The organism is Paraburkholderia sp. D15, from assembly GCF_029910215.1.
Classification (GTDB): Bacteria; Pseudomonadota; Gammaproteobacteria; order Burkholderiales; family Burkholderiaceae; genus Paraburkholderia.
Window position 1 is genome coordinate 4,015,172 of the sequence record NZ_CP110395.1, and the last position, 461,373, is coordinate 4,476,544.

The 461,373-nt window shown below is 63.0% G+C and carries 425 protein-coding genes, 6 tRNA genes, 3 rRNA genes, 1 pseudogene, 5 riboswitches and 1 other annotated feature (1 of these 441 running past the window's edge); of the genes and pseudogenes, 148 read left to right on the forward strand and 287 right to left on the reverse strand.

Annotated elements, in window-relative coordinates; genetic code table 11:
• The 4 genes from LFL96_RS17435 to LFL96_RS17450 form a co-directional block, all read left to right on the forward strand.
• Window positions 1-119, forward strand: the end of a protein-coding gene (locus tag LFL96_RS17435) for a sn-glycerol-3-phosphate import ATP-binding protein UgpC (RefSeq protein WP_280996454.1). 970 nt of this gene lie to the left of the window's left edge; the window shows 119 of its 1,089 coding nt (coding positions 971-1,089); its start codon lies off the left edge, out of view; it ends in the stop codon at window positions 117-119.
• A gap of 106 nt (window positions 120-225) precedes the next feature.
• Window positions 226-528 carry a DUF3761 domain-containing protein gene (locus tag LFL96_RS17440; RefSeq protein WP_280996455.1) on the forward strand — a complete coding sequence of 101 codons (303 nt, stop codon included), beginning with the start codon at window positions 226-228 and terminating at the stop codon, window positions 526-528.
• Between the two features lie 233 nt (window positions 529-761).
• Entirely contained in the window at window positions 762-2,429 is a 1,668-nt protein-coding gene (gene ettA / locus LFL96_RS17445) for an energy-dependent translational throttle protein EttA (protein WP_280996456.1), read from the forward strand.
• 168 nt (window positions 2,430-2,597) lie between these two features.
• Complete coding sequence (locus tag LFL96_RS17450) at window positions 2,598-3,728, forward strand: DUF748 domain-containing protein (RefSeq protein WP_281000811.1); 1,131 nt, start codon at window positions 2,598-2,600, stop codon at window positions 3,726-3,728.
• Window positions 3,729-3,750: 22 nt separating this feature from the next.
• On the opposite strand, the gene LFL96_RS17455 is transcribed toward LFL96_RS17450, so the two are convergent.
• Genes LFL96_RS17455 through LFL96_RS17465 form a run of 3 tightly spaced genes read right to left on the reverse strand, consistent with a single transcriptional unit; the run spans window position 3,751 to window position 6,504 of the window.
• Window positions 3,751-4,374 (reverse strand): HAD family phosphatase, encoded by a 624-nt coding sequence (locus LFL96_RS17455; RefSeq protein WP_280996457.1) that lies wholly within the window; start codon window positions 4,372-4,374, stop codon window positions 3,751-3,753.
• 38 nt (window positions 4,375-4,412) lie between these two features.
• The gene (locus LFL96_RS17460; protein ID WP_280996458.1) at window positions 4,413-6,230 is read right to left on the reverse strand and encodes an aminopeptidase P family protein; all 1,818 of its coding nucleotides are present in this window, start codon (window positions 6,228-6,230) and stop codon (window positions 4,413-4,415) included.
• Window positions 6,231-6,249: 19 nt separating this feature from the next.
• The gene (locus LFL96_RS17465; protein ID WP_280996459.1) at window positions 6,250-6,504 is read right to left on the reverse strand and encodes a hypothetical protein; all 255 of its coding nucleotides are present in this window, start codon (window positions 6,502-6,504) and stop codon (window positions 6,250-6,252) included.
• Window positions 6,505-6,707: 203 nt separating this feature from the next.
• Here LFL96_RS17465 and LFL96_RS17470 point away from each other — a divergent pair, with 203 nt between their 5' ends.
• The 7 genes from LFL96_RS17470 to LFL96_RS17500 all read left to right on the forward strand — a co-directional run bounded on the left by LFL96_RS17470 (window position 6,708) and on the right by LFL96_RS17500 (window position 13,025).
• The gene (locus tag LFL96_RS17470) at window positions 6,708-7,418 is read left to right on the forward strand and encodes a response regulator transcription factor (RefSeq protein ID WP_280996460.1); all 711 of its coding nucleotides are present in this window, start codon (window positions 6,708-6,710) and stop codon (window positions 7,416-7,418) included.
• A gap of 63 nt (window positions 7,419-7,481) precedes the next feature.
• Window positions 7,482-8,768 carry a glutamyl-tRNA reductase gene (gene hemA / locus LFL96_RS17475; protein WP_280996461.1) on the forward strand — a complete coding sequence of 429 codons (1,287 nt, stop codon included), beginning with the start codon at window positions 7,482-7,484 and terminating at the stop codon, window positions 8,766-8,768.
• 123 nt (window positions 8,769-8,891) lie between these two features.
• Entirely contained in the window at window positions 8,892-9,974 is a 1,083-nt protein-coding gene (gene prfA, locus LFL96_RS17480; protein WP_280996462.1) for a peptide chain release factor 1, read from the forward strand.
• Between the two features lie 17 nt (window positions 9,975-9,991).
• Window positions 9,992-10,885 carry a peptide chain release factor N(5)-glutamine methyltransferase gene (gene prmC / locus LFL96_RS17485; RefSeq protein ID WP_280996463.1) on the forward strand — a complete coding sequence of 298 codons (894 nt, stop codon included), beginning with the start codon at window positions 9,992-9,994 and terminating at the stop codon, window positions 10,883-10,885.
• A 128-nt stretch (window positions 10,886-11,013) separates the two neighbouring features.
• Window positions 11,014-11,325 (forward strand): Grx4 family monothiol glutaredoxin, encoded by a 312-nt coding sequence (grxD, locus tag LFL96_RS17490; protein ID WP_280996464.1) that lies wholly within the window; start codon window positions 11,014-11,016, stop codon window positions 11,323-11,325.
• Between the two features lie 53 nt (window positions 11,326-11,378).
• On the forward strand, window positions 11,379-11,978 hold the full coding sequence (locus LFL96_RS17495; RefSeq protein WP_280996465.1) for a UbiX family flavin prenyltransferase: 600 nt from the start codon (window positions 11,379-11,381) through the stop codon (window positions 11,976-11,978).
• Between the two features lie 255 nt (window positions 11,979-12,233).
• Window positions 12,234-13,025 carry a class III extradiol ring-cleavage dioxygenase gene (locus LFL96_RS17500; RefSeq protein ID WP_280996466.1) on the forward strand — a complete coding sequence of 264 codons (792 nt, stop codon included), beginning with the start codon at window positions 12,234-12,236 and terminating at the stop codon, window positions 13,023-13,025.
• 140 nt (window positions 13,026-13,165) lie between these two features.
• On the opposite strand, the gene LFL96_RS17505 is transcribed toward LFL96_RS17500, so the two are convergent.
• On the reverse strand, window positions 13,166-14,761 hold the full coding sequence (locus tag LFL96_RS17505) for an APC family permease (RefSeq protein WP_280996467.1): 1,596 nt from the start codon (window positions 14,759-14,761) through the stop codon (window positions 13,166-13,168).
• 483 nt (window positions 14,762-15,244) lie between these two features.
• Here LFL96_RS17505 and LFL96_RS17510 point away from each other — a divergent pair, with 483 nt between their 5' ends.
• Window positions 15,245-15,448, forward strand: coding sequence for a cold-shock protein (locus tag LFL96_RS17510; protein ID WP_060858913.1), 204 nt, complete (start codon window positions 15,245-15,247; stop codon window positions 15,446-15,448).
• Between the two features lie 121 nt (window positions 15,449-15,569).
• Here the strand turns inward: LFL96_RS17510 and LFL96_RS17515 are convergent, their stop codons facing one another.
• Window positions 15,570-16,820, reverse strand: a complete 1,251-nt coding sequence (locus tag LFL96_RS17515; protein WP_280996470.1) for an Hsp70 family protein — start codon at window positions 16,818-16,820, stop codon at window positions 15,570-15,572.
• A gap of 189 nt (window positions 16,821-17,009) precedes the next feature.
• Between LFL96_RS17515 and LFL96_RS17520 the strand changes: the two genes are divergently transcribed.
• Window positions 17,010-18,551, forward strand: coding sequence for an MFS transporter (locus tag LFL96_RS17520; RefSeq protein WP_281000813.1), 1,542 nt, complete (start codon window positions 17,010-17,012; stop codon window positions 18,549-18,551).
• A gap of 83 nt (window positions 18,552-18,634) precedes the next feature.
• Here the strand turns inward: LFL96_RS17520 and LFL96_RS17525 are convergent, their stop codons facing one another.
• Window positions 18,635-19,228 (reverse strand): nitroreductase family protein, encoded by a 594-nt coding sequence (locus LFL96_RS17525; RefSeq protein WP_280996471.1) that lies wholly within the window; start codon window positions 19,226-19,228, stop codon window positions 18,635-18,637.
• A 226-nt stretch (window positions 19,229-19,454) separates the two neighbouring features.
• Window positions 19,455-20,738 carry an MFS transporter gene (locus tag LFL96_RS17530; RefSeq protein WP_280996472.1) on the reverse strand — a complete coding sequence of 428 codons (1,284 nt, stop codon included), beginning with the start codon at window positions 20,736-20,738 and terminating at the stop codon, window positions 19,455-19,457.
• Between the two features lie 157 nt (window positions 20,739-20,895).
• Here LFL96_RS17530 and LFL96_RS17535 point away from each other — a divergent pair, with 157 nt between their 5' ends.
• On the forward strand, window positions 20,896-21,555 hold the full coding sequence (locus LFL96_RS17535) for a TetR/AcrR family transcriptional regulator (protein WP_280996473.1): 660 nt from the start codon (window positions 20,896-20,898) through the stop codon (window positions 21,553-21,555).
• A gap of 129 nt (window positions 21,556-21,684) precedes the next feature.
• A complete protein-coding gene (locus LFL96_RS17540) occupies window positions 21,685-22,239 on the forward strand; it encodes a DUF1415 domain-containing protein (protein ID WP_280996474.1) in 555 nt (184 codons plus the stop codon).
• A 13-nt stretch (window positions 22,240-22,252) separates the two neighbouring features.
• On the opposite strand, the gene LFL96_RS17545 is transcribed toward LFL96_RS17540, so the two are convergent.
• Window positions 22,253-23,101, reverse strand: coding sequence for an SAM-dependent methyltransferase (locus LFL96_RS17545; protein ID WP_280996475.1), 849 nt, complete (start codon window positions 23,099-23,101; stop codon window positions 22,253-22,255).
• Window positions 23,102-23,484: 383 nt separating this feature from the next.
• On the opposite strand from LFL96_RS17545, the gene LFL96_RS17550 reads away from it, so the two are divergent.
• The gene (locus tag LFL96_RS17550) at window positions 23,485-23,805 is read left to right on the forward strand and encodes a DNA-binding protein (protein ID WP_280996476.1); all 321 of its coding nucleotides are present in this window, start codon (window positions 23,485-23,487) and stop codon (window positions 23,803-23,805) included.
• Between the two features lie 264 nt (window positions 23,806-24,069).
• Window positions 24,070-25,344 carry a TIGR03862 family flavoprotein gene (locus LFL96_RS17555; protein WP_280996477.1) on the forward strand — a complete coding sequence of 425 codons (1,275 nt, stop codon included), beginning with the start codon at window positions 24,070-24,072 and terminating at the stop codon, window positions 25,342-25,344.
• Here LFL96_RS17555 and LFL96_RS17560 read toward each other — a convergent pair.
• From LFL96_RS17560 to LFL96_RS17600, 9 genes are all read right to left on the reverse strand, one after another.
• The gene (locus LFL96_RS17560; protein WP_280996478.1) at window positions 25,341-26,465 is read right to left on the reverse strand and encodes a class I SAM-dependent methyltransferase; all 1,125 of its coding nucleotides are present in this window, start codon (window positions 26,463-26,465) and stop codon (window positions 25,341-25,343) included. The two genes, LFL96_RS17555 and LFL96_RS17560, sit on opposite strands and share 4 nt — an antisense overlap.
• Before the next feature lie 326 nt (window positions 26,466-26,791).
• Entirely contained in the window at window positions 26,792-27,172 is a 381-nt protein-coding gene (locus tag LFL96_RS17565) for a hypothetical protein (RefSeq protein WP_280996479.1), read from the reverse strand.
• 674 nt (window positions 27,173-27,846) lie between these two features.
• Window positions 27,847-27,922, reverse strand: a tRNA-Thr gene (locus tag LFL96_RS17570).
• A gap of 19 nt (window positions 27,923-27,941) precedes the next feature.
• Window positions 27,942-28,451: a ClpXP protease specificity-enhancing factor gene (locus LFL96_RS17575; RefSeq protein ID WP_280996480.1), complete on the reverse strand. Its 510-nt coding sequence runs from the start codon at window positions 28,449-28,451 to the stop codon at window positions 27,942-27,944.
• A gap of 78 nt (window positions 28,452-28,529) precedes the next feature.
• Window positions 28,530-29,141: a glutathione S-transferase N-terminal domain-containing protein gene (locus tag LFL96_RS17580; protein ID WP_006052302.1), complete on the reverse strand. Its 612-nt coding sequence runs from the start codon at window positions 29,139-29,141 to the stop codon at window positions 28,530-28,532.
• A gap of 95 nt (window positions 29,142-29,236) precedes the next feature.
• Complete coding sequence (locus tag LFL96_RS17585) at window positions 29,237-29,992, reverse strand: cytochrome c1 (protein ID WP_280996481.1); 756 nt, start codon at window positions 29,990-29,992, stop codon at window positions 29,237-29,239.
• A 22-nt stretch (window positions 29,993-30,014) separates the two neighbouring features.
• Complete coding sequence (locus tag LFL96_RS17590) at window positions 30,015-31,394, reverse strand: cytochrome bc complex cytochrome b subunit (RefSeq protein WP_280996482.1); 1,380 nt, start codon at window positions 31,392-31,394, stop codon at window positions 30,015-30,017.
• Entirely contained in the window at window positions 31,394-32,014 is a 621-nt protein-coding gene (gene petA, locus LFL96_RS17595; protein WP_281000815.1) for a ubiquinol-cytochrome c reductase iron-sulfur subunit, read from the reverse strand. The genes LFL96_RS17590 and petA overlap by 1 nt, the downstream gene beginning before the upstream one ends.
• 231 nt (window positions 32,015-32,245) lie before the next feature.
• Complete coding sequence (locus LFL96_RS17600; protein ID WP_280996483.1) at window positions 32,246-32,992, reverse strand: Nif3-like dinuclear metal center hexameric protein; 747 nt, start codon at window positions 32,990-32,992, stop codon at window positions 32,246-32,248.
• Window positions 32,993-33,011: 19 nt separating this feature from the next.
• On the opposite strand from LFL96_RS17600, the gene LFL96_RS17605 reads away from it, so the two are divergent.
• Entirely contained in the window at window positions 33,012-34,241 is a 1,230-nt protein-coding gene (locus tag LFL96_RS17605) for a Do family serine endopeptidase (protein WP_280996484.1), read from the forward strand.
• A 185-nt stretch (window positions 34,242-34,426) separates the two neighbouring features.
• On the opposite strand, the gene tatC is transcribed toward LFL96_RS17605, so the two are convergent.
• The 29 genes from tatC to LFL96_RS17750 form a co-directional block, all read right to left on the reverse strand.
• Window positions 34,427-35,206, reverse strand: coding sequence for a twin-arginine translocase subunit TatC (tatC, locus tag LFL96_RS17610; protein ID WP_280996485.1), 780 nt, complete (start codon window positions 35,204-35,206; stop codon window positions 34,427-34,429).
• A 34-nt stretch (window positions 35,207-35,240) separates the two neighbouring features.
• Window positions 35,241-35,759 carry a Sec-independent protein translocase protein TatB gene (gene tatB / locus LFL96_RS17615; protein WP_280996486.1) on the reverse strand — a complete coding sequence of 173 codons (519 nt, stop codon included), beginning with the start codon at window positions 35,757-35,759 and terminating at the stop codon, window positions 35,241-35,243.
• 39 nt (window positions 35,760-35,798) lie between these two features.
• Window positions 35,799-36,038: a Sec-independent protein translocase subunit TatA gene (tatA, locus tag LFL96_RS17620; RefSeq protein WP_280996487.1), complete on the reverse strand. Its 240-nt coding sequence runs from the start codon at window positions 36,036-36,038 to the stop codon at window positions 35,799-35,801.
• A gap of 253 nt (window positions 36,039-36,291) precedes the next feature.
• The gene (locus tag LFL96_RS17625) at window positions 36,292-36,657 is read right to left on the reverse strand and encodes a histidine triad nucleotide-binding protein (RefSeq protein WP_280996488.1); all 366 of its coding nucleotides are present in this window, start codon (window positions 36,655-36,657) and stop codon (window positions 36,292-36,294) included.
• An 84-nt stretch (window positions 36,658-36,741) separates the two neighbouring features.
• Window positions 36,742-37,137 carry a hypothetical protein gene (locus tag LFL96_RS17630; RefSeq protein WP_280996489.1) on the reverse strand — a complete coding sequence of 132 codons (396 nt, stop codon included), beginning with the start codon at window positions 37,135-37,137 and terminating at the stop codon, window positions 36,742-36,744.
• Between the two features lie 92 nt (window positions 37,138-37,229).
• On the reverse strand, window positions 37,230-37,622 hold the full coding sequence (locus LFL96_RS17635) for a phosphoribosyl-ATP diphosphatase (RefSeq protein WP_280996490.1): 393 nt from the start codon (window positions 37,620-37,622) through the stop codon (window positions 37,230-37,232).
• Window positions 37,619-38,029 (reverse strand): phosphoribosyl-AMP cyclohydrolase, encoded by a 411-nt coding sequence (gene hisI, locus LFL96_RS17640; RefSeq protein WP_280996491.1) that lies wholly within the window; start codon window positions 38,027-38,029, stop codon window positions 37,619-37,621. The genes LFL96_RS17635 and hisI overlap by 4 nt, the downstream gene beginning before the upstream one ends.
• A 1-nt stretch (window position 38,030) precedes the next feature.
• Window positions 38,031-38,804, reverse strand: coding sequence for an imidazole glycerol phosphate synthase subunit HisF (gene hisF, locus LFL96_RS17645; RefSeq protein ID WP_280996492.1), 774 nt, complete (start codon window positions 38,802-38,804; stop codon window positions 38,031-38,033).
• Window positions 38,805-39,099: 295 nt separating this feature from the next.
• Complete coding sequence (hisA, locus tag LFL96_RS17650; protein WP_280996493.1) at window positions 39,100-39,852, reverse strand: 1-(5-phosphoribosyl)-5-[(5-phosphoribosylamino)methylideneamino]imidazole-4-carboxamide isomerase; 753 nt, start codon at window positions 39,850-39,852, stop codon at window positions 39,100-39,102.
• 214 nt (window positions 39,853-40,066) lie between these two features.
• Window positions 40,067-40,708: an imidazole glycerol phosphate synthase subunit HisH gene (gene hisH, locus LFL96_RS17655; RefSeq protein WP_280996494.1), complete on the reverse strand. Its 642-nt coding sequence runs from the start codon at window positions 40,706-40,708 to the stop codon at window positions 40,067-40,069.
• On the reverse strand, window positions 40,705-41,325 hold the full coding sequence (locus tag LFL96_RS17660; RefSeq protein ID WP_280996495.1) for a MarC family protein: 621 nt from the start codon (window positions 41,323-41,325) through the stop codon (window positions 40,705-40,707). Before LFL96_RS17660 ends, hisH begins: the two co-directional genes overlap by 4 nt.
• Window positions 41,326-41,405: 80 nt before the next feature.
• Window positions 41,406-41,993 (reverse strand): imidazoleglycerol-phosphate dehydratase HisB, encoded by a 588-nt coding sequence (hisB, locus tag LFL96_RS17665; RefSeq protein WP_280996496.1) that lies wholly within the window; start codon window positions 41,991-41,993, stop codon window positions 41,406-41,408.
• A 140-nt stretch (window positions 41,994-42,133) separates the two neighbouring features.
• Window positions 42,134-43,204, reverse strand: coding sequence for a histidinol-phosphate transaminase (gene hisC, locus LFL96_RS17670; protein ID WP_280996497.1), 1,071 nt, complete (start codon window positions 43,202-43,204; stop codon window positions 42,134-42,136).
• Between the two features lie 175 nt (window positions 43,205-43,379).
• A complete protein-coding gene (gene hisD, locus LFL96_RS17675) occupies window positions 43,380-44,711 on the reverse strand; it encodes a histidinol dehydrogenase (protein ID WP_280996498.1) in 1,332 nt (443 codons plus the stop codon).
• A gap of 54 nt (window positions 44,712-44,765) precedes the next feature.
• The gene (gene hisG / locus LFL96_RS17680) at window positions 44,766-45,461 is read right to left on the reverse strand and encodes an ATP phosphoribosyltransferase (protein ID WP_280996500.1); all 696 of its coding nucleotides are present in this window, start codon (window positions 45,459-45,461) and stop codon (window positions 44,766-44,768) included.
• Window positions 45,458-46,720: a UDP-N-acetylglucosamine 1-carboxyvinyltransferase gene (murA, locus tag LFL96_RS17685; protein ID WP_280996501.1), complete on the reverse strand. Its 1,263-nt coding sequence runs from the start codon at window positions 46,718-46,720 to the stop codon at window positions 45,458-45,460. The genes hisG and murA overlap by 4 nt, the downstream gene beginning before the upstream one ends.
• Window positions 46,721-46,832: 112 nt before the next feature.
• Window positions 46,833-47,072 (reverse strand): BolA family protein, encoded by a 240-nt coding sequence (locus tag LFL96_RS17690; protein WP_007180203.1) that lies wholly within the window; start codon window positions 47,070-47,072, stop codon window positions 46,833-46,835.
• A gap of 15 nt (window positions 47,073-47,087) precedes the next feature.
• Window positions 47,088-47,843, reverse strand: coding sequence for an ABC transporter permease (locus LFL96_RS17695; protein WP_280996502.1), 756 nt, complete (start codon window positions 47,841-47,843; stop codon window positions 47,088-47,090).
• Entirely contained in the window at window positions 47,840-48,772 is a 933-nt protein-coding gene (locus LFL96_RS17700) for an ABC transporter ATP-binding protein (protein WP_280996503.1), read from the reverse strand. The genes LFL96_RS17695 and LFL96_RS17700 overlap by 4 nt, the downstream gene beginning before the upstream one ends.
• A gap of 158 nt (window positions 48,773-48,930) precedes the next feature.
• Complete coding sequence (locus LFL96_RS17705) at window positions 48,931-49,224, reverse strand: STAS domain-containing protein (RefSeq protein WP_280996504.1); 294 nt, start codon at window positions 49,222-49,224, stop codon at window positions 48,931-48,933.
• Complete coding sequence (locus tag LFL96_RS17710) at window positions 49,221-49,853, reverse strand: ABC transporter substrate-binding protein (RefSeq protein ID WP_280996505.1); 633 nt, start codon at window positions 49,851-49,853, stop codon at window positions 49,221-49,223. The genes LFL96_RS17705 and LFL96_RS17710 overlap by 4 nt, the downstream gene beginning before the upstream one ends.
• A 114-nt stretch (window positions 49,854-49,967) precedes the next feature.
• On the reverse strand, window positions 49,968-51,041 hold the full coding sequence (locus LFL96_RS17715; RefSeq protein ID WP_280996506.1) for a VacJ family lipoprotein: 1,074 nt from the start codon (window positions 51,039-51,041) through the stop codon (window positions 49,968-49,970).
• Window positions 51,042-51,053: 12 nt separating this feature from the next.
• Window positions 51,054-51,620 (reverse strand): outer membrane lipid asymmetry maintenance protein MlaD, encoded by a 567-nt coding sequence (gene mlaD, locus LFL96_RS17720; RefSeq protein ID WP_280996507.1) that lies wholly within the window; start codon window positions 51,618-51,620, stop codon window positions 51,054-51,056.
• Window positions 51,621-51,708: 88 nt separating this feature from the next.
• On the reverse strand, window positions 51,709-52,476 hold the full coding sequence (gene mlaE / locus LFL96_RS17725; RefSeq protein ID WP_280996508.1) for a lipid asymmetry maintenance ABC transporter permease subunit MlaE: 768 nt from the start codon (window positions 52,474-52,476) through the stop codon (window positions 51,709-51,711).
• Window positions 52,473-53,294, reverse strand: a complete 822-nt coding sequence (locus LFL96_RS17730) for an ABC transporter ATP-binding protein (RefSeq protein WP_280996509.1) — start codon at window positions 53,292-53,294, stop codon at window positions 52,473-52,475. Before LFL96_RS17730 ends, mlaE begins: the two co-directional genes overlap by 4 nt.
• A gap of 94 nt (window positions 53,295-53,388) precedes the next feature.
• Entirely contained in the window at window positions 53,389-54,522 is a 1,134-nt protein-coding gene (gene thiE / locus LFL96_RS17735) for a thiamine phosphate synthase (RefSeq protein WP_280996510.1), read from the reverse strand.
• Window positions 54,519-55,343 carry a thiazole synthase gene (locus LFL96_RS17740; RefSeq protein ID WP_280996511.1) on the reverse strand — a complete coding sequence of 275 codons (825 nt, stop codon included), beginning with the start codon at window positions 55,341-55,343 and terminating at the stop codon, window positions 54,519-54,521. Before LFL96_RS17740 ends, thiE begins: the two co-directional genes overlap by 4 nt.
• 65 nt (window positions 55,344-55,408) lie before the next feature.
• Window positions 55,409-55,606: a sulfur carrier protein ThiS gene (gene thiS / locus LFL96_RS17745; RefSeq protein WP_280996512.1), complete on the reverse strand. Its 198-nt coding sequence runs from the start codon at window positions 55,604-55,606 to the stop codon at window positions 55,409-55,411.
• A gap of 141 nt (window positions 55,607-55,747) precedes the next feature.
• Window positions 55,748-56,878, reverse strand: coding sequence for an FAD-dependent oxidoreductase (locus LFL96_RS17750; RefSeq protein ID WP_280996513.1), 1,131 nt, complete (start codon window positions 56,876-56,878; stop codon window positions 55,748-55,750).
• Between the two features lie 297 nt (window positions 56,879-57,175).
• A riboswitch (TPP riboswitch) is annotated at window positions 57,176-57,300 on the reverse strand.
• 346 nt (window positions 57,301-57,646) lie between these two features.
• On the opposite strand from LFL96_RS17750, the gene LFL96_RS17755 reads away from it, so the two are divergent.
• From LFL96_RS17755 to LFL96_RS17770, 4 genes are all read left to right on the forward strand, one after another.
• Window positions 57,647-59,398 carry an ABC transporter ATP-binding protein/permease gene (locus LFL96_RS17755; protein WP_280996515.1) on the forward strand — a complete coding sequence of 584 codons (1,752 nt, stop codon included), beginning with the start codon at window positions 57,647-57,649 and terminating at the stop codon, window positions 59,396-59,398.
• A complete protein-coding gene (locus LFL96_RS17760) occupies window positions 59,395-60,174 on the forward strand; it encodes an SDR family oxidoreductase (RefSeq protein WP_280996516.1) in 780 nt (259 codons plus the stop codon). Before LFL96_RS17755 ends, LFL96_RS17760 begins: the two co-directional genes overlap by 4 nt.
• Window positions 60,175-60,372: 198 nt before the next feature.
• Complete coding sequence (locus LFL96_RS17765; protein ID WP_280996518.1) at window positions 60,373-61,023, forward strand: hypothetical protein; 651 nt, start codon at window positions 60,373-60,375, stop codon at window positions 61,021-61,023.
• Window positions 61,024-61,124: 101 nt separating this feature from the next.
• The gene (locus LFL96_RS17770; protein WP_280996519.1) at window positions 61,125-61,865 is read left to right on the forward strand and encodes a response regulator; all 741 of its coding nucleotides are present in this window, start codon (window positions 61,125-61,127) and stop codon (window positions 61,863-61,865) included.
• Window positions 61,866-61,889: 24 nt separating this feature from the next.
• Here the strand turns inward: LFL96_RS17770 and LFL96_RS17775 are convergent, their stop codons facing one another.
• The 5 genes from LFL96_RS17775 to LFL96_RS17795 are packed head-to-tail and all read right to left on the reverse strand — an operon-like array spanning window position 61,890 to window position 64,189.
• Window positions 61,890-62,561, reverse strand: a complete 672-nt coding sequence (locus LFL96_RS17775) for a flagellar basal body L-ring protein FlgH (protein WP_280996520.1) — start codon at window positions 62,559-62,561, stop codon at window positions 61,890-61,892.
• A 59-nt stretch (window positions 62,562-62,620) separates the two neighbouring features.
• Complete coding sequence (locus LFL96_RS17780) at window positions 62,621-63,409, reverse strand: hypothetical protein (protein WP_280996521.1); 789 nt, start codon at window positions 63,407-63,409, stop codon at window positions 62,621-62,623.
• Between the two features lie 3 nt (window positions 63,410-63,412).
• Window positions 63,413-63,580 carry a DUF6726 family protein gene (locus LFL96_RS17785; RefSeq protein WP_348638426.1) on the reverse strand — a complete coding sequence of 56 codons (168 nt, stop codon included), beginning with the start codon at window positions 63,578-63,580 and terminating at the stop codon, window positions 63,413-63,415.
• A 45-nt stretch (window positions 63,581-63,625) separates the two neighbouring features.
• Window positions 63,626-63,808 carry a hypothetical protein gene (locus LFL96_RS17790; protein WP_280996522.1) on the reverse strand — a complete coding sequence of 61 codons (183 nt, stop codon included), beginning with the start codon at window positions 63,806-63,808 and terminating at the stop codon, window positions 63,626-63,628.
• A gap of 21 nt (window positions 63,809-63,829) precedes the next feature.
• Window positions 63,830-64,189, reverse strand: coding sequence for a hypothetical protein (locus LFL96_RS17795; RefSeq protein WP_280996523.1), 360 nt, complete (start codon window positions 64,187-64,189; stop codon window positions 63,830-63,832).
• A 52-nt stretch (window positions 64,190-64,241) separates the two neighbouring features.
• Here LFL96_RS17795 and LFL96_RS17800 point away from each other — a divergent pair, with 52 nt between their 5' ends.
• Both LFL96_RS17800 and LFL96_RS17805 read left to right on the forward strand, forming a co-directional pair.
• Window positions 64,242-64,982: a response regulator gene (locus LFL96_RS17800; RefSeq protein ID WP_280996524.1), complete on the forward strand. Its 741-nt coding sequence runs from the start codon at window positions 64,242-64,244 to the stop codon at window positions 64,980-64,982.
• Entirely contained in the window at window positions 64,979-66,313 is a 1,335-nt protein-coding gene (locus LFL96_RS17805) for an ATP-binding protein (protein ID WP_280996525.1), read from the forward strand. Before LFL96_RS17800 ends, LFL96_RS17805 begins: the two co-directional genes overlap by 4 nt.
• Before the next feature lie 25 nt (window positions 66,314-66,338).
• Here LFL96_RS17805 and LFL96_RS17810 read toward each other — a convergent pair whose 3' ends face one another.
• Window positions 66,339-67,334 carry a tyrosine-protein phosphatase gene (locus LFL96_RS17810; RefSeq protein ID WP_280996526.1) on the reverse strand — a complete coding sequence of 332 codons (996 nt, stop codon included), beginning with the start codon at window positions 67,332-67,334 and terminating at the stop codon, window positions 66,339-66,341.
• 405 nt (window positions 67,335-67,739) lie between these two features.
• On the opposite strand from LFL96_RS17810, the gene LFL96_RS17815 reads away from it, so the two are divergent.
• Together LFL96_RS17815 and LFL96_RS17820 are read left to right on the forward strand one after the other, a co-directional pair.
• The gene (locus LFL96_RS17815; protein ID WP_280996527.1) at window positions 67,740-68,999 is read left to right on the forward strand and encodes an MFS transporter; all 1,260 of its coding nucleotides are present in this window, start codon (window positions 67,740-67,742) and stop codon (window positions 68,997-68,999) included.
• A 17-nt stretch (window positions 69,000-69,016) separates the two neighbouring features.
• Window positions 69,017-70,282, forward strand: coding sequence for a D-amino acid dehydrogenase (locus LFL96_RS17820; RefSeq protein WP_280996528.1), 1,266 nt, complete (start codon window positions 69,017-69,019; stop codon window positions 70,280-70,282).
• A gap of 3 nt (window positions 70,283-70,285) precedes the next feature.
• Here the strand turns inward: LFL96_RS17820 and LFL96_RS17825 are convergent, their stop codons facing one another.
• From LFL96_RS17825 to LFL96_RS17845, 5 genes are all read right to left on the reverse strand, one after another.
• The gene (locus LFL96_RS17825) at window positions 70,286-70,780 is read right to left on the reverse strand and encodes a PIN domain-containing protein (RefSeq protein WP_280996529.1); all 495 of its coding nucleotides are present in this window, start codon (window positions 70,778-70,780) and stop codon (window positions 70,286-70,288) included.
• Window positions 70,767-71,513, reverse strand: coding sequence for a hypothetical protein (locus LFL96_RS17830; protein ID WP_280996530.1), 747 nt, complete (start codon window positions 71,511-71,513; stop codon window positions 70,767-70,769). The genes LFL96_RS17825 and LFL96_RS17830 overlap by 14 nt, the downstream gene beginning before the upstream one ends.
• 293 nt (window positions 71,514-71,806) lie before the next feature.
• Window positions 71,807-73,276, reverse strand: coding sequence for a glutamate synthase subunit beta (locus LFL96_RS17835; protein WP_280996531.1), 1,470 nt, complete (start codon window positions 73,274-73,276; stop codon window positions 71,807-71,809).
• Window positions 73,277-73,428: 152 nt separating this feature from the next.
• Window positions 73,429-78,132, reverse strand: coding sequence for a glutamate synthase-related protein (locus tag LFL96_RS17840; protein WP_280996532.1), 4,704 nt, complete (start codon window positions 78,130-78,132; stop codon window positions 73,429-73,431).
• Between the two features lie 310 nt (window positions 78,133-78,442).
• Window positions 78,443-79,150 (reverse strand): transposase, encoded by a 708-nt coding sequence (locus LFL96_RS17845; RefSeq protein WP_280996533.1) that lies wholly within the window; start codon window positions 79,148-79,150, stop codon window positions 78,443-78,445.
• Window positions 79,151-79,337: 187 nt separating this feature from the next.
• Here LFL96_RS17845 and LFL96_RS17850 point away from each other — a divergent pair, with 187 nt between their 5' ends.
• The gene (locus tag LFL96_RS17850) at window positions 79,338-80,063 is read left to right on the forward strand and encodes an OmpW family outer membrane protein (protein WP_280996534.1); all 726 of its coding nucleotides are present in this window, start codon (window positions 79,338-79,340) and stop codon (window positions 80,061-80,063) included.
• Window positions 80,064-80,457: 394 nt separating this feature from the next.
• Window positions 80,458-80,838, forward strand: coding sequence for a DUF883 family protein (locus tag LFL96_RS17855; RefSeq protein ID WP_281000817.1), 381 nt, complete (start codon window positions 80,458-80,460; stop codon window positions 80,836-80,838).
• A gap of 92 nt (window positions 80,839-80,930) precedes the next feature.
• On the opposite strand, the gene LFL96_RS17860 is transcribed toward LFL96_RS17855, so the two are convergent.
• From LFL96_RS17860 to pilM, 7 genes are all read right to left on the reverse strand, one after another.
• Entirely contained in the window at window positions 80,931-82,142 is a 1,212-nt protein-coding gene (locus LFL96_RS17860; protein ID WP_280996535.1) for a deoxyguanosinetriphosphate triphosphohydrolase, read from the reverse strand.
• 76 nt (window positions 82,143-82,218) lie between these two features.
• On the reverse strand, window positions 82,219-83,304 hold the full coding sequence (aroB, locus tag LFL96_RS17865) for a 3-dehydroquinate synthase (RefSeq protein ID WP_280996536.1): 1,086 nt from the start codon (window positions 83,302-83,304) through the stop codon (window positions 82,219-82,221).
• The gene (locus tag LFL96_RS17870; protein WP_280996537.1) at window positions 83,304-83,855 is read right to left on the reverse strand and encodes a shikimate kinase; all 552 of its coding nucleotides are present in this window, start codon (window positions 83,853-83,855) and stop codon (window positions 83,304-83,306) included. The genes aroB and LFL96_RS17870 overlap by 1 nt, the downstream gene beginning before the upstream one ends.
• 207 nt (window positions 83,856-84,062) lie before the next feature.
• On the reverse strand, window positions 84,063-85,910 hold the full coding sequence (pilQ, locus tag LFL96_RS17875; protein WP_280996538.1) for a type IV pilus secretin PilQ: 1,848 nt from the start codon (window positions 85,908-85,910) through the stop codon (window positions 84,063-84,065).
• Complete coding sequence (locus tag LFL96_RS17880; protein WP_280996539.1) at window positions 85,907-86,998, reverse strand: hypothetical protein; 1,092 nt, start codon at window positions 86,996-86,998, stop codon at window positions 85,907-85,909. Before LFL96_RS17880 ends, pilQ begins: the two co-directional genes overlap by 4 nt.
• A complete protein-coding gene (locus LFL96_RS17885) occupies window positions 86,995-87,771 on the reverse strand; it encodes a fimbrial assembly protein (protein WP_280996540.1) in 777 nt (258 codons plus the stop codon). The genes LFL96_RS17880 and LFL96_RS17885 overlap by 4 nt, the downstream gene beginning before the upstream one ends.
• Window positions 87,768-88,760, reverse strand: coding sequence for a pilus assembly protein PilM (gene pilM / locus LFL96_RS17890; RefSeq protein ID WP_280996541.1), 993 nt, complete (start codon window positions 88,758-88,760; stop codon window positions 87,768-87,770). Before pilM ends, LFL96_RS17885 begins: the two co-directional genes overlap by 4 nt.
• 253 nt (window positions 88,761-89,013) lie before the next feature.
• Between pilM and LFL96_RS17895 the strand changes: the two genes are divergently transcribed.
• On the forward strand, window positions 89,014-91,413 hold the full coding sequence (locus LFL96_RS17895) for a penicillin-binding protein 1A (protein WP_280996542.1): 2,400 nt from the start codon (window positions 89,014-89,016) through the stop codon (window positions 91,411-91,413).
• A 120-nt stretch (window positions 91,414-91,533) separates the two neighbouring features.
• On the opposite strand, the gene cyaY is transcribed toward LFL96_RS17895, so the two are convergent.
• Entirely contained in the window at window positions 91,534-91,851 is a 318-nt protein-coding gene (gene cyaY, locus LFL96_RS17900; RefSeq protein WP_280996543.1) for an iron donor protein CyaY, read from the reverse strand.
• 36 nt (window positions 91,852-91,887) lie between these two features.
• On the opposite strand from cyaY, the gene LFL96_RS17905 reads away from it, so the two are divergent.
• Both LFL96_RS17905 and lysA read left to right on the forward strand, forming a co-directional pair.
• Window positions 91,888-92,244, forward strand: coding sequence for a lipoprotein (locus LFL96_RS17905; protein ID WP_280996544.1), 357 nt, complete (start codon window positions 91,888-91,890; stop codon window positions 92,242-92,244).
• 9 nt (window positions 92,245-92,253) lie between these two features.
• The gene (gene lysA, locus LFL96_RS17910) at window positions 92,254-93,516 is read left to right on the forward strand and encodes a diaminopimelate decarboxylase (RefSeq protein ID WP_280996545.1); all 1,263 of its coding nucleotides are present in this window, start codon (window positions 92,254-92,256) and stop codon (window positions 93,514-93,516) included.
• A 157-nt stretch (window positions 93,517-93,673) separates the two neighbouring features.
• Here lysA and msrQ read toward each other — a convergent pair whose 3' ends face one another.
• From msrQ to LFL96_RS17935, 5 genes are all read right to left on the reverse strand, one after another.
• Window positions 93,674-94,423 carry a protein-methionine-sulfoxide reductase heme-binding subunit MsrQ gene (msrQ, locus tag LFL96_RS17915; protein WP_280996546.1) on the reverse strand — a complete coding sequence of 250 codons (750 nt, stop codon included), beginning with the start codon at window positions 94,421-94,423 and terminating at the stop codon, window positions 93,674-93,676.
• A 15-nt stretch (window positions 94,424-94,438) separates the two neighbouring features.
• The gene (msrP, locus tag LFL96_RS17920; RefSeq protein WP_280996548.1) at window positions 94,439-95,434 is read right to left on the reverse strand and encodes a protein-methionine-sulfoxide reductase catalytic subunit MsrP; all 996 of its coding nucleotides are present in this window, start codon (window positions 95,432-95,434) and stop codon (window positions 94,439-94,441) included.
• A 202-nt stretch (window positions 95,435-95,636) separates the two neighbouring features.
• Window positions 95,637-96,854, reverse strand: a complete 1,218-nt coding sequence (ccsB, locus tag LFL96_RS17925; RefSeq protein ID WP_280996550.1) for a c-type cytochrome biogenesis protein CcsB — start codon at window positions 96,852-96,854, stop codon at window positions 95,637-95,639.
• A 4-nt stretch (window positions 96,855-96,858) separates the two neighbouring features.
• Window positions 96,859-99,069: a cytochrome c biogenesis protein ResB gene (locus LFL96_RS17930; protein WP_280996552.1), complete on the reverse strand. Its 2,211-nt coding sequence runs from the start codon at window positions 99,067-99,069 to the stop codon at window positions 96,859-96,861.
• 134 nt (window positions 99,070-99,203) lie between these two features.
• Window positions 99,204-99,857 (reverse strand): c-type cytochrome, encoded by a 654-nt coding sequence (locus LFL96_RS17935; RefSeq protein ID WP_280996553.1) that lies wholly within the window; start codon window positions 99,855-99,857, stop codon window positions 99,204-99,206.
• 296 nt (window positions 99,858-100,153) lie between these two features.
• Between LFL96_RS17935 and yihA the strand changes: the two genes are divergently transcribed.
• Window positions 100,154-100,807: a ribosome biogenesis GTP-binding protein YihA/YsxC gene (gene yihA / locus LFL96_RS17940; RefSeq protein ID WP_280996554.1), complete on the forward strand. Its 654-nt coding sequence runs from the start codon at window positions 100,154-100,156 to the stop codon at window positions 100,805-100,807.
• A 248-nt stretch (window positions 100,808-101,055) separates the two neighbouring features.
• Entirely contained in the window at window positions 101,056-102,054 is a 999-nt protein-coding gene (hemB, locus tag LFL96_RS17945; protein WP_280996555.1) for a porphobilinogen synthase, read from the forward strand.
• Between the two features lie 282 nt (window positions 102,055-102,336).
• On the opposite strand, the gene dsbD is transcribed toward hemB, so the two are convergent.
• The 38 genes from dsbD to rpoB form a co-directional block, all read right to left on the reverse strand.
• On the reverse strand, window positions 102,337-104,361 hold the full coding sequence (dsbD, locus tag LFL96_RS17950) for a protein-disulfide reductase DsbD (RefSeq protein ID WP_281000819.1): 2,025 nt from the start codon (window positions 104,359-104,361) through the stop codon (window positions 102,337-102,339).
• On the reverse strand, window positions 104,354-104,680 hold the full coding sequence (gene cutA, locus LFL96_RS17955; RefSeq protein WP_281000821.1) for a divalent-cation tolerance protein CutA: 327 nt from the start codon (window positions 104,678-104,680) through the stop codon (window positions 104,354-104,356). The genes dsbD and cutA overlap by 8 nt, the downstream gene beginning before the upstream one ends.
• Before the next feature lie 234 nt (window positions 104,681-104,914).
• A complete protein-coding gene (rplQ, locus tag LFL96_RS17960; RefSeq protein WP_006052227.1) occupies window positions 104,915-105,307 on the reverse strand; it encodes a 50S ribosomal protein L17 in 393 nt (130 codons plus the stop codon).
• 170 nt (window positions 105,308-105,477) lie between these two features.
• Complete coding sequence (gene rpoA, locus LFL96_RS17965; RefSeq protein WP_064267471.1) at window positions 105,478-106,455, reverse strand: DNA-directed RNA polymerase subunit alpha; 978 nt, start codon at window positions 106,453-106,455, stop codon at window positions 105,478-105,480.
• 124 nt (window positions 106,456-106,579) lie between these two features.
• A complete protein-coding gene (gene rpsD / locus LFL96_RS17970; RefSeq protein WP_007180123.1) occupies window positions 106,580-107,203 on the reverse strand; it encodes a 30S ribosomal protein S4 in 624 nt (207 codons plus the stop codon).
• Between the two features lie 147 nt (window positions 107,204-107,350).
• Window positions 107,351-107,755: a 30S ribosomal protein S11 gene (gene rpsK / locus LFL96_RS17975; RefSeq protein WP_006052224.1), complete on the reverse strand. Its 405-nt coding sequence runs from the start codon at window positions 107,753-107,755 to the stop codon at window positions 107,351-107,353.
• Window positions 107,756-107,783: 28 nt separating this feature from the next.
• Window positions 107,784-108,149: a 30S ribosomal protein S13 gene (gene rpsM, locus LFL96_RS17980; RefSeq protein WP_006052223.1), complete on the reverse strand. Its 366-nt coding sequence runs from the start codon at window positions 108,147-108,149 to the stop codon at window positions 107,784-107,786.
• Between the two features lie 41 nt (window positions 108,150-108,190).
• Window positions 108,191-108,307 carry a 50S ribosomal protein L36 gene (rpmJ, locus tag LFL96_RS17985; RefSeq protein WP_004199844.1) on the reverse strand — a complete coding sequence of 39 codons (117 nt, stop codon included), beginning with the start codon at window positions 108,305-108,307 and terminating at the stop codon, window positions 108,191-108,193.
• Between the two features lie 20 nt (window positions 108,308-108,327).
• Window positions 108,328-108,546, reverse strand: coding sequence for a translation initiation factor IF-1 (gene infA / locus LFL96_RS17990; RefSeq protein ID WP_004521905.1), 219 nt, complete (start codon window positions 108,544-108,546; stop codon window positions 108,328-108,330).
• An 8-nt stretch (window positions 108,547-108,554) separates the two neighbouring features.
• Entirely contained in the window at window positions 108,555-109,901 is a 1,347-nt protein-coding gene (secY, locus tag LFL96_RS17995) for a preprotein translocase subunit SecY (RefSeq protein WP_280996557.1), read from the reverse strand.
• Window positions 109,902-109,947: 46 nt separating this feature from the next.
• Window positions 109,948-110,382, reverse strand: coding sequence for a 50S ribosomal protein L15 (gene rplO / locus LFL96_RS18000; protein WP_011490050.1), 435 nt, complete (start codon window positions 110,380-110,382; stop codon window positions 109,948-109,950).
• 29 nt (window positions 110,383-110,411) lie between these two features.
• Window positions 110,412-110,594: a 50S ribosomal protein L30 gene (gene rpmD / locus LFL96_RS18005; protein ID WP_028199571.1), complete on the reverse strand. Its 183-nt coding sequence runs from the start codon at window positions 110,592-110,594 to the stop codon at window positions 110,412-110,414.
• An 11-nt stretch (window positions 110,595-110,605) separates the two neighbouring features.
• Window positions 110,606-111,124: a 30S ribosomal protein S5 gene (gene rpsE, locus LFL96_RS18010; protein WP_006052219.1), complete on the reverse strand. Its 519-nt coding sequence runs from the start codon at window positions 111,122-111,124 to the stop codon at window positions 110,606-110,608.
• A gap of 14 nt (window positions 111,125-111,138) precedes the next feature.
• Window positions 111,139-111,504: a 50S ribosomal protein L18 gene (gene rplR / locus LFL96_RS18015; RefSeq protein ID WP_006052218.1), complete on the reverse strand. Its 366-nt coding sequence runs from the start codon at window positions 111,502-111,504 to the stop codon at window positions 111,139-111,141.
• A gap of 12 nt (window positions 111,505-111,516) precedes the next feature.
• A complete protein-coding gene (gene rplF / locus LFL96_RS18020; protein ID WP_028199570.1) occupies window positions 111,517-112,047 on the reverse strand; it encodes a 50S ribosomal protein L6 in 531 nt (176 codons plus the stop codon).
• An 18-nt stretch (window positions 112,048-112,065) separates the two neighbouring features.
• Window positions 112,066-112,461: a 30S ribosomal protein S8 gene (gene rpsH, locus LFL96_RS18025; protein WP_006052216.1), complete on the reverse strand. Its 396-nt coding sequence runs from the start codon at window positions 112,459-112,461 to the stop codon at window positions 112,066-112,068.
• A 14-nt stretch (window positions 112,462-112,475) separates the two neighbouring features.
• A complete protein-coding gene (rpsN, locus tag LFL96_RS18030; protein WP_013340737.1) occupies window positions 112,476-112,781 on the reverse strand; it encodes a 30S ribosomal protein S14 in 306 nt (101 codons plus the stop codon).
• A 7-nt stretch (window positions 112,782-112,788) separates the two neighbouring features.
• Window positions 112,789-113,328: a 50S ribosomal protein L5 gene (gene rplE, locus LFL96_RS18035; protein ID WP_094778390.1), complete on the reverse strand. Its 540-nt coding sequence runs from the start codon at window positions 113,326-113,328 to the stop codon at window positions 112,789-112,791.
• 17 nt (window positions 113,329-113,345) lie between these two features.
• On the reverse strand, window positions 113,346-113,654 hold the full coding sequence (rplX, locus tag LFL96_RS18040) for a 50S ribosomal protein L24 (protein ID WP_115781222.1): 309 nt from the start codon (window positions 113,652-113,654) through the stop codon (window positions 113,346-113,348).
• Window positions 113,655-113,663: 9 nt separating this feature from the next.
• The gene (gene rplN / locus LFL96_RS18045) at window positions 113,664-114,032 is read right to left on the reverse strand and encodes a 50S ribosomal protein L14 (protein WP_006052212.1); all 369 of its coding nucleotides are present in this window, start codon (window positions 114,030-114,032) and stop codon (window positions 113,664-113,666) included.
• Between the two features lie 290 nt (window positions 114,033-114,322).
• Window positions 114,323-114,595, reverse strand: a complete 273-nt coding sequence (gene rpsQ / locus LFL96_RS18050) for a 30S ribosomal protein S17 (protein WP_007180129.1) — start codon at window positions 114,593-114,595, stop codon at window positions 114,323-114,325.
• Window positions 114,592-114,786, reverse strand: coding sequence for a 50S ribosomal protein L29 (rpmC, locus tag LFL96_RS18055; RefSeq protein WP_007180130.1), 195 nt, complete (start codon window positions 114,784-114,786; stop codon window positions 114,592-114,594). Before rpmC ends, rpsQ begins: the two co-directional genes overlap by 4 nt.
• A gap of 10 nt (window positions 114,787-114,796) precedes the next feature.
• Window positions 114,797-115,213: a 50S ribosomal protein L16 gene (rplP, locus tag LFL96_RS18060; RefSeq protein WP_007180131.1), complete on the reverse strand. Its 417-nt coding sequence runs from the start codon at window positions 115,211-115,213 to the stop codon at window positions 114,797-114,799.
• Window positions 115,214-115,215: 2 nt separating this feature from the next.
• Window positions 115,216-116,022 (reverse strand): 30S ribosomal protein S3, encoded by an 807-nt coding sequence (gene rpsC, locus LFL96_RS18065; protein WP_007180132.1) that lies wholly within the window; start codon window positions 116,020-116,022, stop codon window positions 115,216-115,218.
• An 11-nt stretch (window positions 116,023-116,033) separates the two neighbouring features.
• Window positions 116,034-116,366, reverse strand: a complete 333-nt coding sequence (gene rplV / locus LFL96_RS18070; protein ID WP_007180133.1) for a 50S ribosomal protein L22 — start codon at window positions 116,364-116,366, stop codon at window positions 116,034-116,036.
• Between the two features lie 7 nt (window positions 116,367-116,373).
• On the reverse strand, window positions 116,374-116,649 hold the full coding sequence (gene rpsS, locus LFL96_RS18075; protein WP_004199273.1) for a 30S ribosomal protein S19: 276 nt from the start codon (window positions 116,647-116,649) through the stop codon (window positions 116,374-116,376).
• A 10-nt stretch (window positions 116,650-116,659) separates the two neighbouring features.
• Window positions 116,660-117,487: a 50S ribosomal protein L2 gene (rplB, locus tag LFL96_RS18080; protein WP_013589834.1), complete on the reverse strand. Its 828-nt coding sequence runs from the start codon at window positions 117,485-117,487 to the stop codon at window positions 116,660-116,662.
• A gap of 2 nt (window positions 117,488-117,489) precedes the next feature.
• A complete protein-coding gene (rplW, locus tag LFL96_RS18085) occupies window positions 117,490-117,804 on the reverse strand; it encodes a 50S ribosomal protein L23 (RefSeq protein ID WP_007180135.1) in 315 nt (104 codons plus the stop codon).
• A complete protein-coding gene (gene rplD, locus LFL96_RS18090; RefSeq protein ID WP_007180136.1) occupies window positions 117,801-118,421 on the reverse strand; it encodes a 50S ribosomal protein L4 in 621 nt (206 codons plus the stop codon). Before rplD ends, rplW begins: the two co-directional genes overlap by 4 nt.
• Entirely contained in the window at window positions 118,421-119,080 is a 660-nt protein-coding gene (gene rplC / locus LFL96_RS18095; RefSeq protein ID WP_074301417.1) for a 50S ribosomal protein L3, read from the reverse strand. The genes rplD and rplC overlap by 1 nt, the downstream gene beginning before the upstream one ends.
• A gap of 201 nt (window positions 119,081-119,281) precedes the next feature.
• On the reverse strand, window positions 119,282-119,593 hold the full coding sequence (rpsJ, locus tag LFL96_RS18100; protein ID WP_035988804.1) for a 30S ribosomal protein S10: 312 nt from the start codon (window positions 119,591-119,593) through the stop codon (window positions 119,282-119,284).
• 127 nt (window positions 119,594-119,720) lie between these two features.
• Window positions 119,721-120,911 (reverse strand): elongation factor Tu, encoded by a 1,191-nt coding sequence (gene tuf, locus LFL96_RS18105; protein WP_280996559.1) that lies wholly within the window; start codon window positions 120,909-120,911, stop codon window positions 119,721-119,723.
• A gap of 48 nt (window positions 120,912-120,959) precedes the next feature.
• The gene (gene fusA, locus LFL96_RS18110) at window positions 120,960-123,062 is read right to left on the reverse strand and encodes an elongation factor G (protein ID WP_280996560.1); all 2,103 of its coding nucleotides are present in this window, start codon (window positions 123,060-123,062) and stop codon (window positions 120,960-120,962) included.
• Between the two features lie 134 nt (window positions 123,063-123,196).
• A complete protein-coding gene (gene rpsG / locus LFL96_RS18115) occupies window positions 123,197-123,667 on the reverse strand; it encodes a 30S ribosomal protein S7 (RefSeq protein WP_006053291.1) in 471 nt (156 codons plus the stop codon).
• Between the two features lie 175 nt (window positions 123,668-123,842).
• A complete protein-coding gene (gene rpsL / locus LFL96_RS18120) occupies window positions 123,843-124,223 on the reverse strand; it encodes a 30S ribosomal protein S12 (protein ID WP_006998493.1) in 381 nt (126 codons plus the stop codon).
• Between the two features lie 221 nt (window positions 124,224-124,444).
• Entirely contained in the window at window positions 124,445-126,292 is a 1,848-nt protein-coding gene (gene recQ, locus LFL96_RS18125; protein WP_280996565.1) for a DNA helicase RecQ, read from the reverse strand.
• A gap of 300 nt (window positions 126,293-126,592) precedes the next feature.
• The gene (rpoC, locus tag LFL96_RS18130) at window positions 126,593-130,831 is read right to left on the reverse strand and encodes a DNA-directed RNA polymerase subunit beta' (protein WP_280996566.1); all 4,239 of its coding nucleotides are present in this window, start codon (window positions 130,829-130,831) and stop codon (window positions 126,593-126,595) included.
• 21 nt (window positions 130,832-130,852) lie between these two features.
• On the reverse strand, window positions 130,853-134,959 hold the full coding sequence (gene rpoB, locus LFL96_RS18135) for a DNA-directed RNA polymerase subunit beta (RefSeq protein WP_280996567.1): 4,107 nt from the start codon (window positions 134,957-134,959) through the stop codon (window positions 130,853-130,855).
• Window positions 134,960-135,083: 124 nt separating this feature from the next.
• On the opposite strand from rpoB, the gene LFL96_RS18140 reads away from it, so the two are divergent.
• Window positions 135,084-135,296 (forward strand): hypothetical protein, encoded by a 213-nt coding sequence (locus tag LFL96_RS18140; RefSeq protein WP_280996568.1) that lies wholly within the window; start codon window positions 135,084-135,086, stop codon window positions 135,294-135,296.
• A 33-nt stretch (window positions 135,297-135,329) separates the two neighbouring features.
• Here the strand turns inward: LFL96_RS18140 and rplL are convergent, their stop codons facing one another.
• The 16 genes from rplL to LFL96_RS18220 all read right to left on the reverse strand — a co-directional run bounded on the left by rplL (window position 135,330) and on the right by LFL96_RS18220 (window position 149,366).
• On the reverse strand, window positions 135,330-135,704 hold the full coding sequence (rplL, locus tag LFL96_RS18145; RefSeq protein WP_042329778.1) for a 50S ribosomal protein L7/L12: 375 nt from the start codon (window positions 135,702-135,704) through the stop codon (window positions 135,330-135,332).
• A gap of 63 nt (window positions 135,705-135,767) precedes the next feature.
• A complete protein-coding gene (rplJ, locus tag LFL96_RS18150; RefSeq protein WP_115781228.1) occupies window positions 135,768-136,271 on the reverse strand; it encodes a 50S ribosomal protein L10 in 504 nt (167 codons plus the stop codon).
• Window positions 136,272-136,573: 302 nt separating this feature from the next.
• Window positions 136,574-137,272 carry a 50S ribosomal protein L1 gene (gene rplA, locus LFL96_RS18155; RefSeq protein ID WP_280996569.1) on the reverse strand — a complete coding sequence of 233 codons (699 nt, stop codon included), beginning with the start codon at window positions 137,270-137,272 and terminating at the stop codon, window positions 136,574-136,576.
• The gene (gene rplK / locus LFL96_RS18160; protein ID WP_280996570.1) at window positions 137,273-137,704 is read right to left on the reverse strand and encodes a 50S ribosomal protein L11; all 432 of its coding nucleotides are present in this window, start codon (window positions 137,702-137,704) and stop codon (window positions 137,273-137,275) included.
• 166 nt (window positions 137,705-137,870) lie between these two features.
• On the reverse strand, window positions 137,871-138,428 hold the full coding sequence (nusG, locus tag LFL96_RS18165) for a transcription termination/antitermination protein NusG (protein WP_007180147.1): 558 nt from the start codon (window positions 138,426-138,428) through the stop codon (window positions 137,871-137,873).
• Window position 138,429: 1 nt separating this feature from the next.
• The gene (gene secE / locus LFL96_RS18170) at window positions 138,430-138,810 is read right to left on the reverse strand and encodes a preprotein translocase subunit SecE (protein WP_134961600.1); all 381 of its coding nucleotides are present in this window, start codon (window positions 138,808-138,810) and stop codon (window positions 138,430-138,432) included.
• A 36-nt stretch (window positions 138,811-138,846) separates the two neighbouring features.
• Window positions 138,847-138,922: transfer RNA gene (locus LFL96_RS18175), tRNA-Trp, on the reverse strand.
• A gap of 65 nt (window positions 138,923-138,987) precedes the next feature.
• Window positions 138,988-140,178: an elongation factor Tu gene (tuf, locus tag LFL96_RS18180; protein ID WP_280996559.1), complete on the reverse strand. Its 1,191-nt coding sequence runs from the start codon at window positions 140,176-140,178 to the stop codon at window positions 138,988-138,990.
• Window positions 140,179-140,240: 62 nt separating this feature from the next.
• Window positions 140,241-140,315 (reverse strand) — tRNA-Thr (locus LFL96_RS18185).
• A 16-nt stretch (window positions 140,316-140,331) separates the two neighbouring features.
• Window positions 140,332-140,405 (reverse strand) — tRNA-Gly (locus LFL96_RS18190).
• Window positions 140,406-140,445: 40 nt separating this feature from the next.
• A tRNA-Tyr gene (locus LFL96_RS18195) sits at window positions 140,446-140,531 on the reverse strand.
• A 166-nt stretch (window positions 140,532-140,697) separates the two neighbouring features.
• Window positions 140,698-140,811, reverse strand: a 5S ribosomal RNA gene (gene rrf, locus LFL96_RS18200).
• A 215-nt stretch (window positions 140,812-141,026) separates the two neighbouring features.
• Window positions 141,027-143,906: ribosomal RNA gene (locus tag LFL96_RS18205) — 23S ribosomal RNA — on the reverse strand.
• A 387-nt stretch (window positions 143,907-144,293) separates the two neighbouring features.
• Window positions 144,294-145,824: ribosomal RNA gene (locus LFL96_RS18210) — 16S ribosomal RNA — on the reverse strand.
• The 16S, 23S and 5S rRNA genes sit together here with 3 tRNA genes alongside, the layout of an rRNA operon.
• A 451-nt stretch (window positions 145,825-146,275) precedes the next feature.
• On the reverse strand, window positions 146,276-147,547 hold the full coding sequence (locus LFL96_RS18215; RefSeq protein WP_280996571.1) for an SGNH/GDSL hydrolase family protein: 1,272 nt from the start codon (window positions 147,545-147,547) through the stop codon (window positions 146,276-146,278).
• 196 nt (window positions 147,548-147,743) lie between these two features.
• On the reverse strand, window positions 147,744-149,366 hold the full coding sequence (locus LFL96_RS18220) for an NAD(P)/FAD-dependent oxidoreductase (protein WP_280996572.1): 1,623 nt from the start codon (window positions 149,364-149,366) through the stop codon (window positions 147,744-147,746).
• Window positions 149,367-149,675: 309 nt separating this feature from the next.
• Here LFL96_RS18220 and paaA point away from each other — a divergent pair, with 309 nt between their 5' ends.
• The 8 genes from paaA (at window position 149,676) to LFL96_RS18260 (ending at window position 156,018) form a co-directional block, all read left to right on the forward strand.
• A complete protein-coding gene (paaA, locus tag LFL96_RS18225; protein WP_280996573.1) occupies window positions 149,676-150,674 on the forward strand; it encodes a 1,2-phenylacetyl-CoA epoxidase subunit PaaA in 999 nt (332 codons plus the stop codon).
• 39 nt (window positions 150,675-150,713) lie between these two features.
• Window positions 150,714-150,998: a 1,2-phenylacetyl-CoA epoxidase subunit PaaB gene (paaB, locus tag LFL96_RS18230; RefSeq protein ID WP_035554712.1), complete on the forward strand. Its 285-nt coding sequence runs from the start codon at window positions 150,714-150,716 to the stop codon at window positions 150,996-150,998.
• A gap of 8 nt (window positions 150,999-151,006) precedes the next feature.
• On the forward strand, window positions 151,007-151,810 hold the full coding sequence (paaC, locus tag LFL96_RS18235; RefSeq protein WP_280996575.1) for a 1,2-phenylacetyl-CoA epoxidase subunit PaaC: 804 nt from the start codon (window positions 151,007-151,009) through the stop codon (window positions 151,808-151,810).
• A gap of 37 nt (window positions 151,811-151,847) precedes the next feature.
• Window positions 151,848-152,426: a 1,2-phenylacetyl-CoA epoxidase subunit PaaD gene (paaD, locus tag LFL96_RS18240; protein WP_280996576.1), complete on the forward strand. Its 579-nt coding sequence runs from the start codon at window positions 151,848-151,850 to the stop codon at window positions 152,424-152,426.
• Between the two features lie 7 nt (window positions 152,427-152,433).
• A complete protein-coding gene (gene paaE, locus LFL96_RS18245; RefSeq protein ID WP_280996577.1) occupies window positions 152,434-153,522 on the forward strand; it encodes a 1,2-phenylacetyl-CoA epoxidase subunit PaaE in 1,089 nt (362 codons plus the stop codon).
• A gap of 142 nt (window positions 153,523-153,664) precedes the next feature.
• Complete coding sequence (locus LFL96_RS18250) at window positions 153,665-154,477, forward strand: DUF1835 domain-containing protein (protein WP_280996579.1); 813 nt, start codon at window positions 153,665-153,667, stop codon at window positions 154,475-154,477.
• 20 nt (window positions 154,478-154,497) lie between these two features.
• Window positions 154,498-155,106 carry a TetR/AcrR family transcriptional regulator gene (locus tag LFL96_RS18255; RefSeq protein ID WP_280996580.1) on the forward strand — a complete coding sequence of 203 codons (609 nt, stop codon included), beginning with the start codon at window positions 154,498-154,500 and terminating at the stop codon, window positions 155,104-155,106.
• A 243-nt stretch (window positions 155,107-155,349) separates the two neighbouring features.
• A complete protein-coding gene (locus LFL96_RS18260; RefSeq protein ID WP_280996581.1) occupies window positions 155,350-156,018 on the forward strand; it encodes a GNAT family N-acetyltransferase in 669 nt (222 codons plus the stop codon).
• Window positions 156,019-156,111: 93 nt separating this feature from the next.
• Here LFL96_RS18260 and LFL96_RS18265 read toward each other — a convergent pair whose 3' ends face one another.
• Window positions 156,112-156,609, reverse strand: a complete 498-nt coding sequence (locus LFL96_RS18265) for an Lrp/AsnC family transcriptional regulator (RefSeq protein ID WP_280996582.1) — start codon at window positions 156,607-156,609, stop codon at window positions 156,112-156,114.
• Window positions 156,610-156,788: 179 nt separating this feature from the next.
• Between LFL96_RS18265 and hppD the strand changes: the two genes are divergently transcribed.
• The gene (gene hppD / locus LFL96_RS18270) at window positions 156,789-157,886 is read left to right on the forward strand and encodes a 4-hydroxyphenylpyruvate dioxygenase (protein WP_280996583.1); all 1,098 of its coding nucleotides are present in this window, start codon (window positions 156,789-156,791) and stop codon (window positions 157,884-157,886) included.
• Between the two features lie 159 nt (window positions 157,887-158,045).
• Here hppD and LFL96_RS18275 read toward each other — a convergent pair whose 3' ends face one another.
• Window positions 158,046-158,249 carry a hypothetical protein gene (locus LFL96_RS18275; RefSeq protein WP_280996584.1) on the reverse strand — a complete coding sequence of 68 codons (204 nt, stop codon included), beginning with the start codon at window positions 158,247-158,249 and terminating at the stop codon, window positions 158,046-158,048.
• A gap of 370 nt (window positions 158,250-158,619) precedes the next feature.
• On the opposite strand from LFL96_RS18275, the gene LFL96_RS18280 reads away from it, so the two are divergent.
• Window positions 158,620-162,219 carry an indolepyruvate ferredoxin oxidoreductase family protein gene (locus LFL96_RS18280; RefSeq protein ID WP_280996585.1) on the forward strand — a complete coding sequence of 1,200 codons (3,600 nt, stop codon included), beginning with the start codon at window positions 158,620-158,622 and terminating at the stop codon, window positions 162,217-162,219.
• A 114-nt stretch (window positions 162,220-162,333) separates the two neighbouring features.
• On the opposite strand, the gene LFL96_RS18285 is transcribed toward LFL96_RS18280, so the two are convergent.
• Window positions 162,334-164,616, reverse strand: a complete 2,283-nt coding sequence (locus LFL96_RS18285; RefSeq protein WP_280996586.1) for an NADP-dependent malic enzyme — start codon at window positions 164,614-164,616, stop codon at window positions 162,334-162,336.
• Window positions 164,617-164,925: 309 nt separating this feature from the next.
• Complete coding sequence (locus LFL96_RS18290; protein WP_280996587.1) at window positions 164,926-166,158, reverse strand: MFS transporter; 1,233 nt, start codon at window positions 166,156-166,158, stop codon at window positions 164,926-164,928.
• 428 nt (window positions 166,159-166,586) lie between these two features.
• Between LFL96_RS18290 and LFL96_RS18295 the strand changes: the two genes are divergently transcribed.
• On the forward strand, window positions 166,587-167,273 hold the full coding sequence (locus LFL96_RS18295; protein ID WP_280996588.1) for an orotate phosphoribosyltransferase: 687 nt from the start codon (window positions 166,587-166,589) through the stop codon (window positions 167,271-167,273).
• Between the two features lie 167 nt (window positions 167,274-167,440).
• Here the strand turns inward: LFL96_RS18295 and LFL96_RS18300 are convergent, their stop codons facing one another.
• On the reverse strand, window positions 167,441-168,130 hold the full coding sequence (locus LFL96_RS18300) for a response regulator (RefSeq protein ID WP_280996589.1): 690 nt from the start codon (window positions 168,128-168,130) through the stop codon (window positions 167,441-167,443).
• Window positions 168,131-168,396: 266 nt separating this feature from the next.
• Here LFL96_RS18300 and LFL96_RS18305 point away from each other — a divergent pair, with 266 nt between their 5' ends.
• From LFL96_RS18305 to LFL96_RS18330, 6 genes are all read left to right on the forward strand, one after another.
• Entirely contained in the window at window positions 168,397-169,023 is a 627-nt protein-coding gene (locus LFL96_RS18305; protein WP_280996590.1) for a YbhB/YbcL family Raf kinase inhibitor-like protein, read from the forward strand.
• Window positions 169,024-169,289: 266 nt separating this feature from the next.
• Window positions 169,290-169,865, forward strand: coding sequence for a flavodoxin family protein (locus LFL96_RS18310; RefSeq protein WP_280996591.1), 576 nt, complete (start codon window positions 169,290-169,292; stop codon window positions 169,863-169,865).
• Between the two features lie 202 nt (window positions 169,866-170,067).
• Window positions 170,068-171,015 carry an N-acetyl-gamma-glutamyl-phosphate reductase gene (gene argC / locus LFL96_RS18315; protein WP_280996593.1) on the forward strand — a complete coding sequence of 316 codons (948 nt, stop codon included), beginning with the start codon at window positions 170,068-170,070 and terminating at the stop codon, window positions 171,013-171,015.
• Window positions 171,016-171,512: 497 nt separating this feature from the next.
• The gene (locus LFL96_RS18320) at window positions 171,513-172,874 is read left to right on the forward strand and encodes a DUF2957 domain-containing protein (protein ID WP_280996594.1); all 1,362 of its coding nucleotides are present in this window, start codon (window positions 171,513-171,515) and stop codon (window positions 172,872-172,874) included.
• A 116-nt stretch (window positions 172,875-172,990) separates the two neighbouring features.
• On the forward strand, window positions 172,991-174,235 hold the full coding sequence (locus LFL96_RS18325; RefSeq protein WP_280996595.1) for a DUF2957 domain-containing protein: 1,245 nt from the start codon (window positions 172,991-172,993) through the stop codon (window positions 174,233-174,235).
• Between the two features lie 172 nt (window positions 174,236-174,407).
• Window positions 174,408-175,232 carry an OmpW family outer membrane protein gene (locus tag LFL96_RS18330; RefSeq protein ID WP_280996596.1) on the forward strand — a complete coding sequence of 275 codons (825 nt, stop codon included), beginning with the start codon at window positions 174,408-174,410 and terminating at the stop codon, window positions 175,230-175,232.
• 361 nt (window positions 175,233-175,593) lie between these two features.
• Here LFL96_RS18330 and LFL96_RS18335 read toward each other — a convergent pair whose 3' ends face one another.
• Both LFL96_RS18335 and LFL96_RS18340 read right to left on the reverse strand, forming a co-directional pair.
• Entirely contained in the window at window positions 175,594-176,229 is a 636-nt protein-coding gene (locus tag LFL96_RS18335; RefSeq protein ID WP_280996597.1) for a LysE family translocator, read from the reverse strand.
• Window positions 176,230-176,301: 72 nt separating this feature from the next.
• A complete protein-coding gene (locus LFL96_RS18340; protein WP_280996598.1) occupies window positions 176,302-177,171 on the reverse strand; it encodes an NAD(P)-dependent oxidoreductase in 870 nt (289 codons plus the stop codon).
• Between the two features lie 94 nt (window positions 177,172-177,265).
• On the opposite strand from LFL96_RS18340, the gene LFL96_RS18345 reads away from it, so the two are divergent.
• Together LFL96_RS18345 and LFL96_RS18350 are read left to right on the forward strand one after the other, a co-directional pair.
• Window positions 177,266-178,021: a Mut7-C RNAse domain-containing protein gene (locus LFL96_RS18345; RefSeq protein ID WP_280996599.1), complete on the forward strand. Its 756-nt coding sequence runs from the start codon at window positions 177,266-177,268 to the stop codon at window positions 178,019-178,021.
• 57 nt (window positions 178,022-178,078) lie between these two features.
• Window positions 178,079-178,357: a hypothetical protein gene (locus LFL96_RS18350; RefSeq protein WP_280996600.1), complete on the forward strand. Its 279-nt coding sequence runs from the start codon at window positions 178,079-178,081 to the stop codon at window positions 178,355-178,357.
• A gap of 247 nt (window positions 178,358-178,604) precedes the next feature.
• Here the strand turns inward: LFL96_RS18350 and LFL96_RS18355 are convergent, their stop codons facing one another.
• From LFL96_RS18355 to LFL96_RS18365, 3 genes are all read right to left on the reverse strand, one after another.
• On the reverse strand, window positions 178,605-178,817 hold the full coding sequence (locus tag LFL96_RS18355; protein ID WP_280996601.1) for a hypothetical protein: 213 nt from the start codon (window positions 178,815-178,817) through the stop codon (window positions 178,605-178,607).
• A 224-nt stretch (window positions 178,818-179,041) separates the two neighbouring features.
• Complete coding sequence (locus tag LFL96_RS18360; protein WP_280996602.1) at window positions 179,042-179,794, reverse strand: IclR family transcriptional regulator C-terminal domain-containing protein; 753 nt, start codon at window positions 179,792-179,794, stop codon at window positions 179,042-179,044.
• Between the two features lie 200 nt (window positions 179,795-179,994).
• Window positions 179,995-181,173 (reverse strand): SDR family oxidoreductase, encoded by a 1,179-nt coding sequence (locus LFL96_RS18365; protein WP_280996603.1) that lies wholly within the window; start codon window positions 181,171-181,173, stop codon window positions 179,995-179,997.
• Window positions 181,174-181,464: 291 nt separating this feature from the next.
• Between LFL96_RS18365 and LFL96_RS18370 the strand changes: the two genes are divergently transcribed.
• The gene (locus LFL96_RS18370; protein WP_280996604.1) at window positions 181,465-182,391 is read left to right on the forward strand and encodes a DMT family transporter; all 927 of its coding nucleotides are present in this window, start codon (window positions 181,465-181,467) and stop codon (window positions 182,389-182,391) included.
• Between the two features lie 140 nt (window positions 182,392-182,531).
• On the opposite strand, the gene LFL96_RS18375 is transcribed toward LFL96_RS18370, so the two are convergent.
• The 7 genes from LFL96_RS18375 to LFL96_RS18405 all read right to left on the reverse strand — a co-directional run bounded on the left by LFL96_RS18375 (window position 182,532) and on the right by LFL96_RS18405 (window position 189,112).
• A complete protein-coding gene (locus LFL96_RS18375) occupies window positions 182,532-182,789 on the reverse strand; it encodes a hypothetical protein (protein ID WP_280996605.1) in 258 nt (85 codons plus the stop codon).
• On the reverse strand, window positions 182,786-182,911 hold the full coding sequence (locus LFL96_RS18380) for a hypothetical protein (RefSeq protein WP_280996606.1): 126 nt from the start codon (window positions 182,909-182,911) through the stop codon (window positions 182,786-182,788). The genes LFL96_RS18375 and LFL96_RS18380 overlap by 4 nt, the downstream gene beginning before the upstream one ends.
• 721 nt (window positions 182,912-183,632) lie before the next feature.
• Entirely contained in the window at window positions 183,633-184,328 is a 696-nt protein-coding gene (locus LFL96_RS18385) for a DUF2242 domain-containing protein (RefSeq protein ID WP_280996607.1), read from the reverse strand.
• 239 nt (window positions 184,329-184,567) lie between these two features.
• Window positions 184,568-185,245 (reverse strand): transglycosylase SLT domain-containing protein, encoded by a 678-nt coding sequence (locus tag LFL96_RS18390; RefSeq protein WP_280996608.1) that lies wholly within the window; start codon window positions 185,243-185,245, stop codon window positions 184,568-184,570.
• Window positions 185,246-185,380: 135 nt separating this feature from the next.
• Complete coding sequence (locus LFL96_RS18395) at window positions 185,381-186,577, reverse strand: cytochrome c peroxidase (protein WP_281000828.1); 1,197 nt, start codon at window positions 186,575-186,577, stop codon at window positions 185,381-185,383.
• A gap of 189 nt (window positions 186,578-186,766) precedes the next feature.
• Window positions 186,767-187,999 (reverse strand): alkaline phosphatase family protein, encoded by a 1,233-nt coding sequence (locus tag LFL96_RS18400; RefSeq protein WP_280996609.1) that lies wholly within the window; start codon window positions 187,997-187,999, stop codon window positions 186,767-186,769.
• A 147-nt stretch (window positions 188,000-188,146) separates the two neighbouring features.
• The gene (locus LFL96_RS18405; RefSeq protein ID WP_280996610.1) at window positions 188,147-189,112 is read right to left on the reverse strand and encodes a YafY family protein; all 966 of its coding nucleotides are present in this window, start codon (window positions 189,110-189,112) and stop codon (window positions 188,147-188,149) included.
• Window positions 189,113-189,265: 153 nt separating this feature from the next.
• On the opposite strand from LFL96_RS18405, the gene LFL96_RS18410 reads away from it, so the two are divergent.
• Window positions 189,266-189,913 carry a glutathione S-transferase family protein gene (locus tag LFL96_RS18410; protein ID WP_280996611.1) on the forward strand — a complete coding sequence of 216 codons (648 nt, stop codon included), beginning with the start codon at window positions 189,266-189,268 and terminating at the stop codon, window positions 189,911-189,913.
• A gap of 112 nt (window positions 189,914-190,025) precedes the next feature.
• Entirely contained in the window at window positions 190,026-190,286 is a 261-nt protein-coding gene (locus LFL96_RS18415; protein ID WP_280996612.1) for a DUF6723 family protein, read from the forward strand.
• Between the two features lie 19 nt (window positions 190,287-190,305).
• On the opposite strand, the gene LFL96_RS18420 is transcribed toward LFL96_RS18415, so the two are convergent.
• Window positions 190,306-190,761: an SRPBCC family protein gene (locus LFL96_RS18420; RefSeq protein WP_280996613.1), complete on the reverse strand. Its 456-nt coding sequence runs from the start codon at window positions 190,759-190,761 to the stop codon at window positions 190,306-190,308.
• Between the two features lie 360 nt (window positions 190,762-191,121).
• Here LFL96_RS18420 and LFL96_RS18425 point away from each other — a divergent pair, with 360 nt between their 5' ends.
• Window positions 191,122-192,120 carry a DUF2092 domain-containing protein gene (locus tag LFL96_RS18425; RefSeq protein ID WP_280996614.1) on the forward strand — a complete coding sequence of 333 codons (999 nt, stop codon included), beginning with the start codon at window positions 191,122-191,124 and terminating at the stop codon, window positions 192,118-192,120.
• Window positions 192,121-192,161: 41 nt separating this feature from the next.
• Here LFL96_RS18425 and LFL96_RS18430 read toward each other — a convergent pair whose 3' ends face one another.
• The 13 genes from LFL96_RS18430 to LFL96_RS18490 form a co-directional block, all read right to left on the reverse strand.
• On the reverse strand, window positions 192,162-192,737 hold the full coding sequence (locus LFL96_RS18430) for a hypothetical protein (RefSeq protein ID WP_280996615.1): 576 nt from the start codon (window positions 192,735-192,737) through the stop codon (window positions 192,162-192,164).
• Between the two features lie 357 nt (window positions 192,738-193,094).
• A protein-coding gene (locus tag LFL96_RS18435) for an IS3 family transposase (RefSeq protein WP_280996616.1) occupies window positions 193,095-194,326 on the reverse strand; the annotation gives its coding sequence in 2 pieces (ribosomal slippage) (window positions 193,095-194,038 and window positions 194,038-194,326; 1,233 coding nt in all).
• Window positions 193,932-194,048, reverse strand: a sequence feature (AL1L pseudoknot). (Overlaps the previous gene by 117 nt.)
• A gap of 1,036 nt (window positions 194,327-195,362) precedes the next feature.
• Window positions 195,363-199,049, reverse strand: coding sequence for a hypothetical protein (locus LFL96_RS18440; RefSeq protein ID WP_280996617.1), 3,687 nt, complete (start codon window positions 199,047-199,049; stop codon window positions 195,363-195,365).
• 414 nt (window positions 199,050-199,463) lie between these two features.
• The gene (locus tag LFL96_RS18445; RefSeq protein WP_280996619.1) at window positions 199,464-200,507 is read right to left on the reverse strand and encodes a hypothetical protein; all 1,044 of its coding nucleotides are present in this window, start codon (window positions 200,505-200,507) and stop codon (window positions 199,464-199,466) included.
• Window positions 200,508-201,079: 572 nt separating this feature from the next.
• Window positions 201,080-202,033 (reverse strand): hypothetical protein, encoded by a 954-nt coding sequence (locus tag LFL96_RS18450; RefSeq protein WP_280996620.1) that lies wholly within the window; start codon window positions 202,031-202,033, stop codon window positions 201,080-201,082.
• A gap of 1 nt (window position 202,034) precedes the next feature.
• Entirely contained in the window at window positions 202,035-203,903 is a 1,869-nt protein-coding gene (locus LFL96_RS18455; RefSeq protein WP_280996621.1) for a hypothetical protein, read from the reverse strand.
• A complete protein-coding gene (locus LFL96_RS18460) occupies window positions 203,900-205,165 on the reverse strand; it encodes a metallophosphoesterase (protein ID WP_348638400.1) in 1,266 nt (421 codons plus the stop codon). The genes LFL96_RS18455 and LFL96_RS18460 overlap by 4 nt, the downstream gene beginning before the upstream one ends.
• Complete coding sequence (locus tag LFL96_RS18465) at window positions 205,104-205,913, reverse strand: Dam family site-specific DNA-(adenine-N6)-methyltransferase (protein WP_280996624.1); 810 nt, start codon at window positions 205,911-205,913, stop codon at window positions 205,104-205,106. Before LFL96_RS18465 ends, LFL96_RS18460 begins: the two co-directional genes overlap by 62 nt.
• A gap of 483 nt (window positions 205,914-206,396) precedes the next feature.
• The gene (gene glmS, locus LFL96_RS18470; protein ID WP_280996625.1) at window positions 206,397-208,214 is read right to left on the reverse strand and encodes a glutamine--fructose-6-phosphate transaminase (isomerizing); all 1,818 of its coding nucleotides are present in this window, start codon (window positions 208,212-208,214) and stop codon (window positions 206,397-206,399) included.
• Window positions 208,215-208,274: 60 nt separating this feature from the next.
• Window positions 208,275-209,636 carry a bifunctional UDP-N-acetylglucosamine diphosphorylase/glucosamine-1-phosphate N-acetyltransferase GlmU gene (gene glmU / locus LFL96_RS18475; protein WP_280996626.1) on the reverse strand — a complete coding sequence of 454 codons (1,362 nt, stop codon included), beginning with the start codon at window positions 209,634-209,636 and terminating at the stop codon, window positions 208,275-208,277.
• 114 nt (window positions 209,637-209,750) lie between these two features.
• Window positions 209,751-210,794 (reverse strand): tRNA 2-thiocytidine(32) synthetase TtcA, encoded by a 1,044-nt coding sequence (gene ttcA / locus LFL96_RS18480; protein WP_280996627.1) that lies wholly within the window; start codon window positions 210,792-210,794, stop codon window positions 209,751-209,753.
• 3 nt (window positions 210,795-210,797) lie between these two features.
• Window positions 210,798-211,193 (reverse strand): dihydroneopterin aldolase, encoded by a 396-nt coding sequence (locus tag LFL96_RS18485; RefSeq protein WP_280996629.1) that lies wholly within the window; start codon window positions 211,191-211,193, stop codon window positions 210,798-210,800.
• A gap of 87 nt (window positions 211,194-211,280) precedes the next feature.
• Window positions 211,281-212,099, reverse strand: coding sequence for an SDR family oxidoreductase (locus tag LFL96_RS18490; RefSeq protein ID WP_280996630.1), 819 nt, complete (start codon window positions 212,097-212,099; stop codon window positions 211,281-211,283).
• A 13-nt stretch (window positions 212,100-212,112) separates the two neighbouring features.
• Between LFL96_RS18490 and LFL96_RS18495 the strand changes: the two genes are divergently transcribed.
• Window positions 212,113-213,303 carry an SAM-dependent methyltransferase gene (locus LFL96_RS18495; protein WP_280996631.1) on the forward strand — a complete coding sequence of 397 codons (1,191 nt, stop codon included), beginning with the start codon at window positions 212,113-212,115 and terminating at the stop codon, window positions 213,301-213,303.
• A 31-nt stretch (window positions 213,304-213,334) separates the two neighbouring features.
• Window positions 213,335-213,529 carry a DUF2905 domain-containing protein gene (locus tag LFL96_RS18500; protein WP_105510051.1) on the forward strand — a complete coding sequence of 65 codons (195 nt, stop codon included), beginning with the start codon at window positions 213,335-213,337 and terminating at the stop codon, window positions 213,527-213,529.
• Between the two features lie 140 nt (window positions 213,530-213,669).
• On the opposite strand, the gene LFL96_RS18505 is transcribed toward LFL96_RS18500, so the two are convergent.
• From LFL96_RS18505 to LFL96_RS18520, 4 genes are all read right to left on the reverse strand, one after another.
• The gene (locus LFL96_RS18505) at window positions 213,670-214,905 is read right to left on the reverse strand and encodes a multifunctional CCA addition/repair protein (RefSeq protein WP_281000830.1); all 1,236 of its coding nucleotides are present in this window, start codon (window positions 214,903-214,905) and stop codon (window positions 213,670-213,672) included.
• Window positions 214,902-215,555 carry a glutathione S-transferase family protein gene (locus LFL96_RS18510; RefSeq protein ID WP_280996634.1) on the reverse strand — a complete coding sequence of 218 codons (654 nt, stop codon included), beginning with the start codon at window positions 215,553-215,555 and terminating at the stop codon, window positions 214,902-214,904. The genes LFL96_RS18505 and LFL96_RS18510 overlap by 4 nt, the downstream gene beginning before the upstream one ends.
• Window positions 215,556-215,585: 30 nt before the next feature.
• Window positions 215,586-216,539 (reverse strand): complex I NDUFA9 subunit family protein, encoded by a 954-nt coding sequence (locus tag LFL96_RS18515; protein ID WP_280996635.1) that lies wholly within the window; start codon window positions 216,537-216,539, stop codon window positions 215,586-215,588.
• Window positions 216,540-216,631: 92 nt separating this feature from the next.
• Entirely contained in the window at window positions 216,632-218,599 is a 1,968-nt protein-coding gene (locus LFL96_RS18520) for a lytic transglycosylase domain-containing protein (protein ID WP_280996636.1), read from the reverse strand.
• Between the two features lie 77 nt (window positions 218,600-218,676).
• Between LFL96_RS18520 and LFL96_RS18525 the strand changes: the two genes are divergently transcribed.
• On the forward strand, window positions 218,677-219,219 hold the full coding sequence (locus tag LFL96_RS18525; protein ID WP_280996638.1) for a 5-formyltetrahydrofolate cyclo-ligase: 543 nt from the start codon (window positions 218,677-218,679) through the stop codon (window positions 219,217-219,219).
• Between the two features lie 46 nt (window positions 219,220-219,265).
• Here LFL96_RS18525 and LFL96_RS18530 read toward each other — a convergent pair whose 3' ends face one another.
• A complete protein-coding gene (locus LFL96_RS18530) occupies window positions 219,266-219,778 on the reverse strand; it encodes a winged helix DNA-binding protein (protein ID WP_280996639.1) in 513 nt (170 codons plus the stop codon).
• 211 nt (window positions 219,779-219,989) lie between these two features.
• On the opposite strand from LFL96_RS18530, the gene pxpB reads away from it, so the two are divergent.
• From pxpB to LFL96_RS18560, 6 genes are all read left to right on the forward strand, one after another.
• The gene (gene pxpB, locus LFL96_RS18535) at window positions 219,990-220,643 is read left to right on the forward strand and encodes a 5-oxoprolinase subunit PxpB (protein ID WP_280996640.1); all 654 of its coding nucleotides are present in this window, start codon (window positions 219,990-219,992) and stop codon (window positions 220,641-220,643) included.
• Window positions 220,640-221,692: a biotin-dependent carboxyltransferase family protein gene (locus tag LFL96_RS18540; protein ID WP_280996641.1), complete on the forward strand. Its 1,053-nt coding sequence runs from the start codon at window positions 220,640-220,642 to the stop codon at window positions 221,690-221,692. The genes pxpB and LFL96_RS18540 overlap by 4 nt, the downstream gene beginning before the upstream one ends.
• Before the next feature lie 109 nt (window positions 221,693-221,801).
• Window positions 221,802-222,554: a 5-oxoprolinase subunit PxpA gene (gene pxpA / locus LFL96_RS18545; protein ID WP_280996642.1), complete on the forward strand. Its 753-nt coding sequence runs from the start codon at window positions 221,802-221,804 to the stop codon at window positions 222,552-222,554.
• Between the two features lie 293 nt (window positions 222,555-222,847).
• A complete protein-coding gene (locus LFL96_RS18550; protein WP_280996644.1) occupies window positions 222,848-223,597 on the forward strand; it encodes a DUF969 domain-containing protein in 750 nt (249 codons plus the stop codon).
• Window positions 223,594-224,550, forward strand: coding sequence for a DUF979 domain-containing protein (locus LFL96_RS18555; protein ID WP_280996646.1), 957 nt, complete (start codon window positions 223,594-223,596; stop codon window positions 224,548-224,550). Before LFL96_RS18550 ends, LFL96_RS18555 begins: the two co-directional genes overlap by 4 nt.
• Window positions 224,551-224,767: 217 nt before the next feature.
• Window positions 224,768-226,573: a tetratricopeptide repeat protein gene (locus LFL96_RS18560; protein ID WP_280996648.1), complete on the forward strand. Its 1,806-nt coding sequence runs from the start codon at window positions 224,768-224,770 to the stop codon at window positions 226,571-226,573.
• Between the two features lie 43 nt (window positions 226,574-226,616).
• Here the strand turns inward: LFL96_RS18560 and LFL96_RS18565 are convergent, their stop codons facing one another.
• The 13 genes from LFL96_RS18565 to LFL96_RS18625 all read right to left on the reverse strand — a co-directional run bounded on the left by LFL96_RS18565 (window position 226,617) and on the right by LFL96_RS18625 (window position 240,259).
• Window positions 226,617-226,880, reverse strand: a complete 264-nt coding sequence (locus LFL96_RS18565; RefSeq protein WP_280996649.1) for a BrnA antitoxin family protein — start codon at window positions 226,878-226,880, stop codon at window positions 226,617-226,619.
• Between the two features lie 50 nt (window positions 226,881-226,930).
• Window positions 226,931-227,209 (reverse strand): BrnT family toxin, encoded by a 279-nt coding sequence (locus LFL96_RS18570; protein ID WP_280996651.1) that lies wholly within the window; start codon window positions 227,207-227,209, stop codon window positions 226,931-226,933.
• A gap of 201 nt (window positions 227,210-227,410) precedes the next feature.
• Window positions 227,411-228,574, reverse strand: coding sequence for a TraB/GumN family protein (locus LFL96_RS18575; RefSeq protein WP_280996653.1), 1,164 nt, complete (start codon window positions 228,572-228,574; stop codon window positions 227,411-227,413).
• A complete protein-coding gene (locus tag LFL96_RS18580; RefSeq protein WP_280996654.1) occupies window positions 228,567-229,586 on the reverse strand; it encodes a peptide ABC transporter ATP-binding protein in 1,020 nt (339 codons plus the stop codon). Before LFL96_RS18580 ends, LFL96_RS18575 begins: the two co-directional genes overlap by 8 nt.
• A complete protein-coding gene (locus LFL96_RS18585) occupies window positions 229,583-230,587 on the reverse strand; it encodes an ABC transporter ATP-binding protein (protein WP_280996656.1) in 1,005 nt (334 codons plus the stop codon). Before LFL96_RS18585 ends, LFL96_RS18580 begins: the two co-directional genes overlap by 4 nt.
• Entirely contained in the window at window positions 230,588-231,505 is a 918-nt protein-coding gene (locus LFL96_RS18590; protein WP_280996657.1) for an ABC transporter permease subunit, read from the reverse strand. It lies immediately after the preceding gene.
• An 11-nt stretch (window positions 231,506-231,516) separates the two neighbouring features.
• Window positions 231,517-232,527 carry an ABC transporter permease subunit gene (locus tag LFL96_RS18595; protein WP_280996658.1) on the reverse strand — a complete coding sequence of 337 codons (1,011 nt, stop codon included), beginning with the start codon at window positions 232,525-232,527 and terminating at the stop codon, window positions 231,517-231,519.
• A 127-nt stretch (window positions 232,528-232,654) separates the two neighbouring features.
• Window positions 232,655-234,283: an ABC transporter substrate-binding protein gene (locus LFL96_RS18600; protein ID WP_280996660.1), complete on the reverse strand. Its 1,629-nt coding sequence runs from the start codon at window positions 234,281-234,283 to the stop codon at window positions 232,655-232,657.
• A gap of 193 nt (window positions 234,284-234,476) precedes the next feature.
• Window positions 234,477-236,138: an ABC transporter substrate-binding protein gene (locus tag LFL96_RS18605; RefSeq protein ID WP_280996662.1), complete on the reverse strand. Its 1,662-nt coding sequence runs from the start codon at window positions 236,136-236,138 to the stop codon at window positions 234,477-234,479.
• Window positions 236,139-236,395: 257 nt separating this feature from the next.
• Window positions 236,396-237,226, reverse strand: coding sequence for a methylenetetrahydrofolate reductase [NAD(P)H] (gene metF, locus LFL96_RS18610; protein WP_280996664.1), 831 nt, complete (start codon window positions 237,224-237,226; stop codon window positions 236,396-236,398).
• 11 nt (window positions 237,227-237,237) lie between these two features.
• Window positions 237,238-237,591: a phage holin family protein gene (locus LFL96_RS18615; RefSeq protein WP_280996665.1), complete on the reverse strand. Its 354-nt coding sequence runs from the start codon at window positions 237,589-237,591 to the stop codon at window positions 237,238-237,240.
• Window positions 237,592-237,773: 182 nt separating this feature from the next.
• Window positions 237,774-239,195 carry an adenosylhomocysteinase gene (ahcY, locus tag LFL96_RS18620; protein WP_280996667.1) on the reverse strand — a complete coding sequence of 474 codons (1,422 nt, stop codon included), beginning with the start codon at window positions 239,193-239,195 and terminating at the stop codon, window positions 237,774-237,776.
• A gap of 33 nt (window positions 239,196-239,228) precedes the next feature.
• Window positions 239,229-239,364: riboswitch (S-adenosyl-L-homocysteine riboswitch) on the reverse strand.
• Window positions 239,365-239,482: 118 nt separating this feature from the next.
• Window positions 239,483-240,259: a glycosyltransferase family 2 protein gene (locus tag LFL96_RS18625; RefSeq protein ID WP_280996669.1), complete on the reverse strand. Its 777-nt coding sequence runs from the start codon at window positions 240,257-240,259 to the stop codon at window positions 239,483-239,485.
• Window positions 240,260-240,523: 264 nt separating this feature from the next.
• Here LFL96_RS18625 and LFL96_RS18630 point away from each other — a divergent pair, with 264 nt between their 5' ends.
• Window positions 240,524-241,492, forward strand: coding sequence for a LysR family transcriptional regulator (locus tag LFL96_RS18630; RefSeq protein WP_280996670.1), 969 nt, complete (start codon window positions 240,524-240,526; stop codon window positions 241,490-241,492).
• On the opposite strand, the gene LFL96_RS18635 is transcribed toward LFL96_RS18630, so the two are convergent.
• Window positions 241,452-243,119, reverse strand: coding sequence for a GMC family oxidoreductase N-terminal domain-containing protein (locus tag LFL96_RS18635; protein WP_280996672.1), 1,668 nt, complete (start codon window positions 243,117-243,119; stop codon window positions 241,452-241,454). The two genes, LFL96_RS18630 and LFL96_RS18635, sit on opposite strands and share 41 nt — an antisense overlap.
• A gap of 360 nt (window positions 243,120-243,479) precedes the next feature.
• On the opposite strand from LFL96_RS18635, the gene LFL96_RS18640 reads away from it, so the two are divergent.
• Both LFL96_RS18640 and LFL96_RS18645 read left to right on the forward strand, forming a co-directional pair.
• On the forward strand, window positions 243,480-245,165 hold the full coding sequence (locus LFL96_RS18640; protein WP_280996674.1) for an isovaleryl-CoA dehydrogenase: 1,686 nt from the start codon (window positions 243,480-243,482) through the stop codon (window positions 245,163-245,165).
• An 84-nt stretch (window positions 245,166-245,249) separates the two neighbouring features.
• Complete coding sequence (locus LFL96_RS18645; protein WP_280996676.1) at window positions 245,250-246,668, forward strand: coniferyl aldehyde dehydrogenase; 1,419 nt, start codon at window positions 245,250-245,252, stop codon at window positions 246,666-246,668.
• A 54-nt stretch (window positions 246,669-246,722) separates the two neighbouring features.
• Here the strand turns inward: LFL96_RS18645 and LFL96_RS18650 are convergent, their stop codons facing one another.
• From LFL96_RS18650 to fliE, 5 genes are all read right to left on the reverse strand, one after another.
• On the reverse strand, window positions 246,723-247,100 hold the full coding sequence (locus LFL96_RS18650; RefSeq protein ID WP_280996677.1) for an EscU/YscU/HrcU family type III secretion system export apparatus switch protein: 378 nt from the start codon (window positions 247,098-247,100) through the stop codon (window positions 246,723-246,725).
• Window positions 247,100-248,518, reverse strand: a complete 1,419-nt coding sequence (locus LFL96_RS18655; RefSeq protein ID WP_280996678.1) for a flagellar hook-length control protein FliK — start codon at window positions 248,516-248,518, stop codon at window positions 247,100-247,102. Before LFL96_RS18655 ends, LFL96_RS18650 begins: the two co-directional genes overlap by 1 nt.
• A gap of 60 nt (window positions 248,519-248,578) precedes the next feature.
• Window positions 248,579-248,905 (reverse strand): flagellar protein FliT, encoded by a 327-nt coding sequence (locus LFL96_RS18660; RefSeq protein WP_280996679.1) that lies wholly within the window; start codon window positions 248,903-248,905, stop codon window positions 248,579-248,581.
• Window positions 248,902-249,336 (reverse strand): flagellar export chaperone FliS, encoded by a 435-nt coding sequence (fliS, locus tag LFL96_RS18665; RefSeq protein WP_280996680.1) that lies wholly within the window; start codon window positions 249,334-249,336, stop codon window positions 248,902-248,904. The genes LFL96_RS18660 and fliS overlap by 4 nt, the downstream gene beginning before the upstream one ends.
• Window positions 249,337-249,552: 216 nt before the next feature.
• Window positions 249,553-249,888 (reverse strand): flagellar hook-basal body complex protein FliE, encoded by a 336-nt coding sequence (gene fliE / locus LFL96_RS18670; protein WP_280996681.1) that lies wholly within the window; start codon window positions 249,886-249,888, stop codon window positions 249,553-249,555.
• 234 nt (window positions 249,889-250,122) lie between these two features.
• Here fliE and fliF point away from each other — a divergent pair, with 234 nt between their 5' ends.
• From fliF to fliR, 13 genes are all read left to right on the forward strand, one after another.
• Window positions 250,123-251,919, forward strand: coding sequence for a flagellar basal-body MS-ring/collar protein FliF (fliF, locus tag LFL96_RS18675; protein ID WP_280996682.1), 1,797 nt, complete (start codon window positions 250,123-250,125; stop codon window positions 251,917-251,919).
• The gene (gene fliG, locus LFL96_RS18680) at window positions 251,909-252,904 is read left to right on the forward strand and encodes a flagellar motor switch protein FliG (RefSeq protein ID WP_280996683.1); all 996 of its coding nucleotides are present in this window, start codon (window positions 251,909-251,911) and stop codon (window positions 252,902-252,904) included. Before fliF ends, fliG begins: the two co-directional genes overlap by 11 nt.
• A complete protein-coding gene (gene fliH / locus LFL96_RS18685; protein ID WP_280996684.1) occupies window positions 252,891-253,574 on the forward strand; it encodes a flagellar assembly protein FliH in 684 nt (227 codons plus the stop codon). The genes fliG and fliH overlap by 14 nt, the downstream gene beginning before the upstream one ends.
• Window positions 253,568-255,277, forward strand: a complete 1,710-nt coding sequence (gene fliI / locus LFL96_RS18690; protein ID WP_280996685.1) for a flagellar protein export ATPase FliI — start codon at window positions 253,568-253,570, stop codon at window positions 255,275-255,277. The genes fliH and fliI overlap by 7 nt, the downstream gene beginning before the upstream one ends.
• Window positions 255,278-255,279: 2 nt before the next feature.
• Entirely contained in the window at window positions 255,280-255,729 is a 450-nt protein-coding gene (gene fliJ, locus LFL96_RS18695) for a flagellar export protein FliJ (RefSeq protein ID WP_280996686.1), read from the forward strand.
• Window positions 255,730-255,799: 70 nt separating this feature from the next.
• Window positions 255,800-257,422 (forward strand): flagellar hook-length control protein FliK, encoded by a 1,623-nt coding sequence (locus tag LFL96_RS18700; protein WP_280996687.1) that lies wholly within the window; start codon window positions 255,800-255,802, stop codon window positions 257,420-257,422.
• A gap of 768 nt (window positions 257,423-258,190) precedes the next feature.
• Complete coding sequence (gene fliL, locus LFL96_RS18705) at window positions 258,191-258,694, forward strand: flagellar basal body-associated protein FliL (RefSeq protein ID WP_280996688.1); 504 nt, start codon at window positions 258,191-258,193, stop codon at window positions 258,692-258,694.
• Window positions 258,695-258,759: 65 nt separating this feature from the next.
• Complete coding sequence (gene fliM / locus LFL96_RS18710) at window positions 258,760-259,758, forward strand: flagellar motor switch protein FliM (RefSeq protein ID WP_280996689.1); 999 nt, start codon at window positions 258,760-258,762, stop codon at window positions 259,756-259,758.
• Window positions 259,751-260,215 (forward strand): flagellar motor switch protein FliN, encoded by a 465-nt coding sequence (fliN, locus tag LFL96_RS18715; RefSeq protein ID WP_280996690.1) that lies wholly within the window; start codon window positions 259,751-259,753, stop codon window positions 260,213-260,215. Before fliM ends, fliN begins: the two co-directional genes overlap by 8 nt.
• A complete protein-coding gene (gene fliO / locus LFL96_RS18720) occupies window positions 260,212-260,790 on the forward strand; it encodes a flagellar biosynthetic protein FliO (protein WP_280996691.1) in 579 nt (192 codons plus the stop codon). The genes fliN and fliO overlap by 4 nt, the downstream gene beginning before the upstream one ends.
• Window positions 260,790-261,644 (forward strand): flagellar type III secretion system pore protein FliP, encoded by an 855-nt coding sequence (gene fliP / locus LFL96_RS18725; protein ID WP_280996692.1) that lies wholly within the window; start codon window positions 260,790-260,792, stop codon window positions 261,642-261,644. Before fliO ends, fliP begins: the two co-directional genes overlap by 1 nt.
• A 49-nt stretch (window positions 261,645-261,693) precedes the next feature.
• Complete coding sequence (gene fliQ / locus LFL96_RS18730) at window positions 261,694-261,963, forward strand: flagellar biosynthesis protein FliQ (protein ID WP_093640874.1); 270 nt, start codon at window positions 261,694-261,696, stop codon at window positions 261,961-261,963.
• Between the two features lie 46 nt (window positions 261,964-262,009).
• Window positions 262,010-262,792: a flagellar biosynthetic protein FliR gene (fliR, locus tag LFL96_RS18735; protein WP_280996694.1), complete on the forward strand. Its 783-nt coding sequence runs from the start codon at window positions 262,010-262,012 to the stop codon at window positions 262,790-262,792.
• A gap of 125 nt (window positions 262,793-262,917) precedes the next feature.
• Here the strand turns inward: fliR and flgL are convergent, their stop codons facing one another.
• From flgL to flgB, 12 genes are all read right to left on the reverse strand, one after another.
• Complete coding sequence (flgL, locus tag LFL96_RS18740; protein ID WP_280996696.1) at window positions 262,918-264,141, reverse strand: flagellar hook-associated protein FlgL; 1,224 nt, start codon at window positions 264,139-264,141, stop codon at window positions 262,918-262,920.
• Window positions 264,142-264,151: 10 nt separating this feature from the next.
• A complete protein-coding gene (gene flgK, locus LFL96_RS18745) occupies window positions 264,152-266,125 on the reverse strand; it encodes a flagellar hook-associated protein FlgK (RefSeq protein WP_280996697.1) in 1,974 nt (657 codons plus the stop codon).
• A 178-nt stretch (window positions 266,126-266,303) separates the two neighbouring features.
• On the reverse strand, window positions 266,304-267,077 hold the full coding sequence (locus LFL96_RS18750; protein WP_281000832.1) for a flagellar brake protein: 774 nt from the start codon (window positions 267,075-267,077) through the stop codon (window positions 266,304-266,306).
• 298 nt (window positions 267,078-267,375) lie between these two features.
• A complete protein-coding gene (gene flgJ, locus LFL96_RS18755; RefSeq protein ID WP_280996698.1) occupies window positions 267,376-268,380 on the reverse strand; it encodes a flagellar assembly peptidoglycan hydrolase FlgJ in 1,005 nt (334 codons plus the stop codon).
• 12 nt (window positions 268,381-268,392) lie between these two features.
• Window positions 268,393-269,580: a flagellar basal body P-ring protein FlgI gene (locus tag LFL96_RS18760; RefSeq protein WP_280996699.1), complete on the reverse strand. Its 1,188-nt coding sequence runs from the start codon at window positions 269,578-269,580 to the stop codon at window positions 268,393-268,395.
• 2 nt (window positions 269,581-269,582) lie between these two features.
• Window positions 269,583-270,281 (reverse strand): flagellar basal body L-ring protein FlgH, encoded by a 699-nt coding sequence (flgH, locus tag LFL96_RS18765; RefSeq protein ID WP_105510092.1) that lies wholly within the window; start codon window positions 270,279-270,281, stop codon window positions 269,583-269,585.
• A gap of 30 nt (window positions 270,282-270,311) precedes the next feature.
• Window positions 270,312-271,100, reverse strand: a complete 789-nt coding sequence (gene flgG / locus LFL96_RS18770) for a flagellar basal-body rod protein FlgG (RefSeq protein ID WP_280996700.1) — start codon at window positions 271,098-271,100, stop codon at window positions 270,312-270,314.
• 75 nt (window positions 271,101-271,175) lie between these two features.
• Window positions 271,176-271,934: a flagellar basal-body rod protein FlgF gene (gene flgF / locus LFL96_RS18775; protein ID WP_280996701.1), complete on the reverse strand. Its 759-nt coding sequence runs from the start codon at window positions 271,932-271,934 to the stop codon at window positions 271,176-271,178.
• A 19-nt stretch (window positions 271,935-271,953) separates the two neighbouring features.
• Window positions 271,954-273,489 (reverse strand): flagellar hook-basal body complex protein, encoded by a 1,536-nt coding sequence (locus LFL96_RS18780; protein ID WP_280996703.1) that lies wholly within the window; start codon window positions 273,487-273,489, stop codon window positions 271,954-271,956.
• Window positions 273,490-273,532: 43 nt separating this feature from the next.
• The gene (locus LFL96_RS18785; protein WP_280996704.1) at window positions 273,533-274,264 is read right to left on the reverse strand and encodes a flagellar hook assembly protein FlgD; all 732 of its coding nucleotides are present in this window, start codon (window positions 274,262-274,264) and stop codon (window positions 273,533-273,535) included.
• A gap of 10 nt (window positions 274,265-274,274) precedes the next feature.
• Window positions 274,275-274,700 carry a flagellar basal body rod protein FlgC gene (gene flgC / locus LFL96_RS18790; protein ID WP_012434707.1) on the reverse strand — a complete coding sequence of 142 codons (426 nt, stop codon included), beginning with the start codon at window positions 274,698-274,700 and terminating at the stop codon, window positions 274,275-274,277.
• 216 nt (window positions 274,701-274,916) lie between these two features.
• On the reverse strand, window positions 274,917-275,411 hold the full coding sequence (gene flgB / locus LFL96_RS18795; protein WP_280996706.1) for a flagellar basal body rod protein FlgB: 495 nt from the start codon (window positions 275,409-275,411) through the stop codon (window positions 274,917-274,919).
• Window positions 275,412-275,628: 217 nt separating this feature from the next.
• On the opposite strand from flgB, the gene flgA reads away from it, so the two are divergent.
• The gene (flgA, locus tag LFL96_RS18800) at window positions 275,629-277,308 is read left to right on the forward strand and encodes a flagellar basal body P-ring formation chaperone FlgA (protein ID WP_280996707.1); all 1,680 of its coding nucleotides are present in this window, start codon (window positions 275,629-275,631) and stop codon (window positions 277,306-277,308) included.
• Here flgA and LFL96_RS18805 read toward each other — a convergent pair.
• The gene (locus LFL96_RS18805; protein ID WP_280996708.1) at window positions 277,299-277,451 is read right to left on the reverse strand and encodes a hypothetical protein; all 153 of its coding nucleotides are present in this window, start codon (window positions 277,449-277,451) and stop codon (window positions 277,299-277,301) included. The two genes, flgA and LFL96_RS18805, sit on opposite strands and share 10 nt — an antisense overlap.
• Before the next feature lies 1 nt (window position 277,452).
• Here LFL96_RS18805 and flgM point away from each other — a divergent pair, with 1 nt between their 5' ends.
• The 4 genes from flgM to LFL96_RS18825 all read left to right on the forward strand — a co-directional run bounded on the left by flgM (window position 277,453) and on the right by LFL96_RS18825 (window position 279,326).
• Window positions 277,453-277,809 carry a flagellar biosynthesis anti-sigma factor FlgM gene (flgM, locus tag LFL96_RS18810; RefSeq protein WP_280996709.1) on the forward strand — a complete coding sequence of 119 codons (357 nt, stop codon included), beginning with the start codon at window positions 277,453-277,455 and terminating at the stop codon, window positions 277,807-277,809.
• 94 nt (window positions 277,810-277,903) lie between these two features.
• Window positions 277,904-278,350 carry a flagellar protein FlgN gene (locus LFL96_RS18815; RefSeq protein ID WP_280996710.1) on the forward strand — a complete coding sequence of 149 codons (447 nt, stop codon included), beginning with the start codon at window positions 277,904-277,906 and terminating at the stop codon, window positions 278,348-278,350.
• A gap of 386 nt (window positions 278,351-278,736) precedes the next feature.
• On the forward strand, window positions 278,737-278,919 hold the full coding sequence (locus LFL96_RS18820) for a type II toxin-antitoxin system HicA family toxin (RefSeq protein ID WP_280996711.1): 183 nt from the start codon (window positions 278,737-278,739) through the stop codon (window positions 278,917-278,919).
• Window positions 278,916-279,326, forward strand: coding sequence for a type II toxin-antitoxin system HicB family antitoxin (locus LFL96_RS18825; RefSeq protein ID WP_280996713.1), 411 nt, complete (start codon window positions 278,916-278,918; stop codon window positions 279,324-279,326). The genes LFL96_RS18820 and LFL96_RS18825 overlap by 4 nt, the downstream gene beginning before the upstream one ends.
• A 111-nt stretch (window positions 279,327-279,437) precedes the next feature.
• Here LFL96_RS18825 and LFL96_RS18830 read toward each other — a convergent pair whose 3' ends face one another.
• The 20 genes from LFL96_RS18830 to flhD all read right to left on the reverse strand — a co-directional run bounded on the left by LFL96_RS18830 (window position 279,438) and on the right by flhD (window position 301,942).
• Complete coding sequence (locus tag LFL96_RS18830; protein WP_007179960.1) at window positions 279,438-280,172, reverse strand: RNA polymerase sigma factor FliA; 735 nt, start codon at window positions 280,170-280,172, stop codon at window positions 279,438-279,440.
• A 28-nt stretch (window positions 280,173-280,200) separates the two neighbouring features.
• Window positions 280,201-281,070 (reverse strand): AAA family ATPase, encoded by an 870-nt coding sequence (locus tag LFL96_RS18835; RefSeq protein WP_280996714.1) that lies wholly within the window; start codon window positions 281,068-281,070, stop codon window positions 280,201-280,203.
• On the reverse strand, window positions 281,063-283,120 hold the full coding sequence (flhF, locus tag LFL96_RS18840) for a flagellar biosynthesis protein FlhF (protein WP_280996715.1): 2,058 nt from the start codon (window positions 283,118-283,120) through the stop codon (window positions 281,063-281,065). The genes LFL96_RS18835 and flhF overlap by 8 nt, the downstream gene beginning before the upstream one ends.
• A 339-nt stretch (window positions 283,121-283,459) precedes the next feature.
• Window positions 283,460-285,559, reverse strand: a complete 2,100-nt coding sequence (gene flhA / locus LFL96_RS18845) for a flagellar biosynthesis protein FlhA (protein WP_280996716.1) — start codon at window positions 285,557-285,559, stop codon at window positions 283,460-283,462.
• The gene (flhB, locus tag LFL96_RS18850) at window positions 285,556-286,767 is read right to left on the reverse strand and encodes a flagellar biosynthesis protein FlhB (protein WP_280996717.1); all 1,212 of its coding nucleotides are present in this window, start codon (window positions 286,765-286,767) and stop codon (window positions 285,556-285,558) included. Before flhB ends, flhA begins: the two co-directional genes overlap by 4 nt.
• A 165-nt stretch (window positions 286,768-286,932) precedes the next feature.
• On the reverse strand, window positions 286,933-288,228 hold the full coding sequence (locus LFL96_RS18855) for a DUF3443 domain-containing protein (protein ID WP_280996718.1): 1,296 nt from the start codon (window positions 288,226-288,228) through the stop codon (window positions 286,933-286,935).
• Between the two features lie 14 nt (window positions 288,229-288,242).
• The gene (locus LFL96_RS18860; protein ID WP_280996719.1) at window positions 288,243-288,800 is read right to left on the reverse strand and encodes a DUF2844 domain-containing protein; all 558 of its coding nucleotides are present in this window, start codon (window positions 288,798-288,800) and stop codon (window positions 288,243-288,245) included.
• Between the two features lie 289 nt (window positions 288,801-289,089).
• Window positions 289,090-289,803 carry a protein phosphatase CheZ gene (gene cheZ, locus LFL96_RS18865; protein WP_280996720.1) on the reverse strand — a complete coding sequence of 238 codons (714 nt, stop codon included), beginning with the start codon at window positions 289,801-289,803 and terminating at the stop codon, window positions 289,090-289,092.
• Between the two features lies 1 nt (window position 289,804).
• Entirely contained in the window at window positions 289,805-290,200 is a 396-nt protein-coding gene (gene cheY / locus LFL96_RS18870) for a chemotaxis response regulator CheY (RefSeq protein ID WP_280996721.1), read from the reverse strand.
• Between the two features lie 99 nt (window positions 290,201-290,299).
• Window positions 290,300-291,388 (reverse strand): chemotaxis response regulator protein-glutamate methylesterase, encoded by a 1,089-nt coding sequence (locus LFL96_RS18875; RefSeq protein WP_280996722.1) that lies wholly within the window; start codon window positions 291,386-291,388, stop codon window positions 290,300-290,302.
• Window positions 291,389-291,393: 5 nt separating this feature from the next.
• Window positions 291,394-292,209, reverse strand: a complete 816-nt coding sequence (gene cheD, locus LFL96_RS18880) for a chemoreceptor glutamine deamidase CheD (RefSeq protein WP_280996723.1) — start codon at window positions 292,207-292,209, stop codon at window positions 291,394-291,396.
• Window positions 292,206-293,168, reverse strand: coding sequence for a CheR family methyltransferase (locus LFL96_RS18885; protein ID WP_280996724.1), 963 nt, complete (start codon window positions 293,166-293,168; stop codon window positions 292,206-292,208). The genes cheD and LFL96_RS18885 overlap by 4 nt, the downstream gene beginning before the upstream one ends.
• A 204-nt stretch (window positions 293,169-293,372) precedes the next feature.
• On the reverse strand, window positions 293,373-295,319 hold the full coding sequence (locus LFL96_RS18890) for a methyl-accepting chemotaxis protein (protein ID WP_280996725.1): 1,947 nt from the start codon (window positions 295,317-295,319) through the stop codon (window positions 293,373-293,375).
• Window positions 295,320-295,359: 40 nt separating this feature from the next.
• Window positions 295,360-295,878 (reverse strand): chemotaxis protein CheW, encoded by a 519-nt coding sequence (locus LFL96_RS18895; protein ID WP_280996726.1) that lies wholly within the window; start codon window positions 295,876-295,878, stop codon window positions 295,360-295,362.
• An 84-nt stretch (window positions 295,879-295,962) separates the two neighbouring features.
• Window positions 295,963-298,251: a chemotaxis protein CheA gene (gene cheA, locus LFL96_RS18900; protein WP_280996727.1), complete on the reverse strand. Its 2,289-nt coding sequence runs from the start codon at window positions 298,249-298,251 to the stop codon at window positions 295,963-295,965.
• A 91-nt stretch (window positions 298,252-298,342) separates the two neighbouring features.
• Window positions 298,343-298,720, reverse strand: a complete 378-nt coding sequence (locus LFL96_RS18905) for a response regulator (protein WP_280996728.1) — start codon at window positions 298,718-298,720, stop codon at window positions 298,343-298,345.
• Window positions 298,721-298,803: 83 nt separating this feature from the next.
• Window positions 298,804-299,811 (reverse strand): flagellar motor protein MotB, encoded by a 1,008-nt coding sequence (motB, locus tag LFL96_RS18910; RefSeq protein WP_280996729.1) that lies wholly within the window; start codon window positions 299,809-299,811, stop codon window positions 298,804-298,806.
• Between the two features lie 21 nt (window positions 299,812-299,832).
• A complete protein-coding gene (gene motA, locus LFL96_RS18915) occupies window positions 299,833-300,693 on the reverse strand; it encodes a flagellar motor stator protein MotA (protein ID WP_280996730.1) in 861 nt (286 codons plus the stop codon).
• Between the two features lie 316 nt (window positions 300,694-301,009).
• A complete protein-coding gene (gene flhC / locus LFL96_RS18920) occupies window positions 301,010-301,570 on the reverse strand; it encodes a flagellar transcriptional regulator FlhC (RefSeq protein ID WP_280996731.1) in 561 nt (186 codons plus the stop codon).
• A 51-nt stretch (window positions 301,571-301,621) separates the two neighbouring features.
• On the reverse strand, window positions 301,622-301,942 hold the full coding sequence (gene flhD / locus LFL96_RS18925) for a flagellar transcriptional regulator FlhD (protein ID WP_280996732.1): 321 nt from the start codon (window positions 301,940-301,942) through the stop codon (window positions 301,622-301,624).
• A 714-nt stretch (window positions 301,943-302,656) separates the two neighbouring features.
• Between flhD and LFL96_RS18930 the strand changes: the two genes are divergently transcribed.
• Window positions 302,657-303,721 (forward strand): glycosyltransferase family 4 protein, encoded by a 1,065-nt coding sequence (locus tag LFL96_RS18930; RefSeq protein ID WP_280996733.1) that lies wholly within the window; start codon window positions 302,657-302,659, stop codon window positions 303,719-303,721.
• A 416-nt stretch (window positions 303,722-304,137) separates the two neighbouring features.
• Here the strand turns inward: LFL96_RS18930 and LFL96_RS18935 are convergent, their stop codons facing one another.
• A complete protein-coding gene (locus LFL96_RS18935) occupies window positions 304,138-304,440 on the reverse strand; it encodes an H-NS histone family protein (protein WP_035554438.1) in 303 nt (100 codons plus the stop codon).
• Between the two features lie 287 nt (window positions 304,441-304,727).
• On the opposite strand from LFL96_RS18935, the gene aqpZ reads away from it, so the two are divergent.
• The 3 genes from aqpZ to LFL96_RS18950 all read left to right on the forward strand — a co-directional run bounded on the left by aqpZ (window position 304,728) and on the right by LFL96_RS18950 (window position 306,913).
• Window positions 304,728-305,468, forward strand: a complete 741-nt coding sequence (gene aqpZ / locus LFL96_RS18940; RefSeq protein ID WP_280996734.1) for an aquaporin Z — start codon at window positions 304,728-304,730, stop codon at window positions 305,466-305,468.
• 131 nt (window positions 305,469-305,599) lie between these two features.
• Window positions 305,600-306,325 carry a histidine phosphatase family protein gene (locus LFL96_RS18945; RefSeq protein WP_280996735.1) on the forward strand — a complete coding sequence of 242 codons (726 nt, stop codon included), beginning with the start codon at window positions 305,600-305,602 and terminating at the stop codon, window positions 306,323-306,325.
• 285 nt (window positions 306,326-306,610) lie between these two features.
• A complete protein-coding gene (locus LFL96_RS18950; RefSeq protein ID WP_280996738.1) occupies window positions 306,611-306,913 on the forward strand; it encodes a PXPV repeat protein in 303 nt (100 codons plus the stop codon).
• 115 nt (window positions 306,914-307,028) lie between these two features.
• Here the strand turns inward: LFL96_RS18950 and LFL96_RS18955 are convergent, their stop codons facing one another.
• Both LFL96_RS18955 and LFL96_RS18960 read right to left on the reverse strand, forming a co-directional pair.
• Window positions 307,029-307,850, reverse strand: a complete 822-nt coding sequence (locus LFL96_RS18955) for a Cof-type HAD-IIB family hydrolase (protein WP_280996739.1) — start codon at window positions 307,848-307,850, stop codon at window positions 307,029-307,031.
• A 94-nt stretch (window positions 307,851-307,944) separates the two neighbouring features.
• Complete coding sequence (locus tag LFL96_RS18960; protein WP_280996740.1) at window positions 307,945-308,832, reverse strand: BadF/BadG/BcrA/BcrD ATPase family protein; 888 nt, start codon at window positions 308,830-308,832, stop codon at window positions 307,945-307,947.
• Between the two features lie 139 nt (window positions 308,833-308,971).
• On the opposite strand from LFL96_RS18960, the gene LFL96_RS18965 reads away from it, so the two are divergent.
• Together LFL96_RS18965 and LFL96_RS18970 are read left to right on the forward strand one after the other, a co-directional pair.
• Window positions 308,972-309,568, forward strand: a complete 597-nt coding sequence (locus LFL96_RS18965; RefSeq protein ID WP_280996741.1) for a DNA-3-methyladenine glycosylase I — start codon at window positions 308,972-308,974, stop codon at window positions 309,566-309,568.
• A gap of 303 nt (window positions 309,569-309,871) precedes the next feature.
• Window positions 309,872-310,297 carry a hypothetical protein gene (locus LFL96_RS18970; protein ID WP_280996742.1) on the forward strand — a complete coding sequence of 142 codons (426 nt, stop codon included), beginning with the start codon at window positions 309,872-309,874 and terminating at the stop codon, window positions 310,295-310,297.
• A gap of 129 nt (window positions 310,298-310,426) precedes the next feature.
• Here the strand turns inward: LFL96_RS18970 and rpsU are convergent, their stop codons facing one another.
• Together rpsU and LFL96_RS18980 are read right to left on the reverse strand one after the other, a co-directional pair.
• Window positions 310,427-310,639, reverse strand: coding sequence for a 30S ribosomal protein S21 (gene rpsU, locus LFL96_RS18975; protein WP_006050883.1), 213 nt, complete (start codon window positions 310,637-310,639; stop codon window positions 310,427-310,429).
• Between the two features lie 364 nt (window positions 310,640-311,003).
• Window positions 311,004-311,945 carry an aldo/keto reductase gene (locus LFL96_RS18980; RefSeq protein WP_280996744.1) on the reverse strand — a complete coding sequence of 314 codons (942 nt, stop codon included), beginning with the start codon at window positions 311,943-311,945 and terminating at the stop codon, window positions 311,004-311,006.
• Window positions 311,946-312,212: 267 nt separating this feature from the next.
• Here LFL96_RS18980 and LFL96_RS18985 point away from each other — a divergent pair, with 267 nt between their 5' ends.
• From LFL96_RS18985 to LFL96_RS19015, 7 genes are all read left to right on the forward strand, one after another.
• The gene (locus LFL96_RS18985) at window positions 312,213-313,361 is read left to right on the forward strand and encodes a flagellin (RefSeq protein ID WP_280996745.1); all 1,149 of its coding nucleotides are present in this window, start codon (window positions 312,213-312,215) and stop codon (window positions 313,359-313,361) included.
• Between the two features lie 166 nt (window positions 313,362-313,527).
• Window positions 313,528-315,033, forward strand: a complete 1,506-nt coding sequence (gene fliD, locus LFL96_RS18990; RefSeq protein ID WP_280996749.1) for a flagellar filament capping protein FliD — start codon at window positions 313,528-313,530, stop codon at window positions 315,031-315,033.
• 48 nt (window positions 315,034-315,081) lie between these two features.
• Window positions 315,082-315,381 (forward strand): flagellar protein FliT, encoded by a 300-nt coding sequence (fliT, locus tag LFL96_RS18995; RefSeq protein ID WP_280996750.1) that lies wholly within the window; start codon window positions 315,082-315,084, stop codon window positions 315,379-315,381.
• Window positions 315,382-315,646: 265 nt separating this feature from the next.
• Window positions 315,647-317,995 (forward strand): tetratricopeptide repeat protein, encoded by a 2,349-nt coding sequence (locus tag LFL96_RS19000; RefSeq protein WP_280996751.1) that lies wholly within the window; start codon window positions 315,647-315,649, stop codon window positions 317,993-317,995.
• Window positions 317,996-318,062: 67 nt separating this feature from the next.
• The gene (vioA, locus tag LFL96_RS19005; protein WP_280996752.1) at window positions 318,063-319,211 is read left to right on the forward strand and encodes a dTDP-4-amino-4,6-dideoxy-D-glucose aminotransferase VioA; all 1,149 of its coding nucleotides are present in this window, start codon (window positions 318,063-318,065) and stop codon (window positions 319,209-319,211) included.
• A gap of 30 nt (window positions 319,212-319,241) precedes the next feature.
• Window positions 319,242-319,904 carry an acetyltransferase gene (locus tag LFL96_RS19010; RefSeq protein ID WP_280996753.1) on the forward strand — a complete coding sequence of 221 codons (663 nt, stop codon included), beginning with the start codon at window positions 319,242-319,244 and terminating at the stop codon, window positions 319,902-319,904.
• Window positions 319,905-320,351: 447 nt separating this feature from the next.
• Window positions 320,352-321,533, forward strand: a complete 1,182-nt coding sequence (locus tag LFL96_RS19015; RefSeq protein WP_280996754.1) for an HAD family hydrolase — start codon at window positions 320,352-320,354, stop codon at window positions 321,531-321,533.
• Window positions 321,534-321,603: 70 nt separating this feature from the next.
• Here the strand turns inward: LFL96_RS19015 and LFL96_RS19020 are convergent, their stop codons facing one another.
• Window positions 321,604-322,617, reverse strand: coding sequence for a sodium:calcium antiporter (locus tag LFL96_RS19020; RefSeq protein WP_280996756.1), 1,014 nt, complete (start codon window positions 322,615-322,617; stop codon window positions 321,604-321,606).
• A 95-nt stretch (window positions 322,618-322,712) separates the two neighbouring features.
• Window positions 322,713-322,896, reverse strand: a riboswitch (yybP-ykoY riboswitch).
• Window positions 322,897-323,438: 542 nt separating this feature from the next.
• Here LFL96_RS19020 and tssI point away from each other — a divergent pair.
• Genes tssI through LFL96_RS19045 form a run of 5 tightly spaced genes read left to right on the forward strand, consistent with a single transcriptional unit; the run spans window position 323,439 to window position 331,359 of the window.
• Window positions 323,439-325,991: a type VI secretion system Vgr family protein gene (gene tssI / locus LFL96_RS19025; protein ID WP_280996757.1), complete on the forward strand. Its 2,553-nt coding sequence runs from the start codon at window positions 323,439-323,441 to the stop codon at window positions 325,989-325,991.
• A gap of 9 nt (window positions 325,992-326,000) precedes the next feature.
• Entirely contained in the window at window positions 326,001-326,804 is an 804-nt protein-coding gene (locus LFL96_RS19030; protein WP_280996758.1) for a DUF4123 domain-containing protein, read from the forward strand.
• Window positions 326,805-326,834: 30 nt separating this feature from the next.
• Window positions 326,835-329,396, forward strand: a complete 2,562-nt coding sequence (locus LFL96_RS19035) for a T6SS effector BTH_I2691 family protein (RefSeq protein WP_280996759.1) — start codon at window positions 326,835-326,837, stop codon at window positions 329,394-329,396.
• Between the two features lie 13 nt (window positions 329,397-329,409).
• A complete protein-coding gene (locus LFL96_RS19040; RefSeq protein ID WP_280996760.1) occupies window positions 329,410-330,369 on the forward strand; it encodes a DUF6708 domain-containing protein in 960 nt (319 codons plus the stop codon).
• Between the two features lie 30 nt (window positions 330,370-330,399).
• The gene (locus LFL96_RS19045) at window positions 330,400-331,359 is read left to right on the forward strand and encodes a DUF6708 domain-containing protein (protein ID WP_280996761.1); all 960 of its coding nucleotides are present in this window, start codon (window positions 330,400-330,402) and stop codon (window positions 331,357-331,359) included.
• A gap of 450 nt (window positions 331,360-331,809) precedes the next feature.
• On the opposite strand, the gene LFL96_RS19050 is transcribed toward LFL96_RS19045, so the two are convergent.
• On the reverse strand, window positions 331,810-332,775 hold the full coding sequence (locus LFL96_RS19050; RefSeq protein WP_280996762.1) for a hypothetical protein: 966 nt from the start codon (window positions 332,773-332,775) through the stop codon (window positions 331,810-331,812).
• A gap of 244 nt (window positions 332,776-333,019) precedes the next feature.
• Between LFL96_RS19050 and LFL96_RS19055 the strand changes: the two genes are divergently transcribed.
• The 8 genes and pseudogenes from LFL96_RS19055 to LFL96_RS19090 form a co-directional block, all read left to right on the forward strand.
• Window positions 333,020-333,571: a hypothetical protein gene (locus LFL96_RS19055; RefSeq protein ID WP_280996763.1), complete on the forward strand. Its 552-nt coding sequence runs from the start codon at window positions 333,020-333,022 to the stop codon at window positions 333,569-333,571.
• Between the two features lie 34 nt (window positions 333,572-333,605).
• Window positions 333,606-334,583, forward strand: a complete 978-nt coding sequence (locus tag LFL96_RS19060) for a HEPN domain-containing protein (RefSeq protein WP_280996764.1) — start codon at window positions 333,606-333,608, stop codon at window positions 334,581-334,583.
• Between the two features lie 196 nt (window positions 334,584-334,779).
• Window positions 334,780-335,058: a hypothetical protein gene (locus tag LFL96_RS19065; protein ID WP_280996765.1), complete on the forward strand. Its 279-nt coding sequence runs from the start codon at window positions 334,780-334,782 to the stop codon at window positions 335,056-335,058.
• Between the two features lie 52 nt (window positions 335,059-335,110).
• On the forward strand, window positions 335,111-335,365 hold the full coding sequence (locus LFL96_RS19070; RefSeq protein WP_281000834.1) for an ogr/Delta-like zinc finger family protein: 255 nt from the start codon (window positions 335,111-335,113) through the stop codon (window positions 335,363-335,365).
• Window positions 335,366-335,415: 50 nt separating this feature from the next.
• Window positions 335,416-335,553 (forward strand): hypothetical protein, encoded by a 138-nt coding sequence (locus tag LFL96_RS19075; RefSeq protein ID WP_280996766.1) that lies wholly within the window; start codon window positions 335,416-335,418, stop codon window positions 335,551-335,553.
• A gap of 212 nt (window positions 335,554-335,765) precedes the next feature.
• Window positions 335,766-336,038, forward strand: coding sequence for a metal/formaldehyde-sensitive transcriptional repressor (locus LFL96_RS19080; RefSeq protein WP_280996767.1), 273 nt, complete (start codon window positions 335,766-335,768; stop codon window positions 336,036-336,038).
• 9 nt (window positions 336,039-336,047) lie between these two features.
• The gene (gene dmeF / locus LFL96_RS19085; RefSeq protein WP_280996768.1) at window positions 336,048-337,334 is read left to right on the forward strand and encodes a CDF family Co(II)/Ni(II) efflux transporter DmeF; all 1,287 of its coding nucleotides are present in this window, start codon (window positions 336,048-336,050) and stop codon (window positions 337,332-337,334) included.
• Between the two features lie 12 nt (window positions 337,335-337,346).
• Window positions 337,347-337,490: pseudogene (locus tag LFL96_RS19090) on the forward strand (site-specific integrase); the annotation flags it as partial.
• Window positions 337,491-337,564: 74 nt separating this feature from the next.
• Here LFL96_RS19090 and LFL96_RS19095 read toward each other — a convergent pair.
• Window positions 337,565-337,640: transfer RNA gene (locus LFL96_RS19095), tRNA-Arg, on the reverse strand.
• A gap of 295 nt (window positions 337,641-337,935) precedes the next feature.
• On the opposite strand from LFL96_RS19095, the gene LFL96_RS19100 reads away from it, so the two are divergent.
• Window positions 337,936-338,847 (forward strand): c-type cytochrome, encoded by a 912-nt coding sequence (locus LFL96_RS19100; protein ID WP_280996769.1) that lies wholly within the window; start codon window positions 337,936-337,938, stop codon window positions 338,845-338,847.
• A 250-nt stretch (window positions 338,848-339,097) separates the two neighbouring features.
• Here LFL96_RS19100 and LFL96_RS19105 read toward each other — a convergent pair whose 3' ends face one another.
• Entirely contained in the window at window positions 339,098-339,676 is a 579-nt protein-coding gene (locus tag LFL96_RS19105; RefSeq protein WP_280996771.1) for a hypothetical protein, read from the reverse strand.
• Window positions 339,677-339,821: 145 nt separating this feature from the next.
• Window positions 339,822-341,912, reverse strand: a complete 2,091-nt coding sequence (locus tag LFL96_RS19110; protein WP_280996772.1) for a UvrD-helicase domain-containing protein — start codon at window positions 341,910-341,912, stop codon at window positions 339,822-339,824.
• A 438-nt stretch (window positions 341,913-342,350) separates the two neighbouring features.
• Here LFL96_RS19110 and LFL96_RS19115 point away from each other — a divergent pair, with 438 nt between their 5' ends.
• The 8 genes from LFL96_RS19115 to LFL96_RS19150 all read left to right on the forward strand — a co-directional run bounded on the left by LFL96_RS19115 (window position 342,351) and on the right by LFL96_RS19150 (window position 353,568).
• Entirely contained in the window at window positions 342,351-343,400 is a 1,050-nt protein-coding gene (locus LFL96_RS19115) for an oxidoreductase (protein WP_280996774.1), read from the forward strand.
• 219 nt (window positions 343,401-343,619) lie between these two features.
• On the forward strand, window positions 343,620-343,973 hold the full coding sequence (locus LFL96_RS19120; protein ID WP_280996775.1) for a hypothetical protein: 354 nt from the start codon (window positions 343,620-343,622) through the stop codon (window positions 343,971-343,973).
• Between the two features lie 179 nt (window positions 343,974-344,152).
• Window positions 344,153-344,254, forward strand: a riboswitch (glycine riboswitch).
• Window positions 344,255-344,275: 21 nt separating this feature from the next.
• A riboswitch (glycine riboswitch) is annotated at window positions 344,276-344,433 on the forward strand.
• Between the two features lie 80 nt (window positions 344,434-344,513).
• Complete coding sequence (gcvT, locus tag LFL96_RS19125; protein ID WP_280996776.1) at window positions 344,514-345,632, forward strand: glycine cleavage system aminomethyltransferase GcvT; 1,119 nt, start codon at window positions 344,514-344,516, stop codon at window positions 345,630-345,632.
• A 63-nt stretch (window positions 345,633-345,695) separates the two neighbouring features.
• Window positions 345,696-346,076 carry a glycine cleavage system protein GcvH gene (gene gcvH, locus LFL96_RS19130; RefSeq protein WP_280996778.1) on the forward strand — a complete coding sequence of 127 codons (381 nt, stop codon included), beginning with the start codon at window positions 345,696-345,698 and terminating at the stop codon, window positions 346,074-346,076.
• Window positions 346,077-346,147: 71 nt separating this feature from the next.
• A complete protein-coding gene (gene gcvP / locus LFL96_RS19135) occupies window positions 346,148-349,084 on the forward strand; it encodes an aminomethyl-transferring glycine dehydrogenase (protein ID WP_280996779.1) in 2,937 nt (978 codons plus the stop codon).
• Between the two features lie 127 nt (window positions 349,085-349,211).
• Complete coding sequence (locus LFL96_RS19140) at window positions 349,212-350,345, forward strand: alginate lyase family protein (RefSeq protein ID WP_280996780.1); 1,134 nt, start codon at window positions 349,212-349,214, stop codon at window positions 350,343-350,345.
• Window positions 350,346-350,374: 29 nt separating this feature from the next.
• Window positions 350,375-351,763: an L-serine ammonia-lyase gene (locus LFL96_RS19145; protein WP_280996781.1), complete on the forward strand. Its 1,389-nt coding sequence runs from the start codon at window positions 350,375-350,377 to the stop codon at window positions 351,761-351,763.
• An 80-nt stretch (window positions 351,764-351,843) separates the two neighbouring features.
• Window positions 351,844-353,568: a thiamine pyrophosphate-binding protein gene (locus tag LFL96_RS19150; protein WP_280996782.1), complete on the forward strand. Its 1,725-nt coding sequence runs from the start codon at window positions 351,844-351,846 to the stop codon at window positions 353,566-353,568.
• 98 nt (window positions 353,569-353,666) lie between these two features.
• Here LFL96_RS19150 and LFL96_RS19155 read toward each other — a convergent pair whose 3' ends face one another.
• The 7 genes from LFL96_RS19155 to putA form a co-directional block, all read right to left on the reverse strand.
• Complete coding sequence (locus LFL96_RS19155) at window positions 353,667-354,794, reverse strand: acyl-CoA dehydrogenase family protein (protein ID WP_280996783.1); 1,128 nt, start codon at window positions 354,792-354,794, stop codon at window positions 353,667-353,669.
• A 119-nt stretch (window positions 354,795-354,913) separates the two neighbouring features.
• Window positions 354,914-356,746 carry a fatty acyl-AMP ligase gene (locus LFL96_RS19160; RefSeq protein WP_280996784.1) on the reverse strand — a complete coding sequence of 611 codons (1,833 nt, stop codon included), beginning with the start codon at window positions 356,744-356,746 and terminating at the stop codon, window positions 354,914-354,916.
• The gene (locus tag LFL96_RS19165) at window positions 356,743-359,658 is read right to left on the reverse strand and encodes an aminotransferase class III-fold pyridoxal phosphate-dependent enzyme (RefSeq protein WP_280996785.1); all 2,916 of its coding nucleotides are present in this window, start codon (window positions 359,656-359,658) and stop codon (window positions 356,743-356,745) included. The genes LFL96_RS19160 and LFL96_RS19165 overlap by 4 nt, the downstream gene beginning before the upstream one ends.
• A gap of 406 nt (window positions 359,659-360,064) precedes the next feature.
• Window positions 360,065-360,685, reverse strand: coding sequence for a hypothetical protein (locus LFL96_RS19170; RefSeq protein WP_280996786.1), 621 nt, complete (start codon window positions 360,683-360,685; stop codon window positions 360,065-360,067).
• Between the two features lie 7 nt (window positions 360,686-360,692).
• On the reverse strand, window positions 360,693-361,034 hold the full coding sequence (locus LFL96_RS19175) for a hypothetical protein (RefSeq protein WP_280996787.1): 342 nt from the start codon (window positions 361,032-361,034) through the stop codon (window positions 360,693-360,695).
• Window positions 361,001-362,149 (reverse strand): branched-chain amino acid ABC transporter substrate-binding protein, encoded by a 1,149-nt coding sequence (locus LFL96_RS19180; protein WP_280996788.1) that lies wholly within the window; start codon window positions 362,147-362,149, stop codon window positions 361,001-361,003. The genes LFL96_RS19175 and LFL96_RS19180 overlap by 34 nt, the downstream gene beginning before the upstream one ends.
• An 88-nt stretch (window positions 362,150-362,237) precedes the next feature.
• Entirely contained in the window at window positions 362,238-366,167 is a 3,930-nt protein-coding gene (gene putA, locus LFL96_RS19185; RefSeq protein ID WP_280996789.1) for a trifunctional transcriptional regulator/proline dehydrogenase/L-glutamate gamma-semialdehyde dehydrogenase, read from the reverse strand.
• 318 nt (window positions 366,168-366,485) lie between these two features.
• On the opposite strand from putA, the gene LFL96_RS19190 reads away from it, so the two are divergent.
• Window positions 366,486-366,656 (forward strand): hypothetical protein, encoded by a 171-nt coding sequence (locus LFL96_RS19190; protein WP_280996790.1) that lies wholly within the window; start codon window positions 366,486-366,488, stop codon window positions 366,654-366,656.
• Window positions 366,657-366,731: 75 nt separating this feature from the next.
• Here LFL96_RS19190 and LFL96_RS19195 read toward each other — a convergent pair whose 3' ends face one another.
• Window positions 366,732-368,978, reverse strand: a complete 2,247-nt coding sequence (locus LFL96_RS19195; RefSeq protein WP_280996791.1) for a primosomal protein N' — start codon at window positions 368,976-368,978, stop codon at window positions 366,732-366,734.
• A 465-nt stretch (window positions 368,979-369,443) separates the two neighbouring features.
• Window positions 369,444-370,544 carry a uroporphyrinogen decarboxylase gene (hemE, locus tag LFL96_RS19200; protein WP_280996792.1) on the reverse strand — a complete coding sequence of 367 codons (1,101 nt, stop codon included), beginning with the start codon at window positions 370,542-370,544 and terminating at the stop codon, window positions 369,444-369,446.
• A 219-nt stretch (window positions 370,545-370,763) separates the two neighbouring features.
• On the opposite strand from hemE, the gene LFL96_RS19205 reads away from it, so the two are divergent.
• A complete protein-coding gene (locus LFL96_RS19205; RefSeq protein ID WP_280996794.1) occupies window positions 370,764-371,561 on the forward strand; it encodes a transporter substrate-binding domain-containing protein in 798 nt (265 codons plus the stop codon).
• Window positions 371,562-372,326: 765 nt separating this feature from the next.
• Here LFL96_RS19205 and LFL96_RS19210 read toward each other — a convergent pair.
• On the reverse strand, window positions 372,327-374,057 hold the full coding sequence (locus LFL96_RS19210; RefSeq protein ID WP_280996795.1) for an AMP-binding protein: 1,731 nt from the start codon (window positions 374,055-374,057) through the stop codon (window positions 372,327-372,329).
• A gap of 357 nt (window positions 374,058-374,414) precedes the next feature.
• Here LFL96_RS19210 and LFL96_RS19215 point away from each other — a divergent pair, with 357 nt between their 5' ends.
• Window positions 374,415-375,341 (forward strand): hypothetical protein, encoded by a 927-nt coding sequence (locus LFL96_RS19215; protein WP_280996796.1) that lies wholly within the window; start codon window positions 374,415-374,417, stop codon window positions 375,339-375,341.
• A 141-nt stretch (window positions 375,342-375,482) separates the two neighbouring features.
• On the opposite strand, the gene LFL96_RS19220 is transcribed toward LFL96_RS19215, so the two are convergent.
• From LFL96_RS19220 to LFL96_RS19340, 25 genes are all read right to left on the reverse strand, one after another.
• Window positions 375,483-375,908, reverse strand: a complete 426-nt coding sequence (locus LFL96_RS19220; RefSeq protein WP_012434800.1) for a F0F1 ATP synthase subunit epsilon — start codon at window positions 375,906-375,908, stop codon at window positions 375,483-375,485.
• Window positions 375,909-376,070: 162 nt separating this feature from the next.
• Window positions 376,071-377,465 carry a F0F1 ATP synthase subunit beta gene (atpD, locus tag LFL96_RS19225; protein WP_280996798.1) on the reverse strand — a complete coding sequence of 465 codons (1,395 nt, stop codon included), beginning with the start codon at window positions 377,463-377,465 and terminating at the stop codon, window positions 376,071-376,073.
• A gap of 113 nt (window positions 377,466-377,578) precedes the next feature.
• The gene (gene atpG, locus LFL96_RS19230; protein WP_280996799.1) at window positions 377,579-378,463 is read right to left on the reverse strand and encodes a F0F1 ATP synthase subunit gamma; all 885 of its coding nucleotides are present in this window, start codon (window positions 378,461-378,463) and stop codon (window positions 377,579-377,581) included.
• Window positions 378,464-378,604: 141 nt separating this feature from the next.
• The gene (gene atpA / locus LFL96_RS19235) at window positions 378,605-380,146 is read right to left on the reverse strand and encodes a F0F1 ATP synthase subunit alpha (RefSeq protein WP_280996800.1); all 1,542 of its coding nucleotides are present in this window, start codon (window positions 380,144-380,146) and stop codon (window positions 378,605-378,607) included.
• Window positions 380,147-380,204: 58 nt separating this feature from the next.
• Window positions 380,205-380,744 (reverse strand): F0F1 ATP synthase subunit delta, encoded by a 540-nt coding sequence (locus LFL96_RS19240; RefSeq protein ID WP_280996801.1) that lies wholly within the window; start codon window positions 380,742-380,744, stop codon window positions 380,205-380,207.
• 2 nt (window positions 380,745-380,746) lie between these two features.
• The gene (locus tag LFL96_RS19245; RefSeq protein WP_106284870.1) at window positions 380,747-381,217 is read right to left on the reverse strand and encodes a F0F1 ATP synthase subunit B; all 471 of its coding nucleotides are present in this window, start codon (window positions 381,215-381,217) and stop codon (window positions 380,747-380,749) included.
• Window positions 381,218-381,355: 138 nt separating this feature from the next.
• The gene (gene atpE / locus LFL96_RS19250; RefSeq protein WP_007180033.1) at window positions 381,356-381,625 is read right to left on the reverse strand and encodes a F0F1 ATP synthase subunit C; all 270 of its coding nucleotides are present in this window, start codon (window positions 381,623-381,625) and stop codon (window positions 381,356-381,358) included.
• Window positions 381,626-381,707: 82 nt separating this feature from the next.
• Window positions 381,708-382,559 carry a F0F1 ATP synthase subunit A gene (atpB, locus tag LFL96_RS19255; RefSeq protein ID WP_011490292.1) on the reverse strand — a complete coding sequence of 284 codons (852 nt, stop codon included), beginning with the start codon at window positions 382,557-382,559 and terminating at the stop codon, window positions 381,708-381,710.
• A gap of 160 nt (window positions 382,560-382,719) precedes the next feature.
• The gene (locus LFL96_RS19260; protein WP_280996813.1) at window positions 382,720-383,265 is read right to left on the reverse strand and encodes an ATP synthase subunit I; all 546 of its coding nucleotides are present in this window, start codon (window positions 383,263-383,265) and stop codon (window positions 382,720-382,722) included.
• A gap of 620 nt (window positions 383,266-383,885) precedes the next feature.
• Window positions 383,886-384,776 carry a ParB/RepB/Spo0J family partition protein gene (locus tag LFL96_RS19265; protein ID WP_280996814.1) on the reverse strand — a complete coding sequence of 297 codons (891 nt, stop codon included), beginning with the start codon at window positions 384,774-384,776 and terminating at the stop codon, window positions 383,886-383,888.
• Window positions 384,777-384,795: 19 nt separating this feature from the next.
• Window positions 384,796-385,587, reverse strand: coding sequence for a ParA family protein (locus LFL96_RS19270; protein ID WP_280996815.1), 792 nt, complete (start codon window positions 385,585-385,587; stop codon window positions 384,796-384,798).
• A 118-nt stretch (window positions 385,588-385,705) separates the two neighbouring features.
• A complete protein-coding gene (rsmG, locus tag LFL96_RS19275; RefSeq protein WP_280996816.1) occupies window positions 385,706-386,392 on the reverse strand; it encodes a 16S rRNA (guanine(527)-N(7))-methyltransferase RsmG in 687 nt (228 codons plus the stop codon).
• Entirely contained in the window at window positions 386,389-388,347 is a 1,959-nt protein-coding gene (mnmG, locus tag LFL96_RS19280) for a tRNA uridine-5-carboxymethylaminomethyl(34) synthesis enzyme MnmG (RefSeq protein ID WP_280996817.1), read from the reverse strand. Before mnmG ends, rsmG begins: the two co-directional genes overlap by 4 nt.
• 197 nt (window positions 388,348-388,544) lie before the next feature.
• Window positions 388,545-389,297 carry an ABC transporter ATP-binding protein gene (locus tag LFL96_RS19285; protein ID WP_280996818.1) on the reverse strand — a complete coding sequence of 251 codons (753 nt, stop codon included), beginning with the start codon at window positions 389,295-389,297 and terminating at the stop codon, window positions 388,545-388,547.
• A gap of 11 nt (window positions 389,298-389,308) precedes the next feature.
• Entirely contained in the window at window positions 389,309-391,093 is a 1,785-nt protein-coding gene (locus tag LFL96_RS19290; RefSeq protein ID WP_280996819.1) for a branched-chain amino acid ABC transporter ATP-binding protein/permease, read from the reverse strand.
• 4 nt (window positions 391,094-391,097) lie between these two features.
• The gene (locus tag LFL96_RS19295; RefSeq protein WP_280996820.1) at window positions 391,098-392,153 is read right to left on the reverse strand and encodes a branched-chain amino acid ABC transporter permease; all 1,056 of its coding nucleotides are present in this window, start codon (window positions 392,151-392,153) and stop codon (window positions 391,098-391,100) included.
• 220 nt (window positions 392,154-392,373) lie between these two features.
• The gene (locus LFL96_RS19300) at window positions 392,374-393,534 is read right to left on the reverse strand and encodes an ABC transporter substrate-binding protein (RefSeq protein ID WP_280996821.1); all 1,161 of its coding nucleotides are present in this window, start codon (window positions 393,532-393,534) and stop codon (window positions 392,374-392,376) included.
• A gap of 434 nt (window positions 393,535-393,968) precedes the next feature.
• The gene (locus tag LFL96_RS19305; protein WP_280996822.1) at window positions 393,969-395,135 is read right to left on the reverse strand and encodes an ABC transporter substrate-binding protein; all 1,167 of its coding nucleotides are present in this window, start codon (window positions 395,133-395,135) and stop codon (window positions 393,969-393,971) included.
• 565 nt (window positions 395,136-395,700) lie between these two features.
• Window positions 395,701-396,672 (reverse strand): branched-chain amino acid ABC transporter permease, encoded by a 972-nt coding sequence (locus tag LFL96_RS19310; RefSeq protein ID WP_281000836.1) that lies wholly within the window; start codon window positions 396,670-396,672, stop codon window positions 395,701-395,703.
• The gene (locus tag LFL96_RS19315) at window positions 396,672-397,556 is read right to left on the reverse strand and encodes a branched-chain amino acid ABC transporter permease (protein ID WP_280996823.1); all 885 of its coding nucleotides are present in this window, start codon (window positions 397,554-397,556) and stop codon (window positions 396,672-396,674) included. The genes LFL96_RS19310 and LFL96_RS19315 overlap by 1 nt, the downstream gene beginning before the upstream one ends.
• Window positions 397,557-397,701: 145 nt before the next feature.
• Window positions 397,702-398,916 (reverse strand): ABC transporter substrate-binding protein, encoded by a 1,215-nt coding sequence (locus tag LFL96_RS19320; RefSeq protein ID WP_280996824.1) that lies wholly within the window; start codon window positions 398,914-398,916, stop codon window positions 397,702-397,704.
• Window positions 398,917-398,971: 55 nt separating this feature from the next.
• Window positions 398,972-399,730, reverse strand: coding sequence for an ABC transporter ATP-binding protein (locus LFL96_RS19325; RefSeq protein WP_280996825.1), 759 nt, complete (start codon window positions 399,728-399,730; stop codon window positions 398,972-398,974).
• Entirely contained in the window at window positions 399,727-400,506 is a 780-nt protein-coding gene (locus tag LFL96_RS19330) for an ABC transporter ATP-binding protein (protein ID WP_280996826.1), read from the reverse strand. Before LFL96_RS19330 ends, LFL96_RS19325 begins: the two co-directional genes overlap by 4 nt.
• A 352-nt stretch (window positions 400,507-400,858) precedes the next feature.
• Window positions 400,859-402,586, reverse strand: a complete 1,728-nt coding sequence (locus LFL96_RS19335) for a GMC family oxidoreductase N-terminal domain-containing protein (RefSeq protein WP_280996827.1) — start codon at window positions 402,584-402,586, stop codon at window positions 400,859-400,861.
• A gap of 76 nt (window positions 402,587-402,662) precedes the next feature.
• Window positions 402,663-404,204 (reverse strand): CoA-acylating methylmalonate-semialdehyde dehydrogenase, encoded by a 1,542-nt coding sequence (locus LFL96_RS19340; protein ID WP_280996828.1) that lies wholly within the window; start codon window positions 404,202-404,204, stop codon window positions 402,663-402,665.
• 155 nt (window positions 404,205-404,359) lie between these two features.
• On the opposite strand from LFL96_RS19340, the gene LFL96_RS19345 reads away from it, so the two are divergent.
• Entirely contained in the window at window positions 404,360-405,259 is a 900-nt protein-coding gene (locus tag LFL96_RS19345) for a LysR family transcriptional regulator (RefSeq protein WP_280996829.1), read from the forward strand.
• Between the two features lie 390 nt (window positions 405,260-405,649).
• Window positions 405,650-406,186, forward strand: coding sequence for a class IV adenylate cyclase (locus LFL96_RS19350; protein ID WP_280996830.1), 537 nt, complete (start codon window positions 405,650-405,652; stop codon window positions 406,184-406,186).
• Between the two features lie 66 nt (window positions 406,187-406,252).
• Here LFL96_RS19350 and LFL96_RS19355 read toward each other — a convergent pair whose 3' ends face one another.
• A complete protein-coding gene (locus LFL96_RS19355) occupies window positions 406,253-406,744 on the reverse strand; it encodes an Lrp/AsnC family transcriptional regulator (protein WP_028197602.1) in 492 nt (163 codons plus the stop codon).
• A gap of 149 nt (window positions 406,745-406,893) precedes the next feature.
• On the opposite strand from LFL96_RS19355, the gene phhA reads away from it, so the two are divergent.
• Both phhA and LFL96_RS19365 read left to right on the forward strand, forming a co-directional pair.
• The gene (gene phhA / locus LFL96_RS19360) at window positions 406,894-407,784 is read left to right on the forward strand and encodes a phenylalanine 4-monooxygenase (protein ID WP_280996831.1); all 891 of its coding nucleotides are present in this window, start codon (window positions 406,894-406,896) and stop codon (window positions 407,782-407,784) included.
• Window positions 407,785-407,888: 104 nt separating this feature from the next.
• Window positions 407,889-408,179, forward strand: coding sequence for a 4a-hydroxytetrahydrobiopterin dehydratase (locus tag LFL96_RS19365; protein WP_280996832.1), 291 nt, complete (start codon window positions 407,889-407,891; stop codon window positions 408,177-408,179).
• A gap of 104 nt (window positions 408,180-408,283) precedes the next feature.
• Here the strand turns inward: LFL96_RS19365 and LFL96_RS19370 are convergent, their stop codons facing one another.
• On the reverse strand, window positions 408,284-408,508 hold the full coding sequence (locus tag LFL96_RS19370) for a DUF3717 domain-containing protein (protein ID WP_280996833.1): 225 nt from the start codon (window positions 408,506-408,508) through the stop codon (window positions 408,284-408,286).
• Between the two features lie 101 nt (window positions 408,509-408,609).
• Between LFL96_RS19370 and LFL96_RS19375 the strand changes: the two genes are divergently transcribed.
• Both LFL96_RS19375 and LFL96_RS19380 read left to right on the forward strand, forming a co-directional pair.
• Window positions 408,610-409,296, forward strand: a complete 687-nt coding sequence (locus LFL96_RS19375; protein ID WP_013590077.1) for a response regulator transcription factor — start codon at window positions 408,610-408,612, stop codon at window positions 409,294-409,296.
• Between the two features lie 134 nt (window positions 409,297-409,430).
• On the forward strand, window positions 409,431-410,933 hold the full coding sequence (locus LFL96_RS19380) for a sensor histidine kinase (protein WP_280996834.1): 1,503 nt from the start codon (window positions 409,431-409,433) through the stop codon (window positions 410,931-410,933).
• 72 nt (window positions 410,934-411,005) lie between these two features.
• On the opposite strand, the gene LFL96_RS19385 is transcribed toward LFL96_RS19380, so the two are convergent.
• The 7 genes from LFL96_RS19385 to mnmC form a co-directional block, all read right to left on the reverse strand.
• Complete coding sequence (locus LFL96_RS19385) at window positions 411,006-411,521, reverse strand: SET domain-containing protein-lysine N-methyltransferase (protein WP_280996835.1); 516 nt, start codon at window positions 411,519-411,521, stop codon at window positions 411,006-411,008.
• A gap of 219 nt (window positions 411,522-411,740) precedes the next feature.
• A complete protein-coding gene (locus LFL96_RS19390) occupies window positions 411,741-412,853 on the reverse strand; it encodes an NADH:flavin oxidoreductase/NADH oxidase (protein ID WP_280996836.1) in 1,113 nt (370 codons plus the stop codon).
• Between the two features lie 75 nt (window positions 412,854-412,928).
• Window positions 412,929-413,642 (reverse strand): glutamine amidotransferase, encoded by a 714-nt coding sequence (locus LFL96_RS19395; protein ID WP_280996837.1) that lies wholly within the window; start codon window positions 413,640-413,642, stop codon window positions 412,929-412,931.
• 123 nt (window positions 413,643-413,765) lie between these two features.
• On the reverse strand, window positions 413,766-414,404 hold the full coding sequence (locus tag LFL96_RS19400) for a MarR family winged helix-turn-helix transcriptional regulator (protein WP_280996838.1): 639 nt from the start codon (window positions 414,402-414,404) through the stop codon (window positions 413,766-413,768).
• Window positions 414,405-414,962: 558 nt separating this feature from the next.
• The gene (locus LFL96_RS19405; protein ID WP_280996839.1) at window positions 414,963-416,078 is read right to left on the reverse strand and encodes a YbdK family carboxylate-amine ligase; all 1,116 of its coding nucleotides are present in this window, start codon (window positions 416,076-416,078) and stop codon (window positions 414,963-414,965) included.
• Between the two features lie 113 nt (window positions 416,079-416,191).
• A complete protein-coding gene (locus LFL96_RS19410) occupies window positions 416,192-417,397 on the reverse strand; it encodes a cation:proton antiporter (RefSeq protein ID WP_280996840.1) in 1,206 nt (401 codons plus the stop codon).
• 886 nt (window positions 417,398-418,283) lie between these two features.
• Complete coding sequence (gene mnmC / locus LFL96_RS19415) at window positions 418,284-420,266, reverse strand: bifunctional tRNA (5-methylaminomethyl-2-thiouridine)(34)-methyltransferase MnmD/FAD-dependent 5-carboxymethylaminomethyl-2-thiouridine(34) oxidoreductase MnmC (RefSeq protein ID WP_280996841.1); 1,983 nt, start codon at window positions 420,264-420,266, stop codon at window positions 418,284-418,286.
• 414 nt (window positions 420,267-420,680) lie between these two features.
• Between mnmC and LFL96_RS19420 the strand changes: the two genes are divergently transcribed.
• A complete protein-coding gene (locus LFL96_RS19420; RefSeq protein ID WP_006050811.1) occupies window positions 420,681-420,959 on the forward strand; it encodes an HU family DNA-binding protein in 279 nt (92 codons plus the stop codon).
• Between the two features lie 134 nt (window positions 420,960-421,093).
• On the opposite strand, the gene LFL96_RS19425 is transcribed toward LFL96_RS19420, so the two are convergent.
• Together LFL96_RS19425 and LFL96_RS19430 are read right to left on the reverse strand one after the other, a co-directional pair.
• A complete protein-coding gene (locus LFL96_RS19425; RefSeq protein ID WP_280996842.1) occupies window positions 421,094-422,482 on the reverse strand; it encodes a GTP-binding protein in 1,389 nt (462 codons plus the stop codon).
• Window positions 422,483-422,734: 252 nt separating this feature from the next.
• A complete protein-coding gene (locus LFL96_RS19430) occupies window positions 422,735-423,181 on the reverse strand; it encodes a lytic transglycosylase domain-containing protein (protein WP_280996843.1) in 447 nt (148 codons plus the stop codon).
• Between the two features lie 526 nt (window positions 423,182-423,707).
• Between LFL96_RS19430 and gspD the strand changes: the two genes are divergently transcribed.
• Genes gspD through gspF form a run of 3 tightly spaced genes read left to right on the forward strand, consistent with a single transcriptional unit; the run spans window position 423,708 to window position 428,927 of the window.
• On the forward strand, window positions 423,708-426,155 hold the full coding sequence (gene gspD, locus LFL96_RS19435; RefSeq protein WP_280996844.1) for a type II secretion system secretin GspD: 2,448 nt from the start codon (window positions 423,708-423,710) through the stop codon (window positions 426,153-426,155).
• Window positions 426,152-427,705 (forward strand): type II secretion system ATPase GspE, encoded by a 1,554-nt coding sequence (gspE, locus tag LFL96_RS19440; RefSeq protein WP_280996845.1) that lies wholly within the window; start codon window positions 426,152-426,154, stop codon window positions 427,703-427,705. The genes gspD and gspE overlap by 4 nt, the downstream gene beginning before the upstream one ends.
• A 4-nt stretch (window positions 427,706-427,709) precedes the next feature.
• Entirely contained in the window at window positions 427,710-428,927 is a 1,218-nt protein-coding gene (gene gspF, locus LFL96_RS19445) for a type II secretion system inner membrane protein GspF (protein WP_280996846.1), read from the forward strand.
• Window positions 428,928-429,043: 116 nt separating this feature from the next.
• On the opposite strand, the gene LFL96_RS19450 is transcribed toward gspF, so the two are convergent.
• Window positions 429,044-429,457 (reverse strand): general secretion pathway protein GspC, encoded by a 414-nt coding sequence (locus LFL96_RS19450; protein WP_280996847.1) that lies wholly within the window; start codon window positions 429,455-429,457, stop codon window positions 429,044-429,046.
• A 225-nt stretch (window positions 429,458-429,682) separates the two neighbouring features.
• Here LFL96_RS19450 and gspG point away from each other — a divergent pair, with 225 nt between their 5' ends.
• The 8 genes from gspG to LFL96_RS19490 all read left to right on the forward strand — a co-directional run bounded on the left by gspG (window position 429,683) and on the right by LFL96_RS19490 (window position 436,244).
• Window positions 429,683-430,147, forward strand: a complete 465-nt coding sequence (gspG, locus tag LFL96_RS19455) for a type II secretion system major pseudopilin GspG (protein WP_280996848.1) — start codon at window positions 429,683-429,685, stop codon at window positions 430,145-430,147.
• A gap of 24 nt (window positions 430,148-430,171) precedes the next feature.
• On the forward strand, window positions 430,172-430,729 hold the full coding sequence (locus tag LFL96_RS19460) for a GspH/FimT family pseudopilin (protein WP_280996849.1): 558 nt from the start codon (window positions 430,172-430,174) through the stop codon (window positions 430,727-430,729).
• A 22-nt stretch (window positions 430,730-430,751) separates the two neighbouring features.
• On the forward strand, window positions 430,752-431,165 hold the full coding sequence (gspI, locus tag LFL96_RS19465; RefSeq protein WP_280996850.1) for a type II secretion system minor pseudopilin GspI: 414 nt from the start codon (window positions 430,752-430,754) through the stop codon (window positions 431,163-431,165).
• On the forward strand, window positions 431,143-431,817 hold the full coding sequence (locus tag LFL96_RS19470; RefSeq protein WP_280996851.1) for a prepilin-type N-terminal cleavage/methylation domain-containing protein: 675 nt from the start codon (window positions 431,143-431,145) through the stop codon (window positions 431,815-431,817). Before gspI ends, LFL96_RS19470 begins: the two co-directional genes overlap by 23 nt.
• Window positions 431,818-432,391: 574 nt before the next feature.
• Complete coding sequence (gene gspK / locus LFL96_RS19475; protein WP_281000838.1) at window positions 432,392-433,486, forward strand: type II secretion system minor pseudopilin GspK; 1,095 nt, start codon at window positions 432,392-432,394, stop codon at window positions 433,484-433,486.
• 28 nt (window positions 433,487-433,514) lie between these two features.
• Window positions 433,515-434,939 (forward strand): type II secretion system protein GspL, encoded by a 1,425-nt coding sequence (gene gspL, locus LFL96_RS19480; protein WP_280996852.1) that lies wholly within the window; start codon window positions 433,515-433,517, stop codon window positions 434,937-434,939.
• Complete coding sequence (locus tag LFL96_RS19485) at window positions 434,936-435,439, forward strand: type II secretion system protein M (protein WP_280996853.1); 504 nt, start codon at window positions 434,936-434,938, stop codon at window positions 435,437-435,439. Before gspL ends, LFL96_RS19485 begins: the two co-directional genes overlap by 4 nt.
• A gap of 25 nt (window positions 435,440-435,464) precedes the next feature.
• Entirely contained in the window at window positions 435,465-436,244 is a 780-nt protein-coding gene (locus tag LFL96_RS19490; protein WP_280996854.1) for a type II secretion system protein N, read from the forward strand.
• A 150-nt stretch (window positions 436,245-436,394) separates the two neighbouring features.
• Here LFL96_RS19490 and LFL96_RS19495 read toward each other — a convergent pair whose 3' ends face one another.
• Entirely contained in the window at window positions 436,395-438,002 is a 1,608-nt protein-coding gene (locus LFL96_RS19495) for an efflux transporter outer membrane subunit (protein WP_280996855.1), read from the reverse strand.
• 271 nt (window positions 438,003-438,273) lie between these two features.
• Window positions 438,274-438,678 carry a hypothetical protein gene (locus tag LFL96_RS19500; protein WP_281000840.1) on the reverse strand — a complete coding sequence of 135 codons (405 nt, stop codon included), beginning with the start codon at window positions 438,676-438,678 and terminating at the stop codon, window positions 438,274-438,276.
• A gap of 254 nt (window positions 438,679-438,932) precedes the next feature.
• Here LFL96_RS19500 and LFL96_RS19505 point away from each other — a divergent pair, with 254 nt between their 5' ends.
• Both LFL96_RS19505 and LFL96_RS19510 read left to right on the forward strand, forming a co-directional pair.
• Window positions 438,933-439,475, forward strand: coding sequence for a MarR family transcriptional regulator (locus LFL96_RS19505; protein ID WP_280996856.1), 543 nt, complete (start codon window positions 438,933-438,935; stop codon window positions 439,473-439,475).
• Between the two features lie 146 nt (window positions 439,476-439,621).
• The gene (locus LFL96_RS19510) at window positions 439,622-441,196 is read left to right on the forward strand and encodes a DHA2 family efflux MFS transporter permease subunit (protein ID WP_280996857.1); all 1,575 of its coding nucleotides are present in this window, start codon (window positions 439,622-439,624) and stop codon (window positions 441,194-441,196) included.
• 15 nt (window positions 441,197-441,211) lie between these two features.
• Here the strand turns inward: LFL96_RS19510 and LFL96_RS19515 are convergent, their stop codons facing one another.
• The 4 genes from LFL96_RS19515 to ada all read right to left on the reverse strand — a co-directional run bounded on the left by LFL96_RS19515 (window position 441,212) and on the right by ada (window position 445,812).
• Entirely contained in the window at window positions 441,212-441,628 is a 417-nt protein-coding gene (locus tag LFL96_RS19515) for a hypothetical protein (protein ID WP_280996858.1), read from the reverse strand.
• A 236-nt stretch (window positions 441,629-441,864) separates the two neighbouring features.
• Complete coding sequence (gene gshA, locus LFL96_RS19520) at window positions 441,865-443,481, reverse strand: glutamate--cysteine ligase (RefSeq protein ID WP_280996859.1); 1,617 nt, start codon at window positions 443,479-443,481, stop codon at window positions 441,865-441,867.
• Between the two features lie 223 nt (window positions 443,482-443,704).
• A complete protein-coding gene (locus tag LFL96_RS19525; RefSeq protein ID WP_280996860.1) occupies window positions 443,705-444,622 on the reverse strand; it encodes an AlkA N-terminal domain-containing protein in 918 nt (305 codons plus the stop codon).
• Window positions 444,619-445,812, reverse strand: a complete 1,194-nt coding sequence (ada, locus tag LFL96_RS19530; protein WP_280996861.1) for a bifunctional DNA-binding transcriptional regulator/O6-methylguanine-DNA methyltransferase Ada — start codon at window positions 445,810-445,812, stop codon at window positions 444,619-444,621. Before ada ends, LFL96_RS19525 begins: the two co-directional genes overlap by 4 nt.
• A 397-nt stretch (window positions 445,813-446,209) precedes the next feature.
• Here ada and LFL96_RS19535 point away from each other — a divergent pair, with 397 nt between their 5' ends.
• A complete protein-coding gene (locus tag LFL96_RS19535) occupies window positions 446,210-446,635 on the forward strand; it encodes a VOC family protein (RefSeq protein WP_280996862.1) in 426 nt (141 codons plus the stop codon).
• Window positions 446,636-446,743: 108 nt separating this feature from the next.
• On the opposite strand, the gene LFL96_RS19540 is transcribed toward LFL96_RS19535, so the two are convergent.
• The 3 genes from LFL96_RS19540 to speG form a co-directional block, all read right to left on the reverse strand.
• The gene (locus tag LFL96_RS19540) at window positions 446,744-447,298 is read right to left on the reverse strand and encodes a YaeQ family protein (RefSeq protein WP_280996863.1); all 555 of its coding nucleotides are present in this window, start codon (window positions 447,296-447,298) and stop codon (window positions 446,744-446,746) included.
• A 768-nt stretch (window positions 447,299-448,066) separates the two neighbouring features.
• Window positions 448,067-448,405 (reverse strand): hypothetical protein, encoded by a 339-nt coding sequence (locus LFL96_RS19545; protein WP_280996864.1) that lies wholly within the window; start codon window positions 448,403-448,405, stop codon window positions 448,067-448,069.
• Between the two features lie 445 nt (window positions 448,406-448,850).
• Window positions 448,851-449,393, reverse strand: a complete 543-nt coding sequence (speG, locus tag LFL96_RS19550; protein WP_280996865.1) for a spermidine N1-acetyltransferase — start codon at window positions 449,391-449,393, stop codon at window positions 448,851-448,853.
• A 58-nt stretch (window positions 449,394-449,451) separates the two neighbouring features.
• Here speG and LFL96_RS19555 point away from each other — a divergent pair, with 58 nt between their 5' ends.
• On the forward strand, window positions 449,452-449,853 hold the full coding sequence (locus LFL96_RS19555) for a hypothetical protein (RefSeq protein ID WP_280996866.1): 402 nt from the start codon (window positions 449,452-449,454) through the stop codon (window positions 449,851-449,853).
• A 134-nt stretch (window positions 449,854-449,987) separates the two neighbouring features.
• Window positions 449,988-450,194: a hypothetical protein gene (locus LFL96_RS19560; RefSeq protein ID WP_280996867.1), complete on the forward strand. Its 207-nt coding sequence runs from the start codon at window positions 449,988-449,990 to the stop codon at window positions 450,192-450,194.
• A 381-nt stretch (window positions 450,195-450,575) separates the two neighbouring features.
• On the opposite strand, the gene LFL96_RS19565 is transcribed toward LFL96_RS19560, so the two are convergent.
• The 9 genes from LFL96_RS19565 to dinD form a co-directional block, all read right to left on the reverse strand.
• On the reverse strand, window positions 450,576-451,001 hold the full coding sequence (locus LFL96_RS19565; RefSeq protein WP_280996868.1) for an HIT family protein: 426 nt from the start codon (window positions 450,999-451,001) through the stop codon (window positions 450,576-450,578).
• Between the two features lie 99 nt (window positions 451,002-451,100).
• Window positions 451,101-452,222 (reverse strand): diguanylate cyclase, encoded by a 1,122-nt coding sequence (locus LFL96_RS19570; RefSeq protein WP_280996869.1) that lies wholly within the window; start codon window positions 452,220-452,222, stop codon window positions 451,101-451,103.
• Window positions 452,223-452,291: 69 nt separating this feature from the next.
• Complete coding sequence (locus LFL96_RS19575; RefSeq protein ID WP_280996870.1) at window positions 452,292-453,308, reverse strand: chemotaxis response regulator protein-glutamate methylesterase; 1,017 nt, start codon at window positions 453,306-453,308, stop codon at window positions 452,292-452,294.
• Between the two features lie 16 nt (window positions 453,309-453,324).
• Window positions 453,325-455,787: a hybrid sensor histidine kinase/response regulator gene (locus LFL96_RS19580; protein ID WP_280996871.1), complete on the reverse strand. Its 2,463-nt coding sequence runs from the start codon at window positions 455,785-455,787 to the stop codon at window positions 453,325-453,327.
• On the reverse strand, window positions 455,784-456,482 hold the full coding sequence (locus LFL96_RS19585) for a chemotaxis protein CheW (protein ID WP_280996872.1): 699 nt from the start codon (window positions 456,480-456,482) through the stop codon (window positions 455,784-455,786). Before LFL96_RS19585 ends, LFL96_RS19580 begins: the two co-directional genes overlap by 4 nt.
• Window positions 456,475-458,025: a CheR family methyltransferase gene (locus LFL96_RS19590; protein WP_280996873.1), complete on the reverse strand. Its 1,551-nt coding sequence runs from the start codon at window positions 458,023-458,025 to the stop codon at window positions 456,475-456,477. The genes LFL96_RS19585 and LFL96_RS19590 overlap by 8 nt, the downstream gene beginning before the upstream one ends.
• Window positions 458,022-458,486 carry a chemotaxis protein CheW gene (locus LFL96_RS19595; protein WP_280996874.1) on the reverse strand — a complete coding sequence of 155 codons (465 nt, stop codon included), beginning with the start codon at window positions 458,484-458,486 and terminating at the stop codon, window positions 458,022-458,024. Before LFL96_RS19595 ends, LFL96_RS19590 begins: the two co-directional genes overlap by 4 nt.
• Window positions 458,487-458,544: 58 nt before the next feature.
• The gene (locus LFL96_RS19600; RefSeq protein ID WP_281000842.1) at window positions 458,545-460,110 is read right to left on the reverse strand and encodes a methyl-accepting chemotaxis protein; all 1,566 of its coding nucleotides are present in this window, start codon (window positions 460,108-460,110) and stop codon (window positions 458,545-458,547) included.
• Between the two features lie 238 nt (window positions 460,111-460,348).
• Window positions 460,349-461,164 (reverse strand): DNA damage-inducible protein D, encoded by an 816-nt coding sequence (gene dinD / locus LFL96_RS19605; protein ID WP_280996875.1) that lies wholly within the window; start codon window positions 461,162-461,164, stop codon window positions 460,349-460,351.
• Window positions 461,165-461,373 lie beyond the last annotated feature (209 nt).

Below are 461,373 nucleotides of genomic sequence, written 5' to 3' on the forward strand. Positions count from 1 at the left end.
ACGTGACCGCGCGTTTGCCGCACGCGCACCGGCCGGCGGCGGGTGAAGCGCTGCAGGTTGCGCTGCCGGCGCAGCATCTGCATTTCTTCGATCCGGCGACGGGCCGGCGGGTGAACTAGGCGCGATCAATCGGTTCATCCGGGCCTTTTCTGCAAAGGCCAGTTCTCGCGTCACGCCGGCTGCGGGTACACTCGCGGCCGGCATAACAACAACACCCGAGAGACCATGCAAGGCATCGCCTTCCATCACACCCTGCGCCGCGGCGCGGTCGCCGCCGCGCTGCTGCTGTTCGGGATGTCGTCCGCGTTCGCGTACGTCGCGCCCGACACCTCGCCCGACGAAGCCAACCTCAGCAACCACAACACCTATACCAACCGCGACGGCAACACCGTGCATGCGCCCGCCCGCTCGTTGTCGGGCAAAGCGCCCGACGGCGCGACCGCGCGCTGCCGCGACGGCAGCTACAGCTTCAGCCGCCATCGCAGCGGCACCTGCTCGCGGCACGGCGGCGTCGCCAACTGGCTCTGACGCGTCCGAACGCACCCTGGCCGAACGGCCAAACCCTGCCGCCCCGGCCGCCCGCCGAAGTACAATGCCACCTGAAGAACCCGCCCGCGCGCGGGGCGCCGCGCGTTCCGGATCGCGCCCGGCGCCGCGCCGGCCGGCGCCGGGCCGCTCGCCCGGCCATCACACCGATTACCCATTCACCCCACGACCGCCCGCCCCTCGCGGCCGGCGTCGTCAACGTCTATTGCGAACACATGGCCCAATACGTCTTCACCATGAACCGGGTCGGCAAGATCGTGCCGCCCAAGCGCCAAATCCTGAAAGACATCTCGCTGTCGTTTTTCCCCGGCGCGAAAATCGGTCTGCTCGGCCTGAACGGCTCGGGCAAGTCGACGCTGATCCGCATCATGGCCGGCGTGGATAAGGACATCGAGGGCGAAGCCACGCCAATGCCGAACCTGAACATCGGCTACCTGCCGCAGGAACCGCAACTCGACCCGAACAAGACGGTGCGTGAAGCGGTCGAGGAAGGTCTCGGCGACGTCTTCAACGCGCAGAAAAAACTCGACGAAATCTACGCGGCCTACGCGGAGCCGGACGCGGACTTCGACGCACTCGCCGCCGAACAGGCGAAGTACGAAGCGATCCTCGCCACCTCGGACGGCGGCAGCGCCGAACAGCAGATCGAAATCGCCGCCGACGCGCTGCGCCTGCCGGCATGGGACGCTAAGATCGAGCATCTGTCGGGCGGTGAAAAGCGCCGCGTCGCGCTGTGCAAGCTGCTGCTCGAAAAGCCGGACATGCTGCTGCTCGACGAACCGACCAACCACCTGGACGCTGAATCGGTCGACTGGCTCGAACAGTTCCTCACGCGCTTCCCGGGTACCGTTGTCGCCGTCACCCACGATCGCTACTTCCTCGATAACGCCGCCGAGTGGATTCTCGAACTCGACCGCGGCCACGGCATTCCGTGGAAGGGCAACTACAGCAGCTGGCTCGACCAGAAGGAAGAGCGCCTGAAGCAGGAAGAGTCGTCGGAATCGGCGCGCCAGAAGGCGATCAAGAAGGAACTGGAGTGGGTGCGCCAGAACCCGAAGGGCCGTCAGGCGAAATCGAAGGCGCGGATCGCGCGTTTCGAGGAACTGAACAGCCAGGACTACCAGAAGCGCAACGAAACGCAGGAAATCTTCATCCCGGTCGGCGACCGTCTGGGCAATGAAGTGATCGAGTTCAAGAACGTCAGCAAGTCGTACGGCGACCGCCTGCTGCTCGATGACGTCAGCTTCAAGATTCCGGCCGGTGCGATCGTCGGCATCATCGGTCCGAACGGCGCCGGTAAGTCGACGCTGTTCCGCATGCTGACCGGCCGCGAACAGCCGGATTCGGGCGAGATCGTGCAAGGCCCGACCGTCAAGCTCGCGTACGTGGACCAGAGCCGCGACGCGCTGGACGGTTCGAAGACCGTGTTCGAGGAAATCTCCGGCGGCGCGGACGTGCTGACGGTCGGCAAGTACGAAACGCCGTCGCGTGCGTATATCGGCCGCTTCAACTTCAAGGGCGGCGACCAGCAGAAGGTGGTCGGCAACCTGTCGGGCGGCGAGCGCGGCCGGCTGCATCTGGCCAAGACGCTGATCGCGGGCGGCAACGTGCTGCTGCTGGACGAACCGTCGAACGACCTCGACGTCGAAACGCTGCGCGCGCTGGAAGACGCACTGCTGGAATTCGCCGGCTCGGTGTTGGTGATCTCGCACGATCGCTGGTTCCTCGACCGGATCGCGACGCACATCCTCGCGTTCGAAGGCGATTCGCAAATCACGTTCTTCGACGGCAACTACCAGGAATACGAGGCGGACAAGCGCGCGCGCCTGGGCGAGGAAGCGGCACGTCCGAAGCGTCTGCGCTACAAGCCGATCACGCGCTAACGCGCTGGGTTGGGCGGCGGGCGGCGCGGCACGCGCTTTGCGTGACTCGCGCGTGAGGCGGCGCCGTTCTGCGTGCCGCCATTTGCGCGAGGCCAACGCGCTCAGCTGCAGTATCTGGCGGCCGGCCAGCCACGCCGCGCCGCGAGCGGTGACGAGGAGACCATGACCATGGCGATGTCGAAGGGCAAGCGCTGGATCGTCGCCGTCGCGGGCGTGCTGCTGGTATTGATCGTCGTCGCGGTCGGCGCGTTGCAATACGCCCAGCGCGAAGTGAAGGCGCGCGTGGTCGCCGCGCTCGGCCCATTGGGCAGCGCCGGAAGCATCGACGTCGGCTTCACCTCGGTTCACCTCACCAACGTCGTCCTTAAAGCGCCACCCGGTTGGCCCGCCGGCGACCCGCTGCGCGCGGACGAGATCACGCTCACGCCGGACATCCACGATCTGATCGCTCACCGCATGCACATTCGCAGCGTGGTGGTGCGCGGCTTCGACATGGCCGTGCTGCGCTCGAAGGACGGCTCGCTGAACCTGCTGCCGAACCTGCGCGAATCGCTCAACAGGAACGAGGCCGAACAACCGGCCAGCGGTACGACGGCTGCGGGTACACCTCGTGAAAAGCTCGTCGATCACATCAGCTTCGAGCAGGGCAATTTCCACTTCTACGACATGACGGTCGGGCCGCCGGCCTTCAAGGTGACGGTCAGCGACGCAACCGCGACCGTCGATCATCTGCATCTGCCGGCGCTGACCGAGCCGACCCAGGTCGACCTCAGCGGCTCGATCAAGGGACCGTCGCATACCGGCACGGTGACGTTCAACGGCTGGATCAGGATCGCCACCAAGGATTCGCAGACCACCAGCAAGCTACGCGGCGTCGACGTCGTGATGCTCGACCCGTACCTGCTGAAGAAAGCCGGCGCGAAAGCGCAGGTGACCGGCGGCACAGTGGATCTCACCGTCGATTCGACCGTGCGCAACTATCAACTTCACGCGCCCGGCACGGTGACGGTCCACAACCTGCAACTCGCCGACAGCGGCAATCCGCTCGACACCTTCATGTCGATTCCGACCAAGGCGGTAATCGCCGCGCTCAAGACGCACAACGGCGACATCACGCTGCATTTCGTACTGGACGGGAATTTGCACGACCCGAAGTTCTCGGTGCGCGAAGGCATTCTGAAGCGGCTCGGTGCGGGTTTCGCGCAGACGCTGGGGGTCAGCGTCGAAGGCGTCGCGAAGGGTGCGGGAGAAACCGTGAAGGGTCTCGGGGACGCTTTAAAGAATCTGCTGGGACAGTAAGCTACTGCGGACTTCAAAGGCCTCAAACCGGCAAGCCCAACTCCCGTAGTTGTGCTCCGGTCTGGGCGGCGCTCGTGTGATGCACCGCGTGCCACCCAAGCGCCGTCGCGGCATCGACGTTCTTCAGATTGTCGTCGATGAAGACCAGTTCGCCGGGCTCGATACCCGGCAGTTGCGCCTCGATCCGTTCGAACATGGCCGCGAAGATCGCCGGATCGGGTTTCGCCAGCCCCACTCGCCCCGACACCACGATGTCGCGAAACCGTCGCAGCACCGGGTAGTGCTCCCACGCGTACGGGAAAGTTTCGGCCGACCAGTTGGTCAGTCCGAATAGCGGCACCTCGGCGGCTTCTAGCTTTTCCATCAGCGCCACGCCGTCGTCCAGCAGGCCCGCCACCATTTCGTGCCAGCGCTCGTAGAACGCGCGAATCAGCGCTTCATGGCCGGGAAACTTCGCGATCAGCTCGGCTGTGGCGTCGGCGATCGACTGGCCGCCGTCCTGCCGGATCACCCAATCCATCGAACAGACATGCGTGAGAAACCAGCGGCGTTCGGCCTCGTCCGGAATCAGCTTGCTGTACAGATACTCGGGACTCCAGTCGATCAGCACGCCGCCGAAATCGAACACCACCGCCTTGATCGCCATGCCTGCTCCGTGGGTTGAATCGCTGCGTTGCGCGCCGCTCAGACAGGTTGCGTACGCAGTTCGAGCCAGGTCTTGACGTCGCCGGACACATGCGGCGACAGCCGCGCGCGCACCGTCTCGTGATAGGCGTTGAGCCACGCGCGCTCGTCTTCGCGCAGCAGAGACAGGTCGAGGCAGCGCGTGTCGATCGGGCACAGCGTCAGGGTTTCGAACTTGAGGAAATCGCCAAACTCGGTTTTTTCGGCCGGCACGTTCAGCACGAGGTTTTCGATCCGCACGCCCCACTTGCCCGGCCGGTAGATGCCCGGCTCGACCGACGTGATCATGCCTTCTTCCATCGCGGTCCATGGCTCGGCGGGCGCGTAGTGCGAAATCACCTGCGGGCCTTCGTGGACGTTCAGGAAGTAGCCCACGCCGTGACCGGTGCCGTGACCGTAGTCGGCGCCGGCTTCCCAGATCGGCGCGCGGGCGATCGCGTCGAGCATCGGCGAACGGATGCCGCGCGGGAATTGCGCGCGCGACAACGCCATCGTGCCCTTCAGTACGATCGTGAAATCGCGCCGTTGCGCGTCGCTGATCGTGCCGACCGGGATGACGCGGGTGATGTCGGTGGTGCCGCTCAGGTATTGCGCGCCCGAGTCGATCAGCAGCAGACCGTCGCCCTCGATCACCGAATGCGACGCTTCGGTCGCGCGATAGTGCGGCATCGCGCCGTTCGCGTTGAAACCGGCGATAGTCGCGAAGCTCAGCGATACGAAGCCCGGACGGCGCGCACGCGCCGCCGTCAGACGTTCGTCGATGGTCATTTCGGTAATCGCCTCGCCGCCCGCGAGCGCCGCTTCGAGCCAGGTGAAGAACTCCGCGAGCGCCGCGCCGTCCTGCTCCATCGTCTCGCGCACATGCTCGGCTTCTGCTTCGGTCTTGCGCGATTTGAAGAAGGTGGACGGATTCACCGCCTCGGCCACCGTCACCGTGGAGGGGACCGATTGCAGCGAGCCGTAGGTGATCCGGCGCGGATCGATCAGCAGCGTGCTGCCGGCGGGCAGCGCGGCCAGCGCATCGGCGGCCTTCGCGTAGGGCTCGACGCTGATGCCGTCGCGCGCCAGCGCATCGGCCAGCGTCTGCGGCACCTTGCCGTCCGACACGAACAGCGCCGCGCGATCGACGCCGATCAGCGCGTGCGCGACGAACACCGGGTTATAGCTGACATCGGCGCCGCGCAGATTCAGCAGCCACGCGAGGTCGTCGAGCGTGGAAATGAAGTGCCACTGCGCGCCCTTCTCCGCCATCGCGCGACGAATCTGCGCAAGCTTGTCGGCTCGCGCGACGCCCGCGTGCGGTGCGACGTGTTCGAACACCGCGGCCGCCGGCAACGACGGACGCTGCGGCCAGATCGCGTCGAACAGATCGACGTTGGTGCGCAGGTTCACGCCGCGCGCGCCGAGCGCCTGGTTCAGCGCACGGGCAGCCGCGACGCCGAGCACCGCGCCGTCCACGCCGACCGTCGCCCCGCTCGCGACGTTTTGCGCGAGCCATTCGACGTGCGGCGCGGTCTGCTGCCCGCCGGTCATCTTCATCAACTGGACGCCCGTGCCGGCAAGTTGCGCATTGGCCTGTTCCCAATAGCGGCTGTCGGTCCAGACGCCCGCGAAATCCGCGGTCACGACCAGCGTTCCCGCCGAACCGGTGAAGCCCGACAGCCATTGGCGGCCTTGCCAGCGTCCCGGTAGATACTCGGACAGATGCGGATCGGCCGACGGCACGAGGTACGCAGCGACGCCTTCGCGCGCCATCGCATCGCGCAAGGTCGCGAGCCGTTCGGGAATGGAGGAAGTTTCGGGGAGTCGTGCGTTCATCGGATTCACCTGCAAATATTCAACGACGGGACAGCGCGCCGACCGTCACGGCAACGGCGATCAGCGCGACGGCGGTGCAAACCGGCCATTCGAGCGTATCGCCATCATGAAAGAGCCCCGTTACATTGCCGGCCATGAGCGCGACGGCGGCGCCCACGACGCCGGCCAGCAGCGCCATCCACCAACGGACACGGCTAGCGCGGCGCAGCGGATGCAGCAACCAGCCGGCAAAGCCGATCGCCAAGCCCAACACGACGACACCAGGCCACCCCATTAGCAGCCGACCCCGCGCGATTTCAGATTTGTCTCATGGGCGCATGGGGCCAGGACAGCTAGCATTTTTGTCTCATTAACTATAGAAGTCAGCACGGCGCTTTCCGCATAGCGGTTGAGTTTAGGGGTCGGTGTGATGTTAGGCAAGCTGTAAGCCTTACGGAATCGCCTGGTTCGCGGTCATCGTCAAGCTGAAACCGCGCCATGCGAATCGCCCTTATCGAGCCGGACTTGCCCCACGCGAAACTGATCGGCCGGCTGATTTTCGCCGGCGGCCACGCCTGCGAACACTTCACGTCGAGCGCCCCGTTCCTGCAACGCGCGGCCGACGAATTCTTCGACCTTCTCCTCACCGAAAACTGGGCCGGCGATCATTGCGCCGAAGACGTGATTCCGCTCGCCCGCGCCGTCCTGCCGGGCCTGCCGGTCGTCGTGCTGATGACGGCGCCGCGCGAAAGCCAGATTGTCGCCGCACTGCACGCCGGCGCCGACGACTGTCTGAGCAAGCCCGTGCGCGGCCCCGAAATGCTGGCCCGGGTCGAAGCCGTGCTGCGGCGCGCCGGGCTGCGCCGGCCGCTTCAGCGGCGACGCGACGTGATCGGCGGCTACACGTTCGATCCTGTCACGCTCGCCGTCACATTCCGTAATCGAACCGTCTCGCTGACACCCAAGGAATTCCGCTTCGCGCAGTTGTTGTTCAGCAATCTGTCCCGGCCGGTATCCCGCGCGCACATCCTCGAAACGGTCTGGACGAGCCGGCGCGACGTAAGGTCGCGTACGGTCGACACTCACGCATCGCGGGTGCGGACCAAACTCCAGTTGCGCCCTGAACTGGGCTACAGCCTGACGCCTTTGTACGGTTTCGGCTATCAACTCGACGCGATTCCGCCGGGCGGCCCGGCAGCCCCGGAATAACGCGCCAACGATGTAAGAATCATAGAAACGCTATAATATTGGGCTAAACCATCGCTCCCCCAAATGCAGCTTCTAACGATCGGAATCAATCACCACACTGCGCCAGTCGCCCTGCGCGAACGCGTGGCGTTTCCGCTCGAACAGATCAAACCTGCGTTGGACACCTTCAAGAGCGCATGGCTTGGCCGTACCGCCCGCACCGCGCCGGAAGCGGCGATTCTGTCCACCTGCAATCGCACCGAGCTTTACTGCGTCACCGACGACCAGGCTGCTCGCGAAGCCGCGATCCAGTGGCTATCGAAATACCACAACCTGCCCATCGACGAACTCGCGCCGCACGTGTACGCGCTGCCGCAGTCGGAAGCCGTGCGCCACGCATTTCGCGTCGCGTCCGGCCTCGATTCGATGGTGCTCGGCGAAACGCAAATCGTCGGACAAATGAAGGACGCGGTGCGCACCGCGTCCGAAGCCGGCGCGCTCGGCACGTATCTGAACCAGTTGTTCCAGCGCACGTTCGCGGTCGCGAAGGAAGTGCGCAGCACCACGGAAATCGGCGCGCAGTCGGTTTCCATGGCCGCCGCCGCCGTGCGCCTCGCGCAACGCATCTTCGACAAGGTCTCGAACCAGCGCGTGCTGTTCATCGGCGCGGGCGAAATGATCGAACTGTGCGCCACGCACTTCGCCGCGCAGCAGCCGCGCGAACTGGTGGTCGCGAACCGCACCGCCGAACGCGGCACACGGCTCGCCGAGCGCTTCAATGGCCGCGCCATTCCGCTGTCCGAACTGCCCACACGCATGCACGAGTTCGACATCATCGTGTCGTGCACGGCGTCCACCTTGCCGATCATCGGCCTGGGCGCGGTCGAACGGGCGGTGAAGGCACGCCGTCACCGCCCGATTTTCATGGTGGATCTGGCGGTGCCGCGCGATATCGAACCCGAAGTCGGCCAGCTCGAAGACGTGTTCCTGTACACCGTCGACGACCTGGGCGCGATTGTCCGCGAAGGCAATGCATCGCGCCAGGCCGCGGTCGCGCAGGCCGAGGCGATCATCGAAACGCGCGTGCAGAACTTCATGCAATGGCTCGACGCACGCAGCATCGTCCCGGTGATCCGCCATATGCATACGCAGGCCGACGTGCTGCGGCGCGCCGAAGTCGAACGCGCGCAGAAAATGCTCGCGCGTGGCGACGATCCGGCGGCGGTGCTCGAAGCACTGTCGGAGGCGCTCACCAACAAACTGATCCACGGCCCCACGCACGCGCTGAATCGCGCGAGCAGCGAAAACCGTGACACGCTCATCGAACTGATGAGCGGTTTCTACAAACACTCCGGTTCCACGGAGCGTTAGCGGCGCAGCCCCCGCCGCGCGGTCCGCGCCACCTGCCGGTGGCCCGCGACGTGCTTCTGACCAGGGCGTCAGCCCACTCCCCTAGTCGCCGTCCTTTCCGGAGCCCGCTCCGAACCCCGTCCGATGAAAACGAGCATGCAACGCAAGCTCGACCAGCTCACTACCCGGCTGGCCGAACTGAACGATCTGTTGAGCCGCGAGGACATCACCTCGAATCTCGATCAATACCGCAAGCTCACTCGCGAGCACGCGGAGCTCGGCCCCGTGGTCGAGCATTACGCGCTGTGGCGCCGGGCCATGAACGACGCGGCAACCGCGCAGGAATTGCTGACGGACGCATCCATGCGCGATTTCGCCGAAGAAGAAATTCGCGCGGCGCGTGAACGGATGGAAAAGCTCGGCGCCGAGCTGCAAAAAATGCTGTTGCCGAAAGATCCGAACGACGATCGCAACATCTTCGTCGAAATCCGCGCGGGTACGGGCGGCGACGAATCCGCGCTGTTCGCGGGCGATCTGCTGCGGATGTATCTGCGCTTCGCCGAACGCAACCGCTGGCAGGTCGAGATGATGTCGGCGAGCGAATCGGATCTCGGCGGTTACAAGGAAGTGATCGTGCGGATCGCCGGCGAAGCCGCGTATTCGAAGCTCAAATTCGAATCGGGCGGCCACCGTGTGCAGCGCGTGCCGGCCACCGAGACGCAAGGGCGCATCCACACGTCCGCTTGCACGGTCGCGGTCATGCCGGAAGCGGACGAAATCGGCGAAGTCGAAATCAATCCGGCCGATCTGCGCATCGACACGTTCCGCGCGTCGGGCGCGGGCGGTCAGCACATCAACAAGACGGATTCGGCGGTGCGGGTCACGCACTTGCCGACCGGCATCGTCGTCGAATGTCAGGACGACCGCTCGCAGCACAAGAACAAGGATCGCGCGCTGAAGGTGCTGGCCGCGCGCATCAAGGACAAGCAGTCGCACGAGCAGCAGGCGAAGGAAGCCGCCACGCGCAAGAGTCTGATCGGTTCGGGCGACCGTTCGGAGCGGATTCGCACGTATAACTTCCCGCAGGGGCGGCTCACCGATCACCGTATCAACCTGACGCTGTACCGCCTCGACGCGATCATGGACGGTGAACTCGACGAGTTGATCGCCGCGCTCGTCAGCGAGCATCAGGCCGAGTTGCTGGCATCGCTCGGCGATTCGGATTGATCCGGACCGATCCGCCCATGCCTTCCTTGCCGCCCGCCTTGTCCGCTTCGTCGTCCGGTTCTCCGTCTGACGCTTCGATCACGCCGGCCGCGTTGCTACGCGCGTCGCCGCTGTCGGCGCTCGAAGCGCGGATCCTGCTCACGCACGTGCTCGGCTGGCGTCCCACGCAGTTGATTACGCGCGCCGACGAAGCGCTCGATGCCGCATCCGTCGAACGTTATCGCGCGCTGGAGGCGCGACGGGTAGCCGGCGAACCGGTCGCGCAACTGGTTGGCGCGCGCGAATTCTTCGGCCTCGATTTCGAGGTCACGCCGCATGTGCTGATTCCGCGGCCCGAAACCGAATTGCTGGTAGAAACCGCGCTGACGGCGCTGGAAGGTCTGTCGCGGCCCCGCGTCCTCGATCTGGGTACCGGCACTGGCGCGATCGCGGTGGCGATTGCGTCGATGCGGCCCGACGCGCAGGTCCACGCGCTCGATCGTTCCACCGATGCGCTCGCGGTCGCCACCCGCAACGCCGCACGCCTGCTCGATGCGAAACGCCCCGGCGGGGCCGTGCTGTTGAGCCAGAGCGACTGGTACGCCACGCTCGACGCGGCGTTGCGATTCGACGTGATCGTCAGCAATCCGCCGTATATCGCGAGCGGCGATCCGCATTTGTCGGAAGGCGATCTGCGCTTCGAGCCGCGCGGCGCGCTCACCGACGAAGCCGACGGCCTCAGCGCGATTCGCGCGATTATCGCCGGTGCGCCTGCCCGTCTTGCCGCGAACGGCGTGCTATGGATCGAACATGGCTACGATCAGGCCGAAGCGGTCCGGGCGCTGCTGATCGCGCAAGGGTTCGCGCAGGTCCGCTCGGAGCGCGATCTGGCCGGCATCGAGCGGATCAGCGGCGGGCAGTTCCCCGGCTAGGTTCGGGTCGCGCTGCCTCCACGTGCTCAGGCCGTCGTCGGGCACTCAAGCGCCCTTCGGCCGGCTGTACCGAAATCCGCTATCATTTCAGCCTATTCCCTACACATCACGGAACCGCAAGGTCAGTCATGGATACGCAACAACGCATCAAGCAAATCGTCGACGAAAACGGCGTCGTCCTCTTCATGAAGGGCACGGCCCAGTTCCCGATGTGCGGTTTTTCCGGCCGCGCCATCCAGATCCTGAAAGCATGCGGCGTCGCGGAAATCAAGACCGTGAACGTCCTCGAAGACGACGAAGTCCGCCAGGGCATCAAGGTCTTCTCGAACTGGCCGACCATTCCGCAGCTGTACGTGAAAGGCGAGTTCGTCGGCGGGTCGGACATCATGATGGAAATGTACGAATCCGGCGAACTGCAGCAACTGTTCGCCGCGGCCTGAGCGGCCGCGTTCCGAACGTTTTCGTCCGACCCTCACCTCAGGCGCCGCGAGCCATGGAAACACGCGCTGCGGCGCCCCGCCGGCTGATCGTCGCGATCACCGGCGCCACCGGTGCCATCTACGGCATCCGGCTGCTTGAAACGCTGCGCAGGCTTGGCGGCGTCGAAAGTCATCTGCTGATCTCCAGCGCCGGCTGGCTCAACATCCAGCACGAACTCCAGTTGGGCAAGGAAGACGTGCATCCGCTCGCGGATGTCGTCCATTCGGTGCGCGATGTCGGCGCGAGCATCGCGTCCGGTTCGTTTGCCACCGACGGCATGGTCGTCGCCCCCTGCTCGATGAAGACACTCGCCAGCGTCGCGCATGGTTTCTCCGACAACCTGATCACCCGCGCCGCCGACGTCACGCTCAAGGAGCGCCGCCGGCTCGTGCTCATGGTGCGCGAAACGCCGTTCAACCTCGCGCATCTGCGCAATATGACGGCGGTCACGGAAATGGGCGGGGTGGTTTTTCCGCCGCTGCCGGCGTTTTATAACCAGCCTGCGTCGATCGACGAAATGGTCGATCACACGGTTGCGCGCGTGCTGGATCTGTTCGCGCTCGGGCCGGCCATGTCGCCGGCATGGCAGGGTTTGCGGGACGCGTCGGACTGAACCCACGTTGCGGCGGCGGCTGCAGAACAGCAGGCCGTGACGCTTATCGTATTGCACCGTCGCCGGAATCAGGTCTACCAGGCGTAAGCGTTGACGTCGATTCGGGCCATGTCGCGCCGTCGCCGACAACTCTCTCCATTAACAACAGCAGCGACACAATCAATTCCGGTTTCACCCGTTTATCAAACGCTGGTGCGAACTTATATTGATACCAACCCAACTGACCTGGCGCATCCTCGCGGCTGCGTTGCTGCCATGAATCGCTTGCCCACGCTGTTCCTGTCCCACGGCGCGCCCACGCTGCCGATCGATCCCTCGATGCCGTCCGCCGAATTCGGCGCGTTGAGCGCACAACTGCCGCGGCCCGAAGCCGTGTTGATGCTGTCCGCCCATTGGGGTACCGCACAACCGGTCGCGAGCACGTCGTCGGCGCCGGAAACCATCCACGATTTCTACGGTTTTCCCCGTCAGTTGTACGAAATCCAGTACCCGGCGCCCGGAGCGCCCGACGTGGCGCGCCGCGCCGCCGTGCTGCTCGGCGAACAGGGCGTGCGCGCCGACGTCCAGCCGCACGGACTCGATCACGGCGCTTGGGTGCCGATGCTGCTGATGTTCCCCCACGCCGACGTGCCCATCGCCCAACTGTCGATCCAGCCGCATCAGGACGCCGCGCATCACTTCCGCGTCGGACGCGCGCTGCGGGCGCTGAAGGATGACGGCGTGATGGTGATAGGCTCCGGCCAGATCACGCACAATCTGCGCGCCGCCGATTTCTCCGCGCGTCCGGAAGACGCCGATCCGCGCGTGACCGAATTCACCGACTGGTTCGAAGAACGCCTCGCCGCGCGCGACATCGATGCGTTGCTCGACTATCGCCGGCAGGCGCCGCACGCGGTGCTGATGCATCCGACCGACGAGCATCTGCTACCGGTGTTCGCCGCCCTGGGCGCCGCCGATGACGACTACTCGCTGGCGATCCAGTCGCTCGGCACCTATCAACGGTCACTGGCGATGACGAACTACGTGTTCGGCAGCGCCAACGCCTGATACGGCGCGCCACTCAATCAGCAAACCGCGCATCCAGTAAAAAACCCGCCTGAGTCGCAAACTCAGGCGGGTTTTTTTCACGCCGGTCCGTCGATGCATCGACAGATCCGGCGGTATTCCGTCAAACAGCCCGCGACAACTTAGTGCGCGCCCATTCCTTCCAGCACTTCGTCATGCTCGCCGCGCTCGTCCAGGTATTCCGAACGATAGCCGCTGTGCACGCCCCAGTAATAGAACACCAGCGAGAACAGCACGACCACCAGCATGTCCCAGCCGTAAGGGATCAGATCGTGACCGCCGAACTGCTTGCTGCCGGCCAGCGACAGAATCGCCATCACCGGCAGATAGGCCACCAGCCACCATGCCGCCTTCAGGTCGCGTCCCCAGCCGCTGAAGCCCGACTTCGCCTGGAAGTAAAAGTACACCGGCAGCGCGACGACCATCAGCAGAATGATTTCGCCGGTCAGCGGCCATTTCGCCCAGTACAGGATCAGCGACGCGCACGTGAACGCGAACGGCGCAATGATCTTCATGCCGGGAATGTGCAGCGGACGCTCGAGGTCCGTCGCCGCACGGCGCAGCGCCATCAGGCTGATCGGGCCGGTCAGGTACGAGATCACGGTCGCGACCGAGATCACCGCCGCCAGCGAACTCCAGCCGCGGAAGAAGAACATGAAGATGAACGACACCAGCAGGTTGAACCACATTGCCTGACGCGGCACGCCGTAGAACGGGTGCACGTTGCCGAACACCTTCGGCATGGTGTTGTTGCGTTCCATCGCGTAAATCATGCGGCTGGTCGTCGCCATGTAGGTCGTGCCGGTGCCGCTCGGGCTCACGAACGCGTCGACGTACAGCAGGATAGCCAGCCAGTTCAGGTTCAGCGCGATCGCCAGTTCGGCGAACGGCGACGCGAAGTTGAAGTGGCTCCAGCCCTTCATCACGTCGGCCGGATTCACCGCGCCGATGTACGCGATCTGCAGCAGCACATAGATCACCAGTGCCAGCAGGATCGAACCGATCACCGCGAACGGCACGCTCTTCGACGGATTGCGCGCCTCACCCGCGAGGTTGATCGGGCTCTGGAAACCGTTGAACGCGAACACGATGCCGCTCGTCGCCACCGCGGTGAACACCGCCGACCAGCCGTACGGCGCGAAGGTGCTCGTTTCGCCGAAGTTTTCCTTGTGGAAGCCCGTCAGCATCAGACCGAGGATCGTCGCGCCGGGAATCACGAACTTGAAGATCGTGATGGCCGAATTGGCGCGCGCGAACAGCTTGACGCCCCAATAGTTCAGCATGAAGTAGATGATCACGAGCGCCGCGGAGAGTATCAACCCGTGGGTCGTTAATGACCCGTCCACGAATAGCGCATGCGCCCATGGATACGGCCACGTGCTCATATATTGAATGGAGGCCTCGGCCTCGATCGGAATCACCGACACGATGGCGATCCAGTTGGCCCACGCGCTGACGAAACCGACCAGCGCGCCGTGCGAGTAACGTGCATAACGCACCATCCCGCCCGACTCCGGGAACATCGCGCCCAACTCGGCGTAGGTCAACGCAATCGCCAGAATCACGACCGCACCGATCACCCATGCACAAACGGCAGCAGGACCGGCAATTTTTGCAGCCTTCCACGCGCCGAAAAGCCAGCCCGATCCGATGATCGAGCCCAGGCCGGTCAGCATCAGCGCGAACGGCCCGATGTTCCGTTGTATAGAACTTTTCACGTCTTCTCCTTGACGGCCGGCGTGAGTGCTCCGAGCACCGACTCCCGACCCATGCAAATTTGCATCCGAACCATGCCGGCACCACGTGACGTCGCGTGGTCGCGGGACGAAGTGCCAAGCATGGAGTTGCGGCGACGGTCCATTCTAATCAGGTGCAACCGACGCGCGGCGCGTAGTTTAACGGTTGCACCATCTTGCTGCAGCCAAACTAAGGGTTCTCCCTAGCAAAAAAAACGAAACCACGGCAAGGTTTGTAAGCAACTTTTACGCCTGACTGTAGAAAAGTTGGAAAGTTGCCGGCGGAGTGTTGACCTTCTCTCAAAATCGCCGTATAACGTTCGGGCAGGATTTCAAGCGGCGAGTGAATTGGTCTTTCGTAGTTCGCCCATCAACGGTACTCCGGTTGGTCCCATTACCCCCTTCCTTGATTTTCATGCACTCTCTGGGCTTCGGCCTTATTCACCATCTTTAGGAACAAGTAATATGGAAACCGGTACCGTCAAGTGGTTCAATGACGCAAAGGGCTTTGGCTTCATCACGCCGGACGGCGGTGGCGAAGATCTGTTCGCGCATTTCTCGGAAATCCGCACGGAAGGCTTCAAGACGCTGCAAGAAAACCAAAAGGTTACGTTTGAAGTCAAGACGGGCCCGAAGGGCAAGCAAGCCGCTAACATCAAGCCGGCGTAAGCGCAAAGCTTCCTTCTGGACGCAAAAAACCCCGCCTCGGCGGGGTTTTTTTATATCTGTCGTCACGTGAAGCGGCGATTATCTTCGCGATATGCGATCGGTATGCGATCGATTAGTTTGGTTATCCGAAGAGTCGTCGCGCGTGAATGCCGAGACCGGTCGCAACACTCGCGAGACGATCGCCGAATACCGGTTTTGCATCGGGAAATGCCGCGGCCAATGCGCCGGACAGAAACGCCAAACCGGTCGAGCCGCCGGTGAAATAAATCGCGCCGACATCGCGCGTGGCGACACCCGCGGCCTGCACCGTGTCGCGCGCCGCCTGCACGATGCGCTGCGTTTCGTCCTGCCCCGCCTTGATCAGCTGGATTTCGTCGAATGCGAGGCGCAAGTCGTCTTCCACCTCGTCCAGATCGATGACCGTCTCGCCGCCCGCGGCCACGCCGATTTTCGCCTCTTCCGCGTGCGCCGCCAGCGCGTGACCGAAGCGCTGCTCCACCACGCGCATCAGCCGGTCGTGGTGTTTGACGTCCGTGAACAGGTGCCGCATCAGCGCGAGTTCGCTGACACGTTTCGGCGCGTACACCGTGTTGATCAGGTGCCACGTTGCCAGGTCGAAATAGGTCCGGTTCGGAATTTCGCGGCCTTCCGGATCGAGCGACTGATAGCCGAGTTCGCGCAGGATCGTCGCCAGTTCGACGCGGCGGTCGAAGTCCGTGCCCGCAACGTGCACGCCGTGGTGCGCCAGCACGTCGTCCTTGCGCTCGACGCGCGTCATCCGCTGCGGACCGACCCGCACCAGCGAAAAGTCCGACGTACCGCCGCCGATGTCGGCCACCAGCACCAGCCCTTCTTCCGTCAGATGCGACTCGTAGTCGAATGCGGCGGCGATCGGTTCGTACTGGAAGTGGATTTCCTGCAAGCCCACGGAGCGCGCCGCCGCTTCCAGCTGCTGCTGCGCCATGCGGTCGGCGCGCGGATCGTCGTCGACGAAAAACACCGGCCGGCCCAGCACCGCGCGGCTGATCGGGCCGCCGGCGCTTTTTTCGGCCGAGCGCTTCAGATGGTCGACGAAAATCGCGATCACATCCGTGTACTTGATCGCGGAACCGTCGCCGAGATCGGTCGAATTCTCCGCGAGCGGCGAGCCGAGAATGCTTTTCATCGAGCGCATCAGGCGCCCGTCGAATCCGTCGATGTACGCTGCCAGCGCCGCCCGGCCAAATTCGCGGGTGTTTTCGTCGGTATTGAAAAACACCGAGGTGGGCAGCGTCGTGTAGGCGCCTTCGACCGGCGCGAGCCTGAGCACGCCGCCGTCGGGGACGGCCACGGCCGAATTGGAAGTACCGAAGTCAATCGCGCAATAGTTCATGGCAGGAATCGCCGCTCACGGCTGGCGCGGACAGAAAGGGGAGCGGCTTTGTAACACGAAAGCTCAACCAGCATCAACTCGCACCTATTTTTGTTCGCGATCGCGGAAACGGTCCGTTCGACGGAACGAAATTTGCTGAATTCGACAGAATACGCCGCCAATTTTCAGCACCAGGGAGACTTCGAGCCAATGAGCGCGCCGCCTTCAGCCGCAGTCGACGAAAAAACCGCCGCCGTCGTCGAGACGGATTTGCCGTCGCGGCTCGACCGTCTGCCGTGGGGGCGCTTTCATTCGTTGATCGTCGTCGCGCTCGGCGTGACGTGGTTGCTCGACGGGCTGGAGGTGACGCTGGCGGGCGCGGTGGCGAGCGCGTTGAAGGCGAGCCCGTCGCTGCGGTTGAGTAACGCCGACGTGGGTCTTGCGGGCAGCGCGTACATCGCCGGTGCCGTGCTCGGCGCACTCGGCTTCGGCTGGCTCACGGACCGGCTCGGGCGTCGCAAGCTGTTTTTCATCACGCTGGCGCTGTATCTGGCGGCAACCGCGGCCACCGCGCTGTCGTGGAATCTCACCAGTTTCCTGTTGTTCCGCTTTCTCACCGGCGCGGGGATCGGCGGGGAGTACACGGCGATCAATTCGACGATTCAGGAATTCACGCCGGCGCGCGTGCGCGGCTGGACCGATCTCGGCATCAACGGCACCTTCTGGGTCGGCGCGGGCATCGGCGCGGCGGGCTCGCTGGTGCTGCTCGATCCGCATCTGCTGCCGGCCGACTGGGGCTGGCGCGCGTGCTTTTTCATCGGCGCGGTGCTCGCGCTGGCGATTCTGCCGATGCGTATCTGGGTGCCAGAAAGCCCGCGCTGGCTGCTGACGCACGGCGACGAGCGCGAGGCACGCACGATCGTCGAGGGGATCGAAACGCGCTTTCGCAACGAGGGGCACGAACTCGCCGATCACGACCTGAAGCGCCTGAAACTGCGCGCACGCGATCACACGCCGCTACGCGAGGTGTTCCACACGCTGTTCAACGTGCACCGCCAGCGCGCACTGGTCGGTCTGTCGCTGATGACCGCGCAGGCGTTCTTCTACAACGCGATCTTCTTCACGTACGCGCTGGTGCTCACGGATTTCTATCACGTGCCGGGCGACCACATCGGCTGGTATCTGCTGCCGTTCGCGCTCGGCAATTTCCTCGGACCGCTACTGCTCGGCCGTCTGTTCGACGTGATCGGACGACGCAAGATGATCGCCGCCACTTACGGGTTATCCGCGCTTCTGCTGACGCTCAGCGGCTACCTGTTCGAGCAGCAGATGCTCACCGTCGTCACGCAGACGATCGCGTGGATGGTGATTTTCTTCTTCGCGTCGGCGGCGGCGAGTTCGGCATATCTGACGGTCAGCGAATCGTTTCCGCTGGAGATCCGGGCGCTGGCGATCGCGGTGTTCTACGCGTTCGGCACGGCGCTGGGCGGCATCGCGGGCCCGGCGTTTTTCGGCCGGCTGATCGACACGCACCAGCGCAGCGAAGTATTCACGGGCTACCTGGTCGGTTCGGCGCTGATGCTCGCCGCGGCCGTGATTGCGGCGATCTGGGGCGTGGATGCCGAACGCAAGTCGCTGGAAAGCGTGGCGACGCCGCTGTCGAGCGTGACCGACGAACCGGACGAGCAAGCTGGACGAGAAGGCTCGTCGAGCGGCCCGCCTCTCCAAACCGCGCGAAACGACGCGCCATAAAAAAACGCGCGGTCGGCGCCGCGCGTTCTCTACAACCATTCTCTACACTTCGCGCAATCAGTCACGCGTCAGTGTGGCGCCGCTCAGAACGCCTTCTTCCACGCGCCGGCATAGGCAATGTCGGCCAGCGGCAAACGCTGACGCACCGATTTCTCGCGCTCGCGCAGCACCGGATCGAGCTTGTCGACCTCGCCGTAGTGACCGAGCGAAATGATCGAGATGACTTCGACGTCGCTGGGCAATTCGAAGGCCGTGCGGAACGCGTTCGGATCGAAGCCGCTCATCTGATGCGCGGCGAGGCCGAGCGCATGCGCCTGCAACACCAGCGACATCGCCGCGGCACCCGCGTCGTACGGCGCGCAGCGGTTCACTTCGCCCTTGCTGGTCAGCGTGTGCGTGGTCACCGCGATCAGCACCGGCGCGGGCGCATTCCAGCCCTGGTTGAACGGCACCAGCGTGGCGAAGGCCTTCTTGAACGACACTTCGTCGACGCTGCGATCGAATACGAGAAAACGCCACGGCTGCGCGTTATACGACGACGGAGCCCAGCGAGCCGCCTCGAGCACGGCGTGCAGTTGCTCGCGGCTCACCGGCTCGCTCGAATACGCGCGCGGGCTCCAGCGGCCTGCAATCAGCTCGTGAATGGCAACTTCGGTGGGGGCGGGTTTGTTGGTCATGCGCTTCTCTCGGTCGAAATTCATGAACGACGGGCGGCTGCCCGGGGCCACATAGCATACCCGGGCTTCGGCGCGCGTGCTCCAACATGTGCGCGGTTGCTTTTCGCGCTGAGGGGAATCGTGCCGCCGACGGCATTCACGCCGCCTGCGGAGCGTTATGCCGCCGCGAATTGCGAACCAACGGCGGCATTCGAGCCGTCTGTCGACCTCAAGCCGCCTGCCGAATTCAAGCCGCCTGCGGCTCGGGCGCCTTGGCCGGCCGGTTGATGCGCAACACGATTACCGAGGCCACAAGGCACAAGCCGCCCGAGATCATCGACGCCACCGTGTACGTACCCAGGCTCGCGCGCAGCATGCCCGCGCCGAGCGCCGCGAACGCCGCGCCGAGCTGGTGACCGGCGACGACCCAGCCGAACACCACGGGCGCGGATTCCTTGCCGTACACGTCGGTGGCCAGACGCACGGTGGGCGGCACGGTGGCGATCCAGTCGAGCCCGTAAAACACCGCGAACAGCGGCAGTCCGAAGAAGTCGATACCGAACGCGTGCGGCAGATACATCAGCGACAGGCCGCGCAGACCGTAGTACCAGAACAGCAGCACCCGGCTATTGAACCGGTCCGACAGCCAGCCTGACAGGGTCGTGCCGAACAGATCGAAAATGCCCATCGCGGCGAGCAGCGACGCACCCTGCACTTCGGTCATCCCGTAGTCGCCGCACATGGCGATCAAATGCGTGCCGACATAGCCGTTGGTGCTCGCGCCGCAGATGAAGAAGCTGAAGAACAGCAGCCAGAAATCGCGCGTCTTGCTCGCCATGGCCAGCGTGCCGAACGCGATCGCCAGCGGGTTCTGTTTGCTGCCGGTCGCGCCGACCGGCGAGTCGTGCGGCTCGCCGTACGGACGCAGCCCCATGTCCGCCGGACGCTCGGGCAGCAGGAAGGCCACCAGCGGAATCACGACCGCCGCCGCAAGCGCGACCACCCACACCACCTGACGCCAGCCGTTGTGCTCGGCGATGGCCGCCAGCATCGGCAGGAAGACCAGTTGGCCGGTCGCGGAGCTGGCCGTCAGAATGCCCATCACGAGACCGCGCCGCGTGGTGAACCAGCGCGTCACCACCGTCGCCGACAACGACAGCGCCGCGACACCCGTCGATCCGCCGACCATCACGCCCCAGATCAACACCATCTGCCACGGATGCGTCATCAGCGAGGACAACGCCACGCCCGCCGCCATCGTGCCGAGCGCGGCGAGCAGCGTGGGACGCACGCCGAAGCGCTGCATGGCCGCGGCCGCGAACGGCCCCATGAGGCCGTACAGCGCGATGTTCACCGAGATCGCCAGCGAAATCGTCGCCCGGCTCCAGCCGAACTGATGTTCGAGCGGCACCATCATCACGCTCGGCGTGGCCCGCGTGCCGGCCGCCGCGAGCAACACCAGAAACACCACCGCGACTGTCAACCAGCCGTAGTGAAAACGTCCGCCAATCCGTCTCGCTGCCCAGTTCATCGGTTCTCCAATCGATGCCGGCCCGACAGCCCGCATCGCTCGCATTTTTACGACTTCGGTAAAAGACTTGTGACTGATCTGTCACAATGAGAGTTGCGATGGTAGTTACTGCTCGGTAACATGTCAAGGCGTCAATTTCTTTCGAGGATAGTCATCCATGTCCGATAACGAGTCTCCCAAAACGGCGAGCGCCCGGCGCGCGCGCGGTGCCGCAACCAGTGGGCCGCAGGCGCAGCAGCATCTGCTGCGCGCGGCGGAGGAGCTGTTCTATCGCGAAGGCGTGCGCACGGTCGGCGTGGATGCGGTGGTCGAGCGCGCCGGGGTCAACAAGATGAGCCTGTACCGGCAGTTTTCGTCAAAAGACGAGCTGGTGATGGCCTATCTGGAGCGCAAGGACGAGCAATTCTTCGGCTATGTCGAGAAAAGCTTCGCGCAGCATCCGGGCGAGCCGGCCAGGCAGCTGCAGCAGTATTTTGACGACCTCGCGCGACGTGCGTCCATCGACGACTATCGTGGGTGCCCGTTCGTGAACGTGTCGGTGGAATTTCCGGATGTCGACCACCCCGCCCGGCAGTTCGTGTTCGATAACAAGGCGCGCTTGATGGCGCGGATCGCCGCGCTCGCGACCGCGGCCGGCGCCGACGACCCGCAGGCGTTGGCGGATGCGTTGGGACTCTTGATCGAAGGCGTGTATGCGGCGAGCCAGACGTATGGACCGGGCTGCGGGCCGATTCTGGCTGCGCCGAAGGTGGCCGCGCAGTTGATTGCGGCGGCTTGCGGAACGGCGGCGGCTTCGACTTCGGCGTCCGCTAATTGAGCTTGACCGGCGCAGGTCGGCTTCGGGATTGAGTCGGCGACCATGCTGGCGAGGACCGCCGCGGGCCGACGTGGACCGGCGAAAACATCGCGCCGGTAAAATGGCGCTTTCCCTTCAAGCCGCTCTGCCATGCCGTTGCCCGCCGAAACCCACGAAACCGTGATTGCCGCCACTCGCCACTGGCTGACCGAGGCGGTGATCGGACTGAATCTGTGTCCGTTCGCGAAAGCGGTGCATGTGAAAGGCCAGATCCGCTACGCGGTCAGCAGCGCGGCGGACATGGAAGGCGTGCTAACCGACCTGGAAGCCGAGCTTCAGGCATTGGTCGCGGCCGATCCGAACGCCGTGGACACCACGCTCCTGATCGTCCCCGACGCGCTCGCCGATTTCCTTGACTACAACGACTGCCTGTTCTTCGCCGACCGGCTGATCAAACAGCTTCGGCTGGAAGGTGTGGTCCAGATCGCCAGCTTTCACCCGCGCTATCAGTTCGAAGGCAGCGAGCCCGACGATATCGAGAACTACACGAACCGCGCGCCGTATCCGATCTTCCATCTTCTGCGCGAAGACAGCATCGAACGGGCGGTTCAGGCGTTTCCGGATGCGGAAGACATCTACGAGCGCAATCAGGAGACGCTGCGGCGCATCGGTCTCACAGGCTGGAACGAATTGATGAAGCGTTAGCGCGCGAGCGCCGTCACGCCGCCGACGGCGCGAAGAAGCGCTCCTTCAGCTCCTCGATGCCCAGCGTTTCCATCACTTCATTGAGCCGCTCGGCCGGGCGCCGGCGCGGCAAGTCCTTGTACTGCGCGATGATGAGCTCGTTCTTCATCGAATGCTCCCACCCCACCAGCTCGGTCACGTTCACCTGATAACCGTGCGCTTCGAGTTGCAGGCAGCGCAACACGTTGGTGATCTGGCTCCCGAATTCCCGCGTATGCAGCGGATGCCGCCAGATTTCCGTCAGCGCGTTGCCGAGCGACTTGCCTTTGTTCTGCCGCAATACGCCCGCCACTTCGGCCTGACAGCACGGCACCACGACGATGTACTTCGCGTGTTTCTGCAGCGCGAAGCGGATCGCGTCGTCGGTTGCGGTGTTGCATGCGTGGAGCGCCGTCACGACGTCGATCCGCTCCGGCAAACGCGTCGACGTGATCGACTCCGCCACCGACAGGTTCAGGAACGACATCCCCGTGAAGCCCAGCCGCGCGGCCAGTTCCTCGGACTTCGCCACCAGATCCTCGCGCGTTTCAATGCCGTATATGTGCGAAGCCCCACCGGCGACGTCCTGAAACTCCTTGAAGAAAAGGTCGTACAGGATAAAACCTAGGTATGACTTGCCGGCACCATGATCGACCAGCGTCACGCCGCCCTGCGCGTCCTTGCGCTCCTTGAGCAGCGGCTCGATGAACTGGAACAGGTGGTAGACCTGCTTGAGCTTGCGGCGGCTGTCCTGATTCATCTTGCCGTCGCGAGTCAGGATATGGAGTTCCTTCAACAACTCGACGGATTGATTGGGACGGATTTCGTGGGTTTTGCTGGACATCGCGGGGAAGCCGCACCGATTGCAACGCGAACGTGCGACAGGTGACGGAAAAAGGGAAAAGTTGCTGCCAGTTTACCCAAAGTGCCGCCTGCTCACCGATAGGTGGCGCAAATCATGCAAGAAAAAGGGCAAACCTGGAACACTTCCTGCTCGATTGGGTTCACGCGGAACGTTTCAGTGTGATGCCAACCCTGGCCGGAAAGGCGGCTCGACCAAGCTGGAAGGCCGTATCGCCGATAACAACAAGCTGCCGGACGTGGCGTCGATCACGCGAACCGAATGCATGTGGGGAGGACGGTCCCGGAACACGGGCCGAACGTTACGTAACCAGCAGCGCGCCGCGATTTCAACGGGATGCGTGCTCGGATAAAGAAGAGGCAGCAATGGATACGGTACCCAACGGAAACGTCGAACAGAAGTTTCAGGAAATGCTGGCGAAGCTCCTCACCACGCCGGCCTGGTCGGAAAAACAGCAGCTCGAACTGGAGATGGCCCGCGACATCTCGACGGAAATGCTACGTCTGGCCGAAGTCATGCGCGACGGCAACGTCGATATGGAAACCTGCCTGACGCTGCTCAAGTACGCGAAAGTGCTCGACTTCGTGATGACGACGCTGGCGTCGCGCCGCGATATCAAGCCGCAGACGCTGCGGGTGATTTTCAAGCTCGCCGGCTTGAAGGTCGACGAGGCTTATCCGGGCTAAGCGTAGACGCTGACGCGCAGCGGCGGCTGATGGAGACGGGCGGGAAGCGCCCGTTTTCGTCCAGCCGCTTTTCTTTTGTTTTGCGGAATCTCCTCGTGCTTCGTGCGCCGGTCCGTGCGCCGGTCCGTGCGCCGGTTTGCCGTGCCGCATGGGCAGTGTGAAAATAGCGCCCTTCGCGTCTCTTGCCCGCGTTGCCCGCGTTTCTCTGTGCGGGCGAGCATCAGGCGCTAGATGCCTCGTTTCTTCGGCCATCCGCACGACTTCATGCCCTCTTCCCTTGATTCGATCCGCGTCGCCGTCGTCGGCGGCGGCCCCGCCGGCCTGATGGCCGCCGAGACGCTGGCCAGCCACGGCGTGCAGGTCGACGTCTACGACGCCATGCCATCGGTGGGCCGCAAATTCCTGATGGCGGGAAAAGGCGGCATGAACATCACGCATTCGGAGCCGATCGAGCCTTTTCTCGACCGGTACGGTGCGCGTCGTCAGCAGATCGCGCCGTTGCTGGACGCCTTCGGACCAGAGGCCTTGCGGACGTGGCTGCAGGGACTGGGCGTCGAAACTTTTGTCGGCAGTTCGGGACGCGTGTTTCCCACCGACATGAAAGCGGCGCCGATGCTCCGCGCGTGGATGCATCGTCTACGCGAAGCCGGCGTGCGGTTTCATATGCGACACAAGTGGGTAGGGTGGATCGGCGGCGCCGACTCGGTCGCCGCTCACACGCTGCGCCTCGCGACGCCCGAAGGTGAGCAAACCCTAAGCTGCGATGCCGTCGTCTTCGCACTCGGTGGCGCAAGCTGGCCCCGGCTCGGCTCGGACGCGACATGGGTGCCGCTGATGACTGAACGCGGCGTGCCGATCGTGCCGCTTCGCCCCGCCAACTGCGGCTTCGACGCCGACTGGAGCCCGTATCTGCGCGAGCGTTTCGCCGGTCAGCCGGTCAAGCCGGTCGCCATTTCCCTCACCGATGTAGACAAAAATGTCCACAATCGACAAGGTGAAATACTTTTGACCGAAACGGGCCTCGAAGGCAGCTTGATCTACGCGTTATCGGCGGCGATCCGCGAGCGGATTCTCGCCGACGGCGACGTCACGATATCGCTGGATCTTGCGCCAGGCTTGCCTTTGGAGCGGGTCATCGCGGAAGTTACCCGGCCGCGCGGTTCGCGTTCGATGTCCAGCCATCTGCAGGGAAGAATCGGCATCGGCGGGGTAAAACTCGCGCTGCTGCACGAGATTCTGTCGAAAGAGACCTTCGCCGATGCGCACCAGCTGGCGCATGCGATCAAGGCGTTGCCGGTGCGGCTCACCCGCGCCCGCCCGATCGCCGAAGCGATCAGCACGGCAGGCGGCATTCCGTTCGAAGCGCTCGACTCGCATCTGATGATCGAGCGCTTACCGGGTGTGTTCTGCGCCGGCGAAATGCTCGACTGGGAAGCGCCCACCGGCGGTTATCTACTGACCGCGTGTTTCGCCAGCGGGCTTGTAGCGGGACGCGGCGCGCTCGCTTACGTCGCGCAACGCCACGACAAACGCGCTTAACGCGCCTTCAACCGCCACAGCGACGTCACTTCGGCCATCCGCGCGGTGTGAAGCGCGTCGGTCTGATCGGTCGACTTCGGGTGTCGCGGACGAATGTCCTCACGTCCCATCACCGTGAGCCCGGCTGTGTCGATCGCCTCGAGCAGCCATTCGCGCGAACGCAGCCCTAAATGCTCGGCAAAGTCCGACAAAATCAGCCAACCTTCGCCGCCCGGCGATAGATGCGCCGCCAGTCCGTTCAGGAATCCCAGCAGCATCCGGCTGTCCGGGTCGTACACCGCGTATTCGATCGGCGACGCGGGCCGCGCCGGCACCCACGGCGGATTGCAGACCACCAGCGGCGCCCGGCCTTCCGGAAACAGATCCGCGCTGACGAGATCGACCTGCTGGTCGTAGCCGAGCCGGGTGAGATTTTCACGCGCACAATCCAACGCCCGCGGGTCCTGATCGGTCGCGACGATTTTCTTCACGCCGCGTCTGGCGAGCAGCGCGGACAACACGCCGGTACCGACGCCAATATCGAACGCCTTGTTCAGCGACGGCAGCGGCGTACGCGCGACAAGATCCACGTACTCGCCGCGAACCGGCGAAAACACGCCGTAGTGCGGATGAATCCGCTCGCCCAGCGCGGGAATGTCCACGCCCTTCTTGCGCCACTCGTGCGCGCCGATCAAACCGAGCAGTTCACGCAGCGACACGACCGACGGCTCGTCGGTCGGCGGACCATAGGTCTCGATGCAGGCCTGCTGAACGTCCGGCGCGCGGCGCAGCGGAATCGTATAACTCGCGTCGAGCGGAATCAGGATCATGCCGAGCGTGCGCGAGCGCTGCGACTGCGCCTGCCGATGCAGGTTGAACGCATCCTTCGGCGTCTCGCCCTGCTTGCGCGGCTTGCGCTCGAGCCGCCGCGTGACGGCCTGCAGCAACTGACGCGCGTTCTGGAAATCACCGCGCCACAACAGCGCCGTTCCTTCGCAGGCAAGACGGTAGGCGGAATCGGCGGTCGTGCGGTCATCCGCGACGACGACACGTTTGGGCGGCGGTACCGCCGCTTCGGAACGCCAAAGCGCGGTACTGGGGCCGTCGGCTTCAGGCCAGGTGATCAATGCGGGGCTGGTCATGGTGAGATGGGATCGGTATTGCGCAAGAGACGAGACGCGGGTGCAACACGCGTCATCGGAGGCGTTGCTCGTCGGACTGTGGGGCGTGATGCCGACTGACGCCCGAATAGTACCTTGCTCGCCGCGCTTAGCAGAGCAGTATTCGCCGACGCATGGGTGCGCGAATCGCACCGCGACGACGCCAGGTACGCGCGCCTGGCAACGAATCCACATCGAAATAGACAAAATTGTCCACGGGAGACAAGGTGAAAGAGATATGGTGAATTTGGACCGATCCGAGCCTCACCGCTGCGCCCCGGCGTCGAGCCTCGTCAGACCATCGCCATTCAGGCGAATGCCTCGGAAGGCGCAGCCAGCAAGGCCCGCGCGGCACGCCACGCGTCGGCGGCGGCATTCGCGCGACTGGAAATCTGCACCGCCAAGGTCGCGCCATCGAGCAGCATCACCATCATGGGCGCGAGGATTCCCGCCCGCGCCGCCGGCACGATCCCAGCAAGAATCCGCTCGATGAACTGAGTAAGCCCTGCCTTCTGCTGAACGCTAATTTCGTGGATGCTGCAGCCTTTGTCAGCGAACTCGGCCGCCGCGTGCGCAAACATGCAACCGCAGAAGGTATCGCTCGCGAACCAGTCGCGATGCCAGTCGAAAACTCGCTCGAGACGCGCAAGCGGCGTATCGGCCCCAGCGACAAATGCGTCGAGCGACACCGCGCATTGCTCTTTGTGCTGCTTCAATACCGCGACGACCAGATCGGTTTTAGATGGGAAATGCCGGTACATGGTCATCTTCGCCACCCCGGATGCGGCGATGATCCAATCCACGCCGACCGCGTGATAACCATGCTTGCTGAAAAGCGCTGTTGCCGTATCGAGAATCTGTTGACGCTTATCTGACACAACGACCCTGTGTGATTGATTTATGCATAATGAATATACAAGTGCGGCAACTTGTCTATTGCGGGCCTGAAAACTACCAGGACTTTCCCGCCAACCAATAGACAGATAGGTATCGCGCCGGTATAGTCGTTCTCAACCTGTGGGAAAGGCCGTACCCACTAGGACCTGAGAGATAACGTGCGCTAAGTGGCCGCACTGCTGCTTCCAAAGCGCCCATTAAAACAATAAGCCTTTGAATCGCCCTCGAGTTGCGGGTACGCATCGCGTGCCCGCAACTCGTTTTCATTTGCGCCTTTTCAACGCGCGTCCGTTCAAGCAGTTCAATTCCTTTTCTCCGTCAATTATTATTCGCTCGCGACAAAGCGTCGATTGCGCTCGCGCTTTTATCGATTCACCTGCCGCACGCCTCAAGCAAAAGCGCGCAAAAATCGGTAATAAAAAAAACGGGGTTTCTGAATGAACAGAAACCCCGTTTTTTGTACTTCTGGTGCCGGTTGCAGGACTCGAACCCGCCACCTCATGATTACAAGTCAAGCGCTCTACCTGATGAGCTAAACCGGCATGAGGCCGTAATTCTACTTCACTTCACGATCTTAAGGCGAGCCCTTCCGCCACCTTTCGAACCATCGTCGTCCGGTTGCGGGCCGTCCGTCGCGCTTTCGGCTTTGGCGGCCTCGGCTTCGGCCGCGGAGCCGTCCAGCGCATGCGGCGCGGCCGGTGTTTCAGCCTCGTCCGCGAGTTCGGCGTCGGCGCCCGAATCCTGCGCCTCGCCGCCCGCCGACTCCACCGGGAACGCCATGCCCTGACCGTTCTCCCGCGCGTAGATCGCGAGAATATTGGCGATCGGGACCTCGATCTTGTGCGACTTGCCGGAGAAGCGCGCGCTGAACTCGATCCATTCATTGCCCATCTGCAACTGGCTGGTCGCCTCGAAGCTGATGTTCAATACGATCTCGTTATCACGCACGAACTGACGCGGCACGCGCGTGTGATTGTCGACCCGCACCGCGATGTGCGGCGTGTAGCCGTTATCGGTGCACCACTCGTAGAGCGCGCGCAGCAGATAAGGCTTGGTGGAAATCTCTGGCATCTACAGTCCTCTTACCGGATGCGGGGCCGCGCAGCCAAAGCCGCACGACGCCCCACCCTAAACCCAACGAAGCCAAACTTAGCGGCGCATCACCTTTTCCGACGGCGTCAGCGCCTCGATGTAGGCCGGGCGGCTGAAAATGCGCTCGGCGTACTTCATCAGCGGGGCGGCGTTCTTCGACAGTTCGATGCCGTAGTGATCCAGACGCCACAACAGCGGCGCGATCGCCACGTCGAGCATGGAGAACTCTTCGCCGAGCATGTACTTGTTCTTCAGGAAGATCGGCGCGAGTTGCGTCAGACGATCGCGGATCGCGAGACGGGCCTTCTCGTGATTCTTCTCGGCCGCCTTGCCCTTTTCGTTTTCGAGCGTGCCGACGTGAACGAACAGCTCCTTCTCGAAGTTCAGCAGGAACAGGCGGGCGCGCGCGCGCTGAACCGGGTCGGCCGGCATCAGTTGCGGGTGCGGGAAGCGCTCGTCGATGTATTCGTTGATGATGTTCGATTCGTACAGAATCAGGTCCCGTTCGACGAGGATCGGCACTTGACCGTACGGATTCATCACGGCGATGTCTTCCGGCTTGTTAAACAGGTCGACGTCGCGGATCTCGAAGTCCATGCCCTTTTCGAACAACACCAGCCGGCAACGCTGGGAGAACGGGCAAGTTGTGCCGGAATACAGAACCATCATGTTTACGTTTCCTCAAAAAGCTGAAGGGCCAGCGCGCGGAAAAACCGTTCAGCAGGTTCTTCCTGGCGCCGGCCCCACGCCGGATGACGGCGTGATTATTTGATATGTTTCCAGTACGCGGCGTTCAGTCGCCAGGCGAAAAAGCTCAGGACGCCGAGGAACATCAGCACCCACACACCAAGCTGCTTGCGGGTTTTCTGCGTCGGTTCGGACATCCATGACAGGTACGACACGAGGTCGGCCACAGCAGAATCATAATCTACCGGCGACATCGTCCCCGGAGTGACCTGCGTATAGCCGACAAATTTGTGTACCGTCTCGCCAGTTTTTTCGTCGGTTTCGTCACCGAACTTCGCGGTACGTTGCCCCTGAAGCTGCCACAGCACATGAGGCATGCTCACGTTTTCATACACCAGATTGTTCCAGCCGGTCGGCCGCGTATCGTCGCGATAGAAGCTGCGCAGATACGTGTACAGCCAGTCTTTGCCGCGCGCCCGCGCTTCCACCGACAAATCCGGCGGCGCTGCGCCGAACCACGCTTTCGCGTCGTCCGGGCGCATGGCCACGGTCATCGTGTTGCCGACCTTGTCGGTGGTGAACAGCAGGTTCGACTGAATTTCCGCCGGCGTGATGCCGAGGTCGGTCAGCCGGTTGTAGCGCATCAGATTCGCGCTGTGACAATTCAGGCAATAGTTTACAAACAATTGCGCGCCGTGCTGCAAAGAAGCGAAATTCTCCGCGTTATCGGGCGCGCGGTCGAGGGGGAAATTCTCGTCCGCGTAGGCCGGTCCGCCCAGCACCGCGAGCAAGGTCGCGCCGATCAGCGCGCACGTCGACAGCAGTTTTTTCATTTCGTGTTCTCCTGGCTCGCGATTAGTGAGGCTTGAACCGCACCCGTTCGGGCGGCTGCTTGAACGTGCCAAGCCGCGTCCAGAACGGCATACCGAGGAAAAACGCGAAATAGATCAGCGCGCAGACCTGCGCGATCAACGTCGATGCCGGCGACGGCGGCTTCGTGCCGAGGAAACCCAGCGTCAGGAACGCGGCGATGAAGATCCCGTAGAACACCTTGTGGAAGAACGGCCGGTAGCGGATCGACTTGACCGGCGAGCGGTCGAGCCACGGCAGGAAGAACAGCGAGATCACCGCGCCGCCCATCACCACCACGCCCCAGAACTTCGACTCCGTGAAGGCCATGGCCAGAATCACCAGCACCGCGAGCACTGGCAGACCGAGCTTCCACTTGCCGCGCGCGCGCACCAGCGCGAGCAGACCGAGCAGCGCGATCACGATCATCAGCACGATCTTGAACGGATCGGTGGTCGCGCGGAGCATCGCATAGAACGCCGTGAAATACCAAACTGGCGCAATTTCCTGCGGCGTCTGAAGCGGATTCGCGGGAATGAAGTTATTCGCTTCGAGGAAGTACCCACCCATTTCCGGGGCGAAGAAAATGATCGCCGCGAAAATCAGCAGGAACACCGACACGCCCATGAAGTCGTGCACCGAGTAGTACGGGTGGAACGGAATGCCGTCGAGCGGGATGCCGTCCGGATCCTTCTTCGCCTTGATCTCGATGCCGTCCGGGTTGTTCGACCCGACTTCGTGCAAGGCCACCAGATGCGCGACCACCAGCCCGACCAGCACCAGCGGAATCGCGATCACGTGAAACGCGAAGAAGCGGTTCAGCGTGACGTCCGAAACGACGTAGTCGCCGCGAATCCACAGTGACAGGTCCGGTCCGATGAACGGAATCGCCGAGAACAGATTCACGATCACCTGTGCGCCCCAGAACGACATCTGCCCCCACGGCAGCAGGTAGCCGAAGAACGCTTCGGCCATCAGGCACAGGAAAATCGCGCAGCCGAAGATCCACACGAGTTCGCGCGGCTTGCGGTACGAGCCGTACATCAGCCCGCGGAACATGTGCAGATACACGACCACGAAGAACATCGACGCGCCCGTGGAGTGCATATAGCGGATCAGCCAGCCCCACGGCACCTCGCGCATGATGTACTCGACCGACGCGAACGCGAGCGTCGCATCGGGCTTGTAGTTCATGGTGAGGAAAATGCCGGTGACGATCTGATTGACCAGCACCAGCAACGCGAGCGAACCGAAGAAGTACCAGAAGTTGAAGTTCTTCGGCGCGTAGTACTCGGAAACGTGTTTCTTCCAGGTGGACGTCAGCGGAAAGCGCCGGTCGATCCAGCCGACCAGCCCGGTCGTCTCTACTTCGTGTTCGATCGCCATTACGCTTCTCCTTTCTCGTCCTTGCCGATCACGACGGTATTGGCCGAGGTGAACATGTAAGGCGGGATATCGAGGTTTTGCGGCGCAGGTTTGTTCTTGAAGACGCGGCCGGCCAGGTCGTAGGTCGAGCCGTGGCAAGGGCAGAGAAAGCCGCCCGGCCAGTCGTCCGGCAGATTGGGCTGCGCGCCCTCCTGGAAGCGCGGTGTCGGCGTGCAGCCCAGATGGGTGCACACGGCGACGGCGACTAAAAGGTTCTTGTGATCGGTGCGCGAGCGGTATTCGTTGTTGCAGTACTCCGGCAACGGCATCGAAAAAGGATTCTTGGTGTGGGGATCCGCTACTTCGTTATCGGCTTTCTGTACATCGGCAAGCATGCGGTCGGTGCGGTTGATGATCCACACCGGCTTGCCGCGCCAGGCGACGGTCTTCATATCGCCGGGCTTGAGGTCACTGATATCGACTTCGACCGGGGCACCTGCTGCCTTGGCCTTTTCAGATGGTGCAAACGAACTAACAAAGGGTACGACAGTGGCAACGCCTCCTATGCCACCTGCTACGGTCGTCGCAATCAGCCAGGTACGGCGGCCGCCGTCGACGCGTTCATCTTCCTTGTCTCGCATCACACGCCCCACTTCTGAGTTGGATTTTTCCTTCACGTCGCTTCTACCGCCGCTAGTTTGCGCGAATGGAGTCGCCATTTACAAGGGCCGAGTGCCAAAAACCGTGCGAAGCCCTTGATAACCAAGGGTTTCTCCGTACGGATCGCAAACTTTTTCACACCTCCTTTTAAGCGCTCAATGCGTTATTCATGCCTTTTTTAACGCTAATGCGCTTTTGATCTATTGAGCAATTCAAACGGGATTGGGGATATCGATAAAGACGTGCTCGATATCGAATTGCTCGGACAGATGCTTGCCCACCGCCTGCACGCCGAAGCGCTCGGTCGCATGGTGGCCGGCGGCGAGAAACGCCACGCCGCTTTCCGCCGACGTGTGCATCACCGACTCCGACACTTCGCCGGTCAGATAGACGTCGGCGCCCGCCTGGATGGCGGCGTCGAACATGCCTTGCGCGGCGCCGGTGCACCAGCCCACGCGACGCAGCTCGCGGTCCGGGTCGCCGAACACGAGCGGCGCGCGTCCGAGCGTCTGCTCGATCTCGGCGGTGAGGTGCGAAAGCGTGATCGGCATCGGGAAGGTGGCGAGCCAGCCGAGGTCGTTCTCGCCGAAACGCGCGTCGCTGATCCAGCCCATCTTCTGGCCGATCTGCGCGTTGTTGCCGAGCTCGGGATGATCGTCGAGCGGCAGGTGATAGGCGAACAGGTTCAGGTCGTTGCCGATCAGCAGCTTCAGGCGAGCATGTTTGCGGCCCGTGATCTGCGGCGCCTCGTTGCGCCAGAAGTAGCCGTGATGGACCAGCACGGCGTCCGCGCCCCAGTCGAGCGCGGCCTCCAGAAAGGCCACCGAGGCCGTCACGCCGGTCGCGAGCTTATTCACGCGACGACGTCCCTCGACCTGCAATCCATTGGGGCAATAGTCCTTGAAGCGCGCGGTTTCAAGGAGATTGTTCAAGTACAATTCAAGCTCGATCCGATCCATATAAACCTCTAGTCTTCAGATGCTTAGACGCTTTTGGCTGTTCTTTGCCCAAGCGGTGACTGTGCTGTTGGCGCTGATGTTCATCATTGCGACCCTGAAACCGCAGTGGCTCCAGCGTCAAGGGCAGTTCGGCAAGCAACTCGCCGAACCGATCGTCGCTCTCCGGGAAGTGGCGCCTGGCATCGGCAGCGGTCCCGCTCAGGCGTCTTACGCGGACGCCGCCCAGAAGGCCATGCCCGCGGTCGTCAACGTGTTCTCCAGCAAGGATGGCTCACTGCCGCCCGACCCGCGCGCGAAAGATCCGCTGTTCCGCTACTTCTTCGGCGACAAGAACAACCGCAAGCAGCAGCAGGAGCCCGCATCCAATCTGGGCTCGGGTGTGATAGTGAGTTCGGAAGGTTACATTCTAACGAACCAGCACGTCGTGGACGGCGCGGACCAGATCGAAATCGCCCTGGCCGACGGCCGCACCACCAACGCCAAGGTGATCGGCATCGATCCCGAAACGGATCTGGCGGTGCTGAAGGTCAACATGACCAATCTGCCCACCATCACGCTCGGCCGCATGGACCAGACACGCGTCGGCGACGTGGTGCTGGCGATCGGCAATCCGTTCGGCGTCGGGCAGACGGTGACCATGGGCATCGTCAGCGCGCTCGGGCGCAATCACCTCGGCATCAATACCTTCGAGAACTTCATTCAGACCGACGCGGCGATCAACCCTGGCAATTCCGGCGGCGCGCTCGTCGACGTGAACGGCAATCTGCTCGGCATCAACACGGCGATCTATTCGCGCTCGGGTGGCTCGCTCGGTATCGGTTTCGCGATTCCGGTGTCGACGGCGCGCAGCGTGCTGGAAAGCATCATCACCACGGGTTCGGTGACGCGCGGCTGGATCGGCGTCGAGCCGCAGGACGTGACGCCGGAAATCGCCGAGTCGTTCGGGCTCGAACAGAAGTCGGGGGCGATCGTCGCGGGCGTGCTGAAGAACGGTCCCGCGGACCGGGCCGGCATCAAGCCTGGCGACATTCTGTTGAGCGTGAACGGCCAGGAAATCACCGACACCACGCGCCTGCTGAACGTGATCGCGCAGATCAAGCCGGGCACGGCCGCGAAGGTGCATCTGGTGCGCAAGAGCCGCGAGATGGATCTGGACGTGATGATCGGCAAGCGCCCGCCGCCGCCCAAGCAACCCGCCGAGGATAACGACAACGGCGGTAGCGATCAGCCGGACGACGACGGCGGTTGATGTGAAGTGACGCAGGCTGGGGTAAATCCTGCGACGATCCGCCGCAGGCAGCCTCAACGCGTTTCACTCGCACCACCCTTTATCTTTCCCAGCGAATTTTTGCGCACGCCGGACATAAGCAAAAAGGGCAGTCCGGTTTTCCCGGACTGCCCTTTTTGCTTGCTGAAGCTTCCAATCTTTATTCTTTATTCCGGCGCGCTCGCATCCTCGACCACCGCCGGCTGCTTACCGACGATCAGCCGCGCCGCGATGATCCCCGCCTCGTACAGCACGATCAGCGGAATCGCCAGAATGAGCTGAGAGAACACGTCCGGCGGCGTCACGACAGCCGAAATCACGAACGCACCGACCACCACGTACGGACGAATTTCCTTGAGCTTCTTGAGCGTCAGCACATTCATGCGCACCAGCAGCACGACAACGATCGGCACCTCGAACGTCACGCCGAACGCGAGGAACATGGTGAGCACGAAGCTCAGGTAATTATCGATGTCGGTGGTCATCTCCGCGCCGAGCGGCGCGTTGTAGTGCGCCATCACGCGGAAGATCGTCGGAAACACCACGAAGTACGCGAACGCCATCCCGCACAGGAACAGCGTATAGCTGCTGCCCACCAGCGGCCCGACCAGCTTCTTCTCGTGCTGGTAGAGGCCCGGCGCGATGAACGCCCAGATCTGATACAGCACGATGGGCAGCGCGATCACGAACGCGACCATCATGGTCACTTTCATCGGCACGAAGAACGAGCCGGTCACGTCGGTGACGATCATCTTGCCGTCCTTCGGCAAGTTCTGCATCAGCGGCCGCGCCAGCAGCCGGAAAATGTCCGGCGCCCAGTAGACCAGCCCGACGAACACCACGATGACGGCGATGCCGGCGCGAATGATGCGGTCGCGCAATTCAACGAGGTGGGAAATGAAGGTCTCTTCAGTGCCTTCGTCCTGGGTTTGCTGGGGGTCGCTCACGCCGGCCCTCGGTTAGAGATTGTCGTTCTGATCATCAGAAGAACCGCGTCGGACGACGCAAGGTGGCCGGCGTATGGCGCGCGACGCGCGCCGCGCCCGACTGCACGCGCGTGCGGCGCACGGTGGCGCGCTTGTACCAGGTGGGCATGGCCGATTGCTTGACGCGCCAGTTCTTGCGCTTCGCGCCGGTGGCCGGCGTGCTGCTCGGCCACGATGTCGCGCCGACGTCTTCGAGCGCGCCGCCGGCAATGCTAGGCGACACCGACGTGCCGCTGTTCCACGCGTCGTTCAGTTCGGTTTCGTGCTTACGCAGATTGTCCTGCACGGCGGTTTCGACATTGCTGGCCGCCGCCTCGAACTCGGTTTTCATGCGACGCAATTCGTCGAGTTCGATTTCGCGCGTGACCTCGGCCTTCACGTCGTTGATATACCGCTGCGCGCGGCCGAACAACGCGCCGGCTGTACGAGCGACGCGAGGCAGGCGCTCAGGCCCGAGGACGACCAGCGCGACGACGCCGATCAGCGCCATCTTGGTTAGACCGAGGTCCAGCATGAAGTGGAATGTCCGTCAGTAACGCGGGTGGGCCGCGGCTTAGCGGTAATCGTTCGAACGCGGGGCCTTTTCCTTCGCTTCCACGTCCACGGCGCCGTTACGCGGCAGTTCGCGCTGTTGCGCGTCGCCCGCGGGCGTTTCGGCTTCCTTCATGCCCTCTTTGAAGCCCTTCACCGCGCCGCCCAGATCGGTGCCGATGTTGCGCAGCTTTTTCGTGCCGAACACGAGCGCCACGATCAGCAACACGATCAGCCAATGCCAAATGCTCAACGAACCCATGACTACTCTCCTTAACCCCGACGCCGCCCAGCGGACGGCAAAACACTTGCGCCTTGCGGCGTGACTCGAAGCGTTGACGCTTCATCGATACGTTACCGCGTGCCGTTCCGATGCAACGCGCCACGCGATAAAAACCTGCGGCAGCTATTGTGACCGGCCCACCGCGTCGCCGTTATTACAGCGCTGTAAAAATCGCCGATGCTTCAGTGCGCCTGTGCAGCCCGAACAACGGCCCGCAAACGCACCGGCTGCATCAGCCCATGCGCTGCCACGGACGCGGCCCGGCGAGAATATGCGCGTGCAGGTGATATACCTCCTGCCCGCCGCCCGGCCCGGTATTAATGACCGTGCGAAAACCCGTTTCGCCACCGGTGTACGCCACGCCCAACTGTTCGGCCAGACGCGCCACCAAAACAAGCATTCTACCAAGCAGCGGTGCGTCGCTTTCGGTGCAATTCGACAGGGTGGGAATATGCTTGCGCGGGATGACGAGCACATGCGTTTCGGCGGCCGGACGGATGTCGCGGAAGGCCAGAAACTCTTCGTCTTCGTGAACTTTGGTCGACGGGATTTCGCCGGCGGCGATCTTGCAGAAAAGGCAGTTCGGGTCGTGACTCATCGTATTCCTGACGCAGTGTGACTGAAGTGCGATGCGCGATGCGGCGGGGCTCCGATTCCAGTCCGACCCATGATCGGACGACGCTCAGACCCAGCCGCGCGGATTCGCGAGCGGCTTGTTATCGTACAGATACAGCCAGCCTTTAATAATACGGTACAACATCCAGATACTGACGGCCCACAGAACCGGAATGCCGATCAGCACGAACAGCAGCACCCCGCCGATCGCATAACCGATCAGGCACATCCAGAACGAACGGATCTGCCATTCGAAATGAGCTTCGTACGGCGTGCCGACCACATCGGGCCGCTTCACGTAGTTGATGATGATCGCGATCAGGAACGTCAAGCCGCCGGTGAGCCAGAACACCGCGTACAGCCCATACAGAATGTGGGTGAGCGTACGCAGGCTGCGCTCGCGTTCCGGCTCGATCGCGTTGCGATAGACCGGTGTCGAATAACTGTCGTGCGGCTGTTCCATGGCGGCGCCCTCCCGAGGATGCGATCGAATTTATCCAGTCTCATGTTGGCGCCGCCGCCCGCCGTTTTCAAGGCGAGACCAACCCGCGACATTCAGTCGCCATTCTGCTCGCGGTCGCGGCTCTTGCGCAGCGCCTTTTCCTCGATGCCCGACATCCCTTCACGGCGTTCGAGTTCGGCCAGCACATCCGCCGGGCTCAGATCGAAGTGCGACAACATGACGAGGCAATGGAACCACAGATCCGCGACTTCGCCGACCAGTTCCTTCGGCGCGCCGCCATGGCGCGCGTCTTTGGCGGCGAGCACGACTTCGGTGGCTTCTTCGCCGATCTTCTTGAGCACCGCGTCGTCGCCCTTGTGGAACAGGCGCGATACGTACGAGACGTCCGGGTCGCCGCCCTTGCGGCTGTCGATGATCGCCGCGAGGCGCATCAGCGTGTCGGTGGTGGACGGAGCGGCAGCGGTGGTGGGCGTGGCTTGCGTCATTTGTAGATGTGTTCGGGGTCTTTCAGCACGGGATCGACGGCAACCCAGTCGCCGTCATCCACCGAGCCTTCGAATTTCTGGAAAAAGCACGAGTGGCGCCCGGTGTGGCAGGCAATGCCCGACACCTGCTCCACTTTCAGCAGCACGACGTCTTCGTCGCAGTCGAGCCGCACTTCATGCACATGCTGCACGTGGCCGGACTCTTCGCCCTTGAACCACAGGCGCTGGCGCGAGCGCGAGAAATACACCGCGCGGCGGGTTTCGATCGTCTTGGCGAGTGCCTCGCGGTTCATCCACGCGAACATCAGCACGTCGTTCGTCGACGCTTCCTGCGCGATGACCGGCACGAGGCCGTTCGCATCCCACTTGACCTTGTCGAGCCAGGTCACGGCCGTTGGATTCGTCACGTTATAGCCTCACCGAAATGCCCTGGTCCGCCATGAAGCGCTTGGCTTCGCCGACCGTGTGCTCGCCGTAGTGGAAGATGCTGGCGGCCAGTACCGCGTCCGCGTGGCCCTGCCTGATGCCGTCGGCCAGATGCTGCAGGTTGCCCACGCCGCCGGAGGCGATCACGGGAACCGGCACCGCGTCGGACACCGCGCGCGTGAGCGCGAGGTCGAAGCCGCTCTTGGTGCCGTCGCGGTCCATGCTGGTCAGCAGGATTTCGCCCGCACCGAGTTCGGCCATCTTGCGCGCCCATTCGACCGCTTCGAGGCCCGTCGCCTTGCGGCCGCCGTGCGTGAAGACTTCCCAGCGCGGCGGCTCGCCGTCGGCGGATACGCGCTTGGCGTCGATCGCGACGACGATGCACTGCGAGCCGTATTTGTCGGTCGCGTCCTTCACGAGCTGCGGATTCGCCACCGCCGACGAATTCATGCTGATCTTGTCCGCGCCCGCGTTCAGCAGGCGCCGCACGTCCTCGACGGCGCGCACGCCGCCGCCGACGGTCAGCGGAATGAACACCTGCGAGGCGACCGCCTCGATGATCGGCAGGATCAGGTCGCGCTGGTCGGAGGTTGCGGTGATATCGAGGAAGGTCAGCTCGTCGGCGCCTTGATCGTCGTAGCGGCGCGCAATTTCGACGGGATCGCCGGCGTCGCGCAGTTCGACGAAGTTGACGCCCTTGACCACGCGTCCGGCGGTCACGTCGAGACAGGGGATGATGCGTTTAGCTAGAGCCATGATCTTGCAATTCTGCCAATACCGCTGATGAGGCCGCTCGCGTGGACGAGCGGCGCGGGGCCGGCGCGGCCGCTTGCGGTGCGCCGCCTACAGTGAATGACGCGTGGACGGGGCATCGCGCAGTGCGGGACAGGAGCGCGGCACGATGATCATTGACGCTCGCCGTGAAGACGAACCCGAGGCGCCGAAGCCAACGTCAAAAACGCTAAGCCGCCAAGGGCGCCAAGCTCGAACCGGCGCAGACAAGGCCATAAGCCACAAGCCAAACGTCCATCCCCGCCCTGCTACACCGGCTTCAGGCGTCGTCCGATTCGCGCAGCCGGTCCGCGAGCGTCTGGGCCGCCGTGAAGTCGAGATCGCCCGAGTAAATGGCCCGCCCGCAGATCACGCCTTCGATGCCTTCGTCCTCGACTTCGCACAACGATTCGATATCCGTCAGATTCGACAGACCGCCGCTCGCGATCACCGGAATCTTCACCGCGCGCGCGAGGCGCACCGTCGCTTCGATGTTGATGCCCTGAAGCATGCCGTCGCGGCCGATGTCGGTATAGATGATCGATTCGCAGCCGTAGTCCTCGAACTTGCGCGCCAGATCGGCGACTTCGTGGCCGGTCAGCTTGCTCCAGCCGTCGGTGGCAACCTTGCCGTCCTTCGCGTCGAGGCCGACGATGATATGGCCGCCGAACGCCGTGCAGGCGTCCTGCAGAAAGCCCGGATTCTTCACCGCGGCCGTGCCGATGATCACGTACGACAGGCCGTCGTCCAGATAACGCTCGATCGTGTTCAGATCGCGAATGCCGCCGCCCAGTTGCACGGGAATCTCGCCGCCCACTTCTTCGATGATCGCGCGAATCGCGTCTTCGTTCTTTGGCTTGCCGGCGAACGCGCCATTCAGGTCGACGAGGTGCAGACGCCGGGCGCCGCGGTCGACCCAATGTCGGGCCATCGCCGCCGGTTCCTCGGAGAAAATCGTCGCCTGGTCCATATCGCCTTGTTTCAGGCGTACACACTGACCGTCTTTCAGGTCGATGGCGGGAATCAGCAGCATAGCAATCGGGTGTTGTCTGGGAATGGGTTGATGGTCGGCGACGACGACTGGTGAGCCAGCCCGCCGGAGCGCCGTTTCGCTAGTTTAGTACAACTTTTTCGACGCTCTTGCCGGGTGCCGTTCGGCAGCCGGCCTTGAGTATTGCGGTCGAGGCGCGCGGCGCCCGCTTCGCTTGTGACGAAACGGCGCACGGCGGCAGGATGATAGAAGGCGCTCACGGGTTCCAGTGCACGAAGTTGCGATACACGCGCAGCCCCGCTTCGGCGCTCTTTTCCGGGTGGAATTGGGTCGCGAAGATGTTATCCCGCGCGACCGCCGAGGTAAAGGGCACACCGTACACCGTTTCGCCCGACGTGTGCGCGGCATTCTCCGGCGCCACGTAATAGCTGTGCACGAAATAGAAGAACGCGTTGTCGGCCACGCCGTCCCACAGCGGATGCGGCTGCGCCTGACGCACGCGGTTCCAGCCCATCTGCGGCACCTTGAAGCGCGAGCCGTCGTCCTGCACCTGGCCGGCCAGGTCGAAGCGCAGCACCTTGCCCGGCAACAGGCCGAGGCCGGGCGTGCCGCCCTCCGCGCTCCAGTCGAACAGCATCTGCTCGCCGACGCACACGCCCATCAGCGGCTTGTTGCGCGACGCCTCGATGACCGCTTCCTGCAAGCCGGACTCGCCGAGGCAGCGCATGCAGTCGGGCATCGCACCCTGGCCGGGCAGCACGACGCGGTCGGCCGCGCGGATCGCTTCCGGCTGGTCGACGATCGCCACATCCGCTTCCGGCGCGGCCTTGCGCAATGCCTGGGCCACCGAGCGCAGGTTGCCCATTCCGTAATCCACAATCGCTATCGAAGTTTTCATTTCAAGTTAGGCAGCAAGGCCTTCAATCCGTCGACGATGAATTCCACCGCCAGCGCCGACAACATCAAACCCATGAGCCGCGTGCCGATGTTGATACCGGTGCGACCGACCCAGCGGGCAATCGGTTCGGCAAGCCGCAGCGAAAAAAAGCAGATCGCCGCCAGTACCGCGCCGATCGCGATGAGACTCAAGCGGTCGTACCAGTGCGCGGAACCGGCCGCGTAAATGATCGTGGTGCTGATCGCGCCCGGGCCGGTCAGCAACGGGATCGCCAGCGGCACGACCGCGATGTTGTCCTTCTGCTCGGCTTCGTGGCGCTCTTCCGGCGTCGAGCGGCTGTTGCCGATCTGCGCGTTCAGCATGTTGATCGCCATCAACAGCATGATGATGCCGCCGCCCACTTCGAGCGAGCCGACCGAAATGCCGAAGAAGCTGATGATCTGCTGCCCGAGCAGCGTCGTCACCGCGATCACGCAAAACACCGAAATCGCCGCGATCCGGATGGTCCGGCGCCGCTCGCCGTCGCTCTGATTCGCCGTCAGGCTCATGAAGAACGGAATGGCGCCGACCGGGTTGATCAGCGCCAGCAGCGAGATAAACGACTTCAGAATGTCCATGGCACTCGGGCCGCGAGCGCCGGCGGGCGCTGCTTCCGGTTCAGTGATAAAGCCGGTTGATCAGCACGCCGCCAGGGCGCTCACAGACTGCCCTTGGTCGACGGGATCTGCCCCGCCGCGCGCGGGTCCATTTCGGTCGCCATGCGCAGCGCACGTCCGAACGCCTTGAACACCGTTTCCATCTGATGATGGGCGTTCAGGCCGCGCAGATTGTCGATATGCAGCGTGACGCCGGCGTGATTCACGAAGCCGCGGAAAAATTCGATCGACAGATCGACGTCGAACGTACCGATGCGCGCACGCGTGAACGGCACATGGAATTCGAGGCCCGGACGGCCGGAAAAGTCGATCACCACGCGCGACAGCGCTTCGTCGAGCGGCACGTAGGAATGACCGTAACGGACGATGCCCTTGCGGTCGCCGATCGCCTTCGCGACGGCCTGGCCCAGCGTGATGCCGACATCTTCGACCGTGTGGTGGTCGTCGATATGCAGGTCGCCATGCGCTTCGATGTCGAGGTCGAACAATCCATGCCGCGCGATCTGGTCGAGCATGTGGTCCAGAAACGGCACACCGGTGGCCAGCTTTTGCTGACCGGTGCCGTCCAGATTGATCTTCACACGGATCTGCGTTTCGCTGGTATTGCGAACGACTTCCGCAAGGCGCATGGTAATTCCTCGAATCGAGCTAGAAAGCGATGGGTAGGTGGAAAGGAAAAGCGGCAGGCCGCGCATGCCGCTTTGTCTCGTTACGTCTCGTTGAGCTTTACGGACGATCAGAACGGCCAGCGCGGCGTTTCAGTCTTGGGTCAATGCAAAACGAGTTTCAGCGCGGCGAGCATCTGTGCGTTTTCTTCCGCCGAACCGACGGTCAAACGCACGCAATTGGCCAGCGATGGGTGCATTTTACTCACGTTTTTGATCAAAACCCGCGCCGTAAGCAGTGTATCGAACACCAGCGCCGCATCCGGCACGCGCACCAGCAGGAAGTTGCCGGCGCTCGGGAACACTTCGGCGCCCGGCAGTTCGGCCACGGCCCGCGCCAGTTTCGCGCGTTCCTCGCGCAGCAGCGCAGCTTGGGCGTCGAGTACCTCGACGTGATCGAGCAGGAAATCGGCGGCGGCCTGGGTCAGCACGTTGGTGTTGTACGGCGGCCGCACTTTGTCGAATTCGCTCAGCCACGCCGGCTTGCCGACCAGATACCCGAGACGGATACCGGCCAGACCGAGCTTGGACACCGTGCGCATCACGACGACGTTGTCGAACGCGTCGGCGCGCGGCAGCCAGCTTTGCTGCGCGAACGGCTGGTAAGCCTCGTCGATCACCACAAGGCTCTTATTGGCCGCGGCGATGATGCGCTCCATGTCGGCATTGTCGAACATCGTGCCGGTCGGGTTGTTCGGGTATGCCAGATAGACGATGGCGGGCTGATGCTCGGCGATCGCCGCGAGCATGGCTTCGGTGTCGAGCGTGAAGTCGGGCTTCAGCGGCACGCCGACGAATTCCAGATTCACCAGCTTCGCCGACATCTGATACATGACGAAGCCCGGCATCGGCGCGAGTACTTTCGCACCCGGTTGCGCGCAGGCGATCGACACCATGCTGATGATTTCGTCCGAGCCGTTGCCGAGCAGCACGTCGCAACCGGCCGGCACACCCATCACACGCTTGATCTTCTCGATCAGCGCCTCCGGACGCGGCGCCGGATAGCGGTTCAGCGCGACGCTCGCCAGATGCTCGCCCAGTTGCGCGGCCAGTTCCGGCGGCAGCGGGAACGGGTTTTCCATCGCGTCGAGCTTGATGTAGCCCGTGGCGTCCGGCACCGGATAGCTCGTCATTGCGAGCACGTCACGGCGGATGATGTCTTGAGGTGTCGTCATGGATCTGTGGGCTGCGTAGCCCGGTCGCGAGAAGGAAGCCGGCCGGGCGTTCGCGGTATGCGGACTGCCTCGGGCCGGTGGGTGTCTTTGTTATGGGTACTGCTCGGGTAGTGCAAAACGGAGCGCGCTGAAGGCGCGGAAAATGCGGCAAGCGCCCCGTCAGATTCAGTCGCGCTCAGCCGCGTTCGCCGCCGTGCCGCATCCGGTACTCGGCGCTGCGGGCATGCGCTTGCAGACCTTCGCCGTACGCGAGTTCGGCGGCGATCTCGCCGAGCGTCTGCGCCCCTTCCGCGCTGACCTCGATCACGCTCGAGCGCTTGAAGAAATCGTAGACGCCAAGCGGCGACGAGAACCGCGCGGTACGCGAGGTCGGCAGCACGTGATTCGGACCCGCGCAGTAGTCGCCGAGACTTTCGCTCGTGTAGCGGCCGAGGAAGATCGCGCCCGCGTGGCGGATCAGTTGACCCCACTGATGCGGCTCCAGCGCCGAAATTTCCAGGTGTTCCGGCGCGATGTCGTTGGCGATCGCGCAGGCTTCGGCCATGTCGCGCACCTTGATCAGCGCGCCGCGCCCTTCGAGCGACGCCTGAATCACGTCGCGGCGCGGCATGGACGGCAGCAGTTCATTGATCGCGTCCTGCACGCGCCCAATGAACGCGTCGTCCGGGCACAGCAGAATGGATTGCGCGAGTTCGTCGTGCTCGGCTTGCGAGAACAGGTCCATCGCGACCCAGCGCGGGTCGGTGGTGCCGTCGCACAGCACGAGAATTTCCGACGGGCCCGCGATCATGTCGATGCCGACCGTGCCGAACACGCGGCGCTTCGCCGATGCGACGTACGCGTTGCCCGGACCACAGATCTTGTCGACGGCGGGCACGGTTTCGGTGCCGTACGCCAATGCGCCGACCGCCTGCGCGCCGCCGATCGTGAACACGCGATCGACGCCGCCCAGCAAGGCCGCCGCGAGCACCAGCGGGTTCTTCACACCGTCCGGCGTCGGCACGACCATCACGATTTCGCGCACGCCGGCGACGCGCGCCGGAATCGCGTTCATCAGCACCGACGACGGATACGCCGCCTTGCCGCCCGGCACGTAGATGCCCGCGCGATCCAGCGGCGTGACCTTCTGGCCGAGCACCGTGCCGTCGGCCTCCGTGTATTGCCAGCTATGGCTGCCGCACTCGATCTTCTGCTTCTCGTGGTAGCCGCGCACGCGCGCCGCGGCCGCTTCGAGCGCCGCGCGGCGCTTCGGCTCCAGCCCTTCGAGCGCGGCTTCGAGTTCCGACATCGGCAATTCGAGCGCCTCGACGCTCTTCGCGTCGACCCGGTCGAAGCGGTTCGTGTACTCGAGCACCGCCGCGTCGCCGCGCGCCTTCACGTCGTTCAGAATCTGCGCGACCGAGCGCTCGATGGCTTCGTCTTCGCTCGCCTCGAACGCGAGCACCGCATGCAGCGACTTCTGGAAGCCGGGAGCCGTGGAATCGAGTTTGCGAATCTTGATAGACATACAGGTATCCGTTTCGGTAAGGCGCGCTTTATAGCGGGGTCAAACGTTCGGCGATCAGGCCGCCGCGCCGGCTTTCGTCGCGCGTTCGAACGCGTCGAGAATCGGCCGCAGCGCCGCGCGCTTGAGCTTCAGCGCCGCCTGGTTCACCACGAGGCGCGACGAAATCTGCATGATTTCCTCCACCTCGACAAGATTGTTGGCGCGCAGCGTATTGCCCGAGCTGACCAGGTCGACGATCGCATCGGCGAGGCCCACCAGCGGCGCCAGTTCCATCGAACCGTACAGCTTGATCAGGTCGACGTGCACACCCTTCGCGGCAAAATGCTCGCGCGCGGTTTCCGTGTACTTGGTCGCCACGCGCAGACGTGCGCCTTGACGCACCGCGCTCGCGTAGTCGAAACCCGCCGCGACCGCCACCGACATGCGGCAGCGCGCGATATCCAGGTCGACCGGCTGATAGAGCCCGCCGCCGCCGTGTTCGAGCAGCACGTCTTTGCCCGCCACGCCGAAGTCGGCCGCGCCGTATTCGACGTAGGTCGGCACATCCGTTGCGCGCACGATGATCACGCGCAGGTTCGCGTCGGTGGTCGGCAAAATCAGCTTGCGCGAGGTTTCCGGGTCTTCGGCCACTTCGATGCCGGCCGCGGCGAGCAGCGGCAGCGTCTCTTCGAAGATACGCCCTTTCGACAGCGCCAGCGTGAGCGGCGCGCTCACCGCCGGCGACGACGACGTTTGCGGCATCGCGCTCATACCTGGCTCCCGGACACGCGGCGCACCTTCGCGCCAATTGCGGTGAGTTTGGTTTCCATCCGGTCGTAACCCCGGTCGAGGTGATAGATGCGGTCGATCAGGGTTTCGCCCTCGGCGCGCAACGCGGCGATCACGAGACTCGCGGACGCGCGCAGATCGGTAGCCATCACTTTCGCACCGGAGAGCTTGTCGACGCCGGTCACGAGCGCGGTATTGCCGTCGATCGTGATGCTCGCGCCGAGGCGGTTCAGCTCCTGCACGTGCATGAAGCGGTTCTCGAAGATCGTCTCGACCACTTGCGACGTGCCGTCGGCGATCGTGTTCAGCGCCATGAACTGCGCCTGCATGTCGGTCGGGAACGCCGGGTATTCGGACGTGCGGAACGTGACCGCGCTCGGGCGCTTGTCCATGCGCACGCGCATCCAGTCGTCGCCCTCGTCGATCGTGACGCCCGCTTCGCGCAGCTTTTCGGTTACGGCTTCCAGAATCAGCGGACGCACCTTGCGCAGCGTGACGTCGCCACCGGCCGCGGCCACCGCGCACAGGAACGTGCCGGCTTCGATCCGGTCCGGAATCACCGTATGGCTCGCGCCATGCAGCTTCTCGACGCCCTGGATCACCAGACGATCGGTGCCGATGCCCTCGATCTTCGCGCCCATCGCGACCAGCAGATTCGCGAGGTCGCCGACTTCCGGCTCACGCGCCGCATTCTCGATGACCGTCTCGCCTTCGGCCAGCACCGCCGCCATCAGCAGGTTTTCGGTGCCGGTCACGGTGATCATGTCGGTGACGATGCGCGCGCCCTTCAGACGCTTCGCGCGCGCTTCGATGAAGCCGTGTTCGATCGTGATCTCGGCGCCCATGGCCTGCAGCCCCTTGATGTGCTGATCCACCGGACGCGCGCCGATCGCGCAGCCGCCCGGCAGCGACACGCGGGCGTGGCCGAAGCGCGCCACCAGCGGACCGAGCACGAGAATCGACGCGCGCATGGTCTTCACCATCTCGTACGGCGCGACGAGGTTGTCGACCTTCGACGCGTCCAGCGACACGCGCCCTTGCTCGCTTTCGATCCGCACGCCCATCTGGCCGAGCAGCTTGAGCATGGTGCTGACGTCCTGCAGGTCGGGCACGTTGTCCAGCTGCACCGGCTCCGCGCTGAGCAGACTCGCGCACAGAATCGGCAGCGCCGCGTTCTTCGCGCCGGAGACGACGACTTCGCCCGACAGCGGGAAGCCACCTTCGATGACGAGTTTATCCATGCCTGTCAGTTCCTGATTGCCCCGGACATCGGCCGGGCCTGTCTTGACTGTGTTCGGCGCGCCGCTGCCGGCGTCGCGCCCATCTTGAGTAATTCGCACTAAATTTCCAGATTTACGCGTTCTGCCATTCGGCGGGCGTCAGCGTCTTCATGCTGAGCGCGTGGATTTCCTCGCGCATGCGGTCGCCGAGCGCCGCGTACACGAGTTGATGGCGCTGGATCGGACGCTTGCCTTCGAAACTCGGCGAGACGATGGTCGCAAAGAAATGCTGGCCGTCGCCTTCGACTTCGAGATGCTGGCAGGCGAGCCCAGCCGCGATGTATTGCTTGACCTGTTCGGGAGTCGGCAACATGAGAGAAGCTCCTGATCAGTGGCGCAGTTTGTAGCCGGAAGCGAGCATGCGCATCGCCACCACGGCCAGCACCACGAAGAAACCGGCGACGATCGCGAGGCTCACGAGCGGATTGATATCCGACATCCCGAAGAAACCGTAGCGAAAGCCGTCGATCATGTAGAAAAAGGGATTCAGCCGCGACACTTCGCGCCACACCGGCGGCAGCGTGTGCGTCGAATAGAACACGCCCGACAGGAACGTGAGCGGCATGATCAGAAAGTTCTGGAACGCCGCCAGCTGGTCGAACTTCTCGGCCCAGATACCGGCGATCAGCCCGAGCGTGCCGAGCAGCGCGGCGCCGAACATCGCGAACACGACGATGTAGAGCGGCGCGGCGAAGCTGACCGGCACGAACCAGATCGTCACGATGAAAACGCCGAAGCCGACCGCGAGTCCGCGCGCCACGGCGGCCAGCACGTACGCGCCGAACATTTCGTAGTGCGACAGCGGCGGCAGCAGCACGAACACCAGGTTGCCGGTGATCTTCGACTGGATCAGCGACGACGAACTGTTCGCGAACGCATTCTGCAACACGCTCATCATCACGAGACCCGGAATCAGAAAACTCGTGTATTCGACACCGGGATAGACCTGCACATGACCGCGCAACGCGTGGCCGAAAATCGTCAGATAGAGCAGCGCGGTGATGACCGGCGCCAGCACCGTCTGGAACGACACCTTCCAGAAGCGCAGCAGCTCCTTGTAAAACAGCGTGCGGAAACCGCTCATGCCAGCCCCTCGATCACTTCCGGACCGTTCATCACCTGAACGAACACATCTTCGAGGTCGGCCTTGCGGACCTCGATTTCCTCAAACGTACAGCCCGCCGCGCGGCACTGCGCGAGAATCCGCTCGACGTCGTCGTAGCTGGCGAGCCGCAGCAGGTGCTGGCGGCCATTGCCGTTGCCCGCGCCGCTCTCCGCTTCCAGCGCGCGCAGCTCGGCCGGCAGCACACCTTGCGCGAAGCGCACGAACAACTGCATGCCGGCGAAACGTTGCAGCAGCGTGCTGGTGCGATCGAGCGCAACCACCTCGCCGCGACGCAGCATCGCGATGCGGTCGCACAGCGACTCGGCTTCCTCCAGATAGTGCGTGGTGAGCACGATGGTGTGCCCTTCGCGGTTCAGACGGGAGATGAATTTCCACAGCGTCTGGCGCAATTCGACGTCGACGCCGGCGGTCGGCTCGTCGAGCACGATCACCGGCGGCCGGTGCACCAGCGCCTGCGCGACCAGCACACGGCGCTTCATGCCGCCCGACAGCGCGCGCATGTTGGTGTCGGCTTTCTCGGTGAGGTCGAGATTGGCCATGATCTCGTCGATCCACGCGTCGTTGTTGCGCAGACCGTAGTAGCCGGACTGGATGCGCAAGGTTTCGCGGACGGTGAAGAACGGATCGAACACGAGTTCCTGCGGCACCACGCCGAGCGCTCGGCGCGCAGCGCGAAAATCGCCGACGACGTCGTGGCCGCGCACCGCGATGCTGCCTTCATCGGCGCGCGCGAGGCCGGCGAGAATGCTGATCAGCGTCGTTTTGCCCGCGCCGTTCGGACCGAGCAGTCCGAAGAACTCGCCTTCTTCCACCGTGAGGCTGACGCCCTTGAGCGCTTGCAAGTCCTTATAGCGCTTCTTGACGTTACGAATTTCTATGGCTGACATGACTGTGGGCCGCGTGCGCCGCGGCGCCTGATTGGGGGCGCAAACTGCTGGGAGGGACGAAATTGGGGTGCGTTGGCTACCCCAAAAAACGTTTGATTATAGGGCAAAAATCGGTGGCCCCATGGCGGCCCGGGGGATGGGCCGCGACGCTCGGAGCGTCAATGTCGCGACGATATCAGCGTATCGACGCCGTAGGCTTGCGCGAGACTGGCGAGACCAGCCGGCAGATTCACGATCTCGAAGGCAACGCCGCGCGCCTGCGCGGCGCGTTGCCACGCGAGCAGCACGGCCAGCGCCGACGAGTCGAATTGCGCGAGCGGCGCGCAATCCACGCCGGCCGCGCCGGCCGCGATGCGTTGCAAACCCGCCGCGAGCGCAGCCTTCGCGCTCGCATGGGTCAGGGTCGCGCCGCTGTCGAAGCGGTTGGCGACGGGGTTCAGCACTTCGCTCACGACTGCTTGCCCGCGGCGAGTTGCTGGTTGCGTTGCGTGAGGAACTGGATCAGACCGTCCACGCCCTTCTGTTGAATCTGCTCGTTGAACTGCTGCTGATACGCCTGGATCAGCCACGCGCCGAGCACGTTGATGTCATAGACGCGCCAGCCTTGCGCCGTCTTGTAAAGACGGTAGTCGAGTTCGATCGGCGAGCCGTTGTTCATCACGACCGAGCGGACCACGGTGTCGGTGTCGTCCGGATTCATACGGAACGGCTTGTACTGGATCTGCTGGTCGCGCACCTGGGCGAGCGCGCCCGAGTACGTACGGATCAGCAGCATCTTGAACTGATCGACGATCTGCGCCTGCTGGTCGGGCGTGGCGGCGCGCCAGTTGCGGCCCATCGCCAGTTGCGTGGTGCGGCGGAAATCCGTGTACGGCAGGATCTTTTCGTTGACCAGTTTGGTGATGTGGGAGATGTCGCCTTGCTGGATCGACTTGTCGGCACGCACCGCGTCGATCACTTGCTGCGTCACCGTCTTGATCATGCCGTCCGGCGAATTGGTGTCCACCGTTTGCGCCGATGCACCGGCGCTGGCGAACGAGAACAGCGCAGCGAACAACGGAATCAGGAAGAATTTTTTCATATCGAGCCTTGCCTTATAAATAGTGCAACCGTTTGAACCGACATTAACACGCGAGTTCAGCGGCAATCCACGCGCAAACTGCGAGAGTCGTGTCGAACTGTTACGGCCGCACGATCAGCGCAGTTTGAACGACGGGAAGTTGAAACGCTGCGGCGGAACCAGCTGGCCGGCCGGAATCTGCGTCGTTTCCGGGCCGCCGTTCAGGTCCAGCGGCGGCGATTCGGCTGAGCCGGACGCGGCCTCCGGCGCGGCGGCATTGTTCGCCGTGCCAGTGGTTCCCGCCACGCCCGCGCCGGCCGCCGAAGCGGCCTGCGGTGCGGTAGCCGCCGGTGTGCCGGATGCGCCCGCCGCCTTCGCGGCAGCAGCCTGCGTGCCTGCCGTTCCCGCGGCACCGGTCGCGGCGCCTGCCGGCGCGGCCGCGCCGTCGACGTCGTCATACTTCGGCAGCGGCGCTTCGTCGCCGTAGTTCGGCAGATCCGCCGACTGCCTGCCGTCCGACAGCAAATACTGACGACGCTGCAGGTAAGCGTTGCGCACGAACGAATACTTGTCGAGCGCGGCGCCTTCCAGCACGTCGCTCGCGTTCAGCAGGTTCGCACGCGTGTTGACCACGTTCAGGCCGTACAGCGCCCAGCTCAGACCATCCGGATGGATGTAGCTGAGCGGATTCACATAGTAGTTGCCGATCGAACCGACCGCGTCGCGCACGGTGCTCGGCCCGAACAGCGGCAGCACGAGGTACGGACCCGCCGGCACGCCGTAGTGACCGAGCGTCAGGCCGAGGTCGTTGTCGTGCTTGGGCAGTTTCGCGAGCGTCGCCACGTCGAACAGACCGCCCACGCCGAAGACCGTGTTGATCACGATCCGCATGATGTCCTCGACGCCGTCGGTGATCTTCAACTGCAGCAGATTGTTCGCCGCGATGTAGACGTCGCCGATGTTCGAGAAGAAGTTCGTCACGCTATCGCGCACCGGCTGCGGCGTGATGAACACATAGCCCTTGGCGACCGGCTTCAGCGCGTACTGGTCGAGCTTGTCGTTGACCGTGAAGATGGTGCGGTTCAGGCCTTCGAGCGGATCGCCCTTGGTGGGCGTCTGCACGGTGGTGCAGCCGGCGAGCAGCATGGCGGCCACGGCCAGCTTGCCGGCCTGGAACGCACGCGCGCCCCCGGATTGTGAGGTCTGCATTTCTTGTTCTCCTTATTGACCGGCGGCGCCGGACGCAGGCTGGCTCGCTGCGGGAGCGGCCGGAACCGGCGCGGGCGCGGGCGTGCCGGCAGCCGGCGACGACGCGCCCGGCTTGGACGCGCCCGAATCCGCGGCCTTGCTGTACAGAAACTGTCCGATCAGGTTTTCGAGCACGATCGCCGATTGCGTCATCGTGATCGTGTCGCCGGCCTTGAGCATTTCGCTGTCGCCGCCGGGTTCGAGCCCGATGTACTGCTCGCCGAGCAGGCCCGACGTCAGGATCTTCGCCGACGTGTCTTTCGGAAACGGATATTGCTTGTCGATGTCGATCGTCACGACGGCTTGATACGCATTGCTGTCGAAGCCGATCGACGCGACCCGGCCGACCGTCACGCCCGCGCTCTTCACCGGCGCGCGCGGCTTCAGTCCGCCGATATTGTCGAACTTGAGCTTGACCGGGTACGTTGCCTGAAACGACAACGAGCTCATGTTGCCGGCCTTCAGCGCGAGAAACAGCAACGCCACAAATCCCAACACCACGAACAGGCCGACCCAGAAGTCGAGAGCAGTCTTTTTCATCGTCATCCCAAAGTGAATCCGCCGCGCCGTTGCCGCGCCCGCCGTGCGCGGGAATCCGCGCGCCGCCCGGGGCACGTACCGCGCAGTCTTAGCTGAACATCAATGCGGTCAGCAGAAAATCGAGGCCGAGCACCGCAAGCGACGCGTACACCACCGTCTTGGTCGTGGCGCGCGACACGCCCTCGGGCGTCGGCTTGGCTTCGTAGCCCTGAAACAGCGCGACGAAAGTCACCGCGAGACCGAACACCACGCTCTTGATGACGCCCGCGCCGACATCGCGCCAGGCATCCACGCCGCCTTGCATCTGCGACCAGAACGCGCCGGCATCGACGCCGATCAGCAGCACGCCGACCACGTAGCCGCCGAAAATGCCCACCGCGCTGAAAATGGCCGCAAGCACCGGCATCGCGATGATGCCGGCCCACAGGCGCGGCGCCACCACGACCTTGACCGGGTCGACCGCCATCATTTCCATCGCGGTGAGTTGCTCGCCCGCCTTCATCAGGCCGATTTCGGCCGTCAGCGACGTGCCCGCGCGGCCGGCGAACAGCAGCGCGGTGACCACCGGCCCGAGTTCGCGCACCAGCGACAGCGCGACCAGCAGCCCGAGCGCCTGCTCGGAGCCGTAGCGGTTCAGCGTGTAATAGCCCTGCAAGCCGAGCACGAAGCCGACGAACAGCCCAGACACGGCAATGATCACCAACGAATAATTACCGACGAAGTGGATCTGCTTCGTGACAAGACGCGGCCGGCGCAGCAACGGGAAGAATTCGAGCACGAGGCGCAGGAAGAAGCGCGTGGCGTAGCCGGCCGTGCCCAGCCCGCCGATCACCGAGCGACCGATCGCACTGATCATGACTGACCTCCGCCGATGCCGAAGTCCGCCGCGAGCGGCGTCTTGCTGGGGTAATGGAATTTGAACGGACCGTCCGGCGCGCCGTCGATGAACTGCCGCACCGTCGGATCGGTCGAGGCCCGCAGCTCGGCGGGCGTGCCTTCGGCATGGACGCCGCCGTTGGCGAGGAAATAGACGTAGTCGGCGATCGCGAACGATTCCGGCACGTCGTGCGTCACGAGAATCGACGTGGCGCCGAGCGCCTGGTTCAGCGCGCGGATCAGGTTCGCGGTAATGCCGAGCGAGATCGGATCGAGGCCGGCGAACGGCTCGTCGTACATCATCAGCTCGGGGTCGAGCGCGATGGCGCGCGCCAGCGCCACCCGCCGCGCCATGCCGCCGGAAATCTCGGACGGCAGCAGGTCGCGCGCGCCGCGCAGGCCGACCGCGTTGAGCTTCATCAGCACGAGGTCGCGGATCAGTTCTTCGGGGAGGTCGGTGTGCTCGCGCAGCGCGAAGGCGACGTTTTCGAACACCGACATGTCGGTGAACAGCGCGCCGAACTGGAACAGCATGCCCATCTTGCGGCGCAGCGCGTACAGGCCGTCACGCGTCTGCTGGCCGACGTCCTGGTCCTGGAACAGGATCTGGCCGCGCTGCGCGCGCACCAGACCACCGATCAAACGCAGCACCGTGGTCTTGCCGCACCCCGAGCCGCCCATGACCGCGACCACCTGGCCGCGCTTGAAGCGCAGGTTCAGGTTCGACAGGACGAGCCGGTCGCCATAACCGAAGTCGACGTCGCGCAGCTCGAGTAAGGTCTCGGGGGAGGAAGACACGAAACTGACAGTCCTTTTACACGGAAGGCGAATTATAGGGCCATCGTGCAAAAGTTGCCGTCACGCACCCCAGGCTATTTACGAAGCCTGACGATTATTGCGTAAACGTGTGTTGCAGCGCAGAAACCGCGGCGGCGACGTCCGCCGCATCGGTCACCGCGCGCACCACGGCCGCGCAGCCGACGCCGGTTGCCAGCACGTCGGGCAGCGTCTGCAGGTCGATGCCGCCGATCGCCACCAGCGGCACGACGCCGTCCAGCAGGCGTACGTAGCGGGCCAGCCGCCTGAGCCCCTGCGGCGCGGTCGCGACGACCTTGGTCGTGGTCGGAAATACCGCGCCGACGGCGAGATAGCTGGGCCGGTAGTGCAGCGCTCGCAGAATCTCGTAGAACCCGTGCGTGGACAGCCCGACGCGGATGCCGCCGGCGGCCAGCGCGGCCAGATCGGCGGTATCGAGGTCTTCCTGCCCGAGGTGCACGCCGTATGCCCCCGCTTCCAGCGCGGCCTGCCAATGGTCGTTGATGAACACGTGCGCGTCGTGGCGGCGGCCGGCGGCCACGCAACGGGCGATGTCGCGCCGCAGTGGATCAACGGGTTCGGCCGATTTGTGGCGGAACTGGATCGTCTTCACGCCGAGGCCGGCGATCCGCTCGACCCAGTCGGCGCTCGGCAGCACCGGGTACAAGCCGAGCCGGGAAGGACAGCTCGGGAACGGCTGCGCGGGCGCCGCCGGCAGGTTGGCGAGGCGCGGGAAACGGCTGAGGTCGGCGGGGAAGGCGTCGAACGTGTCGCCCTTGGTGTCCGTCACGTCCGTCACGCGGGTTTCGTCGCCGTCGCGCCAGGCGAGCGCCAGCACCAGCGCGTCGTGCGGATCGAAGCCGCAATCGAGGAACGCGGCCAGCGCGGCGATCCAGTCTTCCGGCAGATGCCCTTCGAGCCGCCACGTCACGCCGCCGAGGTGCAAGGCGGCACGTTCCTGCGCGGCTTCGATCACGCCCGCGCCACGCAGTTGCCAGCGCGCCACCTGCTCGCCATGCTGCTGCGCGTCGGCGATCACGATCAGGTCGCCGCCGTTCGGCTCGTCCGGCGCGGTCAGGCAGATGCGCCACGGCGCATGCGTCGGCGGCCAGTCGCCAAGGCTCGCGCGGATGCGCTCCGTCGCTTCGGTCAGTTCGTCGGCGGGCGGCCAGAACAGGTCGCGGTCCCGCAACGTCAGCGTCCGCGTCATGCGCCGCTCCCGTCCTGATGCCAGAACGGCATGCCCACCACCGGCGTGCTCGCGTGCGCGCTCTCGCGCTCGGCCATCGGACCCGCGAGGAACGCCTGACGGCCGGCCTCGACGCCCAGCGCGAACGCGCGCGCCATCGCTTCCGGATGCGTGGCCTGCGACACGGCGGTGTTCAGCAGCACGCCGTCGAAGCCCCACTCCATCACCTGCGCCGCGTGCGACGGCACGCCGAGGCCGGCATCGACGATCAGCGGCACGTCCGGCAGCCGCTCGCGCAACACACGCAAGCCGTACGGATTGATCACGCCCTTGCCGGTACCGATCGGCGCGCCCCACGGCATCAGCGCCTCGCAGCCGGCGTCGAGCAGGCGGCGGCCGATCACCAGATCTTCGGTGCAATACGGCAGCACCTTGAAGCCGTCCTTGATCAGCTGCGCGGCCGCTTCGATCAGACCGACGGGATCGGGCTGCAACGTGTAGTCGTCGCCGATCAGTTCGAGCTTGATCCAGTCGGTGTCGAAGATTTCGCGCGCCATGTGGGCGGTCGTCACGGCCTCGCCGACCGTCAGGCAGCCGGCCGTGTTCGGCAGCAGCGGCACGCCGTGGCGCTTGAGCAGATCGAAGAAGCCGGCTTCGGCGCCGCCCTCGTTCATCTGCCGGCGCAACGCGACGGTCACCATGCCGGGGCGGGCGGCGTCGATCGAATCGGACAGCGATTGCAGCGACGGATAGCGCGACGTGCCGAGCAGCACGCGGCTTTCGAACGTCTGGCCGTACAGCGTGAGCGCGTCGGCGGCGGAGGTGGTTTGGGGGGAAGTCATGGGCATTGTCCTTGTCTACGGCATCTCGCGGCGTGCATCGACGTGCGGCGGCTTACCGGTTTACATTAGCCGCCGGCGACGGGTTGCACGACGTCGAGCTTGTCGCCGGTTTGCAGCGCGCGCGCCGCATGCTGGGTGCGCGCCACGAAATCGCCGTTCAGCGCGACCGCGAACGGCGGCCGCGCGCCGAACGCGGCGAGCGCATCGGCGACGGTCGCGCCGTCGGGCAACGACAACGGCTTCTGATTGATGTGAATGTCCATGGTGTTCGAATACGGTTCAGTCGATGGCAACAGCGCGCGGTTGCGCGACGTCGCCGGTAACAAGCGGAAAGCCGGGGCAAGCGGCCGGAGCGCGGACGGAACGGCGGGCCAGACCGCCCGCCAGACAGCGATTCGCAACGCTCATGCCGGCTCCCGCGCGGAATCCAGCTGGAACAGTTCGCTCCAGCGTGCGTCGCGTTGCCAGTCGGCGAACGCATCGGCGTCGCCGATACGGCCGTCGAGCAGCGCGGCGGCGAAACGCACGGCTTCATCGGCGACTTCGGGCACGATCATGTAGCCGTGCCGGTACAGGCCGTTCACGCGCAATGTCTGCGCGCCATCCCACAGCAGCGCCGGACGGTGGTCCGGCAAGGTCGGTCGGCACTGCGAATTCAGTTCGAGGATACGAGCCTCGCCGAAGCCGGGATGCACGGAAAACGCCGCGCTCAGCAACTCCAGCGCCGAACGCACGCTGACCGGCGACATATCCTCGCCTTCGACTTCGGTTGCGCCGATCACGTAGAGATCGTCCTGCTTCGGCGCGATATAGAGCGGATAACGCGGATGCAGCAGCCGCACCGGCCGCGTCAGTCCGATCCCCGGCGCGTGCACCCGCGCGACTTCGCCGCGGATGCCGCGCAACGTCGGCAGCACCGGCTTCGCGCCGAGGCCGCGGCAGTCGATCGTGATGCGCGCGGCGGGGGGCGCGCGATCGTCGACGGGCGTGTTCCAGTGGGTGTCGACGCCACGCTCAGCCAGACCAGCGGCCAGCGCGCTCAGCACCTGACGGTTGTCGAGCTGACCTTCGCGCGGCAACAGCCAGCCCCGGCTGAAGCGGCCCGCCAGCGCTGGCTCGGCCGCACCGAGTTCGGCGCCGGCCAGCGTGACGAAACCGCCGTCGAGCAGATCGGCCGGCGCGTTCGAACGCACCCGGCGTTCGAACAACGGCGCCTCGGTGCGATCGGCGTGATGCCAGACCACCAGCGTGCCATTGCGCTGGAAGAAAACCGGCTCAGGCAGTTCGGCCAGCACGTGCGGCCACGTTTCCAGCGAACTCGCGCCGAGCCGCGTGATCAGCAACTCGGCGCTGGCGGCTTCCGCGAGCGGCGCCAGCATCGCGGCGGCCACCCACGCGGCGGCTTGCGAACCGTCGGCAGCGCCGCGCTCGTACAACGCCACGCGGTGCCCTTGCCCAGCGAGACGCCACGCGACCAGACGGCCGCACAGACCGCCGCCGAGCACGGCGAAATCGGGTTGCGAGGAACGGCTCATCGTGCCCCCTCCCCCGCGTGGTCCGCTGCGTGACGATCGATCAACCGCGCGGCCGACCGGTTCGTCATCCCGGTCGGCCGATACGTCAGACAAAAAACTGGCCGAAGCGAACGAAAACGCGCCGCGCCGAGATGGGCGTGACGAAGAGCAAAGCACATAACTGAAGAATTGACGGTCATCGAGTCCTTTCCGTACGGCCGAAAAACGCACGTACCCAGGACGAAACCGGCGGGTGAGGCCGGCCGGGCACGACGCGCATTATGAGGACGCGCGCCACCCCGGCGGGGAATGGAAGACGGGTTGCTTCCGGAAACTTCCCGCGCCGGTATTACCCGGATCGGGTGCAAAGGGTCTCTCTCAGCCTCGCCGCCACGGCATGAAAATCATGCACGCCTGTGGGCAAAGCACCCCTGTTTCGTCGAAGGCCATTAGACCATAAAAGGCGCGGCGCCCGCAAACCAGCGGCCGGCGCGTTTCGCGGATGGTTTGATCCGGCACCGTCTTTTATGTCGCCTATGCGGCCCGCGCCAACGCTCTGGCACAATGCCACGAGCACATGCCGCGGCGGCACGGCGCGGCGCGCGTCACCGGCGCCAATCGCCCGCCCGGCGCCGCGTTTCGCCGGGGCGCTCGAGTCGGGACGGCACGGTCTTCTGGCGCGGATTAATTTTCGCTTAAGGGCCGCGCGCCAGAATCGGACGCTCGCCGGCCCTGCGTTCATCGGGGCCGCCGGCAAGGCATGTAGGCCAGCACTTCACCAGGATGCTCATGACACCGAATACTTCAGCCCGCCCCGTGCTGCCGACGGACGACAAAGTCTCCGCCTGGAGCCTGATCAAACCCTACTGGGTCTCCGAAGAGCGCAACACGGCGTGGGGGTTGCTCATCGCGATCATCGTGATGAATCTGCTCGTGGTGTGGATCAACGTGCGCCTGAACCGCTGGAGCGCCGATTTCTACAACGCGCTGCAAACCAAGAACGTGCACGACTTCCCGCACCTGCTGATGGTGTTCTCGGGACTCGCGTTCGGTTTCATCATCCTGGCGGTGTACGGGCGCTATCTGCGGCAGATGCTCGGCTTCCGCTGGCGTCAATGGCTGACCACCCGCTATCTGAACGAATGGCTGCACGACAGCGCGTTCTACCGGATCGAACGCGACCGGCTCGCCGACAACCCCGACCAGCGGATCAGCGACGACCTGCAATCGTTCGCCACCACGACGCTCTCGCTGACGCTCGACCTGCTGTCCACCGTCGTCACGCTGGTGTCGTTCATCACGATCCTGTGGTCGCTCGCCGGCGCGCTGACCGTCTCGCTCGGCGGCATGCCGGTGCAGATTCCCGGCTACATGGTGTGGGCCGCCGCGCTGTACGCGGTGATCGGCTCGCTGATCATCCAGAAGGTCGGCCATCCGCTCGTGCCGATCAACTACCAGGCGCAGAAGGTGGAGGCGGATTTCCGTTTCGGCCTGATCCGTCTGCGTGAAAACGCCGAGCAGATCGCGTTCTACAACGGCATGGAAACCGAGAAGACGAACGCGCATTCGCTGTTCGGCCGGATTCGCGACAACTGGTGGCAGGTGATGAAGTACACCAAGCGTCTGACCTTCGTGCTCAGCTTCTACGGTCAGATCGCGATCATCTTTCCGCTGGTGGTCGCCGCGCCGCGCTACTTCGCGGGCGCCTTCACATTCGGCGTGCTGATGCAGATTTCCAGTGCCTTCGGCACCGTCAGCGATTCGTTCTCGTGGTTCATCAACAGTTACGGTTCGCTGGTCGAATGGCGCGCCACCGTGAACCGGTTGCGCGAATTCAAGCGCATCGTGCATGCGCCGCGTCTGAAGGAATCGGTGTCGCCGGCCACCTCGCACGGCGGCATCAACCTGCATTTCGTCGATGCCGACAAGCTCACCACCGAAGGCCTCAAGCTCGCGCTGCCGAACGGCAATCCGCTGTCCACCATCCGCGATATCGCCATCACACCCGGTTCGCGCTGGCTGGTACGCGGTCCGTCCGGTTCCGGCAAGAGCACGCTGATGCGCGCGCTGGCCGGCCTGTGGCCGTTCGGCGATGGCTCGATCGACGCGCCGGTCAACGCCCGCATGATGTTCATCCCGCAGGTCAGCTACATGCCGATCGGCACGCTGAAGGCCGCGCTCGCCTATCCGTCCGCCGCCGACACCTACACCGACGACGACTGCCGCGAAGCGCTCGTCACCTGCCATCTGTCGGAATACGCGGACCGTCTGCAGGAATCGGGACATTGGACCCGCATTCTGTCGCCGGGCGAACAGCAACGTCTGGCCGCCGCGCGCGTGTTGCTGCACAAGCCCGACTATCTGTTCCTCGACGAAGCGACCAGCGCGCTCGATTCGGAAAACGAAGCGCGCCTGTATCGCCTGTTCACCGAACGCCTGCCGAAGGCGGCCATCGTCAGCGTCGCGCATCGCGAGGCGCTGGCCGCCTTCCACGACGAAACGCTCGACGTCGAGCGTTCCGGCGAAGCGCTCGCCGCATGAGTGCGCCGGGCCCGGCCTTCGATCGCGTCGTGCTGATCACCGGCGCGGGCTCCGGCATCGGCGCGGCGCTGGCCCGGCGCATTGCCGCGCCGCGCACCGCGTTGATGCTGCACGCGCGCGGCGCCGACGACGCATCCCGTCAACGCCTCGCCCAGGTCGCGACCGATTGCGGCGCGAACGGCGCGCATTGCGAGACGCTGTGTGCCGACCTCGGCGAACGCGGCGCGGCGGACCACGTGGTCCATCGAACGCTCGTCCGTTTCGGCGCGCTCGATCAGCTAGTGGCCAATGCCGGCCACGCGCAGCGCCAGACGCTGCACGCCCTCGACCCCGACACGTTCAACGCCGCGATGGCCGCGATGCCGGCGGCGTTCGCCGCGCTCGTCCAACACGCGGCGCCGGCGCTGGAAACCTCGCAGCGCGGCCGCGTGGTCGCGCTCAGCTCGTTCGTCGCGCACCGGTATCGCGCGGACACGCCGTTCGCCGCGACGGCCGCGGCGAAAGCGGCGCTCGAATCGCTCGCTAAAACGGCGGCCGCCGAACTCGCGCCGCACGGCGTCACCGTGAATTGCGTGGCGCCGGGTTATACCCGTAAAGATCGCGGCCCAAGTGCCGATAATGCGTCGGTATGGCATCACGCGGCGCAGGCGACGCCGCTCGGCCATGTCGCCGAACCGGCCGACGTCGCCGCACTGATCGCCTTCCTGCTGTCCGACGAAGCGCGCCATATCACCGGCCAGGTGATCCACGTCGACGGTGGCCTGACGCTGGGCTGATCGGCCCGCGTTCTGCGTCTCCTCCTCCGCCGCGCCGCAGCGCGCGTCCCGCAACATCCCGAAACACCCGAGAAGAGTTCGAAAGCATTTGCGAAGCCGCCAGGCTGTTCCGTGCTTTGAATGCGCCCGTGTTCGGCGACGATAGTCGTGCCCGGTGCTGACCGACCGCCCTCTTTCGACCGCCATCCGACACCGCCCATGACCTTCATGCCGAGCCTGCGCGCCAGCGCTTTCACGCGAGCCTCACAGGCCACACGCAGCACGTGGCTCGGCGCGCGGCGCCCGTGCTCGCGGCTTGCCGTCGGCGCGCTGCTCGCCGCTGGGCTCAACGGCTGCGCGTGGACGCTGATCTCCGCCGCCGACGCCACCGGTTCGGTGATCCAGGCCGGCTACGCGATCGCCGCCAACTACTCGTCGCCGACCTTCGTCAACGGCCGTCCCGCCGATGTCCGGCACGTCTGCATCGAGGTGAATCAGACGGTGTCGGTCGGCGACTTCGTGCCGGCGCTGCAACTCGCGCTCGACCGGCGCGGCATCCGTTCGGACGTGTTCAATCCGGGCACCTCGCCGGCCGGCTGCGAGGCGCGCCTCGTCTACAACGCCGCGATCGACTACGGCCGCCGCTCGTTCAGTGACGAATCGATCCAGTACCTGTCGATCATCGACCTGACGCTGATCCAGAACGGCCGCATTCTCGTCACCGCGCGCTATCAGACCAGCGGACTCAACACCGACCGTTTCTCGACGGCCTCGACCAAACTCAACGGCTTGATCGAGCGGATGGTGGTCGACCGGACCGACCTCGCGCATCAGCCGATGCAAACCATTCAGACTTCCCAGGCCAATTAGGCCGGCCTGGCCTGGCCGTGCCTTGCCGACTCTTACGCGGGAAAGGATTCGAAAGCGTCGCGCGCTTTGCGTCGTGGATGTCGCTCACTAAGATGGATTGCATGAACCCATCCATTCTGGTCGTCGACGACGACCCCGTCGTACGCGAACTCGTCGGCGACTATCTGCAGGGACGCGGCTTCAAGGTCGCCACACTCGAACACGGTCTGGCGTTGCAGCGCTGCTTGCAGAACGAACGTCCCGCGCTGATCGTGCTCGACATCATGATGCCGGAGCTCGACGGCATCAGCGCATTACGCGCGTTGCGCGTGGCCGGCGACGACATTCCGGTGATTCTGCTGACCGCGCGCGCCGATCCGATCGACCGCGTGATCGGTCTCGAACTTGGCGCGGACGACTATCTCGGCAAGCCCTTCGAACCCAGTGAACTGGTCGCGCGGATTCGCACCGTGTTGCGTCGGCGCGGCACGCTCGCGCCGAGCGCGCCGGAGCAGCGCGCACCGTATCGTTTCGGACGTTACGAGGTGAATTTCCCGGCGCGCGAATTGCGCCGCGAAGGCGAGCGCATCGCGCTGCGTTCAAGCGAATTCGCGATGCTGAAGGTGTTCGTCACGCACGCGATGACCGTGCTCACGCGCGCGCAGTTGCTGGAGAAACTGCACGGCAATAGCGAGGCGCATCGCAACCGCAGTCTGGACGTGTCGATCTGGCGCTTGCGGCGGCTGATCGAAGTGGATCCGTCGGAACCGCGCTACGTGCAGACGGTGTGGGGACGCGGCTACGTGTTCGTGCCGGATGGCGAGATCGGCGCGGGCGAGCGCAGCGAAGGGCCGCTGACGTAGCGGCACGCGCCCGGACCCGGCGGCTCAGAACGTCAGCACGCTCAGAAACATGCGCTGCAGCCAGCCCATCGTCGTCGCATCGGACACCATGCCGACGCCCGCCTGTTCGATGCGCGCGTTGGCGACCTTGCTCGACGCGACGTAATTGCCCGCCTCGATATCCTTCGGATTGACGATGCCCGACAGCCGCAGACGATCGCGGTTGCCGCTCATCGCGATCATCTTCTCGCCCGACACCACCAGGTTGCCGCCGGACAGCGTGCCGATCACCGTCACCGCGAGCGTGCCGGTCATGCCGCTGGTGTCGGTGAGACTGCCCTGGCCTTTGTAGTCGGTGCTCGCCGAGCCGACGTTGAACAGCTTCGCGAGGCGCGCGGCGGCGTTGGTCGATTGATCGGCGGCGGCGGCGGTGATGCTGCTCGAACGGCTTGCCGTCGCATTCGCGCTGTTGCTGCCGCTATACGATTCGGCAAGCCGGATGGTCAGCACGTCGCCGATATGTTGCGCGCGCGGCGTTTCGTACAGCAGCAGCGGCGTGCCCGCCTGGTAGATCGCGCCCTGCGTGTTCACGTTCAGCGGCGCGGACGCGAGCGGCGGCGCCATCGGCGTTTCGACGATCGACGGTTGGCGGCCGCTCGAACACGCGGCGAGGCAAACGGCCGCGCCCAGCGCGACGGTGAGTTGAAGCGCGGTCATGCATCCTCCATGGTTTGATTGGGTTGCGCGGCCCTCGTCCTGCTTGCGGATCGCGTGCATTACCCGGCCTCCGCGCCGCTCGCCTGCCATTGCCGCACGACCGATTTCACCCATGCGTCCGAACCCTTCAGCAGATAGGTGAGCGTGCCGTTGCGCGTGCCCGGCAGGAAACACAAGGTGATCGAACTCACGGCGTTTTCCCACACGTAGGTGGGCAAAGCGCCCGACGCCGTCACGTTGCGGGTGGCCAGGCGCGGCGGCCCGTAGCGGTCGGCGAGCGCATCGCGCAGGTCGTCGGCGGTGATTTCGTCGACGACGAAGGAAATCTCGTAGAGACGCAGCGCATTGTCCGCGTCCATGCGTGCGAAGCGCAGCACGTGCTCCAGCGCGGGCGCGCCGTCCACCACCGCTTGCGACAGCGCCCAGCCGTCGTTGCCGCGATGCGCCCAACGGCACGCCACGGTCAGACTTTCATGCGACTTCAAACGCATGCCCAGGGCGCCCGCCTGCACGTCCGTCTCGCAGATCGGCACGCTGCCGACGGGCGTCGCCCGCACGGTCGAACCGGCGCGGAACTCGTCGAGCGTGATGCCGAGCGAGACGCCTCGGAACGCGAATGGCACGTCTTGCGTGGCTGGACGGCGGCGCGCATCGGTGGTGGTGTCTTTCGAGGCGGCGCTTGCCGCGCTTGCCGCATTCGCATCGCGCGCGACCGGCTGTGCCTGCGCGGCCGGCGCAGCGGCGCACGCAAGTGCGCCTGCCAGAACACACGCGACCACGCAGCCAGGCAGACGGTCACGCAAACTACCGGGCCGCGCCGGCGCGCAGTCAATCCGTTTGAGTGTCATGATTCAGTCGATCGCGGATGAACACATGTCGAACGGGGTGGCCGCGGCATGGCCGACGACCGGGATGATTTTCAGCGTCGCCGAGGTGAGCCGGCACGGCAGCGCGGCGACGGCGCAGCCGCCAAGCGGCAGCAGCGCCGCGCCGAGCGTCAACCACGCGACGACGCGAATGCAGCGGTCAAAAGTTCTCGGGGTCGACACACGGGCCTCGGTGCGTCAGGCTGTGGTGTTGACGTGATGCCCGACGAGTCCGGCCGGCGCTGACGGCAACGCCTCCGCAGCGGCTTCATGCGTGGGCGTGGCGGCGTTGGCGTTAGCCGGTGCGGCGGGTTTGGCCGCGGGCGGCGTCGGCGCCAAAGAAGAAAAACGGGTCGAGCTGAAATTGCTGTGAACGGTCATGATGATGAGCCTCGCGTGGCATCAGGTTTCGATTTCACGCCGCGCGCGGTGGGCCCAAGGCATAGGCTGAATCCGGTGAGCGGCGCAACGTACTGCGTGACGAATCATCACGCCGCGCGGCGCGACGCCAAGCACGAAGCACAGCGCGCTTTCCGGCGGTTCTTTCGAGCCATTTCCAGCGGTTTCCAGCGGTTGCGAGCGGTTCCAACAAAGCGCAAATTCTTTCTTCCGAGGAATTTTTTGGCGATGCGGAACGAATTGAACGGAATTGAACGGCGTGCCGGATTCGCCGATGCACAGACCGCGTGTAATACGCCGCGAGCCTTCAACGACGGGCCTGCCGCGCACACCGGCAAGCGTGCCGCCGGCAGGGGTAAGCATTGGTAAGAAAACACCCGGACGCGCGTTGCGCGCGCCAGTCTAGAATTTCGCCATGAATCCACAGGTCCTTATCGTCGACGACGATCCGGTCGTACGCGATCTGCTATGCAAGTTTCTGCAGTCGAACGGTTTCGACGCGTCGGTGCTGCATGACGGCACGCATTTGCAGCGGCGGCTCGAACGCGAACGGCCGTCGGTCGTCGTGCTCGACATCATGATGCCGAACACCGACGGCCTGCGCGCGCTCACCGCGCTGCGCGCCGCCGGCGACGACATTCCGGTGATCTTCGTGACGGCGCGCGGCACGGTGGCCGACCGCATCGTCGGGCTCTCGCTCGGCGCGGACGACTATCTGACCAAGCCGTTCGATCCGCGCGAACTGCTTGCCCGCATCCATACGGTGCTGCGTCGTCGCGGGCCGTCTACCACCAGCGCGCCGGAAGCGCGCAAGCCCTACCACTTCGGGCCGTTCGAGCTCGATTTCGCGACCCGCTCGCTATCGCGCGACGACACCAAGCTGCCGCTGCGCGACAGCGAATTCGCGCTCCTGAAGATCTTCGTCAATAACCCGTACAAGGTGCTGTCGCGTGTGCTGATTCACGACCTCGTGCATCGCGACAACCTCGCCTTCCGCGACCGCAGTCTCGACGTGCCGATCTGGCGTCTGCGTCGCGTGATCGAGGAAGATCCGTCCAATCCCTGCTACGTGCAGACGGTGCGCGGCAAAGGCTACGTGTTCGTACCCGACGCCGACGGCACGCCGTTCGCCGACGAGGCCGCCTCCAGCGCATGAAAAACCCGCTGAACACGCTGTTCGGCAGAATGGCGTTGCTCTCGACGGCGGTGTTGTTCGCGATTCAGGCCGGCTGGTTCGTGCTGGTGGTGATGCAGCCGCCGCGCCACGAGATCGACGGTTTCGCGCGCGGCATTCTGCTGGTGCTGCAGGCCGTGAACGGCGAGCCGATGAAGGGCGCCGCGCTCGCGCCCGCCATGCGCGTGCACCTGGTGCCGACCTGGAACATGCCGGCGAGCGTGCATCTGCATCCGCCGACGCAGCACCCGCTGATCGAATTGAGCCGGCAGTTGCGCGCCAATCTGCCGCCCGGCACCCAGATTGCCGTCGACGATCTGCGTCCGCCGCAGTTGTGGGTGCTGTTTCCCGGCAAGTCGAACTGGGTGGTCGTGCCGGTCGACGTGCCGCCGCGTCCGCACTTCCTGATCGAAGCCGTGTCGATGCTCGCGGGCGCGCTGATTCTGTCGCTGCTCGCGGTGTGGCAGATGCAGAAGCCGTTGTCCCGGGTTGCCGTCGCGGCCCGCGCGTTCGGTTCGGGCGGCCGCCCGGAGCCCGTGACCGTGCAAGGTCCGCGCGAGTTGCGCGATCTGATCGGCTCGTTCAACGACATGATGCGGCGCCTGAACGAGGCCGGCGACGATCAGGCGGTGATGCTCGCGGGCGTCGCGCACGATCTGAAAGCGCCGCTTACACGACTGAAGCTGCGCGCCAGCGTGCTGGTGGAGGAAAGCGAACGCGCGGGTCTGATTCGCGACGTGGACTCGCTGACCAATATCGTCCAGCAGTTCCTCGAATTCGCGGGCCAGTCCGCCGATGCCGGGCCGCCGGTCGAGGTCGAGGACTTTCTGCGCGAGCAGTTTTCCTCGGGCGACGACAGCGACAACGCGGAACACAGCGAAAGCGCGGATAGCGGCGAGGCGCCGCTCTTCAAACTCGATCTGCGCGCGGGCCCGTCGTTCACCTTGCCGCGCACGCTGCTCGACCGGCTGGTGACGAATCTCGTGGACAACGCGCTCGAACACGGCGCGCCGCCGGTGGAGATCGCCACTGAGCGCATCAATGGCACCAAGGGCGCCGACGGCACCGAGAGCCGTTGGGTCATCAGCGTGCGCGATCACGGCCCAGGCATTCCCGACGACCGCATTGCCGCCGCGATGAAGCCGTTCGTACGGCTCGATGCCGCGCGCGGCGGCGAAGGACATTGCGGATTGGGTCTCGCGATCGTCGCGCGGCTCGCGCACGATCGCGGCGGACGCTGCCATGTGCGCAATCACGCGCGAGGCGGACTGGAAGTGCGGATTGAATTGCCGACGACCGCGGCGCTGATTTGAAATTTGAAGTCGCGGGCGGCCTGGCTCAAACCACCAGGCGGCTGCGCAACAAATCGATCGTCGCCTGCGTCAGCCCGAGGCCTTGCGTCAGATAGGCCGTCATCGTGCCGTAGCTTGCCTGCACCTGCTCGAAGCCCGCCTGCAGATAACTTTCCTGGACGTTCAGCAACGGCGTGTCGACGGTCGCGACCGCGTCGCCGTCCTGCGCGCGCAGCGTTTCGATCTGCGTCTCGATCGACTGCGCCAGATAGACATTGCTCAGCAGATAGTCCTGCGTGATGACGTCGAGCGGCACGTTGGCGATGCTCAGCAACAGCGCCGCGACCCAGCCCGCGCGATCCTTGCCCGCGCTCGAATGAAACAGCTGCGCGCCCGCGCCTGCCGCCAGATGCGTGAGCAGCGCGCCGTAGCCGGCGCGCTGCGCGGCGCCCGTGACGTAGGCGCGCGCCTGCGCTTCCATGAACGCGGCGGCGGCATCGGCCGTGTCGAACACCGGCGCGACGAAGTCGTTGGCGCCCAGCACGTTGTAGGTCGCGAGCGACGCGCCGACGGGCAGCACGTCGGCGGTGCGCGCCATTTCGCCGGGCGTGCGCAGATCGTAGACGGTGGCGATGGCGAGCTTGCCGAGCGTGGCGGCATCGGCGGCGTTGAGCGTCAGTGTGTTCGCGCGGTAGAACGCGCCACGCCGCATCTGTTTACCGTCGACGGTGGGATAGCCGGCGGCGGCGCCCGCGACATCGCGGAAATTGGCCACCGACGCCACGCGCGGCGTGGGCGGCTGATCGGCGCTGAGATTGCCGCCGCCGCATGCGGACAGCAGCGAGCCGCCGAGGCCCGACATCAGGAGCATGCCGGCGGAATGCCTGAGGAAGGCACGGCGCGACGGTGACGTCTCGTCCGAGGAAATCGTGACTTGCGCGCCGCCGCCGAGGCTAAGGCCGGCGTCGACACGCTCCGCTCGCGGCAGTTTCGTGCTCGCGAGGCGGCGGGAAAGCGAGCAGTTTTTTGCGGTGGCGGGCATTAGGCTTGGCTGGCGCGGCTGTGAAAGGGTCGTTCGCAGCATCGGCACTGCCGACGCAGTTTAACGGTGGACGATAAGTTTTGCGTTACAGCGTAGCAGTTGGTAAGGAAACGAGAGGTTGGCGACGGCGCACGATCGGCGAGGCGGCGGCCTTGCGTATGCGGTGTGTGAGCGGTGTATGTCGTCTGTGTGTCGTCCCTGCGTCGCGCCGCGCGCTTCGAAGTCATTTCCGCCCCGTTGCATCTCTTATCGATTATTACGTGGCGCGGCCTGACGCGGCCCGGCCTGACGTGGCCCGGCCATTTTTGACCACGACTGGCCTCGAAACGCCACGTCCCCGTAGAATACGAACACCCCACCATCGAGCTGCCGGCAGGCCGACAGACCTGGAGACCATAACAAAACATGTCTTCTCTCCAATGGTTCACCGAGTTGTCCCAGCGCGAACGCCGCACGCTTTATGCCGGCTTCGGCGGCTACGCGGTCGATGCGTTCGATTTCATGATCTACTCGTTCCTCATTCCGACCTTGATCGCGATGTGGGGCATGACCAAAAGCGAAGCGGGCATGATCGCCACCAGCTCGCTGATCTCGTCGGCGATCGGCGGCTGGCTCGCCGGCATTCTCGCCGACCGCTACGGCCGCATCCGCGTACTGCAATGGACCATCGCGACCTTCGCGCTGTTCACGTTCCTGTCCGGCTTCACGCATTCGTTCTGGCAACTGCTCACCACCCGCACGCTGCAGGGCATCGGCTTCGGCGGCGAATGGTCGGTCGTGACGATCATGATGGCCGAGACCATCCGCTCGCCGCAGCATCGCGCGAAAGCCGTCGGCACCGTACAGAGCAGCTGGTCGTTCGGCTGGGCGGCCGCGGCGATCATCTACTGGGCATTTTTCGCGTTGCTGCCGGAGCAGTACGCATGGCGTGCGTGTTTCTGGATCGGTCTGCTGCCGGCCGCGTGGATCATCTACATTCGCCGCAACGTCAGCGACCCGGACATCTTTCCGGAGACGCGGCGCGCGCGCGATAGCGGCTTCGATACCTCGCACTTCCTGCAGATTTTCGCGTTTCCCTATCTCAAGACCACCCTGCTCGGCAGTGCGCTGTGCACCGGCATGCTCGGCGGTTACTACGCGATTACCACCTGGCTGCCGACCTATCTGAAAACCGTGCGCCATCTGTCCGTGTTCAACACCAGCGGTTATCTGATCGTGCTGATCGTCGGTTCGTTCACCGGCTATATCGTCGGGGCGATTCTGTGCGACCGGATCGGCCGGCGCGCATCGTTCGTTCTGTTCGCGATCGGCTCGTTCGTGCTCGGCATGGTCTACACGATGCTGCCGATCACCGACGGCATGATGCTCGCGCTCGGCTTTCCGCTCGGCATCGTCGTGCAGGGGATTTTCGCGGGCGTGGGCGCGTATCTGTCGGAGCTGTACCCGAACGCGATACGCGGCTCCGGTCAGGGCTTCTGCTACAACCTGGGGCGCGGGCTCGGCTCGTTCTTTCCGATCCTCGTGGGGACGCTATCGCAAACCATGACGCTGGTGAAGGCGATGGGTATCGTCGCCGGCTCAGGCTATCTGCTGGTGATCGTCGCCGCACTGTGCCTGCCGGAGACCAAGGGTAAAGTCCTCGGCGCGGCACATCCCGCCGCCTGATTTCGCAGTACACATTCATGAAAACGATCGTTCTGGGCGGCGGCGTGATCGGCGTCGCCACCGCTTTCTACCTGTGCCGGCAGGGCTGCGAAGTGACGCTGATCGAGCGCGAACCCGATGTCGCGCTGTCCACCAGTTTCGGCAACGCGGGCGTGATCGCACCGGGCTACGTCACACCTTGGGCCGCGCCCGGCATGCCGGCGAAGATTCTCAAATACCTGTTCAAACCGGCCTCGCCGCTGATCTTCCGGCCGACCTTCGATCCCGCGCAGTGGCGCTGGATCGCGCGCTGGCTGCGCGAGTGCGATCTCGAACGGTTTCGCGTCAACAAGCAACGGATGCAACGGATCGCCTACTACAGCCGCGACTGTCTGCTTGAATTCCGCGCGCGTCATCCGTTCGACTATGGACGCAGCCAGGGCTATCTACAGCTATTTCGCAGCGAATACGACGTCGAACTGGCGCAGCCGGCGCTGACGGTGCTGCGCGACGCGGGTATCGCGCATCGGGAAGTCAGCGCGGCGCAGTGTGTGGAGATCGAACCAGGCTTGCGCTGGGCACGCGAAGCGCCGGTTTCCGGCCTCTATCTACCCGATGACGAAGCCGGCGATTGTGCACGCTTCACCCGCGAACTACGCGCGATCTGCGAACGCAATGGTGTGCAGTTCCGCTTCGACACGCGGGTCACATCGCTCGATGTGCAAGGCGGCGCGGTGCGTGGCGTGCGCATCGACAGCGAGCGCGGCGGCGAGACATTGGCGGCGGATGCGGTGGTGGTGGCGCTGGGCGTCGATAGTGCGGCGTTGCTCGCGCCGCTTGGCGTGAAGGTGCCGCTGTACCCGGTGAAAGGCTATTCCGCGACCTTGCCCGTTACCGACGACGAAAAGGCGCCGCGCGCCGCGCTGATGGACGAGTCGCTCAAAACCGCGATCACGCGCTTCGGCAATAACCTGCGTGTGGCTGGCACGGCGGAGCTGGGCAATCGGCAAACCACATTGCGCGAACAGGCGTTGCAGACGCTGATGAAGGTGCTGAAGGACTGGTTCCCGCATGCGGCGAATCCGACTTCCGCCCATTTCTGGGTTGGACGCAGACCGATGACGCCAGACGGCGCGCCGCTACTCGGCGCATGCGGCGTAGGCAATCTGTGGCTGAATCTGGGACACGGCTCGACGGGCTGGGCGATGTCGATGGGATCGGGACGCGTGGTCGCGGATCTGGTTACGGGGCAAGTGCCGGAGATCGATTTGGCGGGGCTGACGGTGGAACGGTATCGACGATAGCTGTTACGCCGGTTCCAGCAGTTCGAGTTTGGTTTGCCTGGGTTTGAGCGGGATATCGGTCACTCGGCATGCCGTCTGTCCGATACGTTTCGCTTCAGCGATCAGGTCGGCGTCTTCCGTATAAATCGTTTTTGCGTCGAGCACGCGTGCGATGGCCAGAATCTGGCGGTCCACCTTGATTTTCTGCCAATGAGACCTGGAGGCGCCTTTCTTGCCACCCGTAGCACGTGTCGACTGATCGATAGCAGCGAGTTCGGTGGCCGCTATTTCGTCAAACGGAAGAATTCGAATGGCGCTGCGTTTTTTGAGAATCTGGATGACACCGGGTGTTCCTGATCCGACGCCACAGAGAAATTCGGCCCACGCCGGCGCTGGCACACCAATGACCGATTTTCTTTCGACGCTATCCCGAATTAGGCCGGAGATACGTTCGAACGCCTCGTCGTTTTCGTTTCCGGTTGATAAAGAAATGAGTACATTCGCGTCAAAGATGATCATCCACGCCTCGGAGTTTTTTCCACGCGCCTAACGGATCATCGAGATCCGCCCAACCATTGTTCGTCACACTACGCAATGCTTCGACAATGTCGCCCAGGTTTGCGTCATCCAATACCTCGAAGGTTTGGATAACCAACGATTCGAGCACCCACTTGCCGCCGCTTGCACGACTCCATTTGCCATTACCCGATACGCGCAAGGTTTCCGCCAGGAAGTAGCGCGACAGTTCCTTTGCCTGATCCCGCCCGCGAATCTCGCAGTTGATGACCACACCTTCGGCGTCACGAAGCGCAACCGGTATCGCGTCGTCTCGGCCACCAATCCGGATCACCACGCCATCGACCGTCGTGGGCTGATGGACAATGGTCGGCTTGACGCGCTCCACCTTACGGCCCGGAAACTCCAGAATTTTTGCCGTTCCGCCATGCGTGATAGTTGCGGCGGAATGGTCGGCCCGCAGTAACCGATCGATCGCGTGAAATGCCTTTTTCACGTCCGGCTCGGCATCCGCGCCGCCAACTTGCCGCAGGCGCTGCATGACCTTTGGATACGCAGCCTCCATGACACTCACCTGGAGGATCGCGCTACCTTTGCGCAGCCTGTCGAAATGAACGGAATCGTTGTTCCCGTACAAGATGGAAAGTTGCGCAAGGTATTGCGCCAGCCTGGCCATAGGCAGCGTATCAGGTGTGAGGCTATCGATTCTGAAGCTGAGGTGTTCCCGTTTTTCCATGTGCGTATCGAGCTGCGAAGATGGATCAACCCATCCCGAGCGGGAATCTTAACAGCGCACATTGATTCAAAACCTATCTATTTATTTAGTAGCTTTCCTTATTAAATAGACAAAGCGTCCGCGATCAAATGAAAAAGCCGGGTCACCCTCACAGGTGCCCGGCTTCCTTTTTCTTCACTACTTGAATGTACCGCTTATGTACCGCTTATGTACCGCTTTGTCGTCTCCACCTCTTCCTGCAACCATCGAACCAGCGCGGGCATTCAAGCATCCGCGCCGGTCCATCGAGACGATTAACGCGGCAGTTCCGAATGCCCCATCAGGAACGCGTCCACCGAACGCGCGCACTGGCGGCCTTCGCGGATCGCCCACACCACCAGCGACTGGCCGCGACGCATGTCGCCCGCGGTGAACACCTTGTCCACCGACGTGTAGTACGCCTTGTCGCCTTCGGTCGCGGCGCGCGCGTTGCCGCGCGCATCCTTGTCGACACCGAACGCTTCGAGCACCGGCGACACCGGCTGCGTGAAGCCCATCGCGAGCAGCACCAGGTCGGCCTTCATTTCGAATTCCGAGTTCGGCACTTCCTGCATCTTGCCGTCCTTCCATTCGACGCGCGCCGCGATCAGCTTCTCGACCTTGCCGTTCTTGCCTTCGAGACGCTTGGTCGCGACCGCCCAATCGCGCTCGCAGCCCTCGTCATGCGACGACGACGTGCGCAGCTTGATCGGCCAGTACGGCCACACGAGCGGCTTGTTCTCTTCTTCCGGCGGCTGCGGCAGCAGTTCGAACTGCGTGACGCTCTTCGCGCCATGCCGGTTCGACGTGCCGACGCAGTCCGAACCGGTATCGCCGCCGCCGATCACGACCACGTGCTTGCCCTTCGCGAGCAACTGGTTCGCGACCTTGTCGCCGGCGTTGACCTTGTTCTGCTGCGGCAGGAATTCCATCGCGTAATGAATGCCTTCCAGCTCGCGGCCCGGCACCGGCAGATCGCGCGGCGTTTCCGAACCACCGGCGATCACCACCGCGTCGAACTGTTCCTTCAGCTCGGCCGGCGTGATGGTTTCCTTCGCCGTGTTGCCGATGTACGCCGGCAGCGAGTCCGCCTTGCCGATGAACACGTTGGCACGGAACGTCACGCCTTCGGCTTCCATCTGACGCATGCGACGGTCGATCAGCCACTTCTCCAGCTTGAAGTCGGGAATACCGTAACGCAGCAGACCGCCGATCCGATCGTTCTTCTCGAACACCGTCACGTCATGACCCGCGCGCGCGAGTTGCTGCGCGACGGCCAGACCCGCGGGGCCCGAACCGACCACGGCAACCTTCTTGCCGGTCTTGTGCTTCGGCGGCTGCGGCGCAACCCAGCCTTCGGCCCAGGCTTTGTCGATGATCGCGTGCTCGATCGACTTGATGCCGACCGGGTCGTTGTTGATGCCGAGCGTGCACGCCGCTTCGCACGGCGCCGGGCAGATGCGGCCCGTGAACTCGGGGAAGTTGTTGGTCGAGTGCAGCACCTCGATCGCGTTCTTCCAGTCCTGATGGAACACCAGGTCGTTGAAGTCCGGGATGATGTTGTTGACCGGGCAGCCGTTGTTGCAGAACGGAATGCCGCAGTCCATGCAACGTGCGCCTTGAATCTTCGCTTCGTCGTCGCTCAATGCGGCGACGAATTCCTTGTAGTGCTTCACACGCGTGAGCGGAGCCTCGTACGTCTCGGAGCGACGTTCGAACTCGAGAAAACCGGTTGCCTTGCCCATGTGGTTCTCTTCTCTATCTGTATCAGGTGGGGTGATCTACACCCGCCGCGGCGCACCGTTCAACGGTGGCCGCGCGCGGCGGGTACGGCTTGGGGGTGACGTCGCGCTGGTTGCGTAACCAGCGAAGCGGCGCGTTACGGCAGTCTCGACACTCAGGCGGCGAGCACTTCCTTGTTCGCCTTCTTCGCGGCCATTTCGCCCAGCGCGCGCTTGTACTCGGTCGGGAACACCTTCACGAACTGACGGCGCGACGCATCCCAGTTTTCGAGCAGCGCCTTCGCACGCGGCGAGCCGGTGAACTGGAAGTGACGCTCGATCAAGCCCTTGAGCAGCGCTTCGTCGGTCGTGTTGCTGTGCCACAGGCCCTTGTCGACCGTGCGTTCCTGTTCGGCCTGTTGCAACACCGGATCGAGCGCGACCATCGACTTGTTGCACTTGCCCGCGAACGTGTTGTCCGGATCGAACACGTAGGCAACGCCGCCCGACATGCCGGCCGCGAAGTTACGGCCCGTTTCGCCGAGCACGACCACCGTGCCGCCCGTCATGTATTCGCAGCCGTGGTCGCCCGTGCCTTCGACAACCGCCGTCGCGCCCGAGTTACGCACGCAGAAACGCTCGCCCGCCACGCCGCGGAAGAACGCCTCGCCTTCCAGCGCGCCGTACATCACCGTGTTGCCGCAGATGATGTTTTCTTCCGACTTGCCGCGGAAATCGTTGGTCGGACGGATGATGATGCGGCCACCCGACAGGCCCTTGCCGACGTAGTCGTTGCCGTCGCCGACCAGATCCAGCGTGACGCCCTTCGCGAGGAACGCGCCGAAGCTCTGGCCCGCGGTGCCCTTCAACTGGATGTGAATCGCGTCGTCGGGAAGACCGTCGTGACCGTACTTCTTCGCGATCGTGCCGGACAGCATCGCGCCGACCGTACGGTTCACGTTGCGCACCGGCTGGATGAACGACACGTGTTCGCCCTTCTCGATCGCCGCCTTCGCCTTTTCGATCAGCGTGTGATCGAGCGCCTTGTCCAGACCGTGGTCCTGCACATCGACGTGCTTGCGCGCCACTTCCGCCGCCACTTGCGGCTGATAGAACACGCGCGAGAAGTCCAGACCCTTCGCCTTCCAGTGCTCGATGCCCTTCTTCATGTCGAGCAGTTCGGCGCGGCCGATCAGGTCGTCGAACTTGCGGATACCCAGTTGCGCCATGATTTCGCGCGCTTCTTCCGCGATGAAGAAGAAGAAGTTCACGACGTGTTCCGGCTGACCCTGGAACTTCGCACGCAGCACCGGATCCTGCGTCGCGACGCCGACCGGGCAGGTGTTCAGGTGACACTTGCGCATCATGATGCAGCCTTCGACGACGAGCGGCGCGGTCGCGAAACCGAACTCGTCCGCGCCGAGCAGCGCGCCGATCACGACATCGCGGCCGGTCTTCATCTGGCCGTCGGCCTGCACGCGGATACGGCCGCGCAACTGGTTCAGCACGAGGGTCTGCTGGGTTTCGGCCAGACCGAGTTCCCACGGCGTGCCCGCATGCTTGACCGACGACAGCGGCGAAGCGCCCGTGCCGCCGTCATGCCCGGCGATCACCACGTGATCGGCCTTGGCCTTCGCGACACCCGCGGCCACCGTGCCGACGCCCGATTCGGACACCAGCTTCACCGAGATGCTCGACGACGCGTTGACGTTCTTCAGATCGTGAATCAGCTGCGCCAGATCTTCGATCGAATAGATGTCGTGGTGCGGCGGCGGCGAAATCAGACCGACGCCCGGCACCGAGTAACGCAGCTTGCCGATGTATTCCGACACCTTGTGGCCCGGCAGCTGACCGCCTTCGCCCGGCTTCGCGCCCTGCGCCATCTTGATCTGGATCTGATCGGCCGAGGCGAGGTATTCCGCCGTCACGCCGAAACGGCCCGACGCCACCTGCTTGATCTTCGAGCGCAGCGAATCGCCGTCCTTCAACGGAATGTCGACGATCACTTCGTCGCCGATCACCGACTTCATGGTGTCGCCATTCTTGATCGGAATGCCGCGCAGTTCGTTGCGGTAGCGGTTCACGTCCTCGCCGCCTTCGCCGGTGTTCGACTTGCCGCCGATGCGGTTCATCGCGACCGCCAGCGTGGCGTGCGCTTCCGTCGAGATCGAGCCGAGCGACATCGCGCCGGTCGCGAAACGCTTGACGATTTCCTTCGCCGATTCGACTTCGTCGAGCGCAATCGCCTTGGTCGGGTCGAACTTGAATTCGAACAGACCGCGGAACGTCATGTGGCGCTTCGTCTGATCGTTGATCAGATGCGCGTATTCCTTGTACGTCTGATAGGAGTTGCTGCGCGCCGAGTGTTGCAGCTTGGCGATCGCATCCGGCGTCCACATGTGTTCTTCGCCGCGCACGCGGTACGCGTACTCGCCGCCCGCGTCCAGCATGTTCGCGAGGATCGGGTTGTCGCCGAACGCTTCGCGGTGCAGGCGGATCGCTTCTTCCGCGACGTCGAACAGGCCGATGCCGCCCACCTTCGACGAGGTGCCCTTGAAGTACTTCACCACCAGGTCTTCGGCCAGGCCGACCGCTTCGAAAATCTGCGCGCCGGTGTAGGACATGTAGGTCGAAATGCCCATCTTCGACATGACCTTCATCAGGCCCTTGCCGACCGCCTTGGTGAAGTTGTAGACCGCCTTCTCCGCCGACAGGTCGCCCTTCAGGCCGGCCGCGAGCTGGCCGAGCGTTTCCATCGCGAGGTACGGGTGCACGGCTTCCGCGCCGTAGCCCGCGAGCAGCGCGAAGTGGTGCGTTTCACGCGCCGAGCCGGTTTCGACCACCAGACCCGCGCTGGTGCGCAGACCGTGCTGGACGAGGTGCGTATGGATCGCGGCGGTGGCCAGCAGCGCCGGAATCGCGACGTTGTCGCGGTCGGTCTTGCGGTCCGACACGATCAGCATGTTGTAGCCGGACTTCACGGCGTCGACGGCTTCCGCGCACAGCGACGCCAGGCGCGCTTCGATGCCTTCCTTGCCCCACGCCACCGGATAGCAGATGTTCAGTTCGTACGAGCTGAACTTGCCGCCCGTGTACTGATCGATCGCGCGGATCTTGGCGATGTCCTTGAAGTCGAGCACCGGCTGCGACACTTCGAGACGCATCGGCGGGTTGATGTTGTTCGTGTCCAGCAGGTTCGGCTTCGGACCGACGAACGACACCAGCGACATCACCATGTTTTCGCGGATCGGGTCGATCGGCGGGTTCGTCACCTGCGCGAACAGCTGCTTGAAGTAGTGGTACAGCGTCTTGTTCTTGTTGGACATGACCGCCAGCGGCGAGTCGTTGCCCATGGAACCGACCGCTTCCTCGCCGGCTTGCGCCATCGGCGCCATCAGGAACTTGAGGTCTTCCTGGGTGTAGCCGAACGCCTGCTGGCGGTCCAGCAGCGCGGCGGCCTCGCGGCGTTCCGTCGCGACGTCCTCGGCCTTCGGCTCGATCTCGTCGAGCTTGATCCGCACCGCGTCGATCCAGCTCTTGTACGGCTTCGCGTTGGCGAGGTTGTCCTTCAGTTCCTTGTCGTCGATGATGCGGCCGTGTTCCATGTCGATCAGGAACATCTTGCCCGGCTGCAGACGCCACTTCTTGACGATCTTCGATTCGGGAATAGGCAGCGTGCCGGCTTCCGACGCCATGATGACCAGGTCGTCGTCCGTGACGATGTAGCGCGCCGGACGCAGACCGTTACGGTCGAGCGTCGCGCCGATCTGGCGGCCGTCGGTGAACGCGATCGCGGCGGGGCCGTCCCACGGTTCCATCATCGCGGCGTGGTATTCGTAAAACGCGCGGCGGTTGTCGTCCATCAGCGTGTGCTGTTCCCAGGCTTCCGGGATCATCATCATCATCGCGTGGACGAGCGGGTAGCCGGCCATCACCAGCAGTTCGAGACAGTTATCGAACGATGCCGTGTCGGACTGGCCCGGGTAGATCAGCGGCCACAGCTTCGGCAGGTCGTCGCCGAGCACGTGCGAGGCGATCGCGCCGGTACGGGCGTTCAGCCAGTTGACGTTGCCCTTCACCGTGTTGATTTCGCCGTTGTGGGCGATCATCCGGTACGGGTGAGCGAGCTCCCACGCCGGGAACGTGTTGGTCGAGAAGCGTTGGTGCACCAGCGCCAGCGCCGAGACGGTGCGCTCGTCCTGCAGGTCGCGGTAGTACACGCCGACCTGGCCGGCCAGCAGCAGACCCTTGTAGACGACCGTGCGCGCCGAGCACGACGGCACGAAGTATTCCTTGCCGTGCTTGAGCTTGAGCGCCTGAATGCGGTGGCTCGCGGTCTTGCGGATCACGTACAGCTTCCGCTCCAGCGCGTCGGTCACCATGATGTCCTTGCCGCGGCCGATGAAGATCTGGCGGATCAGCGGCTCGCTCGCCTTCACGGTCGGCGAAATCGGCATGGTGTGGTCGACCGGCACGTCGCGCCAGCCCAACACCACCTGGCCTTCGGCCTTCACCGTACGCTCGAGCTCCTGCTCGCAGGCGAGACGCGATGCGTGTTCCTTCGGCAGAAACACCATGCCGACGCCGTATTCGCCGTGCGGCGGCAATACCACGCCTTGCCTCGCCATTTCCTCGCGATAGAAGCCGTCCGGAATCTGGATCAGGATGCCCGCGCCGTCGCCCATCAGCGGATCGGCGCCGACGGCGCCCCGGTGGTCGAGGTTTTCGAGAATCTTCAGGCCTTGCTCGATGATCTCGTGGCTTTTCTTGCCCTTGATATGAGCGACGAAGCCGACGCCGCAGGCGTCATGTTCGTTTTGCGGGTCGTACAGACCTTGGGCGGCGGGAACCGGGTGAGTCGGTTGCTGGTGGTCGTTCATGGGGACACCGTCGTCTGTGAGGGGCCGGACAGGCCGTTAAAACCGTTTTTCTAGTGCCGCGGCGCGCAACTGCCACCGCGACGGCGCACTGTACGCTGGGATGCTACGCGTATCAAAAAGCGCCGGAATTCGGAATATACGCGACGAATCAAAGGAATAGCAAATAAAAGCTGATGGTCGATCCCCAATTATCAAGTTGGTGCATTGCGGTCTATTTTTAATAGTGCCACATCAAAACAGGGCAAAAGAAAACGGCATCCGCGGATGCCGTTACTTCCTGCTGCTTATCAAGCCCTTGATGCGAAACGCTTTATGGTTGCTGAGGCGTCTCGCGCACCTTGCGAGGCCGGCCGCGCGGCAGCGGCGATACGCGCCGGTTCGCGGCCCGCGCCGCCCACTCGCGATAGCTGTCGCTGCCCAACACCCAGCCCTTCAGCGTGGCCTGCTGAAGCTGACTGGCCTCGCGTTCGTCGAGCGGTTGCTCGCACAGCTCACGGTAGGCGCGCTGCCGCTCGAACGGCGTATTGCCGAGCGACCAGTACAGCGGATGGTCGGTGATCAGGCTGTCGAGCGTCAGGCCGATGTGGTGCCGATAGCTCGACCAGCGGTAGTCTTCCGGCGCGCCCACCAGTTGCGCGCGCACCGGACACATTTCGACGACGCGGCTCGCCAGCAGAAAATAGCGCTCGCCTTCGATCACCGTCGCGCGATATCGTCCTTCCCACAATGTGCCGCGCCGCGCGTAACGGCGGTTGAAGTGCGCCACGTAGCGGCGCCCGACCGCCTGCATCGCCTTCGGCAGACTCGACTCCTCGGTCGGCGTGACGAGGAGTTGGACCGCGCCCGGCATCAGCGCATAAGCGTGGATGGACAAACGATGATCGCGCGAAGCCGCTTTCAGACAATCGATGAAAAGCTCGTAATCCTGGTCGTCGACGAACGCGGGCTGCTGGTCGAGTCCGCGGAGGATGACGTGCTGCGGCTGGTCAGGGACATAAAGACGTGCAAGCCGTGCCATGCTGGAGTATCCGATAGTCGCGTTGGTACATACCCGAAGGTCCGAAGAACCGCATGCGCCCTACGTTCGGCGCGGCGCGGCTGAGCCAGAAACCACGCGGGGCTTAGGGAGAAAGCTCTAACCGGCGCGTATGGTTTGTTTCAAACGTTGTAGTCATAATGAGCGGGCCTTTTCTGGAGGAGCACATATGAAATTAAAACAGGCCGTAACGGGGCTCGCGGCGCTAGCCTGCATGTCAACGGCAGCGCATGCGCAATCGGCCGGCAGCTTTTACGTCACGACAGGCTGGTTCCATCTTGCACCTCAATCGAGCAGCGACCCGTTGAGAGTGACAAGCATCGGCGGCAGCCCCACCAACATCAACGAACCCAACACTGGCGCATCGCTCGGTTCCGCCGATACGCTGGGCTTCACCGCTGGTTACTTCGTCACCGACCACATCGCCACTGAATTCGTGATCGGCATTCCGCCTTCATTCGACCTGAACGGCACGGGCAGCCTCGAACAGTTCGGCAAGCTGGGTTCGGCGAAACAGTGGAGCCCGACTCTGCTGTTCAAGTACTACTTCAACGCACCGACCGCCTCGTTCCGGCCATATCTCGGCGTTGGCGTGAGTCGCATCTGGTTCACCGACCAGAAGATCACCAACGGCGCTTTCGAAGCCAACGTTCTGCATGGTCCGACCAGCGTCAGTACGGATAGTTCGTGGGAGCCGGTGTTTAATGCGGGCTTCACCTACGCGTTCAACCAGCACTGGTTCGCGGGCGTGTCGATCTCGTATCTGCCGCTGAACACCACCGCCAAGCTGACCACCGCGGCGAATACGCCGGTCGGTACGCTGACCGCCACGTCGCAAACCAAGATCAAGCTCAACCCGATCGTTTCGTACGTCAACATCGGCTACCGCTTCTGATCCACGCTGCCATGCCACGCGTCTTCCTCGACGAACGCTTCGCAAAAAATTAGGGACGCGTTTAGTTAGGTTAGTCGAATTTTCGGGGCTTGGACAACGCCGTCATATCCAATGGCGGCGTTTTTTATTTTGTGCGTGCGGCGCGCGACGCTCGTGCGGCGTTTGTAAATTTGACCCGCGAGCGCGCCGGCTTGTGCAATATCTGCTGACGAATAGGACTGCAGCGCGATGCGCTCGCGCGGCAACGCACGGGCTGGTGGGGACTTGCGGCGCGCTGGCCGGTTTGGCACCAAAGTTGCGACCCAAGGTGTTTCCCGCGTCGTGACGCGACGTTGCGCGTCGTACGTCACAGAGACGAGGCGTGGGACTCATTCACCTCATCGACGGAGCGACCATGACAGCACTTCCGAATACGCGAGACGCCCTCGGCGAATCCTGGACCAGCACCAGCCGCCGTGCGCGGCGTATTGCCCGGCACAGCCGCCACGCAGCCGAAGATATCGCCGGCGAACTGCGCACGCTAATGTCGGAACTTGAATCTACTTTGGCGGACGGCACCCAAGCAGACGCGGTGGCGTTGCGCAGCAAACTGCGCAAGCAGCTGGAAACGGCACGCGCCCGCTTGAACGACACGCGCGAAGCCGTGCGTGAACGCGCCGAAGTCGCGCTTTCGGACGCCGACGATTACGTGCATGAAAATCCTTGGCAGACGATTGCAATCGTCGGCGGTGTCGCGCTGATCGCGGGGGCGCTGTTCGCGTCGCGGTTGCGGTAGCGCGCATCGAAGCGATTTAAGCGATTGAAGCGCCACTCGCGGCTCGCTCGCCATTTGCGGGCCGCCGCGCGATCGGCGCAGATCGACGCCAATCAGTTGTCGTCGATCACGAACAGCCGCTGGTATTCCTTCACCGCGTAGCGATCCGTCATCCCGGCGATGTAATGCGCGATCAGCCGCGGTTGCTGCGCCGCGTCCGTCGACAGATAGCTCGGCGGCAGCAGCCTCGGATCCTCCGTGAACGCGTCGAACAGCCCGATGACGACGCGCCTCGCCTTGTTCGCCATCCGCATCACGCGGTAGTGGCGGTACAGGTTCTTGAACAGGAAGCGCTTGAGAATAGCGGCCTGCGCGGCGATCGCGTCGCTGTGCGCGACCAGCACGGGTGCTGCCCGCACCACGTCCAGCGAGTCCGGCGCATGGCGTACGAGGTTTGCCCTGGTCGCGTCGATCAGATCGACGATCAGCGTATTGATGATCCGCCGCACCGTTTCGTGGATCAGCCGACGCCCTTCGATGTGCGGAAAATCGCGGCGCGCCGCCTCGTAGTGCGTCTGCCACAACTCAACTTCCGCGAGCTGCTCGATGGTCAGCAAGCCGGAACGCAAACCGTCGTCCACATCGTGGTTGTTGTACGCGATTTCGTCGGCGACGTTCGCAATCTGCGCTTCGATCGACGGCTGGCGCCCATCGAGAAACCGCTCGCCGAGCGCACCGAGCCGCCGCGCGTTTTCGCGCGAGCAGTGCTTCAGAATCCCTTCCCGCGTTTCGAAGCAGAGATTCAGCCCGTTGAACGCTCCGTAGTGCTCTTCGAGATCGTCGACCACCGCCAGGCTCTGCAGATTGTGTTCGAAGCCGCCGTGCTCGCGCATGCACTCGTTCAGCGCGTCCTGGCCGGCGTGCCCGAACGGCGTGTGACCGAGATCGTGAGCGAGCGAAATCGCCTCGACGAGGTCTTCATTCACGCGCAGATTGCGCGCCACAGAGCGCGCGATCTGCGCGACTTCGAGGCTATGCGTGAGGCGCGTGCGGAACAGGTCGCCCTCGTGATTCACGAAGACCTGCGTTTTGTATTCGAGCCGGCGGAATGCCGTGGAGTGGACGATACGGTCGCGGTCGCGCTGAAACTCGGTGCGCGCGCTCGGCGCGGCTTCCGGATGACGACGGCCGCGCGAGTTCGCCGAATGCGCGGCATACGGCGCGAGGTGCGCCTCAAGGGCTTCCTGGGTGAGCACGCCATGCGCCGCCGCGCGGGCGCGGCCGGCCGGATCGTGCTGTACATCGTCGCTGCGCCTGTCTGTCAACGGATTCTCCGAAACCTAAGCGGCGCCCGCGACGCGGGTGCGTGATGCGTTGCCGGCAAACCGGCCGCGTTCCGATCTAGATCGCGGCGGCCAGCGTGGCGTGCACCTCGGCGTCGGGCGCCTGGGTGATCAGCGTCTCACCGAAACGCTTCAGCAGAATGAACTTGATCGCGCCGGCTTCCGCCTTCTTGTCGACCTGCATCAGTTCGACGTAGCGTGCTTCGCCGAGCGCGGGCGCGCGGGTGGGCAGGCGGGCGGCGACGATGACATCCACCAGACGCTTGCGCGCGGCTTCGTCGAGATAGCCCATGCGCACGGACAGGTCTGCCGCCATCACCATCCCGCAGCCGACCGCCTCGCCATGCAGCCACTCGCCGTAGCCGAGCCCGGCTTCGATCGCGTGGCCGAACGTGTGGCCGAAATTGAGGATCGCGCGCAGTCCGCCTTCGCGCTCGTCCTGCGCCACCACCGACGCCTTGATCTCGCACGACCGCTTGACTGCCTCGATCAGCGCTGCCGGTTCGCACCGGTTCAGCGCCTCGACATTCGCCTCGATCCAGCTGAAGAAGCCGGCGTCGGCGATCGCGCCGGTCTTGATGACTTCGGCGACACCCGCCGCCAGTTCACGCGCCGGCAGCGTGCGCAGCGTGCCGATATCGGCGATCACCGCTTGCGGCTGGTAGAACGCGCCGATCATGTTCTTGCCGAGCGGATGGTTGATGCCGGTCTTGCCGCCCACCGACGAATCCACCTGCGACAGCAACGTGGTCGGCACCTGGATGAACGGCACGCCGCGCATGTAGCAAGCCGCGGCAAACCCCGTCATGTCGCCGATCACGCCGCCGCCCAGCGCGATCAGCGTGGTCTTGCGATCGGCGCGCGACCCGAGCAGCGCGTCGAAGATCAGGTTCAGGGTATCGAGATTCTTGTAGGCCTCGCCGTCCGGCAACACGACCGTGGAGACCTGCTTGCCGAGCGGCGCCAGCGCGGCGCGCAGCGCGTCGCCGTACAGCGGCTCGACCGTGGTGTTGGTGACGATCGTGACCGAGCTGCCGGCGATGTGCGGCGCGAACAGCGCGGTCTGGCCGAGCAGATCGGCACCGATATGGATGGGGTAGGCGCGCTCGCCCAGTTCGACGTTGACGGTAATCATACGGTCCATTATGACGCAGGGTGTTTGGCGACTCCGGCCATCTCGAGCTGCATCAGAACCATGTTGACGAGTCCGTTGACCGAGGGCCGGCCGGTTTCGATGACGAAATGCGCGCATTCCCGATATAACGGATCACGCACTTCGTAGAGCGCTTCGAGACGCGCCTTGGGGTCTTCGGTCTGCAAAAGCGGGCGATTCTTGTCGCGCCGGGTACGCAGCCAGAGGTCGTGCGGATTGGCGCGCAGATAGATCACCACGCCGCGATTCTGCAGCGCTTCGCGGTTCTCGGGCCGCAGCACCGCGCCGCCGCCGGTGGCGAGCACGATGTTCTCGCGCCCGGTGAGATCGGAAATCACGCTCGCTTCACGTTCGCGAAAGCCCGCTTCGCCCTCCAGCTCGAAGATGGTCGGAATGCGCGCGCCCGTGCGCGCTTCGATTTCATGGTCGGAATCGAAGAACGGGCGATCGAGACGGCGCGCAATGGCCCGGCCCACGGTGGTTTTGCCCGCCCCCATGAGCCCTACAAAAAATACATTGGCGTGTGCGTCCCGCGCTTGCAACGGTGTCCTCTGGCTATTCCGGTATGGTTCGTGCCGCAGCTTACTGGCAAAGCGGCAGCCTTGTCGAGCCTGCGCGCCGCCCGAAAGCGGCCGCCGGCCCGTCCTGTCGCACCGCGCGCTGCACGGAGAAATCCCCGTTTAAGCGCCCGGTGCGGCGGCGCACGTGGAGCGGTTCGAAGTCTTGCCGCCGCTGCCGCCCGTGCGCCCCTAATTTGTCTGAACGACGCGCGGCGTGATGAAAACCGCCAGTTCGCTGCGCTGATCGCGATGCGCCCGATGGCGAAAAAGCGCGCCCAGAACCGGTATTCTGCCCAGGAGCGGCACCCGCGTCACATCGTCCCGGTCGTCGGTCGCGTAGATTCCGCCGATCGACACCGTACCACCATCCTCGACTTCGACACGCGTTTGCACGTGTTTGGTGTTGATCGCAGGACCCGCGTCGGTCTGTTCGCCGACGCTGTCCTTGGCGACATCGAGGTCGAGTACGACCCGGCCGTCCGGCATGATCTGCGGCTCCACTTCGAGTTTCAGCGTGGCGCGGCGGAACTGCACGCCCGACACGCCCTGCCCGACTTTAGCCTGATACGGCAGTTCGGTGCCCTGTTCGACCACCGCCTTCATCCGGTCCGCCGTGACCACCCGTGGGCTCGACACGATTTCGCCACGTCCTTCCGCTTCCAGCGCGCTCAACTCGACGTTCAGCAGGCGCGTCGCGCCGGCCGCGAATAGCGTCAGGCCGGCGGTGGCGGCGTCGAACCCGGAGATGGGCCGGGCCGACAGATCGTAGACGGCGCCGTCCTTGCCGCCGGTCAGGCCGCGCGCCGTCCCGTCCTCGCTGGTGGCGGCCATGGAGAGCCGCACGCCGAGATTGCGCGAAAAGCCGTGCTCGCCCTCGACGATCCGCGCTTCGATCAACACCTGGCGGGTCGGCCGGTCGACGGATAGCAGCAGCGTCGCGATCTGCGCGAGACGCGCGTCGAGATCCGTGACGAACAGCAGGTTGGTGCGCGGATCGGCGGTGGCGGCGCCGCGTTTGGACAGCACACGCTGGTTGCCGGAGCCGGTCAGCAAGCGGCGCACGTCCTCGGCACGCGCGTAGTGCAGCTCGAAGGTGCGGCTCGCGAGCGGTTCGAGGTCCGCTGCCCGCGCGTGGGCCTCGAAGCGCTGCCGCTCGCGCGCCGCCAGATCCGCTTGCGGCGCGACCCAGATCACGTTGCCGCGACGCTCCATGGCGAGGCCGTTGACGTCGAGCAGCGTATCGAACGCGGCACGCCACGGCACCTTGTCGAGCCGCAGTGTGACGACACCGCGCACGCGGTCGCTTGCGACGACGTTCAGGCCAGTGAACTGGGCGAACGCGTTCAGCACGGCGCCCAGCTCGGCACGCTGAAAATTCAGCGAGATCGGCTTGTCGTCGGGCGCGAGGCTAGCGTCCGCGGCAGTTCGGGGCGCGTTGCTCAGGCGCGCGAGCGGCGGCAGCGGGACCGGCGGGCCTTCGAGCGTGGACGCTGCGTCGCTGGTTGAGGACGGGGATTGCGTTGCCGACGCGAATGCGGTCCCCGCCCTGGCGCCCGCGCCATCGATTTGAAGGCCGTCCGTGCGGCGCGCGCCGTCGATGTCATCGGCGAATTCACGTGCGCTGGCGGTCTCGTCACTATTTGAGGAAGCCAGCCGCCCAGAACCCGACGACGTCCGCGCCGAATCGCCGCGAAACGGATTCGGCACCTCGGCCGACACTACTTGCGGCAGCGGCGGCACGCCGTACGGCGCGTCGGCCAGATCGCTCGCGTCCGTGAACGACATATGCTCCGGCAACGGCGGTAGCGTGGGCAGCGGTGCCGCCGCGGCCAGCGCCGTTCCGACGCTCAGCACGTAACCGATCGCGAATCCGAAACGTGCGGATAACCTCGGACGGTTTCGAACGGCAGGCGGCGCAACCGTACTTACCGTCGCTTCCGGCGTCGCGGGCTCCAGAGACGCACGCATGGCTCTTTCCAGCGTCACGGGCCGCGTATCCGTGCGCGTCGCTTCACCCAGGCCTGGCGGGTTCATCATGAAGTCTCCGTCATCGTGAGCGTACGGGTCGATTCGCCACGTGCGAGCGTGACACCGAGTGCGTCGAGCCGCATGACCCGCTCGCCGCCGATCTGCTGACCGGCCACGATGGTGGCCGCGCCATCCGGCGTGTCGAGCAATGCCAGCCCGTGTGTGCGGTCGTGCAGGAGCCCGGCTAGCCGCAACTGGGTAAAGTCGGCAAGACCGCCGGCCGCGAACATTTGCGGCGGCGAAAAAGGATCGAAGAACACGACGTCCTCATCGTCGTCGACGTCGAGGCTCGCGTCGTCAGCCAGCACATTGGCGGACGAGTCCAACGGCACCGGCCGCAGCGCGCTGAATACATGCAAGGTCGCGTTCATCGACAAGGCAGCGGCTTCGCGTTTGATCGTCATCTCGATGGGCACGATCAGCACCGGCAAGTCGGACAGTCCGCGCAGGAACGCCATCAGATGAACGAAATCGGTGCGCGCGGTGAGTTGCAATGGGCGCACGCTGTCCGGCCCAACACCGCTGGCCACGCCGGGATCGAGCGTCAGTAAGGTCACTTCATTGCGCGCGGCCAGTTCGGAGACGACGCGCACGTCGTCGGCCGAGCTCCAGGATGAGACGGCCGGCGCGAGCCCCGTCGCGGTCTCTGCTTTCTTCGATCCCGCCGCGCTAGCTACTTCAGCCGCTCCTGTTGCTCCTGCCGCTCCTGTTGCTCCAGTTACTTCCACGGCGCCTGCTGCGGCCATGGCCGCCATCCCACCTGTCATCCCACTCATCCCCCGACCCAGCGCTTGCACCTCGCGCCGCAGCCCTGGCAATTCCGCGGACGCACGCCGCGCTTCCACAAGCCGCTGCGCACTCGCCGCCAACGCGGTCCGCCTCACCTCGACACCGGACAGATCCGCTGCGATCCAGCCGCGCGCGCCAACCGCGAACACCAACATCGCGATCACCGCCGAAACCGACCAGCGGCGCCGCCGGCTCCACGCGCCGAACGGCACGCTGATCCACCTTATCCACCTTACCCACCCCATCCACGGCCCCAGAAACGGCGATGCACCCACCATTCCGCCAGACCCGGCAAACGTCGTACTCATTTCCGCCCTCCCGATGCTTCGGACGTCACACCGCGCGATGACGACACCGCCACCTTGCCGCCCTTCTTCGCCGCGGCATCGCCCCATTGCAGATGCGCGCCGAACTCCACCCCGCCGTCGACGGCCGGCGCCGCGTTGCCGCCACGGCGTGCCGCCGCGCTGTGCAGCTCGCTCATCTCGGCAGCCCGCACGCCACGAATCGCGCTCAAACGCTTGAGCCACGCCGCCGACGCCGCGTGGTCACGCGATGTCGCCAGCAACTGCGTTTCCTGCTCACGCTGACGCAGTTGCCGCAGCACGACGCCATCGCCCGGCTCGTAACTCAACGCGTCGATCAGATCGCGCAGATACGTGAGCGGATCGGAGGCACGCCGCGCACGCGCGTCGTTTTTGCGCTGCTCGTTGCGCGTGCGCAGCAAGGCCGCGTGTTCCGCGAGCGGCTCGCGCAGACGCCATAGCGATTGATCGATGGAAGCGCGTTGCGCATCGAGCCGCACGCGTTCGACCGCCTGCCACCCGATCACCGGCAGCAGCGCCACGCATCCGACCAACGCGGCGGCCGCCCATTCACGCAGACGACGCCCGCGCGCGGCCCGCGCATTGCGTTGCCGGTAAGGCAGCAGATTGAGACTGCCGGGCGCCGCGTTCACGAAGCGGGTTTGGCGAGACGCCGCCGGCGTCCCCGCCGGCGACGTAGCGTCAGCCGAAGCAGCCGGCGGAAGCGCCGGAGACGCGGCGAGCGCCTCCATCCCCCACGACAACACGCCACTCATTCACACACCCCGCGCAACGCGAGCCCGAAAGCCACCGCGCTATCCGGCTCATGCAACAGCGCGTCGGTCAGCGGCCGCGCGACGTTGTCCAGCGCGCCGATGTCGAGCGGCCGTACCGGGCAGCCCAACACGTCGGCGATGTCCGCGATCGAGAAGCCCACGCCTTCGAGCAGGTCGATCTCGCCGCCGACAAATGCGCAGCGCGCCGCACAGCCATCGGCCAGATCGCGCAGCGCGTCGGCGAGATCGGAATGTTCAGGCGCCGGATAGCGCATGTCGTGCTCAAGCTCCTCCTCGCAGATACGCCAGCCGTACACGCCGTCGGTGCCGATCCACACCGCGATGAACGGCTCGTTCGAGTCAAGCTCGCAGCGCGCCGCATAACGCAGCGCGCGCAGCGCCGCCTGCGGCTCGCCATCGACAGCGGTCAACGAAATGCCCGCCGCCGCGGCGCATTCCATCCGCGCTTCGAGATGCGGACGCGCGGTGGCGGCGATGATCACCGAGCGCACCGGCGCGAGGCCATCGGCAATGAACCAGTCGACCGCAAGCGCATGGCGCTCCAGCCCCGTCATCCCCTCGATCTCCGTCATCACGGCCGGCTCGATGTCCGACAGTTCGAAACCGCCGTCGTCCGCGCAACCGCTTTTCGCGGTGAGCAGCGCGAGCGGCACCGCCGCGAACATCATGGCCGACGACGGCACCGCCATCGCACAACACAGGGTCTGCGCCGTGCACGCGCGCGGCAGCCCGTCGAACGCCTCGCGCAATGCGCGCGTCACCGCCACGCGATCGACGATCTCGTTGCCCGCCATCGCGCCCGGCGCGAGCGGCACCGTCCGCACGTACTCGATCTTGAGCAACGGTTCGGGCAACGCGCGATGACTGACGATGACCAGCCGCACGTTTTGCGAACCCACGTCGATACCCGCGGCGAAACGCGGCGCACCTTCCTGCAACACATCAAGCCAAAACTTTTTTACCGTCATATGCCCTCCCTCTGACTCGCGCTGCGACCCATTCGAACGCGAGCGACGAGGAAGGATTCTCCGCAAGGGGGCGTCTGAGCGACATTCAGCCAAATGGCTAACGTTGGCTGCCACGTAACCCGCGCGAACATCAAAGCGGCTACAGTGAAGTGAATCCCGCGCCGAACGGCGGCTCATCCGGACGCGCCCGTAAGCACGCCGAAAGCTGCAAAGCGGGGCGGCTATAATCCCGGGACTGTTTTTTGGTGCCCCTATGCAATCCACGTCTCCTACGTCCCCGCCGCCCGCGCCGCAGAAGCGCAAACGTCCGCTGTGGCTGAAGCTGATTCTCGGCTTTGTCGGCCTGATCGTCGCCGGCATCATGTGCGTGCTGCTGGTGCTCGGCTATGCGCTGGTGGTGGCCACGCCGAACCTGCCGTCGCTCGACGCGCTGACCGACTACCGGCCCAAGGTGCCGCTGCGCATCTACACGGCGGACCACGTGCTGATCGGCGAATTCGGCGAGGAGCGGCGCGACATCGTCCATATTCAGGACGTGCCAGACAGCCTGAAGAAAGCGGTGCTCGCCATCGAGGACGCGCGCTTCTACGATCACGGCGGTGTCGACCTCACCGGCATCGCGCGCGCGGGTTTCGTCGCGCTGACCAACGGCCATGCCACGCAGGGCGCCAGCACGATCACCATGCAGGTGGCGCGCAACTTCTTTCTATCGAGCGAGAAGACCTACACGCGCAAGATCTACGAGATGCTGCTCGCGTACAAGATCGAGTCGAAGCTCACGAAAGATCAGATTCTCGAGGTGTACATGAATCAGATCTATCTCGGTCAGCGCGCATACGGTTTCGCGAGCGCCGCGCGGGTGTACTTCGGCAAGGACATGAAGGACCTGACGCTGGCCGAATCGGCCATGCTCGCCGGTCTGCCGAAAGCGCCGTCCGCGTATAACCCGGTGGTCAATCCGAAGCGCGCGAAGATCCGTCAGGAGTACATCCTGCAACGCATGTACGAACTGCACTACATCACTCAGGAACAGTACGACGAAGCGAGCAAGCAGCCGCTCGTGGTGAAGGGTGCGGGCAAGGAGTTCAGCGTGCACGCGGAGTACGTCGCGGAAATGGTGCGGCAGATGATGTACGCGCAGTATCGCGAAGAGGCTTACACGCGCGGGCTGAACGTCGTGACCACGATCGATTCGGCCGATCAGGACGTCGCGTACCGCGCACTGCGCAAAGGTCTGATGGACTACGAGCGGCGTCATGGCTATCGCGGTCCGGAGGCGTTCATCGATCTCCCGTCTGATGCCGACGACCGCGAGCAGGCTATCGACGACGCGCTGCTCGAACATCCCGACAACGGCGAGATCATCGCCGCGGTCGTGACCGCCGCGAGCCCGAAGCAGGTGCAGGCCACGTTCATCGACGGCAATGTCGCGACCATTCAGGGCGACGGCTTGCGCTTCGCGCAGTTCGCGCTCGGGCCGCGCGCGCAGCCGAATCAACGCGTGCGGCCCGGCGCGATCATCCGCCTGATCAAGAACGACGACGGCAACTGGTCGATCACGCAATTACCGCAGGTGGAAGGCGCGTTCGTTTCCGTGATCCCGCAGGACGGTGCGATTCGCGCGCTGGTGGGTGGCTTCGACTTCAACAAGAACAAGTTCAATCACGTGACGCAGGCGTGGCGTCAGCCGGGGTCGAGCTTCAAGCCGTTCATCTACTCGGCCTCGCTCGAAAAGGGCTTGGGACCGGCTACCGTGATCAACGACGCGCCGCTCTTTTTCAGCGCGGCAGAGACCGGCGGTCAGGCGTGGGAGCCGAAGAATTATGGCGGCGGTTTCGACGGGCCGATGAGCATGCGCACCGCGTTGCAGAAGTCGAAGAACCTGGTGTCGATTCGTATCCTCAACCAGATCGGCACGAAATACGCGCAGCAATACATCACGCGCTTCGGCTTCGACGCCGACCGTCATCCGGCCTATCTGCCGATGGCGCTCGGCGCGGGTCTCGTCACGCCGTTGCAGATGGCGGGCGCGTTCTCGGTCTTCGCGAACGGCGGCTATCGCGTCAATCCGTATCTGATCGCCGAAGTCACCGATCAGCGCGGCATCGTGGTCGCGCACGCGCAGCCTCTGGTAGCCGCGCAAAGCGCACCGCACGCCATCGAGCCGCGCAACGCGTATGTGATGAACAGTCTGCTGCAGAGCGTCGCGCAGCGCGGCACGGGCGCCAAGACCAACGTGCTGAAGCGCACCGACCTGGGCGGCAAGACGGGCACGACCAACGATTCCCGCGATGCGTGGTTCGCCGGCTATCAGCACACGCTCACGGCGATCGCGTGGATCGGCTACGACAATCCGCGCAGCCTCGGCGACCGCGAAACCGGCGGCGGCCTCGCGTTGCCGGTGTGGATCGAGTACATGGGCCGCGCGCTCAAGGGCGTGCCGGAGTACAAGATGCCGATGCCGGAAGGTGTCGTCGAAATCGGCTCGGAGTTGTATTTCGACGACTTCACGCCGGGCAATGGCTTCGTCTCGACGGTCGGTATCAGCCAGGCGGCGCTCGACGCCGAAGCCAGCGGTGCGTCGGCGGTTGCGCCCGAACAGGTCGGCGAGCAGGAGAAGCAGGACATCATGAATCTGTTCCGCGGGCATTGAGGCCGCGTTTGCGTCGCTGGAACTGGAACCAGAGCTGGGATTAAAGTCCAGAAATGCAAAAACCGCCGCGTTCATTCGACACGCGGCGGTTTTTATTTGGGCACTTGTTTCTGCCGCGCCCTACGCTTCGAAGCGAACCGGCTCGCCGGCCTGTTGCGTCGCGTACTCCGACAGCGCCGCGAAAAACTCGTTGCCGCTGCGCGTGTCGCGCCATGCGCCGTCGACGAAACGGTAGTGAAAACCGCCGGCTTTCGCGGCGATCCAGATCTCGCTCATCGGCGGTTGCAGGTTGACGATGATCTTCGTGCGATTCTCGAATTCGAGAGTCAGCACATTGCCGCTGCGCTCGAGTTCGATGTCGGCCGAAATGTCGTCGACAGCGCGTTCGATGGCGGCTAGCGCGGCTTCCGCGCGGGTCAGGTAATCACTATCGGACATGCTAAACTCCATCGATTTATTTATTCAGGGACAGTCATGCGAGTCGTACCTCGGATGCGCGCGGCAGTGTCCGGCCGCGCGATTGTAGCGGGTTTAGCCATTCTCGCAGGTTGCGCACTGGCCGGCTGCGGACAACGCGGCTCGCTCTATCTGCCGACCGTGCCGCCGCTGCCGGCCAAGCCGACCGACAGCACGCAAGCCCTGCCGCCGGCCGCAACGAACGCGGCGTCGAATACGGCCACGCCGGGCCCGGTGGGCGAAGTGCCGGATACGTCGGGTTCGCCGCTTTCGCTGGCGCCGGAAACCGAGCTTGCCGCGCCGCCCGCTACCGCCACCGCTGCATCCGCTTCCGCAGCACCGCTGCCTGCCTCTGCCGCCACACCCGTTCAATAAGACTTTCGCATGACTTCATCCGCATTTGACTACGTCGACGGCGTGTTGCACGCCGAGGGCGTGTCCGCCGTCTCCCTCGCCGAGCAGTTCGGCACGCCGCTGTACGTCTACTCGCGCGCCGCGCTCACCGCTGCGTGGAACGCGTACGCGGGCGCCTGCGCCGGGCGCCGCGCGAGCGTGCACGTCGCCGTGAAGGCCAATAGCAATCTCGCGGTGCTGAACGTGTTCGCGCGTCTTGGCGCGGGCTTCGACATCGTGTCGGGCGGCGAACTGGCGCGTGTGCTCGCAGCCGGCGGCAAAGCGGAAAACACCGTGTTTTCCGGCGTCGGCAAGCATGCGGACGAAATGCGCGACGCGCTCGCGGCCGGCGTCAAATGCTTCAACGTCGAATCGATTCCCGAGCTCGACCGCCTGAATGCGGTCGCCGCGGAAATGGGCAGGAAGGCGCCGGTCTCGCTGCGCGTGAATCCCGACGTCGACGCGAAAACGCATCCGTACATTTCCACCGGCTTGAAGTCGAACAAGTTCGGCGTCGCTTTCGAAGACGCGCGCGCCACGTATCGCGCGGCGGCCGCCATGGCGAATCTGGACGTGGTCGGCATCGACTGCCATATCGGTTCGCAGATCACCGAGGTCGCGCCCTATCTGGACGCGGTCGACAAGGTCCTGGAACTCGTCGAGCAGATCGAACAGGACGGCGTGAAGATTCGCCACATCGACGTGGGCGGCGGTCTGGGCATCACGTACGACGACGAAACGCCGCCGGAAATCGGCGAGTTCGTGCGTACCGTGCTCGACCGGATCGAGGCGCGCGGCCACGGTCATCGTGAAGTGTATTTCGAGCCGGGGCGTTCGCTGGTCGGCAATGCGGGCGTGCTGCTCACGCGCGTCGAGTTTCTGAAGCCGGGCGCGGAAAAGAATTTCGCGATCGTCGACGCGGCGATGACCGATCTCGCGCGCCCCGCGATGTATGAGGCGTATCACGCGATCGACCCGGTCGTGAAGCGCGACGTGGCGGCCCATGTGTACGACGTGGTCGGCCCGGTGTGCGAAAGCGGCGACTGGCTGGGCCGCGAACGCCTGCTGGCGGTCGAACCCGGCGACCTGCTGGCGATCCGCTCCGCCGGTGCGTACGGCTTCGTGATGAGCTCCAACTACAACACCCGTCCGCGCGCCGCCGAGGTGATGGTGGATGGTACACAGGCACATGTGGTTCGAGTGCGCGAAGAGGTCAAGCAACTGTTTGCGGGCGAGACGATCTTGCCGGTGTAAACGTCGAGTGAACGTTGTGCGCGGGTCGCGGGGTTTGTGGCCTCGCAGGATCGAACGCAATGAAAAAGGGCGATGCCGCGAAACGGCATCGCCCTTTTTCTATTTGCGCCGCACGTTTGCCGGATGCGTGGCATTGCGCGGAGCCGCGCCAGTCTTCCTATCCCGCTTGCGACGGCACCTTCGTCTTCGCTCTCTTCTTCAGGTCGAGCAACCGCGCGGCCAACCGCCAGCCCAGCAACGCGATCATGATCGCGCCGTAAATCTTCGGCAGCAGCAGGTTGTGTTTGCCCGCGCGCATCCACCAGAAATGCAGGATCGCCAGCGCGCCGATCGCGTAGATCGTCCGATGCAGCATCTGCCAGCGACGCCCCAGCTTACGCACCATCGCGCGCGGCGACGTCGCGGCCAATGCGATCAGCAGCAAGAACGCCGCGAAACCCACCGTGATGAACGGCCGCTTGCCGATGTCCTTCAGAATCGCCGCGACGTCGAACCACTTGTCGAACCAGAGATAGGTGATGAAATGCAGCGTCGCGTAGAAAAAGGCATAAAGGCCGAGCATGCGGCGAAAACGCACGAACGCGGCGATGCCCGTCAGCTTGCGCAATGGCGTGACGGCGAGCGTGATGCACAGAAACACGAGCGTCCACAAACCGGTCGACCGGGTGATGAACTCGATCGGGTTGGCGCCGAGCCGGTCGGTCACGCCAAAGAACACGATGCGCGCGAGCGGGTACCACGCCGCGATAAACACCGCGATCTTCGCGGGCACGATCCAGCGTGGACCGCTTGCGGGTTTACTTGTGGACCGGCTAGCGGACCGGCTTGTTGCTGCCGACCCGCCTACCGGTCGACTCGGCGCTTCACGCGTTCCGCTTTGCGCATCCGGCCGTAAATCGGAAGCCATATCCACTCCTTCCGCTCAGAAATTCTTCTTCAAGTCCATGCCCTGATACATCGACGCGACCTGATCGCCATAGCCGTTGAACATCAACGTCTTACGCTTCGGCGTGAAAAAGCCGTCCTCGCCGATACGCCGCTCGGTCGCCTGACTCCAGCGCGGATGATCGACGTTCGGATTCACGTTCGAATAAAACCCGTATTCGTTCGATGCATACGTGTTCCAGCTCGTCGCCGGCTGCTTGTCGACAAAGCGGATCTTCACCAGCGATTTCGCGCTCTTGAACCCATACTTCCACGGCACCACGACGCGAACCGGCGCGCCGTTCTGGTTGGGCAGCACCTGCCCGTAAAGACCCATGGTCAGCAGCGTGAGCGGATTCATCGCCTCGTCCATGCGCAGACCTTCGGAGTAGGGCCAGTCGAGCACCGGCGTCGACAGCCCCGGCATTTGCGACGGATCGGCCAGCGTGATGAACTGCACGTACTTCGCGTTGCCGGTCGGCTGCACGCGCTTGATCAATTCGGCGAGCGGCACGCCGATCCACGGAATCACCATCGACCACCCTTCGACGCAGCGCAGCCGATACACCCGTTCCTCCAGTGGCGCGAGCTTCAGCAATTCGTCGATGTCGTACACCTTCGGATTCTTGATCTCGCCCTCGACGCTCACCTTCCACGGTTGCGGCCGCAATGTGCCCGCGTTTTGCGCGGGGTCGGATTTGTCGGTGCCGAACTCGTAGAAGTTGTTGTACGTGGTGATGTCCTTGTACGGCGTGATCTTGTCGAGCGCGACGAACTTCGGATTGGTTTTCGCCACCAGCTTGCGCGCTTTCGGGTCCGGCGACGCGTATGCCGCCAGCGCCTCGCCATTCACGCCGATCAGGCTGCCGAGCGCCAGCGCGCCGGCCGCCTGCAACACGCGCCGCCGGTTCTCGAACACGCGCCGCGGCGTGATCTCGCTCTGCGCGATGTCGTCGCCTCTGAGTCGAATGCTGTCGCTGCTTTTGATCCACATCGTGCTGCTCCTTGCGGCCTCGCCGGTTTGTCCAGCCCGGGGGCCATGATGGTTGATCGCTGGTTCGTCCGGATTATCCGGCCAGCCATCTTCAGGTACTCGCAGAACGAACACCCTGGATGCAGCCAATATTCCATCAGCCATAAAAAAACCGCCGGTGCGAAGCACGCGGCGGTTTTCAGTCGATTCGAAACGGCAGAAATTACAGCTTGCCGTAGCTGTGCAAGCCCGACAGGAACATGTTGACGCCGAGGAACGCGAAGGTCGTCACCAGCAGCCCCGTCAACGCCCACCATGCCGCGACGGCGCCGCGCAGCCCCTTCATCAAGCGCATATGCAGCCATGCCGCGTAGTTCAGCCACACGATCAGCGCCCATGTTTCCTTCGGGTCCCAGCTCCAGTAGCCGCCCCAGGCTTCAGCAGCCCACAGCGCGCCGAGAATCGTCGCGATCGTGAAGAATGCGAAGCCGACCGCGATCGACTTGTACATCAGGTCGTCAAGCACTTCCAGCGGCGGCAGACGGTCGGCCAGCCAACCACGCTCCTTCGCCAGATACGCGACCGACACCATGGCCGACAGCGCAAAACTGCCGTAACCGATGAAGTTCGCCGGCACGTGAATCTTCATCCACCAGCTTTGCAGCGCGGGCACGAGCGGCTGGATCTGTTGCGCGTCGCGCGCGACCGAGTACCACATCAGGAAGCCGACGGCCGCGCTGATCACCAGCAACACGAACGCGCCGAGCGCGCGGGTGTTGTAGTGCTGCTCGTAATACAGGTAGAACAGCGCGGTGATCAGGCTGAACAGCACGAACACTTCGTACAGGTTCGAAATAGGAATGTGGCCGACGTCCGCGCCGATCAGGTACGACTCGTACCAGCGCACCATCAGGCCGACAAAACCCATCAGCACCGCCGCCCACGTCATCTTCGAGCCGATCGCGGCGCCGGTCGGCGAACGCGACAGCAAGCCGATCCAGTAGAACACGGTGGCGAACACGAAGAGCGCGCTCATCCACAGAATCGCGGACTGGCTCGACAGGAAGTATTTGAGGAAGAACGCGTTGTCGGCGCGGGTCAGATCGCCGTGATAGATCTGGATGGCCAGCAACGACAGCGCCGCGATACCCACCATCAGCGGGCGCACCGGTTTCCAGCGCCAGCCGAGCACCACGAACACCGGCACCGCGCACACCAGCACCAGCTTGTCGTAGTAGTTCATGAACGGGTGGTAGCGCGACAGCGCAAAGCCCGCGCCCGCGACCATCGCGAGGGCGAACAACCAGTCGACGATACCGAGCCGTTTCAGGAACGGCCGTTCGTCGAACTGTGCGACGTTCAGTGCATTGAAAGTCTCGCCAGACGACGCTTTTTTCGGGCGCGCGGGCGATGAGGATGAGGAAACCTGAGTCAAGTCCATGATCTTACCGGGTCGAATCTTGTGAGCTTGCGGACGGCGTGCTGCCGTGGCCGGTCTGGCCGGCTCCGCTTGCTTCGGTGAGTTTGGCGCCCAGAGCGGCGCCGACGGCGTCGCGCGTCTGAACGAACTCTTTTTCGAAGTCGAGCGTTTTACGCGCTGTCGACATCGCCATCACGACGTTCGTGCCGTGATCGGTATCTTTGAGCCAGAACCAGAGGCGCCGTTCGCGGACGTAGAACATCGAAAAGATGCCCAACACGAGGAGCAGGCTGCCAAGATACACGACTTTTTTGCCCGGTGCGCGCGTCAACTGAAATACCGAAGCTTGCACCTGCTTGAATGAGTCGAGCTGCAAGTAGACCGGCGAACCATACAGAAAGCTGTCGGAAATCGCGTTGATCGAGCTCTGGATGAAGCGGCTCGCGTCCGCGCTGACCGTGGCGGCGGGCTCGCCGAGCCGTTGGCGCGACAGTTGCCACAGATCCCACGTGGAGCCTTCCAGCATGCGCAGCAGCAAACCAGCCGCCTTTTCCTGCTCGGGCTTCGGCACCGAACGGTCGATAAATGCCGCGATCGCCTGGAAGCCGCCGGCCGGCTGGCCGTCGGCCAGTTTGACGCTGTTGTCCGCGCCCGCGAAAAGGGTCAGCACGCGTAGCGCGCTTTCCTCGAGATGCTGCTGCAATTCCGTGTTCGAGCCCGGCACCGAACGCAGCGCGAAACTATGCGCGGCCGCGGTGCGCATAGCTGGATCTTCCAGCGTGGCGCGCAGATTCATCCACTCCTTGACCGTGCCGCCGCTGTCGGCGGGAATGCGCAGGTAGCGGAACGGGTCGTCCGGATTCACGCGCATGCCGGCAAGGAACATCTTCTCGCCGGAAACGTCCACCGGCAGCATGTAGTTGTTGTACTCGCGCGCCTGGCCGTCCTTGTCGCGCACCTTGTATTGCACCGACGGGCCGACGTTGTGCAGATCGAGCGGATTCGACGACTTCGCGCCGGAGCCGAGCCGTTCGTCGAACGCTTCCTTCAGCGTGCGATGCGCGGCGACGCCGCGGGCATCGGTCTGGCCGCTGCCGTTCGACACGTTTTCGACGTTGATCGCGCGGAAATCGGTGAACTCCACCGTTTTGCCGTCGGCGAGCGGCGTGGCCGTATTCAACGGCGCATTGCCGCCGATCGTGCCGCCGAACGGCGCGGTCTTCGCGCTCGCGCCGGTCATCGGGAAAGCGGTCATCTGCATCTGCGAGCCGCCGTCCTGGAAGCTCGACTGATAGATCGACACGCCGTCGTAGGTGAACGGCTTGTTCACCTCGACGCGCGCCGGCACGCGCGCGCCGGTCTTGTGATCGACCACGACGATGTCGCTCGCGAAGAGCTTCGGCATGCCGGTCGAGTAATAATCGACGATGAACTTGTTCAGCTCGATCGAAAACGGCAGGTCCTGGATCAACGAGCCGTCAGGCTGGTTGAGGATCGCGGTGGACACGTGCTGACCTTCCGGCACCCACGCATAACCACGGAACGTCAGATTCGACTGCGAAAGACGATGTTCCGGCCCGATCTCGTTGATGACCGTGTTCGAGCGGATCGGCGTCTTGTCGAACATCCACATCTGCAGCTTGATCGGCAGATTGCTGTCGAGCAGGCCGCCGATACAGATCACGACGATCGCGAGGTGCGCGGAAATGTAGCCGAATTTCGTCAACGCGCCGCGCTTGGCCGCGATCAGCGTCGCCCCGTCCGACTCGCGCGTGACGAACTTGTAGCCCAGCTTCGCCGAGAGTTTGCCGAGCACCGCCGAGGTCTGCGCGCGCGTGCCATTCACCGCGAACTCACCCTTGTGATGGAACGCGCGCAGGCTGCCTTCGCGGACCTTGTCTTTCCAGCTCTTCGCGTCGGCGAGCATCTTGGGCGCGTTACGGATCACGCACAGCGACACCGACACCATCAGGAAGCCGAGAATCAGCATGAACCACCACGAGCTGTACACCGTGTACAAACTCAGCGAGCGGAAGATGTCCGCCCAGAACGGGCCGAACTGATTGACGTAGTTGGGGTACGGATCGTCCTGCGTGAGGACGGTACCGATAATGCTGGCAATAGACAGAATCACGAGCAACGCGATGGCGAAACGCATCGAACTCAACACTTCGACGACATTGCGCACAAGGCGGCTGCTCGACTTCGACTGCAAACCCGACGTGGTGACGCTCATTCAAACTCCGACTGAACAGCAAAAAAGGGTGAAGGGCTGTCGTAGGCACGACGCCCTCACCCTTTTCTTGTTTTGTCCCGGCCTCGATGGGCCGGTTGCACTTGACAATCAAATGCGAACTTGCGGATATCTTATTAGTGCAAGCCCGCGATGTAATCCGCTACCGCCTTAATCTCACTATCCGACAACCGTGTGGCAATGGCATGCATCGGCTCGTTGTTGTTGCGCGCGCCCGGGCCTTGTGTGAACGCGGTCAACTGCGCCACCGTGTATTCGGCCCATTGCCCCGACAGACGAGGATACTGAGACGGAATGCCCTGACCGGTCGGACCGTGGCAGCTCGCGCAGGCCGGCACGCCCTTGTCGGCAATCCCGCCGCGGTAGATCTTCTGACCGAGCGGCACCGTGTCCTTGTTATGTGCGTAACCGGGCTTCGGCGTCTGCGTCGAGAAATACGCGGCGACGTTGACCATATCCTGATCGGATAGCGCCGCCGCCATGCCCGCCATGATCGCATTGTTACGGGCAGGCTGCTTCGCGCCGGGCTGGATCTTGAAGTCCTTGAGTTGCTTGACGAGATATTCCGGGTGCTGACCCGCCAGCTTCGGATACGCGCCGCCGGCGCTGTTGCCGTCGGCCCCGTGGCACGACGCGCATACCTGCACCGCGATTGCCTGCCCCCGATTGACGTCCGGCTTCACCGGATCTGCTGCTCGTGCCTGAATTGCCAAACCAGAAAGACCTGCCGCTACCTGAATCACCATCAGAGTCTTGCTCAGTCGATTCATTCGCACACCCTGTCTCGTCTTGTGGGATTTATTAGAGAGCCCCAATCCTGACACCTCGCGCCAGGCCCCCCGAAGGGGCAAAAAAACATGGGACGGCCCCGCGTTTTCTTGAAGGTTTTGCAAACAGCGACAGCGACCGACTCACCCTCGACAGGCCGCCAAGGCACGCGGGCAGGCCTCCTCAGGTTTTCAGTAAACCATCGTATTGTACAATAACTCGCTAATCGCTAAGACGCCAGTCGGGCTTGACCCGTCCCCACTCCGGGTTCCCCGGCGTCTCGAATCCTGGCCTGATCATGTCCTTCCTGCTCCACCAATCCCGCTTTTTCACGACCGTCAATCACCTGCGCGATCTGCCGGCCACGTCGCAACCCGAGATCGCCTTCGCGGGACGCTCGAATGCGGGGAAATCGACGGCGATCAACATTCTGTGCAATCAGAAGCGTCTCGCCTTCGCCAGTAAGACGCCGGGCCGCACGCAGCACATCAATTATTTCTCCGTCGGCAAGGCGGACGAACCCACCGCGAATCTGGTCGACCTGCCGGGCTACGGTTACGCCGAAGTGCCGGGCGCTGCGAAGGCGCACTGGGAAGCGCTGCTGTCCACCTATCTGCAAACGCGCTCGCAACTGCGCGGCATGATCCTGATGATGGACTCGCGCCGCCCGTTGACGGAGCTGGACCGGCGCATGATCGAGTGGTTCGCGCCGACCGGCAAGCCGATCCATACGCTACTGACGAAATGCGACAAATTGACGCGTCAGGAAAGCGTCAATGCATTGCGCACCACGCAGAAAGGTCTGGCCGAATACACCAGCGCCGGCTATCAGGGCGAACTGACCGCGCAGCTGTTTTCGGCGCTCAAGCGCGTCGGGATCGACGAGGCGCATGCGCTGATCGAAAGCTGGCTGATTCCCGACGAGGCGGGCGAAGCGAACGCCGCTGAATAACGCCTCCTGCCTTCCATGGGCGAAGCGTGATGCGTTTTCCGTCCGCCCATAAAAAAACCCGCCGCTTAAACGGCGGGTCAAACAGCCTAATCGAAAAACGACAGGCACCCGCTCAGGGAGGAGAAGCGGGGAGGTCAGCGCATGGCGCCTTGCTCGATCGGTATGATATACCATTGTCTCGAAAAGTTTCCGGGAGCGGAGGCAGGCGTTACTTGTCCACTCCACACATCCACGATCCTCGATTCGATATGAGCTTCTATCCGCACTACCGTCCGCGCCGCATGCGCCGTGACGACTTCTCGCGTCGCCTGATGCGCGAAAACATCCTCACCATCAACGATCTGATTTACCCCGTGTTCATCGTCGAAGGCACCAACGTACGGCAAGCCGTGCCGTCGATGCCGGGCGTGGAACGCGTATCCGTCGATCTGCTGATGGGCGTCGCCGAGCAGTGCGTCGAATTGGGCGTACCCGTGCTGTCGCTGTTCCCGGCGATCGAGCCGTCGCTGAAAACGCCGGACGGCCGCGAAGCGACCAACCCGGCCGGCCTCGTGCCGCGCGCGGTTCGCGAACTCAAGAAGCGCTTTCCCGAACTGGGCATTCTCACCGACGTCGCGCTCGATCCGTACACGAGCCACGGCCAGGACGGCGTGCTCGACGAAAACGGCTACGTGATCAACGACGAAACCGTCGAAATCCTCGTCGAACAGGCCCGCGCGCAGGCGGAAGCCGGCGTCGATATCGTCGCTCCCTCGGACATGATGGACGGCCGTATCGGTGCGATCCGCGAAATGCTCGAGAGCGAGGACCATATCCATACGCGGATCATGGCCTACGCCGCGAAGTTCGCGTCGGCGTTTTACGGCCCGTTCCGTGATGCCGTCGGTTCCGCGACGAACCTCGGCAAGAGCAACAAGATGACGTACCAGATGGACCCGGCCAACTCGAACGAGGCGCTGCGCGAAGTGCAGGCGGACATCAACGAAGGCGCGGATATGGTGATGGTCAAGCCGGGCATGCCGTATCTGGATATCGTGCGTCGCGTGAAGGACGAGTTCCAGTTTCCGACGTACGTGTACCAGGTGAGCGGTGAGTACGCGATGTTGAAGGCCGCCGCACAGAACGGCTGGCTCGATCACGACAAGGTGGTGATGGAATCGCTGCTGGCGTTCAAGCGAGCGGGCGCGGATGGCGTGCTGACGTACTTCGCGTTGGATGCCGCGCGGATTTTGCGGGCGCAGAAGTGATGTGCTGATCACGCTGCGGGCTTTGAGAGGCTCGCAGTGTGGGGATTAATAAAACGGAGGCGCGATCTTGGGGTCGCGCCTCCGTTTTTTTTGTGTGTCGTAGCGGGCAGGTTGGTGGTTTCGCCGCTTAGTCGCGTCAGAAGCGGCGACGTCGCCCTGACGAGCGGCGTTGCTGAATGTCACCGATTGCGCTGGTGTGTTCGTTTGGCGTTACATCGGATGCCGCATCGGAAACGATGCCTGCCGCTTCGTGTCGCGGCATCGCTGCGACGATTCGCTCAATCAGGCGCCCGGCGCGCTCACCCGATCCAGACTGCGCAGAAACTTATCCGCCGACTCGTAGCCGACGACCCGCAGCACTTCCTTACCGCCGTGATCGAAGAAAATAATCCCGGGCGGCCCAAACAAACCGAAACGCTTGAGCAGCGTCTGATCATTCGCGTTGTTCGCCGTAACGTCGGCACGTAGCAAATTCATTTGCTTCAGTTTGGCCTGGACGCGCGGGTCGCTGAAGGTCAGCTTCTCCATCTCCTTGCAGCTGACACACCAGTCCGCATAGAAATCGAGCATGGCGGGCTGTGCGGCCGTTTTGACGGCTTCGTCGAGTTCGGTGGAAGAGCGAACCGGGGCAAAAGTCAAAGCGTCCTGTGACGCCGTTTCCGCCCGCCCTGACACGTTGTCGCCTGCCGACGCACCGCGTGCGGCCAGTACGGCAAGGGGCTTCAGCGGATCCGAAGAACCGGCGGCAAGACCGACCAGCAGCACAGCCGCCCAGATGGCGAGCGCCGCGCCGATCCCGCGGCTCAGCCGACGCCAGATCGAAGCCTCCGCCCCCAGCGTCGAAAACAGTCCGAGCGATGCCGCCGCGATCAGCAGCCAGAGCGCGCTCAACAGCATGGTCGCGCCCGCACCGAGCACCGGCCAGACGATCCACAGCGCGGCCGCGAGCAGCACGACGCCGAAGAACACCTTCACGCTGTCCATCCACGCGCCGGCACGCGGCAGAAATGTGCCGGCGCCGAGACCGAGAATCAGCAGCGGCACGCCAAGGCCCAAGCCCATCGCGAACAGCGCGGCGCCGCCGAGCACGGCGTCGCCGGTATGCGCGATGAACGCGAGCACGGCGAAAAGCGGCGCGGTCATGCACGCGCCGACAACCAGTGCCGACAATGCGCCCATCACGGCGACGGCGGCGAACTTACCGCCGGAACGCCCGGTCGATGCGCGCGACACCCCATCCTGCCAGCGCTGCGGCAAGGCGATATCGACGCCGGCTATCAGTGTCAACGCAAAGACTGTGAGCAGCACGCCGAATGCGCCGAGTACCCAGGGATTCTGCAACCACGCGCCCAAGCTTTGGCCGACGAGCGCGGCGGCGATGCCCAGCACCGTGTACACAAGCGCCATGCCGATCACGTACGCCAGCGACAGCGCGAAGCCGCGAGCGCGCGTCACCCGCGCACCTTCGCCGATGATGATCGCGGACAGGATCGGGATCATCGGATATGAGCACGGCAACAAGCTCAGGACGGCGCCGGCGACAAAATAGAGCCCGATGATCGCGAAGAATCCGCCGCCTTGCAGTAGCGACTGGGCGTAGTCGGCGCTGGTGGCGCGCTCGTACCAGGGCGCCGCGTCGGAAGATGCGGTGGATGTTCCGCCAGCGGATGCAGCGGGCTGTACGGCGGCTGATGATTGCGCGTCAGTAGCATTTGCGCTGCTGCTTGCGGCGCCGCTGAGGAGCTTATTGGCTTTGCTCATCGCAGGTGCAGTCGACACGCCAGGCTCGGCAGCAGACGACTGCGCAGCGCTGTTGTTCGCCGCTGCACTCACAGCCGGCTGCAAAGCCTCACCACTGACGTGATAGACCCGCTCCATCGGCGGATAGCAAATGCCGGCATCGGCACAGCCTTGCGACGTCACGGCGAGATCGAACGGGCCGGCCGCCTGCTTGACCGGGATGCGGATCGTGAGCTCGTTACGATACGTCTCGACATTCTTGTTGAAGGTCTGATCGAACTTCACATGCCCCGGCGGCAACAGCGGCTCGCCGATCGTCGTCGTGCCGTTACGCGTCGCGAAAGCAAAGCGCTCGCGGTACATGTAGTAGCCATCCGCGATCTTGTAGGTCACGTCGACTTCGCCCGGCTTTTCCGTCGCGCTGAATTTGAACGCGACCGCAGGGTCGAGGAAGTCGTCCGACGCATGGGCGAGCGTGCCGAATTGGGCTACGGCAATCAGACTGGCGAACAGGAAGAACACCGCGCGCAGCGTGTGACGCATGCGTCGGTCGAGACGGTTAAACATGGAGAGGACGTTGGGTTTCTGCGGCGATCCACTGGCCGTACGCGGCGGATGCCGTCGCCCGCCACGAGAGGATTTCCGGCGTGTCGTAGGGATGTTGCGTCTGAATGAACTGCTCGAGTTCGGCGGCACGTGCGGCACTAGTCTTGAACAGCAACTGGATCTCTTGCGCCGACTCGATCGCGCCTTGCCAGTGATAGCTCGACTGCACGGCACCGAGTTGCGTGACGCACGCGCAGAGGCGGGCGGCCAGCGCATCCGTGGCAAGCTTTTGGGCGACGGCTGCATCCGGAACCGTGGTGAGAATCAAGGTCACATTCAGGCTCACAACAGACTCCAACGACGCACGATTCGGGAGCCGTTATCGTATCACCTAGCCCGGCGCTCCCGCCGCCGAGCCCACAGCCGGCTAGCCGTGCGATCCGGGGCATTTCGCCGCAGTCGTGTTGGTGCGACAAAGTCAGTGCGACAAATCGCGTTCCGCGTCGTCGAGTTTTCCGTCGCCGCAAATAAAAAAGCCAGGCAGTGTGCCTGGCTTTCTCTTGATGCTTAAAGCTTACTCAGCTTCTTGCACTTCAACTTCTTCAACTTCCGGACGGTCGAGCAGTTCGACCAGTGCCATCGGTGCGTTGTCGCCGACGCGGAAGCCGAACTTCAGCACGCGCAGGTAGCCGCCCGGACGGGTCGCGTAACGCGGGCCCAGCACTTCGAACAGCTTCGTGACCGAGTCACGATCGCGCAGGCGATTGAACGCCAGACGACGATTTGCCAGCGACGGCTTCTTGCCGAGCGTGATCAGCGGCTCGACAACTTTACGGAGTTCTTTTGCTTTCGGCAGCGTGGTCTTGATGACTTCGTGCTCGATCAGCGAGTTCGACATATTACGGAGCATTGCCAGACGGTGGCTGCTCGTGCGGTTCAGTTTCCGCAGACCATGACGGTGACGCATGTTAATTCCTTAGATTCAAAGTTTTGGTCCAGCTCTTCTATCGCGCTCGATCTATCTGGGATAGCGAGTGCACGGGCCGGTAGTTAAAAAAGACAAGACGCGGATTTTAAAGGAAAATCCGCGTCTTTGCCAGTGCAGCGGCGGGTTCTGACCCGGGACGACTTGCCGATTTACTTGTCCAACCCTGCGGGCGGCCAGTTTTCCAGCTTCATGCCGAGCGTCAAACCACGCGACGCCAGTACTTCCTTGATTTCGTTCAGCGACTTGCGGCCCAGATTCGGCGTCTTGAGCAGCTCGTTTTCCGTACGCTGGATCAGGTCGCCGATGTAGTAAATGTTCTCAGCCTTCAGGCAGTTCGCGGAACGAACCGTGAGTTCGAGATCATCCACCGGACGCAGCAGGATCGGGTCGATCTGCGGCGCGCGCGACGGCGCTTCAGCCGTTGCCTCGGTGCCTTCCAGCGCAGCGAACACCGACAGTTGATCAACCAGAATGCGCGCCGATTGACGGATCGCTTCTTCCGGCGAAATCACACCGTTGGTTTCGATATTCATCACGAGCTTGTCGAGGTCGGTACGCTGTTCGACGCGAGCGCTTTCGACGGCGTAGCTCACACGGCGAACCGGCGAGAACGACGCGTCCAGTACGATACGGCCGATGATCTTGGCCGACTCTTCGCCATAACGACGCACATTGCCCGGCACATAGCCGCGGCCCTTCTCGATCTTGATCTGAACGTCGAGCTTACCGCCCTTCGACAGATGCGCAATCACGTGATCAGGGTTGATCACTTCGCAATCGTGTGCGAGTTCGATGTCGCCAGCGGTGACAACGCCTTCGCCTTCCTTGCGCAGCGTAACCGTCACTTCGTCACGGTTATGCAGCTTGAAGACCACGCCCTTCAGGTTCAACAACAGGTTGACCACGTCCTCTTGCACACCGTCGAGCGTCGAATACTCGTGCACGACGCCTGCGATCGTCACTTCGGTCGGCGCGTAGCCCACCATCGACGACAACAGCACGCGCCGAAGCGCGTTACCCAAGGTGTGGCCGTAACCGCGTTCAAACGGTTCCATGACCACTTTCGCGTGGCTCTCGCCAAGCGATTCAACTGCGATGATCTTGGGCTTCAACAAACTGGTTTGCATAGGTTTTCCTTTTCAATACCCTCGGCTCGTTACACCGATAAGGCTGACCGGTAACAACCTGAAAATAAACAGCCGGAACGCCCCGTTGCGCAACGCAATCGGGGAGCCCCGGCCGTTAATCCGATTACCGCGAATACAATTCGACGATCAGGCTTTCGTTGATGTCGCCAGCGATATCGCTGCGTTCCGGCTTCTGCTTGAACGTGCCTTCGAACTTCTTCGAATCCACAGCGACCCAGCTCGGCAGACCGCCTTGCTCAGCCAGCGACAGCGCTTCGAGAATACGCGCCTGCTTCTTCTTCTGTTCGCGCACGGCAACCACGTCGCCAGCCTTCACTTGCATCGACGGGATGTTCGACACGACGCCGTTCACCGTGATCGCCTTGTGGCTAACCAGCTGACGCGCTTCAGCGCGCGTCGAGCCAAAGCCCATGCGATACACGACGTTGTCCAGACGCGATTCGAGCAACTGCAGCAGGTTTTCACCCGTGTTGCCCTTCAGGCGGTCGGCTTCGGCGAAGTAACGACGGAATTGACGCTCGAGGACACCGTAGATGCGCTTCACTTTTTGCTTTTCGCGCAGCTGGGTGCCGTAGTCGGACGTACGTGCGCCCGAGGTGCGGCCGTGTTGGCCAGGCTTGCTGTCAAGCTTACACTTGTCAGCGAGCGAACGACGGGCGCTCTTCAGGAAGAGGTCAGTGCCTTCACGGCGGGACAGCTTGGCCTTCGGGCCGATATAACGTGCCACGTTGATTCCTTCGATGATTAATCACGCAAGTGCATGCACGTGCGCTAGTCCGAACCCTTTGGGTCGAACGGTGGGCTTAGTCAATTCAATAACGCAAGCAGCCTGCCGCCGCGCGGAGCGGCAACAGGCACTCGCAAAATCGGCGTCTTAGATACGACGACGCTTCGGCGGACGGCAGCCGTTGTGCGGGACCGGAGTCACGTCGGAGATCGCGGTGATCTTGATGCCAAGACCATGCAACGCGCGCACCGCCGACTCGCGACCAGGACCAGGGCCCTTGATACGCACTTCGAGGTTCTTCACGCCGTATTCCATCGCCACGCGGCCAGCCGATTCGGCTGCCACCTGAGCTGCAAACGGGGTCGATTTACGCGAACCCTTGAAGCCCTGACCACCCGACGTTGCCCAAGCAAGTGCATTGCCTTGACGATCGGTAATCGTGATGATGGTGTTGTTGAACGACGCGTGAACGTGAACCACGCCCTCGGCGACGTTCTTCTTGACCTTCTTGCGAACGCGTTGCGCCGCGGAGTTGTTCGAAGCCTTAGCCATTACGTTTTCCTGTAACTGTCAGTTCCGCTTACTTCTTCAGCGATTGCGCTGCACGACGCGGACCCTTGCGCGTACGGGCATTCGTACGCGTGCGTTGGCCGCGCAGGGGCAAGCCCTTACGATGCCGGACGCCACGGTAGCAGCCGAGATCCATCAGGCGCTTGATGTTCATCGTCGTTTCACGGCGCAGATCGCCTTCAACGATGAACTTGCCGACTTCTTCACGCAGCTTTTCGAGGTCTGCGTCGTTCAGGTCTTTGACCTTCTTCGAAAATGCCACACCAGCAGCGACGCAAATGTCGCGCGAGCGCGTGCGGCCGATACCGTAAATAGCCGTCAGGCCGATTTCAGTATGCTGGTGATTCGGGATGTTAACCCCTGCGATACGAGCCATTGTTTTTCCTCAAACAAAAAGCGCAAGCAAAAGCGCGGCGTTCAGCCTTGACGCTGTTTGTGGCGCGGATCAGAGCTGCAAATCACGCGCACAACGCCTTTGCGCTTGATGATCTTGCAATTGCGGCAAATGCGCTTAACCGATGCCATCACTTTCATGATATTACCCTTTTTTCAAATCACTTCGCCCGGAACACGATCCGCGCACGCGACAGATCGTAAGGCGTCAATTCAACCGTCACCTTGTCGCCCGGCAGGATTCGGATGTAGTGCATCCGCATCTTGCCGGATATGTGTCCCAATACGACATGGCCGTTTTCCAGCTTCACCCTGAAGGTAGCGTTAGGCAGGTTTTCGATGACTTCACCCTGCATCTGGATAACATCGTCTTTGGCCATATGTCCTTTCAACGCATCGGGACGCCGCCGCCTTTGAAATTAGCTTTCTTCAGCAGCGATTCATACTGTTGCGACATAACGTACGACTGCACCTGCGCCATGAAATCCATTGTGACGACGACAATGATCAGCAGCGACGTTCCACCAAAATAAAACGGCACGTTCCAGCGCAGCACCAGAAATTCGGGCAGCAAACAAACAAACACGATGTAGATCGCACCGGCCAGCGTCAAACGCGTCAAGATGCGGTCGATATATCGCGCCGTTTGATCGCCCGGGCGGATGCCTGGGACGAAAGCGCCACTCTTTTTCAGGTTGTCGGCCGTTTCTCTGCTGTTGAACACCAAAGCGGTGTAGAAGAAACAGAAGAAAACGATCGCCAACGCGTACAGCAACACGTACACCGGTTGACCGGGCTTGAGGGCTTCGGCCACGTTGTGCAACGTGTCTGCGAACCAGCTGGTACGCGACCCCGAACTAAACCAGTTCAGGATAGTTGCCGGGAAGAGAATGATCGACGACGCGAAGATCGGCGGAATCACACCCGACATGTTCAACTTCAGCGGCAGATGAGAAGACTGTCCGCCGTAAATCTTGTTACCGACCTGCCGCTTCGCGTAGTTCACAAGAATCTTGCGCTGGCCGCGTTCAATGAACACCACCAGATACGTCACTGCAGCGATCAGTGCGACCACGATAATCGCCGAGATGATGCTCATCGAGCCGGTTCGCACCAGTTCGAAAAGACCACCGATCGCATTCGGGAAACCCGCTGCGATACCGCCGAAGATGATGATCGAAATACCGTTACCAAGCCCGCGTTCCGTGATCTGCTCACCCAGCCACATCAGGAACATCGTGCCGGTCACCAAGGTCACGACCGTCGTCAAACGAAACACCATTCCCGGATCGATCACCAGGCCCGGCTGATTTTCCAGCGCGACAGCAATGCCGAACGCCTGGAATGTCGCCAGCAGGACCGTGAAGACACGCGTGTATTGCGTGATCTTACGTTGCCCCGCCTGCCCTTCTTTTTTCAGCGCTTCCAGCTGCGGCGAGACAATCGCCAACAACTGCATGATGATCGACGCCGAAATGTACGGCATGATCCCCAGCGCAAAAATCGTGAACCGCGAAAGCGCGCCACCCGAGAACATGTTGAACATGCCAAGGATGCCGCCCGACTGGCTTTGGAACAACTTCGCCAGCTGGTCCGGGTCAATACCCGGCACCGGAATGTGCGCGCCGATACGGTAGACGATCAACGCCAGCAGCAGAAACACTGCTCGCCGACGCAGATCGCCAAACTTCGCCGCGCCGCGACCGGGTTTTGCGAGACTCGGGCTGTTAGCCAAGTACCTTCTCCGATGCAAATGCTAGTGACGGCAATGAACTTGCGCGTTACTCGGCAAAAGAGCCACCGGCCGCTTCGATAGCAGCGCGCGCACCCTTCGTCGCACCCAGACCCTTCACAACGACCTTGCGCTTCAGCTCGCCCGTCGCAATGATCTTGGCGCTCTTGATCAGCTCGCCAACCAAACCGGCTTGCTTCAGAGCCAGCAGATCGATTTCGTCGACCGGCAGCTTTTCCAGATCGGAGAGGCGCACTTCACCGACGAATTCCTTCGTCAGCGAGGTGAAACCACGCTTCGGCAGACGACGTTGCAGCGGCATTTGACCGCCTTCGAAGCCAACCTTGTGAAAGCCGCCCGAACGCGACTTCTGACCCTTGTGACCACGGCCAGCGGTCTTGCCGAGGCCGGAGCCGATGCCGCGACCAACGCGACGCTTTGCATGCTTCGCGCCTTCAGCCGGCTTCAGGTTATTCAATTCCATTATCAACTCCTTGAGTCCTGGTCAGCTGCTTAGCCGATGACCTTAACGAGGTACGAAACCTTGTTGATCATGCCGCGCACAGCCGGCGTGTCCTGCAACTCGCTAACCGAGTTGAGTCGGCGCAGGCCCAAGCCGCGCACCGTAGCACGGTGCGTTTCGCGGGTGCCGATCAGGCTCTTGACGAGCTGGACCTTGACAGTTTTATCAGACATGGTGCCCACCTTTAGCCCAGAATATCTTCGACGGACTTACCACGCTTCGCCGCGATGTCGCCCGGCGTGGACTGCTTACGCAGACCATCCAGCGTTGCACGAACGAGGTTGTAAGGGTTCGTCGAACCGTGGCTCTTGGCCACAACGTTCTGCACGCCCATCACGTCGAACACGGCACGCATCGGACCGCCAGCGATCACACCGGTACCGTCCTTGGCCGGAGCCAGGAGGACCATCGATGCGCCGTGCTTACCGTGCACTTCGTGTTGCAGGGTACCGTTCTTCAGCGGCACCTTGAACATGTTGCGACGAGCCTGTTCCATCGCCTTCTGAACAGCGACCGGCACTTCCTTTGCCTTGCCCTTGCCCATACCGACGCGGCCATCACCGTCACCAACCACGGTCAGCGCGGCGAAACCGAGAATCCGGCCACCCTTCACGACCTTGGTCACGCGGTTGACCGAAATCATTTTTTCACGAAGGCCGTCGTCGCGTTCGTCAGCCTGAACTTTCGCTTGCATCTTTGCCATGACGAATTCTTCCCTTAGAACTTGAGTCCGGCTTCGCGCGCCGCATCAGCCAGCGCTTTCACGCGGCCGTGGTAACGGAAACCCGAACGGTCGAAGGCGACGGATTCGATGCCGGCAGCCTTAGCCTTTTCTGCAATGCGCTTACCGATCAGGGTCGCAGCAGCGACGTTGCCGCCTTTGCCCGTCTGATCAGCCAGTTGCGCACGCACTTCGGCTTCGAGCGTAGACGCGCTGGCGAGCACCTTGGTGCCGCACGGCGAGAACACTTGCGCATAGATGTGCGTGTTCGTGCGATGCACGGCGAGACGCGCGACCTGCAGCTCAGCGATCTTGATACGCGTCTGACGAGCGCGGCGCAGGCGAGATTGAGTCTTATCCATGATTGCGCACCCTTACTTCTTCTTCGTTTCTTTGAGGATCACAACCTCATTGGCGTAACGCACACCCTTGCCCTTGTAGGGCTCCGGCGGACGATAGCCGCGCACTTCTGCCGCGACCTGGCCAACTTGCTGCTTATTGATCCCCTTGATCACGATTTCGGTTTGCGTCGGGGTTTCAGCCTTGACGCCTTCCGGCATCTGGTGCACCACGGGGTGCGAGAAACCCAGCGACAGGTTCAGCTTGTCGCCTTGCGCCTGTGCGCGGTAACCGACGCCAACCAGCGTCAGCTTGCGCTCGAAACCCTTCGTCACGCCGTTCACCATGTTCGCAACCAGTGCGCGCATCGTGCCCGACATCGCATTCGCTTCGCGGCTTTCGTCAACCGGCTCGAACTTGAGCGTGCCGTTGTCGTTCACCACCTTCACGAGGCTGTTAGCAGCCTGCGAAATCGTACCCAGCGGGCCCTTGACGGTAATGCGTTCGTCGCTCAGGGCCACTTCTGCGCCTTGCAGCGCGATCGGGCTTTTACCTACTCGAGACATGTTTCTCTCCTTTCGGCCTTAAGCGACGTAGCAGATGACTTCGCCGCCAACGCCCGTTGCACGTGCCTTGCGGTCCGTCATCACGCCCTTCGGCGTCGACACGATTGCCACGCCGAGGCCATTCATGACCACGGGGATGTCGTTACGGCCGCGGTACACACGCAGACCAGGCTTCGAGACGCGTTCAATGCGCTCGATCACCGGACGGCCAGCGTAGTACTTCAACACGATGTTCAATTCAGACTTCGCACCTTCGGACTTCACTGCGAAATCATCGATATAGCCTTCGTCCTTCAGGACCTGCGCAATCGCAACCTTGACTTTCGACGAGGGCATAGTCACCGAGACTTTCTCAACCATCTGCGCATTGCGGATGCGAGTCAGCATATCGGCGATAGGATCACTCATGCTCATTTACGTTTCTCCTATTACCAGCTCGCCTTGGTCAGGCCAGGGATCTCGCCGCGGAACGCGATTTCACGAATCTTGTTACGCGCCAGCCCGAATTTACGGAACGTACCGCGCGGACGACCGGTAATTGCGCAACGGTTGCGCTTACGGGTCGGATTAGAGTTACGCGGCAGTTGTTGCAGTTCCAGACGTGCTGCGTAGTGCTCTTCGTCCGACTTGCTCATATCGCTAATGATCGCCTTCAACTCTGCACGCTTGGGAGCGTACTTAGCAGCGAGGCGAGCACGCTTCTTTTCACGTTCGATCAGTGCCAGTTTAGCCACGGTAACCTCAGTTTCTGAACGGGAACTTGAAGCTGGCGAGCAGAGCCTTTGCTTCGTCGTCGGTCTTCGCAGTCGTCGTGATGCTGATGTTCAGCCCACGCAGTGCGTCGATCTTGTCGTAGTCGATTTCGGGGAAAATGATCTGCTCTTTCACACCGACGTTATAGTTGCCACGACCATCGAATGCACGACCCGACACGCCACGGAAGTCACGCACGCGGGGCAGCGCCACCGTCACGAAACGATCCAGAAATTCGTACATTGCCTGACCGCGCAACGTAACCATTGCGCCAATCGGGTAGCCCTGACGGATCTTGAAGCCAGCGATTGCCTTGCGTGCCTTCGTGATCACCGGCTTCTGGCCAGCGATCTTCGTCAGGTCGCCAACGGCGTTCTCGATGATCTTCTTGTCAGCAACCGCTTCGCCAAGGCCCATGTTCAGGGTGATCTTGGTGATACGCGGCACTTCCATCACGGACTTGTAACCGAACTTCTCGATGAGGCCGGGTACAACCTTCTCTTTGTAAAACTCTTGCAAACGAGCCATTTTTTTACTCCGCAGCGTCAGGCGCTCAGCACAGCACCGGTCGTCTTGAGGAAACGGACCTTCTTGTCCCCCTCGACCTTGATGCCTACACGCGACGCCTTGCCATTCGCGTCGACCAAAGCGACGTTCGAAATTTGCAGCGGCATCGTCTTGGCTTCCACACCGCCCGTCGTACCCTTCATCGGGTTCGGCTTGACGTGCTTCTTGACGAGGTTGATGCCCTCGACAATCACTTTGCCTTCGCCAACGGACAGCACGACACCGCGCTTGCCTTTATCTTTGCCGGTGATGACGATAACTTCGTCACCTTTGCGAATCTTGTTCATCGCGACTCCTTACAGCACTTCAGGTGCCAGCGAAACGATCTTCATGAATCGTTCGCTACGCAACTCGCGCGTGACAGGCCCGAAAATACGGGTGCCAATAGGTTCGAGCTTGGCATTCAACAACACAGCGGCGTTGCCATCGAACTTGATCAGCGAGCCGTCCTGACGGCGCACGCCCTTGGCGGTGCGAACCACCACGGCGTTATAAATTTCGCCTTTCTTTACGCGCCCGCGCGGCGTTGCTTCTTTGACGGTCACCTTGATGATGTCGCCAATGCTGGCATAACGACGCTTCGAGCCGCCGAGCACCTTGATGCACATGACTTCACGCGCACCCGTGTTGTCGGCCACTTCAAGCCGAGTTTCGGTCTGGATCATGGTTTATCTTTCCCAACTTAATCCGGTCACACCACCATGGCGTACCCGGTCAGTCTTGGTCCCGTCAGCCAATCGGCTGCTTGGGTTAGAACAGCAGCGACGGCAAACGAAACCCGCCATCGCAATCCGGTGAATCCTTCGGAACAGGCTGGCGCCCGAACCGCTTCCCCCACCAACTTCGCCCGCGACGGGGCTCCCATAAAAGAGGGAAGACCGAGATTATAACAAATAATCCCGGTCTTGCAAGCGAAACTTACTGCGATTTCAATTACTTCTACAACTTTGCGGCGTCAGATGACGCGAGCAGCCTCGACCAGGCGAGCCACAACCCAAGCTTTCGTCTTCGAAATCGGACGCGTTTCCTGGATTTCAACGAGGTCACCCTCGTTGTACGTGTTCGCATCGTCGTGCGCGTGGTACTTCTTCGAACGCACAACGTACTTGCCGTAGATCGGGTGCTTCACGCGGTGCTCAACCAGCACGGTGACCGTCTTGTCCATCTTGTTGCTGACGACCTTGCCGACCAGCGTCCGCTTGAGCGAGGTTTTTACGCTATCGTTCATTTCTGGTTCGCCTTCTCAGTCAGGACGGTCCGCACACGTGCGATGTCGCGACGAACCTTCTTCAGCTGGCTCGTATTCGTGAGCTGCTGGGTCGCGAGTTGCATGCGCAGGCCGAATTGCGCCTTCAGCAGGTCCGACAGCTCCTTGTTGAGCGCGGCCTGATCTTTCTGGTGAAGTTCGGAAGCCTTCATCATTTGCTCCTTAGGCGCCGAGCTGACGCACGATAAACGTCGTCTTCAGCGGCAGCTTAGCTGCAGCCAGACGGAACGCTTCGCGTGCCAGCTCTTCGGTTACGCCGTCCATTTCGTACAGCATCTTGCCCGGTTGAATCTCTGCGACGTAGTACTCAGGGTTACCTTTACCGTTACCCATCCGCACTTCCGCCGGCTTATGCGAAATCGGCTTATCCGGGAAAATACGAATCCAGATGCGGCCACCACGCTTGATGTGACGCGTCATTGCACGACGTGCCGCTTCAATCTGGCGCGCGGTCAAGCGACCACGACCGATAGCCTTCAGACCGAATTCACCGAACGACACCGCGTTGCCGCGGGTAGCGATACCGGTGTTACGACCTTTCTGCTCTTTGCGATACTTTCTGCGTTTCGGTTGCAGCATCGTTATTCTCCAGTCTTCCCGCCGTCGCCGGCACCGCCAGCACGACGAGGAGCGCCACGGCGTGCACCTGCCGGGCCACCACCTTCACCATCACGACGCGGACGGCGATCGCCACCCGGACGTGCGTTGCGGCGCGGACGCTTTTCTTCGGCGACTTCTTCAACCACCGGTGCGTCATTGCGGCCGAGCGTATCGCCCTTGTAGACCCACACCTTCACGCCGATGATGCCGTACGTCGTCTTTGCTTCCGACGTCGCGTAGTCGATATCAGCACGCAACGTATGAAGCGGCACGCGACCTTCGCGATACCATTCCGTACGAGCGATTTCGATACCGTTCAGGCGGCCTGCGCTCATGATCTTGATGCCTTGAGCACCCAGACGCATCGCGTTTTGCATTGCACGCTTCATCGCGCGGCGGAACATGATCCGACGTTCGAGCTGTTGCGTGATCGAATCCGCGATCAGTTGCGCATCGGTTTCCGGCTTGCGGATTTCTTCGATGTTGACGTGAACCGGAACGCCCATACGCTTTTGCAGCTCGGACTTCAGCAGTTCAATGTCTTCACCCTTCTTACCGATCACGACACCCGGACGCGAGCTGAAAATCGTGATACGTGCGTTCTTTGCAGGACGCTCGATCACCACGCGGCCAACGGACGCGTTCTTCAGCTTCTTCTTCAGGTATTCACGAACACCGATGTCTTCCTGCAACATCGCCGCGAAATTGTTGTTGTTCGCGTACCAACGCGACGCCCAATTGCGGCTGACGGCCAAACGGAAGCCAGTCGGATGAATTTTCTGTCCCATCGTATGACCCCTTAATTCCCGACCGTCACAGTGATGTGACAGGATTGCTTCTCGATGCGGTTACCGCGGCCTTTAGCGCGCGCGGTGAAACGCTTGAGCGACGCAGCCTTGTCGATGTAGATGCTCGTGATCTTGAGCTCATCGATATCGGCGCCTTCGTTATGCTCCGCATTCGCGATCGCCGACAGCACGACCTTTTTCACGATTCCCGCAGCCTTCTTCGGCGAGAACGTCAGAACGTTCAGCGCCTTGTCGACCGGCAAACCGCGGATCTGGTCAGCCACAAGGCGCGTTTTCTGCGCCGAGATGCGGGCACCGCGATGAATTGCTTTGACTTCCATCATGAGCCCCTTATTTCTTAGCCTTCTTGTCGGCCGCGTGACCCTTGAACGTACGGGTCAATGCGAACTCGCCAAGCTTGTGGCCGACCATGTTTTCCGAGATGTACACCGGAACGTGTTGACGGCCGTTGTGAACGGCAATCGTCAGACCGATGAAATCCGGGAGAATCGTCGAGCGACGCGACCAGGTTTTGATCGGCTTCTTATCCCGCGAAGCTGCTGCCGCCTCAACTTTCTTCAGCAAATGGGCGTCGCAGAACGGACCTTTTTTTACAGAACGTGCCATTGCCTACTCCTTAACGCTTGTGACGGCGCTGGACGATCATGCTCGTCGTGCGCTTGTTGCTGCGGGTGCGATAACCCTTAGCAGGCGTGCCCCACGGGCTCACCGGATCGCGACCTGCAGCCGTCTTGCCTTCACCACCACCGTGCGGGTGATCGACCGGGTTCATTGCAACGCCACGCACCGTCGGGCGGATACCGCGCCAGCGGTTCGCACCAGCCTTACCGATTTGACGGAGGCTATGCTCTTCGTTGCCAACTTCACCAATCGTCGCGCGGCATTCAACGTGAACGCGGCGGATTTCACCCGAGCGCAGGCGGACCTGTGCGTAGATGCCTTCACGAGCCAGCAGCATCGCCGACGTACCAGCCGAACGCGCCATTTGCGCACCCTTGCCCGGCAGCATTTCGATGCAGTGGATCGTCGTACCGACCGGAATGTTGCGGATCGGCAGCGTGTTACCTGCGCGGATCGGCGCTTCCGAACCCGACATCAGTTGCTGGCCGACGGTTACGCCCTTCGGTGCAATGATGTAGCGGCGCTCGCCGTCTGCGTACAGAACAAGCGCGATGTTCGCGCTACGGTTCGGATCGTACTCGAGACGTTCGACCTTGGCCGGAATGCCATCCTTCGTGCGACGGAAATCGACGACACGATAGTGATGCTTGTGACCACCACCCTTGTGACGCGTGGTGATGTGGCCGTTGTTGTTACGGCCGGCGGTCGAGGATTGCGTGTCGAGCAGCGCAGCGAACGGCTTGCCCTTGTGCAGTTCCTTGTTGACCACCTTGACCATCGCGCGGCGACCCGGCGAAGTCGGCTTAACTTTAACGATTGCCATGATTACTTGGCCTCCGCTTCAAAGTTGATTTCCTGGCCGGGCTTCAGGCAGACGTACGCCTTCTTCACGTCCTTGCGCTTGCCCATGAAGCGACCAAAGCGCTTGGCTTTGCCCTTCGAGACCAGCACGTTGACGGAATTGACTTCCACCTTGAACAGCAGCTCGACTGCAGCTTTCACTTCCTGCTTCGTGGCATCGGGCGCGACTTCGAACACAACTTGCTCGTTCTTGTCGGCCACCAGCGTCGCCTTTTCGGAGATCACCGGCGCGAGCAGGACCTGCATCAAACGATGATCGTTCTTGCGAATCTCGCTCATGACAGCAACTCCTCGATCTGGGCGACCGCAGCCTTCGTGATCAGGATCTTCTTGAAGTAGATCAGCGACAGCGGGTCGGCGTAACGCGGCTCGACAACCGCCACATGGGCGAGGTTGCGCGACGCGAGGTACAGGTTTTCGTCAACCGTGTCGGTAATCACCAGCACGGAGTCGAGACCCATCGCCTTGAATTTTTCGGCCAGCAGCTTCGTCTTCGGCGCTTCGAGCGTCAGCTCGTCGACCACCGAGATGCGGCCTTCGCGGGCCAGCTGCGAGAAGATCGAGCAGAGACCTGCGCGATGCATCTTCTTGTTGACCTTGTGCGAAAAGTTTTCTTCCGGCGAATTCGGGAAGATACGGCCACCGCCGCGCCACAACGGGCTCGACGACATACCGGCACGAGCGCGGCCCGTACCCTTCTGGCGCCACGGCTTCTTGGTCGTGTGCTTGACTTGCTCACGATCCTTCTGCGCGCGGTTGCCGCTACGGGCATTCGCCTGGTACGCAACCACGACCTGGTGAATCAGGGCTTCGTTGTAATCGCGACCGAACACGACGTCCGACGCGCTAACGCCTGCACCTTCCTGACCATTGGCATTCAGGAGCTTAAGTTCCATTATTTCGCTCCTTTCACGGCACGCGTCTTCACGGCCGGCGTAACGAATACCTTGCCACCCTTCGCACCCGGAACGGCACCCTTGACCAGCAACAGCTTGCGGTCGGCGTCGATACGAGCGATTTCGAGGTTTTGCACGGTTACCGTATCGTCACCCATGTGACCGGTCATGCGCTTACCCGGGAAAACACGACCCGGATCCTGCGCCATACCGATCGAACCCGGCACGTTGTGCGAGCGCGAGTTACCGTGCGATGCACGGCCGGATGCGAAGTTGTAACGCTTGATGGTACCGGCGTAGCCCTTACCGATCGACACGCCTTGCACGTCGACCTTCTGGCCTACTTCGAACAGTTCGGGACCCACCACGGTGCCGTTCGACAACTCGGCAGCCTTAGCGGCATCGATCTGGAATTCTTTGAGGATTTCACCGGCTTGAACACCGGCTTTGGCGAGATGACCGGCCAACGGCTTCGTCACGCGCGATGCACGGCGCGTACCGAATGCAACCTGCACGGCCGTGTAGCCGTCGGTTTCAACAGTCTTGATCTGCGTCACGCGGTTGTCGGACACGTCCAGCACGGTAACGGGAATCGAATCCCCTTCTGCCGTGAAGATACGGGTCATGCCAACCTTGCGACCTACGAGTCCAAGGCTCATCGTTTTCTCCATTCCCGACTGCGATTGGTCGGGGCTAATTTACAAAATGCCAGTGCCGTTTCGGGCATGAAACCATGCTGCAGCACACCGGCTTTTTTGCGCAAATGCGCGAAAAGCCTTGCATTATAGCGAGGCTTTTCGTTTTCCGCAAGCAATCAATGACTTAGCGTCACCTAGCTCAACGAGCAGGCGCGGCCAGCCTTATTGCAGCTTGATTTCAACGTCAACGCCAGCCGGCAGGTCGAGCTTCATCAGCGCGTCGACGGTCTTGTCCGTCGGGTCGACGATGTCCATCAGACGTTGGTGCGTACGAATTTCGAGCTGATCGCGCGACGTCTTGTTGACGTGCGGCGAACGCAGGATGTCGAAGCGTTGGATGCGGGTCGGCAGGGGAACCGGACCACGGACGATCGCGCCAGTCCGCTTAGCCGTTTCGACGATCTCAGCAGCCGATTGATCGATCAGGCGATAGTCGAAAGCCTTCAGGCGAATGCGGATTTTTTGGTTCTGCATGACAAATTCCTTGGAAAGAGCGAGGCGGTATTGCGCCGCCAGAGAGTAAAAGAACGAAGAGCCGGGCGCCCGCTTGGGGCTGGCACCCGGCTCCGGGTACTACTTACAGCAAAGTCAATCCGCGATTTTACTCGAGGATCTTGGCAACGACACCAGCGCCGACCGTACGGCCGCCTTCACGGATTGCGAAGCGCAGACCTTCTTCCATCGCGATCGGGTTGATCAGCTTCACCGTGATCGACACGTTGTCGCCCGGCATGACCATTTCCTTGTCCTTCGGCAGCTCGATCGAGCCCGTCACGTCCGTCGTACGGAAGTAGAACTGCGGACGGTAGTTGTTGAAGAACGGCGTGTGACGGCCACCTTCGTCCTTGCTCAGCACGTACACTTCAGCCGTGAAGTGCGTGTGCGGGTTGATCGAACCCGGCTTCGCCAGAACCTGGCCACGCTCCACGTCTTCACGCTTCGTGCCGCGCAGCAGGATACCAACGTTGTCGCCTGCCTGACCCTGGTCGAGCAGCTTGCGGAACATTTCCACGCCCGTGCAGGTCGTCTTCACCGTCGGCTTGATACCGACGATTTCGATTTCTTCGCCGACCTTCACCACGCCGCGCTCCACGCGACCCGTCACCACCGTGCCGCGACCCGAGATCGAGAACACGTCTTCCACCGGCATCAGGAACGAACCGTCAACCGCGCGCTCCGGCGTCGGGATGTACGTGTCCAGCGCGTCGGCCAGGTTCATGATCGCCACTTCGCCCAGCTCGCCCTTGTCGCCTTCCAGCGCCAGCTTGGCCGAACCCTTGATGATCGGCGTGTCGTCGCCCGGGAAGTCGTACTTCGACAGAAGTTCGCGAACTTCCATCTCGACCAGTTCCAGCAGCTCGGCGTCATCCACCATGTCGCACTTGTTCAGGAACACGATGATGTACGGAACGCCAACCTGACGTGCCAGCAGGATGTGCTCACGCGTTTGCGGCATCGGGCCGTCTGCGGCCGAGCACACCAGGATCGCGCCGTCCATCTGCGCTGCGCCCGTGATCATGTTCTTCACATAGTCAGCGTGGCCCGGGCAGTCGACGTGTGCGTAGTGGCGGTTAGCCGTTTCGTACTCGACGTGTGCCGTGTTGATCGTGATACCACGTGCCTTTTCTTCCGGCGCCGCGTCGATCTGGTCGTATGCCTTCGCTTCGCCGCCAAACTTCTGCGTCAGAACCGTCGTGATCGCTGCCGTCAGCGTGGTCTTGCCGTGGTCAACGTGACCGATCGTGCCGACGTTCACGTGCGGCTTGGTCCGTTCGAATTTACCTTTAGCCATGTTTCTCTTCTTTCAAAAAGTTAATCGTTGAATGACTTTGCCGCGCGATTACTTCGACTTGGCGTTGATGATCGCTTCCGACACGTTACGCGGTGCTTCGGAGTAGTGCTTGAACTCCATCGTGTACGTTGCACGACCTTGGGTCAGCGAACGCAGCGACGTCGAATAGCCAAACATTTCCGACAGCGGCACTTCGGCGCGAACGATCTTGCCGCCGCCAACCATGTCGTCCATACCCTGGACGATGCCACGACGACCCGAGAGGTCGCCCATCACGTTGCCCATGTAATCTTCAGGCGTTTCGACTTCGACGGCCATCATCGGTTCGAGAATGACCGGCTGCGCCTTGCGCATTGCTTCCTTGAACGCCATCGAACCGGCCATGCGGAACGCGTTTTCGTTCGAGTCAACGTCGTGGTACGAACCGAACGTCAGGTGAACCTTCACGTCAACGACCGGGAAGCCTGCCAGCACGCCAGCCTTCAGCGTTTCCTGGATACCCTTGTCGACTGCCGGGATGTATTCACGCGGAATCACACCGCCCTTGATCTCGTCCAGGAACTCGTAGCCCTTGCCTTGCTCGTTCGGCTCGAGCGTGATGACCGCGTGACCGTACTGGCCGCGACCACCCGACTGCTTGACGAACTTGCCGTCGACGTCTTCCGCCTTGCCGCGAATCGTTTCGCGGTAAGCCACCTGCGGCTTGCCAACCGTTGCTTCGACGCCGAACTCACGCTTCATCCGGTCGACCAGAATTTCGAGGTGGAGCTCGCCCATGCCCGAGATAATGGTTTGACCCGATTCTTCGTCCGTTTGAACGCGGAACGACGGATCTTCCTGAGCCAGACGGTTCAGCGCCAGACCCATTTTTTCCTGGTCGGGCTTCGTCTTCGGCTCAACAGCCTGCGAAATCACCGGCTCCGGGAAAATCATGCGTTCGAGCACGATCGGATGCTGCGGATCGCACAGCGTGTCGCCCGTGGTCGCTTCCTTCAGGCCGACCGCGGCAGCGATGTCGCCAGCACGAACTTCCTTGATTTCTTCACGCTGGTTTGCGTGCATCTGCAGAATACGACCCAGACGTTCCTTCTTGTCCTTCGTCGCGTTCAGCACCGTATCACCCGAATTCACAACACCCGAGTAGACGCGGAAGAAGATCAACTGGCCGACGAACGGGTCGGTCATGATCTTGAATGCCAGCGACGAGAATTTTTCGTCGTCCGACGCACGGCGCTCGCCCTTTTCACCGTTTTCCAGTTCGCCCGTAACCGGCGGAATGTCGATCGGCGACGGCAGGAAGTCCAGAACGGCGTCCAGCATACGTTGCACGCCCTTGTTCTTGAACGCGGTGCCGCACAGCATCGGCTGGATTTCGCAAGCGATGGTACGGTCGCGCAGACCCTTGATGATCTCGGCTTCCGACAGCTCGCCTTCCTCGAGGTACTTGTTCATCAAGTCTTCGCTCGACTCAGCCGCCGCTTCGATCATCTTCTCGCGCCATTCGTTGCACGATTCGACGAGTTCAGCCGGGATGTCTTCGTACGAGAACTTGGTACCTTGGGACGCGTCATCCCAAATGATCGCCTTCATCTTCATCAGGTCGACGACCCCCGTGAAGTTTTCTTCCGCACCGATCGGCACCACGACCGGAACCGGGTTCGCCTTCAGACGCAGCTTCAGCTGGTCGTAGACCTTGAAGAAGTTCGCGCCGGTACGGTCCATCTTGTTGATGAACGCGAGACGGGGAACCTTGTACTTGTTAGCCTGGCGCCACACGGTTTCCGACTGGGGCTGCACGCCACCCACAGCACAGTAGACCATGCATGCACCGTCGAGCACGCGCATCGAGCGCTCAACTTCAATCGTGAAGTCGACGTGGCCCGGGGTGTCGATGATGTTGATGCGGTGCTCGGCGCGGTCGCCGGCCATGCCCTTCCAGAATGCCGTGGTAGCAGCGGACGTGATGGTAATACCGCGTTCCTGCTCCTGCTCCATCCAGTCCATGGTGGCAGCGCCGTCGTGAACTTCACCAATTTTGTGGTTCACGCCGGTGTAGAACAGAATGCGCTCGGTCGTCGTCGTTTTGCCGGCGTCGATGTGAGCGCTAATACCGATGTTACGGTAGCGCTCGATAGGTGTCTTGCGAGCCACTTTGATCCTCTATTGGGATGACGCGATGCGAGAAAATACCCATCGCGCTGTAACACAAACGGGCGAGGCGCTTTGTAAGCGCACCCGCCCGGAATTTCTTTCCGCTTTTTCTGCTAAACCCGAATTCGGGCAGCTTAGAAACGGAAGTGCGAGAACGCCTTGTTGGCTTCTGCCATCCGGTGAACTTCGTCGCGCTTCTTCATCGCGCCGCCACGGCCTTCGGCCGCTTCGGAGAGTTCACCTGCCAGACGCAGGGCCATCGACTTCTCGCTGCGCTTCTTCGCGGCTTCACGCAGCCAACGCATCGCCAATGCCATACGACGCGACGGGCGCACTTCGACCGGAACCTGATAGTTCGCACCACCAACGCGGCGGCTCTTCACTTCGACCACCGGCTTGACGTTGTTGAGCGCTACCGTGAACACTTCCAGCGGGTCCTTGCCACCCTTGGTCTGGATCTGTTCGAAAGCGCCGTACACAATGCGCTCTGCAACCGACTTCTTGCCGGAGAGCATCAGCACGTTCATGAACTTAGCTACATCAACGTTACCGAATTTCGGATCCGGCAACACTTCCCGCTTGGGGACTTCGCGACGACGCGGCATGTTTCTTCCTTTAACTTTTCAGTTGGAGCTTTTTAGCCCCGCGGCCACCAACTAACCCGATTCATCTAACGACTTACCAGCCTGGTCGGGTGACCACTTACTCGACAGCACCGGCGAATCCGGCACCACCGCTAATACCGCCTTTGCAGGCGACCTGAAACGACTGACCGGCTAATTACTTGCCAGCCTTGGCACGCTTCGCACCGTACTTCGAGCGAGCCTGCTTACGATCCTTGACGCCCTGGGTGTCCAGCGAGCCGCGAACCATGTGGTAACGCACACCCGGCAAGTCCTTAACACGGCCGCCGCGAATCAGCACGACCGAGTGTTCCTGCAGGTTGTGGCCTTCACCACCGATGTACGAAATGACTTCGAAGCCGTTCGTCAGACGAACCTTGGCAACTTTACGCAGTGCCGAGTTAGGCTTCTTCGGCGTCGTGGTGTACACACGGGTGCACACGCCACGACGCTGGGGGCAGTCCTGCAAGGCCGGGCTCTTGCTTTTCGTCGTTTCCGACGCACGGCCTTTGCGAACCAGTTGATTGATGGTTGGCATTGTTTATTCCTGAAATTGAACAAAATCGACGCATCTGTTTCTGGGCAAAGCAGAAACGACTGCGCATCGAACTTCCGGCCCCGGGTGTCGGCATGCGAATTGACTTCGCGCGCAGGCATTCCAAGAACCGGAACCTAGCATAATATTCCGAAAATACTAAGGGAGTCAACAGGTTGCGACAGTTCGCAAACCTTTCCGGAGTCCGCGGAGCCGTGCCGCGGCTAATCCGCGGCCACGACTTCCAGCAATTCGTCGCCGAAACGATCGAGTTTACGTGCGCCCATGCCTGGAATGCCGCGCAAGTCCTCGATCGAGTCGGGACCGTTACGTGCAATCTCGGCAAGCGTCGCGTCGTGAAATATGACGTACGCGGGCACGCCGTCGCTCTTCGCCGTTTCGGTGCGCCACGCCCGCAAGCGATCCCAGCGCGCTCGTTCGCGCGGGCCCATACCGATGGTCGGATCGGCGCGTTCGCTCGTGCGGCCGGATGACTGCCGACTGCGCGTCGGCTTCACGTAGCGGCGCATCGTGACGTTTTGCTCGCCTTTGAGCACCGGCTTGCTCGCTTCCGTAAGGACCAGCGAGCCGAATCCTTCGTGGTCGACAGTTAGATACCCGAACGCCACCAATTGCCGGAACACTGCGCGCCATTCCGGCTCGCCCAGCGCCGCGCCAATGCCGAACGTCGTCAGCTTCTCGTGGCCGCGTTGCAGAATTTTTTCGCTGCGGTTGCCGCGCAAGATGTCGATCAGATGGCCGGCGCCGAAGTGAAAACCACTGGCCCGCTGTGCACGGAATACGCACGACAAAGCCATTTGCGCTTCGCGCGTGGCGTCCCATGTGTCCGGTGGTTCGAGGCAGTTGTCGCAGTTGCCGCACGGCTTGCTCGATTCGCCGAAGTACGCGAGCAAGCGCACCCGACGGCACGTCGCGGCTTCGCATAGTCCAAGCAGCGCATCCAGCTTGCCGGTTTGCACGCGTTTGTGCGCGTCGTCGGCATCGGACTCGTCGATCATTTTCCGCTGCTGGACGACGTCGCCCAGGCCGTACGCCATCCACGCATTCGACGGCATGCCGTCGCGGCCCGCCCGGCCAGTCTCCTGGTAGTACCCTTCGACACTCTTCGGCAAATCCAGATGCGCGACAAAGCGCACGTCAGGTTTGTCGATGCCCATGCCGAACGCGATCGTCGCGCACATCACAATGCCTTCCTCGCGCTGAAACATCTCCTGATGCTTCTGGCGGATTTCGAACTCCATACCCGCGTGATACGGCAGCGCCCGCATGCCCTTTTCTTTTAGCCACTCCGCGGTTTCTTCGACCTTCCGGCGCGACAGGCAGTAGACGACGCCGGCGTCGGTCGTGCCATCCGGTTTGGAGTGTTCGGCGCGGATAAAGTCGAGCAACTGCGTACGCGCGTTGTCTTTTTCGACGATTCGATACCGGATGTTCGGCCGGTCGAAGCTCGACACGAAAATCCGCGCATCGTCCAGCGCCAACCGGTGGATGATTTCGTCGCGCGTAATGGCGTCCGCGGTCGCGGTGAGTGCGATGCGCGGCACATTCGGAAAGCGCTCGTGCAGCACCGACAACTGAATGTATTCCGGCCGGAAGTCATGCCCCCATTGGGACACGCAGTGCGCCTCGTCGATTGCGAACAGGCCGATACGTGTGCGTTCCAGCAACTCCTGGAAACGCGGGGTCATCAACCGCTCGGGCGCCACGTAGAGCAGATCGATCTCGCCTTCGCGCAACGCGCGCTCGGTCGCCATGGCCTCGGCGCTCGACAACGTCGAATTCAGATACGCCGCGCGCACGCCCACTTCGGTCAGCGCCGCAACCTGGTCCTGCATCAACGCGATCAGCGGCGACACGACGATGCCCGCACCAAATCCCGCTTCACGGCGAACTAGCGACGGAATCTGATAACACAGCGACTTGCCCCCGCCGGTCGGCATCAGCACAAGACAATCGCCGCCGGCGGAGACGTGCTCGACAATTTCGCCCTGCTGCCCTCTGAACGCGGGATAGCCGAAAACTTCGTTGAGGATCTGGAGCGAACGGGACATGAGATAGAGGTTGAACAGCGCGATGCCGGTGGACGGATTTTACCAACCCCTGGGCGCACCGCCCGAAAGGTTTGCACGCGTTAGCCGTTCGGATTAGGAAATCAGGCGAGCGAGTCCCGGAGCGTCGAGACATGCTCTAACAGGGACGCAACGCGCAATGCACGCGAGACCGCACGCCTACGTCGCGTGGCACGCCGAAGGAAAAAACCGAGAACGAAAAACGAGGGCGAAAAAAAACCGCCCGGTCGAAACCGGGCGGTTCTGTCAGCGTTCAGCAAAAGCGGCTTGCGCCGCTCCCACTTACTCGCCGGAGTGCTGCTGTTCGGCAGCCGGGGTTTCCGGCGTACCGAATTCGAACGACTCTTCCGCTGCGATCTGATCGAAACGCTCGCGATCGGACAGTTCCTTGCTCTTGCGTGCCTTGTGGAACGCGAGACCCGTACCCGCCGGAATCAGACGACCGACGATCACGTTTTCCTTCAGACCACGCAGATCGTCGCGCTTGCCCATGATCGCCGCTTCGGTCAGCACGCGGGTCGTTTCCTGGAACGATGCCGCCGAGATGAACGAATCGGTCGACAGCGACGCCTTCGTGATACCGAGCAACACGTTTTCGTACGTTGCCGGACGCTTGTCTTCCGCGATCATACGGTCGTTCTCGTCGAGCATATCCGACCGCTCGACCTGTTCGCCCGGGATGAATCGCGTATCGCCGTTGTCTGTGATCTGCACGCGGCGCAGCATCTGACGAACAATCACTTCGATGTGCTTGTCGTTGATCTTCACGCCTTGCAGACGGTACACGTCCTGCACTTCGTCCACGATGTAACGCGACAGCGCTTCGATACCTTGCAGACGCAAGATGTCGTGCGGATCGGCCGGACCGTCGACAATCATTTCGCCCTTGTTGACGACCTGACCATCGTGCACCAGAACCTGCTTTTCCTTCGCGATCAGGAACTCGTGCTGATTACCGTCGAGATCCGTGATAACGAGACGCTGCTTGCCCTTCGTGTCTTTACCGAACGACGTCGTACCCGTCACTTCCGCCAGGATACCTGCATCCTTCGGCGAACGCGCTTCGAACAGTTCGGCCACACGCGGCAGACCACCGGTAATGTCACGCGTCTTCTGCGATTCGACCGGGATACGCGCCAGCACTTCACCGACCTGCACCTGCTGACCATCCTTCACGGTGATCAGAGCGCCGACCTGGAAGCCGATCTGCACCGAGTGCTCGGTGTTCGGGATCTTCACTTCCTCGCCGTTCGCGTCGAGCAGCTTGACCTGCGGACGCACCGTCTTGGACGCTTGCGAACCACGACGCTTCACGTCGATCACGACCAGCGTGGACAGACCCGTCACATCGTCGATCTGCTTCGCAACGGTCACGCCTTCCTCGACGTTTTCGAACTTCACCGTACCGCCCCACTCGGTGATGATCGGACGCGTCATCGGATCCCACGTCGCCAGTTGCGTGCCGGCCTTGATCTGCGCGCCGTCCAGCTGCAACAGCGTCGCGCCGTACGGCACCTTGTGACGTTCGCGCTCGCGGCCATGGTCGTCGGTGATCATCGCTTCGCCCGAACGCGAGATGACGATCTGCTCGCCCTTCGCATTGGTGACGTAACGCATCGTCGCCGTGAAACGCACCGTGCCGTTCGACTTCGCTTCGACCGACGAAGCCACCGCCGCACGCGATGCCGCACCACCGATGTGGAACGTACGCATCGTCAACTGCGTGCCCGGTTCCCCGATCGACTGTGCAGCGATCACGCCGACTGCTTCGCCGACGTTCACCGACGAGCCGCGGCCCAGGTCGCGACCATAACAGGCCGCGCACAGACCGTAACGCGTTTCGCAAGTCAGCGGCGTACGCACGCGCACTTCGTCGATGCCGAGGCGTTCGATTTCTTCGACCGCGTCTTCGTCGAGCAACGTGCCCGCTTCGTACAGCGTTTCCTGCGATTCCGGATTGACGACGTCAGCCACCGCCACACGACCGAGGATACGGTCACGCAGTGCTTCGACGACTTCACCGCCTTCGACCAGCGCCTTCATCGCGACGCCTTGCGACGTACCGCAATCGTCCTCGACCACCACCAGATCCTGCGTCACGTCGACCAGACGACGTGTCAGGTAACCGGAGTTCGCCGTCTTCAGCGCCGTATCAGCCAGACCCTTACGTGCACCGTGGGTCGAGATGAAGTACTGCAACACGTTCAGGCCTTCACGGAAGTTCGCCGTAATCGGCGTTTCAATGATCGAGCCATCCGGCTTCGCCATCAGACCGCGCATACCGGCCAGCTGACGAATCTGCACCGCGGAACCACGAGCGCCCGAGTCGGCCATCATGTAGATGGAGTTGAACGACTCCTGACGCGTTTCGTTGCCGTCGCGATCCACCACCGGTTCCGTCGACAGCTGCTCCATCATCGCCTTGCCGACCGCTTCCGACGTTGCCGACCAGATGTCGACCACGTTGTTGTAGCGCTCTTGCGACGTGACGAGGCCCGACATGTACTGACGGTCGTATTCCTTCACCTTCTTCGCGGCGTCGCCGACGATGGTTTCCTTCTGCGGCGGCACGAGCATGTCGTCGACGCAGATCGAGATACCAGCGCGCGTTGCCAGACGGAAACCCGACTGCATCAACTGGTCGGCGAAAATCACCGTTTCGCGCAGACCGCACTTGCGGAATGCGGTGTTGATCAGACGCGAGATTTCCTTCTTCTTCAGCGGCTTGTTCAGCACCGAGAACGGCAGGCCCGGCGGCAGAATTTCCGAGAGGATCGCGCGACCGACCGTGGTCGCGTACAGCGTGATCTTCGGCACGAACGCCGGCGCACCTTCCGACTTGTCTTCGTTATGGACCATTTCGGTGATCCGCACGTTGACGCGCGAGGCGAGCTCCACTTCCTTGTTTTCGTACGCGCGCAGCACTTCCGACACGCCCGTGAACGACAGGCCTTCGCCCTTGCCGTTCACCGCTTCACGCGTCGCGTAGTACAGGCCGAGCACGATATCCTGCGACGGCACGATCGACGGATCGCCGTTGGCCGGGAACAGCACGTTGTTCGACGCCAGCATCAGCGTGCGCGCTTCCATCTGCGCTTCGAGCGACAGCGGAACGTGAACAGCCATCTGGTCACCGTCGAAGTCGGCGTTGAACGCCGCGCAAACGAGCGGGTGCAGCTGGATTGCCTTACCTTCGATCAGCACCGGCTCGAAAGCCTGAATGCCAAGACGGTGCAGCGTCGGCGCACGGTTCAGCATGACCGGATGTTCGCGGATCACCTCTTCGAGGATGTCCCACACCACGGCGGTCTGGTTCTCGACTTCCTTCTTCGCAGCCTTGATGGTGGTGGCGACACCCATCACTTCCAGCTTGTTGAAGATGAACGGCTTGAACAGTTCGAGCGCCATCAGCTTCGGCAGACCGCACTGATGCAGCTTCAGCGTCGGGCCCACCACGATCACCGAACGGCCCGAGTAGTCGACGCGCTTACCGAGCAAGTTCTGACGGAAACGACCGCCTTTACCCTTGATCATGTCGGCGAGCGACTTCAGCGGACGCTTGTTCGCGCCCGTCATCGCCTTACCGCGACGACCGTTGTCGAGCAGCGAATCGACGGCTTCCTGCAGCATCCGCTTTTCGTTGCGGACGATGATTTCCGGCGCCTTCAGTTCGAGCAGACGCTTCAACCGGTTGTTACGGTTGATCACGCGGCGATACAGGTCGTTCAGGTCCGACGTCGCGAAACGGCCGCCGTCCAGCGGCACCAACGGACGCAGTTCCGGCGGCAGCACCGGCAGCACTTCGAGCACCATCCAGTCCGGCTTGATGCCCGAACGCTGGAAAGCCTCGAGCACCTTCAGGCGCTTCGCGTACTTCTTGATCTTCGCTTCCGAGCCCGTGTTCTTGAGTTCGGTGCGCAGCAGTTCGACCTGTTCATCGATGTTGATCGCGCGCAGCAGTTCGCGAACGCCTTCCGCGCCCATTTCGGCACGGAATTCGTCACCGTATTCTTCGACCTTGTTGTAGTAATCCTCTTCGGTCATGATCTGCCGCGCTTTCAGCGGCGTCATGCCCGGATCGATCACCACGTATGCCTCGAAATACAGCACGCGTTCGATGTCGCGCAGCGTCATGTCGAGCACCATGCCCAGACGCGACGGCAGCGACTTCAGGAACCAGATGTGCGCGACCGGCGAGGCCAGTTCGATGTGGCCCATGCGTTCGCGACGCACCTTCGCCAGCGTCACTTCGACGCCGCACTTCTCGCAGATCACGCCACGATGCTTCAGGCGCTTGTACTTGCCGCACAGACATTCGTAGTCTTTGATCGGCCCGAAGATCTTCGCGCAGAACAGACCATCGCGTTCCGGCTTGAACGTCCGGTAGTTGATGGTTTCCGGCTTCTTCACTTCGCCGAACGACCACGAACGGATCTTGTCTGGCGACGCCAGACCGATCTTGATCGCGTCAAAAACTTCGGGTTGTTGGACTTGCTTGAATAGATCGAGCAGAGCTTTCATTGCCTTCTCTCCGTAGTCCGATTAGTTGCGGTCGAGGTCGATGTCGATACCCAGCGAGCGGATTTCCTTCACCAACACGTTGAAGGATTCCGGCATGCCTGCATCGATCACGTGATCGCCCTTGACCAGGTTCTCATAGACCTTGGTCCGGCCGGTCACGTCGTCCGACTTCACCGTCAGCATTTCTTGCAGCACGTACGATGCGCCGTACGCTTCGAGCGCCCACACTTCCATCTCACCGAAACGCTGGCCACCGAATTGCGCCTTACCGCCCAACGGCTGCTGCGTCACGAGCGAGTACGGGCCCGTGGAACGCGCGTGCATCTTGTCGTCGACCAGGTGGTGCAGCTTCAGGTAGTGCATGTAGCCGACCGTCACCGTACGTTCGAACATTTCGCCCGTGCGGCCGTCGTACAGTCGAACCTGATTCTTCGACGGCGTCATGCCGAGGTTCTTCGCGATGTCGTCCGGGAATGCCAGATCCAGCGCGCGCGACATTTCTTCTTCCGTCGCACCGTCGAACACCGGCGTAGCGAACGGCACGCCTTCGCGCAGGTTCTTCGCCAGCTCGACGATTTCCTCGTCGGTGAAGCTGTCCAGCTCTTCAGCACGGCCCGACTCGTTGTAGATCTTGATCAGGAATTCGCGCAGTTCGGCGATCTTCGCCTGACGTTGCAGCATTTCGCCGATACGCCAGCCCAGACCCTTCGCGGCCCAACCCAGATGCACTTCGAGAACCTGACCCACGTTCATCCGCGACGGCACGCCGAGCGGATTGAGCACGACGTCAGCCGGACGGCCGTCGGCCATGTACGGCATGTCTTCGATCGGCACGATCTTCGACACGACACCCTTGTTACCGTGACGGCCGGCCATCTTGTCGCCAGGTTGCAGACGACGCTTGACTGCCAGATACACCTTGACCATCTTCAGCACGCCCGGCGGCAGTTCGTCGCCTTGCGTGAGCTTCTTGCGCTTTTCTTCGAAGGCCAGATCGAACTGGTGGCGCTTCTCTTCGATCGAGTTCTTGATCGCTTCGAGCTGCGCTGCGGCTTCTTCGTCCGCGAGGCGGATGTCGAACCAGTGGTAGTGATCCAGATCTTCCAGGTAAGCCTGTTCGATCTTCGTACCCTTCGCCAGCTTCTTCGGACCGCCGTTCGCGACCTTGCCGTCGAGCATGCGTGCCAGACGCTGGAACGCGTCGCCTTCCACGATGCGCAGCTGGTCGTTCAGGTCCAGGCGATAGCGCTTCAGTTCATCGTCGATGATCTGTTGCGCGCGCTTGTCGCGCTGAATGCCTTCACGCGTGAAGACCTGCACGTCGATGACCGTGCCGCTCATGCCCGACGGCACGCGCAGCGACGTATCCTTCACGTCCGAAGCCTTCTCGCCGAAAATCGCGCGCAGCAGCTTTTCTTCCGGCGTCAGCTGGGTTTCGCCCTTCGGCGTGACCTTACCGACCAGCACGTCGCCTGCTTCGACTTCCGCGCCGATGTAGACGATGCCCGACTCGTCGAGACGGCCGAGTTGCACTTCGGCCAGGTTCGAGATGTCGCGCGTGATTTCTTCCGGTCCGAGCTTCGTATCGCGAGCAACGACGTTCAGTTCTTCGATGTGGATCGACGTATAACGGTCGTCGGCAACCACCTTCTCCGAGATCAGGATCGAGTCTTCGAAGTTGTAGCCGTTCCACGGCATGAACGCGATCAGCATGTTCTGGCCGAGCGCGAGCTCGCCCAGATCGGTCGACGCGCCGTCAGCCAGCACGTCGCCGCGCGCAACCTTGTCGCCCATCTTCACGATCGGACGCTGGTTGATGTTCGTGTTCTGGTTCGAACGCGTGTACTTGATCAGGTTGTAGATGTCCACGCCGACTTCGCCGGCCACGGCTTCGTCGTCGTTCACGCGAATCACGATACGGCCTGCGTCGACGTAGTCGACCACACCGCCGCGGAACGCCTGAACCGTCGTACCCGAGTCGACCGCCACCGTGCGTTCGATACCCGTACCGACCACCGCCTTTTCAGGACGCAGACACGGCACAGCCTGACGCTGCATGTTCGAGCCCATCAACGCGCGGTTCGCGTCGTCGTGCTCGAGGAACGGAATCAGCGAAGCAGCGACGGACACGATCTGCGACGGCGCCACGTCCATGTACTGGATGCGGTCCGGCGTCACCATCAGCGTTTCGCCCGCTTCACGCGACGACACCAGTTCGTCGGTCAGCGAGCCGTCTTCGGCAACCGCCGCGTTCGCCTGAGCGATCACGTAACGGCCTTCTTCGATCGCCGACAGGTAGTCGATCTGATCCGTCACCTTGCTGTCCACGACCTTGCGATACGGCGTTTCGAGGAAGCCGTATTCGTTCAGGTGCGCGTACAGAGCGAGCGAGTTGATCAGGCCGATGTTCGGACCTTCCGGCGTTTCAATCGGGCACACGCGACCGTAGTGAGTCGGGTGCACGTCGCGGACTTCAAAGCCAGCACGCTCACGCGTCAAACCGCCCGGGCCAAGTGCCGAAACACGGCGCTTGTGGGTGATTTCCGACAACGGATTCGTTTGGTCCATGAACTGCGACAGCTGCGACGAACCGAAGAACTCACGAATCGCCGACGAAATCGGCTTCGAGTTGATCAGGTCGTGCGGCATCAGGTTTTCGCTTTCAGCCTGGCCCAGACGTTCCTTCACTGCACGTTCGACACGCACGAGACCTGCGCGGAACTGGTTTTCCGCCAGTTCGCCGACGCAACGCACACGACGATTGCCCAAGTGGTCGATGTCGTCCACTTCGCCCTTGCCGTTACGCAGTTCGACCAGGATCTTGATCGTTGCGAGGATGTCGTCGTCCTGCAGCGTCATCGGTCCGATGATCTCGTCGCGACCCACGCGACGATTGAACTTCATACGACCCACCTTGGACAGGTCGTATGCGTCTTCGCTGTAGAACAGACGGTTGAACAGCGCCTCGACCGCTTCTTCGGTCGGCGGTTCGCCTGGACGCATCATGCGGTAGATCGCGATGCGTGCGGCCATCTTGTCCGCGGTTTCGTCGATACGCAGCGTCGACGAGATGTACGGACCTTGATCCAGATCGTTCGTGTAGAGCGTCTGGATGTCTTTGATCTTCGATTCGCGGAGCTTTTCGAGGACGGTTTCGGTGATTTCGTCGTTCGCGTTGGCGATGACTTCACCGGTGTCGCCGTCGACGACGTTCTTCGCCAGCACACGGCCGAGAAGATAGTCTTCCGGCACCGAGATGAACTTGGTCTTCGCGTTATCCAGGTCGCGGATATGCTTCGCGTTGATCCGCTTGTCCTTCTGGACGATCACGTTGCCGTCGCGATCCGTAATGTCGAAACGTGCGACTTCACCACGCAGGCGCTCCGGCACGAATTCCATCTGCGCGCCTTCCGGCATCAGCGTGAAATTGTCGAACACGAAGAAGTTCGCGAGGATCTGTTCCGGCGTGAGGCCGATTGCCTTCAGCAGGATCGTGACCGGCATCTTGCGGCGACGGTCGACGCGGAAGTACAGCACGTCCTTCGGGTCGAACTCGAAATCGAGCCACGAACCGCGGTAAGGAATGATACGTGCCGAGAACAGGAGCTTGCCCGAGCTGTGCGTCTTGCCCTTGTCGTGTTCGAAGAACACGCCAGGCGAACGGTGCAACTGCGAAACGATCACGCGTTCCGTGCCGTTGATGACGAACGAACCGGTCGGCGTCATGAGCGGAATTTCGCCCATGTAGACTTCCTGTTCCTTCACTTCCTTGACGACCGGCTTGCTCGGCGATTCCTTATCGAGCAGCACCAGGCGCACTTTCGCGCGCAGCGCCGAGCAATACGTCAAACCGCGCTGCTGACATTCCTTGATGTTGAATGCCGGCGACGACAGCATGTAGCTGACGAATTCCAGACGAGCGAACCCGTTGTGCGAAACGATCGGGAAAACGGAAGTAAACGCAGCTTGCAGGCCTTCCGGCTTGCGTTGCGTCGATGACGTGTCTGCTTGCAGAAACGTGCTGAATGATTCAAGCTGGGTAGCCAGCAGGAAAGGTACTTGGTGAACGATGGGGCGCTTCGCAAAACTCTTGCGAATACGCTTCTTCTCGGTGAAGGAATATTGCATACGATCTCCGAATCACGGCGGGCATTGTTGTCGAGGCAGGATACCTTGATGAGACAACCCGAGTGTTCACCGACTGAGACCCGATGGCCGTCCGATGGCTTGAACGAGCCTAGAAGCTTGGTGGTTGGCCGCTACCAACCGCTGGCTGACGGCAGCGGATGCCTGTGTTGCCCGCTACCCGACCAAACTTGCCTTCTGCAGTCGCTTCAGAAGACAAAGAGAAACGCCGGTCAATACTGCCGAAAGGCGATTTTCTTTGGCTTCTGGGGATCACGTTCTTGCCGATAAGGCGATGCAAAAACGCGGCCCCCACAAAGCACAAAAAGGCCGGCGGTGAAAAACCGCCAGCCTTCGCACAACGCGCTGAAACTTACTTGATTTCAGCCTTCGCGCCGGCTTCTTCCAGCTTCTTCTTGGCTTCTTCAGCAGCAGCCTTCGGTACCGCTTCCTTAACAGGCTTCGGTGCACCGTCGACCAGGTCCTTCGCTTCCTTCAGGCCGAGACCCGTCAGTTCGCGAACAGCCTTAATGACCGACACCTTGTTCGCGCCAACGTCAACGAGGTTGACCGTGAACTCGGTTTGCTCTTCAGCAGCAGCAGCAGCGCCGCCGCCTGCCGGGCCTGCCACTGCAACAGCAGCTGCCGACACGCCAAACTTTTCTTCGAACGCCTTGACCAGTTCGTTCAGTTCCAGAACCGACATCGAGCCTACGGCTTCGAGGATGTCTTCTTTTGCGATTGCCATTTGAAATACTCCTAAATTGAATTCGGATACAGCCAGCGATCAATTACGCTCGACTGAAGTACGTTACGCAGCGGTTTCTTCGCCTTGTTTCTTTTCTGCCAGCGCGGCCAGAGCGCGCGCAAAGCCGGAAACAGGTGCTTGCATAACGAACAACAGCTTGGAGAGCAGCTCTTCGCGGCTCGGGATGTTTGCCAGCGCTTGCACGCCAGCCTTGTCCATCACCTTGCCTTCGTAGGAACCAGCCTTGATGACCAACTTGTCATTGCTTTTGCTGAAGTCGTTGACGACCTTAGCAGCGGCAATTGCATCTTCCGAGATGCCGTAGATCAGCGGACCAGTCATCTGCTCTGCCAGCGGAGCAAACGGGGTACCTTCGACGGCGCGACGCGCCAACGTGTTTTTCAACACGCGCAGGTAAACCTGTTGCTCACGCGCTTTCGCGCGCAGCTTGGTCAGATCGCCAACCGCGATTCCACGATACTCAGCCAGAACCACGGTCTGGGCTTTCGCGACTTGCGCGGCAACCTCAGCGACGACGGCCTGCTTGCTTTCTTTGTTAAGTGGCACGGTTAACCTCCAGATTCGATACACGCGGCGTGCGCCTTGTGCATCGCGTTCAATAACGGCGTCCGACCAGTCAGGAGTATTTCGACCGCCTGATGCTCACATTACTGCTGACATCAACCAGCTTCATCACTACAAAACCTTTTCGGGTTCGCCATCTGCGTTGGCTTTACATTAAGGACCCGCCTACCTGATGCGTGCCCGCCAACGGTCTTTGACAACCGGCTGCTCGATGCAGACTGCCATCTTGCAACCGCCCAAAGCCCATAAAATCGCCCCGACTTTCATCTAGGCGACAAAATTTCTTACTGTGCTGCGATCGATGCCTGGTCGACGCGAACGCCAACGCCCATCGTGCTCGACAGCGCAACCTTGCGCAGGTAGACACCCTTGCTCGTTGCCGGCTTCGCCTTTTGCAGCGCGTCGACGAGAGCGTTCAGGTTGCTACGCAGAGCCGCCGGCTCGAACGAAGCACGGCCAATGGTCGCGTGGATGATACCGGCCTTGTCGACACGGAACTGCACTTGACCAGCCTTTGCGTTCTTCACAGCCGTAGCGACGTCCGGCGTAACGGTGCCGACCTTCGGGTTCGGCATCAGGCCGCGCGGGCCTAGGATCTGACCGAGCGTACCGACGACGCGCATCGTGTCCGGCGAAGCGATCACGATATCGAAGTCCAGTTTGCCAGCCTTGACCTGTTCTGCCAGATCTTCCATGCCGACGATGTCTGCACCGGCTGCACGCGCCTGCTCGGCTTTTTCGCCTTGCGCGAACACAGCAACGCGGACCGACTTACCGGTACCTGCCGGCAGAACGACCGAACCGCGAACCACTTGGTCCGACTTCTTCGCGTCGATGCCGAGTTGTACAGCGACGTCGATCGACTCGTCGAACTTCGCGCTTGCGCACTCCTTAACGAGCGACAGAGCTTCGTCGATCGCGTACAGCTTTTGACGATCAACCTTGGCTGCAAATGCTTGCAGACGCTTAGAAAGCTTAGCCATTTACACGCCCTCCACGGTGATGCCCATCGAGCGGGCGCTACCAGCGATCGTACGAACCGCTGCGTCCAGATCAGCTGCCGTCAGATCGGGCATCTTGGTCTTGGCGATGTCTTCAACTTGAGCGCGGGTGATCTTGCCGACCTTGTCCGTATGCGGCTTGCTCGAACCCTTGTCGATCTTCGCTGCTTTCTTGATCAGAACCGTAGCCGGCGGCGTCTTCAGAACGAACGTGAAGCTCTTGTCCGCAAACGCGGTGATCACGACCGGAATCGGCAGACCCGGTTCCAGAGCTTGAGTCTGCGCGTTAAACGCCTTGCAGAACTCCATGATGTTCAGGCCACGTTGGCCCAGTGCCGGACCGACCGGCGGCGACGGGTTGGCTTTACCTGCAGGAATCTGCAGCTTGATAAAGCCGATGATTTTCTTTGCCATGTTGAAAACCTCTTTGAAGCACCGCGATGATGCAGCGAGTGCCTGGTGAGTAGTAGCGCGCGTTCGTCGATACCGACTGACTAGTTGCGCTCCTCAACGGCCTTTACGCGGACCGTAAGCGCGAAATACGGAACGCTCCGATTGGTGCGCTCCGTAGGGATTTTGATTACAGCTTCTCGACCTGACCGAATTCCAACTCGACCGGCGTTGCGCGGCCGAAGATCGTAACGGAAACACGGACGCGTGACTTTTCGTAGTTGACTTCTTCGACGCTGCCGTTGAAATCCGTAAACGGACCGTCCTTCACACGCACCATTTCGCCAACTTCGAACAGGGTTTTGGGGCGCGGCTTCTCAACGCCTTCCTGCATTTGCGACATGATTTTTTCGACTTCCCGCGGGGAAATCGGGCTCGGGCGGTTGCGCGCTCCGCCGACGAACCCGGTCACCTTTGCCGTATTTTTTACGAGGTGCCACGTTTCGTCCGTCATTTCCATTTCTACGAGCACATAGCCCGGAAAGAAACGACGCTCGGTCACTGATTTATGACCACCTTTAACTTCGACCACCTCTTCAGTCGGCACGAGAATTTGACCAAACTGGTCTTGCATGCCGGCGCGCTCAATGCGCTCCTGAAGTGCACGTTGCACGCTCTTCTCCATGCCGGAATAGGCGTGCACTACGTACCAACGCTTACCACTCGGGGATGCCGGAGTATCACTCATATCATTTCCAACCCAGAATCACCGAGAAAATCGCCCATTCAATGGATTTGTCACTCACCCAGAGAAAGATGGCCATGACGAACACAAAGCCGAACACTACGAGCGTTGTTTGGGTAGCCTCTTTGCGAGTCGGCCAAACAACTTTGCGGACTTCTTTGTATGAGTCTTTGGCGAAAGCGATAAAACCCTTGCCAGGCGCGGAGAGAAGACCGACTGCAACACCCGCTATCGCACCGACTGCCAGCGCGGCTCCGCGGACGTACCATTCCTGGCCACTCAGCCAGAAAAACCCCACGAACCCGGCCAAGACCAACAATACGCCCGCGACGAGCATCAGCTTGTCGCTGGATGTATTTACAGTTTCGACGGAAGGATTCGCCATAACACCTTAACGAAGCGCCACATACGACGCATAAGTTGGCAGGGGCAGAGGGAATCGAACCCCCAACCTTCGGTTTTGGAGACCGACGCTCTGCCAGTTGAGCTATACCCCTAAACCATTTGGGGTTGACGACACCGCCAACCCCGAAAACTACCGATCAACGAGAACTATCTGGCGTTACTCGAGGATCTTGGCAACGACACCAGCGCCGACCGTACGGCCGCCTTCACGGATTGCGAAGCGCAGACCTTCTTCCATCGCGATCGGGTTGATCAGCTTCACCGTGATCGACACGTTGTCGCCCGGCATGACCATTTCCTTGTCCTTCGGCAGCTCGATCGAGCCCGTCACGTCCGTCGTACGGAAGTAGAACTGCGGACGGTAGTTGTTGAAGAACGGCGTGTGACGGCCACCTTCGTCCTTGCTCAGCACGTACACTTCAGCCGTGAAGTGCGTGTGCGGGTTGATCGAACCCGGCTTCGCCAGAACCTGGCCACGCTCCACGTCTTCACGCTTCGTGCCGCGCAGCAGGATACCAACGTTGTCGCCTGCCTGACCCTGGTCGAGCAGCTTGCGGAACATTTCCACGCCCGTGCAGGTCGTCTTCACCGTCGGCTTGATACCGACGATTTCGATTTCTTCGCCGACCTTCACCACGCCGCGCTCCACGCGACCCGTCACCACCGTGCCGCGACCCGAGATCGAGAACACGTCTTCCACCGGCATCAGGAACGAACCGTCAACCGCGCGCTCCGGCGTCGGGATGTACGTGTCCAGCGCGTCGGCCAGGTTCATGATCGCCACTTCGCCCAGCTCGCCCTTGTCGCCTTCCAGCGCCAGCTTGGCCGAACCCTTGATGATCGGCGTGTCGTCGCCCGGGAAGTCGTACTTCGACAGAAGTTCGCGAACTTCCATCTCGACCAGTTCCAGCAGCTCGGCGTCATCCACCATGTCGCACTTGTTCAGGAACACGATGATGTACGGAACGCCAACCTGACGTGCCAGCAGGATGTGCTCACGCGTTTGCGGCATCGGGCCGTCTGCGGCCGAGCACACCAGGATCGCGCCGTCCATCTGCGCTGCGCCCGTGATCATGTTCTTCACATAGTCAGCGTGGCCCGGGCAGTCGACGTGTGCGTAGTGGCGGTTAGCCGTTTCGTACTCGACGTGTGCCGTGTTGATCGTGATACCACGTGCCTTTTCTTCCGGCGCCGCGTCGATCTGGTCGTATGCCTTCGCTTCGCCGCCAAACTTCTGCGTCAGAACCGTCGTGATCGCTGCCGTCAGCGTGGTCTTGCCGTGGTCAACGTGACCGATCGTGCCGACGTTCACGTGCGGCTTGGTCCGCTCAAACTTACCCTTGGCCATTTTCGACTCCTAAGAGGATTTATCCGTACGTTGCGCCGCGCGCAAACAATCACCGAGACTTCTGGTGCCCATGGGCAGGATCGAACTGCCGACCTCTCCCTTACCAAGGGAGTGCTCTACCACTGAGCCACATGGGCGCTACTTCTGTGTTGCTGGAGCGGGTGAAGGGAATCGAACCCTCGTCGTAAGCTTGGAAGGCTTCTGCTCTACCATTGAGCTACACCCGCAAGGATCATGGATTCCCAACAACTGCTACAACTTGCATTCTGGTGGAGGAGGTTGGATTCGAACCAACGTAGGCGTAAGCCAACAGATTTACAGTCTGCCCCCTTTAGCCACTCGGGCACCCCTCCGCAGAGAACTGACGATTATGAGGGAACAACCGCTTATTGTCAAGACTTGCTTGACCGTTCCTAACTCACAGCTCTCACTTATAGGGAGAGAATCAGCGCTTCCGTAAACGCAGAAACCCCACCGTTGCGGGTGGGGTTTCTGTTTGCTGCAGTGTGCTGCTGGGGAGCCTGACGATTACCTACTTTCACACGGGCAATCCGCACTATCATCGGCGTGGAGTCGTTTCACGGTCCTGGTCGGGATGGGAAGGGGTGGTACCGACTCGCTATGGTCATCAGGCATGACTTGTTGCCGTGGCGCCTTTTGGGGCATCACGACCAATCCGGAAGAAGTAGTTTCTGATGATGTGACATCAGTGGCGGGGGTTGTGTTGTTTTATCTGGCACAACACTGATCTCAACCTGTGTGTGGTCTGCATAAGACCCTGCGCGTAGCGCAGGGTGGGGCATCCATAAGTGCTGAAGCACTAACGGCTGCCGACACACACCTGTTATAGGATCAAGCCTTACGGGCAATTAGTATCAGTTAGCTGAGCACATTACTGCGCTTACACACCTGACCTATCAACGTCCTGGTCTTGAACGACCCTTCAAGGGGCTCGAAGCCCCGGGGATATCTCATCTTAAGGCGAGTTTCCCGCTTAGATGCTTTCAGCGGTTATCTCTTCCGAACATAGCTACCCGGCGATGCCACTGGCGTGACAACCGGTACACCAGAGGTTCGTCCACTCCGGTCCTCTCGTACTAGGAGCAGCCCCCTTCAAATATCCAGCGCCCACGGCAGATAGGGACCAAACTGTCTCACGACGTTTTAAACCCAGCTCACGTACCTCTTTAAATGGCGAACAGCCATACCCTTGGGACCGGCTACAGCCCCAGGATGAGATGAGCCGACATCGAGGTGCCAAACACCGCCGTCGATATGAACTCTTGGGCGGTATCAGCCTGTTATCCCCAGAGTACCTTTTATCCGTTGAGCGATGGCCCTTCCATACAGAACCACCGGATCACTATGACCTGCTTTCGCACCTGCTCGACTTGTCGGTCTCGCAGTTAAGCACGCTTATGCCATTGCACTATCAGCACGATTTCCGACCGTACCTAGCGTACCTTCGTACTCCTCCGTTACACTTTGGGAGGAGACCGCCCCAGTCAAACTGCCTACCATGCACTGTCCCCGATCCGGATTACGGACCAAGGTTAGAACCTCAAACAAGCCAGGGTGGTATTTCAAGGTCGGCTCCACTGAAACTAGCGTTCCAGCTTCAAAGCCTCCCACCTATCCTACACAGACCGGTTCAAAGTCCAATGCAAAGCTACAGTAAAGGTTCATGGGGTCTTTCCGTCTAGCCGCGGGGAGATTGCATCATCACAAACACTTCAACTTCGCTGAGTCTCGGGAGGAGACAGTGTGGCCATCGTTACGCCATTCGTGCAGGTCGGAACTTACCCGACAAGGAATTTCGCTACCTTAGGACCGTTATAGTTACGGCCGCCGTTTACCGGGACTTCAATCAAGAGCTTGCACCCCATCATTTAATCTTCCGGCACCGGGCAGGCGTCACACCCTATACGTCCACTTTCGTGTTTGCAGAGTGCTGTGTTTTTATTAAACAGTCGCAGCCACCAGTTTATTGCAACCCCTTCACCCTCTGCGCGCAGGCGCATCAAGCTACAGGGGCGTACCTTATCCCGAAGTTACGGTACCAATTTGCCGAGTTCCTTCTCCCGAGTTCTCTCAAGCGCCTTAGAATACTCATCTCGCCCACCTGTGTCGGTTTGCGGTACGGTCTTGTTAGACTGAAGCTTAGAGGCTTTTCCTGGAACCACTTCCGATTGCTTCGTGACCTAGATCACTGGCCTCGCACCCTTGAATTCCGCGCCCGGATTTGCCAAAGCGCCTTCTCCAATGCAAGGACCGGGACTTCCAACACCCGGACAACCTTCCGCGATCCGTCCCCCCATCGCATCTAACAATGGTGCAGGAATATTAACCTGCTTCCCATCAGCTACGCATTTCTGCCTCGCCTTAGGGGCCGACTCACCCTACGCCGATGAACGTTGCGTAGGAAACCTTGGGCTTACGGCGAGGGGGCCTTTCACCCCCTTTATCGCTACTCATGTCAGCATTCGCACTTCCGATACCTCCAGCGCACTTTTCAATGCACCTTCGCAGGCTTACGGAACGCTCTCCTACCATGCACATAAATGTGCATCCGCAGCTTCGGTATATGGCTTAGCCCCGTTACATCTTCCGCGCAGGACGACTCGATCAGTGAGCTATTACGCTTTCTTTAAAGGATGGCTGCTTCTAAGCCAACCTCCTGACTGTTTTAGCCTTCCCACTTCGTTTCCCACTTAGCCATATTTGGGGACCTTAGCTGGCGGTCTGGGTTGTTTCCCTCTTGACACCGGACGTTAGCACCCGATGTCTGTCTCCCGTGATTGCACTCTTCGGTATTCGGAGTTTGCTATGGCGTAGTAATCCGCAATGGACCCCACAACCATGACAGTGCTCTACCCCCGAAGGTGATACACGAGGCACTACCTAAATAGTTTTCGGAGAGAACCAGCTATTTCCAGGTTTGTTTAGCCTTTCACCCCTATCCACAGCTCATCCCCTAACTTTTCAACGTTAGTGGGTTCGGACCTCCAGTACGTGTTACCGCACCTTCATCCTGGCCATGGATAGATCACCTGGTTTCGGGTCTACACCCAGCGACTGAATCGCCCTGTTCGGACTCGCTTTCGCTACGCCTGCCCTAATCGGTTAAGCTTGCCACTGAATGTAAGTCGCTGACCCATTATACAAAAGGTACGCCGTCACCCCTTACGAGGCTCCGACTGTTTGTATGCATGCGGTTTCAGGATCTATTTCACTCCCCTCCCGGGGTTCTTTTCGCCTTTCCCTCACGGTACTGGTTCACTATCGGTCGATCACGAGTATTTAGCCTTGGAGGATGGTCCCCCCATCTTCAGACAGGATTTCACGTGTCCCGCCCTACTTTCCGTACACCTAGTTCTTCCTCGCTGTTTTCGTCTACAGGGCTATCACCTGCTATGGCCGCACTTTCCAGAGCGTTCGACTAACAATGAAGATAAAGAGTACAGGCTGGTCCCATTTCGCTCGCCACTACTCTGGGAATCTCGGTTGATTTCTTTTCCTGCGGTTACTTAGATGTTTCAGTTCACCGCGTTCGCTTCGCGTAGCCTATGTATTCAGCTACGGATACTCCATAAGGAGTGGGTTTCCCCATTCGGATATCGGTGGATCAAAGCTCGTTTGCCAGCTCCCCACCGCTTTTCGCAGGCTACCGCGTCCTTCATCGCCTGTGATCGCCAAGGCATCCACCACATGCACTTGTTCGCTTGACCCTATAACGGGTGTGTCTTCGGCGCATTCACTCGGAACACGGCCTTCGCCACATCGTTACAGGTTGAGTATTCGTGTTGCGCCGTATTCCAAGGCGATCTTTCGATCACCTTTTCATACATTGATACAATCACAACCCTGATTCACCTACTCGCACACCCATCTCTAAGTATGCTTTCGTGAATCTCTTTACTACTTCTTCCTGATTGTTAAAGAACGACAGCCGATCGCGTGGTTGCTATAACCACGTCCCGCTCTGACTGGCTCAATCGCCAATGCGAAGTACTCTGCTCTTCACAGAACACTGCGCACTGAGGATTGTCCATCCAGACTGCTGCAATTCACAGCCGATAAGCGTGAGCGCTCAACGTTGAACACGTCAGCTCGAGAAAGGAGGTGATCCAGCCGCACCTTCCGATACGGCTACCTTGTTACGACTTCACCCCAGTCATGAATCCTACCGTGGTGACCGTCCTCCTTGCGGTTAGACTAGCCACTTCTGGTAAAACCCACTCCCATGGTGTGACGGGCGGTGTGTACAAGACCCGGGAACGTATTCACCGCGGCATGCTGATCCGCGATTACTAGCGATTCCAGCTTCACGCACTCGAGTTGCAGAGTGCGATCCGGACTACGATCGGTTTTCTGGGATTGGCTCCACCTCGCGGCTTGGCAACCCTCTGTTCCGACCATTGTATGACGTGTGAAGCCCTACCCATAAGGGCCATGAGGACTTGACGTCATCCCCACCTTCCTCCGGTTTGTCACCGGCAGTCTCCCTGGAGTGCTCTTGCGTAGCAACTAGGGACAAGGGTTGCGCTCGTTGCGGGACTTAACCCAACATCTCACGACACGAGCTGACGACAGCCATGCAGCACCTGTGTTATGGCTCCCTTTCGGGCACCCCCACCTCTCAGCAGGGTTCCATACATGTCAAGGGTAGGTAAGGTTTTTCGCGTTGCATCGAATTAATCCACATCATCCACCGCTTGTGCGGGTCCCCGTCAATTCCTTTGAGTTTTAATCTTGCGACCGTACTCCCCAGGCGGTCAACTTCACGCGTTAGCTACGTTACCAAGTCAATGAAGACCCGACAACTAGTTGACATCGTTTAGGGCGTGGACTACCAGGGTATCTAATCCTGTTTGCTCCCCACGCTTTCGTGCATGAGCGTCAGTATTGGCCCAGGGGGCTGCCTTCGCCATCGGTATTCCTCCACATCTCTACGCATTTCACTGCTACACGTGGAATTCTACCCCCCTCTGCCATACTCTAGCCCGCCAGTCACAAATGCAGTTCCCAGGTTAAGCCCGGGGATTTCACATCTGTCTTAGCGAACCGCCTGCGCACGCTTTACGCCCAGTAATTCCGATTAACGCTTGCACCCTACGTATTACCGCGGCTGCTGGCACGTAGTTAGCCGGTGCTTATTCTTCCGGTACCGTCATCCCACCACCATATTAGGGCGATGGTTTTCTTTCCGGACAAAAGTGCTTTACAACCCGAAGGCCTTCTTCACACACGCGGCATTGCTGGATCAGGGTTTCCCCCATTGTCCAAAATTCCCCACTGCTGCCTCCCGTAGGAGTCTGGGCCGTGTCTCAGTCCCAGTGTGGCTGGTCGTCCTCTCAGACCAGCTACAGATCGTCGCCTTGGTAGGCCTTTACCCCACCAACTAGCTAATCTGCCATCGGCCGCCCCTTGAGCGGGAGGTCCGAAGATCCCCCCCTTTCCTCCACAGAGCGTATGCGGTATTAATCCGGCTTTCGCCGGGCTATCCCCCACTCCAGGACACGTTCCGATGTATTACTCACCCGTTCGCCACTCGCCACCAGGATTGCTCCCGTGCTGCCGTTCGACTTGCATGTGTAAGGCATGCCGCCAGCGTTCAATCTGAGCCAGGATCAAACTCTTCAGTTCAAACCTGTTACTGTTTTTCGGGCTCTTTCGAACCCGGTCGCTCACTCAACGTACTGACGAATTGTTCGATCCATCTTTCGACGGTCAAACCTTCCTTTCATTACTGTGTGAGACTTGATACTTTTGCTTTACGCCAGACTCCGGAGAATCCGGCTCGCGTTCCGCATCAAGCGCCCACACTTATCGGCTGTTAATTTTTAAAGATCGTTCGCGGAAAGATTCAGGTGGCTCGCACCGCCCACTTCTTCCTGCGTCGCTGCATCAGCAGCAGAGAAACGAGATTATGAAGGCTCTTTTTCGTTTCGTCAACAGCATTTTTTGCTTTCGCTTAAAACCTGTCGACGTCACGGCCGCTGGTTTCTGCCGCGGCCCTCGTTCGCAAACGAGGAGGCGAATCATAGGCGATGTTTCACCATGCGGCAAGGGTTAGCTGGAAATAATTTCTAGCGGCTTATCGACGCGTGGAATTTACTACTGCACCCACGGGGACGGCCTCTGCCATCGCGGTGTAGCCGGCGTCGCTCGGATGAATGTGGTCGCCGCTATCGAAATTGCGTCGCAAGCGGTCCGGCTGGGTCGGGTCGCGCAAGGCGGCATCGAAATCCACGATGCCGTCGAAGGCTCGGCTCGTGCGAATCCACTGGTTGACGGCGAGGCGCATGCTCTCCCGTTCCGCGGGCAGCGACGCCGGTGTCAACGTCGCGCCGAACACCTTGACGCCGGCATGGCGCGCCGCCGCGATCACCCGCTGATACCCTGCGATCAGGTCGGCGGCGGTGACCGTCGTGTGGGGGAAATCGCAATCGAGGCCGCTGCGCGCGGGCATCGACGCAAAGTTGATGTCGTTGATGCCGATCAGCAGAATCGCGGTCTTCACACCCGGCCGGGTCAGCACGTCGTGTTCGAACCGTTTGACGAGGGCGTCGCCGTAGCAGGGGGAGTCGCTTAGCAAGCGGTTGCCGCTGATGCCGAGATTGACGATCGCCGTCGACCGGTCCGCGCCGCCGCTCAGGCGACGCGCCAGCGCGTCCGGCCAGCGGCGGTTCTGATTCAGGCTTGAACGCATGCCATCCGTGATCGAATCGCCAATCGCGGCGACCGCCGCCGACGACGGCGCCGCCTCGACCGACAACCCCGTCACCCATGCATATTGAGTGAATCGTCCGCGAAACGCGTCGGCGGACGCATCCGCAGTGTGGTTGCCCGGCGCCGACACGTAGTTAACCTGACTCGATACCCGGTGCCATGCGACGATGCGCTGCTCCGGCCCCATGAACGCGCTGATCGCATAAGGCGCGCCGCTCACGATCTCGACCGGAACCGGATCGCTGTCCAGTTCGCCGCCCGCCGCGATCGTCACCGCGCCTTTTCCGCCGAACGTCACGCGCGCTCCATCGCCGGCGACCGACGCCGCGCCGCCCGCCGAACGGGCAATGCGCAAATCTTCGATCACCAGCGGCGCTTTCCCGTACTCGTTACTCAGATGGATGCGCGCGGCGCGTCCCGACAGCGTCGGATACACGATCTGGCGCACGGTGCGTCCGGCGACGTCCGGCGCGCGATACAACGGCGGCAAGTCCGCGCGCTGCGGAATGGGCTGCAACGCGGTAGCCCATGCAGCGACCCAGTGAGCGGGCGCATCGGCGGCAAAGGTGGTCGGGGAGACGGCGAATTGAGCTAGCAGCGCCGCAGTGCATGCGGCAGCCAGAGTGCGGAGAGTCATTCTGCTGATCGGTTCGAAGCGAAACGTGCATTGTGCACGAATGCCGCACCGATCGCGGCGAGGGCGAGGGCGAGGGCGAGGGCGAGGGCGAGGGCGAGGGCGAGGGCCAAGCCGCGGGCAAGGCGTTGCGCGACGGGAGGCGGGAGGCGGCTTGCGGGCGCACTGGCGCCGATCAGCACGCGCCCCGCTGCGACGCTCAACTTGCCGACTGGCCCGTCATCCGCAAAGCCACCGCCTCGGCGACCTCGATCCCATCGATCGCCGCCGAGTAAATCCCGCCCGCGTATCCCGCGCCCTCACCCGCCGGATAGAGACCTTCGACGTTCATGCTCTGATAATCGTCCCGCCGACGCACGCGAATCGGCGACGACGTCCGCGTCTCGACCCCCGTCAACACCGCGTCATGCATCGCAAAACCGGCGATCTTTTTGTCCATCTGCGGCAACGCTTCGCGAATCGCCTCGATCACGTAGTCGGGCAATGCGGTGCTCAGATCGGTCGGATGCACGCCCGGCTTGTACGACGGCACCACCGAGCCAAGCGACGTGGACGGCCGGCCGGCAATGAAATCGCCGACCAGTTGCCCCGGCGCCATATAGTTGCCGCCGCCGAGCTCGAACGCCCGCTCTTCCCACTTGCGCTGAAACGCGATGCCGGCGAGCGGACCGCCTGGATAGTCGTCCGGCGTAATCCCCACGACGATCCCCGCATTCGCATTGCGCTCCGCGCGCGAATACTGGCTCATGCCGTTCGTCACCACGCGGCCGGGCTCGGACGTCGCGGCCACCACCGTGCCGCCTGGGCACATGCAGAAGCTGTACACCGCGCGCCCGTTGCTGCAGTGATGAACCACCTTATAGTCGGCGGCGCCCAGCTGCTTGTGACCGGCAAATTTGCCGAACCGGCTGCGGTCGATCAAGCCTTGCGGATGCTCGATCCGGAAGCCGAGCGAAAACGGCTTCGCTTCGATATAGACGCCACGATCGTTCAGCATCTGGAAGGTATCGCGCGCGCTGTGTCCGACCGCCAGCACGACATGATCGCAGCGCAACGTCTCGCCCGTCGACAGTTTCAGGCCGCGCACCTTGCCCTGCTCGATCTCGATATCGTCGACGCGGGTTTCGAACCGCACCTCGCCGCCCAGCGAATGAATGGTCGCGCGCATCTTCTCGACCATGCTGACCAGCCGGAACGTGCCGATGTGCGGCCGGCTCAGATACAGAATGTCTTCCGGCGCACCAGCCTGCACGAATTCGTCGAGCACCTTGCGGCCGTAATGCTTCGGATCCTTGATCTGGCTGTAAAGCTTGCCGTCCGAGAACGTGCCCGCGCCGCCCTCGCCGAACTGCACGTTGGATTCTGGATTGAGCACCGACTTGCGCCACAGGCCGAAGGTGTCCTTGGTGCGCTCGCGCACGGCCTTGCCGCGTTCGAGGATGATCGGCCGGAAGCCCATCTGCGCGAGAATCAGCCCGGCGAACAACCCGCACGGACCCATGCCGATCACGACGGGCCGCAAGGCATCCGACTGCGCCGGCGCCTTCGCGACGAAGCGGTAAGTCATGTCCGGCGTCACGCCGCAATGCGGCACGTCGGCGAGCCGCTTGAGTGCGGCCGCTTCATCCGTGACTTCGACATCGACGATGTACGTGAGCTTGATGTCGGCGCGTTTGCGCGCATCGTGGGCGCGGCGAAACACGGTGTATCGGATGAGCCCGTCGGCGCCCACGCCGAGTTCCGCGAGACGCGCGCGGATGGCGGCTTCGAGGTCGCTCTCGGGGTGATCGAGCGGGAGTTTGATTTCGCTTAGACGTAACATGAGTACCGGGGGACGCAGGAAGGCCGCAAATCGCGGCCAATTCGCAATTTTATAGGTTTAGTGTCGGCGCGGGGCATCCGCGCGTGCCGGACGCGCGCCGCCTGCCGGAGCGTCCTCGCAGCACGAAGCCCCAATACCGGTCGATCGTTCTCACACCGGATCCAAAAAGCAACGCCTCACCGGCGCCGATCGCAACAGCAAAAGCCCTCCACCTATCAACACTGACAGCCGTCTCAAAAAATTTATTAACCGACCGGTCGGTTGGTTTATACTCCACGAACACAGACAACTTCCACAGAGAGCGTCCCCATGTACACGCAATCCCTGGACATACCCGGCAACGTCGCTCCGCTGGACGCGGGCGCGAGTTCGCCCGAGCAGGCGCAGTTCGATGCGGTCATGGCCGCCGACGGCAAGATCGAGGCGCAGGACTGGATGCCCGACGCGTACCGCAAAACGCTGGTGCGGCAGATTTCGCAGCACGCGCATTCGGAAATCGTCGGCATGCTGCCCGAGGGCAACTGGATCACCCGCGCGCCGAGCCTGAAGCGCAAGGCGATCCTGCTGGCCAAGGTGCAGGACGAGGCCGGTCACGGTCTCTATCTATATAGCGCGGCGGAAACGCTCGGCGTGTCGCGCGATCAACTGGTCGCGGCGCTGCACGCGGGCAAGGCCAAATATTCGAGCATCTTCAATTACCCGACGCCCACCTGGGCGGACGTCGGCGTGATCGGCTGGCTGGTGGACGGCGCGGCGATCATGAACCAGATTCCGCTGTGCCGCTGCACGTACGGTCCGTACGCCCGCGCGATGATCCGCATCTGCAAGGAAGAGTCGTTCCATCAGCGCCAGGGTTTCGACGCGCTGATGGCGATGATGGCCGGCACCGACGCGCAGCGCGAACTGGTCCAGCAGGCGGTGAACCGCTGGTGGTGGCCGGTGCTGATGATGTTCGGCCCGAGCGACAAGGATTCGATCCACAGCAACCAGTCGTCGAAATGGGGCATCAAGCGCATTTCCAACGACGACCTGCGCCAGAAGTTCGTCGACGCCACCGTCGACCAGGCGAAGGTGCTCGGCGTCACGCTGCCCGATCCCGACCTCAAATGGAACGAAGCGCGCGGCCAGCACGATTACGGCGACATCGACTGGGAAGAATTCTGGCGCGTGGTCAACGGCGACGGCCCGTGCAATCGCGAACGTCTCGCGACGCGCGTCAAAGCGCACGACGATGGCGCCTGGGTCCGCGAGGCCGCCCTCGCCCACGCCGAAAAACAGCGCCAGCGCGCGCAACAGCACGCCGCCTGAGTCGCGCGGCATGCCGGACACAGTATCAGGAGATCAGCAATGAACAAGGAATGGCCGATTTGGGAAGTCTTCGTGCGCAGCAAGCAGGGACTCGACCACAAACACTGCGGCAGCCTGCACGCCGCCGACGCGCCGATGGCGCTGCGCATGGCGCGCGACGTCTACACGCGCCGCCAGGAAGGCGTCAGCATCTGGGTGGTGCCGTCTTCGGCGATCACGGCGTCGTTGCCGGCGGACAAGGCCGAGCTGTTCGAGCCGGCCGGCGACAAGATCTATCGCCACCCGACGTTCTACACGCTCCCCGACGAAGTCAATCACATGTAAGCGCGGCCATGGACATCACGCCTCAACATCTGCAATACGTGCTGCGCCTCGCGGACACCGCGCTGATCCTCGGTCAGCGCAACGCCGAGTGGTGCGGCCACGGCCCGATCCTCGAAGAGGACATCGCGCTGTCGAACATGAGCCTCGATCTGATCGGCCAGGCGCGTCTGTTGTACACGCACGCGGCGTCGCTCGAACAGCAGCTCACCGGCAAGACGCGCACGGAAGACGACTACGCGTACTTCCGCGCCGAACGCGAGTTCGCCAATTACACGCTCGCCGAACTGCCGCATTTCGGCCCGCTGACCGGCACCGCGCAGGCGGAGAAGGACTACGCGGTCACGATCGTGCGCAATTTTCTGTACGCGACGCTGATGGCGCATCTGTGGACGGCGCTGACCGCTTCCACGGACGAGCAACTGGCCGCGATCGCGTCGAAGTCGATCAAGGAAACCCGCTATCACGTGCATCACGCGGGCGAGTGGCTGGTCCGTTTCGGCGACGGCACGGACGAATCGCACCGCCGCGCGCAGGCCGCGCTCGATTACCTGATGCCGTACACCCGCGAGTTCTTCAGCGCGGACGATGTGGAAGCGAGCATCGCGGCCACCGGTATCGGCCCGCTGACGTCGGACCTCGAAGCGGCCTGGCTCGCCGACGTGCGCGCCACCCTCGACGACGCCACGCTGCGCCTGCCCGAAGCGGTCAAGCACATCACCACCGGCAAGCACGGCGAGCATTCGGAGCACATGGGTTTCGTGCTGGCCGAGATGCAAAGCCTCGCGCGTCAGCATCCCGGCGCCAACTGGTAAGCCGGCGCGACCCGAACGGTAAAAAGGTATAGCGACGATGACGACCTCGACCGCCACGCGCATCGGCAATCCGGCCGATACGGCCCACGCCGCCGACGCGGCACTTGCGCAAGCGTGGGCCGTGCTCGAAACGGTGCCCGATCCGGAGATTCCCGTGGTGTCGATCCGCGAGCTGGGCATTCTGCGCGACGTGCGCCGCGCCGCCGACGGCGCGCTCGAAGTCGTGATCACGCCGACCTATTCCGGTTGCCCGGCGATGTCGCAGATCGCCGAGGACGTCGCGCATGCGCTCGATGTCGCGCAATTAAAGCCGTACCGCATCGCCACCGTTCTGGCGCCGGCGTGGACCACCGACTGGATGACCGCCGACGCCCGCGAAAAGCTGCGCGCCTACGGTATCGCGCCGCCGACCGGTCACTGCGGCTCGGCAGCGCCGGCACGGGAACACGTGATGCGCTTCGTTCCGCGTTCGCCGCTCGCACTGCCCGCGCCGTCGTGTCCGCGCTGCGGCTCGGCGCATACCGAGCGACTCGCGCAGTTCGGCTCGACGGCCTGCAAGGCGTTGTACCGCTGCCTCGACTGCCGCGAACCCTTCGACTACTTCAAACCATACTGAAACCGATATGGCCACCCCGCAATTCCACTCGCTGCGTATCCGCGAAGTCCGGCCCGAAACCGCCGACGCCGTCTCGGTCGCCTTCGAAGTCCCCGCCGAACTGCGCGATCACTATCGTTTCACGCAAGGTCAGTTCGTCACGCTGAAGACGCACCTCGACGGCGAGGAAACGCGCCGCTCGTACTCGATTTGCGTCGGCGTCACTGATTACGACCGCGACGGCGAGTTGCGCATCGGCATCAAGCGTGTGCGCGGCGGGCGTTTCTCGAACTTCGCGTTCGACACGCTGCAGCCCGGCCACACGATCGACGTGATGACGCCGGACGGGCGCTTCTTCACGCATCTGAACGCCGATCAGGGCCAGCAATATCTGGCTTTTTCAGGTGGCTCGGGCATCACGCCGGTGCTCGCGATCATCAAGACGACGCTTGAAGTCGAGCCGCGCAGCACCTTCACGCTGGTGTACGGCAACCGCAGCGTCGATCAGATCATGTTCGCGGAAGAGCTCGAGGATCTGAAGAACCGCTTCATGAACCGCTTCGTGCTGTATCACGTGCTGTCCGACGATCTGCAGGATGTCGAGCTGTTCAACGGCGTGCTCGATCAGCAGAAGTGCGCGGCGTTCCTCGACAATCTGCTGCCCGCCGATGCGATCGACGAAGCCTTCATCTGCGGCCCCGCGCCGATGATGGACGCCGCCGAAGCCGCGTTGAAAGCCGCCGGCGTGCCGCAGGACAAAGTGCACGTGGAGCGCTTCGGTTCGCCGCTGCCGCAAGCCGGCGCGCCGACGGTCGAGATCACCGCCGACACCCCGGCCGCCGACCTGGAAATCGTGATCGACGGCAAGCGCCGCAAGCTGCGTCTGCCGTACCAGGGCGTCAGCGTGCTGGACGTCGGCCTGAAGGCGGGCCTCGCGCTGCCGTATGCGTGCAAGGGCGGCGTCTGCTGCACCTGCCGCGCGAAGGTGCTCGAAGGCGAAGTGAAGATGGAAAAGAACTACACGCTCGAAGAACACGAAATCCGCGATGGATTCGTGCTGACCTGCCAGTGCCATCCGGTCAGCGACCGCGTGGTGGTGAGCTACGACGAGCGTTGACCCGGCGCACCGCGTCGGCGGGTGCGACCGCCGCGCGCTTTGAGCCGTCCCGCGATCCGCTTACACTAGGGGCCGCCCGCGATCGGACACCTGTTCCGGTCGCTGGGCGGCCCCTTTTTTGCCAACAGCGAAACCACTGCCGATGAGCACGATCCACCTCACGAACGGCGATGTCGCCGCCGAGTCACTGCGCACCGCGCTCGAACAAGCGGGCCGCGACGATCGCGTGCACGCGCTGCGCGACGATCTGGCGGTCGGCCCGCTGCGCGGCGTCGACGACACGCCCGACGTGCGGGCGGATTTCTGGGACCGGGTCAGCGTGGACACGAAGCGCGATTTCCCGCGGGAATTCCGCGAGCAGGGCGCGGCGCTGGAAGCGATTGCGCGCGGCGAAGCGAATCTGGTGGTCTGGCACGGCGAAAGCGCGGCCGACCAGCTGATGCTGCGCCGCGTCTGCTATTACTTGCGCAACAGTCCGCAGCGACTGAACGAAGTCCGGCTGTCGGTGCGCGATCTGACCGATCCGGGCGCCTGGGCGTACAGCCGCAAAGACCGCGCGACCTCCGTCGGCATGTTCGCGCCGGACGTGCTGCAAGGCCGCCTGGCGGACGCCGCGCCGATCTCGGTGCTGCGTATCAGCCGGCTCGCGCTCGAATGGCAGGAAGTCAAACACGCGAACGGCGAGACCCGGCGCTGGCGCGACAACACGTTCACGAGCGGCCATTTCGCCGATCTGGACGCGCTGATCCTCGAGCATCTGTCGGAGGGCTGGCAGCCGGCTGCGCGCGTCGCCGCCGAACTGATGGCCGCCGAACTCGGCTTTCTGGTCAGCGACAGCATCGTGCTATGGCGTTTGCGCGAGCTTGCGGCAACGCGGCGCATCCGCCTGCGCGGCGACGCGAACACATGGCGCACGCTGGAACTGTGCGCGGTGCTCGCCCCCTGTCCCCATTAATACAATCACAATCGACAACCATGGCCCGCACCCGAGCGCCCGATCACGAAACCCAGCGCGAGCAGATTCTCGAACTCGCCGCGGCGAAATTCGCGCAGACCAGCTATCCGAGCACGTCGATGGCGGATCTGGCCGCCGCGAGCGGTACCTCGAAAGCGCGGCTCTACCACTACTACGCGAGCAAGGAAGCGATCCTGTTCGATCTGCTCGACCGCTACACGAAGCGGCTGATGCTGATCATCGCCGAGGTGGAAGGCGCGAGTCAGCGTCGCGGTCTGACGGAGCGGGAAACTTTCGCCGAGCTGATCCGCGCGTTTCTGTCCGAGTACGAGACGTCGCATAGCCGGCACGTCGCGCTGCTGAACGACGTGAAGTATCTGGTCGACACCCAGCGCGAAGTGATCCTGAACCGGCAGCGCGACGTCGTCGCGGCCTTTGCGCGGCAACTGGCGCGCGCGTATCCGGAGCGCGCAACCCGCGAAAACCAGACTGCGCTCACGATGATGGTGTTCGGCATGATCAACTGGACCTTCACCTGGCTCAAGCCGGACGGGCGCATGGGCTACCGTGAATTCGCGGAGCAGGTGGTTGGCATGGTCGATCACGGACTGAGCGCGAAACCCGTTTGATGACGCAGAGCAACATTATTCATACCAAATAAACGGCTATGGGTTGTGCATACGCGACAATCTTCCTCGAACGCTCGTTCTGTTTATTTTTTGTTTTAAATTAATGATCTAAAAACACTCTGCAAGCTTTTTAGGCATTTAACTCAAATAGAAGATACGGGTTTTCCCTAGTCTCGAAGTCGGGTTTCCGCTAGAATGATTTTTGCGGTGCACCACGCCGCTCGATCACAGGAGAACCCGACCATGAACTTGATTACACCCCACGTTGCCGAGCCGATCGCCGCGCGCGATCTGACATCGCAGCCTGCCGGTCGTGCGCCTGCTCTGGTCCGCGAACTCACCGCGGTCGACCGCGAGCGGCTGTTGACCCACTTTCTCGCTCTCGGCGAAGACGACCGCCTGCTGCGCTTCGGCCAGATCGTGCCGAACCACGTGATCGAAAACTACGTCCGCGCGATCGACTTCACGCGCGATACGGTGTTCGGCGTGTTCGACAACCAGTTGCAACTCACAGGCGTCGGTCATCTGGCGTATCTGCCGGCCGAGGGCGACAAGCGCACCGCCGAATTCGGCGTGTCGGTACTGGAAAGCGTGCGGGGGCAAGGCATCGGTTCGAAGCTGTTCGAGCGCGCCGCCATCCGCAGCCGCAATACGCATGTCACCACGCTTTACGTGCATTGCCTGTCGCGCAACACGACCATGATGCACATCGCGAAGAAGGCGGGCATGAAGATCGAATACGCGTATGGCGAAGCCGACGCTTATCTGACGCTGGAGCCGGCGGATCAATCGAGCATCATCGCCGAGATGCTGCAGGAGCAGGCCGCCGTATTCGACTATGCGATGAAGCGTCAGGCACGCCAGGCCTCGAAGCTGTTCGAATCGTTCATGCCGACGGCCGCGGCGGCCTGAATCGCGGACTGATTCCGCTTCGGCGCAGCGAACAAGGGCAACCTCCGGGTTGCCCTTTTTTGTTGGCGCCCGGTTTAGCGAACGCCGTGTTGCTCACAAAATCGGCAGCGCGGTCGTTTCCTTGATCGTGTTGAGCGAGAAACTCGTCTTCACGTCGATCACCGACGGGTGGTGCAGCAACTGATCCTCCACGAAGCGGGAAAAGTGCGCCATGTCCTCCACCTGCACGCGCAGCAGGTAATCCATGTCGCCGGTCATCGCGTGACATGCAACGACTTCCGGCCACGTCTGCACCGCTGCGCGAAACAGATCCGCGTGCGTTGCGTCACCACGTGGACTGAACGTCGGGCCGCCGCGCTTTTCCAGCCTCACGTTCACATAGGCCAGCAGATCGAGCCCAAGCCGCTGCGCATCGAGCAGCGCGACGTAGCCGCGAATCACGCCGCTCTCCTCCAGCCGCCGAATCCGCCGCAGACACGGGCTCGGCGACAGGTTCACACGCTCGGCGATCTCCTGATTCGACAGCCGTCCGTTCTCCTGCAGGATGGCCAGAATGCGCCGGTCGATGGCGTCCATCTCGATATTAGACATTTTCTGCCTTCCATTTCTCTAATTGCGCTACAAAATAGCGCCAGCCTATCGACGCGCGATTAAGTTCGCAAGTTTTCTCTGCCATCACGCCTTTACACTTGCGTGATCCTGGTTGCGCTCAACCCCCACCTTCCCCACTCGCATAACGCGCCGCGCACCTCAGGCATCAGGAGACAGACATGCAGGTTCCAACTTGGGACAACCCCGTCGGCACCGACGGTTTCGAGTTCATCGAATACACCGCTCCGGATCCGGTTGCGCTCGGCAAACTGTTCGAGCAGATGGGCTTCACCGCCGTCGCCCGGCATCGTCATAAGAACGTGACGCTGTATCGCCAGGGCGAGATCAACTTCATCGTCAACGGCGAGAAGGACTCGTTCGCGCAGCGCTTCACGCGGCTGCACGGCCCGTCGATCTGCGCGATTGCGTTCCGCGTGCAGGACGCCGCGAAGGCCTATCAGCAAGCGCTCGAAAAAGGCGCCTGGGGCTTCGACAACAAGACGGGCCCGATGGAATTGAACATTCCGGCGATCAAGGGCATCGGCGATTCGCTGATCTATTTCGTCGACCGTTGGCGCGGCAAGAACGGCGCGGAGCCGAACAGCATCGGCAACATCGATATCTACGATGTCGACTTCGAACCGATTGCAGGCGCGAACCCGAATCCGGTCGGCCACGGCCTCACCTATATCGATCACCTGACGCACAACGTCCATCGCGGCCGCATGCAGGAATGGGCCGAGTTCTACGAGCAGCTGTTCAATTTCCGCGAAGTGCGGTACTTCGATATCGAAGGCAAGGTGACCGGCGTGAAGTCGAAGGCGATGACCTCGCCGTGCGGCAAGATCCGTATTCCGATCAACGAGGAAGGTTCGGAAACCGCCGGCCAGATTCAGGAATACCTGGACGCGTATCGCGGCGAAGGCATCCAGCACATCGCGCTCGGCAGCAACGACATCTACACGACGGTGGACGGCCTGCGCGCGTCGAACATTTCGCTGCTCGACACGATCGACACGTACTACGAGTTGGTGAACCGCCGCGTGCCGAACCACGGCGAACCGCTCGACGAGCTGCGCAAACGCAAGATCCTGATCGACGGCGCGCCGGACGATCTGCTGCTGCAGATCTTCACCGAAAACCAGATCGGCCCGATCTTCTTCGAGATCATTCAACGCAAGGGCAATCAGGGCTTCGGCGAAGGCAACTTCAAGGCGCTGTTCGAATCGATCGAACTGGATCAGATTCGCCGCGGCGTCGTGCAGGACAAGGCTTGACGGTTTAATGGCCTGACCGGCGTGGCGCGACGCACAATGCCGAGCGCCGCCACAAAAAGAAAGGGCGAGGATCCTGCGATCCTCGCCCTTTTTGCATTCACCGTGGTCTTATATACGACGACGGTGGGTTATCAATCGACACATCGCCGAAGCGCTGCATCACGAATTCTGTTCTTCCTCGTCGTCGGACTTCGTGGATCGCGTGACGCGCTCCATGGCGATGCTCGCCGGCGCCACTTGCGCCGTGCGGGTCACCGCATTCGACAACGCCCCCGCGCTGCCCGTGCTCGAACGCACCGGTGCGCTCATGGCGAAAAAGGCGGCCGAAACCATCAGGAAGGTCTGGATGTTTCTCGTGTTCATGCGTACTCCTTTTATCACTGCCCTGCTGTCGTGAAGCTCCACCGAATGCGGAGCGTTGCGCTGACATCGCTCGCAGGTGGGGTGTTAGACAGGATTTTCAACTCCGGTTCCGCGAATTTGTAGTTCTTACAGCTTGTTACAGGATCGATGCCAGATGGATGCCAAACATTGCCCGATTGCGGTGACGTTCAGCACAAGCGTGCGCTAAATGCCTTGCAGCGCAGCATTTTTTGCGCGCTGCGGCGGGTTTTCACCAGTGCTACCATCACTTAAAACAGGTCAATATGGCGGCCCCGGGCACACGCATTCAAAAGATGCCGAGGCCCAAAAAAGTTTTGGTGATCCCAAACTGGTTGGAGGAGTACACATAATGAATGCCCCGCTAGACGCAGGTCAGCGAGCCTCGCTCGAAGCTGCCTTGTCTTCCGTCACGCTCGACGACAAATACACGCTAGAACGCGGCCGTGCGTACATGAGCGGCATCCAGGCGCTGGTCCGCCTGCCGATGTTGCAGCAGGAACGCGACCGCGCCGCTGGACTCAATACCGCCGGTTTCATCTCCGGCTACCGGGGATCGCCGCTCGGCGGACTCGACCAATCGTTGTGGAAGGCAAAGAAGCATCTTGCCGCGCACCAGGTCGTATTCCAGCCCGGCGTCAACGAAGACCTCGCGGCCACCGCCGTCTGGGGCTCGCAGCAGGTCAATCTGTATCCCAGCGCCAAATACGACGGCGTGTTCTCCATGTGGTACGGCAAGGGCCCCGGCGTCGACCGTTCCGGCGACGTCTTCAAGCACGGCAATTCGGCCGGCTCCGCCCAGCACGGCGGCGTCCTCGTGCTGGCCGGCGACGACCACGCCGCCAAATCCTCCACGCTCGCGCACCAGTCCGAACACATCTTCAAGGCTTGCGGCCTGCCGGTGCTGTTTCCGTCGAACGTGCAGGAATATCTCGACTTCGGCCTGCACGGCTGGGCGATGAGCCGCTACTCCGGCCTATGGGTCGCGATGAAGTGCGTGACCGACGTGGTCGAATCGTCTGCGTCGGTCGATATCGATCCGCACCGCACCAAAATCATCCTGCCGGAAGACTTCGCGATGCCCGCGGGCGGCCTGAACATCCGCTGGCCGGATGCGCCGCTGGTGCAGGAAGCCCGGCTGCTCGACTACAAGTGGTACGCGGCGCTCGCCTATGTGCGCGCGAACAAACTGGACCGCGTCGAAATCGATTCGCCGCACGCGCGCTTCGGCATCATGACCGGCGGCAAGGCGTATCTCGACGTGCGTCAGGCGCTGACCGACCTCGGTCTCGACGACGAAACCTGCTCGCGCATCGGCATCCGTCTGTACAAGGTCGGCTGCGTGTGGCCGCTGGAAGCGCAAGGCGCGCATGCGTTCGCCAAAGGTCTGGAAGAAATTCTGGTGGTCGAGGAAAAGCGCCAGATCCTCGAATACGCGATCAAGGAAGAGCTGTACAACTGGCCCGACGCGCAGCGTCCGCGCGTGTTCGGCAAGTTCGACGAGAAAGACGGCGCCGGCGGCGAATGGTCGGTGCCGATGGGCAACTGGCTGCTACCCGCGCATTACGAACTCTCGCCGGCGATCATCGCCAAGGCGATCGCCACGCGCCTGGACAAATTCGATCTGCCGTCCGACGTGCGCGCGCGCATCGCGGCGCGTATCGCCGTGATCGAAGCGAAGGAAAAGGCGCTGGCCCGTCCGCGCGTCGAAGCCGAGCGCAAGCCGTGGTTCTGCTCGGGCTGCCCGCACAACACGTCGACGAACGTGCCGGAAGGCTCGCGCGCGATGGCCGGCATCGGCTGCCACTACATGACGGTGTGGATGGACCGCGGCACCAGCACCTTCAGCCAGATGGGCGGCGAAGGCGTGGCGTGGGTCGGCCAGGCGCCGTTCAGCAACGACCAGCACGTGTTCGCCAATCTCGGCGACGGCACCTACTTCCACTCGGGGCTGCTGGCGATTCGCGCGTCGATCGCGGCGAAGGTGAACATCACCTACAAGATCCTCTACAACGACGCGGTCGCGATGACCGGCGGCCAACCGGTCGACGGCGTGCTGACCGTGCCGCAGATCACGCATCAACTGGCCGCCGAAGGCGCGACCAAGATCGTCATCGTCACCGACGAGCCGGAGAAATATTCGGCGAACGTGGGCCTCGCGCCCGGCATCGACATTCATCACCGAGACAAGCTCGACGAGATTCAGCGGCAGTTGCGCGAAGTGTCGGGCACCACGATCCTGATCTACGACCAGACCTGCGCAACCGAAAAGCGCCGTCGCCGCAAACGCGGCACGTATCCGGATCCGGCGCGTCGCGTGGTGATCAACGACGCGGTCTGCGAAGGCTGCGGCGATTGCTCGGTCAAGTCGAACTGCCTGTCCGTCGAACCGCTCGATACCGAATTCGGCACCAAGCGGCAAATCAACCAGTCCACCTGCAACAAGGACTTTTCGTGCGTGAACGGCTTCTGCCCGAGCTTCGTGTCGGTGGAAGGCGGTCAGCTGCGTAAGCCGAAGGCCGCCTCGGGCGCCGCCGGCGACACGCTGCCGCCGGTGCCGGAGCCCGAACTGCCGTCCATGGAGCGTCCGTACGGCGTGCTGGTGACGGGCGTCGGCGGCACGGGCGTGGTGACGATCGGCGCACTGCTCGGCATGGCCGCGCATCTGGAGAACAAGGGCGTCACCGTGCTCGACGTCACCGGTCTCGCGCAGAAAGGCGGCGCCGTGATGAGCCATGTGCAGATCGCGAAGCAGCCGGCCGACATTCACGCAACCCGCATCGCGATGGGCGAAGCGAACCTCGTGATCGGCTGCGACGCGATCGTGACAGCCAGCGACGAATGCGTGTCGCGCATGCAGGTAGGCCGCACGCGCGTCGTGCTGAACAGCGCGCATACGCCGACCGCCGAGCTGATCAAGAACCCGAACTGGCGCTTCCCGGGCAGCAGCACGGAAGCCGACGTGCGCGCGGGCGCGGGCGACGACGGCGTGGATACCGTCGATGCCAACCACTTCGCGCTCGCGCTGCTCGGCGACGCGATCTACACGAACCCGTTCGTGCTCGGTTACGCATGGCAACGCGGCTGGGTGCCGCTCACGCATCAGTCGCTGATCCGCGCGATCGAACTGAACAACGTGCAGGTCGAGAAGAATCTGGCGGCCTTCGAATGGGGCCGCCGCGCCGCGCACGATCTGGCCGCGGTCCGCAAGCTCGTGCAGGCACAGGGCAACGGCGGCAAGGCGGAAACCGCGAGCAGCAAGATCATTTCGCTGCACACGCCCAAGGCGCTCGACACGCTGATCGACAAGCGCGCCGACTACCTGACGGCCTGGCAAAACGCGGCGTACGCGGAACGCTATCGCGCGCTGGTGGCGCAAGTGCGCACGGCCGAATCCGCGCTCGATTCGATCGACAGCCAGTTGCCGTTGACCGAAGCCGTCGCGAAAAATCTGCACAAGCTGATGGCGTACAAGGACGAGTACGAAGTCGCGCGTCTGTATAGCGATCCGGCGTTCATCGACAAGCTGAAGGCGAATTTCGAAGGCGACTGGAAACTGCACATTCACCTCGCGCCGCCGACCTTCTCGAAGAAGGACGCACACGGCCATCTGGTGAAGAAGAAGTACGGCCCGTGGGTATTCAGCGCGATGCACGTGCTGGCGAAGTTCAAGTTCCTGCGCGGCACGGCGTTCGACGTATTCGGCAAAACCGAGGAGCGTCGCACCGAGCGGGCGTTGATCGGCGAATACGAAGCGCTGGTGCGCGAGCTGATCGGCGGCCTGACGGTGCACAAACGTGAACTGGCGGTGGAACTGGCGAATCTGCCGGACGGTATCCGCGGCTACGGTCACGTGAAGGAAAACAACCTGAAGGGCGTGCGGATCAAGTGGAACGAGTTGCTGACACGCTGGCGCTCGCCGGATGCCGGCAAGACGCAGCACGCAGCCTGACCGGCGGCCTGATCCAGTTTCGGCGCCCGGCAAAAGGGCGCGTAGGTGCAGCAAATAAAAAGGCGGCGGTTCTCGCGAACCGCCGCCTTTTCTCATTCCAGCACGGAAATCACTTTACTGTGCGTTGACCCGCTTGCGCGCGTTGGCCGACGCCACTGCCGTCATGTTGATGATCCGGCGCACGGTCGCGGCCGGCGTCAGGATGTGCACCGGCTTTTCCGCGCCGAGCAGGAACGGACCGACCGTCACGCCTTCGCCGCCGATCATCTTCAGCAGGTTGTACGTGATGTTCGCCGCTTCCACGTTCGGCATGATCAGCAGGTTCGCCTCGCCGCTCAGCGTCGTGCCCGGGAACGCTGCCTTGCGCACCGCTTCCGACAACGCTGCGTCGCCGTGCATTTCACCGTCGATTTCCAGCGTCGGCGCACGTTCCGCGATCAGCTTGCGGGCCGCGGCCATGCGTTGCGACGACGACGACGGCGCGCTGCCGAAGTTCGAGTTCGACAGCAGCGCAACCTTCGGCGTGATGCCGAACTTCTCGATTTCGCGCGACGCCAGCATGGTCATGTCGGCGAGTTGCTCGGCGGTCGGCGTTTCGTTCACGTAGGTGTCGCAGATGAACAGATTGCGGCCCGGCAGCATCAGCAGATTCATCGCGGCGAAGTTCTGCACGTTGTCCGCCTTGCCCAGCACCCGCTCGATGAACTTCAGGTGCGTGTGGTACTGGCCGATCATCCCGCAGATCATGCCGTCCGCTTCGCCGAGGCTCACGAGGATCGCGCCGATCAGCGTGTTGAACTTGCGCATCGCGGCCTTCGCGACGTCCGGCGTCACGCCTTCGCGCGCGCCGAGTTCGTGATACGCCTGCCAGCACTGCTGATAGCGCGGATCGTCTTCCGGATCGACGATCTCGACGTCTTCGCCGCACTTGAGCTTCGAGCCCATTTTCTTCAGACGCATTTCGATCACCGACGGGCGGCCGACCAGAATCGGCTTGGCGATCTTTTCCAGCAGCACGAATTGCGCGGCGCGCAGCACGCGTTCGTCTTCACCTTCCGCGAAGACGATGCGTGCCGGTTCCGACTTCGCCGCCGCGAACACCGGACGCATCACCATGCCGGTGCGGTACACGGTGGTGCCGAGTTCTTCGCGATACGCGTCCATATCTTTGATCGGACGGGTGGCGACGCCCGAATCCATCGCCGCTTGCGCGACGGCCGGCGCGATCTTGATGATCAGGCGCGGGTCGAACGGCTTCGGAATCAGGTATTCCGGACCGAATTCGAGCGAGTGGCCTTCGTAGGCCTTCGCGACTTCGTCGCCCTGATCGGTTTCCTCGGCCAGCTCGGCGATCGCGCGCACGCACGCGAGCTTCATTTCTTCCGTGATCGTGGTCGCGCCGACATCCAGCGCGCCGCGGAAGATGAACGGGAAGCACAGCACGTTGTTGACCTGGTTCGGGTAGTCCGAACGGCCGGTCGCGATAATGCAGTCCGGGCGCACCTTCTTCGCGTCTTCCGGGCGGATTTCCGGCTCCGGATTCGCCAGCGCGAGAATCAGCGGCTGCGTACCCATCTCGGCGACCATCTCCGGCTTCAGCACGCCGGCGCTCGAACAGCCCAGAAACACGTCGGCGCCGCGAATCGCGTCGGCGAGCGTACGCGCTTCGGTGTTCGCCGCGTAACGTTCCTTCGACGGATCGAGGTTGCCGCGGCCTTCGTAGATCACGCCCTTGGAGTCCGTGACGAGCACGTTCTTCTTCGACAGGCCGAGGTTCACCAGCAGGTCCAGACAGGCGATCGCCGCGGCGCCCGCGCCCGAACACACCAGCTTCACTTCGTCGAGCTTCTTGCCGACCACTTTCAGGCCGTTCAGGATCGCCGCCGACGCGATGATCGCCGTACCGTGCTGATCGTCGTGGAAAACCGGAATCTTCATGCGCTCACGCAGCTTCTTCTCGATATAGAAGCACTCGGGCGCCTTGATGTCTTCGAGGTTGATGCCGCCCAGCGTGGGTTCGAGCATGGCGATCGCTTCGACCAGCTTGTCCGGATCGGACTCGGACAGTTCGATGTCGAACACGTCGATGCCGGCGAACTTCTTGAACAGGCAACCCTTGCCTTCCATCACCGGCTTCGCGGCGAGCGGGCCGATGTTGCCGAGACCGAGCACCGCGGTGCCGTTCGTGATCACGCCGACCAGGTTGCCGCGCGAGGTGTACTTCTGCGCGTCCAGCGGCTCCTCGTAGATCGCCATGCAGGCCGCGGCGACGCCCGGCGAGTACGCGAGCGACAGGTCGAGCTGGTTCGACAGCGGCTTGGTGGGCGTGACCGAAATCTTGCCGGGTTTCGGATTCTGGTGGTAGGCGAGAGCGCTTTGCTTAAGTTGTTCGTCCATTTTTTGGCCTGCGAGACGTAAGTAATTGGGCCCGACACAATGCACCGCTGACGACGCTTCCATCTTTCGAATGGATGATCGATTGAGGCGGTTTACGCATGCGCCGGTTGGGCGCGGCGTCGAACCTCGGTGGAGGACGAAACGGTGCGGAGTGCTACGCGGGTCGGTTAGTGTACACCCCGAATGCGTCGATGCACTGACCGGTTAACGCGGCGCGCCATCGGCGGAACAATGGTGCAGCGCCGCATCCGGCGGGGGTTTGGCGGACGTGGAAGTGGATGACGGCAGTGTGTCGGGCGACGTTCGCGCTCAGTCGAGTTCGGCGCCGCGCCGCTCGGAGATCAGGCACAGCGTCGCGAAAATATCGAGCAGATAGATCGACGCCAGCACGGCCAGCGCGGCGCCGAACGAGTACCGCGCCGCCAGTGCGCCGACCGCGACCGGCCCGAAGCCGCCGACCGCCCGGCCGATGTTGAACAGCACGTTTTGCGCGGTTGCGCGCGCCTCGGTCGGATAAAGCTCCGAGATCAGCGCGCCGTATCCGCCGATCATCCCGTTGACGAACACGCCCATCGCCGCGCCGCCGATCAGTAGCGCGCCCGGCGTGCTCAGATGCGCGTAGACGAACACCATCGCCACGGCCCCGGCCTGATAGAACAGGAAGGTCGGCTTGCGGCCGAAGCGGTCGGCGGCGACGCCGAACAGCCAGATGCCGGCCGCCATGCCGAGCACCGTCACCGCCGTCCATACGCCGGACTTCGTCAGCGAATAGCCGAAGGTCCTGGACAGATAGCTCGGCAGCCAGATCATCAGCCCGTAGTAGCCGAAGTTTTGCACCGAACACAGAATCGCGACGCCGAGGCTCGCGCGCGTGGTGCGCGCGTCGGCGACCAGCAGTTTCAGCGGCAGCTTGCGCGCGCCGCGTGCCGCGCGTTCGGTGAAGAGCGCCGGCTCCTCGACGCGGCGTCGCACGAAGAACGACACGACCGCCGGCAACAAGCCAAGCGCGAACATGCCGCGCCAGCCGATCACCGGCAACAGCAGCGGCGTGAGCAGCGCGGCGGCCAGCACGCCGAGCTGCCATCCCAGCCCAACGTACGACGACACCCGCGCGCGCTGCGCCGCCGGCCACGCCTCGGCGACCAGCGTCATGCCGATACCGAATTCGCCGCCCAGTCCGATTCCCGCGATGGTGCGGTAAGTCAGGAGATCGGCATAGCCTTGCGCAAGCGCGCACAGACCGGTGAAGACCGCGAAGATCAGGATCGTCCACGTCAGCATCCGCACGCGGCCGAAGTAATCGCTCAACACACCGAAGATCAGACCGCCCGCGACCGCGCCGATCAGCGTCCAGGTCACCAGCGAGCCCGCCTGCGCCGAATTCAGATGCAGATCGGCGGCGATCGCCGGCAGCATGAAACCGAGTATCAGCAGATCGAAGCCGTCCATCGCATAGCCGAGCACCGCGGCGAGCAAGGCGCGGCCGGCGTGGCCGGGCCGGATGGAAGCGCGGGTGTCGGTGGGGGAAGTGGCGGCGGTCATCGAAAGCATTCCGTAGGCGAAGAACGGCACAGGCGGCGGCCGTTGGGCAAATTCGCGAGAGTGTAAAGGCGCCCCTCGCGGCTCACAAGCAAACAGAAACACGGCCATTGCTGACGTGGGCAGGGTCGGGTGTCCTCGCGAAATCACCCGCCAGCGGCACCACCAAACTTGCCCGCGCCGTCGTCGACAGCATTCGCCCACTTGCGCGCTTATGGCCGCCATTCGGCGCCGCAGCGCACAAGAGCCTCCTGGAAAGGGGCTGTTTCGGGTAAAATGTCGGGCTACGCGCGCAGCAAAACCGGCCTGCCCTCCGCTCGCCGGCAGCGTATTCGCCTATCAAGGCGCCGTCGTCAGGCGGACATACTCCCCTTGCTGCGCCACCGGGCCCCGCGCCCGCTTCTCCCCCGCTCACTCCCAAGGATCCGCCCATGACAGGCTTCGATCGCCAGACGATCTCCGACACGACCGCCAAGATGCTGCTGGAAGTTCAGGCAGTGCACTTCAACGCGGAGAAACCGTACATCTTCACGTCCGGCTGGGCGAGCCCGGTTTATATCGACTGCCGCAAGCTGATCTCGTATCCGCGCGTGCGCCGCGGCCTGATGGAAATGGCTGAAACCACCATCCTGCGCGACGTCGGTTACGAGCAGATCGACGCGGTGGCCGGTGGCGAAACCGCCGGCATCCCGTTCGCGGCCTGGCTGTCCGACCGCCTGATGGTGCCGATGCAATACGTGCGCAAGAAGCCGAAGGGTTTCGGCCGTAACGCGCAGATCGAAGGTCTGCTGACCGAAGGCCAACGTGTGCTGCTGGTCGAAGACCTGACCACGGACAGCCGCAGCAAGATCAACTTCATCAACGCGCTGCGCACCGCCGGCGCCACGGTGAACCACTGCTTCGTGCTGTTTCACTACAACATCTTCAAGGAAAGCGTGTCGGTGCTGAAAGACATCGACGTCGATCTGCACGCGCTGGCCACGTGGTGGGACGTGCTGCGTGTCGCGAAGGACAACAAGTACTTCGATACGAAGACGCTCGACGAAGTGGAGAAGTTTCTGCATGCGCCGGCTGAATGGTCGGCCGCGCACGGCGGCGCTACCTCGACGCCGCAGTAAGCGATTCGGGAACCGCTTCAGCCGGCAACCGGTTGAAGCGCGAGCCACCTGAGCAGGCTCGAATCAAAAAGGGCTGCCTGTCTTGTCGACAGGCAGCCCTTTTTCTTGCCACGCGTTTTTCATTCAGCGCGCTTTCATTCGTCATGCGCGCCGCGCCGCCCGCGCGCCTACTCAGTCTTGCCGGAATCCTCGACCGAATTCGACGACAGATTCAGCAAGCCGTTGCTCTGCGCATACTGGAACAGTTCCGAATCGCGCTCGATGCCGAGCTTGCGCATGGCCGTGTTCTTCTGCGTGCTGATCGTCTTGATGCTGCGGTTCAACTGCTCCGAGATTTCCTTGATCGTCATGCCGGACACGAACAGGCGCACCACCTCCAGTTCGCGGCGCGACAGCATCACTTCGTCGGTCTTGCCGCCGGCATTCATTCGCAATGCATCGAGCGAAGCCTTGACCGACGGGCTCATGTATTCGAGCTTGCGGCTCACGTGCTGCACCGCCAACCCGATATGGCTCAGATCGTCCGACTTGTTGACGACCGAGGTCACGCCCAGTTCGCTGAGCCGCTTGAGCAGCGCAGCGTTCTCCAGCATCGTTAGCACGACGATGGGAAGGTTCGGGAAATTGCGGCGCAGGTAGCCGATCAACGGCAGCCCGTCGCCATACTGGCCGCCCGGCATCGCAAGGTCGGTGACGAGCACGTCGCACGGCACGGTTTGCAGCAGTTTGATCAATTCGGTGGACTGGCGTGCGCGCGCAACGACCTCCAGGCCGGGGAACTTGAGCAAAGCCTGTTCGGCGCCGAACAGAATTACCGGATGGTCATCGGCGATCACGACCCTGACAGGATCTTGCATGGCCCTCCCCTCGACGGCTAAAACTCTCTCAAGAACTTCTGACATATTTTTCTATTCTAGGAAACGCAAACGGATGGGAACGCGGTCCGTGGCACGCGCGGACGATTCTTCCGACTATAGCCGATTTCCCACCCGCAATTTCGGCGAGCGGCAAGAATGATGTATCGCAGAGCTAATGTTAGACACGATTCGACCTTGGGGCACAAAATAGGGACAATGATGACGGCGAGGATCATCGCCTCGTGCCCCCACAGGAGAACCGGCACATGCGCCTGCGTTGCCTGGTTGTTTCGCTTGTTTCGCCGCTCCGCCGCATGCCGCCGCCCGTCGGCGCGGCACTGGGATGGGTGTCGGGTTTGACGCTGGGTTTGATGTTATCGGCGGCGTTCAGCTCAAACGCGCGCGCCGAGAACCCGTTCACGCTCACCAGCGCCAGTTTTCACGCAGGCGCCACGGTGCAGGCCGCACAGGTTTTCAATCAGGACGACTGCAAAGGCGGCAACCGCTCGCCGCAATTGACGTGGCACGACGCGCCGCCCGGCACGCGCAGCTTCGCCGTGACGATGTTCGACGAGGACGCGCCCGGCCGCGGCTGGTGGCATTGGGCGGTTGCCGGCATCCCGGCGACGGTGCAGAGCCTGCCCGAGAACGCGAGCTTCTCGGGTTTCCTCAGCAAGCTCGGCGCGGTCGAGGCGCGCAACGATTTCGACGTCGACGGTTATGGCGGCCCGTGTCCGCCGCCGGGCAAACCGCATCGCTACATCGTCACCGTATATGCATTGAGCACTGCCGATCTGCGTCTCGCGCAGGGCCGCCCCGCGCTGATGTTCGATCACGAGATCAATACCGCCACGCTCGGCTTCGCGCGGATGGTGGTGAGCTACGGGCGTTGAGGTGAGTGTGAAGTTGAAGGCTGCGGCGACGCTGGGTGGCGGCTCACGCCTACGCCTGCATCTGCGGATACGGGCGAATCACCTCGTCGCCGCGTCCGATGGCCCGACCTTTGCATCGAAATTCCGCTCACACGGAATTTCTGTCATCCGCGCACGCTAACGTGCAGTCGAGTGCCCTGTCGTAGGCTGGCAAGCTGGCTGCCGCAAAATCGCACGCACCGTTGCCGTGCCTTTTCCGATCCTGTTTCCCTTTGCTGGAGAGCGTCATGTCGAAGATCGTCATCGTGTATCACAGCGGCTACGGCCACACGAAGAAGGCCGCCGAGGCGGTGCTGGCGGGCACCCTCGAAGCGGGCGCCGACGCGCGCCTGCTGCCGGTCGGTGAAATCGACGACGCGGGCTGGGCCGAACTCGCGGCCGCCGATGCGATCATCTTCGGCGCCCCGACCTACATGGGCGGCCCCTCCGCCGATTTCAAGAAATTCGCCGACGCGAGTTCGAAGCCGTGGTTCGGCCAGACCTGGAAGGACAAGATCGCCGCCGGCTTCACCAACTCGGCGACCATGAACGGCGACAAGTTCTCGACCATCCAGTACTTCGTCACGCTGGCGATGCAGCACAGCATGATCTGGGCGGGCACCGGCATGATGCCGTCGAACACCAAGGCGGCCACCCGCAACGACCTGAACTACGTGGGCGGCTTTACCGGGCTGCTGACGCAATCGCCGGCCGACGCATCGGCGGACGAAGCGCCACCGGCTGGCGACCTGGAAACCGCGCGGATGTTCGGCGCGCGCATCGCCGCCGTGACCGCGCGCTGGCTCGCGGGCGCGCCGCGCTAAGTACCCGACGCAACCGGCCGCCCGCCCGGGCGGCAACGCCCGCCTTCCCGCCGTCAACAGGTCACGCCGATGTCACGTTCGGCGCGCATCGTGTTTTTTCGCCCTGCTTTTTACCTGTTTCGCACGCCCGCGGCCGTCCGGTCTTAAAATAGCGTTCCGGCGCCGAGTCGCGCCCCGTTTCCAGCAAGCCAGTGAGATCGAGATGAGTACGAAAGTTTTTGTCGACGGACAGGAAGGCACGACCGGCCTGAAGATTTTTGAATACCTGTCGCAGCGCGCCGACGTGGAAATCCTGCGCATCGAGGAATCGAAGCGCAAGGACATCGACGAGCGTCGTCGTCTCATCAACGCGTCGGACGTGACCTTCCTGTGTCTGCCGGACGTCGCGTCGCGCGAATCCGCGTCGCTGGTCGACAACGATCGCACCGTGCTGCTCGACGCCAGCACCGCGTTCCGCACGTCCGCCGACTGGGCGTACGGCCTGCCCGAGCTGGCCCGCTCGCAGCGCGAACGTCTGCGCACCGCGAAGCGCATCGCCGTGCCGGGCTGCCACGCGTCGGCCTTCGTGCTGGCCATGCGTCCGCTCGTGGAAGCGGGCGTGGTAGGCGCCGATTTCGCCGCGCATGCGTATTCGATCACCGGCTACAGCGGCGGCGGCAAGAAAATGATTGCCGACTACGAAGCCGGCGGCAACGACAAGCTCAAGAGCCCGCGCTCCTATGCGCTCGGTCTGACGCACAAGCATCTGCCGGAAATGGCCGCACACACCGGCCTGAAGTCGGCGCCGGTCTTCACGCCGATCGTCGGCGATTTCTACAAGGGTCTGGCGGTCACCACATTCTTCTCGCCGGGCCAGCTGACCAAGAAGACGACGCCGCAGGACGTGCAGGCGCTGTTCGCCGAGTACTACGCGGGCGAGGCCTTCGTGCACGTCGCGCCGTTCGACGCGGAAGCGAACCTCGACGGTGGCTTCTTCGACGTGCAGGCGAACAACGACACCAACCGCGTCGACCTGTTCGTGTTCGGCAACGAGGAACGCTTCGTCACGGTCGCGCGACTGGATAACCTGGGCAAGGGCGCATCGGGCGCGGCGATCCAGTGTATGAATCTGGCCATCGGCGCGGACGAGGAAAGCGGTCTGAATCGCTAAACCCACATAACGGAAAACCACGCCGCTTCGTCGGCGTCGGGTCGCTCAAAAAGCCGGTCTGCATAGACCGGCTTTTTTGTTTTAAAAAAGATGCGCGCTGAATTCCACTTCGCGTCTTTAATCAGTAGTAGCCCGTATTACTTAAAAAATCAAAATCGGACTACCGCGCTTCAGCCGGTAATTCATTCCTCAAAATGACTCGCGCCGCATAGTTTTCCGCCTAGGGAAATTACGGTCTTTTGCGCGAACGATCGTTCGAAGATGATAGAGCCATTTTGCTGAAACGCCTGCCTGGTAAGGCGCGTGCGGCGCGGCGCCATAGCCGTCATCCATCATGAATTTATTTTTTGTTTAAAAGGGCTGGCAGCGTCCACGCTGTCTGCACCTGGCAAACACTGCGCTGTTTGAATCGACCTTTTTAGACGCCTCATTCAATTGACAGGCATTAAGCGCGCAGCGAAATTAGTTCGCACAATTACATGAAGGGAGACAGCAGCATGGCGCACGCCATTACAAAAGGCCTGGCGCTGGCTCTTGCCACGGCCCCATTGCTCATTGCATGTGGCGGCGGCAAGGCCAGCGATCCAGGCGCAGTTAACGCGCCGCAGTGCTCGGGCGCGAGTTGTGGCGTGCAAGGTCCGCCGGCGAGCGGGTCGACCGCGGCGCTGTGTCCCGCGACGGCCGACATCGGCAACACGACGTTCCTCGGCGGCGCCGGCAGCGGCGAAGTCGTGCAGTTGAACATCAACGCGACGGCGATGACGTACACGCTCAAGTGGCTCGAGTCGCCGATCCCGCTCACCAGCGCCAGCGTCTCCCTCACGCGTAAAGGCACGCAGATCACCGGTGCGGTCATTCACCCGCCGACCGGCGCGCTGCCCACCGCCGAACAGATCCGCTGCGCGTTCATTCTCGGCGCGGGCACCGGCACCGCGTCCGACGGTTCGACCTACACCACGCCCGATTTCGTCAACAACCCGAATCCGCCGATGATCCTCGTCGGCCAGGGCGTCGCGGGCGGCGGCATTCCCGGCGCGACCGTGCAGTACGCGGGGATTCTCGGCATCGGCGCCGTCAACAAGCGGCACTTCGACTTCTATCCGTTCCTCGGTTTCGCCAGCACGACGACCGACATCACCAAACTGCCGGGCACCTATAACGGCCTGCTCTATCACCTGTCGCCGACCGCGAACTACGAGACCGTCGCGACCAACTCCGTCGAAACCTTCGACGCCAGCGGCAACTGCACGTCGCCGAGCGCGTCCGGCTGCCTGTCGACGGGCAACGCGCTGACGCTGAACAGCAACGGCTACTTCGACAGCATCAACCCGCCGCAGATCGTGCCGAGCGGCGGCAATCCGGCGCCGCTGCGGACCGGCAACTACGGCACCGCGCACATGATCCTCGGCCAGATCAACGGCGCCACGGTTCCGCTCGTCGTGCGCACCGGCTTTGTCGACACGAGCAACCTGCTCAACCTCAAGGTCGACGACGAATCCGGCATCGCGATGCTCGCGGCGGCCACGCCGCTTGCGTCGGGCGGCTTCGACGGCGGCTACGTCGGCGCGGATTCGAACTTCAAATACACCGCGACCTTGATCCAGGGCGGCGTCGGCACGTTCATCAATCCGAGCACGTCGGGAGCGGAAAGCGGCTTCGGCCTCGGCTACGGATTGCCAAGCCCCGGACTCGTCGGCGTGCAGGACACCAACGGCAAGACCGGCTTCGCGATCGCGTCGGGCGGCCTCTATGCCATCGCGATCCAGGGTGTCGAGAACGGCGGCATCACGTCGACGTCGGCCAATTCGGATACGCCGAGCACGCCTTATTTCGGCATCGGCGCGCAGATCAGCAAATAGACACGCAACACGCTGAGCAAGATAGGCATGGCAGTTCGCGGTATGCAGCACCACTAAAGCAAAAGGTGGCCGGTCTGGGAGCCGGCCACACACAACGAGAAAATACTGGAGGCGGTATGCAATGGAAATTCCTTTCGGTGCTCGCTCTTGCAGCACCGTTGCTGGGGGCATGCGGTGGCGGTAGCGGGGGCGACGGGCCGGTCACCGAAGTGCGTCTGTGTCCGTCATCGCTCGACTACACGACCACCTTCACGGGCGGCGGCGGCGACGGAGAACTGGTCAAGCTGAATCTCGACACGACGAAGATGACGTGGCAGATCACCTACGTCGAATCGCCGATTCCGGCCGCCACCGGCACGGTCATGCCGACGCGCGCCGGTCAGACCGTCAACGGCACGCTGACTCAGGAAACCTTGCTGCCGACCAACAAGCTCAATCAGTGCGCGTTCCGGCTGAACGGCGCGAGCCTCGATCCGAGCCGGCCCGCGCGGATTTTCGTCGGCGAAGGTGTGGCAGGCGGCACGATCCCGGGCGCGGAGATTTCGTTCGCGGGGGTGCTCGGCGTCGGCGCGGTGCCGGACACGACGTTCCCGTACTACCCGTTCATCGGTTTCTCGTCGATCGAAACGAATATCGCGAACGTGGCGGGCACCTATAACCAGCTCGGTTATCACCAGGTGCCGTCGCAGAAATTCCTGCCGGTCGCGGTCGACTCAAAGATCACGATCAACGCGGACGGCACGTGGACCGAGTGCGACAACTCCGGCGTGAATGCCGGCAAGTGCCAGCAGCCCGGCAGCAACTTCGCGCAGTCGGCAGACGGCAGCGGCGCATTCCAGACCAACAACTTCCAGGGTCAAGCGACGCCGACGCTGGCGACGACCCCGGAAGCGCGCGGCTACATGATCGTCGGCAAGCTGCGTGGCCAGTTGGTCCCGATCCTCGTGCGCACCGGCGCGGCGAACTCGTCGGTCACCACGCCGGTCAACGGCGCGCTGGGACCGTACGCGGACGACGAGTCGGGCATCTCGATTCTGTCGCCGCAAAGCTCGGTGACGGTGAACTCGCAAAACGGGGAATACATCGGCGTGGATAGCCAGTTCGACTATCGCACCACCGCGCTCGAAGGCACGCAAGCCACGCTGCTCGATCCGTTCAACGCGTCGCAGGCATCGCTCGCGACCGCGCTGAATCTGAACTTCACGCAGACCGTGCCCGGCGTGGTCACGACGACGCAAGTCGGCGCGACGACCGGCTCGACGCCGACCGGCAAGATGATCTTCACGGGTGGCGTGTTCGGCTACCTCGATATGACCAACGCGGCCTCGCCGTACTTCACGGTGGGCGCCTTCGTCCAGTAATGGACGCCGCCCGCGCCGCCAACCCGCAACGAGGCGTTCGCGCCCCGGCTGCCGCGCGGAGTATCCGCGCCGCGGCCGGCGTCTACCGACTATCCCGCGCAACCGCCGGCTCGCGAAGCCGCAGCCGGACGCTGCGCGCGATAGCCGCGACGAGCGCCCGAGGAGAGACAACATGAAAAAACTCTGTTTCGCGTTACTGACCGCCTGCCTGTCCGCCAGCGCCTTCGCCCAGCACGCGGGCGACAACGTCGCCGTGCTCGGCTGGTTTCACGTGATGCCGCAGGATTCGAGCACGCCGCTCACCACCAACGTCGCGCCGACGCCGATCAACACGCCGCTGCGTCTGCCGAATTCGTTCACGTCGGCGGGCACCGGTCTGTCGACGAACAACGCCGATACGGTCGGCCTCGTGTTCAGCCATTACCTGACCGACCACATCGCGGTGACGACGGTGGCGGGCGTGCCGCCGGTGTTCAAGATCTACGGTCACGGCACGATCCAGCCGCCCGGACCGGCGGGCGCGCTCGGTCAGCAAAATCTGGGCGATCCGCAGGCCAATCCGATCGTGAAGAGCGTGCGTCAGTGGAGCCCGGCGCTGCTGTTCCAGTACTACTTCAACGAGCCGACCGCCAAGTTCCGGCCATTCGTCGGTATCGGCGTGTCGTATAACTGGTTCTCCGACGTTCAGCTAAGCCCGAATTTCGTGTCGTCGACGCAGAACAACCTCGGTGCCATTCTGGCCGCGGGCGCCGGCAAGCCGGGCCAGACGACGGTGTCGGCCAAGGCGTCGTCGTCGTGGCAGCCGGTGTTCAACGCAGGTCTCGCGTACAACATCACGGATCACTGGGGTCTGGTGGCATCGGTCACGTATATCCCGCTGAAGACCACGTCGTCGGTGATCATCAAGGCGGCGGACGGCACGGAACTCGGCGTCTCCAAGGCCGAGCTGAAGGCCGATCCGATCATTTCGTTCCTGGCGGTGTCGTACAAGTTCTAGGCGCTTGCCGCTTCGAACCCGCTTGCCTGGCTCTGGGCCGCAACAATGCGCGGCCCTCACGCGACAAAGCCGGCGCTCCTTTCGGGGCAGCCGGCTTTGTCGTTTCTGCGTGACCCAAGGTCACTTCGCACGTGGCAAAGTCTTCGGGAAATTCAGGGCAAAAAAAAGCCCGCCTAGTTTGGCGGGCTGAATCCATATCAGAGGAGACATGGAGGAGACAAGACGGACTATAGCAAATGGTTTGGTGCGGCGCAACATTCAAATTAGGGATGACCCTTTATGTTGTTTTTTAGCAACGATTTTCTTGATTTCAGATAGATCGCATTGACGCCGCCGGGCCATCAGCGACGTGGCGCAGCATTTAATGCCGCACCAGCGCCATCATCGCGCCGAATCCGACGAACACGCCGCCCGTCAGCCGGTTGAACATTTTCGCGACGCTCCGGCTCTTCAACTTCGTGCCGATGCGCGTGCCGAATCCCGCGTAGACCAGATACCAGCTCACCTCGATCACCGCGAAGGTCGCGACCAGCACGCCGAACTGCGGCAGCTTGGGCTGCGCGGCATCGATAAATTGCGGCAGCAGCGCCGCCGCGAACAGGATCGCCTTCGGGTTGCTGCCGGCGACGAGGAAGCCGTTGCGGAACAGCGCGACGCGCGAGCGCGCGGGTTTGGCGGCCAGGACGTCGGCTTCGCCGGCGGCGGCTTCATCCGCCGGCGCGCGCCACGCCTTGACGCCGAGATAGACCAGGTACGCGGCACCGGTCAGACGCAACGCGTTGAACATCGCGGGCCACGCGGCGAGCACCACGCCGAGTCCCGCCGCCGACACCGCCAGCATCAGCACGAGCGCCGACAGGCAGCCGGCCATCGTCGCGCTGGAACGGCGTAGTCCGTGCTGGGCGCCGTGCGTCATCACGAGCAGCATGTTCGGACCGGGGATCGCGGAAACGACGAAAACAGTGGCGACGAACAGCCACCAGGTATGCAGAGTCATCGGGAAAGCGGCATGAAGGAATGGGCGGACATTATGCCCGCCCGTGCCATTTCGCGAGTTCGACCGCCTCTCCTAGCGTCCCGCGCGGCGTGCCGCCACCTGCCCCAGCACCGCGAAATCCTTCTCCCCGTCGCCGTGGGCAACCGCTTCGAGCAGGCTGTCACGTACCACGCTGGCGATCGGCAACGGCGTGGTCACCGCGTCGGCGGCGGCGAGCGCGAGGCGGATGTCCTTCAGGCCGAGACGGGCCTTGAACATCGCGGGTTCGTATTGCTGCTCGGCGATCATCTTGCCGTAACCCGCGTAGACCGGACCCGGCAGCGGGCCGCTCGTGATCACGTCGAGGAAGTCCTGCATCGCGACGCCATGGCCGGTCACCAGCGTGGCAGCCTCGCCGAGCGCTTCGACGGCTGCGCCGAGCATGAAGTTGGCGGCCAGCTTCATCACGTTGGCCTGCTGCGGCAGCGAACCGATGCGCCACGTCTTCTGCCCGATCGCGTCGAAAATCGGCTGCACGCGATCGATCGACTCCGCCGGACCGCCTGCGACGATCGTCAGCTTCGCCGCCGCGGCCACATCGGGCCGCCCCAGCACCGGCGCGGCGACGTAGTGAATGCCGCGCGACGCATGGGCCGTCGCCAGCTCCTCGGCGAGCGCCACCGAAATCGTCGCCATGTTCACGTGAATCAGACCGCGCGACGCGTGCTCCAGCAGCGACGCGGTGATCACTTCGCGCAATGCGGTGTCGTCGGCGAGCATCGAGAACACGGCATCGCCGGCAAACGCTTCGGCCGGTGTCGCGACGATTCGCGCGCCCGCTTCGGCGAGCGGCTGCGCGCGCTCCGGCGAACGGTTCCACACCCGCACCTGGTGCCCGGCTTTCAACATGTTTGCAACCATCGCGGCGCCCATCTCGCCGAGACCGATAAAACCGATGTCCATCTCTTGCTCCGTCTTCTAAAGAACTGGAAGTAAAGCACACTCATGCGACACCCGCAGGACAGCGCGCAGTCAAACGCGGTGCGATACTGCGTGCATGGTCACCGCGACTTTCCGTTTCTACGAGGAACTGAACGACTTTCTCGCCCGGCCGCTGCGCCGGCGCGCGTTCGATTACGCCTGCGCGCAAGGCGCCACCGCCAAGCACATGATCGAAGTTCTCGGCGTACCGCATACCGAGGTCGAGCTGATCCTGGTGAACGGCGAATCGGTCGGTTTCAATCACCCGTTGTCGGACGGCGACCGCGTGGCCGTCTATCCGAAGTTTGAAGCGCTCGACATCCAGCCGCTGCTGCGCGTGCGCGAGCGACCGTTGCGCGTGATGCGCTTCATCGCCGATGCGCATCTCGGTGGCCTCGCGCCGCTGCTTCGGCTGGCCGGCTTCGACACGCTCTACGACAACCACTACCCGGACGCCGACATCGAAGCGCTCGCCGCCGCGCAGCAGCGCGTCGTCCTGACGCGCGATCGCGAGCTATTGAAACGCCGCAACATCACGCACGGCTGCTACGTACGCACGCTCAAGCCGCGCGAGCAATTGCGCGAAGTGTTCGAGCGGCTCGATCTGGCCGGCAGCGCGAAGCCGTTCCGCCTATGCCTGATGTGCAACGCGCCGCTGCGGCGCATTGCGAAGGAAGAAGTCGGCAGCCGTGCGCCGGACGGCGTGCTGCAGCGGCACTCGCAATTCGTCACCTGCGACGTCTGCCTGCGCGTGTTCTGGGAAGGCACGCATTGGCAACGCATGCGCGCGCTGATGGACAGCATGGCTGCCACACCGGACGGCGCCGGGTGAATCTCGACGGCGCGATGCGTACAATGCGGGATTACCTATCCGGCAGAGGCTTTTCCCATGGCAATGAAAAAAACCGACCTTGAAAAGAACAAGGCACTGAAGTTGAACAACGCAATGAAGCTGTCCACCGCCGATCGCTTCGGCAAAGCGGCCGCGGCCGAACCGAAGCTCGATCGCCGCGAACAGCGCAAGCTCGATCAGGCGCAAGGCCTGGTGGCATTCGCGTGCAAGCTGAATAGCGAACTGGTCGACGAATTGAAGACGCGCGCCGCCACGCATCCCGACGGCATGACCGGCTTGCTGAATGAAGTCGTCAAGCGCGGCCTGGCGGGCTGAGCGTCGACGGTATATCGACCCGGGCGCCAACGCACCGGCGATAAAGCGCCGTGAAATCCGGCGCGGCATGCAACGCTAAACGCAGCACAAAACGCAGCACAAAACGCGACACAGAATGCAAAAAGGCCAGAGCTGATGCTCTGGCCTTTTTGCTGGCAACGCCTGATCCGAACGCTTGCGACGCACTCGCCTGACGGCGCACTGCACGCAACGCGCATTCGGCTCGCCCGACGAATCGGGCCGACGCTTAGTTTTGCGTGCCCTTGTCGTTCGTGCCTGCCGCCGAAGCTGCAGCAGCAACCGGAGCGCGCTTGCCGTGCGACTTCAGCTTCTTCACGTGATGCTTCTTCGGCGTGCTAGCTGCTGCAGCCGGTGCCGCTGCGTCCGATGCTTGTGCGAAAGCTTGAACGGAAACCAGCGCGATCGATGCTGCTGCGAGCGAGACGATAACTTTTTTCATGTGTTGTTCCCCAAACCTGGACGACTGAGTCAATGTGAATGAAATAGTTGCACGGTGAAGCAGTCAGCGCTCGGGGCGCCTTCCCGCTCCCCGCGGGAGAGTATTACGCAGTGTAGGCGGTTTGTCATGCCCAAAACTCGATATGTATTTTCCGGGAGACAGCCGCCTTTCGGTACGCTTTCACTCGTTAAGCATCCCATACCAGGGGGATTACTGATTAACCCTTAAACGAGGTTGCGCAACAGGCTCGCGGTCTCCTGCAAGGTCGGCAAAACCCGGTGCAGCGCGGCGTTCGCCGACTCCTGACCGATCGGCATGCTGACGCTGATGGCAGCCACCACCGCGCCATGCCGGTCGCGCAACGGCACCGCCACGCCGCGCACGCCGAGTTCGAGTTGCTGGTCGGTGACGACGTAGCCGTTGCGGCGAATTTCGCCGAGTACTTCACGCAGACGCTCGACCGTCGAATAGGTATGCGGCGTGAACACCTTGATCGGATACGTAGCCAGCCATTGTTCGATGTTTTCCGGCGCCTGGAATGCCAGCAGCACCAGCCCCGCCGACGACAACGGCGCCGGCGCGCGCGAGCCGAGCACGAAGCCGACCGCCATCGCCCGATTCACGCCGTTGCGTGCGACGTACACCACGTCGTGTTCGTCGAGGATCGCGACCAGCGCGGTTTCCTGCACGGTCGCGGTGATGCGTTGAAGGAACGGCTGCACGGTACGCGGCAGACGCGCCGAATCCAGATACGACTGGCCGAGCCGCAGCACGCGCGGCGCGAGCCAGAACAGCTTGCCGTCGGTATCCACGTAGCCGAGTTCGCGCAGCGTGAGCAGATAGCGGCGCGCCGCCGTGCGCGATAGATGTGCGCGGCCGGCCACCATGGTCGGCGTCATGCGCGCGTGTTCTTCGTCGAATGCTTCGATGATGGCCAGCGCTTTCGCGGCGCCGGCGATCCAGTCTTTCTCGTCCATTGCGTTTGCCTGAAATGCGGTCGGCCTGCCGGTTCGCGTCGTTCGTGTGATGGGCGCCATGGACGTCGTTGGCGTCGTCCCGGCGATGGCCGTTGCCGGATTATCACGCGAGTCGGCGGCTATCGTGGGGACGGTGGCGGCGGCCGCGACATCGGAGCCGGTCAGCGGGAAAGCAGTCATTGGAGCGTCGAATCGTGTCGTCATTTGAAATCCCAGCGCATCTGTTCGACGATCCCCACGCCGCGCGAGGTCCGCACGCATTCGCTGAGATAGTCGGTGAACGGTAGTGGCTCGAAGCCGATTTCCTTACGCAGGCGGCGGTTGTCGAACGCGTAGTCCAGTTCCGCGAAACCGGCGTAGCGGCGCAGCGCATGTTCGATCAACCGGCCGCTGCCGCTGCGGTCGCGGCCCACCACGTCGCGGGCGATCGCGCCGAAATCGCGCACGCGGCACATCGAATAGCGGCGGCCGGAGGTGCCGGTCGCCTCGTCCATCGCGCCGATGATCTGGCCGATGGTCGGCGCTTCCGTGCCGGCCGACACGTGGTACGTATCGAACGCCAGCGTCGGCTTCACCGCCAGCAACGCGATGGCGCGCGCGCAGTCGTCGGCGGATACCACGTCGAGCCGGTTCATCGCGCGCGCGGTGAAGCGACGTGCGCCGTGCACCACGCGAAACACCCAGAACAGACTCGCCGACGGCAGGGTGCCGAGCACCGTGTGCCCCACCACGATCGATGGCCGCACGACCACCAGCGGCAAGCGCGGATAGGTGACGCGCAACAGCCGCTCGACCTCGCGTTTGCTGCGCGTGTACGGCACGATGTGCTGCGATTCGCCGTAGCCGAACGGCGACTCCTGGACATTGGCGCCGCATTGCGTGCCGCACGCCATCGCGGTGCTCACGTGCAGAAAACGCCGCAAGCTCCGGCTGCCCGAGAAGCGCGACGCGAAGCGCAAGGTGTCGCGCACATTCGTGTCGGCCATGTCGGGCTGCGTCGGGAGCGACGCCTGCGCCGCGCAATTGATCACGTGCGAGATTTCAGCGAGTCGCGCCTCGTCGGCCTCCGGCAGCTCGCCGCCCAATTCGCCGACCATCACGTTACTTTCGCCGATGCGCAGCGCGCGGCTATGCGGCAGACCGCAGCGCACCGCCGACACACGCAAGCGCGCCAGCGCATCCGCGACGCTCGCCCCGCGCACGAGGCACACCAACCGGTCGAGGAGCCCGGCATTGATCAACGTCACCAGCAGATTGCCGCCGATAAACCCCGTCGCCCCGGTGAGCAGCACACGGTCGACGCCCGGCGCTTCGCCGCGCACCGGCGCGACGAGGCTGTCCTGCCACGCGTTGGACAAAGGGGTGTGCCATGCAAACATCGCGAGCTCCTTGACGGGAGGCCGGATCGGCGCGCCGCGCTGCGGCACGATCGGATCTTCGGTATGGGACGGAACTCCGCAGTCTAGGGACGCCATCTCGTGGCGTCTGTTTTGAAGTTGAGAGAATCTGTGCAGGTTTGTATCGAAGTGTTGAAATGTGTCGGCGTGCGGACACCGCAGACCCGTTTTCACGCGCGCGGATAGAATCAGCGCTTGCCGCCGCACTCCACGCGCGTGCCGCGTTGACTCCGGCCGCTGTCGTTGCAGCCACAACCATTCGCCCACCCTGCCTTGAAGCCCGACACCCGCCAACATCTCCGCGCCAATCTGCTGATGCTGATCGCCGCGATCATCTGGGGCTCCGCGTTCGTCGCCCAGCGACTGAGTCTCGATGCGATAGGTCCGTTTCTGTTCACCGGTTTGCGCTTTCTGCTCGGCGCGCTGGTCGTGCTGGTCCTGATCGTATGCGTACGACGTCCCGCGCTGGCCGAACTGACGCGGCGCGAACCCGGCGGCGCTCGTGAGTTGCTGGGCGCCGGCGCGCTGCTCGGGCTGGTGGTCGCCGGGTCGATCTCGTTGCAACAGATCGGTCTGCAGTACACGAAGCTCGCCAACGCCGGCTTCATCAGTTCGCTGTATGTGGTGATCGTGCCGCTGCTGGGCGTGCTGTTCCGGCATCGCACGGGAATCGGCACGTGGCTCGGCGCGGCGCTGGCGGCCATCGGCATGTATTTCCTGAGCGTCGACGAACACTTTTCGATGCTGTACGGCGACTGGTATCAGCTCGGCGGCGCCCTCGTGATTTCCGTGCAGATGATGCTGGTCGGCCGCTACGCGGCGCGACACGACACGTTGATGCTGGCCTTCGTGCAGTTCGCGACCTGCGGGCTCGCGTGTCTCGCGGTCGGCCTGTTCGTCGAGCCATTCAGCCTCGCCGTGATCGCGCGCGCCGCGCCGACGATTCTGTACGGCGGCGCTTTATCGGTGGGCGTCGCGTACACGATCCAGGTGGTGGCCGCGAAACATGCGGCGCCTTCGCATGCCGCGGTGATCTACAGCATGGAAGGCGTATTCGCCGCGCTCGCCGGCTGGCTGGCGTTCGGCGAAACGCTGTCGGTGCGTGCGCTGTGCGGATGCGCGCTGATGCTGGCGGGGTTGATCGTGTGTCAGGTGATGCCGGTCTGGCAGCGCGGCCGCGCGGCTCAAGTGTCTTCCTGAACCTGGCGCCAGTCGCCCCATTCGATACCGAAGCGCGCCAATCGCGCTATCCGTTTGCTCGACGGAGTTGTTGGTCGTGTGGAGCAAAAAAGCAAAGGCCGACGTCACCGCCGGCCTCTATTCAATGCTTCTGATTCGCCTCAAGCCGCCCGCGGATGCGCATACAGACTCGGACCATCGGCTGTCGGCGGGAACACGCACCAGCAGCCGTCGTCGTGACGGAAGAAGAACAGGCCGCGCAAACCCAACCCGCTTTCCATCGACGTCTCCACTCTCACATAGCGTCGGCCGCCAAGCCGCGTGCGACTGAATTCGGTCACGTGCACCGACTCGGAGGTCGTCGGCGCCAGCCATTTCTCCACCAGAAAACGCAGCGACTGTTCGCTCGCGACTCTCATGATCCGCTCCGCGCCGGCTTGTCGCGTTGCGCGTCGCGCGTGGCGTCGGCGTTGTCGGCGCTATCGCCGGCTTCGTCGCGGGCCGCGGCGTCGGCCTCGTGTTCCGCCGATGCGAGCGCCATCGCCCGGTTGGTGGCTGCCGCCCGCAACGCGGTGCAATGGGAGGCATGTCGAATATCCGAAAGAAGACGGACAAGCTGTCGTGCTGTTCTGCGTTTCATTCCACACCCCCGCACTGCACCAAGAACTTCAGAAACTACTTTAACTCTATGCCCGGATCGGGCGTTGCCGAAATCTTTTCGACGAAATAGCAACAGTTGCGCTTGCAAAATCAGACACGCAATCTTCGTACCGTCCGGTCTCAATGTGCGCGTCGGACGCGCACCGGTATGTACGCTCCCTATCGCTAATAACGGATGAAAATGCGTTCGGCTCTACAGGGGTATACCTGGTCTCGCACGAAAGTTATCCACATTTGCCTATGAATAACTTCGGGATATCGCATGGAACAGGCTGTGCGCGGATTCTTGATAAGCCGGGCGGAGAGCCAGGCCCCGTCAAAGTTGTCCCGGCTTTGTAGTTTTTCTACAGACCTATTTCGCAGGGTTATGGAATCGCCATGACATTGATGTGACGGGATATTTAGGAGTTATCCACAGAAGGGGTTAACCCTTGTTAACTATTACTACGTATGTATACGAAGAAGGTAAACAACATGGGATAAGTGCCGCTTCGCGCTGCGTTCGAAGGCTGAGCGGTTAACGTCAGCCTTCTATCTGATGCGTTTGCTTCGACGCGTTTGTTTAGGTTAACGCCCTTCCCTCACACTCACGGTCAACACGATCAAGGCGTAACTGTCGCACCGCTGGCCGGTTGCACCGCCGCCGCTGCCGCGGCTTTGTCGATGGCGTCGGGCAATGGCAACGGATTGGGTGGCGTGGCGACTTCGACCGGCATCGGCAGTAAACGCGTTTCGATGTGGCTGTTGGTCACCGGCTGCGTGCGCACCACGGTCTGCAAATAATGATCGACGAGGCCGAAGAACCGGTCGTAGAACTTGCCCGACGGAATGGTCTCGCTCGATATCTTCACCATCGCATCGTTGTTCGAGCGGATCGGCAACGACAGCGACCCCAGCACGCTAAGCCCGACACTCGCCGACGTATCGCTCTTCTTCAGCGCAAAACCGTTCTGCACCGCATTGACGTAAACGATGCTCGTATCGCTCGCCTCCTCGCCCGGCGTACAAACCACGTGAAATTCGACGACGACGTGCGTATCGCCGGTCGGCTGAAAGTTCTTCGTGCCATCGACGGTGTCGGGGCGCGACATCGTCGTCAGATAGCCCTGACTCAGGAGCGCGCGGCGGGCGGCTTCGCAGGCGTCGGTGGTGCTCGAATTGAAATTGCGTGCGTACGGGCTCGCGCCGGTTTCGAACAACTCCTGCTGGAATTTCGGTTGAGGCGTGGTGTTGCAGGCGGCAAGGCTCAGCAGGCCGAGCAGCGCGGCGGCGGTCGATTTGGAAAACGAGGTCGGCATGATCGTTCGGAAGGGGCGCTGCGCGAGCGCGAATGGGAAAGCATTGTAGAGCGCTTGCCGGACGCGCGTAAAAAGCGCGTGACGCACCGCTGGCGTGGGCTCGAGCGGTGCTCGATCCAGCGATGTTCAGCAACGATTCGTCGCCGAGAAAGGTGGCGGGAAAGGGAAGAGAGCTGGCGGGACAGGCGCGCTGCCTTGAGACATCCGCCGCGGCCGCGCGGCAGGGAAAATAAAAAAACTTAGTGCGCTGCAGCCGCCGAGCCAGCCGGCCCCGACACTGTCGTGCCGCTTGCACCGGCTGCCGAGGTCGCCGGTGCCGCAGTGGCGCCAGCCGACCCGGCCGGCACAGTAAACGCATCGCTCCAATCGGTCTGCGACGCGCAGCGATCCGCTTCGCACGAACCGGCGCTTTGCGCGTCGGAATGCTGAGCCGCGTCGCGCGGCGGTGCGATGCCGACGAAATCTTCCGCGCGCAAGCTCACCTTCTGCGCGTACGCCTTCGAACCGCCATAGCTTTTCAGCGCGGCGTTCAGGTCGCCGTTCGCCGAGCGCATGTAGCCGTACAGAATCGCCGAGCCCACGTCGATGTTCGCGGTCGGCTCGGTGAGGTCCTTGACGTTACGCAGCAGCCCGCGATGCGCGCCGGGGACGACCTGCATCAGCCCGGTCGCGCCGTTGGCGCCCTTGGCTTTTTCCTTGAAGCGGGATTCGATCGAGATGATCGCCAGCAGGAGCGCCGGCGGCAGCGAATATTTGGAGGCGGACGACTGGACCGCATCGGCGATCTTTTGAGCTTTTTCTTTTGCCAAGCCGAATTTCTGCGTCAGATACGCGGTCATGCGGTCGCTGTTTTCGTCAGCCGTTGCGTTTTGCATCAGGCCGAGCGAAAGCACGATCAGACAAAGTAATCGGCTCATCGCAGTGGATGGAAAGAAAAAGGGATACGCGCATTATAGCTCTGCCCCCAAATGGCTCTCCCCAAGGCCGAAATTCGTCTTAAGAATAGGGCCTTGGGGACAACTTTACGCAGCCCGACAGCTTGCTCGTCCGCGTTATTTCGACGGCTTCGATGCCGGCCGGATAGTCGACGATTTCAGTACGTAGCCATCGTTGAGCGTGGTGAGAAAAGCGGCCACGTCGTCGATATCCCGTTCCGACCAGACCGGGCGCTCGCCGGCTTTGCGGGTCAGCGGCTCGTCGGTCGTGTCGACGTTTGCGCGCAGCGCGACCGGCAGATCGTTGAACTTGTCGACCTTGCCGCGCGCATCCTTCGGATACCACCTGGCCGGATTCGTATCGCGTTGCACGTAGAAACGCAGCGCGTCTTTCAGCGTGTGAAAACGGCCATTGTGGAAAAACACCTGGCGCGTCGCGGTATTCCGCAGCGACACCGACTTGAACAGCCCGCAATTGCTCTTATCGCTCGCCTGATCGGTGCGCAGCGGCCCGCATAGCCCCATATCGAAGTACGCCGGATTCGCGTTCGCGCGCAACTCCGGATTGCGAGGCACGCCAAGCGCCTGGAAGTTGAAGTCGGTGAATAACGGATGCGAGCCGTCGACGCCCGACTGGTCGATATGGCAGGAGGCGCAATTGCCCCCCGTCGGACTGTCGAACAGTTTTTTGCCTCTCAACTCCTGTTCAGTTAGTTGCAATTTACCGTCCAGGTAGTAATCGAACTTGCTGGTGTACGGATGGAAGCTGGGGTCTTCGAGTTCGAAGCGCTCGATCGCATACATGGCCTGCGCGATCGCCTTGGTGCGATCCACGAAAATGTTCTGGCCGAACACTTCCTTGAAGCGCGCTGCGTAGGGCGCGCGCTGCAATCTGTCGACGAGCGCAGCCGGATCCTTGTTGGCCATTTCGTCGGGATTGAAGAGCGGGAAACTCGCCTGATCGTGCAGATGGTTGAAGCGCCCATCCCAACCGAAGCCGCCGACCGGCGCGTTGTCCGTTTCGCTAAGACGCTCGGACAGGCTGGCCGCCTGTGCGTGACTCCAGACCGGCGTGCGGTTCAGCACGTAGCGCAAACTCGGCACGGCGCGCGTGCCTTGCGAACGCATGTCGGGGCCGCCCAGTTGCGCGGCCAGTCCGTTCGGTGGGCCGTAGGCATGCGACGGGCTATGACAGCTCGCGCACGACATCTTGCCGGAGGCCGACAAGGACGCATCGAAGAACATCAGCTTGCCGAGCGCGGCAGCGTCGCTGTAGACGGGCTTCGCATCGGCTGCTGCGGTAGCGGCCGCCATGGCACCGCTTTGCCCGGCGCTAACCGGCGACGGCGCACCCGCGGCCATCGCCGGTCCAGGCGCCAGCATGCCGCTCAGCAACCCACCCACCGCCGCCCAGCGCGCCACGGCGCGCGACATGAGCACCGTGGGCGACCGGGTCGAGTTGAGCGACATCAATCGCAAGACAAAAAACTGCATGGAATCCGCTTACAGGTTCGTGAAGATGTCGCTGCCGAAGCCGACGAGCCCCGCCTGCCCTGCGTAGCCAAGATGGTCGAGCTGGAAAATGTCCTCGATGCTCTTGAGCATCGAGTAGTGGTTGTACTGCACCGTCGACACCGTACCCGGCTTGATGAACTTCGAGATCATGACCGCGCCGGTCTGGTCGCCGCCGAAGCTCTGCTTGGTCAGATTGATCGTCACGCCCTTGTACGTCAGCGACGAGGTCTGCGGGAACGGCGCCAGATTCGGGCCCGGCTGCTGGCTGCAGCAGGTCGTGCCGGCAAAGATCAGATTCTGGGTGGTCCCGCTCTGCGTCACGGTCGCGTAGCTGCTTTCGTCGAAGTTGATGATCAGCAGGCCGTCCTGCTGGAACGCCGGCGACGCCGTGATGATCGGCACCCACTTCTGCAGGAACGTATTCGCGCTCGTCAGGCCGCCCGGCTGGCCGTTCACGCACGGCGAGTCATGCCCGTCGTCGCACAGGCTCGGCGTGATCAGGTTGAAGTTGGCCGTCGTCGAGATGGATTGCAGATCGGTCGTGAGCTTGTTCAGGTTGACGACGTTCTGCCCGCAGTCCGGCGAATCGATGATCGAGTGGAAGTACATGAACGGGTTGTGGCGCGTCGCGTACTGATCGCCGAGCGGCACCGCCGCGCTCGGCACTTCCGCCGTCTGCGTCAGGTCGGTCGTGTTGAGCGTCGGGTGACCGCAGGTGGCGGCTTCGCGCGTCGGGTCGTTGCCCATGTCGCCTTCATAGCCCTTCCACGTGAAGCCCGCTGCCTTCAACTGGTCCGGCAGCGTCTTGATACTGGCCGGATACACGCAACCCGAGCCGATCGCCTGGCCGTCCGGCGTCATGCCGCTCAGCTTGTAGTCTTCGTAGGTGGTGCAGTCGTTGTCGGTGTCGGGCGTCGGCGCCTGACCGCTGATCATCGAGATGTAGTTGTCGAGGCTCACGTGCCCGGTGCCGTAGTACTGCTGCACCATCGCGCCTTGCGCGGCGAGCGTCTGCGCGAGATACGGCGCCTTGGTGCCCGCGCCGAAGGTCGTCGCGTAGTTTTCGTTTTCGAGCGTGATCACGAACACGTGGCGAATCTGCTGCTGGCCGACCGGCTGCGCCTTGATCGATGAAGACGAGCCGCATGCCGCGATCAATACGCCGATCAGCGCCGCGCAAACGACCGCGAATAAAGCACGCAAACTACTGCGTTGTGTCATGTTGATTGCCCCTGAATGTTGCCGTTTTGGTGGGGGCAAACTCTAGGGAGCGCTTGTGACTTCGGCGTGACGAATGCCACGCGTTTGTCATATATCGGTCATGTCGAGCGTCTTATGACAGCGTTTAAAGCGCCTATCGCCGCGCGTTCAAGCCGAGTACCGCCGATGCAGATTCGCGACCACTTCCGCGATCTTGACGCGTAACTCCGGTGGCGCCAGCACTTCCGCTTCGCTGCCGAAGCGCAAGAATTCCGCGCACGCCTGGCCGGTCGAGCCGACGGGCAAGGTGACGACGCACCAGCCATCCACGGGATCGGGTTCGCCGAATTTCGCGGATGCGCACGCGAACGGCGAGGTGAACGCTTCGAGCATGCGTACGCCCCAGGGCGACAGACGCAAGGTCGCTTCGTTCGCGTACATCTCCTCCGACAGACGACGCGTGCTGGCATCCCAGTACGTCGCGAGATCGAACGATGTCAGCCGCTCGAAGGTGTCGTCAAGCAGACTCAATTCGAGAATGCGAGCGATCCGGTAGATACGCACGTCCGCATCCACACGTCCCACCACATACCACGCGCCGCTTTTCAGCACGACGCCGAGCGGCTCGATGCGACGCGACTTTTCCGCCTTCCAGCTCTGATAGCGAATCTGCAGCGGATGCTGTTCCCAGACCGCGCGCGCGATCAATGGAAGATGCGCGGGCTGGTCGGCATCGGAGAACCAGGCGGGTGCGTCGAGATGAAACCGCGAACGCATGCGCTCGGCGGTGGAGCGCAACTCGACCGGCAACGCGGCAAGCAGCTTGGTCTGCGCGCCGGCCATCACGGCGCCGAGTCCGAGCGCCTGCACGGGCCCAGGCAAACCGGACAGAAACAACGCCTCGGCTTCCTGCGACGACAGCCCGTTCAGACGCGTGCGATAACCGTCGAGCAGGCGATAGCCGCCCTCCGCGCCGCGCTCGCTGTGCACGGGCACGCCGGCGGCGCTCAGCGCGTCGATGTCGCGATAGATGGTGCGCAGCGAGACCGAGCACTCGTCGGCCAGCGCCTGCGCGGTCACGCGGCCACGGGCTTGCAGCGTCATCAGGATGGAAAGAAGGCGGCTCGCTCTCATTTGCAGCAGTGTAGTCATACCTGACAGAAACTGACAGGTAGGGGGACTTAGGATGAACGCAGCCCGGCGCGCCCGTATTGCACCTGTGTTGTACCGGTGTCGTATTTATGTCGCGCCGGTTTTCGACATCACGCTTATCCGGACACTTCAACCATGACCACCGACCGCACCATCACGCTGTTCCATTCGCCGCAATGCCGCTCGGTGAGCGCGCTCACGCTGCTGGAAGAACTCGGCGCGCCCTATCGGCTGCACGTGCTGAACATGAAGGCGGGCGAACAGCGCAAGGCGCCGTACCTCGCGATCAATCCGCTCGGCAAGGTGCCGGCGATCCTGCACGGCGACGCGCTCGTCACCGAACAGGTCGCCATCTTCATCTATCTCGCGGATCTGTTTCCCGAGGCAGGACTCGCGCCGGCGCTCGACGACCCGCGCCGCGGCCCGTATCTGCGCTGGCTCGTCTACTACGCCGCGTGCTACGAACCGGCACTGGTCGACAAGGCGATGAAGCGCGAACCAGCGCCGCTCGCCACATCGCCCTATGGCGATTTTGATTCGATGCTCGGCACGCTGACGAATCAGTTGCAGACCTCGACGTATCTGCTCGGCGAGACGCTGTCGGCGGCGGACATCCTGTGGGGCATCGCGCTGCACTGGGGCATGATGTTCAAGCTCGTCCCGGAAACGCCGGTTCTGCGCGCCTACACCGAGCGCATCTGTTCGCGGCCGGGTTTCGTGCGCGTCAGCGAACGCGATACGGCGCTCGCGGCCGAACACGCGGCAGCGGCCAGTGGGATTTGAGACAATGACGCCCGCCGGTGAATGTCTTGCCGGCGCAACCGGGCCGGCCCCGGCGCTTTCGCGGGTGCGGACGCGCCGAAGCCGCGCCCTTGAACAAGCGAAGTTGTCAGGTATGAGCAAGTCCAGCTTTATCCCCAGCGTGCCCGCCCGATCCGAGGACGATTTCGATATCGCGGCGACCTCGAAACTCGCCGGCTACCGGCGCTTCTACGGCGTGCTGAAAGTGGTGCGCACCACCGACGGCCGCGTGCTGTTTCCGTTCGACGGCGCGCCGGAACTCGGCCCGTATGCCACCAAGCTGGAAGCGGTCGCGGCGGCGCAGGTGTACGGCGAACACATCGTGGCGAGCGATCTGGCGCGTCCGGAGCTTTGAGCGCTGAAGCCGTGCGTGCCTAGCTGACGGGCACGCCACCCTCGGCCCACGTCTTGAAGCAGGCGAGCCGCCTGCGCGTCTGCCGCCGGTACCAGAAGCCCGCAGCCGGCTCCATGATCCAGCGAAGCCACGCCGGCGACGTGCGGAAGTTGTAGGTGAACGTGACGCGGCACTGCGTCGGCGATTCGGGGCGGAACTTCCAGCCGCCGCTGAAGCTGGCGAGCAGACGCGGACCTTCGATCATCGACACCGCGGCGACATGAGGCGGCTGGAACGACACGTAACGCGAGACCATCGTCAAGCCGCCGCGACTTTCGATGTATTCGTCGACGCCTACGTCCGGCGCCGTCGCATCGCCGAGCAACTCGGCGCGCGTGGCGAACGGGTCCCACTCGGGACGCCGCGCATAGTCTTGCGACAGCGCGAAGAGCCGGTCGGCGCTGCCCGACACGAGTGTGCTGACGGAAAATTGCATGGGGTTCGACGAAACACGATAGCGGACTTCGAATCGTAAAGCCTTTTCAGTTATCGGCGCGTTAATGAAAATCCGGATGTCCGCGGCAAGATGCGCGCTTAACGGAAGCAGGTTTCGGCTTCTAATGCACTTATCCCGCGATTTCCATCCCATCATTCAGTACGCGAAGTCACCATTAACGTCAGGCGGCAAAAAAATTTGGCACTCGGTAGATCGTTTGCTAGCATTTCAGAACCATCCCAACCGCTACCAGCCTGAGGCTTGGCGCTCTGCCTGGCGTGTGAAACGCCAGCACACGTAATAAGCGATTCAATCTCGCTTCGTCACTTAATAATTCTGAATTATTCCGCCCCCAGTACGTTGGGCGCTGGCGATATACGCCTTTTCCGGCGCCTTTTCGTTCTATTCGGCAATTCGGCGTGTCGCGCATCCGCGATGAGCGCCGAAAGACACGTCTTTGATGTCCTGCAACGCTACATATCCAATACGAGGGAGTATGCGGTGGACATACGCAAGCTTGCTTATCGAAGTGGTGCGGCGTTGCGCGCGCGAACGCGAACGCGAACGCTGACCATCCTGATCCTGACCGCCGCTTGCGGCGCACATGTCGCGCTCGCACAGGCGCCTCAATCCGATGGTGGCAATGCCCCGCCGACGGCTCAGCCTGAAGTACAAGCCGAAGCCGTCAAGGCGCTCGACGCGATGGGCGCTTATTTGCGCACCCTGAATCGTTTTCGCGTCGATGCCGACAGCGTCACCGATGCCGTGCTCACGACCGGGCAGAACGTCGGCTTTCTGCATCGCACGGAAATGTCGGTTCAGCGGCCGGACAAGATACGTATCGTCGTTACCGGGAGCCGTTCGCCAAAGGGGCTGGTCTACGACGGGCGGAGTGTCGTGCTTTTCGACGATGCGCATCGTTACTACAGCAAGGTGCCCGCACCGCCGACGATCCGGCAACTGATCGCGGATATCGACGAGAAATACGGCGTGCAGTTGCCGCTCGTCGACCTGTTCTACTGGGGCCAGGATTCCGACGACGAGAAAGCGCTATCGAGCGCATTGTTCATTGGGCTGGACAGGGTCGGCGGCAAGTGGTGCAGACATTATGTCTATCAGCAGCCGGACCTCGACTGGGAACTGTGGATAGAAAGCGGCTCGCGTCCGTTGCCGTGCCGCTTCGTGGTCACCGACACGACTCAACTGTCACGCCCTCAACATGCCGTCAATTATCACTGGACGCTAAATCCATCCTTCAGCGCGGATACCTTCAGGTTTAGCCCCGCCTCCGGCGCGCGCCAGATTCCGTTGCGCGCACCGGGATCGGCTGCCGATGCATCGCAAGGAGACGCGCCATGAATACGTCCATGCGTGTTACCGGCTTTGCGCTGGCGGCAATGTTATTGGCCAACTCGGGCGCCGCGGTCGCATTTGGTTTTCGCGGCGGCGCTCGCACCAGCGTCCACGGCGGCGGCGGCGGCGGCGGCTTTCATGGGAATGGAGGGGGCTTTCAGGGCATGCAGCGTGGCGGTGGAGCCGGCGGAGCGCCAGGCGGCGGCCAGCATGTGGGCGGACCTCCGGCTAATCACGGTAACGGTGGTGGTCAATCCGCTCATGGCGGCGGTGGTGGCGGCGGTCCTGAAAATAATGGCCATGCGCAAAGCGGAGGCGGCGGACAAAACCACGGGGGTGGTGGGCAGTCGCATGGCGGCCAGAGCGACCATCACGATGACGGACACCATGACGATGGGCATCACGACGACGGGCATCATGATGACGACCATCACGACGATGGACACCACGACGATGGACACCACGACGACGACCATCACCATCACGACGACGGCTGGTACGTGGACCCGGTCGTGGCAGGCGTGGCTGTCGGCGTAACGACCGCTCTCGTGGTCGGAACGACTGTCGCCGCGTTGCCGCCGAAATGTTCGGGTTTTGTAGTCAACGGCGTGGCGTACGAGCAATGCGGATCGACCTGGTATCAGCCGCAGTATGTCGGCGCGCAAGTGCAGTACGTGGTTGTCTCGCCGCCCAGGTAATCGTCGCGCGATATGACCGCGGCATCGGCGTTATCTTCGCCGCCTTGACGCGAGTCGAGCAGATACGACAAGGGCCGCATTAGCGGCCCTTGTCGAGTTGAACTGGCTACAGCAGTGCCCACCTGAATTAGATGTGTATACGCAATCTCGCGGATACAAAAATTCCCTTTGAAATCATGAGACTTGCGCTCGGCAAACGCTTCTCCCCTATGGCCGCTTGGTCCCAAGATGGCAGAAAAATGAGCCACTGAACCGCCCCGGGAATCGTGGAGGCTGGTTGGTTTAAGTTATTGCGTTTTCGGCGACCGGTGTTTCAAGCTGCCGATAGTAGTTTGCCTCAGCTTCAGCAGGCGGGATGTAGCCGAGGGGTTCCATCAATCGATGATGATTGAACCAGGCCACCCATTCCAGCGTTGCCAACTCGACGGACTCCCGTGTTTTCCAGGTACGGCGATGAATCAGTTCGGCCTTGTACAGACCGTTGATTGTCTCGGCCAGTGCGTTGTCGTAACTGTCGCCACGGCTACCAACCGAGGGCTCGATGCCCGCTTCGGCCAGTCGCTCGCTATAGCGAATGCTAACGTATTGCGATCCCCTGTCAGAGTGGTGAATCAACGTTCCGTCGTTGTCTGGTTGGCGAGCGTACAGGGCTTGTTCAAGTGCATCCAGAACGAAGTCTGTAGTAATCGACGAGCTGACGCGCCAACCGACAATCCGCCGGGCGAACACGTCGATCACGAAGGCCACATAGAGCCAGCCCTGCCACGTCGAGACGTACGTGAAATCAGAAACCCAGAGCTGGTTTGGCCGGTCTGCCCTGAACTGCCGGTTGACCCGATCCATCGGGTGCGCGGCTGCCGCATCGGCAATGGTTGTGCGAACACGTTTGCCTCGCATCACGCCACGCAAACCCAGTTGCTTCATCAGCCGTTCGACCGTGCAGCGAGCCACCGCGATACGCTCCCGGTTCATCTGCTTCCAGACTTTATCCGCTCCGTAGGCCGGCATGTTGGCTTGCCAGACACGCTGGATCTCCGGCCGCAGGCGTTCATCGCGTTTCGCTCCGGCACAGCGGCGCGACGGATCGCGAAGCTGTGCAGCATGGCGCCGGTAGCCCGACGGGGCAATCCGCAAGACCTTGCAGATCGGCTCGACCCCGAAGGTGTCGCGATGCTGATCGATGAAGGCCTTCAGGACTTCAGGCGGCGGTCGAGCTCCGCCTGGGCGAAAAACGCACTCGCCAGTTTCAGAATCTCGTTGGCGCGGCGCAGTTCCTTGACTTCGCGCTCCAGCGCCTTCAGACGTTCGCGTTCCGACGTGCTCACGCCCTCCCGTTCGCCGCTATCGACTTCATCTCGTTTGACCCACCCCAGCAAAGTCTGGCTCGTGCAGCCGATCTTGGGGGCGATGGATTCGATCGCTGCCCACTGTGACGGATACTCGCCCCGATGCTCTTGCACCATGCGCACTGCACGTTCCCGGACTTCAGCAGAAAATGTGTTCGACTTGTTCATGGCTCCATTTTCTCAAGAGTTGGAGCCTCCACCAAATCCGGGGCGGTTCAGTTCTGCGAGTAAGAGGTTTATCCAGCGCGCGTATTCTGGAGTTGGAGACGCGGAGAAGTGTTCCCAGCGATAGTTGTAACCGGAAGCTGCATTTTCCCGCGGTGCTTGCCGATGGCTCGGTCGAACGACACAGCGTGGGCAGCCTTCTTCGGCGGCTGCCATCAGGCGTGCCGCCAATGAAGCGCTTCGACTTGCTGGTCTCGCGCAGGGCGTCGCTTGGCGGGAAAACTGCATTGTAGGCAACGCGCGGTGGGAAGCGATATCGCGTGGCGCTGCGGCTTGCAGAAAGCATTGCTTCCGAATACCGCCATATTGGGGAACAGTTGAAATCAGTGGGAGTTGCGGTCAAAGTCGATTTCGATAACCTTTGCCTACTGCTTGAGGTGCTGGGCGTCGATTCCAGCCGTCTTCAACGCAGCGTCAATCATCTTCAACTCCTAGCCGAAATCAAGTGGCCACTCCTCGCCGTCGCACCGCACGGTCATGCCGTTGTGTGTGGATTTTTCTCCGCACTCGCACGAATGGTGGCATGTCACAGGACGTATTTCCTGACAAGGAGAAGGGAATCATTGCGTACAAGGTCCATCGCAGATTTCCAAGCGGGGGCTCGGGCACAACCCTTCAGTGTTTGTCCATAGCAACAAGCGTTTTCGCTACGGCCACACGCAACAGCGGAGTGGCGAAAAAATTCACCCGGCCCGAGCGGGGCCCAGCGCCGCTCTGCAGGTCGTGCATAAGGGCGCACAGAATACCGGCAAGAGGCCGCCGATGTCCCCACAAATGCTTCTTCCCCGCCCCTTTTAACAGGCTGTCGAGAGTCGCAAGCTTCTGCTCAACGAGAAAATCCGCTACGCCACGGAGCCCATCTAACAGATAGCTTAGGAATCTTCGCGTACCAACTGTTGGAGTTGGATGCGTTGCCACCCAGTGTGACGCTACAGCCAAAGCGTCCCCTGTTGCAGCTCCATTCCCAATTGCCTACGGACTATCGAACTCGGCCCATGAAGTCGCCCAAAGGTTGGCCCAACGCGCGAGAAATACCCAACAGGAAGGTGCGAAGTGTTCCGCGCCCTTCGCTAATGGTCTCGATAGACGCCTTGATGGCGGGAACAGTGGTCCTCGGAATCGGTAACTGGAAGGGGTTATGCGCGATGCGCGTCCAATCGCGCGCGAATCGCTCGGCCAGATGAAAATTGAATAGCTCCTGGCAAGCGGCGCTCGCATCGCTCAGCACGGCCGAAGTGAGCCAACCCTGCATGCGCAGGAGTTCGGCCGGGGGCAACCCATCAAGTATCAGTTTGGCCGCGGCGCCACATCGTATTCCAACACCACTACTGACATCCGCGACAACGCCCCACAGCACGTGCCTTTCTTCCACCTGCGCACCGACCTGAAGTTGGCGTACCAGCGATTCGAGCCCCTCCGGCGCGGCGGACATACTCCTGCAGGCGTCAAGCCATTTCTCTAGATGGTCGCCGAGCGCTGGACCCGCGCAACACGCACCCGCTACCAGTAATCCCAGCCACTGCCTGGCGTCGACCGACTCTTCCGCTGTGATTGCCGGGTCTCGTTCCATTGCACGAACGCCGAGACGCTGAATCGTCGCCGTTGCTGCGAGAAACTGCACGAGGTAACGGATAAACACAGTGCCCGCGCCATCGGCAAACGAAGCAGCGAGTTGTGCCTCTGCGACAAGCCACCGTGCTTGGGGAAATTGCGACGCAGCCAAGCTTGTCACTTCAGGATTTTCAACTAAGGCCGCTCCGACACCGAGACAGGCTGACAGCTTTGCCACCTGTCCACGCGTGAGCGCGGTGCGAAGGGCTTGTCCCGCAGTGGACTCGGGGACCCTTAAGCCCGGTGAACTGGCGTAGCCTGGCTGAAACTTTGGCTCGTGCTCTGACGACGCCCACAACACTTTCTCAATGCGTCGGTGCACCTCGGACGCTGCTCTTTGCAGCGCCTCGCCCCGTTCGTCCCCCTCGTCCGAAGCTGAAGCCGGTAACGAGTTGACTGCCTCAGCCAGTATTTCGGCAGCTATTCGTTGGCGACCACCCAGGGAAGCCGCTAGTGAACAATCGACCAGCAATCCGAATCCGGTCCATGAATCAGCCGTTGCACCGGCTGCTGCAGCCGCGCCCCGGAATATTTCCTCCGATTTCCCCCACATGCCAAGCCGCGCCGCACTGATGGCCGCTCGCCGGTATGCAAACGGGTCTAGCGCAGACTGGCTCACATCAACCAGACGGCTCCAAAGCTCCACAACCTTCTCATAGTCGTTAATTTGAAACAGTACATTGAGACGCTGCTCGCCAAGCACCGCGGAGTACCCGAAATCTTGCTCGGCCGCATCGAGCAGTAGGAGCGCTTCGTCTGCGCGCGACTGATATTCGGTTAGTACTATAGCTTTGGCCTTGGCCGCCTCCCTTCCTACGTTTGGTGACGCTCTACGCCTCGCGTACTCATAGATAAATTCGAACAGCTCTAACCATGGAGCCCAATCCGTATCATCGTCGTACTCAGCGACCCATGCACTCTGAACAAAAGCGCCTGAAGTTTGAACGAAGGGCCATTCAAGAACCACATTGAAGTCACGCCGGAGTTCTTCGGTCGCGCTGATGTCAAACCACTCAATGAACTCACGCAATGTCGTTGCACGTCTCACCCAGCGTGCGCAAAATGCCAACAGAATCTGAACCTGCGTTCCGGACGCTGGAATACCACCTTGGATGGCGTCACTCTTGCCAAGAAACGATGCAAGGCCATCCGTGACAGTTGCACCGATTTCGCCCGTGATGCTAAGACTGCTGAGTCGACGTATTGCATCAAGCCGCATTTGGATTGGCAACTTCGCGGTGCTCGCTATCGCCATGGACGTCCACATCACGACCTGCATGCCCAGCAACATCTCGGCATGCGAGACCCGCTCAGTTTCTTCCACCCAGCGAGTGCCTATCTTCGATAATGTTTCCGATTCCAGCGTGATAGCAACGCTGAACTGAAGCATTCTGAATGCCGCACCCGCCACTGCATCGTCAATGACGCGCGCCCCAGGCTCGAGTGCCGCGTAGGGCAACCAGAGCAGATTGCGCTCTACTGCTTCGCGTGCCCCGTCGTCCTCGAGAATTCGAAGTTCCATAGCCGCCTGCGCAAGGCGTCGCGGCTCATGCCCGACGAAGGCATGGAAGAGCAATGCCGCCGCCTCAGAGGGGCTGAGCGTGCCTTTACGCCGTATCGAGTCGTATAGTCGGATGTGCGCGATAGCCCGTTGCTCGGGCGACCACGCCTCTCCTGCCGCGCCAATAAGCAACGGGGTCGTGCGAAACCAATCGTGCTCGACGCAATCGAGCCACTTGCCGGCGAGGCGCTCCAGGACGTCGCCGGGATTTCTGATTCCTCCGACCGACTCCGCGAGTTTGACGGCAACGCTTCTGTGCAGCAACACGCTACACTCGGAAGCGCAATACAAGAACTCAACGACTTCCGGTGCCCATGATTCGCTTAACAATCGGCGCGCCAGCTGGCGAACGGAATCTGAGGCCGACGACACGGCGCCAATGTAGCTCGCAGTTGGTTGTGGCCAAGCTTGCTCAGACAGTTCTGCGACGCGCACCTGAACGAGCTTCGGGTGGCCAGCCGAAAGTGCGTGGATGGTGCTCCCCCAAAATCCAGCATCTGCCAGCGAGCAACCTTCCTGAATACAGAGTTGCTCAACTTCACCGGGTTGCAACTCCGGTACTTCAATTATTTCGATGCCCTCCCATTCGACCATCTGTGCGGATTCTGTGGCATCTCCTTGCGCACTTATCAACACCGCACGACCAGACGCCCGCGTCCGATGGAGCACCAGTGCCAACGAATCGCGGTATGCACGATGGGCCAACGGGCTGATATCCAAGTCATCAATGACAACGAGAGCAGGGCACGCGCCACCGTCAATCTCGCCAGCGAGCGCAAGCAGCAAGTTGTCGACTTCGTCCAATTGTCGACCAGTAAGATTTATCCACCAAGCATTGGGGCAAAGCTCATTCGCGACAAGTTGTGCTACCGTCGTTTTGCCTTTGAATACGGTGCCGGTTAATACTATCGAACGACGCTGATTGACCGCTGCCTCGATGCGCCGAACGAGCTCTGCCCTCTGGATGAGCGGGCTCGGTGGCCGCGGCACCTTGTCCCTGAGAAATCGCAGGAGGCCCGCTCCAGGGCGAGCCCCAACAAAGAGGTCTGAGATTTGGTCGACGGGAACCGGTAAATAGGCGGTCGTAGCTTGCTCGATTTGTTGCAGTAGGTCACCAAATGTGAGGCGTCTCTCGGTCGATGCCCTGAGAACAATAACCTGCCAAAAGCGAGACTCAAGCTGCTGCCTTACCGTTGCTGCGAGCGCGACACTACGCCTGTGCTGGTGCAACAGAACACGAATTCGGTCGTCGACACTCCGCTGAACCGTCTCAATGTCAGGCTGGTCGGTCAGCCAGTGAAAGCGACGATACAACCGCTCTTGCAGCTCGCACGAGCTGGCTGACGCGATAAATCTACCTAGTAGCGACTGCCCAGGAAGATGAGTCCGCAGATAACTAGCGACAGTCGCGGACATCTCTTCGTTGGTGCACGCCACTCTCCAGGCTTCCAGTCCGCTGAGACCACCGAAGCTTCCATCCCGCTCGATGGCCACGGGGCTAGTCGTAAGATAGTGATATTCAATCTCGCGCCTGGGTCCCTCGCGGTTAACGCCCAGAAGTGCTCGAGCGCTTCTCTCGCCTTAGCCACACTCAGGGAGATGGCCGCCTCGGTATGCCTCACCTGAATCGTGACAGCCGTATCCGTGCTGACCACATCGAAATCTTCGGCACCCTCAAGATAAATCACCTGGTCTGCCGTGGTCAGCTGCAACCAAGCATCGATGGAACACCACGCTTGATAAACGGTGCCGCGTATCGAAGGAACCGCCTGTCGGCGGACATTCCCGGGCAGTTCCCCTGGAAACCCTTCGTCATACTTTGGCATGGTTGACTCGGTCACAATCGCTTACTCGGTGCCGACATTAAAAGATAAATTGTACTGGGACACTTCGAATTGCCCCCAAAGGTTAGCCGCTGCGCAGTTCGCCTAATGGTTGGCCAGCGAGGTTGAATCGCCTGTGCGCGTGCGCGACGTAAGCTAGAGGGCGTCTACGCTGGATATCGTTCAAACCTCCTATTGATGACAATGCACCATATACTGCGCCCAAAAAACTTAGTCCGGTGCCAGCGAAAGCTGCTGGGTTGTCCGCTGGCGTTGCTGTCCATTGAAGCCCGCTTCCCGTCAGGGGAATCAATGCGCTGAACGCTAGTTTTTTCCAGCTAAACCGCATCGCATCGCAGAGCTCGTCTACCTGAAGCTGACTCTCACTGACAAAGGCGCGAACGGCGTCAACTCTATCGTCCGCGTCTGGCAACATCGCGATTTGCGCCGAACGCGCCTCAATCATTGTTCTGAGGGCAGGTAACAGCGCGCCATGTCTAGATTTGAATTCAACCAGCTCAGCTAAGGTTACCTGTCCTTCGGGCACTGGCAGAAGACACTCAATAATCTGATTGCGTGCCTTCTGATGCTCAGGCCTCTTGCCGCGGCGAACAGCGGGGCCGTATCCAAACAGGCTCCCATATTCCCATCTATTGGTCACGGGGGCGGCATCTATCTCGTCCAAGCCGCCAAGACATACGGCGAGATACGCCATAAAGAGGTTCGCCACTGGCGTATCTACGCTGTACCACGACGAGTCGTGTTGCTCTGCAAGGCCGCGCTCAACCAAGACTTCGGGAATTTTTCCGAGCTTTTCGACATGAATACGTGTACGCGGATGTGGTTTGGTGTCAACGCGCAACCTTCCAATCCGTTTCAGCCTCGTATCGAGAAGCTCGATAAATACGGTTTCGAACTGGCCTACACGATAGAGAAACTGTGCCGGAATTATCGGCGTGACCAGTTCTGCATCTACCAGATTGCGCATGAAATCGTCGAGGTCCTCTGGCCTGTTGGCGTACTCAATCGGAACAATCGACGACAGCTTGTCCCAGTAAAGCAACGTGCGCACGGTCCATGCGCTATTGGGGATGGAAATATACGGGAAATAGAGTGCGTTGTTGCGCATAGTGTTTCGGCTGTCTACTAAGTTGAACCGTGCGGGTCTTGGCCTGACACGAACTACGCAGACGGTCCGAGCTGCGACGGTTTGATTGAAAGCCATTCCGCGCCACTAGTCAGCAACGCGGACGTCGTGGAAAGGACAAGCGTAGCATCGCTGCGGCTATACCATTCTGGGTGCCCCTCATTGAAAACGTCCAGCAGTTATTCGCCAGAACCTCGAGAATCGACCTTTAGAGTTTGAAGAAGCACATCTGACAGCCGCGCACCGAGTTCCGGATGCAGTCGAACCACCTTTGCAATCTTGCCACGCGTGCTGGCAACCGAAGGCATGCCCGCCCGAGTCCCGGACTCAACGCCTCTTTGACCTGATGCACCTGTGCTCTGATTCGGCGGCGCTCATCCTTTGGTAATGCCGGGCGAACATTCACCACGAGACTATTGACTGTTACGCGATGGTTCCATCGAGAATGCGTGCTCGGATATCATCTGCGTTCATTTTTTGGAGATTTTCGACAATAGGGAACTACCGAATTCGGGTTCGTGCATGTGTCACTCGCACGGTGAATATTCACTTTGTCAGCCAGTGCATTCTTCTGGTCGTGTGAAGAGCACCGACAGAGACACAGAATGTCCCGATGGTCGACGGTTGACCGGCAATTCAAGCGAGCCACTACTGACTCGCCAAACGCCGACATCATCGTGAACGCATGCAACCAGTAGCGTGACCAATGCGAAGAGTTTTGGACCGAACGGAATTAGCACAGGATTGAAGTTCGTCTTCAGCATGTCGACAAGCGAGTTCAGTTCGTGGAAAAGCTGCGCCGGCTCTGTGATTTCGTACGGACGGCAACGACCGTCAACCTGGATAAGGTTAAGGAGAGACTGATTTGCTTGACGGACGCTATCGTAGTATTCCGGAATCGGGCTTTGTGGGTAAAAAGCCCACGTCGCATTATTGATTTCCAGATGGTCGACAACTCCGATAGCCTTACTTGGCTCATAGCCAAGGCCGACAACAGCAGCAGGTGGTCGGTCCGGTCTCGTTGTCCAGCCCGCAAACTGAGCGATTACGGGCTCGACCGACACGGTCGGTGCAGTTTCCTTGACAGGTGGCGTGTAGCTCGCGATTGAGTAGTGGAATGTCACGCTCGCGGACCTTACTTCGAGGCCGCGTATTGCATCAATCAGATGAGCGAGCCGAAATCGATTCAGGCAGGAGATATCAATGTCGATGGTTACATCTCGCGCCATGTCGGCGAAGGCGCTAAAAACACCATCAATTGCCTGCCTAAAGGCATCGTCAGAAATCTCGAGCAAAGAAAATCCGTGCTCTACGAACCACGCCTTATTGCGAGCATACTCGAGCTCCCGTTGCGTTACAAAACCCAACGCGACCCTCCGCTGGGCATGTTCGAACACTCGTTCCGCGATAGCTTGCGCGCGCCCTTCGTACCCACACGCACAAAGGAACAGGTCCGATTGTCGCTCGCTTAAGACACCGCCTTCCCGAATTTCTGTGATTGCAAGCATGTCAGTCCACGTCGAGAGAAAGTTGCTTCGGCTCGGAACGAACATGAGTTACCGGCTTCGGTTTGCTGGAAAGGAGGTTGGACAATCTTGTGGACTTTCCTTTTCTAAGAAGCAATCCGTACTTCGCACCAAGGAGGAAGCTTAGGCGAAGCTTAGTGTGCAACATTTCCCCCACAATAGCCTTCGATGAAGACTCGTCAACAAGCATGACTGCACCACGGTTTACAGCAGAAGCCAACAACTCTTGGACTTGTATCGATACATTCTCATCGACGATAAACGTCAATGCTGGGTCAATGCTAAAGCTTCCGTCCATCAAATCTGAATGAAGGCGAGTTCCAATTTCGTCCAGAAGCGCATCCAGCGCGAACACTTCACCTTGCGGTCGATTCGCCTCGACAGGAATTGTTTTCATCAAGGCGATAAGCCGGTCTGCTGCAGCCTCAATCTCCCGAGCCTGCTCTACGGCTGGGATTCGCCGCTCTCCACTGCGGACAAGGAAATTTATGAGCGGCGAAGCTAATCCAATGAACCACCGGGGATTGCCTTCAGTGATTGCGAAGATTGAATCGGCCCCAGCATAAAGTTCAAGGGTTTTCCGCCTTCTGACCGAAACACTGCCCTTCTTCGACTCGTGGAAGTAGAAGTCCCGAAGTGCGGCGATGGGCGCAGCTTTGCGGAGTACGCTATCGCGCTTGTGCGCCCACATACTCTCCGCAGCTGCTAGGTCAATATTCTTCGCCCTCAGATAGCCGGAAAAGCTTTTGTCCTTTTTCACCAGTGAAAGAAACACCTTGTGCCAAGGTTCGCCTGCGCTATACGGACTCCTCTTGCGAACACCACGATTATCCCGAGGTTCGAAAATGGAGCGTCCGAATGCCTCTTCGGCCGAAATCGTCAATCCATGTTTTGCTGTCAGAGAGTTCCACAGAGCCCGACAGAATGTTTTGGAATCGGCGCGGTCAAGGTACCAAAGTCGGACCTGTACAAAGTCGTGGCCAAGGGCTGGTCCTTCTGGAGCAAACAATGCTCGATAGGCCGTCGCAGATACGGGACTGATGGCTAGTTTGAGATACAAACGATGGTCCGGCACCCGGAGTGCAGAAAAAAGCTGCCCAACTATCCAATCTGGCGCGGTCTCTAGCTCATCAAAAAGGAGAGCCCACTTCGCGCCAGACTCACCGACTGCCTGGTTGAAGATTTCGCAAATATTCGCGCAGATATCCAGAAAGTCGAGATGCAAGAATTCAAGTTCTGCGAGCCGTTCGGAGCATTGTTCGTGACTAAGCAAACTGCACGAGTTGGCAAGCGCGCGAATATCCGACAGCCGATTGCGCAGTGATTGCCTCACCGACAATAGACTCGGAACGTCGGGACGCACCCTCAAAACACCTGACAACGTTCGGGCGAGCGCGGCCTCTTCTTCGCCGGTGAGCTGAACACACCGGTATGCATATTTCGAACCGACCCGCGATGCCATCGTCTCCAGCACTGCATGAACGACGTGCGTAGTAAAACATGCAAGAACAAGTGTGCGATGGTTCTGCTCGCTCAGCTTGCCGTACCCTAGCGAACTCAGTTGCTTTGACCAGCTTATGTCGGACGCGATGAAGACCCCGCTGTACTTGATTTCAGCGCGGAACGCATCAGCTTTGGTGCCGGTCCATGCCGCCAGCGCCGCAGGCTGCAACATTTTCAACAGGGTCGTTTTGCCGCTCCCCCGTGGACCAACGAGCACTGCCGGGTATTCACCCGCCAGTTGCCCGAAGTGGTCAGAATACACAAATCCATCTGCGACTTGAGCTGGGCCGAGATATTTTGCATTGAACGCCTCAACGCTGAGGGCGATTTCAGTGTGGCCGGATTTCATTCTTCGGACCTCAGCCCCAGTTCTGACGGCAAACCACTGTCGGAACAGTTGATGTTGATGTTGTGGTCATCGCGCAGTGCCTGCAGGACAGCGTTCAGGCGCTTCGGCGTAAGGTGCGCCAAATGCGGTTGCTGCTGCAACATATCGCTCCATCGGACCAACGGGCTTGAGCCGACGGACTGTGCAACTGCCCGTGCCAGAGGTTTGATTCCGCCGTTGTAGCCGAAGCCGGAGCGGCTCGGAAAGCCGTTGTTAGCATTGCCGTAAGACTCCCAGCCCAAGCCTGAAACCCAATGCCAAGACTCCACCGTCCCACATAGTTCTTTGTCGTCGCCGAAGCACTCTGCTTCGGCCATATGGAAATAATTTCGGGACACGGTGGCGTTCGCCCCCTCAATCCGGCCCGAGAAGCTTCCACATGCGAGCACAACCGGCGGCTGCAAATCGCCCTTCGCGGTCTCGATTTTCGGATGGTGTTTGTGACCATGGATGACCAGCCACATGCCGGTATCGGCCAACGCGTCCAGAAACGCCTGACCATTCAGCATGATGTCGTTGCCGAGCTTGAGCTCGCTGTGGACGTGCGGATGATGATGGCAGACCGCGATGCTGATTTCTGCTGCTCCACACGCCTTCAGGTCTCTACGGATTTTTTCGAGCGAATACTCGGTTATCGCCCCAAGTTCCAGTTCATCCCGATGTTCGTGAAGCCAGCACGAGTTGAGGACGAGGAAACGGGTGGGTCCGATAGTTGTGATGTAGTAGCCATGCGCCCAAAAATGGTCTGCGAGCGCGTCATCGCCGATTGGGAAACGCGGCGCTAGGCGCATAAGCATTTCGCGTGGAAACGTCCCGTCTACTCGTCCCCGCGAATCCACGTCGTGGTTTCCGACTGTCGCGATAACCTCTTTGGCGCCAAGCATCTCCTTCAGCTTGTGAAGTTCAGCCCAAACAAAGCGCAGTGCACCGCCGTCGGCCCGGTTGGTCATATCGCCAGGGCAGACGACGAAATCTGCGGTCAGGCGTTCGCGTTTTATCAGCTCGTGAAGCGATGACAGGGGACTGTCGTGCGTGCCGAACATGTCCGCGTCTGAATACAAGCGCACTTCGGTACCCTTTGGGTCGCTGGTCCTAGGAGCAGCGTGAAGGTCACTGAGAACGGCAAGCTTAATCGGCGGCAATGTCGTGGCTCCGCGTCTTCTATTGGTAGTTACGCAACTGGTACTCTCGAACCGCCTTGCGACCTTTCGAGAACCCGGCAACGCTGCGCCTTACCGGCGCGTACGTTAACTGCCAGCCCGGCAACGCTTTTTTCAGTGTGTGTGCCTGATTGTACGAGATGAGTATGCGCACGCCTCGCGAGTCGGCCGACCTGACCTCTTCGATGAGCCTGTCGACATCTTCGTCAGCAAATGCATTCCAGCCATACTCACCGCGATTTCTGGACGAGCCGTAATAGTACGGAGGGTCCAGGTAGACGAAATCGCTGTCTGTCGCTATACGGATAGCTTTTGCGAAGTCACCACAGTACAACTCAGCGCCCTGCAGGCGCTTCGAGAATTCCCGTAGCCCGTCCAAATCCGGAAGTTGGCCCGTGCGATATCCGCCAAATGGCACATTGAACTGGCCGCGAAGGTTCTCCCGATACACCCCATTGAAGCAGTACCGATTGAGGAACAGGAATCTGGCGGCGTCAAACGCCTTGTCGGTTCCCGGTTGCGTGGCACGCAGTTCCAGGTATGTTTCCTTCGTCGGCTCCCATCCGGTCAAAATCGCCGAGACGGCATCCGGGTCGTTACGGAGCGCGTCATACGTCGCGATGAGGTGCGGGTTTACGTCCGCGAGAATGGAGCGGGCCGGGTTTAAGGCCAGAAATAGACAGGCCGAGCCGCAAAAGGGTTCGATATACCGGCCGACGATTTCCGGCGACAGGCTTGTCAGTTTGGGGAGTATCTGTCGTTTGCTTCCCGCCCAACGTAAAACGGGCTTCGTCGGGACACAGAAAGTCATCTGGATTTTGGGAAAGTGTTGCGCAGAGCGATTCTAGACTACATCGGCCGAAAATCGTAACGCAGCGATGACTGCAAATTCGAAGGTGCCTGCTCATTGCACAGCCCAGTGCAGCCATCATGCGACAGGCGCACCCCAACGCCGAAACATGCCGGTCGCGCCCGTCACTCAGTGGCCTGCTGCACTTAATCCGGCCGTTGGGATACCAGTGGTTGGTACGAACGGGTAAGTCGCTGCGAGGTCTCGGAGTGCGCTGAGCTAGACTGAGCCTTACGGGAGGAGGCGCATCACGAAGGCGAAATTGATGGCCGGCGCAAAAAAGGGGCGCGAGAAAATGCTCCAGCGCCCCTGGGACATTAATTCTGGTTACGCCTTACCAGATAAGGCTCAGCGGCTGGAAAGAGCCCCGTAACTAAAACTAAATCGACGCCTGGTAACCGAAATTAATGCAACTCAGCAGCAGCAAGAAGCGCCTACCCCCCCTCACTCCACCGTCACCGACTTCGCCAGATTCCGCGGCTTGTCGACATCCGTCCCGCGCGCGCAGGCCGTGTGATACGCCAGCAACTGCAGCGGCACCACGTGCAGGATCGGCGACAGCAAACCATAGTGCTCCGGCATCCGGATCACATGCAGGCCTTCGTCATTGACGATCTTCGTATCCGCATCCGCGAACACATACAGCTGACCGCCACGCGCGCGCACTTCCTGGATATTCGACTTCAGCTTTTCCAGCAGCGCATCGTTCGGGGCCACCGTCACCACCGGCATCGCCTCGGTCACGAGCGCCAGCGGACCGTGCTTCAACTCGCCCGCCGGATACGCTTCAGCGTGGATGTACGAAATTTCCTTCAGCTTCAACGCCCCTTCGAGCGCGATCGGGTAATGCAGACCACGCCCGAGGAACAACGCGTGTTCCTTGCGCGAAAACTCCTCCGACCACGCGATGATCTGCGGCTCCAGCGCCAGCACGCTATTGAGCGCGGCCGGCAGATGGCGCAACTGCTTCAGGTATTCGGTTTCCTGCGCTTCGCTGACGCGGCCGCGCAGCTTCGCCAGCGTCACGGCCAGCACGAACAGCGCGACGAGCTGCGTGGTGAACGCCTTGGTCGACGCCACGCCGATCTCGCGGCCCGCATGCGTGAGGAACGACAACTCGGTCTGACGCACCATCGCGCTCGTGCCGACGTTGCAGATCGCCAGCGTGTGCTTGTGACCGAGCGACTGCGCATGCTTCAGCGCCGCGAGCGTGTCCGCCGTTTCGCCGGACTGCGAGATCACCACCACCAAGGTCTTCGGATTCGGCACCGACTCGCGATAGCGATACTCGCTGGCAATTTCCACCTGCGTCGGAATCTTCGCGACCGATTCGAGCCAGTACTTCGCCGTCAGCCCCGAGTAGTAGCTCGTGCCGCACGCCAGAATCAGCAGACTGTCGATGTCCGCGAACACCTTGTCCGCGCCGTCGCCGAACAACGAGCCATCGAACGAATCCGCCTGCGGGATCGTGTCCGAAATCGCGCGCGGCTGCTCGAAGATTTCCTTCTGCATGAAGTGACGGTACGGGCCGAGTTCGACCGCGCCGCCGTAGGCCGCCACGTGACGCGCTTCGCGCTGCGCCGCGTTGCCGTCGCGGTCGACGATACGCACGCCTTCCAGCGACAGTTCGCACACGTCGCCTTCCTCGAGGAAGATGAAGCGCTCGGTGCTGCCAGCCAGCGCCAGCGCATCCGATGCCAGGAAGTTCTCGCCATTGCCGAGGCCCACCACCAGCGGCGAGCCCTGACGCGCACCGACCACCGTATGCGGCTGGTCCTTATGCAACACCGCGATCGCGTATGCGCCATGCAATTGCGAAACGGCTTCGCGCACCGCGGCGAACAGATCGCCGCGATAGAGGCTGTGAACCAGGTGGGCGATAACCTCCGTGTCGGTTTGCGACACGAACGTATAACCCTTGCCACGCAGCATTTCGCGCAGGGCTTCGTAGTTTTCGATGATGCCGTTGTGTACCAACGCCAGCGCATCTTTCGAGAAGATCGGATGGGCGTTGTCCGTGACCGGCGCGCCATGCGTGGCCCAGCGCGTATGCGCGATCCCCGTGATGCCTTCGAGGTGGTTCTCGCGAACCTGTTCGTCGAGATCGGCCACGCGTGCCACGCTGCGCGCGCGACGCGGACCATCGGCGCCGAGCACGGCCACGCCGCACGAATCGTAGCCGCGATATTCGAGGCGACGCAGTCCTTCGATCAGGACGGGAACGATATTACGTTGCGCAACCGCGCCAACAATTCCACACATGGCTTATTCCTTTTCAGTGCTGGGTTGCAATGAGCGCGCCGCTAGCGCGCGACATGTTCATCAGCTCTTCTTCTTCGTCGGGCGGACATAGCCCGATTTGCTTGTTTGAGTCTTGTCGTTCAGCACCAGCTTTTCAGCTTCGACGTCTTTCCACACCGTGGTGCCGGCCGCGATCGTCACGCCGCGCCCGACGCGCACCGGCGCGACCAGTTGCGTATCCGAGCCGACGAACACGTCGTCTTCGATCACCGTGCGGAATTTGTTCGCACCGTCGTAGTTGCAGGTGATGGTGCCCGCGCCGATATTCACGCGCGCGCCGATATCGGCGTCGCCGATATAGGTGAGGTGATTCGCCTTGGAACCGTGGCCCAGCACCGCGTTCTTGATCTCGACGAAGTTGCCGACGTGCGATTCGTCGGCGAGCGCTGCGCCCGGACGCAGCCGCGCATACGGCCCGAGCACGACGTTCGCGCCGACCTCGGCGCCTTCGATATGCGTAAACGCGTCGACGCGCGTACCGGCGCCGAGCGTCGCATTGCGGATCACACAGTTCGGCCCGATGCTGACGTTATCGGCCAGCGTCACGCGGCCTTCGAACACGCAATTGACGTCGATGGATACATCGCGGCCGCATTCGAGCGTACCGCGCACGTCCAGACGCGCCGGATCGGCAAGTGTGACGCCCGCGACCAGCAGCGCGTCGGCCACATTGCCCTGATGGATGCGCTCGAGTTCAGCCAGTTGCTGCTTGCTGTTCACGCCGAGGGTTTCCCACTCTTCGTCAGGCTGCGTGGTCACGACTTCGAGGCCGGCCGCGATCGCCATCTCGACCGCGTCGGTCAGATAGAACTCGCCTTGCGCGTTGTCGTTTTTCAACGCCGCGAGCCAGCCGCTCAGACGGCCGGTCGGCGCGACGATGATGCCGGTGTTGATCTCGGCGATCTTCAGTTGTTCGGGCATGGCGTCCTTCTGCTCGACGATGCGCGTCACCTTGCCCTGCGCATCGCGCACGATGCGGCCGTAGCCGCTCGGGTCGGCGAGCGTGACGGTGAGCACGCCGTAGCCGCCCTGGCCCGCGCGCTCGGTGAGCGCTTCCAGCGTGCTCGCGCGTGTCAGCGGCACATCGCCATACAGCACCAGCGTGGGCGCCTGCGGATCGAGCAGCGGCAATGCCTGTTGCACCGCGTGGCCCGTGCCGAGTTGTTGTTCCTGAACAGCGAATTGAATGTCCGGCGCGGAAACGGCTTGACGCACAGCTTCGGCACCATGGCCGACCACCACCACGAGACGCGTGGGCTTCAGCGTGCGTGCGGTGTCGATGACATGAGCGAGGAGCGGCCGGCCGGCCAGCGGATGGAGCACCTTGGGCAGCGCGGACCGCATGCGCTTGCCGGTGCCTGCCGCCAAAATCACGATGTTCATGGCGTCGGCGAATTGACTAGTTTGGAGGCGCCGATTCTATCACGCAGCGCCTCGCCGAAACCCGACCTATACGCGGTGTAACTGGCTGAAACGCCCGTATTTCGGGCGTTTCCGTCAAAGATCGTCGAACTGGACGATCGAAATCGACTTCGATGCGTTGAGCATCGCGCCGTCGCCGGTATCGGTCGAACAAGGCTCTTCGTCGAACGCGATATCGCCCTGCGGATCGGCCTCGCCGGTGGCGCGCAGGCCCGCGAACGGGAACAGCTTGTGATCCATCAGATGCGACGGCACGACGTTCGACAATGCATTGAACATATTTTCGACGCGGCCCGGGAAACGCTTCTCCCAATCGCGAATCAACGCCTTCATTTCCGCGCGCTTGAGGTTCGGCTGACTACCGCACAGATTGCACGGAATGATCGGGAATTCGCGCAGTTCCGCGTACTTCTCCAGATCGGTTTCCTTCACGTACGCAAGCGGCCGGATCACGATGTTCTTGCCGTCGTCCGATTGCAGCTTGGGCGGCATGCCCTTCAGCTTGCCGCCATAGAACAGGTTCAGCAGCAGCGTTTGCAGAATGTCGTCGCGGTGATGGCCGAGCGCGATCTTGGTCGCGCCGAGCTCGCCCGCGACGCGGTACAGAATGCCGCGCCGCAGCCGCGAGCACAGCGAGCAGGTGGTCTTGCCTTCAGGCACCAGCCGCTTGACGATGCTGTAGGTGTCCTGGTTCTCGATATGAAACGGAATGTCGAGCTGCTTCAGGTACTCGGGCAGCACGTGCTCGGGAAAGCCCGGCTGCTTCTGGTCGAGATTGACGGCGACGATGTCGAAGTGAATCGGCGCGCGTTCGCGCAGGCGCATCAGCACGTCGAGCATCGCGTAACTGTCTTTGCCGCCGGACAGGCAGACCATCACCTTGTCGCCGTCCTCGATCATGTTGAAGTCGCCGATCGCCTGGCCGACCTGGCGTGCGAGGCGCTTGAACAGCTTGTTGTTCTCGTACGCTTCTTTCTGCTCGCGGCGCGTGAGCGGCGGTTTCGCCGGCGCGGCGCTTTCAGCGTCGGCAGCGGTTTGAGCGACGATGGCGTCGGCCGTCTCGAGGGCCGCTTGCGCCGAACTGCTCGCCGTTGCGTTCAGGATGTCGGGGGCATGCATCGCTCACTCCTCCTTGATACGGAACACTTCGACGCCCACCGCGTCGCAGTCCGGATAGACGTCCGGCTTTTCCGTCGACACGCGCGCGGCTCGCACCAGCGGGTGTTCGAGCATGGTCGCGACGAGGTCGTCGCAGAGCGTTTCCTGCAGATGGATGTGGCCTTGCTGGACGCGGCGCGAAATGGTGGAGCGCATGAAGTCGTAGTCGACGACTTCGTTCAGCTTGTCCTGTACCGGCGTGGACAGCGACAGCGGCACGTACAGTTCGACGTTGATCACGACGCGCTGTTCGCCGCGCTTTTCGAAATCGTGCACGCCGATGTTGATGTGCACTTCGTAATTGCGCAGAAAGAGCCGGCGGCAATCGGCAAGCCGGGGGTGCGAAAGAGCGGCAAACATGTTCGTTCCAGTCGAAAAAAGCGTGCGGGGCACGCAAGGGGGCGTTTCAGCGCGCCGTGGCCGCCGTCAAAGGCGAACCGCGGCGCATCAGGCGCCCGTCAAAAACATCACGTCGCGCGGCAGCGGCACCAGGTGCTGCCCGCCGTCGACAACCAGCGTCGTTCCGGTCACGCCCGCTGCATCGGCGAGATACAGCGCGGCGGCGACAATATCCTCGGGCCGCGACGCACGGCCCAGAGGCGTTGTACGGTGAGCCTGTTCGAAGCTTGCGGGCGTTTGATCGCCCGATTGCATCGTCAGGCCCGGCGCGAGTCCGACCACGCGCACTTTCGGCGCCAAAGCCTGCGCCAGCGCGATCGTGGCGGTCTGCATGGCCGCTTTCGTGAGCGTGTACGACAGGTAGTCCGGATTCATGTTGTACAGCTTCTGGTCCAGCACGTTGATCACCACGCCGCGCTGGCTTTCGTCGCCGAGGGCCGTCTCCGGCGTCGCGTCGTACAGCATGCGCGCGAGCACCAGCGGCGCGCCGACGTTCATCGCCGTCAGTTTCAGCAGCAGGTCGTAACCGACGTCGCGCGCGGTGTCTTCCTCGAAGCGCGACGCGTTGTTCACGATGCACACCGGCCGGCCCAGCGCCGCCGTGCAGTCCGGCAGCAGCCGCGCGACCTGCGCCTCGTCGCCCAGCTCGGCCTGCAAGGCCACTGCCCGGCGGCCCAGCGCGACGACCTCGGCAACCACCTGGTCGGCCTCGTCCCGAGACGCGCCGTAATGGACCGCCACGTCCCAGCCACGCGCGGCGAAGCCGAGCGCGAGCGCCCGGCCGATGCGGCGCGCGGCGCCGGTAATCAGTACGACGCGCGGCGCTTCAGGCGCGCGGGAGGCGGCAGTGTCCAGAGAGGCGGTCATTTACAATGCGAGGATGAATCCGAAAGCTCACCAACCCGATAGTTTACCTGCTCCCGGCCCGAGCGCGCTGGCGCAGTCCGAAGCGCTGGTCGCGCAACTGCGCGCGGAGCTCGACGGCGCCGGCGGCTGGCTGCCGTTCGACCGCTACATGGAGCGCGCGTTATACGCGCCGGGACTGGGCTATTACAGCGGCGGCGCCCGCAAATTCGGGCTGCGCGGCGACGATGGCAGCGACTTCGTGACCGCCCCGGAACTGTCGCCGCTGTTCGCCGCGACGCTGGCGCGGCCACTCGCCGAAGCCTTGCAGGCAAGCGGCACGCGCGACGTGATGGAATTCGGCGCGGGCACGGGCAAACTCGCGGCGGGCCTGCTCATGGCGCTCGATGCGCTGGGCGTGGACTTCGACAGCTACGCGATCGTGGATTTGTCGGGCGAGTTGCGCGAACGGCAACGCGAGTCGATCGAAGCGGCGGCGCCCGCACTTGCCGCGAAAGTGCGCTGGCTGGACGCGTTGCCCGAGCGCTTCGAAGGCGTGGTGATCGGCAACGAGGTACTCGACGCGATGCCGGTGCGTCTGTTCGCCTTCGCGGACGGCGTCTGGCACGAACGCGGCGTGACGCTGCGCGCCAACACCTTCGCGTTCGAGGACCGTCCGGTAAGCTCGGCGGAGGATCTTGCCACGCTCGCCGACATCGATACCGGCGGCGACGACTACGTGACCGAAACGCACGAAGCCGCACGCGCCTTCACGCGGACCATCTGCACGATGCTCGCGCGCGGCGCGGCGTTTTTCATCGACTATGGTTTTCCACGCCACGAGTACTATCACGCGCAGCGTGCGCAGGGCACGCTGATGTGCCACTACCGGCATCGCGCGCATGGCGATCCGTTTCTTTATCCGGGCTTGCAGGACATCACCGCGCACGTGGAATTCACCGGCATCGCCGAAGCGGGTGTCGAGACCGGCGCGGATCTGCTCGGCTTCACGTCGCAAGCGCGGTTTTTGATGAACGCGGGCATTACCGACGCGCTGTCGGAAATCGATCCGTCCGATACGAAGCGGTTTCTGCCCGCGGCGAATGCGGTGCAGAAGCTGCTGTCGGAAGCCGAGATGGGCGAGCTGTTCAAGGTGATCGCGTTTTCGCGCGGTCTGGATGACACGTTGCAAGCGTTTTCGAGCGGCGACCGCTCGCATACGCTGTGATTGCCGGCTCTGCCCGACTCGGGAACGCGCGATGATCCGCTGGCTTTTGACGACTTTCGTGGCAGTGGCCGTGCTGTCGGCCTGCTGGCCGTGGCTCAGGAAAATCGGTATCGGCCGCATGCCGGGCGACGTGACGTTGCGGCTCTTTGGCCGCGAGTACCCGTTTCCGTTCATGTCGACGCTGGTGCTGTCGATGTTGTTGTCGTTGCTCGCGCGGCTGCTGTAACGATTCCCGCGATGCGCTGACCGGACATATCGGCTTTGTGTGCCGATATGTCCACTACTCCGCTACTCGCGCTGTTCTCCGCGTTCGCCGCCCTCACGGCATGCGCCGCTCTCGCGGCTCGAAGGCCGAACCGCTTCCACCTACTCTGCCATTGCGGCCGCCACCGCCCGCACGCGTTCCATGTGCACCGCGTCCTTGATGGCCGCCGGCGCATCGGCCAGCCGCTTCGCGACTGCGCCGGCATCCACGCCGCGCGCCGCCACCAGCGCAATTCTCAGCCGCTCCGCCTGCGGATACTCGCGCGCTTCGAAGCCAAGCCGTCCGCGCGCATCCGCCTCGCACGCCTGCAACGCTTCGGCGAAACGCGCCGGCTTGCGAATCGCGTCGCTGCGTTCGAGCAGCCTCACCAGGGCCGCCGCCCCCATTTCCATCACGCGATGAATATTGCCGTGCTCGCGCGCCACGAGCAGCGCGAGATCGCGGCACTCGTTGGGCACACGCAGCCGCTCGCACAAGGGCTTGAGCAGATTCACGCTGCGCTCTTCATGGCCGATATGGCGCGGCAATACGTCCGCCGGCGTCGTGGCCTTGCCGAGGTCGTGCGTCAATGCGGCGAAACGAACCGGCAATGCGTAACCCTGCTGCGCGGCGTGATCGACCACCATCATCACGTGAACGCCCGTGTCCACTTCGGGGTGATAGTCGGCGCGTTGCGGCACGCCGTACAGCGCGTCGATCTCGGGCAGAATGCGCGCCAACGCACCGCACTCGCGCAACACCTCGAACATGCGCGACGGCTGCTTCTCCATGAGGCCGCGCGACACTTCCTGCCACACGCGCTCGGCGACCAGCGCATCCACTTCACCGTCGGCGACCATCTTGCGCATCAGCGTCAGCGTTTCGGGCGCGACCGTGAAATCCACGAACCTCGCCGCGAATCGCGCGATCCGCAGAATCCGCACGGGATCTTCGAGGAACGCATCGCTCACATGACGGAACAGCCGTGCGCGCAGATCGCCCTGACCGTCGAACGGATCGATCACCGGCCCGGTCAGTTCGCCGTCGGGACGCACTTCGCGCGCCATCGCATTGATCGTGAGATCGCGGCGCGCGAGATCTTCCTCCAGCGTCACGTCCGGCGCGAAGAAAAACTGGAAGCCGTGATAGCCCGCCGCCGTCTTGCGTTCGGTACGCGCAAGCGCGTATTCCTCGTGCGTCTGCGGATGAAGAAACACCGGAAAGTCCTTGCCCACCGGACGATAACCCTGCGCGACCATCTGCTCCGGCGTCGCACCGACCACGACGTAATCGCGGTCCTGCACCGGTACGCCCAGCACCTCGTCGCGGATCGCGCCGCCTACCGCGTAGATATTCATGGGCATTCGTCTTGATCCGGCAGTGCGTGCGTTTCGCGCAGCGCGTCGTCGATCCATGCCTTCACGGCGGGCACCGCGGCAATGCGGCGCGCGTAGGCGGACGCGGCTTCGGACAAAGCGGGCTGCCACGTGTTGAAGCGCATCACGACCGGCGCGTACATCGCGTCGGCAATGGTGAAATCGCCGAACAGGAACGGGCCGCCGTAGGTGTCGAGGCAATCGCGCCACAGCGCGTCGATGCGCGCGATGTCGGCGAGCGCGCCGGGCGTCGCGTTCTTGCCGGGAAACGACGCGCGGATGTTCATCCACATGTTCGAGCGCAATTCGCCGAAGCCCGAATGCATTTCCGCGCTCACGCTGCGCGCGTGACTGCGGGCGGCGGCATCGCGCGGCCAGAGCGGATGCTGCGGAAAACGCTCGGCGAGCGTTTCGGCGATGGCCAGCGAGTCCCATGTCGCGTGCCCCGTGTCGTCGACCAGACAGGGCACCTTGCCCGCACCATTCGGCGCGTGCGCGCGGATCGCGGCGGCCGTGCCGGGTTCGCGCAGAAGGATCAGCACTTCTTCGAACGGAATGCCGAAATGCTTCAGCAGCAGCCATGGCCGCATCGACCACGACGAATAGTTCTTGTCACCAATGATCAGCTTCATGCTTTGTATGGCGTGAGGGGGAAAGAGATTTTAGCGGCCAGCGCTGGCGCGGAACGTATCGAAGCGCGAGCGCGTCGACGCGCCGGTGAGGTAAACCGGCGCGATGGTTTCGATGCTGGTCGGCTCGATCCCTAGTTCGGGCGCGAGCGGCCCGCTCAACACGTTGTCGACTTTCATCGAATCGAGATTGTCGCGTGAAATCACCGGTTCGCCGGGCGCCATTTCGAAGCTCAACGCCTGCAGGCGCGCGAACGCGTCCGGTAGACGGATGATGCGCGCGTGTTTGCCGATCACGTCGCCGCAATACGCGACGAGGTCTTCGAGCGTGTAGACGGTCGGGCCGCCGAGTTCGTACGTGCGACCGCTCGCGGCGTCGAGATCGAGCGTGTTCATGATCGCCTTCGCGACATCGTCGACGTAGACCGGCTGAAATTTCGCGTCGGGCATGGCGAGCGGAATGGCCGGGAACATCTTCTGCAGAAACGCGAATTTGTTGAGGAACTGGTCCTCCTGGCCGAACACCACCGACGGCCGGAAAATCGTCCACGCCAGATTTGCCGCGTGCACCGCCTTCTCGCCGTCGCCCTTCGAGCGCGTGTACATGCTGGGCCCGCTCGGATCGGCGCCCAACGCGCTAAGGTGAATCAGCCGATGCACGCCCTTGCCTTCGCAAGCCGCGACGATTTTGGTGGGTAGCTCGACGTGAATGCGCGCGAACTCCGGGCCATACGGCTTGCCGCGTTTGCCGTGCAGCGTCCCGACGAGGTTGATCACGCAATCGGCGCCCTCGACGAAACGCGCGAGCTGGACCGGATCGAACACGTCGGTCTCGATCACGTCGATAGGTAGCAGGGTGAGGTGGCGGGCGTTGTAGCGGCGCCGGGTGGCAATGCGCACGTCTTTGCCCATTTCCACGAGCGCATTGACGAGATGGCTGCCGATAAAACCGGAACCGCCGATGATCGCAACGGCTTGATGTCGCATTTTCGACTCCCTGGTGGAAGCCGCGGCAACGGCTGGCGAAGCGCGCCGCCGTCTCGTTTGGGTCGAGGCGGCGGCGGCACGGCGCTTACGGCTTACGGTGCGATGTAACCCAGCCGCGCCTTCAGCGATTGCGGACGGCCTTCGAACAATGCCGCGTAGTAGACGGTGTTGGACAACACGTTCTTCACGTAGTCGCGCGTTTCCTGGAACGGAATCGCCTCGGCGAAGATCGCGCCTTCCACCGGACGCTGCAACGACTGCCGCCAGTTGCGCGGACGGCCCGGACCGGCGTTGTAGCCGGCGGTGGCGAGCACGGCGGACCCGTCGAACTGATTGTAGATCATGGACAGGTAGTTGGTGCCCAGCAGGATGTTGGTGTTGATGTCGTTCATCTGCTCGCGCGAGATCGGGCCGAGGCCGATCTTTTTCGCGACCAGTTGCGCGGTGCCCGGCATCAACTGCATCAGGCCGCTCGCGCCGACTTCCGAGCGCGCGTTCATGATGAAGCGCGACTCCTGGCGGATCAAACCATACGCCCACTCCACATCCAGCCCGTTCGATTGCGAATCGCGCTCGACGATATCGCGGAACGGCGACAGATAACGCAACGAGAAATCGTGCTCGCTCTTCGTGCGGTCCGCCGTATTCACGGTCCGGTCGTAAAGCTGGATCCGGCGCGCGTATTCGGCGGCGGCGATCAACTGACGGTCGCTCATATTGCGCAGCGGCCAGTTCCATTCGCGGTTGCCTTCGAGGCGCAGATTCAGCGCGTAGAAGCGCTGCGCCAGATCGAAGCCCGGCGTATTGCCGGCTTGCTGGACTTCGGCATCCGTGACGGTGGTTTTCGGCGGGACGGTGATCTTCTGGCCGAGTTCTTCGGCGGCCAGTTGACCGTAGAAATTAAAGCCCTGCGAGATCGAATCGAATTCCTGGTTCGCGGTGGCCGTGTCGCCGGCCTGCTTCAGCGCGCGCGCATGCCAGTAGATCCACGACGGCTGATTGCGCAACGCGGCCGGCATCTGCTCGATCGACCAGCGCACCATCGTCCAGTCGCCGGCCAGCAGCGCGGTGCGGGTGCGCCACTCGTACGCCGGGTTCGACAGCGGCGCATTCACCGACAGCCGGTACCAGTCCACCGCGCTCGGCATCTGCTTGGCGGCGGCCTGATACGCAATCGTGCCCCAGCCGATCGCGCGTTCGGGCGAACTCAGCGACGGCGCAACCGACGCGAACGTGGCCGCGGCCATGGCCGGATCGTTACGCGCCATGCGCGTGATCGCCAGCAACGCCAGTTGATGCGACTGCGCGTCCGGACCGACGCCGCGCGCCAGCAACAGCGGCGGCGTGCTCGTCGCCTGACCGAACAGCACCGGATCGGGCGGCTGGTTGCTGAGGGCGTCGACAAGCTTGCTGCCGGTGGCCGTGTAGTTCTGTTCGTACGCGAGACGGATCTGCTGCCAGATGTCGTCGGTGCTGAATTGACGGTTCACGCCCAGCGCGGTGATCAGATCGACGCAGCCGTCGCCGTACCACTTCGGATCGACCAGCAGCGCACGCGCGGCATCGGCCACGTTCTCGCCGCGCGACGCGCGCGATTCGAGCGCATAGCACTTCACCTGCGTGTCGTCGTTCAGCACGAAGCGCGCGTATTGCTGGTCGAAGTTGCGCCAGTCGTGACGCGCGCCGAGCACCGTCAGATAGTCGTTACGCAGACGGTCGGCGATCGCCTGGCCGTCGTACTTCTGCAGGAACGCGAGCACCGGTGCGTCCGGCGCATCGACCCGCGCGTGGCCGCTCGAATCGAACAGTTGCGGCTTGAGCTGGAAGTACTCCAGATACGACGTCGCGGGATAGCTCGGAATCATGCTCGCGAGCTGCGCGGCGCGCGCTGGATCGTTATTGCGCGCGGCCTCGCGAAGCTGGACGAAAATCTGGTCGTCGTTCGAGAGCTGTGAAATGGGAATGGGCTTGACGGCGGAGGCCGTGCTGCACGCGACGAGCGCCGCGGCGGCAAGCGCCAGACCGGCCGCGCGATATACTCGGTAAAGGCGTTTTGACATCGTTGTTTCTGGAGCGCGAATTGAACCCAAGCATAGCATGCAACCCCGCCGCGGAATCGAAAAAGGCGCTGCGTCGAATGCTATTGGAAGCCAGACTGCAAGCGGCTTCCGAGCCTGCTCGCAACACCGCGCTCGGGCGTCGCGTGCTCGATGCGCTGAAGCGTTACGACGTGCGCAGCGTGGGGTTCTACTGGCCGCTCGCGGGTGAGTTCGACGCGCGCGGCGCGATCGCGCTGTGGCTTGCCGCCGATGCGCAGCGCGAAGCCGCGCTGCCGGTCGTCAGGGAACGCGGCGTGCCACTTGAGTTTCACGCATGGACGCCCGATACGCCGATGCGCATCGGTCATCACAAGATCGCGGAACCGGCCTCCGGGCGCGTGACGATTCCCGAGTTGCTGTTCGTGCCTTGCGTGGGTTTCGATGCCGATGGTTTTCGCCTCGGCTATGGCGGCGGCTACTACGACCGCACGCTGGCCGCTTGGCCGGGGGCCGCGCAACCGGTCACGGTCGGCATCGCGTATGAAGCGTGCCGCACCCAGGCGCTGCAACGCGAGGCGCACGACATGCCGCTCGATCTGATCGTCACCGAGGCCGCGCTTTATCCGCAACCGGCAGCCTGACGCCGCGCGCCTCACGCCCGTCACATCAATCCGCGACCACCTCGACCTACAACGAAGCCGCTGCGCGCGCCGCCGTGTCGTACAAGCCGGACGCGTTGCGCATCAACTGCGCCGCGTCGCCGATCTGTTCATTGGTCAGGCCGCTTTCCTTCAACGTCGAAATCAGGCAGCTCTCGCGCACCTCGCGGTAGCGCATGCACAACTCGCGGCCCGCGTCGGTCGCCGAGAAGAACACTTCCTTGCCGGTCTTTTCGCTGTTTACATACCCTCTAGCTACGAGCTTCTTCAACGCGTAGGTGGCGACGTGCGTGTCCTCGATGTTCAGCACGAAGCAGATGTCCGCCAGCTTCTTGCGCCGCTCGCGATGACTGACGTGATGCAGCAGCGAGACTTCGATGGCGGTCATGTCCTTGTCCCCGGCCGCCGACATGCAACGCACCATCCATCGGTTGAATGCGTTGCCTGCCATGATCAGCGCGTATTCGAGTTCGGACAGTTCCGCGCTGGTGTCGGACACGAGGTGCTCCGACGAAACGATCTTGGTGGGATGGCGCGACATGATGACGATTCCCGGCTCACGGTGTGGAAAGGTGTCGGGAGTGTACGACGAGCGACCGGTCCCGGCGAGCCTGGCAAAAACGCTTATTGAGAAATTGTTGATATTTTATTGATAATGTACGCTTCAAACATCGTGAGCCCGATGCCGTTATCACAGGCAGACGGGGCCGCCATGTGTTCGATTCCTCCGACTTGACCAGGGCCGTTAAGCCATGAGCCAACCAAGAATCTTCCCGCTCGGCGATGCCGCGCTAGTCTGCGAGGCGCCGCCGCCCGCCACGCTGGATTGTCAGCGGCGCGTGTGGGCCGCTGCGGCCGCCGCGCACGACTGGCCGCATGTGCTGGAAGTCGTGCCGGGCATGAACAACCTGACGCTCGTGTTCGATCCGCTCGAAGCCGACCCCGAGGCGCTCGCCGCGCAGTTGCAAGCGGCGTGGGAGAAAGCCGGCACGGTGCAGGACGCCGGGCGCGAAGTCGAGATTCCGGTGCAATACGGCGGCGAGTTCGGCCCCGACCTGCAGGCCGTCGCCAATCACACGGGCTTGAGCGTGCGCGAGGTGGTCGAGCGTCATTCGAGCGGCGAGTACGTGGTGTTCTTTCTCGGCTTCCAGCCGGGCTTCGCTTATATGGGCGGTCTCGACGCCGCGCTGCACACGCCGCGCCGCGCGTCGCCGCGGCTCGAAGTGCCGGCCGGATCGGTCGGTATCGGCGGCGAACAGACGGGGATCTATCCGGCTACGTCGCCCGGTGGCTGGCAGTTGATCGGACGCACCGAGCTGCCGCTGTTCGACCCGGCGCGCCGGCCGCCCACGCTGCTGCAACCGGGCGACCGGGTGCGCTTCACCATCGCGGGGATACACGCATGATCGACGTGATTCGCGCCGGTCTGTTGACCACCATTCAGGATCTCGGCCGTCATGGCTACCGGCATCTCGGCGTCGCGATGGGCGGAGCGCTCGACCGCCTGTCGCTCGAAGTCGGCAACCGCCTGGTCGGCAACCGGCCCGACGCGGCCGGTCTGGAAATCACCTTCGGCCCCACCGTGCTGCGCTTTCTGCGCGCGACGCGGGTCGCCATCACCGGCACCGAATTCGGCGCGACGCTCGACGGCAAGCCGGTCTACTCCTGGTGGAGCCTGCCGGTGCAGGCCGGCCAGGAGCTGGTGCTGAACGCGGCAAAGCGCGGCATGCGCGGCTACGTGTGCGTGGCGGGCGGCATCGACGTATTGCCGATGCTCGGCTCGCGCAGCACGGATCTCGCCGGCCACTTCGGCGGACTCGGCGGCCGCGCGTTGCGTGACGGCGATCGTCTGCCGGTCGGTGCGCCGCCGCAGCGCGGCCACGTGGGCTTTACGCCCGAAGCCCCTGAGTTCGGCGTGAAAGCGCCCAGCTGGTGCAAGTTCGTGCTGGTCCACGAGCCGCTGCGACGCGGCCGTCACCCGTCGGGGGTGCCGTGGGCGGTGCCGATCCGTGTGCTGCGCGGTCCCGAGTACGACAGCTTCACCGAGGCCGCGCACGACACGTTCTGGTCGGACGAGTGGCTGGTTACGCCCAACAGCAATCGCATGGGCTATCGCCTCGCGGGCGCCGAGCTCAAGCGCACGAAAAAGAGCGATCTGCTGTCGCACGCGGTGTTGCCGGGCACGATTCAGGTGCCGCCGAACGGCCAGCCGATCGTGCTGATGAGCGACGCGCAAACCACCGGCGGTTATCCGAAGATCGGCGCGGTGATCCAGGCCGATCTGTGGAAACTCGCTCAGGTGCGCCTGAACGCCGCCGTCCGCTTCATCCCGACGACGCCGCATGAAGCGCGTCAGGCTCTGCTCGAGGAACGCACGTATTTGCGGCAGATCGATGCCGCGATTGCGATGCATGAAGAACGCTGCGCCCGCCAACTGGCGGCCGCGGCGCTGTAGAAACCGTGCGCCGATGCGGGTGCGACGCGCGAGGTGGTTCCGAACGGACTGTTCTCGTTATGCCCAACCCCGGCTCGGCCCGGCGTAGTTTTGAAAGTAGAGGAACACCATGGAAATCGATTTGAACGCCGACCTCGGCGAAGGCTGCGGCTCCGACGAGGCGCTGCTCGACCTCGTCAGCTCCGCGAACATCGCGTGCGGCTGGCACGCCGGCGGCGCCAACGCCATGCGCGACTGCGTGCGCTGGGCGGTGGAAAAAGGCGTGTCGATCGGCGCGCATCCGAGTTTTAACGACCCGGAAAACTTCGGCCGCAAGGAGATGGACCTGCCGGCCAACGATATTTACGCGGGCGTGCTGTACCAACTGGGCGCGCTGTCGGCGATCGCGCAGGCGGAGGGCGGGCGCATCGCGCACGTCAAACCGCACGGCGCGCTGTACAACCAGGCCGCGCGCGATCCGAAGATCGCCGACGCGATCGTCTCCGCCGTGCACGACTTCGATCCGTCGCTGGCGGTGTTCGCGCTGGCCAACAGCGGGCTCGTGACTGCGGCGCGCAACGCGGGCCTGACGGCCGTCGAAGAAGTGTTCGCCGACCGCGGCTATCGCGCCGACGGTTCGCTCGTGCCGCGCAAGGAACCGGGCGCGCTGCTCGACGACGAGAACCAGGTGCTGGCGCGCACGCTCGCGATGGTGCGCGAGCAGCGCGTGCAGGCCGTCGACGGTCAATGGGTGCCGCTGAACGCGCAGACCATCTGTCTGCACGGCGACGGTCCGCATGCGCTGGCTTTCGCGCGACGCATTCGCGACGCGCTGGAAGATGCCGGCATCGAAGTGCACGCGGCGGGCACGGTGCGCGTCTAGCGGAACGCGCGCGTCGGTGAATGCACCGGACAGCGCCCTTCAACCGTCGTGCCGCAGCCTCGATTCATGCCCGCCACGCCCCGCTTCGCGCGGGGCGTTTGCCAGACGCAAGACGCCAGACACACAGCCATACCGAAGTCGTTGCAGATGTAGCGCAGGTTGATGTTCGAAGTGATGTTCGAAGCAACGCGGCCGGCAAGAGCCGCGGCAACAAAACGGCGCGCGGATCGCCTCGCGCCGGCACACGTTAGCCGTCACAAGCGGCAAGGTTGAAACCCTGTTTGGAGATCCAGATGCAGACAACCGTCAGTCTATGGCCGCTCATTGGCGTGGCCGTCATCGTCGTAGGCTTTTTATTACGGTTCAATCCGATGCTGATCGTGGCGGTCGCCACCATCGTCACGGGTTTGGCCGCGCACTTTCCGCCCGAGAAAATCCTCGCCGAAATCGGCACGGGCTTCATCAAGACCCGCAACATCCCGTTGATCATTTTCCTGCCGCTCGCGGTGATCGGCCTGCTCGAACGGCATGGTCTGCGTGAACGGGCGCAGGCGTGGATCGGCGGCATCAAGGCGGCCACCGCCGGACGTCTGCTGATCGTCTATCTGCTGATTCGCGAATTGACCGCGGCTGTCGGGCTGACCGGACTCGGTGGTCATCCGCAGATGGTGCGTCCGCTGATCGCGCCGATGGCCGAAGGCGCCACCGAAACCCGCTTCGGCAAACTCAGCGACGCGGTGCGCTACAAACTGCGCGCGTTCTCCGCCGCGACGGACAACGTCGGTCTGTTCTTCGGCGAGGACATCTTCGTCGCATTCGGCGCGATCGTGCTGATGACCACGTTCCTGAAGGAAGCCGGGATCGTCGTCGAACCGATTCACGTCGCGGTGTGGGGCATTCCGACCGCGATCTGCGCATTCCTCGTTCACGGCTTCCGCCTGTATCTGCTCGACCGCAGACTCGAACGCGAATTGCGCGGCAACGCCGTGGCCGGCAACGCAACCGTGGCGCCGACGCAATCGGCCGCAGGAGACAAAGCATGACGCTCACGATTACCTATCTGTTCTGGCTGCTGGGCGTCGTGCTGCTCGTGATCGGCGGCATGATCGTCTCGGACAGGGAGCATCCGCGCCGCTTCACCGCCGGCGGATTCTGGATTCTCTACGCGCTGATCTTCCTGATCGGCGACAAGTTGCCGCCCGCCGTGGTCGGCGTCGCGGTGATCGTGATGGCGTTGATCGCGGGCTTTGGCGGTGTGACCGCGGGCAAGCCGAAGACGCTTTCGCCGGAAGCGCGCAAGGCCAGCGCCGCGCGCCTGGGCAACAAGCTGTTCGTACCCGCGTTGACCATTCCGGTCGTCACCGTGGTCGTCACGCTGTCGGCGAGCCATCTGGTATTCGGCGGCTTGCCGCTGATCGAGAAGGCGAATGTCACGCTGATCGGCTTCGGTATCGGCTGCGTGATCGCGCTCGCGATTGCCTGCGTGATGACGCGCGACACCGTCGGCCAGTCGATGAAGGAGGCGCGCCGCCTGGTCGACGCGTTGTCGTGGGCCGCCGTGTTGCCGCAGATGCTCGGCATGCTCGGCCTCGTGTTCTCGGACGCCGGCGTCGGCAAGGCGGTCGCGCACGTGACGACGGCATACATCAGCCTCGACTACCGCTTCATCGCGGTGGCCGTGTACTGCATCGGCATGGCGCTGTTCACCATGGTGATGGGCAACGGCTTCGCCGCGTTTCCGGTGATGACCGGCGGCGTCGGCGTGCCGATTCTGGTTGGCGTGTTCCACGGCAACCCGGCGGTGATGGTCGCGATCGGCATGTTCTCCGGGTACTGCGGCACCCTGATGACGCCCATGGCGGCGAACTTCAACATGGTGCCCGCCGCGCTGCTCGAATTGCCGGACAAGAATGCGGTGATCAAGGTGCAGATTCCGACCGCGCTCACCTTGCTCGTCGTGAATATTTTCCTGCTGAACTTTCTGATGTTTTTGTAGGAGGCTTTCACCGCAACGCGGTGAAAGTTGGAACACCGCTGGCGCTTGTCGTGACGCGCCAACGATGTGGGTTCATCAGGCGATACCTGCGCGTCCGAATTAGGATGCGTCCGATCGTCGGTCCGCAGGGCGATACCTAGGATGGCGGGGCCTCTCTTCCCGTCCACCCTCGCCGGCGCGTGCAATGCGCGCCGGCGGCACGCCCCGGCAGGTTCCCATGCAACATCCGTCTCAGGTCCACCACGTGCATAGCGTGGCGGCATCTTCCTCCGACGCCGCCACGCTGCTCGATATCGCACTGGCCGCGCATCGCTCAGGTCAAAGCGAACTGGCCGCCTCGCTGTATCGCGACGTACTCGCGCTCGACCCCGTCAATGCGCACGCGCTTCACTACTACGGCGTGCTGCACTATCAACATGGTGGGTACGAAGGAGCGGCCCGCCTGATGAGCGCTGCGCTCGAACGCGACGCCAGCGACGCCGCCTGCTGGAACAATCGTGGCCTCGTGGCCGCCGCGCTCGGCCATCCCGACCAGGCGCTAGTGTGCTATCGCGAAGCGCTGCAACGTCAGCCGGATTACGCCGATGCGCACAACAACCTCGGCGTCGCCTTGCAGGCGCAAGGCGCGATCGATGAAGCCATCGAGCACTATCGCGTGGCATTGGCACTGAATGCCGCGATGGCCGACGCGCATCTGAATCTCGGCACGGCATTCGCGAAGCTCGCGCGTTTCGACGACGCTTTAGCGTGCTACCGCGACGTGCTCTCGCTCGACCCGCAATCGGCGCAAGCACATTTCAATGCGGGCAATGCCTACCTTGCCTTGGGCCATCACGAAGCGGCAACCGTGAGCTTCGAGCAAGCGTTGGCGCTGAATGCGCATTACGCGGAAGCGCACGTCAATCTCGGCAGCCTGATCGGCAAACGCGGCGACTACGCGGGCGCCGAGTCGCACTACCGTCAGGCAGTCGCGCTCAAGCCGACGCCCACTCACCTCGTCTGTCTCGGCGGTTCGCTCGGCGCGCAGGGCCGTCTCGCCGAAGAGGAAGTTTTCTACCGCCGCGCGCTGGCGCTCGACCCGAACTACGCGGACGCACATCAGAACCTCGCATGGCTGCTGCTCAAGCGTGGCGACTACCGGCAAGGCTGGGCGGAATTCGCACAACGCTGGCGCCGCGCCGATTACGACGCGCTCGCGATTTCCGGCGTCGCCGAATGGCGCGGCGAACCGCTCGATGGACGCAGCCTGCTGGTGGTTGGCGAACAGGGTTTCGGCGATCACTTCCAGTTTCTGCGTTTCGCATCCGTCCTTGCACGACTCGGCGCGACGGTTGATCTGTGCGTACGCGAACCGCTACTGCCTTTGGTGGAGCGCATCCCGGGCGTGCGTCGCGCGTTCAGCGGCAAACCCGATACCCTCTACGACTTCTGGGTGCCGATGATGAGCGTCCCGTCCTGTCTCGGCACGGAGCTGGCCACCATTCCGGCAGACATACCGTATCTGTTCGCGAAGCCAGGCATGATCGACGCGTGGCGCGAACGCACTGGTTTCGTTCAACCGACAAAACGCAAGGTCGGTTTCGTCTGGGCCGGCAGTCCGACGTTCGGCAACGACCGCTATCGCTCGATCGCGCTGACCGAATTGAGCCCGCTAGGCGCACTGAACGATGTGGCGTGGTATGCGCTGCAAAAAGGTCCCGCGCATGCACAGTTGGCTGACGCACCGCCCGCTTTCCGCGCACATGACTTCACTGCGGAACTGGAGAGTTTCGACGACACGGCTGCCCTGATCATGAATCTCGATCTGGTGATCTCGGTCGACACCGGCATTGCGCATCTGGCGGGCGCACTCGGCCTTCCAGTTTGGCTACTGCTACCGGCTAACGCCGACTGGCGCTGGCTGGAAACGCGCAACGACTCGCCGTGGTATCCGCGCATGAGGCTTTTTCGGCAGCACACGCTGGGCGACTGGAAACCAGTTGTCGAGCACGTGCTCGCTGCGTTGCGCGACGACGCTCGATAGAAGCAAAAGACACCCGACGCGATCATCCTTCAGCATCCGCCGATCACGTGCGCCGTTGCTGTTGCTGCTGCGCCACCATATAAGCGCGCAGCAGCTTGTTGATACGCGTCTGGTAGCCATGGCCCTGCTCCTTGAACCAGCTCAGCACGTCCGCGTCGATCCGCATGGTCACCGTCTGCTTGGGCGGCAGATGCAACTCGGCGCGTTCGAAAAAGTCGGCGGCGAGTTCGGGCATTTCGCTCGTGTCGATCTGCTCGTCGCTTGCCGCTGCCAGCCGCTTCCAGTCTGTTGCCGATTTTTTTTTCATGGTTTCACCTCCACTCGATTGTCGCGATTTCCGCGATGCCCCATTCACCTTCAATGCCAGACCCGTTCCTTGTATTGCCGGGTTTCGCGACGCGTTGCCTTGCGCGCCGAAATGATCCGCAACACATCTTCGCTGCGCTCCACATACACCACCACGCCCATTGAAGCCTCTATCCAGCCCAGCGCGACCCAACGTTCCTCGCCGTAGTCTTCGCGCTCGTCCAGCGCGGTGAGTACGGGGTGATTGAAGACGTCGATCGCGTCGGCGAAATCGATGCCGTGCTTACGGATGTTGATCTGATTTTTTGCTTCGTCCCATTCAAATAGCACGCGCCACCTGTATTGACGTTTGTACATACATCATAGCATGCGAAAGCATCGCCATGGCCGCGTGTGCCGCATGATTTTTGGGGCACACGTGAGCGTCGGACTGGCGTCGCGGGAGCGCGTTCCTAAGTTAGCCGAACGGTCTAGCCGACCTAAGACGCAACGGCAAATTCGCGTGCGTCCTGCATCGAACGAGGAGGGAGGTTAATACGCGTCGACGACGAAACCGTGCTGCCGCAGCAGTTGCAGCACCCCTTTCGGGCCGCCCAGATGCAGCGCGCCGATCGCGACGAACACCGGCTTGTTCGGCGCGGCGATCAGCAGCATGCGCGACACGAAACGCCGGTTCCGTTCGTAGACGATGCGGTTGTCGATCGAATTGGAGACGCGCCGGTCGCGCGCGAGTTTTTCGGATTTGGCCGCCTGCCATGCGGCGATCGCGTCGGCATCGCCGACCCGCCACAAGCGATGCAACGTGCGCACGTCCTCGACGTTTTCCGCGGGCGTCTGAACCAGATCCTGCGCCAGCATCTCGCGCTGCTGCGCAAGCGACAGACCGGTGAACGCGCGCATCTGTTGCGGCAAGGTTTCGAGTCCGACGATCTTGCCGCGCGTGCGGATATAGACGTTCTGCAGTTGCGCTTCGGTGCCGTATTCGGTCTGCAGGCCGGCGCTCAGCGAATCGTAGGTTTCGACCACCAGCGAGGCGAGCCACGGCCGCATCTTCTTGATCGCATCCAGCGCGGCGGGATTGCCGCGCAGACGGAACGCGAGCTTGCGCCACAGCGGTTCGGGCAGCAGGCCAGGCAGACAGTCGCGCCGGCAGACGCCGTACTTCGACACGTCGTCCTGCGAGACCAGCAGTTCGTCGGGGGAAAGTTCGAGGGCCAGCGTCGGCGACGCGGCCAGCGCGCCCATGATCGGCGGGCGAAACGGCTGCTTCGCCGGATAGTCGGCGGGATCGCCGACGTGCAGCGTGCCGAGCACGTAAATCGTGGTGGTGCCGCGTGTCGCGACATAGAACGGCATGCGTGCCGGTTGCTGACGCACCGGGCCGCTTGCCGTGGTGCCCGGCGCGGCGGGCGGTGGATTGAAGCCCGGCAGGGTGGCGCGCGGCGGCGCCGGCATGCTGGGCAACGGCGCGGTGGGACGCCCCGCCTGGCCGGGCGCGGTCGCCGCGGCGCCAGCGGCCTGCGCGAGACGGATCGGCGTCACGCCGACCGGCAGACTCGACCCGACAGCGATCAGCAAGCCGTACAGCGCGGCGCCGGTCAGCGCACGCGCGATCCGGCGCCGCGAGAAAGCGGCACGGCGGCCGCCATCACGCGAGCGGCGCGTAAGACGACGCGCCGCCACCCCATCAGGCATCCACGTCCCCCACCTCCTCGGCGCGGTGACACGACACCTGACGGCCATCCACTTCGCGCAGCTTCGGTTCCTCGCTGCGACACCGCTCGATCACGTACGGGCAGCGCTGATGAAACGTGCAGCCCGACGGCGGATTCAGCGGCGAAGGCATTTCGCCTTGCAGCTTGATCTTGATCGTGCGATCCGCCTCGAAGATGGACGGCGTGGCCGACATCAACGCGCGCGTGTACGGATGCCGCGGCTTCGAGAAAATCCGCTGCTTGTCGCCCAGTTCCGCGACACCGCCGAAGTACATCACCATCACGTCGTCGGCGATGTGTTCGACCACCGACAGGTTATGCGAGATGAACACGTAGCTCGTCTTGAACTGGTCCTGCAGATCCATGAACAGGTTCAGGATCTGCGCCTGGATCGACACGTCGAGCGCGGACACGGGTTCGTCGGCCACCACGATCTGCGGGTCCAGAATCATCGCGCGGGCAATCGCCACACGTTGACGCTGGCCGCCGGAGAACATGTGCGGATAACGCTTCGCGTGTTCCGGACGCAGGCCGACGGTGCGCATCATCTGCGCGATGCGTTCGGCGCGTTCGGTCGCGCTGAGTTGCGTATTGATCGCGAGCGGTTCGCCAAGCGTCTGCTCGACGGTCTTGCGCGGATTCAGCGACGCAAACGGGTTCTGGAACACCATCTGCACGCGCCGCCGCAGCGCCGCGATTTTCGCGTGATCGGCGCCGGCCACATCTTCGCCGTCGATCATCAGGCGGCCCGCGCTGGGCGCCTCGATCATGGTGAGCTGACGCGCCAGCGTCGATTTGCCGCAACCGGATTCGCCGACCACGGCCAACGTCTTGCCGCGTTCGAGCGCGAACGACACGCCGTTCAACGCCTTCACCGTGCCCGTGGCGAACATGCCGCGCTTCACCTGGTAGTAACGCGCGAGCTGGTCGGCGACCAGCACGTGATCGCCCGCATGGTCCGACTGGCGCCGCGTTTCGAGTACTGCGTTCATCGTGCGCCTCCATGGGTGTGAACGTTGGCGTCGCCGCTCAGGTTCAGGGGTTTGATGCAGCGCACGCGCGCCACTTCCGCGTGGCCTTGCAGCGGCGCGAGCGCCGGCCGTGCCTTGGTGCAATCGTCGCCCACGTATTTGCAGCGCGGCGCGAACAGACAACCCTTGGGCCGGTCGTCACGCCCCGGCACCATGCCGGGCAGCGCAGCCAGCCGGACCGCGCCGACATTGTGCTCGGGAATCGCCGCCAGCAAGGCTTCCGTGTACGGGTGATGCGGCGCGGCGAAGATATCCGGCACCTTGTTGGTTTCGATCACTTCGCCAGCGTACATGACCGCGACGCGTTGCGCGACCTCGGACACCACCGCCAGATCGTGCGAAATCAGCACCAGCGCCATGCCGCGTTCCTTCTGCAGCTTGATCAGCAACTCCATGATCTGCGCCTGGATGGTGACATCGAGCGCGGTGGTCGGTTCGTCGGCGATCAGCAGCTTCGGGTTGCAGGCGATCGCCATCGCGATCATCACGCGCTGGTTCATGCCGCCCGACATCTGGTGCGGAAACGAGCCGATACGGCCTTTCGGATCGGGAATGCCGACCTGATCGAGCAGTTCGAGCGCGCGTTTGTCGAGCGCGCTGCCGCGCAGGCCTTCGTGCAGCTTCAGCACTTCCTTGATCTGATAGCCGACGGTGTAGCTCGGGTTCAGACTGGTGAGCGCGTCCTGGAACACCATCGCGATATCTTTGCCGATGATCTTGCGGCGTTCTTTCGGCGATGCGGTCAGCAGGTTCTTGCCGTTGAAGGTGACTTCGTCGGCGGTGACTTTGCCCGGCGCGTCGATCAGGCCCATCAGCGCCATCATCGTCACGCTTTTGCCCGAGCCCGATTCGCCGACCACGCCGACCACTTCGCCGGGGGCGACGTCGAGGTTGATGCGGTCGACCGCCGGCAGGCCGTTGAAATTCACGGCCAGGTTGCGGATGGTCAATAGATTCGTCATTTACGCCATCCGTTTCAGTTTGGGGTCGAGTGCATCGCGCAGCCCGTCGCCGAGCAGGTTGATCGCCAGCACCGAGATCAGGATGGACAGACCCGGCATGGTGACGATCCACCACGCGCTGTCGATGTAATCGCGCGCCGAGGCCAGCATCGCGCCCCACTCCGCCGAAGGCGGTTGCACGCCGAGGCCAAGAAAGCCGAGCGCGGCCGCATCGAGAATCGCCGACGAAAAACCGAGCGTGGCCTGCACGATCAGCGGCGCGGTGCAGTTCGGCAGCACTTGCGAGAACATCAGCCGCAAGGTGCCGGCGCCCGCCACGCGCGAAGCCGTCACGTATTCCTTCTGCAACTCGCCCTGCGCCGAGGCGCGCGTCAGCCGCACATAGCCCGGCAGCGCGACGATCGCGATTGCCAGCATCGTGTTGACGAGGCCGGGACCGATGATCGCCACCACCGCCACCGCCAGCAGCAGCGAGGGCAGCGCGAGCAGCACGTCCATGATGCGCATGATCGGCGTGTCGGCCCACTTCTCGAAGAACGCCGCGATCAATCCGAGCACGATGCCCGGAATCAGCGCGAGCACCACGGAAACGAAGCCGATCCAGAATGACAGCCGCGCGCCGTACATCAGACGCGAGAGGATGTCGCGGCCCGCTTCGTCGGTGCCGAGAATGAACTTCCAGTTGCCGCCGTCGAGCCACGCGGGCGGAATCTTCACGAAGTCGCGGTATTGCTCGATCGGGCTATGCGGCGCGATCAACGGCGCGAAAATCGCGATGAAGATCAGCACCAGCACGATGATGCCGGCGCCGACGGCGCCACGATTGCGCGAGAAATTCGCCCAGAACTCCCGGGCGGCGATCGTACGGCCACTGGGTGGCGTGACCGATTGGGGGACTGTGTTTTGAATGTCTGCCATGGTCGTCTTTCTCACCTCGTATGGCGGATGCGGGGATTGAGCACGCCGTACAGCAGATCGACGACGAGGTTCACGACGATCACCAGCGTGGCGATCATCAGGATACCGCCCTGCACCACCGGGTAATCGCGCCGGCTGATCGCGTCGATCAGCCATTTGCCGATGCCCGGCCACGAAAACAGCGTCTCGGTCAGCACCGCGCCCGCGAGCAGCGTGCCGACCTGCAGGCCGATCACCGTCACGACGGGAATCAGCGCGTTACGCAATGCATGCACGACGATCACGCGACCCGGCGACAGGCCCTTCGCGCGCGCGGTGCGGATGTAGTCCTCGCGCAGCACTTCGAGCATCGACGAACGCGTCATGCGCGCGACGACCGCCAGCGGAATCGTGCCGAGCACGATGGCCGGCAGGATCAGATGGCTCAGCGCGGATTTGAACGCGCCTTCGTCGGTGGACATCATCGCGTCGATCAGCATGAAGCCGGTGACGTGCGGGATGTCGTATTCGACCGCGATGCGGCCCGACACCGGCGTCCAGCCGAGCTTCACCGAGAACAGCATGATGAGGATCAAGCCCCACCAGAAGATCGGCATCGAGTAGCCGGTCAGTGCCGTGCCCATCACGCCGTGATCGACCACCGTGCCGCGCCGCAAGGCCGCGAACACGCCCGCCGGCAGGCCGACGATCAGCGCGAACAGCATCGCGCAGATCGACAGCTCGACGGTGGCGGGGAAACGTGCGAGGAATTCGCCCATCACGCTGGTGTTGGTGATGATCGAGGTGCCGAGGTCCCCGTGCAGCGCGCGGCCGACGTAGTGGACGTATTGCATCGGCAGGGATTCGTCGAGCCCGAGCCGGTGCATCGCGGCTGCGTGCATGGCGGGATCGACGCCGCGCTCGCCCATCATCACTTCGATGGGGTCGCCCGGTATCAGGTGAATCAGCGCGAACGCGAGGATCGTGATGCCGATGAAGGTCGGAATCACCATGCCGATGCGGCGCAAAACAAAGCGGAACATGGTTTTGTCCCTATGGTCTTGATGAAGAAAAAACGCAACCGGCGACGAGGGCTTGTGACCCCGGTCGCCGGACCATTTCGACCAGTTTTCTAACCGTGCGAAAAGCGTACTGCGCGAACTTGACTGATTACTTGACGCTGACGCCGTCGAAACGCGCGTATCCGAGCGGTTCGATGCGCATGTCCACCACCTTCTTGCTGACCGGCTGGTACACGGTGGAGTGCGCGATCGGCGAGAACGGCAGTTGCTGCGCGAAAATCTGCTGCGCCTGCATGTAAGCCGTGGTGCGCGCGGCCTGATCGGACGTGACGCGACCCTTCTGGACCAGATCGTCGAACGGCTTGTAGCACCACTTCGAGAAGTTGTTGCCGTTCACCGCTTCGCAGCCGAGCAGCGTGCCGAGCCAGTTGTCCGGATCGCCGTTGTCGCCGGTCCAGCCGATCAGCATCGTGTCGTCTTCACCCGCGTGCGCGCGCTTGATGTACTCGCCCCACTCGTACGTGACGATCTTCGCCTTCACGCCGATCTTGGCCCAGTCGGCCTGGATCATTTCCGCCATCAGACGGGCATTCGGGTTGTACGCGCGCTGCACCGGCATGGCCCACAGCGTGATGTCGAAGCCGTTCGGGAAGCCGGCCTTCGCGAGCAGCGCCTTGGCCTTGGCCGTGTCGTACGCCGCGCTCTTCAGGTTCTTGTCGTACGACCATTGGGTCGGCGGCATCGGATTCGTCGCGGCCTGGCCCGCGCCCTGATACACCGAGTCGATGATCGCCTTCTTGTTGATCGCCATGTCGAGCGCCTGACGCACTTCGAGCTTGTCGACCGGCTTGTGCGTGACGTTGTACGCGAGGTAACCGAGGTTGAAGCCCGGCTGCGACGGCATGTCGATGTTCGCTTCAGACTTCAGCGGCGCGATGTCGGCCGGACGCGGATACGCCATCACCTGGCATTCGTCGCGCTTGATCTTCTGCACGCGCACGCCGGCGTCCGGCGTGATCGAGAAGATCAGCTTCGAGATCTTCACCGTGTTCGGCTTCCAGTAATCCGGATTGCCGTCGAAACGGATCGTCGCGTCCTTCGTATAGCTGCGGAAAATGAACGGACCCGTGCCCACCGGGAACTGGTTGATGTCGGCGGCCTTGCCGGCCTTCATCAACTGGTCGCCGTATTCGGCCGACAAGATCGACGCGTATTCCATCGCCAGATTCTGGATGAACGGCGCGTTGACTTCCTTCAGCGTGAACTTGACCGTATACGGATCGACCTTTTCGACGCCGGTGATCAGCTTGTCGAGGCCCATGTCCGTGAAGTACGGGAACTGGACCGGGTACGCCTTATGGAAGGCCGAGTTCGGGTCCAGCATGCGCTGGAACGTGAAAATGACGTCGTCCGCGTTGAATTCGCGCGTCGGCTTGAAGAACGACGTGGTCTGGAACTTCACGCCGTGACGCAGATGGAACGTGTACGTCTTGCCGTCGGCGGAGACGTCCCACTTTTCTGCCAGGCCCGGCTCGACCTTGGTGCCGCCGCGTTCGAATTCGACGAGACGGTTGTAGACGGTGAACGTGTTAGCCGTGAAATCGACGCCCGTGGTGTATTGGGCCGGATCGAAACCCGCGGGGCTGCCTTCTGAGCAGTAGACCAGGGTTTTATTCGGAATCTCGGCGCGCGCGACACTTGCGCCCACCATCGATGCCGCTGCAGCTGCGACGAGCGTCGTAACACGCGCGGCGCGCAACAGATTGTTTTGCTTCATGTTTCCTCCAGGTTCGGGGCCGGCTGCCGCCGGCGTAGCGCGATCTTACTTGAGCATGGCTCGGGGCAACAAGCGGAGGAAATTCCCCGTGTTGACGATCGGAAACCTTTAAGGCATAAGGGCCGCCGCGCGGCGGCACAGGCCAGCGCGCGCGGCTCCAGCGGATCGGGTCAGCAAAAAAACGGCCCGGGTGCTATTTGAGGCCGACCTCCATGAATTGCGTCGGGCCGAACGGGTCGATCTTGAAGCCGAAAACGTTTTTGGCGATCGGCTGATACACCGTGGAGTGGGCGATCGGCGTGAACGGCACCTGATCCTTGAAGATTTCCTGCGCCTGGGTGTAGGCCTTGGTGCGCTCGGCCATGTCCGTGGTGCCGCGGCCCTTGCGGATCAAATCGTCATACGGTTTGTAGCACCACTTGGAAAAGTTACTGCCGTTGACCGCGTCGCAGCCCAGCAGCACGCCCAGCCAGTTGTCGGGGTCGCCGTAATCGCCGGTCCAGCCGATCAGCATCGCCTCATGCTCGCCGGCGTGCGCGCGGCGGATGTACTCGCCCCACTCGTACGTGCCGATCTTCACCTTGACGCCAATCTTCGCCCAGTCGGCTTGCAGCATTTCCGCCATCAGGCGCGCGTTCGGGTTATACGGACGTTGAACCGGCATGGCCCACAACGTCAGGTCGAAGCCGTCGGGGTAGCCGGCCTGCTTGAGCAGCGCCCGGGCTTTCTCGACGTCGTAGGGTGCGTCCTTCAGATTCTTGTCGTAGCCCCATTGGGTTGGCGGCATCGGGTTGGTCGCGGTCTGGCCCGCGCCCTGATAGACGGATTCGATGATCGCCTTCTTGTTGATCGACATGTCCAGCGCGCGGCGCACCAGCACGTTGTCGAGCGGCTTTTTGGTGGTGTTGTACGCGATATAGCCGAGGTTGAAGCCCACCTGGCTCGGCATCACGAGCGACGTATCGGTTTTCACCGACGCAATGTCCGCCGGACGCGGATACGCCATCACCTGGCATTCGCCGCGCCGCAGCTTCTGCAGACGCACGGCCGGATCGACGGTAATCGCGAAGATCAGCTTGCCGACTTTGACGACGCCCGGCTTCCAGTAATCGGGATTGCCGTCGAAACGGATCGTGTCGTCCTTCGTATAGCTGCGGAAAATGAACGGGCCGGTGCCGACCGGATACTGATTGATATCCGGGGCCTTACCCGCCTTTAACAGTTGATCGGCATACTCGGCCGACAGAATCGACGCAAAGGGCATCGCGATCTGCTGCAAAAACGGCGCATCCACCTCTTTCAGCGTGAAACGCACGGTGTACGGATCGACCTTCGCGATCTTCGCGATGTTAGTGGCGAGACCGAGATCGGAGAAATACGGGAACGGTACCGAATAGGCTTTGCGGAACGGCTGCTCGGGGTCGAGCATGCGCTGGAACGTGAACACGACGTCGTCGGCGTTGAATTCGCGGGTCGGCTTGAAAAACGACGTGGTCTGGAATTTCACGCCGTGACGCAGATGAAACGTGTAGGTCAGACCGTCCGGCGACACGTCCCATTTTTCCGCGAGGCTCGGTTCGATATCCGTGCTGCCGTGCGCGAACTCGATCAGCCGGTTGTAGACCGTATACGACCCGGCGCTGAATTCGACGCTGGTGGTGTACTGCGCGGTATCGAAGCCGGCCGGACTGCCCTCGGAACAGAACACGAGGGTTTTGTCCGGCAGGCTGACTGCTTGCGCCGAACCCGGCGTCAGGCCGAGCGAAGCGATCGAGGCAACCGAGACGAAGGTCAAGGCGGCCAGTGCCGGCCGGCACGACTGGCGAAACGCAAACAGCTTTCGTGACACTGTCATATCGTTCTCCGCAAGCAGCCGGGTTAGCTGCGCTTCGATCATAGACAGCACAAAAATGCGGTTCAATGCGGGCTTACACGCCGCAAGGTGAATCGAGGTGTCGTGGGTGAGGGTTGTGCGGCGCGATATCCGCGGCTGCGCCGGCATTCGCGCTGGCGGGGGTGTCCGTTTTCAATGCGCGAAAAAGAACCGCGTGGCCGATCGGACCACGCGGTTCTTTTATTCCGGCTGGTTCAAACGACCAGCAACTCAGCAGCTCAAGCGCTCAGCCGTTCGCAGATCGCCTTGGTCGCCGCGGCGCCGTTCAGCGTGTAGAAATGCAGACCGGGTACCTTCGCGTCGAGCAGACGTTCGCACAGGCCCGTCACCACGTCGAGGCCGAACGCGCGGATCGACTCGCGGTCGTCGCCAAAGCTTTCCAGCCGGCGCGCAACCCAGCGCGGCACTTCGGCGCCGCACATTTCGGAGAAGCGCATCAGCTGCGAAAAGTTCGTGATCGGCATGATGCCCGGCACGATCGGCACATCCACGCCGAGCTTCCGCGCGTCGTCGACGAAACGGAAGTACGCGTCCGCATTGAAGAAATACTGCGTGATCGCCGAATTCGCGCCGGCCTTCACCTTGCGCGCGAAGTTTTCCAGATCGTGGCGCGGCGAACGCGACTGCGGATGGTATTCCGGATAACCGGCCACCTCGATCCAGAACCAGTCGCCGAATTCGGCGCGGATAAAGCTCACCAGTTCCGACGCATACCGCAGTTCGCCGACTTCGCCCATGCCGGACGGCAGATCGCCACGCAGCGCGACAATGTGACGGATACCGTGCGAGCGGTACTCGTCGAGAATCGCCCGCAGGCTCTCTTTCGACGAACCGATGCACGACACATGCGGCGCCGCCTCGATCCCTTCCTTCGCGATATCGACGACGGTGTCGAGCGTGCCCTGTTGCGTCGAGCCGCCCGCGCCGAACGTCACGGACACGAACTTGGGCTTGAGCGGCGCGAGCTGCGCACGCGTGGCGCGCAGCTTGTCGACGCCTTCCGCGGTCTTCGGCGGAAAGAATTCAAATGAAAGTTCGATGGGGTTCATGATTCAGTGGATCAACCGAGACTACGGTTGCCAAAAACGATCGCGGACAGCAGCCACGAGACGACGCTATACAGAATCGAGCCGATGAATGCGGACCAGAAACCCGACACTTCGAAACCCTTCAGCAGCGACGCGCACAGCCAGAAGCACAGCGCATTGACGACGAGGATAAAGAGGCCGAGCGTGACGATCGTCACGGGCAAGGTCAGCACGATCAGCACCGGGCGCAGCACCGTGTTGATCAATCCGAGCACCACCGCGACGATCAGGGCGGTGCCGAAACTGCGGATATGAATCGACGGCACGATGTAGGTGATGATCAGGAGCGCAAGCGCGTTGATCAGCCAGGTCAGCAGCATGGTCATGTACAGCTCCTTGGGCAGAATGTCCGGAACAGAAAAATCCGCGCACACACCGCGGGAAGAAAACACACGTAAGACGGTCGATGTTCCGGCGGACAAAGCGGCGCATGGTGCGCCGCTCTGTGTTCGCCTGGTTCGCCTGGTTCGCTTTGATCAAGCGTCAGGCTGTGGAACCGCCTACGTGCTTAATAGCGGTAGTGGTTCGGCTTGAACGGGCCGTTCTTGTCGACGCCGATGTAGCCGGCCTGCTCGTCCGACAGCACGGTCAGGTTCGCGCCGATGCGCGCCAGATGCAGACGCGCGACCTTCTCGTCCAGATGCTTCGGCAGCACGTACACCTTGTTTTCGTACTTCTCGCCCTGCGTGAACAGTTCGATCTGCGCGAGGGTCTGGTTGGTGAACGAGTTCGACATCACGAACGACGGGTGGCCCGTCGCGCAACCCAGATTCACGAGGCGGCCTTCAGCCAGCAGAATCACGCGCTTGCCGTCCGGGAAAATGATGTGGTCGACTTGAGGCTTGATGTTGTCCCACTGGTACTGACGGGTCGACGCAATGTCGATTTCCGAATCGAAGTGACCGATGTTGCAGACGATCGCGTTGTGACGCATCGCCTTCATGTGGTCGTGACCGATCACGTGGAAATTGCCGGTTGCCGTCACGAAGATGTCGGCCTTGTCCGCCGCGTATTCCATCGTCACGACGCGGTAGCCTTCCATCGCCGCCTGCAGCGCGCAGATCGGATCGATTTCGGTGACCCACACCGTTGCGCCGAGACCGCGCAGCGACTGCGCGCAGCCCTTGCCCACGTCGCCGTAACCGGCCACGACCGCGATCTTGCCCGCGATCATCACGTCGGTCGCGCGCTTGATGCCGTCGACCAGCGACTCGCGGCAGCCGTACAGGTTGTCGAACTTCGACTTGGTGACCGAATCGTTGACGTTGAATGCCGGGAACGGCAGGCGGCCTTCCTTTTCCATCTGATACAGACGATGCACGCCGGTGGTGGTTTCTTCCGTCACGCCCTTGATGTGCGCGAGACGCTTGGAATACCACGTCGGGTCCGCATCGAGGTGCGAGGCGATCGACTTGTACAGCGCGATTTCTTCTTCGTTGGTCGGCTTCGAGATCACCGAACGGTCTTTCTCCGCCGTCGAGCCGAGGATCAGCAGCAACGTGGCGTCGCCGCCGTCGTCGAGGATCATGTTGGCGAATTCGCCGTTCGGCCATTCGAAAATACGGTGCGAGAACTCCCAGTATTCGTCGAGCGATTCGCCCTTGAACGCGAACACCGGCGTGCCGGCCTTGGCGATCGCGGCAGCCGCGTGATCCTGGGTCGAGAAGATGTTGCACGAGGCCCAGCGGACATCGGCGCCGAGCGCCGTCAGCGTCTCGATCAGCACGCCGGTCTGGATCGTCATGTGCAGCGAACCGGCAATGCGCGCGCCCTTCAGCGGCTGCTGCGCCTTGTACTCTTCGCGCGTTTGCACGAGGCCGGGCATTTCCGTCTCGGCAATGGTGAGTTCCTTGCGGCCCCAGTCGGCGAGCGACAGGTCGGCAACGATGTAATCCTGGGAAGCTTGGGAATCGATAACAGCGGCGTTCATCACGCCCTCCTTTCTAAAAAATTGACTAGAAATTTGACGTGAGCGCGGTTCGATGCGGTGGGCACGAAGCGCACATAGCGCCGGCGAGCCTGCCGATTGAAGCCTTCGAGCCTGGCGGGCGGCCGGCGAATGTGGATTCGCGGTACCCGTCGCAACGCTCCTCGAAGACGAACGGCGATTGTAGCAAATTGAGATGGCTTCAGGGCAAGCACGGGTTTTCGGCGCGAGGGGCCGATGGTGTGCGTGCCGCGGGCGCTCGAGGCGCTATTTACGTTAAGGCATTTACGTCAAGGCTGGGGCACCGGCGGCAAGCCGAAAGCCGCGCGCAATTGCGCGATCCCGGTGCGTGCGCTGTGAAGAAAGCGCCCGGAATAATGAAAGGCTTCGGCGACGTCATCGGCATCCGGTTGTTGCAGGCCCAAGGCGATACGGAAATAGCGTTCGGCGTGAATGCCCGGGTGGTAATGCATGCGCACGCGTTTCACGTCGTCGAGACGCGGGTTGCCGAATGTCTCGCGCAATGCCCATGAAAACGCGCCGTCTTCTCCGCCGATGCGCCGGAACGCCGGGTCCATCGGAAAACCGCCAAGCGCCGCGTAGGCCGCGCGATAGATGATCAGACTGCTCGGCACCGTATTGCTGAGCGTGGCCGCGTGCGCGGCGAAGTCAGGGTGCGCGGTGAGATCGGCGGGAAAACCGGCGTAGTCGACGTCGAGGCGCACGGACAGGGCGGCCGGATGGCGTGCGAGAAACGCGGTCGCGGCGCCGAGCGCGTCGGGCAGATATTCGTCGTCGGCATCGAGGAAGGCGAGCAGATCGTGCGCCGCGTGCAGCGCGCCCCAATTGCGCGCCCGGGCCGCGCCGCCGTTGACGGGCATCCGCAGCACATTCACGCGCGGGTCGAGCGTCGCGCAATAGTCGGCCATCTCGGCCGACGCATCGGTCGAGCCGTCGTCCACCACCAGAATCTGCGCGGCGTCGGGCTGGGTCAGGCAACTGGTCAGCGCGCGAGCGAGTGTCGCCGCGCTGTTGTAGCAGGGGATGATGATCGAAACAGGCGTCATGAAACGGAAGAAGGCGCAGCGAAGCGGCAGCCTGGCAGGAAAAGAGGGGCCGATGGTATCCCGCCTGTCCCGGCGTTCATCCTGAAAAAGCGCGCACGCTGCCAGATCTTCGCGCGGCACAGTCCGCACAACGCGACCTATGAGGTCGTTTTGATTCTCATATAGCGCCCGTTGACCGAAATCACCCCAATCGCGCCGCAACATAAATATAAAGACTTACAATCCCGCGGATTATTCCAATCTGGAATTCCGGAGCCTGAAATCGTGGAACTACGTGCGTTGCGGTATTTCGTCGAAGTGGTTCGCCAGCAGAGCTTCACTGTCGCCGCCGAGCAGATGTTCGTCACGCAGCCCACCATCAGCAAGATGGTGAAGTCGCTGGAGGATGAAATCGGCTCGCCGCTGCTGTTGCGCGATGGGCGCCAGATGGTCCTGACCGATGCCGGCCGGATCGTCTATCAGCGCGGCCAGGACGTGCTCGCCGCGCACGCGCAGTTGCAGGCCGAACTGAACGATCTCGACACGCTCGGGCGCGGCGAACTCACCATCGGCATTCCGCCCATGGGCGGTGCGCTGTTCACACCCGCCATCGCCGCGTTCCGTCAGCGCTATCCAAAGATCGATCTGAAATTGTTCGAGCAGGGATCGCGCGCGATCGAGGCGGCGTTGATTCACGGCGAGCTGGAACTGGGCGGCGTACTGCAACCCGTCGATCCGGAAAACATCGACGTGCTGCCGATGACGCGTCAGTTGCTGTGGCTCGTCGCGCGCACCGGTTCACGTTGGGACGCGCTGCAGGAAGTGCCGCTCGCGCAACTTGCCGAGGAACCGTTCGTGTTCTACGGCGAAAGCCTCGCACTGAACGACGTGGTGCTGAACGCGTGCCGCACGGCCGGTTTCGCGCCGACCATCGTCGGGCGAAGCGGGCATTGGGATTTCATGGCGGCGCTGGTGCTGACCGGTGTCGGCATTGCGCTGTTGCCGGCGCCGTATTGCCGGCGGCTCGATCCCGCGCAGTTCACCTGCCGGCCCGTGGTGGCGCCGGAGATTCCGTGGGAAATGGCGATCGGCTGGCGTCGCAACGGTTATCTGTCGCACGCGGCCCGCGCGTGGCTGGAGGTCGCGCGCGAAACGCTGCCGGGCCAGGGCGGCGACGACTTCATGCTCGGCCCCGGCTTCGGCATCAACGGCATTACGACACCGGCGCCGACGCCGACGCCGCCAGCCCGCTGATCCGCGAAGTCGCCACCTGCCCTGCCTGCGCGTCGCGACGGCTCGCCGCGATCAGCTCGGCCGCGCGCTCGCCGATCATCACCGTCGGCGCATTGGTATTGCCGCCGATCAGCGTCGGCATCACCGACGCATCCACGATCCGCAGTCCCGTCACGCCGCGTACGCGCAATTGCGGATCGACCACCGAACGCGCGTCGCCGCCCATCCGGCAGGTGGCCACCGGGTGATAGATCGTATCGGCGTGTTCGGCGATGGTCTGGCGCAATTCGTCGGCCGTCTGTCCTGCATGCGTGTACAACTCGGTGCCGCCATGCAGCGCGAGCGACGGCGCATCCAGAATGCGCCGCGCCATCTGCGCACCTTCCACCAGCAAATCCAGATCGCGCGAGTCGCTGAAAAAGCGCGGGTCGATCAGGGGCGCGACGCGCGCATCCGCGCTCGCCAGCGTCACCGTGCCGCGGCTGTGCGGCCGCAACACGCACACGTGCAGCGAATAGCCGTGGCCCCAATGCATGTGCCGGTTGTGATCGTCGACCAGCGCCGCGCAGAAATGCAGCTGCAGATCGGGCCGATCGAGCGTCGGTTTGCTCTTCAGGAAACCGCCCGCCTCGGCGACGTTGCTCGACAGCATGCCGTTGCCGTGTCGCATGAAGCTCGCGAATTGCGGCAGCATCCGCGCGATGCCGCGCAGCGAAAAACCGGTCGGCTCGATCGACGACACGCGCTTGTTGATCGTGAAATCGACATGATCGATCAGGTTCTGTCCGACCTCCGGCGCGTCGTGCAGCACGTTGATGCCGAGCGAGCGCAGATGTTCGGCCGGCCCGATGCCCGAACACATCAGCAACTGCGGCGAGTTGAACGCGCCGCCCGCGAGGATCACCTCGGCGCGCGCGTCGAGCGTTTCGCGCCGCCCGCCACGCACCATGTCCACGCCGGTCGCGCGCTTGCCGTCGAAATTGACCCGTAGCACGGTCGCCCCCGCGATCTTGTGCAGATTCGGGCGCTCGCGATCGTAGACATAGGCGCGCGCCACGCTGCAACGGCGGCCGTCGCGCTGCGTGACCTGGTAGAAGCCGACGCCTTCCTGATCCGCGCCGTTGAAATCGCGGTTCGGCTGATAGCCCGCTTCGAGCGCGGCCTGCACGAAGCGCTTCGAAAACGGATTCTGAAACCGCAGATCGGAAACGGTGAGCGGTCCGCTGTCGCCGTGCCATGCGTCGGCGCCACGTTCGTTGCCCTCGGCGCGACGGAAATACGGCAGCACTTCCGCCCACGACCAGCCTTCGCAGCCGAGTTGCGCCCATTCGTCGTAATCGAGCGGATGGCCGCGCGTGTAGATCATCGCGTTGATCGCGCTCGATCCGCCGAAGCCGCGTCCGCGTGGCTGATAACCCTGGCGTCCCGCGAGACCGGGCTGCGGCGTGGTCAGATAGCCGTAGTTGGTCTTGAGTTTGTTCGGCACCACGACCGCCACGCCGACCGGCATGTTGACGAACAGATTGCGATCCGTATGCGGCCCGGCCTCGAGCAGGGCGATGGTGGCGTCGGGACAGCTATCCGCGAGACGGCTCGCCAGCGAGCAACCGCCCGAGCCTGCACCGACGATGATGTAGTCGTATTGCATCCGCTCCTCCTGTCGATCAGGGGGCGCGTCCGGGTCCTTGCAGGAAGCTTGCTGAAGGAACCGCGTGACTCGCCGACCCTGTCATGTGCACACTTGTCTACGTGTGTTTCAACGGCATTGTAGGGAGCCCGCCGGGGCGGCGGCAGCTTCGCGACAGAGCGATTACTCTAAACGCAGAGGCCGCCGCGACCCTATGATGAAAGACGCGCTGGCGGCCACCACGGCCTGCCGGCGCGCATTCAAACACGGCGCGGCGTACGCCGTCCTCAGCGCGAGCGGCGCGACACGCGGCGCTCAAACAGCATCGTCCGATCGGTACGAATCGGCGCCCGCGAACCGGCAGCAAACGGAGACGACGAGATGGAACGGCACAGCTTCGGCCAGACTCACGAGGTGACGAATCAGGTCCCGCCGTTGACGGACTACAACCTGTTCGCCACCGACGCCGCCTTGTCCACCGCCCTCGAGCGCGACGGCGCGCAGTGGCATCGCGATGCATTGCTGCGGCACGGCGCGGCGCTCACCACGCCCGACACGCTCGCGCTCGCCGAGGTGGCGAACCGTCATACGCCGGAATGGCATCCGTTCAGCCCGCGCGGCGAACGGATCGACGCGCTGGAGTTTCATCCCGCATGGCATGAGCTGCTGGCTTTGCTGCGCCGCGAAGGTCTGCATGCGTTGCCATTTTCCGATCCGCGACACGGCGCGATGGTCGCGCGCTGTGCCGGCTATTTTCAGCATGCGCAGATCGAGTCCGGTTCGCTGTGTCCGCTGACCATGACGTTCGCGAGCATCCCCGTGTTGCAGCGCGAACCGGCGCTGTTCGAGAAACTGCGCGACAAGCTGTACGCGCGCGAACACGATCCGCGCGACGTGCCGCTGCCGCACAAACTGTCCGCGATGGTCGGCATGGGCATGACCGAGAAGCAAGGCGGCTCGGACGTACGCAGCAACCAGACCCGCGCTTATGCGACCGGCGGCAGTGGCCGCGGCGCCGCGTACCGGCTGGTCGGCCACAAGTGGTTCTTTTCCGCGCCGCAATGCGACGCCCATCTGGTCCTCGCCCGCACCGGCGATCACGAAGGCCTGTCGTGCTTCTACGTGCCGCGTTTCGCGCCGGACGGCCGCAAGAACACCGTGCAGATCCAGCAGCTGAAGGACAAGCTCGGCAACCGCTCGAACGCGAGCAGCGAAGTCGAATTCCTCGACGCGTTCGGCATTCTGATCGGCGACGAAGGGCGCGGCGTACCGACCATCATCGAAATGGCGAACTACACGCGGCTCGATTGCGTGATCGGCAGCGCGGCGTTGATGCGCGCGGCGCTCGTGCAGGCGATTCATCACGCGCGTCATCGCAGCGCGTTCGGCCGTCAGTTGGCCGAACAACCGCTGATGCGCAACGTGCTCGCGGATCTAGCGCTCGAATCGGAAGCGGCCACGGTGCTCTTCATGCGGCTCGCGCGCGCATTCGAATCGAGCGCGGAGGCTGCGTCGACGTCGTCGGTCGAGCGTGCGTGGCGGCGCATCGTCACGCCCGCCGCGAAGTACTGGGTCTGCAAGCGCGCGCTGGAATTCACCGGCGAGGCGATGGAAGTGTGGGGCGGCAACGGCTACGTCGAAACCGGTCCGATGGCGCGTTTCTATCGCGAGGCGCCAGTGAATTCAATCTGGGAAGGCTCCGGCAACGTGATGTGCCTCGACGTGCTGCGCGCGATGGAACGCGAGCCGGACGCCGCGCACGCGTTGTTCGCCGCGTGGCAGGCCGACGCGCACGCGCATCCGGCCTTGCAGAGCGCGCTCGGGCGGCTCGCGGGCACGCTCGGCGGGCCGGCCGACCAGCGCGAGGCGTCCGCGCGGCGGATCGCGCAGCAGATCGTGCTGATCGCGCAGGCCGTGTTGCTGGTTCAGCACGCGCCGTCCGAAGTCGCCGACGCGTTCGTCGCCACGCGTCTCGCGGACGGCTGCGGCGAAAGTGGTCGCGTGTACGGCACGCTGCCGGCAAGCGTCGATCACGCGGCGATCATCGAACGGGCTTTTCCGGGCTGAGCGGCAAACAGGAACGGCGGCACGACGGACAACCATAAGACGCGCGACGCATTGCGCACCGACATCATCAGGGAGTGGACACACATGAAGAACGATCTGCCGGAGGTCGCCGCGCTCGAAGCGCTGCTGCGCGATCAGCGTCACGCCTATCTGCGCGCGCCGTATCCGTCGTGGGAGCAACGCGCGACGCATCTGAAGGCGTTGCGCAAGGTGATGCTCGACAACCGCGACGCGCTCGCCGCGACCATGCACGACGACTTCGGCAATCGCGCGAAGCAGGAGGTACTGCTCGCCGAGTTCCTGCTGGTGAAGGAAGAAATCGACGGCGCGCTGCGGCACGGCAAGCGCTGGATGAAAGCGCAACGCCGCAGCACCAACAAATGGCTGCTGCCCGCGCGCGCCAAGGTGGTGCCGCAGCCGCTCGGCGTGGTCGGCATCATCGTGCCGTGGAATTATCCGGTGCTGCTCGCCGTCGGCCCGCTGATCAGCGCGCTGACCGCCGGCAATCGCGCGATCATCAAGATGTCGGAGTTGACGCCGCGCACCTCGGCGCTGTTCGAGCAGCTGATCGGTCAGACCTTCGCGCGCGATCACGTCGCGGTGGTCAACGGCGACGCCGCGCTCGCCGCCGCGTTCAGCGCACAGCCCTTCGACCATCTGCTGTTCACCGGTTCGACGAAGGTCGGCCACGAAGTGATGCGCGCCGCCGCCGAGCATCTGACGCCGGTCACGCTGGAACTCGGCGGCAAGTCGCCCGCGCTGATCGGCGCGCACGCGCGCTTCGACAACGCGGTGGACAACCTGATCGCGGGCAAGACGCTGAACGCAGGGCAAACCTGCATCGCGCCGGATTACGTGCTGGTGCCGCGCGGCAAGGAGCAGGCCTTCGTCGAGCGGGCGCGCGCGCGGATGGCGGCCATGTACCCCGGCTTCGCGAGCAACCCCGACTACACGTCGATCATTTCGCCGCGCCATTTCGAGCGGCTGGAACGTCTCGCGGACGAAGCCCGCGCCGCCGGTGCGCAATTACATGCGCTGACCGACAGTTCACCCGACGCGGCGAGCCGCCGTTATCCGCTGATTGCCGTGACCAATGCGCCGGATCATTGCGCGTTGATGCAGGAGGAAATTTTCGGGCCGCTGCTGCCGATCCTCCCCTACGACACGCTCGACGACGCGATTGCGTGGATCAACGCCCGGCCGCGTCCGCTCGCGCTGTATCTGTACGCGGACGACAGCGCGACCATCGAGCGGGTCACGCACGAAACGATTGCCGGCGGCATGGCGGTCAACGAGACGCTGATGCATCTGGCGTGCGAAAGCCTGCCGTTCGGCGGCGTCGGTGCGAGCGGGATGGGGGCGTATCACGGTTACGAAGGCTTCGTGACGTTCTCGAAGATGAAGCCGGTGCTGACGCAGGCGCGGTTGAATGCGCGCGGCTGGATTGCGCCGCCGTATGGAAAACGGGTGAATGCGTTGCTGAAGCTGATGATGCGGTTTTGACGGAAGGGAAATGGGAAGACGAAGGCGGGGCGGCTGTCCGGCAACCGCTGCGCCTCAGCGGCCGCTCGTGCCGTCTTCCACTTCGATCGCTTCCACGTCGATGACATCCCGCGCTTTGCTGGCCCCGCCTGCCCCGCCGCTACCGCCCGGTGCAGGCTCGATCCCCGCCCCGCTCTCCAGCCGGTGCAGCCAGGCAAGCAATTCGGCCACCGCCTGATAAAGCTGCGGCGGAATCCGCGAATCCAGATCGACCTGCATCAGCAGCGAGACCATCTCCGGCGCCTCGTGCACATACAAGCCGGCTTCCTTGGCGCGCTGCACGATCATCTCGGCGAGCATGCCGTAGCCCTTGGCGATCACGCGCGGCGCGGGATCGCCACCCTTCGCGTCATAGATGAGCGCGGCCGCGCTGCGGCGGTGTTTGCGGCTCATCACATCTCCCAATCGAAATCGTCGAGCGCCGGGCTGCTCGATGCGCGGCGCGCGGCGGCCCCCGCGGCGCCAGACGCCGCACCCGCCGACGCCGAGCGCGCATACGCCGACGCGGCCGCCTGCGCCGCTGCCGCACCGGCCGCGCCCGCGCTGGTGTTGGGCGCGCCGCCGCCGATCTCGCGGATCGTCAGGCCGTCGAGCGCGATGCCGGCGGCCGCCAGCCGCTGACGGAAGCTCTCGCCCTGCAGCGCCAGCCGCGCCGCGCCGACCGGGCTCGCCTGCACACGCGCGACGAGGCGCGTGCCGGTGAGCGTCAATTCGGCGTCGACGGTGCCGAGCGTCGGCAGCGACAGCGTCAGGCGGGTGCGCCACGGCTGGTCGTCTTCGCTCGACGCGCCGCCGCCGCTGCGATCCCATTCGTCGCCGTCCTGTTCGATGGTCCAGTCGAGCTTCGCGCCGGGCCATGCTTCGCCGGCCCAGCGGAATTGCCCGGTCGCGAGCATGTCCAGTTGCTGGCGCACCAGCGGCACCGTTGCCGGATGCACCGCCGCCGCCATCGATTGCGACGTCTGCGAGGCGCTGGCGTCGCCGGGCTGCGGCGTCGCGCTGTGCAGATTCGAGTGGGTCGTCTGGCCGTTCAGATCCGATAGCGAGCTGGCCAGCACTTCGCCCGCCATGAAACGGGCAGTTTGTGCATTCGGAATCGACTGCGCCGCGCGGGCGGCATTGCCGTCCGCCGCGCCGGCCTGGCCGCTGTTCGGCGCGCCGCTCATGCCCTGGCGTGTCGAAGCCGTCGACCCGCTGGCGTCATTGCCTTCGCCGGCCCAGTCGAGCGGCAGTTGCGCGTTAGCCACCAGCTTGTTCTGCGGCTCGTCGGCGAGACTCGCGGGCGAGCGTTGCCCGGCCAGCCATTGCGCGAGATGCGCTTCGTAGAAAAGACCGCTGTCGCCGACCGTCTGTTCGAGCGCGGCCGCGAGCGCCGCGACCGGCACCTGCGCCGCCGCGACATTGGCCGTGGCCGTGGTTCCCGCGGCGCCGGCGGCGTTCGGATTGGCGTTGCCGGCCCCAGCGGCACCGGTCGCGCCCGGCGTATCGACGCCCGTATCGAACAACGGCAACGCGCCCACATCCACGTCGAGCGCGGGCGCCGCCGGCCAGATCGGCATCTGGCCGAGCACGGCGGGCGTGGCTTCGCCGCCCGAACGCACGATCGCATTGAGCGTCAGCGCGACGGCGGACAGCGCGGTTTGAGCGGACGGTTGCGGCGCGGGCGTCGCAATGAGGGTGGGATTGGTCGGCGCGGTATCGACGCTCGCCGCGCCGGTCTGCGACGCGGTCGCGCTGCCGGGGGCGATATTGAGCAGACTGTCGATCCGGTTCGCTAGCAGCGAAGCGACGGCCGTGTCGATTCCGTTCATGCCGGGTCCTTGATCACATTGGCGGCAGTGCGCTCAAATGCAAAGCGGTCAGTCGGGCACTCAGCGCGCCCCGTACAGTTCCTTGAGCACGCGCGTCGGCCGGCCGGCGAACAACGCCGACAGGTTGGCCATGCGCGGATTCGCCAGATCGCGGATCGCGGCATCGTCGGCGAGGATTTGCCGGATCAGCGCGTACTTGCGCAATCGCTCCGACTCGTCGAGCTTCACCCCGGTTTCGGCGTCCTTCAACGCGTCGACCAGATGCCGGTATTCCTCCTGCAAGTGGACCAGATCGTTCCACAGCGCGCGCCGGGCAGCCATCAGCATGCGGCAGGAAATCGCTGCGATCGCCTCGTAACGGGCGAAATATTCTGCGTTCGATGTCATCTCATGCTTTCCGCGGCCGGCTGGACCGCCATCCGCGCGATTTCCGGGGCGATCCCGACCCATGCCTCTTCGAGTGTCGCCAGCAGGCCGTCGACCTCGACCAGCATCGCCTCGCTCTGTTTTATATTGGCTTCGAGCAGCCGGCGCGACATATAGCCATATAGCGCGTCCAACCGCTCTGCAATCTCGCCGCCCGCCTCGATGTTGAGCGACTGCTGCAGCCCGCTTTCGACGATCTGAATCGCCTTGCCGATCGCCTCTCCGCGACCTGCCACATTGCCCTGCTGCAGATGCATGCGCGCTTGCGCGATGGCCTGCCGGGCGCCCTGATACAGCATCACGATCAGACGATGCGGACTCGCGCCCATCACCCCTGTCTCGACGCCCACGCGTGCGTACGCATTGGCTCCAGAGTGTCCTGGGGAAAACATCGGCGCTCCTCCTCTCTTGCACAGCGGTTGGTCGTGGCATCCCCTCCGGACACGTTGCCGCACCCGGATTTCTGCCTGTATCTGGTTATCGGATACGCAGCGGGAAAGCTTTAGGCCGGTGTAAGGAGGTTTAAGGCGCCGGATCGCGCGGCCTGCCAGAACCGCACGGCAAACGCCGTTCGGGGCGGGCGGAACAGCCCTGCCGCCCCACGGCGCTCATACCTGCATCTGCATGATGTCGTTGTAGGCGGACACCAGCTTGTTGCGCACCTGCAGGCCGAACTGGAAGCCGACGTTGGCCTTCTGCATGTCGACCATCACGTCGTTCAGCGACACGTTGGACGCGCCGAGTTCGAACGCCTGCGATTCACCGACGGCCTTGGTCTGGTCGCTGCTGATCTTGTCCAGCGATGCCTTCAGCGCCGACGCGAAACCGCTCGCCGTCGCCGCGCCGGACTGATCGGCGACCGAGGTGTTGGCGCCGGCCGCCTGCGCGGCCATCGACTGCATCTGTTGCAGCGCCGACGACAGCGCGTTCACGGGCATAGTCATGTTCTCTCCACGAATGAGACCGGCATACCGGAACCGTACCGATCTGGGATGAAAGCATAGCAGCGGCGCATACGGGAAAGCCCCGAAAGTAGGGGTGAAACCCGGCTCTATTCAAGCAATCGGGTTGAGCCACGGTGCGGATAATTTCAAGGGTGAAAGTCTCTGTCCGTACGGCCGCCGACCTCGGCGCGCTCCCGCGGCAGAACGCAAAGGCATCCCGGAGATACCCGACGCATGGATTCGTCAGCCAACTCTTTGATCAACCCCGACGCCCGCATGGGCCTCGCCGGCGCGCAGCCCGGCGCCGGTGCGGCCGCAGGCCAGGCCGGCGCCGCGGATCTCGGCGGCCTCGGGGGCAACCTCGGCGGCAACTTCGGCCAGCGCCTGTCGGGCCTCGCGCAGATGCGCGGCAACCCGCGCGCGCCGCTGATCTTCGCCGTCGCGCTGCTGGTCGCGGTGGTCGCGGGCCTGTTCCTGTGGTCGCGCGCGCCGGACTACAAGGTGCTCTACAGCAACCTGTCGGACCGCGACGGCGGCGCGATCATCACCGCGCTGCAGGCCGCCAACATTCCGTACAAGTTCTCCGACTCCGGCGGCGCGATCCTCGTCCCGGCCGATCAGGTGCATGAAATGCGTCTGCGCCTCGCGTCGCAGGGCTTGCCCAAGAGCGGCTCGGTCGGCTTCGAACTGATGGACAACCAGAAGTTCGGCATCAGCCAGTTCGCCGAACAGATCAACTATCAGCGCTCGCTGGAAGGCGAGCTGGAACGCACGATCGAATCGATCTCGTCGGTGAAGTCGGCCCGCGTGCATCTGGCGATTCCGAAGCCCTCGGTGTTCGTGCGCGACAAGGAAGCGCCGTCGGCCTCCGTGCTGGTCAATCTGTACCCGGGCCGCGCGCTCGACGAAGGCCAGGTGCTGGCGATCACGCATATGGTGTCGTCGGCCGTGCCGGATATGCCGGTCAAGGGCGTCACGATTCTCGACCAGGACGGCAACCTGCTCACGCAGCCGTCGGGCGGCAGCGGTCTGGACGCGTCGCAGCTCAAGTATCGTCAGCAGATCGAACGCAACACGCAGCAGCGCATCGACTCGATCCTCTCGCCGCTGTTCGGCGCCGGCAACGCGCATTCGCAGGTCAGCGCGGATATCGACTTCTCGCGCATCGAACAGACCTCGGAAAACTACGGCCCGAACGGCAACCCGCAGCAGGCGGCGATCCGCAGCCAGCAGTCGAGCACCGCGACGGAAATGTCGCAGGCCGGCGCCTCGGGCGTGCCGGGCGCGCTGTCGAACCAGCCGCCGCAGCCGGCTTCGGCGCCGATCAACGCGCCGAACGGCGCGAGCGGCGTGAGCACCACGCCGGTCAGCGACCGCAAGGATTCGACCACCAACTACGAGCTCGACAAGACGGTACGCCACCTCGAACAGCCGATGGGCGGCATCAAGCGCCTGTCCGTGGCGGTGGTGGTCAACTATCTGCGCGTGGTCGACGCCAAGGGCCACGCGACGATGCAGCCGGTCACCGCCGACAAGCTCGCGCAGGTCAACCAGCTGGTGAAGGACGCGATGGGCTTCGACGCGGCGCGTGGCGACTCGGTCAACGTGGTCAACAGCCCGTTCTCGACCGAAATCGACCCGAACGCCGACCTGCCATGGTGGCGCACGCCGGACATGATCGCGCTCGCCAAGCAGATCGCGACCTACCTCGGCATCGGCGCAGTCGCCCTGTTCCTGTACTTCGTGATGGTGAAGCCGGCGCTGCGCCGCGCTTTCCCGCCGCCGCAGCCGGCCGCGGTCGCGGCACTGGCCTCGCCGGACGACGAGCCGATCCTGCTGGACGGCATCCCGCCGGCCGAGCGCGCCGGCGTGAACAGCGTCGCCGAGCTGGAAGGCGACTCCGAGCTGCTGGCGCTCGAAAACGCCAAGCACAAATATGAGCGGAACCTGGAATTCGCCCGCAGCATCGCGCGCCAGGATCCGAAGATCGTTGCAACCGTCGTGAAAAATTGGGTGACCGATGAGCGCTGAAGGCGTAATGAAGAGCGCGCTCCTGCTGATGTCGATCGGCGAGGAAGAAGCCGCGCAGGTGTTCAAGTTCCTCGGGCCGCGTGAAGTCCAGAAGATCGGCGTGGCGATGGCCGCGTTGAAGAGCGTGACCCGCGAGCAGATCGATGTCGTGCTGCAGGAGTTTGTCCGCGAGGCGGAACAGCACACCGGCATGTCGCTGGATTCGAACGAGTACATCCGTTCGGTGCTGACCAAGGCGCTCGGCGACGACAAGGCCGGCGCGATCATCGACCGGATTCTGCAGGGCAGCGATACCAGCGGTATCGAAGGCCTGAAGTGGATGGACTCCGCCGCGGTCGCCGAACTGATCAAGAACGAGCACCCACAGATTATCGCGACGATCCTGGTCCACCTGGACCGCGATCAGGCGTCGGAAATCGTCGCCTGCTTCACGGACCGGCTGCGCAACGACGTGCTGCTGCGGATCGCGACGCTCGACGGTATCCAGCCAGCCGCGCTGCGCGAACTCGACGACGTGCTCACCGGCCTGCTGTCGGGCAGCGACAACCTCAAGCGCAGCCCGATGGGCGGCATCCGCACGGCGGCCGAAATCCTCAACTTCATGTCGAGCAACCATGAAGAAGGCGTGATCGAAAACGTGCGCCAGTACGACGCGGAACTCGCGCAGAAGATCATCGATCAGATGTTCGTGTTCGAGAACCTGCTCGATCTGGAAGACCGCGCGATCCAGCTGCTGCTGAAGGAAGTCGAGTCCGAAGCGCTGATCATCTCGCTGAAGGGCGCGCCGCCCGCGCTGCGCCAGAAATTCCTCTCGAACATGTCGCAGCGTGCCGCCGAACTGCTCGCCGAAGACCTCGATGCGCGCGGTCCGGTACGCGTCTCCGAAGTCGAGACGCAGCAGCGCCGCATCCTGCAGATCGTGCGCAATCTGGCCGAGAGCGGTCAGATCGTGCTAGGCGGCAAGGCGGAAGATGCATATGTCTAATCAGAACGCCTCGGCGAAGGACAGTCTCTCGGCCTATCAGCGCTGGGAGATGGCCTCGTTCGATCCGGCGCCGCCCGCACCGCCCGAACCCGAGGTCGACGACGGCGCGTTCGAGGCCGAACTCGAACGCCTGCGCGACGCCGCTCATGCACAGGGCATCGCGTCCGGCCACGTCGCCGGTCAGGCGCTCGGCTATCAGGCCGGCTACGAACAGGGGCATGCACAGGGTTTCGAGCAGGGCCAGAGCGAAGCGCGCGAAGAAGCGGCGCGGCTCGCCGCGCTGGCCGAGACCTTCAAGGCGGCGCTCGACGGCGCTCAGGGCACGATCTCCGAGACGCTGGTCGCGCTGGCGCTGGATATCGCGCAGCAGGTCGTACGCCAGCACGTGCAGCACGACCCGACCGCGCTGATCGCCGCCGCGCGTGAGGTGCTGGCGACCGAACCGACGCTGATCGGCGCGCCGGCGTTGATCGTGAGTCCGGCCGATCTGCCCGTTGTCGAAGCGTATCTGATGGAAGAACTGCAAACGCGCGGCTGGACCGTGCGTACCGATCCGGCGGTGGAGCGCGGCGGCTGCCGCGCGCAAGCCAGCACCGGCGAAGTGGATGCGGGCATCGACACGCGCTGGGAGCGCGTGGCGGCGGCCCTCGGCAAAGTGAGCACGTGGTGAAACCGACGCTCGAAGATATTCGCGCCAGCGATTTGACGCCGCTCGAACGCGAGCTGGCGCTGGCATCGTTTGGCGCGGAAGCGTTGACGGATGGCGCGGCGGCTAGCGCGGCGGCCGGCGTGTCTGCCAGTGCTTCGCCGGACGCGGCGGCAGCTTCGCCCTCCGCCTCGCGCGTCGCCGCGCAGCGCGATCCGGCGCTCGGGCATCCGGCGAGCGGCGCGGCGGCGAGCCGTGAATCGGCCGCGACGGTGACGGCCGCGGCAGGCATCGCGGCAAATCCCGGCGAACGCCCCGCCCCCGCTCCCTACGATCCCGCACTCGACAGCAACCCCTACACCCAGGCCTGGCGCGGCCGGCTCGACGCGCTGCGCGAACGCAACGCGATCGCCAAGCCGATGCGCGCCTGCGGACGCCTGACGCGCGCGGCGGGTCTGGTGCTCGAAGCCGTCGGCCTGCGCCTGTCGGTGGGCGCCGAAGTGATGATCGAGCTGCCGCAAGGCAGTTCGCTGCCGATGGCCGAAGCCGAAGTCGTCGGCTTTTCCGGCGACAAACTGTTTCTGATGCCGACCACCGAGGTGATCGGCCTGTTGCCCGGCGCGCGCGTCTATCCGCTCGAAAGCGCGCCGATCGCCGATCCGATGGCGGGGGCGAAGCGCCTGCCGGTCGGCTGGGAATTGCTCGGCCGCGTGCTGGATGCGTCCGGCCGTCCGCTCGACGGTCTCGGCCCGCTCGGCACGCACTCGGACGCGCCGCTGTCCGCGCCGGTCATCAACCCGCTGCATCGCGAGCCGATTCACAAGGTGCTCGACGTCGGCGTGCGCGCGATCAACTCGCTGCTGACCGTCGGCCGGGGCCAGCGCATGGGCCTGTTCGCGGGCTCGGGCGTCGGCAAATCGGTGCTGCTCGGCACGATGGCGCGCTACACCAGCGCCGAGGTGATCGTGATCGGCCTGATCGGCGAACGCGGCCGCGAAGTGAAGGAATTCATCGAACAGATTCTCGGCGAGGAAGGTCTGGCGCGCTCGGTGGTGATTGCCGCGCCGGCCGACGTCTCGCCGCTGCTGCGAATGCAGGCGGCGTCGTATTCGACGTCGCTCGCCGAGTATTTCCGCGATCAGGGCAAGCACGTGCTGCTGCTGATGGATTCGCTGACGCGTTACGCGATGGCGCAACGCGAAATCGCATTGGCCGTGGGCGAGCCGCCCGCCACCAAGGGGTATCCGCCTTCGGTGTTCGCCAAGCTGCCGGCGCTCGTGGAGCGCACCGGCAACGGCCCGGCGGGCGGCGGATCGATCACCGCGTTCTACACCGTGCTGACCGAAGGCGACGACCAGCAGGACCCGATCGCCGACTCCGCGCGGGCGATTCTGGACGGCCACATCGTGCTGTCGCGTTCGCTGGCCGAGGCCGGCCACTACCCGGCGATCGACATCGAAGCCTCGATTAGCCGGGCAATGACCGCGCTGATCGACGATAACCATCTGGAAAAAACGCGTATGTTCAAGCAGATGCTGTCGCGCTATCAGCGCAACCGCGATCTGATCAACGTCGGCGCCTATTCGAGCGGGCGCGATGCGCTGCTCGACCGCGCGATTGCGCTGTACCCCCGGATGGAAGCATTTTTGCAGCAAGGTTTTCGCGAATGCGCGAACTTTGAACCGAGTCTCGAGATGCTGGACGCGCTGTTTGCCCAAGGAGGCTGACGATGGCGAAACACTTTCCGATCAAGACGCTTATCGGCCTGGCGCAGGACGATGTCGACGCCGCCGCGCAACGTCTGGGCCGCGCGCAGCGCGAGCGCAACGACGTGCAGTCGCAGCTCGACGCGCTGGTGCAGTACCGCGACGAGTATCACGCGCGCTTCACCGCGACCGCCCAGAACGGCATGCCGGCCGGCAACATGCGCAACTTCCAGGCGTTCATCGACACGCTCGACGCGGCGATCGACCAGCAGCGCAACCTGCTGGTGACGGCCAATGCGCGCGTCGAGGCGGCAAAGCCGGAGTGGCAGCGCCAGAAGCAGAAGCTCGGCTCGTACGAAGTGCTGCAGGCGCGCGGCGAAGCAGCCGAAGCGAAAACCATGGCGCGGCGCGACCAGCGCGACGCCGACGAACACGCGGCGCGAATCCTGAGGATGCGCGCCGAGGGCGCATGACGCGCCGCCGGCGCGGACCGCGCCTCGATTGACTGACCGCCCCCCGTTTGACGGATTGACAGGATTCCCTATGTCGTCACTTTCCCAGATCGGCTCGCTGCTCGGCACGGCCAACAGCACGTCCACGACCGCGGCGATCGCCGCTGCGGCGAATGCGCAGCCGTTCTCTCAAACACTGCAACAGAGCATCGACCAGCAAAGCAGCGCGGCTGCGCAAAGCGCGCGGCAACAGGCGTTGCAGCAAGCGGCGCAACAGGCGGCCTTGCAACAGCAGGCCGCGCAGCAAGCCGCCCAGCAACAGGCCGCACAAAGCGCGCGTCAGCAGCAGGCGGCGCAGTCTTCCGCACCGGCCGCGTCGTCGTCGAGCGTGCACGATGCACCGCCGCCGGCCGATCCGTCGACGAAGAGCGCGAGCGACGCGAACAGCGCGAGCGGCAGCGGCAACTCGACGACCGCGTCGTCGTCCAGCTCGTCGAATTCGTCGGCGTCGTCGTCGGACAATGCGCAGGCGGCGAATGGCAACACTGCGGGCAACACCGCGGGCAACACGGCGAACCCGCCGGCGAAGTCCGGCAACGCGGCCAGTTCGAGCGCCGCGAACAACGCGAACGCTGCGGCGGCCGCGGCGGCTGCGCAGGCGCAAGCTCAGGCGAACGCCGCCGACACGGGCGCGCAAACCACGACGCCCGATCCCACGACCGCGACGACCGGTCTACCGGCCACGCTGGCGGACGGGACGACGGACGGCACCACGACCGGCACCGGCAAGAAAACCGGCGCAACCGATTCGAAGTCGACGCAGGACGCGTTGCAGGCGGCGCTGGCCGCTTTGGCGAACGGCCAGGGCGTGGTTCCTCAGCAGGCGCTGGCGAGCGGCGCGGCGGCGAATGCCGCATCGGCGGCGGGCGGGATGACGGGCACGACGGGATTGAATGGCACGTCGGACGGCAAGGCATCGGCGACGGGCTTGTTTGGCGACGGCAAGGGATCGAGCGCCGGAAAGACTGCGCTGACGGCGACGACGGCAGATCCGTCCGCGGCGGCGAAAGCGGCGGCGGACGCGTTGAGCGCGACGGCGGCGGCGGGCGGTGGTGTGCAGCCGGACGAGGCATCGTCGTTCAAGAGCGCGGCGGATGCCGCGACGGCGGCGTTGGCGGCGACGCAGGCCGCGGGCGCGGCGGGTGCCGCTAGCGCGGCGACGGCGGCGCAGAGCACGGGTAATGCGGGTGCGGCGCAGGCGGCGAATGCGTTGGCGCCGCAGGTGGGGACATCGGATTGGGAAGAGGCGTTGAGTCAGAAGGTGGTGTTTCTGTCGAATGCGCATTCGCAGAGTGCCGAGCTGACATTGAATCCGAAGGATTTGGGTCCGTTACAGGTTGTGTTGCAGGTTGCCGATAACCATGCGCATGCGCTGTTTGTCTCGCAGCACCAGTCGGTGCGGGAGGCGGTGGAGGCGGCGTTGCCGAAGTTGCGGGAGGCGATGGAAGCCAACGGCATCGGGTTGGGGAGCGCCAGTGTTAGCGATGGGTTTGCCCGGCAGGGCGGCGGGCAGCAAGCTAATGGCGGGGCCTCCGGCGGTCAGGGCGGGCGTAGTGGGGGGTATGCTGGCGGCGGTTCCGGGGATGCTTCTGCTCAGAGTGTGGTTAGTGTTCCTGTTAAGCGGACTGTGGGGTTGGTGGATACGTTTGCCTAGGGGTTTGTTGTGCCTCTGGCTGGGGTTTTTTGTGCCTCTGGCTGGGGTTTTTTTTGGCCTTTCCTTGATTTGTTAGTGGTCTATTAGCGTCGCCCCTGTGCGGGGCAGGCACTTACTTTCTTTGCCGCCGCAAAGAAAGTAAGCAAAGAAAGCGGCTTCACACCGCTAACTCTTAAGCGGGTCCCCCGCACAGTACTGGTAGTGGCCCATCTGGAATCCGTGCCCACGCACATTCCACGTCCGTGACACAGCAGTCATTCCTCCGGCGGCGCTACGCGCGCCGCAGGGTTCATCCGGTGGACGCATGAGGTTTCGTCCGGTGGGCGGCCGCCGAGGAGAAGCCGACGGCCCCACCGCGCACAAACGAAGCCGCTGCCTCTACGTGGACCGCTCCGGCGAGCGCGTGCGCGAGACGGGATGGATGAGCGCTTTGTCACGAATGCGGAGTGTGCGGGGGCACGGATTCCAGATGGGCCACTACCAGTACTGTGCGGGGTGCCCGCTTAAGAATTAGCGGTGTGAGCGGCTTTCTCTTGCGTACTTCTCTTTGCCGCGGCAAAGAGAAGTATGTGCCGCCCCGCACAGGGGCAACGCTAATAGACCACTAGCAACACAAGGAAAGGCCAAAAAACCAAAACCCAAGCCACCGCAGGCCCACCCCAATAACCAGAGATAACCCTCAATAACCCTTCTTTTCGACCCATAGCGCAACGCGCAAATCAACAACAATCACCATCACCAGCACTAAAGGCAAGCAAAGCACACCTCATGGCATCCACGACCGCAAACCAGCAAGCCGTGCCCTCTTCTCCGGGCCCCTTGAAGCGCATCATCCTGATCGCCCTCATCGCGATCATTGCCGCTGGCGCCGCCGGCGCGGGTGTGTGGTTCTTCATGTCCAAACGCGCCCCCGCGCCCGCTTCCACCGAAGCCGCCGCGCCGCCGCCGCCGGCCGTGCCGCTGTTCTTCCCGCTCGAATCGATGACCGTCAACCTCCAGTCGGACGACGGCCAGCAACACTTCCTGCGCATCGGCCTCACGCTCAAGCTCGGCGACGCCCGCACCCAGCAGGAACTCACCGACCATATGCCGGAAGTGCGCAGCCACATCCTGCTCGCACTGTCGAACAAGCACCCGGAAGAACTCGCGCCGCTCGACGGCAAACGCGCGCTCGCCACCGAACTGAAAACGTTGATCGAACAGCCCAGCGACAAGGGCGCTGCGCCGATCCACGTCCAGGACGTGCTGTTCACCGAATTCGTCGTGCAGTGACGTCCGTCGTGACGTTGCATAACGCTGCCACCATCAACCGCCACGGGACGCACGAGGAATAAGGAATGGGCCACGAAGAGTTCATGTCCCAGGAGGAGGTCGATGCCCTCCTCAAGGGCGTAACCGGCGAAGCTGACTCAGAAGCCGAACAGAGCGATCGTGTGGGCGTACGCCCCTACAACATCGCGACGCAGGAACGCATCGTCCGCGGCCGGATGCCCGGCCTCGAAATCATCAACGACCGCTTCGCGCGCCTGTTGCGTGTCGGCATCTTCAACTTCATGCGGCGCTCGGCGGAAATCTCCGTCGGTCCGGTGAAGGTGCAGAAGTACAGCGAATTCACCCGCAACCTGCCGATCCCGACCAACCTGAACCTGGTCCACGTGAAGCCGTTGCGCGGCACCTCGCTGTTCGTGTTCGACCCGAACCTCGTGTTCTTCGTGGTCGACAACCTGTTCGGCGGCGACGGGCGTTTCCATACCCGCGTCGAAGGCCGCGATTTCACGCAGACCGAACAGCGCATCATCAACAAGCTGCTGAACCTGGTGTTCGACAACTACACGGCGTCGTGGAAAAGCGTGCGCCCGCTGCAGTTCGAATACGTGCGCTCGGAAATGCACACACAGTTCGCCAACGTCGCGACGCCGAACGAAATCGTCATCGTCACGCAGTTCTCGATCGAATTCGGCACGACCGGCGGCACGCTGCATATCTGCATGCCGTATTCGATGATCGAACCGATCCGCGACATCCTGTCGTCGCCGATCCAGGGTGAAGCGCTCGAAGTGGACCGCCGCTGGGTGCGCGTGCTGTCGCAGCAGGTGCAGGCCGCGGAAGTGGAACTGACCGCCGACCTCGCGCAGGTGCCGGTCACGTTCGAACAGATTCTGAACATGCGCAAAGGCGATGTTCTGCCGATCAACATCGCCGAGCACATCACCGCGAAAGTGGATGGCGTGCCGGTGATGGAATGCGGCTACGGTATTTTCAATGGTCAATACGCGTTGCGGGTCCAGAAGATGATCAGCGCAGCCGACACGATGAAGGAAGGTGGATATGAGTGACCTGAACGCAAAGCCCGAGACCGACCTGGCCGCGAGCTTGCCCCAAGTGGCCGCCGACACGGCCGCGGCCGAAGACGAGCAAGCCATGGCCGACTGGGCCAGCGCGCTCGCCGAGCAGAACGACAACGCGGAAGTCAGCGCCAGCACGGCCGGCGTGTTCCAGCCGCTGTCGAAGGTCGAGCCGACCTCGACGCGCAACGACATCGACATGATTCTGGACATTCCCGTTCAGATGACCGTCGAACTCGGCCGCACCAAGATCGCGATCCGCAACCTGCTGCAACTCGCGCAAGGTTCGGTGGTGGAACTGGACGGCATGGCCGGCGAACCGATGGACGTGCTGGTCAACGGCTGTCTGATCGCCCAGGGTGAAGTGGTGGTGGTGAACGACAAGTTCGGTATCCGTCTGACGGACATCATCACGCCGTCCGAACGTATCCGGAAGCTGAATCGATGAAACGCCTTGCCGGTCGCGCCGCGATCGTCCCGTTCGTGCCGGTCGTCGCGCTGTCGGCGCTGTCCACGCTGCTCGCCTGCTTCGCGCCCGTCGCCGCGCAGGCCGCCGACATGAACGCGGTCAACAACGCCGCGAAAATCGCCTCCGGCGTCGGCGCGGGTTCGGCCGTCCCGGCGCTCGGCGTCGGCGCGGTGCTGCAAACGGTGTTCGCGCTCGTGGTGGTGGTCGGCCTGGTGTTCGCGTGCGGCTGGCTCGCACGCCGCTTCGGTTTGCAGCCCAACAGTCGTGGCGGGCTCGTGAAGACGGTCGGCGGCGCCTCGCTCGGCGGCAAGGAACGCGTCGCGGTAGTCGAGATCGGCGATACGTGGCTCGTGCTCGGCACGGCGCCCGGCAATGTGCGGCTCCTGCACACGATGCCGGCCGGTTCGGCCGCGCTCGATCCCGCCGGCGTCACGCCGCCCGGCGCATCCGGTAGCGACGCCGCCTTGCCCGGCTCCTTCGGCCAACGCTTTCGCGATGCGTTGAAGGGCGAAGTGGGCAAACGTTTCAACGGACAAGGCAACGGAGTCCGGTAATGCAGTTCAGTCTTTCTTCCACGCGTCGCCCGAATTACGCGCATCACGCGCCATCCGCCCGCATGTCCCGCACCGCTTCGACCGTTATTCCCGCGCTCGGCCGCGCCGCGCGCCGTATTGCGCCGCTCGCCGTCCCCGCGCTGATGCTCGCGCTGCCGTCGCTGTCGTTCGCGCAAGCCGCCGGTTTGCCGGCCTTCAACACGAGCCCCGGCCCGAACGGCGGCACGACCTACTCGCTGAGCGTGCAGACGATGCTGCTGCTCACGATGCTGTCGTTCCTGCCGGCGATGGTGCTGATGATGACGAGCTTCACCCGCATCATCATCGTGTTGTCGCTGCTGCGTCAGGCGCTCGGCACCACGACCACGCCGCCGAACCAGGTGCTGGTCGGCCTCGCGCTGTTCCTCACGCTGTTTGTGATGTCGCCGGTGCTCGACAAGGCCTACAACGACGGCTACAAGCCCTTCTCCGACGGCACGATTCCGATGGAAACGGCGGTCAACCGCGGCCTCGCGCCGTTCAAGACGTTCATGCTGCGGCAAACCCGCGAAACCGATCTCGCGCTGTTCGCCCGCATCTCGCACGCGGCGCCGATGCAAGGTCCGGAAGACGTGCCGCTGTCGCTGCTGGTGCCCTCGTTCGTCACCAGCGAGTTGAAGACGGGCTTCCAGATCGGCTTCACGATCTTCATTCCGTTCCTCATCATCGACATGGTGGTGGCGAGCGTGCTGATGTCGATGGGGATGATGATGGTGTCGCCCGCCACGATTTCGCTGCCGTTCAAGCTGATGCTGTTCGTGCTGGTCGACGGCTGGCAGTTGCTGCTCGGCTCGCTGGCGCAAAGCTTCGTTTAACCGAATCCGTCGCGTTCGCGCGCCCTTCACGCTCTCCGGTTCTCCCGCCATGAATCAAGAATCCGTCATGACGCTCGCGCATCAGGCCATGTATGTCGGCCTGCTGCTTGCCGCCCCGCTGCTGCTGGTCGCGCTGGTGGTCGGTCTGGTGGTGAGCCTGTTCCAGGCCGCCACGCAGATCAACGAAACGACGCTGTCCTTCATTCCGAAGCTGCTCGCGATCGCGGTGACCATGGTGATCGCCGGCCCGTGGATGTTGACGACCATGCTCGACTATCTGCGCCAGACGCTCACCAACATCCCCTCGCTCGTCAACTGAGCGCGGCACACGCCGCCGCTCATCTTTCGCGCCCCACCCCGCCGTCATGTTCTCCGTCACCTACGCGCAACTGAACGCCTGGCTTACCGCGTTCCTGTGGCCGTTCGTGCGGATTCTCGCGCTGGTCGCCACCGCGCCGGTGCTCGGCAACCGCGCGCTGCCGCTGCGCGTGAAGGTCGGCCTCGCGGCATTCACGACCATCATCGTCGCGCCCACGCTCGGCGCGCTGCCGCAGGTCACGGTGTTTTCCGCGCAAGGCGTGTGGATCATCGTCAATCAGTTTCTGATCGGCGTGGCGCTCGGCGTCACGATGCAGGTGGTGTTTCAGGCCATCAGCGCGACGGGCGATTTCGTCGGTCTCGGCATGGGTCTCGGCTTCGCGACCTTCTTCGATGCCCAGGCGAGCAGTTCGAGCCAGGTGCTGTCGAGCTACATGAACACGCTGGCGATGCTGGTGTTTCTCGTGATCGACGGCCATCTGCAGATGATCAGCGCGCTGCTCGCCACGTTCCAGTCGGTGCCGGTATCGGCGAACCTGCTCGGCGCGTCCGGCTGGCGCACGCTGGCGAATTTCGGCAGCACGGTGTTTTCGGCGGGTCTGCTGCTGTCGTTGCCGGTGGTCGTCGCGTTGCTCATCACCAATCTCGCGCTCGGCATCCTGAACCGCGCGGCGCCGCAGATCGGCGTGTTCCAGATCGGCTTTCCGCTGACCATGCTGATCGGCATGCTGCTTCTGCAACTGATGATCCCGAACATGATCCCGTTCTTCATGCGGATGTTCGACGTCGGCATCGACCAGATGGGACGTGTGGCGGCGGGATTGCGGTAACGCAGCGAGGCGCTGAACTGGGCGGCGATAACAACGGTAGTTGCAAACGCGACGCGCAATAAACCGAAGGGCGGACCCGGTTCACACCGGGGTCCGCCCTTCTTCGTTTCAGACGACGCGCGCGCTCAGTTCAGGTACTGGAACAGCGAGACGTTCTGGATCTTCGCGAACGCCTGTTGCGCCGCTTGCAGCGCGTTCTGCGTCATCGTGTACTGGCCGATGGTCTTGACCATGTCGGTTTGCGTCAGATCCGCGAGGTTGCTCGTGGTTTGCAGCGTGTTGGTCTGCGTGACCGTCTGCAACGCCTGCACTTCCTGTTCACGGCCGCCGACCGTTGCCTGCGCGGTGACGACGTTGTTCATCGTGTTTTCGAGCTGGGCCATGCTGGTGGTCAGCGCGCTTTGATAGCTGGCCGTCGACGCACCGCCGGACACCGGCGTCTGCAGCGTGGTGATCAACTGGCTCAGATTCGCGAACACGTCCATGCTGCCTTGCGTGGCCGGCGTCACCGAGAAGCTGTCGCCTGCCGCCGGCGCGCCGCTGATCGACACCGACTGGCCGCCGAGCGTGATCGCCGAACCGGCCGTGAACGGTTGCGGACCGCCCGTGGTGGTCGCGCCGGTGGCCGGATTGGTCTGGCTGATGGTGTACGTGGTCGCCGACGTGAAATTGATCTTGAACGTATCCGCGTTGGTCGGATCGGTCGGGTTGGTCAGGCTGACGCTGCTGACCACGCCCGTGCCGGTATTGCCGGTCGCGGCCGACGGCACGGCGCTGGTCCCGATCGGCGCGACGCTGTTGAAGATCGACAGGCCGTTGTCGCCGGTCTGCACGGTGTGCGAGCCGGTGATCTGCATGGCAGGGCTGCCCGTGTCGCCCGAATAGGTCACGACGCCAGCCGAGTTCGTGGTGTACGGCTGCGCGCCGCCTTGATAACCGGCGAACAGATAGTTGCCCTGCGGATCGGTCGAATTGGCGAGCGTCATCAACTGGCTGCGCAGGCTGGTCAGCTGCGTGGCGAGCGAACCGCGATCGCCGTCGTTCAGCGAACCGTCGCCGGCGCGCAGCACCAGCGTGTGGATGGTCTGCAGCACCGTGTTCACGCTGCCGAGCGTCGAGTCTTCCTGTTGCAGCGAAGCGATCGCGGCGGTCTGGTTGGTCGTGTATTGCGACAGCGTCGTCGCGGTGGAGCTCAACTGCACCGCCTGGGCCGCGCCGAGCGGATTGTCCGCGGGCGTCGACAGGCTCACGCCGCTCGAGATCTCGGCATACAACTGCGACAACTGAGCCTGTTGATTGCTCATCGTCGCGACGTTCATGTTGAAAAACTGCGCGCTGGAGATACGCATGTTCAACGCCTCACTGGAAGATGCCAAGCAGCGTCTGGAACAGGGTCTGCGCGGTCTGGATGACCTTGCTGTTCGCCTGATAGAGCTGCTGATACTGAAGCAGGTTGGCTGCTTCCTCGTTAATGTTCACACCCGATACCGACTGCTGCGCGCTGGTGATCTGCGTCACCAGGGCGCTTTGCGCGGTACTCGCGGTCTGCACCTGGTTGGTCTGGTTACCGACCTGGTTCACGTAGTTCGCGTAGGCGCCGTTCAGCGTGACCGTGCCGCCCGACATCGCCTTCGCGGTGGACAGGTTCGAGATCGCCAGCGCGTTGCGGCCGTCGCTGGTCGCGCCCGTGTTCGGGCCGATCGTGAACTTGTCGCCGGCGGCGGGCGTGCCGCTGATCGTGACCGTGACCTTGTTCATCTGACCGGCGGTCGGGTTGGTGATCGTCAGCGTCGCGCCGTTGGCGGCCGAATACGGCACTACCGTCGTGCCGTCCGTGATCGGATAGCTGGTGGGCGGCGTGCCTGCGATCGTCACCGTCGAACCTGCCGGGAAGCCGGTCAGACCCGTGCCGTTGTAGGCCAGCGTGGTGGTCGAGTTCGGCATCGTGTAACCGGCCGATACCGACGGCGAGCTGATCGTCGCGGTGCTGGTGTTGGTGGTCGCGGCGGCAACCTGCAACGGCAGCGCGGCGGCGATCGCCGAGGCGTCGGTGGTTGCGGTCGTGAAGCTGTTCAACGCGCCACGGGTCGGTTGCACCGTGAACGAATCGCCCGGCTTCATCGTGCCGGTGGTCGAGAAATTCAGGCCGTTGATCGGCTGGCTCAGGTTGGTCGCCGAGCCCACCACCGCGCCGCTCGAATTGTCGGTGAGCGTGTAGGTGGTGCCGTTGAACGCCAGCGTGTAGTCGCCGGTGGTCGGTTGCGCCGGGTTCGCGAACGATACGTTCAGCGACGCGTTGCCGGTGTTCTGCGTGTTCGCGTAGATGGTCGGGCCGCCCACGGAGAACAGCGCACCGCCCTGGGTGCCGCCGAGCGTGATGCCCAGGCCGTTCTGCGCGTTGACCTGCGCCGAGAAGCTCACGGCGATCGCGCCGAGTTGCGCTTCGGCCGGATCGAGCGTCTGGCTGCGGAATTGCAGCAGGCCGCCGAGCGAGCCGCCGGTGATCTTGCTGTCCGGCACGTTCTGCGGCGTCGCCGCCGGATTCGCGCCGGCCTGGCCGAGATACTGGACCGACAGTTCGCTGGAGTCGCCGGTGGACGGCGCGGTGCCCAGGTTGTAGCTGTTGGTGGACGACACCAGCGGCTGGCCGTTGCTCATGAACACGCTGTAGCTGCCGTTGCTGTTCACCACCTGCACGCCGATCAGTTGCGACAGGTTGGAGACGGCGAGGTCGCGCTGGTCCATCAGCTGGTTCGGCGGTTGGCCTTGCGTGCTGGCTTGCGAAATCTGGCCGTTCAGCTGCGCGATCTGCTGCGTGTAGCTGTTGATCTGCGACACGGTGTTGCCGAGCTGCGTATTCACGCTCTGGCGCAGCGCATCGTATTGCTGGCCGGCGGCATTGATCTGGTTCGCGAGCGTCGTCGCGCCGCTCATCGCGGTCTGGCGCGTGGCGAGCGTGGACGGGCTGTTCGAGACGTTCTGCAGGCCGGTGAAATAGCTGGTCATCGCGCTGGCGATGCCGGACGTCGGGCTGCCGATCAGGTTGTTCAACTGCGTGATCAGCGCGTTGTAGGTCGACAGCGAGCTGGACGACGCCTGCGCGTTATTCAGCTGCGTGGTCAGGTACTGGCTGTACTGACGCGTGACGGTCGTGGTCGACACGCCTTGCGGCAGATAGCCGGAACCGGTGTACTGGCCACCGGCTTCCGCGTAGACCGGATTCTCGAGCGTATAACCCGGCGTCGACGAATTGCTGATGTTCTGGCCGGTGATGTTGAGCCCCCACTGGGCTGCGTTCAGTCCACTGAGGCCGAGATTGATGAGATCTGACATGCGTCATCCTGAAGGGCGACACCGACCGCTTGCCGCCGCGTTACTTGAACAGTCTGTTTAACGGCCCCACCGCGGAAAAATTGAGGTCGTTCCGGGGTGGATTCGACGTTTGTTGCAACGTTTGCGAGGCTGAGTCGCCGGGGCGTTCGAGGCCCCCGGCTGCCGGGCTCGCCGATGCCTAGCGCACCAGCGAGCGGCGCTTCATTTCGAGCTGCGTGATCAGACGTTGCAGCGTGTTTTCGGCGCTGCCCGGCAGCGTCAGAAAACGGAAACCGAGTTGATAACGCTGCGTGCCGTTCGGCAACGCGGTGGAACGATGCGACACGAGTTGCAGATCCAGCGACAAACGGCCGAGCGCGCCCAGCGCCAGTTCGCAGTCGATCAGGCGCGTGCCCATCGGCAATTCGGCCACGCGTTCGTCGGTGGTACGCATGCCCACGCCGCCGAGCGACAGGTCGTGCACCTCGAAACGGAACGTCTCGCCTTCCGGAAACCGGCCCGTGCACATATACGGATCGAGAATCGGCGCGTCGACGCGGAAATACTCGCGACGCTGCACGTAGAACAGCACTTCGGGGAAATCGGCCTCGAACGCGGGCAGCCCTTCGAAGCGTGTTTCGCGCGGCGTGGCGGTCGCGAACTCGACGCGCACGCCGTCCGGCGCAGCGTGAAACTGGCAGCGCGGCGCCGACAGCAGACCTTTGTTCTGCTCGGACAACGCACCCCAGTCGAAGGTGAAGGTGCGGCCGCGCACGTCCACGTCGAGTAGCCGCGTGACGAGCTGGCCACCGGCGTATTGAACGGTGAGGAAATCGCCGCGATTGACGAGATTGCGTAACTGAACGCCGATCTCCAGCGGGTTGCGACGGCCAAAATCGTTGGCGCCGTCATCGAGTGGGGCGGGCGGCTGGCCGGGTGCGTCGGTCTGGCCATTCGACTGGTTCATATCCATGGGCTTGCCGGTATGCATGTTCTTGCGGGCGCGTGCCAAGGCTCCTGGCGGGGCTTTCGCGCGGTCTTCGTCGAAGCCGCAACACGCGCAGTCAACCGGACATTACAGCGCTTTCCGGTATCGGGTCTAACTCATTAGCGGCATCATCCGGCCAAAATTTAGGGGCCTGTAATGAATTATTTGCCGCAAACGTTAAACCACACCCATTCCGCATCGCGCGGCTGGACCGGCCACCCGTGGGCGGCCGGCCTCGTCCGTCTTGTTATGCACCTGGCCCCGTCGCGTGCATCTGGGTGTCTCAGCCCATCTTCTGCATGATGGACATGAGCTTTTTCGCGTAATGCGGATCGGTCGCGTAGCCCGCGCGCTGCATGCCGTTGGCGAAACCGTTCACGTCGTGCGCCGAGTTGATCACCTGCGCGTAACGCGGATTGCCCTTGAGCAGGCTCGCGTAGTCGGTCATCGCTTCCTGGTACGAGTCGTACGCGCGGAATTTCTCGACGGTGCGCTGCGGCTTGCCGTTCACATATTCGGTCGTGACCGTGGAGACGGTCTTGCCGGTCCAGTCTTTGGTCGCCTTGATGCCGAACACGTTGTGGCTGGTCGAGCCGTCGCTCTTCTTGATCTCGCTCTTGCCCCAGCCCGATTCGAGCGCGGCCTGGCCAATGATGAAGCGCGCCGGAATGCCGGTCGCCGCGCTCGCCGCCTGGGCCGGCGCCGCCAGCTTGTCGACGAAGGCGTCGACCTTCGGCGAGCTGCCGTCGCCCTTGAGCGGCGGCGTCAAGGCGCTGTTGGCCGAGTAGCCGCGGCCCATCGCCAGTTGTCCGTTGGCCTGTGCGTTGCCGTAGGCGCGGGCGAGCGCGTTCATCGCCGCGGTCTGGCCTTCGTCGCCGCCGCTGCCGCCGCCCAGCGCATTCGCCATGCCGACGAGACCGCCGGCGCCGCTCGCGCCATTCGCGCCGCTCACCTGCATGCCTTGATTGCGCATCAACTGCTTGAGCATCGCGTCGGCGACGCCGATGCCTTTCTGCGACAACTGCTGCGACAACTGCTGATCCATCATCGACGTGAAGGTCGCGCTGTCGTGCGAATCGAACGGACCATCCTGCGGCGTCGCATCGCGCATGCTCTTGAGCATCATCTGCGTGAACACCGCGTCGAACTGTTGCGCGGCCATCTTCATGCCGGCTTGCGGCGACGCCTTGGCCTGCGCGCTCAGCTTGGCGAAACCCTGCACGTCGAGCGCGAAGCGCTGGGTCAGGTCGTTAGCCGCATTCGCGGAATTGGTCGTATCCGAATTCATCTGCTGTCTTCCTTAGATGATTTCCAGGTCGGCGCGCAGAGCGCCCGCCGCCTTCATGGCCTGCAGGATCGACATCAGATCCGCGGGCGTCGCACCGAGTGCGTTGAGCGCCTTCACCACTTCGGCGAGATTGGCGCCGGCCGTCACCAGCTTCAGGGCGCCGTTGTCCTGCTTCAACTGAATCTGCGACTGCTTGGCCGCCACCGTCTGGCCGTTGGAGAATGCGCCCGGCTGGCTCACCACCGGCTGCGTATTGATCACCACCGACAGATTGCCGTGCGCGACCGCGCAGCTCTGCAGCGTGACCATCTGATTCATGACGATCGAGCCGGTGCGGGCGTTCAGGATCACCTTCGCGGCGGCCTGGGCCGGTTTGACGTCGATGTTCTGCAATTGCGCCATGAACGCGACCTGCTGCTCCGGATCGCTCGGCGCGCGCAACTGGATCGTGCGGCCGTCCAACGCGGTGGCGGTGCCGCTGCCGAACGTGGTGTTGACCGCCGACACGATGCGCTGCGTGGTGTCGTAATCCATGTCGTTCAGATCGAGCTGCATCGTGCCGGCTTGCGACACCGAGGTCGGCACCGCGCGTTCGACGATCGCGCCGCCCGCAATCCGGCCCGCGGCCAGCGTGTTGACCTGCACCTTGCTGCCGTTCGCGCTCGCGCCGGCGCCGCCGACTGCGAGGTTGCCCTGACCGAGCGCATACACCTGGCCGTCCGCGCCCTTCAGCGGCGTGAGCAGCAGCGTGCCGCCGCGCAGGCTCTTCGCATTGCCGAGCGACGACACGGTGACGTCGATCGCTTCGCCCGGTCGCGCGAACGGCGGCAGCACCGCCGTCACCATCACCGCGGCGACGTTCTTCAACTGGATGTTCGACAGCGACGATTGCTGGTTGGTCGAGCCCGCCGCCTGGTTGTTGATCGAGATGCCGAGGTTCGCCAGCATGTTGGCGAGCGTCTGCGTGGTGAACGGCGTCTGCGTGGTCTGGTCGCCCGTGCCGTCGAGACCGACGACGAGGCCGTAGCCGATCAGCGGGTTGTCGCGCACGCCCTGAATCTGCACGAGATCCTTCAGACGCTCCGCGTGCGCGGGCGTCGCGGCCGGCAGCGCCGCGCAGGCGAGCGCGACGAAAGCCAGCGCGCGGCCGAATTGAGCGAGTCGCGCGAGGCGGCCAGGGCGGGAGAAGACGGTACGCATGATTACCACGGTGAGACGTTGAGGAAGAACCGCTGCAACCAGCCCATGTTCTCGGCCTCGTTGAGATAGCCCTTCGCGGAGTATTCGATCTTCGCGTCGGCCACCTGGGTCGAGTACACGGCGTTCAGGTTGGAGATCGTGTTCGGATTCACCACGCCGGAGAAACGCACGAACTCGTCGCCCTGGTTGATCAGCATCTGCTTTTCGCCGCTCACCGCCAGGTTGCCGTTCGGCAGCACACCCGTCACGGTCACGGTGATCGTGCCGTTGAAGGTGTTCGACGCATTCGCGCCGCCGGTGCCCTGGAACACGTTGGAGCCGGTGGCGTTGATGTTCGCCCTGCTGAACAGGCCGGGCAGGAAACCGGCGGTCGGCACGTTGAAATTCGTGGTGCCGGAACGGTTGGCGTTCGCGCCCGAGGACTTCGTCGCATTGACGTTTTCCTGGATCACGATGGTCAGGATGTCGCCCACATTGCGCGGCCGTTGATCTTCGAACAGCGGCCGGCCCGCGTAACCCGGGTTATAGATGGAGCCCGGCGCCTGCATCTGCGGCGGCATCGGCGGCATGGCCGTCATCGGCTGCTGCGTGATGGGCTGCTTGGGCACGAGCGCGCAGCCACCGAGCGCGGCGAGCAGCGTGAGCTGCACGAGCGCTTCGGCGGTACGCGAATGAACCGGGTGACGAGAAGAGTGCGACATGATGATTACCGCCTTTTAATTCCCAGCCCCTTAAACCTGCATCTGGCTCAAGGTCTGCAGCATCTGGTCGGAAGTGGTCACGGCCTTGCTGTTGATTTCGTAAGCGCGCTGCGTCTGGATCATGTTCACCAGTTCCTGCACCACGTTCACGTTCGATGCTTCCACATAGCCCTGATTCAGCGTGCCGGCGCCGTTCAGGCCCGGTTGCGCGATGTTCGGCGCGCCCGACGAAGCGGTTTCCGCGAACAGGTTTTCACCCTTCGCATCGAGACCGGCCGGGTTGATGAAGGTCGCGATCTGCATCGAGCCGAGCTGCTGGCTGTTGGTCGAGCCGGCCACGGTGATCGACACCACGCCGTCGCTGCCGATGGTCAGCGAAGTCGCATTGGTCGGGATCGTGATCGCCGGAATCACCTGGTAGCCGCTCGACGTGACGAGCTGGCCTTGCGCGTTGGTCTGGAACGAGCCGTCACGCGTATAGGCGGTCGTGCCGTCCGGCATCTGCACCTGGAAGAAGCCTTGACCGTTGATGGCGACGTCTTTCGAGTTGCCGGTCTGTTGCAGGTTGCCCTGCGTGTACAGACGCTCGGTGGCGACCTGTTGCACGCCGGTGCCGAGCTGGATGCCCGACGGCAGTTCGGTTTGCTGCGTCGAGTTCGCGCCCGGCTGACGCACGGTCTGATACAGCAGGTCCTCGAACACCGCGCGCGAGCCCTTGAAGCCGTTGGTGCTGACGTTCGCGAGGTTGTTCGAGATCACGTCCATCTGCGACTGTTGCGCATTCATGCCGGTAGCGGCGATGTAGAGTGAGCGGTTCATTGTTGTTTCTCCTGTGTTGGCCGGAGTTGGCGCTTCAGCGCTGACTCCGGTCCCACGCAAAGCGGTTGGCCAGCGTTAGCTGAAGCTGAGCAGCTGGTTGGCGGACTGATCGTTCTTGTCGGCGTTTTCCAGCAGTTTGGTCTGCATCTGGAACTGGCGCGCGTTGGTGATCATCGAGACCATCGCGCTGACCGGATTCACGTTGCTGCCTTCCAGCGACGCGGGCGCCACCGTGACGGCCGGATCGGCGTCGGCGGGCTGGCCGTCGGCGGTACGGAACAGGCCGTCGTCGCCGCGCGTCATGGTTTGCGGGTCCGGATTCACCAGCTTCAGCTGATCGACCGTCACCACGGCGGTCGGCGGATCGCCGGGGGTCAGCGCGGAGATCGTGCCGTCCTTGCCGATGGTGATTTCCGCGCCCGGCGGCACCGACACCGGACCGCCGTTGCCGAGCACGGTCTGGTTCAGCGCATTGACCAGCTGACCGTTCTCGTCGATATGCAGGTTGCCGGCGCGTGTGTAAGCCTCGTTGCCGTCGGCGGTCTGCACCGCCAGCCAGCCCGGACCCTGAATCGCCACGTCGAGCGGATTGCCCGTCTGCTGGATCGGCCCGGGCGTGTAGTCCGCGCCCGGCGTCGACGACAGCACGAAGGTGCGGGTGGTGTTGTCGTTGACGCTGCTGCCGTCGCCGAACGACATCGGCACGGCGCGGAACGTCGCGAGTTGCGCGCGAAAGCCGGTGGTCGACGCGTTCGCCAGATTGTTCGCGACGATAGCCTGCTGTTCGAGCGCTTGCGTGCTGCCCGACATCGCGGTGTAGATCAGCCGATCCATGATGGGAAGTCCCGGTCGCTTACAGGTTGATCAGGGTCTGGTCGACGGTCTGCTGGGTCTTGATCGTCTGCGCGTTCGCTTGATAGTTGCGTTGCGCGGTAATCAGGTTCACCAGTTCGCTCGTCAGATCGACGTTCGAGTTTTCCACCGCGCCGCCTTGCAGCACGCCGTGGTTGGTCGAGCCCGGCGCCGAAATCTGCGCGACGCCCGAAGCCGAGGTCTGCTGGAATTCGTTGTTGCCGAGGTTCACCAGGCCGTTCTGGTTCGAGAAGTTCGCCAGCGCGATCTGGCCGAGCGCCGCCGTTTGCTGGTTCGAGTAGTTGCCGGTCAGCGTGCCGTCGGCGCCGATCGTGAAGCTGGTCAGCGTGCCGGCTGCGTAGCCGTCGGGCTGCAGCGAGTTCACGCCGTCCTTGCCGCCGTACTGGGTCGTGCCGCCGATGTTCAGCGTCAGGTTCTGCGGCGTCGACGAACCGTCGGTGGTCGGAATGCTGAAGTTGTAGACGTACGGCGTGGTGGTCGCGGTGAACGTCGGCGGATTCGTCAGCGGGGTGTTGACCTGGGTCGTGTTCAGCAACGTGCCCGACGAGTTGAAGTTCGCCTGACCGACCAGGTTGGCCGTGCCGGTCGAGGTGCCCGCGTACACGTTCCACACGCCCGCCGACGTCTTGGCGAAGTACATGTTGACGGTCTGCGAGCCGCCGAGCGAGTCGTACACCGTCGTGCTGGTCGAGTAGTTGTACGTCGACGAGCTGTTCTGGTTGAAGGCGATCGGCGTCGGCGAAATCGTCATGCTGTCGCCGCTGACCGGCGTGCCGTTCAGCGTGATGGTCTGGCCGTTGCCGAGCGACACGGCCTGGCCGGCGGTGTACGTCGCGGGCGCGGTGGTCGTGCCGAGCGTGTTGTCGGTCACCGTGTAGGTGGTCGCGCTCGTGAAGTTGACCGTGTACTTGTCGTTGTTGGTGCCCGACGCCGTGTTCGTGATCGTCGCGCCCGGCGTGCTCAGCGTGCTGCCGGTCTGGAGCGCGGGAACGACGGTCGGCGTGCCGAGCATCAGCGCGTCCTGCGCGTTCAGGTTCAGGCCGGCGACGATCTTGGTGGTCGCCTGCGGCGCGATGTTCGCGGTCGGCACGCTCAGCGGCACGGTCTGCGCGGTGTTGATGATGCCTTGCGCGTTCGCGCCGTAGCCCATCAGTTGCAGACCTTGCGCGTTGGTGATGAAGCCGTTCTTGTCGAGCTGGAACACGCCGTTGCGCGAGTACACCAGCGAGCCGTTGTTCGACAGCTGGAAGAAGCCGTTGCCGTTGATCGCGACGTCCAGCGCCTGGTTGGTGCTGGTGATCGTGCCTTGCGAGAACTGCTGCTGCACTTCGGCGAGCTTCGTGCCGATACCGACCTGATTGCCCACGGCGGTCGCCACCGAATTCGCGTACATGTCGGCGAACTGCGCCGCGCCGCTCTTGAAGCCAACGGTGTTCGCGTTGGCGATGTTGTTGCCGATCACGTCGAGGTCGCTCGACGACGCGGACAAACCACTCAAACCTTGTTGGTAACCCATGACGGTCTCCGTATCTGGAAAGTCGTAACTGACTGAATCTGAATCAGAGGATGGCGGCGACGTTGGTCAGCCCGACGGTCGTGCCGTTCGACAGCACGAGACCCGGCGTACCGCTTGCCTGCATGACGACGCTTTGCACCGTCGCGCTCGACAACGTGGTCGCGGTCGCCTGCTGGCCGTTGATCGTGCCGACCGCGCTGATCGTGTACGTGCCGTCCGGCAGCGCGTTGCCGGCGGAGTCGGTCGGCGTCCAGCCCACCGGCACCGTGCCGGCCGACTGCTTGCCGAGGTCGACCGTGCTGACGATCTGCCCTGCCGAATTCTTGATGACCACCTGCAGGTCGCTCACCGAGTTGGCGAGCTGCACGCCGAACGAGGTGGCCTTGCCGCTCGCGACCGTGGTCGTATTGCCCGGGGCGAGCACGGTCGAACCGATCAGCAGCGCGGCTTGCGACTGCTGGCCCGCCGACATCTGCGTGGCGAGCGAGCTCAGGGTGGTGTTCAGCTGGCTGATACCCGACACCGTGTTGATCTGCGCCAGCTGCGAGGTCATCTGCGAGCTGTCCATCGGGTTGGTCGGGTCCTGGTTCTGCAACTGCGCGACGAGCAGTTGCAGGAAGGTCTGCTGCAGGCTGCTGGCGGACGTGCTGCTGCTCGAACTCGTCGAGCTGGTCGCGCCCGACGCGCTCGAGCTCTTGCCCGTGCCGTTCATGGTATCGAGCAACGTCTGCGAGACAGTCGTGCCGTTGCTGCCGATAGAGGTGTTGGTGGTCAAGGAGCTCTCCTCAGGTTCCGATCGTGAGCGTTTTCAGCATCAGTGTCTTGGCGGTGTTCAGGGTCTCGACGTTGGCCTGGTAGGAACGCGAGGCCGAAATCATGTTGACCATTTCCTGCACCGGGTCGACGTTGGGCAACGTGACGTAGCCGTCCGAATTGGCGGCCGGGTTGCCCGGGTCGTAGGCCGTCTTCATCGGCGTCGGGTCGTCGACCACGCCGGTGACCTGCACGCCGCCGACCTGCTGGCCCGACGCGGTGCGTGCGCCGCCGAGCGGGCTCACCGCGAACACGACCTGCTTGGCCTTGTACGGCTGGCCGTCGGGGCCGGTCGTGCTGTCCGCGTTGGCGAGGTTCGACGCCGTCACGTTAAGCCGCTGCGATTGCGCGGACATCGCGGAACCCGCGACGCCAAAAATATTCATCAGGGATGGCATGTTTCCTCACTCCTTTCCTGTCGACCCGGGCCGGCGCTTCTCGCGCCTGCCCGAATCCCCTGTGACCTGTTTCTCGGTTGCCGCCGGTGCGATCCGGCGGCGACGTCGATTCCCGTAGCGATTTGTTCCTGCGTACTGCTGTATCTGTGTCTGCCTGCGTGTCTATGACTGACCTGCTGCCGGCAGCGATGCGATGTCTTGCTATCGCGCCGGTTATTACGAGCCCGACTGAATGGCCGACAGCATGGTCTTGATCTGATTCGACAGCACCGTCATGCCCGATTCGAAATGCAGCGTGTTGTCCGCGAACTGCACCCGCTCGGTGTCGATGTCGACCGTATTGCCGTCGAGCGCGGGCTGCGTCGGAATGCGGTACTGCAGATTGCCGTAGTCGTCCGACGCGCCGCCGGTCGGCGTCAGCGTCGATTTGCCCGGCATGTGGCCGGGCGCGGTCGAGACCATCGACATGCCGCTCGTCACGCCCGCGGGCTGCGTCATCGCGAGCGTCGAGTTGTTCGACGCGGCGGTGCCGGTGGCGCCGTCGCTCTTCTTCAGCGCGCCGGCCAGCGACGAAGCGAAGTCGACGTCGCGTGCCTTGTACCCGGGGGTATCGGCGTTGGCGATGTTCGACGACAGCAGCTCCTGGCGATAGGCGCGCACATCGAGCGCCTGGCGGCCAAAGGCGAATTCGGCATCGAGTTTGTCCAGCATTGAAATCTCCGGAGAACGTTCCCGAGGCTTCCCACCGCAGCCTCGCGTGAGGACTGCACGAGGCGGGAAGGCCTTTTTGCATGAAGTGCATCTTATGGGCGGGGCGCAAGGAGCAATCGGACGAATAACCGGGAAAGGGGGCTTCTATTCAACGTTTGCGCAAAGGGGGCGCTCACTAGAATGCAAAGCGTACCGATGCATTCGATGGAGAACCGCGATGGACCAGCCCACCTTCGATCCGACGCCCTGCGCGAACCGCGCGGCGCATCGCGTGGGTGCGGGCATGCCACGCCGGCTGGCGATGTCCGCCATCTCATCGGCACGGTTCGCACGGTGGCTGGCGGGGTCGGCGCTGTGTCTGTCGGCCGGCGTGCTGCTGGTTACGCCCGCCGCTTCCGCGCAGGACGCCGACGGGCCGATCGTGATTCCCGGTCCCGGCGAAAAGAATCCCGCCGCGCTCGCGGATCTCGCGCAACAGATGCAGGCCGCGCCGGCGAAGCGCGCGGGTTCGCCGGCGACACTCGCGGCGGCGACCGCGCAGTCGATGGCGCCCGGTCCCGTGTCGCGCAACACCGACGAGTTCACGCGTGCCGCCAATGCGAGCGGTTCGATCGTGATTCCGGGTGCGGGCGAGCCGGCATCGGCCGCGCCGCAGATGATCCGCACGAATTTCAAACCGGACGCGAACGGCGTGGTGACGATTCCCGCGGCGAATACGCAAGCGGGAGCGGCTGGCGTCAACGTCGTGCCGGGACAGCGTCAGGCCGTGCCGGTGGTGGTCACGCCGGCGGTCCGGCCGGCCGTGGGTGTGCAGCCGGTGATGGCGAATGCGCCTGTCGGTAGTGCAGCTGGCAATGCCGGCGTCGGCATCGGCATCGGCGCTAGAAACGCGCTTAATCCCAACGTCAGCGCCAGCGGCGTCGCCGGCATCGCCAGCGACGCGTCCGCCAACGGTGGCTTCGACAGTCTCGCTTCGCGCGGCGAGCCGCCGCAACTGGGCGCGAACGGCAAGCCCGTCGCGGCCCGGCCGATCGCGCGGCCTGTCACTAGCGCCGCGCAGTTTGCCGGCGCGACACCCGCTTCGAACGGCATAGCGACGGCGGTGCCGGCCTCGGCGATTCCGCCCGTTTCTACCGCAGCCGCAGCCGCAACCGCAGCCACAGCGTCAACACTTGCGACGCCCGCCCGTTCATCCCCCAACCGGCCGCTCGCTCCGGCGCTCGCGCAACAGAATCTGCGCCCCGCCGCCGTCCCGCAACCCGCGCCGCTGCCCGGCCAGCAGGATGCGGAAGCGATCCGCGGCGCGGCACTCGCGTTTCTGCAACAACAATCAACGGGCTTGCCCGGCAAGGTCGACATCACCGTCGCGCAGGCCTTCCCGCGCGGCCTCGCGGCCTGCACCGCGCTCGAACCGTTCATGCCGAGCGGCGCGCGCCTGTGGGGCCGCACGACGGTCGGCGTGCGCTGCGCGGGCGAACGGCCGTGGACCATCTACCTGCAAGCGCGCATCTCGCTGCACGCCACCTACTATCTCGCCGCCCGCGCGATGGCGCCGGGCGAAGTGCTGAGCGCCGCCGACCTCGTCGCCCGGGACGGCGACCTGACCGGCTTGCCGCAAGCGATCATCACGGACCCATCGGAAGCCATCGGTTCGGTCACGCTGATGCGCGTGGCCGGCGGCATGCCGCTGCGCTGCGACATGCTGAAGAGCGCGTCGGCGGTGTCGATCGGACAGACGGTACGGGTCGTCGCCGCGGGGGCCGGCTTCGCGATTTCGGCCGAAGGCAGCGCGATGAACAACGCGTCGCCCGGCCAGCAGGTCAAGGTCCGCACGGCCAACGGCCAGATCATTTCCGGCATCGTCAAGGACGGGTCGACGGTGGAGATTCAGCTATGAACCGGCAGGCGCGTGGCGCCGGCCGGAACGATCCCGCCAAAGGGCCGGATCGTCTTGAAGAGCAAGGCAAAACCTGGAGCGATTGCGCTAAAGTTTTGATCAACGCTTGCCGTTATCAGAATCAAATCGTTCAGGAAGCCCATCGTGAAAGTCGATTCCACAACCAATTCGAATCTGCCGACGTTGAAAGACGCCCTCTCCCGTTCGCAACAAAGCGACGCGACGAGCGCGAACAGCAACGCCCAGAGCGCCGGCACGGCCGCGCAATCCACCACCGGCAGCACGTCGGGCGACGCGAGCGTCAGCCTGTCGGGTCTGTCGCAGCATCTGCGCAGCCTGGCGGCGTCCGGTTCGGCGGACATCGACACGGCGCACGTCGAGTCGATCAAGCAGGCCATCAAGGACGGCACGCTGACCATCGACTCCGGCAAGATCGCCGACGGCGTGCTGAACACCGCACGCGACCTGTTGCAAAGCAAAACCTCGTCGACCGGCAACTGATCGACACATCGAAGTACGGTGAATTGCCGGGCGGCGTTCGACAAACCCGGCTCGCGAAGCTAGCGCGAGCCGTCGTGTTCAGCGAGTTGTTGAGATGAAAGACGCCCTGCTTGCCACCCTCGCCGAAGAATATTCGGCTGTCGAGGCGTTCGCCTCGATCCTGACGCTCGAGACCAAGGCACTGACCGCCTTGTCGCCGCTGGAGTTGCTTCCGCCGATCGTCGAACAGAAAACCGAACTGATCGGCGTGCTCGCCCGGCTCGAAGCCGAGCGCGACGCACAGCTCGCCGAGATGGGCCTGCCTGGCGGCTGGTCCGGCATGGAACTCGCGGCCAGCGCCGACGCGCGCGTCGCCGAACAATGGTCGCTGTTGCAGAAAGCCGCCGAGCGCGCGCGCCGCTTCAATACGAGCAACGGCGAACTGATCCGCGTGCGGATGGACTACAACCAGCGAGCCCTCGCCGCGTTGCAGGTCGAAGTGCCGAAAAAGACCAACTTCTACGGCCCGGATGGGCGGATTCCGTCGCAACCTGCGGTGTGATGCCGCTGTGGCTGTGACGCGCGCCGGTTCGTCGCCGGCGCGCCGCCGATGCGTTTTCTTCGGGTTTTCTTCTGAAGCGCTGCTGAAAGCCCAGCGCCAACAACGCTAAACCATTGTCTTCCCCAAGGGCTCGTCGTTCGACGAGCCCTTTCTGTTTTCCGCATCCCCGCAGCATCTCTCCCGACCGCCCTGCACGCCTTGCCCAGCAAGCGTTAGCCATTCGGCCAGGTGGCGTAGAGCCGTCCGGCGCGTTGAAAATCATGGCTCCCCCCCACTGAAGGTTCGCCGCCCTCCGTTCCGCGCTTCGACGCGAATCCGGACGGCCAGGGCGGATGCTACCCACTAGCGAGGTTGTGTAATCGTGTGTATTATGCGGAGAGTGATTCATGAACAGCGCCCAGGTCGTCAAATTGATTCAGGCGGAAGGCTGGAATCTGGTCCGGATTTCGGGCAGCCATCGCCATTTCCGGCATCCATTGAAGGGTGGTCTCGTGACCATCCCCCACCCCAAGAAGGATTTGCCGCCGGGCACCTTGAACAGCATCCTGAAACAGGCGGGCTTGAAATGAAAAACCTGATTTTCCCGATCGCCATCGAAGCGGGCGACAAGCAACACGCGTTTGGCGTCGTGGTGCCGGATATTCCCGGCTGCTTCGCGGCCGGCGATACGCTGGAAGAGGCTTACGAGAATGTGAAAGCGGCGATCGAATCGCATCTGGACACGCTGCTCGACGAAGGTATGCCGCTTCCGCAGGCGGGCAAGCTCGACGAGCATCGCCGCAATCCCGACTACGCGGGCTTCGTATGGGGATTTGTCGTGACGCGGAATATTCCCGCGCTGAAGAAGTCGGTGCGTATCAACATCTCGCTGCCCGAGGTGCTGATCCAGGATATCGACAGCTACGCGCAAACGCGCGGTATGTCGCGCTCGGCATTTCTGGCGTTGGCCGCGGAACGGGAGATGGTCGCGGCTTGAAACAGGCCGGCCGGGGTCGGTCGGCCTCAGTTCATTCCCTGCTGGCGCGTGGCCGACTCTCAGTTGACTCTCAGTTAACTTTCTGTCGACCTCAACCCAACTCAGATTGCCTCAGGTCGCCTCGGCATTCGCCCAGGCCATTTCGCGCAGACGGGTACGCAACCGCGCCACCGCCTGGCTGTGCAGCTGACACACCCGCGATTCGCTGACTTCCATCACCGCGCCGATTTCGCGCAGGTTCATCCCACGTTCGTAGTACAGCGACATCAGCAGCTTTTCGCGTTCCGGCAAACGGTCGATCGCCTCCACCAGCGCCGAGCGCAGGCTGTCGTCGAGCAACGCGGACAGCGGGTCCGAATGATCGACGCAGTAGCGGTCGAGGAACGGCTCGTCGTCCGCCGAACGGTCGAAGTCTTCGTAGTAGATCAACTGGCTGCCGTGCAGATCCTGGAGCATCGACTGATACTCGTCGAGCGGCATCTGCAGGTGCTCGGCGATTTCCGTTTCGCTTGCCGAGCGGCCCAGGTTCTGTTCGACCTTGTGCACCGCCGTTTCGACTTCGCGCGAGGTACGCCGCAGGCTACGCGGCAACCAGTCGTTGCTGCGCAGCTCGTCGAGCATCGCGCCGCGAATCCGCTGGCTGGCGTAGGTCTCGAACTGCGCGCCCTGGTCTTCCTTGTAACGGCTCGCTGCGTCCAGCAGGCCGATCATGCCGGCCTGAATCAGATCGTCGAGATCGACGCTCGCCGGCATCTTGGCGACGAGCTGCAAGCCGAGTCGGCGCACGAGCGGCGCGTACTTCGTCAGAACGTCGGCTTGGGAAATCTTTCCCTGAGCGTTATACATCGTGCTCCCCTTGTCCTTGTGCCGCCTCTCAGGCGTGCTGCGCAGACGGTTGGTCGGCGTGTTGCGCCGCTGTAACTGTCGCAGGCGCCATCCATGGCGTTTGCGACGACATCGCTGGCCGCATCGGCCAGTACTGCAATTCGGCGGCGAGGTGACGGAAATCGCGCGCAGCCGGTGTCGACGGGAACGCATCGACGACACAACGCGACAACTCCAGTGCCCGCGCCATCCGCGTATCCGCGGCAATGCAACCGGCGTCTTCCAGCGCCACCGTCAGGTAACGCCCGGCCACGCCGGCCAGGTTGGCGAACGCGGTATGCGCGTCGCTCACGCTCTGCACGTGATTCACCAGCACGCGGAACTGCGCGAGCGCGTGGGCGTAGTGCAGGCGCTTCATGCAGGCGTACGCCTCGGTGATCGCCTGCGCGACCATGCGCGTGACGATCAACACGTCGTGCGCCTGTTTCGCGAGCGGCGACAGGTGACCTTGCTGGTCGAGCTGCGCATCGATCAGCACCACGTCCGCCGAACCGTGCAACACCACGCCGAGCTGCGCGGGCGAATGGCCTTCGCGATTCAGTCGCGACGCCGCCAGCACCGAGAAACCTAGCGCGTGGCGCGCGGCGGCATCGTCGAGCGTCATCTCGCCGCGCATCACCGCGGCGAAATTGCCGGCGCCACGCAAGCCGCCGAGCATCGTGCACACCGACAGTTCGCCGAGGCACTCGTCGATCACCAATACGTCCTTGCCTTGCTGCGCGAGCGCCGCGGCGAGGTTCACCACCGTCGTCGTACAGCCTGCCCCGGTCGAGCCGCCCGTCACCGCAATCACGCGCGAGCCGCTACGCGCCAGCAGGCGCCGCAGTCCTTCTGCCTGATCGGAGATGAGCTTATCCAAAGCGGACCTCGTGGAGTTCGGCGGTCGAGCGTGCGGACATCGCGGACAGCAAACCCGGAATATCGTCGTCGTGCGGCACGAACGGCGAGTGGTCGCGCGGAATGCAGAACGCGCTCTTGATCAGGAATTTCTTCGTTGCGACGTACAGGTTCTCCGGCACCTTCTGACCGGTCGACACGTAATGCACCGGCAGCTTGTAGCGGATCACGGTGTCGAGCACGCCGCCCAGATTGGTGGCTTCGTCGAGCTTGGTCAGAATGCAGCCGGCGAGCGGCTGTTGATCCGGCGCGCGCTGATAGGCCTGCACGACTTCGTTGAGCGTATCGCCATGGCTGGTCGCGTTGAGCAGCAGCAGGCGCTGCACCGGCTGACCGGCACGGCACAGCATCGCGATCTGGTCGGAAACCAGACGGTCGCGCTGGCTCATGCCGATCGTGTCGATAAGCACGATGTGTTTGTTGCGCAATTCGGAGAGCGCGAGCTGCAGGTCGGCGCCGTCCTTCACTGCGTGCACCGACACGCCGAGAATCTTGCCGAAGATGCGCAGCTGTTCGTGACCGCCGATCCGGTAGCTGTCGGTGGTGAGCAGCGCGACCTTGCTGGCGCCGAAGCGCATCACGCAGCGCGCGGCGAGCTTGGCGGTGGTGGTGGTCTTGCCGACGCCGGTCGGACCCATCAGCGCGAACACGCCGCCACGCTCCATCAGCGCGTCTTCGTCTTCCATCACCGGCAGGTTCGATGCGAGCACCGAGCGCACCCAGTCCATGCCGCCGTCCATGCTGTCGACGTCGTCAGGCAGGTTGTCGACCATCATCTGCACGAGCTGCGCGGAGAATCCGGCGGCGAACAGATGCTTGGTCAGCGCGGCGCGCGCCGGGCTGCGACGTTGACGGTCGCCCCACAGCAAACCGGCGAAGTGTTCTTCCATCATGCCGCGCATCGACGACAGTTCGTTCATCACCGTGTCGTTGACGACCTGCTCCATGCGCGCCTTGATCGCTTCGGCGACGGCGGCCGGGGTGCGGGCGTCGTCGCTCGACGCGAAGGCCGGCGAGATTTTCTGCGCGGCGCGGCGCGCGGCGAGTTGCGCGGCTTCGCGCGCCCACTCCGGGGTGTCGATGGTTTGCGCGGCGGCGGCGCTCGCGGCCGGGTGGCCGGCATAGCCCGCTTCGACCGTGGAGCCGAGGCCCTTGGCCATCGCGGCAGCCGGCGTCATCGTCGCGGGGCGGGCGCTGTAAGCCCCTTCTTCCTGCTGTTCGGCGGCGATACGGCGCGCGTGATCGATCAGCCAGGGATTCGATTCGGCCATCGTACGCGGCGTGTGTGCGTCGGCGATCGGCGCGACGGGCGCCGGCGGCACGCCGGCAGCCTTCAGCAGATCGGCGCGAATGTCCTGGTTCAGGCGCGCGGCCGCGGCGCGCGCGCTCGACGATTCGGCGGTGCCGGGCTGCGGCAACGTGACCGGCGCGGACTTGGCCGGCGCGGCGGCCGGTTGCGAAGCGTGCGCGCCATGGTTGCCGTGGGCGCCAGGCAGCGCGGCTTTCGGCGCGGCGGCTTGCGCGGGCTTTGCCGTTTGCTTCAATGCGGGATGTGCCGTCGGGTTCGCAGCCGCATGGCTGGCGGCCGGAGCCGGCATCGCGTCGAGGTCGTCGCTCAAGGCGTCGTCATCGGTCGAGTACGGGCCGATGGCGTGGCCGCCGCCGTTCTCCAGGCCCGCTTCCGGGCTCGCGCCGAACACCGACGAGAACACGTCCGGCATGCCGCTCGCATAAGGATTCGCACCCGACAAAGCACCGGGGGCCGTGCGCGGCGCGCTCAGCGCGGGATGCCCAGCCGGGCCATTCATCGCGCCTGCCTGCTGCGCGGCGACGCCGCCGCGCGGCGCTTTCGGCGCGATGGCAGCCAGGTCGCTGTCGGCCAAGGCGACGATTTCGACGCTACCGTCGTCCATCGTGCGATTGGACAGTACGACCGCGTCCGCGCCCAAGGCTTCGCGTACGAGACGCAGCGCATCACGACTGGTAGCACCGACATATTTACGAATGTTCAAGCTGGACCCCCGATGAGGTAAACGGACTAACGGACCGGCAACATACCGCTTCCCATTGAGATCATTATTGCGAAACCCGTCGAGCGACGATCGATGGATAAAGCCTGTTAAAGGGGGGTAATTCGGCCGATGGAAACGTGCCGCAAGTCGCCCGCACGGCGGTTTAAAAAGGGGCGTCGAGCGGTGGGAGACAGCGCGCTCGCGGGTACGCTCACGTACCGGACACGCCGCCCGCAACGCGAAGTGACAAGTCAGGTCAGGTCAGGTCAGGCGCCGAAATGAAAACCGGCGCTCTATGAGCGCCGGTCGTACGAAACCTTCGAGGCAAGCTGAAGCGCCTCAATGCGCCCCGATCAGATTCACCACCTTGATATTGCGCGTATCCGGCACTTCCGCGTACGACAGCACCTTCAACTGCGGCAGGCTGCGCCGCAGGAAGCGCGCGAGCATCGGCCGCAACGCGTGCTGTACCAGCAGCACCGGCGCCAGCCCGATGTTCTGCTGACGCGTCATCGCCTTCTGCGTCTCCGTCAGCAGCGTATGCGCGAGCCCCGGCTCCAGCCCCGGATTGGAACCCGTGGACAACGCCTGCGACAACACCCGTTCGAGGTTCGAGTCGAGTCCCATCACCTGCATGTCGCCGGTACCCGGGAACCACTGCTGGGTGATCGCGCGACCCAGCGCGAGCCGCACGGCGGCGGTGAGATCGTGCGCGTCGGTGATCTTCGGTGCGTGTTCGGACAGCGCTTCGAGAATCGTGCGCATGTCGCGGATCGGCACGCCTTCTTCCAGCAGGTTCTGCAACACCTTCTGCAGCGTGGTGAGCGGCAACGACTTCGGCACCAGATCGTCGACCAGCGACGGCGTGTCTTTCTGCATCCGCTCCAGCAGCGCCTGCACTTCGCGGCGGCCGAGCAGTTCCGACGCATGCGTGACCACGAGGTGGTTCAGGTGAGTCGCCACCACGGTGCTCGAATCGACCACCGTGTAGCCGTACACCTGCGCCTGCTCGCGCAGATTCGTGTCGATCCAGATCGCCGGCAAACCGAACGCCGGGTCCGTGGTGGGCGTGCCCGGCAGCGCCGCCGACACCTGGCCGGGATTGATCGCCAGCCACTGCCCCGGATACGCTTCGCCGACGCCCACTTCCACGCCCTTCAGCGCGATCCGGTAACCGTTCGGCCGCAGTTCGAGGTTGTCGCGGATATGAATGACCGGCGGCAAAAAGCCGATTTCCTGCGCGAACTTCTTGCGGATGCTCTTGATCCGCTTCAGCAGTTCGCCGTCGGTATTCTTGTCGACCAGCGGAATCAACCGGTAACCGACTTCGAGGCCGAGCGTGTCGATCATCGTCACGTCGTCCCAGCTGGCTTCGGTGTTCTCGACCGGCGTCATCGCGGCCGGCGCGACGTCGACCAGCGCGGTGGTGTTCTTGCGGTCCTCGGCGCGCTTCTTCATCGTGCGGCCGAGCTGGATCAGGCCGCCGCCGAGAATCAGAAACGCGAAGTGCGGCATGCCCGGAATCAGGCCCATCAGCACCAGAATGCAGCCGGTGATCACCAGCACGCGCGGATTCGTGAACAACTGGCCCGTGAGCTGGGTGCCGATGTCCTCGTTGGTCGCCACGCGCGACACGATCACGCCGGCCGCCGTCGAAATCACCAGCGACGGAATCTGCGCGACCAGACCGTCACCGATGGTCAGCAGCGTGTAGTTCTTGCCCGCCGACGCGAAGTCCATACCGTGCTGAACCATCCCGACGATCAGTCCGCCGAGAATGTTGATCACCATGATCAGCAAACCGGCGATCGCATCGCCGCGCACGAACTTGCTCGCGCCGTCCATGGAACCGTAGAACTCGGCTTCCTGCGACACTTCCGAGCGGCGCTTTCTGGCCTGCTCTTCGTTGATGAGGCCAGCGTTCAGATCGGCGTCGATCGCCATCTGCTTGCCGGGCATCGCGTCGAGCGTGAAGCGCGCGGACACTTCCGCGATCCGCCCCGCGCCCTTGGTGATCACCATGAAGTTGATGACCATCAGGATGATGAAGACGACGATACCGACCGCGAAGTTGCCACCCACGAGGAAGTGACCGAACGACTCGATCACCTGACCCGCGGCGTCGGGGCCGGTATGGCCTTCGAGCAGCACGACCCGCGTCGATGCCACGTTCAGCGACAGCCGCAGCAGCGTCGAGAACAGCAGCACGCTGGGGAACGCGGCGAAGTCGAGCGGCTTCATCGTGTACATGCTGACGAGCAGCACCATCACGGACAGCGCGATGTTGAAGGTGAACAGCAGGTCCAGCAGGAACGGCGGCAACGGCAGAATCATCATGCCGAGGATCATGCAGATCAGCACCGGCCCGGCGAGGGCGCGCAAATTGGTGCTGCTCAAGGCATCCGGCCGTCGAGCGAGGAAACCGGCGCGTGCGTTCATGCGGAGGCTCCTGAAGCGTCGTCGTTAGCGGGGTTGAGAGTGTCGGCGGCTTCCTGGGCGGCTTCGTCGTCCGCCACGCCGCCCTTGTCGAGCTCGGGCGGCACGTCCAGGTCGGTCGGTGCGACCGGCGTGGTGCCGCCTTCGGTGTTGAAACGCCGCAGCTGATACACCCACGCGAGCACTTCCGCGACCGCGCCGTACAACGGCCCCGGAATCTCGCGGTTCAGCTCGACGTTGTGATACAGCGCCCGCGCGAGCGGCGGCGCTTCCAGCAACGGCACGTTGTTTTCGGCGGCGATCTCGCGAATCCGCGCGGCCACCAGGTTCACGCCCTTGGCGACCACCTTCGGCGCGCGCATCTCGCCATCCGCGTATTGCAGCGCGACCGCGAAGTGCGTCGGGTTGGTGACCACCACGTCGGCCTTCGGCACATTGGTCATCATGCGGCGGCGGGCGATCGCGCGCTGCTGCTGGCGAATCCGGCCCTTGACGTGCGGATCGCCTTCGCTCTCGCGATGCTCGCGCTTCACTTCTTCCTTCGTCATGCGCAATTTCTTGTGGAACTGCCAGAGCTGGTACGGCACGTCCATCGCGGCGACCACGAACATGCCGGCGACCGTCATGCCGCAGCACACGGCGATCAGATGCGCGGAGTTGGCCAGCGCGAGTGGCAGCGGCTGGGTCGCCAGCGCGAGCACGTCTTCGCGGCGATTCCACATCGTCGTCCCGCCGATGATGCCCACCACCAGCGTCTTCGCGAGCGACATGCCGAGCTGGATCGGACCATTGATCGAGAAGATCTTGCCGAGCCCTTCGATCGGATTGAGCCGGTTGAATTTGGGTTCGAGGCCCTTGGCGGACAGCTGCCAGCCGCCCAGCGCCATCGGCGCGAGCAGCGCGGCGAGGCCGGTGAACGCCAGCACGGGCAGCAGCGCGTAAAGCCCTTCGCGGCTCGCCACGCCCGCGCCGCTCATCATCTTCCGCGTTTCGAAAACGCTCGCGTGATTGAACGTGAAGGCGGTGCGCAGCATGCCCTGCAAATGTTCGCCGATGCTGCTGGACATGCCCCACACGCCGAAGAACCCCGCCGCCAGCAGGGCGAAGGTCGACAGTTCCCGCGAACGCACGATCTGCCCTTCCTCGCGCGCCTTCTGCAGGCGCCGGGGAGTGGCTGATTCGGTTTTTTCGAGGTCGCTGTCCTCTGCCACAAAGCTCTCCAGTCGGCCGAGGCACGGCGCCTCTTTCCAGTGAGAGCGATTATTCCCGCTCGACGCAAGCGCCGATCGACGGATAAGGGCGGAGAAAGGGGGGTATTTCGAGGGATGGAACAGGGCGGCGGCACACGCCGCCGCCCTGCCCGCGGCACTTTCCGGTCAGAACGCCACGAACGGCGTCTGGCCGCCGGTCGCGGACCGGTCGAAGCCGTAATACACGTAGCGCCCGTAGAAGAACGGCAAGCCGAGGTCGAACGAGCTATTGCCGCTGAGCTGCCCGGCGAGGTCGTTGAACGCGTAGTTGCTGGTGTTGAACAGCGTCGACGCATTCAGGATGCCGATGCTGGCCAGCGCCCGCGTACTGTTGTTGCCGCCGAGCGTCACTGAACGGGTCTGCGCGGCCGACGGGCAGTAAAAGCCCTGCAGGTTGCCGCTGCACTGTGTGATCGACGAATCCGCGAAAAAGTACGCGTTCGAGCCCGAATCGAGGAACGCCTGCACCGTCGAGCCGTTGAACACACTGCTGTTCAGGTCGCCGTAACCGTCGGTGGTGAAGGACTGCGAGGCAGCCAGCGGGTTGTTGGTCTGGGTGTTGATGCCGAACACCAGCGTACCCGTCACCGACGCATTGCCGGTATTGCCCACCGGCGGCAATTGCACGATCACGCCGTTGTTGTCGCCCGCGAAGTTCGCCACCGGATTCGCCACCTGCTGGTTGAGCGGCACCGTGGCGCGCGAGCAGGAGGCGCCGCCGGGACATGCGTAGTAATTGCTGTAGATCGCCGCCGTCGACCCTGTCGAGCAGGTCGTGCCGCAGTCGTTGAGCGCGGTGCCGATGCCGAGAATGCCGTTCGCACCGAGATCGCTGACGGTGTTTTCCGCCGATCCGCTGCAACCGCGCGAGGGCACCGTGCTGGCGGCCATGTCGCCGATGATCTGCAGCGGAATCGCGCTCGTCGTTGTTTCGCCGCCAATCGAGACGGTCGCGGTCCGCACCGAGCCCCACGTGTAGCCATCGGCGAAGGTCGCGCACTCGGCAAGCTGGCCCGCGGCCACCGAACTGACCGGCAACACGCCGAGCAACGACGGATTGATCACCGAGCTGACCAGCCGCAAGCCGAACGACGCGGTGTCCACCTGAATATTCGGGATGGTCTGGCAGTTGGTCGCGGAGCCCGGCGCGCAGATCGTCACGCTGACCGTCGGAATATTGGCGACGCCGTTCGTTCCGGCGCCCACCGTGATCTGCGCGGTATTCGCCGCACCCACGGCAATCGGCTGCTGGGTCGGACTGGCCGGCAGCGAGCCGCCGTTCAGCGCGGAATTGCCGCTGTTACCGCCATCGCCCCCCCCTCCGCCTCCGCCGCCGCACGCGACGAGCACCGACATCAGCATCGCCGCCGCGACGGCCTGCCCCCAGCTCTTGAGCTGCACAGCACTACGCATGGTTCGCATCGTCGTCCTCGCTATCACTGGATGTCGGAACCGCTGACGCCGGCAGGCAACGCCGGGGTCAGCCATGCCTGGCCGTTGAACGCGCCCATGTGGCCGCCGGAATGGACCACGAGTCCGTTCCGGTCGACCGTCACTGGGCCCCGCGCGCCGCCGCGCGCGGCCTTCGCGGTTTTCACGCCCGCCACGTATTGCGGGAAATAACTACCGAGCATGTCGTTCAAATCGGGCATCTGCGGGCCGCGCCACGCGATGCCGAATACCGTGCCGTCGGACGCGAGATATTCGTGGACCACCGTGCCGTTGCCGAGCGTGGTATCGCGCACGGTGTACGAGCCGGAAGCCGACGAAGCGGAGGAGGAGGACGAGGAAGAAGAGGAAGCACCCGAGGCCGCGCGCATCACGCTTTGCGCGGCGCCGCCGACTGGCTGGACGGTGCGGGAGGTGACCGAGGCATCGGCCGGCGGGGTCATTGGGGCGCCGCCCAGACCCGCATGGGCGGACGGCACGACGAACAGCGAACTGGGCAAGATGAGCGCCGTAACGATCCCGGCGCGGCGTACACGACTCCACATGACGAGGCTCCTCCCGAGCTGCCGCGCGGTTTGCACGAGGTGCAACCGGCCGCGTGTATGCAGATCATACGGCACCGCCTTCGCGGCAAGCGGGAGGGTTTCTCCTCAGCTTGCCACCGCCCGGCGACTGTTTTCACCGGGCAGCCGTGCCGCTGCTTGAGCTCGTAGTATGCCTGTGGTTTGTGTCGCTCGACAGAAAGCGGGCTCGAGGGCCCGCGCACTCACCGTTTCGCGATGCGCGCTGGTTCGGCCGGACGCCGCTTGCCGGGCGCCCCGCCGTCAGCCGAGACTAGAAGCCGAGGCTGGCCAGCAGATCGTCGACCTGCGACTGATCCTGCACCACGTCGGTCTTGCCTTCCGGATTGATCTGCGGACCGTTCAGCAGATGCTCCGGGCTGCCGGTCGGAGAAATGTCCGAAGCCGCCAGCGCCGCCGCGTTGGCCGCGAACTGCTCGCGCCGTTCGAGCGCGATGTTTTCGACCAGCACGCCAAGCAGTTGCTGCTCGATCAGGTACACGACGTCCGTGATCTTCTTGATGACCTGGCCGGTCAGATCCTGGAAGTCCTGCGCCAGCATGATTTCCATCAGCTGCGAATTGGTGGCGGTGGTCGCCTCCGGCACACCGCGCAAAAACGTACGCGTGTCGTCCATCAGCGCGCGCACTTCCTCGCGCTCGATCGGCGCCGCGTACCACTGCTCCCAACGCGCGTCGAGTTCGCCGGCATCTTTCTGCAACTGTTCCTGGATCGGCTTCGCGACGTCGATCGACCCCAGCACGCGCTCGGCGGCCTGTTCGGTCATGTTCGCGATGTACTTCAGACGATCGCGAGCGTCGGGTACCGCTTCGGCCGCACGCTCGACATGCTTGTCGAGCCCCAGCTCGCGCATCGAATCGCGCAGCGTGCGGGTCAGTTGTCCAATGCGGGCGAGGATGCGGTCGGACGCGAAGTCGCCGCTCTCGTTGACCGCTTCGGCGCCTTGCGCATTGGTCGGCAGATTCACATCAGCTCCCGGTCTTGGCCATCTTCTCGAGAATCTTGTTGAGCTTCTCGTCGAGCGTCGCGGCCGTGAACGGCTTGACGACATAACCGCTCGCGCCGGCCTGAGCCGCCGCGATGATGTTTTCCTTCTTCGATTCGGCCGTCACCATCAGCACCGGCAGGTGCGACAGGTTGGCGTCGGCGCGGATTTCCTTGAGCATGGCCAGACCGTCGAGGTTCGGCATGTTCCAGTCGGAGATCACGAACTCGTAGCTGCCGCCGCGCAGACGCGCGAGACCCGCCTGGCCGTCTTCCGCCTCGTCGACGTTCGAGTAGCCGAGTTCCTTGAGGAGGTTGCGGACGATCCGGCGCATCGTCGGAAAGTCGTCAACCACCAGAATTTTCATTCCCTTATCCATTTCATTCCCTTAGCTTGATCCATGGTGCGGCGCCCGATCGGATCGATCCAGCGTATCGAACCGTGTGTCGAAATGCCGCTTCACTCTACCCGGCCAGCATCATACCCGTTGCACGCGATCGCCCATCGACGACAGGCGCGCCATCACGCGTCGGCTCATCTCCGGCAACGAGGCAATTTCGTCCGCCGCGCCGAGCGCAATGGCTTCGCGCGGCATGCCGAACACGATACAGCTCGCTTCGTCCTGCGCAAGGGTATAAGCCCCTGCCTTTTTCATGTCCAGCAATCCGGCGGCGCCGTCGCGGCCCATCCCGGTCAGGATCACCCCGACCGCGTTCTTGCCCGCGTGCTGTGCGGCCGAACGGAACAGCACATCCACGGACGGGCGATGCCGGTTCACCGGCGGATCGTCCGACAGATGCGCAATATAGTTCGCGCCGCTACGGGCAAGCAACAGGTGAGCGTGACCGGGCGCGATATACGCATGCCCCGGCAGCACGCGTTCGCCGTGCTCTGCCTCTTTAACGGTAATCCGGCACAAACCATTGAGGCGTTGCGCAAAAGATTTTGTGAAGCCCGGCGGCATATGCTGCGCGATCAGCACGGCAGGCGCATCCGGCGGCAGCGGCACCAGCACTTCGCGGATCGCTTCGGTGCCGCCCGTCGACGCGCCGACGATGATCAGCTTCTCGGTACTGAGCAGCGGATTGTTGAAAAGCGGCGCGGTGCCGACCGGCGCATGCGCGGCATGGCTTGCCGCGTGCTGCACCGGTGCGGCCTGGCGCACGCGCGCACGGGCCGCGGCGCGGATCTTGTCGGCGAGCTTTTCCGAGTAGTCGAGCATGCCGTCGCGAATGCCGACCTTCGGCTTGGTGACGAAGTCGACCGCGCCCAGTTCCAGCGCGCGCAGCGTGATTTCGTTGCCGCGCTCGGTCAGCGACGACACCATCACGACCGGCATGGGCCGCAGACGCATCAGCTTCTCGAGGAAGTCGAGACCGTCCATGCGCGGCATTTCGACGTCGAGCGTCAAGACGTCCGGGTTGTGCTGCTTGATGAGCTCACGCGCGACCAGCGGGTCGGGTGCGGTCGCCACGACCGTCATGTCCGGCTGGCCGTTGATGATTTCCGTCATCAGGCTGCGGATCAGCGCCGAATCGTCGACGCACAGTACTTTGATCTTTTGCACAGCGCTCACGCCTCCTCTGTAGTTCTGGCGTTGTTTGAATTAATCGGGCGCGCGGCGGCGCCGAACAGTTCGACGCGCGGTTTGGCCGCGCCCGCGGCGGTCCCACCGGCGGCCGAGCCGAACAGCTCGACCTTCGGACGCGCCGCGCCCGTCGACGAAAACAGTTCGACTTTCGGCCGCGCCGGGGCCGTGGCGGGATTCGAGAACAGCTCGACCCGCTTGCGCGCGGCGGCGAGTCTCTCCGCTCGGGCTTCCGCGCTTTGCCGCACGAGCGCCTGCTCGCGTTCGGCCACGCCCGCTTCCTGCTGCAGACGCAATTTCTTCACCATCACCTGACCGGTGCGCGGCATGAACGCGACCTTGCGCGGATGCGAGCCCTGCAGGTCCTCGGCGACGATACGGATCTTTTCGAGCGCCAGGTAGCGGCGCACGAACTCCGAGTTGCGATCGCCGATGTTCATCGTCGTCATGCCGGCCAGCACCGCGCCGCCGCCGAACACCTTCGCCTCGAAGCGTTCGCGCCGGCCGCCGGCCTTGATCAGTTCGTTGATCAGCACTTCCATCGCGTAGGCGCCGTAGCGCATCGAATCCGATGCGGCCTGCGCGACATCCGCGCCGTCGTCGGGCAGCATGAAGTGATTCATCCCGCCGATGCCGGCCGTGCGGTCCTGAATACAGGCCGCGACGCACGAACCGAGCACCGTCACCAGCACCATGTCTTCGTGCGTGGTGTAGAACTCGTTCGGCAACAGCTTCACGCCGGGGCGCTGGAAGTGATTGTCGTAATACAGATTGGTTGCGATCGGCAGACGGCTGCTCATGCGGTCACCCCGCTCGTCGTGCGCGCGGGCGTCGTGCCGCTCGCTGCCGCGCGTTGCGGCTGCGGCGTGCGTGCGCCGGCCGCGTCGCGCGTCAGTTCATAGACGGTCTGGCCACGCAGCTTGAACGCCTGCGTGACGTACGTGAAGTTTTCCGAATGACCGGCGAACAGCAGGCCGCCCGGCTTCACCAGCGGGTCGAAGCGCGCCAGCACCTGAGCCTGGGTCGGCTTGTCGAAATAGATCATCACGTTGCGGCAGAAAATCGCGTCGAACTGCGTGCGCAACTGGTAATCGCGGTCGGTCAGGTTCAATTGTTCGAAGCGCACGAGCGCGCGCACTTCCGGGCGCACCTTGACCATGCCGGCGTGCGCGCCGGTGCCCTTCAGAAAGAACCGCTTCAGCCGCTCGGGCGACAGATGCTTGACCTGGTCGAACTGATACATGCCAGCCGCGGCCTTGGCGAGCACCTGGGTGTCAATGTCGGTGGCGAGCACCGACGCCTGGCGCGCACCGCTGTCGCCGAGCGCTTCGATCAGCGTCATCGCGATCGAATACGGCTCCTCGCCGGTGGACGCGGCCGAGCACCACACCGAGACCGGCTGCGGACGGCGCGGCACGAACTCGGCCAGAATCGGAAAGTGATGCGCCTCGCGGAAGAACGCGGTCAGGTTGGTGGTCAGCGCATTGGTGAAGGCTTCCCACTCGGCCGGATCGTTCTCCGCTTCGAGCAGATCGAGATACTGCCTGAACGTATCGAGACCGCGGGCGCGCAGACGTCGCGCGAGACGGCTGTAGGCCATGTCGCGTTTGTGATCCGACAGCGAAATGCCCGCGCTGCGATGAATCAGCTCGCGGATGCGAGCGAAGTCCGCCGACGTGAACTCGAAGTCCCGTCCCTGTTCACCGGATCTAACCGGTTCCGCCCGCTCGGGGCGTTGCTGTGCGCGCGTTGCCATCATGAGTGTTCCTGCCTGCGATACGAGCCATCCCGCTTGTTGCCCGGAGGGTGTCTCCGGACACAAGGGATTGTGTTCGCGGGGTCGCGCCCGCCCGCGAGTTCTGCCAACACACAGTCGGCCCGCGACACGCCTTGTAAGCGTGCTTCGATGATTCGCCCCTCATGGAGCGAGATGCCGAATGACTGCATGTCGATGTGCCATGTCCTAGAACGTTTCCCAGTCCGCGTCCGAGCCGGCCGTGGCCACGCTCGATGCGGCCGGGCGCGCCACGGATTCGGCGGACGGACGAACCGTCTTCGGCCTGAGCGCCGGTTCGACGCGCGTGCTGCCGGCGTCGTGCGCGACGGCCGCCGGAGCGGCGTGCGCGGCCGTGGCCGTTGCTGTCGCCGCATGGGCAGCTTGCGGTGCGGCTTGATGCGTTGCCGCGCCGGCGCTCGCTGCCTGATTACCTGCTGCCCCTGCTGCCTGCGGTGCGGCCGGTGCGGTTTTACCCGCCGGCTTGCGGCTGGCGTTGCCGCCGTGATGGGCGACAGGGTTCGGGACACTGCGCGCCGTCACCGGAGCACGTGCCGCCGTTGCGCCGCTGCGCGTCGTGCCGCCGGCCACCTTCCAGCCGCTCAGCACCGCCTGCAACTGGCGCGTCTGATCTTCGAGCGACGCCGCCGCGGCTGCCGCCTCTTCCACCAGCGCGGCGTTCTGCTGCGTGACTTCGTCCATCTGCACGACCGCGCGGTTGACCTGCTCGATGCCGCCCGACTGCTCTTCCGAGGCCGCGCTGATCTCGCCCATGATGTCCGTCACGCGGCGCACCGCCTGCACGATCTCGTCCATCGTGGTGCCCGCGCGGCCGACCAGCGTCGAGCCGCTTTGCACCTTGTCGACCGAGTCGCCGATCAATTCCTTGATTTCCTTCGCGGCGCTCGCGCTGCGCTGCGCAAGGCTGCGCACTTCGCCCGCCACCACCGCGAACCCGCGGCCCTGCTCGCCGGCGCGGGCGGCTTCGACCGCCGCGTTCAGCGCGAGAATGTTCGTCTGGAAGGCAATCCCTTCGATCACGCCGATGATGTCGACGACCTTGTTCGAGCTGGTCGCGATGTCCTGCATCGTCGTGACGACCTGGCTCACCACGTCGCCGCCGCGCGTGGCGATGTCCGACGCGTTGACGGCCAGCTGGCTCGCCTGACGCGCGTTCTCGGCGTTCTGCCGCACGGTGCCCGTCAGCTGTTCCATGCTCGACGCGGTTTGCTGAAGCGAGGCCGCCTGCTGTTCGGTGCGTTGCGACAGATCGGTATTGCCCATCGCGATTTCGCGCGCGCCGGTGTCGATCGACTCGGTGCTGCCGTGCACGGCCTTCACCATCGTCGCCATGCTTTCCTGCATCCGCTTGATGCCGGAAAACAGCACGCCGATCTCGTTGCGGCTGAACACCTGGATCGTCTCGGACAGATCGCCCGACGCGATCCGCTCGAAGCAGGCGGTCGCATCCTTCAGCGGCTGCACGATCAGGCCGCGCAACGCGAAGCGGATGCCCACCACGAGCAGCAGCGCGAACGCCGTGAACGCGACGATCAAGGTGGTCATCAACGAGATGTTCGACTGCGCGAGCGCCTGCTGATCCACCGCGCTTTGCTGCAATGCCTTGACGACCGCCGTTGCGGCGCCGTCGTAGGCGATGAACATCGGGCTGATCTTCGTGTCGGCGATCGCGTGATACGCGGCGAGGTCGTTCGCGTTCAACGCCGCGAACTCCGGATCGACGCCGTCGCGCATCACCGCCGTGCGCTTGGCGAGCACGTCGTCGAGCAGCGCCTGGTCGATACCGGCCTTCGGCGCGTCGAGATAGGCCTGCCAGCTCTGGTTGCCCTTGGTCAGCAGTTCCTGCGCGCGGTCGATCGCCTTCTTCGCTTCGTCCGTATTACCGGCCGCGGACAGCGTGTTGAAACGGTCCACCGCGAGACGCGAGCGCAACAGATAGGCGGAGGCATCGTCGAGCGCATGAATCGCGACCAGATCGCCGCGCGCAATGCGGTCGAGCGACTGGCTCGCGCGATTCAGCGCGGTTAGTCCGAGCGCACCGACCACCACGGTCAGCGCCGCGAGAACGACGCCTACCATCGTCAACGTCGTACGAATCGACCACCTGCTCAGCATCTCGATGCCCCCTGTCCCAATCTGTCGTTAAGTTCGCTGGTTAGACGCCGAGCGTTTCGATCAGCGCCATTTCGCGGCTGGTCATCAGCTTTTCGATGTCCATCAGGATCAGCATGCGGCCGTCGACGGTGCCCAGACCCGTGAGGTACTCGGTCGTCAGCGTCGCGCCGAATTCCGGCGCCGGCATGATCTGGTCGGTGGCGAGCGTCAGCACGTCCGACACGCCGTCCACCACCATCCCGACCACGCGATGCGCGACGTTCAGGATGATCACGACCGTCTGATGGTCGTACTCGACGCGGCCCAGATGGAACTTGATGCGCATGTCGACGATCGGCACGATGATGCCGCGCAGATTGATCACGCCCTTGATGAACTCGGGCGCATTGGCGATCCGCGTGACGTTGTCGTAGCCGCGGATTTCCTGCACCTTGAGAATGTCGATGCCGTACTCTTCGGCGCCGAGCGTGAAGACGAGGAATTCCTGACCGCCGGCGTCCGCCTGCTGTGCGTCGCGGCGGGCGCCCACGCTCGAATTGATGGATTGGACTTCTGCCACGTTAGCCCCCAAACGGTTGGGATGAATTGAGTTGAGTAAGCGGAGTTGCCGGCGTTACCGGCGTAAAGCCAAATGTCGCGATCGTCATGCGAGACTCATTGCGCCGTGCGCGTGACGTGTTTCGCGGTTCAGGGCCGCCACGTCGACGATCAGCGCGACGCTGCCGTCGCCGAGAATGGTCGCCGCCGAAATGCCGTGCACCTTGCGGTAGTTGGTTTCCAGATTCTTCACGACCACCTGCTGCTGGCCGACCAGTTCGTCGATCAGCATCGCGAAGCGACGGCCTTCGGTCTGCATGATGGTGACGATGCCCTGGGTCGGCTCCTGCTTCGCGTCGTCGACGTTGAACACTTCGTGCAACGCGACCAGCGGCAGGTATTCGCCGCGCACGCGCACCACGCGCTCGCCGTTGGCGACCGTGTAGATGTCCTCGGCCTGCGGCTGCAGCGACTCCATCACGAAGTTCAGCGGCAGGATGAAGATTTCGCTGCCCACCTTGACCGACATGCCGTCGAGAATCGCCAGCGTGAGCGGCAACACGATGCGCGTGGTGCTGCCCTTGCCGGCGTGCGAGGTGATTTCCACGTGACCACCCATCGACTGGATGTTCCGCTTCACCACGTCCATGCCGACGCCACGGCCGGAGACGTCCGTGACCTGCTCCGCCGTCGAGAAGCCCGGCAGGAAAATCAGGTTCCAGACTTCCTCGTCGGTCATCGTGTCGCTGACCTGCATGCCTTGCTTGGCCGCCTTCGCGAGAATCTTGTCGCGGCGCAGACCCGCGCCGTCGTCGCTCACTTCGATGACGATGTTGCCACCATGATGCGCGGCCGACAGCACCAGTTGACCGGTCGAATCCTTGCCCGCCGCGCGCCGCGCTTCCACGGTTTCGATACCGTGGTCGAGACTGTTGCGCACGAGGTGAGTCAACGGATCGATGATCCGTTCGATCAGGCTCTTGTCGAGTTCGGTCGCCTGACCGAAGGTGACGAGTTCCACTTCCTTGCCGAGTTTCGCCGCCAGATCGCGCACCAGTCGCGGGAAGCGGCTGAACACGTAATCCATCGGCATCATGCGGATCGACATCACCGCTTCCTGCAGATCGCGCGCGTTGCGCTCGAGTTGCGCCATGCCGTTGAAGAGCCGGTCGTGCAGCGCCGGATCGAACGTGCTGGTGGTCTCCGCAAGCATTGCCTGGGTGATCACCAGTTCGCCGACCAGGTTGATCAGCTGATCGACCTTCTCCACGCCGACGCGAATCGAACTGCCTTCCGCGCCGCCTGCCGCCGCGGCCGGACGCGCCGCCGCCTTGCGATCCTGCTCGGCGGGCGCGGCGGCCTGAGCCGCCGGTGCCGCGCTGGCGGCCGGTGCGCTCGGCGCCGCGGCAGCTTGCGCCGCCGGTGCGTCGAACAGACCGTGTGTCGCAGCGGGCGCAGCGGTGTGGGCCGCCGGGGCCGACGAAGCTGCCTGCGCCGCTGGTGCTGCCGTGTGTGCTGCTTGCGCCGGGGCCGATTCGGCAGCGTCGGGCGTTCCAGGTTCGCCTTGCTGCGTCTCGTCCGCCGGTGCGGTGCCGCGGCCGATCGAGATCTGACTTTCGTCGATCACGAAACAGCACACGGCGATGATGTCGTCGGAGGTCACATCGGTCTGGAGCCACAGCGTCAAATCGCCGCCGCTCTTGACCTGCCCGACGATGCTACCCAGGTTGCCGAGCTCTTCGGCTAGCAGTTCCTGGTCCTTCTCACCCACGCCCCGTAGCGTAATTTTCAGATGAGGACCGGTGCCATCCTGCGCGCCCGTCCCCGCGCCTTGCCCGGTCTGTGCCGGTTCGCCGTCATCCCATTCACCTGTCGCCGCCTGTACCGCCTGTTCGACGACATGTTCCGGTGCCGAGCCGTCCGGCACTTCCGCGACCGCCGCGACCGCGACAGGAGCCGCTGCCGGCGCCGCCGCTGCCGGTGCCGCGGGCGCGCCGCCCGCGCGGCTTTCCGCATGCAACTGTTCGAGCTTCGCGCAGATCGCCCTGGCGACCGCCGCGTCCGGCTCCGCGCTCGCGCGGTAGTCGGCGAGCTGGCCCGACAACACGTCCTTGGTTTCGAGGAACGTGTCGATCATGTCCTTGCGCAGCACGAGTTCGTTATTGCGCGCGCGATCGAGCAGCGATTCGAGGATGTGCGTCGTTTCCGTCAGCGCGGTAAAGCCGAAGGTCGCCGCGCCGCCCTTGATCGAGTGCGCCGCGCGGAAAATCGCCGCGAGGTCTTCCGGATCCGGATGCGCGATATCCAGATTGAGCAGCAACTGCTCCATCTGCGCGAGCAGTTCGTCCGCTTCGTCGAAGAACGTCTGATAGAACTGAGTGATGTCGAGTGTCATGCCTGGGTCACCGCGAGAGTTCCTGTCTACTAGGCTTGGGCTGCCGTGCCGCCGCGTCGTGAGCTTCTATAACTGGGTCTAAGGGGAGGGCTTACGCCTGATCCGGTTCGGCCAGCGCCGCCACCAGTTCGGTCAGCATGTCCGGGTCGAGCGGCTTTTCGATCCAGCCGGTCGCGCCGGCCTCCCTCGCCGCGGCCTTGAACGGCTCGCTCGATTCCGTCGTGAGGACGAGGATGGGCGTCGCCTGGTAGGCCGGGTTGTTGCGCAGCGCGGCGATCAGATCCAGGCCGGTCTTGCCCGGCATGTGCTGGTCGGTCAGCACGAGGTCGAACGACATGGCGAGCGCGTTTTCGAGCCCTTCGTTGCCGTCCGCCGCGAGCGTCACTTCATAGCCGGCCGTCGTCAGCGTCGCGGCGAGAATCTGCCGCATCGATGCCGAATCGTCGATTGCCAGGATATGCCTGATCATGAAAACCTCGCTGCACTTACGCTGTGGATCGCCGGGCGGTTCGCGCCATCGGGCGCGTTATCCGTCCAGGCGATCGCTGTCTGTTACTGGGCCGCCGGCGCTGCCGCCGGCAACTTCGGTGCAACCGTCACCGGCTGCGTAATCTTTTGCAGCAGCGGCTTGGAGCCGGCTGCGTCGTCCGACAGGGTGGTCGTGGTGGAATCGTCATGATCGAGCGCTTCCTCCGACTTCCTGTTCAACACGATGATGCTGATGCGGCGGTTTTCCGGATCCAGCGGGTCCGCCTTGTTCAGGTTCTGCGTCGACGCGAGACCGAGCACGCGCATCACCTTCGCTTCGTCCATGCCGCCGGCGATCAGCTCGCGGCGCGACGCATTGGCGCGGTCCGCGGACAGTTCCCAGTTGCTGTAGCCCTTCTCGCCGCCCGCGTACTGCACGGCGTCGGTGTGCCCCTGCACGATGATGCGGTTCGGCACGTCGTTCAGCGTGTGGCCGATTTCGCGCAGGATGTCGCGCATATACGGTTCGACCTGGTCTTTCGCGGTCGCGAACATCGGGCGCTTCTGCGAGTCGACGATTTCGATGCGCAGGCCGGTCAGCGTCGAGTCGATACGAATCTGCTGCTTGAACTGGCGCAGCACCGGGTTCGCCTCGATCGCGGCCATCAGCTTGACCTGCAGATCGTGCAGGCGAACCTGTTCGCGGCGCTCCAGCTCGCCCTGCATCTGCTTGAGCGAATCTTCGTTGCTATGCGAGACGGTGCGCTCGGCGCGGTTGTTCGAACCGTCGGTGGAGCGCGTCACGCCTTGCGCGTCGGTCGAAATGTCGCGGCCGCCGCCCTTCAGGATGCTGGAGTCTTCCGCGCTGCGGTCGCCGCCCCACAGCGTGATCTTCAGCGGCTGGTTGAAGTAATCGGCAATGCCCTTCAACTGCACCGTGGAGGCCGAACTCAGCAGCCACATCAGCAGGAAGAACGCCATCATCGCGGTCATGAAGTCCGCATACGCGAGCTTCCACGCGCCGCCGTGGTGGCCGGACTTCTTGGGCGCGCTGCGCTTGACGACAATGGCGCGGTCTTTGTCCTTGCTCATCGGATCGGTTCCCGGCGCCCTTTACTTGGCCTTGACGCGGCGCACGTGCTCTTCCAGCTCGGCGAACGACGGGCGTTCGGTCGAGAAGAGCACCTTGCGGCCGAATTCGACGGCGATCGCCGGGGCGTAGCCGTTCAGGCTGGCCAGAATCGTCACCTTGATGCACTGGAACATCTTGGTCGACTCGGTCACGCGCTGTTCGGCGACGCTCGCGAGCGGGCTGATCAGCCCGTACGACAGCAGAATCCCGAGGAACGTCCCGACCAGTGCCTGGGCGATCATCTCGCCGAGCACCGCGGGCGGCTTGTCGGCCGACGCCATGGTGTGCACCACGCCCATCACCGCGGCCACGATACCGAATGCCGGCATCGCGTCGCCGACCTTGGTCAGCGCGTGCGCGGGCGCCTCGCCTTCGTGGTGATGCGTCTCGATTTCCTCGTCCATCAGGCTTTCGATCTCGAACGCATTCATGTTGCCGCCCACCATCAAACGCAGGTAGTCGGTCAGGAATTCGATGATGTGCTTGTCGGCGAGGATCTTCGGGTACTGGGTGAAGATCGGACTTTTAGACGGATCGTCGATGTCGGCTTCCAGCGTCAGCGTGCCTTCCTTGCGCGCCTTGGCCAGCAGGACGTAAAGGAGCGCCATCAGCTCCATGTAGACGTCCTTGTTGTACTTCGCGCCCTTGAACAGGGTTGGAATGACGCGCAGCGTTGCCTTGATCGTCTTCATTCCGTTACCCAGAATGAATGCGCCGACGCCCGCGCCGACGATCATCAGCACTTCAACGGGCTGCAACAGCGCGCCGAGATGGCCGCCTTCCAGCGCGTAACCGCCGAAAACGGACAACAGCGTCACGAGTGTTCCCACGAAAATCAGCACTGCCGAGCCCTCACAAAGAAGCGACGGTGACCGTCGTTAAACTGGTTTACGGCAACGGAGCGGAAAACTTTGGCGGAAAAACGGCTCGTCGCTCCGGTGTAAACCAGAGGCGGATGCGCCGGCCGGTAAGTGGCCGGGGCGGTGAGACGGCGGGCCGCAGGGGCCGCCGCTCAAGGGATGCGGGCGGAACGCCGGGGGCGGCGGACCGCCTTGGGGCGTTGCCCGTGGGTCGCGGCGGCAAGCCGCCGCAGTCCGGCGTCGCGATGTGGCGCTGCGTCGGCGCTTGACCGGGATCAACCCGGGCGGCCGCCACGGCTCAGGCTTCGAGCGCGGCGAGACTTTCGCGGGCGCGCGCGTCGGCGACCTTGCGGGTCTTGCCGGCTCGCGACGGCGGCTGGCACAGCCCGCAGACGAACGCATGCTGCGGATCATGCGCATGCGCAACAAAATGCCCTCCGCAACGGCAGCAGGCGGTCATCTGCAGCATGCCGGAGTCGAAGAAACGCACCAGCGTCCACGCGCGCGTGAGGCTCAGCACCGGCTCGTCGTCGTGCATCTGGACGTGCTCCAGATACAGCCGGTAGCTTTTGACGATCGACTGGATCGTCTGGCAACCGCCGTGATCGGCCATGAAACGGTAGATGTTGTAGAACAGGGACGAGTGAAAGTTCGGCTGCCAGGTCATGAACCAGTCCGTCGAGAACGGCAGCATGCCCTTGGGCGGCGACACCCCTTTCAACTCCTTGTACAGCTTGATGAGCCGGTCGCGCGACAGACTGGTTTCCGCTTCCAGCAATTGCAAACGCGCGCCGAGTTCGATCAGTTCGATGGCCAGGGTGATTTCCCTGACTTCAAGCACCACACTTTTATAGGCCATCCGCGTGCCGGTCCCCCGTCCTGATCGCTATATATAACTGGCGGGCCGCCATCAGCCGAGTTGCTCGACCGGCTGGCTGGCCATCAGGATCGCGGAGTGCGCCTGGGCCACGGCGCTGGTCTTGCCCTTGTCCGCGAGCGCGGACAGCACGGCATGGTCGTCGAAACGGAAACGGCACAACACCTGATTGGACGCCGCCAGCTTGACGGTCTGCGCCAGAGACAGATTGGCGAGTACATCGGCTAACTGGTCCGAAATCCCCATGCGAAACATGCCCATCGGCTTGTCTTCACGCAGCAGACGCTGCGCTAGCAGGAGATAAGACAGGTTGACTTCTCTGATCTCATTGAGCATTTCGCTTGTCGCGCTCATTGATTCCCCCGGGGTGTATCTGGCTGGTCAGGCCGTTACGGAAACGTTTGCTCGAACGCGCGCAGTCAAACCGCACGAATCGGCTTCGCTTCTGGTCTTGCGCACATTGTCTCGAAAGGGGCTCAGAACGAAAATCGGACAGACACCCTGCCTGTGTGACGGATTAATCCGTCATTCGTGTAGGAATAATTCCTACAAAGGGCCTGTGAATGGAGCGGGGGAAAGGGGCAAATACCGCGTAATTTGCGTTTTGCGATGCGCTTTGAATATCCGCGGAATACCGGCACGCAGCGACTGGTGAGTTCCAATGCTGACCGGCTCGCACCTTTATACGGTGAGTGCGAATTATAAGACCATTTCACTTCTCCGCAACGGGCGTGGCGTGGGGCCGTCGCACCGGCCGTTCGGGCCCATGTCTTGCTGAAGGGGAGCGCAGCGTTTTATTAACAGGCCGGGCGCGCGTCCCGATTATCGGGACAGACGCCTTCAGCTGACCTGTAACGCGCCATGTTTCGCGCTGTAACAACATTAAGCGTTTGAAAAATAACTCGAATTGGCCCGGCTGATCCCGATAATGAACGCTAAGGGATTACCCGATGCAGGTTCGGAGCACCCCCGGGCGGCGGCTTACCGCGCCCAACCGTCCGACAGGCATTCGCTCTTCGCTCGACCCGAGCGCCGCTGTGCGAAGCCGTTCTGAATAGGAGAAAACGCATGCGAATCGCACAAATTGCGCCGTTGTATGAAGCCGTCCCGCCGAAGCTTTATGGCGGTACCGAACGTGTCGTGTCTTATCTGACCGAAGCGCTGGTCGATCTTGGCCACGACGTCACGCTGTTCGCCAGCGGCGACTCGGTCACCTCGGCGAATCTCGACGCCTGCTGGCCGCGTGCGCTGCGTCTCGACCCGACGATCCGCGATGCGCTCGCGCCGCACGTGCTGATGATGGAGAAGGTGCGCAAGGTCGCGCATGAGTTCGACGTGCTGCACTTCCACCTCGACTACATGCCGTTCCCGCTGTTCAGCACGATGGACACGCCGTTCGTGACCACGCTGCACGGCCGCCTCGACTTGCCGGAACTGCAGCCGGTGTTCGACGCTTTCTCGGATGTGCCGGTGGTGTCGATCTCCGATTCGCAGCGCGCCCCGCTGCCGCAGGCGAACTGGCTGAACACGATTTATCACGGCCTGCCGGAGCAGCTGCTGACGCCGCAGGCGCACAAGAAGCCCGAATATCTCGCGTTCCTCGGCCGCATCTGCCCGGAAAAGCGCGTCGATACAGCTATCAAGATCGCTGCACAAAGCGGTTTGCCGCTGAAGATCGCCGCCAAGGTGGACAAGGTCGACCAGGAATACTTCAAGCGCGAGATCGAGCCGTTGCTGTCGCAGGCGCACGTGGAGTTCGTCGGCGAGATCAATGAGGCGCAGAAGCCCGAGTTTCTGTCCGGCGCGAAGGCGCTGCTGTTCCCGATCGACTGGTCGGAGCCGTTCGGCCTGGTGATGATCGAGTCGATGGCGTGCGGCACGCCGGTGATCGCGTTCAACCGCGGCTCGGTGCCGGAAGTGATCGACCATGGCGTGACCGGCTATATCGTCGAGGACGTGCAAGGCGCCGTTGCCGCGCTTCAGCGTCTGGACGACCTGTCGCGTACCGAGATCCGCGCGCAGTTCGAACGCCGCTTCAGTTCGAAGACCATGGCGCAGAACTACGTGGATGGTTACTCGGCGCTGATCGAAGCGACGCGCCGCCCGGTGCTGCGTCAGGTGGCGGTGGGTTAAGCGGGTCAACCGGGCTAAGGGATGGGTTAAGACGCCAGGCCCTTGCACCAGCGTTGAAACGGGCGAATGCGAGTTTCGGTCAGGTTGAAACGCGTGTTTGCCCTTTTTCGTGCCGAATTCGTCGAAGCGTTCGACAGCGGCGTAAAGCAGGACCCCACCCGCTTTACGCCACTTTCCACGCCTTTTGCGATTCAGCGCACAAACCGCCCGTCGATTTGCTCTGAATTTGCGATGTGAATCGTTTGCGAGGGCGCCAAGTCAAAGTTACCTCGCGCTTCTCACAGAAAAGCCGCCTCTCGAGGCGGCTTTTTTAATGCCGGCATGGATACGCTTCCATACCGGATTAACACGGCCTCAATAAGACCGCCCGAGACAAACCTTCAGTTGGCTTTCGCGATGCCGCTAATCGACTTGCGTCACGCCGCGCCAATCAGAAAACGCTCGCGATTCTTGCCGGCAATCCACTTGGGCGGTTTACCGCGACCGCTCCACGTATTGCCCGACTTCGGGTCCTGGTATTTTGCCGGCAGCGGCGCCTTCTTGGGCGGGCGTCCGCGCCGCGCGGCCACTGCGAAGCCGAGGTCTTGCGCACTCAGACCGTATTCAGCGATCTTTTGGCGGATGTCGGCGACGACATTGTCGATTTCAGTACGACGCGCTTCTTCCGCTTGCGCCTGCAATTTGGCGATCTGTGCCTTGAGATCTGCGTATTGAGACATCGTGGTTCTCCCCTTTTTTAGAACTCATTCGCTCGCAGACTAACTGCAATTATCGAAATTCGCAATGGCCAATAATACCGATTTAGGTGCTTATCCTCTGATAATTATTAAGCGTCGATGAATTGTAAAAGCGTTTATCGCGGTAATAATAGGTAAAACAGACTCCACTTTGACAATTCTTGACACCCATTCCGGCTGTCCTTGCCTAGAATTGCGCGTCCAAAGCAGGTACTGACGGCTTGTCATCCCGGCCGGCTGAAGCGCCATTCTTTTTAGGATTACCAATCATGCCGCTATCTAAACGTCTCGCCGCCGAGTTGTTCGGCACCTTCTGGCTCGTGCTCGGGGGCTGCGGCAGCGCGGTGCTCGCCGCCAACTTCGCCGGACCGGTTCATGGCCTCGGCATCGGCTTTGTTGGCGTGTCGCTCGCGTTCGGGTTGACGGTGCTGACCATGGCCTACGCAATCGGCCACGTCTCCGGGTGCCATCTGAATCCGGCGGTCAGCGTTGGACTCACCGTCGCTGGACGCTTTCCTGCCCGCGATCTGCCGTCGTACATCGTCGCGCAGGTGGCCGGCGCAGCGCTCGGCGCGCTGGTGCTGTCGCTGATCGCGTCGGGTAAGCCGGGCTTCGATCTCGTATCGAGCGGCTTCGCCAGCAACGGTTATGGCGACCGCTCGCCGGGGCACTATTCGCTCGGCGCGGCGTTCGTGTGCGAGGTGGTCATGACCGGCGCCTTCCTGTTCATCATTCTCGGCGCCACCGACAAACGCGCGCCGGCCGGCTTCGCACCGATCGCGATCGGCCTGGGCCTCACGCTGATCCATCTGATCTCGATTCCGGTGACCAATACGTCCGTGAACCCGGCTCGCTCGACAGGGCCGGCGCTGTTCGTCGGCGGCGCTGCGATGGATCAGCTGTGGCTGTTCTGGGCCGCGCCGATGCTCGGCGCGGTGATCGCGGGCGTGCTGTATCCGCTGATCGCGGAAAGCCGGCGCGGCAGCGCGCCAACCTTGGCGCTCGACTGACCGGCGAAGGTTTTGCCGGCGGTGGCGGAAGCGGGCGTCGCGGCGCCCCTCGTTCCCGCCGTTTGCACGCGCTCGCACAAAACGCCGCTGCTAGAATCGTGCGACTTCCCAAGCTCGCACAGGTACGACCGATGAACCGTTTCCGCGGATTTCTGCATGGCATCGCACTCGCTTTCGGCGGTTTGTGCATCGGCACGTTGACGCTACCCAATGCGCATGCGGCCGACAACCAGACCGGAGCGCAGACCGAAACGCTCGTCTTCGTGCGACACGGTGAGAAACCCGCGGCGGGCTACGGCCAACTTAACTGCCAGGGGTTGAATCGCGCGCTGGCGTTGCCGGCCGTGATCGCGGCCAAGTTCGGCAAGCCGGATGCGATCTACGCACCCGATCCCGCCCAGCAGAAAGACGATAGTGGCCATCCCTATTACTACATCAGGCCGCTCGCGACGATCGAACCGACCGCGATTCAATTCCAGATGCCGGTGCAAACGCCCTATGGTTTCGCGCAGATCGACCAACTCGGCACCGCGCTCGTCAATCCCGACAATCGCGGCAAATTGATTGTCGTCGCGTGGGAGCACAAGCTGATCGTCAAGCTGTTGCGCCAGATGATGAGCGCGCATGGCGGCAATGCCGCGGATGTGCCGGGCTGGAAGAGCGACGACTTCGACAGCATCTATATCGTCCGGCTCGACTGGCAGAACGGTGTGGCGCATGCGAGTTTCCGGCACGACCGCCAAGGGCTCGACGGCCGTTCGACCGATTGCCCGTGCGCGGCGTTGCCGGGTTCGGCTTCGGCGGTCTCTTCCGCTTCTTCTGCTTCCTCGCCCGCCGCGACGAAAGCCGCGAATTAAAACGGTAATACAGATGTAAGTCGCGATTACCACCGCCGCCGCGCAGTCGCTCGGCCCAGCGCTCGATTACGCGCATCCGTTCGCGGCGACGGGCGAAAAGCGCTTATGGAACAAAGATCTGGGCGAGATCGTATCGACTCGCGCTGCGTCCGGACGCACCCTTTAACAGCCTTTCAACCCTGCAAAGATGCTTGCAGTCCGTAACATCTCGTCGCAGTCCGCGCGCTCCTGAATGCGTACATTGGTCCTGTGCGACAAACCTACGTCGCTTCACAGGAGAACAACATGAAACGCATCGTCACTCACTTGCTGGTTGCCGCCGGACTCGCAGCGGGCGCATGCGGTGTCGCGCAGGCGCATACGGATCTGAACATCGGTTTGTCGCTCGGCGCGCCAGTGTACGCGCAACCGGCCCCGGTCTACGCGGCGCCGCAGCCGGTCTATTACGGCAACGGCGGATGGGATCATCGCGACTACCGCCGCGATTACTATCGCAACGATCATCGGTATGAGCGCGGCTGGGACCGTGGCGATCATCGCTGGGGCCACGACGACCGAGGCGGTTATCGCGGCGGATGGCATGGTTGATCGCACGGTGACGCGCGGTGGGATAGGCAAAAGCCTGTAGCGCCCCCATGCGAAAACGGCCCGCTTCCAGTTCGCTGGAAGCGGGCCGTTCTCACGCTGAATTCAAGGCTCGATCTCAGGCGGTCAATTCGTCGTCGATCGAAAAAAGCTTGCGCAGATGATGCGCGACACCCGCCTCGAAATTGTTGCCGATGCGCGGCACGTTCGGCAGACGCGTGATGAGATCGGGATTCGCGTTGTTCATCATGAACGGATGCCCGGCCGTTTCCAGCAGATCGATGTCGTTCATGTTGTCGCCGAACGCCACGCAGTGCGACGCGTCGACGCCGAGGCGTTCGAGCACGATCTGCAACGCCCGCCCTTTCGATACGCTCGACGTCATCACTTCCAGGCAGTCCGGCAGCGAATAGGTGACGTACAGCGTGTCGCCGAATTCGCGTTCGAGGTTCGCCGCGACTTGTGCGAGGTCCGCCGGATCGCCGATGTAGAGCGCCTTTGCGATGTCGCCGCCGTGGTAATTGACGAGGTCGGTGACTTCATAGGTGAAGCCGGAGTCTTGATGCAGCTTCAGCAACTCCGGCGCGTCGCGATCGATCAACCACGCCTGGTCCGCGAACAGGCTGACGATCACGCGGCCATGCTCGCCGACGATTTCCGGCCGCACGACGCGCCGCACGATTTCCGGCGACAGGTCGTCGGCATGCAACACCTCGTCGTCAGGCGTATGGATGCGCGCGCCGTTCGACGTAATCAGATACGGGTTGATTCCCAGCACATTCCGAATTCCCGCGACATCGCAATAGTGGCGGCCGGTGGCGATCACGAACTGCAGACCGTCGCTTTCCAGCTTGCGCACGGTGGCGACGGTGAACGGATCGACCTGGTGATCCGCGTTGAGCAGCGTGCCGTCGAGATCCGTGGCGATGACTTTGTACATGGTGTGAGCAACCGGGCGACGTCGAAACGCGTATTTTACCGTTGCCTGACGGTTTTCGCGGCGACGCGGGCCTGGTTGGACTTAACCGCAGCCGCTAATCGTTACCGGCAAGCCCTTCGGCAACTCGCCGCGCGAGCTGCAACCCGCCACGCGCGGAATCCGCCAACGGTTCGCGCAATCGCGCCTGATAAACCTGCGGCACGTATTCCCGCAACGGCGCGCCGAGACCACCGCACATCGCGACCGGCAAACTCGCCGACGGGTCGAGCGCGGCGATCATCTTGCCCACGTCGATCCCCGCTTCGCCCAGCAGACGCGCCGCGAACACATGCGAACGATGCGCGATGACGATCGGCGCGAGCTTCGCGTACGCAGTCTGATTGGCATCGCACAGCCAGACGACGAGGCTGTCGCGGTCATGCGCGCCGGTATGCGCGAGCAGCGCCTGCGCGAAATCGTCGTGCGGCACGCGGCCGTCGAGCGACTGCTGCGCATGCACGATCGCGCGCAGGCCGAGCCACGCGCCGCTTGCTTCGTCGCCCGATGGATAACCGAAGCCGCCCGCGATCCGGCATTCGCCACCGGCGTCGAGCACGGCGGCCACGCTGCCCGTACCCAACGCGACGACCACGCCCGGCGCACCGCCATGCGCGCCGAGCAGCGTGGTGTACGCATCGCTTTCCACCGCCAGCCCCGCCACTGCCGGCGCCTGTGCCCGGAACGCGGCTAGCCACTCGCGGTTGTTGACGCCGGCCAGACCGCAGCCGAGCACGCAGCGCGACCAGTCCAGCGCCACGCCGGCGCGGGCGAACGCTTCGGCGCATCCGGCCGCGATCGCCTGCCACGCGCGTTCGACGCCCAGCCCCAGTCCGGAGGGACCGCTTGCCGCCTGCGCCAGTTCGCGGCCTTGTGCGTCGCCGAGCACGACGCGCGTGCCGCTGCCGCCGCCGTCAATGCCGATCAAAAGAAGGTCTTGGTTCATCGAATGAGATGGGTCAGAAGGTCAACACCGCGTAGCGTGGCAGGTCCGTTTCAATCCCGCAATCGGCCGAATGGCCAGCTTGCGGCGTGCGACGCTTCGGCTATGCTGGCGGGCGACATGACAACGCGGGAGTACGGCCGTGACACAGCGATGCAACTGGGCGTCGAGCGAAGCGCTCGCACACTACCACGACACGGAATGGGGCGTCCCTTCGCGCGACGACCCGCATCTGTTCGAGATGCTGATACTCGAAGGCGCACAAGCCGGTCTTTCCTGGTCGACGATTCTGAATAAACGGGCCGGCTACCGGCGCGCGTTCGCCAACTTCGACATCGACAAGGTCGCGCGCTTCACGCCGAAACGGATCGATGCGCTGGTCACGGACGAAGGCATCGTGCGTCATCGCGGCAAGATCGAGGCGGCGGTCACGAACGCGCGCGCCGTGCGGCAGATTCAGGCCGAACACGGCTCGCTGGCGAACTTCGTGTGGTCGTTCGTCGACCAGACGCCGATCCAGAACGATTGGACGTCGTACACGCAGGCGCCGGCGTCGACCGAGATATCGGACGCGCTCAGCAAGGCGCTCAAAGGCTATGGCTGCAAGTTCGTCGGCTCGACGATCTGCTATGCGTTCATGCAGGCGGTCGGCATGGTCAACGATCACGAAACCGGCTGCATGTGCCGTGCGCAGTGCGCGGCGCTGGGCAAGAAAGGACGCGACCGCAAGGCAGGTTGACGGCGCAGTGCGCCCCGAAAGCTATCCGGCAAAACGAGACTGCGCTTTTCACGCGGCTCGGTCGTTATACGTATAGAAGAGCGATGAAGATGGGATCGGGCGTCTGCCGTTGCTGGTGACGGCGGGCGATTGCGGATGGCTTCAGCGGCCGGGGTTATACGGCGAGCGCACCAAACCGGCGAATTGACACCTTTTCGCCACGTTAGTCGACGCTTGGTAAAACGCCACACGCCCGATACTGATCGTCATGCGCTCAAAGCTCAAACAACGAATAACCGCTGCGTAACGCGTGGGAGACCAACCATGAAAACGCTTAGCTTCCTGACGCATCAGGATATTTTCGACCAGGCCGTCAGCCATCTGCTGGGCCAGAAACGCGCGGCGCTGCTGCCGCGCGGCGGCGGCGCCTACCGCGGCTATTGCGGCGGCTGTCCGGTCGGCAGTTTCATCAAACCGCGCGACTACATGACCGCGATGGAAGGCATCCCCGTGCGCTACATCGGCAAAACGCCGGTGCAGGTGCCGTCCTATATGGATGTCGGTATCGCCGCGCTGAAGAAAGCGCTATTGCGCGCGCGCATCAACGTGTACGACCCCGCCACCGTCGATCTGCTCAGTTGCCTGCAAAACGTGCACGACGTATTCGGCACGTGGGAATGGCACGAGCGGCTGACTTCGATCGCCCGGCAATTCGGCTTGTCCGCCGAACGGCTGAAGACCGCGGCGTAGTTTCGCGCCGGGTTCGTGACGGGCGTCCGCAAAACGGCGACGCCCTAAAAAACCACCCCAAAAAGCAAAACGGCGATGTGGCTTCTTTCGAAGCTCACACCGCCGTTCGGCCGTGCTGAAAAAGCGTGCTTAGTGCAGCTTCTTCGGCAGCATCTGGCTGCGCAGGCGCTTGTGCAGGCGCTTCACAGCAGCAGCCTTCTTGCGCTTACGTGCCGTGGTCGGCTTTTCGTACGATTGGCGCTCACGCAGTTCAGCGATCAGGCCATTCTTTTCGATTGCGCGACGAAAGCGGCGGATCGCCACTTCGAACGGCTCGTTTTCCTTCAGAAGAATCGTCGTCATGTAATTCCTAAATCAATCACTTGATACGGGTTTAATTGCGTGGCGGTATTGCCGCTCACGCGCCGGCCCTCCGGTCGTTTCAATGCATGGCCAGTAACAGGCAAACGCGGGTGGAACCCGGCCAAACCACGATTGAAACGGAGGCAAAGCGGCCACGGAGGCCGGAAAAGAGAGGTGGGGAGTTCACCGCCGAACGCGGACAGACGTAATGCGAAAAGCCGCGTCTGTTGCCGTTTCGCCAACCGTTCATCAACGAACAAACGTTAACGAAACAGGCAAAGATCTCAATTCACTCCCGATGATATCAGGAAACTCCCCATCCTACCAGGGGTTTAGCGTATACGCCAGGCCATCCGGCGGGCGTTCAGGCGCTTGCCTCGTCCAGTTCGCGCAGGTCGGCGCCCGTCAGCATCAGATGGACCGCCGCGGCGAGACTTTTCAGCTGTTCGACCGAGGTGGCGCTGGCAATCGGGGCCGTAACGCTCGGCCGCGCGATCAACCACGCCAGCGCGACGGTGGCCGGCGTACTGCCGTGCTGGTCGGCGACCCGATCGAGCGCGCCGAGAATGCGCAAACCGCGCTCGTCCAGATATTTCTCGACCCGCCCGCCGCGCACCTTGTTGGCCAGATCCGCCTTCGAACGGTATTTGCCCGAGAGGAAACCGCTGGCGAGGCTGTAATAGACGACCACGCCAAGCTGCTCGGCAAGCGCGACCGGTTCGACGTCGCTTTCATAGGCAGCGCGGTCGTACAGGTTGTACTCGGGCTGGAGAATCTGATATTCCGGCAAGCCATGCTGACGGGACACTTTCAGCGCTTCCTCGATCCGCGCGCCACGATAGTTCGACGCGCCGATCACCCGCACCTTGCCGGCCTCGATCAGCTTCTGATACGCGCCGAGCGTTTCGGTGAGCGGCGTGGCGCTGTCGTCGTCGTGAGAAAAGTAGATGTCGAGGTAATCGGTTTGCAGGCGCCGTAGCGAATCGTCGACCGCCGCCTGAATATTCGCCGCCGACAACCCCAGCCGCTGCGGATGCTTCGACACCTTGGTCGCCAGCACGATCTGGTCGCGCTTGCCGCTGCGCCGCAACCATTTGCCGATGATGGTCTCCGACTCGCCGCCCTGGTTGCCCGGCACCCACGCGGAGTAGACGTCGGCGGTATCGATAAAGTCGAGGCCGGCATCGACGAACGCATCCAGTATGGAAAACGACGTCGCTTCATCCGCGGTCCAGCCGAAAACATTGCCACCGAACATAAGCGGCGCGACCTGTAATTCGGAGCGTCCAATCTTGCGTTTTTGCATGATTTCTCCCGAGTTTGTTACGAGAAAAAACGAGAATACGCCCTCTTCCGGATCGCTGCAGCGAACCCGCCAAGCAAGGCTGCACGGGGCTTCCAGCGATGTGTCCGGATACCGCGCAGGCAAAACAATTGGGAAGACTTTGAACAAAGTGCCTCAAGTTTTTTTTAGAGGGGCCGTCAACCTTCACTGAGGCGGCCAGCAATGAACGAGTGCTTCCGCCGATGCCAACGTGGCGTATTGGGCTCAAGGCTTATTTAGGAGATTTTCATGCTCGGAATCAATAGCAACATCAACTCGCTGGTTGCACAGCAAAACCTTAATGGCTCGCAAAGCGCCCTCTCGCAAGCCATCACGCGTCTGTCCTCGGGCAAGCGCATCAACAGCGCGGCCGACGACGCAGCAGGTCTGGCGATCTCGACGCGTATGCAAACGCAGATCAACGGTCTGAATCAAGGCGTGTCGAACGCCAACGACGGCGTGTCGATGATTCAAACCGCGTCGAGCGCACTGTCGTCGCTGACGTCCAGCCTGCAACGTATCCGTCAGCTGGCTGTGCAAGCTTCGACCGGTTCGCTGTCGTCGAGCGACCAGGCAGCTCTGCAACAGGAAGTTGCGGCACAAATCTCGGAAGTGAACCGTATCGCGTCGCAAACGACGTACAACGGCACGAACATTCTGGACGGCTCGGCTGGCAACGTCACGTTCCAGGTCGGCGCGAACGTCGGTCAGACGATCAGCCTGAACCTGAGCCAATCGATGTCGGCAGCGAAGATCGGTGGCGGCCTGGTGCAAACCGGTCAATCCGTCGGTTCGATCTCGGTCACGACGGACGCAAGCGGCAACTACACGTCGTCGGGCGCAGCGATCACCACGGTGAACGTTCTGTCGGACGGCAAGGGCGGCTACACGTTCACGGACCAGAACAACCAGGCCATCTCGTCGACGGCTGTTGGCAACATCTTCAGCAACGGTACGGCAGCAGGCACGGGCACGGCAATCACCAACCTGACGCTGAGCACCACGCTGGCCACGTCGATGGGCACGACCGCAGGCAACGCGGCAACGGCAGCGATCGCTCAGATCAACGCGATCAACACGCCGCCGACGGTCTCGGGCCTGAACATCAGCACGGTCACGGGCGCAAACCAGGCAATGGTGTCGATCGACAACGCACTGCAAACCGTCAACAACCTGCAAGCTTCGCTGGGTGCCGCGCAAAACCGCTTCACGGCAATCGCTACGTCGCAGCAAGCTGAGTCGACCGACCTGTCGTCGGCACAGTCGCAAATCACCGACGCTAACTTCGCGCAAGAAACGGCGAACCTGAGCAAGGCGCAAGTGCTGCAGCAAGCTGGTATCTCGGTGTTGGCGCAAGCTAACTCGAACCCGCAGCAAGTTCTGAAGCTCCTCCAGTAAGAGCTTGATGTAGGACCGGCGGTGTAGCGTCGCACGCTTCACGCGACGCCGCACCGCCGGGTTTCACGCAACGGGAGGCATGCCTCCCGATGTGCATTTGCAACACCCGATGCTGTAGCATCGCGCACTGCCCTAATTCAGATTTCCAGACGCCCGGAGCCTCCGCATGTCCTCGATCTCAACCACGTCCTCCCAGGCATCCGCCAATTCCGCGTTGCAGTCGGCTGCACAGTCGATCATCAGCGGATCGACGGGGAATACGTCGATGGACGTGTCGTCGCTCGTTACGGCACTCGTGAACGCCAAGACCGCGGGACAAGCCGCGGCGCTGTCGGCGCAACAAACCACCGACAACACCCAGCTGTCCGCGTACGGCGCATTGAGCGCGGCGCTGAGCGCGCTGCAGTCCGGCATCGCCGGTCTCGCGAGCGGCTCGACGCTGTCCACCTTCACGGCCAGCGCGACCGGCTCCGGCCTCAGCGCGACGGCCGGCAAGGGCGCGGTGGCCAACAGCTACACGGTCGCGGTGCAACAGATCGCGAGCTCGCAGTCGTTGACGTCGTCGGCCTTCGGCGCGACCGCGCAACTGGGCACCGGCACGCTGAGCATTTCGCTCGGCGGCACGTCGATGAACGTGAGCATCGACAGCACGAACAACACGCTGTCCGGCATCGCCTCGGCGATCAACTCGGCGAGCGGCAACCCCGGCGTCACGGCGACCGTCGTGACCGGCACGGACGGCGCCCACCTGGTGCTGCGCTCGGCGAACAGCGGCGCGGCCAACACGATCAACGTATCGGTCAACGCCACCAGCGACAACGGCCTGTCGAGCCTCGGCGTGACGTCGACGGCCAGCACCACCGGCGGCCAATCGAGCATTACGTCGGCCAATTCGAGCAACGCGTGGTCGCAGAGCAGCTACGCGCAGGACGCCGAATTCACGGTCGGCGGCGTCGCCGCGACCAGCGCCAGCAACGCCGTGACGACCGCGATCTCGGGCGTCACGATGACGCTGTCGGCGGCCTCCGTCGGCACCACGCAGACGCTGAACGTCACCTCGGACACGACCTCGCAGGCCACCGCGATCAACAACTTCGTGAGCCTGTACAACACCGTCGTCACGACGATGTCCACGCTCACGTCGTATAACTCGTCCTCGTCGTCGCAAGGTCCGCTGCTGGGCGACTCGACGCTGATGACGATCCAGAACGCGCTGGCGACGATCGTCGGCGGCGCGGTCGGCTCGGGCAGCACGGGCACCACGCTCGCGTCGATCGGCATCACGCTGAAGGACGATCCGGCGGACGGCACGATGGTGGTGGACAACACGGCGCTGACCACGGCGCTGACGGCGAACCCGGCAACGGTCGCCTCGCTGTTCAACCCGACCAACGGCATCGCCGAGCAGTTGAACGCCAGCATCACGAATTTCACGCAAACCGGCGGTATCATCGACACGCGCGACACCGCGCTGAATACCGACCTCAAGAGCGTCGCGTCGCAGCAAAGCGCGCTCGCCGACTACACGGCGCAATTGACGAGCCAGTATCAGGCGCAGTTCACCGCGCTGAACACGTTGATGGCGACCGCAAACAGCAACTCGCAATACCTGACCGCACTGTTCGGCGGCGCCAACAGCGCGGGTGCGCTGGCCAGCGCCAACAACACGTAAGCGGTCCTCGCCGTAACGAACTTGCCGTAAAGAAAGGAAGTACACGCCATGAACCAGACGGAACTGGTCGACCGCCTGCTGTCGATGACGCAGGAAATCGCACAGGCGGCATCGCTCGCCGACTGGCCGACGGCGGCTCGTCTGACCGACGAGCGTTCGCCGCTGCTGATGTCGCTGGTCGCCGAGCAGGAACCGGCCGCGCTGGAGAAGATCCGCCAGATCCAGGCAATGGACGCGGCATTGCTCGCCGACGCCGAAACGACCCAGAACGAACTGCATATCGAGTTCGAAGCAGCCATGGGCCGTGCGCGCGCCGCCGGCGAATACCAGCGCATGGCGCGCCTGTAAGCACGCACGAACACGGCGCTGCTCCGAACGGCCCGCACCGCGCGGGTCGCCGGGCGCAGCGCTAAACCAGACAATAAGAACTACGCGTCGAAGTGAGACGCGCTCGTTCCCTCGGCCCGCCTCGTGCGGGCTTTTTTCTTGTGCGCCCGTTTCAGGCCGCCCCGGCCATACGCTAAACAGGCGGCCTTTTTCCCGTCATCTCCGCGCATCGGAAACGGCCGCGCCGCCGCACAATTTCCGTCATAGACCATTCTGCGCTGAGACCATGACTCTCCTTCACGAGCAGCTGACCGCTGAGCCCTTGACCCCCGAACAGCAATTCGAGCAGGACATCCTGCTGGTGCTGCAGACGGCGCTCGACCATCACCACAAGGGCGAACTGGACGACGCGCAAGCGCTGTATCAGGCGATCCTCGACGCGAAACCCAATCACGTCGACGTGCAATACAACCTCGGCGTGCTGTTCGTGCAGCGCAAGGAGCCGGCCGCCGCGCTGCCGTATCTGGAGGCCGTGCTGGGCGCGGATCCGAACAACGGCCAGTACTGGGTCGCCTACATCAACGCGCTGATCGACGCCGAGCAGATTCCCGCCGCGTGGCTCGCGCTGGAGATGGGGCAGCAACGCGGCCTGAACGGCCCGGCGGTCAACGGTCTGATCACGCGGATGGCGAACGACGGCGTCTCGCTGCCCACCTCCGCGGTCGATCAAGGCATGACGTTCTCCGTCGCCACCGAATCGGCCGAGGTCACGCCGCCGGCGGAAGAAGACAAAGCCTCGCTGGCCGACAACCGACGCCCGACGCCGCAGGAAATCAACCGCTTCGCGGCGCTGTTCAACAAAGGCAACACCACCGCCGCGATCAAGCTCGCCACCGACCTGACCGAGCGCTTCCCGCTTCACGGCCAGTCCTGGCGTTCGCTGGGCATCGCGCTGCATCGCGACGGCCAGTACATCGCGGCGATCGAACCGCTGCGCACCGCGATCAAGCTCGGCTCGGACGATGTCGAAGCCCGCAACGCGCTCGCCGACCTGCTGCGTCTGACCGGCCAGCAGGAACTCGGCGAAGCGGTCAGCCGCGAGCTGATCGCGCTGCATCCGGAATACGCCGAAGGCCACCGCGTGCTGGGCCTCACGCTCGCCGCACTGGGCCGTCATCGCGAAGGGATCGTTTCGTGCCGGCGCGCCGCCGAACTGTCGCCGAACTATCACGAGTCGCACGGCACGTTAGGCGTGGTGCTGCTCGACCAGGGCGCCGCGCTGGAAGCCGCTTTTTCGCTGCGCCGCGCGATCGAACTGGAGCCGAAGAACTCGCTGAACCGCAGTAATCTGCTGTTCTGCCTCGCTCACGATCCGAACATCGATACCGCCGAAATCTTCGCCGAACACCGCAAGTTCTCGAAGATGTACGAAGCGCCGGTGCGCGCAAGCTGGCCGAAGCACACCAACAGCCGCACGCCGGGCCGCCGTCTGCGAATCGGCATCGTGTCGGGCGACTTGTACCGTCATGCCGTCTCGTCCTATCTGCTGCCGGTCATGGAACCGCTGTTCAACGACGAAAGCTTCACGCTGCACGTGTACTACAACCACGTCGCCGAAGACGATTACACGAACCGCTTCCGCAGCTATTCGCATCACTGGAACGTGGTGGCGGGCATGACGGACGATCAGCTCGCCGCGAAGATCCGCGAAGACAAGATCGACATCCTGCTCGACATGTCGGGCCACACCGGCCGCAACCGCCTGCAGACGTTCGCGCGCAAACCCGCGCCGGTTCAGGCGAGCTGGATCGGCTATCCGGCGACGACCGGTCTCGATGCGATGGATTACTACCTGAGCGACCGCTTCTTCACGCCGCTCGGCGAGATCGAGAGCCAGTTCACCGAGAAGCTTGTGCATCTGGCCGCCATCGGTCCGTTCGAACCGGAAAAGGCGGCGCCGCCGGTCAACATCCTGCCCGCCATGCACAACGGCTACATCACGTTCGGCAGTTTCAACCGGCTGAACAAGCTGCGCGCGGACGTGATCGCGGTCTGGGCGCGTCTGCTGCGCGAGCTGCCGACGGCGCGCATGGTGCTCGGCTCGATTGCCGGCGACGAAGGCGAAACCACGCTGACCGAATGGTTCGCGAAGGAAGGCATCGCAAGCGACCGCCTCAGCTTCCGCCCGCGCTCCACGCTACCGGTTTATCTGCAACAGCATTTCCAGGTGGACGTCTGTCTGGACACGTTCCCGTACGCCGGCTCGACGACGGTCCTTAACTCGCTGTGGATGGGCGTGCCCACGCTGACGCTGGCCGGCAAGACCATGGCGAGCCGCGCGGCGGCCGCATGGCTGAGCCACACCGGTCTCGAATCGTTCGTCGCGAAGGATGCGGACGACTTCGTCGCCAAGGGCGTCGCGCTGGCCGCCGATATTCCCGCGCTGGCCGAGATCCGCACGGGCCTGCGCGATCGCTGCCGGCAGTCGCCGGTGTTTCATCCGGACGCGGTCGCCAGCAGCCTGTCGCGCGCGCTGCACACCATGTGGCAACGCTGGCGCGATGGCCTGCCGCCGGCCCCGTTCAGCGCGGACGACACGCAAGCCGCCGGCCATGCGCCGGAACACGCGGCGTAATAGCCGCAACCACAAGCCGCAACGACACCGGATCGCGACCGGACAACCAGACAGCTGCGAGGAAACCATGGGCTCTAGCGCTCCTCTTCGTGCGATTGCGTCGCTGGACGACGAACGCATCTATGTGACCCAGCCGCATCTGCCGCCGCTGGCCGAGTTCATGCCGTATCTGGAGAAGATCTGGAACAGCAAGGTCCTGACGAACGGCGGGCCGTTTCATCAGCAGCTCGAAAAAGCGCTGTGCGAATACCTGGGCGTCGAGCATCTGGCGCTGTTCACGAACGGCACGCTCGCGCTCGTGACGGCGTTGCAGGCGCTGCGCATCAACGGCGAGGTCATCACGACGCCGTATTCGTTCGTGGCGACCGCGCACTCGTTGCTGTGGAACGGCATCAAGCCGGTGTTCGTCGACGTGGATCCGGATACGCTCAATCTGGACCCGCAGAAGATCGAAGCCGCGATCACGCCGCAGACCACCGCGATCATGCCGGTGCATTGCTACGGTCATCCGTGCGACGTGAAGGCGATCCAGAAGATCGCCGACAACTACAACCTGAAGGTCATCTACGACGCGGCGCACGCGTTCGGCGTGCAGACCGACGACGGCAGCGTGCTCAAGCACGGCGATCTGTCGATCGTCAGCTTCCACGCGACCAAGGTGTTCAACACGTTCGAAGGCGGCGCGATCATCTGCCCGGACGCGAAGACCAAGCAACGTATCGATCACCTGAAGAACTTCGGCTTCGTCGATGAAGTGACGGTGGTGGCCGCCGGCATCAACGGCAAGATGAGCGAAATCAATGCCGCGTTCGGCCTGCTGCAACTGCAGCACGTCGATTCGGCGCTCGCGCGCCGCAAGGCGATCGACGAGCAGTACCGCGAATTGCTCAAGCACGTGCCGGGCATTCGCTGCCTGAACGACGCCGGCGAGAAGGTCGCGAATTATGCGTACTTCCCCGTGCAGGTCGAAGACGATTTTCCGATCAGCCGCGACGCGCTGTACGCGCTGTTGCGCGAGCACGAAATCTACGCGCGCCGTTACTTCTATCCGCTGATCTCCGAATTTCCGATGTATCGCGGGCTGCCGTCCGCCGACAAGGACAATCTGAAGGCGGCGAGCGCGGCGTCCAAACGGATTCTGTGCCTGCCGATCTATCCGGATTTGAGTCCGGCGCAAGTCGAGCGTATCGTTCGTATCCTCGCCGACGCGAAGTGACCGCGGCCGGCAGGTGACGGAACGCGGACTATGCAAAACATCGTGCTGGTGGGATCGTCCGGTCACGCGAAAGTCGTGATCGATATCGTCGAGAAGGCAGGGCATTACCGGATCGCCGGATTGATCGACGCGTTTCGCGCGGTCGGCGAGGAAACGCTCGGCTATCCGGTGCTCGGCGGCGAAGCGGATCTGCCGCGGCTTGCCGTCGAACATGATTTACGCGGGGTGATTGTCGCGATCGGCGATAACGGCGTGCGCGAACGCGTGGCGGATAAGGTCGCGCAGGCGTGGCCGCAGGCGAGCTTCGTCAGCGCGGTGCATCCGCATGCCAGCATCGGCAACGGGACGACGATCGGCGACGGCACGGTGGTGATGGCCGGCGCGGTGATCAATCCGTGCTGCAGCGTCGGACGGTTTTGCATCGTGAACACGAAGGCGTCGCTGGATCACGACGGCGTGATGGACGACTTTGCGAGTCTCGCGCCCGGAGTGACGACCGGCGGCAATTGTCGTATCGGTCAGGGTGCCGCGGTGAGTATCGGTGCGGTGCTGCGACACGGCGTGGTGGTCGGCGAACATAGCGTGGTGGGCGCGGGTTCGCTCGTGCTTGAGGCCGTCGAGCCTTTTACCGTCACCTATGGCAGCCCCGCGAGGAAAGTGCGGGATCGGCAACGCGGCGATAAATATCTTTAAACGAAAGTGGAATGTAAAAAGCCGGAGCGAATCAGGTTCGTTCCGGCTTTATTGCTTTTGCGGCGGTGGCCGTTTCTGATTTGTGACGCGGATTAGAGGCGGGTTTGAACTCGGATTGAGACGGTTCCGATTATTCTCGCCCGGGGTTTGGCTTTTCCCAAGATCGCGCTGTCCTTTCTCCTCGCTATCCTCTCCCTGATACCGCGCTACAAATGCCCGCTGGGCCGTCCCAAAGCCTGCAAACCGCTTCCATTACGTCGATTTAATCCGATTGGCATTTTTTCCCGATTCCGTGCGAGATCGGCCAGAATTGCCGCCACGGCAATAGGCGCTCATGCATCGCGGTTCGTTCATCAGAAAATAATCGTCAAAAGCTGCAATTAACGCTTTACCCGATTAGACTGGCGCTCGCTTAAAGTTCGACCCACCGCTTTCCATGAGGCTTTCATGATTCGCACGATGCACCGGTACTGCATTGCCCTGACTGTCGTCCTTCTTTCCGCCTGCTCGTGGCTGCCGCATCGCGACGTCAGCGAAGCGCCGGCCAGCGCATCGGCGGGTGCTTCGCTGGCGTCGTGGAACGACACCACGACCAAACGCTCGATCGTCGATTTCGTCCAGCTGGTGACGACGCCCGAGTCCAAGGATTTCATTCCGCGCGCGGACCGTATTGCCGTATTCGATTACGACGGCACGTTGTGGCCCGAACAACCCGCATCGGTGCAACTGGTGTTCGCGCTGCAACGCGTGAAGACGGTGGCGGGCAAGCATCCGGAATGGAAACGCCAGGAACCGTTCCGCTCGATTCTCAAGGGCAATCTGAAAAGCGTCGCGGCCAGCGGCGACACGGGTTCGATGCGCGTGCTGGCGGCCGCCCATGCCGGCATGACCAGCGATCAGTTCGCCGCCCTCGTGCACGAATGGTTCGACTCCGCGAGCGATCCGCGCTTTAACCGCCTGTACGCTGATCTTGGTTACCAACCGATGATCGAGTTGCTCGCCTATCTGCGTGCGAACGGCTTCAAGACTTATCTGGTGACCGGCAGCGACGTCGAGTTCGTACGTGACCTCGCGCAGCGGGTGTATGGCATTCCGCCGGAGCAGGTGATCGGCAGCACCGTGAAGTATCGCTACTCGCCGCAGAGCAACGGCACGATCGCGCTGACGCGGCTCGCGCAGGTCGACAGTCTCGTGGACGGCGCCGCCAAGCCGCTCGCGATCGATCGCGTGATCGGCCGGCGTCCGGTTATCGCCTTCGGCAACGCGGACGGCGACGCGCCGATGCTCGAATGGACCTCGGCCGGCGACGGCCCGCGCCTCGCCGCGCTGGTGCATCACACGGACGCGGATCGCGAGTATGCGTACGACCGTGGGGCAAAGAGCGGCAAGCTGGATAAAGGTTTGGATGAGGCGGGGACGAAGGGGTGGCTGGTCGTCGATATGAAGAGCGACTGGCGGACTGTTTTTAAGGCGGATGGGGATGGGGCGGCGGCTGCATCTTCGGCTTCGGGTTCGCCCGGTTCGACGGCTTCCGCTGCGGCAGCGCCTGCACTTTCGGCTTCGGGTTCGGCCGCTGCGACGCGTTCGTCTTCTGCAGCGCAGGGCGCTCAGGCAGCCTCGGTCAACTAAAAGTGCGATGACGTTCACGACCGTGCCGGCGCTTGCTCGCCGGCGCGGTCACTCCGTCAGATCATCGTCATCATCCTCGCGTCAACGTAATCGCCAGATACGTGGCGTACAACGCGCCGCACACCAGCAACGCCCACACCGGCACGCCGCGCTCGCGCACGTTGATCCGCAACCATGCGGCCGCGGCGAGCGTAATGACGATACCGGTGACGACTTCGATACGCGGCGTCCACGGCGTCAGCAGAATGCCGATCGCGGGCAGCAAGGTGCCCTGAAACACCATCGCACCGGTGATATTGCCGAACGCCAGCGTGTCCTTGCCACGGCGAATCCACAGGATGCTGTTGACCTTCTCGGGCAACTCGGTGGCGATCGGAATGATCAGCAACGACAGCAGCAGCGGCGACACACCGAGCGCCGCCGACACGCCCCGCACGCCGTGGATGAACCCTTCCGCGCCCCACACCAGCAAAGCGACCGCGAGCGCCAGTTGCAAGGCGATGGTCGCGAGATTCGTCGGTAGACCGACGCGCGAAAGCAGCATTGTGCCGGGTGCCTCGGTGCCGTGACCGGCGTCGACGAGTTTGTCGGAAGCGCGGAACGTCATCACGACGTAGGTCACGTACACACCGACCAGCGCCACGCTGAACAGTGCACGAACGATACGTTGCTCATGCGGCACGTACATCGCCGCGGCGGCCAGCACGAACGCGCAGAGGAAGTAGTTGAGATCGCGCGTGAAGCCCGTGCGTTCGGGCTTGACCCAGCCTTGCGTGCCGCGCGTGCGCAGCACGGCGAGCGTCATCAGAAAAGTGGACAGCGTGGAGAGCATCAGCGGCGCGCCGAGAATCGCGCCGACGCCGATCTCCTGGTTGACGGCGCTATCGCTCGTCCCGCCGATGATCGCCAGCAACGGCACGAGCGTTTCCGGCAGCGCGGTACCGACGGCGGCGAACAACGAACCGGTGACGCCTTCGGAGATTTTCAGACGCTCGCCCAGATGTTCGAGCGCGTTGGTGAACAGCTCGGCCGACACGAGAATGACGACCAGCATGAGGACGAGTTCGAACACGAGACCGGTCATGCGCGGCTCCCGATGCACACAGGGCAGCGGTGGTGACGGCGAGACGATTGGCTAGCGGGATGGGCTGGCGAGATCCGACGATGATTCACAGGGCAAACTCCGCGGTCGGACGTAGATGACGAACCATGACGCACCGCGACCCGTCCGACCAGAACGAAGCAGTACGCCAATGGTCTCGCCAAACCGACCCGGTCGAACGCGCCATGACCCAGCAGGCCAAGTATGTTGACGCGCTCTCCTTCAAAGGATGAAGGAAGGCTACTCCCCAGTGACCGGAGGATTCTAACGGTGGGGGGCGCTTTCAACAAGCTTGGGGAGGGTATCGCTGTGTAACCCAGTGGCTTCGTTCTATGGCTTCGTCGCGCATGGCAAGTGTCGGCACATACTTCCCAGCCCTTCAGATTTCCGGTCGACAGTCGCCGCAAAAGGAATTTATAAATATTCGATATAACGCCACCGCACTCAAAAATCGATGCGCACATGTTCGAATCTATTTTCAACAGCCTGAATTATGCGCATCGATTGAATTTCACCACCCAATCAAGCGCGCTTTATCAATCAGCAACCTGTTTTGCATAACACGCATAGATCGACCGCCCCACACGCAGCACAGACGGGCGTCTAATGTCTTACATCACCGACAATATCCGGAAAAAACTTCGCCAACGCCGTCAGAAACTTTTCTTTAACGAAGAAGAAATTTCCCAATTAAAAAAATTCAATCGATAAACGACGCATCGACCGCAAATGCGTTGTACGGATCAGTCTCTCTCATTTATTATTCGCACCTCCAATAACACGCAATCACGGGGATATTCATAATGAGTCAATCCGCTTATTCGGTGCTAATGGACGCCGGAATCGAGCAGTCCCACAGAGCGGTCATTCTGAATACTCCCTTGGGTGCAAAGGCGCTGCTGCCGCAGCGGGTCGTCGGCGAGTCGCGTGTTGGCCGCGAGATGGCTTTTACCGTTGACGTGGTTGCGAAAGAAAAGTCTGTCGAACTGAAGCGATTGATGGGCCAACCCGTCACGCTGTGGCTTCTGCAGGCGGACCAGTCTTACCTCCCGTGGCATGGATACGTTTTTGCGACACGCAGGCTCGGTGGAGACGGTGGTCTGACCTACTATCAGCTCTCGTTTGCCTCATGGATGCGGCTCCTTAAGTACCGGAAGGACGCGCGCATTTTTCAGGATCTCACCACTACCGACATCCTGAGGCAGGTCTTCAACGGCCATCCGTTGGCACGTGGCAAGTATCGTTTTGCAACCCGTGACCCGGGGATGACACGGTCGTATTGCACGCAATACGAATCGGACGAAAACTTCGTGCGCCGCCTGCTCGAATCGGAAGGGTGGTTCACCTACATCGAGCAGGCGACGGACGGCAAGTCCCATACCGTCGTCATCACGGACGACTTCTCGAACTGCCGCCCGCTCGCCGGACAGCAGATTCCGTTCGGTCGTGCTGACCGCGAAGGGCAAACGGGAACGCTTGTCGAATGGGGTAGCGAGCGTACTTTGCAAAGCGTCGCCTACGGATTCCGCACGGCGGACTACAAGGTTCCGACGAGACCGAAGGAACGTTCGGGCTCTTCACAAGCCGACCAGGGCGACCTCCCCGCGAACCTGGAAGTCTACGAATATGCCGGGCACTACAGCTTCCCGGCCGGCGATCCAGCAAGCGACCGCGGCGACCAGGCCGTTCGCATCCGTCTAGAGGAAATGGCATCTCAGACCAAACGCTTTTTCGGCGTGGGAAGTGTGACCGGCATGGATGCGGGTCGATCGTTCACACTCAAGGATCACCCTGAGCACGACCTCGACAAGCAGGAAGACAGGCAGTTTGGCGTAATCGCCACTCGATGGTTCATCCAGAACAATCTGCCGCTTGGCAACAGCCGTCCATTCCCGCACAGCCTGCAGCGCACCATGTCGCGCGTGCGTGCTGAATATCGGGAAGAACAAAGCGCCTTCACGACAAAAGACCCCCTCGGTAACGAGAGCTTCTTTCTGATCGAAATAGAGGCACAGCGCCGCTTGGTGCCGTACCGAAGTCCGTTCGAGCACCGCAAGCCTGTCATGCATATGCAGAGCGCGACCGTGGTTGGCCCGTCGGGAGAAGAGATCTACACCGATGGACTCAACCGCATCAAGGTGCAGATGCACTGGGATCGCATCGGCAATCAGGACGCGGCGGCATCGTGCTGGATGCGAGTCGTGATGCCGCAGGCCGGCAACAACTTTGGATCCGTATTCGTTCCCCGAACAGGCCAGGAAGTGGCGGTGAGTTATTTCGAAGGCGACTGCGATCGCCCCGTTGTAACGGGTGTGCTGTTCCACTCGATCAATACGCCTCACTGGAACACAAACGGACTGCTCTCTGGATTCAAGTCCCGGGAGTACAGCGGGCGGGGTTTCAATCAGTTGGTGTTCGACGACTCCACGGCCCAATCCCGAGCCCAGTTGTACAGCTCAACGGCGAACTCATACCTTCACGTCGGGTATCTCATCAACCACGACGGAAACACGCGCGGGAGCTATCTCGGCAACGGCTTCGAGATGAAGACCGACGCGTTCGGTGCGGTGCGAGCCGGCCAGGGTCTGTACGTCTCGACCTATGCGCGCGGTGGCACAACGAGCCAACAACTCGATACGAAAGAGGCCACGCAGCACCTTCTTGACTCCAGCGCAGTTGTCCAGCGGCGTTCGCTGGCCGCGACGGACGCAAAGGCAGAGCCGCTGGACGAGTCCGAAGACGACATCAAGGCTTTCGCGGCCGCCACGCAAAGCAATGCGCAACGTAGCCCGGCCGGCGGGCGCACGGGTGGCGGCGGCACGGGAACCGCAAATGCCTTTTCCGAACCCATCATGTTGTTCGCGAGTCCGTCCGGACTGGGGCTGTCGACCCAGCAGTCGATGCATGTGACGGCAAGCCGGCACATCAACGTCGTCAGCGGAGACAACGCATACGTGGCGGTCGCCAGGTCGTGGATTGCGAGCGTCGGCGAGAAGCTGAGCTTTTTTGTTCAGAACGCCGGTATGAAGCTCTTCGCGGCAAAGGGAAAAGTCGAAATCCAGGCGCAGTCCGACAACATCGAAATCACAGCTGACAAGACGCTTAAGGTCGCGTCTACGTCGGACTCCGTCAGCGTGACCGCGCAAAAAGAAATCACGCTGAGCGCTGGCGGCGCCACGATCCGAATCGCCAGCGGAAACATCTACATTCATGCGCCGGGGTTAGTCCAGGTCAAGGGCAGCCCGATTTCGTTCGAAGGCCCCGAGGGAAGCAATCCGGTCGTTACGTCTCTGCCGTCGAAGTCGTGCGCGCAGCAGTTCGCCGCGGCGGCGCAAACCGGTTCTGCACTTGTGTAGGCGGTGGTCATGGTCCACTACGTCATTGTTGAACCCGCCAACGGAAAGCTCGAGCTAGCCGACGCTCCTCCGGTCTATGAAATCGGCGAACTGGTGCCTGCCTGCCGCCCTGAACTCACGGAGGTCGCCCCGGTGCTTTATTGCGCCGAGCATCCTGACGAGCAACTTCCAGCACTGCGCAAAATCGCGATGCTCGATGCAGAGCGCCGGGCGCCTCCACTCGTCTGCGCGATTGTCGCCTCCGACAGAGCGACGGGTCGCGTGCAGCAGCATCTGGCCGACCGGCTCATTCTTTCGCGCCCTGACACCGACGATACAGCCGTGTTCCGCTACTACGACCCGCGCGTGTTCACACATCTAAACCGAATTTTGCGGGCCGAACAATTCGGCGCGCTGCTCGGACCGCTCACGTCATGGGCATACCTCGACCCGGCTAGTGGATGGACAACCATGAAGGGCGCGGGCACGTTCGAGGAAAACCTGGCCGTCACGCAAGAGCAGTACAACCGCATTGTGCGCATCGAACTCGTACAGCGAGCGCTCGATGTGCTCCGAGCCAACAAGTCGGCAACACCGCCGCATGCGGCGGCTCTGCTCGACGCGCAGTTTGCAAAGGGAGCGGCGTACGGATTGGACGGCTCAGACCTTCTTGCATTTGCGATTCATGGCCTGCTCGTCTCGCCGTATTTCGACCGTCATCCTCGCGTCATGGCGATTTTGCAGACCGCCCAACCGAATTACGTCGACTCGGTCACGCAGTGGGATGCCAGCGATTGGGAGACGATCGCTCGCGAAAGTCTTCAGTACCAGTAGACCTGACTGCCCTCACAAAAGAGATAACGAATGGCACTCGACACCGATTTCTCGAGCATCAATCAGCTCACGCAGTCAATCATGCAGACGGGTTCCGCTTCACCCAGTTCGTGCAACATGTGCAAGAAGAAGGGACTGCCGATCCTGCCGGTGCGCTACGGAGTCGTCGCGGACACGAATGCTCACAGCGCCGCCGGCGCTTTGCCGGTCGGCGGCAGCTTTGGCGCCGGCGTCACGGGCATTGCGTTAAAGAAGGCGAAGTACACCCTGCGCACACTACGCTACGGATACGTCTACGTCCTCTACCCATCGACGAAGCGCTGGCAGGCTTACGCCGTGACAGCCGAAGGCAATCTGTATGACTATCCGCTGGATATCACGATCGACCGGCGCTTCGAAAAGCCGTTCAGTTGTCACCAGCCCGGCCATGCGCAACTGGCTCAATGCATCACCATCGACAATGCGCAGAATGCCGGCACGGTGTACCTTGCGTTCAGCGACGTGCTATGGACGAAAGCGGTGCGCGACCTATACGCGTCTAACTTCATGGGCTGTCGCGACAAGCGAATGCAGACACTCGATGCTACGGGTGCCCATAGCGGCAATAGCTCGCAGCCTCATGCGGCGAGTGTTGGTCAGCTAGGCAGTCTGCTGAACGAGTACGGGACGGGAAAGCATCCCGATTCGATGCTGACAGGATGTTTTCCGTACAACGATCGTGCAGGACAAACGCCCGCGCTGAAAAAGGCGATGGACTCGATCCAACCGAACAAGGGTTTAGTGTTCGCGCTTTGGGATGCAGTGGGGATTACGCAGGAACTCAACTTTGAGCAGCGGCTCGCTTTCGGTACTGCATTAGAGCCGTTCCATCATGGGATCTGGGCGGAAAGCGCGATCAACGCATTGCACAAGGCTGTTATCGCCGGAGAGAAGACGGCCATCGCGAACGCGGTGCAGACGCTTACGACTAATGCGTACAGCGGCGCGGCAATAACGGCTGTCTTCGACGGCGGCAAGCTGATGGAGAAGCAGCTCAAGACCATCAACGATCAGAAAGATAAAGATTTGGCCGGCGCCGCCTCGGATGCGTGGAAACCTTATTCGACTCATTATCGGCAAACAGCGATCGATGAGTTCAAGCGTAAGACTGCGGCTTCGATGAAACCGGTGCATGAAAATATCCTTGCTCCGCTGTCGCTGGATCATAAGGCGTGGTTGTCTAGCGATGCTTTGCTGAATGTGCTCCACCTGGACTATGAACAGGGCTGCTTGCAGAGCGGGCTCGAATACACGCTTACTTTTACGCTGTGCATCGAGGGATCAGCGGACCGGAAAGAAGCGATCGATCAGCTCGTCCAGTGGGCGAACGGAAGTGTCGAGGACATGCGCAATCCTCTGCTTCGAGCGCTTGTACTTAACAGTCCAGTGCTGGCTGAGAAAGTGAAGAAAGCGTCAAGTTACCCCTACGTCGAGTTGCGGGAGTTTGCGGCCAAGCTCATCGAGTCGTATAGCAAAGTCATTGACGTAGAGGAGTCGAAAAATAAGGGATTCATAGCCGCACTTTCAAAGGCTACGGCTCACTTGCTCCACGAGGCCGGCGGCCCCATCGCACAGGCTATTAGCAAGGGCATCGATACTGCGGCCGCGAAGGTTATGTATGTGACGCTTTGTATGCAGACAAAGACGCTTTTTGAATGCAAGGCTGTCTATGGTTCGGTGAACCAGTGGGTGAATTATGTATCCCGGCAAATGCAGGAGATGATGCCTGGAAGTCAGCAGATCGAGGTGCAGGACTTGAACAAAGATCTGAAAGGAAAGGCGTCAGGCGCAGCAAATGTGGATGCGGAAATAAAAGCGAGGCAATTTGTCCTTGTAGAAAGCCCGTCCAGGGAAGCCGCGACGTTGTCGAGCGTTGCGGCTCAACCTGGCTTCCAGAAGTTGGCCAGCGTCACGTTGACGCCAGATGTCGTGGAAAAGGTTTACATGCCGAAATTTCGACTGCTTACCAAGGGAGAACCAGGATTTAACGGCATCGGAGCAATATTTAATGCTATTAATCTGTTCTTTGCGCGAACGGAGTTGTTGAAGTCGAATCATTTTAATTCGACGGAAAATTCAATCAAGTTCGGCAATGCTGTGGGCGGGCTGGTCGTCAGTGTGTCGCAATACACTCACACTGCTATTGAGGCAATTGAGAAATCCGGTGCAAAGGTCGGTGCAGGCTGGCTGAGATTCGGAGGGATTGCGGACGTTGTTAGCAAATTCGGAGGCCCCGTTGTTGGCCTTGTTTCCGCCGCAATTGACGGCTATCACGCGTGGGATGAAATTCAACATGGAAATTTCATTTTGGCATCTCTTTATTTCAGTTCAACAATTATCGGTTTCTCGCTTGTAATCGCAGCTTTCACGGGACCAATTTTAACTCTGCTGCTTTTGATAGTTGCAGCAATAATCGGCGCTGCCATTAATTTTGCAAAAGGGCGCGAAATCAATGAATGGCTAGAACAATGTTACTTCGGAATAAAGGAAGAAAACGAGCGCTTTTCAAGCCTAGCCGAAGACCAGAAGGCTTTGACGTCTGCACTTTCGTAATACAGGAACCAGCATGAAAATCCGTGGAATCGCTCGTTCTATCACCGAAGACGAGTTTGCTGCGCGTCTGGAGCAGAAGAACAAGTGCACTGACAACGCAAAAAGCAGTGGAACAGCCTTTGAATGTACCGACAACTATCTCGAAGTTTGCGACGGGCTCTACCGCGAGAAAGGCTGGGGCTTGCTAGCCTTCCTGATGGGCGGCATTCCCGCAATAGGCTCGACGATCATGGCTTTGTGGATAGCCATCAATACGTCTCCAGCGCTGCGGCAGAAAGGATTGGCCGAACTGACTCACTGGGTCTTTGGATTTTTTGCACTGCTCTCGTTTGGAGTGTTCCTGTGGGCATCACGTTTCCTATTCGTTGACTGTTTCAACTATACGAGCAAACCTATTCGCTTCAATCGCATTGATCGGACAATTTACGTGTTCAAACACAACGGCCCCGGCGGAGTTGTCAGCGTGCCTTGGGATCAGGCGTTCCTTTATGTCGAAAGGAGCCCACGAGGCGGTCTTTTGCTAACGGCTGGCCGCGTCGCTCGCTGTCTTGTGCTCGATGAGAAAGGACAGGTCACGGACAGCATTCCGATCGGGAAGCGAGTCGTGCTGGCCTCGCCCGAAACAGGGCCACTCGGTCAGCAAGTGATGAACGAACTCTACGAAGACTTCGAGTATTACCGGCGGTTCATGGAAGAGGGGCCAGCGCTGCTGCCTCGGGTGGAAAGCTTCCTCTCTAAAAAAGTATCGTTCCGAAATTCTCTGAAGTTGCGGTTTGAGGATGAGGCGGCCCTTTTGAAATCAGGAAATCTGTTCCTCATAGCGTTTGGAATTGTTGCTTTGGTGCCTGTCTTCATTTTTTCATGCGCCAACTACCTCGCGATGCGGACTTGTCGCGAACCGGTGTGGCCCGATGATGTAGAACGCGCCTGCGGGGCCTTGCCTAACGCAATAAGCGAAAGTGTCGCGACGTAAAGTCGCCGGTCTTGTATTACGAAAGCTTGTATGAATTTCAAATGCACCAGTCGATACATATCAGACGATGAAATTGCAGCACGTTTACAGCAAAAACAGAGGTGCGCCGACGCCGCAAAAAGCAGCGGAACGGCCTTTGAAGCGACCGACAGTTATCTTGAGGTTTGCGACGGACTTTATCGTGAGAAAGGTTGGGGTCTCCTTGCCTTCTTCATGGGCGGAATACCCGCAATATGCTTGACGGCTATGTTCATATGGATGGCCATCGAAGTATCTCCAGCGCTACGGCAGAAAGGGCAAACGGAATTGACGCACTGGGGTTGCGGCTTCCTCGCGTTATCCTCATTTGGCGCGTTTCTGTGGGCAACACACTTCCTGTTCGTCGATTGCTTCAACTACACAAGCAAACCCATTCGCTTCAATCGACCCAACCGGACGATATACGCGTTCAAACACAACGGACCCGACGGAGTTGTCGCTGTGCCGTGGGACGACACATTGTTCTATATCGAACGGAGCCCCAAGGGTGGCCTGTTCCAAACCGCCGCTCGAGTTGTCCGCTGCCTTGTTCTCAATGAGAAGGGCCAAGTGACTGACAGTTTCCCGATTGGAAAGCGGGTTGTACTCGCATCGTCTGAAGAGGGACCGCTTGGCCAGCAGGTGATGAACGAACTCTACGAAGACTTCGAATACTACCGGCGGTTCATGGAAGAAGGATCGGCGCTGCTACCTCCCGTAGAAAGCTTTCTGTCCAAAGAAGTGTCGTTCCAGAACTCCATAAGCTTCCTGTTTAAAGATGAATCAGCGCTTTTGAAGTCAGGCAGCGTGTTCCTTGTAGTGTTCGGGATTATCGGTCTAGTGCCTTACTTCATTTTTTCATGCGCGAACTACGTCGCCATGCGAACCTGCCGCCAACCGGTGTGGCCCGACGATGTAGAACGCGCCTGCAGGGTTTTGCCTGCAGAGACCGGCGAAAGCGTGGCAACTTGAGTCCCCACCTTATCCTCGAGGTCGACAGGACATGGTTGATGGGATGGCTGAAGGAGGGTGAACTGCCCGTCGTTTCAGGCCCTCCCTTGGCCCGCGCCCGTTGGTGCTAAAACGGCCGACAAATAGAAAACGCCGAGCAATGCACGGCATTTTCGAAAGAACACTGGTTGGCAATTTTGCATGCCCGGTGAATCACTGGTGATTCGCACTGAATCTTCGTGCGCCCGGCTGGGATCGAACCAGCAACCCCTGCCTTCGGAGTTTTAAAAACGCGCCACATCCCATTTAAAATCAATGCCTTACACAACTCGCAAAGTGTAAAACCAAGGCTAAACAAGCTCATTCAAGGCCATCCCAGCCTGTCCGCACTGTATTTTCACTGTACAAGCTGTTGCCAGTGTCACGCAGTTCGCGAAGGCTGCGGTACGCTCGAAATCCGAGGCATGGGACTTAGGTGAACAGCCGCTCTTCGAATTCGTCTACTGAGGGAAGTGTCCCTGCTTCCGTCATCCGGCACATCAACCGCGACAGCAGCGCCCGTACTTCAATAATGTGTTCCTCCAACAGCGCATCCTTGGTGGCAGCGCCGTGCACTGCTTTTGATCGATAGTCATAAAGCAACTTGATCCGCCGGTAGAGGGCGACCCGCCCGGGCCCCCGATCCTCAAGAAAAGATGCAGCCAGCGCGGCAAGCCGAAACCGCAATTCCGAATTGATACCGAAGATGCCTTCAAAGCCGGCCCAAAGCGCAGCTGCTGACATCCTTAAATTGGCTTGGTGGTGATGCGTCGTCAAGCAATCCACCGCCAACCGGAACGCGGGCCGCTCAAGGAGTTCGATCCACACCGCCAAGTGCTTGTGGACCCAGTCAAGCTCATCACGGGAAACGGCGACAACCTCACCAAGCCTACGCGCGGCGGGCACGTCTTCAAGCAACTGCACCTTACAGGAATCGCGCTCGACCGCCGGGATGGCGTCCCATGACACACTCGCGACAGCGGGCACCAGAAGATCTGCGACAGAGCGGCAGCGAAGGGCCGATATGATCCGCCAGCCCGTATCGAGAAGCCCCTGAAGATCATTTGACGCGCCGTGCAACACCGCTAGTTCGTGTGTAACGCTCGGCATATGGCGTGCGACGGCGCTCAATAGGCCCTTATTCTCCAGCGCGCCCGCAAGCTCAATCTCCCCTGGCGGCTGCCGAACCTCTCGCAACGTTCCGAGCCCCGCGAACTCGTAGACACCGCCGTGCAAAGTCAGGCCGGACAGTGCAAAGCAAACCTCTGACACTCCCGCCAACGCGACTAGGCATTCTCGGGCGGTTTCCTTGCGCTTTTGGAAGTGCGAAATCACGCCTTCCGCCGCGTTGATTAGGTTCTCCGTCCCGTCCACTGCCCCTCGCTCGTCGGTCGTCACGTCACTCTCGCCAGAACAATTAAAAGTCTGATTTTGCGCGCATGCTCATCTGTGGTCCATCCAACTGCTTTCACGCGTATCATTTCCCCACAATAACGGGGGCAAAATGTCAGAAGGCGGGGCGAGAAGGCATTGGCTAGATTATGTGGCGGTATGGGTCGCGCTATTCGCGATGATTGGCTCATTGCTGAGCGCGGGCGCGTCTTGGTATCAGTTCAAGGCGTCCAGAGATCAGCTGAGTTCCATGAAGTTCGATCAACGTCCATGGGTATCTCTCGATTTGAAGCCTCAAGGTCCTTTTGAAAAGGACGATAGCGGTTGGGTGTATACCTTTGCGTACGACCTGAGCAACGTAGGCCGGTCGCCAGCCTTCAATGTCGTATTTAGCTCGATGATGATACCTATGGCTCCACCGTTTGACGCGCCTCCTCCGTCCAGCGGGTACTCGTATCCTGATCCGAGTGCAGCAGTAAGACGTGCAATAAAAGACACATGCCAGCAGAACGAAGCCCTACGCGCTCGTGGGGTCGGCGACATACTCTTTCCAAATTCGCAGCAAAACCTCCACTGGAAGGCGCACAGCCAAGTTTCGACGAAGGGCTATCTTCCCGCCTTGGCTGTCGTCGCGTGCGTTTCGTACCAGTTCAGTGGCGATCCGGCCGTCCACGAAACGGTACGTGTGTTCGACTTGGAGCGACGTGACTACGGGCAAACAATTCACGTTGACGACTTCGGTATCTTGCCCCAAGACCTAGTTTTCTTTCCTTATCTGATTGACGGGTTTTCCGCAAACTGAATTTAAGACAAAAGCGAACAGGGTGAACTAGGCAATGAATAACAACCAATCCCCATTCCCTAAACATTGGGCATTTGTTCTCAACCCAATAGTTCTTCCTAGTATCGACCAATACGAATTGGCTCCTAAACTGTTCGTTCGGAAAGCAAAGGAACATGAGGTGATTGCGATCAAGCAGACTTTGACGCAATGCATTGGCTCCCCTTTCAATATTCCGCGAGAGCTGAACTACGAGACGGACAGGCGCGAAACGCCCAGCGGGCCAAACACCAAAAACATCGACGCTATCCCGCTAGCCAGGGCAGATTGGCGCTATCACATCGTCACCAACGAAGGGGATCAAAACGCGCTCTACCGGTCGCATTTAGCTATTAATACAACAGCCGCACCTTTAGAGATTTCCGCTCTGACATTCGGCGGCCCAAGCCTAACCGGTTGGCGCGGAGACTTCGCTTCACGGTACTTTCGCGATTTCACGCCATTCCCGGCTTCGCGTTTGAGCATTGATGATTTAAATGAGGCTCGCGACACGATCAACGAATTTGTGCCGTTCTTCATTGGCGGCGAACTTTGCGAGAAACACCCGGAAGTCCAGCGCGCTTTCCTCATGTATGACTCCCTGAGTATGTTAAATGAGACTTCCGAATTCCATGTAATTGGACTATTCGCGATCATCGAAATGATGATTACGCATAACCCGCAACTGGAAGATCGAGGGGACTCGATCACCCATCAGATGCAAGCGAAGCTGCCGCTTTTGATGCGCCGGTTTCGCAGACCTATCTCGACTAAGCAACACTTTGGTGATACTGATCCGAAAAAGGTTTGGTCCGCGCTTTATTCGTATCGTAGTGCTTTGGCTCACGGCGGCGTAGCGAATTTTGCCTCCAGTCAATTGAAGCCGATTAAATCTGCGGAGGCTGCGTCCGAATATCTTCACGCAGTCGTAAAGGGGTTGCTGCGACATGTTCTTATCGAGCCTTTGCTCTTTCTCGACCTGAAAAATTGCTGAAACACGTGGTCAGCACCTGACTCATCGTCTGCGTGTTGCGCTGCGCCCAAAGCGTGTAACGAGCATCAAAGTACATCATCAATTTTGCGTTGAATTTGCGACAAGCTCCTTTACTGGCGGGGCTCGCCGCCACAGCGCAGTTCGCATCAAACGGCACGCCCAAAGAGGAAGGGCAGGCGGGGAGGGGGACTGCGCTATGACCGCCGGCACTCGCCCGACCGACCGCCGGCTGAGTCTCGCCGACCATACCAATGCATTACGCATCGCGATCGCGAAATCATTCGAAAATCCGATTGCCGACATGCCATTTTCCGCCTGGCGGGTCGCGTTACATCTTGTTACCATACATATTCGTTACGGACTGAATACAGCCAGATTCAATGCTGAAGCAGAATGTGCGTGGGTGTGTGTCGCGGCTGGCAAGGGGTTGACGGATGCGATGCGTAAATTTCAACAGTGCCTAGGATCGAAGTAAATGGGGCGGCACTAAAAGGGGGTTGGCCTGATGCGAGAAATTCTTGATGTCTATGAAAATCGAATGCCCATGCTGTGGCGCAGCCCTCTGCGCGCGCACCACCGACTTTCAATCGGTCACACTGCGGCGAATTTATAGCGTCTGTCGTGAGTGCGGATTCAAGGCGCGCGCAGAGCTGGAAATCATTCATTCGCTTTCTCCGTCGTCCCGTCCACGCGCTGAGGTAATGCTTGAGGTGCGGCCCGCGACGATGCTTCGTGGAGCAGTCAACGCGCGAACCAGTGCTGCCGATGCGGGTAGCCAATGAGAATCACAATCGTCTGCCCACATTGCAGCGCACGCGGCATTGCACGTGCAATGGAAAAAGAATCACCTGTCGCCTGGAAAATCGATTTCCAGTGCGACGACGTCACGTGCGGACACACGTACCGCGCGCGCTTCCAGATTAGCCCCGGTAAATCGCTGCCGGCAGGCGCCGTGGCTAATATCGCCTGACATTACCCGTCGAAAATCTTCCGTGACACGAAAGAGCGCCCGCCAGACGGCGAGCGCTCTTCTAATCTTTACGTCTGCGCTGCTGCCGTAGTCTGCCGCTCACCTCATCTTCGAACATGCAGCGCGCAGCAGCGTAAGACCATCCTCTAACGTATACCCCCGTACCCTATCCAGGGTAAGATGGCCGCCTACCGTTTTTGGGAAATCCGGCCATGAGTCATACGATTCGCGATAAACAGAAACTGCTCAATCGAGTTCGCCGCATCAAGGGGCAGGTCGAGGCAATCGAGCGCGCGCTGGAAGAGGAGCGCGGTTGCATGGATGTGCTCCAGCTCATCACCAGTAGTCGCGGCGCGATGAACGGTCTGCTTGCCGTGGTTCTTGAAGATCACATCCGAACGCATCTCGTCGACGCTGAGTCAGAGGGCGAGCACGGCAGCGGCACCGAGCAGTTGATCGAGGTAGTTCACAGCTACTTCAAGTAAGAGGCAACAATGAACAATTTTCGAAATGCCGCTGAAGCGGCGGGGCACGACCACATTTTTCTGGGTGCGGCCCATGAAGCCAATGAACGCAGAACCTGGACGGTGATTGCGCTGTGCAGCGCGATGATGGTCGCTGAAATCGTCGGCGGCAGTCTCTTCGGGTCACTGGCGCTAGTTGCGGACGGTCTGCACATGTCAACCCACGCCGGCGCGATGTTGATCGCCGCGCTGGCGTACACCTATGCTCGCAGGCACGCGGCCGACAATCGCTTCGTGTTCGGGACCGGCAAACTGGGCGACCTCGCGGGTTTCAGCAGCGCAATCGTGCTCGCCATGATCGCGCTGCTGATCGCGTATGAAGCCATATCACGCCTTCTGTCGCCCGTGCCCATCCACTTCGGCCAGGCGATCCCGATCGCCGTACTTGGACTGGTCGTCAATTTAGCGAGCGTCTGGCTGTTAGGCGGCGACCACCATGGCCACGATCATGGCCACGATCACGGCCACAGTCATGGTCACAGTCACACGGACGAGCACGGTCATGTTGACGAGGCACATCGCATCGTCGGCAGCGCGGGCGTTTTTGCCCTGTCGGTTTTCGAAGACGGCGTACCGCCGGTGTTTCGCATCACGCCCGACGTCGCCTCGTCGAAACCAAGCGCCAGCGCAGTATCAGTGACGACGATCCGCCCTGACGGTACGCGCCAGACCTTCACGTTTGCCGATCGCGGTGATTATCTGGAGTCGAAGGACGACATTCCGGAGCCGCACGCTTTCAGCGCGATCGTCCACCTGCCAGACGGTGAGTATCTGGTCGAGTTTGAAGAACACGAGCACGATCACAACGATGGGCACGCGGCCGCAAATCGCGACCACAACATCCGCTCGGCTTACATTCACGTCATTGCCGACGCGGCGGTTTCCGTACTCGCGATCATAGGCCTGTTGCTGGCGCGCGCATTTGGCTGGGTCTGGATGGACCCACTTGCGGGCGTGATTGGCGCGCTGGTGATTGCAAACTGGTCGTGGGGCTTGATGCGGGATACGGGCCGCATCCTGCTCGACGTGAATCCGGACAATCGCATGGCCGAGAACGTCCGGCATGTCATCGAAGACAATGGCGACACCGTCGTGGACCTGCACGTCTGGCGAGTCGGTCCCGGACATATGAGCGCGATCGTAGCGGTGGCCACCTCAGATGCCCGACGCAATCCAGGCTTCTACCGCGCGGCGCTCAAGCGTTTCAAAGGGCTGTCGCATTTGACGGTCGAGGTGAATCCCACGCCTGCTGCTTGAGCAATGGCCGTTACATCGTTACAGGTGCTGAGGGAGCCAGGAGGCTGGGAAAAGCTGGAAATAGTGCAGCAGTACGCGCATTTGTCGGTCGATCCCCTGGCGCGCTGGGTGCAGCCGCACACACAGGTCGTTGATCTGCAAGCCTTGGCCAGCTGACCGGCTCGACTGTATTTTCACTGTACTGGAGGGAAACGACTGCGCGGAGAACCCGCTGAAAGCCTTACGGCTCTTGGTGCGCCCGGCTGGGATCGAACCAGCAACCCCTGCCTTCGGAGGGCAGTACTCTATCCATTGAGCTACGGGCGCTTCACGGCGAAAGCGCGGCATCTGAACGGATGCGACGCCAAAGCGAGACCGAGAGAATACCCGGTTTCCGCCAAACCGTCCACCGGACGGCCCGGATGGGCCGCTCCGCCGCCCACGCGCCACGTCCTCACCGCCCCCAATCCACCCCCGCCGATGCGGGTAAACGCCTGCTGAACACCCCGCCCCGCCGCTCGCCGCCGTCGAAATGTTGCGTCTATAATCGTCCGTGGCTGATATAGAACAAGAAGTTGCCGTCACGCTGTACCGCTCACATACCCACGGAGACGAGACAAGCATGAGCGAAGCACCACACGGAGCCCCGATCAAAACCCCCGGGCAGCTCATCGCCGCGATCATCGCCGGATTTGCCGTTCCGATCGTCATCATCGTTCTGCTGGCCGTGTACGTCGACAATTCGACACGCACCGGCGCCGGCACCGACTCTCTCTCCGACGCCGAAGTCTCCGCCCGCATCAAACCATTCGCCCAGGTCGACATCCGCGACGCCAACGCGCCGCGCGTCTACAAGACCGGCGAAGAGGTCTACAAGGCCGTGTGCTCGGCGTGTCACGCGTCGGGCGCAGCCGGTGCACCGAAATTCACCAATACCGCCGACTGGGCCCCGCGCATCGCGCAAGGCTTCGACACGCTGTGGCACACCGCGCTGTCCGGCAAGGGCGCGATGCCACCGCGCGGCGGCACCAGCCCGGACGACTACAGCGACTTCGAAATAGCCCGCGCCGTGGTCTACATGGCGAACAATTCGGGCGCAAGCTTCCCCGAACCGGCGCAGCCGGCCGCCGGAGCGGCAGCGGCATCCGGCGCGGCCGCCGCGTCGGGCGCAACGGCAGCAGCAGCGCCAGTTGCCGGCTCGGACGCCGCCGCAACGCAAGCCGCAGCCGCCATGGCCGCGATGGCCAGCGTGCCGCAAGCTGCGGCACCAGCAGCCGCGCCGGCTGCCGACGCAGCGCAAGCCGGTAAGGCGCTGTACACGCAGGTCTGCCAGGCCTGTCACGCGGCGGGCGTGCTGAACGCACCGAAGTTCGGCGACAAGGATGCCTGGGCGCCGCGCCTGAAAGACCCGATGGACACGATCTACAACTACGCGCTGCACGGCAAGGGCGCGATGCCGCCGAAGGGCGGGTCGAATGCATCGGATGCGGATGTGAAGGCCGCCGTCGACTACATGGTCAACGCGGCAAAGTAAGGTATTCACGCGCAGCGGCCCGAAGCATCGTGGCCGCTCGCAGAAGGTAGTGCCGCATAACAAAAATCCCTGTCTCGCTCGCCGCGAGGCAGGGATTTTTTGCTTAACTGGCGCAATTGGACGCGACTCAAGTGTTGCGGCAATCACGTCCGGATTCGATCGAACGCCTTGCGTTGTATCCGACCTGTGTCACGTAAAGGGCTTGGAACTCGGGCCACGCGTCAGAAGGCCATCGGCCCCATGCCCACGTTCACTCCCCCACCGCCGGACGACTAAACGCCTTCGCAAACGCCAGCTCCGGTGTACCACGCGCAAGCTCATCGAAATGCGTGCGCAACGCGTCGGGCGTCAACCACGGATACGCCAATCCCGCTTGCAGCGCATCGAGCAACCTACCCTCGCCATCCGCCACGACATCCATGCGCGCGATGTGAATATGCAACGCCGTGACCGCCGCCGCGTCATCGAAAGTCCAGCGATACACGCCGTGCCCCACCCGCAACGCGCCGGCAGCCGGCTCGCGCATCACCACCAGCCACGGCAGCTCGACCACACCGTCCGCCGAAACCTCCAGCGCGTCGCACACGTAGTAAGTCCGGCACCGCGTGTACTGCTTTCCGAAATCGATAACGAGCGTTCTGGCGATCGCGTCAGCGCCAACGGTACGCGCCGGAAATGCAATATTCGACGTCGCCAGCGACATGGTCAGCACCGCGTCGCCGGCAAACGCCTCGGCGATGCGCTCGGGCCGCGTGTTGTCCTTCGCGTCGATATAGATGTCGAGCGCGCGGCGACAGGAAGGAAGCGATGCAAGCGGCAGCGAGGTCATGCGAGCGATCTCCGGGCAGTGTCCGAGCGATGTCGGTTAAGCGGTCAACCCCGTCGACGCAACGCATCGACGGAACCGTGCCACTCTAGCGCGCCCATGCCGTCAAACTCCCGAAGCACCTGCCACGCGCAAGGTCTTGCCCCCATCAAGGTTTCTGCAACAACGCCTTCAAACTCGCGAGGCGGTCTTTCGGCGACATCGGCGCTTCGTCCGCCGTGGGCGGCGGCGCATCGTCGAGCAGCATTTCGGGGATGAAGCGCGACGGCTCGCACACCACCGTCTCCCGCGCCCGCTTGCGCTTCTTGCACCAGTTCAGATGCAGACTGCGCTGCGCACGCGTGATCGCCACATACATCAACCGGCGCTCTTCCTCGATGCGCGCGTCGTCGATCGGTTCGTCGTCCGGGCCGCCGCGATGCGGCATGATCCCTTCCTCGACGCCCACCAGAAACACGTGCGGATACTCCAGTCCCTTCGACGCATGCACCGTCGACAGCCGCACCGCATCGGGATCTTCCTCGCGGCCTTCGAGCATCGACATCAACGCGACGGTCTGGATCAAGCCGAGCAGATTCTTGCCGGTGTCGCCGAGACCGTCCGCCGTGTCGTAGCCGGTCGCCTCGCCGTTCTCCGCGCCCGCGGGCTCGGCCTTCGTGCCCTTGCGCTTGAGCCACTCCATGAACTCCAGCACGTTCTGCCACTTGGCCTGCGCCTGACGTTCGTCGAACGCGTCGTACAGGTAGGCCTCGTAGTGAATCGCGTCCATCAGTTCGTCGAGCAGCGGACCGGCGGCGTCCTTCTCCGCGCGATCGGTCAGGCGCTGCATGAAGTCGCAGAACACGCGCATCGGCTCGATCTGACGCGGCGACAGGCGCGCTTCGATGCCGCCCATGTACACCGCCTCGAACAGCGACACCTTCGCCTGGCCCGCGAACGAACCGAGCGCCTCCAGCGTGGTGTTACCGACGCCGCGTCGCGGCGTGGTGATCGCGCGGATGAACGCGGGATCGTCGTTGGCGTTGGCGATCAGCCGCAGATACGCGCAGATGTCCTTGATCTCGGCCTTGTCGAAGAACGACTGGCCGCCCGACAGCACGTACGGAATCCGCTCGCGACGCAGTACCTGTTCGAAGATGCGCGCCTGGAAATTGCCGCGATACAGGATCGCGTAGTCGCGGAAATTCGCGCGACGCTCGAACTTGTGCGCGGACAGCCGGAACACCACGGACTCGGCTTCGTGTTCCTCGTCATTGCAGGGCGTCACGGTGATCGTGTCGCCCATGCCGTGCTCGGACCACAGCTTCTTCTCGAACAGCTTCGGGTTGTTCGCGATCACATTGTTCGCGGCGGTCAGAATGCGCACCGTCGAACGGTAATTCTGTTCGAGCTTGATCAGATGCAGCTTCGGAAAATCCTTGCTGAGCTGGCCGAGGTTTTCGAGTGTGGCGCCGCGCCAGCCGTAGATCGCCTGGTCGTCGTCGCCGACGGCGGTGAACGCCGCGCGCTTGCCGGCCAGCAGCTTCACCAGTTCGTACTGGCACGCGTTGGTGTCCTGATACTCGTCGATCAGCAGATAGCGCAGCTTGTTCTGCCAGCGGTCGCGCACCTGCTCGTTCTTCTCGAAGAGTTCGGCGGGCAGCCGGATCAGATCGTCGAAATCGACCGCCTGATAAGCGTGCAGCGTCGCCACGTAATTACGGTAGACGATCGCGGCCTGGTGTTCGTCTTCGTTCGCCGCAATCGCAATCGCCTGTTCCGGCATGATCATGCCGTTCTTCCACAGCGAGATGATCGACTGGATCTTGCGGATGAAACCCTTGTCCGTCGAACCGACCTGCTCCTGGATCATGCCGAAGCAGTCGTCCGAATCCATGATCGAGAACTGCGGCTTCAGCCCGACGTGTTCGGCTTCCTGCCGCAAAATCTGCACGCCGAGCGAGTGGAAGGTACAGACCGTCAACTGGTTGACGGGCACCTTGCGGCCTTCCTTGCCGGGCGTGGTGAGGGTCTTGCCCTCGAGCAGCTTGCCGACGCGCTCGCGCATTTCCAGCGCGGCCTTGTTCGTGAACGTGACGGCGGCGATGTGGCGCGGCTCGAAGCCCTTGGCCTCGATCAGGTGCGCGATCTTTTGCGTGATCACGCGCGTCTTGCCGCTGCCGGCGCCGGCGAGCACGAGACACGGACCGTCGAGATAACGGACCGCTTCACTTTGAGCGGGGTTCAGGCCTGCGGACATCGTGTGTGGATGGGTAAAACGGTTGAAAGCGGCGCCTGAAGACGGCGGTATGAAAACGGCGGCCGGTGGTTTCCGGTTGGCACGACCGGTTGCGCCGGCGGCTTTTACCTGCGCGCGGAGCGGACATCGAACCCGGCGGCCGGCGCCGGCCGGTGCTCGATGCTTTGGCAGCGCGACAGCGCGACAGCGCGACAGCAAGCGGCTGGGGCGATGCCCCGCGAGCACGGCGGCGGCGGCACGAACACACGCGTCGCGAAGCGCTTTCGGCCTGCGGCCATTCGCGCGAGGAGCGATGTTAACACGGATGCAAACCCGTCCGCCCACGCCTTCGAGCGTCGGGTCCGGCGACGGACCGCCGCCCGAACATGCCACAATTGCAGCGTTGCGCGCCGACGCCGCGGTGGCCAGGCGGCGCGCCGTTTTTGCAGGAAGACACGCATGTCCGCATCGCTGAAGATAGGTTTGATGGGTTACGGTTTCGCCGGCGCCACCTTTCACGCGCCGGTGATCGATCACTGCGGGCGCGCGAACGTCGCGGCCATCGCGACGGGGCGCCCCGACCAGGCGCTCGCCGACTATCCGCACGCGAAAGTGGTCGCCGATCTCGACGCGCTGCTCGCGCTCGACGAAATCGACTGCGTCGTGATCGCCACGCCGAACGACACGCACTTCGACCTTGCGCGCCGCACGCTGGAAGCGGGCAAGCATGTGGTGGTCGACAAACCGGTCACGCTCACCGCGGCCGACGCGCACACGCTCGCCAACATCGCGCTGGCGCGCGGCAAGCTGTTCGTGCCTTTCCACAACCGCCGCTGGGACGGCGACTTCCTCACCGTGCGCGATCTGCTCGCGGGCGAAACGCTCGGACGCATCACGCAGTTCGAATCGCATTTCGACCGCTTCCGGCCGGAAGTGCGCCAACGCTGGCGCGAAGAGGCATCGCGCGGCGGCGGCTTGCTGTTCGACCTCGGACCGCATCTGATCGACCAGGCGCTCGCGCTGTTCGGCGCGCCGCAAACCGTCTCGGCGACGGTGCGCGCGCATCGCGACGAAGCCGGCGCACCGGACTACGTGCACATCCAGCTCGGCTACGGCACCTTCGAAGTGGTGCTGCACGCGAGCGCGTTGACGGCGCTGCTCGCGCCGCGCTTCGCGATTCACGGCACGCGCGGCAGCTATGTGAAGTACGGGCTCGATACCCAGGAAGATCAGTTGAAGGCCGGTCTGCGCCCCGGCGACGAAGGCTTCGGCGCCGGCAACACGGATGGAACGCTACGCGTGCTGGAGAACGGCGCGGAAGTCGACCAGGCATTACCGACGCGTAATGGAGATTACGTCGGCTTCTATGTCGCGCTGGCCGATGCGATCCAGAACGGCGTGAAATTCCCGGTCAGCGCGCAGGATGCGGTCGACGTCATGACGGTTATCGAACTCGCGGCTCGCAGTTCTGAAGAAGGTCTTCGTTTGCCGTTCGAACGCATTCGGTAAAAGGGTTTGGCGGTTTGTCCACTCATGACAGGCAAATCGTCCGCGACGGTCTGTGTACCAAAAACGGACCATGCGCAAGTCCCCGCCTCGACCGTCACTGACAAGCCCGAAAGGAACATAACGTTACAAATAAGCGCGTCGCGCGGGTCAGCGCGAACGCGCGGTCATCCGTTGCTACCCCGGTAGCACCAGAAAACGACAACGACTTCCGGAGAGTCCATGCCCCGTATCATTCGCGCAGTTGCAGCATGCGCTTTGCTCAGTTCGCTCGCCGCCTGCGTGGTGGCGCCTCAACAACCGGCGCCGGCCCCGCGCCCGAACCCGCAGCAGATCGCGTATGAGCGTCTGCATCAGGTCGACGGCCGCATCGACAATCTGAGCCGCCGCATCGACGCTCACGTCAATCAAGGCTACTACCCGCCCCCGCAAGGCGGCGCGCTGCATCATCGTCTCGACGTGATCCGTCAGGAAGCGCACGACATGGCTGCGCAACACGGCGGCGGTCTGTCCGGCGACGAACAGCGCGTGCTGAACCAGGAGCTGGACAACGCGGCTCACGCCATCGGCGAATAATCGCGCCAGGTCGGGCCGAGTCGCGTCGAATCTGCCCGGACGTCGGGCGACGCAACATCCAGAAAAGCGCGGGCATCACGTCCCGCGCTTTTTTTTCGATAGGCGCAAAGGCGCTCAGCCAGACGCCACGCGGCTCGCGCGCCTTAATTTGACAAGCTCGGGGGCGTCGCGTACATTCGCCGCACGCGTCGGGAGAGCGCGCTGGCCGCTGAAAATCGCAGGCCGCGCCGCCGAAGGGGCACACCCGCAAACTCTCAGGCAAAAGGACCGACCGCGTCGAAAAACCCGCCTTCGTGCAGCGTTTTTCGCACTCTGGAGAGCGGCAGTAGCCATCTGCATCGCATACGTCGAGCAGATCGTCGGCAAGCTGCCCACCGAAGGGGCGCGCGTACACCGTGACCAGCCACGCAAGGCTGCACGGCGGCGCAATCTCTCAGGTATCGAGGACAGAGGGGTCATGTATCGCCACGCTCGCAGGCATCCAGCCGCGAGGCGTCGCGCCGCATGGCCTTTTTTGTTTCGCGAGACGCCCGAGGCCCCATGACCGAACTCAAACACACCCCGCTCCACGCCACCCATCGCGCGCTCAACGCCCGCATGGTCGACTTCGGCGGCTGGGACATGCCCGTCAACTACGGCTCGCAGATCGAAGAACACCGCGCGGTGCGCACCGACGCCGGCATGTTCGACGTCTCGCACATGTGCGTGGTCGATTTCACCGGCGAGCGCGTGCGCGCATTCTTCGAATATGCGTTGGCCAACAACGTCGGCAAGCTGCAAACGCCGGGCCGCGCGCTCTACTCCTGTCTGCTGAACCCGAACGGCGGCGTGATCGACGATCTGATCGTCTATTACTTCGGCGAGGACCACTTCCGCGTGGTCGTCAACGCCGGCACCGCCGACAAAGACATCGCCTGGTTCGGCCAGCTCAATGCCGAAGGCAGCTTCGGCCTGACCATCACGCCGCGTCGCGATTACGCGATCGTCGCCGTGCAAGGCCCGAACGCGCGCGAGAAAGTCTGGCAAACCGTGCCGGCCGCGCGCGCCGCCACCGAGGCCCTGAAGCCGTTCAACGCCGCCCGCATCGAAGACACGCCGTTCGGCGAACTCACCGTGGCCCGCACCGGCTACACCGGTGAAGACGGTTTCGAAATCATCGTCCCGGCCGGGCATGTGGACGCGCTATGGAACGCGCTGCAGGCGCAAGGCGTGCGCCCGGCCGGTCTCGGCGCACGCGACACGCTGCGTCTCGAAGCCGGCATGAATCTGTACGGCCAGGACATGGACGACAACGTGTCGCCGCTCGACGCGGGCCTCGCCTGGACCGTCGACCTCGCCTCGCCGCGCGCCTTCGTCGGCAAGGGCCGGCTCGAAGCGGACGGCGCGCGGGCCGCGTTCGTCGGCCTGATCCTGCAGAAGGAAAACGGCAAGGCGGCAGGCGTGCTGCGTGCTCATCAAAAAGTCGTCACGCCGCAAGGCGAAGGCGAGATCACCAGCGGCACGTTTTCGCCGACCATGCAGGAATCGATCGCCTTCGCGCGCGTGCCCAAGGGCGTGCAGCCGGGCGACATCGTTCACGTGCAGATTCGCGACAAAAACGTCCCGGCAAGCGTGGTAAAACTGCCGTTCGTGCGCAACGGCAAAGTGCTCGCGGTTTAAGCCCACCGGCGCGTACGTTCTCCCCCAATCCAGTTACCACCGAATCACGCATAGGAGCATCCAATGAGCATCCCGGCCGATCTGAAATACACCGAATCGCACGAATGGGTCCGCACCGAAGCGGACGGCACGCTGACCGTCGGCATTACCGACCATGCGCAGGCAGCGCTCGGCGACATCGTCTTCCTCGAAGTCCAGACGCTGAATAAATCCGCCAACGCCGGCGACCCGGTCGCGGTGATCGAATCGGTGAAAGCCGCTTCCGATATTTACGCGCCGGTATCGGGCGAAGTCATCGAGCAGAACGGCGAAGTGATCGACGAGCCCGAGCTGGTCAACAGCGAGCCGTACGACAGCTGGCTGTTCAAGATCAAGCCGGCGGCCGGCGCCTCGCATGACCGTTTGATGGACGCCGACGCATACGCGAAATTGATCGGCTCCTGATTCATCTTTACGTTTAAATCGTCAGGTGCGGCGGCCGCGAGGCATGGCGCGCCGCACCGCCAGGAACACCCATGAAGCTCGAACACCCGGATCGTCTGATGAACCGCACTCCTCTCTCGCTCGCCGCGCTCGAAGTGCACGACGCCTTCGCCGAACGGCACATCGGCCCGGACGCGGCCGACCAGCATGCGATGCTCGACGCGCTCGGCTTCGCGTCGCGCGCCGCGCTGATCGACGCGGTCATTCCGAAGGCGATCCGCCGCACGGAAACGCTGCCGCTCGGCCCCTTCGCGCAACCGAAGAGCGAGGCCGAAGCGCTCGCCGCCTTGCGTGAGCTCGCGGACAAGAACCAGGTGTTCCGCTCGTACATCGGGCAGGGTTATTACAACGCGCATACGCCGACGGTCATCCTGCGCAACGTGCTGGAAAATCCGGCGTGGTACACCGCGTACACGCCGTACCAGCCGGAAATCTCGCAAGGCCGTCTCGAAGCGCTGCTGAACTTCCAGCAGATGGTCGTCGACCTGACGGGTCTGGCGATCTCGAACGCGTCGCTGCTCGACGAGGCGACCGCCGCCGCCGAAGCGATGACGCTGCTGCAACGCGTGGGCAAGCCGAAGTCGAACGTGTTCTTCGTCGCCGACGACGTGCTGCCGCAAACCATCGAAGTGGTGAAAACGCGCGCCACGCCGGTCGGCATCGAAGTGAAGGTCGGCCCGGCCGCGCAAGCCGCGAACGCCAACGCGTTCGGCGTGCTGCTGCAATACCCGGGCGCGAACGGCGACGTGCGCGACTACCGTGCACTCGCCGACGCGGTCCATGCCGCGGGCGGTCACGTGGTGGTCGCCGCCGATCTGCTGGCCCTGACCCTGCTCACGCCGCCGGGCGAATGGGGCGCGGACGTGGCCGTCGGCAACACGCAGCGCTTCGGCGTACCGGTCGGCTTCGGCGGTCCGCATGCTGCTTACCTCGCGGTGCGCGACGAATTCAAGCGTCAGATGCCGGGCCGTCTCGTCGGCGTGACCGTCGACGCGCAAGGCAATCCCGCCCTGCGTCTCGCGCTGCAAACGCGCGAACAACATATCCGCCGCGAGAAGGCGACCTCGAACGTGTGTACCGCGCAGGCGCTGCTCGCGATCATGGCGAGCATGTACGCGGTGTATCACGGCCCGCGCGGCCTGAAGACCATCGCGCTGCGCGTGAACCGCGTCGCCGCCCTGCTCGCCGAGGGCGCGCGGCAACTCGGCTACACGCTCGCCAACGACACCTTCTTCGACACGCTCACGTTCGACAGCGGCGCGCGCACGCAAGCGCTGCACGACGCGGCGCTGGCCAATCGCATCAATCTGCGCCGCGTGAGCGACACGCAAGTCGGCATCTCGGTCGACGAAACCACCTCGCGCCGCGATCTCGCCGACCTGCTCGCGGTGTTCGCCGAAGCCGCCGGCTCGAAGGACGTGCCGCAAATCGACGCGCTCGACGCGAAACTCGCGGACGCCGGCCTCGCCTCGGTGCCGGCCGCGCTGGAACGCACCAGCGCGTACCTCACGCACCACGTGTTCAACCGTCATCATTCGGAAACGGAAATGCTGCGCTACCTGCGTAGCCTCTCCGACAAGGACCTCGCGCTCGACCGCTCGATGATCCCGCTCGGCTCGTGCACGATGAAGCTGAACGCGACTTCGGAAATGCTGCCGGTCACGTGGCCGGAGTTCGGCCAGATCCATCCGTTCGCGCCGGACGCACAGACCGTCGGCTACCGCGAAATGATCGATCAGCTCGAACAGATGCTGGTCGCGGCCACCGGCTACGCGGCGGTGTCGCTGCAACCGAACGCGGGCTCGCAAGGCGAGTACGCCGGTCTGTTGATCATCCACGCTTATCATGCGTCGCGCGGCGAAGCGCATCGCAACGTCTGCCTGATTCCCGCTTCGGCGCACGGCACCAATCCGGCTTCGGCGCAGATGGCCGGCATGCAGGTGGTGGTGGTGGCGTGCGACGCGCAAGGCAACGTCGATATCGACGATCTGAAGAAGAAGGCCGGTCAACACGCCAACAACCTCGCGGCGATCATGATCACCTATCCGTCCACGCACGGCGTGTTCGAACAGAACGTCCGCGAAATCTGCGAGATCGTGCATGCGCACGGCGGCCAGGTCTATGTGGACGGCGCGAACATGAACGCGATGGTCGGCCTGACCGCGCCGGGCCAGTTCGGCGGCGACGTCTCGCATCTGAACCTGCACAAGACGTTCTGCATTCCGCACGGCGGCGGCGGACCGGGCGTCGGTCCGGTCGCGGTCGGCGCGCATCTCGCGCAGTTCCTGCCGAACCAGATTTCGTCGGGCTATGAACGCGCGCCGAACGGAATTGGCGCGGTGTCGGGCGCGCCGTACGGCTCCGCGTCGATCCTGCCGATCTCGTGGATGTACATCGCGATGATGGGCGCGAAGAACCTCACCGCCGCGACCGAAACCGCGATCCTCAACGCGAACTACGTCGCGAACAAACTCGCGCCGCACTATCCGGTGCTGTATTCGGGCCCGGGCGGACTGGTCGCGCACGAGTGCATTCTCGATCTGCGCCCGATCAAGGACAGCAGCGGCATCACCGTCGACGACGTGGCCAAGCGCCTCGCCGACTACGGCTTCCACGCGCCGACCATGAGCTTCCCGGTGCCGGGCACGCTGATGGTCGAGCCGACCGAATCGGAATCGAAGGAAGAACTCGACCGCTTCATCGAAGCGATGATTGCGATTCGCGAGGAAATCCGTGCCGTCGAAGAGGGCCGTGCGGACCGCGAGGACAATCCGCTGAAGCACGCGCCGCACACCGCGGCGGTCGTGATCGCCGACGCATGGAAGCATGCGTATGCGCGCGAAACTGCCGCGTATCCGCTGCCCACGCTGATCGCGAAGAAGTACTGGCCGCCGGTCGGCCGCGCGGACAACGTGTACGGCGACCGTAATCTGTTCTGCTCGTGCGTGCCGATCACCGACTACGAGTAAGCGTGGCGTGCGCCGCGCGGCGCCTGCGGCGGTAAGCAGGCGCCGCGCGGTTGCGCCGCCCGTCCTGTCGCGACTGGCCGCAAACGGCTAACATCACACACCGAATCAGCCTAACGAGGAGTTTCGCATGGCGCGACAGGTGCGATCGATGCATAGCCGAACCAGTATCAGGCAAGCACAAAGAACATGGCAGCAGACCTGCGCGTTCGCGCTGGCGGGCGCGGCCTTGCTGCTGCCGCTGCGGCAGGCGCAGGCGGCGATGAATTTCTGCGCGGCGCCCGCGCTGCAAACCAGCGAACGCACGAACGCCGATCCCGGCGTGAAGGCGCTGGTCGGCAACGTGCAGGCGCATCTGAACGATGCGCCGCATGCGCTCGCGAAGCTGCACACCGAAGGCACGCTGCCGCACGAAGGCATTCACGACCAGAGCGTCGAAGCGGAGAAGGATCTCGACCTGCTGCGCGATGCCGCGCTGGCGTGGCGCGCGACCAGCGACGACCGGTATCTGAAGCTCGTCGACCGGTTGCTGTACGCGTGGGTGACGACCTACCAGCCCAGCTTCAATCCGATCGACGAAACGCATTTCGAAGGCCTGATTCTCGCGTACGACATGACCGCCAGCGCGCTGCCCGTGAAGACGCGCAATGCGTCGATGGCGTTCCTGACGAAACTCGCGAACGGTTACATCGGTCAGATCGACGCGCAGCCGCGCCCGCTGAAAGGCACGTTCCGCAACAACTGGCAGAGTCACCGCATCAAGCTGATCGCGATGGCCGCGTTCACGCTCGATAACCGCAAGATGATCAACGCGGCGCAGCGGCTGTTCGTCGAGCATATCGGCGACAACATCGCACCGGACGGTTCGACGATCGATTTCAGCGAACGCGATGCGCTGCACTACGTGACCTACGATCTGCAACCGCTCGTCACCGCCGCGCTGGCCGCGCGCCGCCACAACCGCAACTGGTTGCCGGAGAAGGGCGCGAACGGGGCATCGCTACAAGCCGCGTTGAACTGGCTCACGCCGTACGCCACCGGCAGCAAGACCCACGAAGAATTCGTGCATTCGAGCGTTCCGTTCGATGCCAAACGTCGCGAAGCCGGCTTGCCCGGCTATTCGGGTCAGTGGGACCCGAAGAACGCGACGGAACTGTTTCACCTGGCGGCGCGTCTCGATGGACGCTATACGCCGATCGCGCTACAGCTCGCACCGACGCCGCCCGCGTGGCTCGCCGTGTGTTTGCCGCTGCCGGCGCGATAAAACTTCTATTTCATTGGCAGGGAGCAGTAATGGCAGTCAGCGTGTTCGACCTTTTCAAAATCGGCATTGGTCCGTCCAGTTCGCATACGGTCGGGCCGATGCGCGCGGCGCTGATGTTCGCTCAAGGGCTTGAACGCGATGGGCTGCTCGCCAACACCGCGTCGGTAAAGGTGGATCTGTACGGCTCGCTCGGCGCGACCGGCAAGGGCCACGGCACGGATCGCGGCGTGATGCTCGGCCTGATGGGCGACGCCCCCGACACCGTCGATCCCGACACCATCGCGCAACGGCTCGAAGCGGTGCGCGTCACGCGCAAGCTCTCGCTGCTCGGCACGCACGACGTGCCGTTCGTGCAGAAGGAGCACATCTCGTTCTATCGCCAGGCGCTGCCCGAGCATCCGAACGGCCTGAAGCTGCGCGCGTTCGACGCGCAAAGCGAGACGCTGCGCGAGTCGACGTATCTGTCGGTGGGCGGCGGCTTCGTGGTGACGGCCGGCGCGCCGAACACGAAGGTGCTGAGCGCTGTCGATCAATTGCCGTATTCGTTCCGCAGCGGCAACGAACTGCTTGCACTGTGCGAATCGACCGGCAAGAGCATCGCTCAACTGATGTGGGAAAACGAACGCGCGTGGCACACGGAAGAAGAGACTCGCGCGGGTCTGCTGAAGATCTGGGACGTGATGCAATCGTGCGTGTCGCGCGGTTGCGGGATCAACAATCCGGATGCCGACGGCAATCTGCCGGGGCCGTTCCAGGTGAAGCGCCGCGCGCCGCAGTTGTACCGCGCGCTGTCGGGCAATCCTGAACTCGCGCTGCGCGATCCGTTGTCGATGGTCGACTGGATCAATCTCTACGCGATCGCCGTCAACGAAGAAAACGCCGCCGGCGGCCGCGTGGTGACCGCGCCGACCAACGGCGCGGCCGGCATCATCCCCGCCGTGCTGCATTACTACGTGCGCTTCATGCCGGGCTCGAACCAGCAAGGTGTGATCGACTTCCTGATGACGGCCGCGGCGATCGGCATCCTGTACAAGCTGAACGCGTCGATCTCCGGCGCGGAAGTGGGGTGCCAGGGCGAAGTCGGCGTCGCCTGCTCGATGGCGGCGGGCGCGCTCGCCGCAGTGATGGGCGGCACGCCGAGGCAGGTCGAAAATGCCGCCGAAATCGGCATGGAACATAACCTCGGGTTGACCTGCGACCCGGTCGGCGGAATGGTGCAGATTCCGTGCATCGAGCGCAATGCGATGGCCTCGGTGAAGGCGGTCAACGCCGCGCGCATGGCGTTGCGCGGCGACGGCAGCCATTACGTGTCGCTCGATTCGGTGATCAAGACCATGCGCGAAACCGGCGCGGATATGAAGACCAAGTACAAGGAAACCTCGCGCGGCGGGTTGGCGGTGAATATCGTCGAGTGTTGATGCTTTGACGCTCGACGCTTTGACGCGGCCGGCGCGCCTTACCTGATCGAACTTAAGCACTGTCTGGAGGCTTCATCGCAATGTCGCAGCCGAATGCTCCCGTTTCAGATTCCGGCGCTGCCCGTACCACGGGCGCGCGACTTATCGTCGATGCGTTACTCACGCATGGCGTCGAACGTGTTTTCTGCGTGCCCGGCGAGAGCTTTCTCGCGGTGCTGGATTCGCTGCACGACGAGACCGAACGGATTCAGACCATCGTGTGCCGTCACGAGGCCGGTGCCGCGAACATGGCCGAGGCGGTCGGCAAGCTGACCGGCCGTCCCGGCGTCGCGATCGTCACGCGCGGGCCGGGCGCCACGCATGCGTCGATCGGCGTGCATACCGCGTTTCAGGACTCCACGCCGATGATCCTGCTGATCGGCCAATGCGCGCGCGAGCATCTGGATCGCGAGGCTTTTCAGGAGATCGACTACCGGCGCATGTTCGGCCAGATGGCGAAGTGGGTCGCGCAGATCGACGATCCGAAGCGCATTCCCGAGTATCTGAGTCATGCGTTCCACACGGCGACGTCGGGCCGCCCCGGGCCCGTGGTGTTGTCGCTGCCGGAAGACGTATTGAGCGACGCGTGCGACGCCGTGGCCGGCGCGCCGGCTTATCAGCGCGTGGCGGCGTCGCCGTCGACGGTGCAGATCGAGCGCTTGCGGCAGTTGCTGGAAGGCGCGAAACGGCCGATGGTGATCGCGGGCGGCAGCGGCTGGAGCGCCGAAGCCTGCGCGAATTTCCAGCGCTTTATCGAAGCGTGGCAGTTGCCGGTGGGCCTCGCATTCCGCTTCCAGGACACGCTCGACAACGAGCACCCGAACTACGCGGGCGATGTCGGCCTCGGCATCAATCCGGCGCTCGCGCAGCGCATCCGCGATGCCGATCTGTTGCTGGCGATCGGCCCGCGCCTGGGCGAGGCGACCACGAACGGCTACACGCTGCTCGACATTCCGAAGACGCGTCAGACGCTCGTTCACGTGCATCAAGGCGCGGAGGAATTGGGACGCGTGTATGCGGCGGATCTGCCGATCGTCTCCGGCATGCCGGAACTGGCGGCGCTGCTCGCCGCACTGAAGCCTGCGTCCGACACACTGGCGTGGAGCGGGGCGGCGCAGGACGCACATCGCGCGTATCTGGAATGGCGCACGCCACGTCCGGTTCCCGGCGACGTGCAGATGGGCGAAGTCATCCAGCAACTCCGCGCGCACCTGCCGGACGACGCGATTCTGACGAACGGCGCGGGCAATTACGCGACGTGGCTGCATCGTCATTTTTCGTATCGGCACTATCGCTCGCAACTTGCGCCGACGAGTGGCGCGATGGGCTACGGCGTGCCGGCGGCGATCGCGGCGAAGTCGCTGTATCCGGATCGGGCGGTGGTCGCGCTCGCCGGCGACGGCTGCTTCATGATGTCCGCGCAGGAACTCGCGACCGCGATGCAATACGACCTGCACGTGCTGTTCATCGTCGTGAACAACAGCCACTTCGGCACGATCCGGATGCATCAGGAGCGGCACTATCCGGGACGCGTGCACGGCACGGGATTGACCAATCCTGACTTCGCGGCGTTCGCGCGCTCGTTCGGCGCGCACGGCGAAACGGTGGAGCGCACGGAGGAGTTTCTGCCGGCGCTGCAACGCGCGATGGCGGCCAAGCGCGCGGCGGTGATCGAGATTCGCATGCCGCAGGAGGCGAGTACGCCGGGTGCGACGCTGGAGCAGATTCGCGAGCAGGGGAGGAAGCTGCGGTCCGCTGCCAGCTAGTCCACGGCCATGGCGAACCGCGACTGTCATGTCGCCGTTCGGCACGGCATCGCCGAACGCGATTCGACAATTCAGGCCACGAAGCGACGCCCGCGGCATTACGCCAGTGCGCCCGCGAGCGTCGCCGCCATCATCGGTTCGGCGGCTTTGCGGCTGATCGGGTGAAACGCGAGCGCCCGGCTCACCGCGAGCAGGGTCATCATTTCGCTGTCTTTGATATAGGCGAGTCCGCCGGCCAGTTCGGCGGCGTGCATCGCACATCGCTCGATGGTTCGCTGCACCGCGAAACGGATCATCAACACGCGCGCGAGCAGCGCCTGCTCCGGCGACGAGGTTTGCATCAGATGGATTGCCCCGTCGAGCGCCGCCTGCGCCGCTTCCAGCTCGCCACCGAGTCGCGCCCGCTCCGTCGCGTCGATATCGCCGTTGAGCAGCACGCGCTCGGCCATTGCGCTCGCCACGCCCAGGTAACTGGCCGACGCGATGATCTCGAACCAGCTCAGACCGATCACTTCCGCACCGGCGACGATCTGCGCCGTCTCAAGATCGCCGTCAGCCGCGAGCAGCACTTGATCGGCACTCACTCTGACGTTGTCGAAACGGATTTCGTGATTGTCCGCGGCCGCGAGTGGCGCAACCGGCCAGAACGCGTGACGGGTGATGCCCTCCGCATCGGCGGAAACGATGGCCATGCCGGTGCGCTTGTTACCGTCAGCACCCTGAAGCGCGACGCCCACCGTGATGATGTCCATGCAGTGACTCATCGTGCAGGGCTTCTTGTTGCCGTTGATCCGGTAGCCATCGGCATCTGGGGTCATGTAGGTCGTGGAGTCGAAGATGTTCGCGCCCCGGCGCCCCTCCGCAAATGCGGAAGCGACCAGCAGATCGTTCTGCGCGACGTTGCGCAGCATCTGCGCGCACGCCGGCACCGCTTCGGCCAGTTGACCGCACACGCTGATCGTGAAGTGATGCATCGTCAACATGAGCGCCATGGAAGGCGCGCGCGCACCCAACGCGCGTTGCAGACGGATACCGTCATAGGGCGACACGCCTGCACCGCCCAGCGATGCCGGCACCCACAATCCAGGCAGCCTGTATTCGCGGATCAGAGCCTTCAGCTCACCAGGGGCTTTGGCTTCCATCGCGCTCAAGCCCTCGCGCGCAAGTACGCCGTCGAGACCGGCGGCGTGGCGCTCCAATGCGTTACGTGAATCGTTCAGAAACATATAACCATCCGTTGTTGTTCAGAAGTTGAATCGACCCAGGCGGCGTGGCCGCGCGGGGCAAGAGGAAATGTGAAAGCGCCGGTTAAATTCGCGTCGGCGTCGGTGTTGGCGTCGACGCGCTACGCTGCGCTCGCCGTCGTGCGCGATGTATCGGCACTCGGCGACGCGTCCGCGAAGCGCGGATGAATCCATTGCGCGACCGCCGGCAGGCCGTCCGTGAGAAAGCGCTCGCGGCACGGCCGCCGCGCCAGCTTGCCGCTGGTGGTCTTGGGAATCGCGCCGTTGCCGATCAGCACGAGCGCGTAGGGCAGTACGCCATGCTCCGCATAGATTGCGTCGCGCATGGCAACGAAAATTTCGTCCGCGCGCGCTTCATCCCGTGGTCCGATTTCCTGCACGAACACGAGATGCTCCTCGTTGCAGACGGTCACGGAAAACGCCGTACCGCAGCCCGCGCGAATGGCATCGTGACAACGGTCGACAGTGCGCTCGATATCCTGTGGGTAGTGGTTAACGCCGCGCAGAATGATCAGATCCTTTAGCCGCCCGCTAACGAACAGCTCGCCTTCGTGCATGAAGCCAAGGTCGCCGGTACGCAGATAGGCGTGCTGCCGCCCGGCGATGCGGCCACCGAATGCCGCTGCGGTTTCCGCGTCGCGTCGCCAGTAACCGGCAGCGACGGACGGCCCGGCAACCCATATTTCGCCAACGCGGCCGTCAGGCAGCGCGCTTGACGTCTTCGGATCGACGACGCATACATCAAGATCGGCGACAGTCACGCCGCAACTGACGATCTGACGTTGCGGCGCTTCGGCGGCGACATCTTCACCGACCGTTTCGCATGATCCGCGCCCGTAGCTCGTGGTATCGATCGTCAGGACCAGGGGCGACGTCTCATGCCGCTTCCCGGCAACGAATAGCGTCGTTTCGGCCATGCCATAGCAGGGATAGAACGCCTGCCGGCGAAATCCCGCCGCGCCGAAACGTGCCGCAAAACGTTCCAGCGTATCGGCCCGGATCGGCTCGGCTCCTGAGTAGGCGAGCGCCCAGCACGACAGGTCGAGCGTCTGGAGGCGACCATCGGCGATCTTGTCGATGCACAGCTCGTACGCAAAATTCGGCGCGCCGCTCAACGTGCAGCGACGCGCTGAAATCTCCGTCAGCCACCGTTCCGGTCGACGCAGAAAGGCCGCGGCAGCCATGAAACTCAGCGGCACGCCCGCACAGAACGAGCCCAGAATCGTGCCGATCAACCCCATGTCGTGATAAGGCGGCAGCCACGTGAAATGGCGATCGCCTGGCTTGCATTGCATATGCAGCGCCATCGCATACACGTTATGCAACAGGTTGCCGTGGGTCAGCATCACGCCTTTGGGCGTCCCCGTGGAACCGGACGTGTATTGCAGAATGGCAAGCCGCTCGCGTTGCGGCGTGGGAGGCGTCCACGCGGTTTCGGGCGTGTCGAGCGGCGTATCGGTCGCGAGCCACCGCAGACGCCTGAGCGGAGCCAGCAGATGGTGCTGATCGCCAAGCTGCTCCAGGGTGGCACGGGTAGTCAGCGCCGTGCCCGCATCGCAATCCTCCACGACGGCGGCGAGGCGGCTGCGTAACCGCGGATTCAACGGCGGATAGCTCGGCACCGCGATCATCCCGGCGTACAGGCAACCGAACAGCGCGCAGAGATAGTCGAGGCCGGCAGGATAGAGCAGCAAAACCCGATCGCCGGCGTCGCCCTGCGCCTGGAGCCGCGCGGCGATCTGCCGTGCACGACGGTCCAGTCGCTCGTACGTTATCGAGAAGTCTTGCGGACGCGGGCCCGAGTAATCGATGAACGTGAACGGCCGACGCTGCGGCATGAGAACCGCATGATGCTGGGCGACCGCAACGAGGCTTTCGCATTGATATGGCCACTCCGGCACGAGCAATTGATACGGCAGAGATGATGCGTTCATGCCGATTCCCTAGCTTGATCGAGATCGCCAATGCACGGGTCTGCCGGCAATGAGCACGACGTGTCCGACTCGATAAACCGCTGCCACCGCGCCTGCGCGAGAGGACTGCCGAAACTTTGCAGCGCGGCGATAGCGAACCCATGCTTGCGCGCCATGACTTGCTGACGCTCTATTTCGGCGATGTCGAGGTCGTGACCGATGCTCGTGTTTTCGAATCGCCCTTCGAGGGCGAGCAGCATGGTTTCGGCCATGCATGCGTAGGACGTGCCCGCGGCAACGCCATAGGGTCCGATTCTGGGCGCACCGGGCAACGCAATGATGCCGCCATCGATCACCAGCACGTCCGGCCGCACATCCACGATCGACGCATGAACCGAGCGGGGGCGGGAAATGTCGCAGACCATTGCCCCTTGCCGGAACAGACCGGCTTTCATGTGCTGCCCCGGAAAACTGGTCGCCGTGACGACCACGTCGGCCGTACCGATTTCGCGGAGATCGCTGGTCAATACCAGTGCGCCGCAATCCTCGAGCTGTTCGATCGCCTGTTCGATCGACGCTCCGTGCGACACGCTCCGCCGGACCTGCGCGGCGACGGATGCCGCGTGCACCACATCGTCGTCCACCAGCAACGCGTTGCGCACGATCTCGCCGGCGACCCGGAGCAGCCGTGCACGGCCAGTCCGCGGCTCATGCGCCGGGTTGCCGATCAAGGTGAGCCGCGAAGCGCGGCGCGCGAGCAGAAGCGCCATGCACGATCCGATCGCGCCCGCTGCGCCGACCACGCTGACTTCGCGCCCATGCCATTCGCGTCCCGCACGCCGCATCGCGGCATCCAGCGCTTCGACGCCGGTCGCCACGGTGTACGAATTGCCCGAAGTCAGTGCCACGCCACGATCGAGCAACTGCGCGCCGCCTCCGCTCACAACGGACGTATAAGCACCCAGTCCGACGATGCGCGCGCCGCGCTGGCGAGCCAGTTCGATGCCTTTGTTCAGCACCGCGATCGCATCGCCCTGAGCGAGCGCGCGCAACTGTTCCGCCGTGTGGCTCAGCATGATGAATTCGCCGCACGCGATGGCACCGGTCGGCGATTCGATCGTCACCGTGGACCCGATCACGGGGTCGAGCAAACCATCCATGCTCCGTGCGAATTCGGCAAGTTCGTCGGGACGCAGGACACGCAGGCTAGGGTCGTAATCGGCGTAACTGTCGGGGTCGAGTGGATGAAGCAGGAAACCGAACGAATGGGCATCGGTGGGAGACGCAGTTGCGTAGACGGTCGTCGCGACGGGTGGCGTGACGCTGCGTTGCGCACCGGACTCCGGCGCAGACGGTTCGCCCCGCACGATCGCGCGATAGAAGTTACCGGTGTGCCGCTCGGCCAGCGCGTCGAGTGCACGCCCGAGCGCATCCGCCATGATGTCGCACTGCTCGCGCGTGGCATTGAGCGGAGGCTGCAAGCGCAGCACTTCGCCACGATTCAGCGTCGGCGCCACCCGCACACCTTCTACGTTCAGCAGATAACTGGCGACGAGCTGCGCCAGTTCTTTTTCCTCGGCGGCAATGCCGAGAAAACTTTCCGGCCACGCCGCGCGCGATGAGCTGAACCGCACGCCCAACATGAAGCCGCGTCCGCGGACTTCGCTGATCAACGACGGATGTTTCTCGCGCAGGGCTTCGAGGCGACCCCTGAGGTAAGCGCCTTGCAGCCTGACATGACGCAGCAACTCGCCATCGTTACGCGTGAGGAGGTTCAACGTGGCAAGCCCGACACGTGCTCCAATCGCGTTGCCGGCGAACGTCGACGAGTGTTTCAGCGCGAATTTCTGCCGATACACCGCCTCGCTGCACAACGTCGCGCCGATCGGCACGAGACCGCCGCCGAGCGCCTTCGACACGGTGAGAATGTCCGGTTGGACGTCCTCGTCTTCGCAGGCAAACAGAGCGCCGGTTCGACCTAACCCGGTCTGTATCTCGTCGACGATCAACAGCACGCCGTGACGCCGGCAGAGGGTCTGCACGTCGGCCAGATAGCCGGCAGCGGGGACGTGAACGCCGCCCTCGCCCTGTATCGGCTCGACGATAAACGCCGCATAGCGCCCGACGCTCGACGCAAGCTGCTTCTCGAGCGCCGCGGCATTTCCGTACTCGACGTAATCGAAACCGGCGAGCGGCAAACCGAAGGGCGTCTGATAGTCAGGCTTTCCCGTGGCTGACAACGCACCGAAGGTTTTGCCGTGGAACCCCTCCAGCGTCGACAGGATGCGGGTACGCCCGGTGGCGTGGCGCGCCATTTTCAGCGCCGCCTCGATTGCCTCGGCACCGCTGTTCGAGAACGTCACATACCGAAGGCTCGCCGGCGCCAGCTCCACCAATCGTTGCGCGAGCCACCCCGCCGACGCGAGTAACGAAGGCTGTGCAAAATTCGGCTCCGCGTCGTCGCGCAACGAATCGACGGCAGCCCAGATCTCGTCCGGGTGATGGCCGAAGGGGAGCGCCCCGTATTGCGCGAGAAAGTCGAGATACCGGCGCCCATCCTCGTCGTACAGATACGGACCATTCGCTCGCACGAACGTCCTGTCGAGTTTCAGTTGCGCGAGTTTGCGCGCCTGATAGGGGTTGACGTAAATTTCGAACCGGCTGGCAAGATTGTTTTTCGCATTCCCGGACATTTGCCATTCGACGAGTGCGCGCGATAGCGCTGTCGTATCCGAAATGGATTCGACGAAATTCACTGGTATCGAAATACCTAACCAGCGCTCGAATTCACAAATCAGTTCCGCGCCGGATATTGAATCGATACCTAAATCGGCGAGACTGACCGGCGTGCAGCCGTCCCATGAACTATTGAAATGTACTTTGGCGTAGGCAGCGAGCCACGCGAGGATTTCCTGCTCGGTTTTGAAGGTCAAGGTGGTTCCCGTCCGATCTGCACCAGTCTCTTGCAAACCCTTTTTGGGAGGGGTTTGCCGTCGTGTATCCGCTTTTGAATTGAATAAACATTTGCCCTGCTTTATTTAAAGCAGTGACATATCCGATTTATTTAATTCAAGGACATGGTACATAGGATTTTTTGGCCGGCGTCGTACAGGGATATATGTCCTTGAAAAATCAGACGGGCAAGAAAATTGACAGATCGGCCGTTTTTAATGGGATGGGAATTTTGCCTGGCGTGGATCGACGATCGGCCATGCTCGGAGAAAGCGCGCAAACTTAAAGCGTACCGCGGAGACTGCGGCCACAAGACCGGGTGGCACTACGGCACGAAGACGCTGGCTGTCTTGCAGAAGACGACGGATTGACGCCAACGTTGCCGCACTACGCGTAGATAACCGACAGCGCCGCCAGCTCTTTCATTAAAGCTGGCTTGCGGGCTTCGATCACGTCCCACAAGATTTGATAGATCACGGACTTGATTACTTCCGTCTGGCTCAGCGTTGTCTCCTGCATCAACGTCTTCAGGTTTTCGGCGATGCGTGGCGTCACCTTCATTGAAAGCCGGCGCCGCGCCGCACCACGACGTTCCTTGAAACGCTCCAACGCAGCGCTGTGCGCCTTGAGCAACATGGCTTGCGAGTATTCACCGCAGGCGAAGCGATGCAGATAGAGCATCATCAACACTTTACGAAATTCCGTCGAACTTTCGCTATCGACACTGTATGCGGCGAGATCGAGAACATCGAGGTAAATGGCCGGCAACTGCGCTTCGATTGGCCGTACTTCTTTTTGCCGTGCCTCGCGAACCGCCGGAGTGGACTGCGCCGGGACGGCGACCACCTGGTCGCATACGTCGCACACCGCAGTGAGAATATTCTTCACTTCGCCTTTGCCGTCCGAAAACGGCACGTCTCGCCTCACAAAGGTCGTACCGACGAGCTGCGCGCAATGGCCACAAATTGCCTTGCTCTTTTCACCTTCTTCGTAGAGTTTCGTCTTCATGGTCTGGTCACGGGTGCACGCTGATAAACACGGTTTCAGGGTTGCCGACGAAATAGAACTTTACGTACCACCCGCCGGATTCAATGATATGAACGTCGACAGAAGGAACCCTGTGATGCGGTGACGACTTGTATTGCGCGCCGTTGCTTCGTGTAATGAGCTTCTCGACGAACTGGGCGCTGACTTGCCCGGTGGATAGAAGCGGGAAATTGTCGATGAAATTTTTTTCGATAGAAGCCTGAATGCGGACCGCCCGCCCATAAAAAAACCCCGCCGAAGCGGGGTTCCCAGACGTCTCAAGCAAACCGCGAAAGCTTACTTGCCGCCCACGCTTTGCAGCGTCGTCCACTTGCCGTCGACAACCTTGTACAGCGTGATGCCACCGTTCTTCAGGTCGCCCTTGGCGTCGTACGCCAGGTTAGCCGACGTCACGGCCGGCATCGAGGTCTTCGCCAACAGCGGCAAGTACTTCGCCGGATCGGTCGAGTTCGCCTTCTTCATTGCGTCGAACATGGCCATCGCGCCATCGTAAGCGTACGGCGAGTACGTTTGCACGTCTTCGTTGAAACGCTTCTTGTACTTCGCGACGTAGTCCTTGCCGCCCGGCATTTCTTCCAGCGGCAGGCCCGCCAGCGACGCCACCGTGCCGTTCGCCGCATCGCCCGCGATCTGGATGAACGTCGGCGTGTGGACCATTTCGCCGCCCATCAGCGGCGCCTTGATGCCCAGCGCCTTCATCTGCTTGACCATCGGTGCCGCTTGCGAATCCGCGCCGCCGTAATAGATCAGGTCCGGGTTGACCGACTTCACCTTGGTCAGGATCGACTTGAAGTCGACGGCCTTGTCGTTCGTGTATTCACGATCGATCACGTTGCCGCCTGCTGCCTTCGCCGCCTTCTCGAACTGATCCGCCAGACCCTGGCCGTAAGCCGTGCGGTCGTCGACGATCACGATCTTCTTCATGCCCAGCGTCTTGACCGCGAACGTGCCGGCGACCGAACCTTGCTGCGTGTCGGACGTCATCATGCGGAACGTGGTCTTGAAGCCTTGCTGCGTGTACTCAGGCGCCGTTGCCATCGCGATTTCGGGGATGCCCGCGTTCGCGTAGATGCGCGACGCCGGAATCGTGGTGCCCGAGTTGAAATGGCCCAGCATGCCCTTGATGCCGTCATCCACCAGCTTCTGCGCGACGGTCGTACCGGTGCGCGGGTCAGCCTGGTCGTCGGCCGAATCCAGCACGAAGCGAACCTGCTTGCCGCCGATCACCGGCTTGGTCGCGTTCATGTCTTCGACAGCCAGCACGATGCCGTTCTGGAAGTCCTTGCCGTAGTGCGCCTGCGCACCCGTCATCGGACCCGCGAAACCTACCTTCACGTCTTCCGTCGATTGAGCGTTGGCCGTCCCCGCCAGCGACATCGCCGCAACCAGTGCTGCGCCTGCCAGCTGTTTCATCTTGTGTTGCATAGCTTCTCCTTGGTACCAGGTGTGGATGGAGCGGTTCCGGGGTCGCCGTGCCGCTTCCGTTCTATTGCGCAATTGAACTGAGGTTCGCTCAACCAATCGTCATCAAATTCGCATTACCGCCTGCCGCCGCGGTATTCACGCTGACCGAGCGTTCCGTCAACAGACGCTCCAGCGCGTAATCCTCGTCGCCGCTTTCCAGCGCGCGTGCCGCCACGCCTTGCACCGACACGATCGGACCGCTGCGCTTCGCGACTTCCTTCACCAGCGCGAGCAGCTCGTCGCTGTCGCCTTCGAACAGCACGGCATCGAACGGCGTATCGGCGCTCTTCTTCACGCTCGCATACGGCTTCAGCGAAGCGGGCAACTGGGACGCCAATTGTTCACCTGCCGCGCCTTCGAACAATGCGCGATTTCCCGTAGCCAGCGCCGCGGCAAACTGCACGCGCGCACCGCTTGCCGTCGACGCGACGCACAGCACCGTGCCGCGCGCGCCCAGCGTGTAGGTGTTGCGCTCGCCGGTCGGCCCCGACAGCACCGCGGTCGCGCCCGCCGGCACATGCGACAGATAGCCGTCGCAGCGCGCCGCCAGTTGCGGCTGACGCTCGGCGATCAGCCAGTCGCGCAGCGCGGTCAGCGCGGCGGACGGATTATCCGCGTTGCCATTGCCTTGCGGTACGTCGGCGATCAACGATTGCGCCAGCGACTTCGGCAAACCCGCCGGCCGCGTCGCCAGCAGACGTTGCAGATACAACGCGCCGCCCGCCTTCGGACCCGTGCCCGACAAACCTTCGCCGCCGAACGGCTGCACGCCCACCACCGCGCCGATCACGTTGCGGTTCACATAAATATTGCCGACGTGCGCGCGGCTGATCACGTGCGCGATCGTTTCGTCGATCCGCGTGTGAATGCCGAGCGTGAGGCCGTAGCCGGTCGCGCGGATCTGTTCGAGCAGCTTGTCCAGCTGGCTGCGGCGATAACGCACCACGTGCAGCACCGGACCGAACACTTCACGCTTCAGTTCGTCGATGCTGTCGAGCTCGATCAGCGTCGGCGGTACGAAGGTGCCTTGCGCGCAACCTTCCGGCATCGGCAGCTGTTCGATCTTGCGGCCCTTCTCGCGCATTGCCGCGACGTGGGCGTCGATGCCGCGCTTCGCGTCGAGATCGATCACCGGGCCGACGTCGGTCGACAGACGGTCCGGATTGCCCACGGCCAGCTCGCGCATCGCGCCGGTCAGCATTTCGAGCGTGCGGTCCGCAACGTCGTCCTGCAGACAAAGAACGCGCAACGCGGAACACCGTTGACCGGCCGAATCGAACGACGATTGCAGCACGTCCGCGACCACCTGTTCGGCGAGCGCCGACGAGTCGACGATCATCGCGTTCTGGCCGCCAGTTTCGGCGATCAGCGGAATCGGCTTGCCGTCCGGGTCGAGACGATTCGACAGCGTCTTGTTGATCAGGCGCGCCACTTCGGTCGAGCCGGTGAACATCACCGCGCGGGTGCGCGCGTCGGCCACCAGCGCGGCGCCGACCGTTTCGCCGTTACCCGGCAGCAGTTGCACCGCGCCCGCCGGAACACCGGCTTCGCGCAGAATCCGCACGGCTTGCGCGGCGATCAGCGGCGTCTGTTCGGCCGGCTTCGCGAGCACGGTATTGCCGGCCGCGAGGGCGGCAGCCACCTGACCCATGAAAATCGCCAGCGGGAAATTCCACGGGCTGATACACACCACCGGACCGAGCGGGCGATGCGTGTCGTTCGAAAACTCGCTGCGAATCTGCGTCGAGTAGTAGCGCAGGAAGTCGATCGCCTCGCGGATTTCCGCGACCGCGTTCGCCAGCGACTTGCCGGCTTCGCGCACCACCAGACCCATCAGCGTGTGCATCTGCGCTTCGAGCAGATCGGCGGCACGGGCGAGGCAATCGGCGCGCGCGTCGACCGGCGTGGCTTGCCAGATCGGTGCGGCGGCCACCGCATGCGCCAGCGCGGCGCTCACGTGTTCCGGCGTCGCTTCGACCACGGTACCCACGAGATCGCGTTGATCGGCCGGGTTGCGCACGTCGCGCGCAACGCCCACGGCGATTTCGTTGTCTTCGAGCATCGGGGCGGCGCGCCACGGATGGTTCGCGCTCGCCAGCAGTGCCGACGACAACGACGCCAGCCGATGCTCGTTCGACAGATCGAGGCCCATCGAATTGAGACGCTCGGCGCCGTACAGATTGCGCGGCAGCGGGATTTTCGCGTGCGGCGCGCCGAGCGGGACGACCTTCGACGCTTCGTCGACCGGATCGGCGATCAGCTCCTTGATCGCGACGCTTTCGTCGGCAATCCGGTTCACGAACGAGGTGTTCGCGCCATTCTCCAGCAGACGGCGCACGAGGTACGCAAGCAGAGTTTCGTGCGTGCCGACCGGCGCGTACACGCGGCACGGACGGTTCAGCTTGTCGCGGCCGGTGACTTCCTCGTACAGCGGTTCGCCCATGCCGTGCAGGCACTGGAACTCGTACTGACCGGGGTAGTAGTTATTGCCCGCGAGGTGATAGATCGCCGACAGCGTGTGCGCATTGTGCGTGGCGAATTGCGGATAGACCGCGTCCGGCGCGGCGAGCAGCTTCTTCGCGCAAGCGACGTACGACACGTCCGTGTAGATCTTGCGCGTGTAGACCGGATAGCCTTCCAGGCCGTCCACCTGCGCGCGCTTGATTTCGGTATCCCAGTACGCGCCCTTCACCAGACGCACCATCACGCGGTGACGGCTGCGACGCGCGAGGTCGATCACGTAATCGATCACGAACGGGCAACGCTTCTGATACGCCTGCACCACGAAGCCGATGCCGTTCCAGCCGGCCAGGTCCGGATCGAAGCACAGCGCTTCGAGCAGATCCAGCGAGAGTTCGAGACGGTCGGCTTCCTCGGCGTCGATGTTCAGGCCGATATCGTAGCGGCGCGCGAGAATCGCCAGCGCGCGCACGCGCGGCAGCAGCTCGCTCATCGTGCGTTCCTGCTGCGAGCGCGAGTAACGGGCGTGCAGCGCGGAGAGCTTGATCGAGATGCCCGGGCCTTCGTAGATGCCGCGGCCGCCGGCGGCCTTGCCGATCGCGTGGATCGCCTGTTCGTACGACGCGTAGTAGCGCTGTGCGTCGGCTTCCGTGGTGGCCGCTTCGCCGAGCATGTCGTACGAGTAGCGGAAACCGCGCGCTTCGTATTTGCGGCTGTTGGCCAGCGCTTCGGAAATGTTCTCGCCGGTGACGAACTGCTCGCCCATCAAGCGCATCGCCATATCGACGCCCTTGCGGATCAGCGGTTCGCCGCCCTTGCCGATCAGACGCGTAAGCGCCGACGACAGGCTCGTTTCGCTGTTGGTCGTCACCAGCTTGCCGGTGATCATCAAGCCCCACGTCGCGGCGTTGACGAACAGCGACGGCGCCTGGCCGACGTGCGACTTCCAGTCGCCCTTGCTGATCTTGTCGCGAATCAGCGCATCGCGGGTTGCGCGGTCGGGAATCCGCAGCAGCGCTTCGGCGAGGCACATCAGCGCGACGCCTTCCTGGCTCGACAGAGAGAACTCGTGGATCAGCCCTTCGACGCCGCCGCCCTTGCTCTTGGTGCGCAGCGTCTCGACCAGCTTGCCGGCCATGGCCTGCACGTCGCCCGCGAGATTGGCCGGCAGACGCGCCTGACCCAGCAGGAACGGCACGCACTCCGGCTCCGGACGACGATACGCCGCCGTAATCGCCGCGCGCAGCACCGACTGCGGTTGCACGTTCTGCGCGAAGTCGAGAAACGGATGCGACGCGCTGTCCTCGTCCTGTTCCACCGTGGCGCCATCGGCGAGATCGGCGGAGCCCGTTGCGCCGGACAGCTCGGCCGGCAACTGGCCGTGCTCGATCTTTTCGAGGTAAGCGAAGATTGCCTGCTTGATGAGCCAGTGCGGAGTGCGTTCGAGGCGGGTAGCGGCATCTTTCAGCCGGGAACGCAGGAGGTCGTCGACCTTGACGCCGAGGGTGGTGCTAGCCATGTTTCCTTCTTCGGATACCAGACGAATTCGCTGGCGAAAGACTAAAAGTTGGCGAATCGTACGCCTCCCAATAAAAAGGTGCAACCATACTCAGTATATGGTTGCACCTTCTTCAAATCCTTGTCTGGCGGGGGTTTGCGCCCGGTGGCGCGGCGCGCGGCGAGGCCGGTTGCGATCAGTACTTTCCCTGGCGTGATTCTTTTTGCATTTACCCTTATCAAACGGGACGGCGCGCCGTTATAGAGAACATGGCGGCAGGCGGCCTGAGCGGCACGCAAAAAAACGAAACGGGGTTTGGCGATCTAGAGGACTGGCGAAATGGAAAAGTGGCTCGTGGTATTGGGTATCTGGGCGATGTGCGCGACCTGCGCGGTGCTGTTTATTCGCGGCGCGACGGGTGGCGGGGGCAAGCGCGTGGCCGACGAAGGACGCGCGCGCGCGGCATCGCGGGCCTCGGCGGGGGATACGCGGGCTGCGTTGAACGACTGAGCGATTGCGCGATTCGAGGTTAGGACGCGCGCGGGGTGGTGCGGTTTGCCTTGATGATTAGCCGTTCCCAGCGTCTTAAATATCGAGCGGATCGACTTCGACGCTCCAGCGCAGCACACCCTTGAGGTTTCGCAGCAGCGGTTGCCACGCGCGCAACGTCGCCTGCAACGCCGCCCGCGACGCACTTTCGATCAACAACTGCGCGCGATGCACGTGCATCACCTTGACGATCGTCAGCGGCACGGCATCGTAGACGGTCATGCGTTCGGCGGCGGGAATGCTGGTCAATGCCGCGGCGGCCTGCTGCAGGAACGCGAGCGCGGCTTCGAGCGTACGCCCCTCCGCGCGCAGCAAGGCCTGGTACACGAACGGCGGCAGATGCGCGTCGCGCCGCTCGGCCAGCGTCGAATTGGCGAAGCCGACATAGTCCTGGCGCCCCAACGCGTGATACAGCGCGTGACGCGGGTAGCGGGTCTGCACCAGCACTTCGCCCGGCAAACCGCCGCGTCCAGCACGGCCGCTCACCTGCATCAACTGCGCGAACAGGCGCTCACTTGCGCGGAAATCGTGCGAGAAGAGCGCGGTATCGGCATTCAGCACGCCGACCAGCGACACGCGCTGAAAATCATGCCCCTTCGCGATCATCTGCGTGCCGACGAGAATGTCGACCTCGCCCGCGTGCACATCCGAGAACAGCGCCTGCGCGCTGCCTTTACGGCGCGTGCTGTCGGCGTCGATCCGCAGCACGCGGGCGCCCGGCACCGCGCTCGCGAGCGTTTCCTCGACGCGCTGCGTGCCGCGTCCCATCGGCGCGATATCGACGTTGCCGCACTCCGGACATGAGCGCGGAATACGCGACTCCCAACCACAGTGATGACAACGCAGCGCGCGCTCGGGCTTGTGCAGCACCACATAGGCGCTGCAACGCGGGCAACCGGCGACCCAGCCGCAGGCATCGCAGGCAAGTTGCGGCGCGTAGCCGCGACGGTTGAGAAACACGAGGCTTTGCTCGCCGCGTTCGAGCCTTGCGCGCAAGGCGGCGAGCAACGGTCCCGACAGACCTTCCACGGACGCGCGTCCGCGCCGCCGTTCTTCCTCCAGGTCGATCAGCCGGACGGTCGGCAGCACCGCATCGGCCACCGCGCGGCGCGACAGCGTCAAACGCTGGTAGCGCCCCTGATCGGCCTGCCACCAGCTTTCCAGCGACGGCGTCGCCGAGCCGAGCACCACCGGCACGTCGAGCTGCTTGGCGCGGTAGATCGCGAGATCGCGCGCCGAGTAGCGCAAGCCCTCCTGCTGCTTGTACGCCGGATCGTGCTCTTCATCGACGACGATCACGGCCAGGTTCGGCAACGACGCCAGCACCGCGAGACGCGTGCCGAGCACGATGCGCGCGCGGCCCGTGTGCGCGGCGAACCAGTTGCGCGCGCGTTCGCCCTCGGCGAGACCGCTATGCAGCGTGACGATCGACGCGCCTTCCAGCGCGGCGAAGCGGGCGCGGAAGGCGGCCTCGAACTGCGGCGTCAGATTGATTTCGGGCACCAGGACGAGCGCCTGCGCGTCCGGCTTCGCCTCCAGAATCGCGGCGAGCGCACGCAGATAGACCTCGGTTTTGCCGCTGCCTGTCACGCCGTGCAGGAGGAAAGGGGCGAAGCCGTCCGCGCCGCGAATCGCGTCGACGGCGGCGGCCTGTTCATCGGTGAGCGTCGGGAGTTGGGGCGTGGGCGTGTCGGGCAACAGCGGCGCGGTCAGCGCCGCGGCGGCGTCGATCATGTCCAGCGCGACCCAGCCCTCGGCTTGCCATCCTTCCAGCGTGGCAATGGCCTTGGGGTGCAGCGCGCGCGCGTCGGCGGCCAGCAAGAATTCGGCTTCGGCCAAGGCCTGTGCGAGTTTTCGGAGCGCGCTGGCACGCGCCGGCAATGCATCGGGCAGCGCCACGCGGCCTTCCGGCGTCAGGCTGTAGCGCTCTTCCGGCGCGAACAGGCGCGACCAGCGGGAGGCGTCGCGTAAAGCCTGGGGCAAGGCGGGCAGCGCGACTTCGCCGAGCCCGCGCTGGTAGTAGTCGGCGGCGAAAGCGGCCAGCTTGAGCCATTGCGCCGAGACCGGCGGACAGGCATTGCACAGGCCGCTGACTGCCTTCAGGCGATCCGCCGGCACGTCACTGTGAGCGGTTACTTCGCAGACGAGGCCCACCACGTGGCGCTTGCCGAACGGCACGCTGACCAGCATGCCTGGGGCGGGACGTTCGCCCGCGCCGCACCGATAGTCGAACAATGTCGGCAGCGGATGATCTAGCGCAACGCGGACGAACACGTCGCTCACGCCACCTCGCCGCGTGGACGCGCCGGCGTGGCACGATGCCACGCCCCCATGTACGCGATGCGCATGCCGAGCCCGTCGAAGTTAAAGTAAAACTTCAATTTCGGCGCTAAGTTTTGGATTCGGCTGAACAATTGCAATCGGCCCGCGTGCCTGTGGATAACTTTGTTGAGAACTTCGCTGGGAAGCGCCGAAACCCGCGCCGTAGCGGCCTTCTGTGGGCTTCCGCACTTTGCGCCACGAACCCCGCAAACCCTTGCCAGATAAGGCTTAGATCAAACGCGCCAGCAATGTGCAAGGGTCTCGGTACGACGAAAGCTTCTACCGCGCCGCAGCGTGAAGAATGTGTATAAGTCAAGTCTTGACTTTCGCGAGACCGCCATCTGACGGCCCGCAGCCCTGCCTGTTTTCCCTTAGACCGAGAGCCCACTTCGCCGCGTTGCAGCAAAAGTGGTAACGATTACGGCTTCATGCCGGTGCATGCGCGCCGCTTCGAATCGCGCGGCTGTGCCGGTGCACTTCATCGACGAGTTCGGCGACGTGTTCCGGCGGTGTGAATTGCGAAATGCCGTGGCCGAGATTGAAGACATGCCCCGGATGATTGCCGAAGCTATCCAGTACCGCGCGCGCTTCCATGCGGATTGCCGCGGGCGGCGCAAACAGCACGGACGGGTCGATATTGCCTTGAAGCGCCACCTTGCCGCCGACGCGCTCGCGCGCCTCGCGCAGATTCACCGTCCAGTCGAGACCGACCGCGTCGACGCCGATATCGGCGATCTCATCGAGCCACAGGCCGCCGCCCTTCGTAAAGGTGATCACCGGTACTTTCTCGCCGTCGTGCTCGCGCTTCAGCTGACTCACGACCTGCTGGATGTAGTGCAGTGAGAAGCGCTGATAGACGCCGTCCGCGAGCGCGCCGCCCCACGTATCGAAAATCATCACGGCCTGCGCGCCGGCTTCGATCTGCGCGTTCAGATAAGCCGCCACCGACCGCGCGTTGATGTCGAGAATGCGATGCATCAGATCGGGCCGCGCATACAGCATGGACTTGACCGTGCGGAAGTCGGACGAACCGGCGCCTTCGACCATGTAGCACGCGAGCGTCCACGGGCTGCCCGAAAAACCGATCAGCGGCACACGCTGGCGGCCTTGCGCGTCCGTCAGCGCGGTGCGGATTTCACGCACGGCGTCGGTAACGTAGCGCAGCGTGGCGTCGATGTCCGGAACCGCGAGACGCGCAACGTCTTCTTCGGTGCGCACCGGATGCGCGAATTTCGGCCCTTCGCCCGCGACGAACTCCAGCCCCAGCCCCATTGCGTCTGGCACCGTCAGGATGTCCGAAAAGAGGATGGCGGCGTCCAGCGGATAGCGCTCGAGCGGTTGCAGCGTGACCTCGGTCGCGAACGCGGGATTCTTCGCGAGACCGAGGAAACTGCCCGCCCGGCCGCGCGTGGCGTTGTATTCCGGCAGGTAGCGGCCTGCCTGTCGCATCAGCCAGATCGGCGTGTAGTCGGTCGGCTGGCGCAGCAGCGCGCGCAGGAAAGTGTCGTTCAGGAGTTTATGGGCCACGTTGCGTACGACTGAAGGCAAAGGGGCATTTTACCGGACCCCGCTCCCGGCATCGCGCTTGATGCGGGTAATAACTGTCGCGCGACCGACTGCCACATGCAGTCTGCCATTGCCGGCCGCCCGAACGCGACTCGGCTGAACGGCTAATGTTCAAGCCCGAATTGCCGGGCTATCATCCGACGACCTTACCAGACAATTACACGCCAACAAGGAGACCCGATGAACAGGACAGCATTCGCATTGCTCGGCGTTGTGGCCGGTGTTTTGATGCACGCGGGCGCGGCAATCGCGCAGACCAGTCCGGCGGCGGCCCCACCTTCCCGGCTCGACGAAGTGCTCGCGCGCGGCACGCTGCGCGCCTGTACCACGGGCGACTACAAGCCCTACTCGTTCTACAAGCCGGATGGGCAGTTCGAAGGGATCGACATCGACATGACGGAATCGCTCGCCAAGTCGCTGGGAGTGAAAGCGGAGTACGTGAAAACGTCGTGGTCGAACCTGATGAACGACTTCGTCGCCAAATGCGATATCGGCGTGGGCGGCGTGTCGCCGACGCTGGAGCGGCAAAAGCGCGCGTTCTTCACGCAGGCGTACATGGTCGACGGCAAGACGCCGATCGTTCGATGCGACGACGTGAACAAATACCAAACCGTCGCGCAGATCGATCAGCCGTCCACGCGCGTGATCGTCAATCCGGGCGGCACCAACGAGCGTTTCGCGAAGCAGTACTTCCCGCACGCGAACCTGACTGTGTATCCGGACAACGTGACGGTTTTCAAGCAGATACTGTCGGGCAAAGCCGACGTCATGGTGACGGACGCCTCCGAAACCCTGCTGCAGCAGAAGCTGAATCCGGGCCTGTGCTCGGTTCATCCGGACAAGCCGTTCCAGTACGGCGAAAAGGCCTGGTTACTGCCGCGCGGCGATGTCGCGTTCCAGCAGTACGTCGATCAGTGGTTGCACCTTGCACGCGCCACGGGCGAGTACCAGGCGATTTCGGACAAGTGGCTGAAATAAGGGAAACAGATCGCCCGAGGCCGTTGATGGCGTCGGGCGAATTCGGCAATGCAACATGACAGGACGCTTTTATCCGAAGATATTTCTTAATTAATTAGATCGCCTGTAACAAAGCCGCATATTGCAAATAAGATGCGGATACAACCATTTCATGCGGAATTGACTGAACGGATTACGCTGCGCGATGCGTCACGAATAGCATCAATCATGCGTATGAAATTGCGATCCTGTCATAGGTAAAATTTACGTTTAAAACGTTTCCGTTTGGCAATAAGTCCCGCAACGCCTTATCTGGCGGGCGTTACAACCTGAAACACTTTGTTACCGCGCTCATAAGTTAATTCGCCCACAATGCCCTCAACGGTTTCAACACGGATGTGGCTGGGTGCATGGTGTGAGCGGATACGATGCACCTGCCGGTCGGCGCTTGCCGAAGCCCTGTGAAGGGGCATCCCTGCTGGGGCCGTACTCGACGCTGGGGCGTCGTGCTCAATCGGTTCCACCTTTGGTCTCCTCGCGCTAACCCCGTAGCGTGTGGTTTTTAGCGGGCTCCAGGCCCGCTTTTTTTTCGTCTGGTCAAACGTTTGCGCGCTGCGGCATCGCCAGGAGAAAGCCCTGCTGGCGAGGCTTCTGGCTGATTGTCGGCGTGTCCGGCAAACGGTTTTCCCTCTTCTTAGTCGCGCGTTACTGTTCCCACGCGGCGTGGGGATCTTGACGTCATTGCGCTGCCGCCCATTCAATCTGAGCGGCAGATGCATCTGGTTCTCAGGCTGTTTTGTCTTCCCGCAACTTCAGTTCGCTGATCATCCGTTCGCGCATGATGAATTTCTGCACTTTGCCGGTGACAGTCATCGGCAATTCATCGACGAAGCGGATGTATTTCGGCACCTTGTAATGCGCGATCTGCCCTTGGCAAAACTGCTGGATTTCCTCCGGCGTCGCCTGTTCTCCCGCTCGCAAAACCACCCACGCGCAGACCTCCTCACCGTACTTCGGGTCTGGCACGCCGAACACCTGCACGCTCTGGATCTTCGGATGGCGGAACAGAAACTCCTCGATCTCGCGCGGATAGATGTTTTCGCCGCCGCGAATCAGCATGTCTTTCAGCCGGCCGACGATATTGCAATAGCCCTCGGCGTCGAGCGTGGCCAGATCGCCGGTATGCATCCAGCCGTCGATGATGTTTTCGCGGGTCTTCGCTTCGTCGCCCCAATAGCCTTGCATCACCGAATAGCCACGCGTGCATAGTTCGCCGGTTTCACCCACCGGTACGATCTCGCCAAGCGGATCGACGATTTTCACCTCCAGATGCGGCTGGATACGGCCAACGGTCGTCGTCCGCTTGTCCAGTGGATCGCTGGTCGAACTCTGGAACGACACCGGGCTGGTTTCCGTCATGCCGTAAGCGATCGTGATCTCGCTCAAATGCATCTTCGAGACGACCTTTTTCATCGTCTCGATCGGACACGGCGAACCGGCCATGATGCCGGTTCGCAGACGCGAAAAATCGTACGTGTCGAAGCTCGGATGATCGAGTTCGGCGATGAACATCGTCGGCACGCCATGCAGCGCCGTGCACTTCTCCTCGGCGACGGCGGCGAGCGTCGCCGCCGGGGCGAAGCCCTCGCCGGGAAACACCATGTTCGCGCCGACCGACACGCAAGCCAGCACCGACAGCACCATGCCGAAGCAGTGGTAGAGCGGCACGGGAATGCACAGGCCGTCCTGTTCGGTCAGGCGCATCGCCATCGCAATGTAGCGCGCGTTGTTGACCACGTTCCGGTGCGTGAGCGTCGCGCCCTTCGGATTGCCGGTGGTACCGCTGGTGAACTGGATGTTGATCGGCTCGTCCACATGCAGAGTCGCGCCAATCGCATCGAGTTTCGCGGTATCGAGCGTCGCGCGCCCTTGCTCGATCACGTCGGAAAACGAAAGCATGCCCGGCGTGTCGGTGTCGCACATGCGGATGACCAGCCGCAAGCCGGGCAAACGCGTGGCGTGCAGATCGCCCGGCACGGCGCTCGCCAGTTCGGGCGCGAGTTCCTGCAACATGTGCAGATACATCGACGATTTGAAACGCTCCGCCGCGATGATCGCCTTGCAATCCACCTTGTTCAGCGCGTATTCGAGTTCGGCCAGGCGATAAGCCGGATTGATGTTCACCAATATCGCGCCGATCCGCGCGGTCGCGAATTGCGTCAGCAGCCACTCGACGCGATTCGGCGACCAGATGCCGACGCGATCGCCCTTCGCGATCCCCAACGCCGCCAGCCCCGACGCCAGGATGTCGACTTCGTCGGCAAACTCCTGCCATGTCCAGCGAATCTGCTGCTCGCGGAACACCACGGCGGGTCGGGTCGGAAACTGTCGCGCGGTGTCCCGAAGAAACTGGCCGACGGTTGCATCGCTGAGCGGGATTTGCGTCGAACCACGCACGTAGGAGAGATTGTCTTGCGGCTCGATAAGCGCGGATTCGTCTGCTGCCTGACTTGCCATGGTGGTGTCTCCGAGAGGCAATCGTTGCGCTATTGAAATGAAATTGAAGCCATTTGTGCGGCGATTGTGCCATTAGCCGCCGACGCGGCGGCATCAAGTGTTACCCGCACCGGCTGGGCCTGGGTGCTACTCCGCGCGATGACTATCTGGTTTGTCAGCCCGAGTCGACCACGATCATCGCGCGCTGGATTGGCGTCCCCCGTCACCGAAAACAAGGTGAAGATGGTCACACCGAAAGCCAGCGAGAACAACGATTACGGTGGTTGTTCTACCCGCTTCCGGCTCATTTGGGTGCAACGCTAGTGGCGGCATGGCGATCGATGACACCGTGGACTTGATGCTTCGAAGGAAATGGAAATGAGAGCAGTCAGCAACACGTACCATTCAGCAACCGGTGTGACGCACGCACCGATCCGGCCGGATATCGCGCGCCCCGTTTCGCCCCCGAGCCGCGGCGATGCCGCGCTTGGCGGCGCATTACGCGAGGCGCTGAATATTCCCTTGTCTTATGCGGTGAAGCGCCCAGGAGGCGAGTTGGCGCCGACGGCCAATCAGCCCAATCTCTATCGCGACGGACGCGGCGGACAATTCATCCATGACGGCACAAACTGGTTTCCGGTGCGCCACGACGTGGACAACGGCACGTTGCGCGTATGGCAACCCGGCAATACGGCCAAGCCGCAATACCCTGTCCGCACGAATGCCGGGGGTAACTTTGAAGTTCACCACGATGTCGGACTTAAAGGCGGAGCGCCCATCAAGAACAAATGGGACAGTCCGTTCGGCTCGTCTGATAGCCCGTTTGGCGGCTCTGGCGGTGCATCTGGCAGTTCCGCGAGTCCGTTCGGCGCCTCTGGAGGATCGAGTCTCGAAAACCGGCACAAACTATCGAGACAGCTAAGCGAACTGTCGGGTACCCACCAGCCCGGTAGCTATGCGAACACCGTCAACGTCGTCAACCACGGACTTCAGCGCTTGAACGTCGGCTTGTCCGATCAATCCTTCGGACATGTATCAAATAACCTCCATCGCGTGGAGAACGGTCAAATGACGAATGCTGAAGCATCGTCTTCGGAGTATCGGACCTTCATGAACGACGTCTGCCGTGGCGATGGCTCCCCTACGGATAAAAACTGGGCGCTCTTCGGCGCTGCCTTGAATCGTGTTGCCGGTGTGCCGTATCACGCCGAGACAGACATCACCAACATGCACCTGAATCGAAATCAGGATCCTTTGACGCGATTGAATATGCAGGCATTTGTCCAGAATGACTGGAAGGGCTGACGCCGCGCATCGCGCGTGAACAACGATTGATTCCAGCAAATAAAAAAGGGCTCCCGTTGAGGAGCCCTTCTTCGTTCCCGGCGTTGCGTCAACCTGCGCGACTTACATCGCGGCGACGGTCGACGTTCGCAGAGTGTTTCTTTAGTTCTGACCGCGCAGCTTGCGCAGACGCTGGATCGCAGCGAGCTGAGCCGTCGCATACGCCAGCTCCGCTTGCGCGGTTGCGTATTCGAGGTTCGAACCCGTGTTTTGCAGCGCTTCTTCCGCACGCTTGCGTGCATCTTCTGCCTTGGCTTCGTCGAGATCCTTGCCGCGAATGGCGGTGTCGGCGAGAACCGTCACGGCGCCCGGCTGGATTTCAAGAATGCCGCCGGCAACGAACACAAACTCTTCTTCACCGTTTTCAGCTTCGATGCGCACCGCACCCGGACGAATCCGCGTAATCAGCGGCGTGTGGCCCGGCAGAATGCCGAGTTCGCCCGCTTCGCCCGGCAGTGCGACGAACTTCGCCTGGCCCGAGAAGATCTGCTCTTCCGCGCTGACGACGTCTACTTTGATTGTTGCCATAAGTGTCGACTCCTGTCGGCGAGAGTTCGCGCTTTTGCGCTCGCCCTCGTCTCATGCAAGGCTGGGTTAAGCGTAGTAAGAGGCGCCGGTTTGGCGAAACCGGTACCGTTTCATCGGTACCGATACGCGCGAGGCCGGCGCCCGCTTCGTTACACCCGACCTTTACTGGATCTTCTTGGCCTTCTCGAAGGCTTCGTCGATCGTGCCGACCATATAGAACGCTTGCTCCGGCAGGTGATCGCATTCGCCTTCGACGATCATCTTGAAGCCGCGGATCGTTTCCTTCAGCGGCACATACTTGCCCGGCGAGCCCGTGAACACTTCAGCGACGTGGAACGGCTGCGACAGGAACCGCTGGATCTTACGAGCGCGCGCAACGGCGAGCTTGTCTTCCGGTGCGAGTTCGTCCATGCCCAGAATCGCGATAATGTCGCGCAGTTCCTTGTAGCGCTGCAGCGTTTGCTGCACGCCGCGCGTGATCGAGTAGTGTTCTTCGCCGATCACGTTCGGGTCGATCTGACGCGAGGTCGAATCGAGCGGGTCCACTGCCGGGTAGATACCCAGCGATGCGATGTCACGCGACAACACGACGGTTGCGTCCAAGTGGCCGAAGGTCGTGGCCGGCGACGGGTCGGTCAAGTCATCCGCAGGGACGTACACGGCCTGGACCGAGGTAATCGAACCGGTCTTGGTCGACGTAATACGCTCTTGCAGCTTGCCCATTTCTTCAGCCAGCGTCGGCTGATAGCCCACTGCCGACGGCATACGGCCGAGCAGTGCCGACACTTCCGTGCCTGCCAGCGTGAAACGGTAGATGTTGTCGACGAAGAACAGCACGTCGAGGCCTTCGTCACGGAAGTGCTCAGCCATCGTCAGGCCGGTCAGCGCAACGCGCAGACGGTTGCCCGGCGGCTCGTTCATCTGGCCGTACACCAGCGCGACCTTGTCGAGAACGTTCGAGTCCTTCATTTCGTGATAGAAGTCGTTCCCTTCGCGGGTACGCTCGCCAACACCGGCGAACACGGAGTAACCACCGTGTTCCTTCGCGATGTTGTTGATCAGTTCCATCATGTTCACGGTCTTGCCCACGCCGGCGCCACCGAACAGGCCAACCTTACCGCCCTTGGCGAACGGGCAGATCAGGTCGATAACCTTGATGCCGGTTTCGAGCAGTTCCGTCGACGGCGACAGTTCGTCGAACGCCGGAGCCTTCTGGTGAATACCGCGAACCACGTCCGAGTTGATCGGGCCGGCTTCGTCGATCGGGCGACCCAGCACGTCCATGATCCGGCCGAGGGTCGGCTTGCCGACAGGCACGCTGATCGGCTTACCCGTGTTCTTCACGACCGTGCCACGGCGCAGACCGTCCGATGCACCCAGACAGATGGTACGGACGACGCCGTCGCCCAGCTGTTGCTGGACTTCGAGGGTCAGTTCCGAACCGTCGAGAATGAGCGCGTCGTAAATCTTCGGCATGGATTCACGCGGAAATTCCACGTCGATCACCGCGCCGATGCACTGTACGATCTTGCCTTCTACCAAAGCAGTAGTACTCATCGCTTTTCCTTTAGATACTCAATTCTTCACTCGCGCAAAGGCGCAGTTTCGATGGGCCGCCTGGGCGGGGTGCGCCACACGGGCGCACACGAGGCGCTTGCCTGACATTAAGGTCAGACAGCCGCCGCACCACCGACGATTTCCGACAGTTCTTTCGTGATCGCGGCCTGACGGCTCTTGTTGTACACGAGCTGCAGTTCGTTGATGACCGTCTTCGCATTGTCCGAAGCGGCCTTCATCGCGACCATTCGTGCCGACTGCTCCGATGCCATGTTTTCCGCGACGGCCTGATAGACCAGCGCCTCGACATAGCGCACCAGCAGTTCGTCCACCACTGCCTGCGCATCCGGCTCGTAGATGTAGTCCCACTGCGTGCTCGGCGTCGTGCCGTCTTCTTCCTTGCGCTCGAACTGGTCTGCCGACAGCGGCAGCAGTTGCTCGATCACCGGCTCCTGCTTCATCGTGTTGACGAAGCGCGTGTACGCGAGGTACACCGCCGAAACCTTGCCTTCCGAGTACAGGTCGAGCTGAACCTTCACCGCGCCGATCAGCTTTTCCAGATGCGGCGTGTCGCCCAGATGCACGACGTTCGACGCGACCTTCGCGCGCAGACGGTTCAGGAAACCCAGACCCTTGGTGCCGATCGCGGTTGCCTCGATCGTCTTGCCCTGGCCTTCCAGTTCCTTGAACTTCTGCAGCGACGCACGCAGCACGTTGGTGTTCATGCCGCCGCACAGACCCTTATCGGTCGTCACGAGGATGAAACCCGCCGCCTTCGCGCCTTCGTTCGACACCATGAACGGGTGACGATACTCGGGGTTCGCACGGCTCATGTGTGCAGCGATATCGCGGACCTTGTCGGCGTACGGGCGAGCGGAGCGCATGCGCTCCTGAGCGCGGCGCATCTTCGATGCGGCCACCATCTCCATCGCTTTCGTGATCTTTCGCGTGTTTTGCACGCTCTTGATCTTGCCGCGAATTTCCTTCATTCCAGCCATTGCTTGCTCCTTTGTCGACCCGGATGAGCGCTTGAGCGCTTATCCGGGCCCCCATGCAAAGCGGCCGAAGCAGCGCGGGGGCAGTTGCCTGCGGACCACGCCGCTTCAAGGTCCGCTTATGCCTTGCGGATCACTCGCGGATCAATAAGCGCCGGACTTCTTGAAGTCTTTGAGGACCGTGTGCAGCAGGCCTTCATCGTCCTTCGAGAGTTCCTTCGTATCTTCGATTCGCTTGACCAGGTCAGCGTGGCTCGACTTCAGATGCTCGCGCAGGCCCTTTTCGAACGGCAGGACTTGCGAGACTTCCAGATCGTCGAGGTAGCCGTTGTTCGCTGCGAACAGCGAGACAGCCAGTTCCCACACCTGCAGCGGCTGATACTGCGGCTGCTTCAGCAGTTCCGTCACGCGGCGGCCGCGCTCCAGCTGCTTGCGGGTTGCTTCGTCGAGGTCCGAGGCGAACTGCGCGAACGCAGCCAGTTCACGGTACTGCGCGAGGTCGGTACGGATACCGCCCGACAGCTTCTTCACGACCTTCGTCTGAGCCGCACCGCCAACGCGCGACACCGACACGCCGGCGTTAATTGCCGGGCGGATACCTGCGTTGAAGAGGTCGGTTTCCAGGAAGATCTGGCCGTCGGTAATCGAGATCACGTTCGTCGGAACGAATGCGGTCACGTCGCCTGCTTGCGTTTCAATGACCGGCAGTGCCGTCAGCGAACCGCTCTTGCCCTTCACTTCGCCGTTCGTGAACTTCTCGACGTACTCTTCCGAGACGCGAGCAGCACGTTCCAGCAGACGCGAGTGCAGATAGAACACGTCACCCGGGTAAGCTTCGCGGCCCGGCGGGCGGCGCAGCAGCAGCGAGATCTGGCGATATGCCCACGCTTGCTTGGTCAAGTCGTCATAAACGATCAGCGCGTCCTGGCCGCGATCGCGGAAGTATTCGCCCATCGTGCAGCCGGCGTAAGGCGCGAGGTACTGCATCGCTGCCGAGTCCGAAGCCGAAGCGGCCACGACGATCGTGTATTCCAGCGCGCCGGATTCTTCCAGCTTGCGCACCACGTTCATGATCGACGAAGCCTTCTGGCCGATCGCGACGTAGATACAGAAGAGGTTCTTGCCCTTCTGGTTGATGATCGCGTCGACCGCGACTGCCGTCTTGCCGCACTGACGGTCGCCAATGATCAGCTCGCGCTGGCCACGGCCAACCGGCACCATCGCGTCGATCGACTTCAGACCGGTCTGAACCGGTTCCGAAACCGACTTACGCCAGATCACGCCCGGCGCGATCTTTTCGATGGCGTCGGTCTTCGTTGCGTTGATCGGGCCCTTGCCGTCGATCGGGTTGCCGAGCGCGTCGACCACGCGGCCGAGCAGTTCCGGACCCACCGGCACTTCGAGAATACGGCCCGTCGTCTTGACGATGTCGCCTTCCGAAATGTGTTCGTACTCACCCAGAATCACGGCGCCGACCGAGTCGCGCTCGAGGTTCAGTGCGAGACCGAAGGTGTTGCCCGGGAATTCGAGCATTTCGCCCTGCATCACTTCCGACAGGCCGTGAATACGCACGATACCGTCGGTCACGGAGATCACCGTGCCCTGGTTGCGAACGTCTGCGCTCGCGTCAAGGCCCTGGATCCGGCTCTTGATCAGCTCGCTGATCTCAGAGGGATTGAGTTGCATTATTCGCTCCTGATAGTCAATTCTGTTGCGTGCCAGCCGCTTCAGCGCCCTAGGCGCTTCAGGCCGTCAGAGCCGTCTGCATGCTGGCAAGCCGCGCGCGGACCGAGGTATCGAGCACTTCGTCGCCGACCGTCACGCGCACGCCGCCGATCAGCGACGCGTCGACTTCGACCGTCGGCTTCAGCTTGCGTTGGAACTTGCGTTCGAGACTTGCGACGAGGTCGTTCAACTGCGCGCCTTCGAGCGGGAATGCGCTGACGATCAGCACATCGGCCGCCCCTTCGCGGGCGTTCTTCAGCTCTTCGAATTGCGCGGCGATTTCGGGCAACAATTGCAGGCGATGGTTATCCACCAGCATTTGCACCAGATTCTTCGCTTGCGCGTTGTCCTTGAGCGGCGACTTGACCGCGGCCAGCAGCAGTTCGCTGACCTGGGCGCGGCTTACTTTCGGGCTCGAGGCGATCGACAGCACTTCGGGCAGACGCGCAACCTGTGCCAGCTCCTGCACGAGCGTGGACCAGGCGGCGATGTCACCAGCTTCGGCCACGCCAAACAGCGCTTCTGCGTACGGACGGGCGATGGTTGCAAGTTCGGCCATGATCAGAGCTCGGCTTTCAGTTGATTCAGCAGGTCAGCGTGAGCTGCCTGGTCGACTTCGCGCTTCAGGATCTGTTCAGCGCCCTTGACAGCGAGTGCAGCGACTTCGCCGCGCAGCGTTTCGCGCGCCTTCACAACTTGCTGGTCCGCGTCCGCTTTCGCTTGCGCGATGATGCGTGCGGCTTCAGCCTGTGCCTGAGCCTTGATTTCGTCAGCGACTGCCACGGCGCGCTTTTCCGCGTCGGCAATACGTTGCTGACCGTCATTGCGTGCCTGGGCGAGTTCCTGGTCGACGCGCTTGTGAGCGGCTTCGAGTTCGGCCTTGCCCTTTTCGGCAGCCGACAAACCGTCAGCAATCTTCTTTGAGCGCTCGTCGAGGGCGTTGATCAGCGGCGGCCACACGAACTTCATCGTGAACCACGCGAGGATCAGGAACACGACCATTTGCGCAAACAGGGTTGCGTTGAGATTCACGGTGTTTCCTTAAACGTTGCTAGTTCGGAAAGTGAAACGGCAAGGCGCTCATCGATTCTGTGTTCGATCAGCGCCTCAGTGCCCGTTCCGCCCTGCGCCCTTACCTGTTATAGCTCAGGCGCAAACTTCCGAGGAACCTCAGCCTGCCAGCTTCGACAGCAGCGGGTTCGCGAACGCAAACAGCATTGCCACACCAACGCCAATCAGGAACGCCGCATCGATCAGACCAGCCAGCAGGAACATCTTGGTTTGCAGCGGGTTCATCAGTTCCGGCTGACGTGCACATGCTTCGATGTACTTGCCGCCCATCAGGCCGATACCGATACAGGCGCCGATTGCACCCAGGCCGATGATGATGCCGATACCGATGGCGGTCAGACCCTGGATGTTGGCGATGAAAGCTTGCATGATCACTCCTTTGTGAAAAGTCTTTTAGAACTGGTTGGAACTGGGATTTAAAAAAACGATGATTCTTTGGTCGACGCGCAGTTTAGTGCGTGTCGTGTGCCTGGCCGATGTACACCAGCGTCAGCATCATGAAAATGAACGCTTGCAGCAGAACGATCAGGATGTGGAAGATTGCCCACACGCTGCCCGCGATCACGTGGCCGATGAAGCCAAGCACCGTCGTGTCCGCGCCGAAGCTCCAGATGCTGCCGAGCAGGGCAATCAGCAGGAACAACAGTTCGCCCGCGTACATGTTGCCGAACAGCCGCATGCCGAGCGAGACCGTCTTCGCGACGAACTCGATGATGTTCAGTGCAAGGTTCGGGATCCACAGCAGCGGATGCGCGCCGAACGGAGCGGACAGCAGTTCGTGAACGAAGCCGCCTGCGCCCTTGATCTTGAAGTTGTAGTAAATCATCAGCGCGAACACACCGAGGGCGATGCCGAGCGTGCCGTTCAGGTCGGCGGTCGGAACGATACGGTGGTGCGGGATGACTTCGGACAGACCCAGCCAGCCAATCACGTGGCCCGGCAGGTCAACGGGGATAAAGTCGAGCGAGTTCATCAGCGCGACCCAGACGAACACCGTCAGGGCCAACGGGGCGATGAAGGTACGCGAGCCGTGGATCATCGACTTCGATTGATCTTCGACCATTTCGACCAGCATTTCGATGGCGCACTGGAAACGGCCCGGCACGCCGGACGTTGCCTTGCGAGCAGCGAGATGCAGAATGAAGATGGTGGCCAGACCGCAAACGATCGACCAGAAAAGGGTGTCCAGATTCCACACGTGAATGTCGAAAATCGACGTCTGGTGCGCGGTGGAAAAGTTCTGCAAGTGGTGCGCGATGTACTCGGACGGATCCATTGCGCGCGTGCCTTCGCTAGCTGCCATATCGTTAAAGCCACCCAAATTGTCGAAAATCGTCTTAGGCCGCTCCCGCAGCAATTCTGTATTGCGGGAACACGCCGGGCGCGGACTGTGTCATATCCGCACTCCTGGTACCGGCGCTGCGCGCCGGCCTGAATTTTTTGCTGCTTCCGTTCCAGCTACCTTAGCGCCAGGCCAAGGCAATCCAGTACGTCTTGAGCGCGACGAGGTAAGTCACGAGTAGCGGAACCCAGCGTACGTCGTGATACCAGAAGGCGATGGCTACAAACATCGCGATCGTTGTCCCCATCTTGAGCGCTTCGCCGATCATCCAGCTCATCACCGTTTCGGCGCCGCTCAGCGTTCTCAATCGTGCCGCGAACAACGCGCCCGGCACCCAGCAGATCGCTCCCCCCAGGAACGCGGACAGCGCAGCAGCGCCCGGCGGCTTGTAGAACAGCCACCACACCAGCGTAGCACCCAGGGACAAAACCATTTGCGCCGCCACGACCTTGAAAGGCGTGACACGCGATGGACGACTCACGTTAGGACCAAAGAGCTTCTCAGCTTCGGCCCGCGTGAGCGGAACGATATTGTTATCTTGCTGCTCGGCATCCCACGCTTCATCAGGCGCGACTCGCTGACCGGTGGACGCTACGGAAGCCGTACGCTCAGCGGGGTGTTCGTCGTGCCCATTCTGCGGCGCCTGATTCGACGTTTTAACCGCCATCGCAATGTTCCGAAAGTCTGGTTCCAGCGCGCCAGCTTACGCTGCGCTTACGGGGTTGCCGTGCAATTAAATCCGGGCGATTGTAAGCGATAGTTGCAGGCAATTCAAGACTTTAGGTCGCTCAATAACCTGCGTGAAACCGGTCATCACGATACGGGAATGCCCTGCTGGCGGGGCAAAACGCGTCAAATGTAAGGCGGGTGGGCGATGCCAAAACATGCTCGTTGAATCGGGTAGATTTGCGGATGCGCAAACGCGATTCAAACGCTGTAACGGCCGTCTCGAAAATGCAACAAACGCCGGTTTTTTCGAGTGCGGGTGGACATCGGTGGCGGCGGAAGGTAGGGAACTGTCGAGGTTTGGTGAGACTGGCGGAGAAGTACAACGCACCAGTCTACTTTGATCGAACGGCGCACTGCCCTTCCTGCAGTTAGCGTTTCGCTCTGCGTGTCCGCCTCCCATTGTCGCAGCGCTGACGAGGCGGAAAATACGTCAGCCATCCTTATTATTTTGCGGGGAGCAATTTAGTTAGGAATCCATGCAAGGCGGCTTTAACCGATGATTGCTTCGCCGGGTCGTCCTGATCAAGCAGACCGCCCCGGCGCAACTGCCGCTTACATTCACGCCGCGGCTGCGTTTCCGCGTAGACGCACCAGAATACCCTCAAGCGCATCCAGGTCGCCGAAATCCACCAGCACCTGCCCTCGCCCGCGGCGGCCAAGCTTGATCTTCACCGTCGCCGCCAGCAGGTCGGACAGCTCTTCCTCCAAACGACGCGTATCGCGCCCGCCATCCTGATTCGCGCGCGCCTTCACTGCCGGCGCCGCCTTGGTAGTCGCCGTCACAAGCTTTTCGGTTTCGCGTACCGACATGCGTTTGTTGACGACCTGATTGGCGAGCGTGATCTGCGTCGCGGCATCCACGGCCAACAATGCGCGGGCGTGGCCCATGTCGAGATCGCCGGCCAGCAACATCGTTTGTACCGGCGATGCGAGGTTGAGCAAGCGCAGCAGATTCGACACAGCGCTACGCGAGCGTCCCACCGATTCCGCCGCCTGCTCGTGCGTGAAGTTGAATTCGTCGAGCAGACGCTGAATACCCTGCGCCTCTTCCAGAGGATTCAGGTCTTCGCGCTGGATGTTCTCGATCAGCGCCATCGCGGCGGCGGCCTGATCGGGCACGTCCTTCACGAGTACCGGCACTTCGGTCAAACCCGCCAGACGCGCGGCGCGGAAGCGTCGTTCGCCGGCGATGATTTCGTACTTGTCCGCGGCCACGGGACGCACAAGGATCGGTTGCATCAAGCCCTGCGCGCGGATGCTCGCCGCCAGTTCCTGCAGCGCGCCTTCGTCCATGCGCGTGCGCGGCTGATACTTGCCCGCCTGCATCTTGGTGAGCGGCAACACGTTCGGCGCACCTTCGATCGCAACCGCTTCGGTGATGTCCGCGCTACCGCCGAGCAAAGCTTCCAGCCCGCGTCCCAAGCCCTTTTTTCTCGCTACTGCGTTCATCGTGCTTCCTCGATTCCGCTTAGGATGCCAGCGGCGCGTCGTTCAACGCGCGCACCCGTTCAATCATTTCCGCGCCGAATTGCACGTATGCCTGCGCGCCCCGCGACGCCCTGTCGAACACCACGCCCGGCAAGCCGTAGCTCGGTGCTTCGGCAAGCCGCACATTACGCGGAATCACCGCGTCGAACACCTTGTCGCCGAAATGCTCTTTCAGTTGATCGGACACCTGCTGTTGCAGCGTGATGCGCGGATCGAACATCACGCGCAGCAAGCCGATGACCTTGAGATCCCGGTTCAGATTCGCGTGCACCTGCTTGATCGTATTGACCAGATCGGACAAGCCTTCGAGCGCGAAGTACTCGCATTGCATCGGGATCACGACGCCGTGCGCGGCGCACAGACCATTGAGCGTCAGCAGTGACAAAGCCGGCGGGCAGTCGATCAGCACGAAGTCGTATTCGCTTTCGACGGCGGCAAGCGCAGCCTTCAACTGGCGCTCGCGGTTCTGCACGCTGACCAGTTCGACTTCGGCGCCGGCGAGTTCGCGGTTCGCGGGCAGCACGTCGTAGCCGACGGCTTCCGGACGCATGCGTGCATCGATCACCGCGACGCCATCCACGAGCACCTCGTAGACCGTATTCGCACAGGCGGCCTTGTCGATGCCGCTGCCCATCGTGGCATTGCCCTGTGGGTCCAGGTCGATGAGAAGGACACGCTGTCCCTGCGCTGCCAAGCTCGCGGCCAGATTGACTGTGGTCGTCGTCTTGCCGACGCCGCCTTTCTGGTTCGCAACGCAGAAGATTTTTGCCATCGTTGGTGTGTCCCTTTTGCTGCCTGGATGAAGTAAGTAAAACGCGCTACTGGCGCGGGTTCGGTGAGCGATGGATTCTGCTAATCGGCTAATCGACCAACTGGCCAATCGCTCGACGTCAGACGCCCGCCTCGTCGACCCGCACCTCGATCAGGTGCCGCTCGGCATCGAGCGACGGCACATTCAAACGGATGATCTGTTCCACGTGGGCGCCCGCCGGCAGCCGCTCGATCTCGCCTTCCGGACGCACACCCTTCATCGCCCAGATCGCGCCACGCTCCGCAACCAGATGACGGGCCAGTGTAACGAAATCCGTGAGTTCTGCGAATGCGCGCGAGACGATTACGTCGAACTTTGCCGGCACTTCGCCGCCCGGCCGCAAAGTTTCGACCCGCCCCGTCACTACTGACAGATTCGTCAGTCCGAGTTCGGCCTTGGCCTGAGCCTGAAACGCCGTCTTTTTATGGACGATGTCGTTCGTGGTCACCGTCCACTCCGGCAGAACGATGGCCAGCACGATGCCGGGCAAGCCGCCGCCGGAACCGACGTCGAGCACGGCCGACGGGCCGCGCGGCGCCAGATGCGGCACGATCGATAGCGAATCGAGGATGTGCTGGATCAGCATCTGCCGTGGATCGCGGATGGCCGTCAGGTTGTAGACGGCGTTCCACTTCGCGAGCAGCGCCACGTAGTCGAGCAGCCTGCCAAGCTGAGCGTCGCTCAGAACCAGGCCAAGTTCGCGAACGCCCTCTTCCAGCAGCGGTGCCAAGGCTTCCCGGCTGCTTCCCTTCTGATTCACCGTCATTGCGTCACCGGCGTGCCGTCGGTGCCGGTTTCGGCGGGTTTCGTCGGACGACGTCCGAGGCCGCGCTTCAGGTGGACCATCAGCAGGGATATCGCGGCGGGCGTGATGCCCGAAATACGCGACGCCTGACCAATGGTTTCCGGGCGGAACTGCGTCAGCTTCTGACGCGCTTCGAAGGAAAGTCCGCGCACTTCCGCATAGTCCAGCCCTTCGGGCAAGCGCGTGCTTTCATGCGCTTCGTTCCGCTCGATCTCACCGGCCTGACGGTCGATGTAGCCCTGATATTTGATCCCGATTTCGATCTGTTCCTTGATCTGGGCGAGCAGAACTTCGTCGTCCGCCAAAGTTTCCGGCGCGGCGCAGGTGCCGGCGCGTAAGCCGCACACGCCATCGTACGAAATGCCAGGCCGGCGGAGCAGATCCGCCAGACTGTATTCATGATCGATCGGCTTGCCGAGCAGGGCCGTCGCCTCGTCGGCCGGTAGCGTCTTGGGATTCACCCATGTCGTGCGCAACCGCTCTGTTTCACGTGAAACAGCGTCGCGCTTGCGGCTAAACGCATCCCAGCGGATGTCATCGACAACGCCTAGCTCGCGTCCAATCTCCGTCAGACGCATATCCGCATTGTCTTCGCGCAAGCTCAGGCGATACTCCGCGCGGCTCGTGAACATGCGATACGGCTCCGACACGCCACGCGTCACCAGATCGTCGACCAGCACGCCAAGGTAAGCTTGATCGCGGCGCGGACACCAGGCTTCCTTGCCCTGCACAAACAGACCCGCATTGATGCCCGCCAGCAGACCTTGTGCGGCAGCCTCTTCATAGCCGGTCGTGCCGTTAATCTGACCCGCGAAGAACAGCCCGTTAATCACCTTCGTTTCCAGCGATGCCTTCAGGCCACGCGGGTCGAAATAGTCGTATTCGATCGCATAGCCGGGTCGCAGAATGTGCGCGTGCTCCAAACCGCGCATCGAGCGAACCAGTTCGAGTTGCACGTCGAACGGCAGGCTTGTCGAGATCCCATTCGGGTAGAACTCATTGGTGGTCAGCCCTTCAGGCTCAAGGAATATCTGGTGCGATTCTTTCGACGCAAACCGGTGAATCTTGTCCTCGATCGACGGGCAGTAGCGCGGCCCCACCCCTTCGATCACACCGGTGTACATCGGCGAACGATCCAGACCACCGCGAATGATGTCGTGCGTCCGTTCATTCGTATGCGTCACCCAGCACGGAACCTGCCGTGGATGCTGCTCGACACGCCCCAGGAACGAGAACACCGGCACCGGATCCAGATCGCCGGGTTGCTCTTCCAGCTGCGAGAAATCGATCGTGCGGCCATCGATCCGCGGCGGCGTCCCCGTTTTCAGACGCCCTTGCGGCAGCTTCAACTCCTTCAACCGCGCGGACAACGAGACGGCAGCCGGATCGCCGGCACGGCCGCCGGTGTAGTTATTCAGGCCCACGTGAATCTTGCCGTCGAGAAAAGTCCCCGCCGTCAGCACTACCGCACGGGAGCGGAAGCGAATGCCCACTTGAGTCACCGCACCGACGACACGGTCGCCTTCCACCATCAGATCGTCGACGGCCTGCTGGAACAGCCACAGATTCGGCTGATTCTCCAGCCGATGCCGGATCGCCTGCTTGTACAGCAGCCGGTCGGCCTGAGCGCGCGTCGCGCGAACCGCTGGCCCCTTCGACGAATTGAGGATACGGAACTGGATACCGCCCTCGTCCGTCGCGGCCGCCATGGCGCCGCCGAGCGCATCGACCTCCTTGACCAGATGGCCTTTGCCAATCCCGCCAATCGACGGATTGCAGCTCATCTGTCCGAGCGTTTCGATGTTGTGCGTCAGCAGGAGCGTTTTATTGCCCATGCGAGCCGAAGCCAAAGCGGCCTCGGTACCGGCATGGCCGCCGCCGACGACGATTACGTCAAATTCTGTGGGAAAAAGCATCGCGGATCTCACGCCAGATCATCGCGTGAGCCTTCAAAGGAAAATGTATGGGCGAATTATAACGGGTTCGGTTTCGGCCCGAATTTCGTCCGTTTGGCGTAGGACGAAAAAAGCGGCGTGTTTCACGTGAAACACGCCGCTTCGAATTGTTTGTGAACCGCGAAGGCCGAAGTCCCCGCCCCATGCTCACGCCATCGTCACGCTGCCTTCTTCGCGAGCCCCAGATACGTTTCGATCACGCGCGGGTTCTGCGCCAGATCCGCCGCCGGCCCTTCTAACGCCAACTCACCCGTTTCAAGCACGTAGCCATAATCGGAAATCTGCAGCGCGGCGCGCGCATTCTGCTCGATCAGCAAGGTTGCAACACCCGTCTGCCGAAGCGCGCTGATGATGTGAAAAATCTCCTTCACGATCAACGGTGCAAGCCCAAGGCTCGGCTCGTCGAGCATAAGCAGGTCGGGCTTGCCCATCAACGCTCGGCCAACCGCCAACATTTGCCGCTCGCCACCGGACAACGTGCCGGCCGCCTGCTGACGACGCTCCTTCAAGCGCGGAAACAACGTGAAAACGGGCTCCAGCTGATCCAGGAAATTGCGCTCCCCTGCCCGCTTGCGACGGTACGCGCCGAGCACCAGGTTGTCCTCCACCGACATCGACGCGAACAACTCGCGCTTCTCCGGCACCAGACACATGCCACGCGCGACCCGCTTCTCGACCGGCACCGCGCCGACCTCTTCGCCCTGATACACCACCTCGCCCTTCGCGTGACCGGTGGTCGGGAGCGCGCCCATGATCGCGTTCAGCAGGGTAGATTTGCCGGCGCCGTTCGGCCCGATCACCGAAACGATCTGGCCAGGCCGCACCTTGATTGCAGCACCGTGCAGCGCCTCGACCTTGCCATAGCGAACCGACAACCCCTTCACGTCGAGGATGGGCGCCGCTGCATTCATCGTGTTCTCCATCATTCCACCCCGCCGAGATAGGCTTCGAGCACCGCCGGATCCTGCTGGACCTCCTGCGGCAGACCTTCCGCGATCCGCGTGCCGAACTCCATCACCACCAGCCGATCAGTGAGATTCATCACAAAATCCATATCGTGCTCGACCAGCAGCACGCTCATTCCTTCCGCTTTCAAGCGGCGCAGCAAGTCCGCCAGTTGCAGCTTTTCCTGATAGCGCAGACCAGCAGCCGGTTCGTCCAGCAACAACAAGGTCGGATCGCAGCACAACGCCCGCGCGATTTCGAGAATCCGCTGCTGGCCCAACGCGAGGCTTCCAGCCTCGTCATACATGTGCTGCTCCAACCCGACGCGACGAATCTGCCGCGCGGCTTCCGCCATCAGGCGTGCTTCCTCGGCGCTGTTCAGGCGCGCAATGCTGCGCCACACGCCGGCGTGACCACGCAAGTGCGCGCCGATCGCGACGTTCTCCAGCACCGTCATCCCCGGCAGCAGCTTGACGTGCTGGAACGTACGGCCGATCCCGCGTTTGACGATTTCACGTGAACTCAGCGAATCGATACGCTCGCCGCAGAACGTGATCTCGCCGCTGGTCGCCTGCAACACGCCGGTCACGAGGTTGAACGTCGTCGACTTGCCGGCGCCGTTCGGGCCGATCAGTCCGATGATCTGCCCCGCCTTCACCTCGAAGCTCACGTCGTTCACCGCGACGAGGCCGCCGAACTGCTTGCGCGCCTTGTTCACCGTCAACAGATTTTCACCCGCCGTCGGCTTGCTGCGCTGCGGCAACGGTTCGGCGTGATCCGCCAGATGCGCCCGAGGGCCACGCGGGAAAAATCGCGCGACGAACGGCCACACGCCCTGTCGAGCGTATTGCAGCAACAGCACCATCAAGATGCCGAACACGATCACCTCGAAGTTGCCGTTCTCGCCGAGCAACTTCGGAAGCAGCGTCTGCAGATAGTCCTGCAGCACCGTCAGGATCGCCGCGCCGAGCACCGCGCCCCACACGTGGGACACGCCCCCCACCACCGCCATGAACAGAAACTCGATGCCGTGGTTCAGCCCGAACGGCGTCGGATTCACCGCGCGCTGCAGGTGCGCGTACAGAAAGCCCGAAATCGACGCCAGCACCGCCGCATAGACGAAGATCACCACGCGCATCCAGCCGGTATTCACGCCCATTGCTTCGGCCACCATGCCGCCGCCGCGCAGTGCGCGGATTGCCCGGCCCGGCCGGCTATTAAGCAGGTTTTGAACAGAAATCACCGCACCCAGCACGACTAGCCAGATCAGGTAATAGATGTGGCGGCCGGATTCGAGATTGATGCCGAAAACATTCAGCACCGGAATCCCGTTGATGCCGTCGTACTTGCCCAGGATATCGAGATTGCCGAACAGGTAGAACAGCGCGAGCCCCCACGCGATCGTGCCGAGCGGCAAAAAGTGGCCGGATAGACGCATCGTCACGAGGCCGAGCATCAGCGCGATCAGCGCCGTCACGATCACGCCGGCGATCAGCGCAAGCCACGGCGACACGCCATATGCGGTCGTCAGATAGGCGGTCGCATAGGCGCCGATCCCGACGAACGCCGCCTGCCCGAAACTCGTCATCCCGCCGATGCCGGTCAGCAGCACGAGCCCGATTGCCACGATCGAATAGAGGCCGATGTAGTTGAGCAGCGTCACCCAGTATTCGGGCACGTGAATCGGCTGCGGCAGCACCGGCAGCGCGAACAGCACCACGAGGAACAACCAGAAGAACTTGTTTTGCATGATCCGTTTCATCGCGTCACTCCTCGTCCTCTTCGCTGTGCGGGCTGGCCAGACTTCGCCAGAGCAGCACCGGGATGATCAGCGTGAACACGATCACTTCCTTGTAAGCGCTCGCCCAGAACGACGAATACGACTCCAGCAGGCCGACCAGGATCGCGCCGGCAGCCGCCAGCGGATAACTGACCAGACCGCCGATAATCGCCCCCACGAAGCCCTTCAATCCGATCAGGAAGCCCGAGTCGTAATAGATGGTGGTCAGCGGCGCGACGAGGATGCCGCACAGCGCGCCAAGGCCGGCGGCCAGCGTGAACGCAAGCCGGCCGGCCTGTGTGGTGCCTATACCGACGAGGCGCGCGCCGAGCCGGTTCACCGACGTCGCGCGCAACGCCTTGCCCGAGATCGAGCGGTCGAAGTACAGGTACAGCGCGCCGATCAGCACCGCTGCCGTGCCGATCACCCACAGGCTCTGCCCGGAGATCGACAGACTGCCGAGATTGAACGTGGCGTCGGAGAACGCGGTGGTGCGTGAGCCTTCCGCGCCGAACATCACGAGGCCGAGCCCGACCATCGCGAAGTGCACCGCCACCGCCACGATCAGCAACAGCAGCGTGGTCGCTTCGGCGATCGGTTCATACGCGAGCCGATAGACGAACGGCCCCATCGGAATCACGATCAGCAGCGTCAGCGCGATCTGCACGATCATCGGTAACGGCTGCAGGAACACGCCGCGCGTGAGCGCGTACACCGCAACGGGGAACAGCAGGTATTTGCCGACCAGCACGGCAAGCGTGCGAGCCGCATGCCGGCGCCGTTCCGCGTGTCGCACGAGCCCCCCTACCTCGACGACGAAACAGGCCGCGCCCATTGCCATCAAGAGCCAGCAGGTGGCCGGAAATTTTTGAGTCTGCAGCGCGGCGAGCGTCAGCGCGCCGTACGACACGAACTCCCCCTGCGGGATGAAGATCACCCGCGTGACGGAAAACACCAGCACCAGCGCAAGCGCGAGCAACGCGTAGATCGCGCCGGTGGTGATGCCGTCCTGCGCGAGGATCGCCGCAATTGATAGATCCATACTTCCTCGTCCTGAAGCGTCGAAATCGAAACCGGGAAAGACCGGAAAAGGTCGTGGCGCGCTATGCGGCTAACCGACCGCGGCCACCGACCTGCAAGCCTGAAAAGACGACCGCCGCGCCGGGGTCCGGTGCGGCGGTCGGTGCCATTGTCATCGACCAGAATGGCAATGCGGCGTCATGTGCCGCACGTTGCGCGAGAGGCGCGTACCGCTTTTGTGATTAGTCGTTCTGCAGCTTCCACTTGCCGTCGACGATCTGCACGATCACGCGTGCGCGCTTGTCGAGGCCGTTGTGGTCGGTCGTCGTGGTGTTCATGATGCCGTGCGACACCGGCAGCTCCTTGATGTTTTCCAGCGCGCCGCGCAATGCCACGCGGAACGCTTCGGTGCCCGGCTGAGCGGTCTTCAACGCGACCGGAATCGCCGCCTGCAACATCTGGCCGGCATCCCACGCGTGACCGCCGAAGGTCGCCACCGAGCCCGCGCCGTACGCCTTCTCATACGCGTTCTTGTACGCTTCCGACGACTTCTTCACCGGGTTCGATTCCGGCAGCTGATCCGCCACGAGGATCGGACCGGCCGGCAGGAATTCGCCTTCGCAATCCTTGCCGCATACGCGCAGGAAGTCGTTGTTCGCAACGCCGTGCGTCTGGTAGACCTTGCCCTTGTAGCCGCGCTCCTTCAACGTCTTGGCCGGCAGCGCCGACGGCGTGCCCGCGCCGGCGATCAGCACGGCATCCGGATTCGCGCCCATCGTCTTCAGGACCTGGCCGGTCACGGACGCGTCGGTGCGGTTAAAGCGTTCGTTGGAGACGATCTTCAGATGGTGCGCGGCGGCCGCCGCCGTGAACACGTTGTTCCAGCCGTCGCCGTACGCATCCGCGAAGCCGATGAAGCCGACCGTCTTCACGCCGTGGCGCTCCATGTAGTCGGCGATCGCGTCGGCCATCAGGCTGTCGTTTTGCGGCGGTTTGAAGGCCCATGCGCGCTTCGCGTCCATCGGCGAAATGATCGCCGCCGATGCCGCCAGCGAGATCACCGGCGTCTTGCCTTCCGCGGCGGGGTCGAGCATGGCGAGCGAATTCGGCGTGACGGTCGAGCCGATGATCGCGTCGACGTGGTCTTCGTCGATCAGCTTGCGCGTGTTCTGCACGGCCTTGCCGGTATCGGACGCGTCGTCGAGGATGATGTACTGCACCGTCTTGCCGCCGATCTCCTTCGGCAACAGCGCGATCGTGTTCTTCTCAGGAATCCCGAGCGATGCCGCCGGCCCCGTGGTGGACAGCGTCACGCCGATCTTTACCTGCGCGAACGCCGCGCCCGCGCCGCACATCAGCGCCATTGCGATGCCGGTGCGTACCCATTGCTTGGTCTTTTTCATTGCCAGTCTCCAAACGCCTTGAAGTGCGTATCTGTAATCCGGCTCATGGGCCGGGTGTCTGAATCTAGTTATAGGGTTCGGGCATGCCAAGCATGGTTTTCCCTGCTCGGCGCGGCTGCCCTCACCGGATGCGATGCGACTCCCCTTCTGCGTGCCACGACTGCGAACTGCTGCGATTCCGGTAGCGTGTCAGCGGTGCCTGTTACGGCGGACGTGCGCGTCAAACCTGCCACGACCCGTCACCGATAAAACACTAATATGTTAGTAGTAGTATTGCGTTCTGCATCATCGACGGTCAAGAGACAGCAGGTCAGATTCGGGTTTGTCCTGAAGCCTCGACGCCACACTTGCGCCCACGTGAAACGGGCAATAAAAAAGACGCGTCAACTGCACGCGTCTTTTTCAATGAGGTTTCCGTAGCGCTTCGCCTTCGCTCAGTCGCCGGACAACTTCCACTTGCCGCCGACGATCTCTACCATCACGCGCGCCCGCTGGTCGAGACCGGCATGGTCGTTCGCGCTCATGTTGAAGATCCCGTGCGACGCGGGCATGTCTTTGGTGCTTTCGAGCGCTGCGCGCAACGCTTCACGGAACGCCGGCGTGCCGGGCTGCCCTTTCTTCAGCGCGAGTGGGATGGCCCGTTGCAGCAGCAGGCCGGCGTCCCATGCATGACCGCCGAAGGTCGACACCGAGCCGGCGCCGTACGCGGTTTCATAGGCGCGCTTGTAGGCGACGGCGGTCTTCTTCACCGGATTCGAGTCGGGCAATTGATCGGCGACCAGCAACGGACCGGCGGGCAGATACGTGCCTTCGCAATCCTTGCCGCACACGCGCAGGAAGTCGTTATTGGCGACGCCATGCGTCTGATAGTACTTGCCCTTGTAGCCCCGTTCCCTGAGCGTTTTCTGCGGCAGCGCGGCCGGTGTGCCGGCGCCCGCGATCAGCACCGCATCCGGGTTCTGCGACATGATCTTCAGTACCTGCCCGGTGACCGACGCATCGTTGCGCGCGAAGCGTTCGTTCGCGACGATCTTGATCTTCGCGAGATCGGCGGCCTTGCCGAATTCCTTGAACCAGCTCTCGCCGTACGCGTCCGCGAAACCGATGAACGCAACCGTTTTCACGCCATGGTTCGACATGTGCTGCGCGATCGCGGTGGCCATCAGAATGTCGTTCTGCGGCGTCTTGAAGACCCACGCGCGCTTCGCATCCATCGGTTCGACGATGCTCGCGGCGGCGGCCATGGAGATCATCGGCGTGGTGCTTTCGGCGGCGACGTCGATCATGGCGAGCGAGTTCGGCACGACGGTCGAGCCGATCAGCGCATCGACGTGATCTTCACTGGTGAGCTTGCGGGCATTCTTGACGGCCTGCGTGGGATCGGTCGCATCGTCGAGCACGATGTAATCGATTTTCTGACCCGCGACCTCTTTAGGCAGCAGCGCAATCGTATTCTTTTCCGGAATACCGAGCGATGCGGCCGGCCCCGTTGCCGATACCGTCACGCCGATTTTCACGTCCGCGAATGCCGTATTGCACCATGCCGCGGTGACTCCAGTGGCGACTAATGCCGCGCTTATCCAACGCAATGCCGACTTCATCCCGCTCCTCTGATTACCCCGTTAATTCATTCGAATTTAAATCCGCGGATTTAAATCCCGACCCAGCGGTCGGTTAATAGCGAGTGTAACGGAGCAAAGGCCCGTGCTGCAAGCGTTTTGCAGGCTTATCGGCAGGCGGAAAGCGTATGGACGGGCGAATAAAAAAGGGCCCGAAAATTAGCGGCCGATTCGAATGGCGCTATAGTGAAATGACAAATAAAAAGCGCTGTTGGATATCAATCCAACAGCGCTTTTGTCTGGGCACTGAGTGCCTCATTGTCTCCTCGTTCTCCACCTGCAAAATTCGTGGTGCATCAGAACTGCATGAAGATTAAACGAGCACATGGCGTACTACAACTAGCAATTACCCTAGTGGTGCACTGCCGCACAAAGTTGGGGCGGTCATGCTTGCTCATGGAACGGACAATTGCCCAGTGCTGAATGCGGTGGATTTTACCTCAGCGTCTCGGCGTCGAAGCCCGGCAAATTAGATCGGATGCCAAAGCAATTTTCGACGATGCCCGAACCGCCCGCAGCCACCCGCAGCCACCTGCAGCCACCCGCATCACGCGCGCAACGGCCTCACACGCGCGACGATCTCCCCGACAATGCCGCGCCGGAACGCCAACACGCACGCGATGAAAATCACGCCCGTCACGATCGTCACCGACTCGCCGAGCGAGCGAAACCAGTCGATTCCGGTCGTCGACGCCAGCGCGGAGCCGATATCACCGAGCCTGTCTTCGAGCGCGACGATCAACGCCGCGCCGAGCAGCGGCCCGAACAGCGTGCCCATGCCGCCCACCAGCGTCATCAGGATCACCAGCCCGGACATCGTCCAGTATGCGTCGCTCAGCGTCTCGAAGCCTTGCACCAGCACCTTCAGCGAGCCGGCAAGACCCGCCAGCCCCGCCGACAGAATGAACGCCAGCAGCTTGAAGCGATCCGTGTCGTAGCCGAGCGACACCGCACGCGGCTCGTTCTCCTTGATCGCCACCAGCACCTGTCCAAACGGCGAATGAACGATCCGCACGATCAGCAGGAACGCCAGCACCATCACCGCGAGCACGACGAAGTACAACGCGACGTCGGACGACAGATCCAGCAGGCCGAACAGCTTGCCGCGCGGCACGCCTTGCAGGCCGTCCTCGCCATGCGTGAACGGCGCCTGCAGAAAGACGAAGTAGACCATCTGCGCGAGCGCCAGCGTCACCATCGCGAAGTAGATGCCCTGGCGACGGATCGCGAACAGACCCACCACGAGACCGAGCAGCGTCGCCGCCGCGGTACCGGCGAGCACGCCGAGTTCCGGCGAGAAGCCGAGCGTCTGCATCGCGTAACCTGTCACGTAACCAGCCGACGCAAGGAACATCGCGTGACCGAAGGACAGCAGGCCGGTGTACCCGATCAGCAGATTGAACGCCGCCGCGAACAGCGCGAAGCACATCACCTTCATCACGAACAGCGGATAGATGCCGAGCACGGGGACCGCGAGCAGCGCGATCAGCAGCAGACCGTAGAGCACTTTTCTCTGCATCATTTTTCCTTGCCGAAGAGACCCGCCGGACGCACCAGCAACACCAGCGCCATGATCACGAACACGACGGTCGCCGACGCCTCCGGATAGAACACGCGCGTCAATCCTTCGATCACGCCGAGCATCAAGCCCGTCAAAATCGACCCCATGATCGACCCCATGCCGCCGATCACGACCACGGCGAACACGGTGATGATCATCGGCTGGCCCATCAGCGGCGAGACCTGAATGACCGGCGCGGCGAGCACGCCGGCAAATGCCGCCAGCGCGACGCCGAAGCCGTAGGTGAGCGTGATCATCAGCGGCACGTTGACGCCGAACGCCTCGACCAGTTTCGGATTCTCGGTGCCCGCGCGCAGATAGGCGCCCAGGCGCGTCTTTTCGATCACGAACCACGTCGCGAAGCACACCGCCAGCGACGCCACCACGACCCAAGCACGATAGTTCGGCAAGAACATGAAGCCGAGATTGGTCGCGCCGGACAGCGCGGACGGCACGTCGTAAGGCTGGCCCGACGACCCGTAGATGGAATGAAACACGCCTTCGACCACCAGCGTCAGCCCGAAGGTCAGCAGCAGCCCATACAGATGATCGAGCCGGTATAACCAGCGCAGCATCGTCCGTTCGATCAGAATGCCGAACAGCCCGACGACCAGCGGCGCCAGCACCAGCATCACCCAGTACGGCAGGCCGAAATACGAAAAACCCATCCATGCGAGCATTGCGCCGAGCATGAACAACGCGCCGTGCGCGAAATTGATCACGTTGAGCAGGCCGAAAATCACCGCGAGCCCAAGACTCAGAATCGCGTAGAACGAGCCGTTGACGAGCCCTAGCAGTAGCTGGCTCAGCATCGCCGGGAGCGGAATGCCAAAGATTTCCATTGAAGCCTTAACCCCTGAAGCCAACGCCAAGGTGAGATCGCCGACACGCGATCAGGCCGGCGCGCGAACGATGGCGAAGCCACCGGCCGCGCACGGCGGGTGAAGCGGCTGGCCGCCGGTCAGTCGCGCCGGCGGCCGCCCGTGCTTACTTCCACAACGCGCAACGCGTCTGCGCCTTGGTCGTGAACGCCTGCTCGCCGGGGATGGTCGCCATGATCTTGTAGTAGTCCCACGGCTCTTTCGACTCGGCCGGCGTCTTCACCTGCATCAGGTACATGTCGTGGATCATGCTGCCGTCCTGACGGATGTAGCCCTTCGCGTAGAAGTCGTCGATCTTCGTCTTGCGCAACTGCGCCATCACCTTGTCCGGATCGGTCGTGCCGATCGCCTTCACCGCGTTCAGGTAGGTCATGGTCGCCGAGTAGTCGGCGGCCTGCAGGCTCGACGGCATCTTCTTCGTCTTGTCGAAGTAGCGCTGCGCCCATTTGCGCGTGTTGGCGTCCTTGTTCCAGTACCAGCTGTCGGTCAGCACCAGCCCCTGGGTGGTTTCGAGGCCGAGGCTATGCACGTCGTCGATGAACATCAGCAGCGCGGCCAGCTTCATCGTCTTGGTGATGCCGAATTCCTTCGCGGCCTTGATCGAGTTCACGGTATCGCCGCCGGCATTCGCGAGGCCGAGGATCTGCGCCTTCGACGCCTGCGCCTGCAACAGGAACGACGAGAAGTCCGATGCCGACAGCGGCGCGCGCACGGCGCCCAGCACCTGGCCGCCGTTCGCCTTCACCACGTCCGACGTCGCCTTTTCCAGCGCCTTGCCGAACGCGTAGTCGGCGGTCAGGAAGTACCACGTCTTGCCGCCCTGCTTCGTCACCGCCGAGCCGGTACCGTTGGCGAGTGCGGTCGTGTCGTACGCGTAGTGGACCGTGTACGGCGTGCATTGCTCGTTGGTCAGCGTGTCGGCGCCCGCACCGATGTTGATGTAGACCTTGTGCTTCTCACCCGCGACGGTGTTCATCGACAGCCCCGTCGCCGAGTTCGTGCCGCCGATCAGCATGTCGACGCCGTCGCGGTCGAACCACTCGCGTGCGCGCGACGCGGCGATATCGGCCTTGTTCTGGTGATCCGCGTACACCAGCGTGATCGGCTTGCCGTTGACCTTGCCGCCGAAGTCGGCGATGGCCATGCGGATCGCTTCGAGGCCGCCGGGGCCGTCGATATCCGCGTACAGCCCCGAAAGATCGGTGATGTAGCCGATCTTCACCGCGTCGTCAGCCGCTTGCGCGCTGCCCAGCGTCAGGGCGGCGCCGGCGGCGGCCGCGAAGCAGAGGGTGGCGAGTCGCGCGAGTGGGTTCTTTTTCATTCCTGTCTCCTGTTTCTTCGCTTGTGGTTATCAGAGGCAATCGGGCGATCCGGAATCAGACGCCCAGTAGATCGTGCAGGACCGGCATCTTGCTTTCCAGTTCGGCGGCGCCGAAGTGTTCGACGATCGCGCCGTGCTCCATCACGTAGAAACGATCGGCGAGCGGCGCGGCAAAGCGGAAATTCTGTTCGACCATCACGACGGTATAGCCGCGCTCCTTCAGCGTGATGATCATGCGGGCGAGCGCCTGCACGATGACCGGCGCGAGCCCTTCCGAAATCTCGTCGAGCAGCAGCAGGCTCGCGCCGGTGCGCAGGATGCGCGCGACCGCCAGCATCTGCTGTTCGCCGCCCGACAACCGCGTGCCCTGGCTCATGCGGCGTTCGTGCAGGTTCGGGAACATCGCGTAGATTTCATCGAGCGACATCATGTGCGCCTTGTCGCCGACAGGCGGCGGCAGCAACAGATTTTCCTCGCACGACAGGCTCGAAAATATGCCGCGCTCCTCCGGGCAATAACCGATGCCGCAGTGCGCGATGCGATGCGTGGACATGCCGATGGTTTCGCGCCCACCGATGCGAATCGAGCCGGTACGACGGCCCGTCAATCCCATGATCGCGCGCAGCGTGGTGGTGCGGCCCGCGCCGTTGCGGCCGAGCAGCGTGACGACCTCGCCGCGGTTCACGGTCAGATCGACGCCATGCAGAATGTGGGATTCCCCGTACCACGCCTGTAGACCCGCAATCTCCAGCGCGGGCGCGGCGTCCGCCGTGCCGCTCACCTCGAGGCTCTCGCGCTCGGCAATCGTATTCATGCGTGGGCTCCGGCGAGTGCCGCGTCGGCACTGCCCATGTAGGCTTGCATCACCAGCGGATTCTTCGAAACTTCGGCGTAGCTGCCTTCGGCGAGCACTTCGCCGCGTTGCAGGACGGTGATCGTGTCGGAGATGCCGGCGATCACGTTCATGTTGTGCTCGACCATCAGGATCGTGCGGCCGCTCGATACTTTCTTGATCAACGCCGTCACGCGATCGACGTCTTCATGGCCCATGCCTTGCGTCGGTTCGTCGAGCAGCATCAACTCGGGTTCCATCGCGAGCGTGGTGGCGATTTCCAGCGCGCGCTTGCGACCGTACGAGAGTTCGACGGTCAGAACATCGGCGAAATCGGTCAGACCGACCTGCGTGAGCAGATCCATCGCGCGGTCGTCGAGCCGGCGCAGCGTGCGCTCGCTCTTCCAGAAATGAAACGCGGTGCCGAGCTGGCGCTGCAGACCGATACGCACGTTCTGCAATGCAGTCAGATGCGGAAACACCGCGGAAATCTGGAACGAACGGATGATGCCGCGACGCGCAATCTGCGCGGGACGTTCGCCGGTAATGTCGATACCGTTGAAGACGATCTGCCCCGCGGTGGGTTCGAGAAATTTGGTGAGCAGATTAAAGCAGGTGGTCTTGCCTGCCCCATTGGGGCCGATCAGCGCATGGATCGAGCCACGGCGCACGCGCAGGTTCACCCCGTTCACGGCGATGAAGCCTTTGAACTCACGGGTGAGGCCGCGCGTTTCGAGAATCGTATCGCCGAGAATCATGTTCCCTTCCATACGGAGTAAGGCGAAGCACTACGATCTTCCGCGCGAACCTTTGCGCGACTTTTTTATGACGGCGGCACCCCCTGCCGCTCGTTGGCGTGCTGCACCAATACGGACGGTAATCCCAGGCGCGGCACGCAGCATGGCTGCCATTGTCGCGCCAATGATGCAGCGCATTCATTGGGATTTGCACTAGTGAGGGACGGCTGCGGGCCCTGATGCGGCGATGGGCCGCGCCGTGTGACGAATGTACGGACGCGGCCTGCTGACGGCCCGGGGGACGGCAGTGGGCCGCCTGCGCAAACGGCGTGCCGCTGGCTGGCGTCGCTGGCTGGCGTCGCTTGTCGCGTTGTCACACGGCGGACATCGAAGGACTCGCCGCGCGCTGAGTCACCGCGTTCCCGGCAACACGAGCGCGACGGTCTTCGCGGATCATGTCGCTCGCACGCTCCGCGATCATCAGCGTCGGCGAATTGGTGTTGCCCGAGGTGATGGTCGGCATGACCGAGGCATCGACCACGCGTAATCCTTCGACGCCGATCACCCGCAGGCGGGTATCGACGACCGCCGCAGGATCGTCGGTCGTGCCCATGCGACAGGTGCCGACCGGATGAAAGATCGTCGTGCCGACCGCGCCGGCCGCCTGCTGCAGCTCGTCTTCGGTCTGGTACTGAATGCCCGGCAAAATCTCCCGAGGCTGATACCGTGCGAGCGCGGGCGCGGCCGCAATCCTGCGCGTGAGACGCAACGCGTTCGCGGCAACGTGACGGTCGTAATCGGTGGAGAGGTAGTTAGGCGCGATCAGCGGCGCAGCGGAACTGTCGCGCGATTCGATGTGGATGCTACCGCGCGAGGTCGGCCGCAAATGGCACACCGACGCCGTGAACGCATTGAAGCGATGCAGCGGCTCGCCGAACCGGTCGAGCGACAAAGGCTGCACGTGATACTCGAGATCCGGACGCGTGAGCGAGCGATCCGCCGGATCGGACTTCGCGAACGCGCCGAGTTGCGACGGCGACATCGACATCGGGCCGCTTTGAAAGAGCGCGTACTGCATGCCGATCATCAGCTTGCCCCACCAATGCGCGGAGGCCGTGTTCAGCGTGCGCACGCCGTCGACCTGATAGGCCATGCGCAACTGCAGATGGTCCTGCAGGTTTTCGCCGACACCGCGCAGATCGTTGACCACGTCGATGCCGAGTTGCTGCAGGCGCGCGCCATTGCCGATGCCGGACAGTTCGAGCAATTGCGGCGAGTTCACCGCACCCGCGCTCAGGATCACTTCGCAGCGCGCCCTGGCCAGATAGTCGACGTCTGCCCCGCGATATTCGACGCCGCTGCAACGGCGCCCGTCGAACACCAGGCGCTGCGTGTGCGCCCCGGTGATGACGGTGAGATTCGGACGCTTGAGCGCGGGACGCAAGAACGCTTTCGACGCGTTCCAGCGAATGCCGCGTTTTTGATTGACGTCGAAATAACCGACGCCGCTGTTGTCGCCGCGATTGAAATCGTCGGTGGCGGGAATGCCGGTCTGCTGCGCGGCCTGTGAAAACTCTTCGAGAATCTTCCACTTCAGGCGCTGCTTTTCGACGCGCCACGGACCGCCCGCGCCATGCGATTCGCTCGCGCCGGCATGGTGATCCTCGCTGCGTTTGAAGACCGGCAGCACCGCATTCCACGACCACGACGCGTCGTTCGTCACGCGCGCCCACTCGTCGTAGTCTTCACGCTGACCACGCATGTAGATCATGCCGTTGATCGACGAGCTGCCGCCTAATACGCGTCCGCGAGGATACGACAGCGCGCGCCCATTCAACCCCGCTTCGGGCTGCGTTTTATAAAGCCAGTCCGTGCGCGGATTGCCGATGCAGTAGAGGTAGCCGACCGGCACGTGAATCCAGTGATAATCGTCCTTGCCGCCGGCTTCCAGCAGCAGGACCTGCACGTCGGGATCTTCGGTCAGGCGATTCGCCAGCACGCAGCCCGCCGTGCCCGCGCCCACGATGATGTAATCGAACTCGCCTTCCAGACGTCGGGGCGATGCGCGCTGCGAGTCTGTCTGCGTGCCGGCTGATTTCATGATTCAGTCTCCTAAGCTTTTTTATACGCGGGTGGTCTTGCCTGATCGCACCCGCGTCGTCACGCCATGCCCGCGCTTATTTCGCCACCGGCATCGTGAACTCGGCGCCCTTCGCAATGCTGTCGGGCCAGCGCTGCATGATGCTCTTGTAGCGCGTGTAGAAGCGCACGCCTTCCTCGCCGTACGCATGATGATCGCCGAACAGCGACTTCTTCCAGCCGCCGAACGAATGCCACGCCATCGGCACCGGAATCGGCACGTTGATGCCCACCATGCCGATCTGAATCTGCCGCGAGAACGCCCGCGCGACGCCACCGTCCGACGTGAACAGCGACACACCGTTGGCAAACTCGTTCGCGTTGATCAATTCCACCGCCGACGCGAAATCCGGTACGCGCACCACGCACAACACGGGCCCGAAGATTTCTTCGCGATAGATTTTCATATCGGTCGATACATCGTCGAACAAGGTGCCACCCAGGAAAAAGCCCTGCTCGTGTCCTTCCACCCGATGCCCGCGCCCGTCGACCACCAGTTTCGCGCCGGCAGCGACGCCCGCTTCGATATAGCCGACCACCTTGTCGCGATGCACGCCCGTCACCAGCGGCCCCATCTCCGCCGCCGACTCCATGCCGTTGAGAATCTTCAGGCTCTTCACGCGCGGCGTCAGGCGTTCGATCAGCTCATCGGCGATATGACCCACCGCGACCGCCACCGAAATCGCCATGCAGCGCTCGCCGGCCGAGCCGTACGCGGCGCCGATCAAGGCATCGACAGCTTGATCGAGATCGGCGTCCGGCATCACCACCAGGTGATTCTTCGCACCGCCCAAGGCCTGCACGCGCTTGCCGTGCTTCGTGCCTTCCGTATAGATGTATTCGGCGATCGGCGTCGAGCCGACGAACGACAACGCGCTGACGTCCGGATGCACGAGCAGCGCGTCCACGGCCGTCTTGTCGCCGTGCACGACATTGAACACGCCGTCGGGCAGACCCGCTTCCTTCAGCAATTCGGCAAGCCGGTTCGCACACGAAGGATCGCGTTCCGACGGCTTCAACACGAAGGTGTTGCCGCACGCGATCGCGACGGGGAACATCCAGCACGGCACCATCATCGGGAAATTGAACGGCGTGATGCCGGCCACCACGCCCAACGGTTGCCGCAGATTCCAGTTGTCGATGCCGCCGCCGATCTGATCGGTGAAATCGGTCTTCAACAGGTTCGGAATGCCGCACGCGAATTCGACGATCTCGATGCCGCGCATCACCTCGCCCTTCGCGTCCGAGAACACCTTGCCGTGTTCGCGGGTGATCAGTTCCGCGAGTTCGTCGTGGTGGCGGTCGAGCAATTCCTTGAACTTGAACAGCACGCGCGCCCGCTTGATCGGCGCGGTTTCGCTCCATGCGGGAAACGCGGCTTTGGCGGCGGCCACCGCGGCGTCCACCTCGGCGACGCTCGCCAGCGGCACGCGCGCGCTGACGCTGCCGAGCGCGGGGTTGAAGACGTCGCCGAAACGGCCGCTCGTCCCGTCGAAAGCCTTGCCGCCGATGAAATGCGCCAACGCGCGCGCCTGAGTTTCGCCGCTGCGAACGCCTGCGTCCTGATCTGTCTCGCTCATGGTGTGTCCTCTTCCTGTGGAGTCCTGGGTCCGGCGCGCAAATTCTTCTAAAAAACGTCGCGACGGTGTATCGAAAGGCAAGCGTACGGCGCTTCGGGGCAACAAATCCAATGAGTAATGCTCAATTGCGATATAAGTCGCGCTAATATCAAGATATGGATCTGACTCTGCTCCGGGCTTTCGTCACCGTGGCGCGCGAGGGCAATCTCACGCGCGCTGCCGTGCAGCTCCACCTGACCCAACCCGCCGTCAGCCTGCAAATCAAGCATCTGCAGGAGACGCTTGGCGTGACGCTGTTCTCGCGCACATCGCACGGACTTTCGCTGACGCGCGACGGTCAGGCGCTGCTGCCGCATGCCGAGCGCGCGCTTGGGGCGGCCAGCGACGTGCAGCGCGCGGCGCAGTCGTTGCGGCAGGAGGTGCGCGGACGCTTGCGGATCGGCACGATCCTGGACCCGGCGTTCCTGCGTCTTGGTGGTTTTCTCCGGCAACTGGTGGAGACGTGGCCGCATATCGAAACCGCGTTGCGGCATGGCATGTCGGGCTGGGTGCTGGATCAGGTGCGGGCGGGCGAACTCGACGTGGGGTATTACATCGGTCTGCCGTCGGAGGACGAACCGCGCGATGGCGCGGCGTTTCACGCCGTCACGCTTACCCGCTTCCAGTACCGTGTGCTGGCGCCGGCCGGCTGGAAGGATCGGGTGAAAGGCGCACGCGACTGGCGCGCGCTCGCCGCGTTGCCGTGGATCTGGACGCCGCCCGCATCCGCGCATAACCGTCTGTTGACGCGCTGTTTCGATGACGCCGGCGTGAAGCCGGTCAAGGTCGCGGAAGTGGATCAGGAGCCGTCGATGCTCGATCTCGTCAAATCCGGCGTCGGCCTGACGCTGGCCCGCGATGCCACCGCGATCGCCGAGGCGCACGCGCATGCGCTGACCATCGTCGAAGGGGTGACGGTGCCGACCCAGCTCAGCTTCATCACGCTCGACGCGCGCCGGGATGAACCGGCGATCGCCGCTGCATTGAAGTTGATCGAGCAGCAATGGGCGACGTGATGGGAAGCGACTGCGCGACGCATTAGCGCTCGCTTTGCGTTCGACGCTTCAGCGTATTCCGCCGAATTGACACTGCCCGCGATATGAGTTGCTCTCATGACAGCGGGACCAACCACGCCATCGTGCGGCCTTTCGCCACCTGCAACGACGCTCGCTCAAGCGCGGCGCCTTTTCCCACGGCGTGCCCACGCTAATCCCCTTTCCCGCGCTTCCATCTGAAACCACACCGTCACGCAGTTTTTGTTAGATTGAGGGTTCGCGCCGACGCGCCCGGTTCCAGATTGCCCATTCCGCATCGTTGTCTGTTTCGCCTGACTTGTCCTTCCCGGCTGCTTCGCCTCGCTTTGCCGGAAGCGGCCGACCACTCCATCCTCTCGACAGGAACCTGACATGGCACGCAACATTGAAATCAAAGCTCGCGCCCGGCATTTCGACGACTTGCGCGAACGCGCGGCGAAGCTCGCGCCGGACGCGCCGCTGATCTTCCGCCAGCAGGACTTTTTCTACGACGTGCCGCGCGGCCGCCTGAAGCTGCGTCAATTCGACGACGGCACGCCGGCCGAACTGATCTTCTATCAACGCGACGACCGCGACGGGCCCACGGCGTCGTATTACACGCGCAGCCCCGTGACCAATGCCGAAGCGATGCATTCGTTGCTGGCCACCGCATTGACCACGCGCGGCATCGTCACCAAGGAACGTCACGTGTATCTGACCGGCCGCACGCGCATTCATCTGGATCGCGTGGACGGCCTCGGCGATTTCGTCGAACTCGAAGTACTGCTTGCCCAGGATGACGACGAAGAAGGCGGCCACGCCGAAGCGCGCGAGATGTTCAAGACGCTCGGTGTGCCGGAGACGGATCTGGTGGCGGTGGCTTACGTCGATCTGCTGAATCCAGAAGTGGAGCCCAAGCAGGCTGCTTGAGATTCACGCGGTTATGAGGCCATTTGAAGCCGTTTGAAGTCATTTGAAGCCTCAGGAATCAAACCCTCAAACCGCCGCCGCCCCCGGCGACAGATGACCTAGCGGCAACGGTCCATTGCGCTTGAACGTCGTCAACACGATGTTCGAGCGCACGCTGTCCACACCCGGCACGCGCATCAGCTTCTTCATCACGAACGTCGACAGATAGTTCAGGTCCGGCGCGACGATACGCAGCAGGTAATCGGCGTCGCCCACCACCGCGTGGCACTCCAGCACTTCGGGCAGCACATCGATCTGCTGCTGGAATTGCTCGATGATCGAGTCGCCGTGGTGTTTCAACTTCAGGCTGGTGAACGCGGTCACGCCGAGCCCGAGTTTTTCCGGCCGCAGCACCACCCGATAGCCGTCCACCACCCCCACCTGTTCAAGCCGCTGCAGGCGCCTGCCGATCTGCGACGGCGACAGCGGCACCTGCTCCGCAAGCTGTTGATGCGTGGCGCGCCCGAAGCGCTGCAGCACGTCGAGGAGCGCGAGATCGAAGTGATCCAGTTCAAGCATGTCGATAGTCCGCATTAAATAAGCATTTGATGCGCGATTATTGCATATTCAATGCCGAATAAGCCGTCATTGCGCCCAATCCGCATGCATGCCGCTCTACACTCGCATCATCGAAATCTGATCGGCGCACCGCCGAAGCGCATCGCATCATGTCCTCCGCCAACACCGCCAAACTGAAAGAGCAATTCGACGCCGGTCTCGAAACCCGCGCCGACTTCACGATCGACCAGCCCGTCGAGCGCTACAGCGCCGTCGACCACGCCGTCTGGCGGCAACTGTATGCGCGCCAGACGGCGCTGCTCGAAGGCCGGGTCTGCGACGAGTTTCTGGCGGGCGTCGAACGCATCGGCATGCCGGCGGACCGCGTGCCGTCGTTCGACGAAATCAACGCGAAGCTCACCCCCGCCACCGGTTGGCAGATCGTCGCGGTGCCGGGTCTCGTGCCCGACCAGGTGTTCTTCGACCATCTGGCGAACCGGCGCTTTCCCGTGACCTGGTGGATGCGTCGCCCCGACCAGCTCGACTATCTGCAGGAACCCGACTGTTTCCACGATCTGTTCGGCCACGTGCCGCTGCTGATCAACCCGGTGTTCGCCGACTACATGCACGCGTATGGCCGCGCCGCATTGGCCGCCGACGACGCCGGCGCACTGCCGCTGCTCGCGCGTCTCTATTGGTACACAGTGGAGTTTGGATTGATTCGCGACGCCGGTAGTCCGAACGGTGTGAAGATCTATGGCGCGGGCATCGTATCGAGCAAGGGCGAGACCGTCTACAGCCAGCGCAGCGCGTCGCCGAACCGGCTCGGCTTCGATCTCGAACGCGTGATGCGCACCCGCTATCGCATCGACACGTTCCAGAAAACCTACTTCGTGATCGATGACTTCGCGCAGCTATTCGACGTGGCACAAGCCAATTTCGCGCCGCTTCTGGCCAAACTCGCCGACGCCCCGGCATTCGCCGCCGGCACCGTGCTGGACGAGGATCGCGTGATCACGCGCGGTTCGCGGGAAGGCTGGCAAACCGACGGCGACGTCTGAACGCATGCGCTGACCGGACTCACGACGCGCAATCCGCATCCGTGAAAAAATAACGGATGGGCCTGCCTGCCGGCGGGTCCGTTCAGACCTGAGGGGTAAACATCATGATCAACAAACTCACTTCCGAAGAGCGCGCGACCAGGCTCACCCAACTGCACGGCTGGCAAGCGGTGGCCGGCCGCGACGCCATCCAGCGTCAGTTCAAGTTCGCCGACTTCAACGAAGCATTCGGCTTCATGACGCGCGTCGCGATCAAGGCGCAGGAGATGGACCATCACCCGGAATGGTTCAACGTCTACAACAAGGTGGAGATCACGCTGTCCACCCACGAGGCGAATGGACTCACCGAACGCGACCTCGAACTGGCCACCTTCATTGATACGATTACCGGGTAATACACGCGTTACATGGCCATGGCGTGACGTTTATGCCCGAAGCATCGAACAATGGGCCGCACTGAAAGGGCATTGCAGGCAATCCCTGATCGAAACCTTCAGTTCTACAGGCTATTATTAAGGCGCGCGTAAGTTTCCCACGCTTGCCTGGCAATCCCGTCTAAACGTTCGGGTGATAGCGTGTGCTGACGCTGTACAATCATCAGCGCATACGGCTTGGAGAGCGCGCTTGCCTCCTTGCACAGAACGAGTTCATCGCCGCTCGAAGGTGAGCGGGCACGCCAGAAATTGATTGCGGCTTCCAGTTCGTGAATGCTTATTTCGGACATGACGTCGTGATCGCTTCTGGAGAAACAAGCTACCTGTGCAGCAGGCGCCCCGGCGAACCGCTTGCCCAAACGCCTAAACCCATTGTACTTGAGCGAAATCCATGCGACTCCTTCTGATCGAAGATGACCGTCCCATCGCACGCGGCATCCAAAGTAGTCTCGAACAAGCCGGCTTCACCGTCGACATGGTCCATGACGGCATCTTCGCCGAACAGGCCCTGACCCAAAACCGCCACGAGCTGGTGATCCTCGATCTGGGTCTGCCCGGCATCGACGGCATGACGCTGCTTTCGCGCTTCCGCCAGAGCAACCGCCACACGCCGGTGATCATCCTCACCGCGCGCGACGAGTTGAACGACCGCGTGCAAGGCCTGAATTCCGGTGCCGACGACTACATGCTGAAGCCGTTCGAACCCACCGAACTCGAAGCGCGCATTCGCGCGGTCATGCGCCGCAGCGGTCCGCACGGCGACATGCCGCGTCCGGAAGTGTCGCTGGGTGGCGTGCGTCTGTCGGGCGTCGACCGTCGTATTTTCAACGACGACAAGCCGCTCGAATTGTCGCCGCGTGAATTCGCGGTGCTCGAAATGCTGCTGCTGCGCCATGGCCGTGTGGTCAGCAAGGCGCAACTGCAGGATCACCTCACGCACTTCGGCGGCGATCTCGGCGACACCGCGATCGAAGTCTACGTGCATCGCGTGCGCAAAAAGCTCGAAAACTGCCGTGTCGAAATCGTCACGGTGCGCGGCTTCGGTTACCTGTTGCAGGAAATCCGCCAGGCCGCATAATCGTCACGAGGGCCGTCATCTTCATGGCGGCCTGACGGCGCCGGGCCGGCGCCGCGCACCTGGTGCGCACCGCGCCGGCATCCGGCGAAATATCGCGGCGCATTCGCCGCAGTTACTTTCCCGCGCGTTCGATCATGCCCCAGCCGGCCGCTAATAGTCTGCGCCGCACGCTGCTGCGGCGCCTCGCTGCTCCCCTTTCGCTGCTCGCGCTGATGAGCGGCCTGATCGCTTACTGGCTGGCGTGGCAATACACGCAGCATGTGGTCGACCGATCGCTCGCCGACCTCGCCACCGCGATTTCCAAACAGATCCAGATTGCCGGCCCGAATGCGCGCATTGCCGTGCCGCCACTCGCGCAGGCAATGTTCTCGGACCCGGTCGAACATCTCGTCTACCGGATCAGCAACGGCGATACGGAAATTGCCGGCGATCACAATCTGCCGCTGCAAGGCACGAGCGTACGGCGCATGCACTACGCGTACGTGTTCGAGACGCAGCATGAAGGCGTGACGGTACGGGTCGCTCAGGTGCGAGTCGATCAGCCGAGCGGCAATCCGATCGTCGTCGAAGTCGGTCAGCCTGTGCATCATCGCTTCCGGATTGCCGCCGAGTTTCTGGTCGCGATCATGATGCCGCTGTTGTTACTGCTGCTTGCCGGTTGGGTGATCGTGTGGCGCGTCGTGAATCAGCAGCTCAATCCGCTGACCGATCTCGCCGACTCGTTGAACCGGCAGACGCACACGTCGCTCGAACCGGTCGACGAAACGTATGTGCCGGTCGAAATCCGGCCGCTCACCGGTGCATTGAACGCACTGCTCGACCGGCTGAAAACCGCCCTCGATGGGCAACGCAAATTCATCGCCGATGCCGCGCATCAGTTGCGCACGCCGCTCACCGCGGTCAAGCTGCACGCCGAACAGGCCGCTGTCGCGCGCGACCCGCAGCAGACCCTCACGGCCGTGCGCGAACTGCGTGCCGCGGCCGACCGCGCGGTGCGGCTGTCGAATCAACTGTTGTCGCTCGCCCGTGCGGAGCCGGGTGAACAGGCCGCCCGCTTCGTCAATGTCGACATGGCCGCGCTCGCATTCGATACCGGCGCCGAATGGGTGCCGCGTGCGCTCACCTTCCAGGTCGACCTTGGTTTCCAGCGTCTCGACGATCCGGCCAACGCACAGCCGCTGATCGCGCGCGGCAATCCGGTGCTGTTGCATGAAGTGATCGCCAATCTGCTCGATAACGCGCTGAAGTACGTGCCGCCCTCGCGCTTCGACGGCGGTCGCATTACGGTGACGGTGTCGCAGACGGTCATCGATGAATTGCGCATGGCGGAGATCATCGTCGAGGATAACGGGCCGGGCGTGCCGCTCACGCAGCAAGCGGATCTGTTCAAGCGCTTCTTCCGCGGCGACGGTCAAACCGAAGCGGGTGTGGACAGCGGCGCCGGCCTCGGTCTCGCGATCGTGCACGACATCATGGTGCTGCATCACGGCAGCGTGCATTACGAGGACGCGCCCGAAGGCGGCGCCCGTTTCATCGTTCGCATCCCGCTCGTGCCGGTCGGCATGCAGAGCGCGCCGGCGAACGAAGAACGGCGCGTCGAAAAAAAATCGGCGCACTCGGCGCCGATCGATATCTGACAGTCTGCTGCGTCACTCAGGCACGGGCTGCCGCGAACCATCCGAGGGAATGCGTTCGCGGCAGCCCGTGTTTCATTTCTTCTTCGCCTTCTTGACCGACGTCTTCGCCTTCTTCGCGGACTTGCCCTCGCCCTTCTCTTTCTCCGGCGGCGCCAGCATCGTGCCGCGGCACTTGCGCGCGCCGCAACGGCATTCGTATTCCTTCTTCAGCTTCTTGGTCTGACGTGCATCGATCACGAGGCCGTAGTCGTAAAACACTTCCTCGCCTTCATCGATATCGCGCAACGCGTGCACGTACACGTGACCGTCGATTTCCTCCGCCTCGCAGTTCGGCGCGCACGAGTGGTTGATCCAGCGCGCGCTGTTGCCGTCGACCTTGCCGTCGATCACCTTGCCGTTGTCGAGCGCGAAATAGAACGTGTGATTCGGTTCAGCCGGATTGTGCGGATGCCGGCGCAGCGCTTCTTTCCAGGAAATCCGCTCGCCCTTGTATTCGATCAGCCGCTCGCCTGCCTTGATCGGTTCGGTGGCAAACACGCCTTTGCCGTGCACACCCGAACGGCGCACGGCGATCCTGCGTGAACTCATTGAATGAATCCTTGTGAATAACGGGGGATGAGGTCCTGCAGCCGCCGAACGTGCCCGCGTTCGACGCCGCTTTTTCCGCGACGCTAATAGCAAACGCGGCGCCTTGCGAGCGCCGCGTCGACGTGTGGCGCATCTACGCCACATCCGGCATCGTACACGCTGTAGATGGCTTCCTTCAACCGTCAAAAAGACGCCATCCCATCACGCGCGCGACACGCTTCAACGTTGTCCGAACGATATGTCGCCGAACAGCGCTTTCTGCTCGCGCGGCTGCGAACGCCAGTATTGCGGCGGCGCTTCGACAGTGGCGCCAAGCTGGGCCGCGGCGTGCCACGGCCAACGCGGGTTGTAGAGCAACGCGCGGGCCAGCGCGATCAGATCGGCGTCGCCCGCTTCGATCAGTTGCTCGGCGTGCAGCGGATCGGTGATCAAACCGACGCCGATGGTGACCAACCCCGTCGCTTCCTTGACCGCCTTCGCGAACGGAATCTGATAGCCGGGTTCAAGCGGAATTTTCTGCAACGGCGATACGCCGCCTGACGACACGTCGATCCAGTCGCAGCCGCGTTTCTTCAACTCCTGGGCGAACGCGATCGTGTCTTCGACGCTCCAGCCGCCGTCCACCCAGTCGGTGGCCGAGACGCGCACGCCGACCGGTTTGTCGGCCGGAAACGCGGCGCGCACGATGTCGAAAATTTCGAGTGGAAAGCGCATGCGGTTTTCGAGCGAACCGCCGTAGTCGTCGCTGCGCTGGTTGGCGATCGGCGACAGAAATTGATGCAGCAGATAGCCGTGTGCGGCGTGCACTTCCAGCGCGTCGATGCCCAGGCGCGCGGCCCGCCGCGCGGAGGCCGCGAACGCTTCGCGGATCCGGTTCAGCGCGGGGATATCGAGCGCCAGCGGTGGCTCCTCGCCCGCCTTGTGCGGCAGCGCCGACGGCGCGTGCGGCAACCAGCCGCCTTGCGATACCGGAATCAGCTGTCCACCATCCCATGGCGCGTGGCTCGATGCCTTCCGGCCCGCGTGCGCGAGCTGCATCGTCACCTTGATCGACGAATGCTTGCGAATCGCGGCCAGCACCGGCACGAGCGCGGCCTCGGTCACGTCGTCCCACAAGCCGAGATCGCCGGGCGTGATACGTCCGTCGGGTTCGACGGCGGTCGCTTCGATACAGAGCATCCCCGCGCCCGACAACGCAAGACTGCCGAGATGGATCATGTGCCACGCCGTGGCTTCGCCGCGATCGGCGGAGTACTGACACATGGGTGACACGACGATGCGGTTGGGAAGCGTCACGCTACGCAGCGTGAGCGGAGAGAAAAGCGCGCTCATGGATTACGCCCAGTAGTAACCGAGAGCGATCGAGCATAGCACCGCGAGGAATTTACTGCTGATGACAGCAGCCGCTCAGGGCTTCGGCTCCACCTGATCGAGCCATTCGCCGAACATCCGGCACGCGGCCGCTTCGAGCGTCGGGCCGAATTGCGCGGTCTCGGCGCGCAGGGTGCGTGCGTCGATGCCGTGAGCGATCAGTTCGCCGGCGTTGCCGATCAGCCAGGGTTCGAAGCGGTCCGCGCGAATCTCGGGATGGCATTGCAAACCCAGCACGTGATCGCCCCAGCTGAACGCCTGGTTTTCGCAAGCGGGCGTGGACGCGAGACGCGTGGCGTTGGCGGGAAGATCGAAGGTATCGCCATGCCAATGCAGCATGGAGGTTTGCGCACCGTCGAGATGACGCAACGGCGACGCGCGGCCGGCATCGGTCAAGGTCAGCGGCGTCCAGCCGAGTTCGGCCTGCCCCGCGGGATAGACCCGCGCACCCAGCGCGCGAGCGATCAGTTGCGCGCCGAGACAGATGCCGAGCGTCGGCAAGCCAGCCGCGATGCGTTTTTCGATCAGCGAGAGCAGCGGCACGAGCGTTGGATAACGCGCGTCGTCGGTGGCGCTGATCGGACCGCCGAGCACCACCATCACCGACGCGGAAACGGGGTTCGGCGCCTCGATACGGCCTAGCCCGACGTCGAGATAACGTACCGGACGGCCGCGCTCGCCGAGCACCAGCTCAAGACTACCCAGATCCTCGAAGTGCACATGGCGAATGGCCAGAACTTCGCGATTCATCGGCCTGACCCACCTTCAGGTTGACTAAAGACTTGCCGCGACGCGGCGCCAGTCGGCTGACGGACGGCGTAGGCCGCCGGAGCCGGCTTGGCAGTGTAGCGGATTGTCCCGGAAGAAGCCGCGTTATTGGGCGAAGATCTTCCAGGTCTTCTTCTGGGTGGCGACGTCGGCGACTTCGTACACCGAGCAATCCAGCCGCACGTCCGTGTCCGACATGTTCATGTCGAGCAGCGAGCAGTGATGTGGCGTCTTCTTCGGATTCTTGCTCGGCTCGAAATGCGAGCAGGTCAGGCACATGCGATGCGCCGGAATCGTGCCCTGCGCTTCGAGTTGGTGGACGGTCTTCAGCAACGTGCGATAGAACACCGATTGCTCGTCGTCCTTCAACGTGCCGACGGCCTTGGCCAGGAAGTCCGGCCATTGCGCGGCGCGCTTCGCGGCGGTACGGCCGCGTGCGGTCAGGCGAACCGCGAGCGCACGACCGTCGTCGAGGGCGCGGCGCTTTTCGACCAGACCCTTGGTTTCGAGCGTGCTGACGGCATCGCTCGTGGTCGCGGCGGTCAGCGCCGTTTCACGTGCGATCTCGCCGAGGCGCATCGGGCCCTTGCGCTGCATCAGCAGGACGAGGATTTCACCCTGCGTCGGCGTGAGGCCAGCGCCTTCCGCCCATTCCCAAGCCTGGCTTCGCATCGCCGTGCTCAATCGCAAGAGGCTGTGGGTCACTCGCCCGGTTGCCTGTTCTCCGTATACGCCTTCGCTCATAATCTTCGATTCGTGTATTGACAGCCCGGGTTCAGTTCCGGCGACCTGTTCGCCGACCCGCACCCAAAGCCTGTATGGGGTAGCCTCGCCCGGTTGCGGACAAGACGGTTTCTACTATCTCAAAAACTTGCCGCCTTGCGAGCCAAGGCAGCGAAAACGACATTCTATGCGAGAGCGGCGAATCGTACAGCTAACTTATCCAACGCAAGCTGTGGATAACAACGGGAAAACTAGCGGAACGCGTGTGCATCGATTCTTGATAAACGACTGCGCGGCCTGATTCGCTCGCCGGGTTATCCCCGTTTACCGCCGTCGACGCGCCTTCGTTCTGCCCACTTATCGTTTACGCAGCGCGTTGACTTTGAAGGGAATTATTCAGTTGTCCACAGGCCTCGCCAAGGCTTGTTAACTATTACTACGTTTGTATACGTTAACGTTATAAAAACTTGAAGCGCTTCGAGCTGGAAAAAATAAATTATGAAAAAACCCGCGCGAGGCGGGTTCAGACGGGTTGAAGCGGTTTTTCTTACGGTTTGGCGTAAGCGCTCGCGGAACGGCTTAAGCGCGCCATTGCAAAGTTTGCTGCCGCACGGCTTCGTGCAAGGATTTTTCCTTCTCGAACACGCCACGCAACCAGGTCGCGTCGTTCACCTGCCCGCGCGCGATCGCGCCGATTTCCGCCAGCGCATTGCCCGAGCCCAGCGCCTCGGCATGCGGCTCGATCAGATCGAGCGTCTCGAGAATATCTTCGGAAATCGTCTTGCGTTCGCCCGTCTGCGGATTGATGCACGTGCCGGCCAGACCGAAGCGGCACGCCTCGAAACGGTTGAAGGTGTAGACGAGATAGTCGTCTTCCTGCGGCGTGATCGGCTTGTCGAGCAGCAGATGGCGCGCCAGCGTCTGGATGTAGCAGGCGATCGCCGCGGCGCGATCCACCGACAGCGGCGTGTCCATCACGCGCACTTCGATCGTGCCGAAACCCGGCTTCGGGCGGATGTCCCAGTAGAAATCCTTCATGCTGTTGACCACGCCGGTGTGGACCATCTTCGAGAAATATTCCTCGAAGCTGTCCCAGGTCAGCACGAACGGCGCGCGGCCCGACAGCGGAAAAGCGAACACGGAATTCAGGCGTGCCGAATGAAATCCGGTATCCACGCCTTGCACGAACGGCGACGAAGCGGACAGCGCGATGAAGTGCGGAATGAAGCGCGACATGGAATGCAGCAGATACAGCGCGCTGTTCGGATCGGGGCAACCGATGTGCACGTGCTGGCCGAACACCGTGAACTGCTTCGCCAGATAACCGTACAACTCGGAAAGGTACTGAAAGCGCGGCGTATCGACGATCTGCCGCTCGCTCCACTGCTGGAACGCGTGCGTGCCGCCGCCGCACAGACCGACGTTCAGATGATCCGCCGCGCCGACCAGCGTGTCGCGAATCTTGCGCAGATCGGTGACAGCCTGCTCGTGCGTCGTGCAGATGCCGGTCGACAGCTCGATCATGCTTTCGGTGATTTCCGGCGTGATGTTGCCGGGAATGGTTTCGTCCTTGATGAGGCGAAGCAGATCCGAACCGGCTTTGGTCAGATCATAGTCGTGCGTATTGACGATCTGCATCTCGAGTTCGACGCCGAAAGTGAACGGCTTCGAATCGATGAAGGGTTCGAGTGACATAGCGTCCCCTGAGTCAGGTCGGCCGCACGGTTGTCATCCGTGCGGCCGTTTTTTTGAATCGAATCAATCGAAAACTGCGAACCAGCACTGCGTGCGCCGACGGCGCCGCGCGCCTATTCCTCGCGCCGCTCGGCCACCATCGCGAGGCTGCGATACACGAGCCACGGCCCGAGAATCTGCAGCACGAAAATCGAGCACATCACGATGGCGCGCAGTTGCGGGTCGAAATTCGGATAAAGGTTGTAGGTGTCGTCGACCAGTAGATAAGCGAGCGCCGACATGGGCGACAGCGATAACCCGAGCGCCATGCCCTGCTTCCAGTTCAAACCGCTCGGTTTCGCGAATGCCATCACACCGACGAGTTTCGCAACGAGACGAGCAACGATCAGGCCCAGCGCCGCGACGCCGCCGAGCGCAATGTCCTTCCATTCGAACGACGTCAGCGTCAGCACGAACAGAATCACGGTCAACAGCCAGCCTGCCGTGCCGAAATGCTCCGGCCACAACTGCGGACGCGCTTCATGATTCTTCACGATGATGCCGGCCGCGAGCAGCGCCAGGATCGTCGAGAGTTTGAACAGATGCGCGACCGCGATGGCCAGCACCACGAGGCCGAACAGCGCGACGAAGGAGTGCTCGTCCTGCATGTTCAGGCGTCGATAGAAAAACGTGCAGGTCCGCGCCAGCAGATAGGCCAGCACGAGCGAGCCGACCAGCAGATAGAGCGGTTGCAGAATGGTCGCGAAAACGTTGCCATACGCTTCCTGGTGCAGCCAGCTCGACACGAGCTTTTCGATCACCACGGCGTACATGCTGTTCAGCGCGGTCAAGGTCAGCAGACGTTGCGTGACCTGGCCTTCCGCGCGCAATTCCGTCTTGAGCTGGATCACCATGGCCGGCGACGTCGCCATGGCGATCGCGGCAAGCACGGTAGCGACCAGCAACGGGACGTTGAGAAACAGCAGCACCGGCAACACCAGTGCGAAAGTCAACGTGGCTTCCGCCACGCTCGACAGAATCAGCCAGGGATTGCGGCGAATCCAGCGCAAATCGAGCCGGCTGCCGAGTTCGAACAACAGCAAACCGAGCGCGACATCGAGCAGCGGCCGCGCGGCGCTCGCGGAATCCGCGTCGATCACGCCCGAACCGGCCGCGCCGGCGATCAGACCGATGACGGCATAGCCGGAAATGCGTGGCAAACGCCACGCGCGATAGCACAACTCACCGCATAGGCCGGCGGCAAGCAAAGCGAGACCAGCCCAAAAAATGGCGTCGGGTGCGAGCGGCCAGGCTGGAAAAAATGAAAACGCCGACTTCATCGTGATGGGTTCTCCTTGGCAGCAACGGCAGGCGACACGAACCGGCGCAAACGCCGGCAAGCGGGCGGGCGCATGAAGCGCTCACTGTCGCAATCGCTTCGCGTGACCCGCGTTGCGAGTTTTCAACGATCGAATGATCTGAATGCGCCGCAGCCGCAGGGAGTCCGGCGCATTCCGGGTGCGGCCGTCGTATACGGCGGCATGGCACGGTGAAAGAACGCCGGCGACTTTGAATCAGATTCTGATTGACCGGCTCCGTTCCGTTGCAGCGTGTGCCGCTAGAGGCGCGGCACGACGCGGAAAAGAACGGCGATTGTGCCATAGCTTTTTGAGACTCAAGCGAAAAGGCGCGAACTTGCAGGCAAAACGGTAAAAACGTACGTCATCTTCGCGAGGGGTGGAAAAAGCGACCGTTTTGGGTGAGGGATGGGCGGTGCGGGACGATGAAGTTTGCCGTTCGAGGATGTGTTTTTCGAGTCAGTGAACGGGGATCGAGGGCGGTCGTTAACGCGGGGTTAACACGGTTTTCTCATGACGAGGCCCGTCCAGCTCGCCGCTGCTTTGCTGTTTACTGGTTTACCGTATGTATACGTAGTAACAGTTAACAAGGTGCCTCGGTTTCTGTGGATAACTCGGGTTTACCGAAATGAATCATCGGCTTGCCGACGGCATAACCCGATGTACAGGATGTGCGGCAGCGGCGGGTATACGAGGGCAACTTTTGGCAATTTTCCGCGGCGGGCAAGTTACCCCGTTTACGTCCACAACGGCTCCACATGAGTTGCAGCGGTTAACTGCGTGGTTATCCACAAGATTCGGTGGATAACCTGGATGGCTGGTTAACCGGGGTTAACTGTGGTTAACCGCTGACGAGACGTCGCGTCGGTTAACTCGCCGTCGCCGCCGTGCCCTGACGTAACGCTCTCAATAGAAAGCGCGCCGGATCGATATCCTCGGCCAGATCCCGCTCGAGCGGCCATGGTTCGCCCTCGATCTGCGATGCGATCAGTTCCGCGCCGAGTGCCGCCCATACCAGACCGCGAGAGCCATAAGCGAACGCGCCATACAGGCCGTCCACGCGTGGCAGGTCGAGCGGCCATGCGCCACGCAGACGCTGGGCATCGCGGACCGACAGGGTTTCGTCCGCGAGTTGGCCGATCATCGGCATGCGGTCGCTGGTGACGCAGCGGAACGCGACGCGTCCGTCGAGCGTCGCGGCCATCGACTGTGTTTGCGATGCGATGCTCGCAAAGGCCGGCAGCATCTGCGCAATGCGTTCGAGGTTTTCCAGGTGACCGGCCGTGCGCAGCGAGGTGTCGGGATCGTCGAGTTCGTACGTGGCGCCCGTCAGCGTGACACCGTTCGCGAGCGGCACGGCGTAGCCGTCGCCGATAACCGGCAGTGCCAGGCGCGGCGCCTGTCCTACAGGCAACAAGCTGAGTTGGCCGCGAATGCTGCGCGTGGGCGCGTGCCGCAAACCGGCGATCCGCGCCGCATCGTGCGCATTGGCGACGATCACCACCGGCGCGCGTGCAACCAATTGACCCGACGTATCGAATACCGACCACTGCTCGCCCATTCTTTCAAGACGCCCGACATCCACGCCAAAGCGACGTTCGAGCAAGCCGCCCGCCGCCGCGCACTGAGCCGCGCATAGCGACGCCGGGTCGATCCATCCGCCGTGCGGGAAAAACCAGCCGCCGCGCGCGAGCGCCGTGCCGGCGAGCTCCTGCGCGCGTTGCGCCGACACCGGCGTCACGTAGTCGGACGGATAACCGAATGCGGCGATCGCGTCGCCGATCGAGCGGGCTTCCTCTTCGTCGGACGCGATTTGCAGAAGCCCCGGCGCGCCGCGCGACGGCCGATACCCCGAGCGTTCGAGCGCGGCCCAGCGATTGAGCGCGTATAAAAAGCCCGCGCGCGTCACGCGCGACGCGACGCTGTCGTCGCGAGAAATCATGGGATGAAACACGCCGGCCGGATTGCCCGACGCCTCCTGCGCGAGCGTCGCGTGACGTTCCAGCGACGTCACGCGCCAGCCGCGCGCGGTCAGCCGCTCGATCGACGCGCAACCTGCAAGCCCCGCGCCGATCACGACGGCGTGACGTTCGTCCACCGCGAGCGGCGCGGGCGGCTCGTGACGCCGCACGCGCCAGCGTGGCGCGAAGTGGCCGACGAGCATCGCGCGTTTCCAGCCGAAGCCGTCCACCTTGCGGTACTCGAAGCCGCATTGCGTCAGCGCCCGTTTGATGTCGCCCGCGCTGCTGTAGGTGGCGACCGTCGCGCCTTCGCCCGCCAGGCGAGCCAGCGATTTGAAGACGAGCGGGCTCCACAGTTGCGGATTTCTGGCCGGCGAGAAACCGTCCAGATAGAACGCGTCGGCGCGTAGCCGCAAGGTCGGCAGCGTATCGAGCGCGTCGCCGAATACCAGGGTGAGCACGACGCGGCCATCGTCGAATTCGAGCCGGTGCGTGCCGGGCACGAGCATCGGCCACGCGTCGGCGAGCGTATCGGCGAGCGCGGCAATGGTCGGATCGGAAATCGTCTTCGCGTAGACGCTGCGCAGATCTTCCTTCACGAACGGATGCAGTTCCGTCGACACGAAATGCAACCGCTCGCAACGCGCCGGATCGGCGCGCCACGCAGCCCAGGTCACCAGAAAGTTGATGCCCATGCCGAAACCGGTTTCGAGCACGGTGAAGATGCGGCGGTTTTGCCAGCGCTGCGGGAGCGCGTTACCGCGCAGAAAAACGTATTCGGCCTGTTCGAGACCGCCGACGGCGCTGTGATAGATGTCGTCGTAAAGCGGCGAAAAAGGTGTGCCGTTGTCGCGATAAGCGAGGACGGCGGGGATCAGCGGATCGGTCATGCGCGACGGATTTTGACGCTCGCGGGAGCGAGTAGAACGTTACCGCCCGCGCGAGCAGCTCGCCGGACGGCGAAATAGACGCGCCGAACGTTGGCAAAAACCAACGCCAAGCCCCGTCCATACTGGGTTTCAGCCATCGGTCAGGGATCGCCGAGGAGAAAAATTGCGATTTCCTTGCGATATCGGCCCCGGAACCGTGGAAATCTTCGAAACCCTTGTCCTGATTGGGTTTGCGCTGCGCTATCATAGCAAGCGCCGCGAAGGGAGCGGCGGCACGGCCGCCTGGCGTCATCGCCCGGTGCTCAGGTCCGGAGGGGATCCGGAGCCGCAGCTGCTCGACGGCGCGGCGCGCGCACGTATAGAATCGGCGCGTTCGCGCTGTTCGTGTCAACCTAAACTCAGAAAGGAACCTTAATGAACAAACAGGAACTGATCGACGCCGTCGCTGGACAGACGGGCGCCAGCAAGGCTCAAACCGGTGAAACGCTGGACACGTTGCTTGAAGTGATCAAGAAGTCTGTGTCGAAGGGTGACGCGGTCCAGCTGATCGGCTTCGGCAGCTTCGGTTCGGGCAAGCGCGCAGCACGTACGGGTCGTAACCCCAAGACCGGCGAAACTATCAAGATCCCGGCCGCCAAGACCGTCAAGTTCACGGCTGGTAAGGCGTTCAAGGACGCCGTCAACAAGCGCTAAGCAGATTACTGCCCAGCAGTTGACACCCGCCGACGGCGGGTTTTTTTTCGTCCAATGGTTTTGCGATGCAGCGTGGCGCGCGGGTCGAGCGACGATGGGCGTCGTGCTTGAACCCGCGGGTGGCGTTAAGTCGCTCAGTCGTGACGGTGCACGATCTGGCCATGGCCATGGCCGTCATGGCTGTCGTGACCGCAATGATCGCAGTCGCCGTCGTGATCGTGATCGTGGTCGTGATCGTGTCCATGGCTATGACCGTGATGTTCGTGGTCATGCTCGTCTTCATCGAAGTCCCACGCCGGGAACGGGTCGGCGAACTGTTGCCAGCCTTGCGGTCCCAACGCGTATTCCTCGTCGGTCAACAGGCAGGCGTCGAACTTCGCGCTCCACACCGCCGGATCGATACCGACGCCGATCATCACCAGCTCCTGACGACGATCGCCGATGCTCAGATCGTCCGCATCGCCGTACCAGTCGGCGGCGATTTCGGCGGCCAGTTCGTCGTCGCCGTCCGGCCATTCGCTGCGGTCCTGGGCGGCCCACCACATGCCCGCCGGACCATGCCGGCAAGCGCCGCCCGCCTGAGACAGCGAACCGGCGATGTCATTGCGCGTCGCCAGCCAGAAGAAGCCCTTGCTGCGCAACACGCCCTGCCATTCCTGATGCAGCAGCGCCCACAGGCGTTCCGGATGAAACGGCCTGCGCGCCCGGTAAATGAAATTGCCGATACCGAACTCGTCCGCCTCACCGTGATGCGCGTGACCGTGCTCATGCTCATGGTCGTGTTCATGATTCAGCGACGCGAGCCAGCCCGGCGCGCTCGACGCTTCGTCGAAATCGAAACGGCCCGTGTTCAGCACCTCGGCGATCGGCACCGCGCCGAAGCGGCTGACCACCTGCTTCGCGCGCGGGTTGATGCGCGCGAGGATGCGTTGCAGACGCGTGAGGTCGTCGGCGCTGACGAGGTCGGCTTTGTTGACCACCAGCACGTCGCAGAACTCGATCTGCTCGATCAGCAATTCGACCAGCGTGCGATCGTCTTCCTCGGTCGCGGCGATTCCGCGCGCGGCGAGCGCGTCGGCGGAACCGTAGTCTCGCAGGAAGTTGAACGCGTCGACCACGGTCACCATCGTGTCGAGTCGCGCGACGTCGGATAGCGACGCGCCGTCGTCATCGACGAAGGTGAAGGTTTCGGCGATCGGCATCGGCTCGGCGACGCCGGTCGATTCGATCAGGATCGCGTCGAAGCGTCGTTCGCCCGCCAGGCGCTTGATCTCGACCAGCAGGTCGTCGCGCAGCGTGCAGCAGATGCAGCCGTTCGACAATTCGACCAGTTGTTCCTCGACATGCGAGAGCGCGGCGGCGTCGCGCACGAGGGTGGCGTCGATATTGACGGCGGCCAGATCATTGACGATCACCGCGACGCGCAAGCCGGCGCGATTCGCGAGGATGTGATTCAGGAGCGTGGTCTTGCCGGCACCCAGAAAACCGGAGAGCACGGTGACGGGCAATAGCGGCTGGTTCATCGCGGTACGGGAAACAAAGAGAGTGGAAGGCGTGCCGGGCGTGGGGTCGCATGACCGCGCGACCGCGTGGGCAGTCGCTTCGCGCCGGGCTGCACGAAGCCGCATTGTGCATCAAAACGGAAAACGGCCGGGCGGCGGGGTCGAGGCGCGAGCGCTTCGAGCCGATTGGTCCGCGAGCGAATCAACGTGACTCGACGTGACTCCACGCGAATCGGTATGAGGAAAAACCCATGGAGAATTCTGGAACCGCGCTCAGCGTGCCGCCGGCATCAGATTCCATTTGCGCAGGATCGCGGCAATCTGCATCGCATATTTGTCGCGCAGCGCCGGCGTTTCGGAGTGGTACGCGCCAACCGCCTGCCACGTGTTGCCGTATTTGTTCATCTGCCGCCGCAGATGCCACGCCGCTATATAGACGTTCTTGCACGGCTCCATCAGCGTGCCTTGCGAGATCCCGTACTGCGCCAATACCGGCAGATGAATCGAATTGATCTGCATCACGCCGTAATCGGTCGAACCATTGGCGTTCTTATGCTGGGCATCCGGGCGATTATGTGACTCTTGCCACGCGATTGCGCGCAAAATCAACGGGTTGACCTTCTGATACTTCGCGGCTTCGTCGAAACAGTCCGCGCGCGCCTGCCCTGCTGCAATCAGCACGGCGAGTCCCGCGACGACGGTGACGAAGGTTCGATTCATCGGTCAAGACGACTAATTAATGAGCAATCAGGCGCAAGGGTAAGGGTTGGTAAGGGCTTTCGTCGGCCATACTTCAGCCGCTGCCGGCCGCTGCGCCATGCTGGCCGGGCATCCGTCGCGCATCGGGGAAAACCCGTGTTGGCAAGCTTCCGCCAGCGACGCAATCGGCTCGTATCATACCGGCAGGTAGCCCGTCGTCAAGTTGGCTAACCGACATAAGCACTTGAAAAAACAAGGCGCTTGCATCTCAGGCCACGTCCCCCGCATGAGCTTTCATTTATGTGACGGTCATGAACGGGCTTTAGAGTATTCGCACGGGGCCGTTTCTTTTGTGACAAATCCGACATGAAAAACTGTTACTGTTCATTTTTTTCGGACATAGGGCGGTCGACGACCCGAGCGATGACTGCTCGCAAGGCGGCCAGGCAGACCGATAGGGCCCCGGCCTGTTCCCATGTCCGCAAAGCATGACCGTCGGCAGCACCGGCTGCCGGCATCGATACCACATTCCATGAGAAGAAATCGTATGGCTTTGCGTCGCGTCGCAACGGCGCTGCTGGTGGCTGGCTTGATCACCGCGCAGACAGCACAGGCACAGGTGACACTGAACTTCGTGAACGCTGACATCGACCAGGTGGCCAAGGCGATCGGCGCGGCAACCGGCAAAACGATCATCGTCGACCCGCGTGTCAAAGGGCAGTTGAACCTCGTGTCCGAAAACGCAGTGCCTGAGGATCAGGCGCTGAAGACCCTGCAATCCGCTTTGCGCATGCAGGGTTTCGCGCTGGTTCAGGACCACGGCGTATTGAAGGTCGTGCCCGAGGCCGACGCCAAGCTGCAAGGCGTGCCGACCTACGTCGGCAATGCGCCGGTCGCACGGGGCGACCAGGTGGTCACGCAGGTGTTCGTGCTCAAGAACGAGTCGGCCAACAATCTGTTGCCGGTGCTGCGTCCGCTGATCTCGCCGAACAACACCGTGGCGGCCTACCCGTCCAACAATACGATCGTCGTCACCGACTACGCCGACAACGTGCGGCGCATCGCGCAGATCATCGCGGGCGTGGATACGGCGGCGGGCCAGTCGGTGTCGGTCGTGCAGTTGAAGAATGCGAATGCGATCGACATCGCGCAGCAGATGAGCAAGATGCTCGACCCGGGCTCGATCGGCAGCACCGACGCGACGCTGAAGGTCCAGGTCACGGCCGATCCGCGCACCAACTCGCTCTTGATCCGCGCATCGAATGGCGCACGTCTGGCCGCCGCGAAGACGCTCGCGAAAGAGCTCGACGCGCCGACCACGATGCCCGGCAACATCCACGTCGTGCCGCTGCGCAATGCGGACGCGACCAAACTCGCGAAGACGCTGCGCGGCATGCTCGGCAAGGGCGATACCGGCTCGTCGGCGAGTTCGAACGACGCCAACTCGTTCAATCAGAACGGCAATAGCGGCGGTGGCGGCTTCGGCAGCAATTCGACCGGCAACTCCGGCACACCGCCGCTGCCGTCGGGCGGATTGGGCGGCGGCGGCTCGCTGGGCTCGTCCTCACTGGGTAGCGGCTCGGGTGGTTCGGGCGGTTACGGTGCCGGCGGCAACGGCAATTCCAGCGGCCTGCTCGGCGGCGACAAGGACAAGGACGACAACCAGCCGGGCGGCATGATCCAGGCTGATTCGGCCTCGAACTCGCTGATCATCACTGCGTCCGAACCGGTGTACCGCAATCTGCGCGCCGTGATCGACCAGCTCGACGCGCGCCGCGCCCAGGTTTATATCGAGGCGCTGATCGTCGAACTGAACTCGACCACCAACGCCAACCTCGGCATTCAGTGGCAGGTCGCGAACAGCTCGATCTATGCCGGCACGAACCTGACGACCGGCGGCGCCGGCAACAGCATCGTCAACCTGACGGGCGCGGCCGCGCTGGCCGCGGCAACCGGCGGGGCCGGCGCCGCCGGCCTGGCGAGCGCGCTCGGCAACAGTTCGACGGGTCTGCAGCAAGGTCTCAACGTCGGCTGGATCCGCAATATCTTCGGCGTGCAGGGTCTGGGCGCGCTGCTGCAGGCGCTGTCGCAAACGGCCGACGCCAACGTGCTGTCCACGCCTAACCTGATTACGCTCGACAACGAGGAAGCGAAGATCGTCGTCGGTACGAACGTGCCGATCCAGACGGGCTCGTATTCGAACCTGACGAGCTCGACCGCGAGTTCGGCGTTCAACACCTACGATCGCGTCGACGTCGGCCTGACGCTGCACATCAAACCGCAGATCACCGAAGGCGGCATTCTCAAGCTGCAGCTCTACACCGAAGATTCGGCGATCGTGAACGGCACGACCAACGTCACGACCAATCCGTCGGGTCCGGAATTCACCAAGCGTTCGATCCAGTCGACGGTGCTGGCCGACAACGGCGAAATCATCGTGCTTGGCGGCTTGATGCAGGACAACTACCAGGTCAGCAACAGCAAGGTGCCGCTGCTTGGCGACATCCCGTGGCTCGGGCAGTTGTTCCGTTCGGAACAGAAGACACGCCAGAAGACCAACCTGATGGTGTTCCTGCGCCCGGTGATCATCGGTGATCGCGCGACTGCGCAAGCCGTGACGGAGAACCGTTACGACTACATTCAGGGCGTCCAGGGCGCGTACAAGCAGGACAACCGGATCATCAAGGACAACGACGACCCGGTCGTGCCGCCGATGCCGCTTGGTCCGAGCCAGGGCGTTGCGCCGGCCGCGAATCTGTTCGATCTCGACCAGATGCGCCGTCAGCAGATGACGCGTCCGCCGGTCGTCCTACCTGCGCCCTTCAATGGTGGCGCGGTGCAGACGAATCCGGTGCCGGCTAACAATGGCGCGGTGCAGACCAACCCGGTGCCGATGAACAGCGGCGCGGTGCAAAGCAATCCGGTGCCGTCGAATAACGGCCCGCTGCTCAGCAGCCCGACGCCGTCCACCGCGGCGCCCGGAGTGAAGCCGTGAGCACGCCGTCCACGCCGCCGTCAGCTTCCGCGTCGCCGGCTGCGGCGCGTGCCGCAGCGTCGAGCCAGGCGCTGGCTGGCGCCGAACATGTCGAACGTGGCGCGCCCTCGCCGCTCGCCGCGCGTCTCGTGCCGTACGGCTTCGCGCGCAGCGGCCAGATTCTGGTCGCGCATCAGCATCCCGATAGCCTCGAAGTCTGGATCAGCGAACGCACCAGCGAAGCCGCGCTCGCCGAAGTGACGCGCAACTTCGGCGTGGTGTCGGTTGTGCGTCTGTCCGCCGACGAACTCGCGCAGGCGATCAACCAGGCGTACGCGCGCCAGGACGGCAGCGCCGCGCAGGTGGTCGGTGAGGTGGAAGGCGAAGTCGATCTGTCGCGCTTGATGCAGGACATTCCCGAAGTGGAAGACCTGCTGGAATCGGAAGACGACGCGCCGATCATTCGCATGATCAATGCGCTGCTCACGCAAGCAGCGCGCGAACAGGCGTCGGATATTCACATCGAGCCGTTCGAGAATGCGTCCGTGGTGCGTTTTCGCGTCGACGGTACGTTGCGCGACGTCGTGCGGCCGAAGAAAGCGCTGCACGGCGCGCTGATCTCGCGGATCAAGATCATGGCGCAGCTCGACATCGCCGAAAAGCGTCTGCCGCAGGACGGGCGGATCACGCTGCGCGTCGGCGGCCGTCCGGTGGATGTGCGGGTGTCGACGCTGCCGACCGGGCACGGCGAGCGCGCGGTGCTGCGTCTGCTGGAAAAAGACGCGTCGCGCCTGAATCTCGAAGCGCTCGGCATGGCTTCCGACACGCTGGTCAAGTTCGACAAGTTGATCGGCAAGCCGCACGGCATCGTGTTGGTGACGGGCCCGACCGGTTCGGGCAAGACCACCACGCTGTACGCGGCGATGTCGCGGCTCGAAACGGCGACCACCAACATCATGACGGTGGAAGACCCGATCGAATACGACCTGTCCGGCATTGGCCAGACCCAGGTCAACGAGCGGATCGGCATGACCTTCGCGCGCGCGTTGCGCTCCATTCTTCGGCAGGACCCGGACGTCATCATGATCGGTGAAATCCGCGACCTCGAAACCGCGCAGATCGCGGTGCAGGCATCGCTGACGGGCCACCTGGTGCTCGCGACGCTGCACACGAACGACGCGGCGTCCGCCGTCACGCGTTTGACCGACATGGGCGTCGAGCCGTATCTGCTGGCCTCGTCGCTGCTCGGCGTGCTCGCGCAGCGGCTGGTGCGGCGCCTATGCCCGGTGTGCCGCGAAGAGCGTACCGAGGAAGACGGCCGCGTGCGCTGGCATCCGGTGGGTTGCGACAAATGCGGCCAGTCCGGTTATGCGGGACGGCGCGGCGTGTACGAACTGCTGCTGATCGACGACGAGATCCGCTCGCTGGTTCACCGTAACGCCGCCGATGCGGAAATTCTCGCGACAGGCCGCGCGCAAGGTATGCGCACGCTGCGCGAAGACGCGGACCGTTGGCTCGAATCGGGGCTGACATCGCTTGAAGAAGTGATCCGCGTCACGGGCGGAGCATAAGCGCATGCCGGCATTTCGTTTCGAAGCGATCGACGCGGCAGGTAAAGCGCAAAAAGGCGTGCTCGACGCGGACAGCGCACGCGGCGCGCGGACCAATCTGCGCTCGCAGGGTTTGACGCCGCTGATCGTCGAACCGGCGGCGACGCGCACGCGTGGCGAGCGCAGTCAGCGTCTGTCGCTTGGGCGTCGTCTGTCGCAGCGCGAGCAGGCGATTCTCACGCGCCAGCTCGCCAGTCTGCTGATTGCCGGCCTGCCGCTCGACGAAGCGCTCGCCGTGCTGACCGAGCAATCGGAGCGCGACTACATTCGCGAGCTGATGGCGTCGATCCGCGCGGAAGTGCTCGGCGGCCATTCGCTCGCCAATGCGTTGACGCAGCATCCGAAAGACTTTCCCGAGATCTATCGCGCGCTGGTCGCGGCGGGTGAACATACCGGCAAGCTTGGCCTCGTGCTGTCGCGGCTTGCGGACTACATCGAGCAGCGCAACGCGTTGAAGCAGAAGATCGTGCTCGCGTTCACGTACCCGACCATCGTCACGATCATCGCGTTCGGCATCGTCACGTTTCTGTTGAGCTATGTGGTGCCGCAGGTGGTCAACGTGTTCGCCAGCACCAAGCAGCAACTGCCCTTCCTCACCATCATGATGATGGCGCTGTCCGGCTTCGTGCGGAGCTGGTGGTGGGCGGTGCTGATCGCTGTCGTCGTGATCGCGTACCTGGTGCGCTCGGTATTGAAACAGGCCGGCCCGCGACTCACGTTCGACCGCTGGCTACTCACCGCGCCGTTGCTCGGCAAACTCGTGCGCGGCTATAACACCGTGCGCTTCGCCAGCACGCTCGGCATTCTGACCGCGGCGGGCGTGCCGATTCTGCGCGCGCTGCAGGCGGCTGCCGAGACGCTCAGCAACAACGCGATGCGCGAGAACATCGATGATGCGATCGTGCGCGTGCGCGAAGGCACGTCGCTGTCGCGCGCGCTCGGCAATACGAAGACATTTCCGCCGGTGCTGGTGCATCTGATCCGCTCGGGCGAAGCGACCGGCGACGTGACGACCATGCTCGACCGCGCGGCCGATGGCGAAGCGCGCGAACTCGAACGTCGCACGATGTTCCTGACGAGCCTGCTCGAACCGTTGCTGATTCTGGCGATGGGGGGCGTGGTGCTGGTGATCGTGCTGGCGGTGATGCTGCCGATCATCGAGTTGAACAACCTGGTGCAGTGATCGCGCGAATCGCGCGAATCAAATGAATCGCGCGGTGATGAGAAGCACCGCCGCGGCCACCGTTGCAGTGGCCGCGTAATCAGCTGAAGCCGGGACGCAAAGCGATGCGCCTTGCTTCAGCGCACGTAGATCGTGGGACCGGCGGGGTTGGCGGGCAGAAATACTTCGGAATGCGCGCCATTGCGATTGATGATGATCGAGCGGGCGCGGACTTCGCCGAGCGTGGCGCCTTGCATCAGCGCGCTGCCGAGCGATACCGCATGCGGCGGTTCGCCGCCGACGCTGACGATGGCCGCAGCGCCTTCCCGCAAAGCGAGGATGCCGAACAGATGCACGTCCTGGTTGACGTTGCGCGTGAGCTGGCCGCCGAACAGCGTGGCAGCCTGGTCGGTAGACACCGGCGCACGCGCGGCGGCGGCGGCCAACGGCGCGCCGGACATCGTGCTGAGCGTGATGACCCAGTAGGTCAGCGTCGCGCAAAACACGGCGAACAGCGCGAGCGACAGAAGGCGGATTTGGATGGCGTTCATGCGTACATTGTACGGACTATTGTGAAAATTGCGTTGAGGGAAAGTGCCTGTTCCTGGCGCTTTGCGCGAGGTGGGCGAAAAGTTGAAGTAGTGCGCGGTTTTCTCGCAACCCTTCAACTGCGTAACATTAAAATGACCGGCCGGGCGTGTTCAATAGCAGCGTGAAGGTTGCTTCATGAATCCCGCCCTGTCGAAAAAATTCCACCTGATAAGAGGTAGCAAGCTATGCAACTGTCGACCACTCGCCGCACCGAAATCGCGGGTCAGCGCAGCCGTCGTCAACGTGGTTTCACGCTGATCGAAATCATGGTCGTGATCGCGATTCTCGGCATTCTCGCCGCGCTGATCGTGCCGAAGATCATGAGCCGTCCGGACGAAGCGCGGCGCGTCGCCGCCAAGCAGGACATCGGCACGATGATGCAGGCGTTGAAGCTCTATCGCCTCGACAACGGCCGCTATCCGACCCAGGAGCAGGGCCTGCGTGCGTTGATCGAAAAACCGAGCACGGACCCGGTGCCGAACAACTGGAAGGACGGCGGCTATCTCGAGCGTCTGCCGAACGATCCGTGGGGCAATTCGTACCAGTATCTGAATCCGGGCGTGCACGGCGAGATCGACGTGTTCAGTTACGGCGCCGACGGCAAACCGGGCGGTGAAGGCAACGACGCCGATATCGGTTCGTGGCAGTAATCCATTCGTCCCGAGAAGGTTTTCATGCAAGTCGGATCGTCCTGCACTGTCGTTCGTTCGGATCGATCCGGTCATGATCGCGCGCGCGTGACGCTGGGTGTTCGCGGTGTCCGCCGTGTTCGCATGCAGCGTCGCACGGCGGGTTTCACGCTGCTGGAGATGCTGGTGGTGCTCGTGATTGCGGGCTTGCTGGTGTCGTTGACCGCGTTGACGATGAACCGCAATCCGCGCACGGATCTGAACGAGGAAGCGCAGCGTCTCGCGTTGCTGTTCGAATCGGCGGGTGACGAAGCGCAGGTGCGCGCGCGGCCGATTGCGTGGCAGCCGGTGGACGGCGGTTTTCGTTTCGATCTGCGCACGGAGGATGGCTGGCGTCCGCTGCGTGACGATCTGCTGGGACCGCGTCGCTGGGAAGGCGGGGTGACGGGCGTGACGATCAACTATCCGGGTTCGGATACGCAGGCGAATCGCATGGTGTTCGGCACCGAGGCGATCGACACGCCGGTGCAGATCACGCTGTTTTCGGCGGTGGGACGCGCGACGATCGTCGGCACCGGCAACGGCCGCTATGAGGTGCACTGAGATGCGTCGTTGCAGGAACGGGATGATCGACAAAAAAGGCGGCAACGTCACGAACGGCCGCCGCGCGCAGCGCGCTTTCACGATGATCGAGGTGCTGGTGGCGCTGGCGATCATCGCGATTGCGTTGGCTGCGTCGTTGCGCGCGGTGGGCAGCCTTGCGAGTGGCGAGGCCGATTTGCACCGGCGTTTGCTGGCGGGCTGGAGTGCGGACAACACGCTGGCGCAATTGCATTTGACGCATGCGTGGCCGAATGTCGGCTCGACGAGTTTCGATTGTTCGCAGGGCAATTTGCAGTTGATGTGTACCGAGCAGGTGACGGCGACGCCGAATCCGGTGTTTCGTCGGGTGGAAGTGATGGTGACGACGCCGGGCGGCGCCGGCAATCTGGCGCAGATGGTGACGGTGGTCGCGAATGAAACGAACCGTTCGCTCTGAGCGCCGCCGGGATGGCGCGCGTGGTTTCACGCTGATCGAACTGCTGGTCGCGATTGCGATTCTGGCGGTGATTGCCGTGTTGTCGTGGCGGGGGCTGGACCAGATCATTCGCGGCCGGCAGACGATCACGAACGCGATGGAGGACGAGCGCGTATTTGCGCAGTTGTTCGACCAGATGCGGATCGATGTGCGGCAGGCCGCGACCGATGACGAAGCGGGTCAAGCCGCGGTGTCGGTATCGGGGAGCGTGTTGCAGGTCGTGAGGCACATGGTGGTGCCGGGGGCTGCGCCGCGTTTGCAGGTGGTGAGGTACCGGATTTCGGGCGGGCGCGTGGTTCGATATGCGTCGCCGCCGTTGGAGAATGTGGGGGAATTGCGGGGAGCGTTGCGCGGCAGCGAGGGAGAAGGCTGGAGTGCGGTGCCGTTGATGGGTGGGGTTGGCGCGATTACGGCGAGGCTGTATGTGCCCAAGGTCGGCTGGACCATTCAGATGAGCGATGTGCAGACGGCGATTACCGAGGCTGATAATAATCTCAAGGTGCCGCAGCTTGGCAGTGCACCGCTGCCGCGGTCTGTCACCGGGCTTGAGGTGAGTATTGGGGCTACGTCGTTGGCTAAGCCGGTGACGCGGGTTTTTCTCGTCGGAGAGTGAAATGAAGTTTTCTTTTTTGTCTCCGCGACGCTCTTGTGTGTTTTCTGGTCATTCTTTTGTTGGCCTTTCCTTGTTTTCGCGTCGGTCTATTTGTGTTCCCCCTGTGCGGGGGGGCACTTACTTTCTTTGCCGCGGCAAAGAAAGTAAGCAAAGAAAGCCGCTTCAAACCGCCAACATCAAAGCGGCACCCTCGCACAGCCCAAAAAGTGGCCACCCTCGCGAGCAGTTCCTCACACAGCAACCCACAGTGACATTGCAGTCATCCGCACCGCCGCTGGCATACCGCACCGACGAGCGCGCAGCGCGAGCCGGGAAGAATGACTGCCTTGTCACGGACGCGGAATGTGCGGTGGCACAGATTCCAGATGCACCACTGCCGAATGCAGACCACGGAACCCACTTAAGAGTTAGCGGTGTGAGCCGCTTTCTTTTGCCTACTTTTCTTTGCGGCTGGCAAAGAAAAGTAGGTGCCGCCCCGCACAGGGGCAACGCTAATAAACCAGAAGCAATTGAATCAAGAGCAAGAGCAAGAGCAAAAGCAAAAGCAAAAGCAAAAGCAAAAGCAAGAGCAACGATAACAGCAAAAACAAACCAGGCAAAACCGAAAAACCAAACCGGCGTAGCCATCATCAGCGCGCTGCTAGTCGTAGCCCTATCAGCAATCCTGGTCTCAGGCATGCTATGGCGCCAGCAAGTGCAAATCCGAAGGATAGAGAACCAGCGCCTCCTATCCCAAGCCCAATGGGTAGCGCGCGGCGCCTTAGACTGGACACGCCTGATCCTTCGCTCCGAAGGCGACACATCCGCGGGAATCACCTACTTAGGTGGCCTATGGGGCGTCCCCATCGCCAAAACACGCCTATCCGATTTCCTGGGCCAGATCGGCGAAGCCAAAAACTCCCAACAAGCCGCCGACACCCACCTGTCCGGCTCGATCGAAGACGCCCAAGCGAAATTCAATCTGAGAAATCTGGTCTCCAGCCCCGCCCCCGGCGTCTTGCAGATCAGCGCCGAACAAGTCGGCGCCTACCAGCGCCTGCTGGTTTCGCTGGGCATCAGCGGCGCGCTAGCCAAAGCGACCGCCGTGCAGGTGCGCTCGAGCCTGACCCAATCGGCGACCCGGTTCCAGACCATCACCTCGACGAACGGCACCGCCCCCACTCCGTCCCCGCAAGGCGGCGCGATCGGCGGCACCTTCACCGACAAACCCGGCATGGAAGACGGCAACGACAACATCACGCAGATGCCGTTGCAGATGACCAGCGTCGACTCGCTCCTCGACATCCCCGGCTACACGCCGGAAACCGTCGCGCGTCTGCGCCCCTTCGTCACCGTGCTGCCGACGGTGTCGGCCGTCAACATGAACACCGCCTCCGCCGAAGTGATCGCGGCCGTCATACCCAGCATGAGCGTGTCGTCCGCGCAGGCATTCGTCGCGCGTCGCCAGACGGTGTTCTTCCACAACATCAGCGACGTGCAACTCGCGCTGCAAGGCGCCGGCGCGCAGCAGGTCTCGATCGACCCGAATCAGCTCGACGTCACCACCAGCTATTTCCTCGTCCACGGCCGCGTTCAGCACGAACGTGCGGTCGTGGATCGCATCACCCTCGTCTATCGCGACCCGTTGACTCACACTACGCGTATCGTGCGAGTACAAGACCAATCATGAATAACGCCTTTCCCAGAGAGAGTGGCCTTTGAGCACGCTGATCGTCCTACTGCCGCCGCGTGATCCGGCGGTGCCATCGCAGGAATGGCAATTGCCGGAGCTGCCGTTCGTGCTGCTCGACAAGTCGGGCCGCACCCAGCGCGCCGGGCGCTCGGCGCTCGCGCTGCTGCCACGCGCGTCGACCACGGTGCTGATGGTCGCCGCGCGCGACCTGCTGATGATGCCCACCACCCTGCCCCCGCTGCGCGGCCCGAAGCTGCGCCAGGCGCTGCCGAACATCGTCGAGGATCAACTGATCCAGGACCCGCAGACCTGCCACATCGCCGTCGATCCGAAGCCGCTCGCGGGCGGCAAGCAGATGCTCGCGATCGTCGACCGTGGCTGGTTCCGCTTTATCTGCGAAGCGTTCTCGACGGCCGGTCACCGCAGCCTGCGCGCCGTGCCGGTCACGCGCTGTCTGCCGCAAGCGGCCGCCGTGGCCGATGAACCCGCCGAAGTCGCCGAACTGGTCAGCGCCGGCGAACCGGGCGCCCTCGCCGCTGCCACGGTCGCGACGTCGCTGCCGGGCGTCGCGCCCGTCGTCGCGCCCGGCACGGCCTCGGCGACGCCGATGGTGGCCACCGTGCTCGGCGCGGTCGTCCAGACCGCGCCCGCGCTGTTGCTCGAAGGCGCGGTCGAAGTCGCGAACGACAGGACCGTGCCGCGCGTCGAGGTGGCGATCGCCCGTGGCGTGCAAGGCGAAGGGCTGGCGGTGCCGGCCAACGCCGTGAATGCGACGCTCGCCGCGCTCGCGGGCGCCGCGCCGGTGTCGCTGTACATGCTCACCGAAATTCCCGGCAACGAGCCGAGCCTTGCCGCGACGAGTCCGGCGCGGCTCGCGTCGCACGTGCACGGCGCGAGTCCGCTGCCGTTCGAACAGCTGGCGCGCCGTGCGCTGGAATGCCGTTTCGATCTGTGCCAGTTCGAGTTCGCGTCGCAGCCGTGGCGTCTGGATCGCGCGACGCTGCGCCGTCTGCGCCTGCCGGTGCTACTGGCGATCGGCGCGCTGCTGGTCGCGATCGTCGGCATGAACGTGCAGTGGCTGATGCTTGCGCATCAACGCGACGCGATCAACACGCAGATGACCGAACTGCTGCTCAATACCTTCCCGAAGACGACCGTCGTGCTCGACGCACCCGATCAGATGTCGCGCCAGTTGCAGCAATTGCGCGTGGCGGCGGGCGAGTTGTCGCCGGACGATTTCCTGTCGCTCGCCGACGGCCTCGCGCGTTCGCTGGCGCCGGTGCCGGTCAACGGCATCGCCGCGCTCGATTATCACGACCGCCGGCTCGACGTGACCTTCAAACCCGAGGTGAAGCTCGACCCGGACTTCGCCAAGCGTCTCGCGCGTAATGGGCTGAATGGCGCGATCGACAGCAATACCGGCAAGTGGACCATCAGGAACGGACAATGAAAGCTGAACTCGCTCAAACATGGGCCGGATTCTGGGACCAGCGCACCGAGCGCGAAAAGACGATTCTCGCGTGGGGCGGCGGCGTGCTCGCCGTGGTCATCGCGTGGTCGGTGTTGTGGGCGCCGGCTCAGGAAGGCCGCGCGCGTCTGCGTGAATCGCTGCCCAGCCTGCAACGCCAACTCGCGCAGATGACCGCGCAGGCCAACGAGGCGCGTCCGCTGGCGGCCGCGGCGCAAGGCGTCGCGCCGACCGGCGCCGCGTTGAAGGACGCGCTGACCGCGTCGCTCACCGATCATGGTCTGACCGCGACGCAGGTCCAGGTGATCGGCAATGCCGTGCAGATCCAGTTGAAGAATGCGTCGTTCCCGGCGTGGACGAGCTGGGTCGACGACGTGCGCAAGCAGTTCAAGGTGCAGGTCGCCGAGGCGCACGTCACCGCGTTGAAGGACGACGGTCAGGTGGACCTGAGCGCGTCGTTGCAGCCGTCCACCGCGAAATGATCGCGTCGATACAGGATCTTTCCGCATGACTTACTGGATGCGGCGCCTGCGCGCCGCGCTACCCTGGCTGGCGATTGCGGTGGTGTCGGCCGCGATCGTGATGCTCACGCTGTTGCCGGCCGCCTGGATTACCCCGCAGTTCGCGAAACAGACGCGCGGCCACGTCAATCTCGTCGATCCGGCCGGCTCGTTATGGCACGGTTCGGCCACGCTGATGCTGGCCGCCGGCTCCGATCTGAGCACGGCGACGCTGCTGCCCGGACGGATCGAATGGACTACCGCGTTCTGGCCGCTGTTCACCGGCCGCGTTCGCATGACCATGCGGCACAGCGAAGCGATGCCCGAGCCGATCAATGTCGATGCCACCTTGCGCACCGCCACGGTGACGTCCGGCGCGATCGCCGTGCCCGCTTCGTTGCTGAGCGGCCTGGGCGCGCCGTTCAACACGCTCGATCTGCAGGGCGACGTACAGCTTGCGTGGTCGGACTGGCGCAGCTTCAACCGCGAAGCATTCGGGCAGATGACGATCACGCTGAACGACGTCAGTTCGCGCGTGTCGCTGGTGCGGCCGCTTGGGTCATACCGGATGGTGTTTCAGGCGCAGGGCGAGTCGTCGACGCTCGATCTGTCCACGCTGAAGGGGCCATTGATGCTGTCCGGCCACGGCACGGTATCGGCGGCATCGACGGAATTTCATGGCTCGGCTAGCGCCACGCCCGAGGCGCATGACAACCTCGCGGGGCTGCTGAATCTGCTGGGACGTCCGAGCGGACCGGATACGGTGGCGCTGACCTTCGTGCACTGACGGACCCTGAGCTGATAGCCGGCGCGTTGATGCGTGTTCGTCGGCACGGTTTCAAACTTTCAAACTCGACGCACGCGATAACGAAAAAGAGGCATGGCCGCATTTCGCGGGCATGCCTCTTTTTTGACATCTACGACCAGGACAGTCGCGTTACTTGCCTTGCTGCGCTTGAAGTTCCACTGACGCAGCACCGTTTTGCGCGAGCGGCGCGTCGGCCGAAGCGACCGGTGCCGCTGGTGCCACCGACGAAGCCGGCAACGGCGCCGGCGCAGCCACATCGCCCGTTTCGCGGTTCATCTGCGCGACATCCCAGCCGCCGCCGAGCGCCTTCACGAGACCCACCGACGACACCATCCGCTGCCCTGCGAGGCTTTCCAGTTTCTGCTCGGCCGTGAACGCGGTGGTCTGCGCGGTCAGCACGTTCACGTAGCCGACGGTGCCCGCCTTGTACTCGTTCGTGACGATGGCGAGCGCCTGACGCGCCGAGTCCACCGCCTGCTGTTGCACGACGATTTCCTGTTCGAGAATGCGCTGCGACGCAAGGTTGTCCTCGACGTCCTGGAACGCGGCCAGCACGGTCTGACGATAGGTCGCGACGTCCTGGTCGTAAGCGGCGCGCGCGGCCTCGGTCTTCGCCCGGCGCAGACCGGCGTCGAACAGCGTGGCCGCGAGTTGCGGACCGACGGTCCAGAACCGCGACGGCATGGTCAACAGTTGCGAGAACACCGAATTCTCGAAGCCGCCCGTGGCCGACAGCGTCAGTGTCGGGAAAAACGCCGCGATCGCGACGCCGATCTGTTCGTTCGCCGCCGCCGCCTTGCGTTCCGCCGAGGCGATGTCCGGCCGCCGTTCGAGCAGCGCCGACGGCATCTGCGCGGGTACGGCGGGCGGCGTGGCAGTGAGCGGCGCCGGCGCGATCGCGAAAGTCGAGGCCGGTTCGCCGACCAGCACGGCGATCGCATGTTCGTCCTGGGCGCGCTGCACACCGTTGTCGATCGCGGCGGCTTGCGCGGACTGCAACTGCGTTTGCGCCTGAATCACGTCGGAGCGGGCCGCGACGCCGGCCGCGTACTGATTTTGCGTGAGCTGCAGCGAGCGCTTGTACGCATCGACGGTGTCGTCGAGCAGCTTCTGGGCCGAGTCGAGCGCGCGCAGCGAGAAGTAGGTCTGCGCGAGCGTGGCCTGCGCCGACAGCCGCGCGTTCGCGAGATCGGCGGCGGCGCCCTGCTGACCGGCCTTCTGCGAATTCACCTGACGCGTCACCGAGCCCCACAGGTCCGGCTCCCAGCTCGCGTCGAGTTGCACGTTGAAGCTGTTGTTGATGCCGGAGCGGCTCGTCGCGGTAGTCGCATTGCCGCTCGACAACGCACCGTTGCCCGAACGCGTTGCCCCCGCCGACGCGCCAATGGTCGGGAAGTACGCGGCGCGCGCTTCGCCGACGAGCGCGCGCGCCTGCCGGTAAGCGGCCGCATATTGCGCGATGGTCTGGTTCGCGACGTTCAGCTTGTCTTCGAGTGCGTTGAGTTGCGGGTCCTGATAGATGGTCCACCAGTCGCCGCGGTCCTGCCGGTCGGACGGCTGCGCGACCTTCCAGCCGGGCGCGGCTTCCTTGTACGACGCGGGAATCTGCGCCGCGGGCCGCTGATAGTCCGGGCCCACCGCGCAGGCGGCGAGCAGGCTCGCGAGAGCCGCGGCGACGGCGATAGTCAGGGCGCGAGGCGCAACGGTCCGCGCGTGCGCGATTCGATCAGACTGCATGCAATGGATTCCTTCTGGACGCCGCGACGCCGGCAATGGCGGCACCGCTGGCCGGGCGAGATCATGGTCTGCCGGCATGTTAGCGTATGAACCCGCCTGAACGCGGGAAACTGAAAGGGTAATGCGCGGACGCGCGCAGGTGTGTTACCGAGGGTATGGGGATGGTTACGCGTTGTTACCGGGCGCGTGCCGGCTGGGGATGCCTTCGCAGACTTTTGCCCGCGACGCGCGTGGCAAGTGAAGCGCGCGTCAAGCGCGCGCCGTCCACGGATCAGCCGCGTGTGTCTGCGGATTTCGCCTGCCGGGCGAGCTTGCCGGCCGCCGCGCGGCAAGGCGCGTCGCCGCGACTCTGGCAAGAACCGGCAACCGCCGCGAGATGACCATGACCGGGCTGAAGCGCCCTGTTAACCGCACCCGCCGAATTCACCGAGGTCGCCGCCACGCTGCTTGCCGGCCCGCCCAACGCCTTCACCATTGCGGCGGGCTTCCCCTTCTTCTGCCCTCGTCGATGCTCGATCCACGCCAGCACCGCCACGCCTACCGATCCACCAGGCAAGACGAACAACACCGCGAACAGCGCGAGTTTCCACCAGCGGTACGGGCCTTGAAAGCTATGTAGCGCGGAATCGGTCAGGGAGCGGCTCAAGCCGCCAAGCGTGTTTTTGAGGTACAGCATCGGAGAATCCTTTTTCGCACGGAGCGGTGTCGCGGCGTGCGGGCAAGCGGTCAGAACATAGTCTCGGGTGGCGCGGATCGCGCGTAACTCGTTGCCTATAATAATATTGACTATGCAATTAAATTTCAAGATACTTGCCTCCGCGCACGGTGAACGTGTTGTTTTTCCGCGCTTCGCACTACGTGAAATCAGGTTTGACTTGTCTGCTTAGGCAGCTAAAATCCGCTTTTGCTAGATGATGGCTTGTAATGACGATGACTGACGGTCCCTACAAAGCGGACGAGATTTGCCTCGAATCGAGTCTCGGCTACTACCTGTCGAAAGCGCGGAACGTGCTGGTCGAGCGGACCGATCGCGCGGTCAAACCATTGGGGCTCACCGCGCAGCAGATCGGCGTGGTGTTGATGTTGTCGTCGGGCCGGGCGGATACGCCGTTCGAGTTGTCGCGCGCCATGTCGTACGACAGCGGATCGATGACGCGTCTGCTGGATCGCCTTGAAAAGAAAGGCTTTGTGGTCCGCACGCGCAGCGACGCCGACCGCCGCATGGTGAAACTCGAACTGACGCCGCTGGGTCGGGAGGCCGCGCGGCAACTGCCCGGTCTCGGCGCCGAAGTGCTGAACGAGCAGCTACGCGGATTTTCGTCCGCGGACCTGGCGACCTTGATCGATCTGCTCGCGCGGTTTATCGCGAACGGCATCGGCGAGGGCAGCGGCGCGGGTTGTGGGCTGGCGTCGCGGGAAGACGCGCCGGATGCTTCGTCGGATGCACCGGCGTCGGAAGAAGGCGAGCACTAACTGGCATTAACTGGAACGGCGTAGTTTGAACGCGTCGTTGTGATGAGATATCTGTCTGGGCAGAGAGTGATCCGGCATGTAAGCGCACCATTCGGTGACAGCGATAAAGCTGCCGCGACAAGCTTTGCAGATTGAGGAGAACACCTATGAGCGCCACGGCTCCCGCCGCCGCCGATTCTGCCGCCCCACCCTCCGCCGAACTCGCACCGCTATCGGGCGGCACGCTGGCCCTGCTCACCGTCGGCCTTGCGCTCGGCACGTTCATGGAAGTGCTGGACACGTCGATCGCGAACGTCGCGGTGCCGACGATCTCCGGCAGCCTCGGCGTGGCGACCAGCCAGGGCACCTGGGTGATTTCGTCGTATTCGGTCGCTTCGGCGATCGCCGTGCCGCTGACCGGCTGGCTTGCGCGGCGCGTCGGCGAAGTGCGGCTCTTCACGCTGTCCGTGCTGCTGTTCACGATCGCGTCGGCGCTGTGCGGCTTCGCGCACAACTTCGAGTCGCTGATCGCGTTCCGGCTCGTGCAGGGGCTCGTGTCGGGACCGATGGTCCCGCTGTCGCAAACCATCCTGATGCGCTCCTATCCGCCGGAAAAGCGCGGCCTTGCGCTCGGCTTATGGGCGATGACCGTGATCTGCGCGCCGATCTTCGGCCCGGTGATGGGCGGCTACATCACCGACAACTTCACGTGGCCGTGGATCTTCTACATCAACGTGCCGATCGGGCTGTTTTCGGCGGTGTGCGCGTTCCTGCTGCTGCGCGGCCGCGAGACGAAGATCACCAATCAGCGTATCGACGCGATCGGCCTCGCGCTGCTCGTGATCGGCGTGTCGTGCCTGCAGATGATGCTGGACCTCGGCAAGGACCGGGACTGGTTCAACTCGACCTTCATCGTGACGCTGGCGATCATCGCGGTGGTGTCGCTCGCGTTCATGCTGGTGTGGGAGATGACGGAGAAAGAGCCGGTCGTCGATCTTTCGCTGTTCAAGGACCGCAATTTCGCGCTCGGCGTGGTGATCATCTCATTCGGCTTCATGGCGTTCTTCGGCTCGGTGGTGATTTTCCCGCTGTGGCTGCAAACGGTGATGGGCTATACGGCCGGCATCGCCGGGCTTGCGACCGCGCCGGTCGGCCTGCTCGCGCTGTTCCTGTCGCCGATGATCGGCAAGAACATGCATCGTCTGAATCTGCGGGTGGTGGCGAGCTTCGCGTTCGTCGTGTTCGCGTTCGTGTCGTTCTGGAACTCGACCTTCACGCTCGACGTGCCGTTCAATCACGTGATCTGGCCGCGACTCGTGCAAGGCATCGGCGTGGCGTGCTTCTTCGTGCCGATGACGACCATCACGCTGTCCAGCGTGTCGGACGAGCGGCTGGCGAGCGCGTCGGGCTTGTCGAACTTTTTCCGGACCTTGTCGGGTGCGATCGGCACCGCGATCAGCACCACGTACTGGGAGAACGACACGATCTACCATCACGCGATGCTGACGGATTCGGTCAATGTCTATTCGGCCAACACGAACGCCTATACGAATGCGTTGGCGGGCGTCGGTCTGTCGGGCGACAGCCTTACCGCGCAGTTGAATCAGGTGGTGACCGCGCAGGCGTACATGATGGCGACCAACGATTTCTTCCGGATCTCGTGCGCGGCTTTTATCGTGCTGGCGTTGCTGGTGTGGGTCACCAAACCACGCAAGGGCGTCGGCCCGTCGATGGGCCACTGACGCCCTGCTTTTCGATCACATCGCGCCAGTGGCGCCGTTCGTGCCGCTGGCGCCACTACGCACGTACTCCTTGAAGTCAGCGCCCGCTTCCCACGGATTCGGCTTGCAGCCCATCGAGCCGTCGCAATGCGCGGCGAAGCCGATCGTCGCCGTGCCGTCGGGGTTGGCCGTGCGGGTGATCTGATACGCCAGCGCGCGCTTGCCGCCGTCGGGCCCGGCGGTCTGGATCAAGGTATCGGTCGCGGCTTCGATCTTGTATTTCGAGTGGCTCGATACCCAGCTCTGTGCGCGCTGCCACCAGACGTCGCATTGGGCCTTGCTCGTACACGTGAGCGGCGTCGTCGCGATCTGCATGACGTCGGGGTTGACCTGGCCTTGCGTCGAACACCCGGCTGCCGCCGCGCACAACATAGCCAACAGACCTTTCTTCATCACGATGCTTTCCTCCCTCGCTGGAGCGCGTCATGTGAGTTTGGACCGTGGGGCCGGTGCGGTGTTTCATCTGCGTCAGAGAAACGTCAGATGGCGCGGAGAATTTGCCGATGACGCGCCGCGGTCGCTAAACGCGCCGTACAGGTTACCGACGTGCAATAAAAAAGCGGCCACGTGGGCCGCTTTTTCGTCGTATCAGTCGAGACCGCTCATTGCGATCACGCGCTGCTGACCGGTTAAACGCTGAACCGGTTCAACGTGTAGGCGCGATACGCGGCGACGAACGCATCGAACGAACCGACCTCTTCCTGTTCGAGCTTCTCCTGCTCCGCGAGCGACTGTGCAGCGAGTTCGGTGAAGGCTTGGGTCTCTTCCGCATCCAGCGGACGCGAACGGAAATACGCGGCATGCGCTTCGCTCTGTTCGAGGCCGAACGCGAGGAAACTCTGCTGCTTGTCGCGCATGATCTGCAGCACGCGCGCCGAAGGCGTCAGCGACGCATCCGCCAGCTTCGCACGTTGTACCGCGACTGCGCGGACATGTGCGTCGCCGCCGTGCAAGGCGTCGAGCGTGGCCGCGGCCGCGTCGATCTTCACCATCAATGCTTCGGCCCATGCCGTCATCGCGACCGGTTGGCCATCGCGTGTCAGTTCGAGGCCGGGCTTGCGGCCTTCCATCGTCACGCGGCCGAAGTTCTGGTTCGCTTCCGCGTACGCAGGCGGCGGCAGCGGCGCGCTATCGTCGAGCGCGCAGACCAGCAGATAGGCGTCGAGAAAGCGCGACGTCTCCAGCGAAATACCGGTGGGCTCGAACGGATCGATGTCCATGCAGCGCACTTCGACATACTGCACGCCGCGCGCGGCCAATGCATGCAGCGGACGCTCACCCGGATACGTGACGCGCTTCGGGCGGATCGTCGAGTAGAACTCGTTTTCGATCTGCAACACGTTGGTGTTGATCTGCACCCACTCGCCGTCGCGCTGCGTGCCGATCGCCTCGTAAGCCGGGTACGGCTGGCTGACGGCTTTCGCGAGCGCGTCGAGATAGCCCGGCAGCGTGTCGTAGTCGGCGTGCAGCGCGGCCTGCGCGGTGGTGTTCGAGTAGCCGAGGTCGCTCATTCGCAGACTGGTGGCGTACGGGCGATACAGCGTGTCGGCGTCGAAGGTCTCGAGCGTATGCGCGCGACCTCGCAGGAAGCGCCGATCCAGCGCCGGCGACGCGCCGAACAGATACATCAGCAGCCAGTTGGTGCGGCGGAAATTGCGGATCAGCGCGAGATAGCGCTCCGACTGAAAATCGACCGCGCTCGCGGTGGATTGCTGATCGGCGTGCAGCAGGCGCCACACTTCTTCGTTCAGCGAATAGTTGTAGTGAATGCCCGCAATGCACTGCATGGTGCGGCCGTAACGCAGCGCGAGACCGATGCGATACACGTACTTCAGTTTGCCGATGTTCGAGGAGCCGTAATTCGCGATCGGAATGCCGTCGTCGGTATCGGGCAGCAAGCCCGGCATCGAGTCGTTCCACAGAATTTCGTCGCCGAGTTTTGCGTAGACGAAGCGGTGTAGCGTGTCGAGCTTGTCGAGCGTCTGCGCGACGTCGTGCTCGGCCGGCGTGATCAGTTCGATCAGCGCTTCCGAATAGTCGGTGGTCAGCGACGGATGCGTGAGCGCCGAACCGAGCGCGCGCGGATGCGGCGTCAACGCGAGCTGTCCTGCGCGCGTGACGCGCAGGCTTTCCTTTTCGATGCCGCGCAAGCCGTGCAGCAGCGCGTCGCGCTGCGGGCCGGAGGTCAGCACGGACAGGCGGTGCGAGAACGCGTCGGTCGTGCGGGAAGGTGTCGTGTTTGGCATTGAGGCGAGTCGGGCGCTGTCGGCCGCCATGTGCCGCTGCGCTGCTCGCGGGCGGTACGGCGCGGTTGACAACGTTCGGCATAATTTTCGGTAGCGGGCACTTTAACATCTCGCCAGAACGGCTGCTTGAGGCCGCTTCGGCGGCTGTTTTGCCCACCTTCGCCAGGCTGTGTCTCGCCCCGCCGAGCCTTGCCTGTCATGCCCGCGAGCGCTTTTGGCGCCGTTAGCCGCCGCGCGCCGCGCCCATCCGGTCCGCCACTTCATTCCACAGATGCATCGCCGCGTACGCACGCCACGGCCGCCAGATGTCGGTGCGACTGCGCTGCTGCGTGGGCCGCGCGAGCGAGGGATCGCGTGCGCAGATCGATTGCATCAGCACGAGATCCCATGCGGGCCACGCGTCGGCGTCACGCCACGCGCGCATCGCAACGTACTCGACGGTCCACGGTCCGATCCCCGGCAACGCGAGCAAGGCGGCGCGCAACGCGGTGGTGTCGGCCGTGGTGCTGTCGACCGGCACATCGCCGGTGGCGACCGCATGCGCGAAACCCTGCAACGCCGCTACGCGTTTACCCGGCATGCCGATCTGCGCGAGATCGACTGCGGCCAGTGCGGCGGGCGTCGGAAATCGCCATGCGGTGTTCTCGTGCGGATGCCCGTCGATGCGCTGCCCTGCCCGCTGCACCAACCGGCCGATGATCGTGGTCGCCGCCTTCACGCTGACCTGCTGACCGACGATCGCCCGCACCACCAGTTCGAAGCCGGACCACGCACCCGGCACGCGCAAACCCGGAACGGCGTCGACGAGCGGCGCAAGCCAGGGATCGGCGGAGAGTTCGGCGCCGATCTTCTTCGGATCGGCGTGCAAATCGAACATCCTCGCGATGGGCACGGCAAGCGCGTTGGCGTGACGGCTCACGGGCCCGTCGATGCTCGCCACCAGACAGCGCTTGCGCGGATGCATGTGCACGCTGAGCGTGCCGCTGTCGCCGGCCCAATCGATCGCGCGGCGATACGCGCCGTCTTCCACGGCTTCGACGCCGGGCGTCGCGCGTCCACCGAAAAAACGCAGCAGACGCGGCCAGTCGAATGGCGCTTTGAACGGCAATTCCAGCGTGGCGACTTCGTCGATCGTGCTCATGCGGCGTGATTCAGTTTGTTGGAAGCGAGGCGGGTGGACGAGTCGATGCCGGCGTCAGCATCGACGAGTGCGGGCTCGCAACGCTCGCGCGACGCGGCCGAACCGCCAGCGGCATGCAACGCCTCATTGTCGAGCAACGCGGCCTTGCGCGGCAAACCCCAGCGATAACCCGCCAGCGCCCCACCCTTTTGCACCACGCGATGACACGGAATCGCCAATGCCACCGGATTCGTCGCGCACGCGCTCGCCACCGCACGCACCGCGCGCGGCGAACCGACCGCTTCGGCGATGTCCGAATAGCTGCGCGTCTCGCCGTACGGAATGCGCCGCAGCGCCTCCCAGACGCGCTGGCGGAACGCCGTCGCGGCGATGTCGAGCGGCAGATCGAAGTCATGTCGCGTGCCGTGCAGATATGCGTCGATCTGCGCGACGAACGGTGCGAGCCGCTCGGGGTCTTCCTGCAACTCGGCGTTGGCGAATTCGTTTTGCAGATCCTCGGCGAGGATCGCTTCGTCGTCGCCGAAACCGATCTTGCAGATGCCCTTGTCCGTCGCGGCGACCAGCACGAAACCGAGCGTCGTCGATGCGCACGCATAACGCACCGTCAGCCCCGCGCCCTTGCGCCGATACGCGGACGGCGCCATGCCGAGTTCCGCCGACGCGCTGTCGTACATCCGCGACGGTGAGCCGAAGCCGGCGTCGAGCGTGGCGCGCGTGACGTCGGCGCCGCTTTGCAGCGCGTCGCGCAGGGCCGCGCCGCGTTGCGCGGCCTGGTATTGCCGCGGCGAGACGCCCACCACGCGCTTGAACAGGCGCTGCAGGTGAAACGGACTGACGTGCACGGCGTCGCTCAATTGCGCGAGCGTCAGGCGCTGCTGCGGATCGGCGTCCAGCGCGGCGCAGGCGCGGTTGACGATCTCCAGCTCGCGCGGCAGGCCGCCAGGCTGACAGCGCTTGCAATCGCGAAATCCGGCAGCGCGGGCGTCGGCGACATCGGTGAAAAACGCGACGTTCTCGCGACGCGGCTGGCGCGACGCGCACGACGGGCGGCAAAACACGCCGGTGGTTTTGACGGCGTAGAAGAACGCGCCGTCGGCTTGCGGCTCGCGGCGGGTGACGGCTTCCCAGCGATCGTCGTCGGAAGACCAGGCGTCGGCGTGGGGGGATGAATTGGCTGTATGGCGGTTCATGACGGGTTCCAGTCAGGCAGTGTCGATGATTAGCAATGTAGGCCGCCTGGCCCTACGCTACGCCCCGGTTCTTGCTCTGTCATTGCGCTTCCTCGTAGGCCCGAACGCCCGTCAGGCGGTCGTTTTGCCGCAAACTGCGACAATTTGGCCCAATATCGGGTTTTCCCTTAAAAAGTTATTGCGTCGCACCAACCCTGTGTGTATATTAGTCCCTGTCTCCTCCATGTCTCCTCCTGATATGGATTCAGCCCGCTCCACATTGAGCGGGCTTTTTTTCGTCCGTCGTTTCCGCATCGAGTCGTGATCCGCCCCTGCTGATTTCGGATCGCACGGCGCACGCGCTTCTCTCTACACTGGCGATTCCTTTGTTTTGCGAATCAGACGAGGAGCGTCCACGATGAAAATCCACATTCGCGAAATCGACCACGTCGTCATCCGGGCGACCGACGCCCAGGCGCTGGCGCGCTTTTACTGCGACGTGCTTGGTTGCAGCCTCGAGAAGGAACAGCGCGATCTCGGCTTGACGCAATTGCGCGCGGGACGTTCGCTGATCGACCTGTTGCAGGTCGGCGCGCGGCTCGACCATGCCGAGAATGGCGTGCCGGGCGCGGGAAGGAACATGGATCACCTGTGTCTACGCGTCGAACCGTTCGACGCCGATGCGCTCAAGGCGCATCTCAGTGAACGCGGAGCGCGGCTAGGCGAGTTTGGACTGCGCTATGGTGCGGACGGCTTTGGGCCGTCGCTGTATCTGTTCGATCCAGAGGGCAATATGGTCGAACTTAAAGGGCCGCCCGAAGCGGCGCGCGCGACATCGCTTTAATCAATGCTCGATGGCCGGGTCGAGCGCGGCGGGCCAACCGGGCGTTCATACTATGCGCGGTTGCCTTCAGGCCAACGCGGGACGCCGCCGCCCTTGCCCACCACGACTTCAAACGTTCGCGGGCGCCTTCAACACCGTCCAGTCGATCTTGACTGCATCGGCGTCGGCGCTGCCGAGCCATGCTTCGCCGTCCTGAACCGTGCATTGCAGGCGCATGGTCCGCTCCGCCAGCGAGCCGAGCGATGCGGCCACGTCTTCGCCGAGCGTCCACACGGTCACGTTGCGCATCCGCTCCACCTTGTTGCGCACGCCTTGCCACCAGATGTCCGAGGTCCGGCCGCCGTAGGCGACCACGATGACCTCGTTCGAGCGGCCGCTCGCCTTCGCGATGCGCCGTTCATCCGGTTGGCCGACCTCGATCCAGGTTTCGATCGCGCCGGTCAGATCTTTTTCCCACAGATCCGGCTCGTCGACGTCCGACAAACCTTTGCAGAATTCGAGGCGCTCCTGCGCGAACAGCGCGAACGCGGCGACACGGACCATCATCCGTTCGTCGGTTTCGGAGGGATGGCGGGCGATCGTCAGCGAGTGGTCGGCGTAGTAGTGCCGGTCCATGTTGGCGATCTGCAGTTCCGCCTTGTAAATCGTCGATTTGAGAGCCATGCCGTTGCTAAACCAGGCGCTCGCTCCACCGGAGCGAACTGAAAAAGAATCGTCGACGGCGCGTTGCCGTTTTCCGTGTTTGTTGTACATCGTCTGTTCCTCCCGCGCCGTCAGCCGGTCGCCGATACCACGAGAGAAGCATTTATTGCGCCACAGGCGGCGCGAAGGCGTGCCGACGATGTCGCCGGCGGCATCCCATATGGCCTCGCGTGCTGCGCAGGCCGCGGGGGAAAGCGAAATGAGCCGGCGCGTGATGATACCGAATGTATCTATCCTGTACCGTGAATCGCCCGGAATATGCGCCGCGATCCGTGCCGTTGGCGCCGATGCGTCACTTCGGCAGGTAAAACCGCCAACACTTAGCGTTGTGCGAATAGCCGAGAGATGGTCGGAATATTGTGTGCATGATCGCAATTTGCGACGAAATTGCGCCGATCGGGGAAAACATAGGAGGAAAGGCCTGCGTTGGCTACTGCCTCTACTGCCTCGGTGGAAGCGGAACACGCGTTATGAGGGCAATTTCCCGCAACGTCCAATCTGTTTCATCTTCGAGAAAGCCGCCCGGACGTCAGCACAAGCGGCGAAATGCATAAGCGGTCACGAAAAATACTCGCACAAAAACAAATCGGCCGGACATGTCATGTCCGGCCGATTCAGTACTCACGCGTTCTCACTCTCCGATTTAAAAAAACCGGAGCAGCTATTCCAACTGCGCACAACCTCATTCCGGCATTAAGCCGGAATGACGGCGTTCAGCTAATTGCCGGTTTATTGCTTGATAAACCGGTCGTTTGCCCAAAGGCCTTCCGTGTCGCTATTGCCTGAATTCACGAATTCGACGTCATGGCCGACCACGCGGACCACGCGGAAGCTCGAGTTTTCAGGCGTCGATACGCACTGATAGCCGGAGAAGAATTCCTGCATCTTCTGCTGTTCGCCCGCCTGTGCGTGCTGGTCGGCGGCGTCGAGCTTATCCTTCGACAAACAGCCGTACGCATTGGCTTTGAACTGGATGGTTTGCTGCGGCTTGATCATGACGTCTTGCGCCTGAACAGCGGCGGCTGCCAAACCCGCAATGGCGAAAACAAGGGCGATTCGCGTTTTCATATTTTCCTCCGGTGCGGGTCGCAATACTCAGGTTAGCTATGTATTTAACAATAACGTCGCACCCGCATCTCGCACTTTAGGAGAATGGTGAAGAACGACAAGCACATCTTGTGTGCGGTCGCAACAGTGGCGAATTGTCGCAGCATGCGTCGCCCGTGCTTAAACATTGATCAGCTGCTTAAATGGCCCGGACTGTGATGGATTACTAAGCGACGGCGAGGGCGCACCGCTTTAACCAGTAAAGCTTTGCGGTGCGTATTGGCGTAAACGAGCAGCACCAATTAAGTGAATTACTACAATTTAATCGGCGGCTTGGTGCATTGCACACAAAGTCATTCGGCCGATCAAAGCAAAATCGCGAAATAACGGTGTACGTGCAGAAGATAAACGATGCCAGGCCGATTCACGGGCGACCTGAGCCCGTGTCGATGCAGACTCGCGGGTGTTACTTCAACCGCTGCCGGGACGCGAAGAACTCCGACTGGAACAGGCACATGCGCAGCGCATTGTGATAGCTGCCGTTGCCGAAAAACTCCTCGATCAGCTCGGCCTCGTGCCGGAAGCCGCATTTTTCGTAGACGTGAATCGCAGCCGTATTGGACTTGTCGACGATCAGATAGACCTTGCGCAGATTCAGCACGGAAAACGCGTAGTCGGTTGCGAGTTGCGTCGCGATGGTCGCGTAACCGCGTCCTTGCGCGTGCGGCGCGATGATGATCTGAAACTCGCCGCGCCGGTGAATGTAGTCCAGCTCGATCAATTCGACGACGCCGACCGTTTGGCCTTCGTTATCGATCGCCACGAAGCGGCGCTCGCGCAGGTCGTGCACGTGCTGATCGTAAAGCTGGGTCAGTTCGGAGAAGGTTTCGTACGGCTCCTCGAACCAGTAACGCATGATCTTCGCGTTGTTGTTCACTTCGTGGACGAAGCGCAGATCGGTGCGCTCGAGCGGGCGCAAGGTGAGGTCGCTGCTGCGTTCGGTGGTCATTGGATTCCCCTTGAGAATTTATTGGTTTGAGCGGCGTGGCCAGTGACGGCCATGCGCGATGCAAGTTCTGGTTAGTCACGGGGCGCGGCGGGGAGTTCTTTCCGCATCGCAGGACACGACGGTACGACGCGTGGGCGAGCCGAGGCGCCACGCGGGTTTGGCTGTCAGGCGGCGGCGCGTTGTCGCAGGCGTGCCGCCACACGTTTTCGCGCATCGCGGCGGGGTTCGGGAACGGGCGGTGCTCTACAATGAAATCATGCTCTGGCAAACGGAGGCCACCGTGATCGAGCATTGGATTCTGGGCATTTTTCTGATTATTCCGCTGCTGATCGTCGCGTTTCTTTTCACCGACGAATTGTGGCAGGAACATCGGCATCTGCATGACATGCGCCCCATGCACCTGAAGCCTCGCCGCATCGACTGGCGACATCCGCTGCGGCGGACGCGGCATCGGCTGTGAGGGCGGGCGGTCGAACGTGAACGTATCAGCCGCTCGATCCGCCGAACTCGCCCGATATACCGACCTTCTGAGGTGCCGCGCTGCACGATTCGACCGTGCCGTTTAGAATGGCGGCCCGTTGAACAGGAGGTTGTGTGCGCAAACTGATGTCCTTGATGCTGCTGGCAGCGACCGCTGTCGCTTTCGTGCCGGCCACTGCCGAAGCGCATTCGCGCGTGGTGTGCAAACGCGTGTGGGTGCACGGTCGTGTGGTGAAACGCTGCCGCCGCGTGCCGGTACCGCACCATCACCATCATCGTCGTCCGCCGCCGCATCATCGTCCGGCGCCGTATCACCCTTGATGCAGCAGAAACCCGCCATGCGCGGGTTTTTTTACGCGTGACGCGGGGCAGCGCGGCGACGGGTGCCGCCCAGTAAGGGCGTTGCAGGGCTGCGCGGAGCAGCAGCAGCAACCCTCAGCGAACGGCCATGGCGCCCGCCCGCGCCAATGCGCACCGCCAATAAAAAAGCCTGCCGTTTCGGGCAGGCTGAAAAGAGATCCACACTCAATGCCTTGCGGGTACAAGGCAGAAGCAAGTCTAGCCGTTGAACGCGCGCCGCTGGTTTCATCGGCCATTACAGTTATTACCGCGCAATACTTGGCGGCCCGTGGCTGCGTGTAGAGCGGCCTTGAACGACGGACCAGGCGACCGCCCATCACGCCGCGCATCGCCCAACCCGCGTCAGTCCGCCCGCCAATGTGCGCGAATCCGTCTCGCCAGCGCTTCGAGCGTGTCGGCATCGGCGACATCGCGGGCATGCATGCGCAGCGGCTGGCCTTCCCAACGCGGAATGACATGGAAATGCACGTGCGGCACCGTCTGGCCCGCCGCCGCACCATTGAACTGACCGATGAACACGCCATCCGGCTTCAGCGCCGCGCGAACGGCGATCGCGAGCTTCTGCGTCATGCGCATGCAGGCCACCGTGGACGCGTCCGACAAATCGAAAATCTCGGCCGCCGCTTCCTTCGGCACCACCAGCAAATGGCCGTCGGCCTGCGGCATCAGGTCCATGAAGGCGAGCGCCGCGCTGGTTTCCGCGACCTTGATGCAAGGTAATTCGCCGCGCAGAATTCTCGCGAAGGGATTGCCGTTGTCGTAGTTCATCGCGCGTCCTTTCCGGTTTGCTGGGGACAGAGAGGGAAATGCCGTCTTCGTCGTCATTATCCGCTTCGTCTGTTACAGCGCGCGGGCGGTTCGCTGAACTCAGTCGCTCACCGCGACCTGATTTTTGCCGTCGCGTTTCGCGCGGTAGAGGCCGACGTCGGCGGCTTCGATCAGTTTCGTCACCGGCTCGGCGACCGAGGGCACCAGCGTCGCCGCGCCGATGCTGATCGTCACCACGCCGCTGGCCGACCCCGAGTGCGGAATCGCGAGATGCTCGATCGCGATGCGGATCTTCTCCGCCAGCAGCCGCAAGCCACCCGCCGACGTGCCCGGCAGCACCACCGCGAACTCCTCGCCGCCGAAGCGCGCGGCAAGATCCGGCGAGCGGCCGAGGCACGCCTCGACGGTATGCGCGACGCGCTTGAGCACTTCGTCGCCGGCAACGTGGCCATAGGTGTCGTTGTAGGCCTTGAAGTTATCGACGTCGATCATCAGGAAGCCGAGCACGGACTTGTCGCGCGTGCCGCGACGCCATTCGGCGGCGAGGTACTGATCCAGATAGCGGCGGTTCGACAGACCGGTCAGGCCGTCCGAATGCGTGAGCCGCTGCAGTTCCAGATTGGTGGCGAGCAGTTGCTGTTGCGACTGCCGCAGCGCCTGATACGCTTCGTCGCGTTGCAGCAGGTTCAGATACGAGCGCGAGTGGTAGCGAATCCGCGCGATCAGCTCGATGCGGTCCGGCAGCTTCACCAGATAGTCGTTGGCGCCGGCCGCGAACGCCGCGCTCTTCACCAGCGGTTCTTCCTTGGTGGACAGCACGATGATCGGGATGTCGCGCGTGGACGGATTCTGCCGGTACTGACGCACCAGCGTGAGGCCGTCGGTGCCCGGCATCACGAGGTCCTGCAGGATCACCGTGGCGCGCGTTTCATCCGCGCAGCGCACCGCTTCTTCCGGCGACGCGCAGTAGTGAAAATCCACGCTCGGCTCGCCGGCCAGCGCCATCCGGATCGCCTCGGCGACGATCGCCTGGTCGTCGACCAGCAACACCATGATCGGACACTCGGATGCGGGCGGGTTGCCGAGAATGCGCGCCAGCGCGTCGTCGATCGCGAGGTTGTGGGCCTGCTCCGCGGCCAGCGCCAGCGTGTGTCCGTTCGCGTCGTCGTCTTCCGCGATGTCGTGCGCGGTAGCGTTCTGATGCGGTTTAGGAGTGTCCATGTCGTTCAGCCAGAATGAATGTCGTTGAATCAAAACGTGCCCAGATGCGCTCGCGCCGACAGTGTGCGCCTATCGCGGCCGGATCGCCGTGTCGAGCGCAGCGGCGATGCGCGGCAACGGCAGGATCGCGGCGGCGGCATCGAGCGCCGCGGCGGCTTTCGGCATGCCGTACACCGCACACGTCGCCTCGTCCTGGGCAATGGTGTGATAGCCCTTGGTGCGCATCGCCTTGAGCCCGATCGCGCCGTCGCGGCCCATGCCGGTCAGCAGTACGCCGACGGCGCGCGCCGGCCAGCGCGCCACCACGCTCTGGAAAAAGACGTCGACGGAAGGACGGTACGGCGTTTCTTCCGGTACCCGCGTGTAGCCGAGTACGTTGGGCAGCTTCAGGTGCAGATGATCGTCGGTGGCGGCGAGCAGGACGACGCCCGCCTGCGGCCGGTCGCCCTCGCGCGCAATCCGCACCGGTATCGCCGATTGCTGGTTCAACCAGTCCGCCATGCCGGCCGCGAAGGCCGCGTCCACGTGCTGCACGATCACCGTCGCGGCCGGGAAATCCTTCGGCAAGCCGGCCAGCAGCGTGGCGAGCGCGGCGGGCCCGCCCGCCGATGCGCCGATCGCCACCAGCGGCGTATCGCGATTCGTCGCGCTGGCCGGTGTCGCGGCCAGCGTCGCGCCGGGGCCGTTGCGCTCCTTGACGAGCGCACCGATGCGGTCGATTTTCGCGATCAGCATGGCGATGCTCTTGTGCGCGTCCGGACCGCTCAGCGACGGCGTATCGACAGCGTCGAGCGCGCCCGCGCCCATCGCCTCGTAGACGCGCCACGCATTCGCGCCGACGTCGACGGTCACGATCAGGATCGCGCATGCCGCACGCGCCATGATGCGGCGCGTGGCTTCGATCCCGTCGACGTTCGGCATGACCAGATCCATCAGCACGATGTCGGGCCGCTGCGCGACGCAGAAGTCCACCGCCTGCTGGCCGTCCTGCGCGACCCAGAGCACCTCGTAGTCTTGGCGCGCCGCAAGCGCGCGGCGCAACGCCTCGATGGCGAGCGGCATGTCATTGACGATTCCGATTTTCATTCGTTTGCCCCCGTGCTCAGCCGTAAGCCTCGCCAATCAGATCACGCACTGCGTCGAGCAGTGCTTCGTCGTGAAAACTGCCTTTTGCCAGATAGTAGTCCGCGCCCGCATTCAAGCCGGCGCGGCGATCTTCTTCGCGATCTTTGTATGACACGATCATCACCGGCAACGACTGCAACTGCGGATCGCGCTTGATCAGCGTGACCAGTTCGATGCCGTCCATGCGCGGCATGTCGATGTCGGTGATGACGAGATCGAAACGCTCGCCACGCACCGCATTCCAGCCGTCCATGCCGTCGACGGCGATCGTCACGTCGTAGCCGCGCGTGGCGAGCAGCTTGCGCTCGAGCTCGCGCACCGTGAGCGAATCGTCGACCACCAGCACGCGACGCGTGGCGCGCTGCGCGGTGCGCGCCACGCCGTGCTGCGTGTGCTTCAGTTCGCCGCCCGCGACGAGCCGCTCGACCGAGCGCAGCCAGTCTTCGACATCGGCGATCAATACGGGATCGCCGTTTTCCATCAACGCGCCGGCGGTGATGTTGCGCACCTTGCCCAGACGCGGATCGAGCGGCTGCACGACCAGCATCCGTTCACCGAGGAAGCGGTCCACCACCACGCCGTACGTGTTCGGACCGTCGCCGATCACGATCATGCTGACGCTGTCTTTTTGATCGGCAGGCGGCGCGGTGTCGAGAATCTGATGCGCGGTCACCACGCCGATGCGCCGGCCGCCGAACGCGATGTGCTGATGGCCTTCGAGCAGCTCGATGTCCGCGCGGCTCACGTGCAGCGTGCGATTCACGTGCGCGAGCGGTACCGCGTACGGCTCGTCCGCGACTTCGATCAGCAGACTGCGGATCACCGACAGCGTCAGCGGGAGTTGCAACTGCACGCGTGTGCCGAAGCCAGGCTCGTGCATGATGCGCACCGTGCCGCGCACGCGTTTGACGACGTCGTGCACCGCGTCGAGCCCGACGCCGCGGCCGGACACCTCGGTGACCTGCTCGCGCAGCGAAAAGCCGGGCAGCAGCAGGAATTCGAGCAGTTCGGCTTCGGACAGACGCGCGGCGGTCTCGTCGCTCGCCAGCTTCTTGCGCACGATCGACGCGCGCAAGGCGTCGAGATCGATGCCGGCGCCATCGTCGGAGACGGTGATGAGCAGCGCGCCGGCCGTGTGGCGGGCGTCGAGCGTGAGCGTGCCTTCCTCGGGCTTGCCGCGCGCGATGCGCACGGCGGGCGCCTCGATGCCGTGATCGAGCGCGTTGCGCAGCATGTGGCCGAGCGGCGCTTCGAGCAGGTCGAGAATGTCACGGTCCACCTGCGTCGATTCGCCGACCAGTTGCCAGCGCACCTTCTTGCCGAGCGAACGCGCGACGTCGCGCACCATGCGCGCGAGGCCACCGGTACCGTCGCCGAAGGGGCGCATCCGGCATTGCAGCGCGGCGTCGTAGAGCTGCTGCGACAGATGCGTCGAGCGACGGTCGAAGCCTTCGAGATCGGCGAGCCGCTCGGCCACCAGTTGCTGCGATTCGGCGGTGAGCCGGCGGACTTCTTCGAGCGCCACTTGCGCGCGCGGGTCGAGCTTGAGGTCGGCGAGCGTTTCGTGCAGTTGATCGAGCGCGCGCGTGCCGTCGCGCTGGATGCGCTTGATGCGCAGCATCGATTGCGCGAAGGGTTTCAGCCAGCGCGATTCGACCAGCGATTCGCCGGACAGCGAGAGCAGGCGGTCGAGGTTGTCGGCGCGTACGCGGAGCATGCGGCCGGGCTCGGTGCCGGTGGTGCCGGTGGTGCTTGCGGATGGTGCGACGTGCGGAGTGGGCGCGTCGTTCGTGGTGCTCGCGCGGGTCGAGGGAGAGGGCGTGCCTGCGGCGATTGTCGAGGACGCAGCAATGTCCGATGACAGCAGTGTGTTTGTCTCGCTGACGACGGCGCTTCCGGATTCAACCGGCGCGTTCGTGGGCTCCGCCGTGTTAGCTTTGGCTTCGTTGCGCAACGCTTCAGCCAGTGCATTGAACGCGGCATCCGGGTCCGCTGCCGCCGGGCTGACCACTGTCGATCCCGCGCCATTCCGGCTCGCCGCGCCATGCGGCACCACGCCCGTCATCCGGGCATGCAAGGCCGCCACGCAGGCGCTCACCGCCTCGCGCGCCGCTTCCTCTTCCTCATTGCCGATGCGCGCGATGATGTCCACGCCGCGCAGCAATTCATCGATCCATGCCGCGTCGAGCAGCGCGCGTCCTTCCTGCGCCGCCACGAAACACTCCTCCATTTCGTGCGCGAGCTCGACGCCGACCGGCACGCCGACGATCCGCGCGGCGCCCTTGAGCGAATGCGCGGCCCGCATGCAGGCTTCGAGCGCGGCAGCATCGGCTGGCGAGCGGTCGAGTGTCAGGAGGCCGTCATTGAGCACGCGTGCCTGGGTGCGCGCTTCCTCGCGGAACAGATCGAGCAGCGACGGGCGGTGTGGATCGTCCGTCATCCGAGACTCCGGTTCAAGGTGTCGAAGAGCGCGTCGGCGTCGAGCAGGCCGACGCTCACGCCGCGCCACGGCGCGACCGCGCGCGTGTGCGCGGCAGCCGCCTGCGACAGCGTGGCGGGCGGCGGACCGAACGTGGCGGTCGCCATGCGGTGCACGCCGTCGACCTGATCGACGGGAAACACCGCGTGTTCTTCCGCGCGCGACACCACCAGCAGACGCGGCAGATCGTGACGCGCGCGCTCGTCGCGCGGGTCGTGCGGAGCGCGCGCGGCCGCCGACGAATCGAAGCCGAGCAGATGCGCAAGCGACAGGCACACCAGCAATTCGCCTTGCACGTTCACCACACCCAGCACCGCGCGATGCTGCCGGTGCGGCAGCGTGTGAATCGGCCGCGTCTGCACGATGCGTTTGAAAACCGGCGTGGGCAACGCGAGCCATTCGTCGCCGATACGGAACACGAGGAACGATTCGCTCGCGTTCTGGCTGTCATGCGAAGCGTGGGCCCCTACGCGCGCGACATGCTGCGCGAGATCCACGCGTGGGATTGGGCGGTCCAGCAAGCGCGATGCGGCCGCTTCGAACACCGGGCAATTCAGGCAACGGACGTATTCGGTCAGACGCTCGCACGACGAGTCGCCGCGCACGCCGATGCGGTTCCAGCAATCGTCGAAGCTCGCGGTTTGCAGATCAGCCACGTGCCGCTCCCTGTGCGCGCGACGCGCGTTGCCTCAGCAGACGCGCGCCGTCGCGGTCGCCTTCGAGTTCGAGCAGCGTCGCCAGATGGGCGAGCGCTTCCGCGTGCTGCGGATCGAGATAGAGCGCCTTGCGATAGTGGCCGCGCGCGAGGTTTGTTTCGCCGCCGGCATCGGCGAGTACGCCGAGCAGGTAGAACGCGTCGGCTTGCGGCGCGTGCTGCTCGAGGAAAACGTTGATCGCGGTGGCGGCTTCCGTCAGGCGGCCGGCGTCGGCCAGCGCATGCGCGGCTTGCAGCGAGTCGCGCGCGGCGTTGGTGGGCGCGTTGGCTGAAACCGGCGGCAGATCAGGTGCGGGGGATCTGGATGTGAACGGCTTCAAGGTGATGGCGGAATCGCGCCGTAGTGCCGCGGCCTCGGCGCGATGGTCGAGACGGTGGGTGTCGGCAAAGAGTGCGTTGCGCGGCATGGCGGGTGTCAATGTAGACGTGGCGCCATCGGCCGATCTGCCTGGCTCCCCTGCGCCCGATGTCGCGCTCGAAGTCGTACGCGCCACCGGGTCCGGCCATGCGAACGGCTCGGCCGAATACACCGGCAAGGGCGCAAGCGCGGGCACCGGCGCATGCGTCATCGCGAGGGCGGCGGCGGTCGCGAGCGGCGCGGTGGCGCCATGCCGGTTGTTCGGCGTTTGCGCGTCCAGCGAAGCATGATGAAACGCGAAGGCCAGCGGAATTTTCGCGGATTGCATGCCGTAGCGCATCAGCAATCCCGTCTCCGCCGGACCGACGAACAGCGTGCCATTGTCGGCGAGCATGCTGTCGAGCGCTTGCAACGCACTCTGCTGCGCGTCGCGATCGAAGTAGATCAGCACGTTGCGGCAGAACACGAAGTCGTACACGCCAAGCGCCGCCGTATCCAGATGCATCAGGTTGGCGCGTGAAAAACGCACCGTGTCGACGACGCGTGATGACAGACGCCAGCCGTCTTCGGTGCGGGTGAAGTGCGCGTCGCGAAACGGGAACGCGTTGCCGCGAAACGAATTGCGGCCGTAGTGCGCGCGCTGCGCGATTGCCAGCGAACCCTCGCTGATATCCATCGCGTCGATGCGGAACTGGCTTGCGTCGAAACCCGCGTCGAGCAGACTCATCGCGATCGTGTAGGGCTCTTCGCCGGTGGAGCAGGGCAGGCTCAGAATGCGGATGGGCAGCGCCGCGCCGCGTTCGCTGCGTTCACCTCGTTCGTACAGGCGCTCGAGCGCGAGGCGCGCGAGCGCCTTGAACGCATCGGCGTCGCGATAGAACCAGGTCTCCGGCACCACGACGGCTTCGACCAGCGCCTGCACGATCGACGGCGATGTTTGCGCGGCGTTCAGGAAATCGGCGAGCGGCGCGTCGGCGTGACCGTCCGCGCGCCAGGCCGCGGCGCGCTGGTCGACCGCGCGTTCGATCGCGCTATGACCGAGCGATGCCGCGTCGAGCCCCATCGTCCGATGCAACAGGTCGGCGAAGCGCCGGTACAGCGGCGCGTTGTCGTGATGCGCGTTCATGCGTGCGCCTCGGGAAACAGCAGCGCCTTGACGTGATCCGGCAGCAGATGCTCGACGCGGATCCACTGCACCAGGCCGCCCGCGTCGCTCGCGACCGGGCCGAGGTAGCGAGCGTGCGGCAGGTCGATGCCGGCGTCATGAAACGCGTCGAGATCCAGACGCACGGTGCGCGTCGCGCCTTCGAGCAGCAGCGCGAGCAGACGCACGTCGCCCGCGTGCGGATAGCGCACCAGCACCACGCGCGTCGACATCAGTTGCGCGGCGGGGCGGCCGAGTGCGAGCGCGGGCAGATCGATCACCGGCAGCGGTGCACCCTCGTGATCCAGCACGCCCGCTACCCACGACGGTGCGCCGGGGATCGACTTCGGCGGAGCGTGGGGCGTGAGCGGCATCAGACGCTCCACCTGCGTCGCGTCGATCACGTAGCGTTCGCTATCGAGCGTGAAGAGGATGAAGAGCATCGGCGCGGGCGGTGGCTGAAGGGGAGGGTGTCGGGCGTGGTGGACGCGGTGCTGTCCGTCAGGCCACGACCTTGAAGCGCGACACGCCGGTGCGCAGACTGTTGGCGACATGCGTCAGATCGTCAATCGCCTGGGTCGACTGGCGCAACGATTCCGCGGTTTGCTGCGCGGCCTCCGACAACTGCGTCAACGCTTGCGTGATCTGCTCGGCGCCGGTGGCCTGAGTCTGCATGCCCTCGTTGACCATCGAGAAGCGCGGCGCGAGCGCCTGCACCTGCTGGATGATCTGCGTGAGATGGCCGCCGACGTTCTGCACGTCGAGCATGCCGCGGCGCACTTCCTCGGAAAACTTGTCCATGCCCATCACGCCTGCCGCGACCGCCGACTGGATCTCCTTGACCATCTGTTCGATGTCGTAGGTCGCAACCGCGGTTTGATCGGCGAGGCGGCGGATTTCGGTCGCCACCACCGCGAAGCCGCGGCCGTATTCGCCGGCCTTTTCCGCTTCGATCGCCGCGTTCAGCGACAGCAGGTTGGTCTGGTCCGCCACCTTGGTGATCGTGGCGACCACCTGATTGATATTGCTGGCCTTCTCGTTGAGGATGGCCAGCTTCGCGTTGACGGAGCCCGCCGCTTCCATCACGAGCCGCATGGTTTCCTCCATGCGCGCGAGGCCGGTGTGGCCGGTGCCCGCGAGCGCCGCCGATTGGCCCGCCACTTCCGACACCTCGTTCATGGTGCGCAGCAGGTCGCGCGATGTCGCGAAGATCTCGCGCGAGGTCGCGCCGATTTCGGTGGTGGTCGCGGCGGTTTCGTTGGCGGTGGCCTGCTGTTCGCGCGAGGTCGCGGCGATTTCCGTTACCGACGTGGTGACCTGAACCGCCGACTTCTGCGCCTGGCCGACCAGCGCGGTGAGTTCATCGGTCATGCGGTTGAAGCCCGCTTCGAGCGCGCCGATTTCGTCCGCGCGGTTGAGGTGCAAACGTTGCGTCAGGTCGCCGGTGCGCATGACGTCGACGACCTGCAGCACCTTCGCCATCGGCGTGGTGACTGCGCGCAGCAGCCAGTAGCCGGACAGCACGGCGACCGCGGCAGCAAGCAGCAGCATCACGAGCAGCACGATGCGGGTGGCTTCGACCGAGCCGCGAATGCTTTCGGCAGACGCATCCGCGTAGCTCTTGTTGTTTTCGACCAGCTTGCGGACCGACAGCCGGCCGGTTTCCCAGATCGGCGTGAGTTGCGCGTTGAAGATGCGCGCGGCGTTTTCCTTCGACGCGGGCAGCACGTTCAGCAGTGATGCCTGGATCGGCACGTACTGCGCCTGTTGCTGACGGAAGTCGTTGAACAGTTCGCGGTCGACTTCGCGGAAGATTGTCGCGCTGTAATCGTTGAGCAGTTTCTGGAGCGTTTGCTGGGTTTCCTGCAGACGCAGCGTGTCGCGCTTGACCGCATCCGGGTCCGTGTCGATGTAGATGAGGCGCTGCGTGACGGAGTAGTTCTCGAACCACGCCGCGCGCATGGCGGTGGCGTAGTAGAGGCCGGGCATGGAATCCTGCTGCTGGCTCTTCGCATTCCGGTCGATGCCGCCGAGCTGTTCGAAAGTGACGATTGCCATTGCCAGCATCACGATCAGGACGATCCCGAAGCTGCAAAGAATCCGTTGCCGGATGGTCCACTGTTTCACGCGCACGCCCCTTACTTTTGGCTGTGTCCCGAACCCGGATGATCGACCTGGGTGGTCGCGGGATCGATGGATCGGAAAGCTTTGCGGGCCGCCGGTTGGAACCGGCGGCTTGTGCGGCGAATTTTACATTGATCGGGTGATTGGAGGGGGCGGGCGTCGGCGCGGGTGTTCGTCTGGATTACTGCTGCAGTTTTCCGCGTTCCCTCGTGAGCTGCTGGATGCTCGTCTTCGGTGTAGCTAACTCTTCGGGCATGGTCCCGCCGAGTTCGCGGATCGTGTCGCGTACCTTCCCGCCTACTTCGAAGTGCGTCCGATAGGCTTGCTGCTTGCCTTGCACGCCGTCGCGCTTGAGTTTGTCTCCCGTCTGGGTTGCGCGGAAAAGATTGGCGGCGAGTTCGGTGCTGCCCATATGGTCGAGGATTTTCTGGCTTTTCTTCAAACGCTTGTGGATGTGGATATCCTTTGCGCTCCGGCCGCCGTACAGGCCTCTGTAGCCGTGGTCCTGAAACACAGCATAATCCGTCGCGGTCTGCACGCCTGCGGAGCGCGCGGCAGCGCTGAGCTTCTTGTTGTGGCGAGTCAGTTCGTCCCGGAGCATCAGCCGCTGCTGATCTTCCAGAAGGCCGGCAAAGTTCTTGGCATCTCCGAGTTCCTGCCGGCGGGTCTGGATCGCGAAGTAGGTTTGACCATTCGCGATCACCGGCTTGGACGGGTCGCCGTTCTGCACGACCAGATAGCACGCGTAGCGCGACAGCCGGACGTCTTCGACCGTTCGCTGTGCGCCGGAGCCGAGGCTGACCATTTTTCCCGTTCGGGAAAAATGGTCAGCGACCCGGTGGCCGGAGCGTTGGCAAGCTTCCTCCGCCTTCTGGATGACGTGCCGGAATTTGGCCCACGTGCCGTATTCAAGAAGCGGTTGAAGCTCACGCGCCGACCAGAATTCAATATTGTCGTCGCCGACTTGCTTGATACCGTCAAAGGTTTGATTCGTCATTATTGGCTCCCTTATCAGTGGTGCTGCAAAGCCTCTGGCGAGCCTTTTGAGCCGCCGGAATTGGCACCTTGATTCTATCGACGACGCCCGCAAAGGGCGATCAGACGGGCGCGACGCGGAATCAGACTAATTCATCGCGCAGCCTGGTTTGTCTTAATCGAGCGAGGCAATTCGCCGAATCGCCTGCCGCCGTTACAAGCGAAATGTCT

Coding starts and splice junctions, on each gene's coding strand:
- LFL96_RS17440 (WP_280996455.1), top strand. CDS start 226: ATGCAAGGCATCGCCTTCCATCACACCCTGCGCCGCGGCGCGGTCGCC.
- ettA (WP_280996456.1), top strand. CDS start 762: ATGGCCCAATACGTCTTCACCATGAACCGGGTCGGCAAGATCGTGCCG.
- LFL96_RS17450 (WP_281000811.1), top strand. CDS start 2,598: ATGGCGATGTCGAAGGGCAAGCGCTGGATCGTCGCCGTCGCGGGCGTG.
- LFL96_RS17455 (WP_280996457.1), bottom strand. CDS start 4,374: ATGGCGATCAAGGCGGTGGTGTTCGATTTCGGCGGCGTGCTGATCGAC.
- LFL96_RS17460 (WP_280996458.1), bottom strand. CDS start 6,230: ATGAACGCACGACTCCCCGAAACTTCCTCCATTCCCGAACGGCTCGCG.
- LFL96_RS17465 (WP_280996459.1), bottom strand. CDS start 6,504: ATGGGGTGGCCTGGTGTCGTCGTGTTGGGCTTGGCGATCGGCTTTGCC.
- LFL96_RS17470 (WP_280996460.1), top strand. CDS start 6,708: ATGCGAATCGCCCTTATCGAGCCGGACTTGCCCCACGCGAAACTGATC.
- hemA (WP_280996461.1), top strand. CDS start 7,482: ATGCAGCTTCTAACGATCGGAATCAATCACCACACTGCGCCAGTCGCC.
- prfA (WP_280996462.1), top strand. CDS start 8,892: ATGAAAACGAGCATGCAACGCAAGCTCGACCAGCTCACTACCCGGCTG.
- prmC (WP_280996463.1), top strand. CDS start 9,992: ATGCCTTCCTTGCCGCCCGCCTTGTCCGCTTCGTCGTCCGGTTCTCCG.
- grxD (WP_280996464.1), top strand. CDS start 11,014: ATGGATACGCAACAACGCATCAAGCAAATCGTCGACGAAAACGGCGTC.
- LFL96_RS17495 (WP_280996465.1), top strand. CDS start 11,379: ATGGAAACACGCGCTGCGGCGCCCCGCCGGCTGATCGTCGCGATCACC.
- LFL96_RS17500 (WP_280996466.1), top strand. CDS start 12,234: ATGAATCGCTTGCCCACGCTGTTCCTGTCCCACGGCGCGCCCACGCTG.
- LFL96_RS17510 (WP_060858913.1), top strand. CDS start 15,245: ATGGAAACCGGTACCGTCAAGTGGTTCAATGACGCAAAGGGCTTTGGC.
- LFL96_RS17515 (WP_280996470.1), bottom strand. CDS start 16,820: ATGAACTATTGCGCGATTGACTTCGGTACTTCCAATTCGGCCGTGGCC.
- LFL96_RS17520 (WP_281000813.1), top strand. CDS start 17,010: ATGAGCGCGCCGCCTTCAGCCGCAGTCGACGAAAAAACCGCCGCCGTC.
- LFL96_RS17525 (WP_280996471.1), bottom strand. CDS start 19,228: ATGACCAACAAACCCGCCCCCACCGAAGTTGCCATTCACGAGCTGATT.
- LFL96_RS17530 (WP_280996472.1), bottom strand. CDS start 20,738: ATGAACTGGGCAGCGAGACGGATTGGCGGACGTTTTCACTACGGCTGG.
- LFL96_RS17535 (WP_280996473.1), top strand. CDS start 20,896: ATGTCCGATAACGAGTCTCCCAAAACGGCGAGCGCCCGGCGCGCGCGC.
- LFL96_RS17540 (WP_280996474.1), top strand. CDS start 21,685: ATGCCGTTGCCCGCCGAAACCCACGAAACCGTGATTGCCGCCACTCGC.
- LFL96_RS17545 (WP_280996475.1), bottom strand. CDS start 23,101: ATGTCCAGCAAAACCCACGAAATCCGTCCCAATCAATCCGTCGAGTTG.
- LFL96_RS17550 (WP_280996476.1), top strand. CDS start 23,485: ATGGATACGGTACCCAACGGAAACGTCGAACAGAAGTTTCAGGAAATG.
- LFL96_RS17555 (WP_280996477.1), top strand. CDS start 24,070: ATGCCCTCTTCCCTTGATTCGATCCGCGTCGCCGTCGTCGGCGGCGGC.
- LFL96_RS17560 (WP_280996478.1), bottom strand. CDS start 26,465: ATGACCAGCCCCGCATTGATCACCTGGCCTGAAGCCGACGGCCCCAGT.
- LFL96_RS17575 (WP_280996480.1), bottom strand. CDS start 28,451: ATGCCAGAGATTTCCACCAAGCCTTATCTGCTGCGCGCGCTCTACGAG.
- LFL96_RS17580 (WP_006052302.1), bottom strand. CDS start 29,141: ATGATGGTTCTGTATTCCGGCACAACTTGCCCGTTCTCCCAGCGTTGC.
- LFL96_RS17585 (WP_280996481.1), bottom strand. CDS start 29,992: ATGAAAAAACTGCTGTCGACGTGCGCGCTGATCGGCGCGACCTTGCTC.
- LFL96_RS17590 (WP_280996482.1), bottom strand. CDS start 31,394: ATGGCGATCGAACACGAAGTAGAGACGACCGGGCTGGTCGGCTGGATC.
- petA (WP_281000815.1), bottom strand. CDS start 32,014: ATGCGAGACAAGGAAGATGAACGCGTCGACGGCGGCCGCCGTACCTGG.
- LFL96_RS17600 (WP_280996483.1), bottom strand. CDS start 32,992: ATGGATCGGATCGAGCTTGAATTGTACTTGAACAATCTCCTTGAAACC.
- LFL96_RS17605 (WP_280996484.1), top strand. CDS start 33,012: ATGCTTAGACGCTTTTGGCTGTTCTTTGCCCAAGCGGTGACTGTGCTG.
- tatB (WP_280996486.1), bottom strand. CDS start 35,759: ATGCTGGACCTCGGTCTAACCAAGATGGCGCTGATCGGCGTCGTCGCG.
- tatA (WP_280996487.1), bottom strand. CDS start 36,038: ATGGGTTCGTTGAGCATTTGGCATTGGCTGATCGTGTTGCTGATCGTG.
- LFL96_RS17625 (WP_280996488.1), bottom strand. CDS start 36,657: ATGAGTCACGACCCGAACTGCCTTTTCTGCAAGATCGCCGCCGGCGAA.
- LFL96_RS17630 (WP_280996489.1), bottom strand. CDS start 37,137: ATGGAACAGCCGCACGACAGTTATTCGACACCGGTCTATCGCAACGCG.
- LFL96_RS17635 (WP_280996490.1), bottom strand. CDS start 37,622: ATGACGCAAGCCACGCCCACCACCGCTGCCGCTCCGTCCACCACCGAC.
- hisF (WP_280996492.1), bottom strand. CDS start 38,804: ATGGCTCTAGCTAAACGCATCATCCCCTGTCTCGACGTGACCGCCGGA.
- hisA (WP_280996493.1), bottom strand. CDS start 39,852: ATGCTGCTGATTCCCGCCATCGACCTGAAAGACGGTCAGTGTGTACGC.
- hisH (WP_280996494.1), bottom strand. CDS start 40,708: ATGAAAACTTCGATAGCGATTGTGGATTACGGAATGGGCAACCTGCGC.
- LFL96_RS17660 (WP_280996495.1), bottom strand. CDS start 41,325: ATGGACATTCTGAAGTCGTTTATCTCGCTGCTGGCGCTGATCAACCCG.
- hisB (WP_280996496.1), bottom strand. CDS start 41,993: ATGCGCCTTGCGGAAGTCGTTCGCAATACCAGCGAAACGCAGATCCGT.
- hisC (WP_280996497.1), bottom strand. CDS start 43,204: ATGACGACACCTCAAGACATCATCCGCCGTGACGTGCTCGCAATGACG.
- hisD (WP_280996498.1), bottom strand. CDS start 44,711: ATGTCTATCAAGATTCGCAAACTCGATTCCACGGCTCCCGGCTTCCAG.
- hisG (WP_280996500.1), bottom strand. CDS start 45,461: ATGAGCGCGATGCCGCAAACGTCGTCGTCGCCGGCGGTGAGCGCGCCG.
- murA (WP_280996501.1), bottom strand. CDS start 46,720: ATGGATAAACTCGTCATCGAAGGTGGCTTCCCGCTGTCGGGCGAAGTC.
- LFL96_RS17690 (WP_007180203.1), bottom strand. CDS start 47,072: ATGTTGCCGACTCCCGAACAGGTCAAGCAATACATCGCGGCTGGGCTC.
- LFL96_RS17695 (WP_280996502.1), bottom strand. CDS start 47,843: ATGAGCGGTTTCCGCACGCTGTTTTACAAGGAGCTGCTGCGCTTCTGG.
- LFL96_RS17700 (WP_280996503.1), bottom strand. CDS start 48,772: ATGTCAGCCATAGAAATTCGTAACGTCAAGAAGCGCTATAAGGACTTG.
- LFL96_RS17710 (WP_280996505.1), bottom strand. CDS start 49,853: ATGAAAAAATTCTTCCTGATTCCGTTGTTCGCTGCGCTGTTCTCGTTC.
- LFL96_RS17715 (WP_280996506.1), bottom strand. CDS start 51,041: ATGCAGACCTCACAATCCGGGGGCGCGCGTGCGTTCCAGGCCGGCAAG.
- mlaD (WP_280996507.1), bottom strand. CDS start 51,620: ATGAAAAAGACTGCTCTCGACTTCTGGGTCGGCCTGTTCGTGGTGTTG.
- mlaE (WP_280996508.1), bottom strand. CDS start 52,476: ATGATCAGTGCGATCGGTCGCTCGGTGATCGGCGGGCTGGGCACGGCC.
- thiE (WP_280996510.1), bottom strand. CDS start 54,522: ATGACGCGGACGCTGACGTTGCGGGACCGCGACCTGTTCTGGCCGCCC.
- LFL96_RS17740 (WP_280996511.1), bottom strand. CDS start 55,343: ATGACTTCCCCCCAAACCACCTCCGCCGCCGACGCGCTCACGCTGTAC.
- thiS (WP_280996512.1), bottom strand. CDS start 55,606: ATGGACATTCACATCAATCAGAAGCCGTTGTCGTTGCCCGACGGCGCG.
- LFL96_RS17750 (WP_280996513.1), bottom strand. CDS start 56,878: ATGAGCCGTTCCTCGCAACCCGATTTCGCCGTGCTCGGCGGCGGTCTG.
- LFL96_RS17755 (WP_280996515.1), top strand. CDS start 57,647: ATGACACCGAATACTTCAGCCCGCCCCGTGCTGCCGACGGACGACAAA.
- LFL96_RS17760 (WP_280996516.1), top strand. CDS start 59,395: ATGAGTGCGCCGGGCCCGGCCTTCGATCGCGTCGTGCTGATCACCGGC.
- LFL96_RS17765 (WP_280996518.1), top strand. CDS start 60,373: ATGACCTTCATGCCGAGCCTGCGCGCCAGCGCTTTCACGCGAGCCTCA.
- LFL96_RS17770 (WP_280996519.1), top strand. CDS start 61,125: ATGAACCCATCCATTCTGGTCGTCGACGACGACCCCGTCGTACGCGAA.
- LFL96_RS17775 (WP_280996520.1), bottom strand. CDS start 62,561: ATGACCGCGCTTCAACTCACCGTCGCGCTGGGCGCGGCCGTTTGCCTC.
- LFL96_RS17780 (WP_280996521.1), bottom strand. CDS start 63,409: ATGACACTCAAACGGATTGACTGCGCGCCGGCGCGGCCCGGTAGTTTG.
- LFL96_RS17790 (WP_280996522.1), bottom strand. CDS start 63,808: ATGACCGTTCACAGCAATTTCAGCTCGACCCGTTTTTCTTCTTTGGCG.
- LFL96_RS17795 (WP_280996523.1), bottom strand. CDS start 64,189: ATGCTTACCCCTGCCGGCGGCACGCTTGCCGGTGTGCGCGGCAGGCCC.
- LFL96_RS17800 (WP_280996524.1), top strand. CDS start 64,242: ATGAATCCACAGGTCCTTATCGTCGACGACGATCCGGTCGTACGCGAT.
- LFL96_RS17805 (WP_280996525.1), top strand. CDS start 64,979: ATGAAAAACCCGCTGAACACGCTGTTCGGCAGAATGGCGTTGCTCTCG.
- LFL96_RS17810 (WP_280996526.1), bottom strand. CDS start 67,334: ATGCCCGCCACCGCAAAAAACTGCTCGCTTTCCCGCCGCCTCGCGAGC.
- LFL96_RS17815 (WP_280996527.1), top strand. CDS start 67,740: ATGTCTTCTCTCCAATGGTTCACCGAGTTGTCCCAGCGCGAACGCCGC.
- LFL96_RS17820 (WP_280996528.1), top strand. CDS start 69,017: ATGAAAACGATCGTTCTGGGCGGCGGCGTGATCGGCGTCGCCACCGCT.
- LFL96_RS17825 (WP_280996529.1), bottom strand. CDS start 70,780: ATGATCATCTTTGACGCGAATGTACTCATTTCTTTATCAACCGGAAAC.
- LFL96_RS17830 (WP_280996530.1), bottom strand. CDS start 71,513: ATGGAAAAACGGGAACACCTCAGCTTCAGAATCGATAGCCTCACACCT.
- LFL96_RS17835 (WP_280996531.1), bottom strand. CDS start 73,276: ATGGGCAAGGCAACCGGTTTTCTCGAGTTCGAACGTCGCTCCGAGACG.
- LFL96_RS17840 (WP_280996532.1), bottom strand. CDS start 78,132: ATGAACGACCACCAGCAACCGACTCACCCGGTTCCCGCCGCCCAAGGT.
- LFL96_RS17845 (WP_280996533.1), bottom strand. CDS start 79,150: ATGGCACGGCTTGCACGTCTTTATGTCCCTGACCAGCCGCAGCACGTC.
- LFL96_RS17850 (WP_280996534.1), top strand. CDS start 79,338: ATGAAATTAAAACAGGCCGTAACGGGGCTCGCGGCGCTAGCCTGCATG.
- LFL96_RS17855 (WP_281000817.1), top strand. CDS start 80,458: ATGACAGCACTTCCGAATACGCGAGACGCCCTCGGCGAATCCTGGACC.
- aroB (WP_280996536.1), bottom strand. CDS start 83,304: ATGGACCGTATGATTACCGTCAACGTCGAACTGGGCGAGCGCGCCTAC.
- pilQ (WP_280996538.1), bottom strand. CDS start 85,910: ATGATGAACCCGCCAGGCCTGGGTGAAGCGACGCGCACGGATACGCGG.
- LFL96_RS17880 (WP_280996539.1), bottom strand. CDS start 86,998: ATGAGTACGACGTTTGCCGGGTCTGGCGGAATGGTGGGTGCATCGCCG.
- LFL96_RS17885 (WP_280996540.1), bottom strand. CDS start 87,771: ATGAGTGGCGTGTTGTCGTGGGGGATGGAGGCGCTCGCCGCGTCTCCG.
- pilM (WP_280996541.1), bottom strand. CDS start 88,760: ATGACGGTAAAAAAGTTTTGGCTTGATGTGTTGCAGGAAGGTGCGCCG.
- LFL96_RS17895 (WP_280996542.1), top strand. CDS start 89,014: ATGCAATCCACGTCTCCTACGTCCCCGCCGCCCGCGCCGCAGAAGCGC.
- cyaY (WP_280996543.1), bottom strand. CDS start 91,851: ATGTCCGATAGTGATTACCTGACCCGCGCGGAAGCCGCGCTAGCCGCC.
- LFL96_RS17905 (WP_280996544.1), top strand. CDS start 91,888: ATGCGAGTCGTACCTCGGATGCGCGCGGCAGTGTCCGGCCGCGCGATT.
- lysA (WP_280996545.1), top strand. CDS start 92,254: ATGACTTCATCCGCATTTGACTACGTCGACGGCGTGTTGCACGCCGAG.
- msrQ (WP_280996546.1), bottom strand. CDS start 94,423: ATGGCTTCCGATTTACGGCCGGATGCGCAAAGCGGAACGCGTGAAGCG.
- msrP (WP_280996548.1), bottom strand. CDS start 95,434: ATGTGGATCAAAAGCAGCGACAGCATTCGACTCAGAGGCGACGACATC.
- ccsB (WP_280996550.1), bottom strand. CDS start 96,854: ATGGACTTGACTCAGGTTTCCTCATCCTCATCGCCCGCGCGCCCGAAA.
- LFL96_RS17930 (WP_280996552.1), bottom strand. CDS start 99,069: ATGAGCGTCACCACGTCGGGTTTGCAGTCGAAGTCGAGCAGCCGCCTT.
- LFL96_RS17935 (WP_280996553.1), bottom strand. CDS start 99,857: ATGAATCGACTGAGCAAGACTCTGATGGTGATTCAGGTAGCGGCAGGT.
- yihA (WP_280996554.1), top strand. CDS start 100,154: ATGTCCTTCCTGCTCCACCAATCCCGCTTTTTCACGACCGTCAATCAC.
- hemB (WP_280996555.1), top strand. CDS start 101,056: ATGAGCTTCTATCCGCACTACCGTCCGCGCCGCATGCGCCGTGACGAC.
- dsbD (WP_281000819.1), bottom strand. CDS start 104,361: ATGTTTAACCGTCTCGACCGACGCATGCGTCACACGCTGCGCGCGGTG.
- rplQ (WP_006052227.1), bottom strand. CDS start 105,307: ATGCGTCACCGTCATGGTCTGCGGAAACTGAACCGCACGAGCAGCCAC.
- rpoA (WP_064267471.1), bottom strand. CDS start 106,455: ATGCAAACCAGTTTGTTGAAGCCCAAGATCATCGCAGTTGAATCGCTT.
- rpsK (WP_006052224.1), bottom strand. CDS start 107,755: ATGGCTAAGGCTTCGAACAACTCCGCGGCGCAACGCGTTCGCAAGAAG.
- rpsM (WP_006052223.1), bottom strand. CDS start 108,149: ATGGCTCGTATCGCAGGGGTTAACATCCCGAATCACCAGCATACTGAA.
- rpmJ (WP_004199844.1), bottom strand. CDS start 108,307: ATGAAAGTGATGGCATCGGTTAAGCGCATTTGCCGCAATTGCAAGATC.
- infA (WP_004521905.1), bottom strand. CDS start 108,546: ATGGCCAAAGACGATGTTATCCAGATGCAGGGTGAAGTCATCGAAAAC.
- rplO (WP_011490050.1), bottom strand. CDS start 110,382: ATGGAATTGAATAACCTGAAGCCGGCTGAAGGCGCGAAGCATGCAAAG.
- rpmD (WP_028199571.1), bottom strand. CDS start 110,594: ATGTCTGATAAAACTGTCAAGGTCCAGCTCGTCAAGAGCCTGATCGGC.
- rpsE (WP_006052219.1), bottom strand. CDS start 111,124: ATGGCAAAGATGCAAGCGAAAGTTCAGGCTGACGAACGCGACGACGGC.
- rplR (WP_006052218.1), bottom strand. CDS start 111,504: ATGGATAAGACTCAATCTCGCCTGCGCCGCGCTCGTCAGACGCGTATC.
- rplF (WP_028199570.1), bottom strand. CDS start 112,047: ATGTCTCGAGTAGGTAAAAGCCCGATCGCGCTGCAAGGCGCAGAAGTG.
- rpsH (WP_006052216.1), bottom strand. CDS start 112,461: ATGAGCATGAGTGATCCTATCGCCGATATGCTGACTCGCATCCGCAAT.
- rplE (WP_094778390.1), bottom strand. CDS start 113,328: ATGGCTCGTTTGCAAGAGTTTTACAAAGAGAAGGTTGTACCCGGCCTC.
- rplX (WP_115781222.1), bottom strand. CDS start 113,654: ATGAACAAGATTCGCAAAGGTGACGAAGTTATCGTCATCACCGGCAAA.
- rplN (WP_006052212.1), bottom strand. CDS start 114,032: ATGATCCAGACCGAAACTCGGCTTGAAGTGGCCGACAACACGGGTGCG.
- rpsQ (WP_007180129.1), bottom strand. CDS start 114,595: ATGAACGATAGCGTAAAAACCTCGCTCAAGCGGACGCTGGTCGGCAAG.
- rpmC (WP_007180130.1), bottom strand. CDS start 114,786: ATGAAGGCTTCCGAACTTCACCAGAAAGATCAGGCCGCGCTCAACAAG.
- rplP (WP_007180131.1), bottom strand. CDS start 115,213: ATGCTGCAACCGAAACGCAGAAAGTATCGCAAAGAGCAGAAAGGTCGT.
- rpsC (WP_007180132.1), bottom strand. CDS start 116,022: ATGGGACAGAAAATTCATCCGACTGGCTTCCGTTTGGCCGTCAGCCGC.
- rplV (WP_007180133.1), bottom strand. CDS start 116,366: ATGATGGAAGTCAAAGCAATTCATCGCGGTGCCCGCATCTCGGCGCAG.
- rpsS (WP_004199273.1), bottom strand. CDS start 116,649: ATGGCACGTTCTGTAAAAAAAGGTCCGTTCTGCGACGCCCATTTGCTG.
- rplB (WP_013589834.1), bottom strand. CDS start 117,487: ATGGCAATCGTTAAAGTTAAGCCGACTTCGCCGGGTCGCCGCGCGATG.
- rplW (WP_007180135.1), bottom strand. CDS start 117,804: ATGAGCGAGATTCGCAAGAACGATCATCGTTTGATGCAGGTCCTGCTC.
- rplD (WP_007180136.1), bottom strand. CDS start 118,421: ATGGAACTTAAGCTCCTGAATGCCAATGGTCAGGAAGGTGCAGGCGTT.
- rplC (WP_074301417.1), bottom strand. CDS start 119,080: ATGAGCCTTGGACTCGTAGGTCGCAAGGTTGGCATGACCCGTATCTTC.
- rpsJ (WP_035988804.1), bottom strand. CDS start 119,593: ATGCAGAACCAAAAAATCCGCATTCGCCTGAAGGCTTTCGACTATCGC.
- tuf (WP_280996559.1), bottom strand. CDS start 120,911: ATGGCTAAAGGTAAATTCGAACGGACCAAGCCGCACGTGAACGTCGGC.
- rpsG (WP_006053291.1), bottom strand. CDS start 123,667: ATGCCGCGTCGTCGCGAAGTCCCCAAGCGGGAAGTGTTGCCGGATCCG.
- rpsL (WP_006998493.1), bottom strand. CDS start 124,223: ATGCCAACCATCAATCAACTGGTTCGCAAAGGCCGTGCGTCGGAAACG.
- recQ (WP_280996565.1), bottom strand. CDS start 126,292: ATGTCCCGTTCGCTCCAGATCCTCAACGAAGTTTTCGGCTATCCCGCG.
- rpoC (WP_280996566.1), bottom strand. CDS start 130,831: ATGAAAGCTCTGCTCGATCTATTCAAGCAAGTCCAACAACCCGAAGTT.
- rpoB (WP_280996567.1), bottom strand. CDS start 134,959: ATGCAATATTCCTTCACCGAGAAGAAGCGTATTCGCAAGAGTTTTGCG.
- rplL (WP_042329778.1), bottom strand. CDS start 135,704: ATGGCAATCGCAAAAGAAGACATCCTCGAAGCCGTAGGCTCGATGTCG.
- rplA (WP_280996569.1), bottom strand. CDS start 137,272: ATGGCTAAGCTTTCTAAGCGTCTGCAAGCATTTGCAGCCAAGGTTGAT.
- rplK (WP_280996570.1), bottom strand. CDS start 137,704: ATGGCAAAGAAAATCATCGGCTTTATCAAGCTGCAGATTCCTGCAGGT.
- nusG (WP_007180147.1), bottom strand. CDS start 138,428: ATGAGTGATACTCCGGCATCCCCGAGTGGTAAGCGTTGGTACGTAGTG.
- secE (WP_134961600.1), bottom strand. CDS start 138,810: ATGGCGAATCCTTCCGTCGAAACTGTAAATACATCCAGCGACAAGCTG.
- tuf (WP_280996559.1), bottom strand. CDS start 140,178: ATGGCCAAGGGTAAGTTTGAGCGGACCAAGCCGCACGTGAACGTCGGC.
- LFL96_RS18215 (WP_280996571.1), bottom strand. CDS start 147,547: ATGACTCTCCGCACTCTGGCTGCCGCATGCACTGCGGCGCTGCTAGCT.
- LFL96_RS18220 (WP_280996572.1), bottom strand. CDS start 149,366: ATGTTACGTCTAAGCGAAATCAAACTCCCGCTCGATCACCCCGAGAGC.
- paaA (WP_280996573.1), top strand. CDS start 149,676: ATGTACACGCAATCCCTGGACATACCCGGCAACGTCGCTCCGCTGGAC.
- paaB (WP_035554712.1), top strand. CDS start 150,714: ATGAACAAGGAATGGCCGATTTGGGAAGTCTTCGTGCGCAGCAAGCAG.
- paaC (WP_280996575.1), top strand. CDS start 151,007: ATGGACATCACGCCTCAACATCTGCAATACGTGCTGCGCCTCGCGGAC.
- paaD (WP_280996576.1), top strand. CDS start 151,848: ATGACGACCTCGACCGCCACGCGCATCGGCAATCCGGCCGATACGGCC.
- paaE (WP_280996577.1), top strand. CDS start 152,434: ATGGCCACCCCGCAATTCCACTCGCTGCGTATCCGCGAAGTCCGGCCC.
- LFL96_RS18250 (WP_280996579.1), top strand. CDS start 153,665: ATGAGCACGATCCACCTCACGAACGGCGATGTCGCCGCCGAGTCACTG.
- LFL96_RS18255 (WP_280996580.1), top strand. CDS start 154,498: ATGGCCCGCACCCGAGCGCCCGATCACGAAACCCAGCGCGAGCAGATT.
- LFL96_RS18260 (WP_280996581.1), top strand. CDS start 155,350: ATGAACTTGATTACACCCCACGTTGCCGAGCCGATCGCCGCGCGCGAT.
- LFL96_RS18265 (WP_280996582.1), bottom strand. CDS start 156,609: ATGTCTAATATCGAGATGGACGCCATCGACCGGCGCATTCTGGCCATC.
- hppD (WP_280996583.1), top strand. CDS start 156,789: ATGCAGGTTCCAACTTGGGACAACCCCGTCGGCACCGACGGTTTCGAG.
- LFL96_RS18275 (WP_280996584.1), bottom strand. CDS start 158,249: ATGAACACGAGAAACATCCAGACCTTCCTGATGGTTTCGGCCGCCTTT.
- LFL96_RS18280 (WP_280996585.1), top strand. CDS start 158,620: ATGAATGCCCCGCTAGACGCAGGTCAGCGAGCCTCGCTCGAAGCTGCC.
- LFL96_RS18285 (WP_280996586.1), bottom strand. CDS start 164,616: ATGGACGAACAACTTAAGCAAAGCGCTCTCGCCTACCACCAGAATCCG.
- LFL96_RS18290 (WP_280996587.1), bottom strand. CDS start 166,158: ATGACCGCCGCCACTTCCCCCACCGACACCCGCGCTTCCATCCGGCCC.
- LFL96_RS18295 (WP_280996588.1), top strand. CDS start 166,587: ATGACAGGCTTCGATCGCCAGACGATCTCCGACACGACCGCCAAGATG.
- LFL96_RS18300 (WP_280996589.1), bottom strand. CDS start 168,130: ATGCAAGATCCTGTCAGGGTCGTGATCGCCGATGACCATCCGGTAATT.
- LFL96_RS18305 (WP_280996590.1), top strand. CDS start 168,397: ATGCGCCTGCGTTGCCTGGTTGTTTCGCTTGTTTCGCCGCTCCGCCGC.
- LFL96_RS18310 (WP_280996591.1), top strand. CDS start 169,290: ATGTCGAAGATCGTCATCGTGTATCACAGCGGCTACGGCCACACGAAG.
- argC (WP_280996593.1), top strand. CDS start 170,068: ATGAGTACGAAAGTTTTTGTCGACGGACAGGAAGGCACGACCGGCCTG.
- LFL96_RS18320 (WP_280996594.1), top strand. CDS start 171,513: ATGGCGCACGCCATTACAAAAGGCCTGGCGCTGGCTCTTGCCACGGCC.
- LFL96_RS18325 (WP_280996595.1), top strand. CDS start 172,991: ATGCAATGGAAATTCCTTTCGGTGCTCGCTCTTGCAGCACCGTTGCTG.
- LFL96_RS18330 (WP_280996596.1), top strand. CDS start 174,408: ATGAAAAAACTCTGTTTCGCGTTACTGACCGCCTGCCTGTCCGCCAGC.
- LFL96_RS18335 (WP_280996597.1), bottom strand. CDS start 176,229: ATGACTCTGCATACCTGGTGGCTGTTCGTCGCCACTGTTTTCGTCGTT.
- LFL96_RS18340 (WP_280996598.1), bottom strand. CDS start 177,171: ATGGACATCGGTTTTATCGGTCTCGGCGAGATGGGCGCCGCGATGGTT.
- LFL96_RS18345 (WP_280996599.1), top strand. CDS start 177,266: ATGGTCACCGCGACTTTCCGTTTCTACGAGGAACTGAACGACTTTCTC.
- LFL96_RS18350 (WP_280996600.1), top strand. CDS start 178,079: ATGGCAATGAAAAAAACCGACCTTGAAAAGAACAAGGCACTGAAGTTG.
- LFL96_RS18355 (WP_280996601.1), bottom strand. CDS start 178,817: ATGAAAAAAGTTATCGTCTCGCTCGCAGCAGCATCGATCGCGCTGGTT.
- LFL96_RS18360 (WP_280996602.1), bottom strand. CDS start 179,794: ATGGACGAGAAAGACTGGATCGCCGGCGCCGCGAAAGCGCTGGCCATC.
- LFL96_RS18365 (WP_280996603.1), bottom strand. CDS start 181,173: ATGTTTGCATGGCACACCCCTTTGTCCAACGCGTGGCAGGACAGCCTC.
- LFL96_RS18375 (WP_280996605.1), bottom strand. CDS start 182,789: ATGAGAGTCGCGAGCGAACAGTCGCTGCGTTTTCTGGTGGAGAAATGG.
- LFL96_RS18380 (WP_280996606.1), bottom strand. CDS start 182,911: ATGGCGCTCGCATCGGCGGAACACGAGGCCGACGCCGCGGCCCGCGAC.
- LFL96_RS18385 (WP_280996607.1), bottom strand. CDS start 184,328: ATGCCGACCTCGTTTTCCAAATCGACCGCCGCCGCGCTGCTCGGCCTG.
- LFL96_RS18390 (WP_280996608.1), bottom strand. CDS start 185,245: ATGAGCCGATTACTTTGTCTGATCGTGCTTTCGCTCGGCCTGATGCAA.
- LFL96_RS18395 (WP_281000828.1), bottom strand. CDS start 186,577: ATGGCGGCCGCTACCGCAGCAGCCGATGCGAAGCCCGTCTACAGCGAC.
- LFL96_RS18400 (WP_280996609.1), bottom strand. CDS start 187,999: ATGACACAACGCAGTAGTTTGCGTGCTTTATTCGCGGTCGTTTGCGCG.
- LFL96_RS18405 (WP_280996610.1), bottom strand. CDS start 189,112: ATGAGAGCGAGCCGCCTTCTTTCCATCCTGATGACGCTGCAAGCCCGT.
- LFL96_RS18410 (WP_280996611.1), top strand. CDS start 189,266: ATGACCACCGACCGCACCATCACGCTGTTCCATTCGCCGCAATGCCGC.
- LFL96_RS18415 (WP_280996612.1), top strand. CDS start 190,026: ATGAGCAAGTCCAGCTTTATCCCCAGCGTGCCCGCCCGATCCGAGGAC.
- LFL96_RS18420 (WP_280996613.1), bottom strand. CDS start 190,761: ATGCAATTTTCCGTCAGCACACTCGTGTCGGGCAGCGCCGACCGGCTC.
- LFL96_RS18445 (WP_280996619.1), bottom strand. CDS start 200,507: ATGCGCAACAACGCACTCTATTTCCCGTATATTTCCATCCCCAATAGC.
- LFL96_RS18450 (WP_280996620.1), bottom strand. CDS start 202,033: ATGCTTGCAATCACAGAAATTCGGGAAGGCGGTGTCTTAAGCGAGCGA.
- LFL96_RS18455 (WP_280996621.1), bottom strand. CDS start 203,903: ATGAAATCCGGCCACACTGAAATCGCCCTCAGCGTTGAGGCGTTCAAT.
- LFL96_RS18465 (WP_280996624.1), bottom strand. CDS start 205,913: ATGACTTTCTGTGTCCCGACGAAGCCCGTTTTACGTTGGGCGGGAAGC.
- glmS (WP_280996625.1), bottom strand. CDS start 208,214: ATGTGTGGAATTGTTGGCGCGGTTGCGCAACGTAATATCGTTCCCGTC.
- glmU (WP_280996626.1), bottom strand. CDS start 209,636: ATGAACATCGTGATTTTGGCGGCAGGCACCGGCAAGCGCATGCGGTCC.
- ttcA (WP_280996627.1), bottom strand. CDS start 210,794: ATGCATGCCCCCGACATCCTGAACGCAACGGCGAGCAGTTCGGCGCAA.
- LFL96_RS18485 (WP_280996629.1), bottom strand. CDS start 211,193: ATGTTTGCCGCTCTTTCGCACCCCCGGCTTGCCGATTGCCGCCGGCTC.
- LFL96_RS18490 (WP_280996630.1), bottom strand. CDS start 212,099: ATGACCGCCTCTCTGGACACTGCCGCCTCCCGCGCGCCTGAAGCGCCG.
- LFL96_RS18495 (WP_280996631.1), top strand. CDS start 212,113: ATGAATCCGAAAGCTCACCAACCCGATAGTTTACCTGCTCCCGGCCCG.
- LFL96_RS18500 (WP_105510051.1), top strand. CDS start 213,335: ATGATCCGCTGGCTTTTGACGACTTTCGTGGCAGTGGCCGTGCTGTCG.
- LFL96_RS18505 (WP_281000830.1), bottom strand. CDS start 214,905: ATGAATATCTACGCGGTAGGCGGCGCGATCCGCGACGAGGTGCTGGGC.
- LFL96_RS18510 (WP_280996634.1), bottom strand. CDS start 215,555: ATGAAGCTGATCATTGGTGACAAGAACTATTCGTCGTGGTCGATGCGG.
- LFL96_RS18515 (WP_280996635.1), bottom strand. CDS start 216,539: ATGCGACATCAAGCCGTTGCGATCATCGGCGGTTCCGGTTTTATCGGC.
- LFL96_RS18520 (WP_280996636.1), bottom strand. CDS start 218,599: ATGTCAAAACGCCTTTACCGAGTATATCGCGCGGCCGGTCTGGCGCTT.
- LFL96_RS18525 (WP_280996638.1), top strand. CDS start 218,677: ATGCTATTGGAAGCCAGACTGCAAGCGGCTTCCGAGCCTGCTCGCAAC.
- LFL96_RS18530 (WP_280996639.1), bottom strand. CDS start 219,778: ATGTCGCGCCATCCCACCAAGATCGTTTCGTCGGAGCACCTCGTGTCC.
- pxpB (WP_280996640.1), top strand. CDS start 219,990: ATGAGCCAACCAAGAATCTTCCCGCTCGGCGATGCCGCGCTAGTCTGC.
- LFL96_RS18540 (WP_280996641.1), top strand. CDS start 220,640: ATGATCGACGTGATTCGCGCCGGTCTGTTGACCACCATTCAGGATCTC.
- pxpA (WP_280996642.1), top strand. CDS start 221,802: ATGGAAATCGATTTGAACGCCGACCTCGGCGAAGGCTGCGGCTCCGAC.
- LFL96_RS18550 (WP_280996644.1), top strand. CDS start 222,848: ATGCAGACAACCGTCAGTCTATGGCCGCTCATTGGCGTGGCCGTCATC.
- LFL96_RS18555 (WP_280996646.1), top strand. CDS start 223,594: ATGACGCTCACGATTACCTATCTGTTCTGGCTGCTGGGCGTCGTGCTG.
- LFL96_RS18560 (WP_280996648.1), top strand. CDS start 224,768: ATGCAACATCCGTCTCAGGTCCACCACGTGCATAGCGTGGCGGCATCT.
- LFL96_RS18565 (WP_280996649.1), bottom strand. CDS start 226,880: ATGAAAAAAAAATCGGCAACAGACTGGAAGCGGCTGGCAGCGGCAAGC.
- LFL96_RS18575 (WP_280996653.1), bottom strand. CDS start 228,574: ATGCCTGATGGGGTGGCGGCGCGTCGTCTTACGCGCCGCTCGCGTGAT.
- LFL96_RS18580 (WP_280996654.1), bottom strand. CDS start 229,586: ATGAACGCAGTACTCGAAACGCGGCGCCAGTCGGACCATGCGGGCGAT.
- LFL96_RS18585 (WP_280996656.1), bottom strand. CDS start 230,587: ATGACGAATCTATTGACCATCCGCAACCTGGCCGTGAATTTCAACGGC.
- LFL96_RS18590 (WP_280996657.1), bottom strand. CDS start 231,505: ATGGCAGACATTCAAAACACAGTCCCCCAATCGGTCACGCCACCCAGT.
- LFL96_RS18595 (WP_280996658.1), bottom strand. CDS start 232,527: ATGTTCCGCTTTGTTTTGCGCCGCATCGGCATGGTGATTCCGACCTTC.
- LFL96_RS18600 (WP_280996660.1), bottom strand. CDS start 234,283: ATGAAGCAAAACAATCTGTTGCGCGCCGCGCGTGTTACGACGCTCGTC.
- LFL96_RS18605 (WP_280996662.1), bottom strand. CDS start 236,138: ATGACAGTGTCACGAAAGCTGTTTGCGTTTCGCCAGTCGTGCCGGCCG.
- metF (WP_280996664.1), bottom strand. CDS start 237,226: ATGAACCCCATCGAACTTTCATTTGAATTCTTTCCGCCGAAGACCGCG.
- LFL96_RS18615 (WP_280996665.1), bottom strand. CDS start 237,591: ATGACCATGCTGCTGACCTGGCTGATCAACGCGCTTGCGCTCCTGATC.
- ahcY (WP_280996667.1), bottom strand. CDS start 239,195: ATGAACGCCGCTGTTATCGATTCCCAAGCTTCCCAGGATTACATCGTT.
- LFL96_RS18625 (WP_280996669.1), bottom strand. CDS start 240,259: ATGACGCCTGTTTCGATCATCATCCCCTGCTACAACAGCGCGGCGACA.
- LFL96_RS18635 (WP_280996672.1), bottom strand. CDS start 243,119: ATGCAATACGACTACATCATCGTCGGTGCAGGCTCGGGCGGTTGCTCG.
- LFL96_RS18640 (WP_280996674.1), top strand. CDS start 243,480: ATGGAACGGCACAGCTTCGGCCAGACTCACGAGGTGACGAATCAGGTC.
- LFL96_RS18645 (WP_280996676.1), top strand. CDS start 245,250: ATGAAGAACGATCTGCCGGAGGTCGCCGCGCTCGAAGCGCTGCTGCGC.
- LFL96_RS18650 (WP_280996677.1), bottom strand. CDS start 247,100: ATGAGCCGCAAACACCGCCGCAGCGCGGCCGCGCTCATCTATGACGCG.
- LFL96_RS18655 (WP_280996678.1), bottom strand. CDS start 248,518: ATGAACGGAATCGACACGGCCGTCGCTTCGCTGCTAGCGAACCGGATC.
- LFL96_RS18660 (WP_280996679.1), bottom strand. CDS start 248,905: ATGACATCGAACGCAGAATATTTCGCCCGTTACGAGGCGATCGCAGCG.
- fliS (WP_280996680.1), bottom strand. CDS start 249,336: ATGTTTTCCCCAGGACACTCTGGAGCCAATGCGTACGCACGCGTGGGC.
- fliE (WP_280996681.1), bottom strand. CDS start 249,888: ATGACTATGCCCGTGAACGCGCTGTCGTCGGCGCTGCAACAGATGCAG.
- fliF (WP_280996682.1), top strand. CDS start 250,123: ATGGATTCGTCAGCCAACTCTTTGATCAACCCCGACGCCCGCATGGGC.
- fliG (WP_280996683.1), top strand. CDS start 251,909: ATGAGCGCTGAAGGCGTAATGAAGAGCGCGCTCCTGCTGATGTCGATC.
- fliH (WP_280996684.1), top strand. CDS start 252,891: ATGCATATGTCTAATCAGAACGCCTCGGCGAAGGACAGTCTCTCGGCC.
- fliJ (WP_280996686.1), top strand. CDS start 255,280: ATGGCGAAACACTTTCCGATCAAGACGCTTATCGGCCTGGCGCAGGAC.
- LFL96_RS18700 (WP_280996687.1), top strand. CDS start 255,800: ATGTCGTCACTTTCCCAGATCGGCTCGCTGCTCGGCACGGCCAACAGC.
- fliL (WP_280996688.1), top strand. CDS start 258,191: ATGGCATCCACGACCGCAAACCAGCAAGCCGTGCCCTCTTCTCCGGGC.
- fliM (WP_280996689.1), top strand. CDS start 258,760: ATGGGCCACGAAGAGTTCATGTCCCAGGAGGAGGTCGATGCCCTCCTC.
- fliN (WP_280996690.1), top strand. CDS start 259,751: ATGAGTGACCTGAACGCAAAGCCCGAGACCGACCTGGCCGCGAGCTTG.
- fliO (WP_280996691.1), top strand. CDS start 260,212: ATGAAACGCCTTGCCGGTCGCGCCGCGATCGTCCCGTTCGTGCCGGTC.
- fliP (WP_280996692.1), top strand. CDS start 260,790: ATGCAGTTCAGTCTTTCTTCCACGCGTCGCCCGAATTACGCGCATCAC.
- fliQ (WP_093640874.1), top strand. CDS start 261,694: ATGAATCAAGAATCCGTCATGACGCTCGCGCATCAGGCCATGTATGTC.
- fliR (WP_280996694.1), top strand. CDS start 262,010: ATGTTCTCCGTCACCTACGCGCAACTGAACGCCTGGCTTACCGCGTTC.
- flgL (WP_280996696.1), bottom strand. CDS start 264,141: ATGCGTATCTCCAGCGCGCAGTTTTTCAACATGAACGTCGCGACGATG.
- flgK (WP_280996697.1), bottom strand. CDS start 266,125: ATGTCAGATCTCATCAATCTCGGCCTCAGTGGACTGAACGCAGCCCAG.
- LFL96_RS18750 (WP_281000832.1), bottom strand. CDS start 267,077: ATGGATATGAACCAGTCGAATGGCCAGACCGACGCACCCGGCCAGCCG.
- flgJ (WP_280996698.1), bottom strand. CDS start 268,380: ATGAATTCGGATACGACCAATTCCGCGAATGCGGCTAACGACCTGACC.
- LFL96_RS18760 (WP_280996699.1), bottom strand. CDS start 269,580: ATGCGTACCGTCTTCTCCCGCCCTGGCCGCCTCGCGCGACTCGCTCAA.
- flgH (WP_105510092.1), bottom strand. CDS start 270,281: ATGTCGCACTCTTCTCGTCACCCGGTTCATTCGCGTACCGCCGAAGCG.
- flgG (WP_280996700.1), bottom strand. CDS start 271,100: ATGAACCGCTCACTCTACATCGCCGCTACCGGCATGAATGCGCAACAG.
- flgF (WP_280996701.1), bottom strand. CDS start 271,934: ATGGATCGGCTGATCTACACCGCGATGTCGGGCAGCACGCAAGCGCTC.
- LFL96_RS18780 (WP_280996703.1), bottom strand. CDS start 273,489: ATGGGTTACCAACAAGGTTTGAGTGGTTTGTCCGCGTCGTCGAGCGAC.
- flgC (WP_012434707.1), bottom strand. CDS start 274,700: ATGCCATCCCTGATGAATATTTTTGGCGTCGCGGGTTCCGCGATGTCC.
- flgB (WP_280996706.1), bottom strand. CDS start 275,411: ATGCTGGACAAACTCGATGCCGAATTCGCCTTTGGCCGCCAGGCGCTC.
- flgA (WP_280996707.1), top strand. CDS start 275,629: ATGGACCAGCCCACCTTCGATCCGACGCCCTGCGCGAACCGCGCGGCG.
- LFL96_RS18805 (WP_280996708.1), bottom strand. CDS start 277,451: ATGGGCTTCCTGAACGATTTGATTCTGATAACGGCAAGCGTTGATCAA.
- LFL96_RS18815 (WP_280996710.1), top strand. CDS start 277,904: ATGAAAGACGCCCTGCTTGCCACCCTCGCCGAAGAATATTCGGCTGTC.
- LFL96_RS18820 (WP_280996711.1), top strand. CDS start 278,737: ATGAACAGCGCCCAGGTCGTCAAATTGATTCAGGCGGAAGGCTGGAAT.
- LFL96_RS18825 (WP_280996713.1), top strand. CDS start 278,916: ATGAAAAACCTGATTTTCCCGATCGCCATCGAAGCGGGCGACAAGCAA.
- LFL96_RS18830 (WP_007179960.1), bottom strand. CDS start 280,172: ATGTATAACGCTCAGGGAAAGATTTCCCAAGCCGACGTTCTGACGAAG.
- flhA (WP_280996716.1), bottom strand. CDS start 285,559: ATGAACGCACGCGCCGGTTTCCTCGCTCGACGGCCGGATGCCTTGAGC.
- LFL96_RS18855 (WP_280996718.1), bottom strand. CDS start 288,228: ATGCGAACCATGCGTAGTGCTGTGCAGCTCAAGAGCTGGGGGCAGGCC.
- LFL96_RS18860 (WP_280996719.1), bottom strand. CDS start 288,800: ATGTGGAGTCGTGTACGCCGCGCCGGGATCGTTACGGCGCTCATCTTG.
- cheY (WP_280996721.1), bottom strand. CDS start 290,200: ATGGATAAGGGAATGAAAATTCTGGTGGTTGACGACTTTCCGACGATG.
- cheD (WP_280996723.1), bottom strand. CDS start 292,209: ATGAGCAGCCGTCTGCCGATCGCAACCAATCTGTATTACGACAATCAC.
- LFL96_RS18885 (WP_280996724.1), bottom strand. CDS start 293,168: ATGATGGCAACGCGCGCACAGCAACGCCCCGAGCGGGCGGAACCGGTT.
- LFL96_RS18890 (WP_280996725.1), bottom strand. CDS start 295,319: ATGCTGAGCAGGTGGTCGATTCGTACGACGTTGACGATGGTAGGCGTC.
- cheA (WP_280996727.1), bottom strand. CDS start 298,251: ATGACACTCGACATCACTCAGTTCTATCAGACGTTCTTCGACGAAGCG.
- LFL96_RS18905 (WP_280996728.1), bottom strand. CDS start 298,720: ATGATCAGGCATATCCTGGCAATCGACGATTCGGCATCGATGCGGCAG.
- motB (WP_280996729.1), bottom strand. CDS start 299,811: ATGAGCAAGGACAAAGACCGCGCCATTGTCGTCAAGCGCAGCGCGCCC.
- flhC (WP_280996731.1), bottom strand. CDS start 301,570: ATGGCCTATAAAAGTGTGGTGCTTGAAGTCAGGGAAATCACCCTGGCC.
- flhD (WP_280996732.1), bottom strand. CDS start 301,942: ATGAGCGCGACAAGCGAAATGCTCAATGAGATCAGAGAAGTCAACCTG.
- LFL96_RS18930 (WP_280996733.1), top strand. CDS start 302,657: ATGCGAATCGCACAAATTGCGCCGTTGTATGAAGCCGTCCCGCCGAAG.
- LFL96_RS18935 (WP_035554438.1), bottom strand. CDS start 304,440: ATGTCTCAATACGCAGATCTCAAGGCACAGATCGCCAAATTGCAGGCG.
- aqpZ (WP_280996734.1), top strand. CDS start 304,728: ATGCCGCTATCTAAACGTCTCGCCGCCGAGTTGTTCGGCACCTTCTGG.
- LFL96_RS18945 (WP_280996735.1), top strand. CDS start 305,600: ATGAACCGTTTCCGCGGATTTCTGCATGGCATCGCACTCGCTTTCGGC.
- LFL96_RS18950 (WP_280996738.1), top strand. CDS start 306,611: ATGAAACGCATCGTCACTCACTTGCTGGTTGCCGCCGGACTCGCAGCG.
- LFL96_RS18955 (WP_280996739.1), bottom strand. CDS start 307,850: ATGTACAAAGTCATCGCCACGGATCTCGACGGCACGCTGCTCAACGCG.
- LFL96_RS18960 (WP_280996740.1), bottom strand. CDS start 308,832: ATGAACCAAGACCTTCTTTTGATCGGCATTGACGGCGGCGGCAGCGGC.
- LFL96_RS18970 (WP_280996742.1), top strand. CDS start 309,872: ATGAAAACGCTTAGCTTCCTGACGCATCAGGATATTTTCGACCAGGCC.
- rpsU (WP_006050883.1), bottom strand. CDS start 310,639: ATGACGACGATTCTTCTGAAGGAAAACGAGCCGTTCGAAGTGGCGATC.
- LFL96_RS18980 (WP_280996744.1), bottom strand. CDS start 311,945: ATGCAAAAACGCAAGATTGGACGCTCCGAATTACAGGTCGCGCCGCTT.
- LFL96_RS18985 (WP_280996745.1), top strand. CDS start 312,213: ATGCTCGGAATCAATAGCAACATCAACTCGCTGGTTGCACAGCAAAAC.
- fliD (WP_280996749.1), top strand. CDS start 313,528: ATGTCCTCGATCTCAACCACGTCCTCCCAGGCATCCGCCAATTCCGCG.
- fliT (WP_280996750.1), top strand. CDS start 315,082: ATGAACCAGACGGAACTGGTCGACCGCCTGCTGTCGATGACGCAGGAA.
- LFL96_RS19000 (WP_280996751.1), top strand. CDS start 315,647: ATGACTCTCCTTCACGAGCAGCTGACCGCTGAGCCCTTGACCCCCGAA.
- vioA (WP_280996752.1), top strand. CDS start 318,063: ATGGGCTCTAGCGCTCCTCTTCGTGCGATTGCGTCGCTGGACGACGAA.
- LFL96_RS19010 (WP_280996753.1), top strand. CDS start 319,242: ATGCAAAACATCGTGCTGGTGGGATCGTCCGGTCACGCGAAAGTCGTG.
- LFL96_RS19015 (WP_280996754.1), top strand. CDS start 320,352: ATGATTCGCACGATGCACCGGTACTGCATTGCCCTGACTGTCGTCCTT.
- LFL96_RS19020 (WP_280996756.1), bottom strand. CDS start 322,617: ATGACCGGTCTCGTGTTCGAACTCGTCCTCATGCTGGTCGTCATTCTC.
- tssI (WP_280996757.1), top strand. CDS start 323,439: ATGAGTCAATCCGCTTATTCGGTGCTAATGGACGCCGGAATCGAGCAG.
- LFL96_RS19030 (WP_280996758.1), top strand. CDS start 326,001: ATGGTCCACTACGTCATTGTTGAACCCGCCAACGGAAAGCTCGAGCTA.
- LFL96_RS19035 (WP_280996759.1), top strand. CDS start 326,835: ATGGCACTCGACACCGATTTCTCGAGCATCAATCAGCTCACGCAGTCA.
- LFL96_RS19040 (WP_280996760.1), top strand. CDS start 329,410: ATGAAAATCCGTGGAATCGCTCGTTCTATCACCGAAGACGAGTTTGCT.
- LFL96_RS19045 (WP_280996761.1), top strand. CDS start 330,400: ATGAATTTCAAATGCACCAGTCGATACATATCAGACGATGAAATTGCA.
- LFL96_RS19055 (WP_280996763.1), top strand. CDS start 333,020: ATGAAGTTCGATCAACGTCCATGGGTATCTCTCGATTTGAAGCCTCAA.
- LFL96_RS19060 (WP_280996764.1), top strand. CDS start 333,606: ATGAATAACAACCAATCCCCATTCCCTAAACATTGGGCATTTGTTCTC.
- LFL96_RS19065 (WP_280996765.1), top strand. CDS start 334,780: ATGACCGCCGGCACTCGCCCGACCGACCGCCGGCTGAGTCTCGCCGAC.
- LFL96_RS19070 (WP_281000834.1), top strand. CDS start 335,111: ATGAAAATCGAATGCCCATGCTGTGGCGCAGCCCTCTGCGCGCGCACC.
- LFL96_RS19075 (WP_280996766.1), top strand. CDS start 335,416: ATGGAAAAAGAATCACCTGTCGCCTGGAAAATCGATTTCCAGTGCGAC.
- LFL96_RS19080 (WP_280996767.1), top strand. CDS start 335,766: ATGAGTCATACGATTCGCGATAAACAGAAACTGCTCAATCGAGTTCGC.
- dmeF (WP_280996768.1), top strand. CDS start 336,048: ATGAACAATTTTCGAAATGCCGCTGAAGCGGCGGGGCACGACCACATT.
- LFL96_RS19100 (WP_280996769.1), top strand. CDS start 337,936: ATGAGCGAAGCACCACACGGAGCCCCGATCAAAACCCCCGGGCAGCTC.
- LFL96_RS19105 (WP_280996771.1), bottom strand. CDS start 339,676: ATGACCTCGCTGCCGCTTGCATCGCTTCCTTCCTGTCGCCGCGCGCTC.
- LFL96_RS19110 (WP_280996772.1), bottom strand. CDS start 341,912: ATGTCCGCAGGCCTGAACCCCGCTCAAAGTGAAGCGGTCCGTTATCTC.
- LFL96_RS19115 (WP_280996774.1), top strand. CDS start 342,351: ATGTCCGCATCGCTGAAGATAGGTTTGATGGGTTACGGTTTCGCCGGC.
- LFL96_RS19120 (WP_280996775.1), top strand. CDS start 343,620: ATGCCCCGTATCATTCGCGCAGTTGCAGCATGCGCTTTGCTCAGTTCG.
- gcvT (WP_280996776.1), top strand. CDS start 344,514: ATGACCGAACTCAAACACACCCCGCTCCACGCCACCCATCGCGCGCTC.
- gcvH (WP_280996778.1), top strand. CDS start 345,696: ATGAGCATCCCGGCCGATCTGAAATACACCGAATCGCACGAATGGGTC.
- gcvP (WP_280996779.1), top strand. CDS start 346,148: ATGAAGCTCGAACACCCGGATCGTCTGATGAACCGCACTCCTCTCTCG.
- LFL96_RS19140 (WP_280996780.1), top strand. CDS start 349,212: ATGGCGCGACAGGTGCGATCGATGCATAGCCGAACCAGTATCAGGCAA.
- LFL96_RS19145 (WP_280996781.1), top strand. CDS start 350,375: ATGGCAGTCAGCGTGTTCGACCTTTTCAAAATCGGCATTGGTCCGTCC.
- LFL96_RS19150 (WP_280996782.1), top strand. CDS start 351,844: ATGTCGCAGCCGAATGCTCCCGTTTCAGATTCCGGCGCTGCCCGTACC.
- LFL96_RS19155 (WP_280996783.1), bottom strand. CDS start 354,794: ATGTTTCTGAACGATTCACGTAACGCATTGGAGCGCCACGCCGCCGGT.
- LFL96_RS19160 (WP_280996784.1), bottom strand. CDS start 356,746: ATGAACGCATCATCTCTGCCGTATCAATTGCTCGTGCCGGAGTGGCCA.
- LFL96_RS19170 (WP_280996786.1), bottom strand. CDS start 360,685: ATGAAGACGAAACTCTACGAAGAAGGTGAAAAGAGCAAGGCAATTTGT.
- LFL96_RS19180 (WP_280996788.1), bottom strand. CDS start 362,149: ATGCAACACAAGATGAAACAGCTGGCAGGCGCAGCACTGGTTGCGGCG.
- putA (WP_280996789.1), bottom strand. CDS start 366,167: ATGGCTAGCACCACCCTCGGCGTCAAGGTCGACGACCTCCTGCGTTCC.
- LFL96_RS19190 (WP_280996790.1), top strand. CDS start 366,486: ATGGAAAAGTGGCTCGTGGTATTGGGTATCTGGGCGATGTGCGCGACC.
- LFL96_RS19205 (WP_280996794.1), top strand. CDS start 370,764: ATGAACAGGACAGCATTCGCATTGCTCGGCGTTGTGGCCGGTGTTTTG.
- LFL96_RS19210 (WP_280996795.1), bottom strand. CDS start 374,057: ATGGCAAGTCAGGCAGCAGACGAATCCGCGCTTATCGAGCCGCAAGAC.
- LFL96_RS19215 (WP_280996796.1), top strand. CDS start 374,415: ATGAGAGCAGTCAGCAACACGTACCATTCAGCAACCGGTGTGACGCAC.
- LFL96_RS19220 (WP_012434800.1), bottom strand. CDS start 375,908: ATGGCAACAATCAAAGTAGACGTCGTCAGCGCGGAAGAGCAGATCTTC.
- atpD (WP_280996798.1), bottom strand. CDS start 377,465: ATGAGTACTACTGCTTTGGTAGAAGGCAAGATCGTACAGTGCATCGGC.
- atpG (WP_280996799.1), bottom strand. CDS start 378,463: ATGGCTGGAATGAAGGAAATTCGCGGCAAGATCAAGAGCGTGCAAAAC.
- atpA (WP_280996800.1), bottom strand. CDS start 380,146: ATGCAACTCAATCCCTCTGAGATCAGCGAGCTGATCAAGAGCCGGATC.
- LFL96_RS19240 (WP_280996801.1), bottom strand. CDS start 380,744: ATGGCCGAACTTGCAACCATCGCCCGTCCGTACGCAGAAGCGCTGTTT.
- atpE (WP_007180033.1), bottom strand. CDS start 381,625: ATGCAAGCTTTCATCGCCAACATCCAGGGTCTGACCGCCATCGGTATC.
- atpB (WP_011490292.1), bottom strand. CDS start 382,559: ATGGCAGCTAGCGAAGGCACGCGCGCAATGGATCCGTCCGAGTACATC.
- LFL96_RS19260 (WP_280996813.1), bottom strand. CDS start 383,265: ATGGCGGTTAAAACGTCGAATCAGGCGCCGCAGAATGGGCACGACGAA.
- LFL96_RS19265 (WP_280996814.1), bottom strand. CDS start 384,776: ATGAACGCAGTAGCGAGAAAAAAGGGCTTGGGACGCGGGCTGGAAGCT.
- LFL96_RS19270 (WP_280996815.1), bottom strand. CDS start 385,587: ATGGCAAAAATCTTCTGCGTTGCGAACCAGAAAGGCGGCGTCGGCAAG.
- rsmG (WP_280996816.1), bottom strand. CDS start 386,392: ATGACGGTGAATCAGAAGGGAAGCAGCCGGGAAGCCTTGGCACCGCTG.
- mnmG (WP_280996817.1), bottom strand. CDS start 388,347: ATGCTTTTTCCCACAGAATTTGACGTAATCGTCGTCGGCGGCGGCCAT.
- LFL96_RS19285 (WP_280996818.1), bottom strand. CDS start 389,297: ATGAATGCAGCGGCGCCCATCCTCGACGTGAAGGGGTTGTCGGTTCGC.
- LFL96_RS19290 (WP_280996819.1), bottom strand. CDS start 391,093: ATGAAACGGATCATGCAAAACAAGTTCTTCTGGTTGTTCCTCGTGGTG.
- LFL96_RS19295 (WP_280996820.1), bottom strand. CDS start 392,153: ATGGATCTATCAATTGCGGCGATCCTCGCGCAGGACGGCATCACCACC.
- LFL96_RS19300 (WP_280996821.1), bottom strand. CDS start 393,534: ATGAAAAAGACCAAGCAATGGGTACGCACCGGCATCGCAATGGCGCTG.
- LFL96_RS19305 (WP_280996822.1), bottom strand. CDS start 395,135: ATGAAGTCGGCATTGCGTTGGATAAGCGCGGCATTAGTCGCCACTGGA.
- LFL96_RS19310 (WP_281000836.1), bottom strand. CDS start 396,672: ATGCAGAGAAAAGTGCTCTACGGTCTGCTGCTGATCGCGCTGCTCGCG.
- LFL96_RS19315 (WP_280996823.1), bottom strand. CDS start 397,556: ATGGAAATCTTTGGCATTCCGCTCCCGGCGATGCTGAGCCAGCTACTG.
- LFL96_RS19320 (WP_280996824.1), bottom strand. CDS start 398,916: ATGAAAAAGAACCCACTCGCGCGACTCGCCACCCTCTGCTTCGCGGCC.
- LFL96_RS19325 (WP_280996825.1), bottom strand. CDS start 399,730: ATGAATACGATTGCCGAGCGCGAGAGCCTCGAGGTGAGCGGCACGGCG.
- LFL96_RS19330 (WP_280996826.1), bottom strand. CDS start 400,506: ATGATTCTCGGCGATACGATTCTCGAAACGCGCGGCCTCACCCGTGAG.
- LFL96_RS19335 (WP_280996827.1), bottom strand. CDS start 402,586: ATGAAATCAGCCGGCACGCAGACAGACTCGCAGCGCGCATCGCCCCGA.
- LFL96_RS19340 (WP_280996828.1), bottom strand. CDS start 404,204: ATGAGCGAGACAGATCAGGACGCAGGCGTTCGCAGCGGCGAAACTCAG.
- LFL96_RS19345 (WP_280996829.1), top strand. CDS start 404,360: ATGGATCTGACTCTGCTCCGGGCTTTCGTCACCGTGGCGCGCGAGGGC.
- LFL96_RS19350 (WP_280996830.1), top strand. CDS start 405,650: ATGGCACGCAACATTGAAATCAAAGCTCGCGCCCGGCATTTCGACGAC.
- LFL96_RS19355 (WP_028197602.1), bottom strand. CDS start 406,744: ATGCTTGAACTGGATCACTTCGATCTCGCGCTCCTCGACGTGCTGCAG.
- phhA (WP_280996831.1), top strand. CDS start 406,894: ATGTCCTCCGCCAACACCGCCAAACTGAAAGAGCAATTCGACGCCGGT.
- LFL96_RS19365 (WP_280996832.1), top strand. CDS start 407,889: ATGATCAACAAACTCACTTCCGAAGAGCGCGCGACCAGGCTCACCCAA.
- LFL96_RS19370 (WP_280996833.1), bottom strand. CDS start 408,508: ATGTCCGAAATAAGCATTCACGAACTGGAAGCCGCAATCAATTTCTGG.
- LFL96_RS19375 (WP_013590077.1), top strand. CDS start 408,610: ATGCGACTCCTTCTGATCGAAGATGACCGTCCCATCGCACGCGGCATC.
- LFL96_RS19380 (WP_280996834.1), top strand. CDS start 409,431: ATGCCCCAGCCGGCCGCTAATAGTCTGCGCCGCACGCTGCTGCGGCGC.
- LFL96_RS19385 (WP_280996835.1), bottom strand. CDS start 411,521: ATGAGTTCACGCAGGATCGCCGTGCGCCGTTCGGGTGTGCACGGCAAA.
- LFL96_RS19390 (WP_280996836.1), bottom strand. CDS start 412,853: ATGAGCGCGCTTTTCTCTCCGCTCACGCTGCGTAGCGTGACGCTTCCC.
- LFL96_RS19395 (WP_280996837.1), bottom strand. CDS start 413,642: ATGAATCGCGAAGTTCTGGCCATTCGCCATGTGCACTTCGAGGATCTG.
- LFL96_RS19400 (WP_280996838.1), bottom strand. CDS start 414,404: ATGAGCGAAGGCGTATACGGAGAACAGGCAACCGGGCGAGTGACCCAC.
- LFL96_RS19405 (WP_280996839.1), bottom strand. CDS start 416,078: ATGTCACTCGAACCCTTCATCGATTCGAAGCCGTTCACTTTCGGCGTC.
- LFL96_RS19410 (WP_280996840.1), bottom strand. CDS start 417,397: ATGAAGTCGGCGTTTTCATTTTTTCCAGCCTGGCCGCTCGCACCCGAC.
- mnmC (WP_280996841.1), bottom strand. CDS start 420,266: ATGACCGATCCGCTGATCCCCGCCGTCCTCGCTTATCGCGACAACGGC.
- LFL96_RS19420 (WP_006050811.1), top strand. CDS start 420,681: ATGAACAAACAGGAACTGATCGACGCCGTCGCTGGACAGACGGGCGCC.
- LFL96_RS19425 (WP_280996842.1), bottom strand. CDS start 422,482: ATGAACCAGCCGCTATTGCCCGTCACCGTGCTCTCCGGTTTTCTGGGT.
- LFL96_RS19430 (WP_280996843.1), bottom strand. CDS start 423,181: ATGAATCGAACCTTCGTCACCGTCGTCGCGGGACTCGCCGTGCTGATT.
- gspD (WP_280996844.1), top strand. CDS start 423,708: ATGGCTTTGCGTCGCGTCGCAACGGCGCTGCTGGTGGCTGGCTTGATC.
- gspF (WP_280996846.1), top strand. CDS start 427,710: ATGCCGGCATTTCGTTTCGAAGCGATCGACGCGGCAGGTAAAGCGCAA.
- LFL96_RS19450 (WP_280996847.1), bottom strand. CDS start 429,457: ATGAACGCCATCCAAATCCGCCTTCTGTCGCTCGCGCTGTTCGCCGTG.
- gspG (WP_280996848.1), top strand. CDS start 429,683: ATGCAACTGTCGACCACTCGCCGCACCGAAATCGCGGGTCAGCGCAGC.
- LFL96_RS19460 (WP_280996849.1), top strand. CDS start 430,172: ATGCAAGTCGGATCGTCCTGCACTGTCGTTCGTTCGGATCGATCCGGT.
- gspI (WP_280996850.1), top strand. CDS start 430,752: ATGATCGACAAAAAAGGCGGCAACGTCACGAACGGCCGCCGCGCGCAG.
- LFL96_RS19470 (WP_280996851.1), top strand. CDS start 431,143: ATGAAACGAACCGTTCGCTCTGAGCGCCGCCGGGATGGCGCGCGTGGT.
- LFL96_RS19485 (WP_280996853.1), top strand. CDS start 434,936: ATGAAAGCTGAACTCGCTCAAACATGGGCCGGATTCTGGGACCAGCGC.
- LFL96_RS19490 (WP_280996854.1), top strand. CDS start 435,465: ATGACTTACTGGATGCGGCGCCTGCGCGCCGCGCTACCCTGGCTGGCG.
- LFL96_RS19495 (WP_280996855.1), bottom strand. CDS start 438,002: ATGCAGTCTGATCGAATCGCGCACGCGCGGACCGTTGCGCCTCGCGCC.
- LFL96_RS19500 (WP_281000840.1), bottom strand. CDS start 438,678: ATGCTGTACCTCAAAAACACGCTTGGCGGCTTGAGCCGCTCCCTGACC.
- LFL96_RS19505 (WP_280996856.1), top strand. CDS start 438,933: ATGACTGACGGTCCCTACAAAGCGGACGAGATTTGCCTCGAATCGAGT.
- LFL96_RS19510 (WP_280996857.1), top strand. CDS start 439,622: ATGAGCGCCACGGCTCCCGCCGCCGCCGATTCTGCCGCCCCACCCTCC.
- LFL96_RS19515 (WP_280996858.1), bottom strand. CDS start 441,628: ATGAAGAAAGGTCTGTTGGCTATGTTGTGCGCGGCGGCAGCCGGGTGT.
- gshA (WP_280996859.1), bottom strand. CDS start 443,481: ATGCCAAACACGACACCTTCCCGCACGACCGACGCGTTCTCGCACCGC.
- LFL96_RS19525 (WP_280996860.1), bottom strand. CDS start 444,622: ATGAGCACGATCGACGAAGTCGCCACGCTGGAATTGCCGTTCAAAGCG.
- ada (WP_280996861.1), bottom strand. CDS start 445,812: ATGAACCGCCATACAGCCAATTCATCCCCCCACGCCGACGCCTGGTCT.
- LFL96_RS19535 (WP_280996862.1), top strand. CDS start 446,210: ATGAAAATCCACATTCGCGAAATCGACCACGTCGTCATCCGGGCGACC.
- LFL96_RS19540 (WP_280996863.1), bottom strand. CDS start 447,298: ATGGCTCTCAAATCGACGATTTACAAGGCGGAACTGCAGATCGCCAAC.
- LFL96_RS19545 (WP_280996864.1), bottom strand. CDS start 448,405: ATGAAAACGCGAATCGCCCTTGTTTTCGCCATTGCGGGTTTGGCAGCC.
- speG (WP_280996865.1), bottom strand. CDS start 449,393: ATGACCACCGAACGCAGCAGCGACCTCACCTTGCGCCCGCTCGAGCGC.
- LFL96_RS19555 (WP_280996866.1), top strand. CDS start 449,452: ATGCAAGTTCTGGTTAGTCACGGGGCGCGGCGGGGAGTTCTTTCCGCA.
- LFL96_RS19565 (WP_280996868.1), bottom strand. CDS start 451,001: ATGAACTACGACAACGGCAATCCCTTCGCGAGAATTCTGCGCGGCGAA.
- LFL96_RS19570 (WP_280996869.1), bottom strand. CDS start 452,222: ATGGACACTCCTAAACCGCATCAGAACGCTACCGCGCACGACATCGCG.
- LFL96_RS19575 (WP_280996870.1), bottom strand. CDS start 453,308: ATGAAAATCGGAATCGTCAATGACATGCCGCTCGCCATCGAGGCGTTG.
- LFL96_RS19580 (WP_280996871.1), bottom strand. CDS start 455,787: ATGACGGACGATCCACACCGCCCGTCGCTGCTCGATCTGTTCCGCGAG.
- LFL96_RS19590 (WP_280996873.1), bottom strand. CDS start 458,025: ATGAACGCGCATCACGACAACGCGCCGCTGTACCGGCGCTTCGCCGAC.
- LFL96_RS19595 (WP_280996874.1), bottom strand. CDS start 458,486: ATGCTCTTCATCCTCTTCACGCTCGATAGCGAACGCTACGTGATCGAC.
- LFL96_RS19600 (WP_281000842.1), bottom strand. CDS start 460,110: ATGCTGGCAATGGCAATCGTCACTTTCGAACAGCTCGGCGGCATCGAC.
- dinD (WP_280996875.1), bottom strand. CDS start 461,164: ATGACGAATCAAACCTTTGACGGTATCAAGCAAGTCGGCGACGACAAT.